The organism is Paenibacillus sp. LPE1-1-1.1 (assembly GCF_040676435.1).
Taxonomy (GTDB): domain Bacteria; phylum Bacillota; class Bacilli; order Paenibacillales; family Paenibacillaceae; genus Pristimantibacillus.
On record NZ_JBEGHY010000034.1, the window covers coordinates 1 to 461373 of the forward strand.

The 461373-nt window shown below is 49.0% G+C and carries 388 protein-coding genes, 7 tRNA genes, 1 rRNA gene, 1 other RNA gene, 2 pseudogenes, 1 riboswitch and 1 other annotated feature (1 of these 401 only partly in view); of the genes and pseudogenes, 261 read left to right on the forward strand and 138 right to left on the reverse strand.

What is annotated here, in order from left to right; genetic code table 11:
* The 7 genes from MRBLPE1_RS23170 to MRBLPE1_RS23200 all read left to right on the forward strand — a co-directional run.
* A 23S ribosomal RNA gene (locus tag MRBLPE1_RS23170) occupies positions 1-124 on the forward strand; the annotation flags it as partial.
* 190 nt (positions 125-314) lie between these two features.
* Positions 315-391, forward strand: a tRNA-Met gene (locus tag MRBLPE1_RS23175).
* A 22-nt stretch (positions 392-413) separates the two neighbouring features.
* Positions 414-489, forward strand: a tRNA-Val gene (locus tag MRBLPE1_RS23180).
* 35 nt (positions 490-524) lie between these two features.
* Positions 525-601 (forward strand) — tRNA-Asp (locus MRBLPE1_RS23185).
* A 16-nt stretch (positions 602-617) separates the two neighbouring features.
* Positions 618-693, forward strand: a tRNA-Phe gene (locus MRBLPE1_RS23190).
* Between the two features lie 38 nt (positions 694-731).
* Positions 732-816: transfer RNA gene (locus tag MRBLPE1_RS23195), tRNA-Tyr, on the forward strand.
* Positions 817-833: 17 nt separating this feature from the next.
* Positions 834-909 (forward strand) — tRNA-Lys (locus MRBLPE1_RS23200).
* Positions 910-1046: 137 nt separating this feature from the next.
* Here the strand turns inward: MRBLPE1_RS23200 and ssuE are convergent.
* Positions 1047-1598, reverse strand: coding sequence for an NADPH-dependent FMN reductase (gene ssuE / locus MRBLPE1_RS23205; RefSeq protein ID WP_364149812.1), 552 nt, complete (start codon positions 1596-1598; stop codon positions 1047-1049).
* A 189-nt stretch (positions 1599-1787) separates the two neighbouring features.
* Here ssuE and MRBLPE1_RS23210 point away from each other — a divergent pair, with 189 nt between their 5' ends.
* The 23 genes from MRBLPE1_RS23210 (at position 1788) to MRBLPE1_RS23320 (ending at position 24679) form a co-directional block, all read left to right on the forward strand.
* The gene (locus MRBLPE1_RS23210) at positions 1788-2735 is read left to right on the forward strand and encodes a glycosyltransferase family 4 protein (protein WP_364149813.1); all 948 of its coding nucleotides are present in this window, start codon (positions 1788-1790) and stop codon (positions 2733-2735) included.
* Positions 2736-2907: 172 nt separating this feature from the next.
* Complete coding sequence (locus MRBLPE1_RS23215) at positions 2908-4050, forward strand: PucR family transcriptional regulator (protein WP_364149815.1); 1143 nt, start codon at positions 2908-2910, stop codon at positions 4048-4050.
* 89 nt (positions 4051-4139) lie between these two features.
* Positions 4140-5261 carry an ABC transporter ATP-binding protein gene (locus MRBLPE1_RS23220; protein ID WP_364149817.1) on the forward strand — a complete coding sequence of 374 codons (1122 nt, stop codon included), beginning with the start codon at positions 4140-4142 and terminating at the stop codon, positions 5259-5261.
* 215 nt (positions 5262-5476) lie between these two features.
* A complete protein-coding gene (gene hprK, locus MRBLPE1_RS23225) occupies positions 5477-6415 on the forward strand; it encodes an HPr(Ser) kinase/phosphatase (protein WP_364149819.1) in 939 nt (312 codons plus the stop codon).
* Positions 6416-6436: 21 nt separating this feature from the next.
* Positions 6437-7438: a prolipoprotein diacylglyceryl transferase gene (gene lgt, locus MRBLPE1_RS23230; protein WP_364149820.1), complete on the forward strand. Its 1002-nt coding sequence runs from the start codon at positions 6437-6439 to the stop codon at positions 7436-7438.
* A 22-nt stretch (positions 7439-7460) separates the two neighbouring features.
* Complete coding sequence (ppaX, locus tag MRBLPE1_RS23235) at positions 7461-8132, forward strand: pyrophosphatase PpaX (RefSeq protein WP_364149822.1); 672 nt, start codon at positions 7461-7463, stop codon at positions 8130-8132.
* Positions 8119-8652 (forward strand): acyltransferase, encoded by a 534-nt coding sequence (locus MRBLPE1_RS23240; RefSeq protein WP_364149824.1) that lies wholly within the window; start codon positions 8119-8121, stop codon positions 8650-8652. The genes ppaX and MRBLPE1_RS23240 overlap by 14 nt, the downstream gene beginning before the upstream one ends.
* A 193-nt stretch (positions 8653-8845) precedes the next feature.
* A complete protein-coding gene (locus MRBLPE1_RS23245; protein WP_364149826.1) occupies positions 8846-10075 on the forward strand; it encodes an ATP phosphoribosyltransferase regulatory subunit in 1230 nt (409 codons plus the stop codon).
* Entirely contained in the window at positions 10072-10746 is a 675-nt protein-coding gene (hisG, locus tag MRBLPE1_RS23250) for an ATP phosphoribosyltransferase (protein ID WP_308996240.1), read from the forward strand. The genes MRBLPE1_RS23245 and hisG overlap by 4 nt, the downstream gene beginning before the upstream one ends.
* A 186-nt stretch (positions 10747-10932) precedes the next feature.
* Positions 10933-12219 (forward strand): histidinol dehydrogenase, encoded by a 1287-nt coding sequence (gene hisD / locus MRBLPE1_RS23255; protein WP_364149828.1) that lies wholly within the window; start codon positions 10933-10935, stop codon positions 12217-12219.
* A 207-nt stretch (positions 12220-12426) separates the two neighbouring features.
* The gene (gene hisB, locus MRBLPE1_RS23260; protein ID WP_054025926.1) at positions 12427-13032 is read left to right on the forward strand and encodes an imidazoleglycerol-phosphate dehydratase HisB; all 606 of its coding nucleotides are present in this window, start codon (positions 12427-12429) and stop codon (positions 13030-13032) included.
* 1 nt (position 13033) lies between these two features.
* A complete protein-coding gene (hisH, locus tag MRBLPE1_RS23265) occupies positions 13034-13651 on the forward strand; it encodes an imidazole glycerol phosphate synthase subunit HisH (protein WP_364149830.1) in 618 nt (205 codons plus the stop codon).
* 159 nt (positions 13652-13810) lie between these two features.
* On the forward strand, positions 13811-14569 hold the full coding sequence (gene hisF, locus MRBLPE1_RS23270) for an imidazole glycerol phosphate synthase subunit HisF (RefSeq protein WP_110774275.1): 759 nt from the start codon (positions 13811-13813) through the stop codon (positions 14567-14569).
* Positions 14566-15258, forward strand: coding sequence for a bifunctional phosphoribosyl-AMP cyclohydrolase/phosphoribosyl-ATP diphosphatase HisIE (hisIE, locus tag MRBLPE1_RS23275; RefSeq protein ID WP_364149832.1), 693 nt, complete (start codon positions 14566-14568; stop codon positions 15256-15258). Before hisF ends, hisIE begins: the two co-directional genes overlap by 4 nt.
* 45 nt (positions 15259-15303) lie before the next feature.
* The gene (hisJ, locus tag MRBLPE1_RS23280; RefSeq protein ID WP_364149834.1) at positions 15304-16110 is read left to right on the forward strand and encodes a histidinol-phosphatase HisJ; all 807 of its coding nucleotides are present in this window, start codon (positions 15304-15306) and stop codon (positions 16108-16110) included.
* Positions 16111-16225: 115 nt separating this feature from the next.
* Positions 16226-17176, forward strand: a complete 951-nt coding sequence (locus tag MRBLPE1_RS23285; protein WP_308996234.1) for a ribose-phosphate diphosphokinase — start codon at positions 16226-16228, stop codon at positions 17174-17176.
* Positions 17177-17341: 165 nt separating this feature from the next.
* On the forward strand, positions 17342-19093 hold the full coding sequence (locus MRBLPE1_RS23290) for a tetratricopeptide repeat protein (RefSeq protein ID WP_364149836.1): 1752 nt from the start codon (positions 17342-17344) through the stop codon (positions 19091-19093).
* Positions 19094-19114: 21 nt separating this feature from the next.
* Positions 19115-20062 carry a thioredoxin-disulfide reductase gene (gene trxB / locus MRBLPE1_RS23295; protein ID WP_364149838.1) on the forward strand — a complete coding sequence of 316 codons (948 nt, stop codon included), beginning with the start codon at positions 19115-19117 and terminating at the stop codon, positions 20060-20062.
* A 185-nt stretch (positions 20063-20247) separates the two neighbouring features.
* Positions 20248-21198, forward strand: a complete 951-nt coding sequence (locus MRBLPE1_RS23300; RefSeq protein WP_364149840.1) for an ROK family glucokinase — start codon at positions 20248-20250, stop codon at positions 21196-21198.
* A 182-nt stretch (positions 21199-21380) separates the two neighbouring features.
* Positions 21381-22268 carry an RNase adapter RapZ gene (rapZ, locus tag MRBLPE1_RS23305; RefSeq protein WP_364149842.1) on the forward strand — a complete coding sequence of 296 codons (888 nt, stop codon included), beginning with the start codon at positions 21381-21383 and terminating at the stop codon, positions 22266-22268.
* Between the two features lie 12 nt (positions 22269-22280).
* Complete coding sequence (locus tag MRBLPE1_RS23310) at positions 22281-23267, forward strand: gluconeogenesis factor YvcK family protein (RefSeq protein ID WP_364149843.1); 987 nt, start codon at positions 22281-22283, stop codon at positions 23265-23267.
* 6 nt (positions 23268-23273) lie between these two features.
* Positions 23274-24203 (forward strand): DNA-binding protein WhiA, encoded by a 930-nt coding sequence (gene whiA / locus MRBLPE1_RS23315; RefSeq protein WP_364149845.1) that lies wholly within the window; start codon positions 23274-23276, stop codon positions 24201-24203.
* Between the two features lie 206 nt (positions 24204-24409).
* Positions 24410-24679 (forward strand): HPr family phosphocarrier protein, encoded by a 270-nt coding sequence (locus tag MRBLPE1_RS23320; RefSeq protein WP_028609180.1) that lies wholly within the window; start codon positions 24410-24412, stop codon positions 24677-24679.
* A 225-nt stretch (positions 24680-24904) separates the two neighbouring features.
* On the opposite strand, the gene clpP is transcribed toward MRBLPE1_RS23320, so the two are convergent.
* Together clpP and MRBLPE1_RS23330 are read right to left on the reverse strand one after the other, a co-directional pair.
* Complete coding sequence (clpP, locus tag MRBLPE1_RS23325) at positions 24905-25489, reverse strand: ATP-dependent Clp endopeptidase proteolytic subunit ClpP (RefSeq protein ID WP_308996253.1); 585 nt, start codon at positions 25487-25489, stop codon at positions 24905-24907.
* 316 nt (positions 25490-25805) lie between these two features.
* Positions 25806-25880, reverse strand: a tRNA-Arg gene (locus MRBLPE1_RS23330).
* Between the two features lie 238 nt (positions 25881-26118).
* On the opposite strand from MRBLPE1_RS23330, the gene MRBLPE1_RS23335 reads away from it, so the two are divergent.
* From MRBLPE1_RS23335 to MRBLPE1_RS23380, 10 genes are all read left to right on the forward strand, one after another.
* Positions 26119-27156: a sugar-binding transcriptional regulator gene (locus MRBLPE1_RS23335; RefSeq protein ID WP_364149847.1), complete on the forward strand. Its 1038-nt coding sequence runs from the start codon at positions 26119-26121 to the stop codon at positions 27154-27156.
* Positions 27157-27270: 114 nt separating this feature from the next.
* Positions 27271-28275: a type I glyceraldehyde-3-phosphate dehydrogenase gene (gene gap / locus MRBLPE1_RS23340; RefSeq protein ID WP_364149848.1), complete on the forward strand. Its 1005-nt coding sequence runs from the start codon at positions 27271-27273 to the stop codon at positions 28273-28275.
* Between the two features lie 173 nt (positions 28276-28448).
* Entirely contained in the window at positions 28449-29633 is a 1185-nt protein-coding gene (locus tag MRBLPE1_RS23345) for a phosphoglycerate kinase (protein ID WP_364149850.1), read from the forward strand.
* Positions 29634-29678: 45 nt separating this feature from the next.
* Entirely contained in the window at positions 29679-30437 is a 759-nt protein-coding gene (gene tpiA, locus MRBLPE1_RS23350) for a triose-phosphate isomerase (protein ID WP_364149852.1), read from the forward strand.
* Position 30438: 1 nt separating this feature from the next.
* Positions 30439-31980 carry a 2,3-bisphosphoglycerate-independent phosphoglycerate mutase gene (gene gpmI, locus MRBLPE1_RS23355; RefSeq protein WP_364149854.1) on the forward strand — a complete coding sequence of 514 codons (1542 nt, stop codon included), beginning with the start codon at positions 30439-30441 and terminating at the stop codon, positions 31978-31980.
* Positions 31981-32011: 31 nt separating this feature from the next.
* Positions 32012-33304: a phosphopyruvate hydratase gene (eno, locus tag MRBLPE1_RS23360; RefSeq protein ID WP_308996222.1), complete on the forward strand. Its 1293-nt coding sequence runs from the start codon at positions 32012-32014 to the stop codon at positions 33302-33304.
* 132 nt (positions 33305-33436) lie between these two features.
* On the forward strand, positions 33437-34204 hold the full coding sequence (locus MRBLPE1_RS23365; protein ID WP_364149855.1) for a sugar phosphate isomerase/epimerase family protein: 768 nt from the start codon (positions 33437-33439) through the stop codon (positions 34202-34204).
* Between the two features lie 99 nt (positions 34205-34303).
* On the forward strand, positions 34304-34540 hold the full coding sequence (secG, locus tag MRBLPE1_RS23370; RefSeq protein ID WP_183570711.1) for a preprotein translocase subunit SecG: 237 nt from the start codon (positions 34304-34306) through the stop codon (positions 34538-34540).
* Positions 34541-34709: 169 nt separating this feature from the next.
* Positions 34710-37664, forward strand: coding sequence for a ribonuclease R (gene rnr / locus MRBLPE1_RS23375; RefSeq protein ID WP_364149857.1), 2955 nt, complete (start codon positions 34710-34712; stop codon positions 37662-37664).
* A gap of 259 nt (positions 37665-37923) precedes the next feature.
* Positions 37924-38124 carry a cold-shock protein gene (locus MRBLPE1_RS23380; protein WP_028609190.1) on the forward strand — a complete coding sequence of 67 codons (201 nt, stop codon included), beginning with the start codon at positions 37924-37926 and terminating at the stop codon, positions 38122-38124.
* Between the two features lie 100 nt (positions 38125-38224).
* Here the strand turns inward: MRBLPE1_RS23380 and MRBLPE1_RS23385 are convergent, their stop codons facing one another.
* Positions 38225-38953, reverse strand: coding sequence for a copper homeostasis protein CutC (locus tag MRBLPE1_RS23385; RefSeq protein WP_364149859.1), 729 nt, complete (start codon positions 38951-38953; stop codon positions 38225-38227).
* A gap of 136 nt (positions 38954-39089) precedes the next feature.
* Here MRBLPE1_RS23385 and smpB point away from each other — a divergent pair, with 136 nt between their 5' ends.
* Both smpB and ssrA read left to right on the forward strand, forming a co-directional pair.
* Positions 39090-39569 (forward strand): SsrA-binding protein SmpB, encoded by a 480-nt coding sequence (gene smpB / locus MRBLPE1_RS23390; RefSeq protein WP_364149861.1) that lies wholly within the window; start codon positions 39090-39092, stop codon positions 39567-39569.
* A 263-nt stretch (positions 39570-39832) separates the two neighbouring features.
* Positions 39833-40197, forward strand: a transfer-messenger RNA (tmRNA) gene (gene ssrA, locus MRBLPE1_RS23395).
* 358 nt (positions 40198-40555) lie between these two features.
* Here ssrA and MRBLPE1_RS23400 read toward each other — a convergent pair.
* Positions 40556-41185, reverse strand: a complete 630-nt coding sequence (locus MRBLPE1_RS23400; protein WP_364149863.1) for a YfbR-like 5'-deoxynucleotidase — start codon at positions 41183-41185, stop codon at positions 40556-40558.
* 301 nt (positions 41186-41486) lie between these two features.
* Here MRBLPE1_RS23400 and MRBLPE1_RS23405 point away from each other — a divergent pair, with 301 nt between their 5' ends.
* The gene (locus MRBLPE1_RS23405) at positions 41487-41849 is read left to right on the forward strand and encodes a hypothetical protein (protein WP_364149865.1); all 363 of its coding nucleotides are present in this window, start codon (positions 41487-41489) and stop codon (positions 41847-41849) included.
* A gap of 92 nt (positions 41850-41941) precedes the next feature.
* Here MRBLPE1_RS23405 and MRBLPE1_RS23410 read toward each other — a convergent pair whose 3' ends face one another.
* From MRBLPE1_RS23410 to MRBLPE1_RS23435, 6 genes are all read right to left on the reverse strand, one after another.
* Positions 41942-42613, reverse strand: coding sequence for a stalk domain-containing protein (locus MRBLPE1_RS23410; RefSeq protein ID WP_364149867.1), 672 nt, complete (start codon positions 42611-42613; stop codon positions 41942-41944).
* 217 nt (positions 42614-42830) lie between these two features.
* Positions 42831-43706: a DNA-primase RepB domain-containing protein gene (locus tag MRBLPE1_RS23415; RefSeq protein WP_364149869.1), complete on the reverse strand. Its 876-nt coding sequence runs from the start codon at positions 43704-43706 to the stop codon at positions 42831-42833.
* 349 nt (positions 43707-44055) lie between these two features.
* A complete protein-coding gene (locus MRBLPE1_RS23420) occupies positions 44056-44781 on the reverse strand; it encodes a DUF4386 domain-containing protein (RefSeq protein ID WP_364149871.1) in 726 nt (241 codons plus the stop codon).
* 12 nt (positions 44782-44793) lie between these two features.
* On the reverse strand, positions 44794-45009 hold the full coding sequence (locus tag MRBLPE1_RS23425; RefSeq protein ID WP_364149873.1) for a helix-turn-helix transcriptional regulator: 216 nt from the start codon (positions 45007-45009) through the stop codon (positions 44794-44796).
* A 1-nt stretch (position 45010) separates the two neighbouring features.
* Positions 45011-45457 carry a hypothetical protein gene (locus MRBLPE1_RS23430; protein ID WP_364149875.1) on the reverse strand — a complete coding sequence of 149 codons (447 nt, stop codon included), beginning with the start codon at positions 45455-45457 and terminating at the stop codon, positions 45011-45013.
* Positions 45458-45617: 160 nt separating this feature from the next.
* A complete protein-coding gene (locus tag MRBLPE1_RS23435) occupies positions 45618-46667 on the reverse strand; it encodes a CapA family protein (protein ID WP_364149876.1) in 1050 nt (349 codons plus the stop codon).
* Between the two features lie 191 nt (positions 46668-46858).
* Here MRBLPE1_RS23435 and MRBLPE1_RS23440 point away from each other — a divergent pair, with 191 nt between their 5' ends.
* The 7 genes from MRBLPE1_RS23440 to MRBLPE1_RS23470 all read left to right on the forward strand — a co-directional run bounded on the left by MRBLPE1_RS23440 (position 46859) and on the right by MRBLPE1_RS23470 (position 55712).
* Entirely contained in the window at positions 46859-47968 is a 1110-nt protein-coding gene (locus tag MRBLPE1_RS23440; protein WP_364149878.1) for a UDP-N-acetylmuramoyl-tripeptide--D-alanyl-D-alanine ligase, read from the forward strand.
* 182 nt (positions 47969-48150) lie between these two features.
* The gene (locus tag MRBLPE1_RS23445; RefSeq protein WP_364149880.1) at positions 48151-49962 is read left to right on the forward strand and encodes a cache domain-containing sensor histidine kinase; all 1812 of its coding nucleotides are present in this window, start codon (positions 48151-48153) and stop codon (positions 49960-49962) included.
* A gap of 33 nt (positions 49963-49995) precedes the next feature.
* Positions 49996-51513 carry a response regulator gene (locus MRBLPE1_RS23450; protein WP_364149882.1) on the forward strand — a complete coding sequence of 506 codons (1518 nt, stop codon included), beginning with the start codon at positions 49996-49998 and terminating at the stop codon, positions 51511-51513.
* Between the two features lie 114 nt (positions 51514-51627).
* Positions 51628-52917 (forward strand): ABC transporter substrate-binding protein, encoded by a 1290-nt coding sequence (locus tag MRBLPE1_RS23455; RefSeq protein ID WP_364149883.1) that lies wholly within the window; start codon positions 51628-51630, stop codon positions 52915-52917.
* A gap of 68 nt (positions 52918-52985) precedes the next feature.
* On the forward strand, positions 52986-53867 hold the full coding sequence (locus tag MRBLPE1_RS23460; protein ID WP_364149885.1) for a carbohydrate ABC transporter permease: 882 nt from the start codon (positions 52986-52988) through the stop codon (positions 53865-53867).
* Entirely contained in the window at positions 53864-54688 is an 825-nt protein-coding gene (locus tag MRBLPE1_RS23465) for a carbohydrate ABC transporter permease (RefSeq protein ID WP_364149886.1), read from the forward strand. Before MRBLPE1_RS23460 ends, MRBLPE1_RS23465 begins: the two co-directional genes overlap by 4 nt.
* An 88-nt stretch (positions 54689-54776) precedes the next feature.
* Entirely contained in the window at positions 54777-55712 is a 936-nt protein-coding gene (locus MRBLPE1_RS23470; RefSeq protein WP_364149888.1) for a glycosyl hydrolase, read from the forward strand.
* A 91-nt stretch (positions 55713-55803) separates the two neighbouring features.
* Here the strand turns inward: MRBLPE1_RS23470 and MRBLPE1_RS23475 are convergent, their stop codons facing one another.
* Positions 55804-56589, reverse strand: a complete 786-nt coding sequence (locus tag MRBLPE1_RS23475) for a sugar phosphate isomerase/epimerase family protein (RefSeq protein WP_364149889.1) — start codon at positions 56587-56589, stop codon at positions 55804-55806.
* 124 nt (positions 56590-56713) lie between these two features.
* Here MRBLPE1_RS23475 and MRBLPE1_RS23480 point away from each other — a divergent pair, with 124 nt between their 5' ends.
* On the forward strand, positions 56714-57541 hold the full coding sequence (locus MRBLPE1_RS23480) for an AraC family transcriptional regulator (protein WP_364149891.1): 828 nt from the start codon (positions 56714-56716) through the stop codon (positions 57539-57541).
* 95 nt (positions 57542-57636) lie between these two features.
* Here MRBLPE1_RS23480 and MRBLPE1_RS23485 read toward each other — a convergent pair whose 3' ends face one another.
* From MRBLPE1_RS23485 to MRBLPE1_RS23500, 4 genes are all read right to left on the reverse strand, one after another.
* Entirely contained in the window at positions 57637-59133 is a 1497-nt protein-coding gene (locus tag MRBLPE1_RS23485; RefSeq protein WP_364149893.1) for an MDR family MFS transporter, read from the reverse strand.
* Positions 59134-59169: 36 nt separating this feature from the next.
* A complete protein-coding gene (gene helD, locus MRBLPE1_RS23490; RefSeq protein ID WP_364149894.1) occupies positions 59170-61587 on the reverse strand; it encodes an RNA polymerase recycling motor HelD in 2418 nt (805 codons plus the stop codon).
* 742 nt (positions 61588-62329) lie between these two features.
* The gene (locus MRBLPE1_RS23495; protein ID WP_364149896.1) at positions 62330-62716 is read right to left on the reverse strand and encodes a carboxymuconolactone decarboxylase family protein; all 387 of its coding nucleotides are present in this window, start codon (positions 62714-62716) and stop codon (positions 62330-62332) included.
* Between the two features lie 75 nt (positions 62717-62791).
* A complete protein-coding gene (locus MRBLPE1_RS23500; protein ID WP_364149898.1) occupies positions 62792-63466 on the reverse strand; it encodes a Crp/Fnr family transcriptional regulator in 675 nt (224 codons plus the stop codon).
* Positions 63467-63756: 290 nt separating this feature from the next.
* Between MRBLPE1_RS23500 and MRBLPE1_RS23505 the strand changes: the two genes are divergently transcribed.
* The 3 genes from MRBLPE1_RS23505 to MRBLPE1_RS23515 all read left to right on the forward strand — a co-directional run bounded on the left by MRBLPE1_RS23505 (position 63757) and on the right by MRBLPE1_RS23515 (position 65923).
* The gene (locus tag MRBLPE1_RS23505) at positions 63757-64500 is read left to right on the forward strand and encodes an SDR family oxidoreductase (protein ID WP_364149900.1); all 744 of its coding nucleotides are present in this window, start codon (positions 63757-63759) and stop codon (positions 64498-64500) included.
* A gap of 137 nt (positions 64501-64637) precedes the next feature.
* Entirely contained in the window at positions 64638-65228 is a 591-nt protein-coding gene (locus tag MRBLPE1_RS23510; RefSeq protein ID WP_364149902.1) for a TetR family transcriptional regulator, read from the forward strand.
* Positions 65229-65299: 71 nt separating this feature from the next.
* Entirely contained in the window at positions 65300-65923 is a 624-nt protein-coding gene (locus MRBLPE1_RS23515) for a hypothetical protein (RefSeq protein WP_364149904.1), read from the forward strand.
* Between the two features lie 76 nt (positions 65924-65999).
* Here the strand turns inward: MRBLPE1_RS23515 and udk are convergent, their stop codons facing one another.
* The gene (gene udk / locus MRBLPE1_RS23520) at positions 66000-66635 is read right to left on the reverse strand and encodes a uridine kinase (protein ID WP_364149906.1); all 636 of its coding nucleotides are present in this window, start codon (positions 66633-66635) and stop codon (positions 66000-66002) included.
* Positions 66636-66754: 119 nt separating this feature from the next.
* Here udk and msrA point away from each other — a divergent pair, with 119 nt between their 5' ends.
* Positions 66755-67432, forward strand: a complete 678-nt coding sequence (gene msrA / locus MRBLPE1_RS23525) for a peptide-methionine (S)-S-oxide reductase MsrA (protein ID WP_364149908.1) — start codon at positions 66755-66757, stop codon at positions 67430-67432.
* A 107-nt stretch (positions 67433-67539) separates the two neighbouring features.
* Complete coding sequence (locus tag MRBLPE1_RS23530; protein ID WP_364149909.1) at positions 67540-68460, forward strand: aldo/keto reductase; 921 nt, start codon at positions 67540-67542, stop codon at positions 68458-68460.
* A gap of 97 nt (positions 68461-68557) precedes the next feature.
* Here MRBLPE1_RS23530 and hflX read toward each other — a convergent pair whose 3' ends face one another.
* From hflX to MRBLPE1_RS23545, 3 genes are all read right to left on the reverse strand, one after another.
* Positions 68558-69823 (reverse strand): GTPase HflX, encoded by a 1266-nt coding sequence (hflX, locus tag MRBLPE1_RS23535; RefSeq protein WP_364149911.1) that lies wholly within the window; start codon positions 69821-69823, stop codon positions 68558-68560.
* A 488-nt stretch (positions 69824-70311) separates the two neighbouring features.
* Positions 70312-73260, reverse strand: coding sequence for a DEAD/DEAH box helicase (locus MRBLPE1_RS23540; protein ID WP_364149913.1), 2949 nt, complete (start codon positions 73258-73260; stop codon positions 70312-70314).
* Complete coding sequence (locus tag MRBLPE1_RS23545; protein WP_364149915.1) at positions 73257-74462, reverse strand: hypothetical protein; 1206 nt, start codon at positions 74460-74462, stop codon at positions 73257-73259. The genes MRBLPE1_RS23540 and MRBLPE1_RS23545 overlap by 4 nt, the downstream gene beginning before the upstream one ends.
* A 185-nt stretch (positions 74463-74647) precedes the next feature.
* Between MRBLPE1_RS23545 and MRBLPE1_RS23550 the strand changes: the two genes are divergently transcribed.
* The 8 genes from MRBLPE1_RS23550 to MRBLPE1_RS23585 all read left to right on the forward strand — a co-directional run bounded on the left by MRBLPE1_RS23550 (position 74648) and on the right by MRBLPE1_RS23585 (position 83344).
* On the forward strand, positions 74648-75904 hold the full coding sequence (locus MRBLPE1_RS23550) for an ATP-binding protein (RefSeq protein ID WP_364149917.1): 1257 nt from the start codon (positions 74648-74650) through the stop codon (positions 75902-75904).
* 124 nt (positions 75905-76028) lie between these two features.
* On the forward strand, positions 76029-76259 hold the full coding sequence (locus MRBLPE1_RS23555; RefSeq protein WP_364149918.1) for a DNA-binding protein: 231 nt from the start codon (positions 76029-76031) through the stop codon (positions 76257-76259).
* A gap of 138 nt (positions 76260-76397) precedes the next feature.
* A complete protein-coding gene (locus MRBLPE1_RS23560) occupies positions 76398-76667 on the forward strand; it encodes a hypothetical protein (protein WP_364149920.1) in 270 nt (89 codons plus the stop codon).
* On the forward strand, positions 76657-77754 hold the full coding sequence (locus MRBLPE1_RS23565) for a GerAB/ArcD/ProY family transporter (RefSeq protein ID WP_364149922.1): 1098 nt from the start codon (positions 76657-76659) through the stop codon (positions 77752-77754). The genes MRBLPE1_RS23560 and MRBLPE1_RS23565 overlap by 11 nt, the downstream gene beginning before the upstream one ends.
* Positions 77751-79226, forward strand: coding sequence for a spore germination protein (locus MRBLPE1_RS23570; protein ID WP_364149924.1), 1476 nt, complete (start codon positions 77751-77753; stop codon positions 79224-79226). Before MRBLPE1_RS23565 ends, MRBLPE1_RS23570 begins: the two co-directional genes overlap by 4 nt.
* The gene (locus MRBLPE1_RS23575; RefSeq protein WP_364149926.1) at positions 79223-80422 is read left to right on the forward strand and encodes a Ger(x)C family spore germination protein; all 1200 of its coding nucleotides are present in this window, start codon (positions 79223-79225) and stop codon (positions 80420-80422) included. The genes MRBLPE1_RS23570 and MRBLPE1_RS23575 overlap by 4 nt, the downstream gene beginning before the upstream one ends.
* Positions 80423-80672: 250 nt before the next feature.
* Positions 80673-80813, forward strand: a complete 141-nt coding sequence (locus MRBLPE1_RS23580; protein ID WP_364149928.1) for a hypothetical protein — start codon at positions 80673-80675, stop codon at positions 80811-80813.
* 1859 nt (positions 80814-82672) lie between these two features.
* Complete coding sequence (locus MRBLPE1_RS23585; protein WP_364149930.1) at positions 82673-83344, forward strand: polysaccharide deacetylase family protein; 672 nt, start codon at positions 82673-82675, stop codon at positions 83342-83344.
* 199 nt (positions 83345-83543) lie between these two features.
* Here the strand turns inward: MRBLPE1_RS23585 and MRBLPE1_RS23590 are convergent, their stop codons facing one another.
* Positions 83544-84554, reverse strand: coding sequence for a bifunctional glycosyltransferase family 2/GtrA family protein (locus MRBLPE1_RS23590; protein WP_364149932.1), 1011 nt, complete (start codon positions 84552-84554; stop codon positions 83544-83546).
* A gap of 37 nt (positions 84555-84591) precedes the next feature.
* Complete coding sequence (locus MRBLPE1_RS23595) at positions 84592-85491, reverse strand: phosphodiester glycosidase family protein (RefSeq protein WP_364149933.1); 900 nt, start codon at positions 85489-85491, stop codon at positions 84592-84594.
* A 297-nt stretch (positions 85492-85788) separates the two neighbouring features.
* Between MRBLPE1_RS23595 and MRBLPE1_RS23600 the strand changes: the two genes are divergently transcribed.
* Complete coding sequence (locus tag MRBLPE1_RS23600; protein ID WP_364149935.1) at positions 85789-86088, forward strand: hypothetical protein; 300 nt, start codon at positions 85789-85791, stop codon at positions 86086-86088.
* 216 nt (positions 86089-86304) lie between these two features.
* The gene (locus tag MRBLPE1_RS23605) at positions 86305-86694 is read left to right on the forward strand and encodes a hypothetical protein (protein WP_364149937.1); all 390 of its coding nucleotides are present in this window, start codon (positions 86305-86307) and stop codon (positions 86692-86694) included.
* 112 nt (positions 86695-86806) lie between these two features.
* On the opposite strand, the gene MRBLPE1_RS23610 is transcribed toward MRBLPE1_RS23605, so the two are convergent.
* The 12 genes from MRBLPE1_RS23610 to MRBLPE1_RS23665 all read right to left on the reverse strand — a co-directional run bounded on the left by MRBLPE1_RS23610 (position 86807) and on the right by MRBLPE1_RS23665 (position 103070).
* Positions 86807-88285, reverse strand: coding sequence for a response regulator transcription factor (locus MRBLPE1_RS23610; RefSeq protein ID WP_364149939.1), 1479 nt, complete (start codon positions 88283-88285; stop codon positions 86807-86809).
* A 3-nt stretch (positions 88286-88288) separates the two neighbouring features.
* Complete coding sequence (locus MRBLPE1_RS23615; RefSeq protein ID WP_364149941.1) at positions 88289-90049, reverse strand: cache domain-containing sensor histidine kinase; 1761 nt, start codon at positions 90047-90049, stop codon at positions 88289-88291.
* 180 nt (positions 90050-90229) lie between these two features.
* Positions 90230-91075 (reverse strand): carbohydrate ABC transporter permease, encoded by an 846-nt coding sequence (locus MRBLPE1_RS23620; RefSeq protein WP_364149943.1) that lies wholly within the window; start codon positions 91073-91075, stop codon positions 90230-90232.
* The gene (locus MRBLPE1_RS23625; RefSeq protein ID WP_364149945.1) at positions 91072-91920 is read right to left on the reverse strand and encodes a carbohydrate ABC transporter permease; all 849 of its coding nucleotides are present in this window, start codon (positions 91918-91920) and stop codon (positions 91072-91074) included. Before MRBLPE1_RS23625 ends, MRBLPE1_RS23620 begins: the two co-directional genes overlap by 4 nt.
* A gap of 91 nt (positions 91921-92011) precedes the next feature.
* Positions 92012-93334, reverse strand: coding sequence for an ABC transporter substrate-binding protein (locus MRBLPE1_RS23630; protein ID WP_364149947.1), 1323 nt, complete (start codon positions 93332-93334; stop codon positions 92012-92014).
* Between the two features lie 430 nt (positions 93335-93764).
* Positions 93765-93986 carry a hypothetical protein gene (locus MRBLPE1_RS23635; protein WP_364149949.1) on the reverse strand — a complete coding sequence of 74 codons (222 nt, stop codon included), beginning with the start codon at positions 93984-93986 and terminating at the stop codon, positions 93765-93767.
* A 209-nt stretch (positions 93987-94195) separates the two neighbouring features.
* Positions 94196-95737 (reverse strand): DUF5597 domain-containing protein, encoded by a 1542-nt coding sequence (locus MRBLPE1_RS23640; protein ID WP_364149951.1) that lies wholly within the window; start codon positions 95735-95737, stop codon positions 94196-94198.
* A gap of 277 nt (positions 95738-96014) precedes the next feature.
* Complete coding sequence (locus tag MRBLPE1_RS23645) at positions 96015-97517, reverse strand: ABC transporter substrate-binding protein (protein WP_364149953.1); 1503 nt, start codon at positions 97515-97517, stop codon at positions 96015-96017.
* A 187-nt stretch (positions 97518-97704) separates the two neighbouring features.
* The gene (locus MRBLPE1_RS23650; RefSeq protein WP_364149954.1) at positions 97705-98592 is read right to left on the reverse strand and encodes a carbohydrate ABC transporter permease; all 888 of its coding nucleotides are present in this window, start codon (positions 98590-98592) and stop codon (positions 97705-97707) included.
* A 17-nt stretch (positions 98593-98609) separates the two neighbouring features.
* The gene (locus tag MRBLPE1_RS23655; protein WP_364149957.1) at positions 98610-99566 is read right to left on the reverse strand and encodes an ABC transporter permease; all 957 of its coding nucleotides are present in this window, start codon (positions 99564-99566) and stop codon (positions 98610-98612) included.
* Positions 99567-99744: 178 nt separating this feature from the next.
* Positions 99745-101328, reverse strand: coding sequence for a response regulator transcription factor (locus MRBLPE1_RS23660; protein WP_364149960.1), 1584 nt, complete (start codon positions 101326-101328; stop codon positions 99745-99747).
* The gene (locus tag MRBLPE1_RS23665) at positions 101325-103070 is read right to left on the reverse strand and encodes a sensor histidine kinase (protein ID WP_364149963.1); all 1746 of its coding nucleotides are present in this window, start codon (positions 103068-103070) and stop codon (positions 101325-101327) included. Before MRBLPE1_RS23665 ends, MRBLPE1_RS23660 begins: the two co-directional genes overlap by 4 nt.
* A 364-nt stretch (positions 103071-103434) precedes the next feature.
* Between MRBLPE1_RS23665 and MRBLPE1_RS23670 the strand changes: the two genes are divergently transcribed.
* Positions 103435-103572, forward strand: coding sequence for a hypothetical protein (locus MRBLPE1_RS23670; protein WP_364149966.1), 138 nt, complete (start codon positions 103435-103437; stop codon positions 103570-103572).
* 476 nt (positions 103573-104048) lie between these two features.
* Positions 104049-104357: a hypothetical protein gene (locus MRBLPE1_RS23675; protein WP_364149969.1), complete on the forward strand. Its 309-nt coding sequence runs from the start codon at positions 104049-104051 to the stop codon at positions 104355-104357.
* A gap of 229 nt (positions 104358-104586) precedes the next feature.
* On the opposite strand, the gene MRBLPE1_RS23680 is transcribed toward MRBLPE1_RS23675, so the two are convergent.
* Positions 104587-104982 (reverse strand): LysM peptidoglycan-binding domain-containing protein, encoded by a 396-nt coding sequence (locus MRBLPE1_RS23680; protein ID WP_364149972.1) that lies wholly within the window; start codon positions 104980-104982, stop codon positions 104587-104589.
* 241 nt (positions 104983-105223) lie between these two features.
* On the opposite strand from MRBLPE1_RS23680, the gene MRBLPE1_RS23685 reads away from it, so the two are divergent.
* The 3 genes from MRBLPE1_RS23685 to MRBLPE1_RS23695 all read left to right on the forward strand — a co-directional run bounded on the left by MRBLPE1_RS23685 (position 105224) and on the right by MRBLPE1_RS23695 (position 108316).
* Positions 105224-106210, forward strand: coding sequence for a cation diffusion facilitator family transporter (locus tag MRBLPE1_RS23685; RefSeq protein WP_364149975.1), 987 nt, complete (start codon positions 105224-105226; stop codon positions 106208-106210).
* Positions 106211-106464: 254 nt separating this feature from the next.
* Positions 106465-106890, forward strand: a complete 426-nt coding sequence (locus MRBLPE1_RS23690) for a MerR family transcriptional regulator (protein WP_364149978.1) — start codon at positions 106465-106467, stop codon at positions 106888-106890.
* Positions 106891-106900: 10 nt separating this feature from the next.
* Positions 106901-108316, forward strand: coding sequence for a DHA2 family efflux MFS transporter permease subunit (locus tag MRBLPE1_RS23695; protein WP_364149981.1), 1416 nt, complete (start codon positions 106901-106903; stop codon positions 108314-108316).
* Between the two features lie 43 nt (positions 108317-108359).
* On the opposite strand, the gene MRBLPE1_RS23700 is transcribed toward MRBLPE1_RS23695, so the two are convergent.
* The 3 genes from MRBLPE1_RS23700 to pyk form a co-directional block, all read right to left on the reverse strand.
* Positions 108360-108734, reverse strand: coding sequence for a hypothetical protein (locus MRBLPE1_RS23700; protein ID WP_364149983.1), 375 nt, complete (start codon positions 108732-108734; stop codon positions 108360-108362).
* A gap of 154 nt (positions 108735-108888) precedes the next feature.
* Positions 108889-109185, reverse strand: a complete 297-nt coding sequence (locus MRBLPE1_RS23705; RefSeq protein ID WP_364149986.1) for a hypothetical protein — start codon at positions 109183-109185, stop codon at positions 108889-108891.
* 167 nt (positions 109186-109352) lie between these two features.
* Positions 109353-110768, reverse strand: coding sequence for a pyruvate kinase (pyk, locus tag MRBLPE1_RS23710; RefSeq protein ID WP_364149989.1), 1416 nt, complete (start codon positions 110766-110768; stop codon positions 109353-109355).
* A gap of 105 nt (positions 110769-110873) precedes the next feature.
* On the opposite strand from pyk, the gene MRBLPE1_RS23715 reads away from it, so the two are divergent.
* The 5 genes from MRBLPE1_RS23715 (at position 110874) to MRBLPE1_RS23735 (ending at position 116940) form a co-directional block, all read left to right on the forward strand.
* Positions 110874-111656 (forward strand): AraC family transcriptional regulator, encoded by a 783-nt coding sequence (locus MRBLPE1_RS23715; protein WP_364149992.1) that lies wholly within the window; start codon positions 110874-110876, stop codon positions 111654-111656.
* A gap of 388 nt (positions 111657-112044) precedes the next feature.
* Entirely contained in the window at positions 112045-113958 is a 1914-nt protein-coding gene (thrS, locus tag MRBLPE1_RS23720; RefSeq protein WP_364149995.1) for a threonine--tRNA ligase, read from the forward strand.
* A 391-nt stretch (positions 113959-114349) separates the two neighbouring features.
* Positions 114350-115174 carry a MetQ/NlpA family ABC transporter substrate-binding protein gene (locus MRBLPE1_RS23725; RefSeq protein ID WP_364149998.1) on the forward strand — a complete coding sequence of 275 codons (825 nt, stop codon included), beginning with the start codon at positions 114350-114352 and terminating at the stop codon, positions 115172-115174.
* A 73-nt stretch (positions 115175-115247) separates the two neighbouring features.
* Positions 115248-116276: a methionine ABC transporter ATP-binding protein gene (locus MRBLPE1_RS23730; protein ID WP_364150001.1), complete on the forward strand. Its 1029-nt coding sequence runs from the start codon at positions 115248-115250 to the stop codon at positions 116274-116276.
* Entirely contained in the window at positions 116266-116940 is a 675-nt protein-coding gene (locus MRBLPE1_RS23735; RefSeq protein WP_364150004.1) for a methionine ABC transporter permease, read from the forward strand. The genes MRBLPE1_RS23730 and MRBLPE1_RS23735 overlap by 11 nt, the downstream gene beginning before the upstream one ends.
* A 43-nt stretch (positions 116941-116983) precedes the next feature.
* Here the strand turns inward: MRBLPE1_RS23735 and MRBLPE1_RS23740 are convergent, their stop codons facing one another.
* Positions 116984-118468 (reverse strand): DHA2 family efflux MFS transporter permease subunit, encoded by a 1485-nt coding sequence (locus MRBLPE1_RS23740; RefSeq protein WP_364150007.1) that lies wholly within the window; start codon positions 118466-118468, stop codon positions 116984-116986.
* A 269-nt stretch (positions 118469-118737) separates the two neighbouring features.
* Here MRBLPE1_RS23740 and MRBLPE1_RS23745 point away from each other — a divergent pair, with 269 nt between their 5' ends.
* The 4 genes from MRBLPE1_RS23745 (at position 118738) to MRBLPE1_RS23760 (ending at position 123866) form a co-directional block, all read left to right on the forward strand.
* Complete coding sequence (locus MRBLPE1_RS23745) at positions 118738-119661, forward strand: PLP-dependent cysteine synthase family protein (protein WP_364150010.1); 924 nt, start codon at positions 118738-118740, stop codon at positions 119659-119661.
* Between the two features lies 1 nt (position 119662).
* A complete protein-coding gene (locus MRBLPE1_RS23750; RefSeq protein ID WP_364151469.1) occupies positions 119663-120796 on the forward strand; it encodes a bifunctional cystathionine gamma-lyase/homocysteine desulfhydrase in 1134 nt (377 codons plus the stop codon).
* 130 nt (positions 120797-120926) lie between these two features.
* Complete coding sequence (locus tag MRBLPE1_RS23755) at positions 120927-122054, forward strand: copper amine oxidase N-terminal domain-containing protein (protein WP_364150013.1); 1128 nt, start codon at positions 120927-120929, stop codon at positions 122052-122054.
* A gap of 234 nt (positions 122055-122288) precedes the next feature.
* Complete coding sequence (locus tag MRBLPE1_RS23760; protein ID WP_364150016.1) at positions 122289-123866, forward strand: ATP-binding protein; 1578 nt, start codon at positions 122289-122291, stop codon at positions 123864-123866.
* A gap of 63 nt (positions 123867-123929) precedes the next feature.
* Here the strand turns inward: MRBLPE1_RS23760 and MRBLPE1_RS23765 are convergent, their stop codons facing one another.
* Together MRBLPE1_RS23765 and MRBLPE1_RS23770 are read right to left on the reverse strand one after the other, a co-directional pair.
* Positions 123930-124751: a hypothetical protein gene (locus MRBLPE1_RS23765; RefSeq protein WP_364150018.1), complete on the reverse strand. Its 822-nt coding sequence runs from the start codon at positions 124749-124751 to the stop codon at positions 123930-123932.
* Between the two features lie 149 nt (positions 124752-124900).
* Positions 124901-125722, reverse strand: a complete 822-nt coding sequence (locus tag MRBLPE1_RS23770) for a helix-turn-helix domain-containing protein (RefSeq protein WP_364150021.1) — start codon at positions 125720-125722, stop codon at positions 124901-124903.
* 137 nt (positions 125723-125859) lie between these two features.
* On the opposite strand from MRBLPE1_RS23770, the gene MRBLPE1_RS23775 reads away from it, so the two are divergent.
* The 6 genes from MRBLPE1_RS23775 to MRBLPE1_RS23800 all read left to right on the forward strand — a co-directional run bounded on the left by MRBLPE1_RS23775 (position 125860) and on the right by MRBLPE1_RS23800 (position 131142).
* Positions 125860-126309 (forward strand): SRPBCC family protein, encoded by a 450-nt coding sequence (locus MRBLPE1_RS23775; RefSeq protein WP_364150024.1) that lies wholly within the window; start codon positions 125860-125862, stop codon positions 126307-126309.
* Positions 126310-126462: 153 nt separating this feature from the next.
* Positions 126463-127242 carry a Cof-type HAD-IIB family hydrolase gene (locus MRBLPE1_RS23780; protein WP_364150026.1) on the forward strand — a complete coding sequence of 260 codons (780 nt, stop codon included), beginning with the start codon at positions 126463-126465 and terminating at the stop codon, positions 127240-127242.
* A gap of 302 nt (positions 127243-127544) precedes the next feature.
* The gene (locus MRBLPE1_RS23785) at positions 127545-128279 is read left to right on the forward strand and encodes an ABC transporter ATP-binding protein (RefSeq protein ID WP_364150029.1); all 735 of its coding nucleotides are present in this window, start codon (positions 127545-127547) and stop codon (positions 128277-128279) included.
* Positions 128280-128292: 13 nt separating this feature from the next.
* Entirely contained in the window at positions 128293-129534 is a 1242-nt protein-coding gene (locus MRBLPE1_RS23790) for an ABC transporter permease (protein ID WP_364150032.1), read from the forward strand.
* 135 nt (positions 129535-129669) lie between these two features.
* Entirely contained in the window at positions 129670-130638 is a 969-nt protein-coding gene (locus MRBLPE1_RS23795) for a DUF5667 domain-containing protein (protein WP_364150035.1), read from the forward strand.
* Positions 130639-130758: 120 nt separating this feature from the next.
* The gene (locus MRBLPE1_RS23800) at positions 130759-131142 is read left to right on the forward strand and encodes a GNAT family N-acetyltransferase (protein ID WP_364150038.1); all 384 of its coding nucleotides are present in this window, start codon (positions 130759-130761) and stop codon (positions 131140-131142) included.
* Between the two features lie 108 nt (positions 131143-131250).
* Here the strand turns inward: MRBLPE1_RS23800 and MRBLPE1_RS23805 are convergent, their stop codons facing one another.
* Together MRBLPE1_RS23805 and MRBLPE1_RS23810 are read right to left on the reverse strand one after the other, a co-directional pair.
* Complete coding sequence (locus MRBLPE1_RS23805) at positions 131251-131412, reverse strand: class F sortase (protein ID WP_364150041.1); 162 nt, start codon at positions 131410-131412, stop codon at positions 131251-131253.
* Entirely contained in the window at positions 131405-131533 is a 129-nt protein-coding gene (locus MRBLPE1_RS23810; RefSeq protein WP_364150044.1) for a hypothetical protein, read from the reverse strand. The genes MRBLPE1_RS23805 and MRBLPE1_RS23810 overlap by 8 nt, the downstream gene beginning before the upstream one ends.
* A gap of 137 nt (positions 131534-131670) precedes the next feature.
* Between MRBLPE1_RS23810 and MRBLPE1_RS23815 the strand changes: the two genes are divergently transcribed.
* From MRBLPE1_RS23815 to MRBLPE1_RS23840, 6 genes are all read left to right on the forward strand, one after another.
* Positions 131671-132489: a protein-glutamine gamma-glutamyltransferase gene (locus MRBLPE1_RS23815; RefSeq protein ID WP_364150047.1), complete on the forward strand. Its 819-nt coding sequence runs from the start codon at positions 131671-131673 to the stop codon at positions 132487-132489.
* Positions 132490-132651: 162 nt separating this feature from the next.
* Positions 132652-133848, forward strand: a complete 1197-nt coding sequence (locus MRBLPE1_RS23820; RefSeq protein ID WP_364150050.1) for a copper amine oxidase N-terminal domain-containing protein — start codon at positions 132652-132654, stop codon at positions 133846-133848.
* Between the two features lie 26 nt (positions 133849-133874).
* On the forward strand, positions 133875-134555 hold the full coding sequence (locus MRBLPE1_RS23825) for a response regulator transcription factor (RefSeq protein ID WP_364150053.1): 681 nt from the start codon (positions 133875-133877) through the stop codon (positions 134553-134555).
* Positions 134552-135928 carry a sensor histidine kinase gene (locus tag MRBLPE1_RS23830; protein WP_364150056.1) on the forward strand — a complete coding sequence of 459 codons (1377 nt, stop codon included), beginning with the start codon at positions 134552-134554 and terminating at the stop codon, positions 135926-135928. Before MRBLPE1_RS23825 ends, MRBLPE1_RS23830 begins: the two co-directional genes overlap by 4 nt.
* Positions 135929-135999: 71 nt before the next feature.
* Positions 136000-138192 (forward strand): MMPL family transporter, encoded by a 2193-nt coding sequence (locus tag MRBLPE1_RS23835; protein ID WP_364150059.1) that lies wholly within the window; start codon positions 136000-136002, stop codon positions 138190-138192.
* 653 nt (positions 138193-138845) lie between these two features.
* A complete protein-coding gene (locus MRBLPE1_RS23840) occupies positions 138846-139832 on the forward strand; it encodes an oxidoreductase (protein ID WP_364150062.1) in 987 nt (328 codons plus the stop codon).
* A 328-nt stretch (positions 139833-140160) separates the two neighbouring features.
* Here MRBLPE1_RS23840 and MRBLPE1_RS23845 read toward each other — a convergent pair whose 3' ends face one another.
* Genes MRBLPE1_RS23845 through MRBLPE1_RS23855 form a run of 3 tightly spaced genes read right to left on the reverse strand, consistent with a single transcriptional unit; the run spans position 140161 to position 144835 of the window.
* The gene (locus tag MRBLPE1_RS23845) at positions 140161-141423 is read right to left on the reverse strand and encodes an extracellular solute-binding protein (RefSeq protein ID WP_364150065.1); all 1263 of its coding nucleotides are present in this window, start codon (positions 141421-141423) and stop codon (positions 140161-140163) included.
* 14 nt (positions 141424-141437) lie between these two features.
* On the reverse strand, positions 141438-143018 hold the full coding sequence (locus tag MRBLPE1_RS23850) for a response regulator transcription factor (RefSeq protein ID WP_364150067.1): 1581 nt from the start codon (positions 143016-143018) through the stop codon (positions 141438-141440).
* Positions 143003-144835 (reverse strand): cache domain-containing sensor histidine kinase, encoded by a 1833-nt coding sequence (locus MRBLPE1_RS23855; protein ID WP_364150070.1) that lies wholly within the window; start codon positions 144833-144835, stop codon positions 143003-143005. The genes MRBLPE1_RS23850 and MRBLPE1_RS23855 overlap by 16 nt, the downstream gene beginning before the upstream one ends.
* Positions 144836-145420: 585 nt before the next feature.
* On the opposite strand from MRBLPE1_RS23855, the gene MRBLPE1_RS23860 reads away from it, so the two are divergent.
* Complete coding sequence (locus MRBLPE1_RS23860) at positions 145421-147970, forward strand: glycoside hydrolase family 31 protein (RefSeq protein ID WP_364150073.1); 2550 nt, start codon at positions 145421-145423, stop codon at positions 147968-147970.
* A 57-nt stretch (positions 147971-148027) separates the two neighbouring features.
* Here MRBLPE1_RS23860 and MRBLPE1_RS23865 read toward each other — a convergent pair whose 3' ends face one another.
* Positions 148028-148453 (reverse strand): DUF4395 domain-containing protein, encoded by a 426-nt coding sequence (locus MRBLPE1_RS23865; RefSeq protein ID WP_364150076.1) that lies wholly within the window; start codon positions 148451-148453, stop codon positions 148028-148030.
* A 211-nt stretch (positions 148454-148664) separates the two neighbouring features.
* On the opposite strand from MRBLPE1_RS23865, the gene MRBLPE1_RS23870 reads away from it, so the two are divergent.
* Positions 148665-149486: a class I SAM-dependent methyltransferase gene (locus MRBLPE1_RS23870; RefSeq protein ID WP_364150079.1), complete on the forward strand. Its 822-nt coding sequence runs from the start codon at positions 148665-148667 to the stop codon at positions 149484-149486.
* Positions 149487-149909: 423 nt separating this feature from the next.
* On the opposite strand, the gene MRBLPE1_RS23875 is transcribed toward MRBLPE1_RS23870, so the two are convergent.
* Complete coding sequence (locus MRBLPE1_RS23875) at positions 149910-150104, reverse strand: sporulation protein Cse60 (RefSeq protein ID WP_364150082.1); 195 nt, start codon at positions 150102-150104, stop codon at positions 149910-149912.
* 350 nt (positions 150105-150454) lie between these two features.
* On the opposite strand from MRBLPE1_RS23875, the gene MRBLPE1_RS23880 reads away from it, so the two are divergent.
* A complete protein-coding gene (locus tag MRBLPE1_RS23880; protein WP_364150085.1) occupies positions 150455-151834 on the forward strand; it encodes an asparaginase in 1380 nt (459 codons plus the stop codon).
* Positions 151835-151854: 20 nt separating this feature from the next.
* Positions 151855-154044 carry an asparaginase domain-containing protein gene (locus tag MRBLPE1_RS23885; protein ID WP_364150088.1) on the forward strand — a complete coding sequence of 730 codons (2190 nt, stop codon included), beginning with the start codon at positions 151855-151857 and terminating at the stop codon, positions 154042-154044.
* Between the two features lie 93 nt (positions 154045-154137).
* Here MRBLPE1_RS23885 and MRBLPE1_RS23890 read toward each other — a convergent pair whose 3' ends face one another.
* From MRBLPE1_RS23890 to MRBLPE1_RS23910, 5 genes are all read right to left on the reverse strand, one after another.
* Complete coding sequence (locus MRBLPE1_RS23890) at positions 154138-155979, reverse strand: alpha/beta fold hydrolase (RefSeq protein ID WP_364150091.1); 1842 nt, start codon at positions 155977-155979, stop codon at positions 154138-154140.
* Positions 155980-156048: 69 nt separating this feature from the next.
* The gene (locus MRBLPE1_RS23895) at positions 156049-156630 is read right to left on the reverse strand and encodes a TetR/AcrR family transcriptional regulator (protein WP_364150094.1); all 582 of its coding nucleotides are present in this window, start codon (positions 156628-156630) and stop codon (positions 156049-156051) included.
* 582 nt (positions 156631-157212) lie between these two features.
* Entirely contained in the window at positions 157213-157809 is a 597-nt protein-coding gene (locus tag MRBLPE1_RS23900; RefSeq protein ID WP_364150097.1) for a DUF6143 family protein, read from the reverse strand.
* Positions 157810-157850: 41 nt separating this feature from the next.
* Entirely contained in the window at positions 157851-159332 is a 1482-nt protein-coding gene (locus tag MRBLPE1_RS23905; RefSeq protein WP_414698923.1) for a glycoside hydrolase family 43 protein, read from the reverse strand.
* A gap of 150 nt (positions 159333-159482) precedes the next feature.
* Positions 159483-160190 (reverse strand): peptidylprolyl isomerase, encoded by a 708-nt coding sequence (locus MRBLPE1_RS23910; RefSeq protein WP_364150103.1) that lies wholly within the window; start codon positions 160188-160190, stop codon positions 159483-159485.
* A 353-nt stretch (positions 160191-160543) separates the two neighbouring features.
* On the opposite strand from MRBLPE1_RS23910, the gene MRBLPE1_RS23915 reads away from it, so the two are divergent.
* Positions 160544-164674, forward strand: coding sequence for a glycosyl hydrolase (locus tag MRBLPE1_RS23915; protein WP_364150106.1), 4131 nt, complete (start codon positions 160544-160546; stop codon positions 164672-164674).
* Between the two features lie 72 nt (positions 164675-164746).
* Here MRBLPE1_RS23915 and MRBLPE1_RS23925 read toward each other — a convergent pair whose 3' ends face one another.
* Positions 164747-166588 carry an AbfB domain-containing protein gene (locus MRBLPE1_RS23925; RefSeq protein WP_414698924.1) on the reverse strand — a complete coding sequence of 614 codons (1842 nt, stop codon included), beginning with the start codon at positions 166586-166588 and terminating at the stop codon, positions 164747-164749.
* A 301-nt stretch (positions 166589-166889) separates the two neighbouring features.
* Between MRBLPE1_RS23925 and MRBLPE1_RS23930 the strand changes: the two genes are divergently transcribed.
* Positions 166890-167660 (forward strand): CPBP family intramembrane glutamic endopeptidase, encoded by a 771-nt coding sequence (locus MRBLPE1_RS23930; RefSeq protein ID WP_364150109.1) that lies wholly within the window; start codon positions 166890-166892, stop codon positions 167658-167660.
* A gap of 298 nt (positions 167661-167958) precedes the next feature.
* Positions 167959-169275 (forward strand): histidine--tRNA ligase, encoded by a 1317-nt coding sequence (gene hisS / locus MRBLPE1_RS23935; protein WP_364150112.1) that lies wholly within the window; start codon positions 167959-167961, stop codon positions 169273-169275.
* Positions 169276-169472: 197 nt separating this feature from the next.
* Here hisS and MRBLPE1_RS23940 read toward each other — a convergent pair whose 3' ends face one another.
* The 4 genes from MRBLPE1_RS23940 to MRBLPE1_RS23955 all read right to left on the reverse strand — a co-directional run bounded on the left by MRBLPE1_RS23940 (position 169473) and on the right by MRBLPE1_RS23955 (position 172226).
* A complete protein-coding gene (locus tag MRBLPE1_RS23940; protein ID WP_364150115.1) occupies positions 169473-169967 on the reverse strand; it encodes a glutathione peroxidase in 495 nt (164 codons plus the stop codon).
* Positions 169968-170098: 131 nt separating this feature from the next.
* Positions 170099-170590, reverse strand: a complete 492-nt coding sequence (locus MRBLPE1_RS23945) for a hypothetical protein (RefSeq protein WP_364150118.1) — start codon at positions 170588-170590, stop codon at positions 170099-170101.
* 128 nt (positions 170591-170718) lie between these two features.
* Complete coding sequence (locus tag MRBLPE1_RS23950; protein ID WP_364150121.1) at positions 170719-171699, reverse strand: aldo/keto reductase; 981 nt, start codon at positions 171697-171699, stop codon at positions 170719-170721.
* Between the two features lie 77 nt (positions 171700-171776).
* Positions 171777-172226, reverse strand: coding sequence for a MarR family winged helix-turn-helix transcriptional regulator (locus MRBLPE1_RS23955; protein WP_364150124.1), 450 nt, complete (start codon positions 172224-172226; stop codon positions 171777-171779).
* Positions 172227-172430: 204 nt separating this feature from the next.
* On the opposite strand from MRBLPE1_RS23955, the gene MRBLPE1_RS23960 reads away from it, so the two are divergent.
* Entirely contained in the window at positions 172431-172667 is a 237-nt protein-coding gene (locus tag MRBLPE1_RS23960; RefSeq protein ID WP_364150127.1) for a DUF6953 family protein, read from the forward strand.
* A 102-nt stretch (positions 172668-172769) separates the two neighbouring features.
* Here MRBLPE1_RS23960 and MRBLPE1_RS23965 read toward each other — a convergent pair whose 3' ends face one another.
* A complete protein-coding gene (locus MRBLPE1_RS23965) occupies positions 172770-173177 on the reverse strand; it encodes a DUF1761 domain-containing protein (RefSeq protein ID WP_364150130.1) in 408 nt (135 codons plus the stop codon).
* A gap of 266 nt (positions 173178-173443) precedes the next feature.
* Between MRBLPE1_RS23965 and MRBLPE1_RS23970 the strand changes: the two genes are divergently transcribed.
* Positions 173444-173809 carry an IDEAL domain-containing protein gene (locus tag MRBLPE1_RS23970; protein ID WP_364150133.1) on the forward strand — a complete coding sequence of 122 codons (366 nt, stop codon included), beginning with the start codon at positions 173444-173446 and terminating at the stop codon, positions 173807-173809.
* Between the two features lie 116 nt (positions 173810-173925).
* Here the strand turns inward: MRBLPE1_RS23970 and MRBLPE1_RS23975 are convergent, their stop codons facing one another.
* From MRBLPE1_RS23975 to MRBLPE1_RS23985, 3 genes are read right to left on the reverse strand one after another with little or no spacing between them, the layout of a single operon-like run.
* Positions 173926-174915, reverse strand: a complete 990-nt coding sequence (locus MRBLPE1_RS23975) for a 2,3-diaminopropionate biosynthesis protein SbnB (RefSeq protein ID WP_364150136.1) — start codon at positions 174913-174915, stop codon at positions 173926-173928.
* Between the two features lie 25 nt (positions 174916-174940).
* A complete protein-coding gene (gene sbnA, locus MRBLPE1_RS23980) occupies positions 174941-175888 on the reverse strand; it encodes a 2,3-diaminopropionate biosynthesis protein SbnA (protein WP_364150139.1) in 948 nt (315 codons plus the stop codon).
* A gap of 14 nt (positions 175889-175902) precedes the next feature.
* Positions 175903-177147, reverse strand: coding sequence for a hypothetical protein (locus MRBLPE1_RS23985; RefSeq protein ID WP_364150142.1), 1245 nt, complete (start codon positions 177145-177147; stop codon positions 175903-175905).
* A gap of 155 nt (positions 177148-177302) precedes the next feature.
* On the opposite strand from MRBLPE1_RS23985, the gene MRBLPE1_RS23990 reads away from it, so the two are divergent.
* Complete coding sequence (locus MRBLPE1_RS23990; RefSeq protein ID WP_364150145.1) at positions 177303-178145, forward strand: YheC/YheD family protein; 843 nt, start codon at positions 177303-177305, stop codon at positions 178143-178145.
* A gap of 1036 nt (positions 178146-179181) precedes the next feature.
* Here MRBLPE1_RS23990 and MRBLPE1_RS23995 read toward each other — a convergent pair.
* Complete coding sequence (locus MRBLPE1_RS23995) at positions 179182-180852, reverse strand: PucR family transcriptional regulator (protein ID WP_364150148.1); 1671 nt, start codon at positions 180850-180852, stop codon at positions 179182-179184.
* A 219-nt stretch (positions 180853-181071) separates the two neighbouring features.
* Between MRBLPE1_RS23995 and MRBLPE1_RS24000 the strand changes: the two genes are divergently transcribed.
* The 9 genes from MRBLPE1_RS24000 (at position 181072) to MRBLPE1_RS24040 (ending at position 192505) form a co-directional block, all read left to right on the forward strand.
* Complete coding sequence (locus MRBLPE1_RS24000) at positions 181072-181833, forward strand: ABC transporter ATP-binding protein (RefSeq protein WP_364150151.1); 762 nt, start codon at positions 181072-181074, stop codon at positions 181831-181833.
* Positions 181833-182729: an ABC transporter permease gene (locus MRBLPE1_RS24005; protein WP_364150153.1), complete on the forward strand. Its 897-nt coding sequence runs from the start codon at positions 181833-181835 to the stop codon at positions 182727-182729. The genes MRBLPE1_RS24000 and MRBLPE1_RS24005 overlap by 1 nt, the downstream gene beginning before the upstream one ends.
* Before the next feature lie 105 nt (positions 182730-182834).
* Positions 182835-183920 carry an ABC transporter substrate-binding protein gene (locus MRBLPE1_RS24010; protein ID WP_364150156.1) on the forward strand — a complete coding sequence of 362 codons (1086 nt, stop codon included), beginning with the start codon at positions 182835-182837 and terminating at the stop codon, positions 183918-183920.
* Between the two features lie 250 nt (positions 183921-184170).
* The gene (gene allB, locus MRBLPE1_RS24015) at positions 184171-185541 is read left to right on the forward strand and encodes an allantoinase AllB (protein ID WP_364150158.1); all 1371 of its coding nucleotides are present in this window, start codon (positions 184171-184173) and stop codon (positions 185539-185541) included.
* Between the two features lie 29 nt (positions 185542-185570).
* Positions 185571-186857, forward strand: a complete 1287-nt coding sequence (gene allC, locus MRBLPE1_RS24020; RefSeq protein ID WP_364150161.1) for an allantoate deiminase — start codon at positions 185571-185573, stop codon at positions 186855-186857.
* Complete coding sequence (locus tag MRBLPE1_RS24025; protein WP_364150163.1) at positions 186854-188080, forward strand: pyridoxal-phosphate-dependent aminotransferase family protein; 1227 nt, start codon at positions 186854-186856, stop codon at positions 188078-188080. Before allC ends, MRBLPE1_RS24025 begins: the two co-directional genes overlap by 4 nt.
* A gap of 108 nt (positions 188081-188188) precedes the next feature.
* Entirely contained in the window at positions 188189-189064 is an 876-nt protein-coding gene (locus MRBLPE1_RS24030) for a hypothetical protein (protein WP_364150165.1), read from the forward strand.
* Between the two features lie 311 nt (positions 189065-189375).
* Positions 189376-191382, forward strand: a complete 2007-nt coding sequence (gene tynA / locus MRBLPE1_RS24035; protein WP_364150168.1) for a primary-amine oxidase — start codon at positions 189376-189378, stop codon at positions 191380-191382.
* Positions 191383-191974: 592 nt separating this feature from the next.
* A complete protein-coding gene (locus MRBLPE1_RS24040) occupies positions 191975-192505 on the forward strand; it encodes a hypothetical protein (protein ID WP_364150171.1) in 531 nt (176 codons plus the stop codon).
* Positions 192506-192563: 58 nt separating this feature from the next.
* Here MRBLPE1_RS24040 and MRBLPE1_RS24045 read toward each other — a convergent pair whose 3' ends face one another.
* The 3 genes from MRBLPE1_RS24045 to MRBLPE1_RS24055 form a co-directional block, all read right to left on the reverse strand.
* Positions 192564-194711 carry a sensor histidine kinase gene (locus tag MRBLPE1_RS24045; protein WP_364150174.1) on the reverse strand — a complete coding sequence of 716 codons (2148 nt, stop codon included), beginning with the start codon at positions 194709-194711 and terminating at the stop codon, positions 192564-192566.
* Positions 194689-195405 (reverse strand): response regulator transcription factor, encoded by a 717-nt coding sequence (locus MRBLPE1_RS24050; RefSeq protein WP_364150176.1) that lies wholly within the window; start codon positions 195403-195405, stop codon positions 194689-194691. Before MRBLPE1_RS24050 ends, MRBLPE1_RS24045 begins: the two co-directional genes overlap by 23 nt.
* Before the next feature lie 186 nt (positions 195406-195591).
* Entirely contained in the window at positions 195592-196206 is a 615-nt protein-coding gene (locus MRBLPE1_RS24055; RefSeq protein ID WP_308996084.1) for a PH domain-containing protein, read from the reverse strand.
* A 246-nt stretch (positions 196207-196452) separates the two neighbouring features.
* On the opposite strand from MRBLPE1_RS24055, the gene MRBLPE1_RS24060 reads away from it, so the two are divergent.
* Positions 196453-197835, forward strand: coding sequence for an amino acid permease (locus tag MRBLPE1_RS24060; protein ID WP_364150179.1), 1383 nt, complete (start codon positions 196453-196455; stop codon positions 197833-197835).
* 76 nt (positions 197836-197911) lie between these two features.
* On the opposite strand, the gene MRBLPE1_RS24065 is transcribed toward MRBLPE1_RS24060, so the two are convergent.
* From MRBLPE1_RS24065 to ytxJ, 3 genes are all read right to left on the reverse strand, one after another.
* Positions 197912-199048, reverse strand: a complete 1137-nt coding sequence (locus MRBLPE1_RS24065; protein ID WP_364150182.1) for a stalk domain-containing protein — start codon at positions 199046-199048, stop codon at positions 197912-197914.
* Positions 199049-199303: 255 nt separating this feature from the next.
* A complete protein-coding gene (locus MRBLPE1_RS24070; RefSeq protein WP_364150184.1) occupies positions 199304-199729 on the reverse strand; it encodes a GNAT family N-acetyltransferase in 426 nt (141 codons plus the stop codon).
* 96 nt (positions 199730-199825) lie between these two features.
* Entirely contained in the window at positions 199826-200164 is a 339-nt protein-coding gene (gene ytxJ, locus MRBLPE1_RS24075) for a bacillithiol system redox-active protein YtxJ (RefSeq protein ID WP_364150187.1), read from the reverse strand.
* A 254-nt stretch (positions 200165-200418) separates the two neighbouring features.
* Here ytxJ and MRBLPE1_RS24080 point away from each other — a divergent pair, with 254 nt between their 5' ends.
* Both MRBLPE1_RS24080 and MRBLPE1_RS24085 read left to right on the forward strand, forming a co-directional pair.
* Positions 200419-200994 (forward strand): TetR/AcrR family transcriptional regulator, encoded by a 576-nt coding sequence (locus tag MRBLPE1_RS24080; RefSeq protein ID WP_364150189.1) that lies wholly within the window; start codon positions 200419-200421, stop codon positions 200992-200994.
* Positions 200995-201070: 76 nt separating this feature from the next.
* Positions 201071-203311: a YhgE/Pip domain-containing protein gene (locus tag MRBLPE1_RS24085; protein WP_364150192.1), complete on the forward strand. Its 2241-nt coding sequence runs from the start codon at positions 201071-201073 to the stop codon at positions 203309-203311.
* A gap of 1851 nt (positions 203312-205162) precedes the next feature.
* Here MRBLPE1_RS24085 and MRBLPE1_RS24090 read toward each other — a convergent pair.
* The 6 genes from MRBLPE1_RS24090 to MRBLPE1_RS24115 form a co-directional block, all read right to left on the reverse strand.
* Positions 205163-205423, reverse strand: coding sequence for an HPr family phosphocarrier protein (locus tag MRBLPE1_RS24090; protein WP_364150195.1), 261 nt, complete (start codon positions 205421-205423; stop codon positions 205163-205165).
* Positions 205413-207146: a phosphoenolpyruvate--protein phosphotransferase gene (gene ptsP, locus MRBLPE1_RS24095; protein ID WP_364150199.1), complete on the reverse strand. Its 1734-nt coding sequence runs from the start codon at positions 207144-207146 to the stop codon at positions 205413-205415. Before ptsP ends, MRBLPE1_RS24090 begins: the two co-directional genes overlap by 11 nt.
* Positions 207143-208321, reverse strand: a complete 1179-nt coding sequence (locus MRBLPE1_RS24100) for a mannitol-1-phosphate 5-dehydrogenase (protein WP_364150202.1) — start codon at positions 208319-208321, stop codon at positions 207143-207145. The genes ptsP and MRBLPE1_RS24100 overlap by 4 nt, the downstream gene beginning before the upstream one ends.
* A complete protein-coding gene (locus MRBLPE1_RS24105) occupies positions 208318-208755 on the reverse strand; it encodes a PTS sugar transporter subunit IIA (protein WP_364150205.1) in 438 nt (145 codons plus the stop codon). The genes MRBLPE1_RS24100 and MRBLPE1_RS24105 overlap by 4 nt, the downstream gene beginning before the upstream one ends.
* On the reverse strand, positions 208755-210812 hold the full coding sequence (locus tag MRBLPE1_RS24110) for a BglG family transcription antiterminator (RefSeq protein ID WP_364151475.1): 2058 nt from the start codon (positions 210810-210812) through the stop codon (positions 208755-208757). Before MRBLPE1_RS24110 ends, MRBLPE1_RS24105 begins: the two co-directional genes overlap by 1 nt.
* A gap of 100 nt (positions 210813-210912) precedes the next feature.
* Entirely contained in the window at positions 210913-212346 is a 1434-nt protein-coding gene (locus MRBLPE1_RS24115) for a PTS mannitol transporter subunit IICB (RefSeq protein ID WP_364150208.1), read from the reverse strand.
* A gap of 199 nt (positions 212347-212545) precedes the next feature.
* Here MRBLPE1_RS24115 and MRBLPE1_RS24120 point away from each other — a divergent pair, with 199 nt between their 5' ends.
* From MRBLPE1_RS24120 to MRBLPE1_RS24275, 32 genes and pseudogenes are all read left to right on the forward strand, one after another.
* A complete protein-coding gene (locus MRBLPE1_RS24120) occupies positions 212546-213655 on the forward strand; it encodes an ABC transporter ATP-binding protein (RefSeq protein ID WP_364150210.1) in 1110 nt (369 codons plus the stop codon).
* A complete protein-coding gene (locus MRBLPE1_RS24125) occupies positions 213645-214463 on the forward strand; it encodes an ABC transporter permease (protein ID WP_364150213.1) in 819 nt (272 codons plus the stop codon). Before MRBLPE1_RS24120 ends, MRBLPE1_RS24125 begins: the two co-directional genes overlap by 11 nt.
* On the forward strand, positions 214447-215250 hold the full coding sequence (locus MRBLPE1_RS24130) for an ABC transporter permease (RefSeq protein WP_364150215.1): 804 nt from the start codon (positions 214447-214449) through the stop codon (positions 215248-215250). The genes MRBLPE1_RS24125 and MRBLPE1_RS24130 overlap by 17 nt, the downstream gene beginning before the upstream one ends.
* Positions 215247-216320: an ABC transporter substrate-binding protein gene (locus MRBLPE1_RS24135; protein ID WP_364150218.1), complete on the forward strand. Its 1074-nt coding sequence runs from the start codon at positions 215247-215249 to the stop codon at positions 216318-216320. The genes MRBLPE1_RS24130 and MRBLPE1_RS24135 overlap by 4 nt, the downstream gene beginning before the upstream one ends.
* Before the next feature lie 93 nt (positions 216321-216413).
* Entirely contained in the window at positions 216414-217352 is a 939-nt protein-coding gene (locus MRBLPE1_RS24140) for a DMT family transporter (RefSeq protein ID WP_364150221.1), read from the forward strand.
* Between the two features lie 356 nt (positions 217353-217708).
* Entirely contained in the window at positions 217709-218371 is a 663-nt protein-coding gene (locus MRBLPE1_RS24145; protein WP_364150224.1) for an HAD family hydrolase, read from the forward strand.
* Positions 218372-218494: 123 nt separating this feature from the next.
* On the forward strand, positions 218495-219661 hold the full coding sequence (locus MRBLPE1_RS24150; protein WP_364150226.1) for a mannitol-1-phosphate 5-dehydrogenase: 1167 nt from the start codon (positions 218495-218497) through the stop codon (positions 219659-219661).
* A 327-nt stretch (positions 219662-219988) separates the two neighbouring features.
* Positions 219989-221248, forward strand: a complete 1260-nt coding sequence (locus tag MRBLPE1_RS24155) for a Glu/Leu/Phe/Val family dehydrogenase (RefSeq protein WP_364150229.1) — start codon at positions 219989-219991, stop codon at positions 221246-221248.
* A 33-nt stretch (positions 221249-221281) separates the two neighbouring features.
* Positions 221282-222259: a diaminopimelate dehydrogenase gene (locus tag MRBLPE1_RS24160; RefSeq protein ID WP_364150232.1), complete on the forward strand. Its 978-nt coding sequence runs from the start codon at positions 221282-221284 to the stop codon at positions 222257-222259.
* Between the two features lie 224 nt (positions 222260-222483).
* A complete protein-coding gene (locus MRBLPE1_RS24165; RefSeq protein WP_364150235.1) occupies positions 222484-223269 on the forward strand; it encodes a tyrosine-protein phosphatase in 786 nt (261 codons plus the stop codon).
* 118 nt (positions 223270-223387) lie between these two features.
* Positions 223388-225496, forward strand: coding sequence for an S-layer homology domain-containing protein (locus MRBLPE1_RS24170; RefSeq protein WP_364150238.1), 2109 nt, complete (start codon positions 223388-223390; stop codon positions 225494-225496).
* 160 nt (positions 225497-225656) lie between these two features.
* Positions 225657-226424 (forward strand): YveK family protein, encoded by a 768-nt coding sequence (locus tag MRBLPE1_RS24175; protein WP_364150241.1) that lies wholly within the window; start codon positions 225657-225659, stop codon positions 226422-226424.
* The gene (locus tag MRBLPE1_RS24180; protein WP_364150244.1) at positions 226405-227097 is read left to right on the forward strand and encodes a CpsD/CapB family tyrosine-protein kinase; all 693 of its coding nucleotides are present in this window, start codon (positions 226405-226407) and stop codon (positions 227095-227097) included. The genes MRBLPE1_RS24175 and MRBLPE1_RS24180 overlap by 20 nt, the downstream gene beginning before the upstream one ends.
* 73 nt (positions 227098-227170) lie before the next feature.
* Positions 227171-228976, forward strand: coding sequence for a polysaccharide biosynthesis protein (locus MRBLPE1_RS24185; RefSeq protein WP_364151477.1), 1806 nt, complete (start codon positions 227171-227173; stop codon positions 228974-228976).
* Between the two features lie 30 nt (positions 228977-229006).
* Positions 229007-229654 (forward strand): hypothetical protein, encoded by a 648-nt coding sequence (locus MRBLPE1_RS24190; protein ID WP_364150246.1) that lies wholly within the window; start codon positions 229007-229009, stop codon positions 229652-229654.
* A gap of 100 nt (positions 229655-229754) precedes the next feature.
* Positions 229755-230150 (forward strand): annotated as a pseudogene (locus MRBLPE1_RS24195) (sugar phosphate nucleotidyltransferase); the annotation flags it as partial.
* 31 nt (positions 230151-230181) lie between these two features.
* A complete protein-coding gene (locus MRBLPE1_RS24200; RefSeq protein ID WP_364150249.1) occupies positions 230182-230820 on the forward strand; it encodes a sugar transferase in 639 nt (212 codons plus the stop codon).
* Positions 230820-231677: an NAD-dependent epimerase/dehydratase family protein gene (locus MRBLPE1_RS24205; RefSeq protein WP_364150252.1), complete on the forward strand. Its 858-nt coding sequence runs from the start codon at positions 230820-230822 to the stop codon at positions 231675-231677. The genes MRBLPE1_RS24200 and MRBLPE1_RS24205 overlap by 1 nt, the downstream gene beginning before the upstream one ends.
* 15 nt (positions 231678-231692) lie before the next feature.
* A complete protein-coding gene (locus MRBLPE1_RS24210) occupies positions 231693-232916 on the forward strand; it encodes a glycosyltransferase family 4 protein (RefSeq protein ID WP_364150255.1) in 1224 nt (407 codons plus the stop codon).
* Between the two features lie 30 nt (positions 232917-232946).
* Positions 232947-233966: a polysaccharide biosynthesis protein gene (locus MRBLPE1_RS24215; protein WP_364150258.1), complete on the forward strand. Its 1020-nt coding sequence runs from the start codon at positions 232947-232949 to the stop codon at positions 233964-233966.
* Entirely contained in the window at positions 233966-235075 is a 1110-nt protein-coding gene (locus tag MRBLPE1_RS24220) for an NAD-dependent epimerase/dehydratase family protein (RefSeq protein ID WP_364150260.1), read from the forward strand. The genes MRBLPE1_RS24215 and MRBLPE1_RS24220 overlap by 1 nt, the downstream gene beginning before the upstream one ends.
* A gap of 5 nt (positions 235076-235080) precedes the next feature.
* Positions 235081-236205: a non-hydrolyzing UDP-N-acetylglucosamine 2-epimerase gene (wecB, locus tag MRBLPE1_RS24225; RefSeq protein ID WP_364150262.1), complete on the forward strand. Its 1125-nt coding sequence runs from the start codon at positions 235081-235083 to the stop codon at positions 236203-236205.
* A complete protein-coding gene (locus MRBLPE1_RS24230) occupies positions 236202-237020 on the forward strand; it encodes a hypothetical protein (protein WP_364150265.1) in 819 nt (272 codons plus the stop codon). Before wecB ends, MRBLPE1_RS24230 begins: the two co-directional genes overlap by 4 nt.
* Before the next feature lie 24 nt (positions 237021-237044).
* The gene (locus tag MRBLPE1_RS24235; RefSeq protein ID WP_364150268.1) at positions 237045-238160 is read left to right on the forward strand and encodes an EpsG family protein; all 1116 of its coding nucleotides are present in this window, start codon (positions 237045-237047) and stop codon (positions 238158-238160) included.
* Between the two features lie 53 nt (positions 238161-238213).
* Positions 238214-239731, forward strand: coding sequence for a murein biosynthesis integral membrane protein MurJ (gene murJ, locus MRBLPE1_RS24240; protein ID WP_364150271.1), 1518 nt, complete (start codon positions 238214-238216; stop codon positions 239729-239731).
* Positions 239732-240026: 295 nt separating this feature from the next.
* Positions 240027-240920 carry a glucose-1-phosphate thymidylyltransferase RfbA gene (gene rfbA, locus MRBLPE1_RS24245; RefSeq protein WP_364150274.1) on the forward strand — a complete coding sequence of 298 codons (894 nt, stop codon included), beginning with the start codon at positions 240027-240029 and terminating at the stop codon, positions 240918-240920.
* Positions 240921-240925: 5 nt separating this feature from the next.
* Positions 240926-241486, forward strand: a complete 561-nt coding sequence (gene rfbC, locus MRBLPE1_RS24250) for a dTDP-4-dehydrorhamnose 3,5-epimerase (RefSeq protein WP_364150277.1) — start codon at positions 240926-240928, stop codon at positions 241484-241486.
* 3 nt (positions 241487-241489) lie between these two features.
* Positions 241490-242347: a dTDP-4-dehydrorhamnose reductase gene (rfbD, locus tag MRBLPE1_RS24255; RefSeq protein ID WP_364150280.1), complete on the forward strand. Its 858-nt coding sequence runs from the start codon at positions 241490-241492 to the stop codon at positions 242345-242347.
* Positions 242344-243348: a dTDP-glucose 4,6-dehydratase gene (gene rfbB, locus MRBLPE1_RS24260; protein ID WP_364150283.1), complete on the forward strand. Its 1005-nt coding sequence runs from the start codon at positions 242344-242346 to the stop codon at positions 243346-243348. The genes rfbD and rfbB overlap by 4 nt, the downstream gene beginning before the upstream one ends.
* Before the next feature lie 114 nt (positions 243349-243462).
* Positions 243463-243546: riboswitch (cyclic di-GMP riboswitch) on the forward strand.
* Positions 243547-243594: 48 nt separating this feature from the next.
* Positions 243595-243753, forward strand: coding sequence for a hypothetical protein (locus MRBLPE1_RS24265; protein ID WP_364150286.1), 159 nt, complete (start codon positions 243595-243597; stop codon positions 243751-243753).
* A 150-nt stretch (positions 243754-243903) separates the two neighbouring features.
* A complete protein-coding gene (locus tag MRBLPE1_RS24270; RefSeq protein WP_364150289.1) occupies positions 243904-244623 on the forward strand; it encodes a hypothetical protein in 720 nt (239 codons plus the stop codon).
* Between the two features lie 27 nt (positions 244624-244650).
* Positions 244651-245565: a copper amine oxidase N-terminal domain-containing protein gene (locus tag MRBLPE1_RS24275; RefSeq protein ID WP_364150292.1), complete on the forward strand. Its 915-nt coding sequence runs from the start codon at positions 244651-244653 to the stop codon at positions 245563-245565.
* Positions 245566-245674: 109 nt separating this feature from the next.
* Here the strand turns inward: MRBLPE1_RS24275 and MRBLPE1_RS24280 are convergent, their stop codons facing one another.
* The gene (locus tag MRBLPE1_RS24280; RefSeq protein WP_364150295.1) at positions 245675-250843 is read right to left on the reverse strand and encodes an S-layer homology domain-containing protein; all 5169 of its coding nucleotides are present in this window, start codon (positions 250841-250843) and stop codon (positions 245675-245677) included.
* 151 nt (positions 250844-250994) lie between these two features.
* Between MRBLPE1_RS24280 and MRBLPE1_RS24285 the strand changes: the two genes are divergently transcribed.
* From MRBLPE1_RS24285 to MRBLPE1_RS24300, 4 genes are all read left to right on the forward strand, one after another.
* Complete coding sequence (locus tag MRBLPE1_RS24285; protein ID WP_364150298.1) at positions 250995-252500, forward strand: alpha/beta fold hydrolase; 1506 nt, start codon at positions 250995-250997, stop codon at positions 252498-252500.
* 740 nt (positions 252501-253240) lie between these two features.
* Positions 253241-253441 carry an aspartyl-phosphate phosphatase Spo0E family protein gene (locus MRBLPE1_RS24290; protein WP_364151479.1) on the forward strand — a complete coding sequence of 67 codons (201 nt, stop codon included), beginning with the start codon at positions 253241-253243 and terminating at the stop codon, positions 253439-253441.
* A gap of 371 nt (positions 253442-253812) precedes the next feature.
* Positions 253813-254328, forward strand: coding sequence for a VanZ family protein (locus tag MRBLPE1_RS24295; RefSeq protein WP_364150300.1), 516 nt, complete (start codon positions 253813-253815; stop codon positions 254326-254328).
* A 135-nt stretch (positions 254329-254463) separates the two neighbouring features.
* Complete coding sequence (locus tag MRBLPE1_RS24300; protein WP_364150303.1) at positions 254464-257469, forward strand: choice-of-anchor I family protein; 3006 nt, start codon at positions 254464-254466, stop codon at positions 257467-257469.
* 107 nt (positions 257470-257576) lie between these two features.
* Here the strand turns inward: MRBLPE1_RS24300 and MRBLPE1_RS24305 are convergent, their stop codons facing one another.
* The gene (locus tag MRBLPE1_RS24305) at positions 257577-258035 is read right to left on the reverse strand and encodes an SRPBCC family protein (RefSeq protein WP_364150306.1); all 459 of its coding nucleotides are present in this window, start codon (positions 258033-258035) and stop codon (positions 257577-257579) included.
* Positions 258036-258287: 252 nt separating this feature from the next.
* Here MRBLPE1_RS24305 and MRBLPE1_RS24310 point away from each other — a divergent pair, with 252 nt between their 5' ends.
* Entirely contained in the window at positions 258288-258734 is a 447-nt protein-coding gene (locus tag MRBLPE1_RS24310; protein ID WP_364150309.1) for a hypothetical protein, read from the forward strand.
* A 633-nt stretch (positions 258735-259367) separates the two neighbouring features.
* Entirely contained in the window at positions 259368-260552 is a 1185-nt protein-coding gene (locus MRBLPE1_RS24315; RefSeq protein WP_364150312.1) for an acyltransferase family protein, read from the forward strand.
* A gap of 93 nt (positions 260553-260645) precedes the next feature.
* On the opposite strand, the gene MRBLPE1_RS24320 is transcribed toward MRBLPE1_RS24315, so the two are convergent.
* Positions 260646-261530, reverse strand: coding sequence for an AraC family transcriptional regulator (locus MRBLPE1_RS24320; protein ID WP_364150315.1), 885 nt, complete (start codon positions 261528-261530; stop codon positions 260646-260648).
* Positions 261531-261693: 163 nt separating this feature from the next.
* On the opposite strand from MRBLPE1_RS24320, the gene MRBLPE1_RS24325 reads away from it, so the two are divergent.
* The 5 genes from MRBLPE1_RS24325 to MRBLPE1_RS24345 all read left to right on the forward strand — a co-directional run bounded on the left by MRBLPE1_RS24325 (position 261694) and on the right by MRBLPE1_RS24345 (position 269054).
* Positions 261694-263103 (forward strand): MATE family efflux transporter, encoded by a 1410-nt coding sequence (locus MRBLPE1_RS24325; RefSeq protein ID WP_364150318.1) that lies wholly within the window; start codon positions 261694-261696, stop codon positions 263101-263103.
* Between the two features lie 101 nt (positions 263104-263204).
* The gene (gene infC, locus MRBLPE1_RS24330; protein ID WP_364151482.1) at positions 263205-263693 is read left to right on the forward strand and encodes a translation initiation factor IF-3; all 489 of its coding nucleotides are present in this window, start codon (positions 263205-263207) and stop codon (positions 263691-263693) included.
* A gap of 357 nt (positions 263694-264050) precedes the next feature.
* On the forward strand, positions 264051-266405 hold the full coding sequence (locus tag MRBLPE1_RS24335) for an FdhF/YdeP family oxidoreductase (RefSeq protein WP_364150321.1): 2355 nt from the start codon (positions 264051-264053) through the stop codon (positions 266403-266405).
* Positions 266406-266467: 62 nt separating this feature from the next.
* Entirely contained in the window at positions 266468-267277 is an 810-nt protein-coding gene (gene fdhD, locus MRBLPE1_RS24340) for a formate dehydrogenase accessory sulfurtransferase FdhD (RefSeq protein ID WP_364150324.1), read from the forward strand.
* Between the two features lie 58 nt (positions 267278-267335).
* A complete protein-coding gene (locus tag MRBLPE1_RS24345; RefSeq protein ID WP_364150327.1) occupies positions 267336-269054 on the forward strand; it encodes an ABC transporter ATP-binding protein in 1719 nt (572 codons plus the stop codon).
* Between the two features lie 2222 nt (positions 269055-271276).
* Here MRBLPE1_RS24345 and MRBLPE1_RS24350 read toward each other — a convergent pair.
* Complete coding sequence (locus MRBLPE1_RS24350; RefSeq protein ID WP_364150330.1) at positions 271277-271957, reverse strand: hypothetical protein; 681 nt, start codon at positions 271955-271957, stop codon at positions 271277-271279.
* Positions 271958-272072: 115 nt separating this feature from the next.
* Here MRBLPE1_RS24350 and MRBLPE1_RS24355 point away from each other — a divergent pair, with 115 nt between their 5' ends.
* Together MRBLPE1_RS24355 and MRBLPE1_RS24360 are read left to right on the forward strand one after the other, a co-directional pair.
* Positions 272073-272861: a gluconate 2-dehydrogenase subunit 3 family protein gene (locus MRBLPE1_RS24355; RefSeq protein WP_414698917.1), complete on the forward strand. Its 789-nt coding sequence runs from the start codon at positions 272073-272075 to the stop codon at positions 272859-272861.
* Positions 272862-272878: 17 nt separating this feature from the next.
* The gene (locus MRBLPE1_RS24360) at positions 272879-274594 is read left to right on the forward strand and encodes a GMC family oxidoreductase (protein ID WP_364150336.1); all 1716 of its coding nucleotides are present in this window, start codon (positions 272879-272881) and stop codon (positions 274592-274594) included.
* Positions 274595-274666: 72 nt separating this feature from the next.
* Here MRBLPE1_RS24360 and tatA read toward each other — a convergent pair whose 3' ends face one another.
* Together tatA and tatC are read right to left on the reverse strand one after the other, a co-directional pair.
* The gene (gene tatA / locus MRBLPE1_RS24365) at positions 274667-274870 is read right to left on the reverse strand and encodes a twin-arginine translocase TatA/TatE family subunit (RefSeq protein ID WP_364150338.1); all 204 of its coding nucleotides are present in this window, start codon (positions 274868-274870) and stop codon (positions 274667-274669) included.
* A gap of 20 nt (positions 274871-274890) precedes the next feature.
* On the reverse strand, positions 274891-275622 hold the full coding sequence (tatC, locus tag MRBLPE1_RS24370; protein ID WP_364150340.1) for a twin-arginine translocase subunit TatC: 732 nt from the start codon (positions 275620-275622) through the stop codon (positions 274891-274893).
* A gap of 179 nt (positions 275623-275801) precedes the next feature.
* On the opposite strand from tatC, the gene MRBLPE1_RS24375 reads away from it, so the two are divergent.
* The 4 genes from MRBLPE1_RS24375 (at position 275802) to trpS (ending at position 278787) form a co-directional block, all read left to right on the forward strand.
* Positions 275802-276194 (forward strand): c-type cytochrome, encoded by a 393-nt coding sequence (locus MRBLPE1_RS24375; RefSeq protein WP_364150342.1) that lies wholly within the window; start codon positions 275802-275804, stop codon positions 276192-276194.
* A 192-nt stretch (positions 276195-276386) separates the two neighbouring features.
* A complete protein-coding gene (locus MRBLPE1_RS24380) occupies positions 276387-276818 on the forward strand; it encodes an HIT family protein (RefSeq protein WP_364150344.1) in 432 nt (143 codons plus the stop codon).
* 15 nt (positions 276819-276833) lie between these two features.
* Positions 276834-277334 carry a hypothetical protein gene (locus tag MRBLPE1_RS24385; RefSeq protein WP_364150346.1) on the forward strand — a complete coding sequence of 167 codons (501 nt, stop codon included), beginning with the start codon at positions 276834-276836 and terminating at the stop codon, positions 277332-277334.
* A gap of 84 nt (positions 277335-277418) precedes the next feature.
* Positions 277419-277669 (forward strand) — a binding site (T-box leader).
* Between the two features lie 134 nt (positions 277670-277803).
* Positions 277804-278787: a tryptophan--tRNA ligase gene (trpS, locus tag MRBLPE1_RS24390; RefSeq protein WP_364150349.1), complete on the forward strand. Its 984-nt coding sequence runs from the start codon at positions 277804-277806 to the stop codon at positions 278785-278787.
* A gap of 62 nt (positions 278788-278849) precedes the next feature.
* Here trpS and MRBLPE1_RS24395 read toward each other — a convergent pair whose 3' ends face one another.
* From MRBLPE1_RS24395 to MRBLPE1_RS24430, 8 genes are all read right to left on the reverse strand, one after another.
* Positions 278850-279599: an ABC transporter permease gene (locus MRBLPE1_RS24395; protein ID WP_364150352.1), complete on the reverse strand. Its 750-nt coding sequence runs from the start codon at positions 279597-279599 to the stop codon at positions 278850-278852.
* Between the two features lies 1 nt (position 279600).
* On the reverse strand, positions 279601-280317 hold the full coding sequence (locus tag MRBLPE1_RS24400) for an ABC transporter permease (RefSeq protein WP_364150354.1): 717 nt from the start codon (positions 280315-280317) through the stop codon (positions 279601-279603).
* The gene (locus tag MRBLPE1_RS24405; RefSeq protein WP_364150356.1) at positions 280314-281228 is read right to left on the reverse strand and encodes an ATP-binding cassette domain-containing protein; all 915 of its coding nucleotides are present in this window, start codon (positions 281226-281228) and stop codon (positions 280314-280316) included. Before MRBLPE1_RS24405 ends, MRBLPE1_RS24400 begins: the two co-directional genes overlap by 4 nt.
* 116 nt (positions 281229-281344) lie before the next feature.
* Positions 281345-282754: a HAMP domain-containing sensor histidine kinase gene (locus MRBLPE1_RS24410; RefSeq protein WP_364150359.1), complete on the reverse strand. Its 1410-nt coding sequence runs from the start codon at positions 282752-282754 to the stop codon at positions 281345-281347.
* Positions 282751-283425, reverse strand: coding sequence for a response regulator transcription factor (locus MRBLPE1_RS24415; protein ID WP_364150361.1), 675 nt, complete (start codon positions 283423-283425; stop codon positions 282751-282753). Before MRBLPE1_RS24415 ends, MRBLPE1_RS24410 begins: the two co-directional genes overlap by 4 nt.
* 154 nt (positions 283426-283579) lie before the next feature.
* The gene (locus tag MRBLPE1_RS24420) at positions 283580-284821 is read right to left on the reverse strand and encodes a cation:proton antiporter (protein WP_364151485.1); all 1242 of its coding nucleotides are present in this window, start codon (positions 284819-284821) and stop codon (positions 283580-283582) included.
* A 2-nt stretch (positions 284822-284823) separates the two neighbouring features.
* Positions 284824-285315: a cation:proton antiporter regulatory subunit gene (locus MRBLPE1_RS24425; RefSeq protein ID WP_364150364.1), complete on the reverse strand. Its 492-nt coding sequence runs from the start codon at positions 285313-285315 to the stop codon at positions 284824-284826.
* A 24-nt stretch (positions 285316-285339) separates the two neighbouring features.
* A complete protein-coding gene (locus MRBLPE1_RS24430; protein WP_364150367.1) occupies positions 285340-285735 on the reverse strand; it encodes a hypothetical protein in 396 nt (131 codons plus the stop codon).
* Positions 285736-285944: 209 nt separating this feature from the next.
* Here MRBLPE1_RS24430 and MRBLPE1_RS24435 point away from each other — a divergent pair, with 209 nt between their 5' ends.
* Positions 285945-286406 (forward strand): cupin domain-containing protein, encoded by a 462-nt coding sequence (locus tag MRBLPE1_RS24435; protein ID WP_364150369.1) that lies wholly within the window; start codon positions 285945-285947, stop codon positions 286404-286406.
* An 83-nt stretch (positions 286407-286489) separates the two neighbouring features.
* Here the strand turns inward: MRBLPE1_RS24435 and MRBLPE1_RS24440 are convergent, their stop codons facing one another.
* On the reverse strand, positions 286490-287551 hold the full coding sequence (locus MRBLPE1_RS24440) for an HD-GYP domain-containing protein (protein ID WP_364150372.1): 1062 nt from the start codon (positions 287549-287551) through the stop codon (positions 286490-286492).
* 48 nt (positions 287552-287599) lie between these two features.
* Entirely contained in the window at positions 287600-288034 is a 435-nt protein-coding gene (locus MRBLPE1_RS24445) for a hypothetical protein (protein WP_364150374.1), read from the reverse strand.
* A gap of 140 nt (positions 288035-288174) precedes the next feature.
* Here MRBLPE1_RS24445 and MRBLPE1_RS24450 point away from each other — a divergent pair, with 140 nt between their 5' ends.
* Positions 288175-289365, forward strand: a complete 1191-nt coding sequence (locus MRBLPE1_RS24450) for an MFS transporter (protein ID WP_364150376.1) — start codon at positions 288175-288177, stop codon at positions 289363-289365.
* A 96-nt stretch (positions 289366-289461) separates the two neighbouring features.
* On the opposite strand, the gene MRBLPE1_RS24455 is transcribed toward MRBLPE1_RS24450, so the two are convergent.
* On the reverse strand, positions 289462-290289 hold the full coding sequence (locus tag MRBLPE1_RS24455) for a purine-nucleoside phosphorylase (protein ID WP_364150378.1): 828 nt from the start codon (positions 290287-290289) through the stop codon (positions 289462-289464).
* Positions 290290-290569: 280 nt separating this feature from the next.
* Between MRBLPE1_RS24455 and deoC the strand changes: the two genes are divergently transcribed.
* Positions 290570-291259: a deoxyribose-phosphate aldolase gene (deoC, locus tag MRBLPE1_RS24460; RefSeq protein WP_364150380.1), complete on the forward strand. Its 690-nt coding sequence runs from the start codon at positions 290570-290572 to the stop codon at positions 291257-291259.
* Between the two features lie 120 nt (positions 291260-291379).
* Here deoC and MRBLPE1_RS24465 read toward each other — a convergent pair whose 3' ends face one another.
* A complete protein-coding gene (locus MRBLPE1_RS24465; protein ID WP_364150383.1) occupies positions 291380-292252 on the reverse strand; it encodes an aldose epimerase in 873 nt (290 codons plus the stop codon).
* A gap of 500 nt (positions 292253-292752) precedes the next feature.
* The gene (locus MRBLPE1_RS24470) at positions 292753-293910 is read right to left on the reverse strand and encodes a peptidylprolyl isomerase (RefSeq protein ID WP_364150386.1); all 1158 of its coding nucleotides are present in this window, start codon (positions 293908-293910) and stop codon (positions 292753-292755) included.
* Between the two features lie 291 nt (positions 293911-294201).
* Here MRBLPE1_RS24470 and MRBLPE1_RS24475 point away from each other — a divergent pair, with 291 nt between their 5' ends.
* From MRBLPE1_RS24475 to MRBLPE1_RS24495, 5 genes are all read left to right on the forward strand, one after another.
* Complete coding sequence (locus MRBLPE1_RS24475) at positions 294202-295647, forward strand: HD-GYP domain-containing protein (protein ID WP_364150389.1); 1446 nt, start codon at positions 294202-294204, stop codon at positions 295645-295647.
* A gap of 109 nt (positions 295648-295756) precedes the next feature.
* On the forward strand, positions 295757-296752 hold the full coding sequence (mgrA, locus tag MRBLPE1_RS24480) for an L-glyceraldehyde 3-phosphate reductase (RefSeq protein WP_364150391.1): 996 nt from the start codon (positions 295757-295759) through the stop codon (positions 296750-296752).
* A gap of 176 nt (positions 296753-296928) precedes the next feature.
* Entirely contained in the window at positions 296929-300798 is a 3870-nt protein-coding gene (locus tag MRBLPE1_RS24485) for a response regulator (protein ID WP_364151487.1), read from the forward strand.
* A 102-nt stretch (positions 300799-300900) separates the two neighbouring features.
* Entirely contained in the window at positions 300901-301629 is a 729-nt protein-coding gene (locus tag MRBLPE1_RS24490) for a response regulator transcription factor (RefSeq protein WP_364150393.1), read from the forward strand.
* 207 nt (positions 301630-301836) lie between these two features.
* Positions 301837-303135 carry a putative bifunctional diguanylate cyclase/phosphodiesterase gene (locus tag MRBLPE1_RS24495; protein WP_364150395.1) on the forward strand — a complete coding sequence of 433 codons (1299 nt, stop codon included), beginning with the start codon at positions 301837-301839 and terminating at the stop codon, positions 303133-303135.
* Between the two features lie 104 nt (positions 303136-303239).
* On the opposite strand, the gene MRBLPE1_RS24500 is transcribed toward MRBLPE1_RS24495, so the two are convergent.
* Positions 303240-303458 carry a hypothetical protein gene (locus MRBLPE1_RS24500; RefSeq protein WP_364150397.1) on the reverse strand — a complete coding sequence of 73 codons (219 nt, stop codon included), beginning with the start codon at positions 303456-303458 and terminating at the stop codon, positions 303240-303242.
* Positions 303459-303586: 128 nt separating this feature from the next.
* Complete coding sequence (locus tag MRBLPE1_RS24505) at positions 303587-303757, reverse strand: hypothetical protein (protein ID WP_364150400.1); 171 nt, start codon at positions 303755-303757, stop codon at positions 303587-303589.
* A 201-nt stretch (positions 303758-303958) separates the two neighbouring features.
* Here MRBLPE1_RS24505 and MRBLPE1_RS24510 point away from each other — a divergent pair, with 201 nt between their 5' ends.
* A complete protein-coding gene (locus tag MRBLPE1_RS24510; protein WP_364150403.1) occupies positions 303959-304852 on the forward strand; it encodes a serine/threonine protein kinase in 894 nt (297 codons plus the stop codon).
* Here MRBLPE1_RS24510 and MRBLPE1_RS24515 read toward each other — a convergent pair.
* The 3 genes from MRBLPE1_RS24515 to MRBLPE1_RS24525 form a co-directional block, all read right to left on the reverse strand.
* The gene (locus MRBLPE1_RS24515) at positions 304847-305518 is read right to left on the reverse strand and encodes a TraX family protein (protein WP_364150406.1); all 672 of its coding nucleotides are present in this window, start codon (positions 305516-305518) and stop codon (positions 304847-304849) included. The genes MRBLPE1_RS24510 and MRBLPE1_RS24515 overlap by 6 nt on opposite strands.
* A gap of 113 nt (positions 305519-305631) precedes the next feature.
* Positions 305632-306528, reverse strand: coding sequence for a manganese catalase family protein (locus MRBLPE1_RS24520; RefSeq protein ID WP_364150409.1), 897 nt, complete (start codon positions 306526-306528; stop codon positions 305632-305634).
* 124 nt (positions 306529-306652) lie between these two features.
* On the reverse strand, positions 306653-307438 hold the full coding sequence (locus MRBLPE1_RS24525; protein WP_364150412.1) for a hypothetical protein: 786 nt from the start codon (positions 307436-307438) through the stop codon (positions 306653-306655).
* Between the two features lie 168 nt (positions 307439-307606).
* On the opposite strand from MRBLPE1_RS24525, the gene MRBLPE1_RS24530 reads away from it, so the two are divergent.
* Complete coding sequence (locus MRBLPE1_RS24530) at positions 307607-308029, forward strand: hypothetical protein (protein WP_364150415.1); 423 nt, start codon at positions 307607-307609, stop codon at positions 308027-308029.
* A gap of 644 nt (positions 308030-308673) precedes the next feature.
* Here the strand turns inward: MRBLPE1_RS24530 and MRBLPE1_RS24535 are convergent.
* Together MRBLPE1_RS24535 and mscL are read right to left on the reverse strand one after the other, a co-directional pair.
* Complete coding sequence (locus MRBLPE1_RS24535) at positions 308674-309309, reverse strand: NUDIX hydrolase (protein ID WP_364150418.1); 636 nt, start codon at positions 309307-309309, stop codon at positions 308674-308676.
* A complete protein-coding gene (gene mscL, locus MRBLPE1_RS24540) occupies positions 309302-309763 on the reverse strand; it encodes a large-conductance mechanosensitive channel protein MscL (protein WP_364150421.1) in 462 nt (153 codons plus the stop codon). Before mscL ends, MRBLPE1_RS24535 begins: the two co-directional genes overlap by 8 nt.
* Positions 309764-310028: 265 nt before the next feature.
* On the opposite strand from mscL, the gene MRBLPE1_RS24545 reads away from it, so the two are divergent.
* The 4 genes from MRBLPE1_RS24545 (at position 310029) to MRBLPE1_RS24560 (ending at position 315059) form a co-directional block, all read left to right on the forward strand.
* On the forward strand, positions 310029-311807 hold the full coding sequence (locus MRBLPE1_RS24545) for an ATP-binding protein (RefSeq protein ID WP_364150425.1): 1779 nt from the start codon (positions 310029-310031) through the stop codon (positions 311805-311807).
* Positions 311808-311879: 72 nt separating this feature from the next.
* Positions 311880-312647 (forward strand): sporulation protein, encoded by a 768-nt coding sequence (locus MRBLPE1_RS24550; RefSeq protein WP_364150428.1) that lies wholly within the window; start codon positions 311880-311882, stop codon positions 312645-312647.
* Between the two features lie 232 nt (positions 312648-312879).
* The gene (locus tag MRBLPE1_RS24555; RefSeq protein ID WP_364150431.1) at positions 312880-314007 is read left to right on the forward strand and encodes a DNA alkylation repair protein; all 1128 of its coding nucleotides are present in this window, start codon (positions 312880-312882) and stop codon (positions 314005-314007) included.
* Positions 314004-315059, forward strand: coding sequence for an FUSC family protein (locus MRBLPE1_RS24560; RefSeq protein ID WP_364150434.1), 1056 nt, complete (start codon positions 314004-314006; stop codon positions 315057-315059). The genes MRBLPE1_RS24555 and MRBLPE1_RS24560 overlap by 4 nt, the downstream gene beginning before the upstream one ends.
* Before the next feature lie 222 nt (positions 315060-315281).
* Here MRBLPE1_RS24560 and MRBLPE1_RS24565 read toward each other — a convergent pair whose 3' ends face one another.
* From MRBLPE1_RS24565 to MRBLPE1_RS24590, 6 genes are all read right to left on the reverse strand, one after another.
* The gene (locus MRBLPE1_RS24565; protein ID WP_364150436.1) at positions 315282-315578 is read right to left on the reverse strand and encodes a transposase; all 297 of its coding nucleotides are present in this window, start codon (positions 315576-315578) and stop codon (positions 315282-315284) included.
* Between the two features lie 25 nt (positions 315579-315603).
* Positions 315604-315747: a hypothetical protein gene (locus MRBLPE1_RS24570; RefSeq protein WP_364150439.1), complete on the reverse strand. Its 144-nt coding sequence runs from the start codon at positions 315745-315747 to the stop codon at positions 315604-315606.
* Between the two features lie 165 nt (positions 315748-315912).
* Positions 315913-316293, reverse strand: coding sequence for a hypothetical protein (locus MRBLPE1_RS24575; protein WP_364150442.1), 381 nt, complete (start codon positions 316291-316293; stop codon positions 315913-315915).
* Between the two features lie 11 nt (positions 316294-316304).
* The gene (locus MRBLPE1_RS24580) at positions 316305-316913 is read right to left on the reverse strand and encodes a TVP38/TMEM64 family protein (RefSeq protein WP_364150445.1); all 609 of its coding nucleotides are present in this window, start codon (positions 316911-316913) and stop codon (positions 316305-316307) included.
* A gap of 15 nt (positions 316914-316928) precedes the next feature.
* Entirely contained in the window at positions 316929-318122 is a 1194-nt protein-coding gene (locus tag MRBLPE1_RS24585; protein ID WP_364150447.1) for an MFS transporter, read from the reverse strand.
* Between the two features lie 18 nt (positions 318123-318140).
* The gene (locus MRBLPE1_RS24590) at positions 318141-319304 is read right to left on the reverse strand and encodes a diglucosyl diacylglycerol synthase (RefSeq protein ID WP_364150449.1); all 1164 of its coding nucleotides are present in this window, start codon (positions 319302-319304) and stop codon (positions 318141-318143) included.
* Positions 319305-319437: 133 nt separating this feature from the next.
* On the opposite strand from MRBLPE1_RS24590, the gene MRBLPE1_RS24595 reads away from it, so the two are divergent.
* On the forward strand, positions 319438-320415 hold the full coding sequence (locus MRBLPE1_RS24595; RefSeq protein ID WP_364150452.1) for an aldo/keto reductase: 978 nt from the start codon (positions 319438-319440) through the stop codon (positions 320413-320415).
* A gap of 56 nt (positions 320416-320471) precedes the next feature.
* Here the strand turns inward: MRBLPE1_RS24595 and ilvA are convergent, their stop codons facing one another.
* Positions 320472-321740: a threonine ammonia-lyase IlvA gene (gene ilvA / locus MRBLPE1_RS24600; protein ID WP_364150454.1), complete on the reverse strand. Its 1269-nt coding sequence runs from the start codon at positions 321738-321740 to the stop codon at positions 320472-320474.
* A gap of 122 nt (positions 321741-321862) precedes the next feature.
* Between ilvA and MRBLPE1_RS24605 the strand changes: the two genes are divergently transcribed.
* From MRBLPE1_RS24605 to MRBLPE1_RS24635, 7 genes are all read left to right on the forward strand, one after another.
* Positions 321863-322453 carry a hypothetical protein gene (locus tag MRBLPE1_RS24605; protein ID WP_364150456.1) on the forward strand — a complete coding sequence of 197 codons (591 nt, stop codon included), beginning with the start codon at positions 321863-321865 and terminating at the stop codon, positions 322451-322453.
* A gap of 253 nt (positions 322454-322706) precedes the next feature.
* Positions 322707-322868 carry a hypothetical protein gene (locus tag MRBLPE1_RS24610; RefSeq protein ID WP_364150458.1) on the forward strand — a complete coding sequence of 54 codons (162 nt, stop codon included), beginning with the start codon at positions 322707-322709 and terminating at the stop codon, positions 322866-322868.
* Between the two features lie 28 nt (positions 322869-322896).
* Positions 322897-323697 (forward strand): hypothetical protein, encoded by an 801-nt coding sequence (locus MRBLPE1_RS24615; RefSeq protein WP_364150461.1) that lies wholly within the window; start codon positions 322897-322899, stop codon positions 323695-323697.
* A gap of 32 nt (positions 323698-323729) precedes the next feature.
* Positions 323730-324182 carry a flavodoxin gene (locus MRBLPE1_RS24620; RefSeq protein WP_364150464.1) on the forward strand — a complete coding sequence of 151 codons (453 nt, stop codon included), beginning with the start codon at positions 323730-323732 and terminating at the stop codon, positions 324180-324182.
* A 24-nt stretch (positions 324183-324206) separates the two neighbouring features.
* Positions 324207-324920 (forward strand): hypothetical protein, encoded by a 714-nt coding sequence (locus MRBLPE1_RS24625; RefSeq protein ID WP_364150466.1) that lies wholly within the window; start codon positions 324207-324209, stop codon positions 324918-324920.
* 306 nt (positions 324921-325226) lie between these two features.
* Positions 325227-326078: an AraC family transcriptional regulator gene (locus MRBLPE1_RS24630; RefSeq protein WP_364150468.1), complete on the forward strand. Its 852-nt coding sequence runs from the start codon at positions 325227-325229 to the stop codon at positions 326076-326078.
* Positions 326079-326215: 137 nt separating this feature from the next.
* Complete coding sequence (locus MRBLPE1_RS24635) at positions 326216-326887, forward strand: SOS response-associated peptidase (RefSeq protein ID WP_364150470.1); 672 nt, start codon at positions 326216-326218, stop codon at positions 326885-326887.
* Between the two features lie 121 nt (positions 326888-327008).
* Here MRBLPE1_RS24635 and MRBLPE1_RS24640 read toward each other — a convergent pair whose 3' ends face one another.
* Together MRBLPE1_RS24640 and MRBLPE1_RS24645 are read right to left on the reverse strand one after the other, a co-directional pair.
* Positions 327009-328001 (reverse strand): electron transfer flavoprotein subunit alpha/FixB family protein, encoded by a 993-nt coding sequence (locus tag MRBLPE1_RS24640; protein WP_364150473.1) that lies wholly within the window; start codon positions 327999-328001, stop codon positions 327009-327011.
* 1793 nt (positions 328002-329794) lie between these two features.
* A complete protein-coding gene (locus MRBLPE1_RS24645) occupies positions 329795-330643 on the reverse strand; it encodes an electron transfer flavoprotein subunit beta/FixA family protein (RefSeq protein WP_364151490.1) in 849 nt (282 codons plus the stop codon).
* A gap of 237 nt (positions 330644-330880) precedes the next feature.
* Here MRBLPE1_RS24645 and MRBLPE1_RS24650 point away from each other — a divergent pair, with 237 nt between their 5' ends.
* The 9 genes from MRBLPE1_RS24650 (at position 330881) to map (ending at position 344096) form a co-directional block, all read left to right on the forward strand.
* Entirely contained in the window at positions 330881-333124 is a 2244-nt protein-coding gene (locus MRBLPE1_RS24650; RefSeq protein WP_414698918.1) for a heterodisulfide reductase-related iron-sulfur binding cluster, read from the forward strand.
* Positions 333125-333201: 77 nt separating this feature from the next.
* The gene (locus tag MRBLPE1_RS24655) at positions 333202-335643 is read left to right on the forward strand and encodes a 3-hydroxyacyl-CoA dehydrogenase/enoyl-CoA hydratase family protein (protein ID WP_364150476.1); all 2442 of its coding nucleotides are present in this window, start codon (positions 333202-333204) and stop codon (positions 335641-335643) included.
* Between the two features lie 22 nt (positions 335644-335665).
* A complete protein-coding gene (locus MRBLPE1_RS24660; RefSeq protein WP_364150479.1) occupies positions 335666-336880 on the forward strand; it encodes an acetyl-CoA C-acyltransferase in 1215 nt (404 codons plus the stop codon).
* Between the two features lie 89 nt (positions 336881-336969).
* Positions 336970-338760 (forward strand): acyl-CoA dehydrogenase family protein, encoded by a 1791-nt coding sequence (locus MRBLPE1_RS24665; protein WP_364150482.1) that lies wholly within the window; start codon positions 336970-336972, stop codon positions 338758-338760.
* A 15-nt stretch (positions 338761-338775) separates the two neighbouring features.
* Positions 338776-340554: a long-chain-fatty-acid--CoA ligase gene (locus MRBLPE1_RS24670; protein WP_364150485.1), complete on the forward strand. Its 1779-nt coding sequence runs from the start codon at positions 338776-338778 to the stop codon at positions 340552-340554.
* Positions 340551-340988, forward strand: coding sequence for a PaaI family thioesterase (locus MRBLPE1_RS24675; RefSeq protein WP_364150488.1), 438 nt, complete (start codon positions 340551-340553; stop codon positions 340986-340988). Before MRBLPE1_RS24670 ends, MRBLPE1_RS24675 begins: the two co-directional genes overlap by 4 nt.
* Before the next feature lie 141 nt (positions 340989-341129).
* A complete protein-coding gene (locus tag MRBLPE1_RS24680) occupies positions 341130-341351 on the forward strand; it encodes a hypothetical protein (protein WP_364150490.1) in 222 nt (73 codons plus the stop codon).
* Between the two features lie 178 nt (positions 341352-341529).
* Complete coding sequence (locus MRBLPE1_RS24685; protein WP_054026245.1) at positions 341530-341718, forward strand: hypothetical protein; 189 nt, start codon at positions 341530-341532, stop codon at positions 341716-341718.
* A 1625-nt stretch (positions 341719-343343) separates the two neighbouring features.
* Entirely contained in the window at positions 343344-344096 is a 753-nt protein-coding gene (gene map, locus MRBLPE1_RS24690) for a type I methionyl aminopeptidase (protein WP_364150493.1), read from the forward strand.
* A gap of 92 nt (positions 344097-344188) precedes the next feature.
* Here map and MRBLPE1_RS24695 read toward each other — a convergent pair whose 3' ends face one another.
* A complete protein-coding gene (locus tag MRBLPE1_RS24695) occupies positions 344189-346432 on the reverse strand; it encodes an AraC family transcriptional regulator (RefSeq protein ID WP_364150496.1) in 2244 nt (747 codons plus the stop codon).
* A gap of 321 nt (positions 346433-346753) precedes the next feature.
* Here MRBLPE1_RS24695 and MRBLPE1_RS24700 point away from each other — a divergent pair, with 321 nt between their 5' ends.
* The 9 genes from MRBLPE1_RS24700 to MRBLPE1_RS24740 all read left to right on the forward strand — a co-directional run bounded on the left by MRBLPE1_RS24700 (position 346754) and on the right by MRBLPE1_RS24740 (position 364393).
* Positions 346754-348769, forward strand: coding sequence for a beta-galactosidase (locus MRBLPE1_RS24700; RefSeq protein WP_364150499.1), 2016 nt, complete (start codon positions 346754-346756; stop codon positions 348767-348769).
* A 354-nt stretch (positions 348770-349123) separates the two neighbouring features.
* Positions 349124-350047: an ABC transporter permease gene (locus MRBLPE1_RS24705; protein ID WP_308997325.1), complete on the forward strand. Its 924-nt coding sequence runs from the start codon at positions 349124-349126 to the stop codon at positions 350045-350047.
* A gap of 48 nt (positions 350048-350095) precedes the next feature.
* Entirely contained in the window at positions 350096-350989 is an 894-nt protein-coding gene (locus tag MRBLPE1_RS24710; RefSeq protein WP_364150503.1) for a carbohydrate ABC transporter permease, read from the forward strand.
* Between the two features lie 64 nt (positions 350990-351053).
* On the forward strand, positions 351054-352658 hold the full coding sequence (locus MRBLPE1_RS24715; protein WP_364151494.1) for an extracellular solute-binding protein: 1605 nt from the start codon (positions 351054-351056) through the stop codon (positions 352656-352658).
* A gap of 171 nt (positions 352659-352829) precedes the next feature.
* Positions 352830-360305, forward strand: a complete 7476-nt coding sequence (locus MRBLPE1_RS24720) for an immunoglobulin-like domain-containing protein (protein WP_364150506.1) — start codon at positions 352830-352832, stop codon at positions 360303-360305.
* A 609-nt stretch (positions 360306-360914) separates the two neighbouring features.
* Positions 360915-361175 (forward strand): hypothetical protein, encoded by a 261-nt coding sequence (locus tag MRBLPE1_RS24725; protein ID WP_364150509.1) that lies wholly within the window; start codon positions 360915-360917, stop codon positions 361173-361175.
* 95 nt (positions 361176-361270) lie between these two features.
* Positions 361271-362509: a molybdopterin-dependent oxidoreductase gene (locus tag MRBLPE1_RS24730; protein ID WP_364150512.1), complete on the forward strand. Its 1239-nt coding sequence runs from the start codon at positions 361271-361273 to the stop codon at positions 362507-362509.
* A gap of 123 nt (positions 362510-362632) precedes the next feature.
* Positions 362633-363496, forward strand: coding sequence for an alpha/beta hydrolase family protein (locus MRBLPE1_RS24735; protein WP_364150515.1), 864 nt, complete (start codon positions 362633-362635; stop codon positions 363494-363496).
* Between the two features lie 30 nt (positions 363497-363526).
* On the forward strand, positions 363527-364393 hold the full coding sequence (locus MRBLPE1_RS24740; RefSeq protein ID WP_364150518.1) for a sulfurtransferase: 867 nt from the start codon (positions 363527-363529) through the stop codon (positions 364391-364393).
* Positions 364394-364728: 335 nt separating this feature from the next.
* Here MRBLPE1_RS24740 and MRBLPE1_RS24745 read toward each other — a convergent pair whose 3' ends face one another.
* Positions 364729-365268 carry a YbhB/YbcL family Raf kinase inhibitor-like protein gene (locus MRBLPE1_RS24745; protein ID WP_364150520.1) on the reverse strand — a complete coding sequence of 180 codons (540 nt, stop codon included), beginning with the start codon at positions 365266-365268 and terminating at the stop codon, positions 364729-364731.
* Positions 365269-365407: 139 nt separating this feature from the next.
* On the opposite strand from MRBLPE1_RS24745, the gene MRBLPE1_RS24750 reads away from it, so the two are divergent.
* The gene (locus MRBLPE1_RS24750; protein WP_364150523.1) at positions 365408-366160 is read left to right on the forward strand and encodes a LysR family transcriptional regulator; all 753 of its coding nucleotides are present in this window, start codon (positions 365408-365410) and stop codon (positions 366158-366160) included.
* A 356-nt stretch (positions 366161-366516) separates the two neighbouring features.
* Here the strand turns inward: MRBLPE1_RS24750 and MRBLPE1_RS24755 are convergent, their stop codons facing one another.
* The 3 genes from MRBLPE1_RS24755 to MRBLPE1_RS24765 form a co-directional block, all read right to left on the reverse strand.
* Positions 366517-367518, reverse strand: coding sequence for a serine hydrolase domain-containing protein (locus MRBLPE1_RS24755; RefSeq protein ID WP_364150526.1), 1002 nt, complete (start codon positions 367516-367518; stop codon positions 366517-366519).
* Positions 367519-367553: 35 nt separating this feature from the next.
* Positions 367554-368180, reverse strand: coding sequence for a hypothetical protein (locus MRBLPE1_RS24760; RefSeq protein WP_364150529.1), 627 nt, complete (start codon positions 368178-368180; stop codon positions 367554-367556).
* Between the two features lie 608 nt (positions 368181-368788).
* Entirely contained in the window at positions 368789-368992 is a 204-nt protein-coding gene (locus MRBLPE1_RS24765) for a DUF378 domain-containing protein (protein WP_364150531.1), read from the reverse strand.
* A 594-nt stretch (positions 368993-369586) separates the two neighbouring features.
* Here MRBLPE1_RS24765 and MRBLPE1_RS24770 point away from each other — a divergent pair.
* From MRBLPE1_RS24770 to MRBLPE1_RS24780, 3 genes and pseudogenes are all read left to right on the forward strand, one after another.
* Positions 369587-370834, forward strand: coding sequence for an MFS transporter (locus MRBLPE1_RS24770; RefSeq protein WP_364150534.1), 1248 nt, complete (start codon positions 369587-369589; stop codon positions 370832-370834).
* A 44-nt stretch (positions 370835-370878) separates the two neighbouring features.
* A pseudogene (locus tag MRBLPE1_RS24775) lies at positions 370879-371032 on the forward strand (rhodanese-like domain-containing protein); the annotation flags it as partial.
* Positions 371033-371049: 17 nt separating this feature from the next.
* A complete protein-coding gene (locus MRBLPE1_RS24780; RefSeq protein WP_364150536.1) occupies positions 371050-371259 on the forward strand; it encodes a hypothetical protein in 210 nt (69 codons plus the stop codon).
* Positions 371260-371676: 417 nt separating this feature from the next.
* On the opposite strand, the gene MRBLPE1_RS24785 is transcribed toward MRBLPE1_RS24780, so the two are convergent.
* Entirely contained in the window at positions 371677-372000 is a 324-nt protein-coding gene (locus MRBLPE1_RS24785; protein ID WP_364150538.1) for a 2Fe-2S iron-sulfur cluster-binding protein, read from the reverse strand.
* A 292-nt stretch (positions 372001-372292) separates the two neighbouring features.
* On the opposite strand from MRBLPE1_RS24785, the gene MRBLPE1_RS24790 reads away from it, so the two are divergent.
* The 6 genes from MRBLPE1_RS24790 to MRBLPE1_RS24815 all read left to right on the forward strand — a co-directional run bounded on the left by MRBLPE1_RS24790 (position 372293) and on the right by MRBLPE1_RS24815 (position 380713).
* Positions 372293-372694, forward strand: a complete 402-nt coding sequence (locus MRBLPE1_RS24790; RefSeq protein WP_364150541.1) for a VOC family protein — start codon at positions 372293-372295, stop codon at positions 372692-372694.
* A 189-nt stretch (positions 372695-372883) separates the two neighbouring features.
* Positions 372884-373246, forward strand: a complete 363-nt coding sequence (locus MRBLPE1_RS24795) for a BlaI/MecI/CopY family transcriptional regulator (RefSeq protein ID WP_364150544.1) — start codon at positions 372884-372886, stop codon at positions 373244-373246.
* Positions 373247-373248: 2 nt separating this feature from the next.
* Positions 373249-375204, forward strand: a complete 1956-nt coding sequence (locus MRBLPE1_RS24800; RefSeq protein ID WP_364150546.1) for a M56 family metallopeptidase — start codon at positions 373249-373251, stop codon at positions 375202-375204.
* 634 nt (positions 375205-375838) lie between these two features.
* Positions 375839-377131 (forward strand): ATP-binding protein, encoded by a 1293-nt coding sequence (locus MRBLPE1_RS24805; RefSeq protein ID WP_364150549.1) that lies wholly within the window; start codon positions 375839-375841, stop codon positions 377129-377131.
* A 139-nt stretch (positions 377132-377270) separates the two neighbouring features.
* The gene (locus tag MRBLPE1_RS24810; protein WP_364150551.1) at positions 377271-379394 is read left to right on the forward strand and encodes a serine hydrolase; all 2124 of its coding nucleotides are present in this window, start codon (positions 377271-377273) and stop codon (positions 379392-379394) included.
* Between the two features lie 197 nt (positions 379395-379591).
* Positions 379592-380713 carry an SGNH/GDSL hydrolase family protein gene (locus tag MRBLPE1_RS24815; RefSeq protein WP_364150554.1) on the forward strand — a complete coding sequence of 374 codons (1122 nt, stop codon included), beginning with the start codon at positions 379592-379594 and terminating at the stop codon, positions 380711-380713.
* 83 nt (positions 380714-380796) lie between these two features.
* On the opposite strand, the gene MRBLPE1_RS24820 is transcribed toward MRBLPE1_RS24815, so the two are convergent.
* On the reverse strand, positions 380797-381408 hold the full coding sequence (locus tag MRBLPE1_RS24820) for a DUF1349 domain-containing protein (protein WP_364150556.1): 612 nt from the start codon (positions 381406-381408) through the stop codon (positions 380797-380799).
* Between the two features lie 158 nt (positions 381409-381566).
* Between MRBLPE1_RS24820 and MRBLPE1_RS24825 the strand changes: the two genes are divergently transcribed.
* The 5 genes from MRBLPE1_RS24825 (at position 381567) to MRBLPE1_RS24845 (ending at position 385258) form a co-directional block, all read left to right on the forward strand.
* On the forward strand, positions 381567-382322 hold the full coding sequence (locus MRBLPE1_RS24825) for a YheC/YheD family protein (RefSeq protein ID WP_364150560.1): 756 nt from the start codon (positions 381567-381569) through the stop codon (positions 382320-382322).
* A 292-nt stretch (positions 382323-382614) separates the two neighbouring features.
* A complete protein-coding gene (locus tag MRBLPE1_RS24830) occupies positions 382615-383049 on the forward strand; it encodes a YciI family protein (protein WP_364150563.1) in 435 nt (144 codons plus the stop codon).
* The gene (locus MRBLPE1_RS24835) at positions 383046-384314 is read left to right on the forward strand and encodes an RNA polymerase sigma factor (RefSeq protein ID WP_364150566.1); all 1269 of its coding nucleotides are present in this window, start codon (positions 383046-383048) and stop codon (positions 384312-384314) included. The genes MRBLPE1_RS24830 and MRBLPE1_RS24835 overlap by 4 nt, the downstream gene beginning before the upstream one ends.
* Positions 384315-384392: 78 nt before the next feature.
* Entirely contained in the window at positions 384393-384827 is a 435-nt protein-coding gene (locus MRBLPE1_RS24840; RefSeq protein ID WP_364150569.1) for a YciI family protein, read from the forward strand.
* Positions 384828-384916: 89 nt separating this feature from the next.
* Positions 384917-385258 (forward strand): DUF1801 domain-containing protein, encoded by a 342-nt coding sequence (locus tag MRBLPE1_RS24845; protein ID WP_364150572.1) that lies wholly within the window; start codon positions 384917-384919, stop codon positions 385256-385258.
* A gap of 88 nt (positions 385259-385346) precedes the next feature.
* On the opposite strand, the gene MRBLPE1_RS24850 is transcribed toward MRBLPE1_RS24845, so the two are convergent.
* On the reverse strand, positions 385347-386312 hold the full coding sequence (locus MRBLPE1_RS24850; protein ID WP_364150575.1) for an alpha/beta fold hydrolase: 966 nt from the start codon (positions 386310-386312) through the stop codon (positions 385347-385349).
* 141 nt (positions 386313-386453) lie between these two features.
* Positions 386454-387098 (reverse strand): YitT family protein, encoded by a 645-nt coding sequence (locus tag MRBLPE1_RS24855; protein WP_364150577.1) that lies wholly within the window; start codon positions 387096-387098, stop codon positions 386454-386456.
* Between the two features lie 153 nt (positions 387099-387251).
* Here MRBLPE1_RS24855 and MRBLPE1_RS24860 point away from each other — a divergent pair, with 153 nt between their 5' ends.
* Positions 387252-387689: an Lrp/AsnC family transcriptional regulator gene (locus MRBLPE1_RS24860; protein ID WP_364151497.1), complete on the forward strand. Its 438-nt coding sequence runs from the start codon at positions 387252-387254 to the stop codon at positions 387687-387689.
* Between the two features lie 82 nt (positions 387690-387771).
* Here the strand turns inward: MRBLPE1_RS24860 and MRBLPE1_RS24865 are convergent, their stop codons facing one another.
* The gene (locus tag MRBLPE1_RS24865) at positions 387772-388020 is read right to left on the reverse strand and encodes an excalibur calcium-binding domain-containing protein (RefSeq protein WP_414698925.1); all 249 of its coding nucleotides are present in this window, start codon (positions 388018-388020) and stop codon (positions 387772-387774) included.
* A gap of 285 nt (positions 388021-388305) precedes the next feature.
* Between MRBLPE1_RS24865 and MRBLPE1_RS24870 the strand changes: the two genes are divergently transcribed.
* Positions 388306-388500, forward strand: a complete 195-nt coding sequence (locus tag MRBLPE1_RS24870) for a DUF2188 domain-containing protein (protein ID WP_364150580.1) — start codon at positions 388306-388308, stop codon at positions 388498-388500.
* 204 nt (positions 388501-388704) lie between these two features.
* Positions 388705-390291, forward strand: coding sequence for a sensor domain-containing diguanylate cyclase (locus MRBLPE1_RS24875; RefSeq protein WP_364150583.1), 1587 nt, complete (start codon positions 388705-388707; stop codon positions 390289-390291).
* Positions 390292-390480: 189 nt separating this feature from the next.
* Here MRBLPE1_RS24875 and MRBLPE1_RS24880 read toward each other — a convergent pair whose 3' ends face one another.
* Positions 390481-391239: an MBL fold metallo-hydrolase gene (locus tag MRBLPE1_RS24880; RefSeq protein WP_364150586.1), complete on the reverse strand. Its 759-nt coding sequence runs from the start codon at positions 391237-391239 to the stop codon at positions 390481-390483.
* A gap of 179 nt (positions 391240-391418) precedes the next feature.
* Between MRBLPE1_RS24880 and MRBLPE1_RS24885 the strand changes: the two genes are divergently transcribed.
* The 4 genes from MRBLPE1_RS24885 to MRBLPE1_RS24900 all read left to right on the forward strand — a co-directional run bounded on the left by MRBLPE1_RS24885 (position 391419) and on the right by MRBLPE1_RS24900 (position 393229).
* Positions 391419-392030 carry a TetR/AcrR family transcriptional regulator gene (locus MRBLPE1_RS24885; protein ID WP_364150589.1) on the forward strand — a complete coding sequence of 204 codons (612 nt, stop codon included), beginning with the start codon at positions 391419-391421 and terminating at the stop codon, positions 392028-392030.
* Between the two features lie 95 nt (positions 392031-392125).
* On the forward strand, positions 392126-392542 hold the full coding sequence (locus tag MRBLPE1_RS24890) for a hypothetical protein (RefSeq protein ID WP_364150591.1): 417 nt from the start codon (positions 392126-392128) through the stop codon (positions 392540-392542).
* 14 nt (positions 392543-392556) lie between these two features.
* Entirely contained in the window at positions 392557-392745 is a 189-nt protein-coding gene (locus tag MRBLPE1_RS24895) for a hypothetical protein (protein ID WP_364150594.1), read from the forward strand.
* Positions 392746-393028: 283 nt separating this feature from the next.
* Entirely contained in the window at positions 393029-393229 is a 201-nt protein-coding gene (locus MRBLPE1_RS24900; RefSeq protein ID WP_364150597.1) for a hypothetical protein, read from the forward strand.
* A 503-nt stretch (positions 393230-393732) separates the two neighbouring features.
* On the opposite strand, the gene MRBLPE1_RS24910 is transcribed toward MRBLPE1_RS24900, so the two are convergent.
* Positions 393733-393957, reverse strand: a complete 225-nt coding sequence (locus MRBLPE1_RS24910; protein WP_364151503.1) for a hypothetical protein — start codon at positions 393955-393957, stop codon at positions 393733-393735.
* 225 nt (positions 393958-394182) lie between these two features.
* Here MRBLPE1_RS24910 and MRBLPE1_RS24915 point away from each other — a divergent pair, with 225 nt between their 5' ends.
* Positions 394183-395331: a polysaccharide deacetylase family protein gene (locus tag MRBLPE1_RS24915; protein WP_364150600.1), complete on the forward strand. Its 1149-nt coding sequence runs from the start codon at positions 394183-394185 to the stop codon at positions 395329-395331.
* 52 nt (positions 395332-395383) lie between these two features.
* On the opposite strand, the gene MRBLPE1_RS24920 is transcribed toward MRBLPE1_RS24915, so the two are convergent.
* Positions 395384-395542, reverse strand: a complete 159-nt coding sequence (locus MRBLPE1_RS24920; protein WP_364150603.1) for a hypothetical protein — start codon at positions 395540-395542, stop codon at positions 395384-395386.
* A gap of 182 nt (positions 395543-395724) precedes the next feature.
* Between MRBLPE1_RS24920 and MRBLPE1_RS24925 the strand changes: the two genes are divergently transcribed.
* Positions 395725-397335: a family 10 glycosylhydrolase gene (locus tag MRBLPE1_RS24925; protein WP_364150605.1), complete on the forward strand. Its 1611-nt coding sequence runs from the start codon at positions 395725-395727 to the stop codon at positions 397333-397335.
* A gap of 67 nt (positions 397336-397402) precedes the next feature.
* Here MRBLPE1_RS24925 and MRBLPE1_RS24930 read toward each other — a convergent pair whose 3' ends face one another.
* Complete coding sequence (locus MRBLPE1_RS24930) at positions 397403-398155, reverse strand: SDR family NAD(P)-dependent oxidoreductase (protein ID WP_364150608.1); 753 nt, start codon at positions 398153-398155, stop codon at positions 397403-397405.
* A gap of 23 nt (positions 398156-398178) precedes the next feature.
* The gene (locus MRBLPE1_RS24935; RefSeq protein ID WP_364150611.1) at positions 398179-398946 is read right to left on the reverse strand and encodes an SDR family NAD(P)-dependent oxidoreductase; all 768 of its coding nucleotides are present in this window, start codon (positions 398944-398946) and stop codon (positions 398179-398181) included.
* A gap of 306 nt (positions 398947-399252) precedes the next feature.
* Here MRBLPE1_RS24935 and MRBLPE1_RS24940 point away from each other — a divergent pair, with 306 nt between their 5' ends.
* On the forward strand, positions 399253-399855 hold the full coding sequence (locus tag MRBLPE1_RS24940; protein ID WP_364150614.1) for a TetR/AcrR family transcriptional regulator: 603 nt from the start codon (positions 399253-399255) through the stop codon (positions 399853-399855).
* 82 nt (positions 399856-399937) lie between these two features.
* On the opposite strand, the gene MRBLPE1_RS24945 is transcribed toward MRBLPE1_RS24940, so the two are convergent.
* Positions 399938-400342, reverse strand: coding sequence for an SET domain-containing protein (locus tag MRBLPE1_RS24945; protein ID WP_364150617.1), 405 nt, complete (start codon positions 400340-400342; stop codon positions 399938-399940).
* Between the two features lie 282 nt (positions 400343-400624).
* Here MRBLPE1_RS24945 and MRBLPE1_RS24950 point away from each other — a divergent pair, with 282 nt between their 5' ends.
* The 6 genes from MRBLPE1_RS24950 to mglC all read left to right on the forward strand — a co-directional run bounded on the left by MRBLPE1_RS24950 (position 400625) and on the right by mglC (position 408837).
* Positions 400625-402277, forward strand: coding sequence for a response regulator (locus MRBLPE1_RS24950; protein WP_364150620.1), 1653 nt, complete (start codon positions 400625-400627; stop codon positions 402275-402277).
* A complete protein-coding gene (locus tag MRBLPE1_RS24955) occupies positions 402277-404025 on the forward strand; it encodes a cache domain-containing sensor histidine kinase (RefSeq protein ID WP_364151506.1) in 1749 nt (582 codons plus the stop codon). The genes MRBLPE1_RS24950 and MRBLPE1_RS24955 overlap by 1 nt, the downstream gene beginning before the upstream one ends.
* Positions 404025-405008 (forward strand): substrate-binding domain-containing protein, encoded by a 984-nt coding sequence (locus tag MRBLPE1_RS24960; protein WP_364150623.1) that lies wholly within the window; start codon positions 404025-404027, stop codon positions 405006-405008. Before MRBLPE1_RS24955 ends, MRBLPE1_RS24960 begins: the two co-directional genes overlap by 1 nt.
* A gap of 124 nt (positions 405009-405132) precedes the next feature.
* The gene (locus MRBLPE1_RS24965; protein WP_364150626.1) at positions 405133-406143 is read left to right on the forward strand and encodes a galactose ABC transporter substrate-binding protein; all 1011 of its coding nucleotides are present in this window, start codon (positions 405133-405135) and stop codon (positions 406141-406143) included.
* Between the two features lie 129 nt (positions 406144-406272).
* Positions 406273-407790 (forward strand): sugar ABC transporter ATP-binding protein, encoded by a 1518-nt coding sequence (locus tag MRBLPE1_RS24970; protein WP_364150629.1) that lies wholly within the window; start codon positions 406273-406275, stop codon positions 407788-407790.
* Positions 407791-407820: 30 nt separating this feature from the next.
* Positions 407821-408837: a galactose/methyl galactoside ABC transporter permease MglC gene (gene mglC, locus MRBLPE1_RS24975; RefSeq protein WP_364150631.1), complete on the forward strand. Its 1017-nt coding sequence runs from the start codon at positions 407821-407823 to the stop codon at positions 408835-408837.
* A 38-nt stretch (positions 408838-408875) separates the two neighbouring features.
* Here the strand turns inward: mglC and MRBLPE1_RS24980 are convergent, their stop codons facing one another.
* Both MRBLPE1_RS24980 and MRBLPE1_RS24985 read right to left on the reverse strand, forming a co-directional pair.
* On the reverse strand, positions 408876-409727 hold the full coding sequence (locus tag MRBLPE1_RS24980; RefSeq protein WP_364150634.1) for an HAD-IIB family hydrolase: 852 nt from the start codon (positions 409725-409727) through the stop codon (positions 408876-408878).
* A 62-nt stretch (positions 409728-409789) separates the two neighbouring features.
* A complete protein-coding gene (locus MRBLPE1_RS24985; RefSeq protein ID WP_364150636.1) occupies positions 409790-411214 on the reverse strand; it encodes a PLP-dependent aminotransferase family protein in 1425 nt (474 codons plus the stop codon).
* Between the two features lie 116 nt (positions 411215-411330).
* On the opposite strand from MRBLPE1_RS24985, the gene MRBLPE1_RS24990 reads away from it, so the two are divergent.
* From MRBLPE1_RS24990 to MRBLPE1_RS25015, 6 genes are all read left to right on the forward strand, one after another.
* Positions 411331-411846: a RidA family protein gene (locus MRBLPE1_RS24990; protein ID WP_364150639.1), complete on the forward strand. Its 516-nt coding sequence runs from the start codon at positions 411331-411333 to the stop codon at positions 411844-411846.
* Between the two features lie 108 nt (positions 411847-411954).
* Positions 411955-413841 (forward strand): LTA synthase family protein, encoded by a 1887-nt coding sequence (locus MRBLPE1_RS24995; protein ID WP_364150642.1) that lies wholly within the window; start codon positions 411955-411957, stop codon positions 413839-413841.
* A 150-nt stretch (positions 413842-413991) separates the two neighbouring features.
* On the forward strand, positions 413992-414789 hold the full coding sequence (murI, locus tag MRBLPE1_RS25000) for a glutamate racemase (RefSeq protein WP_364150645.1): 798 nt from the start codon (positions 413992-413994) through the stop codon (positions 414787-414789).
* Between the two features lie 221 nt (positions 414790-415010).
* A complete protein-coding gene (locus MRBLPE1_RS25005) occupies positions 415011-416516 on the forward strand; it encodes a spore germination protein (RefSeq protein ID WP_364150647.1) in 1506 nt (501 codons plus the stop codon).
* Positions 416513-417598, forward strand: coding sequence for a GerAB/ArcD/ProY family transporter (locus MRBLPE1_RS25010; RefSeq protein ID WP_364150649.1), 1086 nt, complete (start codon positions 416513-416515; stop codon positions 417596-417598). The genes MRBLPE1_RS25005 and MRBLPE1_RS25010 overlap by 4 nt, the downstream gene beginning before the upstream one ends.
* Positions 417595-418737 (forward strand): Ger(x)C family spore germination protein, encoded by a 1143-nt coding sequence (locus MRBLPE1_RS25015; RefSeq protein WP_364150652.1) that lies wholly within the window; start codon positions 417595-417597, stop codon positions 418735-418737. The genes MRBLPE1_RS25010 and MRBLPE1_RS25015 overlap by 4 nt, the downstream gene beginning before the upstream one ends.
* Positions 418738-418744: 7 nt before the next feature.
* On the opposite strand, the gene MRBLPE1_RS25020 is transcribed toward MRBLPE1_RS25015, so the two are convergent.
* From MRBLPE1_RS25020 to MRBLPE1_RS25030, 3 genes are all read right to left on the reverse strand, one after another.
* Positions 418745-419503, reverse strand: coding sequence for an exodeoxyribonuclease III (locus MRBLPE1_RS25020; protein ID WP_364151508.1), 759 nt, complete (start codon positions 419501-419503; stop codon positions 418745-418747).
* A 44-nt stretch (positions 419504-419547) separates the two neighbouring features.
* Positions 419548-420207: a DUF2306 domain-containing protein gene (locus tag MRBLPE1_RS25025; protein ID WP_364150655.1), complete on the reverse strand. Its 660-nt coding sequence runs from the start codon at positions 420205-420207 to the stop codon at positions 419548-419550.
* A gap of 65 nt (positions 420208-420272) precedes the next feature.
* Positions 420273-420860, reverse strand: a complete 588-nt coding sequence (locus MRBLPE1_RS25030; RefSeq protein WP_364150658.1) for a TetR/AcrR family transcriptional regulator — start codon at positions 420858-420860, stop codon at positions 420273-420275.
* A 144-nt stretch (positions 420861-421004) separates the two neighbouring features.
* Here MRBLPE1_RS25030 and MRBLPE1_RS25035 point away from each other — a divergent pair, with 144 nt between their 5' ends.
* From MRBLPE1_RS25035 to MRBLPE1_RS25110, 16 genes are all read left to right on the forward strand, one after another.
* A complete protein-coding gene (locus MRBLPE1_RS25035) occupies positions 421005-421601 on the forward strand; it encodes a hypothetical protein (protein WP_364150661.1) in 597 nt (198 codons plus the stop codon).
* Between the two features lie 27 nt (positions 421602-421628).
* Entirely contained in the window at positions 421629-423386 is a 1758-nt protein-coding gene (locus MRBLPE1_RS25040; protein WP_364150664.1) for an ABC transporter ATP-binding protein, read from the forward strand.
* Positions 423383-425146: an ABC transporter ATP-binding protein gene (locus MRBLPE1_RS25045; RefSeq protein WP_364150667.1), complete on the forward strand. Its 1764-nt coding sequence runs from the start codon at positions 423383-423385 to the stop codon at positions 425144-425146. Before MRBLPE1_RS25040 ends, MRBLPE1_RS25045 begins: the two co-directional genes overlap by 4 nt.
* 213 nt (positions 425147-425359) lie before the next feature.
* Positions 425360-427420 (forward strand): diguanylate cyclase, encoded by a 2061-nt coding sequence (locus tag MRBLPE1_RS25050; RefSeq protein WP_364150670.1) that lies wholly within the window; start codon positions 425360-425362, stop codon positions 427418-427420.
* A 21-nt stretch (positions 427421-427441) separates the two neighbouring features.
* A complete protein-coding gene (locus MRBLPE1_RS25055) occupies positions 427442-428512 on the forward strand; it encodes a sugar ABC transporter substrate-binding protein (RefSeq protein ID WP_364150673.1) in 1071 nt (356 codons plus the stop codon).
* A gap of 209 nt (positions 428513-428721) precedes the next feature.
* Positions 428722-429189, forward strand: coding sequence for a MarR family winged helix-turn-helix transcriptional regulator (locus MRBLPE1_RS25060; RefSeq protein WP_364150676.1), 468 nt, complete (start codon positions 428722-428724; stop codon positions 429187-429189).
* Positions 429186-429959 (forward strand): pirin family protein, encoded by a 774-nt coding sequence (locus MRBLPE1_RS25065; protein ID WP_364150679.1) that lies wholly within the window; start codon positions 429186-429188, stop codon positions 429957-429959. The genes MRBLPE1_RS25060 and MRBLPE1_RS25065 overlap by 4 nt, the downstream gene beginning before the upstream one ends.
* A gap of 519 nt (positions 429960-430478) precedes the next feature.
* Positions 430479-431135, forward strand: coding sequence for an SGNH/GDSL hydrolase family protein (locus MRBLPE1_RS25070; protein ID WP_364150682.1), 657 nt, complete (start codon positions 430479-430481; stop codon positions 431133-431135).
* 82 nt (positions 431136-431217) lie between these two features.
* Positions 431218-433008: a cache domain-containing sensor histidine kinase gene (locus MRBLPE1_RS25075; protein ID WP_364150685.1), complete on the forward strand. Its 1791-nt coding sequence runs from the start codon at positions 431218-431220 to the stop codon at positions 433006-433008.
* Positions 433009-433011: 3 nt separating this feature from the next.
* Positions 433012-434589: a response regulator gene (locus MRBLPE1_RS25080; protein WP_364150688.1), complete on the forward strand. Its 1578-nt coding sequence runs from the start codon at positions 433012-433014 to the stop codon at positions 434587-434589.
* A 184-nt stretch (positions 434590-434773) separates the two neighbouring features.
* Entirely contained in the window at positions 434774-435736 is a 963-nt protein-coding gene (locus tag MRBLPE1_RS25085) for an ABC transporter permease (protein ID WP_364150691.1), read from the forward strand.
* Positions 435737-435787: 51 nt separating this feature from the next.
* A complete protein-coding gene (locus MRBLPE1_RS25090; RefSeq protein ID WP_364150693.1) occupies positions 435788-436666 on the forward strand; it encodes a carbohydrate ABC transporter permease in 879 nt (292 codons plus the stop codon).
* Between the two features lie 77 nt (positions 436667-436743).
* Positions 436744-438462, forward strand: a complete 1719-nt coding sequence (locus tag MRBLPE1_RS25095; protein ID WP_364150696.1) for an extracellular solute-binding protein — start codon at positions 436744-436746, stop codon at positions 438460-438462.
* Positions 438463-438554: 92 nt separating this feature from the next.
* Positions 438555-440921 carry a glycoside hydrolase family 95 protein gene (locus MRBLPE1_RS25100; RefSeq protein ID WP_364150699.1) on the forward strand — a complete coding sequence of 789 codons (2367 nt, stop codon included), beginning with the start codon at positions 438555-438557 and terminating at the stop codon, positions 440919-440921.
* A 109-nt stretch (positions 440922-441030) separates the two neighbouring features.
* A complete protein-coding gene (locus MRBLPE1_RS25105) occupies positions 441031-441513 on the forward strand; it encodes a heme-degrading domain-containing protein (protein ID WP_364150701.1) in 483 nt (160 codons plus the stop codon).
* Between the two features lie 24 nt (positions 441514-441537).
* Positions 441538-442368: an AraC family transcriptional regulator gene (locus MRBLPE1_RS25110; protein ID WP_364150704.1), complete on the forward strand. Its 831-nt coding sequence runs from the start codon at positions 441538-441540 to the stop codon at positions 442366-442368.
* A 52-nt stretch (positions 442369-442420) separates the two neighbouring features.
* On the opposite strand, the gene MRBLPE1_RS25115 is transcribed toward MRBLPE1_RS25110, so the two are convergent.
* On the reverse strand, positions 442421-443830 hold the full coding sequence (locus tag MRBLPE1_RS25115; protein ID WP_364150707.1) for a HEAT repeat domain-containing protein: 1410 nt from the start codon (positions 443828-443830) through the stop codon (positions 442421-442423).
* Between the two features lie 285 nt (positions 443831-444115).
* On the opposite strand from MRBLPE1_RS25115, the gene MRBLPE1_RS25120 reads away from it, so the two are divergent.
* From MRBLPE1_RS25120 to MRBLPE1_RS25135, 4 genes are all read left to right on the forward strand, one after another.
* Positions 444116-444541 carry a DUF6157 family protein gene (locus MRBLPE1_RS25120; protein ID WP_364150710.1) on the forward strand — a complete coding sequence of 142 codons (426 nt, stop codon included), beginning with the start codon at positions 444116-444118 and terminating at the stop codon, positions 444539-444541.
* 75 nt (positions 444542-444616) lie between these two features.
* Entirely contained in the window at positions 444617-445351 is a 735-nt protein-coding gene (locus tag MRBLPE1_RS25125; RefSeq protein WP_364150713.1) for a class I SAM-dependent methyltransferase, read from the forward strand.
* 411 nt (positions 445352-445762) lie between these two features.
* Positions 445763-453319 carry a pullulanase gene (locus tag MRBLPE1_RS25130; protein ID WP_364150716.1) on the forward strand — a complete coding sequence of 2519 codons (7557 nt, stop codon included), beginning with the start codon at positions 445763-445765 and terminating at the stop codon, positions 453317-453319.
* A gap of 189 nt (positions 453320-453508) precedes the next feature.
* A complete protein-coding gene (locus MRBLPE1_RS25135; RefSeq protein ID WP_364150719.1) occupies positions 453509-453934 on the forward strand; it encodes a hypothetical protein in 426 nt (141 codons plus the stop codon).
* 293 nt (positions 453935-454227) lie between these two features.
* Here MRBLPE1_RS25135 and MRBLPE1_RS25140 read toward each other — a convergent pair whose 3' ends face one another.
* From MRBLPE1_RS25140 to MRBLPE1_RS25165, 6 genes are all read right to left on the reverse strand, one after another.
* Entirely contained in the window at positions 454228-455106 is an 879-nt protein-coding gene (locus MRBLPE1_RS25140) for a DMT family transporter (RefSeq protein ID WP_364150722.1), read from the reverse strand.
* 106 nt (positions 455107-455212) lie between these two features.
* Positions 455213-455992 carry a 3'-5' exonuclease gene (locus tag MRBLPE1_RS25145; RefSeq protein ID WP_364150725.1) on the reverse strand — a complete coding sequence of 260 codons (780 nt, stop codon included), beginning with the start codon at positions 455990-455992 and terminating at the stop codon, positions 455213-455215.
* A gap of 224 nt (positions 455993-456216) precedes the next feature.
* A complete protein-coding gene (gene pstA, locus MRBLPE1_RS25150) occupies positions 456217-457125 on the reverse strand; it encodes a phosphate ABC transporter permease PstA (protein ID WP_364150728.1) in 909 nt (302 codons plus the stop codon).
* The gene (gene pstC, locus MRBLPE1_RS25155) at positions 457122-458090 is read right to left on the reverse strand and encodes a phosphate ABC transporter permease subunit PstC (protein ID WP_364150730.1); all 969 of its coding nucleotides are present in this window, start codon (positions 458088-458090) and stop codon (positions 457122-457124) included. Before pstC ends, pstA begins: the two co-directional genes overlap by 4 nt.
* Positions 458091-458259: 169 nt before the next feature.
* Entirely contained in the window at positions 458260-459123 is an 864-nt protein-coding gene (locus MRBLPE1_RS25160; RefSeq protein ID WP_364150733.1) for a phosphate ABC transporter substrate-binding protein, read from the reverse strand.
* A gap of 19 nt (positions 459124-459142) precedes the next feature.
* A complete protein-coding gene (locus MRBLPE1_RS25165; RefSeq protein WP_364150736.1) occupies positions 459143-460543 on the reverse strand; it encodes a stalk domain-containing protein in 1401 nt (466 codons plus the stop codon).
* Between the two features lie 248 nt (positions 460544-460791).
* On the opposite strand from MRBLPE1_RS25165, the gene MRBLPE1_RS25170 reads away from it, so the two are divergent.
* Positions 460792-461373: the 5' portion of an S-layer homology domain-containing protein gene (locus tag MRBLPE1_RS25170; RefSeq protein WP_364150738.1), read on the forward strand. It continues 252 nt past the right edge of the window; 582 of the gene's 834 nt are visible here — the first part of the coding sequence; its start codon is at positions 460792-460794; its stop codon lies beyond the right edge, outside the window.

The window sequence follows — 461373 nt, forward strand, 5'->3', positions numbered from 1 at the left end:
CCCCCTCAAGATGAGATTTCCCAGTATGTAAGACCCCTTGAAGACGACGAGGTTGATAGGTTCGGGGTGGAAGCACAGCAATGTGTGCAGCTGACGAATACTAATCGGTCGAGGGCTTATCCTAAAACGTTTGAGAAGCAAACTTACATCGTAAGCATACGCTTAAGTTTGCCCCGGACCCATACATCCGGCAGACAGCAGCTAAAAAGGTTTCAGCAAACCTAAACTTTCGTATCCAGTTTTCAGGGCGTAATGTTCTGACTTTGCACGCGTCCCCGAACGCTGCAAACGACAATTATTCGGGGGACAAGCGTGGCGGTGTAGCTCAGCTGGCTAGAGCGTACGGTTCATACCCGTGAGGTCGGGGGTTCGATCCCCTTCGCCGCTACCATTACCTTTTTAACGTAACATCTGGAGGATTAGCTCAGCTGGGAGAGCATCTGCCTTACAAGCAGAGGGTCGGCGGTTCGATCCCGTCATCCTCCACCATATTTACTTATTCGGTTTGATGACCGGATCCACTTGGAGCTGTGGTGTAGTGGCCCAACATGCCTGCCTGTCACGCAGGAGACCGCGGGTTCGAATCCCGTCAGCTCCGCCATTTTTCTTTAAAGTAAGGCTCGGTAGCTCAGTCGGTAGAGCAGAGGACTGAAAATCCTCGTGTCGGCGGTTCGATTCCGTCCCGAGCCACCACTTTATTTTTCGTTAATACGGAAAATAGGTAATAGCATGGAGGATTAGTGAAGTGGCTAAACACGGCAGACTGTAAATCTGCTCTCTCTGAGTTCGGTGGTTCGAATCCATCATCCTCCACCAGTTTTTTTACACATCATGAGTCATTAGCTCAGTTGGTAGAGCACCTGACTTTTAATCAGGGTGTCGTAGGTTCGAATCCTACATGACTCACCATTTTTTCTAACAATGACATCGTAACCGGGATCCTAGGATTCACGGTTTTTTTTGACTTTATCGAACACAAAATAAAAGGTGCATGCGATTAGGGACAGATAATGTCTCAAGCATGCACCTTTTTTTAATTATCAAAGCTATTTACTGCGGAGAGTAAGCTCGCGCGCGAGTTCATTTACCGTTTCGTTTAATCGAAGCGTAAGTTCTTCATTAATTTCAAAGACAGGTTCTTCATTCGGCTCTTGGGTACGATTAATTTGGGAATCGACCGCATAAACGCCGCTTACATATATTTTGGCGCCCATGGATGCGAGTACCGGCTTAAGGGAATAGTCAATAGAGAGAAGATGCGCGATGGTACCGCCTATAAACAATGGGGCAATTATTTTACCGTCTAGCCCTTTTTGCGGGAGCAGATCCAAGAACGTTTTCAGAACGCCGGTAAAGGAAGCTTTGTAAACAGGGCTGGCAATGATGACAGCATCGGCATTCTCAACTAATTTGTTGGCCTCTACTATTGCGGGACTGCCAAACTTTGCATGAATAAGATCTTCAGCGGGCAAGGATACGACCGTAATAAGATCTACGGCAATATTTTTCTCAATAAGCTGCTGTTCAACATACTGCGTGATCCCGTTTAAACGTGATGAAGCATTTGGGCTTCCGGAAATAATAACGATATTCGGCATGAGCGCACTCCTCTTTCGACTACATAATGGTGAGAGCAAATAATACATTAATCCGATAAGTAAACTATGGATAAATATTACCATGAATGCTGATTTCGGTCAAATAGGTATGATTTGTTTCTTGTATTTTATCGATATAAGGGAACAATGTATACACAAGGTAATTAAACAGAAAAAGGGGTAGTTGCAATGGTATATGGACTGGCGGCTTTGATTAGCTTTGCGATTGTATTTGCAAGCGTACCTCCGCTACGGGTCTTTGCGCTGCGTCTTGGCTTTGTAGATCGTCCAAATCAAAGGAAGATACATAATAAGCCGATTCCTCTAATGGGGGGAGCGGCTATTTTTGTTGGCTGCGTAATTGCTATGTTTATTTTTATAGGCTTCACTCCGCTGACCTGGACCATTGTTTCCGGAGGATCCCTGCTCGTTGTCGTCGGACTCCTAGATGATGCTTTTAAAGCAAAGGGGAAAGACTTTCCGGTGTGGCCGCGCGTGATTCTTTATATGGGTGCGGCATCGATACCGACTTTTTTTCACATCAAAATTGCGGGTATCGCGAATCCGTTTACCAGCTTGTTTTTATCGTTTCCGGACTGGCTCTCCTGGCTCACGACAATGCTCTGGGTATTTGCCTTGATCAATATGATCAATTTTATAGACGGCGTTGACGGACTGGCTTCGGGCGTATGCACGTTATCCGCGCTTACGCTTTTGACCGTGGCCTTAATCAAAGGGCAGCCGAGTACCGCCATTCTTGCCATAATCGTTGCAGGCGCATGCTTTGGTTTTTTGGTGCACAATTTTTATCCTGCCCGGATATTTATGGGGGATGCAGGTGCGACTTTTTTGGGTTATACACTAGCGGTCATTGCGGTTGACGGGACGTTCAAAAGAGCGACGTTCATCACTTTGCTTGTTCCGCTTCTTGCGCTCGGATTGCCAATATTTGATACTGTTTACGTTATGCTGCGAAGGCTGATAAGCGGCAAGGGTTTACATCGCGCGGACAAGCTGCATACGCATCATCTTTTGATGAAATGGGGTCTTAGCCAGGTGCAAACGGTCTCGTTTCTATATCTGATTGCCGCGCTGTTTGCGCTGCTGTCGATCATTCTTTTATTAGCTATAAGCTGAATTAACAAGGCTCATATGGTACAATGACGGAAAAAAGCGATATTCTATACCGATAGGGTATATGCTTTTTAATCATTAATCCGCTTATATGAAGCTGCTAATTGTCAATTGCGCGGATTTAGTATGTGGTCCGTGCACAGCCGCTACGCTTACGGAGATTGGAGATAGAGAAATGAGCACGACAGACTGGTTGAAGCCGCTGGAGCACATTTTGAACTGTCCGGTGCATGCTGTATCGAAATCAATAGCGGAGTGGAACGATTTAATAAGCAATGCCGATGAGGTGTGGTTAGGCGATAACACGGTATCTTCTCCCATAGAAGGACAACGTGTAGAAAAAGCAAGTAAAACGTGGATTGTCATTTCGTCCAGCGATTATGAAGTAGACCTGCTGGAGCTCGAGGGGTCCTCTCTTCAAGCCACTGAAAAAGAGCTGATTAGTTGGACGCTGCGGCTTAACCGGGGAACGCTTGCCGAGAAAAAAAGCGCGGCGCTCTCTGAAACGGAGAGACAAGCCCTTAAGCTGGGAGATTGGATCCAGAAACAGCTGGAATCAGACGAGCCTGCTTATTCATTACCGGACCATCTTACGGTCGGCAGCCGTTTATTCAATGAAATGATTCCTTTTTTGCTCGTAACGGAACAGCAGGGTACCCAGCAAGCTACCTATTCGGGGCTGGAAAAGCTGCTTCGCTCATTTATGTCCGATGATATTTTGCTTATACCTTTGAAAAGCCAGGAATGGCTCATATGGGGCTCTATCTCCTTGTTAAGGGATGAGGATTCGGATGCCTTTGACGAACAGGAAGAGGAGTCGCTTGAGGAAAGTCTTGCTTCGATCGGTCTCGGACTGCATGAGATGCTGGCAAGCGAATGGATAGGCGAGTGCCACTTAGCGGTGGCGCACCCGACATCGCCGGCCAAGGGAATGATCGAAACAACCATGCTGCTGAGGGAAACCATTAATCTTGGACGTAAATTCCATGTAGGCACAAACATACATCTGCCATGGATGCTTCAGCTCGAACGGCTGCTTAATTCGATTCCGGAGGCACAGCGCGCCAAATATTTAGAGCAGTCCTTAAAAAGAGCGGATCTGTTCGTGGAATCGGAAATGCTAAGCACGCTGGATACATTTTTTACACTGGACTGCAATGTAAGCGAGACCGCAAAGAAATTATATATACATCGCAATACGTTATTATATCGCTTGGATAAGCTTAAACAAGAGACTGGGCTTGATGTTCGTCAGTTTAGAGATGCTGTTCTAGTCAAAATTATATTACTATTGTACAAAGTTACGAAAAGAAATTAGTTTTTTTGTAAAGTATGTGCATAGTCACAAGCTCTTGCGTGGGATAAGATATAGGCATATCGAAATTTCTTTCTAGGGGGAAAATTATCATGGCAGGCGTACGTTTAGAAGGCATTTACAAAAAATACCCGGGTACTGACAAAGCATCGGTTACTGACGTTAACTTAGATATTAAGGACAAAGAGTTTCTCGTATTGGTCGGACCGTCCGGTTGCGGTAAATCGACAACTCTTCGTATGATTGCAGGCCTTGAAGAAATTTCCGAAGGCAAATTGTTCATCGGCGACCGCCTTGTGAACGATGTTGCTCCTAAAGACCGCGATATCGCGATGGTATTCCAATCCTACGCGTTGTACCCGCACATGAACGTTTACCAAAACATGGCTTTCGGCCTTAAACTTCGTAAATTCAAAAAAGCAGACATCGACAAACGCGTTCGTGAAGCTGCTAAAATTCTTGATATCGAGCATTTGCTTGACCGTAAACCAAAAGCACTTTCCGGTGGTCAACGTCAACGTGTCGCTCTAGGGCGCGCAATCGTTCGTGAGCCGCAAGTATTCTTGATGGATGAGCCGCTTTCCAACTTGGACGCGAAACTTCGTGGACAAATGCGTGCTGAAATCAGCAAGCTTACAAAACGTCTTGAAACAACAACGATCTACGTAACGCATGACCAAATCGAAGCAATGACAATGGGTGACCGTATCGTTGTTATGAAAGACGGTTTCATTCAACAAACAGCTTCTCCTGAAGAGCTCTACAACCACCCTGTAAACATCTTCGTTGCTGGTTTTATCGGTGCTCCATCGATGAACTTCATCAGCGGATCCCTTACAGAACAAGGCGGCGCGCTTCGTTTCAAAGCAAGCGGCGTTGATGTAGTTGTTCCTGAAGGCAAAGCTGCAATTCTTCGCTCGAAAGGTTACATCGGCAAAGAAGTGATTCTAGGCATTCGTCCAGAGGATCTTCACGAAGAGCCTGTATTCTTGGAAGCTTCACCGCAAACAATCGTGAACGCAAATGTAGAGGTTGCTGAGAACCTTGGTCACGAAATGTACTTGTACCTGAACGGTATCGGCACTGACACAGTTATCGCTCGTGTTGATGGCCGCTCCGGTCTACGTGATGGCACAAGCGTTAAGCTTGCGCTTGATATGAACAAAGTACACTTGTTCGACAAAGCGACAGAACTTAACATTTTCGAAGCTTAATAAATAGTATGGAGAAAGAACGGCCGGATTATCCGGCCGTTCTTTTTTTGTGAAATGATCGAAAGCCTATTGCTGGTATCTCAAATCTTGAAGCGAAAGAAAGGCGCTTGGCAGCGGAGCAAACGTTGCGTTTGGCGCCTTTTTCCTTTACGATGAAGACATTAGAAAAAAACTTACATACACCAAAGCAGTTGCCATATGAGGGAGGCCCTACGATGCCGAAGAAAGTGAAAGTATCTGAGCTCGTCAAACAATTTCAGCTCGAAATTATAGCTGGCGAGGACGGAATGAAGCGTGCGATTACGGTAGATGACTTGTATCGTCCGGGTCTTGAAATGGCAGGTTATTTCCACTACCATCCAAGCGAGCGGGTACAACTGCTTGGCCGAACGGAAATCTCGTTCTTGAATATGCTAGGCAGTGAAGAACGAAAGGATCGCATGGTTCGTCTCTGCAACGAGGATACGCCATGCATTATTTTGACACGGGGGTTGGAAGCGCCTCAAGAGCTTGTCGAGCAATGTAACGAGATGCAGATCCCATTGCTGCGGAGCAATATTGCTACGACGATTTTGTCGAGCCGTATAACTGATTTCCTAGAGCGGAAGCTCGCTCCCACTGCAACGATTCATGGCGTTCTAGTAGACGTATATGGCGTAGGGATGCTCATTACCGGTGGAAGCGGCATTGGTAAAAGCGAGACGGCATTAGAGCTTGTCAAACGCGGGCATAGGCTTGTTGCCGATGACGCGGTAGAAATTATGCAAACCTCGGATGCGCAGCTGCACGGCAGCGCGCCTGAGCTTATCCGCCACCTGCTCGAAATTAGGGGACTAGGAATCATTAATGTCATGACGCTGTTCGGGGCAGGGGCAGTACGTACGCAAAAGCGTATCGGCCTCGTCATTAAGCTTGAAAATTGGCAGCAGGATAAACAATATGACCGCCTTGGGCTGGATGAGGAAACGACGCGTATTATCGAGACAGACGTTACGCTCGTTACCGTACCCGTACGTCCAGGACGGAACTTGGCCGTTATTATCGAGGTAGCAGCGATGAATTTTCGTTTGAAACGGATGGGCTACAATGCGGCGCTGCAATTCACGAATAAGCTGACGGAAACGATTGCCGACGATATGGATGAATACGATTGAACCTAAAGGGGATATAAAAGAATGAAGACATTGATACTCAATCCAATTGCCTTCTCGTTAGGTGCAATCGAAGTGCATTGGTATGGCATTATTTTGGGAGCGGCAGCATTAGTAGGTCTGCTGTTTTGCGTGCAGGAAGGAAAGCGGTTCGGCATTAAGCCGGATTTCTTTATGGACTTGCTCCTGATCGGCGTTCCTTCCGCAATTATTTGCGCACGAATTTATTATGTAGCTTTCAAATGGGAAGATTACAAAGGTAATTTTGTTGATGTGTTCAAGATTTGGAACGGCGGAATCGCCATTTATGGCGCGATTATTGGGGCATTTATTTGCGGGTTCTTTTATTTCCGCTATAAGGGCTATAGCTTTTGGCGTCTAGTGGATATTTGCGTACCCGGACTGCTCGCGGGCCAAATGATCGGACGTTGGGGCAACTTCATGAACCAAGAGGCTTACGGCGGAGAGGTTTCGGAGTCCTTCCTGCGCAATACGCTGCACTTGCCATCTTTTATCGTGGATCAGATGTTGGTTCAAGGCGCATATCGCCACCCTGCGTTTTTATATGAATCGGTCTGGAGCTTAGTTGGCATTATCATTCTGCTCATCCTGCGCCGTCAAAAGTTTCTGCGTGCAGGCGAGCTGATGGCGAGCTATTTTATCTGGTATTCGATCGGCCGCTTCTTCATTGAAGCGCTGCGTACCGACAGCTTGGCCTTTAGAGGGCCATCTTGGCTGGCTTCTTTCATTAATGGTCTATGGACGCCGATGGAGGTCTTGTTTAAACAAGGTTATTTGGACCCGGCTTACGGCAACATCAGGATTTCTCAAGTATTGGCTTTGCTCTTCATTATCGGAGCAATCGCGCTTATTATCGTACGCCGCAAGACCGGCCTCGCAACTGCGCGCTATCTTGATCCCATTACGACAACCAAGCCGGAGCGTAATGGCGGCAGCGATGCAGCATCCGTTAATGCAGTCCACAATGCAGGCTCCAGTAAAGAAGACGAAGTTAGCAAGCGTTAGCGCAATCTAGGGAGGTTTACCAATGACGGATACGATCAAAACAATGCTGTTCGATTTGGACGGCACAATTCTCGACACCAATGAGCTTATTATCCGCTCGTTTATCGAATCTTTGCAGGGCGTAGCACCCGAAGGCTTCGGAAGAGAACACATTATTCCGAGTATGGGAGAGCCTTTAACGGATCAGATGAAGCGGTTCTCAGGACTAGAGGATGTCACCGATCTTGTGGCAGCCTATCGCGAAGTTAATTTACGGCTGCATGATAATTATGTGAAATCATTCGATTATGTGAATGAAGTCATTGCAAGACTGCATGAACAAGGCATCCAAATCGGAATCGTGACGACCAAAATGCGTTTGACCACGGAACGCGGCTTGAAATACGTGGGATTGTTCGACTATGTCGATGCCATTGTAACGATTGATGATGTTGTTAATCCTAAACCGCATGCGGAACCCGTGAGCAAAGCCATCGGCCTGCTCGGCGCAGATCCGGCAACGACGATGATGGTAGGCGACAGCGTAGTGGATATTGAATCCGCGATTGCTGCAGGCGCCATAGCCGTAGGCGTAGCTTGGTCACTTAAGGGCGAGCAAAGGCTGATGGAGGCGGGAGCTCATCATGTTATCCATGACATGCGTGATCTTTATACGTTTGTAGGATTGGAGCGGGAGACGCTTGCGCAAAGTTGAACGATATCCAGTGGAAGGACCAAACGCGCTTTGGCAGGTGTATTCTACGGTAAGCCGATTCAAGTCCGTCCGTAATTTCATCTTTATCCAGCTTGCGCGTTACTGCCCGGTCCTTCCGCTAAAAAATTGGATTTACCGCCGATTGCTCGGCATGAGGGTCGGAGAGCATACCGCATTTGCGCTTATGGTGATGGTCGATGTCTTCTTTCCAGAGCGCATATCAGTTGGCAATAATACGATTATTGGATATAATACAACGATTCTGACCCATGAATATTTAATCAAGGAATACCGACTCGGCAACGTCATCATTGGCTCTCATGTCATGATTGGCGCGAATACGACCATATTGCCGGGCGTAACGATCGGCGATCATGCGATCGTGGCGGCGGGCTCGGTTATCCATAAGGATGTCCCCGCTTATGCGTTTGTAGGCGGCAATCCGATGCGGGAAATCAGACGCAGCGAGATGGTTATGCCAAATGAGCATGACGAGAGTGTGCGCAATATTTTAAACTAATGGACTTTCAAATGCTTCGTCCGCGCGATTCGTTTCGCAGCCGGCCGGGGCTTTCTTTTTGGGCAACGGAGGTCGGCAGCCAGCTTGACGAAAATAAGCTTTTCATGCTAATATTACGACTAAACTCTTTATTTTGTTAGCATGGTAACATGGTATCGCTTTAAACCACTAAAGTAAACGAAGGTGAAATTATATGTCTAAACCAAAAGTATTCGAGAAGCCGATAGGCGTTAAAGATTATCTGCCTGGCGCGGTTGCGAAGCTGCGTCATATTGAACGCCAGGTTCTGGCCTGCATGCAGGGCTGGGGCTATGAGCAAATTATTACACCGACAATGGAATACTACGATACAGTGGGCGTAGCGAGTTCGACCTCGGACCAAAAGCTGTTTAAGCTTCTAAACAACCGCGGAACGACGCTTGTTCTCCGTTCGGATATGACGGCGCCAATCGCGCGCGTGGTTTCATCCTTATTGAAGCAAGCGGATTTCCCGCAGCGCTTGTCCTACCATTCCAATGTGTTCCGGGCCATTGAGGAGGAAGCAGGCCGCGAGGCTGAATTTTTCCAAACGGGCGTGGAGCTTGTTGGAGACTCGTCGGCAGAAGCCGACGCGGAGGTTGTTGCGCTTGCGATCGCATCGCTTAAGGCAGCCGGCGTCGAGCGCTTTAAAATTGCGATTGGGCATGTCGGCTTCCTTAACGGGTTGATGGAGGAATCGCTGCCAGGCCGTAAGGATGCGCAAGAGCAGCTGAAGAGCTGCCTGCTGGGCCGCGATTTCGTAGGCTACCGCGAGCAGCTGCGCATGCTTTCGCTGGATGAATCCGTAAAGAACGAGCTTGAAGGCGTTTTGCGCTTGCGCGGGGGCCAAGAAATTTGCGATCAAGCGCTGCAGCTGAGCGTGGATGATCAAGCCCGGAAGTCGATTCGCCATTTATGCGAGATTTGGGATGTGCTGAAGGCGTACGGCGTTTGCGAGCATGTGCTTATTGACCTGACGATGATCGGCGATTTTTCTTATTATACCGGCATGACCTTTGAAGGATATGCAGCGGATCTTGGATTCCCGGTTGTAAGCGGCGGACGTTATGACAATTTGCTGGCACAGTTCGGCAGACCGGCGCCGGCAACGGGCTTTGCGCTTAAGACAACGCGTATTTTGGAGCTATTGGGCGATAAGGGCGAGAGCGAAACCGAGCGGACGCTGATCGTTTATGATACGCAGGGACGCGGCGAGGCGCTTGTCAAAGCACAGGAGCTGCGTGCGCAGGGCATTAGCGTTGTAACGGAGCGTTTGGATGACGGCAGTAGCCTGTTGGATGCCGTGAAAAATAAGGGTGAGGAACCTTTCACGTATAAAGGTATATCGTACACGGCTTTGCAGTCGTTTAACGGCAATGGAATCAAAGGAGGCAGCGCCACATGAGCGGACAAACAAAGGATATTTTGAAAGTGGCGATGCCGAAGGGCCGCATCTACAAGGTGGCGTCGAAGCTGTTCCGCGAGGCAGGACTGCCGATCCCGAGTGATTTTGATGATACGCGCAAGCTGATCATCGAGCTGCCTGAGGTCGGAATGGAGTTCATTATGGCGAAGCCCGTAGACGTTCCTACCTATGTGGAATACGGCGTGGCTGATATCGGTATTGTCGGCAAAGACGTGCTGATGGAGGAAAATAAGGACGTTTACGAGCTGCTGGACCTTGGCATCGCAAAATGCCGGATGTCGGTTATCGGCATGCCGGATTGGAAACCGACAATGAATCCTCGGGTAGCGACCAAGTACCCGAATGTAGCTTCCGCGTATTTCCGTGAACTAGGCCAGCAGGTAGAGGTCATTAAGCTTAACGGCTCGATTGAGCTTGCGCCAATGATCGGACTTGCGGACCGAATCGTCGATATGGTGGAAACGGGCCAAACGCTGCGCGAGAACGGGCTTGTCGAGATGGAGTCGATCTTCGGCATAACGAGCCGCTTGATTGCGAACCGGGTAAGCTACCGGATGAAAAACGACGTGATCCAAGGCCTATGCGACCGATTGCAGGAGACGCTGGCTAAACGGAATTTAGAGGCGGTTAACGGTGATTCCAAGCGCTAAAGCAGAACGCTAAAGCAGAAAGCAAAGGTGCTAAGGCATAGGATGCGGATATTGCGTGCTGTATTTTGCAGATAGCTAAGCAGCACGGGAAATGCATGCTGGATAGCGCACTTAAGCAAAGTATCGGTACCTAAAAGGATAATTAGAATGATAAAGCATGGAGAGTCATTGGAAGGAGCGGATAATATGCGGATTATGCGAGCGGAGCAGTTTGGATTGAAGCGCGAGGTGGAGTATGGAACACCGGAGCAAAACGAGTCGGCCTTAAGGATCGTCGCGGACGTAAAGGCCGAGGGGGATGCGGCGCTGCTGAGGTATACGGAGCAGCATGACCGGGTTAAGCTGGATGCGGCATCGCTGCGCGTGACGCAGGAGGAGATTCAGGCGGCGTATGAGCTGGTCGACGCCGATTTTCTCACGGCGATTCGCGAAGCGGCCGTGAATGTCCGTGTATTCCACGAGAAGCAAATGCGGACCTCGTGGATGGATCTGCAGCAGGACGGAACGCTGCTCGGGCAAATTATGCGGCCGCTGAAGCGGGTCGGCGTATACGTGCCCGGAGGCAAGGCGGCTTATCCGTCGTCCGTGCTGATGAATGTCATTCCGGCGCAGGTAGCCGGCGTGCCGGAGATTGTCATGGTGACGCCGCCTGCAACCGGCGGCACTGCGGGCATCGACCCGTATATTCTCGTTGCCGCCGCGGAAGCGGGCGTCAAGGAGATGTACCGGGTCGGCGGGGCTCAGGCCATTGCCGCGCTTGCGTACGGCACGGCCAGCATTGCTCCGGTCGATAAGATTTGCGGACCGGGCAATATTTACGTGGCGCTGGCGAAGCGCGCCGTATTCGGTGCCGTCGATATCGACAGTATCGCCGGACCAAGTGAAATCGTCGTGCTTGCCGACGATTCGGCCGATGCCGCGTACATCGCCGCGGATCTGTTGTCGCAGGCAGAGCATGACGAGATGGCTTCGGCGATCTTGGTTACGCCGTCGCAGCAGCTTGCGGAAGCTGTTGCAGCGGAAGTAGAGCGGCAGTTGTCGACGCTGCCGCGCCAGGACATCGCCCGCAGCTCTATCGACAGCTACGGCGCCGTATTGCTCGTCGATACGATTGAAGCGGGAATCGACGTCGTCAATCAGCTTGCGCCTGAGCACCTGGAGGTGCTGACGGTCGATCCGATGCGCCTGCTCGGTTATATCCAAAATGCCGGCGCGATTTTCCTCGGGCCTTACAGCTCGGAGCCGGTTGGGGATTATTTTGCGGGACCGAATCACATCATCCCGACAAACGGCACGGCCCGGTTCTCATCGCCGGTTAACGTCGACGATTTCTTGAAGAAGTCGAGCTTGATTTACTACAGCAAAGAAGCGCTGCTTGCCAATGGCGAAAAAATCATGACGCTTGCCCGCCACGAAGGACTGGAAGGGCATGCCCGCGCAATCGAGATTCGCCTGGAGAAGGAACGCGGTTAATGAAGGAAGGGTGCTGAAAGGCGCCAGCCTAAATGACCTATGATGACCTATTTCCGCTGCAGCCTTTCTTAGCTTCGATTAGCTGGTGGGCATTACAGCGGTGACATAATTCACAAGAATGAGGCCAACCGGAGTAACGGGTTAGATTAGCCCGGCAAAACCACTCGAGGTCTTGCCATGAACGATATACTACAATAGGAAGAAGGAATGAAAGTGTCGGAAAATCGGGTACGTGAAGCATCGGTGGCACGCAAGACGAATGAAACGGACATTAAACTTACATTTGCAGTAGACGGAACAGGCGAAACGAAAATTGATACGGATGTGCCTTTCCTTAACCATATGCTTGATTTGTTTACGAAGCACGGCCAGTTCAACCTGGAGCTGGAAGCGCGCGGCGATATCGACATTGACGATCACCACACGGTAGAGGATATCGGCATTTGCATCGGTCAAACCCTCCGCGAAGCGCTTGGCGACAAACGCGGCATCAAACGTTATGCCAGCGTATTCGTACCGATGGATGAGGCGCTCGCGCAGGTTATCATCGATGTCAGCAACCGTCCGCATTTCGAATACCGCGCTGAATATCCTTCCGCGCAAGTAGGCAGCTTCTCGACGGAGCTTGTTCACGAGTTTCTGTGGAAGCTGGCGCTGGAGTCGCGTATCACGCTTCACGTCATCGTACACTACGGCAAAAACACGCATCACATGATTGAAGCGGTGTTCAAGGCGCTTGGACGTGCGCTGGACGAAGCAACGAGCATTGATCCTCGCGTACAAGGAGTGCCTTCGACGAAAGGAGTGCTGTAGCATGATCGCTATCATCGATTACGGCATGGGCAACCTTCACAGCGTAAGCAAAGCGGTTGAGCGGCTTGGCTACGAGGCGGTCATTACCGATGACCCGCAGACGATTGCTGCCGCGGCTGGAGCGATCCTGCCCGGCGTTGGCGCTTTTGGCGATGCGATGCAAAACCTGCGCGAGACAAAGCTGGATGAGGTAACCAAAGCCTATGCGTCCTCCGGCAAGCCGATGCTGGGCATTTGCCTAGGCATGCAGCTGCTGTTCACGGAAAGCGAGGAGTACGGCACCAACGAGGGCCTGAACCTGCTTCCGGGAAAAGTGGCCCGTTTCTCAGGCGATTACAAAATTCCGCACATGGGCTGGAATAAGCTATCGTTCCTGCAGGAGCAGTCGCCGCTGTTCAGCGGCCTGACCGAGGGGCATGTGTATTTCGTGCACTCCTTCCATGCGAAGCCGGAGCAGGCATCCGACCTGCTTGCGACGACCGACTATTACCAGCAGGTGACGGCGATCGTCGGTCGCGACAACGTGTTCGGCATGCAGTTCCATCCGGAAAAAAGCGGAGAGCTCGGCATGCAGCTGCTGGGCAGCTTCCTTGCGCTTACCGAAAACAAACAAGCTTAGCATTTATAAAATATAAGAAAGTATAAATTTTAGCCTTATACGATGCTTATATTTGACCGCAAAACGAGCTTCTGCCGCTAAAGACGGCGTCAGCCGTTTACGCTAATATAGCAGACTTACAGATCGAGCTCGGCTAACGGGCATAAAGGAGAGGGAAACATGCTGGCAAAACGTATCATTCCATGCCTGGACGTAAAGGACGGCCGCGTTGTGAAAGGCGTGAACTTCGTTAACCTGCGCGATGCGGGAGACCCCGTCGAACTAGCGGCTACCTATGACCAGGAAGGCGCGGATGAGCTGGTGTTTCTGGACATATCGGCTTCGGTCGAGGGGCGCGCGACGATGATAGAGGTCGTGAAGCGGACGGCTGGAGAAATTACGATTCCGTTTACGGTAGGCGGCGGCATTTCCCATGTGGATGACATGAAGCGGCTGCTCCGCGCCGGTGCGGACAAAATCGGCATCAATACGGCGGCTGTATTGAATCCTGCGCTTGTGCAGGAAGGCTCACGCAAGTTCGGCTCGCAGTGCATCGTAGTGGCCATAGATGCCAAGTTCAATGCAGAGTGGGGCGAGTGGGAGGTCTATACGCATGGCGGCCGCAAGACGACGGGCATTAAGGCGTTGGAGTGGGCACGCGAAGTGGAACGTCTCGGCGCCGGCGAAATTTTGCTGACGAGCATGGATGCGGACGGTACGAAGGACGGCTTCGACATTAAGCTTACACAGGCCGTTTCCGACTCGCTGGGCATCCCGGTTATCGCTTCAGGCGGAGCGGGCAGAATCGAACATTTTAACGATGTGTTTCAGCAGGCCCATGCGGATGCGGCGCTGGCTGCGACTATTTTCCACTATAAAGAAATGACGATCCGGGAAGTGAAAGACGATTTGCGGTTGAAGGGAGTAGAGGTACGATGACGGAAAATAACCAGAGCGGTCTTATCTCGAAAATCAAATGGGACGAAGCGGGGCTCGTTCCTGCCGTCGTGCAGGATGCGCAAAGCAAAGAAGTGCTAATGATGGCTTATATGAATAAGGAATCGCTGCAGCTTTCGGTGGAGTCGGGCGTAACCTGGTTCTGGAGCCGCTCGCGGAACGAGCTGTGGAACAAAGGCGCGACAAGCGGCCATACGCAGCGCATCGTTTCATTGGCGTATGATTGCGACGGCGACACGCTGCTCGTTAAGGTGGATCAAAAGGGACCGGCCTGCCATACGGGCCGTTACAGCTGCTTCTTCAATGCGGTTGAAGTGAGCGGAAACGAAAACGCATCCTCACAGGCTGCGCCATCCTCTGCTGATCGCTTCGCAACGCTTGGGCAGTTGGAGAGCATTATCGCTGAACGCTACGCTGAGCGCCCTGAGGGGTCTTATACGTCGTATCTATTCGACAAAGGCGTGGACAAAATTTTGAAAAAGGTTGGCGAAGAAGCGTCCGAGGTTATCATTGCGGCTAAAAACAAAGATAACGACGAGCTTCGGAGCGAAACCGGCGATTTGATTTTCCACCTGATGGTGCTGCTGCGCGAGAGAGGGCTTCCGCTGGACGACGTGATCAGCGAAATCAACAGCCGCCATGGAAAACCAACCACCAACAAAATGAGATAGGCAGACGCTTGTTTCAAAATTCATTATAGAAAGGCCGGTACGCACATGTTTATCGATTACCATACCCATCATGCTCGCTGCGGTCATGCAGTCGGCGAGCTGGAGGAATACGTACGGAAGGGAATTGAGATCGGACTCGTGCAGCTCGGCCTTTCCGATCATATGCCTCTGCTGCATGTGGATCCCGCCTCTTATTACCCGGAGATGGCGATGCCCATGGATGAGCTTCCCCGTTATGTGGAGGAATGCCTCGAGCTCAAGGAAAAGTATAAGGGACAGATCGACATTCGCGTAGGATTGGAGGGCGATTACATCGAGGGCTGCGAAGAACAAATCGAAGCCATCGTGAAAGCTTATCCATGGGACTACGTGATCGGTTCCGTTCATTTCCTAGGGGAATGGGATATTACGGATTTCCGCCAAACGGCAGGCTGGGAAGGCCGCGACCGCATGGCGGTTTACGAACAATATTACGAAGCCATCGGCAAAGCGGCGGCAACCGGCTTTTATGACTATATCGGCCATATTGACGTGATCAAGCGTTTTGGCTTTCAGCCGGAAGGCGATGTCACTCATTTGGAGAACGCTGCTCTTGAAGCGGTGAAGCGTCACGGCCTCGCCATTGAGCTCAACGCCTCCGGACTCCGCACGCCTGCCGCCGAGATGTTTCCCAGCCGCAGAATGCTGGAATACGCAAGGGATTTAGGCATTCCGCTGACGGTTGGATCGGACGCTCACCAGCCGGAAAGACTAGGTCAATACTTGGATCAAGCCTACGCCGCACTCAAGGAAGCGGGATTTACGCAGCTTGCGACATTTAATTGTCGAAAATTAGTGATGATTGATTTTTGAAATATCGTAAATTCCATGTATAATATAGAAGATCAAACAAGCTTTGTCGAATGATCCGACAAGGACGAGTACTAGTTCCGTAAAATTAATTGGTTTTAACGCTCAGGAGGGTATCATGTTAAGCGACAAGGTGCGTATTTTTTCGGGTTCGTCTAATCCGGTATTGGCTCAGAAAATCAGTGCAGAGCTTGGTCTGACGCTAGGCGCGATCAAGATGTCCCGTTTCAAAAGCGGTGAGATTTACGTGCACTATGAGGAAACGATTCGGAATTGCGACGTTTTCCTCGTACAATCATTCTCGCATCCGATCAACGAGCATTTTGTCGAATTGCTTGTTATGATTGATGCGGCGAAGCGTGCGTCCGCGAGAACGGTCAACATCATCATGCCGTATTACGGTTATGCGCGTCAGGAACGCAAAGCAGCACCGCGGGAGCCGATCTCAGCGAAAATGCTGGCGGATGTGCTCACGACTGTTGGAGCGAACCGCGTAATCACAATCGACCTCCATGCTCCAGCTATTCAAGGCTTCTTCAATATTCCGGTCGATCATATGACTGCGCTTGATCTTATTAGCGATTACTTGAAGTCGAAAAACATCAAGAACCCGGTTGTCGTTTCGCCGGATGCAGGACGTGCCTCAACTGCCGAGAAGCTTGCGAACTACTTGGATACATCGTTTGCGATTATGATTAAGAAACGCCCTGCGCACAATGAATCGGTTATTACACACGTTATCGGGGATGTCGAAGGTCAGACGCCAATCATTATCGAGGATCTGATCGACACGGGCTCTACGATTGTAAACGTTGTGGAGGGCTTGAAGGAGCGCGGCGCTGAAGATGTATACGTATGCGCAACGCACCCGTTATTCTCCGGCTCGGCCATTGAGCGTTTGGATCATCCCAATATTAAAGAAGTTATCGTTACAGACTCGATCAGTTTGCCGGAATCAACGCCGGAACGCTTCAAAGTGCTTTCCGTTGCCCCTCTGCTTGCAGAAGCAACGCGCATCATTTTGGAGGGCGGCTCCATCAGTACCTTGTTCAAAAGCAATGGCGTATAAGCGCTCATTCTGAATGCTGAGCACATGAATTGAATAGCAATGACGCGGGAAATCGCGGGCGGCGTAATTGCTGTCCGCGATTTTGCCACATATTCTTTCATGTTCTCACGTGTATGGCTATGGTATAATCGTAGAAAATCGGAAGTAACGGGAGGTGCCTTGCCAGTGAAGGAGAAGAAACGTGTTGCCGTAGATCAACAGACGAAAGTCATACCGGTTCAATGGGACGCGACGTTTTTTTTCGAACGTGCGGTTCGGTCACTAGATCGATTCCATTATGACAAGGCACTTAAATATTTTCGTCGCGCCGTGGAATACGAACCGGAAAATCCGGTAAACCATTGCAATATGGCCGGCATTCTTTCTGAAATGGGCAATTATGAGGAGTCGAACCGGATTTTGGGCTGGATTGTGGATGAGCTTGATCCGACGATGACGGAATGCCATTTCTATATGGCGAACAATTTTGCCAATATGGAGCAATATGAAGCGGCCGAGAGCTCGCTTATTCGATATTTAGAAGAGGACTCGGAAGGACAGTTTCTCGATGAAGCGGAGGATATGATGGATCTTCTGCATTACGAGCTTGAACGGCCTACGCGTCTGACGAATATTAAATCGCGCGAGGGCATGGTCGAGCATGATTTGGCTCGCACCTTGCTGGAAGAAGGCAAATTCACGGAGGCTGTGCGCATTTTAGAGAAAATTATTGAAAGCCAGCCTGATTTCCTTGCTGCGCGCAATAATTTGGCCTTGGCCTATTATTATATGGGTATGTTCGATAAGGCGATGGATACGATTCATGAAGTGCTGGAGCTTGAAGCGGGCAACCTGCATGCGCTTTGCAACCTTGCTATTTTCTATCAGCACAAGAATGACGAGCAAAGCCTGCGGCCCCTTGTGGAGCTGCTTGCGAAGACGGTGCCGTTCCACCAGGAGCATGTGTTTAAACTGGCAACCACTATGGGCATCTTAGGAGAGCATGGGGCTGCATACAAGCATTTCATCCGTCTTCTCAAAGATTCCGAGCTGACGCAGGACCCTAGTTTGTACCATTATGCGGCTGTTGCGGCATGTAATATCGGACGCTTGCAAGAAGCGGAGCGGCTGTGGAAGCAGACGATAAAGCTGGATCCGAAATCGGGCATTCCTCATTATTATATGGAGCAGCTTGAGCTTGTACGCAGCGGGGAGCAGACGGCATCCATCAGCTATCATTACCATCTGCCGTTTGAAGAGCAGTTCAAGCTATGGGAAAAGTCCTCGGACGGCATTCCCGATCATCTCAAGCGCGACCCGCTTGTTCGTTCCTCCTTTTTCTGGGCGCTGCGCCATGGCGACCAGCACACGAAGCTGCAGGTCATTCAGGCGTTAGGCATGATTGCCGACAGCGAGGTAAAGGACGTGCTGCAATCATTTTTGATGGAGCGCGATGAGGATGATTATTTAAAGAGGATTGCGATCTTCGTGCTTCGTACGATGGGTGTCCAAGAGCCGCTGCATATCGTGCTTGAAGGGAAAGAAACGGTCATTGAACCGAATCGCGTACCTTCTAGGCTTCCGGTCTGGGAGGATAAATGGCAGGCTGTTGTCGAATCGGCGCTTGGACGCATGAGCAAGCAATACGATTTGGTCCAGCAGCATGATTTGATGACCTTATGGGTAGAGTTCTTGTCACGCATTTACCCGGACGTTCCGAAGCTGGCAAAGCCCGAGGGCTGGGCAGCTGCGTTAGAATATTTGACAGCTAAGATGCATCGGCGATCCATTTCGTACCATGAGGTTTCGGTACGGTACGGGACTTCGATTGCTACTGTAAGCAAGAACGTTAAGTTCATTGACGAGGTTTGCGGCATCAAAGACAAGATGAAGTCGATGAGCTCCGTCTTTTTCAAACAGGAATTGCAGGACGAATAAACTTTTACGAGGTGAATGTCGATGTACAAATCCATTATTATAGGTACCGGCCCTGCCGGACTTACAGCAGCAATTTACTTGGCACGCGCCAACATGAATCCGTTGATTATTGAAGGCCCCGAGCCGGGCGGACAATTGACGACAACGACGGAAGTCGAGAACTTTCCTGGTTTCCCAGAAGGCATCATGGGCCCTGAGCTTATGGAAAACATGCGTAAGCAAGCGGAGCGCTTTGGCGCTAAGTTTATTACCGGTTGGGTAAACAGCGTGGACATGTCGGAACGTCCTTTCAAGCTTCAAGTAGAAGGCCACGGAGAATTGGTTGGCGAGAGCATTATCATCTCTACGGGTGCATCGGCTAGATACCTGGGCATTCCGGGCGAGAAAGAAAACGTCGGAAAAGGCGTAAGCACTTGCGCAACATGCGACGGATTCTTCTTCCGCGGCAAGAAAATCATCGTTGTCGGCGGCGGCGACTCGGCTATGGAGGAAGCAAGCTTTCTTACGCGCTTCGCAACCAACGTTGAGCTGGTTAATCGCCGTGACGAGCTGCGCGCTTCCAAGATTATGCAGGACCGTGCACGCGAAAACGAGAAAATTAGCTGGAGCCTAAACCGTACACCGGTTGAAGTGGTTGCTACCGGCATGGGTGTTACGGGCCTTAAAGTCCGCGACAACGCAACGGGCGAAGAAGATGTTATCGAGACAGACGGTATCTTTATCGCAATCGGCCATACGCCGAACACGAAATTCCTTGCCGGCCAAATCGATACGGACGATCACGGTTATATTCTCGTGAAGCCGGGCACAACCGAAACAAACGTACCGGGAGTATTCGCTTGCGGCGATGTGCAGGACAGCAAATACCGCCAGGCGATTACGGCAGCGGGCAGCGGATGCATGGCAGCGCTGGATTGCGAAAGATTCCTGGAAGGCGCAGTGACGCATGATTGGAGCAAATCGCTTTAATACTTGGCGAGGAGCATCATAAGATAGAGAAAGGGGCTATACCAGCAGAGCGATATGCTTGACGGTATAGCCTTTTCGATAGCCGGAATCGGCACATTTACCAGTATTCAGCTATCTTGACCAGAGGATAAAGGTCGCTTATAGTGTTACAGAGAAGATTAACATATTGATGAGGTGGACTAGTGATGTCTGAAAAGATTTACGTTGGAGTCGATGTCGGCGGAACTGCTATTAAAGTAGGCATTTGCAATGCGGATGGACAATTGCTCCGGACGTATGAGGGGCCGACGGAAGCGAGTAAAGGAACGGACACTATCCTTCAAAATATTGCAAAATATTCAAAGCAAATCGTAGCCGAATCGGATTATGATTGGGAGCAGGTTGACGGGGTAGGCGTTGGTATTGCAGGCTTCCTGGATATTCCGAACGGAATCGTAAAATTTGCGCCGAACCTGAAGATTGAGAACGTTAATCTGAAAGGTTATTTGGAGCAAGAACTGAACAAGACCGTTAAAGTTAACAATGACGCAAATGTGGCGGCACTAGGCGAAGCTTGGGGCGGAGCAGGCAAAGGCATCGCGCACTGCGTATGCTATACGCTCGGAACCGGCGTAGGCGGCGGCATTATCATAGAGGGTAAAATCGTTGAGGGCTATATGGGCATGGCGGGCGAGCTGGGCCATATGGCGATTGTGCCTGATCTTGAAGCGATCCAATGCGGATGCGGCAAAATGGGCTGCTTGGAAACGGTATCTTCGGCGACCGGCATTATTCGCATGGCTAAGGATGCGGTGGAACGCGGTGACCGCACTTCGCTCTCGATGGTAGAAGACATTATGGCGAAGGATGTTCTTGATGCAGCGAAAGCGGGCGATGAAGTAGCGACCCGTATCGTGAACCGTGCCGCTTATTATTTGGGTAAATCCATGGCGATGATTGCGATCATCTTGAATCCGCAATATTTTATCATCGGCGGCGGCGTATCGAAAGCGGGAGATTTCTTATTCGACCAAATTCGCGAAGTATTTGAGAAATACACGCAGGAGCAAGCGAAGGAAAATGTAAAAATCGTGGCAGCAACGCTTGGCAACAATGCGGGCGTAGTCGGTGCGGCTGGACTTATTCTAAGAGGTTAATTTTATTCGAAAATTATTAACGAAGAGACTTTGCTAACGCAAAGTCTAAGCATATCCTTACGAAGTGACTTTGCTAACGCAAAGTCTAAGCATATCCTTACGAAGTGACTTTGCTAACGCAAAGTCTAAGCATATCCTTACGAAGTGACTTTGCTAACGCAAAGTCTTTAGGAGGTTTGATCATGGAAACGGCAGCAACAGTAGCGAAGCTTGTCATTATAACCGGGATGTCTGGCGCGGGCAAAACCATTGCTGTCCAAAGCCTGGAGGACCTCGGTTTCTTCTGCGTCGATAATTTACCGCCCGTTCTAATCCCTAAATTTGCGGAGCTGATCGAACAATCGAACGGCAAAATCGGCAATGTGGCGCTGGTTATTGATTTGCGCGGAAGAGAATTTTTTACGGCGCTCTCGGAATCGCTGGCTTATATCAAGGAGCATTATACGATAAGCTGCGAAATCTTATTTTTGGATGCTACGGACGGCGTGCTTGTACAGCGTTATAAGGAGAGCCGCCGCCGCCATCCCCTTGCTCCGGAAGGAATGCCGCTCGAGGGTATCAAGAATGAACGCCGCCTGCTTGAAGATTTGAAAGGCTGGGCCTCTCAGGTTATCGATACGAGCATCTTGAAGCCGGCTCATTTGAAGGAACGGATTATTTCACATTTTACGAATCTCGAGCAAAATAATCTATCGATTAACGTGACCTCGTTCGGATTTAAATATGGGATTCCCATCGATGCGGATTTGATTTACGACGTTCGTTTCTTGCCTAACCCGCATTATATCGAGCATCTTCGCCCAAATACCGGCCAAACTCCCGAAGTATACGAATATGTAATGAAGTGGCCTGAAACACAGCAGTTCCTGACAAAGCTGTTAGACATGCTGCAATTCCTTATTCCGCTCTATCGCAAGGAAGGGAAAAGCCAGGTAGTTATCGGTATTGGCTGCACCGGCGGGAAGCATCGTTCCGTTGCCATAGCTGAATATTTGGGACGCATGCTCGGCAGCAGCGATACGGAACGTGTGCGTGTCAGCCATCGCGATGCCGAACGTGACAAGCATTGACGGGGTGAGAGAATGCAAAGTAGGCATAAGATACTAAGAAGACCGAAGATCGTTGTCATTGGCGGCGGTACAGGTCTCTCTGTCATGCTGCGAGGGCTTAAAGAGAAGCCGCTCGATATTACGGCTATTGTTACGGTTGCCGACGATGGAGGCAGTTCCGGCATTTTACGCAATGAGCTTCAAATTCCTCCTCCAGGCGATATTCGCAACGTGCTTATGGCGCTTGCCGATGCGGAGCCGCTTTTGACAGAGGTATTGCAGTACCGTTTCAAAACCGTGCCGGGTTTAGCCGGACATAGTCTTGGTAATCTTATGCTGGCGGCCATGACGGATATATCCGGCGACTTTGTTACGGGTATCCGCGAGCTAAGCCGCGTTCTCGCCGTTCGGGGGCGGGTGCTTCCCGCAGCGGGCAAAGCGATTGTGCTAAAGGCTGAAATGGCCGATGGAACGATTGTTACCGGCGAATCCATGATTCCGAAGGCCGGCAAGGTAATTAAGCGTGTGTTTTTGGAACCGCTGAATGTGGAACCGCTGCAAGAGGCTGTAGAAGCCATCGAGCAGGCCGACGCAATCTTAATTGGGCCTGGCAGCTTGTATACCAGTATTATTCCGAATTTGCTCGTTCCGAAGCTGGCGAACGCCATCGTGGAATCCGAGGCGGTAAAACTTTTTGTCTGTAATGTTATGACGCAGCCAGGCGAAACCGATAATTATTCGGTAGGGGATCATTTGGATGCCATTCATGCGCATATCGGCCATCATTTGTTTGATTACGTAATTGTGAACGACGGCGAGATTCCGCCCCAAATCGAGAGCAAGTATGCGGAGATGGGTGCGAAAGCCGTTCATTTGGATTTGGATGCGGTAACGCAAAAGGGCTATGAGGTCATTGCGGACCGGCTTGTTTTATTCCGTACTTTTCTGAGGCATGACGCCGAACGCTTAAGCCATCATATTTATAAACTGGTCGAGAACTGGATGTTACGAAAGAGGTGATACACAATGTCATTTGCGGCGCAAACAAAGAAAGAGCTGACACTAATCGAGGCGGACAACTGTTGTGAGAGAGCGGAATTATCCGCGCTTATACGGATGAATGGTTCGGTTAGCGTATCGAGCCGCAAAGTCGTTTTGGACATCTCAACGGAAAATGCCGCGATTGCCAGAAGAATTTACTCCCTGCTCAAAAAACATTATGAAATACACGTGGAGCTGCTCGTCCGCAAGAAGATGAGGCTTAAGAAAAATAATGTCTATATCGTCCGTATCCCGGCAGGGGTGCAGGAGATACTGAGTGAGCTCAAGATTGTATCCGAAGGTTTTATGTTCAACCTTGGCATTGACAAGGAAATGATTCGCAAGCCCTGCTGCAAGCGTTCGTATTTGCGTGGGGCGTTTCTCGCGGGAGGCTCGGTCAACAATCCGGAGGGATCTTCGTATCATTTGGAGATTTCCTCGATGTACCAAGAGCACTGCGAGGCTTTGGTTGACCTTGCGAACAAATTTGATCTAAACGCTAGATGCATTGAACGGAAAAAGGGTTTTATCTTCTATATCAAAGAGGGCGAGAAAATTATCGAGTTCCTCAATATTATTGGCGCGCATCAAGCCTTATTCAAGTTTGAAGATGTTCGAATCATGCGCGACATGCGCAATTCAGTCAACCGGATCGTGAACTGCGAAACGGCGAATCTGAATAAAACAATCGGAGCGGCAGTCCGGCAGATTGAGAATATCAAGCTGCTGCAGCGAGAAGTGGGTCTGGAGAGCTTGCCTGAGAAGCTGAAGGAAGTAGCTGAAATTAGGCTCCAGCATCCGGATATGAATCTGACAGAAGTCGGCGAAATGCTCGGAGGAAAGGTCAGCAAGTCAGGCGTAAACCATCGTTTGCGCAAAATTGACGAACTTGCGGAAAAAATCCGTGGGGTATGAACTTTCATCCTAGTGTATCAGCTGGTATAATGATATAATAATTCAAAATGGCTTTATTTATGAAGATAAGAATGCAAAGCGAACAAGCAATTGCATTTTTGTCTTTGACCGGGAAAAGAGCTTTTGCAGCCAGTAGACGGCGATAGAGCCGTATAAGCTTGTGCCGCATGCTAATGCTTAAGTAAAATATAGGGGGTATGGTTTCCATGACAAGGCTTCCGGTTGTTGTTCGTCTTAAGACAGGACTACATGCAAGACCAGCAGCATTATTCGTACAAGAAGCGAACAAATTTTCCTCCGAAGTATTTGTAGAGAAAGACGACAAAAAAGTGAATGCTAAATCCATAATGGGGATTATGAGCTTGGCAATCAGCTCGGGCACTGAAGTATCCATAAGTGCTGAGGGTTCGGATGCAGAACAGGCTGTAAACGCTTTAGTCGCTTTGGTAAGCAAAGAAGAGCTGGAAAACCAATAATTCATCAAAATTAAATAAAAGCCGTCCTAGGTCTGATGACCGAGGAAGGCTTTTTTTAATGTGAAGACCAATAACAAAGAAGAACGTATGTCCTATTTTATGAACATGAATTTCTCCTGCTAATTCGAATTGCGTACAGCCGCATTAAAAAAACGGGGCTATCCCTTAGGTCCATGCAGACCAGTAGGGATAGCCCCGTTCTGTAAAATGAAAGATCTCTTGCTATTAAGCGAGCTTCTCAATAACTTTATCGACAAGGCCGTATTCTTTGGCTTCAACTGCGCTCATGAAGTAATCGCGGTCCGTATCCTTCTCGATGCGCTCAAGCGATTGACCGCTGCGCTCTGCGAGAATGCCGTTCAGCTTGTCGCGCATACCGATAATGCGCTTCGCGCGAATAGCGATATCGCTGGCTTGGCCTTCCGCGCCGCCTAGCGGCTGGTGAATCATGACTTCGCTGTTCGGAAGCGCATAACGTTTGCCGATAGCGCCTGCGGTAAGCAAGAAAGCTCCCATGGAAGCAGCCATGCCGACACAGATCGTAGATACATCCGGTTTAATGTATTGCATCGTATCATAAATAGCCATGCCTGCCGTAATCGAACCGCCTGGGCTGTTAATATAAAGTGAGATGTCTTTCTCTGGGTCGTCTGCCGCCAGGAAAAGCAATTGAGCGATGATGGAGTTGGCCACCACGTCATTTACACCGGATCCTAGAAAAATAATGCGGTCTTTCAATAGGCGAGAGTAAATATCATACGCACGCTCACCTCGATTGTTTTGCTCAATAACCATAGGAACGAAATTCATATCCAACGTAAGCCCCCTCCTTGAAAAAACAATGAATGGTTAAATCGTATTCTCATAATAACGGATGAAAAAGCAAAAGTCAAAGATAGTCAAACAAGTCCTGTCATGCCTTTCGGGAGATCAAATTAAAACGGTGTTAGTTGGCGCTTTGAAAGGAAAATACAGTGCTGTCCGGGTCATATTTCTGAGGCTGAGGGTGGAAGTTTACCGTAAAGAATCTTCTTTCGCGGAAGCACAAAAAAACCGCCCCATGTATAGGAACGGTTAGTCTGTATCATTATAGGTGTTGCAAGCCTTAATGGCTGAAATGTCGTAGTGGCGCGCCCGCAAGGAATCGAACCTAGATCTCAGCCTTCGGAGGGCTGCGTCATATCCATTGGACCACGGGCGCATTTGAAAATTGTCGCAAAAATTATTATATGATATTCAGGGTTTTAAAGCAAGGGGTAATCAAAAATTAAATTTGTTAAAAATGTGTCGGAAACCGTTTTCAAAACAAAAACGACTATTGCTACAAATGAAAATTTCCGATAAACTAAAGGTGGGACTTGAAACGATACCGCGGGACGTAATAGGTCCAACGTGTTTGAAGCGAATACGCTATAGGCCGATGGAGTGAAGGATGAGAGATGCGTCAGATCGTTGAACTGCAGCAGCAGCTTGTACCGGATCTGCTCGACGTCATGAAGAAACGGTATTCGATTTTGCATCGGGTGATGCTGTCGGATTTAATCGGGCGCCGAACGTTGGCGTCGGCATTATCGATGACGGAGCGGATGCTTCGGGCGGAGACCGATTTTCTGAAATCGCAGGGGCTGCTCGAGATTCATTCGGGGGGCATGCGGATTAGCGATTCAGGCAAGCTTTTATTAGAGCAGCTTGAGCCATTCTACAAGACGATGTTCGGACTTTCCGAGCTGGAAGAAACGATACGCAGCCATTACGGGTTAACGCAGGTCGTTATTGTCGCCGGCGATTCGGAGATTTCTGCTCAGACAAAACGTGAGCTTGGCCGCGCAGGCAGCCAGGTGCTGATCAAAGTTATGCAGCCAAACGATGTCGTGGCAGTAACGGGCGGAACAACCATTGCGCAAATATCGAATCAACTGATGAGTTCCTCGCAGCTTAAGACGAACTGGTTCGTACCGGCTAGAGGCGGTCTTGGAGAGAGCCTGGACTATCAAGCGAATACAATTGCTTCGATGATGGCCAAACGCACAGGAGCGCAGTACAGGCTTCTACACGTGCCTGATCATCTCGGCGAGGAAGCGTTCGCGTCCATTATGCAGGAACCGAATATTAAGGAAATCGTGGATGTCATCCGCAGTGCTCGCATCGTTGTACACGGAATCGGAGATGCTATGGTCATGGCGAGACGCCGGCGTTTGGATCGTGAGATCATTGACGCTATGGAAGCTGAAGGAGCTTTGGCGGAGTCGTTCGGATTTTATTTTGACCGCAAAGGCGCTGTCGTGCACAAAATGCAAACGGTAGGGTTACGGCTCGAGGATATTGTGAAGACTGAAGTTGTTATAGGCGTTGCAGGCGGTAAGAGCAAGGGCGAGGCTATAGCGGCGATTATGCGGTTTGGTCACAATGACGTACTCGTTACCGATGAAGCGGCTGCACTTGAAATCGTCGCGTTGATCGAGCAGGAGAAGGATTAAGCTTTTAACGGAATTGAAGGAATCATGATGATTTGCAAGTGGCCTTCGGCCGCGCGCAAAACATCTTGAAATATATTTTAATATCTTTTAAAAACGCTTAGGAGGAAATAAAAAATGGTTAAAGTTGGTATTAATGGTTTTGGTCGCATCGGCCGTAACGTATTCCGCGCAGCACTGAACAACCCTGATGTTCAAATCGTGGCAGTAAACGATCTTACGGATACTGCAACACTGGCACATCTTCTGAAATACGATACTACACACGGTCAACTTGACGGTACTGTTGAAGCAAAAGAAGGCGCGCTTATCGTAAACGGCCGCGAAATCAAAGTATTCGCAGAGCGTAACCCTGCTGACCTTCCTTGGGGATCTGTTGGCGTTGAAATCGTAGTTGAATCAACTGGTATTTTCACAGCGAAAGAAAAAGCTGAGCTTCACTTGCAAGGCGGCGCTAAAAAAGTTATCATTTCCGCTCCGGCAACGAACGAAGATATTACAGTGGTTATCGGCGTTAACGAAGATAAATACGACGCTGCGGCACATACCATTATTTCCAACGCTTCTTGCACAACGAACTGCCTAGCACCATTCGCAAAAGTATTGAACGACAAATTCGGAATCGTTAAAGGTATGATGACTACTATTCACTCCTACACAAACGATCAATCCGTGCTTGACGTTCCTCACAAAGACTTGCGCCGTGCTCGCGCAGCTGCTGAGAACATCATTCCTTCCTCCACTGGCGCTGCAAAAGCTGTAGCACTTGTTCTTCCTGAGCTTAAAGGTAAATTGAACGGTATGGCAATGCGCGTTCCTACGCCAAACGTATCCGTAACTGACCTTGTTGCTGAGCTTAAAGTTAACGTAACAGTAGAAGAAGTTAATGCAGCATTGAAAGAAGCTTCTGAAGGTCCACTTAAAGGCATCTTGAACTACAACGAATTGCCGCTTGTATCGAGCGACTACAATAGCGACCCTGCTTCTTCCACAATCGATGGTCTTTCGACTATGGTTGTTGAAGGAAACATGGTTAAAGTTATTTCATGGTACGACAACGAGTGGGGTTACTCGAACCGCGTAGTTGATCTTGCTGCTTACATCGCAAGCAAAGGTCTGTAAGCAAAGAAGGCGGACGGACCCGCGGCTTTCGCGCATGCGGAGCACAGGTCTTTGATTTGCGGCTTCTAGGAGACGTAAATCATGGGGGCGTTTCTTCTTTGAAGGAACGCCCTTCTTTTTTTTGTGGTTCAACAGCCATCCTTTCCATAACACATTTTCGGGAGGTTTCATTGATGAATAAGAAAAGTGTACGTGATGTAGCAGAGCTAGCTGGTAAACGGGTATTTGTTCGCGTTGATTTCAACGTGCCGCTTGAGGATGGTAAGATTACGGATGACAAGCGTATTCGTGAAACGCTTCCTACGATTAACTTCCTAATCGAAAAAGGCGCAAAAGTGATTCTTGCAAGCCATCTTGGCCGTCCGAACGGTCAAGTGGTAGAAGAACTTCGCCACACGGCTTCCGCAGCGCGTTTGTCCGAGCTTCTTGGCAAGCAAGTAACAAAAGCGGATGAAGCTATCGGCGAAGCAGTTGAAGCACAGGTTGCCGCTTTGAACAACGGCGATGTATTGCTTCTTGAAAACGTTCGTTTCTACGAAGGCGAAGAGAAAAACGATCCGGAACTCGCTAAAGCATTCGCTAAGCTCGCTGACCTGTTCGTTAACGACGCTTTCGGCGCCGCTCACCGCGCTCACGCTTCAACAGAGGGCATCGCGCATATCCTGCCAGCCGTATCGGGTCTGCTTATGGAGAGAGAGCTTGAAGTATTAGGCAAAGCGTTGAACAACCCGGAGCGTCCTTTCACAGCTATCGTTGGCGGTTCAAAAGTAAAAGATAAAATCGCGGTTATCGATAAAATGCTAGAAATTGCCGACAACGTTCTTATCGGCGGCGGCTTGTCTTATACATTCTTTAAAGCGCAAGGCCATGAAATCGGCAAATCGCTCGTGGATAACAGCAAGCTGGATTTGGCGCTTGAGTTCATGGAGAAAGCAAAAAAACTCGGCAAAAACTTCTTGATCCCGGTAGATATCGTTGTTACTGACGATTTCAGCGCGAACGCTAACACGCAAATCGTAGACGTTGACAGCATTCCTGCTGATTGGGAAGGCATTGACATCGGTCCGAAAACACGCGAGCTTTATGCTGATGTTATCAAAAACTCGAAATTGGTTGTATGGAACGGACCAATGGGCGTATTTGAAATCGAGCCTTTCTCCCACGGTACAATAGCAGTTGCTAACGCATGCGCAGAGACAACTGGCTACTCCGTAATCGGCGGCGGCGACTCTGCTGCGGCAGCTGAAAAATTCGGCCTTGCCGACAAAATGGATTTCATCTCGACAGGCGGCGGCGCTTCCCTAGAGTTTATGGAAGGCAAAGTGCTTCCAGGCGTTGTAGCTCTTAACGATAAATAATAGATTTTACAAAAATAAAATAAAATGATATGAGGAGGATTACGCATGAGCAACAGAAAACCGATTATCGCAGGTAACTGGAAAATGTTCAAAACGGTATCCGAAGCTGTAACATTTTTCTCCGAAATTAAAGGCAAGGCTGAGGTTGACGGTGTAGAGAGCGTGATTTGCGCGCCATACACGACGCTTCCCGCGCTTGTTGAAGCAGCAAAAGGCACTACGATCGCAATCGGTGCGCAAAACGTCCACTTTGAAGACAACGGTGCATTCACGGGTGAAATCAGCGGCGTAATGCTGAAGGATCTTGGCGTGAAATACGTGATTATCGGCCACTCCGAGCGTCGCGCTTATTTTGCGGAAACGGATGAGATCGTCAACAAGAAGGTTCATGCTTCCTTCAAAAACGGCCTGCTTCCTATCGTTTGCGTAGGCGAGAAGCTGGAAGAGCGTGAAGCTGGACAAACGAAGGACGTATGCAAAGTGCAAACGGAAGCGGCTTTCCAAGGCGTATCCGCGGCACAAGCAGCTGAAATCGTTATCGCATACGAGCCAATCTGGGCAATCGGAACAGGCAAATCTTCTACTTCCGAGGACGCACAGGACGTTATCGGATACATCCGCGGCGTGGTTGCAGGTCTTTATGACCAAGCGACTGCAGATGCGGTTCGCATCCAATACGGCGGCAGCGTGAAGCCTAACAACGTTGCTGAATACATGGGTCAAGCGGACATCGACGGCGCACTTGTCGGCGGCGCGAGCCTTGAGCCTGCATCCTATATCGCACTGGTCGAGGGGGCCAAGTAAGATGGCTGCACCAAAACCTGTTGCGCTCATTATTCTCGACGGCTTCGGCTTGCGCGATGATGTTACAGGCAACGCCGTTGCACAAGCTAATAAACCAAATTACGACCGTTATTGGTCGACATATCCGCATACGACACTAACGGCATCCGGCGAAGCGGTTGGATTGCCGGAAGGCCAAATGGGCAACTCCGAGGTTGGCCACTTGAATATCGGCGCGGGCCGTATCGTATATCAGGATTTAACCCGTATCAGCAAATCAATCCGCGACGGCGAGTTTTACGAGAATGAAACCATTCTTGGCGCTGTCCGCCATGTGAAAACAAACAGCAAGAAGCTTCATCTGTACGGCTTGCTTTCGGACGGCGGCGTGCACAGCCATATTGAGCATTTGTTCGCTTTGCTGGATCTAGCGAAGAAGGAAGAGCTCGAGGATGTTTACATCCATGCATTCTTGGACGGACGCGATGTGTCTCCGGACAGCGCGAAAGGTTACCTCGAACGCCTGCAGGCGAAGATCGAAGAGGTTGGCGTAGGCCGTATCGCAACGGTTCAAGGCCGTTATTATGCGATGGACCGCGACAAACGCTGGGAGCGTACTGAGAAGTCTTACCGCGCAATGGTTTACGGCGAAGGCCCTCAATATTACGATCCGATTCAAGCAGTAGTTGAATCCTACGAGAAATCGGTTTATGATGAATTCGTTATGCCAACGGTTATTGTGGATGGAGAAAACAAGCCTGTCGGTCTTGTAGAATCCGAGGACGCCGTTATTTTCTTCAATTTCCGTCCTGACCGCGCGATTCAATTGTCGCAGGTATTCACAAACGAGGACTTCCGAGGCTTTGACCGCGGCGTGAGTCACCCGGTTAATCTGTATTTCGTTTGTTTGACGTTGTTCAGTGAAACCGTAGGCGGATTCGTTGCGTATTCACCAAAGAACCTTGATAATACGCTGGGCGAAGTACTCGTGCAAAACAACAAGACACAGCTGCGCACTGCAGAAACCGAAAAGTATCCGCATGTTACGTTTTTCTTCAGCGGCGGACGCGACCATGAGCTTCCTGGCGAAACCCGCGTGCTTATTAATTCCCCTAAGGTCGCAACATACGACCTGAAGCCGGAAATGAGCGCTTACGAGCTTGCCGAGTCCACGGTACGCGAAATTGAATCAGACAAGCATGACGCGATTATCCTAAACTTCGCTAACCCTGATATGGTAGGCCACTCCGGCATGCTGGAGCCTACGATTAAAGCGGTTGAAGCGACGGACGAATGCCTTGGCAAAGTAGTGGAAGCGGTACTGGCCAAAGGCGGCGTTTGCATCATCACGGCTGACCATGGTAATGCTGATATGGTATTTGACGAGAATGGCCGTCCGTTTACGGCGCATACGACGAATCCTGTTCCGCTTATCGTAACGAAAGCAGGCGAGACTCTTCGCGAGGGTGGCATTCTTGCCGACATCGCACCGACGCTTCTTGATCTTCTGGAACTGGCTAAGCCGACTGAAATGACAGGCGTTACTTTAATCAACAAGCGTTAAAAATAAAACTTTAAAAGGAGTGTTTTCTCACATGTCAATTATCGTTGATGTATATGCACGCGAAGTGCTTGATTCCCGCGGGAATCCAACTGTAGAAGTAGAGGTTTCCCTAGAGTCCGGCGGCAAAGGCCGCGCAATCGTTCCATCCGGCGCTTCCACCGGCGCATACGAGGCTGTTGAGCTTCGCGACGGCGACAAATCCCGTTACCTAGGTAAAGGCGTTCTGAAAGCCGTTGAAAATGTTAACACTGAAATCGCTCCTGAAATCATCGGTTTGGATGCTCTTGACCAAGTAGCAATCGACCGTAAAATGATCGAGCTTGACGGTACGCCTAACAAAGCTAAGCTGGGCGCTAACGCGATTCTAGCGGTATCGATGGCAGTCGCTCGCGCAGCTGCTGACGCGCTTGACGTGCCTCTTTACACTTACCTTGGCGGATTCAACGCTAAAGTGCTTCCTGTTCCAATGATGAACATCATCAACGGCGGCGAGCACGCTGACAACAACATCGACGTTCAAGAATTCATGGTTCTTCCTGTCGGTGCTGAAAGCTTCAAAGAAGCTCTTCGTATCGGTGCTGAAATCTTCCACAACCTGAAAGCTGTATTGCATGACAAAGGTCTTAACACAGCTGTTGGCGACGAAGGCGGCTTCGCTCCTAACCTTGGTTCAAACGAAGAAGCAATTACAACAATCATCTCCGCTATCGAGCGCGCAGGCTACAAGCCAGGCGTTGACGTATTCCTCGGTATGGACGTTGCTTCCACTGAGTTCTTCAAAGACGGTAAATACGTGCTTGCAGGCGAAGGAAAATCGTTCACACCTGCTGAGTTCGTTGACCTTCTTGCTTCATGGGCTGACAAATACCCAATCATTACAATCGAAGATGGCTGCTCCGAAGACGATTGGGATGGTTGGAAATTGCTTACTGAGAAGCTTGGCGGTAAAGTACAGCTTGTTGGTGACGACCTGTTCGTTACGAACACTGAGCGCCTTGCTGACGGTATCGACAAAGGCGTGGGCAACTCGATCCTGGTTAAAGTTAACCAAATCGGTTCGCTTACTGAAACTTTCGATGCAATCGAAATGGCAAAACGCGCAGGCTACACAGCTGTTATCTCTCACCGTTCAGGCGAGAGTGAAGACAGCACAATCGCTGATATCGCTGTAGCGACAAACGCTGGCCAAATCAAAACAGGCGCACCGTCCCGTACGGACCGCGTTGCAAAATACAACCAATTGCTTCGCATTGAAGACCAATTGGGTTCAACGGCTCAATATGCTGGCAAATCAGCATTCTATAACTTGAAAAACTTCAAATAAGACGCATTTAGCGGCTTATGGAGAAGGGTATGCCCACTCGGGCATGCCCTTCTTTTTTTTGGCGAATAGCCCGTCTACGCATATGGGACATAATAATCATGAAAAGTATCATGCGACTAGGCGGTGTATGAAGTGGCAAAACCGGGTATTGGCATTCAAATGTATTCACTTAGGGATCAGACCGAAATTGATTTCCTGGGCACGCTCGAGAAAGCAGCCAAAATAGGTTACACAGCTGTCGAATTTGCTGGTTATTTCAAAACGCCGGCTAAGGAGTTGAAAAGTAAGCTGGAGGAGCTCGGGCTAAAAGCTCCCTCTGTCCATGTTCCTTTAAACTTTAGCGATTCCAAGCATATGGAGTCGGATTTTGCCGGACAAATCGAATATGCCAAGGAGCTTGGCGTGTCCTACATTATTACGCCTTGGGCACCGCTCCCGGAACTGCCAACGATGGACAACGTGAAGTACTTAATTGATGTGTTTACGAAATGCGCGCAGCAAGTAAGGGCTGCCGGCATGCAGTATGGGTATCACAATCATGAGTTCGAATTTAAATTAGTGGAAAAAAAGCCTATTATTGATCACCTATTGTCGGGCATGCCGACAGAGCTTATGATCATGGAATTCGATCTGGGTTGGCTCCACGTGGCGGGATATAAGCCTGCTGACTACTTGAGGAAATACAAAGGCCGCATTCCGGTAGTCCATTTGAAGGATTTCAACAAAGGGCTGAAAGATGCGGAAATCGGCAAAGGAGAAGTTGGCTATTCACAGCTTCTAAGCGAACTCGAGCCGGCAGGCGTAGACTTTATGTTTGTGGAACAGGAGCAGTTCGAATCGAGCTCGCTTGATAGCGCAGCCAATAATTATCAATTTTTAAAAGAACACGGGTTTGCATAAAAGGCTGTGCCATGGGGTTGTACTATTGTATTTTGTGCCCAGCTATGGTACACTCGATTTACGTGTTTTTACGGAGCTCCTATGCTGGAGGTGGAATGAATGGATATCTTATTGAAGATCGTGCTCGTTATATTTTCTGTCGGCCTGATTGCTGTAGTATTGCTGCAAAAGGGTAAGAGTGCAGGCTTGTCCGGAGCGATTACGGGCGGCGCTGAGCACCTGTTCGGCAAACAGAAAGCGCGCGGTTTGGATTTGTTCTTGCAGCGTTTGACAGTAGTTCTGGCAGCTGGCTTCTTCATATTAGCGCTTGTTGTATCTTACTTCGTAAAACAATAACGAACACACACGCAGAAAGCGAGGATATTCCTCGCTTTTTTTGTATTTTCATCATAATCACGGATGCGCGGCTTCCATTTCGTGTATACTACATGGTATATGATAATCTATCAACCTGTGGCAAGCGAAGCTAGTATCATGAGCAGGTTTATGAGGAGAATAAATACTAATGGCCAACTACGAGCAGGAATTGCTTGATTTTATGAAAGAAACGGCTTATAAGCCGATGACTTACCAAGAGCTTGAGAAGCATTTTGGCATTGAGGGCGCAGTGGAATTCAAGGAATTCCTTAAGCTGCTGAACAAGCTGGAGGATGAGGGGAAAATCATCCGCACGCCTAATGACCATTACGGAGTTCCGGAACGAATGAACTTGCTGCGCGGGAAGCTTCAGTCACATGCGAAGGGCTTCGGCTTCTTGATTCCGGATGAGAAAGACCATGGCGACGTATATCTTCATGCGAATGATTTGAAGAGCGCAATGAACGGGGATATTATTCTCGTTCGGGTCACTTCAAGGAGCGAGCATGGCGGACGGATGGAGGGCGAGGTAGTCCGGATCGTCGAGCGCGCCGTCACGCAAATCGTCGGAACATTTGAGGATCATGAGGTTTATGCTTTCGTTGTGCCGGATGACAAACGGATCAACCGTGATATTTTCATACCTAAGGGCGGCTATCAAGGGGCTGTTTCTGGCCAGAAGGTCGTCGTAAAAATTGTATCGTATCCCGAAGGGCGTTCTGCGGCCGAAGGGGAAATTGTCGAAATTTTAGGACATAAGAACGATCCGGGCGTCGACATTTTGTCGATTATCCGCAAGCATCAGCTGCCGGAGGGTTTTCCCGACGAAGTCATGGCTGAGGCGGAGGCAGCGCCGGATTCGATCACGGATGAAGAAATCGTGCAGCAGGGCAGGCGAGATCTGCGCGGAGAGGTCATTGTTACCATCGACGGCGAGGATGCAAAGGATCTTGATGATGCCGTGCACGTGAAGCGGCTGGAGAACGGCAACTATTTGCTAGGCGTGCATATTGCCGACGTGGGCTACTATGTTACAGAAAACTCAGAGCTTGACCAAGAGGCCTACCGCAGGGGCTGCAGCGTTTATTTGGTCGACCGCGTGATTCCGATGCTTCCGCATCGTTTGTCGAATGGGATCTGCTCACTTAATCCGAAGGTTGATCGTCTGACGCTTTCATGCGAGATGGAGTTTGACGCGGAGACGCTGAAGCGTGTTCGTCATGATGTATTTACGAGCGTCATCCGTACCAAAGAGCGAATGACCTATACGAATGTGAAAAAAGTATTGACGGCAACAGAGGAAGAACCGCAAACCGAACTCAAGGAACGTTATGCGGATCTGCTGGACATGTTCGGCCTTATGGAGGACTTGGCGATGCGCCTTCGTTCCAAACGGATGAAGCGCGGCTCGATTGATTTTGATTTCCAGGAATCGAAGGTCATCGTGGATGAGAACGGCAAAGCGATTGATATCATCAAGCGTGAGCGTTCGGTAGCTGAGCAAATCATTGAAGAGTTTATGCTTGTAGCGAATGAAACGGTAGCCGAGCATTTCCATTGGCTGCGCGTTCCATTCCTTTATCGGATCCATGAGGATCCGTCGCAGGAGAAGCTGCTGAATTTCGTGCAGTTCGCAGCGAACTTCGGTTATGCCGTGAAGGGCAAGGGCAATTCGATCCATCCCAAAGCGCTGCAGACCTTACTTGAAGATATCCGCGGCACGAAGGAGGCAACCGTCATTTCGACGGTCATGCTCCGCTCCATGAAGCAAGCCAAATATGATGCGGAGAGCCTAGGACATTTTGGGCTTGCGGCAGAGTTTTATTCCCATTTCACATCGCCGATACGCCGTTATCCCGATTTGGTCATTCACCGCGTAATCCGCGAGGTGCTGAATGGCGGGGGCCAATTGACGGAGGCTCGTCATGAAGCGTTGACGGCGCGCATGCCGGATATTGCGCAGCATTCGTCGGAGCGCGAGCGGGTGGCGGTCGATGCGGAGCGCGATACGGAGCAGCTGAAGAAATGCGAATACATGCTCGATAAAGTCGGCGAGGAATTCGAAGGGATCATTAGCAGCGTAACGAGCTTCGGTATGTTTATCGAGCTGGATAATTCGGTTGAAGGCTTGATTCGTCTGAGCGACATGTCGGATGACTACTACAATTTCCATGAGCAGCATATGATCTTAGTCGGCGAACGGACATCTAAAATATACCGGATCGGCGATGAAGTGAAGATACGCGTTACTCGCGTAAGCATGACGGAGCACACGATCGACTTCGAGCTTGTGGATATGAAGCCGCGCAGCGGCAAAGGCATTCCAAGCAGCTTTGGTGGTGAGCGCGGCGGCAAAAAACGCGGCGGCTTCGGCGATCGCGCCGGAAGCGTCGATCGCGGGCGCGGCGGTAAAGAACGAGGCGGATCGAGCGAAGGCGGCCGCGGAGGAAAAGGCGACGGAGCAGGCGCGGGCGGAAGAGGACGCGGTGGAGCTAGTGAAGGAAACCGCGGCGGACGCGGCGGCGCGGCTGGCCAAGGCGGAGCGGGCGAGAGCAAGCGCGGCGGAAAAGGCCGCGGTGGCAAAGGCGGCGGACGCGGATATGGCGGCGGCGAGGATCGCAGCGTAGTCGGCATTGTCGAGCAAGCCAATCCGTGGCGGATCGATGCGCCTGACAGCGGCCGCGGCGGCAAGCGGCGCGGCCGGGGCGACGGCGAAGCCGGAGCCGGCGTGAACGACGGCGGGAATTCGCCGGCGGGGCGCGGGCCGGGGCAAGAGGCGGATATGCCGCCGGGCCAAGGCAGGGAGCAGTCGCGCGGAAGCGGAAGCGGCTCGCGGACGGATATGTGGGGCTTGCCCATCCGCGGCGGCGGCGGGCCAGGCGGCAATGGCCGAGGCGGAGCCGCCGGGAAACGGCGGAGCGAGGGCAGCGGTGAGGCGGCGAGGCGGAAAAATACGTCGCCGAGCGGTGTGTTTAATGGCGAGCGGAGTGCGGATGCGGTAAGCGCGGAAGGCAGCGACGCTCCAGTGAAGAGCAAGCGGAAGAAGAAAAACGGAGGCGGCGGAAACGCAACGGCTGCGTTTGTTCGCAAAAATCGCAAGTAAAAAACAGGGGCGGCGATTTCCGATCTATGGTATAAATGGGAGTCGCCGTGTTCTGGGCAATTTGGGAAAATATATTTAAGATCCTCGCTTGCTTTTTAATTCTGGGTATAGTACACTCAAATCAATCGATAATATGAACCTGAATTCACATATTGAAAAGGGTGTCATTATAGTCATGAAACCCTTTCCAATGTGTGAATTTTTTGTTTAAAGACAAACCAGGCGCATATTAATATTATTTTTTTGGAGGTTTTTACACATGCAACAAGGTACAGTTAAATGGTTTAACGCAGAAAAAGGTTTCGGCTTTATCGAAGTTGAAGGCGGCAACGATGTATTCGTACATTTCTCCGCAATCACTGGCGAAGGCTTCAAAACTCTTGAAGAAGGACAACGCGTAGAATTTAACGTTGTTCAAGGCAACCGTGGACCACAAGCAGAAAACGTTGTAAAGCTGTAGTAGCTTACGAACGTTGATAAAGCCGCCTTTAACCCTATGGGTTGAAGGCGGTTTTTTTGTATGTAAATAAGCTTGTGTTTTATTGAATAGAGGTTGTTTATTAGCGGTTTTGATCTAGAATTTGACGTGCTGTCCGGACAAGTGAGCCATCGATCGGGGCCGTGACTCCGCCGTTTCTTACACCTGTTCCAAGGTGTACGGCTTGTGATTTTGTAGCAGCCATGAAAGCCGGCAAGGAGGCGATGGAAATTCCACTTCCTGGCATGATAGTTATAGCATGTCCATAACTTTGTTCATTCAACCTGATGATTTGATCGACGGCATCAAGCACGCTTGGTTTTCCCCCTGAGGTGAGCAGCCATTTAATTTGCGGGTATTTCATTAGCGTTGACAATGCCTCTTCCTGATCGGCAATCTCATCGAAAGCACGGTGAAAAGTGACAGGAAGATCTCCCGCTGCATCCAGCAGACGTTCTAAAGCTTCGGTATCGATTTTTCCGTCTGTGCGGAGTGTTCCTAGAACGAAAGCATGAATGCCTAAGCGTCGCATATTTTCCATATACGCAATCATGCCACGCAAATCAGCTTCATCGTACACAAAAGATTGGCTGTGAGGCCGCACCATGACATGTACGGGAGTGGTTTTGGGAAAAGGCGTGCTGTTTGATTGTTCGAGTCGTTTAAGGGCTTCAACTACCGTAATGGTTATGTCTTTCGCCGGACTTAAACCGCCTTGATCAAAGGCGGAGATAAGCTCTATGCGGTCCGCGCCGTGCAATGAGGCTGTAACCGCTTCATCGGCTGTCATAGCAATGATTTCGAGCAGCATGGGAATTCTCCTTTTTTGGCAGGGCACGAGAGAAGTTAGCTTAACCGCCGCCTTGATTTCCGTTCATAAAGTTGTTACAATGAACACCAGAATACGTGCACCACTATTTTAGCTTAAATAAGTCGAGGTGACTAGCATGGGTAAGAAAAGTGACGGCAAGCAGCTCGCCCAGAACAAGAAGGCTTCCCATGACTATTTCATTGAGGAAACGTTCGAAGCGGGCATGGTGCTGCTCGGTACAGAAATCAAATCGCTCCGCAACGGCAGGGCGAACATCAGTGACGCTTTTGCAACGATTCGTAACGGCGAGTTGTTCATCAACAATATGCACATTAGCCCATTCGAACAAGGGAATATGCATAATCCTACCGATCCAACGCGTGCTCGTAAGCTTTTGATGCACAAGTCTCAGATTCACAAGCTTTTGGGCTTGTCGAAGCAAGAAGGATATGCCATTGTTCCTTTGAAGATTTATGTGCGCAATGGTTACGCGAAGCTGTTGATTGGTCTGGGTAAAGGTAAGAAGCAATACGATAAGCGGGATACGGCGGCTAAGCGTGACGCTCAGCGCGATATCCAGCGTGCCTTGCGCGAGAAACAGAAGGTCGCTCGATAAACTGTTATTTCCATGGAAGCAAGCATCCATTACTGCCAATAACAAATATGCACGGACGCTGCTCATTCGTGTTATACTAAAGCAGTAGCAACGGCAAGACAAACAAAGTAAGTAACGAAGCAAGTGCATTCGTGCTAGACAATCGGAACGGCCTGCCAGATGATTAGTCTGACGGTGACTGCTCCTTAATCCTAAAGCTTCAATCGAGCTAAACGTTAGTGCCGAACCTATGTGGAACTGCAGCTAACCGTTTATGCAAAATTGGGGGCGTTTATGGATTCGACGGGGATTGTACGAGCGCGGGTTGCGGGTAGCAGGGAGTCGTCTGCTTCATCAACGCTAAAGCCTATTAAACGGCAAACAACAAACAAACTACGCTTTCGCAGCCTAAGAAACTGTGTGCGTGCTTCTACCCAGCATCGTCCATGTGACTGGATTAGGGGCTAACAAGTAGTGGAATACGCTGTCTCATCTCCGCCTGCGGTGAGCTGAAGAAGACAATCAGGCTGACCCAAAGTATAGCCGGTTACGGGGCGATACTCGGGTGACATCAAAACTGTGACTACACCCGTAGAAGCCTGTGTGGCGTGATCTTCGGACAGGGGTTCAAATCCCCTCGCCTCCACCATCATTAACACCATCCGCGTGAGGATGGTGTTTTTGTTTTTTAAAGTGCTTGAAAGATAATTTGCTCCTGTAGCATTTCATTTAACGGCGATTATGTAGAATGAAACTGAAAAAGTCTTTCCCTTATTCGTTCCAATTGATCAAATCGATCTCTAGGAACGTTTCAAGAAAAGAAGGTAAGACAACATGATGGAAAGTGGTGAAATAACCGTAAAAGGGGGAGATTGAAACTGAAATGGAGGAGCCCTGCGATTCAGAAATTTCCTTTTAATAGTATCCTGAAGCATGTAATTTGGCATTGATATTTGAAATTGAAGTTATCATTTGAAGTTGTAATTGGAGTTGAATGAAAGTCGAAGCTACAGTTCTAAAGCTTCCTTAGTAATCTTTTTGATATCAACAGGGCAATTGGAGCTTTCCTTAACGATGTCAGGTAAAACATGCTTTAAAAAATAATCAACGCAATGCAGCTTTATTTTTTTGATTTTGATAAGCGCTTCGCGATACATGACTACAAATTCTTTCTCCCTGTTGCCTCTTTGCAATTCAGTAAGTGCCTCGTACACTTGATCAAGTTTATCAGCCACTTCAAGAATGAGACCTTCGACGGAATCGTCCTTGCCTTCACGCAGTTGTCTGCGGAAAATAGACTTGAACTCTTCTGGAATGTTCTCCTCTATAAAAAGAGCAATCATGCCCTCCTCTACCTGCTGCAGCATACCTCGCAGTTCTAGCGAATAGTGTTTAACAGGTGTCTTAATATCTCCTATAAATATTTCACCATAATCATGGCTGCTCGTAATCTCGTATAACTTCTTCCAATCTATCGTGACGCCATTGCTTTCCTCAATATCCGCCAATGTTTTAGCGTATTGTACAACCTTCCAGGAATGAGCGGCAACGCTGTGCTCTTCAAATTTAAACTTACCGGGACAACGAATAATACGTTCGAGATCATTAAGTGATTGGAAATACGTATGAATCCCCATGGCATGCAATTCCCTTCCTTAATCAATTTATTATGTGATGCATTACAGTTAGTATAAAGATTATTTGTTAGTGGATGATTAATTAAATTAGGTAATATAAGGAAGAGAAAAACCCGACTGCGTTAGGTAGGGGTTTTGCTTTGCCTCGATATTAACTTCTATATGAGCTCACTCTTGGTGGATGATCTCCTTTTCTATTAATTCTACGAAAAAATATACTAATGGTCTTGATGAGTTTGTCCATACCATTTGAATTTGTTTTCATAGAATAGATTATCCCTAGTAAAAGGAGTGAAGCAAAATGCCAAAAAGAAGCAGTGGTAATCGTTCTGGTGGTAATCGTTCTGGTGGTAATCGTACTGGAGGAAACCGTTCGGGAGGAAACCGTACTGGAGGAAATCGCACGGGAGGAAATCGCTCTGGTGGAAACAGCGTCGGAGGAAGTTCAGCAGCAGCATTCCTTCGCAGCCTAGCCCCAGGCACACCCAACGTGAATATTCAATTTGACGGCGGTGGTGTCAGTGGAGTTTTCGTTGGAACTTTTCAAGGAACAGATGGTAGAGGAAACTTTTTATTTACCAACTTAGCCAGCCGGACGACTAACGTCGTTCTTCCTGGTATAACAAGAATTGCTGCTGATCAAATCAATGCCGCAAGCATCTAATGTTTGCCAAATAGAGCATCCCTGCATATAAGCAGGTGATGCTCTATTTGCTTTAAAGCCCAACTCGGATTAGAGAGGGACATTGCAGATGCTTATTTATAGTAGGATGTCGTCAAGGGGATGAAGATGCTCCCGCCGTCCTTGAGGTCTGAGTGTACAAAGAGAGTTTCAACGCCGCTAATGTCAATCTCGAACGTTTTTAATCCCTCTGCCACATCAATCGTATCGATTTCAAGCTTAACATCGGTATCACTATCTTGGACGAAGAATTCCTTGATATCTTCGCCTACTGCAGCTACCTGAAGGTACAATTTTTGATATTTTCCCTTAGGATAAAGCATAAATCCGCTTGAACGGTTTCCGTCGGCGTTATTGAAGAAAACGTCTTTATAGTCTTTGCCATTATAACTCGTTAACTGGGGATCCTTAGTCCGAAAATTGCTGTCGAAACCATCAGCAATCGAGACGCCAACCCCTTTTTCGCCGAGAAAGATGGTATTGGTTTTATTATCATATTCTATTGCAACGCCGAGCGCTTTAGACATTGCACGTACTGGAAGATATGTACTGCCGTTATAGGAGATTGGTGCCATAACCGCACCTTTGTCGTTTTGCGGTTGAAACGGTTTTCCATTCACCTGAAATTTCATGGAAAGATTTAAAAATGCTTTAATCTGCTGCAGATTTGAGCCCGCATATACACCAGCGCTGGTACTCATTAGTAAAATACCAGCGGCTCCAGCCGCAATCCATTTCTTCTTCATGTAGCACTCTCCCAAGGATAATTTTAGTATAATTGGTAATTATCTGAATTTATTGTACATAAAAACCAAGTATAAGAGTATAGTCTGAAAGCCTCACGAGGAGGCTGCTGAATAAAAGCTTTGTATTCCCATATATGATAAGGAATAGAACCCCGACCTCTAGAGATCGGGGTTTTTGCTGTCTTATAGGCTCCATCTAGATCTAAACTGAGCCGGCTCACACCCTTGAGAGTTGAAGAGTGGGGGTCTTCTGAAGCTTTCGCCCGGCTTTTGCGGTGAAAACAGGTTTTAATGCTAAGGAGCGAATGAGCTCCTTTTGCGTGAACGGCTTTTTTCTGCCCCATTGCCGGACTCGAACCATAAAGGGGCTTTCAGGATTTTTCATATGATAGAAGCCCGGCAACCGCATGACTCTTGATAGATTCGTGATCATGGGATCCGAGCCGAACTTTTGGGCTAAAGCTTTTTGGATAGGAACGAAACGGTTTATGGATCCGCCTTGAAGGACCCAATAGATGTGATACCCGTTTTTTGTTTCGATGATCATCGTATTCTTAATGCGTCTCTTATGTTTTGTCATAAACTCTTTTTTCAAAGCAGCGACTCTCTCTTTGGTTCGCAGGGCTAAAAGATGGTATTGACCTTGTTTATTTCTCTTAATTGTAATGGATAGCAGCTTCTCTGAAGGATCGGATTGGAGTGATTTCATCCTCTCCTGGACTTGATCTTCGGTGTGTAAATGCTCCGAAATCTTATTGAGGTCAACATCGATGAATTGTGCTCTAATTTTCTTGAAATCGCTTTTCCTTGTTTCGCGGTAGTTAATCTCCATAAAAACCGCATACCCTTTTATATTTTGGCTGAATACATGGATTAGATAGTTGTTTTTGGAAAAGAGGGTGATTCGAGGCGCGAGTCTTTCAAGTAGATATAGAGGTTTATGCAGCGCCATCGCTGGATAATTGGAAGAATGGCTATAAGCCTGGTTTTTGTGCTCAGCGTCATGGACTAAGGTGAAATGCAGTTGTTCGTCCTTCTTGCAGCCAAGTTTTCTTATGAAATGACGTGCGTGGCTGGAATACCTTTGCGTCATTGAACCACATCCCCTCCTATGCTTGCGATACACGTTGGATTTATTTCTAACCAATCATATTCGGGAAAGCTGCGACAAGTGTAAACGACGGTACCCATTTTTCTTTCTGACATTTGTCATAGGCACTTTGTGACATCCCGCACTAATTGAATCCACGGGCAAGGGAACTGAAGCGTAATTATATGTCGGAAGCGACTGGAAGCTTGGAGCCAAAGGATCGAAGCGATTGCCATTGCGCGCTGAAAGGGATGGTTAGAATAAGCAAGCCCCCGCCGCGAAGGCGAGGGCTTATTCATCATTCATGCAGCCGGCATGGTGGAGTGCGGTTTAAGATAACCATGTATCACAGCTATTGCCTTTGCTGAACCTTAACTCCCTTAATCAGAAGCCAAAAAGCTAACGATAGTTCTCCGACCACACCAGGTATGGCTACAATCAGCAAAAATACCGTTTGGTAGTCGGAGTAGTTGGGCAGAAGAAAATGTGCAATACTATCGGTTAGATATCCGGCAGCCGATAGGACCAAGAAGATTCCAATCAGCTTTGGCAAATAGCCTCTAGACTTGATGATTAAATAACCCGCGACCAATAAATGAAGTCCGAAAAATACCAATCCAATAAGCCATCCATTGTTGAATGCATCAATCAGTAACATCGCCTGAGCGTGTAACTGCTCTGTCGTGAAGACCGTTAAGTATTCAGCGCCGCTTAGAAGCTGCAGAACATTCAAAAAATGATGCAAGGCCATTCCAAAGACCGCGGTGTATACCAGCCTAAACAATGCCGCGAGCAATGCAAGATTCTTATTAACGGGTTTGAGCAGAACATAAAGTGCCCAAGTTACCAGTACATCGAGAATAAGCACGAGGACAAAGCATAAAAATCCACTCCGAAACAATATCTCATTGGTTATGATGTTATTAGCCGTCGTTGCGGCATCATCCGCTACAATAAGACCTTCAAGAACGGTGAAATTAGAGAACATGGCAAGTATGGCCATAAGCAGAAGCCCGAAGCCAGCTATTCTGGCATAATAAAGCGGTGAATTTGCGGCTTCGGTGTTAAGGTTTGTCATTTCTAACCCCTCCTAATTTTCCTCAAAAGAGAATACCTCTTCCAACGTTAAGCCAAAGACGCGAGCTATACGAAAGGCCAGTTCCAGGGATGGCGAGTAATTTCCTTTCTCGATTGCAACGATGGTTTGCCGAGTTACTCCCGCTTTATCTGCTAATTGCTGCTGGGTCATTTCATCATGGTTAAAGCGCAAGGTCCGAATGTTATTGCTAATATGCCATTTGCCCATCTTAGATACCTCTCCGATAAAGATACAGCTGCGTAATGTTTCCAACCAACTCCGACAATAACCCTGAACCAATAAGCAGGATGAACATGACATAAGGCGGTTGATCCATGACCAGCGGTATCATGGATAGAAGAAAACCGATGATAAATACATAATGGGAATTTCTCGTGGATTTCAAATAAATCAATCGGTCCAGCTCATCCGTAATGAGTGGTTCTTTTTCTTTTGTTGCGATGGTGTTAATTATGCTGAATACGATATGGATGATCACTTTCGCTATGATCGACACCGGAATTAAGATGAGGATGAAGGCTCCCCAGAAGCGGTATTCATTCGATGTATGAAAGCTCCCTTCTTGGTACTTATGAAACACATACAGACTATACATGGTGAAAATCAGCAAAGTGGATAGTAAAGATACAAGGTTTCTCTTTTCTTGAAACGACATTATCATCTTTCCTTTTCTGCTAATTTTTATAAAAAAGTAAATGATTGTATACACAGTGTATTGGAAACTATACTTAGTGTCAAGTATACTTTACATCAAAATGCAAAAGAGGGCTGTGGTTCCAGCCCGTACTTCTATTTAGCAATTGGAATACATGCTCTTATAATAACGAGGATCGCCTGATGGCTAAGAGCGGTTTCATGTCCTTCCATACTTTACGCATCAATTTCCAATCGGAGAGGGATTGGCCGGACTCGGGCCTCAACAGCGTTTGATGAATTTGCAGAATGCGGTATTTCACCCCGTTTGCTGTATTCAGCCGGGTTGACCAGGTAGGGATGAGGTTGGATTCCGTCACGGCAACCCTTCCGTCGGTTTCTTTTTTGACCGTTAATTGCAGGACGACGCCGCAGTTGGTTGCTGGATTACGGTAGAGGCGGGTAGAGATGAAATTGCCAAGTGAGTAGATAGCAAAGCGATCGTCCTTGGTGGCAAAGGCCGGTTGAATGACATGCGGATGATGGCCGAGAATGATATGCGCACCGTTAGCCAGCAGCAAATTCACCAAGCGTTGTGAATGCTTCAAAGGGATATGGCGGCACTCTTTTCCAATGTGGAGGCAGACCACGACAACATCAACAAGGCTGGCGAGCCTGCGTACATGCTCGGCGGTTTTCTTATGATTCGAGGGATCGATTTGGTTGACCATCCATGCTTTATCCGAAGGCAAGGGGATTTTATTCGTTCCTTTCGAATAGCTGGCGATTCCCACCTTGATGCCTTTTACGTCCAGAATCAGATGGTTCTCGGCTCCGGGATCGGATGAGTACGTACCGGTGTGTGCAAGCCCGTGGCCATCTAGAACCTCCAGCGTGCGGACAAGGCCTTTCGTGCCGCGATCCATGCAATGGTTGTTGGCCGTAGTCAAGACGTGAAAGCCCGATTCTTTTAAGGCGGGGGCCAATTCGTCGGGGCAATTAAACATCGTAAAGCCTGTGCGAGGATTCGACTGCGTATAACGGGCTTCCGACCCTGCGAGCGGCGTCTCCAGATTGCCAATTACGAGATCGGCTTGTGTGAACAAAGGATTGACATTTTGAAACACGGATTCAAATGAATAGCTGTTTTTATTCAAATGTTTGGCTGATTTCAGGAGAGGGCCTATCATCAAAATATCTCCGGTGGCGGCAAGCTTGAATTCTGTGGACAAGGCAGTTGTATCCTTTCCCAATAAAGGTTTTGCCTCATTTTATGATGAGCCGGTATACCAGGTGCTTAGCCCCTAAGAGATGAAAGGGCAGTCAAATTGGTCATACAACCAAATCGTTCTTTATTTTCTTAACATAAAATATAACGCGGCAATATGAAAAGAAGACATTATGCGTTTTAGGGGGCAGTATTTTGGGGCAAATAATCAAGCGGCAAAGGCCCGTCATCGCGGTTACCGGAAGTGCCGGCAAGACGACTACCAAAGAAATGATTGCAGCTGTACTGCAAAGGCGTTGGAAAATTTTCAAATCACCCCGCAATAATAATGCTCCGAGCGCGACAAGAAGGCATGCCAGGATGCTTCGTCCTTTTTACCGGGCTGTGGTGCTAGAGTACGGGATGCAGTTTTATGGAAACATCAAAAGGCATTGTCAGTATTTACAACCGAGTATCGGAGTGATTACGAATGTAGGCAGGGCTCACGTAGGCAACTTTGGCGGTCGCATTAGCGGGGTAGCCAAGGCAAAATCGGAGATGATCCGTTACATGAAGCCGAGTGGTACATTATTGTTGAACGCAGACGATCCTTCTTCCGCATTGCTCCATACCAAAGGGTTCAAAGGTAAAATCATTACGGTAGGCATACGGAATAAAGCGGATTTAAAAGCCACTCATGTCCATTATAAAAATGGCGGGATGAGCTTCAAAGTAGAGCTGGACGGCGCTCAGCATTCCTTTTATATTCCTATTCTCGGAGAGCATAATATTTACAACGCCCTGTTTGCCGTAGCGATTGCCCATGGCTTGGGAATTTCGACGCAGCAAATTCAAGTCGGGCTAAAAACGTTTGAGCGATCGAAGAGCCGGTTAGTCGTCCATCGTCTGGGCAGAAACGTAAAGGTCATCGATGATGCTTACAGCTCGAACCCTGATGCAACCAAAGCGGCTATCGATGTGTTATCGACCATTGGAACGAATACGAGAATAGCGGTACTCGGTTCTATGCTTGAATTAGGCAAGCATACATCCAAGGGCCATCAAGAGGTCGGAAGGTATGCCGCCGCTAAAAATGTCAGTCATCTGTATACGCTGGGCGGTACAGCGAAGCAGATTGCGGTCGGCGCCAGGGGAGCGGGTTTTCCTGCGAATAGGATAAAGAGCTTCGCAAGCAAGCAACAGCTGCAAAAGGCTTTGCTGCGAAAGCTGGAACCGGGCACGACGATTTTGATCAAGGGGTCAAACCGACTTCGCATGAGTTCGGTGGCAAAGTACTTGAAACGTAACGCGGGAAAGAGAAAATAACGATAGATTACTCCTTAGCGGCTTGTGAAACAGCGTGCTTCCTTGCGAAGCCGCGGATCACAGGCCTTTTTTCATTGCAAATTTCAGGTTCTTCTAAAGTTGAACGTGAACAAACTCATGCTATAATACCCTCTAAGAAAACACGGAAGACGAGAAGCCGATTGCGGGGCGAGGGAGACATCATGAACAAAGTCATTTTATTTCTGCGGCACAATTTTCTGGACCGAACGATCATGCGCACGATACTGATATCGTACCTGCTTGTTAATGTGCTTTTATTGCTGCTGCTGGGCTATTTGTCCATTCGGGATTCCACGAAAATGATTACCGATGAAATCGTAAACTCCAGCAATAAGGTCATGGAACAGGCGGCGCTCGGCCTTAGCTTTAATCTGGAGGAATCGAAGCGTTCGCTCGTCATGCTTGCCGGGAACTATTCGGTGATCACGATGATGAAGGAGCATCATACGATTGGCATCCGAAACAGGCTTCAGCATGAACGGAATATCGCGGAAATCGCACAGGGCGTAAGCTCTTATCAGACGTTAATCAGCGACGTTCTCATGCTGGGCAAGACCGGTTATATCAATAATTTGGATGGGAGAAAAACGCTGCAATGGGATTATCCATTTCAGTCGAAGGATTGGGTCAAAGAAACGTTCCAGACGAATCCGCAGGGCAGCTTTTTCAGCATCGGCGTACACAAACAAGACTATTACCTCTCTACAAATATTACACGTTATAATCAGCCGGCATTATCGGTTGTTTTACAGGTTAAGGGCTACCAGGGCCAAACGCTTGGAGCCGTTATCGGGAATTTGGATCTTAGCAAAATTAACGGCATGTTCGAGCAAAGCACCTACCAAAATAAAGGCAGCATTTTTCTAATTGACGAGAATCGCCGAATAATCGTTCACAAGGATAGCAGCCAGATTGGCCAAACCTTGAAATTTCCGGACGAAGAGAAGCTGTATGAGCAGCCTTCGGGCCATTTTAAAGAAACGGTTAACGGCATTGAAACATTGGTCATCTTTCAGCCTACGGCCGTCAGCGGTTGGAAAATGCTCTCGACCGTCCCGATGTCAGACATTACGGGTCAATCGCAGCCGCTTAAATCGAATCTTGGCCGCATTCTTTATTTATGCCTAATCGCCAATACGCTGATCAGCCTGCTTATTACGCTCCGCATATCGCTGCCGGTGAGAAGGCTGCTTGCCGCGCTGGACCGTATGGGCGAGGACGATTCGCTGTACGTAAAACCCCGCGATTACCGCTACCGGGAGCTTAATCATATTGGGAACAAATTCAAAGACCTGATGGGCCGCATTGACCTGCTGATCAAGCAAAACTATTTAACCCAAATCAGTCTGAAGGAAGAGGAGCTTAAGACGCTCCAAGCGCAGATTAATCCGCATTTTCTATTTAATACGCTGCAGCAGCTGCAGACGGAAATCGTATGCGGAAATACGGAAGAGTCTAACCACATCGTCTTGTCGCTCAGCAACCTGTTCCGGTATTCCATGAAACGCTCAGAGGAGGAAGTCGAGCTGGAGCGGGAGATGAGCAACGTATCCGACTATTTATATATACTCAACAAGAAATACAATGACGGCATTGCCGTTTCCTTCCTCATTCCGAACCGTGAGGTACTTCGCTGTAAGATTCCGAAGCTGACGCTTCAGCCTATCGTGGAAAACTCTATTCGTCATGGCTTTGGCGATCATATCAGGGAGGGCGCGATTCAGATTAAAGCCGTTGCCGGACGCAAAGGGCTGCTGATCGTGATCGTGGATAATGGACAAGGCATTGCCAGCACTCAGGTGGATACACTGAACCGGCATATCAACAGTCCGACTCAGAAGACGGATAATATTGGTTTATACAATGTGAGTCAGCGCATAAAGCTGAAATATGGAACTGAATATGGGATCCGCATTCGCAGCAGACAAACGGCGGGCACGAAGATTTCGATTTTGCTGCCGCTTATTTATTGAACCGATAAGGCCTCAACGAAGGGAGACAAATTTATGAAGCTGCTAATCGCGGACGATCAACAATCGCTCCATACTTTTTTGGATAAAATGATGGACTGGGAGTCGCTTGGCATCACGGAAATCAAGCATGCTTTCGATGGACGGGAAGCGGCAGAATTGGCTGAGCGTTTTTTGCCGGATCTGCTCATTATTGATATTCAAATGCCTCATTTAAACGGAATTGAGGCATTAAAGCAGCTGCAGCGGCTGCCTCACAAACCGAAAGCCATTATATTAAGCGCTTATGATGAATTTGAATATGCCCGTGAAGCGCTCCGCCTGAGCGTATCGCAATATTTGCTTAAGCCGGTCGATACTAATCTGCTGAAAGCGGCGGTTAAGGAACTCATCGAAGAGACGCAAAGCGAACACGAGAAAAAACTGGAGGCTGTGATTGCGGGCTTGCTGAGGCAAGATTCTTTGCATGAAGAATGGCTGACGGCTGCCCAGTCGGCATTTCAAACGTTAGGTATACATCGTTATTCCGTGTTGACGCTGACAGGCGAGACTTTGAACAAGGAGGCGTTGGCATCCGTCTTTAAACAGCTTGAGCCTTCCCTCAAATCCGTTATATGCCAACTGAATAAGCAGAACTGTGCAGCACTGTTGGGCCTATCGGTTAAGGAGCAGGCTGACCGGCTGCCGCTACTTGGCGAAAGAATAGAAGCTGCATGGCAAGCCTTACAGCCGGAAAGCCATATAAGGATAGGGTGCAGTGCGGCTGGCGAGAAGCCTGAGCAGCTGCAGCAGCTGCTTATTCAGAGTAAACAAGCGGCTGCTAACGGCTTTTATGCATCTGCATCGAATTCCTTCTATTCGCAATCAGAGCCGCAGCCCGCGGAGCAATGGACGCTGCTGCACTATCAGCAATTTGATAAGGCGTTCGAGGAGAAGTTTTCGCTAGTCTTCTCGCAAGAAGCACTGAAGGAGCTTGTTGACAGCCTTTTTCGTGTGTTTAGAAAGTTGAAGCTGGATCCCGACAAGGTGTATAGCTTATGCGTGCACTATTTAACAATAGCCGAACAGCTGATGAGACGTTCAAAACGGCTCGTTGCCGAATATGAAACGATTACGCTGGACAGGCTGAGAAAATACGGCTCGGCAGATAAGCTGGAGGAGTACTTTCATTCACATATTGCCAGTATGATTCAACAGTCAGACCCTGCCGCCGACCGGACAGAGGAAACGATCAGTAGAATCAAAACGCATGTTGAGCTGCATTACGCGGAGGATTTATCGCTTCAGTCCGTCGCTAATGCCTTTGGCCTCGACAAGTATCAGCTAAGCCGGATATACAAGCAGCAATTTGGAATCAACTACTGGCAGTATGTGACGCAGATTCGGATGGACAAGGCCGCTGAGCTGCTTGCCGGCACGAATTTGAAAAATAGCGCGATTGCAGAGATGACGGGTTTTGTGGATGAAAGCCATTTTAGCAAAACCTTTAAAAAGCATAATGGGGTTTCTCCAAAGGAGTTTCGGGCGGGCAAGCAAGCCCCCTCCTCTATGTAAGCATGCAACAATGTACAATAAATCACGCAACGATGTAAATTCCCGAGCCCCCGGTAAAGCGTTATCATAATGGTGAAAGTGCTTACAAAAAATGAAATACAGGGGGAACACAGCATGCGTAAATCAAGCTACATGCTTCTGATTGCAATGATGGCCGTTACACTTATTCTGTCCGCTTGCGGCGGAAACGGGAACAATGGCAACCAAGCCGGCAGTGCAGACGGCGAGGGAACGGGTTCAGAGAAAAAGATAAAACTAAGCCTGCTTTCGTGGAACAACGAAACCGAAATGAAGCCGGTTATTGACGGCTTTACGGCAAAGTACCCGAATATCACGATCGATTTCCAGACGGCGCCGCCGGTTAAGGATTATATCGCCAAGCTGCAAACGATGCTGCTTTCCAATTCGGCGACGGATGTATTTATTATGGCAGCGGAAAATCGGAATGAGCTAATCGACGGCGGCTATGCGCTTGATCTAACAGACCAAGCATTTATGTCGAAAATGACCGATGCGAGCAAAGGCATGTTTACCCGCGATGGCAAAACGTATGCCTTCTCCCAAGCCGGTTGGGTAGGCGGCATTTATTACAATAAAGATTTGTTTGCTAAGGTCGGCGTAACGACGGAGCCAAAAACCTGGCAGGAATTTATCGACCTTTGCATCAAGCTGAAGGATGCGGGCATTGTGCCTCTCTATGATAACGCAGGCGATATTTCTACCATTCAAGGCGCATTGGTTGCCAGCATGACCTTGTCGAAGGATCCGGAATATGATACCAAGCTGTTTGCGGGCGAAGCTGCTTTTGCCGACGGATGGGCAGAGCCGCTGAAGCTCTGGAAGGAAGGCTTGGTCGATAATCAAATCATCACTTCAAACATGATCGGCCTTACCGGCGACCAAATGGTTAATGAATTTGCGGTAGGCAACGTGGCGATGATTCAAGGCGGACCATGGAATATTCCGGCAATCGAGAAAGCGAATCCGGAATTGCAGTTCAGCATGATGGCGGTTCCCGGCGCTGGGGAAGGACAGGAATATTATGCAGGCGCTCCAAACGTAGGTTTTGCGGTTAATAGCAAATCCGAAAATCAAGATGCGGCCATCAAGTTCGTTGAATACCTGTCTACGCGGGAAGGCTTGCAGCAATTTGAACAGGGGACTGGCCAAATCATTACGATTCCCGGCTACGAGAGCAAGGTGCATCCCGCTCTAGAGAATGCATACAAAGACGGCTTGCTTGCAGGGAAATTTTATCTTCCGATGGTTTCTTGGCCTAGGCATCAGGAAGCTTTGAGAAATCAGTTGGTCGTTTCCGTTCAGGATTTGCTTGTTGGCAAAGGAACGGTAGAGGACGTAACAAAGGCGATGGATCAAAAGCTTAAAGAGATGGAAAGCAAATAAAAAGAGACGGTAAGCGGCAGAGAGGGGCAATCCCCTCCTGCTGTTTTACAAAGGAGGGAGCATACGGGATGAAACTGCTGAGATCTTTCCAATACCAAGTTTTTCTCATACCGATTTTACTTTTTTATACGATATTTACGATTTACCCGCTTATCAAATCATTCATTTTTAGCTTGACGGACTTTAACGGTTATTCCAAAGATTACGATTTCGTAGGGTTAACGAATTATATTAAAATTTTCAAGGATGCCGCTATCGTATCGGGTATATCCTATACCTTGCTTTTTGCCATATCGACAACGATTCTGACCACGCTGCTTGCCATTGTGCTTGCTTTAGTGCTGGATCGGAATTTTTATACAAAAAATATTCATCGTGCCATCTTCTTTTTTCCGTCCATTCCGAGCGGTCTTATCCTGGCTTACGTATGGGGCTTCATCCTGTCGCCAATCGGATCAGGCGTGTTGAACAGCGTGCTCCATGATTGGTTTGGCGCCGGTCCGCAGCCTTGGCTGTCCGAGCCTATGCTTGCCAAGCTTTCCACCATTCTCGTTGCGGTATGGGCAGGAGCAGGGTGGCATGCCGTTCTCTATCTGGCATTCCTGCAGGGCATCTCCAAGGATTATTACGAGGCGGCTTCGATTGACGGAGCGACACGCTGGCAGCAAATTCGCAATATTACGCTGCCGCTGCTTGCTCCGGCTATGACGATTAGCGTCATGCTGCTCTTAACGGGAGGGCTTAAAGTATTCGAAATTCCGTTTGCGCTTACGAAGGGCGGACCGGGCTTCGAGACGCATACGATTACGCAGGTTATCGTACTGCGCGGCATCTCCGAGGTGCAGTTCGGACTGGCTTCAGCCATGTCCATCGTCTTCTTCCTTATTGTGCTGGCGCTCACCTATTTCCAAGTGACTGTCATGCAGCGCCGAGAGGAGAAAATGCAATGACCGAAACGAACCGCAAAAATTGGCTGCTTGATATTTTGATGCTGCCTGTCGGGCTCATTACGTTTTTCCCTTTTTACTTAATCATCGTGAACACCTTAAAGACGCCGGCTCAAACCGCGATGAATCCCATGAGCTTTCCGACAACGCTTAATTTCGATAATTATGTCCGCGTGTTTAAAGAGGTACCGCTTCTGCAGAGCTTTGGTAACAGCTTGCTCATCACGGTCGTTTCCGTGTTGCTTATGGTGCTTATCGGGGCGATGGCTGCTTATCCCGTTGTGTTCAATCCGGGGAAAACCAATAAAATCATTATGGGTTATTTGCTCGCCGGATTCCTGATTCCGTTCCAAACGACGCTTATTCCGCTCTTTGAGCTGATGACGCAGTTTCAACTTATTGATAAGCTGTACGGGCTGATGTTTATTTATATGGGAGGCTCGGTTTTCGTCTTCTTTCTGATGATGGGTTATATGAAGACCATACCGAAGGAGCTGCCCGAAGCGGCCATTATTGACGGCTGTACGATCTGGGGCATCTTCTGGCGAATCATTTTTCCGCTGCTCAAGCCAATAACGGTCACGGCTATTATTTATCAGACGATGTGGGTATGGAATGATTTTCTTGCACCGATGCTGTTCCTCAATTCATCTGATAATGCCACGCTCGTCCTGCAGGTTTACAAAGCAAAGGGTGAGTTCGCAGTCGATTGGCCATTGTTCATGACATTGACGGTTATCGTCCTTATTCCGATCTTTATTTTCTTTATTCTCATGCAAAAGCAAATTGTAAAAGGCATTGTCGGCGGCGCTGTGAAGGGTTAAGCGCAGCTTAATCTATTCTAGTCTCGCTGCGCTGCCGTCTTGCCGGCACGCTGGAATGAATACTAAATCTAGGGAGACGATGATAATCATGAACGCACCTTTATTTCGAGATCCGATCTATGACGGCGCCGCCGATCCGGTCGTCATATGGAACCGCGAGGCCAAAGAGTGGTGGATGATCTATACGAATCGCAGGGCAACATCGGAAGGACCAAAATTCGCTTGGGTGCACGGAACCGATTTGGGCGTGGCCTCTTCGCGTGATGGCGGGAAATCCTGGCTGTACCGGGGCACGATTCAGGGGCTGGACATTGAATGGGGCCGCAATACGTTCTGGGCGCCGGAAATTTACTGGCATGACGGCCTGTACCATATGTATGTCAGCTACATTCAAGGCGTGCCGGTTGATTGGCCTGACCATCGCCGCGATATTATGCATTATACGAGCACGAATTTGCTCGACTGGACCTTCCACTCCAAGCTTGCGTTAAGCTCAAGCCGGGTCATCGATTCCTGTATCCACGAGCTGCCAGGCGGCGGCTTCCGCATGTGGTACAAGGATGAAGACAATCATTCCTTTACTTATGCGGCAGACAGCAAGGATTTGTTCGAGTGGAACGTGGTCGGTCCGGTTATTACGGGCCGCGGCCATGAAGGACCGAATGTGTTTTGGTTAAAAGGCGCCTATTGGATGGTCGTAGACGAGTGGAGAGGGCAGGGCGTGTACCGGTCCGAGGATTTGGATACCTGGGAGCGCAACGGCCTCATTCTGGATCAGCCGGGAACGCGCGAGGATGACGGCACCATCGGGCTGCATGCCGACGTAGTTGTGCAAGGCGAAAGCGCTTATATTTTCTATTTTACGCATCCTGGCAGAGCCGGCGCGCTTGACCAAGAAGGACAAGAGAAACGCTATGAAAGCAAGCGCTCTTCCGTGCAAGCTGCAAGATTGGATGTCATTGACGGCGTGCTGGTATGCGATCGCAACGAGCCATTCGAGCTCAGCTTATTGCCAGAAGAATAACCGTGATATTCAAAAAAAGACAAGCTAACGGATGTAATATCCTTGGCTTGTCTTTTTTTCATGTATGGTGGAGGATACCTGCTCCGCTTTCCTAACCGGCACCCGTTTGTATAGCTCGAATCATTTTTTGCATAAAATCAAAGCTATCCTCTAGTTCTTTGTTTGTCTCCAGGAGCGTGCATTCCGCGGAAATCATTCCCGTATAGTTTATTGCTCGCAGCGTCTCGGTAAACCTTTTATAGGGATACGTTCCCGTCCCGGGCGCCAGCCTTCCGGTATCCGCAATATGGATGTGGGCAATCCAATCTTTATATTCCATTAAAGCTTCCAGCGGTTCATTATCTTCGTCCATATGATAAAAATCCGCCAGCACTTGCACAATCGGGCTGTTGATTTGTTCCACTAGCTGCACAGCGTCGTGCACGCTGTTGATGAAATTGGATTCCTTGCGGTTTAGCGGTTCAAGCGCCAAAGTAACGCCATTTCCGGACCATTCCTCCGCAATCCATCGCAGTGCTTCCAGCATTTGCTCTTCCGCTCGCGGTCTCTCCCAGTTCTCCGGAATCGTACGCTGCCTGCCGCTGCCCAGCACGACTACCTTGGCGCCGATATGGCTTGCTGCCTGGCCTGCCCTACGCACATATTGGTGAATCCGCTCCCGATCCGCTTGGGGGCCGACCACCATCATACCTTGCGGAAAGAACAGGTTCATGGCCTGTACCTTTATCGGAGAGTCCAAATACTGCGGCAGCTTCTCCCGTAGAGCTTGATCGTCCTCAAGCGGCAGGGAAGATAAGGGGCATTCGATATAATCGAAACCTTTGCTTGCCAGCAGACCCGCCTGTTCGATGCCCATGCACCAGCCTATTTTATTCAAAGCCTATACCTCCTAAGCAGCGATTTGAAAATTGATTTCATTGTACAAAGAGGATGAATCAAATAAAATGGTTACAAGTATGGTTTGATGGCTGTGAGTAATCCATAGTAAGGAATGGTTGCCGATGCTGGATCGAAATATCATGGACGCGTTAATCGAAGATGTCGAGCTGAGGTTCAACAACAGCGGGTATTCCGATCATGAAATGGGATGGTCAGAGAGCAAGAGGCACCCGGACTATGATTTGTGGTATGTGACAAGCGGTGAAATCACGATTGACTACCAGGGCGGGAAATCCACGGCCCGTGAAGGCGATATCGTATTCTTCAATCCCGGTGTTGCTTATTCCGCCTATTGTTTAGATGCGCCCTGCAGCCATATTTTCACCCATTTTGATTTCCAATTAGGACAGCGGGTCCATTTTTTGAACGATTTCGATTTAATGGGCGTGATTCCTCATCATAATTTTAAGACGGAGGGGCCTTTATTTCGCAGCACCTTCGACGCCTACAAAAATAAAGAACCGATGTCAGCATTGATGCTGAAAGGCTGCTTTCTCTTACTTCTCGCAAAACTATTGGCCATTCCAAAAGAGAACTCCCCAGCCGCCAAGACGCCCGTCGAACGGATGGTGCATTACGCCAAGCTGAAGCCGGTGCTTCAATATATCGACGAGCATATCGGAGAATCGATTCCGGCTGCGCTTTTGGCTGAAATGATCCATATGTCACCTAAGTATTTCTATGCATTTTTCAAAACCAATATCGGATTAACGCCGCAAAGCTACATCACCAAAATGAGGATGAACCGAGCCCGGGAACTGCTTATGGACAGAAAGCTGACGGTCAAAGAAATCGCTTATGAGCTAGGCTTTTCCGATCCCTATACGTTTTCAAAAATATTTAAACGCTTTCATAAAATCCCCCCTTCGCGATTTTCCGATCACACGTAGGATCGTGTTTGATCCTACATAATCAGCAAAAAATAGCCTTGGCCGACTAACGGCCAAGGCTATTTGCATACGAGCGAATCGGAGCCGGTTCGCGATTAGTGACCTGCCATCATCGCCGGGTCCGGATTGTCCCCGCCGGCGGTTACGTCTTCTTCCTGCTGCTTCGGTTTACGCAGAAGGAGCGTCAGTGCGACACCCGCGGTCGTGAGGCACGCGGACAGGAAGAATGTGTCGCCGTAACCCGCGACGACGGCGTTCAGCGGATTTGCGTCCGCTCCCGCGCTTGCGGCGCGGGAAGTGATTTGCGACGTCAGATAACCCGTTAGGCCCGCGACCGCGAACGAGACGACGACTTGCTGAGCTGCTGTTGTCAGCGGTGTAACGCGGCTCACCAGACGGCGAGGCGCAGAGTTCAGGACATGCGTGTTGAGCGGCATCATGGAGAAACCCATGCCGAGACCCATGATGCAGATGCACAGGATGATAACCCACAGCGAGGTATCCACCGCTATGCGGGACAAGATGAACAGGGAAACGGATACGACGGCAAGACCGGCGAAGGCGAGCGGACGCGCGCCGATCTTGTCGAACAACCGGCCGCTGATCGGCATGCCGATTGCCGCGCAAAGCGCATAAGGCATCAGGATCCAGCCCGTTTCAAGCGCGGTGTAGTGCATGACGCCTTGCAGGTACAGCGGCACGATCAGCATTGCGCCGAACAGCGCAAGCTGTACGATCCACGTCAAGATGATGCTGCGTGTAAAATCGGACGACTTGAACACTTTCAGCTCCAGCAGCGGCTGCTTCTGTGCCAGTTCCACGAAAATGAAGAGGATGAGCGCAATGCCGCCGACGGTCAAGCCCGTGATCGTCGAAGCCGAGGACCAACTGGTGCCGCCTTCGCTTACGCCGTAAGCCAGCATGGAGAAGGCGATCGGCGCGAGGCACATGCCGATGAGGTCCAGATGCGGCGCCGCATCGCGGCCCGATTTCGGCAAATATTTATACCCGAGAATGAAGGCGATAATGCCGATCGGCAGATTGATGATGAAAATCCAGTGCCAGCTGACAGAATCGACCAGCCAGCCGGATAGCACCGGACCGAACGCCGGCGCAATCAGCATTGGGATGCCGAGTAAGCCCATGATGGATCCGCGGCGCTCTGGAGGCGCGAGCTTGAACACCATGGTCATCCCGATCGGGCCCACCATGCCGCCGCCTAAGCCTTGAATGATGCGGTAAATGATCAGCTGTTCCGGCGTTTGCGCGATGCCGCACAGCACGGAGCCGATCGTGAACAGGGCGATCGTAATCATGAAAATTTGCTTAGAGCCGAATTTATCGGTCATCCAGCCTGCAAGCGGGATAACGGCGGATAAAGCGAGCGTATAGCCGGTGACGGTCCATTGGATCGTCTTCAGATCGGTGTCGAAGTATTCAACGAGTTTCGGAATGGCATTATTGACGACGGTGCTGTCCAGAATAACCATGATCATGGCGACGATAATCGCCATGAGCGGCGGCAGAATGGCTTTCAGCGAGAAGTCGTCCCCGCCCGCTGCCACCGGTTTTGTTTGCTTAGGAGCTGACATAGATCCCTGCTTTCTGCTCAACGAGCTGTGTATTCGTCAATATGTCGCTTTCTCGTACAAATTCGCAGGCAATGCCTGCACGAACGGCGACCAATCGCCCGTCGTGTAAAGATGAAGCCGGTGCATGGCCCGCGTACACGCCGTATAAAGAAGCTTGCGTTCGTTGTCCCGACCGTAAGCTTCGGGCGAAGCATCGTAGACCAAGACTGCATCGAACTCGACACCCTTGGCGAGATACACGGGAATGACCATCACTCCTTTTTCAAAGCCAAGCGTCTCCTTCGTAATGAGCCGTAGAGCTTCGCCTCCATGAATCCGTAACGATTCATGGGCCTCCCGGCTTTCGGCTGCGGTCTTCGTAATGACCGCGATGGAATCGAAGCCCTCGGCCATGAGCGCCGCGATGTCTGCCAGAATTTGCGCATCACGCGTCTCCCCACCGTCCAGTCTCGTCAAAAGGGGCTTTTGGCCTCCTCTTTCAAACGGTGCAATTTCTTCCCCGCCTGGAAGCATCGATTTCGCGAATTCAACAATCTCCCTGGTTGAACGATAACTGCGTACAAGGCAGACAAGGCTTGTTTCGGCTTCGCCGAAAAGGCGAACCAGCGGCGAATCGGCTGCGGCCAAACTTGTAGACTGCATGAAGATCGCTTGCCCGAAATCGCCGAGCACCGTCATCCGGGCACGGGGAAACAGCTTTTTAAGATATTCATATTGAAACGATGAATAATCCTGGCCCTCATCAACGAAGACATACCGGATTTCCGTGTTCGTCCGGACGCCTTCGATCAGTTCTTTTACATACAAATACGGTGTCGCATCCTCGTGGAACAACTCGTTCCGGAGCAGCTTTTCTTTGGTTTGCCTGCATATTTCAGGCCACAGCGGGGGGATGACGGCCCCATTCGTTTTCTCCTGATAAGCGGCTTCACCCTCAAACAATTGACCATATATGCTTTTGACATCTATAAACGAGAATTTCTTTACACCTTTCCTTAGCGGTTTAAAGCTTTCATTCACGATCCTTCGGCGGAGCAGATCTTCTTCCCTCATGGCGAAGTCAAAGTCGCCTTCATCTTCCCGGCGCTTGTTGTTCATTTTCTCGCGAACTGCGGCATATTGTTCCGCAACGTCGAATACTTCTCTCTCTTTATGCAGCATTTCGAAGACTTCCGCATACTGCTCGGTGTCGAGATAATTCAACTCATCCTGTACCCAAGGCGCTTCCCGTTCCATGCGTTCCAGCACAGCCAGTTCATTCAGCAGCCATTCTTGCAAGAGAACGATACGATTGAGCAGCGGCAGGGAACGGTCATAACCGTAAAATTTCGCTCTCATTCGCTCCGCGGTAATCAAATCGCGGTCCCGAAGCCGAATACCGTTGAATTGCATGCCTTCCCGTCCTAACCACATTCCATAGTTATGCAGGGCTTGCAGGAAAGCATCGGAAGTTTTATACTCGATCCCCTGAAGACGAGCCTCATACTCCGGCGCTCCTTGTGCGGTCAGTACATATTCGATCTGATCAAAGGGATCCTCCGGCCGTAACGAGGAACCTAGCCAATAGTCGAGATATTCTTGAAAAGTCGTCTGCTGCATATTCTCTTCACCGAGCTCCGGAAGGACGGTGGAGATATAGCTGGTAAACATCGGATTCGGTGAGAAAAGAACGATCTGGTCAGCCCTGATCGTCTGGCGGTGTTTGTACAGCAAGTACGCCACCCGCTGCAATGCCGCGGAAGTCTTACCGCTGCCGGCCGCCCCTTGTACGATAAGCATCCGGCTTTTATCATTGCGGATGATGGTGTTTTGTTCCTTCTGGATGGTTGCCACGATACTCTTCATTTGCGAGTCCGCACCTTTGCCGAGCACTTGCTGCAGCAATTCGTCTCCGATCGTTTCATTCGCGTCAAACATGTTGCGGATTTGCCCGTTTTGAATCTGAAACTGCCGTTTGAGCTCCATCGTCCCTTCGATTCTTCCGGCCGGCGTGACATAAGACGCCAGGCCCGGGGAGTAGTCGTAGTACAGGCTCGCGATTGGCGTACGCCAGTCATAGACCAGAAAGCTCAATTCGTCTTCGTCGATGAAGGAAGATACGCCGATATAGATCCGCTCGCTGAGGTCCAGGCCATCCTCCTGGAAATCGATGCGTCCGAAATAAGGAGACGGGAGCAGGCGGTTCATATTTTTCCATTGCTGCGTCAACAGCTTGTGGCCGCGCTCCCGTTCGGCCAATATCGCGGACTGCTGGTTAATCGTGTAGAAGGTTTCTTCGAAATCTTCGTACGTGCTTGTGTTGATCGTAACTTCTTCCCAAAACCGCTTGCGGATGTCCGCAGCCTGATCGCTCAGTCCGGCAACCTCCGGCTCCAGTTCGGCAATTCTCGCCCGCAGCTTATTCCTGACCCGTTCCAGCCGCTCTTGTTCCTGCCGCCAATCCTTCGCTTCCATCTCTCCTGAGCACACTCCTTTTTCCGTTTTCTGGCATAAAAAAGAGCATTGACAAATTAAAGTGCCAGGTGTACAATTAAATTAGGGATAAAACTAGATACACTATTTATTTTAATTTGTCAATACGCTATCGATTATATCATAGCGTTATTTTGCATTCAATTTATTTTTTTGTTGTTACCTCCGGTAGAGCTGAACAGTGACCCGGACTGTGAACAGTTTAAACAAACCACCGCGGAGTTATGCCGCCAGGAGATGACCCTTGAATCCATCAGGGGTCATCTTTTTTTATATCTTAGGCGTTACGACCCGCGGCGGATTTTACGATTCGCGAAGCACGGCCCCAACCCCCAACCTCAAAGGCGGGGTTTTTTGTCGTTTTTTAATAAGCGGTCGTCGGGTATGCGATCGGCTGCGTATCCACGCTCAGTGAATCTTCAGACTCGTTTCAGGGTTGGCTCAGCTTTGTTTGATATTTTGTAAATAGTCCAAATGAAGATGACTGACGCCGAGATAGGCAACGGGGCAGCAGCCTAAAGTAAAACCTATCCGGATATTAGGGAGGATATAGTTATGAAAAAGAAGTTTATGCGCACAAAGCTGGCAATCGCGTTAATGAGTTGAATCGCGGTCGAGCAAAGCTGCGGCATGCTTAGCCAGTACTACGCCAAAAAAAGCGACCTTTCGAGGTCGCTTTTTTTGGCGTAATTTCATGATGCTCCGGATACAGGCGATACGCATTTCAGCAGAAACAATCTGGCGAAGCGGGCGGCTGTTCTTTGCCCGTAAGGGGCGGCAGCTTAGTATCCTCCATCGCTGACAAGGCATGCGTCGCATGGCTGAGAACGGCGCCGGCCCGGGTGGAAGCGGCAACGAGCACGGCTTCGAATATTTCTTCGCGCGTTCCTCCCATGTCCACATATCTCTTCACATGCACATCAATGCAGTAGGGGCATCCCGTGACATGGGCAACGGCTATGGCAATGAGCTCCTTCGTTTTTAACGGCAGTATCTCCGAGGAATGGTAAATTTCCTTTTCAAAAGCTAAAAAAGCGGCAGCAGCTTGCGGAGAAAGCTTCATGAGCTCGGGAATGCGATTCAGATTCGAACGGTCATAATAATGATTCATCAATATCCTCTCCCTTTTATCCTTATGGATCTGAATTAATCTTAGGCGTTTTTGGGAGAAGGCTCAGTGATAATGTCACATATGTTTTTCTAAAACGGTTTTCAAAATCCCGGGATTTAAAATAGAGATTTGACCTCTGCTAAGCGCTATGGCCTCCTTATTCGCAAAGTCTTTCAAGATTCGGCTTACCACCTCGCGGGAAGTGCCTAATTCGACGGCTAATTGCTCATGGGTAATGCGTAGGGTTGAAGGAAGCGGCAAAGCGGAATGAGAAATCAGGTAATCCGCAATGCGATAGGGTACGGGGTTAAAAGCGACGTTTTCTAGAAGCCCGGTAACGCGGGTCATTCGTTCAATAATCTGTTTGTAAATGAATTGTCTGATCATTTTAAAGTCGGCCATCCAGTCTCGAAATTGTTCGACAGGAAAGAGAAGCACGTCCGTTTCGGCTTCGATTGATATGTTAGCTTCGTATTCCGTTTCTCCCAGGATGCTTGCCATCATCAGTACGCAGCATTCGCCGCTTTGAACGCGGTACAAGGTGATTTCCCTGCCCGAAGGGCTGATTTTGTATACTCGAATCGATCCGCCGACAATAAACATGGCATGCTGAAAAATATGCCCTTCGCGAATGGCATGCGGCGTCGCGGGTGTGACAGTAACGAGCTCGGCGGATTTCCACTGGTCATGGGGTACGCAGGAGAAACAGGGAAATAAGCGGATAGCTCGATCAATTTGGGCTGTATTCATCGTTAAACTCCTTCTGCACAAGATGCAACAAGTTTGCCGTCCGCGTACGATCTAATCTATTCGATAAGAAATTATACTATTTTTCCTGATATGGCAAGTCAGGTAGAGGGTATTTAATGACAAAATAATAATATTGTCATTTGACAGTTGTTTTATGTCATCATATAATCAAAGCAACAAGTAAACGAGAGCAAACGAACGAGTGGCATACCTATGGCCTAGGCAGAGATTATTTTCATTATTCGGAAGGATAACTACCAAATCTAAAAGACGAACAGGCGGGAAAAAACATGGAAAACAAATTGGCAGGCAAAGTTGCGTTGGTAACTGGGGCATCAAGAGGCATAGGCCAGAAGATTGCGGAGGAGCTGGCGCGGCAAGGAGCAAAGGTTGTCATAAACTATGCGAGCAGCCCGGGTAAGGCGGAAGAGGTCGCAGCGGGCATCAAAGCGCAAGGCGGCGAAGCCGTTGCCATTCAAGCGGATATCGGCAAGGTAGCGGAAGTAGAGCAGCTGTTCCGCAAAACGCTGGAGGCTTACGGACAAGTCGACATTTTGGTTAACAATGCGGGTGTCATGATTACCAAGCCGTTACTCCAAACGACGGAAGAGGATTTCGATAAGCAGTTTGACATTAACGTCAAAGGGACATTTTTCGCGATCCAGCAGGCGGCTATTCATATGAAGGAGAACGGGCGCATTGTTAACTTTTCCACATCGGTAACGGGTCAAATGTTTCCCGCATACAGCTCGTACGCCGGTACCAAAGGCGCCGTGGAACAATTCACTCGCCAGCTGGCCAAAGAGCTTGGACCCAAAGGGATCACGATTAATGCCGTTGCGCCAGGCCCAGTGAATACGGAGCTTTTCACCGTTGGAAAGTCGGAGGAGCAAATAACAGCGATCGGTAATATGAATTCATTCGGGCGCCTGGGCGAACCGGAAGACATTTCGAGAGTCGTTCTGTTCTTGGCGAGCGCGGAATCGCAGTGGGTAACCGGCCAGACGATTCGTGTGAACGGCGGATTTATTTAAGCCATAACCGTCTTGTAAACTTAACGCAATGGTTGATCTGTATTGCAAAATATAATTTTTGCTATAATGAAAAGACCGATAGGAGGGGAAATGGGTAATCGAATTTGGATTTATTTTAGAAGCGATTACTCCTTCAAATGACGACAAATGATATGCCATTGACGAAAGAAATGATTTTAGACGCGGCTGAACAGGTGCTTCGGCGTTATGGGCCTGATAAAACCTCGGTCATAGATATTGCCAAGGTGCTTCAAGTCAGCCATGGTACGTTATATCGGCATTTTGCCAGCAAAGCCTCGCTGCGGGAAGCCGTCACGGAGAGATGGCTTCAATATAGTATAGCTGCCCCTTTAGAAGAAATCGCAGGCAGGAGGGACGGCAGCCCGGTCGAGCGCCTTCGCTTGTGGCTGGTGACGCTTATTCATGCTAAGCGCAAATTTGCCGTGGAGGATGCAGAGATGTTCGGCATGTATGCAGCGGTTACGGTGATAGAAGTGGATATGATTGCCGCCCATGTTAACCGTCTTATTCGGCAGATTGCGCAAATCATCGAACAAGGGATGGCGAACCGCGAGTTTAAACCTGGACAATCGGCGGTTCATGCGAAAGCGATATTTTTGGCAACCTCACGCTTCCATCATCCTGCACATGCCAAGGAATGGTCATTAGAGACGATAGACGATGATTTTGAAGCGGTTTGGCAGCTGCTGCTCACAGGTCTTGCTTAATGGGACTGAGGGATAAGGAAGGATTGCAATGAAGCAGCCTAGCTAAAAGCAGGCGATTGGGGGCATCCTGAATGAATGTATTTTTATTGAATCCGGGTCTTCATGGAGCCAAGCATATCCCCGTTTTTCTAAAAGAGAATTATGTGGGCTTTGCCTGGCCGGGTATTGGGGATTTGGAGCATGTAAGCGGCCCGGAATGGCAGAAGCAAGCGGTACAAGCTTATAAGGCTGAGGGGCAAACGCTGCTTGAGATTTTAGAGGAGATCGGGAGCTTGGTCTATGGCATGCAGGATGGGGATTATCTGTTCGTAACGGATGGTGATTATGTTCATCTTGGGGATCTTGGCGACTATTTTTATGTGGAGAGTCAAGAGGCTGACGAGGAAAGCCTCAATCATCGCCGCGGCGTGACTTGGCTGAAGAGCGTGCCGAAGGCGGAGGTTCATCCCGAGCTGAAGTCATTTCTTAATCGCGGGGCGAAGATCGCGATGCTCGAACCATCCGTATCGCAGGAGCAATTGGAGTATTGGATGACAAACTCCGCCAAACCAAGACCGGAGGCGGCGATATCGGTCCTGGTCGACGAAGAGACGATTGCGAGAGCGCTCGATTTATTAAAGGAAGCGATGAGCAGCGGAGATGCAGATCGAAGGGAACGGGCCGCGATAGCCATTCTCCAGTTCGCAAAAGCATAAATAATAAATACGGCATCAAAAATAAAAAGAAGAGCGCCGCGAAGGGTGCTCTTCTTTATTGCGTCAGGTACAGTCGTTACAAATCGAACGGTCCTGGGCCGTCAGTCAAATATTTCTCCGTCAAGATCGACAACAGCTGTATGCCTACCTCATTATGACCGCCCTCGGGAATGATGAGATCGGCATATTTTTTGGATGGCTCGATAAATGCTTCATGCATCGGCTTCACGGTATTCAGGTATTGGTCATGCACGGACTGAATGGTCCGCCCGCGTTCCTCGATATCCCGCAGCACGCGGCGCAGAATACGCACATCGGGATCTGTATCGACAAATACCTTAATATCGAGTACCTGCCGGATGCTTTCCTCGGACAGCACATGAAGTCCTTCAAGAATAACGATTTTATTCGGCTTAAGCTCTACCGTTTGATCGGAGGAGCGGGCATGGACGGTAAAATCATAGACCGGAGCGTAAGCCGTTTGGCCTGCTTTGAGCAATAGAAGATCGTTTGCGAGAAGCTCGATATCAAAAGCGAGCGGATGATCGTAATTAATCAGCTCGCGTTCGGCAAAGCTGAGATGCGTAGGATTTTTATAATAATTATCCTGGGATATGAACGTTACTTTATCCGAGCCTAGACGGTCAATAACGGAGCGGGCAACCGTTGTTTTGCCGGATCCTGTGCCGCCGGCGATTCCAATAATAAGCATGGCGCTAAGATAAACCTCCCTATGATGTTGCCTGTGCAATTTTAGTATTGTAGCATAGCATTCACATAATTTCATCTCGGCAGTACAAATATTTCTATTTTTCAGAAGGAGGCATCCTGATGGACCATGAAGCCAATCCAACCAGCGGGAAAGAGCCGTTAAATTCCGGTAATGAGCTTCAGCTTGCCATGTTCGGCATGGGGTGTTTTTGGAGCCCGGAAGCCTTGTTCGGGCATTTGCCGGGTGTCATGAAAACCCGCGTCGGTTATGCGGGCGGCACAACCGCCAATCCGACTTACCGTCAAATGGGTGATCACACGGAAACGGTTCAAGTGGAATTTGACCCCGGCCGCATCGCCTTTGAAGATATATTGAACGTGTTTTGGGACAGCCATAACCCGGTTAATATTAATGATTATAAAGGGCGGCAATACATGTCGCTGCTGCTTTATTTCGATGAACGGCAAAATGACACGATACGGCATGTTCTGCAAAACAGGAAGGAGCAGGGCAAGGCCGAACCGGCGACGGAGGTTGTTCCCGCGGCTCCCTTTACCCTTGCGGAGGATAAGCATCAAAAGTATTATCTCAAAAGATTTCCCGATGCGATCGAAAAACTAAGCACCCTTTACCCGACGGAGACGGATTTGCGAAACTCTACCTTGGCCGCGCGTTTGAACGGATTGGCTAAGGGATATACGAGCTTGGAACGCATTTTGGAGGAAATTTATCAGTGGTCATTCGAACACCGCGAGCAGCAGCTCTTGATCGATCTGATCAAAAAAATAAGGTGGTAGAAGTACCTGCGGAGCGTTAAGAAGGATAGAGGGTTATTTCCTATTTATGGTTTATAGAGTTAAAATGAAATAGACAAGCAATAACTCAATTGGAAGGAGTGTTGATCATGAAATATCGGAGACTGGGAAGCACGGATCTGGAAGTATCGGTAATCGGTCTTGGAACCTGGCAGTTTGGAGGCGAGTGGGGGAGAGAGTATACGCAGGAGGAAGCGGATGCGGTTCTCGACAAAGGCCGAGAGCTCGGCATTAATCTGATCGATACTGCGGAATGTTATGGCGATCATCTCTCGGAGTCCCTCATCGGAGATTATATCAGCCGCCGCAACCGGGAAGATTGGATCATTGCGACTAAGTTCGGCCATCATTTCCATGAGCGCTTCACGCGCAACGATGTCTTTGACGCGCAAGGCGTTGTAGCGCAGCTGGATGCTTCGCTGAAGGCGCTGAAAACGGAATACATCGATCTTTATCAATTCCATTCGGGTCCGGATCAGGCGTTTGACAACGATGAGCTGTGGACTACGCTGGATAAGCAAATCGCGGCGGGCAAAATCCGTTTCCTAGGCACCTCAATCGGCAGCAATGACAATCTTCATCAAACCGAGGCATCCTCCAAGGTAAATTCGAGAGCCATTCAGGTTGTATATAACCGGCTCGATCGCGCTCCGGAGGAGCGGGTATTCCCTTCGTGCCAGAAGCAAGATCTGGGCGTATTGGCACGCGTTCCTTTGGCGAGCGGCTACCTAAGCGGAAAATATAAGCCGGGAGCTGTTTTTGGCGATAACGATGTGCGTCACCGGCACGATAAGGAAAGCACGCGCCTGCGACTGCTGGAGGTGGAGCATATTCAGCGGGAAGAGGTTCCGAAAGGCGTCACGATGGCCAGCTGGGCGCTCGCATGGTGCTTAAAGCATCATGCGGTAACGGCGGTCATTCCCGGCTGCAAGGATCCCGAGCAGGTTGAAGCGAATGCGAAAGCGGCAGAGCTGGTTACGGAGCCCCATCCGCAGGACATCACCCGTTAGGACAGCGAAGCGGAAAACGGTAGGTTTCATAAAAAACGGCGGCCTGGGACGGAGTTAACCGACCCAGGCTGCCGTTTTATTATTGCATTTTGACCAGTTACAGCACGATAACATCCTCGCGGTATTTCTCGAAATCAGATACGCGGCATTCCAGCTTCATTCGCGTGCCTTCCGGTTCGTACTCCGTCGCTTCGACATGGGCATGCTCGTTAAAATAAGCGACAAGACGCCCCTGGCTAAACGGAATCAACAGCTCGCATTTCATATAATCATCGAAGATATGATCGCGGATCACCTGAATCAGCTCATCCAAACCGCTTTTGTTCCTCGCCGACAAATAGACATTGTTGTCCGAGACCGCTGGGTAAGGATGCTCCGTCAAGTCGCATTTATTGTAGGCGTAGATTGTCGGAATATCGTAAGCGCGCAGCTCTTTCAAGGTCTCATTCGTCACGGAAACGAGCTGCTCATATTCATCATGGGAGTAATCGACGACATGAACCAGCAGATCGGCTTCGGCTACTTCCTCCAGGGTAGAGCGAAAGGCTTTCACAAGATGGTGGGGGAGCTGGCTTACGAAGCCGACGGTATCCGTCAGCAGAAAAGATTTTTTGTCCGGCAGATCAATGCTTCTAACCGAGGTCTCGAGCGTCGCAAACAGCATATCCTGCGCGAACACCTGCTTCGTTGTCTCGGGATTGTATTTCTCGAGCAAAGCGTTCATCAAGCTGGATTTTCCCGTATTGGTATACCCAACGAGACAGACGACGGGCACCTCGTTCTTTTGCCGCTGCTTCCGCTGAATCTGGCGCCTTGCCACAAGCTTATCCAGCTCTGCCTGCAAAGCGGTTATTCTTTCCTCGATCCGTCTCCGGTCGAGCTCGAGCTTCGTCTCGCCGGCGCCTCTGTTCTTGAGGCCGGCGCCGCCGCCCTGCCGTCCGAGCGATGCGCGCAGGCCGACAAGCCGGGGCAGCATATATTGAAGCCTGGCGACTTCGACCTGCAGCTGGGCTTCTCTTGTTTTGGCGCGTTCCGCAAAGATATCCAAGATCAGAATCGTCCGGTCAATGACCGTCCTCTCCAATGCGGCCTCCAAATTTCGGATTTGGGAGGGAGACAGCTCATCGTTGAAAATAACGACCTGCGCGTCATGCGCTTCGAGCAGCGCAAGCAGCTCTTGAATTTTACCGGTCCCGATATAATGGGAAGGATTTATGCGGGCAGCCTTTTGGCTCAGCTCGTCGGCCACCTCGATATAACAGGCGGCCGCCAGGTTGCGGAGCTCCTCCATGGAGTAGGCAAAATCCGTTTGATTTTGAAGCTGAACGCCCACGATGACCGCTTTTTGCTTCGGTTGTTCCATTATTCATCATCCTCTAAGGTTTTTTATTATACAAAAAAACACAGGCAGCGCCGCCTGTGTTTACCGTTATAGGTAAGAGGATATCAGAATAATCCATAAGGAACAAATTCCCTTATTCGATGGACCGATGGTCTACCTAAGGTATGCGAAGCGGAGCCGTCATGAAAAGAGGGGACCAAGCCCATCCGACACAAAAAGCTGCAGCTATCCGTTTCTATACACTTATGGAGTTCCCGTTCTAAAGGTGTATACGCGAAAAGGAATCTTCCGATCCCTGACGCCGTATACGAGATGCTATGGGTTACCTTCAAAATGGCAGACCTATCCTGAGTCCTCTGCACACAGGCAGAGCTTTGGCGCTATTCAATTAGCAGCTGCGCAAAGACCTAACTCGGATAAAGTCTATCACACGTAACCCTCCGTTCCAGTAAATTAGCACCAGTGTAGCACAACACCGTATCCTGCGGCAAGTCGCAAAATACCATAGCCTACGACTGGCTAAAGTCATGCCGCAGGGTAAAGAGCTCCTTCAGCGCTTCCGTGGAAAGCTCCGTAATCCAGCCCTCGGAGCTGGAAATCACATTTTCGCTAAGCTGCTGCTTATTCTCGAGCATCTCGTCGATCCGCTCTTCCAGCGTGCCAAGCGAAATAAATTTATGCACCTGCACGTCGCGGGTCTGCCCCATGCGGTACGCGCGGTCCGTCGCTTGGTTCTCGACCGCCGGGTTCCACCAGCGGTCAAAATGGAAGACATGATTAGCCGCGGTCAGATTAAGGCCGACACCCCCGGCTTTGATCGACAAAATAAACACGTTAGGCTGCTCGTCGGGCGGCAGCGTATTCGATTGGAATTTATCGATCATGCGGTCGCGCGCCAGCTTGGAGGTACTGCCGTTCAAGTAGAGGACAGGCTCCTGCAGCTCCTGCTGCAGCACGGACTGAAGCAGCTGCCCCATGCCGATATACTGCGTGAAGATCAGGCAGCGCTCGCCTTCTTCGCGCAGTTCCTTCACCATCGCGAGCAGGCGCTCGAGCTTAGCGGATCGGTTAATAAGCGGTTCGGTATCCAAAGGAACGCCGTCCGCGGCAGGCATGTCCGGGATCGGCTCCTTCGACAGCAGCATCGGATGGTCGCAAATTTGCTTAAGCTGCATAATCGAGGACAGGATGGCGCCTTTTCGTTCGATGCCTTCGAGTTTCTGCATACGATCCATGAGCTGGTTGACGGTTTGGTTATAGAGCGCACCCTGTTCGGCTGTCAGATGGATATAGGTCTTCATTTCGTTTTTGTCCGGCAGATCCAGCTGGATCGCCGGGTCTTTCTTCTTGCGGCGGAGCATAAACGGCTTCACCAGCTTTTGCAAATCGGCCGTGCGCTTCTTGTCCTGCTCTTTCTCGATCGGATTGCTGAACCGGTGCTGAAAACCGTGGGCCGTTCCGAGAAATCCGGGATTCATAAAATCGTAAATGGACCAAAGCTCCGACAGCCGGTTCTCGATCGGCGTTCCGGTTAAGGCAATGCGATGCTTGGCCGAGAAGCTGCGCACCGCCGCGGATTGTTTGGTTTGCGCGTTTTTAATATTCTGGGCTTCATCCAAGCAAATCGCCCCCCAGGTGAATTCCTGCAGCAGCTCCTGATCAAGCGTCGCGGTTGCGAACGAGGTCAGAATGACGTCTGCCTGCGCGGCTGCCGCGTGAAAGGCTTCGCCTTCCAGGCGTTTGCTGCCATAGTGAAGCATAACGCTCAGCGACGGCGCAAACCTGCTGATCTCCTTCTGCCAGTTGCCTAGAACCGAGGTTGGGCAGACGATGAGCGCAGCAGTTTGGTCCTCGCTATTTGCGGCGCTTTCTTTCAGGTTCAATAAATATGCGATCAGCTGGACGGTTTTGCCGAGTCCCATATCATCGGCAAGACAAGCGCCTAGCCCGAAGCGCCTCAGAAACGACAGCCAGGCATAGCCTTCATGCTGATAGTTGCGCAGCTCGGCTTTTAGGCCGGCCGGTACGGGAAGAAGCGGCCATTCCGACCGCTGGCTGAGCTGGCTGACGAGCTTCATCAGATGCTCGTTCAGCTCGACCTCCAGCTGGATGCGCTGTTCCTGCTCGGCATCCTGCCCGGCCTGTTCATCTTCCGGACTGCCGCCGCTTCCGAGCAGGTGAAGCTGAAGCACGTCCTGGAAGGACAGGCCCTCAGAGCGGTCAATGCCCGACATCGCTTTGCGAATTTGCGCCAGCAGGGCGGGGTCGAGCGAAATCCACTGGCCGCGGAAGCGGACCAGCCGTTCATTGCGGACGACGAGCTCATTGAATTCGGATTCGGTGAGGTCGGTCTCGCCGATTGCGATGCGCCAATCAAAGTCGATCAGTGTATCCAATCCGAACAATGATTCGCCGGAGCTCTCCGCGCGCGAGCTGACTTTGGCGCGCAGCTTGGGCTTCTTGCGGCTGGCCGTTTCCCACCATGCGGGAAGAAGCACCTGCCAGCCTGCGTCTAACAGGCGAGGACTGTCTACGGCGAGGAAGCGCCAGGCGGCATCATTGCCGAGCGGAGCGTTTAGAATATCCCCGAGGGGACCGGCGAACCGCTCAGGCGATAAGCAGGCCCGCAGGCGCTCCAGCCAGCTGGCTGACCGCTCGCGGACGGGGCCGGACCAAGAAGCGGGCCAAGAGCCAAAGGCTTCGCCAGACTCCGACAGTCTCACATTCGTAAGCACCGCCTGATCGAGCTTGTCCTGCAAAATAAGCTTAAGCTGCCAAGGCGCCTCCATCTCCGCCGGCTCCACGAGCTGCAGCATGGGACGGAAGGGGGCTTGATCGGCCTTCCATCCGATTGAGATCAACCAGGCTTGAGCATCCATCCCCGCAGCAGCCGCATGGTCCTTGGCAAATAGGAGCGGATATTCCCTCCGTAAATCGGCTGACGCCGTTTCCGTCCCGTAATGGACATCGAATACGGCCGCGGAGAAAGCGGCTTGCAGGCCGTTCAGGAAACCGGAATCCGCATCTAAGGCAGAAGCTTCGGCTTGAATCTGCTTATGCAGCGCGGGGCTGTCCCACGTCCATTGCAGCTTGCCGGACCGGAAAGCGGAGAAGCTGGGCATATGATGCTTGGCTTCGATTTCAGCCGCCAGCAGGGGTGCCAGTTTAACCAGCGGCCCGGCTTGCTCTCCCCATAGCCATGAAATGTGCTCAAGCCTCTTATTTTCGGCAAAAAACGGAATGACCTGCTCGGCAGGAAGCAGCACGAGCTCGAGCCCTGGCACCTGCTGGAGCTCCAGCTCCGTTCCATAGAAGGAAGCCTCATGCCAGGCAAACAAGCTGTGCTTTAAGCTGATGCCGCTTAAGTAATCATCCGTGTGGTTAACCCCGTATAGAAGGGCATCGCCATGCGTCGTTAAATTTACGTGTACCGTGAAGGATTTTATATGATAGCTCATGGAATTAGCTTTCCTTTCCGAAGCTCCTCTTGCAAAGCGCGAAGCCGGCTATGTCGTGAAGCGAAGGCAGCGATAAACGTCTCCCACCGTTCCTCGTCCTTTCTTTTTTTATACAGTTTAGCGAGCCGTTTCAGCAGCTTGACCGCAGATTTATAACCGCCTCTGTTTTTGAGCAGCACATAGGATTCCGCGGCTTGATGGTAGAAAGGAAGCAGCAGCTCGGGCGCATGCTTCTCAATGGGCGCAAAAACGCCGACGCGGTACGCGAAAGGATCGGTCCCCGTGCTGAGCTGGTAGTCCATCCATTGCTGCCATTTGCCATGCATGAGCAGTTTTTGCTCGTAAATGGACGGCGACAGCCGGAAAAGAGGTCCCCACATTTGCTGCTCGGCATGGGGAATATGCGAAATGACCCCGTCCCAATAGCCATAAAAGATTTCCAAGCTGTTGGGCTTCTGCCGCTCCATTAGCGGCGCCGTTTCTGCAAGCCATTCCAATAGGCGCTGCCACTCTCCTGCTTCGGCCATCGCGGACAAAAGCGGAAAGAGGTCGCTGCTGCGGAGCCCAAAGCCGCTGTTTATTTCGGCCAGCAAGGCCAATGCTTCCTGATCCCGGCGGAGAAAGAAGTTCATCCAAGCTTGGGCTAGCAGCCAGGGGCGGCGGGAGAGAGCGGAGCTAAGCAGGCTAGGAGCCTCATTCAGATGCTGAAGCTCCTCGAGATATAGCTGCGGTTGAGATTGATTGGGTCCAATCCAGCAATGCCAAAGCCCAAAATACGAGTCGCTGAAATAAGCCTTGTCTCCTGTCTCTATCAGCATTTGCCTTCTTAAGAAGGAGAGCGTCTCGGTCAGGAGCTGGCGGTCGACCGTACCTTCTGCCGTTTCAGGCTTATTTTGCAAAATGCCGGTGATCTTCAGCTGCACCTCGGAAATCGCGGTATGCGTGTGAAAACCGATAAAAGCGCCCGGCCGCAGTGCCTGGTTCGGAGCAAGATGGAGCAGCAGCAAGAGGATATGAAGATGCGCATGCAGCTCGAAAAAGCGGTCGCGCTCGGGCGCAAGCCCGGGTTTTATTTGATGAATGGCTGCAAGGGCAGCCTGTACAAAGGCAGCGTTCCGGATATGATCGGACAAAATCGCGGTGCGCGAGCCGAAAAGGGCGTGCCACTCCGCGATGTTCATGGTTTCGATTGATTTTATCAAGAAGAAGTCTCCCGTACGAATAAGGTCTATTTGCGAATCAGCTTATTATATCATTTATCCGGCTCTGCGATTTCTATTGTTTTGATGTCTTTTGTATTCTTGATTATGATATATTAAGGGTGAAATAAGCTTAAATGGTACAAAAGCTAACATTATATCATAACCAATTATTGGGGGAAAACAGGATGGAATATTTAAAGGATTTGCTGCTGAATATTTTCATTATTTGTTCTCCGTTAGCTTTGTACTACTATATCTACAAAATCAAGAACAACAAGCTCTTGTATCGCTTCTGTTTATATGTCCTCTTCTCGCTCGCCATCATCACGACGATGTCGTTTCCGATCAATTTAAACGGATTAATCTACGATTTCCGGTCGATTCCATTGGCGATCGGTTCCTTATTAGGCGGCGTCCAGGTTTCTTTTTTCCTGTATGCCACTCTTCTTCTGTGCCGTTCTTTTCTAAACAGCCCCAATGAATGGTTATACGTCATTTCGATATTGCCGAGTTTTGTCCTCTTCGTTTACTTATCCAAAAGCTACAGCTCGCTGACTTTAACGCAAAAAATAACCGCAGCGGTCCTTTATTGCACGCTTATTAAGCTGTTGACCTTTACCATCTACCTTTCTTATACGGGACAAATAGAGCTGCTTGTAAATAGACCATGGGACACGCTGCAAACGTATGTTTTGCAAGGTTTCATTGCCGGGGTATGCGTGTATGTAATCGAAATGATGCATCGTTTTTTTATCATGCAAGAGGAGATCGCGAGAAGCGAGAAGATGAAAATTGTCGGCGATATGGCGGCTTCCGTTGCGCATGAAATCCGAAATCCGCTTACCACCATAAAAGGCTTTGTTCAGCTTTTCGCTACGGCTGATCTCGATAAAGACAAGAAGAAGCTCTATCAAAAAATATGCTTAGAGGAATTAGACCGCGCGGAGTCGATTATTGCGGACTACCTCTCGCTCGCCAAGCCGGATCCGGAGGTCGTTGAAGCGATTGATGTCCATCAGGAAATGCATTATTTAGCGAACGTGCTCATGACTTACGCGAATTACAACAATATTCAAATTCAAGTGATGACAGAGGAAGAGCAAGCTTTTCATATTCAGGGGGACAGGTATAAATTTCGTCAGGCATTGGTCAACATCGGCAAAAATGCCATTGAATCGATGCAAAGCGGTGGCCTGTTGGAGCTGAAAACGATTATCCGCGATCAACATGCTTGGGTGATCTTGAGCGATAATGGGAGCGGAATGTCTTCTGATCAGATAAAGAGGCTGGGGACGCCATATTATTCAACAAAGGAAAAAGGGACGGGACTTGGAACGATGGTTTCTTTCGGGATTATAAAGAAAATGAACGGTAAAATCACGGTGAAGAGCGAGCCTGGAGCGGGAACGGAGTTCAATCTTATTTTTCCGAAGGCGAATTGACGCCTCGTCATTTATTATTTTATTTCTCCTAAATTTTTATCGGGTTAAGTTATGCGGCTGTTCGTGGTATAATAAAGCGATGCAGTCAATAACGATCATTGACTATGATAAAGGAGTCGGAAATATGCAGGTAGTATTTGAAGACTGGGATCTAAAGGTGAAGAAGACGTTTAATGCGACGAGCAAGCAGGAGGTATTAACGGTTACCGAAGCCGGAGATCTTTTAGGCCTATCAAAGGATCAGATGAAGGTATACGTGCTAAAGCACAACCTGACGAAAGTTGCGATTAACCGCAGCGTCCACAGATATCTATTACTGAAAAGCGAAATAGATGAGATTATAAGCAAAGCTTAATCTTTCGATAAACCACAGCCCTGTAGAGGGTTGTGGTTTTTTGTTGTCCTTATAAACGGATTTTTTTACATATTTCCAGCTGTAACAGTGAAAAGTACTAAAAGGTAAATAAATGAATGAGAAACGGAGCTGTTCAAAATGACGACTATAGGCGTTTTAGCCGTTTCTATTTTGGCATCGCTGCTTATTGCTCTCTTGGATATGGATATATATAAAGAAAATTTTGGAACTGCGCTCGGTAAGCAGTCGTTGAATGATAATGGCTGGCCGACCTATCTCATGATCGCAGCAGCCTTTATTGTGGCATTATTTCGGGATTTGCGAGGGCTAAAACGTGCTCGGGTCCGTAAAAGGCCACGGATCGCAAGCGGTGAACGCTCAGCAATAGGAACAAGCGATGACGAATAAAATGTCGGGGTTTCAAATCTATAGCCTCATGATGGTTTTGCTGTTAGGGACGTCCATTATCTTTGGGACACCTAAGGTGGTGCCGGATGTTTGGCTGGTTCCCCTCATTACGGTCCTTCCAGCGATCCTGTTGTTTCTATTCTATACGGTTCTGGTTTCCGCTGAGTCGCAGAGAAGCCTGTATGCTCTTCTCGTCAACGCATGGGGAAAAGTGATCGGAAAATCACTCGTACTCTGTTACAGCGTATATTTTCTTTATATTGCGGCCCGTAACATTCGGGATATGCTGGAGCTGGTCATGACGACCCTGTTACGTAAAACCCCGCAAGAGGTCGTTGTTGTACTGTTTGTGCTGATTATTGCTTATGCAGCCTTTGGCGGTGCACAGACATTAGGGCGATTATCGGAAGCCGTTATCGCGTTGTTACTTTTATTTTTTATTTGCATAGCTGCGCTCCTGCTTATGAGCGGGTCGCTTGAGTTGGAAAGAATGCTTCCTTTTTTGTCGAAAGGTTTTGTTCCCGTAATCAATACGAGCTTTTCAAGCTTATTATGGACGACTTATGGAGAATTGATCGTTTTCCTAGTGTTGTATCCGCGCATGATGGGAAAGCGTTCTTTCCGCAAAGCGGGAATGGCAGCGATTATATCCGCAGGCGTTATTTTGTGCCTCTCCGATCTGCTTCAGATCTGGGCGATGGGAATGGAATACGAGAAGTATTCCACGTTTCCTTTACTGGATGCAGCAAGGCTCATTAATGTTTCGGATTTTATAAACCGTATGGACGCCTTGGTCGCGTTGATCATCATTGTTGTCGTTTTTCTGAAATGTGCTGTTTTTTTATATGCGGGAACCAAAGGGGTTTGGGTTATCTTCGGGAAGGCAAGCAAAACATACATCTATCCTCTGGCCTTGTTGATTGGGGCCATGTCGTTAATGGTTACACACAGCTTTGCCGAGCACACGGAGGAAGGGCTTCATTTGGTTATCCGCTGCCTGCATATTCCGTTTCAGTTTGTCATTCCGCTTATTACGGGTTTATTGATTTGGATTCGTTCCAGGCGAAAGAGAGGCGAAAGCGGGTGAACTTAACAAATAATGCCTTACAGAGTGATTCGAAAAACATGTCTATACAGTCGCTCGAACATGTACGCTCCTATTTAACGCATGTCTTCGGTGATACGGAGGATCTCGAGGTAGTGCCGATTCGGGTTGGCGAAACCGTTGGACTGCTCTGCTATTTGGAAACGATGACAAGCGTCCCCTTTATCATGGACAACATCGTAAGACCGGTATCCCATAGCAATATGAGCCCGGTGCTTGGCAGCGCTGCTATGCTGGAGGAAATGAGAGAGAAGTATTATGGCGGGCTGTCTGCCATTTTTATAAACGATTTAAAGGAGCTCGCGCAAAAACTGACCACCGGGCATGCAGGATTAGCATTAGAGGGAGCTGCCGTCATGCTCATGCTTGACGTGAAGAAGCTGGATGCCAGATCCGTCGCTGAGCCAACCACACAAACCGTTGTGAGAGGGCCAAAGGACGGATTTACGGAATCAGCGGATACGAATATGAGCTTAATTCGAAGGCGTCTGATCAATGAGCAGCTGCGCTTTGAAAAATACACAGTGGGTGATAAATCGCAAACCCCCGTTTATTTAGCCTATTTGGAGGGAGCAGTAGATTCTGAGGTGCTTCGAAAGATCAGAACGAAACTGCAAACGAACGACATGTCCAGCGTACTTGATTCCGGAAATTTAGTAGAGCTGCTTAGACCGATCCGCTTCTCCTTGTTCCCAACCGTTTACAGCAGCGAGCGGCCGGATGCGGTTTGCACTGCAATTATGGAGGCGAAGGCCGCCATTATCGTAAACGGCAGTCCGTTTGTTTTGGTGGTTCCGGCAGTCATGAACGATTTCTTTAAGTCACCGGAGGATCACTACCAATGGTTTGCTTTTGGCACCTTTACGCGTTTATTGCGCTACTTAGCTTTCTTCTTCTCGCTATTCGTCCCGTCCCTCTATATAGCGATAACGACCTTTCATGCCGAATTGGTACCCACGGTGCTGTTAACAAGCATTGTGGGGCAGCGGGAAGGCGTCCCCTTTCCAGCGGTTATCGAAATTTTATTGATGGAAATCACGTTTGAAATTTTGCGTGAGGCAGGCACCCGGATGCCCCGGGTCGTTGGCCAAGCAATCTCCATTGTGGGAGCTTTAGTACTCGGTGAAGCAGCCGTTCAAGCGGGCATTGTCTCCAATATCAACGTGATCGTTGTATCCTTAACCGCGATTTCAGGCTTTGTTGCTCCCGTCTATACCTTTGGCGCCAATGTTCGGCTTTTGCGATTTGGTTTTATTTTTCTAGCTGCACTGCTTGGTTTCTATGGGGTCATATTAGGCGCTGTATTTCTGTTGATTCATTTGGTCAGATTGCATTCCTTCGGGGTTGCTTATCTTTCTCCGTTTGTTCCTTTTCGTTTAGGCCGACAAAAGGATGCGCTATTGGTTTTTCAAACCCCTTTGCCAAATGAGGAAAATGGGAGGGGGAAACCGTGAATAAAGCGAGTAGGTTCTTTCTTTGCCTTATGCTGTCGGTTAATTCTCTTGCTTTGTCCGGCTGTTGGGATAATACGGAGTTGAATAAGACCTCCCTGATTACCGGAGTGGCTTTGGAGCCGGGGCATAACGGGAAGCTGCGTCTAACCATTGAGACGATGATTGCCGGTCAATTAAATGAGAAAAAGGAATCGGTGCCTTCTGTTGTTCAGTCAATGGAGGGTAACACATTGGCTGAAATCGTTACGCGCTTTAACGAAAGTTTGGACCGGAACCTGCTCATCTCGCACGTTGGCGTAATTATCGTCGACGAACGGCTGGCCCGCCAAGGGCTTTCGTATATCTTGGACCCGTTGCAGCGGACAAGATACATCCGGGAGGATGTCTTAGTCTTGGTCTCGGAAGGTGTTCATGCTTCTCAAATCTTGAAGGTTCTTTATCCTCGAGGCGCGCAAACCTCGTCGAAGATTGTCTCCCAAGTAGAAAGCTACCGTGATTCATGGGGAGGAATTCCAGAATCCAGGTTGTATGATGTATCGCAAGCTATTCTTGCGGATGGAAGGGAGCTGACACTCGGTTCAATCTCGCTCAAAGGCCCCTTCAAGGATGCGAATTTGCTGGAAAGCATCAAGTCGGTTACGCCAAAGGCATCCGTCATTCTATCCGGAGCGGGGGTTTTCTCCGGGGACAAGCTGCTTGGCTTCATCACGCTTGAGGAGAGCAGGATGGTGCTAATGGCGCGGAACCAGGTGGAAGGAACCACTCTCTCTATTCCGGGCCATCGGCAAGATCTAACTGTTCGTCTTCTCGGTATTAAATCTGGTATTCATGCCTTCATGGATAAGGGGAAATTAAAGCTGCAGATTAATTTGGAGGGGAATGGCTTGATCGGGAGCGTTGACGAGTCCATTGATATAACGCAGGTTTCCGGGTACGATCAGGTGGAGAAGCTCGCTTCCGAGTACCTGGAGGAGCAAATGACCGCTACAATCCAAAGTATCCAAAAAAGGTTTGGGGTGGATGTGTTTGGCTTTGGCGAGCAAATGTACCGTAAGCGGTATAAGCAATTTTTGCCGCTCGCGAGCAGATGGAATGAGATATTCGCAAACACGCCTGTAACCGTAAAAGCAAAGATTAAGCTTCGCCGCTCTGAGTTGAAGACGAACCATATCAAAAATGAGGGAATTGGGCCATAACCTGCTTACGCTTCGGCTGCCATGAAATGAATAGGGCGTTATTGGGAGGATACGGCAGGATGTTTTCGAACGGGTGGGGGTGGTTCCCCCTCAATCCGCCGTAGACGGAATTATTGGAAATAGCACAGCCTGACGCTGTTTTTCAATCGATTTAGTATTCGTTATACTTAAATAGACCGATTGGAAAACATAAGCTGGAGGGTGAATTTCATTGACTTACATGGACATGTTAGGACGTCGGAGTATTATTTTGAAACGGAATATTGGGGATTTGATCATTAAGGGAAACAAGCAAGGGCTAAGCTCGCAGGAGAGCAGCTTCTATCAAAGCATGCTGAAGGAATGGCATCAAAACGAGAATGAATTGAACTCTGCCAGGAAGCATTCCTGAGGCAGAGCCCACATAAACGGGCGGTCGTTTAAGCAGCTGGAGCTGTTTGGGCGGCCGCCCGTTTTGGTCGAGCGGCTGGGCGGTCATTAGAGTGGTAGTGTGGGATCGAGCAAGAGTGGGAGCAGCTGTGTTGTCGTTTGTTCAACGCCCATGCGTAAGCGACGAGGCTGCGTTGTAGTTAGTGCAACGTAGAGCAGAACCAAGCTCGAGCAATAGGCCGCGTTGCAGTTTGTGCAACGTATAGCCGCGCCCCGCAAAGCGAGGGAAACTAGGCTACGTTGCAGTTTGTGCAACGTATTGCCCCGCCTCGCAAAGCGAGGGAAACTAGGCTACGTTGCAGTTTGTGCAACGTATATCCGCGCCCCACAAAGCGAGGGAAACTAGGCTACGTTGCAGTTAGTACAACGTAAACCCTCTCCAAACGCGGGTATCGATGCTACGTTGCAGTTTGTGCAGTAGAATGCCCGGATTAGTGCTCATTTACGGGTTGGAGGCTGATTCTGCTGTATTTTCTGCAACGTAGTCCAATAAATGTGTGTTATGTCAGCTTTCTATTGTACTTTCTGCAATGTAATTTGAAGATAGTGAGACGGTTACTGAGCAATAGTGTGGCAGTGGGAGATAGTTCGAGAGTGGGAGTGACTATGTAATAGTTATTGCAATGCCAAGCGCGATCAATAGGCTGCGTTGTACTTTGTACAACGAAAACCCCTCGAAACGCGAGTATCGATGCTACGTTACGTTTGTGCAATAGAATGCCCGGATTAGTGCTCATTTTAGGGTTGGAGGCTGATTCTGCTGTATTTTCTGCAACGTAGTCAAATAAATGTGTGTGATGTCAGCTTTCTATTGTACTTTCTGCACTGTAATTTGAAGATAGTGAGACGGTTACTGAGCAATAGTGTGGCAGTGGGAGATAGTTCGAGAGTGGGAGTGACTGCGTTAAAGTATGTATACCGCCCAAACGAAAGCGACGAGGCTGCAACGCAGTTTGTGCGACGTAAAGCCGAACCAAGCGCGATCAACTAGGCTATGTTGTAGTTTGTATCACGTAGAGCCCCGCAAAGCGAGAGTAGTTAGGCTACGTTGCAGTTAGTGCAACGTAAACCCTCTCGAAACGCGAGTATAGATGCTACGTTGCAGTTTGTGCAATAGAATGCCCGGATAAGTGCTCCATTTCTTAATGGAGGCTGTTTCTGCTGTATTTTCTGCAGCGTAGCCCAATAAATGTGTGTGATGTCAGCTTTCTATTGTACTTTCTGCAATGTAATTTGAAAATAGTGAGACGTTTTCTGAGCAAGAGTGGCAGAGGGAGATAGTTCGAGAGTGGAAGTGAGAGCGTTAAAGTTTGTATAATGCCCAAACGAAAGCGACGAGGCTGCATTGCAGTTAATGCAACGTGAAGCCGAACCCAGCGCGATCAACTAGGCTATGTTGTAGTTTGTATCTCGTAGAGCCCCACAAAGCGAGAGTAGTTAGGCTACGTTGTACTTTGTGCAACGTAAACCCTCTCGAAACGAGAGTATAGATGCTACGTTGCAGTTTGTGCAATAGAATGCCCGGATAAGTGCTCAATTTCTTAATGGAGGCTGTTTCTGCTGTATTTTCTGCAGCGTAGCCCAATAAATTTGTGTGATGTCAGCTTTCTATTGTACTTTCTGCAATGTAATTTGATGATAGTGAGGACGTTTTCTGAGCAAGAGTGGCAGAGGGAGATAGTTCGAGAGTGGGAGTGGCGCTTTGGATCACATGCTTTTTAAATAACCTTTTTACCGAGCAATCAAACAAAGATTAAAATATAAGGTATAATACATAGATGTTGATAGTTGGCAGTAAAAGATAAACGGAGGTTTCTGGTTATGTTAGCGGTGGAAAGAGCGGCGTACCTCACGATAGAAGACGGTCCTGCCGAGGATTTTATGCAAAAAATCAATTATTTGAATGCAAACGGCATTCGTGCGATTTGGTTTTGTCTTGGCGAGGCGTTAGAGAAAAATTTGGAAGCGGCATTATATGCTATCCAATCGGGCCATGTAATCGGAAATCGAGGTTACGGCCTTGCGGACTTCTCAACGATTTCCTTGATGGACGCGCGAGGACAGATTGAGCGAACGGACCGTCTGATAGATGACCTTTATGCAAGAACGGATATCGCCAGGCCGATCAAAGTGTTTCGTTTTCCTTTTATGCAGGACGATATGAATCAGGAGCATTTTGCCGGCATTCAGCTTGCGCTGGAGCAGCTTGGATATCAACAGCCTGCTTTTGAAAACATTCATTACGCGCCGCAGGACGAAGCAAGCCTGAAGCAGGGTCTACATGTGATATGCACGCAGGATACGTTCGATTTGGGATTGGAAGCCTCTTCAAGCGAAGGAAGCAGGCCGTTTGGTTCTGCGGGTAATGAAATAATTTTGATTCACGATTGGATCTCGGTTGCCCCGTTCAAAGTGCTCCTGGACAGTTTGTTAAAGAAGGGGATTGGCTTTCTGCTTCCGAGGGAAATGAAACAGCCTGCCGCCGCGTTCTAATTTCATCCGATGCCAAAAATAAACCGGGCGAAGCCCATCGCAATGTGAACATCGCGGTGTGCCTCGCCCGGTTTTTCGTTGCAAATAAAAATTCTTAAGTTTTCACCTATTAATGTGCTTATCTTATCTATTTCCGCAAAATGAGCTTAAACCGCCAAAGGACGGCGAAGCTTCTTAGGCTTGAAAACGCCGACTCGGATCAGTAAACGAATTTACGCTGCGCCCAGTAACTGAATAAAAATAACACAGCCTCCGTAAGCAGCTTGGCTACCAGCAAAGGCACGCCGATGCGCTCATTGAATACATGCATAAGGCCATAATTCAATAATAAAATGAGGATGACGAGCGCGAAATATTTTGGCATGGAGGTGCGGATGGCGGAGGGCTTATCTCTGTCAAATACGAACCTCTTGTTCATCGTGTAGTTAAAGATGGAGCTCGTCAGCCTTGCACCGAGTACAGCGAGCAGGAGGCTTGAACTGAAGAAATGAATCAGCGCAAGCAGCAAAATATCAATCAACGCAGATGACAAAGAGGAGATGCTGAACTTAAGAAATGGGGCATAGATTCTGGCGGAATCGATGATCGGCCTAAAATGAGATGATTTATTATGATCAAGATAGACGGTATCAATGGGCACCTCATGAAAGGAGTAGCCTGCCGCCGGCGCTTCGAGCAGCAGGTTCATCTCATATTCGAAACGCTCGCCCGGAATTCGGCACAGCCAGTCCAGCATATCGGCGGAATAGCCGCGCAGCCCGGTCTGCGTATCATAAATGCGCTTGCCGGTCGCAAAAGTATAGACCAGCCTCGTGGCTGTATTGCCGAAGCGGCTCCGGAACGGCACCTTGCCCGTAAAGCGTCTGCAGCCGAGTACGATAGGATGATTATGCTCCTCTATGCTGCTGGCAATTCTCATAATATCCTGCGGGAGATGCTGTCCGTCGCTGTCTGCGCATACGATGCCGTCGGTTACGCCCTTTTGCATAAAATAGTGGAAACCGGATTTCAAGGCATGTCCTTTTCCTTTATTTTCGTTATGCGTGATGACCGTGCAGCCCAATTCTCTAGCGGAAATAAACAGCTGGCTGTAGGCTTCTCCGCTTCCGTCATCGACAACGATGATGGGAAATGAGCCGATCTCCCTTAACTGCTGGATGAGAAAAAGGAGCCGCTCGTCCGGTTCGTAGGAGGGAATTAATATATTCATGGCGGTTAGCCTCCTTTGTAAAGGTTAAAAATACTTGTTATTCCGCAATGTAAAGGATGTCGCTGACACCGCGCTCCTGCTGTTTGCCTTGCGGGTTGTTGACGACTCTGCCCATGAAGTACATGGTGGAGGAGCCGCCGCCATCGAGATTGTAAGCTTCGGTTGCGCCTAGATCTTTAAATACCTGGGCAAATTCGGATAAGGTCATCCCTTTGCTGTAATTTTCCTTGCGTCCGTCAACGACGATGAAAACGTAGTGATTAGGAGCAATCATCCCAATGCCTGTGCGGGGATTAGAGCCCTGAATGGAGCGATTCCCGAAATTCGTGTCGATGACGACCTTGTCGAAATCGTTGACGACGGTTCCATCCTTCACGAGAATGGGACCAAAGGAATACGTCTGCGTTACGCCTTCCGCGAGCAGGTCCGAGGAGGAAAGCTGCTCTTCGTTATACGATTTCATGGTGCCGTCAGAGAGCAGCGCTAAGGCGTCGCGAGTAGGCTCATCCCGGTATAACGTGCCGTTTCGGATAATGACGCCATCGTCGCGAAAGCCATAATAATCACCATTGATAGCAAAAATGGCATTGTTTGCTGCCGCGATGGTCGACGTGTTTTCGGTTATATTTCGTCCGAATGCATTTTTAGCAAAAGCGGATTGCAGCAGATTCGCTTGTTCCAGCTGAACATCCGCGACGTAATAAGTGATTTTATCGCTTCCAGAGCCCGTTTCCACTTTACTAATTTGAATCGTCGTATCCTCGCTGCTGTAATTCCAATCATCCTGCTCCACTTGTTCGGTATCGCTTGCGGAGTTATTTGCTGCAGCGACGGGTGTTTCCTCGGCAGTAATCTTTACTTCAACATGCTCGATGAGATAACGGTCGGCAAGCGAGTACAGCACGCCGCCGAAGAGGAGAAGCAGCAGGGTAAGCATCAGCCAGATTTTTTTCTTTTTCGTCAGATTTATAATGTTGATCAGCTCCTAAAAAGGGAATAATGAAGTGTGGGGCTCGTGCTAAGCCTCATTCGAATATTGCTATTGTCTTATCGTAACGTTAAGAAGATATGAAGCAGGACTGAACGTTTACTGAAAGCCTTGAAGCTAGGAAGAGGAGAGCGGAGGCGGACCTTTGCGCGAGCTGCTTTAAATAGGGGGAATAATTGCGCAATTTATTGGAAAAATAGGCATGACAATGCCTCGTAAGTATGCGTATATGAAAGGATAGTGCCGATGAATGCAAGAATGCAGCAACTAGAGGACAGGCTGGCCGACCAGCATCACAAAGACTTGTTTCTTCAAACGAAGCATACGCTTCAGGCCATTGACGATCTTGCTGATCATCACAGGAGATTCCAGTCCATGCAGGCAATTAGCGGCGTCAAAATCGTAGGCGCGGAAGAGGCTGTGTTCTATGACACGTTGACGCAGGCAAAGGAAGAAATCGTAGCTACGTTAGAAAAGACGCTTAATGATCTTGAACACAAAGGCGATAAACATTACGATAAAAATTTTAATGACGGCGTGGAGTAGTCTGCACTTGTCCCAGCTTCAAAAAAAAAGAGAGCACCTTAAGGGGTGCTCTCTTTTGATGCGGTCGAATAGTTGGTTTTCATTAATCATAACAAGCCAAAGCGAATAGAATAAGAACGGGATTATGCCTGACTTAAGCCGACAACGAAACAAAGTAAGCGCTTTATGCGTTTATATAAACAAGAAGGTTTCTAGGAGAGAGAGGGGTTATCTGAGATGCGCTTAATTCCTGCAGAAAGAAGTGCCAATTGGTGGCTTTTGGCCGGAGCGTCCTCGTTGTTATTCAGCGTTTTGTTATGGATTATTCGTTTTCTTGTACTTGGTCAGCCGTTCACTGGCATGCAGGCTTTCCGTTTTATGGTGCTTGCTATCGTATTATCCTTTTTATTTAGTTTTATGGGCTGGTTAGGGGCGAAAAAGCTATGGCTGCTTTCAAACCTCGGGACGGTCATAGGTTTTCTGTTAATGGCTATTTATTCGCAGGATGTGACAGGCTGGGAGGACTTAGCCAGCTTCGTTATCTTTCTAGAAGCGGTGGCGGCAGGTTTTATTTTAGGCTTGATAGTTGAAGGAGTTTTCCTCGTTATGAGGCTGGCAAAAAAATAAAACCAATCGTTTGAAGGCACAGCGCAGGGAAAAGAGAGGCCGTTGAATAAACGGACGTCAGCAGGATGGCGGTCTTCGGACCGCCACCGATATACTAACTTGTACAGGATGCTCAGTGTTTTTTCTGGTATTCCACCGGCGTCATGCCGGTATGCTCTTTGAAGACGCGGCAAAAATATTTCGAATCCGCATAGCCGACCCGCGCGCTAATCTCGAAGGCTTTGAGCTCGCCGGAGAGCAGCAGCTCCTTGGCCCGGGCGACTCTTGTTTCCTTTAAGTGCGCCGTAAAGGTTTTGCCGGTCTCCCGGTTGACTAGGGTGCTTAAATATTCCGGCGTAATATTGAGGGCTGCCGCTGCTTCCTCAAGCGAAATCCCTTGGGAATAACGCTCACGCACCATGTGCAGCGCTTTGTTTACGAGCAAGCCGTACATTTCCGCCGCCGGGCCATCGGACGATGCTTTGGCGGCTACCGCGAGCAGGGCCTGCTGCAGCCCCTGCCGCGTCCGCGCTTTGCTTACGGCAAGCAGCAGTTCTTTATCGCCTTGATAATCGGATCCGCATTGCTCGAGCTGTCCGCGGACATGAAGCACCGAGGAGGCGAAGCGGTAACAAGCCTCAAGAATGTCCTGCGGGCGATGTCTCTCGCGGAAGCATTCGTCCAGGAACTGGCGGGCCGTTTCGGCAATCATGCCTTTATCTGCTCCGCTGATTGCTTTTTTCGCCTTAATTTCAAGCGAGATGGGGTATTGCAGCGGCATGCATTCCCGCTCGGCGGAAGCAATATCCTCTAGAGGGATGCGGTTGCCGATAACGATTGCCCAGAACGGGAGTTCAAAGAGATCGCCGAGGCCCTCGGGCAGCATTGACAGCCGCTCTACCGTTCGCCATATCCATACGATGTCGTTTAAGCCGCCGGCGCGAAGGACGGCGTCGGTATCCTCCATCAGCCGATCGGCAAATGCCGGTCGGCTTTTTCCATCCCAAGCTTCAGTCTGGCCGAGTAATATGCTTGAGCCGTCCGCTGCACGTTCCAATAGCAACGCGGCTTCAGGAGAAGTACTTTTGATGGCATCGTGCAAAAGCTGCCAGGTTTGCTGCAGGCTATGCTCATCGGCTGCGCCGGGATGGATGGCAGCCGCCCATAGGGGACGCTCAGGCATAAGCTTGACGCGGGAGCTGTCCCGGATGTCGGTCCGTTCCGCTCCGAACAGCTTCTCCATAACGATAGTCTGATGGAGCTGCCGCAGGGTCTGCTTCAGATCATCGGCGGTGATGGGCTTCATTAAATACTCGCTGGCACCGAGCCGGACGGCTTGCCGCGCATATTCGAATTCGGAATGGCCGGAGAGGATGACCAGCTTTGCCCCATTCCGGCTTCGTTTGAGCTCCTCGAGCATCTCGAGGCCGTTCATGACCGGCATTTGAACATCAAGAATAACGATATCCGGCTGGAGCCGAAGGATGAGAGCCAACCCTTCACGGCCGTCCTCTGCTTCGCCGACCACCTCGTAATCGCTGCTTAGCTTCCCAATGAGCCGGATAATGCCTGCCCGCGTCTTTCTTTCGTCTTCGACAACGATGATTCTCATGCTTTAATCCTCCTTATTCAGCTCCAGCGGAAGCTGCAGCGTGACAACGGTCCCGCGGCCAAGCTCGCTTTGTATGCCCCATGATGCTCTGCCGCCGTAATAGATACGGAGGCGGTCGAACGTATTTCGAATGCCGAGTCCGCTACCGGAAATACTTTCAGAGGAAGCATGATATTCACCATTGACCAGAAGCAGGTTGTTATCGGCGGACATTCCTTTGCCGTTGTCTTCGATGCGGATGATAAAGAAATCTTTATTTTCACGATATAAGGAAATGCCGAGCTTGCCCCCCGACGTGATGCCCGAGAAGGCATGAACGATCGAGTTTTCGATAAAAGGCTGGAGCAGCAGCTTGTGCATGCCGACATCCAGCAGCTCCGGCTCGCATTCGATTTCGCATTCGAACGCATCGTCGAACCGGTGCTTCTGCAGAAATACATATTGGCGCAGCCATTCCAGCTCGTCACGCACGGTGACCGTCGCGGTGCTGGCATTGATGCTGTAGCGCAAAATTTGGGCGAGGCTCTTCAGCATGCGGCTGATATCATGCTCGTCTTTCTCAATGGCCATCCAATTAATCGAATCCAGCGTGTTATATAGAAAATGAGGGTTGATTTGCGCTTCCAGCGCACGGATCTCCGCTTCCTTCTGCTTTCGGTTTGCTTGGGTCGTCTCGCCCATCAGCCGGTTGACGTTAGCCATCATTTTATTGAAATTCGTTGCAATAATAGAAATTTCATCTTTGCTTAGCTCTTCGACCTGTACGTTAAGGCGGCCGCGCTGGGCGGATTGCATCGCCTTGACGACCTTGCGAATGGAATCGGTCAATCTGTCGGAAAAGTAGTAAATCATCACGCTGGAGAGGAGAATCGCAAGCAGGCCTGCAATCCAGCCGAGCCGCTGCATCTTGTACATTTCCTCGAACAAATCTATCTGCTCGGTCAAATTGACAATGGACCAGCCGTTGACCTTCTCTTTATAGCTGTTGAGGATCGGCGCCTTCATGGGAATTTGCTCAACCGTCTTGCCGATCATCGATTTGTCGAGCGCCGACACGACGGCTCCGCTGCCGTCCACGAGCACGTTGTAGCTGCGAATGTTTGGCGGCGTAAGCGAAGTCGCATGGTTTAGCACCGATTCATACAGCGTAATGACAAGGACGCCGACGCCGTTTGTGTTGCCTGGCTGCAAATTCGTGATTTTGCGGGCGATATGAAAGACGTAGGACTCATTGTTATGAATGGATTGAACGGCTTCCGGGCTTGTTATGACGCTCTCATTTTCTCTGGTCATTGCTTGCTTATACAGCTCCAGCTGAAGAGCCTCTTCTCCTGTCGGCCACAAGCCGTTAAGGGCTTCCGATTCCTTGTCGAAGGAGATGACCTGCCCGGTCGGCATAAGCACCGAAATGCTGCGGATACCTTGCTTCGTGTACGCGTAATGGATTAATTTATCCTGCAAATCATAGAGCAGCATCGCTTTGTCGGGATCGTCGTGAATGATCCGGTTAACGAGCAAGAAGACGTCCGCGTCCGTAAATAACTGAAACACCAAATCCCTGTACGAGGACAGGGTGGAGTCTAGGCTTTTGGCTGTTTGCATTAAATTGATCTGCACGAGCTCATCTATTTTGTTTTGCATGGCTTTGCCGGTTTGGTAGTTCGTAAACGCTTGCAAAATGAGCAGCGGGAGTATGCTGGCAACAAGGAAGGCCGCAATCAGCTTGGTCCGAAAGCTCATTCCCCGCGTGAAAAGACGATTCATTTCATCACCTGTATCTCTCTATGGGATGCGGCTTTGGCGATTTCCGCTGTTATCATTGTAGCATAACCGCCGCGCCGTGAGCATTCTGGAGCGCGCCGCTCCCGTTCGTTCGCAAAGGGGATAGAAGGCAATAGGCGGCTGGTTCGCCTCAAGTTGTGTCCAGCAGCCGAAGGGCTGCGATCAGCCCTTCACGGCGCCGGCCGTTACGCCGCCGACGATATATTTTTGCGTGAAGAAATATAGAATAATGACCGGTATCATTGCGAGCAGGACGCCGGCAAACGCCAAATGAAGCTGAGTCGTATACTCGCCGAAGAACCTAACCTGCGTGAGCGGCAGCGTAGTGACCGCCTCCTTCTGCACGATGACCATCGATACGACAAAGTCATTCCAAGCACCGAGCGTTCCGAGCACAAGCACGGTCATCGTCACGGGCTTGAGAAGAGGGAAGACGATTCCGAAAAATATCCGGTATTTCGAGGCACCGTCGATCATCGCCGCTTCTTCCAGCTCCCGAGGCACCGTCTTGATGAAACCGGTATACAGAAATATATTGTAGCCGATACCGACGCCGAGCAGCGCCAGCACCAGTCCAGGCAGCGTGTTGAGCAATCCAAGATCCAGCCAAGTTTTGTACAGAGGGAACATGATAGCTTGAAAGGGCATCATAATGGAAGCGACGAACATGTAAAATAAAATGCGATAAAGCCTGCTGGTGCTTCGTGCGATGGCATAAGCGGCCATCGAGCAGACGAGAATGGTCAGCACGACGCAGGATATGGAGACGATTAGACTGTTTTTGCTTGCGTTGAAAAAATTCGAGGCTTCAATCGCCTCGGTGAAATTTGACCATGCAATCGTATGCGGCGGCAGCAGCGGATTCGTGTTGGCAGCGTCGATCGGCGATTTAATGGCATACATAACGACCAAATAAAAGGGAAAGAGCCCGATTAAAGCAGCTAAAACAAGAAAAATAATTTTGCAGGCATGCAGCGCTTTTTCTCTTTTTGAAATTCTCGTATTCAATATTCTACCTCCCGTTTGCGCAAAATCGACGTAAGGATGACGGTCGCGCCCATGACGAAAATAAACATGACAAGACCTGCCATCTGGCCGTATCCGGCTTTATTGAACGGAAATACATACTGATATACGTATTGGGCAATGGTCTGGGTGGATCTGCCCGGCCCGCCCACCGCGAACACATAATCGAACATTCTCAGCCCGTTGCCGATCCACAGCGGGATACAGTACGTGAAGGCCGGGGCAAGCAGCGGCAGCGTCACGGAGAAGAATTGCCGTGCCGGCGAGGCGCCGTCAATCGTCGAAGATTCGTAAACATCCTTCGGAATGGTTTGAAGGCCCGCATAATAAATGACCATGGCAAGCCCGACCTCTTTCCAAGAGGCCATTAGAATGACGCCCCACATGGCCGTCTTTTCGTTGCCCATCAGTCCGGAAATATGAAGGACGCTTGGAAACACCGTACCGTAGACATAGCTGAAAATATAAGCCGTGAGCACAAGGCTCATAATAACCGGCATAAACAGCGCGCTCTTAATAAAATTTTCACCCTTGAATTTGGATACAAGCATAACGGCGAGCAGCAGGCCGAAGACGTTGCAGAACAGCGTGTAGAACACCGTATACTGCAGCGTGTTGCCCATGATCTGCAGCAGATCCGTATCAGAAAAGAGCAGCTTGAGATTGCGCAGTCCGACATACTCATAGGTCGGCGAAATTCCGTTCCAGTTCGTAAAAGCAATATTGGCGCCTTTCGCGAACGGAATTAGAATGGCGAGACAGAAGAGCAGCAACGCAGGAAGGACGAAGGTAAACTTCACCAACTCGTCGCGATAGATTCGTTTCATAAACTCAACTCCAGTTCTAAGATGGAGCGGCCTTTCCTCCCTGGGAAGGGGAAGAAAAGCCGCATGTGATCAAGCTTATTGGGTAACTGAGCTAACCCATTTTCCGAGCTTTCTCGAATTCCTTATCCAAATTATTTAGTACCTCGTCAGGCTTGCGGTCGGCAGGGTTTTTCTGCATCATGTATTGTCCGAGCAGGCGCCATGTAATTTCATCCCACTGTGCATAGAAGGTAGGCTCTGCGCCGTTGTTAATGATTTTGCCAGTCTGGTACAGCTTCTGGAAGTCCGCGGCCATGGAATCCTGCGTCGCCGGCTTCAGATCCGGATTAAGCGCGCTGATCGTTTGAACGCCGTCGGCCCAAATTTGTCCGCCTTCTTCCGATGCCATGAACTCGAAGAACTGAAGCATTTCCTCTTTATTCTTGCTGTTCGCGGCAGGCAGGAAAGTATTGTCCGTGCCGTGGGTCATGACATTGTCTTCCGCATTATCGTAGGCCGGGAAGGTGAAGACGCCGAAATTACCCTCTGGATTGTACTGGCGGATCGTACCGATGGCGAAGCTGCCGATTACGGTCATTGCGGCTTTGCCCGTTGCAAAATATTGCAGTGATTTCTCATAGTCGATATCTCTGTAATCTTCATTTAGATAAGGCATCATCGTCGATACGCGGTCGAGCAGTCCGCGAATGTCCTGCAGATCCGTCCATTTCTTCTCGCCCGAAATTAACTGGGCAGGGAAGCTGGGATTGCGTTTTAATGTGCTGCCGAAAATATCCGGGTAAAGGTAGCTGATGTAGGATACGCCTTGCTGGAAAGCGCCGGCAAACGGCGTAATGCCCTTGGCCTTCAACTGCTCGCAGGCGGCGACGAATTCGGTCCATGTCATCGGAACCGCAACGCCGGCTTGCTCGAACAAATCTTTGTTATAGATGACGCCGTTTGTCATGAGATCAAGCGGCAATCCGTAGACGCGCTCTTTGTAGGAAACATTCGGAATGTACGTTTTGTTGATCTTTTGCGCGAAGCTCTCATCGGTAATGTCCATAAATACGCCTGATTCTAGAAAATCGATCATGGTATTAGGGCGGCCGAACATAATATCCGGCACGTCGCCGCCGGCGATTTTCATTTTGAGCGCGTCGTTGTACTTGTCGGATGCAACGATCTCAATATTGAACTTGATGTTTGGGTGCTTCGCCGAAAAGGCTTCTGTCATTTTTTCGAATGCTTCAACCTTCGGTTTCTCAATCATGAAATGCATGACGTTCAGTGTGACATCCTTCGCTGCGTCTTCTGCTGCGTTCTTGCTGCCGTTGCTTTCGTTTGTCTTTTCCTCATTGTTGGCGGAACCGCATGCGGACAAAATACCGAATGCGAGCATAAGCGCCAAAGCAGTAACCAACCATTTTTTCATAGGACCCCTCCTGGGTGAGCTTTATCATTACCGGCCACTCGGCCGGCGATTGGAACAGTTCAATCATATCCAATTGAAAGCGCTTTATAAATTCTAATAATTTAAAATAGGGTGGACAGATTTCAACTTAAATATTTAAATAGCATGACGAAGGGTGGCAGAGTGGCTGGGGATACACACATTTTACAGAGATGGCGGCACTTAATCTACCATAAAGTTTGATTTAAGAGGCTTGTCTTGATCGAAATCTCTAAGATGAAAAGATAGATCGATGGCATTTCGATCTGCTCCTCAGGAGATGATATAAAAAACAAATAAAAGCGGCAGCTTGGACATAATTTTTGTCCGCAGCTGCCGCTTTCTCTTTATGATAATTATCCGTCTGGCCCTGCAGAGGCGACGGCAAGCTCAAATTGATGTGCGATTTCCCTTATTTCTTCTTCTGTAAAACCACCCGTAATACTTGCAAAGCCCCTTGAATTGTGTGGAAAATATTAGGTGAAGCAATCAAATGGCCATTCAAATAGATGGATAAGGTTTGCCCGCTGAGCTCGGTCGTGATTTTCCCCCAGTTTTCGGCTTCTTTAAACTTGAAAGAGAGAATGAACCCGGCATCCAACCGGATCGTCATACCGTCCCAAAAAAGCAACAAACTAAAAAAGTGCCCAACCTTGCAATGCAGCAAATTTGGGCACTTTCGTATTTCTATATTAGAATCTTGATACTAATAAAACCATCTTTGTGCAATCATCGCTTTCAAATCTCGGTTCTTTTCCGCCATCGTCCTTATCCCTTCGTATCGCTTTTTTAATAATCCCCTTCTCCGAAAACAGGTTTTGAAGAAGCGGCCTTGCTGATAGATTAATTATATTTATACATCTCCACTTTAAGAGCAGCTGGTTTTCGACCTACCGAAACCATATAAGCAGCTTCATCACCGTTCAATACTCTACCTCTAATCCATTGATCATTCATAAACTCGCCTTCCTCGATTTGAATATAGCCGATCTTATCCGTTTCTCCCGATTTCGGAAGAAATTCCACCGAGAACCCGATTCCCGCGAATAGAAACTCATCCTCGTTAACCTCGATAACCAGCCCTCCTGAAACTGGCTTGCCGTCCTCCTGCCGTTTATAGGTAAGCTTCACATCATATTTCGAGAAAGTCAGCAAGCATCCACTATTATGGTGCTGCAGGAAACCGGTCATTTTCCCAGTACCCCGATACCGGTTAATAATACCCATCATATTGCCGAGCAATCTATAGCTTTCGGCTAGATATGGTCCGGTACCGTTTAGGATGAAGGCCGACATATCGATATTAAGTGCTATCATGATTCCGAAATCCGGCCCGTCTTCATTTGTCGCTGTAGCAAGAAAATCCTCAATACCGAACGGGGCAAAGCATAGTGCATTATGCTTTCCGATTGCGTAAAATACGTTCGTTGCCGACACCATATCTCTTCTTGCTTCCGGAATGAAGAGAGGATTGCCGTCTGCCGTATATTCTTCGCAAACCTCAGCAAAATTAGGTAAATAAATATCTGGCGCATACAGACAGATGGTCGGAGCAGCGTGCTTCCATATTTTCATAACCTTCGCAATTGGACCGCCGCTCGGATAAGTGCCAGCCTTCCAAGGGTATTGCTCCAGCCATGCGTTAACAAACATTGGCAGCGGATACGCTTCCGAACCGGATTTAGCTATTTTTTCTATAGCGGAAGCATAGTGATAGGCCATGAAATTTTCAGCGGCTGCTTCACCAAATACCTCTCTCCAGTTACCGTTATTACTATATAGGGCAGCAAGGCCCGAAGGAATAACCTCTTCAAATTGCTTGTTAGCCTTATCCGAGTAATCTCTTTCCGCGCCCAGAAAACCAATTTCGTTCTCGATCTGCATCATAATGACGGTTTGCTCCTCCCCGTCTATTTCCTTCAAATGCTTCATCAGAGAATGAAACGCGGTGGCGTCCGCTTCAACGGCTGCGCCGCACAGCGGTGAAATCGTATCCGATGCCGCTCCGCCCGGATAACGCGCTCTGAAATAGGATTGATAATCTTTTTTTACCCAGGAAGGTGCATAAGTAGATCGACCATTTTTCCACAACCCGAACCATAGCAGGACAAGTCTTACGCCTTCTTCTCTTGCCTGCTCGATAATACCGTCAACCAGAGCAAAGTCATACTGACCTTGAACGGGCTCCATTAGTTCCCAAAAAACGGGCGCGATCACGGTATTCAAATGCAAGCCTCGTAAATTCGGCCAAACTTTCGTCTTCATATATTCGAGACTGGACGAACTGGAGTTATGAATCTCACCGCTTAAAGCGATATAGGGTGCTCCGTCCACGTACAAAGTTGTTAATCCATCCTCATTTTTGAGATAGGGTAATTGCTTCATTTAATCTACACCTCGCTATTATTGTCATACTAGTTCGAAACTTGCGGATTTGACCTCTGTGGAACTTGTTCCGATATGCAGCTTAAAAGTACCTGGTTCTGCTTTAGATCAAATCCGCCGTGTAATACTTCAAATCCTCCTCCGAAATAAGGAAGTTGACTTCCTTGCGCTCGTTTAGCTTGCCTAGCGTAGCCGGCACAATGGTATGCCAAATTCCGAGCATCAAGTATTCTCCTTTGAACGAGAGCCCCGTCCAGTAGTCCGGGGCTCATCTTTTTTATTTACTCGATTTCGCCCATTCATCCAGCTGTTTTTGCTTTTCAGCTATAATTTTTTCGATTCCTGCTGATTTCAGCTTCGAAATAAATTCAGGAAGCGATTTACTCGGATCCAACATGCCAGTTTCAAGTGCGAGACGGAATTCCTGACTGACAGCTGTCACAGCTGCAAACTCCGTTTTTACCGGGTTAACATCAAATATAAATCCTAAAGCTTTGGATTTTAACGCCGAAAAATTGAATTCGTCCATTTGACTCCAAATGTCAGGGTTTTCGCCTTCAAAGGTGTAAGAAAGAAATTGGTTACCAAACAACCAGCCCATGAACAAATTGTATCCGCTGTTCGTCCCGTCGACGCCTTGTGGAAATTTGATAACGTTATCCGATACTTTCTCGAAATGCTTGCCTTCGATTCCCCAATCGAATAGATTTACGATTTCTTTATCCGTATACATAAGATTTAAAAATTGCATCGCTTTAGCAGCATTATTGCTGCTGCCTGGAATTCCCCACATAATGCCAGTAATAGAAGTTGTTGTAGCAACAGGCTGTGTAAGCGGAACGGATACAACGGCAACGCCGTTCTTTGATTCCTGTTCATCAAACCCAGGCTTTGTATTTGCCAAGTAGCCGAAGCCACGATTCGATTTCAATAGATCGAACTGACTGTCTTTATTCGTCGCTGCATCCTTTAGGATGTATCCTGCTTTGTACCAGCTATGAATTTTGTTCAATAGCTCTGCGTATTCGGGCATTTCGTACAAATTGACGACCTTCAAACCATTATCGAAATTTGGTAATACACCGAACGAATCTCCCAAGTTATCATAAGTAATATAGCTGTCTGCGATCGTTCTTCCAACTGCGGCTGGTATAAGAGGTGCCATGGTTGGTTCGCTTTCTTTAATCGTCTTCAAAACCGCTTCCACATCATCTAACGATTTAATGGACGTAATATCTATTTTATATTTATCGACCATGTCCTTCCTCATCGTAAACGAATAAGTCGTTGCGAGATCGCGGTTCGAAGGGACTCCGTAAGTGCCTCCGTCTATTTTACTGGCAGATAAATAAGCAGGATCGAATACTTTCTTGATCCCTTGGCCATGCTCTTCAATCAATTTATCCAGCGCCGTCAATTGGCCCTTGGCCACCTTTAGTGGATACGTATTGCCGGACAGCATCATAAGATCAATCTTCTCGCCACTTGTCAGCATCAGATTCGTCTGCTGATCCCAAGCGCCGAAATTAATCGGAGTCAGCTTGACAGTAGTGTTAATCTTCTCCAAAGCCAATTTGCTGATTTGATCTTGAACAGCTTGCAGATCGGTCGGCACACCGCCAAAAATAGGAAATACAATATTTAGCTCGTAAGGCTTCTCTCCTCCGCTTCCAGAATTGCTTGCCGTTTCACCATTGCTGTCTCCATTTGAAGAACATGCGGACAGCACTATCATGCAAAGAACCATTAATGCGGACAACCACTTCATTTTCTGAACCATCGTGAATCCCCCATTTCATTGTGTATGGTATAACCAGCGATTTGTTAGCGGTTGCATTCCGATTTCGTTGAACCTCGCTGGCTTGTGTAGCCATTATATAATCATGCTTTCAAGCACTCTGCTCTGAGCTCGACCTCTCATTTGCACCATATCGACTTTGTCCTCGTTCCCTCGGATCAAAAAGCAATTATCCTTTTACCGCTCCGATCGTAATTCCTTTAATGAAGTACTTCTGGAAAAAAGGATAAGCAATCAATATTGGAATAGCACCCACTACGGCAATTGCCATACGTACTGACGTGCTTGGCAGCTGCTGTGCTGAACCGCTAGCTCTCGAGTCCGCCATCCCACTCGATAAAAACTGTATGTCCGTCAGTATTCGGTTCAAAATGTTTTGAATGCTGAACAGCTGCGGATCTGTCAAATAAACAAGCCCATTAAACCAGTCGTTCCAATAGGCGATGGTCTGGAATAATCCGATGGTGGCCATTATTGGCATCGAGAGCGGAATGACAATAGAAAAAAAAGTCCTGAACTCTCCAGCTCCATCGATATTGGCAGACTCGATAACCGGCAGCGGAATGGAGGTCATGAAAAACGTCCGCATGAGCAGTACATTAAATCCATTCATTAGCAGCCCTGGAATAATCAGCGCCCAAATCGTGTTTTTCATATCAAAATATTGCGTGTAGATTAGGTATGTCGGAACTAGACCTCCATTGAATAGTAGTGTGAAGAAAACGAAGAAGGCTAGCGGATTCTTTATCGGGAAGTCTCCCCTGGACATCGGATAGGCAAGCAGGGATGTAATCGCTAAACTAGTCGCCGTGCCTGTCAGCGTAATAAATATCGTTATTCCGTATGCCCTAAAAATTTCTTCAGATGCTTTCCCTAAATATTCATAAGCGGTAAAGCTCCACTCCTGCGGAAAAAACGAATACCCATTGCTAAGGATAGATTGCTCGCTCGTCAATGAGGATACGACCAGCAGCAGGAACGGAATAAGACATGCACCCGAAATGATGATCATCGTAATATGGCCAACCGATTGGATCGTCCGATTTTCTGCATTCATAAATGTTAAGCTCCTCTCTAGAACAAAGCGTTATCACTGTTGATTTTGTGAACGACATAATTGGAAATTAGAACTAATACAAAACCGACAATCGATTGGTAAACGCCTGCAGCAGACGACATCCCAATATCACCAAGCTGCATCAAGCCGCGGTAGACATAGGTGTCAATAACGTTTGTTGTGCTGTTCAATGCACCGGCGTTGAGCGGAACCTGATAGAACAAGCCGAAGTCAGAATAGAAAATGCGCCCGATCGCCAGCAGCGTCATCATCGTAATAACCGGCATTATTAGAGGGATCGTTATCATCAAGATTTGCTTCCATTTGGAAGCCCCGTCGAGCGTAGCTGCTTCAAAATACTCCTGATCGATGCCGATTATTGCAGCCAAGTAAACAACGCACAGAAATCCTGCACTTTTCCAAACATGGATAACGGTTAAAATAAATGGCCAATATTGCGATTCAGTGTACCAAGAAATTTCGTTTAGACCGAGCATTGGAAGAATCGTTTTGTTCATAAATCCAGTTTCAGCGCTTAATAAAGCGAATGCAAGATAGCTGACAATGACCATGGAAATAAGATGCGGCAGCAAAATAATGCTCTGATAAAACCTCGACAGAAATCGATTTCGAATTTCATTGAGCAGAATAGCGATGCCTAGAGCTACAATTAAATTAATAATGATAAATGCGGTGTTGTACAAGATCGTATTTCTCGTAATGATGAAGGCATCGCTTGTCTTAAACAAATACTCAAAATTTTTAAAGCCGACCCATTCACTGCCCAATATGCCCTTCGAAAAATTAACATCCTTGAAGGCGATTACGATTCCGAACATTGGTAAATAGTTGTTGATGATCAAATACAAAATACCCGGCAGCGTCATCAAGATTAGCGGCATATATTTCTTTAGTTTCATGTTTTTTTTCTTCACGCTGATCTGCTTCTCTTGTGCCCTCATGACCTGTGTCATCGAACAATCCTCCCTTTCCTCAACTCACTTGTTGTATATTCTCTATAGTAATGCGAATGGAACAAGCTAACTGCTCCGTGCTCGACCTTTCATTTGCCTGATTTCGACCAATAAGTATTCGATTTAAATAAAAAAAAACGACCGGAAGGTACGGTCGGCTTTTTGTTTACATATAGGACTACGTGAGAGACTTAAGCCTATATTCTAACGGATTCATCCCGGTATGCTTCTTAAATCTCCTCGAAAAGTGCGACAGATTCGAATAACCGACGCTTACAGCTACCCTGCTGACTGGCATCTCCGTTTTCAGCAGCAACGATTCCGCAAGTTTTAGACGCTCCAACACAAGCAATTCCGTTACGGACATTCCTTTCTCTCTCTTGCATAAGCGATCAAGATAATCCGGATTTAAATACACCTGCTGGGCGATCTCTTCCCTGGTTAATGGCATGTCCAGATGCTGCGTGATAAATGCCATGATATGCTCTATCACACTAAGATTCGGGTCCTTTTCTTTCTTTAATGCTGATATCGTTTCCGTGAAGCCGGAAATCCATGCGAGGAAATCAGGAATCGATCGCGTTGCATTCTCGGACAGTTCCACCAGTTTGACATCTCCGAAAAAAGATTGAAAAGGGGCACCTTCCTGTCTCATCATATAGTACTGAGTCTGTGTAATAAATTGCTGAAAAAGATACAAGGCGCTCGCGTCAAGCTCGAAAGCATGTGCAAGATTCACCAAGTAACGCTCCGCTTCCATCACGATTTTTTGCTGTGAGCCTTCACGCAGCAGCACCGTCCACATCTGCTGGTCCGGTTTTCGGATCGCCGAGCTAATGCGTAGCGGCTCGCTACCAAGTCTCATAACTTTATTATTATGTGCCACGTTATTCCTCTGGGTAACGATCAGCTCATCAACTAGCTCAGGAAGCTGGTTCACATAAACCTGCCCTCCAATATAACAGGTGAGATCACAGAAGAAGTAACTGCGGCAAGCTGTGATATATTGCTCGCAAAGACGGTTTAGCTCTTGTTCCTTATAGTTAGCTTCATCAAAAGATATTATTGCGAGCAGAGATCCTCTTGTAAAAGGAATAACTTGGATTACGGAAGACTCGCTCTTCATCATCTCTTCAGCCGTGTTCTTTAACGCATATTCCAATATGCGTTCATCGCGTTGATTGATGGGCTTGTGCCATCTCTGAATATGAATAAGCACAGGCACGAATTTATCTAAAGCACAAAACGGTATACTGCGTTCCGTCGCAATTTTTTCGATATGAGAAGCTTGCAAAGAAATAGAACGATTCAATACATCAATCCAAAATCGCTCCATCAATATGGATTGATGACGGAACCACTTCTCGCCCAGGTTGACGGTTTCTTTATCTTTAATAATTTTATCTACTGCCTTCGCTACCACTATCTCAAGCTCCTCATATGGAAGGGGCTTCAATATATAATCCAAGCTGCCGAGCTTCATCGCCCGTTTGGCGAAATGAAAGTCAGCATGGCAAGTCATAATAATTGATTCCGTTGTCTCCGAATGTTCCCTCACCCAATCAAGCAGATCCAATCCGCTTCCTTGCGGCATTTCGATATCACATAGCATAATATCAACGGCCGTACCTTCGAAGATCTCCTTCGCTTGTCGAATGTTGAATGCTGTGTACACACCCGTAATACCCAGCTTAGACCAATTAATATCGGATATAAGACTGTCAATTACAATACTCTCGTCATCTACGATTAGCAGATTCATCCATTATCCACCTTCTTCAAGTTGTTTTGTTCGAGCGGCAAATGAATTTCAATGATGGCTCCGGAAGGATTTCCATTATAAAATATGATATCTGCTTGTCCCTCATATAGAAGATAAAGCCTCTGTTGAATATTACGAATGCCAATATGCTCGCCCTGATCGTCTCGAATCGGTTCGTTTCCTCTAAGCCGTTGAAGCATTTCCTGAGAAAAGCCTTCTCCCGTATCTCTAATTTCAATATGCACTCTCGATGCTCCCCCGCTATGATCCATCCGAATGTCAATGAACAAATATACGGGTGTATCCAATGTTACGGCATGCTTAATCGTATTTTCCACAAACGACTGGATAAGAAGAGGCGGGACAAAAACATCCGCAACGTTGTCATGAACTTCAATGGACGGAATAAGTCCAGTTGGCGACCGTAGTTCCTGAATTCGTAAATAATTCCGTACATGCTTCAGCTCATCCTGGAGCGGCACGACCGATAGATTGCTTCTGAACATATATCTGAAATATTGAACCAAGCAGAGTGTTATCTCCTCGATCACCTTCGTCTTACCCGAACGGGCAAGCGTATAAATGATATTTAGTGAATTCATAAAAAAATGAGGATTGATTTGTAACTGCAGATGCTGCAGCTCTGCTTTTTGCTTATTGATCTGTTCTTCATAAACGCTAATACGCAGTTCCTCGATCTGAGTCATCATATTATTAAACGAATTGTTTACAACCAGATACTCGTCACTTGTACGGTAAGGTTGTATGCGAATGTTCAAGTTCCCTTCTCCAATCAACTTCATTGCTGAGATGATTCGGTTGAGCGGACGCAGGACCGTTTTGCGCAGCATAATGAGGAAAACTGGCAGCAGTAAGATCGATCCCAGAGAGATTAAAGTGGCAATTTGCTGCAAATAAGGCAAGTTTTCTAATATTTGTTCATCTGGAATGAGCGCTAACAAGCTGAAATTCCCCTTCATTGAGCGCTCGCCTACGACCAGAAAACGATTTTTATCACCGGACATATAATAACTTTCGAAGCCTCGATTCAAATTGACTCGATTCTCATTTACAAGCTCCGCATGAATCGTCGGTATACCTTTATCCGTCACCATCAAAGAAACGCCTTTCTCACCGAGATTTATTAGCTTTAAAGGCATCAGCAACTGATTGATATCTACCCATGCACCTACATAGGAATGTTCAGTAGCTAGTATACGTAACAAATAATATTCATCACCAAGTTTTTGCACACTCCAATCTTTGGAAAGCTGATCAGTTGAATTAAGGTAATTCTTTAAATAATTACGCACCGCTTCTCTCTGATTATAAGAAGCGCTTAGGTTAATGCCTTCCAGCAAATCATCCTTTCCCATATATATAAACAAAGAGTCAATCGTTTTATAGACCAGCACATCATCGGACAATTTTCTGGACAGCCGGATTTGACTTAACAGTTCCTCTTTCGGAGAACGATTGTCCGACATGTTCTGCAAATCCAGATTGGTAGCCGCAAGACTGATTAAATAATTATCAACATCATCAAGGCGGTCATCGATCTGTCCCATATAGAGGGATATCAAATTTTTATTCGATTGTGCAACCTGGTCCCTAACGACGTCAATGGCATAAAAGGTGTTGTATAGCAACAAGGCAAGTATGGGCAAAATAATAGCCATGACCAAAGCTGTCAACTTGAAGCGTAAGGAATTCCTCGATATATGTGGCAACAGAGCATTCACGGTAAGGACCTCCCAGAAAGCATTTATGTCCATTTTATTAATCATTCTATATTATATTATCCTTAAATCACTACTCCAAACTCTACTTATCATTTGCTTCTGGACGACTTTATTAAAGACGTGCTTTTACTCGCTAACTTGACCAACGAGACATAAGATATGCCTATCTGGATGAAATGGATGACTACTATATCTTTAATTATTTCTTTCGGCTTAATCGTGTACACCTTAATCAACTTTGGTTGGTAAGAAAGGAGGGGAATACGGTGTTTCATAAGAATTTGTCAGAGTTGGGATGGGAAAAAGTCAAGATGAGGCCGTTGCATAGACTGATTCTCGTAGACGAATGGATTGAATTAATTCAGTGTTAGATATTGGTCCTGGACCAGGCGTATTTACTCAACGTTACGGGAAAGTCGTTGGCAGTACAGAAAAGGTAACAACACTGGAAAAATCGGAAGAAGCAATTGCGCATTTAACAGAGGAATTAAACAACCGGTAAATGGAATAGAAAGACGTAATCACCGTTACAAGGATCTCGTTATAAAATTGTACCGACTGGTCACGTACTCTTCGAATTGTATTCGTTCCTTTTTCAGTTAGCTCAAGAATAACTTCACGGCGATTATTCTCATTTAATTCCCTTGATACAAATCCTTTGCTTTCACCATTATGCTTGGTGAATAAAGCCAGGTTATGAAGATAATCAATGCTAGAAGCAGATGTAACTTTTCCATTCATTTTCCCCCGTTATGAGTCATATGCAGCTGCTCCATTTTTAGAAAAGGGATACAGTATAACCATAATAAAATGAATGTAATAGATGGTATACTAGGATACATATGTAATTTGCTAACGGAGAGGAATGGGTTGCAATGAGCTAAGAATTAGTAAACGCACGTTGTTGAGGCTAACGGGTGGCCATAGTTCAACACCGCGGAAAAGCTTTCGGCAAAATTACAATATGGAGGCAATGAAATGAGTCAACGCTATCGAATTACAAGAGCATTACAGGAAAATGGAGATTCGGTCCAAACCATATCTTTGGAAGAGTGCAAACGATATTTCGCTTCCCAACCTGATTTTTCTTATACATCAGTTTTTACGGTGACAGGCTCGACCAGCATGTCCATTGAGGGAGATTTCTTCATGTGGAGCTATGGTGATGCGAATATCCCATTCCGCTATTATCAAGGAGATGTTTACGTTTCCGGCACCAATGAAGCCGTGATTCCCAAGATGTTTGAGGTTGCGAGTGAATTAGAGGCGGATGTGTTGGAAGGGTAATTTTTTTCTATCCATGTACAAGATGTCCTGGTTGAATGGATAAACAAATGAGGCTCCCCGCAAGGGAAGCCTTTATCCGGCGCATGCATCCTATGAACTGACAATGGTTTATGGAGACTTTTAAATAACTAAAAACTTAGGTAGAAAAAATAAAACCGGCAGTCCGGGACATGATTTTCATGTCCCGGACTGCCGATTCTTTTTTATTGGATCCGTTAAAAAATGCTTATTAATACGGCGATGGCTGCCCAGGGTATCTAGGTGCTTCTACTTCATTTTCCATATATGTTTTGTGGCAGTACATATGTGAGATACGCGGAATATAGACGGTTGAACCAGGCTGCATTTGTTGTGGATTTATGTGTGGGTTAGCTTCCTCAAGAATAGGGAGAGGCATGTTATACATATGAGCGACCTTTTCCATGGTATCCCCTGCTTGGGTTTGGTGCTGGGCATAATACATGTCGTTACGGTCTCCTTCGCCATCCTCCCGGAAAAAAGGAAAGAAAAACGGAGAAAAGAAGAAAAACGGGAATAAAAAACGCCGTGGAAAAAATGGATGAGGGATCGGTCGGAAAGGCCGGCGAAATCCAGGTCCGCCTTGGGGAATAAATGCACGATTCATAATAAACCTCCAATTGTGTATGGTCATTTGACTATATAAATTATGAACGAAAGAAAAAATGGTGCCTATTGCTCCATAATTTAGGCTTGTTCGGTTATGCCGAGAAGTTATTAATGCGGGGCTTGAAGTTTAAAATACCAAGGGCGGATAGAAGAAAAAGCGTATTTTAGAAGCATGAAGTGAATCAAAGTTGGTTAATGGTGGTAAGGTATCAATAAAAACTGTACCTCAGGAGGAGCACATGGAGTCTAAACTAGAGCGACAAGGTCTATTGGCACTAATCAAGAAGGGTAATAAATCTTCCGCAATTGCAATGATAGGCAACGCGATTATTGCGGCTATCAAAGCATTCGCAGCAGCGTTCAGCGGCAGCGGCGCTATGTTCGCTTCTGCCATGCATTCATTTGCGGATGCGATCAATCAGGGGTTCGTTTTTGTGGGAAGCATTCTCTCCGAGAAGAGACCTACGCCGCGGTTTCCAACCGGATTTGGACGTGTTATCAATATTTTTTGCATGATTGCCGTTATCGTCGTTACCATTATGGCTTATGAAACCATACATGAAGGTTGGCATTTATTTCGCCATCCCGTTGAAAATGAAGGCATTTGGCTTAATATTGCTGTATTAATCGTGAACTTGGTCGTGGACGGTTTTATTTTAATAAAAGCGATGAAAGAAATTTTGCATGAAGCAAAAGTCGAAGCGCATGGGTTTCAGCTTTTTCCGACAGCTTTTAAAAACGTAGGCCGTTCAGCACCGGCCACACGATTGGTCTTTTATGAGGATATCGTAGCCGTTACGGGTGCGGTCCTAGCGATGATTGCGGTCATCGTTGTCTCTTTAACTGCATTCGACCAGATGGATGGCGTCGTAACGATGCTGATTGGGCTGTTAATGGTTGGTGTCGCTTTCCGGGTGGGATACGACAACATGATTGGTCTTATCGGCGTTTCCGCTCCGAAGGAGATCGAAGATAAGGTTTCCCGAATCATTTTCTCCGAGCCGCTCGTTACGGATATTTACCAAATGCGTATTTTGCAAGAAGGGCGTTATTATCATGTAGAAGCGTTGCTGGAGCTAAAGGCGGGATTATCGCTTGCAGATGCAGATGACATTAAGTTTAAAATGCGAGACACGCTTCTCAGGGACACGAATATTACGGATGCTATTTTAGGCATTATCGAGGATGACGGGGTAAAAAGCTGGGTTCCAGTAGATAAGCGCTAGCAACAAAACCGCCAAAGTTTTTGGCGGTTTTTTAGAGTGAGTTTTACCCAAGAGAACCAAATAGAAGGCTCCTCATATGTTTCATGCGTCTCGTACATGAAATTTCGTAAAGTGGTAAAACTACGATCCGTATAAATGTCCGTTGTTGGAGGAGGGCAGTATAAGCTCTTCTTTTTCCAATTACAAAAGTTAACGTTGACGTTAACTGTCACTCGGAGTATGCTTATTTTATTAGATCACGGAGGTGCGGCGAATTGCATTTGCTTAAAATTGAAGAGGTAGCGAAACGTACGGGCTTAACCAAACGAGCCATACGCTACTATGAGGATATCGGCCTGATTTCTGCGCCTGAAAGAACGCAGGGCAACATACGGCTGTATTCGGAGGACGATATTGCGAAGATTAATAAAATAATTTTGGCGAAAGAGGTACTTGGCTTCTCGCTTGCCGAGCTGCAGCAGTACATGGAGTTTCAGACGGCGATCGAGCAGCAAAAGAGCGAATACCATACGACAGAGGACCTTGAAGCGCGCAAATCAAAGTTGATCGATATGGCTAAGATTTTGCAGAAGGAAAAAGCGATGATCGACACGAAAATCTCGCGCATGGAGCAATTCAAAGAAGAGCTGACCGGATATGAGACTCGTATAAGGATGGCCCTCGACAAACTACAGGATTAGGAGCGTAAAAGTGGATACCTCGCAAAAAGCAGCAACAACGTCATTTTGGACCGTTATGGTTGCCGTGTTTTTCGGTAATTTTATGGCCTCGTTGAGTACAACTACGATCAATGTGGCATTGCCTATTTTTATGGATGATTTTCATGCCAGCTTGAATACCGTGCAGTGGATGTTATCGGGCTTTATGATGGCTACGGGCATTATTGCCCCGATTATTGGTTTTATGGGAGACAAATGGAGCTACAAAAGGCTTTATGTCTTTGCTCTGGCCGGCTTTACTTTAACTTCCGTGCTCTGTACCTTTGCTTGGAGCATCGAATCGCTTATCGTGTTCCGTATTCTCCAAGGCTTCTTCAGCGGTATTATTATGCCGACTACGATGACGATTATCTATCAAACGATCGATAAACCGAGGCAAGCCGTCGCTGTAAGCTTTTGGAGCGTATCGGCCATGTTAGCTCCGGCGCTTGGTCCGACTATCGGCGGTTGGCTTGCTGAAATTTTCGGTTGGAAATCCTTGTTCCTTTTGAATGTTCCCATTGGTATTATCGCTGTAATTGTAGCCGCCAAATTTATTCCTAACTACCGTTTAAGCAGCGGCATTAAACTCGACTGGATCGGCTTCGGCGCGGTTCTCGTGGGGACCAGCGCGTTATTGGTTGCTTTTAGCGAAGCGCATAGCTGGGGCTGGGCAGGCTGGCAGACGCTAGGCATGATTGCGGCGGGCATCGTTGTTCTCGCGTATTTTGTAAGAAGGACGCTGCGGGTCAGCAATCCCTTGCTCAATTTGCGCGTACTGAAAATTCCGCGGTTTACGTACGGCTTGATCGTAAACTGCTGCATCACGATATCCCTTTATGCCGGCACGCTGCTGGTTCCGATTTTCATGCAAAATATTAAAGGGGAGTCGAGCTTCGCAACCGGTCTCGTCATGCTGCCCGGCACGCTGGCGATGGTGCTGGTTTCGCTTGCGGCAGGCAGGCTTTATGGCAAAATCGGCCCTTCGCGCTTAATCTTTATCGGACTGATTCTTATGGGAGTAGCGACATGGGAGCTTAGTCATGCGAACGTTGCCACGAGCGCTTTATTTATCACGGTATGGGTTGCGATTCGTTACATGGGTATCGGCTTTAGCAATATGCCGGTGACGAATGCGGCGATGTCCGCGGTTCCGAGCGTGAACTCGGGCCATGCGTCGGCGGTGATGAATTGGATTAGGCAAGGAACCTCGGCGCTGTCGATCAGCTTGTTCAGCTCGATCCTATCGGCGCAGACGATTGCCCATTTGGCGGTGGGGAATGTGTCCCAGACGGCTGCATTGTCATTTAGCATACAGGACGTCTTTCATGTGGGGACGATGATTATCATCGTTTCTTTACCGCTCACCTTGCTGCTTCGCAAACCGAAAGCAGTTGCGACGCCATAAAAAAGAGCGCCCATCACGGCGCTCTTTCTGTCTGTATTCACGATTAAAATACCTGTGCGCCTTCAAGGGCTACCTTGATTTTTCCGTTCATTTCCAGTACCTTCACCTTTACTTTGCGGCCCGGCTGATACTGATGGATATTGACCATGAAAATGACGGTCTTAATGATGGTGCGATAGGGCTCCGCATGCTCTCTGGGAATCGTAAGGCCTATAAAAACCTCGGGATGACCGTTAATTTCGGTGTTGGTTTGCCGAATAGAGCTTACGGTCGCATCAAAAGGTACACCGTTCTTTAAAATATGTTTGATTTCCCGATTATCCTGGAACGACTGCCGAATAACGATGAAGGCGAGCAGGAAAAGAGGCAAGGAAATAAGAATAACGACCACTAATGTGATGCTCTCGCCTGTACTCACGCAAATCACCAACTTTCATGGAACATAATGACATTCGCCATGCTGCATTTACATATTATTAATTCTATGGAAAGCATAGCATAGTGAATGCATTAAGAAAATATTTCCAAGGTCTTATTCGCGAATAGGTACTTTAGCAGCTGTTATTGCCCAATTAAAGGAATGGCGTTCTTTTTACGAAGCTTTGAGCCAGGTGGTCGGCATGTAAATCCTTGTCGTTTTTTTTGTATTTTTCAAGCACGTCGATGATGTAATCGTTATTCGGATCGTTGGATCGGAAAATAAATTGCTCAGGATTCTCGATATGTACATCATGCCCGCACTGCTTCAGGCATGCTTCATAATCCTGAAAGGTAGGCTGCGTATTCTCTTCCAGATAGATCAGGCCGGTCAGCAGCTTCGTTTCCGTGCCGTGAATAATTTTGAAATGGACCGTATGTTCCTTTTTCATTGCAATTCCTCCCGTACTTCCAGATGAATGATTGTTATTATTATAATATGTTCCAAAAGCGATGCAAAAGCATGCCTATTGTGAAAGCTTCTTGAAGATCCGGCAAAATCGAACAAAAGCTGCACCGTCATCGGACGGTGCAGCTTTTGTGATTTTTCCGTATATTTTTAAACCACCGTCACCTTGATCAGGTTGGTTGCGCCGGCTTGGCCGATCGGTACGCCAGCGGAAAGTACGATAATGTCGCCTGTGTCGATAAGCCCAGTCAGCTTCGCATTGCGCGTAGCGGATTCGAACATATCGTCGGTAGTGGTAACGGCATCGCCCTTCACCGGAATAACGCCGGAGAGCAAGCAAATTTTCGGCAGCACATGATCATGCTGGGTAATCGCGATAATCGGCGCTTTCGGACGGTATTTGGATACCATGCGCGCCGTAAAGCCGCTTTCCGTCGACGTAAGGATCGCTCTGGCATTAAGCTCAAGCGAGGAGCTCACAACGCCTTGGCTGATCACCTCGGTAATGTTTGTGCTTTGCTGTGCTCTTCTCTTATCGAACTGCTCTTTGTAATCGATCATGGATTCGGCTTTTTTCGCGATAGAAGCCATGGTCTGTACGGAAGCGATCGGATATTTACCGGCTGCAGTCTCGCCGGAGAGCATGACCACGTCCGCTCCTTGGATAACGGCATTGGCTACGTCGCTCACCTCTGCTCTCGTTGGACGCGGGTTAACCTGCATCGACTCCAGCATATGGGTAGCAACGATAACCGGCTTGCCTACAAGGTTGCATTTGTTGATCATTTCGCGCTGCATCATCGGTACATCCTCAATCGGCACCTCTACGCCAAGATCGCCGCGCGCGACCATGATGCCGTCGGACGCCTCGATAATCGCATCGAGATTGAGCATGCCCTCTTCATTCTCGATTTTGGAAATGATTTGTACATGGCTCGCGTTTGCTTCTTCCAGGATGTTGCGGATTTCCAAAATATCCTCCGCTTTGCGCACGAAGGAAGCGGCAATGATCTCCACATTATGCTTAATGCCGAAATGGATGTGCACGACATCGCGTTCCGTTACGCCTGGCAGCGTCGTTTTGATACCTGGCAGGTTAACGCCTTTGCGCGGCTTCAGCGTACCGCCGCTGATGATTTTACAACGGATGTCAGCTCCGTCTACGGACAGCACCGTAAGATCGACGAGCCCATCGTCGATAAGGATTCGGTCGCCTGGTTTTACGACCAAAGGCAGCTCTTTATAGTTAACAGGCAGACGGGCCGCATCGCCCAGTACATCCTCAGTGGTTAGAATGAGCTCCTCGCCGATCACAAGCTCGCAAGAAGCTTCCTTCAGCTTGCCGATCCGCACCTCAGGGCCTTTAATGTCCATCATAATCGGCACGAAAGTGTTTAGCTCGCGCGCAGCCTGCCGTATATTATTCATTCGCATGACGTGATCTTCTAATTCGCCGTGAGCCATATTCAGTCTACCAACGGTCATTCCTGCCTGGATCATTTCTTTTATCGTCGAAACGGAGTCGCAAGCGGGACCCATTGTACAAATAATTTTTGTTTTTAGCATGTTGTAGGCCTCCTCGTTTTTTTCATTGTAACGCGGAAGGTCGAAACGTGATGAGAACTATAGTACAATAGATGTACAATAGTACAGCGATAAGGGGCGTTCATTATGCTGGCAATTTTGGATGTGCATCAGGACAACGGGGCGGGCTGGTACGAGGAGGGAGAAGGGCGAAAGTTCACCTTTCATCTTTTGCTGGTCACCTATGGGAAATGTGTATATTGGGTGAACGAGGAGAAGGTCATTTTGGAAAAAGGCGATATGCTCCTCATACCGGGCCATGTCCCGTTCTATGGCAAAAGCATTCCCACGGTCGTGCACACAAAGTACGTGATCAACTTTAGAAAAACCGCAGCAGAGTGCGGACTTCCGCTTCTGCATCTGCAAGAGCCGCTGAGGCGGAGGCTGGGCTGCTTTGAGGTCATACAGGAGCGGCTTCGGGCGCTTTTGACGCAATATAAGGAGCGGCCGGCCTATTACGAATTAATGGCGGAAGCACTGCTGACGGAAGCTTTGATTTTCATCAATCAAGAGTCGGACCGGGGGATCATTTCCTCCGAGAAGCATCGGCGGGTGGACAGCATGAAGCAGTATATTTCGACGCATTACCGCGAGAAGGTGACGAAGGAGGAGCTTGGCGATGTCATCAACACGACGCCTAATTACGCGGCAACGCTGTTCAAAGCCGTCACCAATCAAACCATCAGCGAATATGTTCATAATCAACGGATGAAAACGGCGGTTTACATGCTGACGGAATCGCAGCTGATGATCAGTGAGATCGCCGACTATTTGGGCTACAATGACGTTTCTTATTTTTATCGCATTTTCAAACGCAGCACGGGAAGCTCGCCATCGGATTTTTTGCATGAGCGTTCTTCAACGGTTTAAAGCGGGGATTGGCTGCGGTTGACTAATTAGCGAGTTCGATTTACAATTTACCCAGAAATAGGCTTTGACCAAAGACATGGTTATCAATACGGGCTGTCCAGAGAGAGAGGCGATTGCTGAGAGCCTCCCCAGTAACCGATTGTTTAATTACCCCTTTGCAGCCGTGCTGTTGAACCCGCAGTTTGATTATGCGGTTGTAAATCGTACCGTTTCATCCCCGTTACCGGATGCTCAATAAGGATCTTGCATGAGCTAAATGTCTGGCGGTCAGCCAGCAGCATAGAACAGCAGATCGAATGAGGGTGGAACCACGAGCTGAACGCACTCGTCCCTTGGTGGGAGAGATGTGTTTTTTTTGCGTTCAATCCATTCGATCGGAGGCTGCATAATGAGTATTGCAATAACATTACCAGATGGAACAGTGAAGGAGTATCCCCGAGGCACGACCATGGAGCAAATCGCGCAATCGCTCAGTATCGGCCTAGCCAAGAAGGCTGTCGCCGGCAAATGGAACGGTAAGCTCGTCGGATTGGGCGAGGCGATTCATGCAAACGGCGAGGTGGAGATCGTGACGCTTGACGGAGCAGACGGGCTGGAGATTTACAGGCATAGCACAGCCCATGTCATGGCACAAGCGGTGAAGCGGATTTATGGGAACAAGGCAGTGAAGCTGGGAATCGGCCCGGTCATTGAAGACGGCTTCTATTATGACATCGATATCGAAAAGCCGTTATCCCTTGACGATCTTGCAGCAATAGAAGCGGAAATGAGCCGAATCATTCAAGAAGACCTGCCGATTCGGCGCCGCGAAGCGAGCCGCGAGGAAGCGGCTGCGTTTTTTGCGCAGCAGGAAGAGCCGCTCAAGCTGGAGCTTATCCGCGATTTGCCGGAGGAAGCGGTCATTACGCTCTATGAGCAAGGGGAGTTTGTTGATCTTTGCCGAGGTCCGCATTTGCCGTCCACTGGACGCATCAAGGCGTTTAAGCTGCAAAATGTTGCTGGGGCTTATTGGCGCGGAAATTCCGACAATAAAATGCTGCAGCGGATATACGGTACGTCTTTTCCGAAGAAAGCGCAGCTGGAGGAGCATCTTCATCTGCTTGAGGAAGCGAAGAAACGCGATCACCGCAAGCTCGGCAAAGAGCTTGGGCTCTTCATGTTCTCCGAGGAAGCGCCGGGCATGCCGTTCTATTTGCCTAACGGCATGACTGTCCGCACGGAGCTGGAGAATCTGATCCGCGAGCTTCAGCGGCAGCGGGATTATGAGGAAGTACGTACGCCCTTCATGATGAACAGGCGGTTATGGGAGCAATCGGGACACTGGGACCACTACAAAGACAACATGTATTTCACGGATGTTGACGATACGCCTTATGCGCTCAAACCGATGAACTGTCCAGGGCATATGCTTATTTTCAAAAACAGCCTGCATTCCTACAGGGAGCTGCCGATCCGCATGTCGGAATTCGGCCAGGTGCACCGGCATGAGTATTCGGGGGCACTGAACGGGATGATGCGTGTCCGTACATTCTGCCAGGACGATGCTCATATCTTCGTCAGACCGGATCAAATCGAAGAGGAGATCAGCCGGGCCATCGCGCTAATTGACCATATTTACAAGGTTTTTGGCTTCGAGTTCAAAATCGAGCTGTCGACAAGGCCGGAGGATTCCATGGGCTCGGAGGAGCTTTGGCATGAGGCGGAGCATTCGCTGCGCAGCGTGCTGGACAGCCGCAATATTCAATATCGCGTGAATGAGGGCGACGGCGCTTTTTATGGTCCGAAAATCGACTTCCACATTCTCGATGCTCTTAAGCGAAGCTGGCAATGCGGGACGATTCAGCTGGACTTTCAAATGCCGGAGAAGTTTGATTTGTCCTATATCGGCGAGGACAATCAGAAGCATCGTCCCGTCGTCATCCACCGCGCGGTTTACGGATCGATTGACCGCTTTATCGGGATTTTGACAGAGCATTTCTCGGGTGCGTTTCCGCTCTGGCTGGCTCCAATCCAGGTGAAGCTGCTGCCTGTGTCGGAGAAGTATATCGACTATGCATTACAGGTAAAGCAAGAGCTGGCCGAAGCAGGCATTCGCGCGCAGGTCGATGGGCGGAATGAGAAGCTGGGCTATAAGATTCGCGAAGCCGGATTGGAGAAGGTCCCTTACATGCTGGTACTCGGCGAGAACGAGAAAAATACGGGCACGGCCGCCGTCCGGAAAAGGGGCGGGGGAGACCTTGGTTCGGAATCCATCCGTGAAATCATACGGCGGTTAAAGGAAGAGATTTCGATAAAGTCATAAGCAAATAATAAGAAGAGGCTATGTTCATTTTCATCATGACATAGCCTTTCTTAAAATATAAGAAAGTATAAATTTCATTCTTATACTATGCTTATATTTCAACGCGAAACGATCTTTTGCCGCAATGACGGCGTCAGCCGTTTACGCTTGTGGGCTGGTCATTCATGGAAGCGTTAGTATTCTAATTACAAATAAATACGTTGACAGAATGCTGAAATTTAATCTATAGTAATTTCATCGGAATTATATACTATTGAGCTGATTAGACGACTAAAAGCTCTTATTTTACGGAACGGCGGCGCAGGAGGCCGTTTTCTGTAGAGTAAGGGCTTTTCTTTGTTCTTAACCGTTCATGGGCTGTAAAAAAACCATCAAGCAGGAGGAAATGAAAATGAAGCAAAAATTCGTGTTGATTGTGCTGACACTGGTATTATCAGCCGCACTTGCGGCATGCAGCAGCAAACCAGCCTCCACTGAAGCAGAAGGAGATGGAGAGAAGGCGAAGCTGAAGGTAGGAATATCGGCGGGCGTAGAGGAGGAGATCTGGAAGCAAGTGCAGGAGGTCGCGGCAAAGGATGGCCTTGAAATCGAGCTGGTCGTATTCAACGACTATGTACAGCCCAATAAGGTGCTGGCTGAAGGCGAGTTAGACGCCAATGCGTTCCAGCATGAGCCCTATCTCGATCAATTCAAGAAGGATAACAATCTTGATATCGTAAAGATCGCCAATACGCTTAATTTTCCGATCGGCTTCTATTCCGAGAAAATTAAAGAGGTTTCCGAAATCAAGGAAGGTGACGTTATCGGTTTGCCTAATGATCCGACGAATGGCGCCAGAGCATTAATTCTGTTCGAAAATGCAGGCCTTATCAAGCTGAAGGAAGGCGTGGGCATCAAAGCGACCGTACGCGATATCGCGGAAAATAAGCTCAATTTGAAATTCGAGGAGCTCGACGCGGCGTTTATTCCGAAAGCGCTTGGCGATTTGACGGCGGCGGTCATTAACACCAATTATGCGGTGGAAGCAGGCTTCGTGCCGACAAAGGACGCTATTTTTATCGAGCCTAAGGATTCTCCTTGGGTTAACATTATCGCGGTAAGAACAGAAGACAAGGATAAACCGGTGTTCCAACGGCTGATTAAGGCGTATCATTCCGATCAGGTTAAGAAATTCGTGGAAGAAAAATACGGTACTTATATTGTTGCATCTTGGTAACTGGATAAAAGCTTAGGTCTCTTCTTAGATGAAGGGACCTTTTTAACATTTTAGCAGAGGCGGCGGTTTTGGAGTGATCTGGATCGAGAACGTAAGCAAAACGTATCAACAGGGCAAGCAGGAAGTCCATGCGGTAAAAGACGCTAATCTTCATATCCGCAAAGGAGAAATATTCGGTATTATCGGCTACAGCGGCGCAGGAAAGAGCTCGTTGCTGCGGTGCATCAACTATTTGGAGCGGCCTTCCGCAGGTACGGTAAGGGTGAACGGAACGGAGCTGGCAGCGCTGAACGAGCAGCAGCTTCGAATGATGCGGCGTAAAATCGGCATGATTTTTCAAAACTTCAATTTGCTGATGTCGAGTACCGTTTATCAAAATATTGCATCGCCGCTCGTGCTGGCAGGCCTTCCAAAAAAACAAATCGAAGCGAGGGTAAATGAGTTATTGTCGCTCGTTGGCCTGGAGGAGAAGAGAGGGGCGTTTCCCGCTCAATTGTCGGGAGGCCAGAAGCAGCGCGTGGCTATTGCAAGAGCGCTTGCCAATGAACCGGAAATTTTATTATGCGATGAGGCAACATCGGCGCTAGATCCGCAAACGACCGATTCGATATTGAACCTGCTGCTCGACATTCACCGTGCGTATGGGATTACGATCGTGCTCATTACCCATGAGATGAATGTTGTGAAAAAAATCTGTGATCGCGTCGCCGTCATGGAGGATGGCGTCATAGTGGAGCAAGGCACCATTCTGGAGCTGTTTACAAATCCGCGCACGGATACGACAAAAAATTTTACAAAAAGCGTGTTTGATATCGATTTGCCGCCGGAGCTGCTTGAAAGAGGGGGGCGCCAAGCTGGCGAAGGGCAGCTGCTTCGCATTTCATTCGTCGGGGAAACGGTAAGCGAGCCGATTCTAGCGGACTTAACGCTGCGCTACCAGCTGCGGCCAAGTATTCTGTACGGGAATATTACAAAAATAAAAGACACCGTGTTAGGCTTCCTCATTATCTGCCTGCCTGGCAATTCGGGGGTCATCCAGCAAGGAATTGCGTATATGATTCAAAACGGCATGCAGGTGGAGGTGCTTGATCATGCTGGATAGCTTCTTAGACAGCCTAATTGAAAATCGCGTGCTTTATACGGAGGCTCTGGGAGAAACGGCAGCCATGGTAGGCTGGTCACTGTTCTTCTCGACCTTAATCGGATTATTTCTCGGCATCTGCTTAGTCGTGCTGCGCCCAAACCATATCTACGCCAGCCTTACGCTGTACCATTTGCTCAACACGGTCATAAACATCCTTCGCTCCGTCCCTTTTATTATTATATTAATTGCTATTATTCCGATTACGAAATGGATTGTGCATACGACAATAGGGGTAAAAGGAGCTATCGTGCCGCTTGTATTCTATACGGCGCCTTATATTGCGAGACTGATCGAATCGGCCTTGCTCGAAGTGAATCCCGGTGTCATTGAGGCTTTTCAAGCGATGGGCGCATCAAGGCGGCAAATCATTTGGAAGGTCATTCTGAAGGAGGCGAGACCAGGCATCGTGCTCAGTCTGACCATTGCCACAATCGGCTTGATTGGAGCGACTGCGATGGCAGGCGTCATGGGGGCCGGCGGTCTCGGGGATGTGGCCATCCGATACGGGTACCAGCGCTGGGAGCCCGATGTCATGTACGTATGCGTCATTATTCTTATTTTACTCGTGCAGCTGATGCAATCCATCGGGAATTGGGTTTCAAAAAAACTGCGAAAGCATTAAACAGACGCATATCGGCATCAAAAGAGACTGTTCCGACAGGAATTTACCCTTCTGTCGGGACAGTCTTTTTGAGTTTGGCCGGGTCAGCTTCCTTGGAGCCTGCTTGCCGTTTGCGCAGCAGGAAGGCGAGCGGCAATGCGGATAAAATGCACACACAGGAGATGAAAAAGGCATCATTGATGCTCATTGTATAAGCCTTTGGAAAAACCTCCTCCCCCTCACCGATGCGGGCTTGATGAACGGCAAGCCTTGCATAGAACAAAGAGGTAAACAAGCCTAAAGCCATCGAACTGAAAATTTGTCTGAGCCAATTAATGAGCGCAGAGGCATGGCCGCTCAGCTCTTTGGGGATGGCCATCATTCCCGCATTGGTAACGGGAGTTAGGGCCAGGCCGGTTCCGGTATTGCGGATCGCAATGATGACCATAATCGTCAGCAGGCTTGTGCTGAGCTGCAAACGGCTGAACAGATAGGTTGTGGCAATGAGAATAACGCAGCCCGCAATAGTAAGCGCAGCGGGCCCGAGCTTATTGTAATAGCGACCCGAGAAGAAGGTTGCGCAGGTCAGGCATGCCGCCCCCGGCAAAAACAAAAGAGCGATATGGAACGAGCTAAGGGCATGAATTTCTGCTAAGTAAAGAGGGATGAAATAAATACCCGAATACAGCGCAACGGAGAGAATGAGCGATATGACCAGGCTTACCGCAAACGTTGGATTGCGGAACAGACGCAGCTGCAGCAGGGGCGAATCCGAGCGCAGCTGATGGATGACGAACAGAGCGGCGCAGGCAAGGCCTGTGACCAGGCATACCCAAAAAGCGGCGGAATGCCAGCCCCATGCGTATATGTTTCCAAACAGCAGCAATAGCGAAAGGCTGCCTGCAGCGGCCAGCACAAGTCCCGTGCGGTCCAACTTGGTATTTTTATTGACTGGACTGGATGGAAGGATTCGAATACCGATGATGAAAGCCAGCATCCCTATCGGTACGGTTACAAGAAAGATCCAATGCCAATTATAGCCCTGCAGCCAGCCGCTTACGGAAGGAGCGAGCGCCGTTCCGAGTATGGTTGAAAACGACCAGATACTCACTGCCATCGGCTGCTTTTCAGCTGGGACGGTCCGATAAATAAAGGCTAAGGATACCGGCTGGATGAGTCCGCAGAACAAGCCCTGCAAGATGCGAAATGCAATGAGCGCATAAATATTCCAAGACAGCGCGCAAAGCAAGGAAGTGACTGTAATCCCAAGCAGGCATGATAAAAAAACCTTTTTTCCGCCGAAACGATTTTCCGCATAGCCGGCGGCAGGAGCGATAACGCCGCATGCAAGTGAAAACCCGGTAACGATCCACTGCACCCTCCCAAGATCGGTATGAAAAATGCCCATAAAACCCGGCAAGGATACGTTAAGCGAAACAACATGGTACATGCCTACAAAAGAACCGAAAAAGAGGGTCGCCAGAGCAGGCCAGAACGAAGATTTAGCAAAAAAGGGCTTATTTAATTTCTCGGCCAGTCCGGCTAACAAGCGTACGCCTCCTTTGAATCTTAATGGAATACCCGTTGCATTAACCGCAAAAAGGCATAAAGGCATTATAACATAGAGGAATAATTGGTTATTATTGAATATTTGTATTAAACGATCAAACATTTTTAATAGTAGAGACGTATGCCCATACCGAGGGAATAATCACAGAACAACGAAACACATGCCGAAGCAGCTTCATATGATGAAGGGGATAGATCCATATACCGACTGGCATGAGAAGAGATGGAATGTCTTAGGAGGGACTGCGGATGGCTGTGTATAAAAATATTCATGAGCTGATTGGCAATACACCCCTGGTTGAGCTTACGGGTTATACCCTTCCGCAAGGCGTAAAGCTTTACGCCAAGCTAGAGTACAAAAATCCGGGCGGGAGCGTCAAGGACCGGCTCGGCATTGAGCTGTTGAATCACGCGTTCGCGACCGGGCAGCTCGCGCCTGGAGGAACCATTATAGAGGCTACGGCCGGCAATACGGGAATTGGACTCGCCCTTGCGGCAATCGGGCGCGGCATATCCGCCATATTTGTCGTGCCTAGCAAGTTTAGCACCGAGAAGCAGCAGCTCATGCGGGCACTCGGCGCGCAAATCGTAAATACGCCAACGGAGCTGGGGATAACCGGCGCGGTCCAGAAGGCGGAAGAGCTGTTGAAGGAAATACCGGGCTCTTACTCGCCTAGGCAATTTTCTAATGAGGCTAACCCGGTAACCTATTATAAAACGCTGGGGCCGGAGCTGTGGCATGAATTGAATGGCGCCATTGACGTATTTGTGGCAGGCGCAGGCTCTGGCGGTACCTTTATGGGAACGGCGCAATACTTGAAGGAGAAAAATCCGGCTGTAAAAACGGTTATTGTCGAGCCGGAGGGCTCCATACTCGGCGGCGGAATGCCAGGACCCCATCGCACGGAAGGCATTGGCGTGGAGAAGCTGGCGCCATTTATGGATCGCTCGTATTTCGATGCCATTCACACCATATCGGATGATCATGCTTTTGCAAGGGTGAAGGAGCTGGCGCAGCTGGAAGGCATGCTTGTCGGCAGTTCATCGGGCGCTGCGCTGCATGCGGCGTTGCTGGAGGCGGAGCTTGCCGCGCCGGGCAGCCGGATCGTGACCATATTTCCGGATGGCAGCGAACGGTATTTAAGCAAACAGATTTATAGCGGGGGTGCTTAGGCTGAGGCGAAAAACAAAGCTTATCCATGGAGGCATTCCATTTGATCCGCATACGGGTGCGGTCAGCGTTCCGATTTATCAGGTCAGCACCTATAAGCAGGACGATATCGGCGTTCATAAAGGCTACGAATACTCCAGGACCGGCAATCCGACGCGCCATGCACTGGAGCAGTATATTGCCGATTTGGAGGAAGGTGCAAGAGGTTTTGCATTCAGCTCGGGGATGGCTGCCATCCATGCCGTATTTTCGTTGCTGAGCGCAGGCGACCATATTATTTTGACCGACGACGTGTACGGGGGAACGTACCGAATCGTCACGAAGGTGCTGAACCGGCTAGGCATTGAAGCAACCTTTGCAGATACGACGAGCCTGGAGGAAACGGAAAAGGCACTCCGGCCCAATACCAAAGCGCTGTTTGTAGAAACGCCGACGAATCCGCTGCTTAAGGTTACGGATATCGCGGCGGCGGCCGTATGGGCCAAAAGCAAGCAGCTGCTCTTTATCGTAGATAATACGTTTAGTACGCCCTATTGGCAGACGCCGCTTGCGCTCGGCGCGGATATCGTACTCCATTCGGCGACGAAGTACATTGGCGGACACAGCGACGTGGTTGCGGGTCTGGCCGTCGTGAAAAACGATAAGCTGGGCGAAGAACTGCATTTTGTGCAAAATGCGATCGGCGGCGTGCTTGCTCCGCAGGATTCCTGGCTGCTCATCCGCGGCTTAAAGACGCTGGGTCTGCGAATGGAAGCCCATGAGGAAAATGCGCGGGCGATCGTCGCTTATTTATCGGGGCAGCCGACCATTCAGAGCATTCATTATCCCGGCTTGCCGAACCACCCGCAGCATGAACTGGCCAAACGGCAGGCAAGAGGATTCGGGGGCATTATTTCGTTTGATGTGGGGAGCGGGGAGAAGGCATCCGAGGTCATCGGCAAGCTGAAATATTTCACGCTTGCGGAAAGCCTGGGCGCCGTAGAAAGCCTGATTTCCGTTCCCGCGCGAATGACGCATGCTTCGATCCCTAAAGAAAGGAGAGCATTACTCGGTATTACCGATGGACTAATCCGTATTTCGGTAGGTATTGAGGATAGCGAGGACCTGCTTGAGGACTTGGAGCAGAGCTTAAATTAGCACCGCATACCCGAATTGCCCTCATCAAGTTAAGATTGGATTAAGGATCATTTTGTCCGCAACTTATATCGTCCTGGTCACGTTAGTAGAGTATAATAAAATGACTGACGAAAAAAAGGATGGTAGACCAATGACCTTAAAACAATTGCTGAACAGAAAAATAGCCGTGGCCTCACTCACGACAGCCGTGCTTCTAAGCGCCTTAGCTCCGGGAGGAATTTCATACAGCGCTGCAGGTAATCCGTCTGCCCCTCTTCAATTTCAAATCGGCAGCAATAAATCGATAGATTATCGCGGAGAGCATACGTTAGCTGCAGCTCCATATGTCACAAACGGCGTCACTATGGTTCCTGTAAGGGCTTTGGCCGAGGGTTTGCAAGCAGCCATCCATTTGGATGCGGCAACGAAAAAAATTACATTAAGCCGCGACGGATTAACCGTAAGCTTGACGATCAACAGCGATGCGGTAGTTGGCAGTTACGTTAAAAATATAAAGCTGCCTGCAAAAGTGGCCGTTGTAAAAGGCACAACCTTTGTGCCGGCAAAAATCGTAGCGCAGCTGCTTGGGGCGGAAACGGCCTGGGACGCGAAGAAAAAAATTATTTCGATGCAAACGAGCGAGTCCGGATTATCTTACCATTATACGTTTGATCAAGGCGAAGAAGGCTGGAAGGGCTCTTTTGCCGACCTGCCTGTAGACTATAATGCGTATATCTATGATTTGAAATTCGCAAGAGAATTGCTGCCTACCGCAAAAAACAAAACAAACTACGGTTTAAAGCTTAGCGGAGTGAATCGCAGCGACGACTTGTTTATGTTCGTTACGAAGAAAATCGAAGGTCTCGAACCGCATACCATGTACCAAGCATCTTTATCCTTCCAGCTTTATACGGACCAAGCCGGCGGGATGATGGGAGTGGGCGGCGCGCCTGGCGAAGCGGTAAGCATCAAAGCAGGCTTCGTAAGCAAAGAGCCTAGAACCTTGCAATCGGACACCGAGGGACATATGTATTACCGCATGAATATTGATAAGGGAAACCAGAAAATGGAAAGCGATGATATGAAAATCGTCGGAAATATGGTACAGCCGAATAGCTCGCTAAAAGGTTTCCAGCCGGTAGCGATGCAATACGGCACAACTCTCCAATCCAACGAGCAAGGCGAGATTTATGTCATTGTCGGGAGTGACTCCGGCTATGAGGGACTGACGACCTTTTATCTCGATGATATGAAGGTCAAGCTTTTGCTGAAAGAATAATGCAAAGATCGCTTGCTAAGCGAATGCTTAATGGTTCCGTACCGTTAAGCATCGCTTTTTTTGTTGGGAAAATACCGTATTCTCGACAATCTGAATACAAAATTGCTGGAATTCGGCAATTATAAGCGATTTTTAATAAATATGGGAAGGATTGTGAGGAGTTAAGCTAGAATATTGGATAATGTCCAACAATATGGAAGCAGGCGTTTCGGAAAGGTTAATTGGTAGAACAACATGATAAATAATAATCTGGTCATCAATTCACATAATCAATGCCGGTTGCGTGGCCTAAATCCGGACGCGCTCCCTGAATATACAGAATGGTTGTCAAGCGAGGAGCTGGAAACCCGTCGCACAATCTACAAAGACGTGATCAGGGTTATCAGCGTATTTGTAGATAAATTTTTATCCTCTGTTTCCGGTGATCCTTTCTTCGTCGCGATCACGGATAACAAAGGGTATATTCTTGAATTTAAGGGAAACCCCTCTATTATAAGCAAGGTGAGGCAGTTGGGGATTACGGAGGGTGTCCGGTTCTCGGAAGAGCTGAGCACGAATTCGGTTGATCTGTGCTTGCGGAACAAGCTTCCCGTTCAGCTCGTAGGAGAGGATCATTTCCATAAAGTCTTGCACCAGCTTGCATGTTATACGGCCCCTATTCACGCGGAAGACAACGGCCAGATGCTAGGAACTCTTTCGCTTATGACCGACATCCAATCCGCTCATCCCCATTTGCTTGCCCTCTTATGCACAATCGTCGATTCGATTGAGCGCGAGCTTTTGTTGATCAAACATAATACTCAGCTTCAAATCCTGAACCAGGTGCTGCTCGAGACGAATTATTACGGCGTTATTATTACTGATGCCAGGGGTAGCATTCTAGAAATAAATGATAACAGCGCTTTAATACTCGGAAAGTCCATCCATGAGAAGCGTCTTTTCGCAGGTACAAGCGTTTTTGCCATGGGCAGGATTGGATCCTATTTTGAACGGGTTATCTTGCACGGTAAGTCATGCGTAGGCGAAGAAATTTCGATTACGGTAGCGGACAAGCTGAATTATTACATGCTTGATGTCGTGCCTATCTACGACAATGAGCAGCTTATTAGGGTGGTCGGCAGCCTAAGAGACATTACCCAAATGAAGATGGCTGAAGAGCTGCTGCGCAATAGCGAGAAGCTGGGATTTGCCGGTCAGCTTGCGGGAAGCATTGCGCATGAAATTCGCAACCCGATGACTACGGTAAAGGGCATACTGCAATTATCCAGCAAGACAACCAACCCGCATTATTACAACCTCATGATGTCGGAGCTGGAGCGAATGAACGCTATTGTGGGCGAGTTTTTAATATTAGGAAGACCGCAGGCGTTACAATATAAAGATGAAGAATGCGCCATTATTCTGCAAGAGGTTTTATCCGTTTTAGAAATGCAATTCGAGATGAACGGGATTGTCATTCGCAGCGAGTTTATGGAAGCGACGACGATTCTATGTGACCGTGACCAAGTGAAGCAAGTGTTTTTGAATATTTTGAAAAACGCTTTGGAAGCTTTGCCCTTCGGAGGAGAGGTCATTGTTCGGCTGGATGTCATCGATCGTTACCAGCGGATCCGGTTTATAGATAACGGCGTTGGCATGACGGAAGAAGTAAAGCAGCGCATCGGCCAGCCCTTCCATACGACAAGACGTGACGGGAACGGGCTCGGAATGATGATGGTGGATAAAATCGTTGCCTCGCACGAAGGGCGCTTGGTCGTATCCAGCGAATTGGGCATAGGGACAAGCGTTGAGGTTTGGTTTCCTGCTTCATAAAAGAACAGACGGCTCTAATCGGCATACAGCTGACGGGCCGTCTTTTTTTCTGCTTTCCTCCGATTAATTGTAACCGGAAATTTGCGCATCGACCTTAGCTATAATACTCGACGTTTGCTGCTCATAGTCATATGTTTTTTGCTTTTGCTCATTAATCAGCTTGATATAGGCAAGCATTCTTGCCAAAGAACCGGAGGTTGCTGCCGCATCTCCTTTTTTCACCGCTTGGTTCAAAAGAGAGGTTTCGGTTGTAAAGTATTTTTTTGTAGTGCTGACGGAGCTTTTGGAGGCTTTTATTTTCACTTTAATTGAATCAATGCCGCCCAATTGATCGCGAAGCTTCTTTATCGACTTCGCCGTATTCGCTTTCGCCTCTTTTAACGCAGCTTCCTTGCTGCGAATATCCAGCTTGGCAAGCTGAACGGCTGCTTTCGCGGTTTCGACCTGCGGCTTCAATAAGCTTGTTGCGAATTTATCCTTAAATGATTTTGCGATGATTAGCTGCTGATTCAATGAATCGTAGAGTCTGAATAAAGGCTCATACTTTTTCTTTGCTTGCGCGACGGCGGACTCCAGTTGAAGCAGCTTGTTCGCGTCAATCTCCTTTATCCGTTTACGGGTAGCAAGCACAGCCTCCTCGTTTTGGTAATGAAGCTTGTCTATGCGGCTATCCCAGTCGAGGGTCAGCTTCTGCACGCTCTGCAGCTCAGCATACTGCGAGGTTAACTTGGCTGCTGTCGTTTTGTCTGCGGCGCCTTTCATTTTGTCGAAAGCTGTCTTGGCAGTAGCGCTAAATTCAAACGATGCGGCAGAAATGACGGACGGAGCTGCGAGCAGGAACAAGAAGACGAGACCGAAAACGGTTAACCTTGAAGCAATTTTCATGAACAATAAAGCCTCCTTTGGTTACGGCAAAATACGCAAAAAAAGCACCTGCAAGATAGGCGATATACGCCTTCTCTTACGGGTGCTTCCATCGTAAGCCGTTCCTATTTAGTTGCTTCCATTAATATACAGGAAGCTTCCGAATACAGTCAAGCGCGGATGTCCTGCAGGGCAGCGGGCTTTGCATACCCATCAGGCGTTTTGCCGATAATGGATTTGAAATCCTTGATGAAATGCGACTGGTCGTAAAATCCAAGATCAGCAGACAGCTTAAGCGTGTCATGCTCTCTGCCGGTATCCATAGCCTCTGCCGCATTTTGCAGCCGATACAGCTTGATCACCCACTTCGGGCTTATGCCGACATATTGGTTGAATAAACGCTGCAGCTTTCGTTTGTTAAGATGAAAAGTATCGCAAATTTGCTCCACCTTAGCCAGCTCCCGGTCTATCTTTATCCGATCGATAATCTGATTGATGAGTATAATCGTCTTGTCCTGCGGCGGAAGATGCTTGATGAACAAAGCCTCGGTAAGCGCGATCCTGTCCGCGGGGTCGGCCGCCGACCTTAGCTGCTGCTCATAATCGGCTGCATCCGCGCCAAAAATCTCTTCTAGAGCTAGCGATTGATCCGTCAGATTGGAGAGCGCCGTGCGTATAAAGGGATAAAAACCGCCGGGATGAAATTTAACGCCGAACACTTGTCCTTTGCCTTCGATTCTCTTCGTATACATACGGCTGGAAACGCCATAAATGCCGCTTCTATGGTCCTCCATCACCAAATTGACGCATGGATTAGGGACCACGTCCTGAAGATAAGGAGGCTGGCCGGTCAAATCCCAGCTCACGACCCAATAATGCTTAACAAAATGCTGGAGCTTTTCTGATGGGGCGTAGCGGCGCAGCTGGAATTTTTTCTCGCCTTCGCTTAGCTGAAGTATACCCATGCTGCGATTTTGCGTTGGATTTGGCATCTATAAATCTCTCCTATTGATCGATTTGTCGCGTTTTTACAATACCAGCCAGTTGGACAACGTTATACTAAGCAAAGAAAGCGCCAGCTGCTATCAGCTGCAAATCCTATATTTGTTAATGAGAAGGAGTGTTTCGCATGGAGTTCAAATATGAGTTCTATATCGGTGCAGCGCCCGAGAAGGTGTGGGCAGCGTTTATATCGCCGGAAGGCACGAGGGCTACTTTTTTTGGCTGCGTCATTGATTCTACCTTTGAAGAAGGCTCTTCCTTCCGCTATGTCGGCCCGGGTAAGGATGGTGATGAGACGGTGCATATTTATGGTACTATTTTAGCATATGAGGAGAATAAAATAATTAGCTTTTTAGAGCATCCGGGTCCATCTTACCGCCCCAATCATGCGGAGCTGGAATCGACCATTACCTTTACGCTCGAGCCTGTCGGAGAAACGACCAAGCTTGTCCTGACCAATAACCAATTTACCGAGAACCACCCGGGATTGGAAACGGTCGACAGCCAGTGGTGGATGATCCTAAGCAATTTGAAAACGTATATCGAGACAGGCAAGGGTTTAGCGTTTGGCTGGTAATTTCATTCGGTTTTGTAAGAGCTTCAGCTGCTGCTGAAGCTCTTTTTTTGCTGGTTGAAGGGAGTAAAGATTTCTTTTCCGGTCCCGTTTCTTTATACTGTAAAAAAGGACAGGCGTAATACGTCTGCGACAACGGACAGGAGAGAGAGCAGAATGAGCTATAAAATTGTTTTTTTCGATATTGACGGCACGTTGATCAACGAACAAAAGGAAATTCCGGCCGATACGGTCAAAGCGATTGCGGAGCTGAAGGAAAGCGGCGTTGAGCCGGTCATTGCCACGGGACGCGCGCCTTATTTCATTAAACCGCTTGCCGAGCAGCTTGGCATTGAATCGTTCGTTTGTTTGAACGGGGGATATGTCGTTTACAAAGGCGTACCGCTTTATAAACGCGAGATTGAAAAGCATCGCTTGGAAGCGCTCGTTAAGGTTGCTGCCGAGCATAATCACGGGCTTGTTTTTGAAGGCGAACATAACTTCTTCTCGGATAAAGAGGATCATCCTTTTATTATAGAATCGGTTAACTCATTGAAGGTTGATTTGCCCGGTTTCAATCCGGAGTTTTGGAAAACGGATGGCATTTATCAAGTCTTCCTTCACTGCGAGAGCCATGAAGAGCATCTTTATGAGGGTCTGCATTCCGAATTAAAGCTGATTCGCTGGCATCCGCAGGCAATTGACGTCCTTCCGGCTGGAGGCTCAAAGGCACAGGGAATCGAAGCGCTGCTCGATAAGCTGGGCCTGACGCCTGCCGATGCCGTTGCATTCGGAGACGGCCTAAATGACAAAGAAATGCTGGAGACAGTTGGTTTCGGCATTGCTATGGGCAACTCGCATCCCGAGCTGCTGCCCTTTGCCGATTTTGTGACGACGCATGTAGACGAGCAGGGCATACGTAACGGCCTTGTGGAAGCGGGTCTTTTAGAGCGTTAAGCAGCAGGCATGGATTGTGTGTAAATGTGCAAAAAATTTTAAGTAAAAAGCTGACGCCATACGCTGTGGTGTCAGCTTTTTTTATCCAACGGAAAGCAGATTTCAAATTCTAATGTTTCCGTGCTACAATGTTTATTGGAATTATTATCCAAACAAATCTTGTGAAACATCGGCAGTCTAGGACGTTAGTATCTAGTCCAAGGCTGCCGATTGTAGTTTAACAAGTCAGCATATGACTTGATTCCCCTTGGAAAACGTAGAGGTATCGTAATAATTTAGTTAGGAAAGGCGGTTGCTTGCGAATGGATAATAAAGCGGAAAATACAAGCTTGCCAGGCTATGTACTGCGCGCAGCGATAACGGAGGCGGGCTACGAGGAAGGCAAGTCGACCATTCGCCATATTTTGCTGGAGGTAGCGCCGGGAGAGCTCGTGGGATTGATTGGTCCGAACGGAGCGGGCAAGAGCACGACGATCAAAACGATTCTCGGCTTAATGGCGCATGTGAACGGAGAGATTGTGCTAGGCGGAAAAAATAAACGTTATGCCTATGTGCCGGAGCAACCGGTATTTTATGAGTATATGACGTTGTGGGAACATCTGCATTTGGCGGCCTCGGCATTTGGAATCGAAGAGCGGCAGTTTGCAGGCAAAGCGGATGAGCTTCTGGAGCGTTTTCGCTTGCTCGAAGAAAAGCATCATTACCCTGCGCATTTCTCCAAGGGGATGCAGCAAAAGCTGATGCTGATCATTGCTTTTCTGCTGGAACCGGATGTTTATATTGTGGACGAACCCTTCGTCGGGCTTGATCCGCGGGCCACGACAGATTTTCTAAAGCTGCTGGAGGGCGAGCGGGAGCGCGGGGCAGGCGTACTTATGAGCACGCATGTGCTGGACACCGCTGAACGTATCTGCAATCGTTTTGTTCTCATTAATAATGGCTCAGTCGTATCGCGGGGCAGCTTGGAGCAAGTGAGGAACGATGCAGGCTGCGCGGAGAACGCGACATTGTTCGAGTGCTTTCACGCATTGACCTAGGGGGCGGAACAGGATGATGACACCGCGTCAATTATTTTGGATACGATTGAAGCGCAATCAAAAAGAGCAGCTCCGCGCTTGGCTAAGCGTACTCGACTGGACGGTATGGCTTTATATGCTTATTCCGGGACTAATTATTGGCGGCGGTCTATACCGCGAGGCATTGCTGGAAATGCCAGAGTGGGCCGTCAAGCTGCCTTGGGCCGAGTTATATCCGGTTATACTGCTTATTCTATTGTTCGTGGGACAGATTCGAATTTTTGTGGAGGAGGCTGACCGGTTATTTCTGCTGCAGCGGCCGGAATGGCTGCAGACGTTAAAGCGCTGCGGTATCGCCTACACATTAGGAAAGAAAGTAATCGTAATGGCCATACCTTATCTGCTGCTGCTGCCTTTCTTAATCAAGGCGGAGGGACTATCGCGGCTGCAGCTTGGATTAGCCTTTGGCTTTACGGTAGTGACGGGGATGATTATGGCGCTCAGCATACAGCTGCTTAATGGCAGGCTAAAGGGCTGGCGAAAGCGATCGTTTGAAGTATTGACCACGCTGGCGTTTATTGCGATCTATCTGATTCCGATGATTGCTTGGGCGAGAAGCGTTGGGATGCTGAGCGTCTCCTTGGCTGCGGGCACAGTCGTTTTATTCTTGCTGATTCGTCTCGGCCTGCGAACGCCAATTCAATTTGAGGCGGAAGTAAAAACAGAGAACGCTTCGCGCCTGCGCAGCACGGAGCTGTTAATGAGCCAGGTTATTGAATCGAAGCCGATTATTCGCGTGAAAAGGCCGTACTTGTTCCGGTATTCCCAGCGAATATTCCGAAAGTCCGATGCAGGGACGATGCTGGCGGAAATGAGGCTGAAAGCCTTCTTGCGGGGCATGACGCATATTCGCGTCTGGCTTGGCTTTATTTCAGCGGCTGTGTATGCGGTATCGCTTGTCCCCGGACCGATTGCGGCTTTTCTAGTGGTTGCTTTAACGGTAATAGGAATGACTTGGCTGCAGCTTCAGTGGAAGCAATGGTTTGCGGAAGCGTTTATCACGCAATTCCCTTGGGGACGGCATGCTGCCCAAAAAGGGGCTGTGCTCTCGCGGTTTTGGCTGCTATTGCCGCCGATTCTCGTTTGGTCCGCTATTGCAGGCCATAAACTCGCAGGCGTCGCCGGTTCCTTTGCAGCCGCATTAATTTGCGCCGCCGCATGGGCAGCCGTGAGCGGGTACGGCAGGTCAAGCAAGAAGATGGATTCCGCGTTGTAATGGAACCTATGTTCTTCAGAAAGATTGCACTTTGATGACCAGGCGTTATCCGGATACCCCCAGAAACCCTATCACTTTGCCGTATTGTTTACATACAGCTGCAGCTAAGAAAACAATACGAAGGTGGTAAACGAATTGAATCAGAGAAGAAGAACGGGATCAAAAAGAAATACCTTCATTGCTAAGAGCGCTTTAATCGGCATGCTTGCGTTAGGCGTTGGGACAGGCAGCGTACTAGCTTCCGGGGAGGAGTCAGCTCCGGTATCTTCTGCCACGGTGGCAGCAGAAGCACCGGTTGTGACGGAGGTTACGGAAAGCACGGAAAAAACGCCAAACCTATTGCCGGGTGATTTCTTTTATTTTATAAAATCCATATACGAAAACATCAGATTGTCGATTACGGCTGACAATGTGAAAGAGGCCGGCTTGCTCGCGGAATTTGCACAGGAGCGCCTTTCCGAAGCGGCTGCCTTGCACGCTAACGGAGAAACGGAAAAGTCGGAACAGGCCCTTCAAAAATCTTTTGAGAACCAGCAGGTTGCCATAGAACTGGTCGCTTCTGAAGCGGAAGAAGAAAACGAGGGTGAAGATTTGCAACAGGCGTCTGAGGTGAAATCCGACCTGCAGCATAATATTTTAGCTCTTACCTCCGCGCTGGAAAAGGTTAAGAACCCGCAAGCTCAGAAATCGCTTTTGAAAAATATCATAAAGTCTTTCGGCAAGTTGGAGAAAAAACTCGCCAAGCTTGAAAACAAGGCTTCCGAAGAGCCAACTTCAGCGTCCATAACGGAGCAGGATGCGGTTACTTCCGGTGAAGGAACGGCAACCGCTGCGACCACTGTAACCACTTCCATTGAAAGCGCAGCGGAGCAAAAGACGGTTTTTGACAAGCAAACGAAGCCGGAGAAGGCTGCAACGGTCAAGACAGCGGAAGTGAAGGAAGCAAAGATTAAAGAAGCTAAAAATAAAGAAGCAAAAATTAAAGAAGCGAAGATTAAGGAAACAAAGACTAAGGAAATAAAACCAGAAAAGCAAGAAAAGCAAACGGTAGAGCAGCAGGACCATAAAAACAACCGCAGCGAAAAAAGCCATACTGGCAAGTAAATCTGAAGAGCTCTCCTTTAGGTGAAGGTTCATGGCATGCTCATTGGGGTAAGTAAGTATAGACCCAAGGTTTGATCGGAAGAGGGTTTGTCGATCACTTTCAAGGAGGTGCAAGCAGCCATGAGCACAGACAGGGACCTGTATGGCGCGGTTGAAGAGGAAATTAGGGCGCAAAAGCAAGGTAACAGCTATATTTTAACAACGACAAAGGGTACCATCGGGAAAATTACTTATACGCTAGTTGACGTGAATACGTGGGTCATTGACCATACGTACGTGGATGGCGAGTACCGCGGGCGGGATTTAGGAAAGCAATTGCTTGATTTCGTTGTCGATGAGGCTAGGGAAAAGGGAAGAAAAATTATTCCTTCCTGTTCGTATGTTTTGGCGCAATTCAAGCGGCATTCCGCGTATGAGGATGTATGGGAGAAAACGAATACGGAGTACTCCGATACGTATAGCTCGGACGGGATGGGTACCGCAAGCGGGAATATGCCTAAATAATAGACAATAAGCTTAGAAGAGAGCCGCAAACGATGGTTTGCGGCTCTCTTCTTTGTGTATACGTATCGTATTGATAAAGGCGCGCGGTAAATGCGATCTTCTTTTTTCTTATTTTTTCAGCTCCGTATAAATAACTAAACGCTCTTCATGCGTCTTGGCTTCGTCGTTAAATTCCCCCGTGCAGGTAATTAAATTCAAATGGCTTTGATAGGAAAAGCCGAAAATATCCTCAAGCGGCGCCTCCTCCCGGTGGTAACGCTGCTTATCCATAACGAGAAAACGTGCGGGTGGTTCCTTCTTTATCCGACACGATTACTTCATAACCGGCCTTAAGGCGGTCCAGCTTATAAAATACGGCAGGTCCCGTTAAGCTGTCCACATGTCCAGCCATGGGTTAAACACTCCTCTTCGTTTTTGTATCTTGCCTAGTAACACGAAGAGAAGTCGTTGTTGGATCACTACTCACAAAAATTTTTTTTGCACGTACAATAACCCAATAGATGCTGGATGAAAGGGAGGAACATCAGGGTGATACTTGTATCGGGCAGTCCGGTGTTTACGATGGACCCGCTGACGCTGACAGAGCTGGAGAGAAGGATGCTGCGGGCGAAGCAGAACAGCCAGGTCGTTTATCGATACCCGTCCGTTGACGCGCTGGAATTTGAGCTCAAAATGCGAACGCATATCGTTGAGGCGGCCAAAGCGCTTTATGCCAGCGGCGTAAGCTTTGCAACCTTCGAGGGGTCCAAATGCAATGAGGAATACTGGACGCGTACGGAAAACGGCGGGTTCCAGCTGAGAGGGGGCGTGCTGCCGTCTGTCGGAATCAACGATATTTTTGAAAATGGGCACTTGTACGGCTTTGAATGCGCAGGCGCAATCATCATTATTCTGTATAAAGCCGTGCTTGATACCGTTGGCGATGCGGTATTTAACGCTTATTTCAAAAACCTGTTTCTACGGTCTTGGCAGTATGACCGCGATTTGAACTTAATAACGACCTATAATAAAAATGAAGCGTATCCGGGCGACGTGCTGTATTTCAAAAACCCCGAGAATGATCCGGAAACACCCGAGTGGCAGGGGGAGAATGTCATCATGCTGGATACTGACTTATACTTCGGACACGGCATCGGCATTGAATCCGGGCAGGAGATTATTAACGCGTTGAATCGGATGAGAAAAGAGAACAGCACCATATCCGCTTATTTGCAGGACTTGGTCGTACATCCCGACTTCGAATACTTGCGGGGACTTTCGATGAGGGACGCTTGGTGGGAAGAGAGAAGCGCGACTGAGGAAATCGGAATCGCGGGGAGAATCGGATCAGGTACAATAAGATATTAAACAAAGCGGCAAGGTCGAATTTGTGCAATAAGCATCTGTAGGTGAGGCGGGTACCGCTTCAATTACGGGTGTTTTGCCTGCCCTCTTGATTAGTCATATCCTTTTCAAAGATAGGGTGAAATGGTATAACTTGAGTAGTTTATACATACTGGAGAGGTGAATATGAATAAAATTAGCAAGATTGCATTAACGGCTATTATTGTGTTTTTATGTGGTATAGCTCCAGTTTACGGAGATACGGCTTCCAATGAAAATATGCAGGTCATCGTCAATGGAGCGAAGCTTCCAAATGCCAAAGCGATGATAAAGAACGGTGAAACCTTGCTGCCATTTCGTGCATTTATTGAAGGGCTTGGCGGCAAAGTGGGCAGTGACCCGGAAACAGACGCACTGATTGGCGAACTGAACGGAGAGACGCTGAAGGTATGGGCTGGGGAAAATATAATGGAGTACCAACAGAGAGGCTACTATTTATCAAGCCCGGTTAGAATTATTCAGAACCGGACATACTTGCCGATTCGGTCCGCAGCAGAAGTACTTGGTTACGAGGTGGTTTTCGAGAAGAAGAGCCGAACGGTTACTCTGACGAAATACGGCTTTGGACAGGATAAAAGTATCGTGCGGCTTCTGAAAGGTTATATGGAACGCAGCCTGGAGCAGCCGTTGCAGGATATTTTTATTGATGGTTATGAGGAGCTTATTTATTTGGATGAACAACTGTACGAGGGGTATGGTCCTTATCAAAGCTTTGAAACATGGGTTGGGGTAATCGAATATCCTTCAAACACGAGAGCGGTTGTCACCGCGGGCTACCGTTCAGAAACGCAGGTGCTGCATGAATCCGTTGAAACCGAATTTTCTCTAATTAAGGTCGGTACCGTTTGGAAAATATACAAGGTTAATCCTATACATTTTCAAATGGAGCTGCCGGGTGATGTGGACAATACGGTTAAAGAGCTAGAGGAGAATAAGCCTGCAGCCGTGCAGAATGTTTTACGTGATTTACATGCTTATTTTAAAGCGATGAATGAAGAGAATTATGACCAGGCTATCTCGTTTACATCACCTTTGTATATAGCGTATTGGAACAGCAGAGCACAGGAATGGTATACATATGAAAAGATTTTAAAAACCCGGTTTGAGATTACTACGACTAAGGAAGAACTGCTAGAAACGAGAGTTGTCTATATGGATGATTCCTATGCCGCTGTTCATGCGCGAATTCTTTACAGTGAACAGCTGGACGGGGAGGAGGAAGTAGAAGAGCCTTATGAATACGAAGTCATCATCAGTATGGATTTAATCGATGGTATAAGGTGGACCTACAATAGCGAGCTTAATATTAATAGTGATTATTAATTTGAACATTTGCAGGGAGAAAGTCGATGAGAATGCATGTATTAGTCGTGGATGATGATCCATCTATTCGTGAGCTGCTGCGGTTTGTGCTGCGGAAGGACGGGTATGTCGTGCTTGAAGCGGAAAATGGACAAGCTGCATCTGGGCTGCTGGAGAATGAGCAGGTCCATTTGGCAGTCGTAGATATTATGATGCCGGGGAAAGATGGTTTCGAACTTTGCCAGGAGATTAGGCTTCATTATGATATTCCGGTCATCATGCTGACAGCGAGGGCCGAGATGGAGGATAAGGAGAAGGGCTTCGATGCCGGAACGGATGATTATATCGTAAAGCCGTTTGAGCCGAAGGAGCTGCTCTTCCGTATGAAAGCTTTGCTGCGCAGATATCGGCTTGTGTCCTCGGAGATCATTCAGCTGGGCAGCGTTGTCATCGACCGAAGAGGCTATGAGATTAAAATAGGCGAAGCCATTCTTACGCTGCCGCTGCGCGAATTTGAGCTGTTATCCCAATTAGCCAGCCATCCGGGCCGTATTTATACGCGCGAGCAGCTGATTCAGCTGATATGGAGCGCGGACTTTCAGGGCGACAGCCGCACTGTCGATGTTCATATCAAAAGGCTGCGCGAGCGTTTTGCAGACCGGCAGGACGACTTCACCATCACGACGATTCGGGGTCTTGGCTATAAGCTGGAGGTGCGTGAAGGATGAAATCGTTATATGTGCGTATTGTTTTCACGTTTGTAATGGTCGCGATGATCAGCGGCCTGCTGGGGTTGCTGTTAACGAGCTTGTACTATCAATATAAGCAGCAATCCGGCAATGAGCAAAAGATGCTCGCAACCGCGCAAAGCATTCGCGATCAATATGAGCAGAATCCGCAATTGGATCTGGATACTTATTTGGCGCATACGGCTAAGCTTGGTTACCAGATTTATTATGTAAATAGGGACGGGATGGGACGAATTTACGGTTCGCCATTCAAGCATGGACAGCTGAACGAGCAGCAAATAAAGGCTGTTCGAGACGGAGAAGTATACCTCGGCATGGAGAAACAGAAGGACCGGCTTCAGCTGTTCTCCTATTTTAAAAATAGTATCCTGAATACGGTTGGTTTGCCTATTCAGACGGATGAGGGCGAAGCGGCCTTATTTATTCGGCCGGATCTGCAGCAGCAGATTGGAGAGGTTCGCATTATTGCCGGCATCCTAATCGGCATGACTTTTGTGATTAGTCTCGTGCTAATCATTATTTTATCGCGGCTGATCGTTAAACCGGTTAATGAGCTGACGAGAGCGACCCAGCAGATGGTTGCCGGTAATTTTGATGCGGACCTTCAGCTCTCAAGAGGGGATGAAATAGGTGAGCTGGCTCGCAATTTCTCGGCGATGACGCTTGCGATCAAGCAGCTGGACCAGATGCGCCAAGAATTTGTGGCTAATGTGTCGCATGAATTTCAAACGCCGCTAACTTCGATGCAGGGCTTGGCACGGGCTGTGCTCGATAAGGAGACCACGCCGGAGCAAACGGATAGCTATCTAGCCATAATCGAAATGGAAAGCAAGCGCCTATCAGGCTTAAGCAAGCAGCTGTTGATGCTGGCAGCGCTGGATAAAGAGAGCAAGCCGCTGCATAAAACGGCTTTTCGTTTGGATGAACAAATTCGCCAAATCTTAATTACGCTGGAATGGCAATGGACGGAAAAGTCTCTCGAGTTGGAGCTTGAATTGCCCGACACGGTCGTTCATGCGGATCAGCAGCTGCTTTATGAGGTATGGTTGAACCTCATTGCCAATAGCATTAAGTTTTCGCAACCGGGAGAAGCCATTTCTATATCCATCGCAGAATCGGATGTTATTGAAGTAAAGATTAGCGATAAGGGAATCGGCATTCCAGAGGTGGATCTCCCGTATATTTTTGACCGTTTTTATAAGGCGGATAAAGCTCGGAGTCACAAGTCGGCAGGCAGTGGACTCGGGCTCTCGATCGTGCAAAAAATAGTGGCTCTCCATCAAGGGAGCATCACGGTTTACAGCCAGCCTGAAGAGGGTACCTCGGTTATCGTAACGTTTCCGCGTTTGTAATGTTCTGTTCATCGTTCGTTCATCTTCCTGTTCGATAATGCGGGAGAAGGACAGAACAGGAGGACAAGAACATGAATGTAAAGCCGTTGCAAAAGGTAATTCAATATGTGTGCAGCCCGCGCGGAGCCAAAATAAGTTTGCTTTGCTGGGTGCTGCTTGCGATTGCGCTCAGCCTGGCAGCTCCGGGCGCGAAGGAGTATGCGATAAGTGCGGGGGAAGGCAATGCCGGCGGCAGTAATTCAGCTGCGCAAGCGCAGCGTTTGCTGGATGAGCAATTTTCCTCCTCGGACGGGATGCCGGTGCTGCTCGTGTTCCATAACGAACAAGCAATCACAGCCGAGCATCGAAAGAGCATCTCGCTGCTCAGCGAGTGGCTTGCCTCGGATTCAAAGCCTGTACAGGTGGATAAAGCAATGCCTTTCCATGACATGCCAGAGCCTGTGCAAGTCAAGCAGCTATCCGAGGACCGGACGACGCTGCTGCTGCCTGTTTCGCTGAAGGTACACACGGAATCGGATCAGGTGCTGACAACATTGGAGGCGATAAGAGAGAATTGGGAGCGTTTTGGGACTGCAGAGGTTCGGCTTGAGCTGACCGGGCCGGCTGCGATTGCCGCTGACACGCTTACGCTCTTTCGGAATGCGGATATGGTGCTGATGTTCTCCACGGTTATTCTTATTCTTATTTTGCTCATCGTGATCTACCGTTCGCCGCTGCTCGCGATTATACCGCTAGCGGCTGCAGGCCTTGTTTATGCGGTTGTGGACCGCTTGATCGGACTCGCGGGCAAAGCGGGCTTGTTCGTTATCGATAAGCAATCATTATCGATTATGATGATCCTGTTATTCGCCGTGATCACCGATTATTGCTTATTCGTATTTTCACGCTACCGCGAGGAGCTGCTCCAAGCTGAAAGCAAGCACCAGGCGATGGGAGCGGCCATGAAGTATGTTGCGGAACCTATTTTATTCAGCGGGGGGACCATTCTTCTGGCTATGCTGGCTTTGTTTGCTGCAACCTTTCAGCCTTATAGGGGCTTTGCGCCGGTATTCTCGGCTGCGGTGGCCGTTATTTTGCTGGCTGGCCTTACGCTCGTACCCGCTGTATTTGCCCTGCTTGGCCGCAAAGCTTTCTGGCCCTTCGTACCGAAAGCGCAGACACAGTCTTTGGAAACCAGGACGCGCACTCGCTTATGGACACGCGCTGGAAGCTTTGTTACGAGTAAGCCGAAGCGGGTTGCGGGAATTCTGCTCGTGCTGCTGCTGTTAGCGGCATGTAACAGCATGGGGGTCAGCTTTTCCTTTAATCTCATGGAATCTTTTCCTGAGAAGCTGGCTTCACGCCAAGGATTTGAGCTGTTGGAGCAGCATTATCCGCCGGGGGAGCTGGCCCCCGTTACACTGCTCGTAAACAATGGAGCTGATATTGAAGCAGATAGCTCCTTCGCGAATAACCTGCATGCCTTGACGGAAAAAATGAAAGGACAAGGAAGCATAGCTTCCGTAAATCCGGATGTGCTTCTTGGAGAGCCATTGCCTGCAGAGGCCATATCGAAGGATATGCGCACGGCGCGGCTTCAGCTGATATTACGAACGAATCCCTATGAGAATAAGGCGCTGGATACGGTAGAGCAGTGGAAGAAGGACAGCAGCTCGTTACTCCGCGAGAGCGGTTTTGACCCTTCGCTCCAATCGCTGCAGTTCGCCGGTCAGACAGCGGCGCAGGTTGATGTGCGGGCAATGAACAAGCAGGATATGGCGGTTGTGTTCACGCTTATTATTCTCTTCATCACCATAATGCTCGCTTGGCAAACGGGCTCGGTAAAGCTCGCCTTCTATATGATGATTACGATTTTGTTATCATACGCGGCGACGCTGGGTATGAGCTGGGGCGTGTTCCACGGTCTGCTTGGTTATGAATCAATCAGCTATCGGCTGCCGATGTACAGCTTTGTCTTTATGGTTGCCTTGGGCGTCGATTATAATATTATGCTCGTCTCGCGCGTACAGGAGGAAGCGGCTCGCCATCCATGGCGAAAGGCGGTTCAGCTTGCGGTGGCGTCGACGGGCAGCGTCATCTCATCAGCAGGAATCATTCTTGCGGCGACGTTTGCCGTGCTGATGACGCAGCCGCTGCAGGAGCTGTTTCTCTTCGGCTTTATGATGGCAGCGGGCATTTTACTGGATACATTTCTCGTTAGAGGGATGCTGCTGCCTGCATTAATGAGCTTACTTACCCATAAAAACAAGAATGAAGCATCCTAGCGGGTGCTCTATTCTTGTTTTTAGACCCTGGAATCCAAAGGACGCGCAAGAATCAACGGGAGAAAAAAACTTGTTTGATGGACCTTTTGTTAGTCTTGGTGTGTTTAACGGGATTTTCTACTGTTAAAATAAGCGATATGACGTTCGGGCATGAATTAACAGGATTTGTTACCGTTAATTCAGTCCGGTTCCCGTTGAGACGGTGGTTTGGCCGAAATTAAAGGGAATTTTTCCTGTTAAATTTGGCTGTAATGCTATCTGGACCAAATTAACGGGAGAATTTCCAGTTAATTTTGAAGGGACAAACGAAATGAGGATGAACAATATGGATAACAATGAGAACGAACAAAAGGAATGAACAAAAGGAATGAACAAAAGAGAGAAGCCGTGCAGCGGACGTAGGGAGTACTTCGCAAATAGGGGGTGGCTCGCGGCAATAAGGCCGTGGCCATCCTTTTTTACGCTTAAGAAACCATGTCGCAATCCGCACAAAAAACTGCTACTGTAGAAGATGATCCCTTTCGTTTTGGGAACAGCATAACTCAATGTTTATGGGTGCTAATCGGTATTGTGCGATAAGTTAATCATTTCAAAAACATGGGAAGTCGTTGTAGTCCAAGTCCTAAAAATGGGTACTGAATGGAGGAGTTTGCATGACATCCTTTAAAGCGCTAGTGATCAATCAAATAAATGGCCAAGTCGTTGGTGAAACGAAGCTTATGGAGGCAGCGGATCTGCCAGAGGGCGAGCTGCTCATTCAGGTATCGTATTCCAGCGTAAACTACAAGGATGCGTTAGCTTGTTTGGCAAACGGCGGAGTAGTAAAGAGCTATCCGTTTATTCCGGGCATTGATTTGGCCGGTACCATCGTTACCAGTGAAGATGAGCGGTTTCAGCCAGGAGATCAGGTTGTTGTGACGGGCTATGGATTGGGAGTCAGCCATTTTGGCGGTTATAGCGAGTTTGCAAGAGTGCCGGCAGAGTGGGCGCTTAAGCTGCCTCCAGGGTTAACGATGAAAGAGGCGATGATACTGGGAACAGCAGGTTTTACGGCGGCATTGTCCATCTATGAGCTGCAGCAAAACGGTGTGCGCCCGGAGGATGGTCCTATTCTCGTAACGGGGGCAACGGGCGGCGTTGGCAGCGTGGCTGCCGCGATTGCGGCCAAGCTCGGCTACGAGGTGGCGGCAAGCACCGGCAAGCCGGACAAGCACGCGTATTTGCATGGGCTGGGCGTTAAGCGAATCCTCTCCAGAGAAGAGCTGGCGGCAGGCACGAAGCGGGCGCTGGACAAGCAGCTTTGGGCAGGGGCCATCGACTGTGTCGGAGGCGAGACGCTTGCTGGACTGCTGCCGCAAATGCAATACGGCGGCGTGGTCGCGGCGAGCGGCCTAACAGGCGGCTCTGAGCTTTCGCTTACGGTATTTCCGTTTATTATCAGAGGAGTCCGGCTCATCGGCATTGATTCGGTTATGGTTGGCATGGAGAAGCGGAGCAAGGTTTGGGAGCTGATAGCAGGTTCTTATAAGCCGCAATTCCTAAATGAATTATGCAACGAAATTGGGCTGGAGCAGGTGATGGAGCAGACGGCGTTGTTTTTGAAGGGACAGTCCAAGGGCAGGACGGTCGTGAGGTTATAAAAGAAGTTGTAGAGGAAAGGATTAGAGAAGGATAGCTTTTGGTTTTTTTGCGGCATTATACGTTTTATTGCCCGTTGCAAAGGCTGACTTCGGAAGCGGAATTTGTTACAGCACCAGACACGATTTTGTCGCCATCTTCTCCTTTATCCGCAAATGTCGCAGCTTGTCCGACATAATCGTAATCTAATGTAAGTCACGGTTTACCAAGCGCTGTTTTCGAATATAGTCTAGCTGTGGACATTTGCGGGGAGCCATGCCGTAGCCGAAAAGAACGATAAGGTTTTTGGAGGCAGATTACTTACTTGTGTTTTTTGTGCTTCAGCGGCCATTAGAAGTGAACTAATAGATCATCGATTTCAGACGCCGCTTGATCCAAGCCATCCTTAACGGTCAATTCTCCCAAAAATATTTTTCTTAAATACATCGTATACACTTCATCGATTTTGCTCCAATTTTTGACCGGCGGGCGCAAAAAAGTATTATTCATAGATTCCAAATAAGCATTAAGGTAAGACTCCCTACCAACGGTTAGAGCGTCAACAGCCTCCCTATTGGTCGGAATTAGTCCAGCCCGCGACATGACAAGCTGCGCATCCTTTCCCGTCATCCATTTCATAAAAGCCCATGCTTCATCCCGTTTTTTGTTGCCCTTCATAATAACCAAATTTTCGCCGCCAATAATTGAAGCGAGGCCATTGCTCCGTGGAAACGGTACGGGAAGAGACTGTTGAAGGGCGCGATCCAAATCTGCAGGATTCAATAAGCCGTAGAACCAGGGTGCTTCATCTGTCATAAGCAGCTCTCCGCTCCGTACCCCGGCCCAGTTGTCTACGTTATTGATTAACACCGAGATGTCAATCTGTCCATCTCTGTAAAGAGAGGCCAGCTGCTCCACAGCCCGGATTGTCTCTTTGCTGTTTAAAAATCCGGAAGCTTTGCTGAAATCCCCGTTCATAAAAGCCCCTCCAAGGCTATAAAGGTATGGAAGAGTATCCCAAGCCTCCAGTCCTCCAAGTCCGATCGTATAACGTTGTTTCCTTGCAAGCTCCAGAACTTCTTCCATCGTGCCCGGCGGCTCTGAATAACCCGCGCGTTCAAGCAGCTCTCTGTTAAAGATAAGCGCTGTCGTATACAGGTTGAGCGGCAAGCTGTAGTATTGGTTCTGATAGAAACCTACGCTCATTGTTTTACGATGAAGAGTATTTTGTATGTTTTCGAAGCCCGAAAACCCGTTTAACGGTTCAAGAAGCCCTTTACATGAAAACTCGGGTACCCAGGAGATATCCATTCTAACTACGTCAGGACCGCGGTTAGAGGAAGCACGTACTATTAAGTTGTTTTTTAGTTCGTTATTGTTAGCTAGGTTTATGGATCTGACTCTTATGGCTGGGTTCTCCCGTTCAAAAGCCGGGATCAGCTCTTGATCCAGCAGCCAGGTTTCTTTATCATTATAGGTGTGCCAAAAAGTAATTTCCGTTGTTTCGTTACCGTGAAGCATTTGAACGTTCTTTGGATCGGAGATTACGGACTGGCTTCCGCAACCGGCTGTCCATACTAGAAGCAGTAATAAAGATGCCCAGCGGCTGGCCATTACGAAATCCTCCTTTATGAACCAATTTTGAATTCTGGTGTTTGGTGCTTATCCCTGTATTCCATTGGAGTAATACCGGTCACCTTTTTGAACACCTTACTGAAATACTTTACGTCTTTGAAACCCGCAGCGCACGCTACATCGTAAACTCTGCCATCATTGTGCGCCAATAGCTTCTTTGCTTCCCGAATCCGCAGCTCGATCAAATAATCGATAAAATTCCGATCGGTTTGTTTTTTGAATAAAAGACTGAAGTAGCTTTTGCTGAGATGAACGAAATCCGCCACGCTCTGAAGAGTCAGGTTCTCGGTATAATGGGCTGCTATATATTCCAGCGCCTTCGTGATCAACTGTCCGCCATAGCCGTTATCGGTCAGCTTTGGTATAAAGGACTTTTCCATTTCCTCCAACTGACAAGCCAATATGGAAGCCAATTGCGCCAATGTCTCCGCCTGATTCAGCATTTCATAACGCTCAGCGAGCAGTGTCTCATCGTTTGTATGCAGCTTATTAACACCTTCAAGTAAGCTGAACGCCTCATGCTTGACTTGTTCCGGACTCAAGGCCCCCTCCTTCCAGCGTTTAAGCGCAAACTCAACTGCGAATGAAACCGGATCACCAGCATGAATCATTTCGAAAATAGGTGTCCAATCATAAGATGGATCTGCGACCGTATACGTATTTTCACGATTGTTCTGTAATTCGCTCATGCGATACAGACCGCCCAGCCCATCGAAAAATCGCCTCTGGCAGGCCGAGCGGCTGTCAGCAAATCCCTTAAGAATGTTATACACTCCTTGCTCTATCGCAAATCCGGCTGAAATTGAAATTTTCCATTTCGTCTCCAATAATTGCTTCCACTGACCGAGCTGCCGTTCAACTTCTGCATCATTATTGGGAAAGATAAGAAACAAGCTGTTTTCGGCCACCAGCAGTGCTGTTCCTTCCTCCACCAACTCATACAACTTTTCCTGCAATTCCTCTAGCATTAGCTGCACATACAGAAAGCCGTCATTTTCTCTCCATTCCTCCGCGGCATCCAGCATAAAATAGACGCAGACATAAGACATTTCCAGCCATGCTGGGACCCAAGCGGTTGATGAAGGCGAGGACTGTTCTTGCACGATCAATCTCTTAATCTCCTGTTCAACTATTTTTCTTTCCCTGTAGAGAGCTCCCTGTTGAAAATGATACCGTTCGGAATCTTTCCTCCGTTCTTCCTCAAGCATGGAGATACAACGCCGAAGGACGGCAAGAAGATCATCCCGATTTAAGGTTAGCTTTAATAAATAATCGACAGCGCCCAGCTGAAGCCCTTCCTTTACATATTCAAAGTCGCTGTAGTTACTGATCAGAATCACTTTGATCCAAGGGTAACGTTCTATCGATTGCTTCATAAGTTGAATACCGTTAATCAAAGGCATTTTGATATCCGTAATAAGAATATCGACTGAACCGCTTTCCAGAGCAGCCAGTGCTTCTGCACCGTTGGCGTAATGGTCTTCTACCGACAATCCTTCCTCTTCCCAATCGACAAAGGCACTAATTCCGTTTCGGATGACAGGCTCATCATCTACGATCATAACTCTATACATCGTATCCCCCCCCCAATCTGCTCGTTGTTTGCGGCGGTTTGTATGAGTTTTTTTAACAAAATGCGTACTGTCGTTCCTTGCCCCGGCTCGCTTGTGATCGACCATTCCCAATCTCGTGCATAATAAAGACGCAGTGTGTCATAAATATGGCGCAGACCGATCCCGATTTCCCCTTTTGCGATAGCAGCATCTGGATCATTCAATTCCTTCAGCTTTTCATCCCCGATGCCTAGACCGTCATCATTTACGAGAAATTCCAAAACTCCATCACGGCTGCGGATACTAATCGAAATGGTACCGTCCGTATTTTTCGGAACGATCCCGTGGAAAATCGCGTTTTCCACCACAGGCTGCAGCAGCATGCGGGGGATGATGATCTTCTCTGTGCCCGCTTGAACGTCCATCTCCAAATGGAATGTTTTTTCGTAGCGAATCTCAAGGATGACCAGGTACTTTCGAACAATTTCCAGCTCCTCTTCCACCGATATCATGTTCCCGCTTTTAGACATATTAGCCTCCAAAAGATGGTTCAGCGCCGACAAAACATCCGAAGCGCGATCATTTTGATTCGATTGAATAAGCCACCGCAGTGTGCTAAGCGTGTTATAGAGAAAGTGTGGATGAACTCGGTGAATGACAGCGCGAAGTTCAGCATGATACTTCTCGCTTTGCTCATTTTCCACCTGCTGCATCAGATGCTCGATTTCGTGAAGCATTTTGTTAAAATGCTTGCTCAAAAAGCCGATTTCATCTGAGGAACGAATATCTGTCCTTACTTTTAGGTCTCCTTTTTGAACGAGCAGCATGCTGCGGGTAAGCTGTTGTACAGGCCTCGTCACCCCTCTGGCAATAAAAAAACCAATGCCAATGGCAAGCAATGAGAAAACGGCGGAAGACACCAATATCCAGTTCTGAAGACTGTTCAACTGACCGCTGATTTCATGGACCGGAACTGTCCCTACAATCATCCAGCCGTTACTAAGAAGCTGCTTAACCCCGTAATAGGTTGTTCCATTCATGTCAAATTCAAATTCCATCGCGTCATCACCCACAATCTGGCTGTACAACCCGGGATTGTCTACGACCTTGTTGATCGCACTGAGATCGGAATCGATCATGATCTTTCCTTCGGAGTCCACAACAAAAAACTTACCCGTCCTCCCGAGATTCAACTGCTCAATCGTGCCCAGAATGGAGCGCCCGTCCAACTGAACCTGAACCATCCCTATGTTATTCAAATTGTTTATATCCTTTAGGACTCTTCCTACAGGCAGAACCAAGTCCGTATTGACGCCTCCGCCGCTGAAACGGTCATACTGGATCCCCTGCCAAACCAATTCTCCGTTTTTTCGTTTGGCTGCCTTCACCCATTCCTGATCGGAAAGCTGTATATCCTTAAGTTTTGACTCTGAAAAAGTGCCGCTTCCCCAGCCTCTTCCATTCTCTTTCAGCACATAAACGATTTTGACGAAGGAGTTGGAATAGACAATGTTGTTCAGCAGCGTATTAATTGATCGGGAATCCAAGCTCTCCTTGTAGGAGGGCTTGCTATTTGCGTGTAAAGCAACGCTCTGAATGTTCAGATCACTGGAAATAAAATCGGAGGTGTCGATTCCAACATTAAAAATGAAAGATAGCGATTCCGCCGTTTGTTTAGCCATTTGAACGCTGGACTCCCTAACATTTTTCTTGAGGATGGAGTCGGACACCCAGTAGAATGACAAGCTTGTAAATATAGTAGGGATTAATATGACGAGCAGCAGCACTAGTATGATTTTGGCGGTAAAGCGGTTTGATAACCGGAATATTCGTACCATTGCGACTCTCCTAATTCGTTTCTTATCTAAATAGTGTACAAGATGAGATAGACTATACCAATGTCATTTATAGGTAAATCCTTGCTTTATGCCTGTGCCAAACGCTAAAGTGTATTATTTTAACGTAAGAGAATAATATTTTACACCCTGCATTAATTTATAAAATTTGGAAAAATAAAATGCTTTGAAGTAAAAAACAATCAATATTTCGAAAAACAGCGGGATAGGGTGTCCAATATTACGATATGAATTTAAAAAAAAGGTTGACCCTATCAAGTTAATGAGATCAAAGTTGACAGTCCCTGATTCAATAGAACTATGAAGATTTGGATTTAATCCATTATTTTAGCAAAAATGGCTGCTCTCAGCCATCGCGGGCGGAAAAGCAAAAACAAGCCTAAATTAAGATACGTCGCTATTTTAGCTCTATTTGCAGATCTGTTTTGCAAGCCTTTCCCTCTATATTTGTGACCTATCAAGCGATCTCATAGGAGGCATTGCCCATTGTTCATGCTGCTTTTAGTTGCTAACTTTGTAGTGGGCACCGCAGTTTATGAATTTAATCGGAGTGGGAGAGAGAAAGGTATGAGAAAAAAAATGAAGTCCATGAGCAAGTCGAAAAAATTGGCGCAAGCCATCCTGTGTTTAAGTTTGCTGACGGGAACTGCAGCGGGCGTGTTTCCAACCGACGTAGCTTTTGCCGAAACGCAGCCTGAAGCAGACACCCCGTTAAACAAGCAAAATCTGAAGTCATTATCCGTATCATCATTAGAAGCACTGGAAAATGGAGTAAAGTTAGATTTAGGCGATTACCAAGGCTTTATCCGCCTCTTTTCTGACGACATGGCGAAAATCTCCGTTTTGAAAAAAGGCGAAGACGAATTTGTCTCCCCCGGAATTGCAAAGAAAAATTGGAAGACCCCTCGCTTTAAAACAAGTGAGACGAATACCGAGTTCACGCTAACTACTGACGAAATGACAGTCAAAGTTAATAAACGTCCGTTTGGAATCAAATTTTTGGACAAGCAGGGCAATGTCATCAACGAAGACGCGGCACAAGGCGTAGGCTATGAAGACGGAAAGCCGTATGTTTTCAAGAAAACCGACAAGGAAGAAAACTTCTATGGATTCGGCGAGCAGTCCGGCGGGCTGAACAAACGCGGAAAAAGCCTTGGCATGTGGAATACAGACGCTTATTCCTACAATAAAGATACAAAATATTTGTATACGTCCATTCCTTTTTTCCTCGGATTAAAAAATAAAAGAGCATACGGCATTTTCTTTGACAATACGAATCGCTCTTACTATGAAATGGCAAGTGAAAACGACGACTATTATTACTTCTATGCCAACGGCGGGAAACTTACGTATTACTTTATCAACGGTCCGGAAATCGGAGATGTTATCGATAAATATACGGAGCTTACGGGAAAATCGGAAACGCCTCCGATGTGGTCTCTAGGCTTCCATCAAAGTAAATGGGGATATACACCCGAAGAGCTGGTCAATGTTGCGAATACTTACCGTGAGAAACAAATCCCGCTGGATACGATGCATTTAGACATCGACTACATGGATGGCTACAGAGTATTCACGTGGAACGAGCAATACAAACAAGCGCTCAAAACATTAAAGGGACAAGGCTTCCACGCGATTACAATCAATGACCCGGCTGTCAAACAGGATGACAACTATCGTATATACCAAGAAGGAGTAAAACGTGATTTCTGGGCAAAAAATCCTGACGGCTCCACTTTCATCGGTGAAGTATGGCCGGGACCTTCCGCTTTCCCAAACTTCTTGAAGAAGGATGTGCGTGAATGGTGGGCCGACAGTCTCGGTACTTTGCTAAATGAAGGGGTTGACGGCATTTGGAATGACATGAATGAACCTGCTGTATTTAACGGTCCCTTCCATACGATGCCGCTTGACGTCGTGTTTGAAGGTGATAACGGAGAGAAGAAACTGCATACGGAATACCACAATCTGTATGGACACGATGAGGCCGAAGCAACTTATCAAGCATTTGCGAAGCATAAACCGAATACAAGACCGTTTGTATTAACACGGGATATGTATGCTGGAACTCAGCGCTATGCGGCACTTTGGACCGGGGATAACGTAAGTAATTGGGAGCATTTGCAAATGTCGATTCCGATGAACGCCAATGTCGGTTTGTCCGGAGTTCCGTTTGTCGGAAATGATATCGGCGGCTTTGCCAAATCGCCTGGCAATGTTCCGACCCCCGAATTGTTTGCGAGATGGATCGAGGTCGGCGCCTTCCTGCCGTTTGCCCGCGACCATTACGATAACAGCGCGAAGTCCGGTCTCGGAAGCGGACAAGAGCCATGGCAATTCGGGGAAGAAGTTGAGGATATTAGCCGGAAGTACATTTCAATGCGTTATGAGCTGATGCCTTACTTATACAATCAATTTAAGAAATCGGCCGATAATGGACAACCGGTTCAACAACCGCTTGTTTATCAATTCCAAAACGATACGAAAACATACAATATCGAGGACCAATTCATGTTCGGCGATTCGTTGATGCTTGCTCCTGTAGTGCAACAAGGCCAAACGAGCCGTCAAGTGTACCTGCCGGCTGGCAACGACTGGGTAGATTATTGGACAGGAAAAGAGTTTGACGGCAATCAAACGATAACCGTAAATGCCGATCTTGCCATGTTGCCGATCTTCGTGAAAGCAGATTCGATCATCCCTCGTCAGGAAGTCGAACAACATACGGATGAGAAGAAGCTGGAAAACTTGATTCTCGACTCTTACTTGAATAAAAAAGCAAGCTACAGCTTCTACGAGGACGATGCTAAAACATTGGATTACAAACAAGGTGAGTTCAATGTTACTGAATTTCATTTAGAAAATAAAGGAAACCAAATCACGTTTGAGCAAGACAAAAAAACACAAAACTATCAATCTGACATTAAGTCCTACACGCTTAAGCTGCATAATGCTGAAGAGCCGAAAAAAGTAAAATCCTCTAAAAACAATTATGATAAAGTTGGCAGCGCCGAGGAACTGAACAAACAAGAAAGAGGCTATTATTTCGATTCAGGAGAGAAAGTTCTATATGTCAAAATCCCTGTAAACGAAAGCCGTAAGGTGACGATTCAATAATACAAAAAAACGGGTTGAGGTCTCTTAGGCTTCAACCCGTTTTGTTACAAGAAAGCGTCAGCCCTTCTTCAAACGGCGGCGTGCGTGAAACTGCTTGTATTGAAAATAGATGGTGCAGCCAATGCAATAGCCGAGGATGGCGCCAAGAGCGGCAGCCCCCATCATGCCTGCGAATATATAGCCTGCTGTAGACCAGCCGAGTGCAAAGCTAAGCAACGACAAGGTGAGAAAGCCTACGCCAAGGGAGTTGTTAAAGCGCTGCAGCTCGGCTGCTTCCGTTTGCGCGGAAGGGAGCAAACGCGTAAGAAAAGGACGGGCAGCGAGAATGAATAGATTTGTTGTTGGACCAAAGACCAATCCGACGATTTGAATAATGAACAACGCCGCGATGAGCCAGGGCAGCTGCAGGCTTAATGCAAGGAGGAGAACGATAACGATACCCGTCTGATTGCTGCGAACGTAAGGAATCGGAATTTCCTTCATGTTAAAAACCTACTTTCCTTATTGGATTTACTTAATTTAATAGTAGTGAATTACCGCGCAATTAGCAATATTTAAACTATTATGTCATTTAAAATATTTGGCTGACGCAGTTTCATTTATCCTTGCGCAGGATACTGAATTTAATGCTATCATTATGAGCAGTGGGCAATAATAAGCCTAACTCCTTTTAGTTGAAACGGGGGGCTGTGCAATGACTACAGGAAGCCATTCGCAAAACAACGTAGATCGTTTCTCCGGATTTGAAAATGATTATGATCAGCATCGGCCTAAGGCACCGAAAGCAGTTATCGATATTTTAACAAGCTACCTCGGCCGGAAACCCGATGCGGTGGCTGATGTCGGCTGCGGCACAGGCTTGTCCTCCTTTGTATGGCTTGGACATGCCGGGCGAATTATTGGTTTTGAGCCCAATGACGATATGAGGAGCAAGGCGGTTTCCCATTTATCGAAGTTAACTAATGCGGAGCCTATTTCTTTCGTCAAAGGCTACTCGGATAAGCTGGCTTTGGAGCCGGAGAGCGTCGATGTGGTTACCTGCTCGCAATCCTTCCATTGGATGGAGCCGGTCAGCACGCTTCGCGAGTTTGCGCGGGTTCTAAAGCCCGAAGGCATATTTGCAGCCTATGATTGCGACTGGCCTCCTACGCTGCATTGGTCGGTTGAAGCGGAATACAAACGGCTCATCGACCGTTCCGAGGAAATTATCGGGAACTATATCGCGGAGAAGGACCGGGCAAGCAAACGCGACAAGGAGCAGCATTTAGCCCATATCGCGGGCAGCGGATTGTTCCGCTTCTCGAAGGAAATCGTATTTCATAATATAGAGACCTGCGATGCGCAGCGCTATATTGGCCTGGCGCTCAGTCAAGGCGGCATTCAAACGGTATTTAAGCTGGGCTCAACCGGCCTTGAGGAGCAGATTCGGCAGTTCCGGGGCTGCGTTGAAAATTATTTTGCAGGCAGAACGTTGGATATTAGGTTCAGCTACCGGATGAGAATCGGCGTGAAATAAATCCTTTATTAGGATAAGTCGGCTATAAAACAAATAAGCAAGCTGTTAACGCCTTTAAGGCAAAGACAGCTTGCTTATTTTTTGTTTCTTTTGGGGGAGAGGGGGGGACTATGGCTTAGTGAATATTCCGCTCTTCAACATAAACAATCGATTGTGCGTAAAGGATTTCATGGCCAACCTCCGTGCTTAATAAGTGATAACGGCTTCAATCGCAGCTGCTTCTATTGTTTAAGAAATAGGTAGACGGCAAAACCGATGGCTGCGGCGGCTAAACCGATCGCTGCCGTGCCAGACAGAATGCGGAAAAATAATTCCCACTTATCTCTTTTTATGCCTCGAATGTCCTGTTCCTCGTTCCCCTGCGTCTCTTGCGTTACAAAATGATCCTGACGGGGCTTAATGGCGGATCACCTTCTTTCTTCATTACTTTTGCGGATTTTGCTTATAGACGACTAAAATGGTGCTTCTCTGATACGTATTGCCGGAAGTGGCTGTCTTGATCATGGAACCGTAACAAATGTTAATGACTTGGTCGTCATCCAGCTCCGCCAAAAAGTCGTTTGCTCTTTTTTCGGCAAAAACCGTATCCGTATCGATAAACTCTTTTACCTGAATCATGCTGTTTCACCCCGCTTTCCGAATAGACAGATAGGCATCCCGCCTTGGTAGCGGAATGCCTGCCCACGTCCACCATAGCACTGGGGGATGTGGGTGTCAATCTGAATAAATAACCCAACCTCTGCCTGTGGAATTAGTCGTATGGAGTCGGAATTATGCAAGTTAATGTAAGTTTATATAACATATAGATACTTTAATATAGTAAGGAACAAAGTCAAAATCTGAGCAAAATCAAGCAAAAGCTTGTTGTATACGCTTTAATGATCAATTTTATGTTTGTTAGATTATATTACATGTAATAGAATGTGGAAGTAGTTAGAGAGAAATATATAACATTGGAGGAGAAAAACATGACACAGATTGTAAAGAGAGAGTTAGCTAAGAAGGTTCTTGTTCCATTGCTGGTGCTTTCGCTATTAGCGGCAATGGTTGGGGTAATGGCAAGTAACAGCTTTGTACGCGCAGAGGAAGCGCCTCAGCTGCCCACCTTTAATATTCCGGCTCTTTCATCTGAGCACCAGGCATCCAGCCTGCCTAATGTTATTGTTGTCGCAACCGGGGGCACGCTTGCGGGAAAAGCGAGAAACGATGATCCTACCAATTTTCAAAACTATGCAGCGGGTACATATCTGATGTCGGATTTGGTTGCTCAGCTTCCTAAAAAGGATAAAATAGCCGATGTCTCCACCTTCCAATTCGGAAATAAGGGTTCAGGCGGCTACACCATTAAAGAGCTTTATGATTTGTCGCTGGCTGTTGACGCCGCTCTAAAAATTTATGACAGCGCGGTTGTTACGACGGGTACCGATACCATGGAGGAAATTGCTTATTTCCTTGATCTTACGGTACGCAGCGAGAAGCCGGTCGTTGTAACGGGCGCAATGAGACCGTGGGATGTTATTGGTACGGACGGACCTGCTAATCTTTATCAAGCCATAAAGGTTGCCGGCAGCAGCAAGACAAAATGGTTCGGTACCGTGGTTATGCTGAATGATGTCATTTATGCGGCTCGTGAGGTAACGAAAACAAATGCACACCGCAATGATACTTTTGACGCTCCTATGTTTGGCGCTCTAGGTTATGTAGACGATCCTGCTGTACGCATTTACCGTGCTCCTGCAAGAGCGGCTAAAGCAGGTACGCCGGCTTGGTCATCCCCGTTTGATCTCAAAACCATCTCTAAGGACAGCCTTCCGCTTGTTGAAATCGTATATAGCTACCAAGAGGCAGGCGGCGGTTCTATTCGCGGGTTGGTTGAGGACGGCGCAAAAGGTATCGTAACGGCAGGCACGGGGGCAGGCGGCATATCGTCGCAGCTGAGCGCAGCCCGTACGGCGGCAATTAGGGATAAGGGCGTAGTATTCGTATCGACAACGAGAACTGGCTCCGGTACGATCTATGACAGCGGAAGCGGAAGCGTTATTGGCGGCGATAACCTCAATGCGGCGCATGCCCGCATGATGCTGCTGCTATCCCTTGCATTTACAAATGATGTGAGCCAAATTAGAAGCTGGTTTACGACCTTCGGTACACAGGATGTTGAAATATCAGTGGATGAAAATACCGTGCTGAGCACTTCGGTTGAAGAACCGATTGTTGAGCCTGTCGTAACGGAGCCTGCAGTTACTGAGCCTACTCCGACTACAGAGCCTGTGGTTACCGAGCCTACGCCGACTACGGAGCCGGTTACTACGGAACCTACGCCTGAAACAGCACCGGTGATGCCATAATTTTGGGGAGGAGTACGGTTATGACCATAATAAGCCAATCAAAATTAACGAAGAAGATTTTCGTTCCTCTCCTCATTGTGGCCCTTCTCGGCACGGTTCTGACGGGTTATGCCCATTCGGTTCGTGCAGAGGTAGCGGCGCCGGTGCTGCCGACCTTTGATATTCCGGCATTGTCTGAGGAGCATAAAGCCTCGGCGCTGCCCAATGTCATTGTTGTGGCGACAGGCGGCACATTAGCCGGGCAAGTGAGAAATAGCGATCCTACCAATTTTCAAAACTATGCAGCGGGCACCTACAAAATAGCGGATATGGTTGCCGAGCTCCCAAGAAAAGATAAAATAGCCGATGTCTCCACCTTTCAATTCGGGAACAAGGGGTCAGGCGGCTACACGATGAAAGAGCTTTATGATTTATCGCTTGCCGTAGACGCGGCTCTTGCGGTCTATGACAGCGCGGTTGTAACGACGGGTACCGACACGATGGAGGAGATTGCTTACTTTCTCGATTTGACGGTGCAAAGCGAAAAGCCTGTCGTCGTAACGGGGGCAATGAGGCCATGGGATGCGATTGGCACTGATGGTCCGGCCAACCTTTATCAGGCGATTAAGGTAGCTGGCAGCGGCAAAACCAAATGGTACGGCACGGTCGTCATGCTGAATGACGTCATTCATGCGGCTCGCGAGGTAACGAAAAGCAATGCGCATCGCATGGATACGTTTGAGACGCCTATGTTTGGCGCACTGGGCTACGTCGATGATCCGGCGGTACGCATTTACCGCCTAAATGCCCGGGCGTTAAAGGCAGGGCAAGCCGACTGGGCAACGCCGTTTAACTTAAAGACGATTTCGAAGGAGAGCCTGCCGAAGGTTGAGATCGTGTACAGCTACCAAGAAGCTGGCGGCGGCGCGATTCGGGCATCGGTTGAGGATGGCGCGAAAGGAATCGTGACGGCGGGCACGGGTGCGGCTGGGATTTCGTCGAAAATGAGCGCAGCACGCTCCGCGGCCATTAAAGATCATGGCGTCACATTCGTATCGACGACAAGAACGGGCTCCGGCACGATTACCGGCGGTGGCAGCGGCATTATCGCAGGGGATAACTTGAACCCGCAGCATGCCCGGATTATGCTGATGCTGTCGCTCGCATTTTCGAATGATTTTAATACAGTGAAGAACTGGTTTGAGACCGTGGGCACGCAAGACATTACGTTAGACGTAGCCGAGACCCCTACTACTCCTGGAGGAGACGGCGGATCTGGAGGATCTGGCGGTACTGAAACGAATTCGGGCCAGGTTATCATCGGAGCCGGCAGTGCGGGCACCTTAGGCCTGGATGACAGCGTCACGGTATCCGTTCCCGCAGGAGCGACAAAAGAACAAATGCAGCTGTCCATTACGAAGCTGACGGGCACGGGCGGCATTGTGGAACCAACAAGCCAGCTGGCATCGCCGATCTTCGAAATACTCAAAACCATATCGGCGAATTTCCTGGTTCCCGTCACCCTAACCTTTAAGTTTGATCCGGCACTCATTAAGGAAGGCAAAGTGGCCTCCGTATTCTATTATGATGAGATGAAGAAACAGTGGATCGAAATGGGCGGAACCGTGAGCGGCAGCAGCATTGAAGTGAAAACCGATCATTTTACAAAGTTTGCCGTGTTTGCGGTGGATAAAGCGGATGCAGCCTTTACGGATATTTCCGGACACTGGGCGGAGGCGGCCATTAAAGAGGCTGTTGCTTCCGGCATTGTAAAAGGCTATACGGACGGTACCTTTAAGCCGAATAACACCATTACGCGCGCGGAATTTTCCGTGATGCTGATGGGCGCGTTAAAAGCAGAGGGCGAGGGTGCGGCGCTTACCTTTACCGATCAAGCCCAAATTGCGGCTTGGGCGAAGGAAGCCGTCGCGCATGCAGTCAAAGCGGAAATTATTAGCGGATATCCAGACGGAACCTTCCGCCCGGGCGCTAATATTTTGAGAATGGAAATGGTGTCGATGATTGCAGGCGGAGCGGGGTTAACCGTGGATCCGAATGCAGTAACCAGCTTTGCCGATAACGATGATATTCCGGCATGGGCGATGGGGGCTGTAAAAGCAGTTAGCGACAAAGGCATCATTCAAGGGCGCACAGGCAATGTTTTCGCGCCAAAAGCTACGGCGTCGAGAGCGGATGCCATTACGGTAATTATGAACATGCTCAAAAAGTAAAATCAGGGTATGAATCTCCGGAAGGGCGGTTCCTTAAGGTCTGTGAAGACCTTAAGGAACCGCCTTTTTCTGCGCTGCGGCAATAAAGGGCCATTACATAGAAACCGAAAGCCCGGCTTGCCTGATAAGCTCCGCCGTCTCGGCCGGATGTGAAATGGGGAAATGGTGGCCGCGAGCAATCCGTTTCGTGGGAATTTGATCGTAAGCCTTTGGCAAGGAATACACCTGGTCATGTGTGCCCCAAATTATGCTGATTGGTTTGCTGTGCCAGCTTGCGGGTTGGAGCTTGAAGTGATTAGCCTTGGTCAATGCCGCAAGCGTATCGGCTAATGCCGCTCTGACCCGGGGAGAGCGAAGCTCGTTTCGTACGTATTGCATGTAGCCGGCCGGGATTTCCCCGACGCTCTCAAAGCAGCCTTGCGATAGGAGCTTATTGCGCAGCGTGTTAGCTGAAACCTTTGTTAGAAGCAAGCGATTCGCGCTTGGAATGCGGTAGCGGCCGTTCGCTTGATGAAATGCGGGTTGCAGCAGATGTACGGCGTGAATCCGTTCAGGAATCCGCTCCATAACCTGGGCTGCCAGCAGTGCGCCGTAAGAATGGCCGATTAAAGTAACGGGCTCCTCCTGTGAAAGGACGGCCGCGATGATCGCATGGACATGTCCCTCGATGACGTTTGCGTCATGGCGGTAATACGGTGTGCGTCCGAAGCCGGGTAAATCTGCAACCCACACGTTGTGCTCATGCAGCTCCGATGCAAGCGGGAGAAGGCAGTCTGCTCCGCTGAAGGTGCCGGGCAGCATCAGGACGGGATTGCCGCGGCCCGTCTTCTCCATTGTGGCGAGCGACCCACGTCTGCCGCGCGCGAAGCCTGTGTGATCGGGGCTTCCATGCGATAGGCGGTAATCCAAGTCGGATATGACATGGGGCAGAACGGAGGCGTTCACGGATGCCGGAAGGCTGTATTTTTGCTGGATTCGCCTTGCTGATACCGTGGGGAAATCCGTATTTACGATAAAGCTGAGCGACTGCTTGGGTATGCCTGCCTTACCGCCTAATGAAGTGCTGAACAGCTTGGTTAAAAAGGATAAGGAGACCGAACCGATGGGCGCGGGGACGCGGAGCTCCTTGTTAATGATTCGGATAAGCTCAGTCATGCTTGGGCTTTGGTCTTGCTCATCCAACAGATAGTAGGTTTCATTAACCGGCTGCCGTTCATTTGCTAATGCAGCGATGAAAGCTGCAGCGTGATCGACGTGAACGAGCGGAAGCCAATGCTTCCTGCCGCCGGGAACGGTGCCCATCAGCTTCCGTCTGGCGGATGCGATTAAAATGCCGAGCCCGCCGGTTTGTTCTGTATTTCCGGTAGCGGAATCGCCGATGACGACGCTGGGGTGCACGACGGAAAGAGAATAGCCAGATTCCTTGGCTTGCTTGCGTATATGGAGATCGGCGGTTATTTTCATGCGCTCATAAGGCGATTCATGCTCTAAAAGCTTCAATATTGCAGAGGGTTCATGCCAATTCTGATCGGTTACGGGACTTTTAAAGCCGACGATATGAATAAAATGGCGAAGAACGCCATTCTTATAAAGCTCGTCGGCGAGCTCCCCTAAATAAACGGCGGCATCTAGGAATACTTGCTTGGCAAGCTGTTCATCCAGCAAAATATCCATGGGGCCGCCTGCGTGAATAATGACGTCTGCGGCTTGAATGGCTTGCCGGTCGCTTGACGATAATCCGAGTCCCGGCTGCGTCAAATCGCCGCTAACAGCAGATAAGAAGCGGGATGTTTCTTCGCCTAGCTGCTTGACGAGCTTGGTATATCGGTTGCGTGATCGTACCAATGCCGTAATATGATGCCCTTGTGCCGCGAGCTGCCTAACAATGTGGGTACCGAGAAAACCTGTTCCGCCGGTAATGAAAATATGCGCCATATTGTTTTCACTCCTTAAAATAGTAATTAGTAATAGTAGTACTGAACGGTACTAATCGGTTCAAAAAAATTACTTTAGCATGGAAGCTAAAGCATGAAGCGATTGCTGCAATATTGTTGATTCCGGGTTGGCATGCTGCAGGAATAGCCCGCCTTCAACCGTAGATAAAATCAAGGCTGCCATTTGCCGCGGCGGCAGCTTGCTGCTGAATTCATTGGCTGCAATGCCCTCTGTAATCAGCTGTTCGAGAACCGTAAGCTGCCTGCTGAAAAAATGGCTGATTTGTTCGCGGACCTCCCCTGCTTCCTTGGGAGTTTGCGTATAAAGCGTCAGGAAGGGACAGCCGCCAAGGCAATCGGCGTCTTGTTCAATAAGCACCTGCATCAGCCTCATCAGCCGATCCGTAACAGGCTGTTCCGCCTGAGCGGCTATTTGGGCAATAAGCGCTTCGTATTGATCCGTCATTCGCTGGATAATCGTGGATAGTAGTTCCTCTTTGCTTTTAAAATAGTAGTAAATATTGGTCTTGGATACTTTGCTCTCCGCGACGATGTCATCCATGCTGGTTACAAGGTAGCCTTTGCTCAAAAAAAGGCTGGCTGCGGTTTGCAGCGCAATTTCTCGATTGGAAGTTTTTGTTTTAGTGTTCATATTAGTACTATATAGTTCTAAAATTCGGCTGTCAATTATTTATTAGCTGATAAGGGGGGATTTGGGGAATTCCATGCGGCAGTGCATGCAAACGGGGGAAGATTATATACTAAAATTTAGTTAGAATGGAGTGGGTGGTTCTACACTGCAGTTTCTGCAATGTAAGAGCGGATAAATGGCGGAATCGAAGCGTACGTTGTAGTTTCTGCAATGGGAGTGCCTATTTTCAAACGGTTAGGAGCAAGCGGAGGCTATTCTGCTGTAGTAAATGCACTGTAGCTGAAATGAAACGGCGGTTTCCGGAATTCTAATGTAGAAACTACAGTGTACCGGATGACTGCGACTGAGAAGATGCGCATATGCGGGAATACGAACACGAAAAACCCATGATCATGAAATACGACCATGGGGATCTGCACATATAACAAGTCTTAAGATATACCAAACGTCTTTCTGGCGTCAGAAAACCAGGTTACACAGGTGTGACCGCACATACTTAGCCCTTTAATACACGTCGTGGGTCTCTCCCCGTCAGTCGACGGAAGTGACTGCCTATGTGACCGCATCGCTTAAACCGTCCCCTTAATAAACGCCATGAGCCTCTTCCCACCAGCCGACGGAAATGACGGCAGGTGCGGTGCGGTTCATGGAGCTTGTTAACGTAAAGAGTATGGCTTTGCCGGGCCCGATAATCCAGTGGCCTGCTTTCTCGCTGGAAATGCTCGAGTAAGAGGGGATAACTCTGGTGGAGACGGGCACGGCGGCCAGCGCAGTCGTATCGAGACCGCTGCCAAATTGCACCTGTCCCCGGGGCAGCGGCGCCGGGGACAGGGCTAGGTTGGCTGTTGAGACCTCATGGGACTGCATTCCGCGCGTGGGCAAGCTTGAGCAGAAGCAAATTTGCGACACAAGATGATCATCCGACAGGTTGCTAAGTACATAAAGATCCAAATAAAGATTAACGCCGGAGTGTGGAGGGTTGACCAGCGCTCCCCAGGTCCGGTTTGAATCGTTTGGATTCAGCTGATCGGTCTCGCCCAAAAAATACTTTCCTTGCAGCGACTTATTCAGCGGATTCGTTAAATTGACCACGCTGACAGGGCCGTAGCCGTACATGGCTTCACCATCCTTTTTTGCAGCACGCTTATACTCCACCATATGACGGGATTCCGGTAACATGCCTGCGAATCCGAGTGAGAGCAAAGCGGTGCAAGGAATGGCTATTCCTTAGAGACGTGGCTGCCCCAAATCGCAATGCCTTCTGGGGAGAGCGCGCTGAAAGTCATGACATAGCTGAGTGTGCCTTCATTCCATTGGCGCAGCAGCGAGCCTTTATATAACATGCCGTCAATGGTCAGCTCAAGCGTAAGGTCGCCTGTGCTTTTCCAAGTGCCGCTAACGCTGCCGGAAATACTTCCGTCTTTGCCAAGGGCGATGAGACTGGCTTGTTTCACATCCGCTGTAATGTCCTTCCCGTGATTCACGTATTTATATTCGCCTGCGATTTCCTCTGCTTTGACAGGCTCGGCCGTTTCACCCGCATAACGATGGGGAGCAATCACAGGCCAGCCGTCCGTATTCATAAGCATTTGATGCACTCTCACCTCATGGCCTTCGCCGCGCGACGGGAAGCGGGTGTGGAAAATGATGAACATTTTGCCCGTCTCCGGATCGATATAAGTAGAATTATGGCCGGGTGATGCGTATCCCGTTCCGATATTCGCTATTTCTCCATCCACATTGTCCATTTGGAAGTTGCCCATGAGTTTTACTCCGTAAGGAGCGATAGAAACATCGTCGAACAGCGTACCGGCAGCGCCGAATGCGTTGATCATATCCTGGCTCTCGGCGTCAAGAAATGGACCGTCAGGCGTCTTCGAGCGTGCGACGCGGATGTTGTAGCCGCCAGTTGAGTCAAGCCCGCCATAGGAGAGGAACAGATAATAATAGTCGGTTTCTTTGCTGTACATCATATACGGCGCTTCGATGCGGCTGTGGTTGTTGCCAAGCAGCCGTTTGCCGTAGCCTTGGCCGGGATGGGGCAGGCCGGTTTTCGGATCCATTTTCATAATGAAAATTCCGCCGGAGTAAGAGCCGTACACCATCCAGAGAACGCCGTCTTTGTCGTAAAATAAATTAGGGTCCACTACGTTAGGATGAATCGTCGCATCGTATACGGTACCATCCTCGCTCGCTTCATTCCACATGCCGGATTTCAAAATCGTACCCTTATTCGTATAAGGGCCCTCTACATGATCCGCAACCGCATAGCCGAGCACGGAACGAGGGGAATCGCCTTTGCACATGCTGTAGTACATATAAAATTTGCCGTCCGGCAGCTGGATGACGTCGCCCGCCCAGAAGGTATCGGTCTCTGCCCATGCAAGCTCCTCGCCCATCTCCGTCAACACATCGGGAATGATCGGATTTCCTTCATAAACGCTCGAGTTGAGCTGCTCCCAGGACATCAGGTCTTTAGACTTCGCGACAGCCAGATGGGAGCCGAAAATGTAAAAGGTATCTTCGACTTTAATAATGGATGGATCATGTACGGACGCATCGGCAAACGCGGGTTCTTCCGTTGTAACCGCTTCCGAATTTGCTTGGCCGGAAGTTTCGGATGAAGCCGCAGGCTGCGCGCTCTCCGCGTTTTTCGCCGCGTTTTCGGCATTGCCGCCGCTGCATGCGCCCATAAAGGCCATCAAGCATACGGTGAGCAAAATAATCGTTGGTTTCCTCAAAATCGTTAATCCCCCTTGATTGCCTTAGATGGTTATACATTTATTAACCGATTAATAAATTTATTATATTATAGGACATAAAAAAAGAGAAGGGCTATGCCCTTCCCTCTTTTATTTTGTTTTTGTCGGCTCTTCAAAAGTCATGCCAAGCGTGTCTACCGTTACTTTTTTCATGGAAATCGGGTTATCCGGGCGATCGTTAGCGCCTTTCGCCTGATTAACGATTTCGTCGACGGCTTCCATGCCTTCCGTTACTTTGCCGAAAGCGGCATATTCATTATCCAGCGACGGAGCATCGGCTACCATAATGAAAAACTGCGAGCCGGCTGTGTCCGGATCGTTGGTGCGGGCCATAGAAAGTATTCCGCGCGTATGCTTCAGCTTGTTCTCGAAGCCGTTGCTGTTGAACTCGCCGGGAATGCTGTAGCCCGGTCCGCCCGTGCCGGTTCCGTCAGGATCTCCGCCTTGAATCATAAAGCCTGGAATAACGCGGTGAAAAATGACGCCGTCATAGAAGCTTTTATTAATAAGGGAAATAAAGTTGTTTACGGAATTCGGAGCAACCTCCGGGTAAAGCTCCAGCTTAATGATTTTGTCGTTGCTCAGCTGAATCGTTACGACAGGATGCTTGTCCGGACCTAAAAGGGCAGGGCCGTCCTCGACAGGCGCTTCCGTAGGCGTTGTCGTGTTTGCGGTACCGCCGTTCGAACCGGTCGTTTCGCCGTTATTCGGAGTTTTGGTTCCGCCGCAGCCTGCTACAACGATTAAAATAAGGGAAAGGAGCAGCATCATTCCGAGGCGTTTGTTTTTCAAAAGCATGTTCAATATCCTCCCTGTATTTGCGAATGGAAACAGGCTATTGCCGACAGAAGAAGACGGCCGCCGTTTAGCATTGTCCAATTTGTATAATAGCATATTGCTCGAATTAATTGCGAATATCTTACGCCGGCATGGAGACGATGCGGTCATTGAGCTAGCTTCAATTCTGATTAATAGGCCTAATAATCAACCTAACAAAATAACAAATCATACAATTGAAAATCATTTTAAACCTATAAAAGCTAGTACAGACCATTTTTTTCTGTAGTATCAGACGATATACTAGAAATTAAGCGCTTACATATATCAGTCATAAGCAATAACAAAAATAACAAAATTACAGGAGGCTTAGAATGAAGAAAATACGTAAGTGGATAGCTGGGGTCATTGCGCCTGTACTTGTCTTATCGGCTGCCATGCCTGCTTTTGCTCAAACAGCGGCGGCGGATGTTCAAGGGCACTGGGCACAAACGGCCATTGAGAGATGGCAGGACAACAGGGTCGTGAAAGGATACAAAGACGGCTCCTTTGGACCGAATAAGAGTATCACGCGTGCGGAGCTGGTCACGATTATTAATGCAGTGCTGGGATTCAAAGCCCAATCCGGGCAGCCGTTTTCAGACGTAGAGGCATCGGCATGGTACGCGAAATCCGTTTCGGCGGCCCGCGCGGCGGGCTACTATGAAGGATTTCCTTCGAATAAGGCCAAGGCGATGGATGCCGTCACCCGGCAGGACGCGGTAGTTCTTCTGGCGAAGGCTTTTCAGCTAAATGGAATTGGGAGCGCTTCCTTTAAGGATGAGGACGAGATAGCCGGCTATGCAAAAGCGGCGGTCGGAGCCCTATCAGGTGTGTTAAACGGTTATACGGATGGTTCCTTTAAACCGAAAGGCCAATTGACGAGGGCCGAGCTTGTGGCGGTCATTGATAAGCTTGTTGCAGGGTACTACCCGCAAGCAGGCGAATTTGCAGGTACGTCCGCGGCGGGCAGTGTCGTTGTCGGCGGGGCTGGTGTCGTGCTGAAGGACATGACGATCTCCGGCAATTTGTATTTGACGTCTGCCATAGGCGATGGCGATGCGAAGCTCGAGAATGTTACCGTTAAAGGTAAAACATTCGTATGGGGCGGGGGCGTAAACAGCGTGACGGTCGATCATTCAACGTTGGCGGAAGTAGAGGTTAACCGGGAGGAAGGTCCTGTTCGCGTCCTTTTCAGCAACGGCTCAACCGCGCAGCACGTAGCGGCGGACAGCGAATTTACGCTGGAGCTAGACGCAGGCGCGCGTATTGACGGCCTTACGTTAAATGCTGGCGCAAGCGGTACGCTGCTGAAAGGCCAGGGCGATGTAAAAAAAGCCTCTATACTGGCTGACGGCGTCAAGCTGAACGGGAGCGAGCTCAAAAAAGGCGAGGCAGCGATAAAAAATGGCGTCGTTGAAGCGGCTTCGGCAGGGCCTGGCTCAGGCAGCAGCGGCAGCGCGGAGCGGGTAGAGAACTTGGTCGATCCGGATGCCACGGACTATACGAAATCCTTGTTTGCTTATTTGGATGATGTACGCGGACAGCAGGTGCTGTTCGGCCACCAGCACGCGACGACGGAGGGCTTATCCTTTACGAACGCGACAGGGACGCAGTCCGATGTCAAAAACGCGGTCGGCGATTATCCGGCGGTATTCGGCTGGGATACGCTTAGCTTGGAGGGCAAAGAAAAGCCGGGTGTGTTTAATGATTACGAGCAAAGCAGAATCAATCTCATCGCCAAAATGAAAGAAGCGCATGAGCTCGGCGGTATCGTTACGTTAAGCGCCCATATGCCCAACTTCGTAACGGGCGGGAGCTTTAATGATACGGCAGGCTCGGTCGTTCAGCATATTTTGCCGGGCGGCGACAAGAATGGGGACTATAACGCCTTTCTCGATCAAATCGCTTTGCTTGCGGGCAATTTAAAGGATGATGACGGTAAGCTGATTCCGATGCTGTTCCGTCCCTTCCATGAACAGAACGGCGGCTGGTTCTGGTGGGGCGCCAAAACGACCACGACGAGCGAGTACGTCGAAATATACCGGTATACGGTTGAATATTTGCGCGACCAGAAGGATGTGCACTCCTTGTTGTACGTTTATTCGCCAAACGGTACCTTTGCCGGCAGCGAAGCCAACTATTTAACGACTTATCCCGGCGACGACTACGTAGATATCCTTGGCATGGATCAATACGATAATCAGCAAAATCCAGGGAGCGAGACATTTTTAAATTTATTGGTTGATGATTTGGCGATGATCTCGAAGCTGGCGGATGCGAAGGGGAAAATTGCGACGTTCTCCGAATTCGGCTACAGTCCTCAGGGCATGCTGCAGCAAGGGAATTTGGACACGGCGTGGTTTACGAGAATGCTGAACGCGATCAAATCCGATCCGGACGCAAAGCGGATTTCTTACATGCAGACCTGGGCGAATTTCAGTGCAAACGGCAACTTATTTGTTCCTTATCGCAATGCACCGGAGCTGGGCGACCATGAACTGTTGAGCGATTTGGTTGCTTACTATAACGATTCGTATACCGCGTTTGCTGCGGAGGTCGGCGAAGTTTACGGCAAACAAATCAAAGCTGCGGCAGAGCAGCCATACCTTCATGTTGCAACTCCTGTTCATCAAAGCACGATAAAAGAAAACGTGACGCTCGTTCGTGCGCGGGTGCTGAACGAGTCCCCTTCCAAGGTTGTGTATATAGCAGAAGGCGGGACGGCCGAAGTGCCGATGAGCTTGGACGGCGATGGCTTTTATTCGGCAAGCTGGTCTCCTTCAGGCGAGCAAAACGGGAAGACGGCTACCATTACCGTAAAAGTTTATAAACAAAACGACGTAGTGCTGGAGCAATCGGTTTCCGTTTTTATCAAAGCCGATGAGATTATATTGAAGACATATACCTTTGACGATCGAATAAACGGTATTCAAAATAATGGCACATGGCCGGATACGATGTCTCTCGCGCTGGAGCATGAGAGCTTTAACGGGAGCGGCGCGCTTAAGCTGAATGTGACAGGCGCTGCGCAAAGCGACAGCTGGCAGGAATTTAAGCTGGAGCTGACGGATGCGGCGAACTCCGTGCCTCTTACTTCCGTTAATCGAGTGAAATTGGACGCCTGGATTCCGGTGTCGGCAGGCTCTGCCAATGCGAATGCAAGCTTGCGCACGGTCGTAATGCTTCCTCCGGATTGGTCGGATGCGGGGAAATACGGCATGCTGACATCGGAAGAAAAACTGGCTGACTTAGAGAAAGTAACGGTTAACGGCGTGGAATACGCGCGTTATTCCGCGGCGGTTGATATGAATGACGCAGTCAAGTCAGCCGAAGCAACGGGCCTTGCTTTATCGATTATCGGAAGCGGGCTGCAGTTTGACGGCCCCATTTATATCGATAATATTCAGTTAATCAACAGTTACTTTGAACCGCCTGTTATTCCGTCATTAGTGGATGATTTTGAGGGATATCAAGGCGTTAACGCCGCGCTGCAGGCGAAGTTCGTGAAAGCCGGCGGGGATTCGGTTGCAGTCAGCCTCGATCCTGCACATGAGAGCGGCGGCAATTACGCCATGAAATTCGATTATTCGTTAGCGGGCTCCGGATATGCCGGAATTACTAAAGGGCTTGGCGGCGCGGATTGGTCTGCGTTTAACAAGCTGAAATTTTGGATCGTCCCGGATGGCTCCAATCAGAAGCTTGTTATCCAGCTGAAGGTAGACGGCGTTTCTTATGAGGCGTATCCGTCTCTGGCAGGAACCGCTGGGGAATGGGTGACCCTTCACTTTAATGAATTTGCGGTTGCCCCTTGGGATACAGGCAACGCGGGCAAAAAAATCAACAAGCTCAGCCTGAAGAATGTGCAGGATTTCTCTATCTACGTGAACGCGGTATCGGGTGCAACGCTCAGCAGCAGCTTGTACTTTGATGATATCGAGGCCATAAATGACGGAACCGGCGGGGTGCCGAACGGGGGTGACGGAGCGGGAAGCGAGCCTTCGCCTGCGGGAACCCTGTACGACTTTGAGAGTGACACTTCGGGCTTTATCGTAGAAGCAAACGAAGCAAGCGCGGCTGCTCCGATTATTACGACGGATGCTGCAGCCGGCGGCACGCATTCGTTGAGCTCTTCCTTCAGCTTGGCGGGAACGGGTTTTGAGCTTACTAAGGTATCGGCGCTTGATGTATCCGCGGTCGATGACATAAGCGTAAAGGTGAAGCTGTCAGCGGGAACAGCCAACATGCGGTTATATATAAAGACCGGCACGAACTGGACCTGGTTCGATAGCGGTCCGGCCGTCAGCGTCGATTCGTCTGAATTCAAAACATTGACGATTCCGTTAAGCGGCGTACAAGGACGTGATGCCGTGAAGTCAATCGGCATTAAGATTGAGCCGACTAGCGGCTCCGGCACCGCAGCCGTCTACGTGGATGATATCACGCTCAGCGTAGATGCAACCTAACCAAACGAAGCCTAATAAGAAACCCCGGAGGAGATGGGCAAATGCCGATCTCCTCCGGGGTTTTGCCGTGCGCTAATAATTATAGCGCCGGAACGTCGCGTCGCTCTTTAGCGTGGCGGCGCTGGATGCATTGACGGCGGCGAGCTGCAGGACATAATTATAGTGGCGTATGAAATAACCCGGCTGGCTGTAGGACTCATAAGAGACCTTTGTATTATCGGCCCAGCCGGCAGTTTGGTTGAAGGTGGCATCGTTTTTGAATGCGCTGGTTCCTGCGTATTGCTGCAAAACAATTTGGTTGCTTGCATTGCGCACCAGATAATAGCCTGGTAGATTTATCGATTCAAAGGAGACGCTGGATGCACTAGCGAGTCCGGGTACGATGCGGAACTGGGAATCCAGCACGGGCGATACATTCTCATCGATGCGGGCCGCATAATTGTAATGGCGAACATAACGGGTGGCAAAGTTATGGGATTCAAGCCTGCTGTGGCCGGTTGCATCGGCTGTTGATGGACCGAGCAGGCGAATTTCATGCACGGTTGGCGTGTACCAGTTGTTCGGGTTGTTGAAGAGAACCGCGTTCACAAGATTAATGCGTACGTAACGGGCGGTGAAACGTACGGCATCCGTCGTAAAGCCGTAGCTGGTATTGCCTGTCCGGTCGATTGCCGAATAGTTGACGCCGTCGTTGCTCACCTCGATTTTGTATTTATAATAAGCCTCGGAGCCCTTGTACATAAACCATGAGATATCGACCTCGGTAATCGTCTTCGGAGCGCCAAAATCGACCTGCCACCAAGCGGGCCAAGTACTGCTTGACGCGATCCAGCTGGTCTGGGCATTGCCGTCATTTGCGTTGGCAGCGGATGAGCCGGAGACTGTCGAGCTGGCTGTCGCCGTTTTTCCCTGGGCGTGGTTGACTAAGGAGGGCAGTGTCACGGATCCGGTGGCCGCATCGATGCTCCAAGAGCTGTACCAATTCAGAGAAGCGGTCGCATTCGAATCGTTTAACGTAAGAGGCAGCCAAATGTAATGATGGTCGCCTAAATTAAGCGGATTCCAGCGGTCGCCCATATAAATATAAGAGGTCGTGCTGCTGCCGGTTATCGTTGCGATGCTGTGGATCTGCGAGCCGTAAGCGGCGGGATCGCCAAACGGCGACAGAGCTGACCACGACCCTGTCATTGAGCTCGCGGTAGCATAGCCGCCTTGGTTGGGATACCAGCCTGAGGCCTGCGAGGTGAATAAATAATACGTATTGTTTTTCTTCACGACGGCCGGGGCTTCGCGGTATCCATTTTCAAACACCCATCCAACAAAGGACTGGACATCGGTATAGCTGGCATTAAGCTGGAAGATCGCCATCGTATCGTTGGTGCCGCCGTTCTTCTTCGATGCCGTAATCAAATAGCCGGTGCCGTTCGTATCGACAAAGACGGTCATATCGCGCGATTCGTAATTGAGCGGACGGAAGCTTCCTTGATAGGTGAAATTGCCGTCCGGCGTGCTGCTTGTTGCTACGGCTACGCGGCCCAAGGAATAATCGGTGCCGTTCTCGTAGTGCATCCAAAGCACGTATTTGTTGGTTGCCGCATTGTAAATGACCTTTGGTCTTTCGATTTTACTGGAATTCAGCTCCGATGCGGAGTTTTTGGTCAATATGCTGTTGCCGAGCGTCCAGTTTTTCAAATCGGTAGAGGTGTATACGTTAACTCGGTCAAACTTCCAGTCCACCGCTTTTTCACCATACATGTAGTACGTCGAGCCGACCTTCAAAATATTGCCGCTGTGGGCGTCGATTGGATTTCCTGCCGTATCGAGCCACTCGGTTCCGTTTGTAATGCTGACGCTTGCTGCTTCTGCGTGCTCAGGGCTGACTCCCGCATACGTTAAAACCATAAGCAAGCACATGATGATCACTGAGGACAATCTTTTTGAAGCATTGCGCATTCTTCATTTCCCTCCCAATGAGATTAGATGATCCACCGCTGTATCCAGCATGCAGAAGGATCTCTACATGAAATTAGCTTTTATTGTAAACGCTTACAAGTGAAGAATGTTAACATTTGTGAAAAATAACAGCCTTAAAAAAGTGAATTATTTATTTTGGAAGGGAAACGGGTGAACGCGAGAAAATAAGCAGGGGATAAGCGGGATATAGCGAATATATTTTTGAGGTTATCATCCAACATGGACAGGAAGGGTTCGACCTATGGGCTTAGCATTAGCATGGATTGGTTTTTTGATTATCGATATATATTTTAATCTGGTTCCGCTGCTATATCCTCTTAATACGGTGTTATGGCTGATGTATGCATGTTTCTTTTTTGTATTAGCCCATCATGTAGCTATGCTGACAGGTCTGAAGGGGATTAGCGCTTTGGGCGTAAAGTCTCATTATGGCTGGAAAAGAAACCTGCGAATCGGCTTTTTATTCGGCGCAGGCATTTGGGCGGCGATGTACTTGCTATTATGGATATTTGGCGATTTTCAGGTTGAGGGAATAAAAAAAGCGCCTCAAGCTATTATTTTTATGGTAGAAGCGTTCGCGGGCATGTTTCTCGGTTCGCTGATCAATGATCTCATCGTGAGAGGTTATGTGTTCGCTCATCTCAAGGGGAAAATACGAAATATGAATTTGTTGCTGCTATCCGCATTTATTTATGCATGGGATGATGTCTGGTTAGTTGGCTTCAGCGTTCAAAACACCATTTTCTCCATTCTATTGGGCTTGACTCTCGGTTACGTGCTTCTCAGATCGGGTTCCATTTGGATGAACACGGGGATTCATATGGGCTTGAATGTGATGTATTGTATCGTTTACGGTATCCCGGGACGCGAGGCTGCGCAAGGACTGTTATTGACCGCGCCGGGGAATACCCACTCCTTTTTGCTCGAAAATGCCCATATCTTTGCGGCCATCCTGCTGCTGCTGGTCATCGTGCTGGCATATGGCCGTCTGCGAATAAATTCGACAGCTTAGAGAAAGAGCCAGTTGTTGACAGACTCCTCCGATAAAAATCATGGTTTAGCTGCTGCCAGGTATTGCGCGATCAGCTCCGGTTCGCTATAATCACTGTAATTCAGTCGAAGGGAATGGGTATCATGTACAAATTCCAATTGAATCAGCTTCATCATTTCATTAGGCGTTAGCACACCTGAACAACATTCAGGGTGGGCTAGCGCTTCTCGCGTTGGCCTCCCTGCAGCATACGATGCGCGCAGGACCAAGAGGTCCTGCGCGTTTTTTTATTCCATTAACCGAGAGGGGATTGATCGTGATGCAAAATGTGAAGGGGACCTATGACTATTTTGGCAAGGAACAGGCGCTCAGGAGTCAGCTCCAAGCGACGCTGCGGGAAAAGTTTGCGCTTTATGATTTTGATGAAATGGTGACTACCGAGCTGACCGAGCTCGGGTTTTTGACCTCTAAATATGCAGGCGGCGATGAAATCGTAAAGGAAATGTACCAGCTGACGGATAGGCGGAAACGACGATTAGGCTTGCGCTATGACTTAACGATACCTTTTGCCAAGGTGATGGCGCTAAATCCGGGCATAGAATTGCCTATGAAGCGCTATGAAATTGGAAAGGTGTTCCGTGATGGACCGGTTAAACGCGGGAGATTGCGGGAATTTTTGCAATGCGATGTCGATGTAGTCGGTGTAAAGGGGCCGGAGGCAGAGGCGGAGCTCATGCAGCTGGCGGTTGATGTGTTCCGGACGCTTGGAATAGGCATTCAGCTGAAATGGAATAACAGGCGGTTTCTGGGGGAGATACTGGAAGCTGTTCATATTTCCGCGGAGGATGCGTTGTCGGTCATGCTGACGATGGATAAGCTGGCCAAAATCGGCGAAGCTGGCGTAAGAGAAGAGCTCCTTCAGAAGAATTTGGCTGAAGACGCGATTGCTGCGATAGAAGAGCTTCTTGCGCTTAAGGAGCCGACCTTGGAGAAGCTGATGGATAAGTACGGTATTCGGAACAGCAGGGGTGCGCTGGAGGTGCAAGCCGTACACGAAATTTTATGCAAAATCGGACTGGGGCAGGCATGCGTGTTTGATCCCTTTCTATCGCGCGGGCTTTCGTTTTATTCGGGTACCGTTTATGAAATATTCGACGCATCGGGAGGCTACGCCTCAAGCCTGGGGGGCGGCGGTCGGTATGATGCTATTATTGGGCAGTTGATAGGCAGGGAGGAAACGGAATACAGTGCGGTAGGCTTGTCTTTTGGCGTGGAATCGATGATGGCGCTGCTCGGAGAGCGCTCCGCCGAGGCGGCTGCGGCGCCAGTTGTCCTCATCCCTATCGGAGTAACCGCGGCGGAACTGCTGCAAACGGCTGCCGAGCTGCGCGCAAGCGGGATTCGGGTGAAGCTCGATACGAGCGGGCGGAAGCTGAAAAATATTTTGGCTTCAGTTTCAAGCAGCGGAGCGAGATACGCGCTTCTGGCGGGAGAAACGGAATGGAAGTCGGGCAAGCTGCGCTTGAAGGATCTGGAGGAACGGACCGAGAGAGAAGTGGGCGTTGATGAAGCGATCTATTGGATTGAGAAGCAATTGGGTCTGCCCTATGAACAACTCTCGAGCAGGCTGCCTTAATCCTTCCTGCAAATAAAAAAGAATTATCACGAAAGAACGGGTTGACCAGAATAAGCAAAGAAACTTTACGCTACTATGCAGAAGTGAAGCTGCTTGAACCTGCTTACATTGATCCGAAAAACAGCCGGATGCGGGGGCATCTCTTATCCAGAAAAGAGCAGCCTAGAACTTAAAGGTTCTAGGCTGTTTGTCGTGTATTAAGCATGGGTAGGCGTCTTAAGCAGCTTCTGAATGTGGCTTTCGATTTTCTCGGGAGTATCTTTGGAGCCGAAGCGTTTCAGCACTTTTCCGTTTTGATCCACGAGAAATTTGGTGAAATTCCACTTGATTGCACGGGAGCCTAGAAAACCGCGCGCGTCATTCGTGAGGCGCCGGAACAGCGGGTGCGCAGTGCTGCCGTTCACATCGATTTTTGCGTAAAGCGGAAAGGATACGCCGAAATTGATCTCACAGGCTTCGGCGACTTGGCTGTCATCGCTCAGCTCTTGATTCGCGAACTGGGAGGATGGAAAGCCGAGTACCGAGAAACCTTGCTTGCTGTACGTATCATGAAGCTTTTGAAGACCCTTGAACTGGCCTGCGAAGCCGCATTTGGTTGCCGTGTTTACGATCAGCATGACCTTCCCCTTATAAGGCGCGAGGGTCTGTGCTTCTCCTCTGATCGTCTTCACTTCAATATCGTACAAGGACATGTTGGAAACCTCCAATAACCGATTTATATTTTTTATAATTTAATTGTAAACAATTTAAAATAGAGTGTCAATCGCAAAAAAAGAAGACTGCCCCAAAACGCGGGACAGCCCTCTCATTCTATTTCCCATCATTAATAAATAACGTCGAGAGCGCCGGATTGAATAAGCAAACGTTTGGAAACTTCCTCGTCATCCGTGTCGGCGGCCAGCAGGAAATATCCCTTTTCAATGGCATCGCCCGCCGTCTTGGCATGCCTACCTTGAATGCCGATATCCTGCAGGACATTTTCGTTGCGTGTATCGTTATCCAGATCAGCCGTCCCTGCCACGAAGCCGGTTGGGTTTGCGCCGACTACTCCTGACCCTCCGGCGACATATCCTCCGGATACAAGGGGAGCCGCTCCGATTGGAGACACGAATCTGTCGCCGCCCCGTTCCTGAGCTTCCCTGATGTCATAGACTTCATCAACGGGAATATCCGTTTGGCCGGACAGCAGCGGTGCGGCCTCTTTGTTTTTTACGACAATTTGAAGGTTTTGTTTATCCGTCCTCACTGCCTGAAACCTTTTGATCGCTTCCAAGACGCTTTCTTCCTTCTCGAAAATACCGATGGTCACCGTCATGGTGAGCCCTCCTCTCGATTCTTAGCCAATATGAGGTTACATTCCTTAATACCCTTCCCTCAAGGCTTTGAATCGAGAAGCGGGACCATAAGCGGATTCGTCCGGATTTGCCGATTGTTCAGCTGAGCTTAGCGTGACACGGCAAACCGTGAAACCTCGTTGATCTCGCTCAGCTCATCGGCTGTCAGCCGGAAGCGCATCGCCTTCACGTTCTGCTCGGCATGATGGATTTTCGAAGCTCCCGGGATGGCAAATACCGTCTCGCCATGCGCGTGAATAAGCCAATTGAGCGCGACCTGCGTCACGGTGGCATCATAGGAAACGGCAATCTGCTCCAGCAAATCGATGAGCGGCCTAGAACGGTTCATGCTCCTGGCTTGAAAAGCGGGACTCCATTTGCGGGGACCGCTGATCGCTTTGATAAGCGAAGGATCATAATGGAACTTCCCGCTTAATATGCCCTGCTCGAGCGGAGAAAAAGCGATAATGGCGCAGCCCAGCTCCTTGGCCGTTTCCAGAATGCCGTTTTGCTCGATGCGCCGATCCAGCAGGCTGTACTTCACCTGATTGGAAGCGAGCCGCAGACCATTCTCCCTCAAGACGCGATCGGCCTCGCGCATTTGTTTGGCGGAGAAATTACTAACGCCTACATGCCGGATCTTTCCGGCTGACGCCAGCTTGGCCATTTCCTTCATCTCGCTGCTTACGGTGGAGAGGGAGAAGGGCTGATGCACCTGATGCAGATGGATGGTCCGTCCCTCGAGCAGTCTCGAACGCTCGTTAATCGTGCTTCCTATGCTGCTCGCGGTGCGGAATAGCGGCCACCATTTGGTTGCGATATAAACGGGGGCGTCAGCTGGGAGCGTTTCCCTTAGCGCGCGGGCAAGGAGCTGCTCCGATTGGCCGTTTCCGTAAATCTCGGCCGTATCGAACCAATTGATTCCGCCTTCGTAGCTTGTTTTGACGATGTCATTTATAATGCTGCCTTGCAGAACGGGCCAAAACTTCCCGACGAGGCCTTTGCCGTTGCTGAACTGCCAGCAGCCGAGGCCGAGCGGGGATAATTGCAGCTTTGTCGGGCCAAAGGGCCGGAGAACGGTTGAAGTCATAGCTTGTTCCTCCTAAGCAGGTGATGGCGGATAGGGCTTTTGCCGCCTAGAGACACATCGAAAGCCGATTATGCTTACTATTCTTTAGCCGTGCTTTGCTGCATCTTGTGAAGGAACTGATGCATGAGCGTGAGCAGAGCAGCGCCGTCCTCCGAAGTGCCGTCAAGCTTGCAGGCCAGCTGGTTAGGGAAATCGAGGGCATGCTCCTTCAGGGCTCTGCCTTGCTCTGTCAGCTCTACCAGCACGCTTCTCTCGTCATTCCGATCCCGTGTGCGCGTAATATGCCCGGCCGCTTCAAGCTTCTTGAGCAGCGGCGTTAACGTACCTGAGTCGAGATAGAGCTTGTTGCCGAGCGCGGTTACCGTCACATGATCCTGCTCCCATAAAGCGAGCATCGTCACATACTGCGTGTAAGTAAGGTCTATTTTCTCCAGCATGGGCCGGTACAGCTTCGTAATTTCGCGGGAGCAGGCGTAGAAAGCGAAGCAGATTTGGTTATCGAGCTTTAAAATGTCGTTGCGATCCATGTTGTGATCCTCCGTTTGGAAGGTGATTTTTAATCGGATGGTGAAGCGGCTTGCTTGCTAAGTTTAACAAAATTAAATTGTGATAAATATAATATAGTGGAATGGACAACGGGCTGTCAATGAACCGGAATTCGGCTTATATTGAAGACAGGCGCCTAAATGTGCTATAGTTACAGCGTTTATTGGAGTAGAGGAGTGAGTGGGATGTCCCGTACAGCTGAAGAGGTTGCGGAATGGATGCTGAGTGAATTAAAGGAAAAAGGCATTCTGCATCAAAGCGCTGCCGTGGAGCATATTAGAAGCCAATTTGGCGAATCGTTTATCTATGTGAATGAACACGGCAATCAATCGATTGATAAAGAAGTGAAAAAAATATTCCGTAAGCTGCATAAGGGCAAGGCGGCTTGGGAAAGAGACGGCTTCTTCTGGGGCTGGAGTTAAATTAGCTTCAAAATAAATAGAAGGGCGTTATTTCGCTGAGTTGGCTGAGCCTATATCTCTTTTCAGCTAATAATGCCCCGTTCTATGGGATGGCGGTATGGATTACTGCATGCAGCCGATAATAAGGCCGGCGATCGCATATGAGATAAGGTGATAGCCTATCGTAATAAGATAGAGACCGAGCTTGTGGCCTTCGAATAAGTAATTCATCCCGATTTTCAGTGAAACGCTAATGCCGATCAACAGCCCGATGACCAGACCCGTCCAAATCGTTGACTCGTCAGAAAGCGTGAGCAGCAATGCCAGGATAAACGAGCCGCCGAGCGCGGTTAGCGCTGTTAACACGTAAGTCATGGCCCCGCCGCCTGAGATTTCGTTCTTGGATAAGTTCCGATGTTTCATCCATGCATTGCCGAGTAAAACTGGAGAGTACCATAAGAAACCAAGTACCATTGTTGTTACTGTAGCAATCAGAACCGCCACGTAATTAATTTCTGCAAAATCCACCATTTTCTATTTCCTCCCTTATGTCATACACTTCATCATCTTAACAGAAAAATACGGCTTCCGATGACCAGCGTCTAATTTTCGGCGAAGAACTTGACAAAAATAACTGTAACTATTAAACTTACAGTATGGAGTTGGCAACCAAGGCGTAATCAAAGGGAACTCAACGTAAGATCGGCAACTGCCGGTTGCGCTTGCTGCCTTAAATGTATTTAAAATTATCACAGTTGACGGGTAATCTAACTAATCGAGACAGGTGGTGTTGGAAGATGAAATTCAACATAAGCGACTGGGTGCAAGGGAAAACGAAAGACGGCGAGCTCATTCATGGATTTGTTGAAACGGTTGATATTTTGCAAGGGTTCGTGACCGTAAATGTTGTGAAATCGGATAATGAGGAAGTCATTGGGAAAATCGTTGCCGTAAGGTCGTCTTGGCTCAAAAACGTATCCGACATTACTTTAGATGATGCCCAGGTTTTTCAAAATTCAATCGACTTGGCATTAGATACTTGGGATGAGGAATGGTTTATGGAGCTTACAAACTCGCAGAAAGCCAGCGAAGCCGCGGGTAAAGCGGGAGACCGTTCGAAAGTGTATCCATTCCCTAAAAACCGGCTGGGACAATCCGCTTAACCATAAGCAGGCGTTCCGAGTCTTTAACCATAGCATGAAAAAAAGGATGATGCCTGCGTCTAAGCGGCTTCATCCTTTTTTGTCGTATTAGCTTAATTTCGAGCGGAGAGGAGGCGTCATTTGAGCTCTAAACCGATTTGGAGCGCCTTTGCGCGACTTACGAAATGTTCAGCCAGCGCCATGTCGAATACGGCCATGCCCATTGGGCAAAATAATACGGCTTCATCGCTTGGCAGTGCCGCCAATGTGCTGCGGCATACCACATCCGCCAGAGACATGGTTTGGTTTTTGGTTAAGCCGCACTGAAGGTGCAGCAGCTCGATATCGGTATTTTCGCGGCAAACCTCATCCCAATCATCCACGATAATCGCTTTGATGCCACGTATAGCTTCTGACCTGTAATCCCTTAAAGATACGTCGAGCAGAAGGCTTCCTGCTGACGGAGGAATATCAATATAACGCTCTTTGGTCACCGTGCAGGTAATGACGAGGTCGCATTCTTTATATAATTGCTGCCAACTGCCTGCAAGATGCGTGCGGCTGCGCAGCGCGGCATCCACGCTGCCAAGATCGGAACTTTCCAAATCGCAGCCTCTTATATCATAAAGATAAACGTTTGCGAGATGCTCACCGAATAACCGGCAGCACATCTCGTAGTGAAGTCTGCCTATAGGCCCGAACCCGATAATGCCCAGCGTCATTTTCCGTTCTTTGCCCTGCTCATGCAAATAATGTCGGATAAGCAGGCCGCTGACGGCTGCCGTTCGAGCGGCGCTCGGCAGCGTTGTATTCAGCATCGCGTAAGGAATGCCGGTGTTTGCATCGTTAAGGAGAGTGACGCTGTGCGCGCGCGGCAGGCCGGCATCGATATTGCCCGGAAAGCTGGCAATCCATTTGATGCCGGCGGTTTGCACGCTGCCGCCGACATAGGCGGGCATCGCTATGATTCGGTTGGCCGGATGACGGTACCGCAGGTAAGGCTTAATCGGCTGTGCATAATCCCCCGAATCCATAATCCGTACGGCCGCCTCCATGCTGTCTACAAGCGCTTCCCAGTTCAGACCAATCGCGCGAATATGTTCATCGCCGAGATATAACACAGACATTGTCCTTTCTGATCTTGAATGTAGTTCATTTAAACTGCTGTTCTACCCATTCATCGGAATAAACGGTATCCATGTACCGTTCGCCGCGATCATGCAAAATAACAACGCATACGGCGCCGTCCGGCAGCTGGTTTTCCATTGATTTCAACGCGTGAATGACGGCTCCGGACGACGGCCCCGCGAGTATGGACTCCTGCCCGACGAGCAATCTGCAGCCCTTCACCATGTCCTTGTCGGTTACCTTAACGGCAATGTCCATAAATTTCGTCTGCCCAAAAGGCGGGATAATCCCCGTTCCGAGGCCGGGAAACCGGCGGGTCCCGTTAACCCCGCCAAAAATCACGCTGCCCGCCGCATCGACCGCAATGACCTTTGTTGGCAGCTTGCGGTCGCTCACATATTTTGCGCAGCCAAGCATCGTGCCGCAGGTGCTGACTCCGCCGACTATGTAATCGACATGGCCCAGCTCCTCGATCACCTCATGCATGGTTCCCTCATAGTGGGACATGTAGTTGTTTTCATTCGCGTATTGATTTGGCCAAAAGCTGTTCGGAATGCGCTCAATGAGCTGCTGCACCCTATTTAGTCTAGCAGGCAGAAACTCTCCCGTTGCGGGGTCGACTTCGTTCACAAGCTCGATATCGGCGCCGTAAGCGCGCATGATCCGGATGTTTTGCTGCGTCGTCTTCGGATCGATGACGCTGATAAACTTCATGCCAAGGTAGGAGCATATGGCGGCAAGACTGATGGCCATGTTCCCGGAGCTGGACTCGATGATGACGGAGCCGGGCCCAATTAGGCCATCTTCCATTGCTTTCATAATGATGCGTGCGGCAGAGCGGTCTTTTGCGCTGCCTCCGGGATTGAGCAATTCGAGCTTGGCAAAGACCTTGATCCCGCGATCGTTCGCGAACAGCTTCGAGAGCTGTACCAGAGGCGTGTTCCCGATAACCGACAACCAGCTTTTATCCATAGGACGAGTACTCCTTAAAAATAAATTTTTTTGGATTTTACCGCCCCTCGTTCGAGCGGTTCGTTTTCCGCTGCGCGCGTGACTGAAATGCCTTCAAGAATCCGATTTTGGATCATGAGCCCAATATCACCAATTTTATGCTCGATGGCATGCTGAATATGAACAAGCATTTCATCTTGCAGTGATTTGCTTCGAATATGGACGGCTAGCTTGTTATCGATGAGCTTTACGCGAAGCTCGGCATCATGGACAAATTGATGCACAACGCTTTCGATATCGTATAAGCTGATTTTTTCGCCATGCTTTAAATCCGTTCCGATTCGCTTCGCGATACAGCTGAAGCATTGGCGCTCCCGGCCATTGATGGTAACGGTTCGAAAATCGCGAACGACATCATAGGTCACGTATCGGATGGCGGGGAATAAGGTGCGTACATAGGAGGTCAGCACGAGAACGGCTTCATTGGCTTGAAGAGGCTCGAACCGGTCGTCAATCTGCTCTGCGGGCAAAGCTTCGGCGTGAATTCCGCTGTCGATAACATATTGGCCTAGTTCATGCGAGTAAGCGGCGATTGCGCCGATCTCGATCGAGCCGTAGGTGTCCAAAATATCCTGAGGCTCGATGCCAAAGCGGGCCGCGATATTGCTTTGCCATTCAAGCGGCGCGATCTCGCCGACGACAATTATTTTTTGAATGCCTAGAAGCTGCGGTTCTCCCGAAGCGGTGACGATAGCATCCAGGATCGACGGCATCGTATAAAGCAGCTCCGGACGAAAAGCTTTGAGCTTCGCGATATGCTCTTCGATAGGCAGCTCAAAGGACAGCGATTCGGCCTGCCAGCCCAGCTGCTTGAATATGGTGAGCGCGGTGCTGGCGGCGTGCCCGGTACCCATGTCCGCGAGCGCTTTTTGAATGACGGTCGGACGGCGCTCCGGGTCGTTGCTGCCGCCGGATGCCAGCCATTCGCGGAACGAAGCGGCTTTTGCTGCGATATATTTTTCGTCATCATCTTCGGAGTAGTAGATCGCTTTCCGGACGCCTGTCGAGGTGCCGGAGGTTTTATATACCGATAATCCGGCTTCTTGGCGGGTTTGCTGCGTGAAGTAATGCTTTTCGAGCAGCGAAGAGGTCATAAGCGGAAGCTCGGATAATTCGCAGGCTTGCGGCTGTATCGCGCTTTGTGCGAGCAAATCGCCGTACCAGGGATGAAGCTGGCCTATGCGAATGATTTGCCGCTGCAGCGGGGATGAAGGTGACATTCGGTAGCCTCCTAAGGACAAAACTTTCGGATATTTACTTACCAAAGCATATGTTGCGATTTCGTGCAGGTTCGGCTTATGACGACAAATGCCTACATCCAATTTGAGGAACAACCGTATGCTAATGGGAGTGAGTAACTGGGAGGGGACTTTTTGTGAATAAAAAGCAAGCCAAGGCGGCGCCTGTGAAAAAAGTACGCAGCACCGTTGCGAGCAAGTGGACGAAAACAGTTGTGCTGCAGCGCGATCCGCAGGTTAGAAAATACCTGCCCCCGGCGCGGATGATGACTGAAAAAGGACTGCGGGAAATGCTGCTGAAGTGGAAAATGGTGTACGTGAAGCCGACGCTTGGATCACTAGGGAACGGCGTTATGAAGGTGGAGCTGAATGAGGGAAAGGGGTCTGGCCGAGCCGCGCGCAGCTATTCGTACCAGCTTGGGGAAACGCGGTTAACCTTTCGTACTTACAAAGAGGCTTACCTATCCATTCTGAAAAGCACGGAGGGGAAGGCCTATCTTGTGCAAAAGGGCATTCATTTGCTTAAACACAAAGGCCGGCCTTTTGACATTCGCCTCGTTATGCAGCAATCGCCTCGCGGTATTTGGGAAGCGACCGGCACTTTAGGCAGAGCGGCCCATCCACGCAAAATCGTGACGAACGGCAGCCAAGGCGGGACCATTTATCCGACCGATTATTTGCTGAAGCCCTATACGAGCAAGGCGAAGCGGGCTCTGATGCTGGAGCAAATGGATAAGCTGGCGATTAATACGGCGAAGTGTCTCCATAAAGTCTATCCGGGAATCAAGGAGCTGGGACTTGATCTTGCGATTGACCGGAAGTTGAAGCCTTGGATACTTGAGGTGAATACGCGGCCGGATCCCTGTCCGTTTACGCTGCTCGAGGACCAATCGATGCTGCGCAAAATCGTACGGTACGCCAAGGCATACGGCAAAACCTACCGGCTCAACTGTAAAAAAGCAAAGCGGGGGAAAAGATAGGACGAAGCGTTCGATAAGCACGCATGCGTGCTTATCGCAGGGAAGTAACCAGAGTTAGTGAGCTGTAAGCACATATAGGCGCTTACAGCAGAGGTTTGGCATATGGGGAAGCTCGAAAAGATGCTGTAAGCACGCATGTGTTCTTATCGCATGGAATTAACCAGAGTTAGCGGACTGTAAGCACACATAGGTGCTTATAGCAGAGGATTGGCGTGTGATTAGGCTCGAAAAGATGCTGTAAGCACGCATGTGCTCTTATTGCATGGAAGTAACCGGAGTTAGTGGGCTGTAAGCACACATAGGTGCTTACAGCAGAGGTTTGGCGTGTGATTAGGCTCGAAAAGATGCTGTAAGCACGCATGCGTTCTTATCGTATGGAAGTAACCTGAGTTAGCGGGCTGTAAGCACGCATGTGTGCTTATCGTATGGAAGTAACCTGAGTTAGTCGTCTGTAAGCACACATAGATGCTTGCAGCAGAGGTTTGGCTTGTGGTTAGGCTCGAAAAGATGCTGTAGCACAAATAGGTGCTTACAGCAGGGGTTTGGCGTTTGCGTGAGCTCGAAAAGATGCTGTAAGCACGCATGTGTGCTTATCGCATGGAAGTAACCTGAGTTAGTGGTCTGTAAGCACACATAGGTGCTTACAGCTGAGGTTTGGCGTGTAATTAGGCTCGAAAAGATGCTGTAAGCACGCATGTGTGCTTATCGCATGGAAGTAACCAGAGTTAGTGAGCTGTAAGCACATATAGGTGCTTACAGCAGGGGTTTGGCGTTTGCGTGAGCTCGAAAAGATGCTGTAAGCACGCATGCGTTCTTATCGTATGGAAGTAACCTGAGTTAGTAGGCTGTAAGCACACATAGGTGCTTACAGCTGAGTTTTTGCGTCTGGGGGAGCTCGAAAAGGTGCTTTAAGCACCCATGTGCTCTTATCATATTGAAAGAACCCTCGGCCTAAGCGCGATAAGTGCTTGGGCCGAGGGTTCTTTATCGGTCATACCTGATGACACCCGGTAACGCCTGCAAATCTCCAACATGATCAATCGGCCATGAACAACGACTCCATAGAGAATGCGGTGCGGAAGCGAAGGCTCTCGACGGGATCCCGCAGATCCCGGCCGGTGAGCCTTTCGCATTTTTCGAGGCGATAGGTCACGGTGTTGCGATGGACAAACAGCTGCTTTGCGGTTTCGGCCAGCTGGCAATGCGTGTTGTAAAAGGTGCTTAGCGTCTTCAGTAAATCGCTTCGCTCTTTTCCTTCGATGCTCAGCAAATCCTTGAAGGTTTCCTCGTAATATTCCTTGAGCTCCTCCTTCGGAATCAACCGCAGTAGGTTGTTGAAGTTTTTGGCGCGGTAGGGCTGGACGAACTGCTTTTTGCGCGCATCATAGCCCGTCTGCAAGGCTTCGATTGCTTCTTTGTAGGACAAAGGAATATGGGGGAGCTGCGATACCGGATTGCCGACGCCAATGGAAACGGGAATGCCATGCTGCTCGCTTAAGGCCCCGACCATATGCTTCAGCTGCTCGATAAATTTGCTTTCCTTGCCTTCCGTTACGTCTTGGCTTGCATGCAGCGCGACAAGGAAGCAGAAATACTCATTTTTGGTGAACAGCACAAAACGCGCATCGAGCTTTGAAAATTCGCTTTTCAATACATTGTAATGGCGGTCGCGCTCCGAGATGAAGCGGCCGTCCGATTCGAGCGCGCTGGAAGAGCCGAACAGGTCGAATGAAGTATCGCGCTTGGCGACAACGCTTATATAGGCCGGATGGCCGAGCAGGTCATAGTTTTTGCTGCGGTGCATAAGCTCCTGCTCCGAAGTAATCAAACCGTCGACAAAATCGGAGAAAAATTCGTTTTTGTACCGCCGCGACCGCTCTTTTACCGCTTGCTTCTTCACAAGCTCGAGTCCGACGACGTTAGCGGCTTGTTCCATGGCATGTTTCGTCAAATTGCTGAAATGCTTGCTGATATCGCTCGTCAAGGCAACTAAAAAGCCTTCGAGCTGAAAGGTTATGATCGGGTGGATCTCGGCATTCGAATAAAGTGTTCCGGCTGACGGCTGCAGGGAAAGCGGAATGGTGAAGGAGCCGTGCGGCGAGGGCGATGCGAGCTCTGCTTGGAGCTCGGCGGAGAGCGGAGCATACAGCTCCTCCGTCATAGAGCTTGAGCGGAAGAGCAGCCCTGCATGAGCGTCTATTAGCATGACCGGCGAATTGATGAGAATGGCCAGCGCTTCAATGACATCCTCTGTGCTCTTGCCCTGCATTATCATTTGCGAAAATTGTTTATGCGTCGTTAACGCATAATGCAGCTCATCGGTGCGTTTCTCCAAGATGTGGCTGAGCGAGTAGTTGGAAATATCGCCGAGCGATTGCTCCAGCGACAGCTCGATAATCGGAAATTGCAGCATCTCCGCGCATTGGAGCACATCCTCCGGGACTTCCTGCAAAAAACGTTTTGTCTTAATCGCAAGCCCGGCGCAGCCGACCTTGGCCATGCTGGTTACGAGAGACAGAAGCGCTTCGGGATGGTCCTTCATCGCATAACCGGTGGTGAGCAGCAGTTCGTGCGGCTTTAAATAATTAATAATATCAGGAGCGTCCATGATGTTGACCGATTGGACGCTGTTTGTCATGCCGTCATGTCCGGCTACCACCTTCGCGTTCGCGTAAATAGGGAGAGAGATAAGTTCTTTGAGAAGCATGACCGCACCACCAATGCATTTTATGTTAGTTTTTATGACATCAATATATCACTTATGCCTCGAGGTGTAAATGTATGTTTGTGTGTATTATTCAATGATTACACGATATTTTTAGCTATTGTGCACAATGACAAGGGAGTGAATACGAATTATGATGTAGTTATACATCACCGATACATGTAATATAAGCTAACAACAAAATGGATTGGGGTTGGAAAAATGAAGTTGGCAGTGAATCAGGTTGGCAAAAGCTTCGGGACAAGAACGATTTTGAAAAATGTGGATCTTACGGTTAACTCACACGAGTTTATTTGCATACTTGGCCATAGCGGATGCGGCAAATCGACGCTCTTGAATATGATTGCGGGTTACCTATTGCCTGATGACGGTTCGATTACGGTAGACGGAGAAGAGATCAAAGGGCCGTCGAAATCAAGAGGAATGGTGTTTCAGGATCATGCTTTATTCCCTTGGATGACCATAAAGGACAACATCGCCTTTGGTCCCGAGGTGCAGAAGATGCCGAAAGCGCAGGCGAAGGAAACGGCCATGGAATTTCTGAAGCTGGTCGGGCTTGAGCAATATGCCTCTCATTATCCCGGAGAGCTGTCGGGCGGGATGAAGCAGCGCGTAGGGATTGCAAGGGCGCTCGCGAGCAAGCCGGATATTTTGCTCATGGATGAGCCGTTCGGCGCGCTCGATGTACTGACGAGGGAAACGATGCGCGTCGAGCTTCAAAAGATTTGCAGCCAGCTGAAGCCGACGATCTTGTTCGTCACGCACAGTATCAGCGAAGCGGTCTATCTCGCGGATCGCGTAGTCGTTATGAAGCATGGGGAGATTGCCGAAATTTTCGATGTGGGCATCAAGCATCCCCGTTCTTCCCATTCCGCAGGGTTTGGCGAGATGATGAGCCGGATTGAACGGGTTCTCATGGATGAAGAGCATGCGGAGCTAGCGCAAGCAAAGGTGGGGTCGTAATGAACGGAGCGAAAATTTCAACGGTAAAGGATGCGGGCGCGGGCGTATCTGCCTTATCGGGGCCTTCCGTTTTAAGCAAGCAGGCGCGTGGCAAAAGTCCCTCTGCAGTCAGCCGATTTTTTCAGAAATACAATATCCTGCCCTCCATTCTGTTTTTTGTTTTCTGGGAGCTGTTCTCCCGAGTGAATGAAACGGCTAAGTTTTTTAACCCTAACTTTCTGCCGGCTCCAACGGTGCTGCTGTCGGAGGGCTGGGAGCTCGCGAAGACGGGAATTATTACGGACAGTCTCATTTCAAGCACGATCAGGATCGCATTGGGATTTGTGATCGGAAGCGCAGCGGCGGTAGGGCTCGGCGTCATCATGAGCAAGTTCAAAACCGTCGAGCGGTGGTTTTCTCCCATCCTCAACCTGGTCGGTCCTATCCCGACCTTGGCGCTGCTGCCTTTGTTCATTATCTGGTTCGGCATTGGGGAGTTTCCGAAGGTGCTGCTCATTGCGTGGACGACATTTATCCCGGTGCTGGTTTACACGCTGGACGGCTTCAAGTCGGTGCCTTCCACTCTGATCCGGTCTGCGCTTAGTCTCGGGGCGACGGAGCGTCAAGTTTTCACGAGAGTCATGCTGCCATCGGCGATTCCGAATTTTCTCGTTGGCGCACAGGTGAGTCTTGGATTATCCTTCTCCGCTCTTATCGTCTCTGAGATGATGGGCGCAAAATCGGGTCTGGGCTACATCATCGTGGATGCCAGAAACTATTTCAAAATTTCCAACATGTTCATTGCCATCATTTTGATCGGCTTGGAATATAGCTTGTTCTCCTATCTGCTGAAGCTTGTCGAGAAAAGGGTAATGGTTTGGCGCAAGGGCGGGCTTCGAGATGCCATCGAGAAGTGACGCTTCGAGCCGGAGACCAGCGGAAAGCAAGTGAAACCTGCAAGCGATACAAGGGAAATGGCGTGGCGCAAGTAAACTACAAAGAGAAAAGTGGAGGGAATACCTATGAAGAAATCCGGAAATTGGTTCAAATCTGCAATCGTGCTTACGTCGTTAACCTTTGTGCTTGCTGCCTGCGGCGGCAATAACAATGCCCCGGCAGCCGAGAATGAAGGTGCGGCATCGAATGCGCCAGCCTCCACGGAGCTTGAAACGGTAGATCTGACTTTGGTTGGCGTCCGTGATGCTCAAATCTCCTCGCAGCAAATCATTGCCGATAAGCTCGGTTACTTCAAGGAAGAAGGGCTTAACGTAACGAGCCAGCTGATCGAAAGCGGCCCGGATATCGGTCCGATGGTAGCCGGCGGCAGCGCCCCCGTGAGCATTCAAACGAACTTTATGGATATTATTTTGAAATCGACGGATATTCCGGTCAAAATCATTGCCCCGCTCGCACAAATTGCCGGTACGCAGGCGGTTGTCGGTTCAAGCAAGCTGGAGCTGAAGAGCGCGAAGGATCTTGAAGGCAAAACCATCGGTATTCCGAGCGGCGCCGACGTGACCATTGCCATCAATAACATGGCTAAAGAGCTTGGCGTTGACGCAAGCAAAATCAAATACGTTAACCTTGCGCCGAGCGACGCAGTAGTCGCTTTGGAGAAAGGCGATATCGATGCGCTGGCTGCTTGGGAGCCGTTCATTACGAAGGCAATCCAAGGCGGCGGCAAGTTCCTCTTCAGTGGAACGAAGAGCGAACTGCCTGACAAGCAAGGGGATGTGAACTGGATGAGCGTACATACGACAATCCAAGTATCCGATGATTTTCTGGCGAAAAATCCGAACACGCTGAAGGCGGTCCTTCGCGCTTTGAAGAAAGCGACGGACTACATCAATGACAACCGCGAAGAAGCGATCAAGACGCTGGCTCCCGAGCTTCACTTGACGGAGGAAGAGCTGACGCAAATCATGTCCCGCAACGTATATTCGATGGAGGTCGGCGATACTTACGTGAACGGCAGCAATGGCCCGGCGGTCGGCGAGTACCTGAAGTCGGTCGGCAACATCAAATCCATTCCGGCTGCGGCGTCCTACCATGATCTAAGCTTGTTGAAAGAAGTGGATGCAAGCTTGGTCGTTACTGAAGTGAAGTAGAAAATAAGATTTAAAAACGCAGGCGTGCAGCGTACTTGCGCCTTCATAAGCAATGCTAGTTAATCGGGCCGCGGACCTCGTTGTCCGCGGCCTGCTTATTTAGCTGCAAGAGGCTGCGCGGCAGGCGAAAATTTAATAGAGGCAGCTTCACTATTTGGCTGAATTTGCTCATAAACTGCATCAGAGGATGAATTAAGGCAGGAGTATTCGGAGTTAACCCTTGCTTATGCACAGAAAGGCGGAGAGCGGAATGGCGGGAACGGATAAGCTCGATTTAATCATAAAAAACGGAAGCGTCGTATTGAAGAATGAGGTGCGAGTGCTGGATATCGGCATTAAAGCGGGGCGGATCGTTCAGCTTGGCGAAGCGCTTGAGGAAGGACATGCCGCTCAAATTACGGATGCATCCGGGCTAACGGTGATGGCCGGCATGATTGATGTTCACGTTCATTTGAATGAGCCTGGCTTGGGCGACTGGGAAGGCTTCGAGACAGGCTCCGCCGCGCTCGCAGCCGGCGGATGCACGACTTATGTCGATATGCCGCTGAACGGCATTCCGCCTACCGTTACGGTGAGCGCGATGGAGCAAAAGCTTGCCGCGGCAAAGGATAGGTCTTATGTGGATTATGCTATTTGGGGCGGATTGGTGCCCGGGAAGCTGCATGAGCTTATTCCGCTGCATGAGGCGGGCGTCGTCGGATTCAAGGCGTTTATGTCATCGCCGGGCGATCCGAGCGAGGAAGCGTTCCGCGAGGTAGATGATTACACGCTGCTCGAAGGCATGAAAATCATTGCGGGCATGAACAAGGTACTGGCCCTGCACGCCGAGAGCGAGCCGATCGTATCGAAGCTGGGCCGGGACATGCGGGAGGAAGGGCGGTTGACGCCTGCTGATTATGTGGCCTCGCGGCCCATTATAGCCGAGCTAGAGGCGATCAACCGGGCTCTCTTTTATGCGGAGCAGACGGGCTGTGCCCTGCATTTCGTGCATATCAGCAGCGAAGCTGGCGTTCGTTCCATTCTGCAGGCGCGTGAACGCGGGGTTAATGTGACGGTAGAAACCTGTCCGCACTATTTGGCTTTGACGGCAGCGGATTTGGATCGCAAGGGAGCGGTTGCCAAATGCTCGCCGCCGCTGCGGGATGCTGCGGAGCGGGAGAAGCTTTGGGGTGCCGTTGCGGAGGGTGCGATCGATATGATCTCGTCGGACCATTCTCCTTGTCCCGCCTCCATGAAGGAAGCGGACAACTTTTTCGATGCCTGGGGAGGCATAGCCGGCGCTCAAAGCTCGGTAGAGCTGATTATAGGAGAAGGCCATGTGAAGCGCGGCTTGCCGCTTACGCTGCTTAGTGATTTGCTCGCAGGCGGGCCTGCGAGGCGTTTTGGGCTTCAAGGTTCCAAAGGCGAAATAAGGATAGGCGCAGATGCTGATCTCGTACTGATTGATTTAAACCGGTCTTATATTTTGGAGGAAGCGCATTTATATCAGAAGCATAAGCACAGTCCGTATATCGGGGAAGAGCTGCATTGCCGGATAATGGCGACTTATTTACGCGGTCATCGGGTCTATGGGGAAGCAGGCGGTTTAGGCGAGGCCAAACGGGGCCGATGGGTGAGATAGATTTTGCAGGCGAGACAGGAGGAACGGCTATGGAGCGAGGTTTACGTCTCTCCCCGCAAGAAAAGGAACGCATGTTATCGCAATTCGAGACGCAGGTCACGCAGGTGTTAAACTGGCTGGCCTCGTTTAGTCCGGATGAAGAAGGCGGCATTACGCGGCTGCTTTATACGGAAGGGTGGCTGGAAACGCAGCTGGCGCTTTCCGCTAAGATGGCGAGCTATGGGCTATCCGCGGCATTTGATAACGTAGGCAACTTATTCGGAAAATTACAAGGCGAGGATTTGGATGCGCCTTCTATTATAACGGGCTCCCATATCGATACCGTCGTGCAAGGCGGGATTTATGACGGGGCTTATGGCATTGCGGCAGGGCTGCTTGCGCTGGATTATTTGCGGCAAACCTACGGCAAGCCGAAGCGGACGCTTGAAATCGTGTCGCTCTGCGAAGAGGAAGGAAGCCGTTTTCCGATGGCTTATTGGGGCTCGGGCAGCGTTGTCGGCAAACGGAATTTTGAGCAGATTGTCCATCTGCAGGATTTAAATGAGGTGTTTTTTGCGGATGCGATGCACCGCTGCGGCTTTGGCGAAGGCACGGGCAGTGACAGCCGCCGCCATGATATCGGCGCCTTTATCGAGGTTCATATCGAGCAAGGGGCGGTGCTGGAGAAAGAGGGAATCGCGGTTGGCGTGGTTGACGCGATTGCCGGCCAGCGGAGGCTGAAGTTCGAGGTGAACGGTGAATCGAATCATGCGGGAACGACGCCTATGCATATGCGAAGGGATGCGCTTGAAGGTGTAAGTATGATGATTCAAACGCTTCGCCAGGAGGCGATCCGTCTGGGTCCGCCGCTTGTGGCGACGGTCGGCAGATTGCAGGTGCAGCCGAATGTGCCGAACGTGGTGCCGGGCAAGGTGATTTTTACGGTGGATGCGCGTCATGCCAACGGGCAAGCGCTGGATAGCTTTTGCCGCTGGGTGCTGCAGGAGTTTGCGTCCATTGCGGATGAACGCCAGCTGGAGCTTCATGGCACGGAATGGTTCCGGGAAGAGCCGGTGCCGATGAATGAACGTCTTAAAGGGCATCTGGATGATGTATGCGGGAGCCTGTCTATTTCCTCCAAACGCATGATCAGCGGAGCGGGGCATGATGCCCAGATGTTCGAGCATATTTGTCCGACTGCCATGCTGTTCGTTCCGAGCAGGCGCGGTATTTCGCATTCCCCCGAGGAATATACGGAGCCGCGTGAGCTTGCGGTCGGGGTGCTTGTGCTGACGGAGCTGCTTTATCGATTAGGCTATGAGGGGGAAGAGTTATGAAGGTATATAAGGATCTAGCGCCATCGCCTCGCACGATTATGACGCCGGGGCCGGTAGAAGTCGATCCGCGCGTGCTGCGGGCGATGTCCTATCCGATACTCGGGCAATTTGATCCGGAATTCACGGCCATAATGAATGAAACCATGGGCATGCTGCGGCTGCTCTTCAAGACGGAGAACGAATGGGCATTTCCGGTGGACGGGACGTCGAGATCCGGCATAGAAGCCGTGCTCGTTGGATTAATTGAGCCCGGGGACAAGGTGCTTGTGCCGATTTACGGCAGATTCGGGCATCTATTGACAGAAATCGCTAAGCGCTGCGGAGCGGATGTTGTCACGCTGGAAAAGGAGTGGGGCAGCGTGTTCACCGCAGCGGAAATCGTGAACGCGATAAGTGAACATCAGCCTAAGCTGGTGGCTCTTGTTCACGGCGAGACATCGACCGGACGCATGCAGCCGCTGGAGGGAATCGGGCAGGCGTGCAGAGAGGCGGATGCGCTGTTCGTTGTGGATGCTGTCGCCACGATTGGCGGCATCGAAGTAGCAACGGACCGGCTGCTTATTGATGCGGTAATCGGCGGTACGCAGAAATGCTTATCCGTTCCGGCAGGCATGGCTCCGATCACGTACAACAAACGGGCGGAAGCCAAACTGCAAAGCCGCAAAAGAATCGAGAGAGGGCTGCTGCTCGCCGATGGCGACGACGATCCTCTGCTGCGTCCAATACAAAGCAACTACCTTGATTTGAGCCAGCTTCAGGATTATTGGAGCCCGGCGCGGCTGAACCATCATACGGAAGCGACCTCGATGCTTTATGCGCTGCGCGAGGGACTGCGCCTCGTGCTGGAAGAGGGGCTTGAAACGCGCTTTGCCCGGCACCGCGAGCATGAAGCCGCATTAATCTCCGGTTTAGAGGCGATGGGCCTGAAGCTGTACGGCGACCCTTCCTGCAAAATGACCGTCGTCACCTGCATTGAAATACCAGCCGGCGTGGACGGAGAATCGGTCCGCTCCATGCTGCTCGACCATTACGGCATCGAAATCGCCAGCTCCTTCGGGCCCTTGAAGGGGAAAATATGGCGCATTGGCACCATGGGCTACAGCTGCAGCAGACGAAATGTGCTTCTAACGCTTAGCGCTCTGGAGGCGGTTCTACTTCGCCACGGGCATAAGCTTGAAGCGGGCGAGGCGCTGCAAGCAGCCATGGACGCCTATGGCATGTAGGTATATTTTATAAAAACTTTACTTTACTTTTACTTTGCTGTGGCCTTCCTTTTACCCGCGACCGATACAATAACCTCATAGTGAATTTACGGGGGTGGAGGTATGGGGATGTTGGGGAAGTACAAGTGGACGCTTATGATAACGCTATTCATGCTTGCCTTGATGACGGCGTTCCTGCTGCAGGGAGTGAACCGCTCCAATGCTTCGGGAGATTTGTCGGATCCTTTTCTTGATCCGTATGCCTTGTCGCTGGCGCATCGCCATGAGGGGCCGGGTTTGGAATCCGCAGCGGAGAAAAGCGTACAGATACAGCTGGCTTGGCCGCAGGGGGAAGTGATCGCAGGTGCTCAGTCGCTGCTTTCCTTGACGGTGAGGGGCGGCAAGGGCGAGCCGATCGAAGATTTTGAAGTGACCAACGAGAAGCTGCTGCATCTCATTGCCGTAAGCGAGGATCTGCAGCAGTTCCAGCATGTTCATCCTGTGTATAAAGGTAAGGGAATTTTCGAGCTTCCGATTGTGTTTCCCCAGGGAGGCGCGTATAAGCTGTACGCGGATTTTTTGCCTAAAGGGATGAATGAGCTAACACGCATGGGCGAGGTAAGCGTACGGGGTGAGCCGCCTGCGCCGTCAATCATGAAGCCGAGCGAAACGTTGGTTGCCCAGGTTAACGGCATGAGGGTGGAGCTTTCATTGGGTGAAGAGCCGCTGCCGCAGACGCAGATGAGCATGGCCTATACGTTTACCGATGCCAAGACCGGGGAACCGATCGACGATTTGGAGCTGTACCTCGGCGCAGTGGGGCATGTCGTCGCCATTGATCAATCCAAGCGGCAGTTCATTCATATTCATCCACTTAACTGGGCGTCTAAGGGGCCGCAAGCGGTGTTTGGCGTAAGCTTTCCGGAGAGCGGGTTGTATAAGCTTTGGGGTCAATTTCAGCGTAATGGCGAGACGTTCGTAGTGCCGTTTGTCGTTAAAATCTAATGTCATAAGCGATTGGCAAATGCCTATCTGCGAAAGCGGGTTTCGGCTTCCTTGAGGAAGCGGAGAACTCGGCTTTCTCGGGTAGGCATTTTTTTATATAAGCATTGCTAGGTTGTGCCGGCACAAAAGCTTTACCCAAAACGGGGAAATATATTCATTTGCCTTTACCTTTTCGGCCTTCATTCATTACCTTCAGATGTTAGAGTAGGTAACATCAACCAATGGGAAAGGGGGATGCGGTGGCAAGGTGAAAAGGCGAGGCGTTTGGCAAAGAAAAAGGCTTAGAGAGAAATTATAATTGGAGGGAAACTATGAGAAAGAAAAAGCTGATCGTATCCGTTATCGCAGCATCCGTCGTTATCGCTTCTATTAATATTTTTCCGGGTGCGCTTGGACTAGGTAGATTGAGCGCGGCAGAGATCGACAAGATCGTTTATCATCCGCTTAACCCGTTAAGCCCGCAAGAGATCGAAGAAACGGCCGCTATTATCCGAAAATCGCAATATGGCAGCAAGGATATGTACTTCTCTGAAATTAAGCTGGAGGAACCGGATAAACAGAAGGTATGGGCTTGGGATGATGCGGGCGGAGCTAAGCTGGCCAGGGAAGCGACTTTCACGCTCATTAAAGGAAGCAAGCCATACGAAGGAACGGTGAATCTGGATACGGATAAAGTGGTGTACTGGAAAGAAGTGAAGGAGGGCTGGCCTTTCTATACGGAATGGGGCCAATCGGAAGCGATCGTCGAAAAAGATAAGGATGCGGTTGCCGCTCTCGCAAGGCATGGCATTACGGATCTCAGCAAAGTGTCCTTTGCGGATGGACCGCTGGGGGATTACGGCCCAGAGCTGACGCCGCCAGGCTCGCGGCTAGCCATGTCGGTTCCGCGTCCGAAGATCGAAGGTGCGGTTAACAACTTCGCTCATCCCATGGACGGTCTGGCCTTCCTCGTAGATCTCAATGCCAAAAAAGTCATTAAAATTTACGAGTCCGGCAATCCTCCTGTTCCAACCGATCCGAATGATTACACGAAGGTAGTGAAGACGAAGCGGACGGACGAGATTAAGCCGCTTATCATCAGCCAGCCGAAGGGCGCAAGCTTCTCGGTCAAAGGTACGACGGTCGATTGGCAAAACTGGAAGTTCCACTTCCGCCTTGATCCCCGCGTAGGGCCGATGGTATCGACCGTTTCCTACACGGAGAACGGAAACAAACGGAAGATCATGTATGAAGGCGGTCTTGGCGGCATGATGGTTCCTTACGGCGACCCGGACGCGGCTTGGCTGTACAAAATATTTATGGATGCCGGCGAGTACGGCGTCGGTTTATCGACCCGGCCGCTTAATATCGGGTCCGATGTGCCGAAGAACGCGACTTTATTCGATGCGGCCATCAACAACACGGAAGGCAAGGCGCGGGTCATCAAAAATTCATTCGCCTTGTTCGAGCGTTATGCGGATCCGGAATGGTCGCATAACGGCGATGCGAGAGAGCGCCGCGAGCTGGTGCTGCGCGCAATCGCTACAATCGGCAACTATGATTACGTGCTGGATTGGGTTTTCCTGCAAAACGGTTCAATCAAGCTTATGGCGGGAGCCACGGGTCTTGCCCAGGTCAAAGCCGTCAGCTCGAAGACGATGGATGACAAGACAGCGGTGAGCGATACCCGCAACGGTAAGCTGGTGGATGCAAACATTGTCGCGCCGACGCATCAGCATATTTTCAGCTATAGGCTGGATTTGGACGTGGACGGCGAGTCCAACTCTGTCGGTGAGATTCTGCCGAAAGCGATATCGGTGAAAAATCCGGAATTTGCCCGCAGCGAGATGATTACGGTGGAGAAGACGTATAAGCTGGAGCAAGACGCGATTCAGAAGTTTGATCCGGATAAAATCGTTCTCGTGACGAACACGAGCAAGGAAAATAAGCTGGGTTACGCAACGGGCTACCAGGTTATGCCTTACGCGGGCGGCACTCATCCTTTTATGGAAGAGCCGCTGTTCACGAAAACGGATTATGTCCTGAAGCGTGCGGAATTTATCAATAATCATATTTGGGTGACGCCGTATAAGAAAGAAGAGCAATATTCCGAAGGCAAGTATACCACGCACAACAAAGATACCGGGCTTGGACTCTGGACGCAGCAAAACCGCAGCATCGAGAACAAGGATACGGTCGTGTGGCTGACGACGGGAACGACGCATGTCATGAGGGCCGAGGAATTCCCGATCATGCCTACGGAATGGGTAACAGCCATGATTAAACCGTTCAACTTCTTTAACGAGACGCCGACGCTGGATTTGAATAAGACAGAGTAAAGCGCATAGCTGAAAAAAACAGTCCGTTTATTTGCCGCCGTGGCAGAGGAACGGACTGTTTTTCGCAATAACCGTGTTAACTCATTGATCGGAAGCCCAGTCGTCTAGGATTGTCGAGCTGCCGGCATCCGCCTGAATGCTGTGTGGGCGTTCCTTGTTATCCTGAAGGTCGAATAGAAATAGTACTTATAGACGGTCTCCATGAATGCCAACCGTAGTATATGCATAGACGCGTCTATAAAGGTGATAGTTTCCAAAATTTATAATTAGATGAAATTTTAATTTATTTCTTTCCTGAACAGCAATTTAGAAACTATTAAAAAGAAACTATTTTTAGTAGTCATAGACTGTTGTACATCCCTTTAATAGAAACTCGACATAGTATACACAAATCGATTTGGAGGTGCTTTTATTGGTTTGTGTAAAGCCGCGTCGAAAGACAGAAAGTTGTAAAAAAGAGGCTAAGATCATTAACTCTTTCCAATCTAACGTTTTTATCATCAATAAAAAAACAAAGAAAAGGAGAGTTAGACGCAGGCCGATACCGAGACGGTTGCTCAAATGGTACGATTTTTTAGAGATTCCTAACCCCATGGTGCCTGGCGGCCCGCCTATTGCCACGTTTACGCTCCCAACCCCGCCCGCTGCGTTCGGTCCGGAGATTTCGATAAGCTCATCGTTCATCACCTTGAGCCGGATCGATTCGAATGACCGCGCCGAGCTAAAAGCGACAATCGTTTGGAATTTTGGCCTTACAATCCCCGAAGGCGGCCCTGAAATCACCGTTGTTTCGCAGCAAATGCAATTTAGCATTTGGCGTGACGCCCCATTTACCGGAACGCGTCTTTGTACAGTCGTGGATACCCGGAACCTAACTCAAATTTCAGTTGATGCACCTGCTGGCTCAACGATGACCAGCACGGCTACAACCTCTTTTTCGTGCACGGATTCAGCCATTTCAGGCAGAACGCACAATTACTATTTAACCGGTGCAGCCGGCGTTGCGAATGGTTTTCTTGTTATGCTGGGAGAAGGCGGCGGAGCTCCGACACCGATTACCGATTTCAACAGCCCGACAGTGACCGAGCTTCATTTCAGCGGTTCGGTTATCGACCGAAACTAATCTTCAATCCTTAAATCTTGGATCAGACTGCCGCGGCTAATATTAATTAAGATAAACATTAATGTAAAGCATCCAATAACGGCAATGTTAGCGAAAAAATACAGCCGCGGCCGCTCTGGTCATTCGACATAACCGTAAGCTGGCCGCCATGCATGTCGGCAATTTCCTTGGCGATCGATAAGCCGAGTCCGCTCCCGGGTATGCCGCTGTTTCTTGATTTATCCACTCGATAGAAGGAGTTGAATACATAAGGCAGCGCCTCCTCCGGTATGCCAGAGCCGGTATCCATGATGCGGTAGACCGCATCGTGGTTTGTGAGCTCCAATGTAAAGGTGATGGGGCTGCCGGCCCCGGAATATTTCATGGCATTATCGATTAGATTATCGATTATTCGGCTGATGAGATGGGGATCGCCCCGTAACTGTCCGCCGTCTGCTAACTGCTTCGTATGGAAGGGGCGCCGTTCCAGCTTCATGTAAGCCTCCCATTTCTTGACCATGCCTTGGAAGAAGCCATCCGCTGCAAAAACGGTATATTTGGCATCCAGCTGCCGGGTTTCCAATAAGCTCAACTCGTTGAGGTTGCGAACGAACTGATTGATGGTTTGAATATCCTCGTAAATTCTGCGCAAAAAGATACCCGTATCCTCGCCGCTAATCGTCCCGTCATTTATCGCCTCTATATAACCGCGAATTAAGGTAATCGGCGTTTTCAAATCATGCGAGATATTCATGAGCAGCTCCTTGCGCCAATGCTCTAATCGCAGGAGCTCCTCCACGCGCGCTTCCAGTTCATTATTCATGTCGCGCAGCTCTTCCGTGCGCAGCTCGACCTTATGCTCGAGCTGTTGGTTGAGCTCGGTCTGCTGCTCCATAAGCTCGCGAATGTTTTGCGACATGCGGTTGAAGGAACGCAGCAGCTGATTGAATTCCAGCGTCCGTGTGTCGTTGAGAGCGGCTTTGAACTGGCCCCCGCCCATTTCGGCGAATGCGCCTGCCAGCAGATTGACGGGTCTTGTAACTTTGGAACGCAAATAGAAAGAAAGAAGGATGCAGAGAGCGACAGCGACTAAAGCGAGCAGGGACAGCTGAAAGGCGAGCTGGTTGCCCATTTGTGAAGAGAGCTGCTCCGTAGCGGTATGAATCGGCTCGAGGAGCTTGTTTTCCGGAATGATATAGCCGAGGATCCAGTTCGTAGACGGAATCGCACGGCTGAATACGACCTTTTGCTGCCCGCCGAGCTGCATGCTTCGGAAGCTGTTTAACGTATCCTCGCTGAAGAGGGCGGCTAAATCCAGCCGTTCAATTTCATTTGCGCCATGCTGCTGGGTGGCAATGAGCTCATGGTCGGTACCGAGCAGCAGCGCGATGCCGTCCTCGTCGCCAAATCTCGTATTGAGCACGTTGTTTACGAAGCGCTCGATCGTCACATCGGCGGCGACTACTCCTCTGAGTACGCGGTGTTCGTCATAAACAGGCGTTGTCGCGGTAAACATCCAGCCTCTCGGCGTGATATCAAGGTAAGGCTTCGTCCAGGCGACCTGATTCTTTTTTGGTCTGACGTTCAGGGCGTCGGAATAGAAGTTGTACGAGGTCAGCTCGTTGATGGGCGTTGGCTGCGTATCGGAACCTTGTCCCGTATATTCCGGATAATAAAAGGAACCGGATTTCGGATGGATATAATACATCGATACGATATTTTGCTTCCGCGAGGATTCCGATTGGAACAGCGGAAACAAAGCCTTGCTCAGCGCCAGGTCGTAGGCCTGCTCCGGTGACGGATACTGGAGCGGGTTATCGGTTCGAATGGAAATGACCCCCAAACCATCGGAGTGCTCCTCGGTAAATCTTTTCTTCTCTGAGTCGTACCTAAAGGCAATGGGCTGTACTTCTTTGCGGCTATCCGCTGAAAATATAGATTCGGCGAGCGCTTTGGAGAGCAGGACAGCGTCCTCGACCAGCCGAAGCTCGGTATCGATGGCGCGAACCTGCTCTTCTATGTTGGCTTCATACATGCTTATGTAATTTTTTTCGATTAAAGCGGTATTCAGCTCATTGAAGTGATTGAGCTGCGAGGTTACCGTCTGTCCGGCGAATACGGATAATAGCAAAAGCGGGATTAGGGAGACGGACAGCATAGCCGCAAGCATCTGGAATGCGAAGGTGCGCGGCCGTAGAAGTGCTCTAATGTTCTTTAATGGGTTCATCGTACTTGTATCCAATGCCGCGAATGGTTTTGATGCGCGATGGCGAAGAGGGATTTATCTCGATTTTTTTGCGCAAATGCCCGATATGCACTTGAAGGGTTTTGGTATCGAGGTTGCTTTCGTAACCCCAAATATGAGTCAATAAGCGCTCGGCCGTAAGCACTTGGCGCGCGTTTTGCATGAGGTAAGCGAGAAGCTGGAACTCCTTCGCGGAAAGCTCGATTCGTTTCCCTTCAACGTAGACCTCGTGCGCGTCGATGCGCAGTTGAACATGCGTGGACGATATGACCGTTGAGGGCATGACCTCGGCTTGCCGTTTATAGACGATTCGGTTGCGGCGCAGCTGTGCTTTGATTCGGGCAACGAGCTCGACGGGGCTAAAGGGCTTGCTGACGTAATCATCCGCTCCTACGCTCAGCCCGACAACCTTGTCGATTTCCGTGTCCTTGCAGGTCAGAAATACGATGGGGACATCCGTCGTTTGGCGCAGCCTGGCGCAAAGCTCATAGCCTTCCATATCGGGGAGTAAAACATCGAGCACGATGAGCGCGGGCTGCTCATTTTCGATTAGCTCGATTGCTTGCTTTCCGCTTGTTGCATTCAAATGGCGGAAGCCGTCCTTGGACAAATACATGCCGACCAGCTCGCCGATCCTGACTTCATCGTCAACGGTTAATATGAGTTCTCCTGGCAAGTCGGTTCACCTCTTTGCATGGGATATAAACGTCACTCTTTGATTTAAATATATACGCCGTAGTAAGGTTTGCGCAATGTTTATGTAAGGTTATATAACATAAAAACGCTGTCATCCCCAAATAAAAAAGCAGACCAGCTTATTACAGCTGGTCTGCTTCCATTCCGTAGTCATTCACGAACGAAATTAATTGTTGATATAACGCTCGAAAATCGCGCCAAAATCCTTCACGCGGTACTGCTTATGCGTGTTGACCAGCCAGTTGAAGGCGGATTTGTTCAAGCCGTCGAATTGCTCGACAACATTGAAATCGCCCTTGTGGATTTGCTGCAGCGTAGTGGAGGCGAGATCAAGACTGCGTCTTGCATATTCAAGCGAGATTTCATTCTCGCGCGTAATTTCGGAAATTTTGATAAGTGCTTTGTACAGGTCCTTAAGCTCTTCGATATGCTTCTTGTTTACGTCGATAGAGAACGGTACGGAACCGATCGTGAACTTGATCTCAACGTCAAGATCGACGGTGCCCGCGGTTTCAAGCGCAACTTGCGAGATCTGATTGGCGCTGTAGGAATAACGTTTAAGCGTGCGCTTCTTGCTTAGTGCGCTTGTGCCGTCCAAATGGATGAGAGCGAGATTCGTAAAGCAATATTCATCGGTTTTCGATTTGATCAGAAAATAGATCTTCTCGTTATCCTCATGCATGACATAATCGTCAGAATCGGCCTTGCTGAAATCTTCCGGCTTAATAATCGCGCCAATGTCGCTTAACCCGAGCGCGTCTGCAGCTAATTTTCCAAACATCTTACCATTCCTTTCGTAATCGCATCGATTTCATACTCACTCATTATATATTAGAATTGGGCATTTATGTTAGTTCGTTTGTAGGAATTCGTTTGGATCAAATGGATAAAATACGGAAATTTCAGCAAACTGAGGAAAGGATAAATGTGCTTGTGATTCGATTAATGGCGAAGAAAGGGGTGTTACGCTCTGAGTAAACAACAAGAAGGCTCGAGCTCGCTGCGCAGGGGGCTAAAGGCTCGGCATATGACGATGATATCGCTGGGAGGCTCGATCGGTACGGGGCTCTTCCTCGCAAGCGGCGGTGCTATTCATTCCGCAGGGCCGGGAGGCGCGCTGCTTGCTTATGCGCTGATTGGAGTCATGGTTTATTTTCTCATGACGAGCTTGGGTGAAATGGCCACCTATATGCCGGTATCGGGGACATTCAGCACTTACGCGACCCGGTTTGTCGACCCCTCGCTTGGCTTTGCGCTGGGGTGGAACTATTGGTACAACTGGGCGATTACGATCGCCGCGGAGCTGTCGGCTGCTACGCTTATTATGAAATTTTGGTTTCCGAACAGCCCCTCCATTTTGTGGAGCGCTTTGTTTTTAATTCTCATGCTGAGCCTTAACCTGCTATCGGTTAAAGGTTACGGGGAGTCGGAATATTGGTTCGCGATGATCAAAATCATCACGGTGATTGTCTTTATTGCAATAGGTTTATTGATGGTGATCGGCATTTGGAACGGACAGGCCGTGGGGATAGGCAACCTGACGGATAATCCGTTTCCCGCAGGCTTTCTAGCTACGTTAGGCGTATTTATGGCGGCGGGCTTCTCGTTTCAAGGAACGGAGCTGATCGGAGTGACGGCTGGGGAAAGCGAGAATCCGCGCGAAAATATTCCCCGTGCGATCCGTTCGATATTTTGGCGCATCCTCTTATTCTACATCTTGGCGATCCTGCTGATCGGCATGCTGATTCCGTATTCGAACGAACAGCTGGCGAGCGGGGGTATTTCGACGAGCCCGTTTACGATTATTTTCGAAAAGGCGGGGCTTGCGGTTGCGGCATCGATTATGAATGCGGTCATTTTGACATCTGTTTTGTCCGCGGGCAATTCAGGCATGTATGCTTCCACGCGCATGCTGTGGGTGCTCGCGAAAGAGGGCAAGGCACCGCGCTTTCTCGCACGCCTGAATGAACGCGGAGTGCCGGTTACCTCGTTGCTCGCGACAGGAGCGCTAGGCATGCTTGCTTTTCTGGCTTCTTTCTTCGGCGACGGGGTTGTGTATGTGTGGCTGCTGAATGCATCCGGGATGTCCGGCTTTATCGTCTGGCTTGGCATTGCGATTAGCCACTACCGCTTTCGCAAGGCGTATATCTACCAAGGACGGAAGTTGGAGGATCTGGCTTATCTCGCCAAATGGTTTCCTTTTGGCCCGATCCTTGCCATGATTCTTTGCATTGTGGTGATCGGTGGCCAATTCATTGGGGCGCTGCATGACGGACGAATCGATTGGGCGTATATTATTGCGTCGTATGTCGGCATTCCGCTGTTTCTCGCCATATTCATCGGACACAAATGGAAGCACCGCACCCGAATGCTCACGCTGGCAGAATGCGAGCTGGAACCGGAGGAATAGGTGACGCTGCAAGCAGGAAAAGCCCAGCAGGCAATTGCTTGCTGGGCTTTGGGCTGCTATTGATGGATGCGTTCGCCTATTCAAATGACCTGAAAGGTATCATGAACTCCGGCATACCCTGCGCATAAGCGGTGTACTCATATTGCTCGAAGGTAATGACGATCGCGCCATGTCTGAGGTAGAAAGGGCGATCCGGCTTGATGCCTTCGAACGGATTCAACAGATTTAATTTTCTCGCTTTTATTTGCGCGTTTATCGATTGATTAATGATAGCGACGTAATCGGAATGGCTGCCGGCGGCTTCCTTCAGGGATACCGTATCGCCATTCTTTAAATCGAATGTATAGGGAATGCGCACGGTTGTGCCGTGGGCGCCGCCGAGGTCAATATAATAATCGACATAGAGGCTTAGCATATCCTGTTCGTTATAGGTGATGGTGTAATTCCCTTCATAGGCTACCGGCGGATAATCGATATCCGGATTATCCGATTGCAATTTTTCATTTTCCTGCATCGTTTTGGTAAGGGACTGCTGACCGGAGACGGTGAAGGACTCGGCTTCCCGTTTCAAGAAGGCATTGACCTTGCTCTGGGTATCGGCGTTCTCATAGCCGGAGATGACGGGATAATGAATAAGCAGCGATTGTTTCTCTGTGACTTCGCTGATCGTTTTTGTAGCAAAGTTCAGGGTGTTTTCTTTGATGGTCTGAATGTCTACCGTGCGCGTGTCGGCGTCATAAGAAATAACATAGCCCATTCGCTCCAGCAGAAAACGAAGCGGCAGAAACGTCGAGCCGTTATTCAAAATCGCTTGGCTGCCATAAACGCGCTGTCCGTTCAGCTCATAGCTGCCATTTACCGGAGACGCTATGAATACGCGGTTGCGTCCGGTAACGACGGCTGATCTTGATTTGACATCCCAGCTTGTTGCAAGGCCCAGCTTTTCATTAAGCACACGAAGGCTGATGTAAGTCTCGCCATCTACGATTGCTGTGGGCACCTCTGTGCGCATACCGTCAATTAAGAAAGGCTGAGAGACGACATTTAACATAGATGCAGCTGCGGCGGAGCCTTCTGCCGCAGCTGCGAAGTCTGCTCCGGGGAGCAAGCCTGCCGCTGGCGCAGTTGAAAGCAGCATGGATGCCGTAAGTGCCGCTGCAAGCTTTCTTTTTCGTTTCAAGCTCTTATTTTGTTTGATTTGGATGGGTGTCATACCGTATTCCTCCTCTTCATATTGTCGATAGCTGCATAGACGCACCCGTAATCGGATGTTGCAGAAGGATGGCTAAATAAACAAGCTGCTCCTAGTCATTAACCGAGGAGCAGCTCGTTTAAACATGGACTGCTTATATTTTCGCCGCGATTGTGAAATTGAAGCCTGTGATTAGCTGCAGCTGGCACTCAAAAAGGCTGCCGAGGGCAGCCTTTTGTTCGTTACAAAGTTACTATGTATGCGTCAGGCTGATTGTTAAATGTTTTTTTGGAAATGGTAACCGGCGATGTTCATTTTCTTGTTCAGGTAGAATCGATGCGCATCATGCCGTTGAACGCCGGAATCCAAGTGCAATTGCAGGCAATCATTTTTGGCCGCTTCGGCTTCCAGCCAATCCATTAACAGCTTCGCGTAACCATTAGCGCGGCTGTCCGCATCGGTGATAAGGTCATCCACATATAAATATTTGCCCCATGCCAAGGATTCGGTAATGCGATATCCCGCAGCGGACTTGGCTTGGCCATTTTCGATAATAGCTGCTAACCGATAACCGTGATTATGCTGAAGTCTTCTTATTAGGGTTAAGTAATCATCTTCTGCTAGATGGGGACGTAATTGCTTCATTAAGGAAAAGGTCAAAGTAATGTCTGCGTCCGTTGTGATCAACTTAATCTCAGCCATATGGATTCCTCCTATATAAAATAAGAAAAGGCCGCTCCGAAAGGCTAAAAAAACCTTTAGAACAGCCTCAGCTTGGTACTGTTTAGGACGAAATGCTTAGTCGAGAACGGCAGTGATATGTGCTTTTGTAATGGACCAGTGGGTGGCGGACCATACTTTTTCTTTTTTGTCGATGAACATAATCTGCGGAGACTCATGCTTCACGGATGTGTCTTCGGCGATTTGATTAGAGACCGGACGCGACTCAATAACCTTCACGAGCACGTAATCAACGTCTTCTCTTGGTTTGCCTTCAAGATATTGATTGAACTCTGTATAAGCGTTCGCGCTAACCGGGCATGTCGTGCTGTGCTTGAATACGACAAGCGGACGAGTGGCAGAAGCATCATAAACGTTGTTCCATTCTTCAACGGTTGTGATTTCTTTCAATGACATGGGGAACACTCCTTTTATTCTGCTGTGCAGATGATAGTTACAGCTGTATCTGTATTATAGCTCTTTTTAAGAGGTAAAGTCATCTTTAGTCGAATCGCAGCAGGCAATATCATTGTGATCTATGGCGCGCTCATACACATCATTCGATTAGGTATTGCAAACAAATAGGGAGCGTGCTATGATGGCTTAAGTCGAAATGACCATTTTGGTTTTTTGGTCAGTTTTAAGAAAGTTACGGGTTCGGGGGTGCCGGGATGGCAGTGGATCGGAGACAGCAGATTGTGGATGCGGCGGCGAAGTCGTTTGCCCTGTTTGGATACAAAGCGACAACGATGGATCAGGTTGCGAAGATAGCGAACGTTGGCAAAGGAACGATTTATACGTTCTTTACGAATAAAGAAGAATTGTTTCATGAAATTATGAAGAGGCTCATTCTGGAAATGAAGCAGGTTGCGGAGAAGGTTGTGGATCCGAACCGCCGATTTTTCGACAATTTGAACGCTGCGCTGGAGCAGCTGCTCGAATTCCGCGAGGAGCATGAGCTGGCACTTAAGCTGTCGCATGAGGTGCGGGAGATCGGCACGCCAATGGCAATAGAAGGCATGCAGCAAATCGAAAAAGCAGTTATCGGCTATATTCAGCATCAGGTGCAATTGGCTATGGATAAAGGTGAGATTAAGCCCTGCAATCCGGAAATGACGGCATTCGTTATGTTGAGGCTGTATATGGCATTAACCGTGGAATGGAAAAAAACGCATGAACCGCTGGATAAGCAGCAGGTAGCGGAACAACTGCGATTTTATATGCAAGTAGGATTGGCTCCGGAATAGCCTGGATGCCTTTTTTTACAAGATAAAATGACCGAATGACAAAAATGGTCAATTAGTAACAAGGAGAGTGGACGCGTTGAAGTTTAGAGGATTAAAGCAGTTCGGTGAGGAGCTTTCCGGGATTGCCCGCAATAAGATGCTGCTAATTTCAGTGATCGGTGTGCTGATGATTCCGCTTATGTATTCTTCGATGTTTTTAGGAGCCTTCTGGGATCCTTACGGACATTTGGATAAAATGCCGGTAGCGATCGTGAATGCGGATAAGGGTTATGAGTATAACGATGAAATGATGCATATTGGCGATGATTTCGAGGAACAGTTAAAGGAAAACGAAAAGTTCGAATGGCATTTCGTGAGCAAGGTAGAGGCGGAGGCCGGTATCGAGGATCACAGCTATTACATGGCGATTGAAATCCCTTCCGATTTCTCGGAGAAAACAACGTCGCTGACATCGGATAACCCGACGCCTGCACAGCTGACGTATTTATCTAACGAAAGCTACAACTTTTTAGCCTCGCAGATCGGCAGCAAAGCCGTTGACACGATGAAGGTTGAGCTGGGTCAAGAGGTGACGGCTGCTTATACGCGAACGGTCTTCGAGCAGATGGAAGAGCTCGTGGACGGAATCGGCCAAGCAAGCGACGGTGCCGGCGAAATCGCCGACGGCACGACGAAAGCGAAGGATGGAGCGGTGCTCATCGAGCAAAATCTTGCAAAGCTCGTCAGCGGATCGATGACGCTGCAGGAGGGTGTCGCCAAGCTGAATGACGGCGGCGCGGCGTTAGGCAAGGGAAGTGCCGAGCTAAGCGCAGGCACGTCGAGCTTGGCAAGCGGCTTGGCGCAGCTTCAGGCCGCGCAGCAGCAGTTAGGCGCGGGAGCAGCATCGCTTGGCGACGGCGCGGGTTCGCTTGGGGCCGGAGCGGTGAAACTGAGCGACGGCTTGCAGCAGTTGGCCGGAGCAAGCGGACAGCTGGCGGAGGGTGCTTTGGACGCGCAGCAGGCGGCAGGGCAGCTGGCGGGCGGTCTTAAGGAGTCGGCTGCGGGCGAAGAGCAGCTGAAGGAAGGTGCGGCGCAGCTCGCGAATGGGCTGGCGCAGCTGGGTCAGGCGAATCCGGAGCTGGCGGAGAGCGAGAGCTTTGCGTCGTTGCTGCAAGCTAGCCGGGAGCTGGCAGCGGGCTTGGAGAAGTCCTCGGCTGGCCAGACGCAGCTGAGTGACGGAGCGGGCAAGCTGAACGATGGCCTCGTGAAGGTCTCGGACGGTCTTGGAGCTTTTGATAAGAAAGCGCAGGAAGCAGCGACAGCCGGCAAGCAGCTGGGAGTAGGCGGAGAGCAGGTGGCGGCGGGAGCTGAGGAGTTCGCAAGCGGGATGTCGCAGTTTGGCGCTAAGCTGACGGAAGCGAGCGGCGGAGCATCCAAGCTTGCAGCCGGAGCAAAGCAGCTTAATGGCGGAGCATCCACGCTGGCGGCAGGACTTTCGCAGTTGTCCGCTAACGTCACGCCATTCGTGGATGGCACGGTTAAGCTGGAGGATGGCGCGCAGCAGGTCGCTTCCGGTTTGCTGAAGCTGGAGGACGGCACGCAAGAGCTGTCCGGCAAGCTGGGCGAGGCCTCAGACCAGACAGCGGATTTGAAGTTAACCGATGCGATGGTAGATATGTTTTCGGATCCCGTAAAGCTTGATGTGGAGAAAATGACGGAGGTCGACAATTATGGTACGGGGCTTGCTCCTTACTTTCTGTCGCTTGGATTATTTGTCGGAGCAATGCTGCTGACCATCGTATATTCCGTACGCGAGCCGGCGGTTCTTCCGGTTAGCGGTTGGAGCTGGTTCTGGAGCAAGGCGCTTACGTTATCGCTTATCGGAATTATACAGGCGCTCATTGCTGACGCGGCACTGCTGTTCGTGCTCAAGCTTGAGGTGCAGAGCGTAGGTCTGTTCTTATTTTACTCGATCTTAACTAGCATTACGTTCATGATGATCATTCAATTCTTGGTTGCATCCATGGGCAATCCAGGCCGCTTTATTGCAGTTATTCTGTTGATCTTCCAACTTACGAGCTCAGCAGGCACGTTCCCAATCGAGCTCGTACCCGGCTGGCTGCAAAAAATATCGCCGTTCCTGCCAATGACTTATGCGGTGGCAGGGTTTAGAGATATCGTGTCGAGCGGCGATTACAGCTCCATGGGCAGATATATTGCGACTCTGGGAGGGATTGCGTTCCTGTTTGCGGTGTTATCTTACGCTTACTTTACGTTATCTCATCGCAAAATGAAAAACGACAGCTTAGTGGAGCAGCCGGCAGCGGCGTCTGTCTAAAAGCTGGAGTTTATTGAGAAGAACAGCGAATGTATTCGCTGTTCTTTTTTTGCGTGATTTGAATGCTGCGGCTGTTTAGAGCTACCCGCTGATCACCTCACACTCTAAGGTTGGGAGCCGCGCTCAACCGCTAGGTTAGAGTTGGCGCTGCTGTTGCTGTTGCTGGTCCTACGTTGTTGCTCGTACTACTGCAGTCGCAGTTGAAGTCGAAGTAACAGTAACAGTAACAGTAACAGTAACAGTCGCTGTCACAGTCGCAGTCGCAGTCGCAGTCGCACTCGCACTCGCACTCGCTAATGTTGCTGCCCATGTTGTCTTAAAAGGTAACTTCTTCTCAAAATCAAAAGCAATCTCCTGCACCTACGCTGCAGTTTGTGCAATATAATCCGAGTTTTATCGCCGACTCTTTCGCTACGATGTAGTTTCTGCAACAGAAAGTATGTCAAAGAGCTACTTTGTGGCGTGTTTGTAGAATTCTGTTGCACTTTCTGCAATATAGCTCATTTGGTTGGGTGCTATGTCAGGTTTCTGTTGTAGAAAGTGCAGTAGAATTAGTTGGTCGGAGTGTGAGTTAGGGTTAGACTTAGTTTGGTGTTGGTGTTGGTGTTGGTGTTGGTGTTGGTGTTGGTGTTGGTGTTGGTGTTGGTGTTGGTGTTGGTGTTGGTGTTGGTGTTGGTGTTGAATTGAAGTCAGAGTTGGTGCTGCTGGTGCTGATCCAGGTGCTATTGCTACTGCTATTGTAGTCGAAATCGCAAATCGCATTCGCTGTTCCTGCGATGGCATTGGCCTAAGGTAACTTCTTCTCAAAATTAAGAACTGTCTCCCGCACCTACGCTGCAGTTTGTGCAATGTATTTCGAGTTTCAGCGCCAACTCTTTCGCTACGATGTAGTTTCTGCAACAGAAAGTAAGTCACAGAGCTGCATTGTGGTGTGTTGAGGGAATTCTGTTGTACTTTCTGCAATGTAGCTCATTTGGTTGGGTGTGATGTGAGGTTTCTGTTGTAGAAAATGCAGTAGAATTAGTTGGTCGGGGTGTGAGTTAGGGTTAGACTTAGTTTGGTGTTGGTGTTGGTGTTGGTGTTGGTGTTGGTGTTGGTGTTGGTGTTGGTGTTGGTGTTGAATTGTAGTCAGAGTTGGTGCTGCTGGTGCTGATCCAGGTGCTATTGCTACTGCTATTGTAGTCGAAATCGCAATCGCATTCGCTGTTCCTGCGATGGCATTGGCCTAAGGTAACTTCTTCTCAAAATCAAGAGCTATCTCCTGCACCTACGCTGCAGTTTATGCAATGTATTTCGAGTTTCAGCGCCAACTCTTTCGCTACGATGTAGTTTCTGCAACAGAAAGTAAGTCACGGAGGTACTTTGTAGCGAGTTGGGGGAATTCTGTTGTACTTTCTGCAATGTAGCTCATTTGGTTGGGTGTGATGTCAGGTTTCTGTTGTAGAAAGTGCAGTAGAATTAGTTAGTCGGAGTCGGAGTTGGAGTTGGATTTGCTGGAGTTAGAATTGGTGTTAGTGTTGTTAATGGTGCTGGTGCTGGTGCTGGTGTTGGAGTAGGAGTAGGAGTTTGGATTAGAATTGATGTTGATGTTTGTGTTGCTATCGGAATCGAAGTTAGAGTTGATGATGAAGTAAATGTTGGTTTTGAAGTAGATATTGTTTTTAAAGTAGATGTTTGATTTTAAGTTGATGTAGATGTAGGTGTTGGTTTCGATGCCGGCGTTAGTGTCAGACCTAATGCTAACGTTGATGTTGATACTGATATATGCTGATATTATCAGAAGCATAGGAGCCAAAAGGCTGTCCCGCAGGCATTTTGCCTTATGGGACAGCCTTTTGGTTTAAACGTTCATTATTCGTGGATTTCCGTGAGCAGTTTGCCGAGCGTTTCGAGAGCCTGTTCTTCCTGCTCGCCGTCAATCTCCAGGGTGACTTCTTCGTTTGCTGCGATGCCAAGCGTGAGCATGCTCAGCGAGCTTTTTCCGTTTACCTTTTTGCCTTTATTAATAACATTCACCTTGCAAGGGAATGTGCTGGCCGCTTGTACGAAGGTTTTGGATGGACGTACATGGAAGCCTGTAGGGTTTAGAATCGTAAAAGTTTTACTTACCATTATGAATCACTCCGTTTCTTGTGCGTTCTACGAATTGTGTAATTTCCGAGGTGCTGCGCATGGTCAGCGCCTGATTAGCGAGTCCCGCCCATTCTGCTTGGTCCAGCTCGCCGATCAGCTCTCTCGCTTGCAGGATCGAGCCTGCGCTCATGCTGAATTCATGCAGGCCTAGTCCCAGAAGCAAAGGGATGGCTGTCTCATCGCCTGCCATCTCGCCGCACATGCCGACCCAGTTGCCTTCCTTCTCCGCCGCTTGAATAACGAAACGGATAAGACGCAGCAAGGAGGGATGCCATGGCTGGTACAGGTAAGATACGTTTTCATTCATGCGGTCTGCCGCCATTGTATACTGGATCAAGTCGTTCGTGCCGATGCTGAAGAAATCGACCTCGGGCGCGAATAGGTCTGCCGCCACTGCTGCTGCGGGAATTTCGACCATCATTCCGATTTCAATGTTCTCCGCAAGCAGGACGCCTTCGGCTATGAGCTTCTGCTTCTCTTCTTCGAGCAGGCGCTTAGCCTCGAGCAGCTCTTCCAGCACGGCGATCATCGGAAACATGATTTTTAAGTTTCCGTAACGGCTTGCGCGAAGCAGGGCCCGCAGCTGCGTGCGGAACAGGTCCTGTCTATCCAGGCACAGCCGGAGAGCGCGTTGTCCAAGGAACGGATTGCTCTCCTTCGGCAGCTCCATGTAAGGAAGCTCCTTGTCGCCGCCGATATCGAGCGTTCTGATCACGACGGGCTTAGGGTTCATTTTCTCAAGCGCATATTTGTAGCTGGTAAACTGCTCCTCCTCGGTAGGGAGGGAGCTGCGTCCCATATATAAGAACTCGGTGCGGAAAAGGCCGATTCCCTCCGCACCATTATCGATTGCCCGCTGAATATCCTCAAGCTTGCCGATATTGGCTGCCAGCTCGACCTGCTTGCCATCCTTCGATACCGTAGGCTGGTCTTTCAACAAGCTTAATTCCTTTCTACGAAGGTCATCCGTCTGCTTCTTGGCCCGATAGACAGCCAACTCATCTGCAGATGGATCGACAATAACGATACCTTGATTCGCATCGATGATGACATAAGCATGCTTGGGTATATCGTGAATCGTTTGGCCGATCCCGACGATCGCGGGAACCTCCAGCGACCGCGCCATAATGGCGGAATGAGAAGTGCGGCTGCCAACCTCGGTAATGAAACCGCGCACGTACTCCAAATTGAGCTGAGCCGTATCCGACGGCGTCAAATCCCGGGCGACTATAATACATTCCTCGGACATGCCTGCTAGGTCCATATGCGGAACGCCGCGCAAGTGGCTCATAATCCTGCCGGAGACATCCTCGATATCGATTGCGCGCCCGCGCAGCAATTCATCCGACATCGACTGCAGCAGCTCGATAAAGGATGCAGCCACCTCATACAGCGCGAATTCGGCGTTTATGGCGTCATCAGCCACTTTTTGCTCGATCGCTTCAATAAAATCCGGGTCCTCCAGGATCATGAGATGCCCTTCGAAAATCTCGGCTTTTTCGGCCCCGAAGCGTTCCTCCGCCGAGGCGCGAATCGCCTCGATCTCGTCCCGCGCGATTGTTACGGCTTGGCGAAACCGCTCGACTTCTACCGAGCTGTCCGAGATGGTCTGCCGAGCTGGAACGAAGCGTTCAGCTGCTATGAAAAAAGCGCGAGCGATGGCGATGCCCGGCGAAGCTGCTATGCCTTTTAGCGACATCATAAACTCATTCCTTTCTCTGCTTGTCTGAGCGTTTGCTCCAGCTCGCTGTACTGCTTTGCGGCTTGCAAATGAAGCGGATGCTGTTCATCTAAACCAGTATATTTGGCAAGTGTGGCATGCAGGCCATTCTCTCGCAAGGAGGCTTGCAGCTCAACGGATTCGGGATCGTCTTTATAATCAAAATATAAGGCAGCTGCCATTGCAGCGGTCAAATGAGTAACGGGTATTCCGTATCCATAAGCTAATAAGGCCGGTCTTACCAAGCGGTCGTTCGGAGAAAGCTTGCGGATCGGCGAACGGCCGATTCTTGCAATCTCGTCTACCAAATAAGGGTTAATAAAGCGTTCCAAAATTTGCTCGACATACTGGGCATGCTCTTTTTCGTCGAAATGATAGGCTTGAACAAGCGCGGACCCCGATTCGAGCAGCGCGCCTTTTACTTCGGTAACAATCGCTGGGTCCTTCATCGCTTCCTGTATCGTCGTATAGCCCCTCAAATAACCGTGATACGCCGCAACGCAGTGGCCCGTATTCACCGTGAAAAGCTTCCGCTCAATATAAGGCTCGAGCTGATCGACGTAATGCACGCCTTCGATCTCGGTCAACGGGTCCAGCAGGGGAGAGCGTTCCACCGTCCACTCGTAAAAGGGCTCAACCGTCACCTGAAGCGAGTCCTCATGCTGCTGCAGCGGTACGATACGGTCTACGGCAGCGTCGGGGAAAGCGATCTGTTGATCAGCCTGCGCCTGCTCTTCCGCCGATAGATGCCCATAAACGAATTGCTTCAAAATCGTGCTGCCGCCCAGCGCGTTCTCGCAGGCAATAATGGGAAGAACGGCTTTTCCGCTCGCCGCGCGCAGCGTGATCCCTTTAGCGATAGCGGCCGCGATATGCTTGAGAATCGATACGCCAACCGCCGTCGTAACGATATCGGCATCCGCAATCGTCTCCGCAACCAATGCGGTATCTTTGCCGTCAATGGCGGTAATGTGATCGATCAAATAGGTATCTGCTTGCTCATTGGCGAGCTTCACCGAATATTGCCCTTTTTCCTTCAGCTCCGATACGAGCTTGTCGTTCACATCGACAAAACAAATCTCGTAGCCGGCATCATGCAGAAGCGCTCCGATAAAGCCTCTTCCGATATTGCCTGCTCCAAAGTGAACGGCCTTCATGATTCCATCCCCGATTCAAAAATAGCGATCAGCTCTTCTTCCGAAGAAGCGTTCAAAATACGCTGCATGTCATCTTCCTCGGATACGAGCATGGCTACGCTTGTCAAAATATCCAGGTGATCGTCGCCGACCGCGGCCAGCCCGATAACTAATTGTGCCGGCTCCTCGCCGCCGAAATCCACGCCTGACGGCACGATAATAACAGCCATGCCCGTTGATTTAATGAGTGCCTTCGATTCATTCGTGCCGTGAGGCATGGCCAGGCCTCCGCCGATATAAGTGGACAGAGACTCCTCGCGTTCAATCATTTTATCGATATAATCCGCCGGCGCATGACCTGCGTCAACGAGCATTTGCCCGACGAGGCGGATCGCCTCGTATTTGTCTTTGAGGCTTACGTTCAGCTTTACTTTGTCTGTAGATAGAATAGTCATTATGATTCTCTCCAATCCAATTTTGTTTTTATATAATGCTCCAGCTTTTTGGAGATAAATAGCTTAATGCTTGCCGCATTGCCATGCTCCAGTACGGTCAACAGCTCGGGGAGCAGCAGCATGGCGCTTATCTCGCTTAGCAGCTCCAAGCTGTACGTGTCGAGCTTCAGCGGGCCGAGCATCATGAGCGCCTGCGAAGCCTGAACGGCTCCGTCCTCGCTCAGCTGCAACGGTGTATCGAATCTATACAAAGCAAGCAAAGGCGCTTCGATCCATTCGCTTCGCGTATGAAGCAAAGCGAGCTCGGTATCGGGAATGACTAAGCTTCCTTGTCGTTCCCTAGCGATCAGCTGCTCGCTGATTTTCGTTAAATGCGTGTCGATAGACGTCTCGCCGATTAAGGAAAGCATAGCCGGAAGCTGCTGCTCCAAGTGCGCTTGGCCTTGCTCCAGTGTCAGGTCATGCACGCGGAAGCCGTCGAGCAGCCGCAGCACGATACCGGAATATAGCTGCAGCAGAAGCAAACGATCCATAGGCGAATGACCAGACGCATCGGTCTCGGCGGCAGCGGCAGAGCTGATCTTCTTTAATGTGGTTCCTTCAATATATGAGCGAAGCTTGTTGGTTTCTTCGGTCGTTAGCATCGGGCTTAGCTTGATGTAACGATCCGGCTCCAGCGGCAAATCAACCGTTGAAATAATGAGATCATAGCGGCTGGGCGGGAGCCTTCTCGCCTCGAACCATGAATAATGGCCGATGAGTTCGATTTGCGGAAGCTCCTTGGCGATTTTTACAGCTAGAAGCTTGGAGGAGCCGATGCCGCTCGTGCAGACGAGGACAGCTCTTACTTTTCTGGGAAAAGGCTTCAATCTCTCCAAGGAAGCGCCAAAATGCATGACGATATAGCCGATCTCCTCGTCTGGCACTTTAATCTTCTGATAAATCTCTTGCACGGCGCTCCGCACGATGGAAAACAGCGCGCTGTAATCCTTTTTGATGGGTGCGAGCATCGGATTGCGGATAGCAATGCCGTCTTTGATTCTCTGAAAAGCCGGCTTTATATGCTGAATGAGGCCTTCCTCCAAGGAACGGTCATGGGTTAGCGACATTTGCAGCTGCGCCTCTACGCGGAGGATGAGCAGCTTCACTCCCTCGATCGTCGGCATGTCGTCATGGTGGATCAACAGGCTGCTTTCCGGGAAAGCTTCTTGATCAAGCAAATGGGAAAAGTAAGCTTGTTCCTGTATCGGAAGCCGTATATTAAGAATATCCAACAGGCCTTGCAGCAAAGGGATAACCTCGCTCTTACTGGTGCGGTCCGCTGGAATTACGCAGCCATGCCCAATTCGCGTTAACGCAACGGACAGCTTGATCAGCAACCTTGTGTAATCCGATTCGGATAGCGTATTCGACCAATCATCGCTCAGCTCCCATAACGCCTGCTCGAGCTTCTTGAAGTTATCTTTGCCGATCATATCCAGCAATTGCGCGGTAATTGGATTCGAAACCGCCAGGTCTGCGAACTGCCCGAATAGATCGGTATCGTCAAGATGGTTTATCGCAAGCAAGCTGACCGCATGGCGCTTCGCTTCCTCGGGCCCGACAATTTCAACGCCGTAGCCTCTGCGCCTTACGAGCGTTAAGCCTTGCTTGACGATGGACTCTTCCAGCTCATCGAGATCATGGCTGATGGTCGGCATCGTCACGCGCAGCTCATGGGCGAGCGAGAACAGCTTTACAGGCTCATCGTGCTCCAGCAGACTGCAAAAGATAAGGATTTTACGTTCCTCGGCCGAATATTCCAGCGAGTCTGACCGGTCAAACGATTGCTTGAAACGCTCGAGCGCATCGTCGCTAGCTTCGACCCGAATGCCAAGTCCCGCAATTTTATGAAGTAAAATACCGTTAGCCGCAAGAAGAGGCTCCATATCGCTAAGCTCGCGATGGATCGTTCTCGTACTTGCACCGACGATAGAAGCGATATCTGCTGCGGTTATTTCATGCTTCTGCTCAAGCAGCAGCTCAATAATCCGACGTTGCCTAGTTGAGGCTTTGATAGGCTATCCTCCTTAACAGAAGAATGGACTTAACGCCGACAGATATCTGTCAGCGTTGAGTATGGTTTAAATAGATCATTAAGTTTAGCCGGTACGGTTATTAACTTAGTCTTTGTACGAGTAAGTCATACTCGGGGCTTTTGAGAAAATTATCAATTGAGATATGCTCGGCGTTCGGCGCCTTTTGACGTGCGCGGTCGGTGAGCGTTTTGTGCGTGATGACGATGTCGGCATCGCTTGGGATATCATTGATTGCCGTGTTAATGACGGTAATCGGCAGCTTGGCTGCGTTTATTTTTTTGCGCAGGATAGAGGCGCCCATTGCGCTCGAGCCCATGCCGGCATCGCAAGAAAATACAATTTTGTTAACCTGTTCTTTAGTAAGCTGATCCTGCTGCGCGATAGGTGCGGCAGCATTTCCTTTGGATTCCGCTTTCATTTGCTGAACCTTTTGCGATGCGAGCTCAAGCTCGTTGCCATCGCCCTCACCCTGCTTGCTAGTTTTCAGCAGCACGGCCGAAACGAGGAAGGACACGATCGTAGCGACCAATACGCCGCTAAGCATAGCCAGCACTCCGCCTCTTGGCGTCATGGAGAAGTAGGCGACGATGCTTCCTGGCGAAGGCGCGGCGACAAGGCCTGCTCCGAATAAGGAGAAGGTGAAGGTACCGGACACGCCGCCTGCGATTGCCGCCAGAATGAGACGCGGATTCATCAAAATATAAGGGAAATAAATTTCATGAATCCCGCCGAAGAAATGAATGACCGCGGCGCCAGGCGCCGAATGCTTAACCATGCCTTTGCCGAACAGCCAGTAAGCGAGCAAAATGCCGAGCCCAGGACCTGGATTGGATTCCAGCATATAAATGATAGATTTACCGGTTTGCGTGGCTTGATCCAGCGCAAGCGGCCCAAGTATGCCGTGGTTAATGGCATTATTCAGGAACAATACCTTAGCGGGCTCGATCAAAACGTTAACCAGAGGCAGCAGGCCAGTGTCGATTAGCCATTCCACGCCGGATGAGAGCACTTTGCTCAACGCTTCAACAATGGGTCCGATACCTTTGAATGCGATGATTGCAAGTCCGCCGCCGATGATGCCGGAGGAGAAATTGTTGATCAGCATTTCAAAGCCGGCCGGAATTTTACCTTCAATCGATCGATCGAATTTCTTGAGCACCCATGCGGCTGCCGGACCAACGATCATCGCGCCGAGGAACATCGGGATATCGGCTCCGGCTATGACGCCCAGCGTGACGATTGCGCCAATGACGCCGCCGCGAACGCCGTGAATCATTTGTCCGCCAGTATAGCCGATGAGTATAGGGAGCAAATAGGTGATCATCGGTCCTACTAGCGTTGCCAGACTCTCATTCGGAATCCAGCCTGTCGGAATAAATAGGGCCGTTATGAGTCCCCAAGCGATAAAAGCACCAATATTCGGCATGACCATGCCGCTTAAAAAACGACCAAATCGTTGAATGGAAACTTTAACACCGCCGGAGACCGGTTTTTCAGATGCCAGTTTACTCATGCTTGAACCTCCAATTGTAATAATGTTTGCTTATTGAACCTGAATTAATCGTAATGTATAGCGCTTTCATGTTCAATCATTTGAAAAGCAGGTCGCGTCATGATCGCTGTTGACATCATTTTTCTTTTCCTATTGCTGATTTACGGGGATGCTGTATAATCTCTATTGTTTCTTCTAAAATGGCAAAGGGGAATGCGATATGCAAGATCAAACCATCATTCGCTTTGAGCATGTCACAAAGCACTATGATTCAAACGCTGCCGCTGTATTGAAAGCAGTCAGCTTTACGATAGAACGAGGCAAATTTTATACGCTGCTCGGCCCATCCGGCTGCGGCAAAACGACCATCCTTCGGCTGATCGCCGGCTTTACCGAGCCGTCCGAGGGCAAGATTTATTTTAACGGCAAGGTTATTAACCGCGTGCCGGCGAATGAGCGTCAGGTGAATACCGTATTTCAGGATTACGCGCTGTTTCCTCATCTGAACGTATTCGAGAACGTGGCTTTCGGGCTGCGAATCAAAAGAATGAAAAATGCCGATGTGACCGCCAAGGTGAAGGAAGCTCTCCGCTTCGTTAACCTGGACGGCTACGACACGCGCGAAATTTCCGAGATGTCAGGCGGCCAGCGGCAGCGCGTGGCGATCGCTCGCGCGATTGTAAACGAGCCGGAAATTATTTTGCTGGATGAGCCGCTATCCGCGCTTGACCTGAAGCTTCGCACGGAAATGCAGTATGAGCTGCGCGAGCTGCAGCGCCGCTTGGGGATCACTTTTATTTTCGTCACGCATGACCAAGAGGAAGCGCTCGCGATGTCTGACGAAATTTTTGTTATTAATGAAGGAAAGATTCAGCAGACCGGAACGCCGACGGATATCTATGACGAGCCGATCAACCGGTTTGTTGCCGATTTTATCGGGGAGTCCAACATTGTTCCGGGCCGAATGACGCGCGACTTCGAAGTGGAGTTTGCGGGCCGTTCGTTCACCTGCGTGGACCAAGGACTAAGCCTGAATGAAGCGGTTGATATCGTCATTCGGCCCGAGGATCTGGAAATTACCGCTCCCGAGAACGGTAAGCTACAGGTGCGCGTGGATTCGCAGCTGTTCCGCGGCGTTCATTACGAAATCTGCTGTTATGATGAAGCGGGGAATGAATGGCTCGTCCATTCCACGCGCAAAGCCACGGTTGGGGAACAGATTGGCCTGACGTTCGAATCGGAAGCGATTCACGTCATGCGGCTTGGCGAGACCGAAGAGGAATTCGATAAACGCCTCGAAGCGTACAGCGAGGCCGCGGATGTCAAATAAATCACGCCCCTTTTATCTCGTTCCTTATATGGCTTGGATCATGCTGTTTGTCGTTGCTCCGATTGTCTTGGTCGCGTATTATTCGTTTTTCGACGTTGAGGGCAACTTTACGTTTGGCAATTACGCGAAGTTTTTTACGCCGGTCTATCTGCGCATGACGCTCAGCTCGTTCTGGTATGCGTTTCTCATTACGGCTATTTCTTTGCTGACGGCTTACCCCGCGGCTTATTTATTAACGAGGACGAAGCATAAGCAGCTGTGGCTGCTGCTTATTATTTTGCCAAGCTGGATCAATCTGCTGCTCAAGGCGTACGCATTCATCGGCTTATTCGGTACATACGGTTTTGCCAATTCGCTGCTTGAAGCCATCGGCGTGGGCAAGCAGCAGATCTTGTTCACGGACTTTAGCTTTGTTTTCGTATCGGTTTATATCTTTATCCCGTTCATGATTTTGCCGATCTTCAATGCGCTGGAGGAAATGAATCCGACGCTCGTATACGCGGCGCGCGATCTTGGCGCATCGGCGTGGACGACATTCCGCCGCGTCATCTTCCCGCTCACGATCAGCGGGGTGAAAGCCGGCTGCATGGCCGTATTTATACCCGCGCTTTCTTTATTCATGATTACGCGGCTTATTGCCGGCAACCGCGTCATCACGCTTGGCACCGCGATCGAGCAACATTTTCTCGTGACGCAGGACTGGGGCATGGGAGCGACGATCGCCGTGTTCCTCATCTTAGCCATGGCAGCCATGATGCTGCTCACCGGCAACCGAAAGCGAGGTGCAGCCCGTGCGGGGAAGAAATAAATGGTCGAACATCTATTTGCTGCTTGTATTTGCTGTACTTTATGCGCCGATTTTCTATTTAATGTTCTATTCGTTCAACAGCGGCGGGGCGATGCGCAGCTTTGAGAGCTTCACGCTCGATTACTATAAGGAAGTTTTTGCCGATACGCGCCTGCTTATCATCGTGCTGAATACCTTCGTCATCGCGCTGCTGTCAGCTGCGATCTCGACGATCATAGGCGTCATAGGAGCGATAGCGATCCATCATGTCAGGGGCAATCGTCCGAAGCAGACGCTGCTCACGCTCAACAACGTGCTGATCGTCAGTCCCGATGTCATCATCGGCGCTTCGTTCCTGATCCTGTTTTCGATGATCGGCATTAAGCTGGGCTTCGTGTCCGTGCTGTTATCGCATATTGCGTTCAGTGTGCCGATCGTCGTCATCATGGTGCTGCCTAAGCTACAGGAAATGAGCTCAACCCTCATCGACGCGGCGCGGGATCTAGGCGCCAGTTCTTGGCAGGTGCTTTCGCGGGTCGTGCTGCCGTTCATCAAGCCGGGCATCTTCGCGGGCTTTTTTATGGCTCTGACCTATTCGCTCGATGATTTTGCGGTGACGTTCTTTGTGACCGGCAATGGCTTCTCGACGCTGTCGGTTGAGATTTATTCAAGGGCTCGCCAGGGCGTATCGCTATCGATCAATGCCTTGTCGACGCTGATTTTCCTATTTACGATCGTTCTCGTCGTCGGCTACTACTTTATTAATCAGCGGAACGCCAAGCCGTCTGTGAAGGAGGGGCGCGGATGAAGCAGCTTGTGCGAATGTTTGTTGTTGTATTTGCCGTTTCGCTTGGACTCCTGTACTTGACGGCTTATTTAAATGAAAGCGAGGGCTACAGCGGCGACCATACCCTTACGATTTACAATTGGGGCGATTACGTCGATCCCGAGCTGCTGGAGCGTTTTGAAGAGGAAACCGGCATTAAGGTCATTTACCAAACCTTCGATTCGAATGAGGCGATGATGACCAAGATCGAGCAGGGCGGTACCACGTTCGACGTGAGCGTTCCTTCCGAGTATGCCATCAGCAAAATGAAGGAGGAAGGCCTGCTGCTGGAGCTCGATCACGCCAAGCTTCCGAATCTAAAATATATCGATCAACGCTTCATGAATCTTTCGTTTGATCCCGAAAATGCGTATTCGATCCCCTATTTCTGGGGAACGGTCGGAATTGTATATAACCCGGAGCTGGCAGGAGACCTCGACTTCTCCAGCTGGCATGACCTATGGGATGAGAAGCTGCGCAATCAAATTCTGCTGCTCGACGGTGCGCGCGAGGTGATGGGCATGGGGCTGAACCGGCTAGGCTATTCGCTCAATGATACGAATGAGACGCATCTGCAGGAAGCGAAAGCGAAGCTGAAGGAATTAACGCCCAACGTCAAAGCGATTGTCGGCGATGAGATCAAGATGCTGCTTGCGAACGAGGAAGCGGCAGTAGGGCTTGTCTGGTCGGGGGATGCCTCGGAGATTATGGATGAGAACGATAAGCTCGATTATGTCGTGCCGGAGGAAGGCTCGAACCTGTGGTTCGATAATATGGTTATTCCGAAAACGGCTCGAAATATCGAGGGTGCCCATCAGTTTATTAATTTTATGCTCGATCCCGAGGTTGCTGCGCAGAACGCGGAATACGTGGGCTACTCCACGCCTAACCAAGCGGCGCTGGCCTTGCTGCCCGAGGAAGTTTCCGGCGACAAGCGCTTTTATCCGGATGAAGAACTGACCGGTAAGCTGGAGGTGTACGACAATCTCGGCAAAAAAATGCTGGCCCGCTACAACGAGCTGTTCCTAGAGTTTAAAATGCATAAGAAATGAGCTAAAAACGGTGCATTTTTCTGCGATATCCCATGCTATGATGAATGAAGCTTTTACGTATAAGAGCAATTGCGAATAGATGGGGCGAAAAGAATGAATAACAAGTGGTTGAATTACGGCGGACTGATTCTGATCGCCGTCGTGTGGGGAGCAAACTTCGGTATTTCCCGTCTGGCGATGGATTCTTTTCATCCGATTGTATTCTCGTTTTTGAGATTTGGATTGGCCGTTCCTTTCTTCTTTCTAATACTCAAGCTGACCGAGGGCAGCGTGGCCATTCCATGGCGCATCGTGCCGAGGCTGGCGTTAATCGGGCTTATCGGCATTACGCTTCTCGAAATTACGGTCATGTACTCGATCAAGTACACGACTTTGGCGAATGCTTCGCTCTTAAACGTGGCGCCGTGGCCGATTTTTGCAGCGCTGTTCGCGCCGTTGTTCATGAAGGAAACGATTACGATGCGGCTCATCGTTGGCGGCGGCATATCGATCGTCGGCGTTTGCTTCGTCATTCTTGGGGGCGATGAAGGCTTCAGTCTCTCCTCCGAAAATATGCTCGGCAACGCCATGGCGTTTGGCGTCAGCATTATCGGTCCATTATTCAATCTCAGTTCGATGTCACTTATGAAAAAATACTCCGCCCTTCGGGTAAGTACGTGGACGATTGCATTCGGTTCGTTGTTCATGCTTCCGCTTACTTTCGGTTCATGGGGACAGACGAAGTGGTCCGCGCTGAATGCCGGCCATTATTTATCCATTGGTTACAACGTGCTGATCTGTACCGTGCTGGCCTTTGTTCTCTGGAATGCCTGCATGTTCAAGGTGGGAGCCACGCGGTCTAATTTCTTCCGTTATGCGGTTCCGGCTGCCGCCGTTGTTGCCGGCTACTTGATGTTCGATGAGAAAATCGCGCTCCTGCAAATGTGCGGCGCAGGCTGCATGGCAGCGGGATTGATTTGGATCAGCATCGAGCGCAAAAAACGGACGGAGCCAGCATTACCTTCCTCGAATACAGGCGGACAAATGATTTAATGAGAAGCGCGGAGCACTTTCGTTGCAAACATAAAATACAATGGTGATTTATAGGGCATGCCGGGAAGGTGAATTAATCTTCCATGGCATGCTCTATTTTGTTAGATTGTTAAGAGGAAATAAGATGTAAGCGTTTGACTGAAATAGTCTGAAAATTTTTTTCGCAAATATTCGAAGCGCTTGCAAAAATCATGAAAAACCCAGGAAAATCAACGGTTTTCGCCTCTTTTTCAGAAGATGTGGACAATCTTTGAAACGGCCTTTTGGGCGTTTACCCTCCTTGACTCCTGCTTTTAAAAAATGTTACGGTTTTGTTAGCAAATCTAACATTTCGACATTCAGGAGGAGATGTATTGATGATTAAGGCGATTATTTTTGATTTTGACGGGACGATTATTGACACGGAAACTGCCTGGTACCATGCATTTCGCGATGCGTACTTGGAGCATGGGGTCGAGCTCACGTTAGAGCAATACTCGGGCTGTATCGGCACGAGCTTGCACACCTTTAATCCCTATGAATATTTAATGACGGATTTGAAGCTTCCGATTGACAAGGATGCTTTCCGCGAATCGGTGCATCTCCAGCATACGTCGCTCATGCAAAGCGAACAGGTTCGGTCCGGCATTTTGGATTATTTGAATGATGCGCAGGACTCGGGGATGAGGATTGGCCTTGCTTCCAGCTCGCCGCGCGCTTGGATTGATAAATATTTGGAGCAGCTTGAAATTGCGCATTATTTCGAAACCATCCGGACGGCGGATGATGTGGCGAAGGTTAAGCCTGATCCCGAGCTGTACATGCAGAGTTTAGCTGCTTTGGGCGTTGAGGCCAGCGAGGCGGTAGCGATTGAGGATTCGCCTAACGGGGCGCGAGCGGCTCTGGCTGCGGGCATGTCATGTATTATCGTTCCGAATACGATCACGAAGTCGTTGGCCTTTGATAAGTCAGACCGTTATTACCATGCGGAATGTTTATCGCATATTGATTTTCACGCGATGGCAGCAGGTGCGCTTTGAAGTCGGTAATCAAGTGAACAATCAGGATGAAACACGAATGTGTCCTGCCGCAATTAAATAAATCAGAATATTCAGAATTTTATGGGCGAGACGATACCATCCAAGTAAAAGGGGGTTCGGACAATGAAGGCTGTGCATTTTGGCGCTGGAAATATCGGGAGAGGTTTTATCGGTCTTCTTCTGTCCCATGCGGGCTACGAAGTTACTTTTGTCGCTCGGAACGAAAAAAAGATTCATTTGCTGCAGCAGCAGAAGCAATATTCGGTCACGCTTGCGAACGAGGCGCGAGACACCGAAGTGGTGCGCAACGTTACGGCGATCAGCGGCAAAAACAGAGCGGCGGTGGCAGCAGCCGTAGCGACGGCCGATATCGTAACGACGGCGGTTGGCGTAACGGCGCTGAAGCATATTGCGGAATCCATCGCTGCCGGCATCGAGCTGCGTCTCCGGGAGAGGAACCATAAACCGCTGCATATCATTGCTTGCGAGAATGCCATTTCGGGCAGCTCGCTTCTCAAGCGGCGAGTGTATGAGCATTTGCCATCGGAGCGGCATGGGGAAGCGGATGGCTGTATTGCTTTTCCGAATACGGCCGTTGACCGCATCGTTCCCGTTCAAGACCATGATGATCCGCTTAAGGTGACGGTGGAGCCTTACTTTGAATGGATTGTAGACCGTTCGGCCATGATGGAGGGCTACCTGGAGATTGAGGGCGTTAAATATGTGGATGCGCTTGAACCTTACATTGAGCGTAAACTATTTACCGTTAATACGGGGCATTGCACGGCGGCCTATCACGGCTACCTCGAAGGTTATGAAACCATTCAAGAAGCGATGGATGATCCGAAGATACGTTCCGAGTTATCGCAAGTACTGAATGAAACCGGAAGCGTTCTTACTTCCAAGTATCACTGGGATGAGAAAAAGCATGAGCGTTATGTTCAGAAAATGATGAAAAGATTCACGAATCCTCGCCTATCGGACAGTGTAATCCGCGTCGGCCGCTCGCCGATGCGCAAGCTGTCCTTGAATGACCGGCTCGTCAGGCCAGCTTTGCAGGCGCGGGAGCTCGGCATTCCTGTTCCGCATCTGACATCCGCAATTGCTGCTGCGCTCTTATTCGATTACGAGAAGGATGAAGAAGCGGTGACGCTTCAAGCAGCCATCGCGCAGTCGGGGATTCATGATGTCATTGCCTCGCATATGGGAATCTCGCCTAAGCACGCATTCCACCAAGAGATCGCAGACAGCTACGGCGCGCTTAAAGAAGCTTACACGGCAATAAAATAAAAGAGGAGTGCTGGGGCATTGATAAGATTTATACTTGTGCATGCAGCCGTGCATACGAATAGAAAGGAGTAATGGAGGCCTGGCTTCTGTTACTCCTTTTTTTGTGTGTTTTAAGTTTGGTGTAAATTACATATATTTCTAGCTGATGTCAGATGTTACGCTTACTCCCACTCAATGAAACCTAACATGACAATGGATAAATGTGTAGATTTTTTGCACTATTTAACGAAATTTTTCTTTTAAAATACTATTGAAAAAGGTAGAATCAAAAAAGCGGCTTTTCCTGGATTGGGAGTCGGACTCTGCGAAAAAAGGACTGAACCTGATATGACAGTGAGTTTAGTGGAAGAAACATTGAATCCGTACCAAATCGCACAGCAGCAAATTGATGCGGCAGCCGCCCATCTTCAGCTGCCCGAGCATGTTACGCAAATTTTGAAGCAGCCGAAGCGTGTGCTGTCGGTTAGTTTTCCCGTTCGTATGGACGACGGATCGATCCGCGTATTCGAAGGGTATCGGTCCCAGCATAATGATGCGATTGGACCGACAAAGGGCGGTATTCGTTTTCATCCCGATGTAACGCTTGATGAGGTTAAAGCGCTCTCCATGTGGATGAGCTTCAAGTGCGGCGTTGTCGGTCTGCCATACGGCGGCGGCAAGGGCGGTGTCATTTGTGATCCGCGTCTTTTGAGCAAAAATGAGCTGGAGCGCGTAAGTCGCGCATTTATGGAAGCGATTGCTGATTTTGTAGGTCCGGATAAAGATATTCCTGCGCCGGATGTCTACACGACTCCGCAAATTATGGGCTGGATGATGGATACATACAGCAGGCTTAAAGGCGTGAACTCGCCAGGCGTCATTACCGGTAAACCGCTTATTCTTGGCGGCTCGAAGGGACGTAACGAGGCGACGGCGCAAGGCTGCGTTTATACGATTTTGGCTGCGCTGGGCGATATGCATATTCCTGTTCAGAACGCGACTGCAGCCATTCAAGGTTTCGGCAATGCGGGCCGTATCGCTGCGCGTTTGCTGAGCGAGGCAGGCTGCAAAATCGTAGCGGTTAGCGACTCCAGAGGCGGTATTTACGACCCGGACGGCATTGATATCGAGAAGATTTCTATGCTCAAAGACACATCGTCAATCCGCGAGTATGGCGAAGCTTATGTCATCTCGAACGAAGCGCTGCTTGAGCTGGATGTTGATATTTTGGTGCCGGCTGCGTTGGAGAATGTCATTACAGCAGCGAATGCGGACCGTATCAAAGCAAAAATCGTAGCGGAAGCGGCTAATGGTCCAACAACGCCGGAAGCGGACCGCGTATTAGCAAGCAAAGGCATTACGGTTATTCCGGACGTGCTTGCGAATGCGGGCGGCGTGACGGTTTCTTATTTTGAATGGGTACAGAACTTGATGAACTACTACTGGAGCGAAGCAGAAGTGCTGGAGAAGCTGGAAACGAACATGATTCAATCCTATGTGGCCGTTCGCGACCTTGCTAAAGAGCATCATACCGATCTTCGTACGGCAGCTTATATGATTTCGATTAAACGGATCGCAGCGGCAATGGAAGCGAGAGGCTGGATCTAAGCACGTTACAAAAAAAGAAGAGGTGGTGGCATCATGACAGAACAGATTCGCATTGGTATTGTGGGTTACGGTAATTTGGGGCGCGGCGTAGAGCTGGCAATCAAGCAAAGCCCGGATATGAAATTAGATGCAATATTCACGCGGAGAGACCCGGCTTCGATTCCTTCGGCAATTCAAGCGTATTCGATTGAGGATGCGGAGCGTTTCGTCAATGAGATTGACGTTATGATTCTTTGCGGCGGATCGGCTACCGATCTTCCGGAGCAAGGGCCTGCTTTTGCACGCTTGTTCCATACGGTTGACAGCTTCGATACGCACGCGCGCATTCCGGAATATTTTGAGCAAGTGGATGCAGCAGCAAAGGCTAGCGGAAAAGTGAGCGTAATATCGACTGGTTGGGATCCAGGCTTGTTTTCTTTGAATCGTCTGCTTGCAGAAGCCATTCTGCCTGAAGGCAAGGAATACACGTTCTGGGGCAAAGGCGTGAGCCAAGGGCATTCGGATGCGATTCGCCGAGTGAATGGCGTAAAGCACGGCGTACAGTACACCATTCCAAGCGAGGATGCGGTTAATCGCGTGCGCAGCGGCGAGAACCCGGAACTGGCGACGCGTGAGAAGCACATTCGCGATTGCTACATCGTAGCGGAGGAAGGTGCTGATCAAGAAGCGATTGCCGAAGAAATTCGCAGCATGCCAAACTATTTCGCTGATTATAATACGACGGTTCATTTTATTGACGAAGCGACAATGAAGGCGGAGCACTCCGCAATGCCTCACGGCGGCACGGTGCTCCGCAGCGGTACGACTGGCGAGAACAACACGCAAATTATCGAATTCGGACTGAAGCTTGACAGCAATCCGGAATTCACGGCGAGTGTTCTAGTGGCTTACGCAAGGGCTGCATTTAAGCTGGCACGCAAAGGACAAACCGGCGCTAAAACCGTTTTCGATATCCCCTTTGGCGATCTATCTCCGAAATCTGCGGCAGAGCTTCGCAAGGAGCTTTTGTAATAGATTTGATAGTAGCAAGGCTGCTGAAAAATTTCTGAACAAATTTTCATTTTTACAAATTTTGTCTTACAATTATGGAAATCGTAGGTTATACTAATCTCTGTCGTAATAACTGTCGAATTGTATCGAGAAGTGCTGAAAGATCTATATTCTTGTGGTAGAATAGTTACAAATCTGCCTATCAGGTGGCTTTGATCAAATTCTACATAGGAAGTGAGATCAGCATGATAGACATTCACACCCACATATTACCCGGATTGGATGATGGTGCAGCGAGTTGGGATGATACTTTGGACATGGCCCGGGCCGCCGCTGCAGAGGGAATCACAGCCATTATTGCAACTCCGCACCACGCCAATGGGACCTATACAAACACAGCACAAGACGTAGCCGAGCACACCCACGCGATTAACGAAAAGTTAATGGCTGCGGGTGTGCCTGTTACTATCCGGACTGGACAAGAAATTCGTGTTCATGATGATTTGCTGGATGCCTGGTATAGAAATGAACTGCTCCCATTAGCCGGTTCTAGTTATGTATTAATAGAAATGCCGTCCTCTCGTATACCGAAGGCGATGCTCGAGCTCATTCATGAGTTTAATATCCTAGGACTAAAGCCTATTATTGCACACCCCGAAAGGAATGCAGAGGTTGTAAAGCACCCAGAACGATTAGCTGAGCTTATTGAAGCAGGGGCTTTTGCACAGGTTACTACCCATTCGTTGTTAGGCGGATTTGGCAAACGTATTGAACAATCTGCTTGGTCGCTGTTACAAACCGGCTGTATCCACATCGTTTCTTCCGATGCTCATCATATTGTCCGACGCGGTTTTCGTCTTCGCGAAGCTTATGATGCCATTGAGAGGCGGATGGGAGAACAGTGGGTTAATTATTTGCAGTTAAATGCAAAATCTGTCTTAGAAAACATACCCTTCCATTCAAAGCCCGAGACGACGGCGTCCTCTAAGGGCCTCGCACGTCGTTTGGCTTCCTTATTTTACAAAAGATAGACCGTTCTAGAGTGGTTGACAAATGAAGAGAATACATAATGATTTTTCCTTATAGGCGTATTAGTCATTCATCTACTAGATGATTGCCGCTATTTTAATATATTAGGAGTGAGAGAAAGTGACATTAAGAAAGAAACTAGCAGTATCTACGATTACAGCAAGCGTAGCCCTAACGGCTTTTGCTGGCATTCCGCTTAGTAACAAAGGCCTAGCGGAGAAGCTTGGAGTGAGCGGGGTAGCCTATGCTTCATCCCTTGAAGGTTCCCAGCTTGCGACGGATGTAAAAAAATTGTATGACGCACTCGTTGCGACAAGCGGTCTTCCTAAAGTTGAAGCGCTTCAAGCTGCTTTGGATGGACTTGCTATTCATGTGAAAGGCGATATCGTAGCGCCGATCGTTGACAAGTTCCAGCCTAGCGCCTCGGAAGAAACGCAATTAGAAAATCTTTTCTACGACGCCGTTTCATTGTCTTACAATCCATCGGTTGCAGGACTTGAAGCTCTGCGTGCGGAGCACGGAGCATTGCTTCAATCCTTCGCTACAGAAGCTGGAGTTACTGACCTTACTGTAGATGACATCGCGCTTTATTTCTTCGATATCCAAGAAGAGCTAGTTGCTCAAGTGGGCTCGAAGGATTTGAATGGTTTGCTTGAAATTATGACAAGCTCAAGCGGCGTTCAGCAATTGCTAAGTGATGTACTAGCTGCATTGCCAGAGAGCGAGTACAATGTCGAGAAAATTTTCCTGCATTATGGGGTAAATACAAATGATGTGATTTCCGTGTTGACTGAAGCAAGAACGGCAGTTAATAACGACACTACGTTTACGGCTGCAGCGGGCGCGTTGTTTACGGCTTATAAATCATTGAACTCGTCAGGCGGCGGAGTTGGCGGCGGCGGTGGAGGTGGCGTTATTGTTACGCCAACTGCGCCACTACCAGAAACAACGGACAAATTGCTAAATGATTTGAAAGCAGCGCTCGATAAAGCGACTGAAGCTGAGAAAGCTGCTCTTATTACAAAATTCGTTGCAGATGCGACTGCAGAGATTGCAAAATTGGCGACAATTAACGCAGCTTCTAGTATTAGCAATATAAACGGAAAAGCTGTTCTTCAACTAGACGAAAGCAATCTATTGTCCGCTATTGCTGGAATTAACGCTGTTACAGCGAAAGTGAAAGAATTGGCTCCAGGTTCGTCAGTTGCGAAGAGTGCTTTGAAGTTTGATCTAGGTGCAGTGACGCAGAAGGATGTTGTTCTAAATCTTTCTGATGCAGTTGTGAAAGCAGCAGCAGCTGGGAACGTATCCGGCGCAACATTTGTTATCGGCGGATTTGAAGTGACGGTTCCCGTTGGCGGATCGTTCTCTTCTGCGATCTCACTTGCTATTAACAAAACAGACGCGAGTGCAGCGGTAGTAGGCACATTGAAACCGGTGTCGGAAGTCTACGACTTCAACCTGACAATTGGCGGAGTTGCAAAAACTTCATTCGACCAACCGATCGTTATCAGCCTTCCGCTTGGCGATACAACAGGCCTTGATAAAGAACTTCTTTCCGTTGCAAAAATCGTTGATGGCAAGCTAGTATTCCATGGCGGACGTGTATCCGGCAATTCGATTATCGAATCTCGTGATTCGTTCTCATCCTATGTCGTTGTAGAAAACAAAGTATCGTTCACTGATATTGCTAAGGTTGAGGCTTGGGCTGGCCGCGAAATTCAAGTGGTAGCTGCTAAAGGTGCAATCGAAGGCAAATCGGAAGGTAAATTTGTTCCACAGGATAAAGTAACGCGAGCTGAGTTTGCAAAAATGCTTATCCGTGCACTGGACCTGGAAAACGGTTCAGCAACAGAAGCGTTTGCAGATGTGGATGCAGCTGACTGGTTTGCACCATATGTTGCTGCAGCTGCACAACTTAAAATCATTAACGGTCGTTCGGCATCGAAGTTCGACCCAAATGCAACAATCACTCGTGCTGAGATGGCAACGATGATTGCTCGCGCATTGAAGGTTTCCAAAGGTGCAGTAGATGTAACGGATGTTGATGCAGCTCTGAAGGGCTTTGCGGATGCAAGCAAAATTAATGCTACGTTGAAAGACGGAGTTGCATTTGCCGCTACTCACAAAATCGTGATCGGTAACGCAGGTAAATTCCTGCCGAAAAACAACGCTACTCGCGCTGAAGCGGCTGTTATTATTTACCGGGCATTAAATTTCGACAATTAATTTACAATAGATTAAAAATCTTCCTCTCATGTAGGTGGGAGGAAGATTTTTTTCGAAAAAATCATAGGATATTGTTGAATTGTAGATTATTATGGGATAATAGATAGTTCTTGAGAATCATAATAATTCCATATAACTATATTCGTTGGAGGAGTATAGCGTGTCTAAAGAACTAGATTTACGACAGTACATGGCAATCATTAAGAAGAGGTTAGCGCTAATTATATTGTTTGTATTCGTCTGCACAGCTTCAGCTGCAGCTATTAGCATCTTTTTAATGGACCCGGTATATGAAGCTTCTACGAAAATTATTGTAAACCAGACGCCATCGCAATTGGCTGCAGGTCAACTTGATATTAATCAGATTAACTCAAATATCACCATGATTGGTACGTATAAGGAGATAATTAAAACGCCGGCTATATTGGATAAAGTTGCCGTACAGTATCCTGAGCTTGGCCTGACAGCAATCGAGCTTGCTAACAAGATCCAGATTAGCTCTGTAAATAATACACAAGTCATGACTTTAGTCGTGCAGGATGTGGACTATAAGTTAGCAGCGCAGGTCGTCAATGCGGTTTCCCTAGTATTTAAAGAAGAGATTCAACATATATTTAAGGTCGAAAATGTATCGATTCTGAATGAAGCTGTAGTAAATGCGCAGCCAGATCCTGTATCACCGAATATACCTATTACTATTGCCATTACATTGGTCGTATCACTAATAATTGCTGTTGGAATTGTATTTCTGCTTGAGTATTTGGACGATACGATTAAAACAGAAGCGGATGTATTGGAATTTTTGGGCCAACCTACGCTTGCTATGATTTCGAGAATGAGTCCGGAGGATGCGAATTCTAGCCAAACGAGCAAAGCCAACCAAACCTACAAGGCAGGTGAATTAGAGCGTGTCTCTATCGAGAAATAAGCGTCAAATTATTACGTTAACGAATCCCCGGTCCCCCATTTCAGAATCCTATCGTGCACTTCGAACCAACATTGAGTTTTCTTCTATCGATGAGAAGCTTCAGGTGTTAATGGTATCCTCGGCAGGCCCGGGCGAGGGAAAGTCAACGACCATTACCAATCTAGCTGTCACATTCGCTCAATCGGAGAAAAAGGTGGTTCTTATTGATGCCGACCTTCGTAAGCCTACTGCCCATCATACCTTTTCTATATCCAACCGATGGGGTCTATCGACTGTTATTTCGCAACAATCCTCATTAGAGGAAGTGATCCAAGTAACCGACATTCCTAACTTAGATGTTATTACATCAGGTGCGATTCCACCAAACCCAGCTGAGATGATGGGCTCGAAGAGAATGACTGCGGTTATTGATCAATTAAGAGGAATGTATGACATTATTTTGATCGATACGCCGCCACTACTTGCTGTTACTGATGCGCAAATTGTTGCTGCTAAGAGCGATGGTGTCATTCTAGTAGTTGATCAAGGTAAAGTGAAACGGGACATTGCAGGCAAGGCTGTGAAAAATTTAGAGAGTGTTAATGCTCGCATTCTAGGTGTGGTATTGAATAATGTGAAGCGTAAAGCTAATGAAGAGGCTTATTACTATTATTACGGTGTGCAAGATAAATAAAGAGTCTCAATTCGTAGAAGAAAGCTATCCTGGAGGGATGAGTAAGGTGAGCAAGCTTAGCAATAGAAACAGAATGCTAATCATACTGGTAATTGATATTTGTATTATATGGGTCGCGATTTCAATATCCTATTTATTTCGCTTTAATGGAAAGATTCCTCCCTTCTACGAATCTCAAATGCTTTTATTTGCTTTATTAACAACAGTAATATGTGGGAGTAGCTTGGCGTTCTTTCGAATGTATCGACGGATGTGGCAATATGCCAGTATTGGTGAAATCATTGAGCTGGCTAAGGCAATTATTATCGGTTTAATTTTATCGTATTTAGCTACCTACTTGCTTTATGAAGAACGAGTACCCATTTCGATAACATCTCGAACACTGGAGTTAATGCTGTTATTTATGGGAGGCTCGCGATTCCTGTGGCGATTAATCCGAGTAAACAGAACGAAGAAGAAAGATTTGGTAAATAATGTGCTTGTCGTAGGCGCAGGTGACTGTGGTGCGTTAATAGCTAAAGAAATCATGACTAGCAATAGCTTCGCTGGCAATCGCATTATAGGTTTTATTGATGATGATTTACATAAACGTAATATGCAGGTTTATGGCTTACCGGTTCTAGGAAATCGGTTGCATATTGAAGAGCTTGTACAGAAATACCATATCCATGACATTATTATCGCAATGCCGTCTACAAAAAGGGCGCATATATCCGATATTATCAATATTTGCAAGCTCACTGGCGCAAAGGTCAAGATTATTCCATCGATTAATGACTTTATTAAAGGTCGTTTGGCTGTAAAATCGCTAAGAAATGTGGAAGTTGAAGACTTGCTAGGGCGAGAGCCTGTAATGACTGACCTCGAGGGAATTGCCAATTATGTATCCGATAAAGTCGTGCTTGTAACAGGTGCAGGAGGCTCCATCGGATCGGAGTTGTGCAGACAAATTTCCTCATTCAACCCCTCGCGGTTGTTGCTCTTGGGGCACGGAGAAAATAGTATTTACACCATTGAAATGGAGCTTAGAAGTAAATATCCGGATGTTCAGCTGGAAACCGTCATTGCGGACATTCAGGATCGTAATCGAATGGATGATGTATTCCGAAAGTTTAGACCGCAGGTCGTGTTCCATGCAGCGGCCCATAAGCATGTTCCATTAATGGAGCGTAATCCATCAGAAGCTGTAAAAAATAATGTATTTGGAACAAGGAACGTAGCAGACTGCGCGGACAAATACAAAGCAGAACGATTCGTTATGATCTCCTCCGATAAAGCCGTTAATCCTTCTAGCATTATGGGAGCTACGAAGAGAATTGCAGAGATGTACATACAGAGTATTAATACAACAAGTACTACACAGTTTGTAGCCGTTCGATTCGGAAATGTGCTCGGCAGCCGTGGCAGTGTTATCCCAAGGTTCAAAGAGCAGATTGCTGCAGGCGGGCCAGTCACTGTAACCCATCCAGATATGGTTAGGTATTTCATGACGATTCCTGAGGCCGTTCAGTTGGTTATTCAAGCGGGTTCGTTCGCCAAAGGCGGAGAAATATTCGTATTAGATATGGGCAAGCCTGTCAAAATTATGGATTTGGCACAGGATTTGATCCGGTTATCTGGTTATGAGCCGAATGTAGATATTGAAATTAACTTTAGCGGTATGCGTGAGGGCGAGAAACTTTTCGAAGAGCTATTAACGGATGAAGAGGCAGTATCGTCTACCCAGCATGAGCGCATCTATATCGGTAAGCCATCGCAGATTAACCGGGCAGAGCTTGAGCTTCAATTCAAACGCTTTGAGAAGGTTCTAGGTGAAAGCCAAAGCTCGGTAAAGGATGTAATTGAGCATCTAGTTCCTTTCTATTCACACGTATCCTAATAGTCCGCACGCAAATGGAGGCGAATGGAAATGCGTAAGAAAAAGTGGAAGAAGATATTGTTATGGATAGTATCTGTAGTATTGATATTAGGCATAGGGGGGTTGTTCGCAGCAAACTATGCTGTAGATAGGTTCATCTCCACATTGGCAGCAGATTTAGAGAGCAATCTCGTTGTTGATGATACCAGCGCTAATCCGAATAATACTAGTTCTAAAGTAGAGAGCAATTCCTTACTAAATAACGATGCAGAGAATACGGAAGTAATAAGCAATTCGAATTCCAGAGCAGAACAAACGAAGCAAGAAACAGACAGAGTTAATCAAGCAGATAATAAGAATGAGAATAAAGAATCGGCTGACAATAAACAAAATGTAAAGTCAAATGAATCTTACAGCGCTGAAGTTTCTGTAGATAAAGCAAAAGAAGTGCAAGAAAAAATAACCGTCTCAGAGAAGGCCAAAGTCTCAACCGTGCTACTTGAGGAGCTTAGTTTATCAGATATTAAGCAAATTCAAGAATTGGCAAGCGGGGGGTTAGATCTAGAAGAGAAGAAGAAAGCACGCAGCATTATTCTTGGGAAGTTATCTCCAGAGCAGTATGATGAACTGATTCAAGTAGCTAAGAAATATGGTATGAGCCAAGGGAAATCGTATGATGAGGTAATCCAAGAGAAATAATATGGTAATAGTTATATATGTTTAGTAAAAGAATATAAAACTATATTTTAACCGTCAACTTTAAACAACTAGGAGGCTATCTTGTGAAAGTACATAAAGCCAAGTATCCCGTTATGGTATCGTTGACGGCAGAGCCGTCCAAGACCGACTATATAGTGTGTCGAACCTAGTCGAAAAGCCGAAGCGTGAAGTAGCTCCATCGAATATCGCAATAATGGGCCGCTACATCCTTAGCTCTAGTATATTCAAAATCTTAGAGAGCCAATCACCAGGGGCAGGTGGAGAAATTCAGCTAACTGATGCGATTGCCGAATTGAACCGCTTCGAAGCTGTATATGCATATGAGTTCGAAGGCGTAAGGTACGATGTTGGAGAGAAGTTGGGGTTTATTAAAACGCAGTTGGAATTTGCTCTGCAACGGGATGAGTTGAAGGGTGAATTGCTTCAGTACTTACAAACTGTCATGAACAAACATCAACAAAAGATTCTTTTTTAAGTATCACAAATTTAAGAGCGTAGGTGATGAAGTGAAGCTATACAGTGGTGTGAAAATAGTTGCAGATATCGTTCTTTCCTTTATAGCAATGATTATACTGTCACCGTTATTAATTGTGGTCTCTGTTTTAATTAAAATGGACTCCAAAGGACCTGTATTTTTTAAGCAAAAGCGGATAGGTAAAAACAAGAGACATTTCTATATCCTCAAATTTAGAACAATGCGTATAGGTACACCAAAAGATACGCCAACACATATGCTTCAAGATCCAAATGCTTTCATCACAAAGCTAGGCCAGTTTCTTCGTAAATCAAGTTTGGATGAATTACCTCAAATCATTAACATTCTCAAAGGTGAAATGAGCATTATCGGCCCACGTCCGGCTTTATGGAATCAATATGACTTAATCGCAGAGCGTGACAAGTATGGTGCAAATGACATCTTGCCTGGCCTCACAGGATGGGCACAGATTAATGGTAGAGACGAGCTCCCTATTGAAGTAAAGGCAAAGTTAGATGGGGAGTATGTAGATAAGATTGGTTTGTGGATGGATGTTAAGTGCTTCTTCGGTACGATCTTGAGTGTTGTGAGAAGAGATGGTGTGGTTGAGGGTGAATCCGGAAAAATAAGGGATAAGGATCTTTCTAGTGTAATGGAGACTAATGCATAATGAAAAAAATATTGATAACTGGTTCAAATAGTTATATAGGCTTAAGTTTGAATCATTGGCTTGTACATGATCCAACTGACTACTCAGTAGAGTTTATTAGTTTAAGAGATGAATTGTGGAAAGAAAAGGATTTCTCTGCATATGATGTCATTTTTCATGCAGCTGGGATAGCACATGTCTCGACTGACCCTGGAATGGAATCCCAATATTATAAAGTAAACCGTGACCTAACTATCGAGGTAGCGAAGAAAGCTAAAAGTGAACGTGTCAAGCAGTTTATATTTATGAGTAGTATCATCGTTTATGGTGATGGTAGTAATTCGTTAAAGCTTATTGATAGAAACACGATACCTTCCCCAAGTAACTTTTATGGTCGTAGTAAACTTCAAGCGGAAGAAGCGATACTTCCATTGCAAAATGATAGTTTCAGAGTTGCAGTCCTGAGACCTCCAATGATATATGGAAAAGGTTCTAAAGGAAACTATAGTAGGCTTTCGAATATGGCTCGAAAATCTCCTGTATTTCCAGATGTAGATAATATGCGAAGTATGCTTCACATAGATAATTTATGTAAATTTTTAAAGAGTATAATCGATTTCGAGGAATCGGGTTTATTTTTTCCGCAAAATAGAGAATACGTTAGAACCAGCGAAATGGTTAGGCTGATTGCAGAATCGCATGGTAGAAACATAAGATTAATTAAAGGGTTCAGTACCCTTCTGAAGCTGCTAGCTACTAAGAACGGAATCATTAATAAGTTGTTTGGGAATTTAGTGTATGAGCAAAGTATGAGTGATTATAGAATTGATTATGCAATAAGAGATCTGAAAAATTCAATTGAGATGACTGAGAGATAAGGGGTCGAAATTCATTTGAAAAAGCATATTCTAGTTATTTCACAATATTTCTACCCTGAACAATTTAGGATAAATGATATTTGCACGGAATGGGTAAAGCGTGGTTATAAAGTTACGGTAATTACAGGAATCCCAAACTATCCACAAGGAAAGTACTACAAAGGATACAGCTTATTTAAAAGTAGAAGAGAAACATATAATGATGTTGATATAATACGAATCCCTTTAGTAGCTAGAGGATCTAATTCCATAACTTTGATACTAAACTATTTGTCTTTTGTAGTATCAGGATTCATTTGGAAAAGCATCACAAATGTTAAAGCTGATTTTGTCTTCATTTATGAAGTATCTCCAATGACACAGGCATTGCCCGGAATATGGTATGCAATGAAACGGAAGATACCTTGTTATTTGTATGTACAAGATCTATGGCCGGAGAATGTAGCAATCATAACAGGAACAACTAATAAATGGGTCTTATCATCTATTGGTAAGATGGTAGATTATATCTATTCACACTGCACCAAGATACTGACAACTTCCAAGAGTTTTGTTAAGTCTATTGAAAACCGAGGTGTTTCAACAAATAAAATTAAATTCTGGCCGCAATATGCAGAAGATTTCTATAAGCCTATGAAGAAATCCGAAGCTGTTATAGACGGAGAAGAAAAGATATTCAAAGTGATATTTACAGGTAACATCGGTAATGCTCAAGGGTTGGATATATTACCTAAAGCAGCGAAGATAATTAAGAACGAGATAGGTTGCACCCGGAAAATTCATTTTACAATAGTAGGGGAAGGCAGATATAAAGATACACTGTTAGAGCTAATAGAGAACAATGATGTTACGGAGTTATTTTCTTTTATTCCAAAGAAACCTGCTAGTGAAATACCTGAGATCTTATCAGAGCATGATGTAGCTATTATATGCTTAACAGCGAACCCATTATTTAAGATGACAATTCCAGCTAAACTACAATCCTATATGGCGTGTGGAATGCCAATTCTTGCTTCTGCCGATGGCGAAACAGCGAATATAGTCAATGAATCGCGTTCGGGTAAGGTTTGCGAAGTGGGAAATGCTAAAAGTTTCGCGGATACAGTAGTAGAGATGTCCAAGCTATCAGCTATCGAATTGGATGAGTTGCAGTTAAACTCAAGAAACTATTATGAAAATAATTTTAATAAACAAGATTTACTAGATGAGATTGATGATTTATTCCAAAATACGAGATAGTAAAATCGCTGTCTAGGGAGTGGGAATAGTATGTTTAAAGATAAAACCTTACTAATAACAGGAGGTACGGGATCCTTCGGTAACGCTGTTATGAATAGATTCTTAGATTCAGACATAAAAGAAATTCGTATATTTTCACGCGACGAGAAAAAGCAAGATGATATGCGTAAAGTTTATAAGAGTGACAAATTAAAGTTTTATATAGGTGATGTTCGCGATATTGCAAGCGTGAAGAATGCTATGTATAACGTTAACTATGTATTTCATGCGGCAGCACTGAAACAAGTGCCTTCTTGTGAGTTCTTCCCTTTAGAAGCAGTGAAAACGAATGTATTAGGTACTGAAAATGTACTTACAGCTGCCATTGAGAATAGCGTAGAGAAAGTTATTTGTTTATCGACAGATAAAGCGGCATACCCTATTAATGCAATGGGAATCTCTAAAGCAATGATGGAGAAAGTATTCGTTGCTAAAGCGAAGACAGTAGATCCTAGTAGAACATTGATTTGTGGGACACGTTATGGAAATGTAATGGCGTCTAGAGGTTCAGTAATCCCTTTGTTTATTGAACAAATTAAGAGCGGACAACCGCTGACGATTACAGATCCCAATATGACTAGATTTCTAATGAGCCTTGAAGAGGCAGTAGAATTAGTAGTATTTGCATTTCACAATGCACAGGCGGGTGATATTATGGTTCAGAAATCCCCGGCTTCTACAATAGGTGATCTAGCTCAAGCAATTAAAGAGCTATTTAATGCGAAAAATGAAATTGTCATAATTGGTACTCGTCATGGGGAAAAGCTCTATGAAACACTGCTAACAAGAGAAGAACATATTGTTGCGGAAGATTTTGGGAACTTTTACAGAGTCCCTTCTGACCAAAGAGATCTAAATTATGATAAGTACTTCGTTGAAGGCGATGAGAAGTTAGCTACAGAAAATGAATATAACTCGCATAATACACATCGTCTAAATCTAGAACAAATAAAAGAAAAGTTACTGTCACTTGAATACGTCCAAGAAGAGTTGAAAGGCAGGAACAAATAGTGAAAATACTAGTTACAGGTGCTAATGGATTTTTAGGTAAAAATCTAATAGCAGAACTTAAAAATAGAGGATATTCAAATATATTAGAGATAACGCGAGCAACAGATAGAGTTTTAATGAATGAATATACAAAAGAATGTGATTTCGTATTCCATCTCGCTGGGGTGAACAGACCTCAAGATGAAAGTGATTTTATGGAGGGGAATTTCGGATTTACGTCTGAACTTATAGAGCTGTTAAAGAAGCACACCAATAAGTCACCTATACTAATCACTTCATCCATACAAGCAGAGAGGGATAATCCTTACGGTATAAGTAAGAAGGCCGGAGAGGATTTATTATTTCAATACAGCAAAGAAACAGGAGTTAAATCTATTGTATATAGATTACCTAACTTATTTGGGAAATGGAGTAAGCCAAACTACAATTCAGTAGTGGCCACATTTTGTTATAACATAGCAAGAAATGTTGATGTTCAGATCAATGATGCTAATGCTAGTCTTGTATTAAGTTATATTGATGATGTAGTAGCAGAGTTTATTAGAGCCTTAGAAGGTAATGAAAATAAAGACGGACCATTTAGTTATGTTTCTGAGACCTATAGTCTTACCGTTGGGGAATTAGCAAATAAATTATATTCATTTAGAAACAATAGGGAAACGTTGCTTATGCCTTCCTTAGAGAATCAATTTGATAGAGCATTGTATGGTACATTTTTATCTTACTTAGAAGAGGATAACTTCTCTTATAGGTTAAAGAAGTATGAAGATAACAGGGGTTGGTTGTCCGAGTTTATTAAATCAGACAGTATGGGACAAATCTTTATATCAAAGACAAAACCAGGTATAACTAGAGGTAACCATTGGCATCATACAAAGGTTGAGAAATTCCTTGTTATTCAAGGTGAGGCTGTTATAAAATTCAGGAAAATTGAGACTGATGAAATACTAGAATATAAAGTAAATGGAGAAACTGCTGAAGTTGTAGACATACCAGTAGGTTATACTCATTCCATTACGAATACCGGTGATGGAGAGCTAATAACACTATTCTGGGCTTGTGAAATCTTTAATCCAGATAAACCAGATACATATTATGTGGAGGTATAGTATTGATGACGAAACTAAAGATAATGACTGTTGTTGGAACAAGACCTGAAATTATACGTTTATCCGAAGTGATCAAAGCAAACGATCGATATTTCAATCATATATTGGTTCATACAGGACAAAATTGGGACTATAGTCTTAATGAAGTGTTTTTCAACGAACTAGAGCTGCGTGAACCGGACCATTATTTGAATGCAGTAGGTGAACATCTAGGAGAAACTATGGGTAATATAATTGCAAAGTCCTTTGAAGTGTTATCTAAGGAGAAACCGGATGCATTATTAATATTAGGGGACACAAACTCTGCATTATGTGCAATATCTGCAAAGAGGCTGAAGATACCGATCTTTCATATGGAAGCCGGTAATAGGTGCTTTGATCAAAATGTACCTGAGGAAATTAATAGAAAGATTGTAGATCATATTTCAGATATCAATCTCCCATACACGGAGCATAGTAGAAAATATTTATTATCTGAGGGAATAAGAAAAGAGCATATCTTTGTAACAGGTTCACCTATGGCAGAGGTGATAAATGTGCAAATGGAAAAGATACAGTCTAGTAGAGTATTAGACGAACTTGAACTGGAAAAAGGTAAATATATTGTAGTTTCAGCTCATAGAGAAGAGAACATTGACAATGAGAAAAATTTCTTCTCATTAATGAATGCCCTTAATGACATTGCTGAAACATACCAATTGCCTATTATATATTCTACTCACCCGAGAAGTTGGAAAAAAATAGAATCAAGTGGTTTTAAATTCCATTCATTAATTAGACAACTTAAACCATTCGGATTCTTTGACTATAACAATTTACAGTTAAACTCCTATTGTGTTCTATCGGATAGTGGAACTCTTTCCGAAGAATCAGCAATACTTGGCTTTTCTGGAGTCTTAATTAGAACCTCTACAGAAAGACCTGAGGTATTGGATAAAGGAACGGTTGTTATAGGGGGCATTGATGAAAGAGACATAGTTCAAGCAGTCGAACTAAGTAGAGCTATGAGGGAGAATCAAGAAAAAATGATTCTTGCACCTGATTATGCTGATGAGAATGTGTCGGTCAAGGTAGTGAAGATAATACAGAGCTATACGAATATTGTAAATAGGGTGGTTTGGAGGAAATGAAGAATGTTTTAATTGCAATAATTAATTATGCAAATGAAGAAGAAGTAATTAGTTATGCTCAGATGCTTGCTAACCAAACTAGTTCTAATAGAATACAGCTTGTCATTGTAAATAACAAAAAAAGTGAAAATGCTAAAATCAATTTGGCGGAAGAGATACAAAAGATAAATCTTTCAATAGAGTTGTTCGAACCTATGAATAACTTAGGTTATCTAAATGGAGCGCTGTATGGCTACAATGAGTTTATAAGTAATGGTGGTACGAAGCCAGATTGGGTTATAATAAGCAACACTGACATTGTAATTTCGGATACGTTATATTTTGAAAAATTTCTTTCGATACATTATCAAGAAGAAATTTGGTGTGTTGCACCATCGGTATACAGTCCACTTACAAAGTCATATCAGAATCCCCATTATATAGAACGGTGCAGTTTAAATAAAATTAATAGGATTATATTTATAAATCAAACTCCTTTTTTAGCATATATATATGAGAACTTAGCAAAGCTTAAGGCTAAAGTTAGGAAAACTGAAAGAAAGGAAAGTCAATACGTATATTCTGCACATGGTTGCTTTTTTGCTGTAAAAGGTGATTTTATTGATATCATTAAAGACAATGGCTACAAAGGATTCCTATACAGTGAAGAGGCATATATAGCAGAATATTTATTAATACACGGTAAAAAGTGTTTTTATGATAATAACCTAGAAATTGTGCATAATGAAAATTCAATTACTGGATTGCTAGGAATTAATAAAAGATCAAAATACATTGCAAACTCACTAAAATATATACGAGAAGAGTTTTATTGAATATTTTCTTTAGGAGAATAAGTAATGATTATTTACTTTGTTGTAGTTTGCTTGATGATGATATTATCTTTTGTTGCAGATCCTTTAAAAATAAGGTTTAAATTTTTGAAACAAATATCTTTGCTTTTTGTTTTGATGTTCTTGGTGTTTAATACTGATAATCCGGATTTCCAAATTTATAACGAAATCTTTGAATTTAATGATCCTAATGGTATTGCTGATATAGGGTTTATTATGATTATTAAGTTGATTAAGTATTTAGGTGGCGATAGCTATAGGATTATATTGATCATCCAAGCACTACTACTATTTATTACTTTCTCCAGATTTTCTAAATATATTAAAAATATAAATTTTGTAATATTATTATATTTCATTTTTCCGTATATTATGGATGTAATACAAGTTAGGAATAATTTAATGTTCTTTCTTGTATTAAACGCTCTTATTGAGTATATACATAATAAAAAAGTGAAATCTTTAATTTTTCTAATTTTTGCTACAATGCTACATTCTTTTGGTTTTGTATTTTTTATTGTGTTTTTTGTTATTGAGTTGTTTGTAAGTAGAAGTGTAAGAATTGGAGAAAGATTAGATTCGCATAAAATTGGATATCAAAACAATAAAGTTTTTTATAATATAATAATTACTCTTGGTATTATTAATATTATAGCTGGAAGAAGTTTTGTGGACTTGATATTGAACAAATTTCCAATAGAATTTGTGAGAGTGAAGATCCAATACTATTATGCTGATAGCTTGAATTTAGGAACATTATTTTCGTGGAGCTTACTTTTAATAGTCGATATTATAATTTTCTATAATCTTATTAAGCGCAAAGAACAGCAATTAAACAAATCAAATAATATAAAGATGATTACTATTTTGTATTTCTTTTTGTTTACGGGTATTTTATTATTGGGTTGTATGTTGTATCTATTTGAATTTAATAGGTTTTATCGTGGGCTATTTATTGTGAAATACCTGCTATATGGATGTATTGAAAAATATTTAAATGAGAAAGAAAAGTTATTTATGAGGGCTTACTTAATATTAACTAGTGTATTAATGGCAGTTATCTATTACCTAAGAGGAATTGACTATGATCATATATTGTGGAGTAATCTTCTTTTCGATTAATATATGAAACGAGGGAAATAAGGGACTTGTAAATGGAAAAAGGTGAATGATTAATGAAAAAAGCAATGTTGATATTAATGTTGTTAACAATATTGACAAAAGTGCTTGGATTTACAAGGGAAATTATTTTATCATACTTTTATGGTGCTTCAGGAGTCAGTGATGCTTATTTAATATCTCTAACAATTCCAGGTACAATATTTGAATTTATTGCTATAGGAATTGCTACCAGTTATATTCCAATTTACACTAAAATAGCATCGCAAAAGAATGTAGAATCTGCTGATAGATTCACAAATAATCTTTTGAACTTTATATTCATTATATGTTCAATAATAATATTAATTGTTTTTCTTTTTACTACTCCAATTGTAAAAATGTTTGCTTCGGGTTTTACAAAAGAAACATTAACACTTGCAGTTCTATTTACTAGAATCGGAATTACCAGTATTTATTTTTCTGGCTTGATTTTTGTCTTTAATGGATATTTGCAAATGAAAAAAAAATTCATTATTCCGGCTGTTATGGGAATTCCTGTAAGTCTAATTATTATGTTGTCCATATTCTTAAGTACAAAATACGATATTGTCATTATTTCAATAGGTAGTGCATTAGCTATGGGCATACAACTATTGATTATTATTCCGTTTGTTATTAAAACAGGTTATAGATACTCATTCATCTTTGACTGGAAGGATGAGCACATTAGGAACATGATATTTTTGTCTATACCTGTTATTATCGGTGTTTCAATAAATCAGATTAACATTTTGGTTGATAGGACAATAGCATCCCAAATTGCAGTAGGAGGAATTTCTACTATATCTTATGCAAGTCGTCTCAATGACTTTATACAAGGTGTCTTTGTTATGACTTTTACAACTGTTATGTACCCGAAAATATCAAAAATGGCTGTAGAAGGCAATATAAAAGAGTTTAAAAAATCTTTATCAGAAGCAATTAACGGAATAAATATACTAGTAATACCGGCGTCAATAGGAGCAATGGTATTTGCTCAACCTGTGGTTAACCTGCTTTACGGAAGAGGAGCATTTGATTCTCAAGCGATATCTATGACTTCCAATGCTCTTTTCTTTTATTCTATAGGCATGATAGGTATTGGTTTGAGAGAAATTCTTTCCAGAGCTTTTTTTTCTCTTCGAGATACAAAGACTCCTATGATTAACGCCGCTATTGCTGTGGTAATGAATATTGTATTGAATTTTATTTTTTCGAGGTATCTTGGTATTGGCGGTCTTGCATTAGCTACAAGCATATCAGCGATATTCTGTTCAATTCTTTTGTTTTGGAGCCTAAAAAAGAAAATCGGTCCATTGGCTACAAAGGGAATTACTAGTACCTTTATAAAAATTTTATGTGCTTCATTATTGATGGGAGTAATTGCAAAGCTGAGTTATAACACTTTAATTAATTATACCAGTAGTAATTTATCATTAATTACGTCTGTATGCCTGGGATTAGTTGTTTACTTCGTAATTGTTTGTTATTTGAAAATAGAAAATGTAGATAATCTAATAAACGCCCTAAAAAGAAAGCTCAAATATACTTAGGTATGATGTTGTATAGAGAGAAACTGTAATGAAAACTAAAAGAAAATCATCGACCATATTTATTTTTTGTTTTCATCGGGGGACATATATAAAGTCAAAGTTTTGATATGCAAATTTAATCGTTCACCATTTATGTTACTTTTTAAGCTCCTACATATTTTAAGTGTCCATCTATTCGGGGCAAGGTCAAGGAATTCGTATTGGCAGTTTCCTTTTAGCGGCAAGTTATAATCACCTAGTTAGGAATAATTATAAATAGTACCCTAAATTTAAATACCTTAATGGAGTGATTAATATGAAAGGAATTATACTTGCAGGTGGTAGTGGCACTAGACTATATCCGCTAACTAAAACTATATCGAAACAATTGTTGCCTATTTATGATAAACCTATGATTTATTATCCATTATCTGTTCTTATGCTGGCAGGAGTTCGAGAAATCCTTATCATATCTACCCCCGAAGATACACCGAGATTTAAACAACTTCTAGGAGACGGTTCAGATATAGGAATTAGTTTAGAATATGCCATTCAGGCATCACCAGATGGACTAGCGCAAGCTTTTATTATTGGTGAGAAATTCATAGGAAATGATAACGTAGCGTTAATTTTAGGGGACAACATATTCTATGGGCATGGGTTCACTCATCTTTTACAAAATGTCGCAAAAACAAAGAAAGGTGCTACTGTTTTCGGTTACAATGTGAGTGACCCGCAACGTTTTGGTGTTGTAGAATTTGATGATAATAAGAGAGTTATTTCAATTGAAGAGAAACCTGCTCAGCCAAAATCAAATTATGCTGTTACTGGTTTATATTTTTATGACAATCATGTTGTTGAAATCGCCAAAAATATAAAACCTTCTGCACGTGGTGAATTAGAAATAACAGATGTAAACAAGATTTATCTTGAGCGTGGAGAGTTACATGTTGAGTTGCTTGGTCGAGGTTTTGCATGGTTAGATTCAGGTACCCATGAATCTCTTTTAGAAGCTTCGCAATTTATTGAGACTATCGAAAAGCGCCAGAGTCTTAAAGTTGCATGCCTAGAGGAAATCGCTTTTAGTATGGGCTATATTACAAAAGAGCACCTATTAAATCTAGCAGAACCAATGCTGAAAAATCAATATGGACAATACTTATTGTCTATAGCAAATAGAGTCAATACTCTGCACATGATTGTGAGGTAGTTTTAATGAATATGATTTCTACAAAACTAGACGGTGTTTTTATTATTGAACCTACTGTTTTTGGTGACCATCGCGGGTGGTTTATGGAGACATTTAGTAATGAAAATTTAAAAAGTTCTGGATTTAATTTGGATTTTGTTCAAGATAATCATTCTTTTTCAGCAACAAAGGGTACACTACGTGGCTTGCATTATCAGCTAAATCCTAAGGCTCAATCGAAACTTGTACGTTGTACACGTGGTTCTATATTCGATGTCGCAGTTGATATTCGTCAAGGAAGCCCTACATACGGACAATGGTATGGTGTCGAGTTAGGTGCCGATAATAAAAAACAACTGCTTGTTCCAAAAGGTTTTGCACATGGCTTTATGACTCTAACTGAAGATGTGGAAGTACAATATAAGGTAGATGAATTATATGCCCCTGAATGTGATCGTGGAATCGCATGGAATGATCCTTCTATCGGTATTAAATGGCCTATAGATATTTCACCTATACTGTCAGATAAAGATGCAAAAGCTCCTCTTCTGAAAGATGCTGAACAAAACTTTCACTATGGAGAATAGATGATGAATATATTAGTGACAGGTCGTAATGGACAGCTTGGATATGATGTAATCCGGGAAGGACAGCGTCGTGGTTATAATATAATCGGAACGGGTCGTTCTGAATTAGATTTCACTGATCATTCTGCCGTTCAGGCCTATATTAATCAAACAAAACCGGACGCCATCATACATTGTGCAGCATATACAGCAGTAGATAAAGCGGAAAGCGATAAAGAGACTTGCTGGAAGGTCAATGTTGAAGGGACTATGCATCTGGCAGCAGCAGCTAAAGAGATTGGCTCTAAATTTATATATATCAGTACGGATTATGTATTTGATGGTGAAGGTGAAGCTCCTTTCATGGAGCTGGATAAACCTAATCCGGTAGGATATTACGGTCAAACGAAATATGAAGGTGAACTGGCGGTGCAAGAATTGAATCAGTCATCTTTTATCGTTCGTATTTCCTGGGTTTTCGGTATGAATGGAAATAACTTTGTGAAAACCATGCTTAGATTAGCTGAAAACCGAAATGAGCTAAAAGTGGTTTCTGATCAATTTGGTTCACCTACCTATACAGTAGATCTGTCTAACTTATTAATGGATATGATCCAAACAGACAAATATGGAGTATATCATGCATCGAATGAAGGTTTTTGCAGCTGGGCGGATTTTTCAAGAGAAATATTTCGACAAGCGGGCAAAGAGGTTTCAGTAGAGGGGATTCCAACCTCGCAATACCCTACTCCTGCTGTTCGGCCGTCTAACTCTAGAATGTCCAAGCAGAAACTAGAGGATAGTGGTTTTAATCGCCTACCAATTTGGCAGGATGCTCTTTCCCGGTTTTTGAATGAATTAACACATGAGGTGAATAAATGACCAGAAGTAAAGTACTTGTTACCGGCGGCGCTGGATTTATTGGCGGTAATTTCGTTCAATATATGGTTAACAAATATCCTGAATATGAAATCTTTAATTTAGATCTATTAACCTATGCCGGTGAATTATCTAAGCATGAAGCTATTGAGAGTAAAGAGAATTATCGATTTTTGAAAGCAGATATTGCGGACCGTGACGCGATTATTTCAATTTTCGAATCAGAAAATATTAAGTATGTCGTTCATTTTGCGGCTGAAAGCCATGTGGATCGCTCCATTACAGATCCTGGTGTGTTCGTTCGTACGAATGTATTGGGAACACAAGTGCTGCTTGACGCTGCAAGAAAATGCGGAGTTACAAAATTTGTTCATGTTTCCACAGATGAGGTCTACGGTGATTTGGAGTTCGATCCGACAACCTTCTTTACAGAAGAAACACCGCTTCAACCTAACAGTCCATATAGTGCAAGTAAAGCTGGCTCTGATTTGTTAGTACGTGCTTATCACGAGACGTTTGGTATGGCTGTTAATATTACAAGGTGCTCAAACAATTATGGTCCGTACCATTTCCCTGAGAAACTTATTCCTTTGACCATATCGCGTGTATGTAATGATGAGAAGGTTCCAGTGTATGGAGACGGCAAGAATGTGCGTGACTGGTTACATGTATACGATCATTGTACAGCAATAGATTTGGTTCTTCATAAAGGTATTAGCGGTGAGGTATATAATGTAGGAGGTCACAATGAGCGCACTAATCTAGAAGTGGTAAAGACAATTATTAAGACTCTTGGAAAATCTGAAGATCTGATTGAATATGTAGAGGATCGATTAGGGCACGATAAACGCTATGCAATTGATCCTTCTAAGTTAGAAAGACTCGGATGGAAGCCAACCTTTAACTTTGAGACAGGGGTAGCACAAACCATTGAATGGTACATTTCCAACAAGAGTTGGTGGGAACGCATTATTAACGGGGACTATAGGAACAATGCTGAGTGATTTTTTTAGACTAGCTCTTGTACCTAATTTCAGTTTTGATTTGTAATATAATAAATTCTATACACCCGCCCCACATTCTGTTAATATACCCATAACAAATCAACTACATAAACCGTACGATAAAGGCAAAACCATTGAAAAGTGGTGACGCAAAGCTATAGGGGCTCATCTTATGAAGACTGCCAGCCAGCTACCGAATATCGTGCCTCCCGTCGAGGTTTATGTGGAAAAATGGAGGTTCTGTCTATGTTCAAGCGCACTCTGCTCGTACGTGAATGGCATCAGCTTTGGATAGGGTTTCACGAAAAGCTTTGGGAAGGCTGCTTGGATGAAGAGAAGCGTATGGAGATTTATTTGAAAATGGTTTATCACCAAAATAAACTAGCGAGTGTCGCGCGCTCATAAGCTATAAGCGGAGTACAGCTTATAGATATTAATTGTATATTCTCAAGCTGACGCCGGTCACGATCAAGCGTCAGCTTATTTTTTTGAAAATATAAGTTAGGAGAATCATAGAGGTCATTGCTTGTGCATTAGCCTTATGAAACCAAAACAATGAAAAAAACAAACAATATTCGGTTTATTATTGCTGGCGCCGTTGTGGTTATCGGAATTTTCATTTATGGAAGCATGAGCCTATTTTCAAAGTTAAATCAAGTAGATGAGTTAAATAGTCGAATAGAAGAAGCGGCTGAGGTTGATAATGCAGAGGAAACACCAACGAGTACGGATCAGCCAAGCGAAAAGCCGAATCAAACATCTGATGCAGAGCAGACGCCAGCACCCGAGTCAGTGCTAGTTCCATCGTCTCAGCCGGAGGATGTCATCCAGCCTAGTCCGACCGCAACTTTGACACCGGAACCTGCGTCTAATAACGTAGACAAGGGTCAGAAGTCAGGGGAGGAAATTACTACTGCGGATGAAAAGGCACAGAAGAAAAAAGAGATTGATGCTTCCGTTAATGCCCAGTTGCAGCAGCTTAAATCCTCTTGTCAGGCAAGCAGCAGCAGCTTAGTGAATCAAATTGCGAGTGAGTTAAGCGATGACAAAGAAGCGACGCTTGCGACGATTCAGAGTAAGTACCTGGATAAGGTTTTTTCTGCGGAGGCAGCTTGTGATGTGAAGTTTAATCAATTGATTAGCAATGCTCAGAGCGAATATCAGGCAGCGGATCTAAGCAATCAAGCCTTGCCCGATTGGAGCTCGCAATATGAGAACGCAAAAGCTCAGGCAAGAGCTGACGCACTCACTGTTATCGCAAATTCTATTAACTAGCACGCTCTATTAGACTTAGGAGGACTTATGAAAAAGTCACGCGTATTATCTGTTTTTCTAGCGGTTATGATGCTATCATCTGTACTTGCAACAGCCGCATCGGCTGCGTCAACGAATATTAAGATCAAAACACAGCCGATAAAGCTCACCTTTGACGGACAAGCGCTAAAGCTGCCTGATGGTCAATATTCGTTTATTTATGAAGGCCGTACCTATGTGCCGATCCGCTATATCTCTTATGCGCTGCAAAAGTCAGTAAATTGGGATGGCGCGAAGGCATCGGTCTCCGAGCCGACGGAAAAAGAGCTTGCTGTGCTGAAGAAGCAGCTGCAAACGGCTGCTGCGGGCAGTCAAAAGCCTCAAATGAGTGTTGAAATTGCAATTCAGCCTATAAAAGCGTCACTCGTATTTGACGGTAAGGCAGCAGATTTGCCAGTTGGCCAATCCATTTTTGGTTATAAAGGCTCCATTTATGTGCCCATTCGTTTCTTGTCGGAGTCGGTAGGTACACAAATCGGATATGACCCGGTTACGAAAATGGTTAGCGGTGAGTCCGCTGCTTATCGGGCGGAGCAGGGCGGCGTCGTTATTTTGCCGGGAACGGGTGGCGGAACAGGTAATGCAGGTGGTGCCGTGAAGCCTGCCTATGAGCAAATTACTGCAAATGCAGAAGCCAAGCTTGCTGCGCTGAAGGCCAGCTGTCAGGCTACTCTAATGGATATCGGCCTGCAATACCTTGCAGCAAGTGCCGCAGACCAACCGATGATTAAGGAAAAAGGTCTACAAGAGGTTAATAACTGCTCCGCGAAGTTTGAGGTTATTATGTCAGAAACAACGACTTCGCTGACGACTAACGGCTACAAAACGGATATTATTGCTGAGTATCGTGCAGCTTTCAATGCAGAGCTTGAAGCGGGAAGAGAGATTGCGGAGAGTTTATAATAACAACGGGTTGATTGCTCATTATATCTAATAACTAAGCTAGTCAAAAATGTGAAAAGGGACAGCGGAGAAGTCATTGACTTCTCTGCTGTCCCTTTTTGTTTCTGTGCTATTTTCCGGTATAAATACGGTAAATGAGTGCTGCTGCTTCTGCTTTGGTCGTTGTTTGCTTAGGCTTATAGCTGCCATCCTTATATCCTGTAATAAGCTTCTGCTGCTTAAGTAGCGCAACGCCTTCCTTTGCCCAATCGGCAATGGATGAACCATCCTTGAAGCCATTAAGTTGTTCATCGGTTGTGCTTGTTAGTTTCTTGCTGTTGTAGGCTGTTAGTGCTCTCGACAGGAGCGCAGCAATTTCCTGACGCGTAATTTCAGCCTTTGGTTCAAAGGTTTTCGCCGATTTCCCTTGGATTAAACCTTGTGCATAAGCAACTGCGATTTCATCGTAATACTCGCTGTCCTTCTCTACGTCCTTGAACGGTAAGCTGAGTCCAGCACCGTCTAGTCCGTAAGAACGGACAAGCCATGCAGCGAATTGTTCGCGCGTAACTTTCTTGCTTGGACCGAAGGCAGCGGTCTGGTCAAGCACGCCTTTGTTTAGCAGTGTATTGACGGCTGTTGCCGCCCAGTGTGCTGCTGGGATATCGTTGAAGGATTGGCTCGGCTTCATGACCGTGTATTTACTGAAATGTCCGCGGTTCACGTTGACGGTCTTCGTAACCGGATCATAAAGTCCGCCTACAGGCTCCCAAGTCAACGTTTTTTCGTTTAATAGGTAAACGGTAAGGCTAGCCAAATCAGCTTCCGAGTATTTGGTCGTATCGATATTGGATACATCGAATGTTACCGGCATCGGTTTGTTAAAAGCCTCTACCTTCTTACCGCCTACGGATGCTTGGAATTCCATAACGGGTATGTTAGCCAATTGCGCTGCCGAAGCTGGTGCAGTAATCGTAAGGTTATGAACGACTTCAGCTGCGAGTGAGATGGTCTGACCGCTTGTAATGCTGCCGAAAGTATCCGGCTCAACAGTGAAGCCGACATTGCCCATAGTAAGTTTCAAGCCCGCTAGACCGCTCTCCTTTACGGCTTGATAGATCTCGGAAGGTAAATCTGCCGCAAGTTTCGTGACGTTCTCACTTTGTTTTGGAATATTAATGGTTATGACAGGTTTAATGCTTGCCGCTTTGTCTGCTCCGACTGCTCCTGATAGATCCTTCATCGTATCATCCAAAGCTTTCTTCGTCGTTTCCAACTGCAGTCCGATTTGCTTCGTATCAAGGGTAGTCGTTAGTGCATTGCCTTCTACCTTGATATCCTTGCTATCGAGTGTTACGGTTGCTGCTTTCTCAACTGCTTTCTTGCTAAGCTCAACGAGCGAATTCTTGAGCGCATCAATCTGAACTGCATCCACGCTACCTAGATTTTGTAAAACGGAAGCTGTGTCCTTGATAATTGATTTGGCAAGCTCAATTGCCTTTGGCCCATTCTCGACCTGTTCAAATGCGTATTTGGTGTTGTTCACCATTTCTGTGATGGATGAGGCTACCTTGGCTTTCTCATCTGCTGATTGCATGGATTCTAGCAGCTTGGATGCTGAAGCAAGCGTAGCCGATATGTTCTGTACCGACTTCTCAGCTTCTTTGCTGTCCTTAAAGTCTTTCACCGCGCCTAGAAGGCTGTTAATGAGGTCTGACGCTTTATCTGCTTTTTCTTTATCAGGCTTGTTAGGATCTAGCAGATCCTGCAGCCCTTTGTCGACACTTACGGGCGTTGGAATCGGATTAGGGATTATTCCTGATCCAGAGCCCGGCGGTGTAGTAGGTGTTGGCGTTGTTTCTGGATCTGTACCTGGATTTGGAACCTCTTCTCCAAGCGTACTTACTTGAATCGTCTTGTCTAGCGTATAGGTCTTGCCTTCAATCGTGACAGATGCCGTAACCGTATATTCACCGTCTTCTTCGAGATACATCCACTCAGGAAGGTAAGGGGAATCTGTACTATCTTGAATAATTGTGCCGCTGTCGTTTTTAACGATTATCTTGGAAGCTTCAGGCACAACATTCTTTGACCCAATACTCCAGCTATAGTTAAATATGACGAGCTCTGGAACGCTGTACTGATGAATCTCATCGCCGTTCTCATTAACTAATCCAAGCTTGATCCATCTTTGATCTGCTGGGACAGTTAAGTTGCCCGATTGGTCTAATCCAAATATGTCGAGACCTTTCAGGCTAGATGCTGTGATATCCGTTTGCGTACCTGCCTTCAGCTCATCCTTCGTAAAGTGTACGTCATACTGATATTCCTTCGAGCCATCAAAGCTGTTTATCGAGATGGCTACGTTGCCCGGCGTCAAATTGACGAAGTTATCGTTATAATGAACATATCCTCTCAGCTTGGTTTGCGTATCTGAAATATAGGCAACGGAGTTAATGGTGGCGTCGCCAAGTACCCTTACTCGAGCTAGGGAACTTGAATCGCTTGGAATATCAAGGGTATTCACATCCTGGTTCAGCTCAACGTTTTCCAAATAAATAATATTCCCATCTAACGTCCTGGCTACAACGTTATAAGTACCCTTCGTTGCATAAAAAAGGTTCTGATCGCCCGTATTGTCATCGATAAGGTAAGGCACATATTCTGCTCCGGAAAGATCCTTGCGTGCGATGTTTACCTCGTCCATTTGTTTGTTTAAGTTGACGGTGGATACCTGCTGCAGAGGCTGCCTTGCATCCAACACTACATTATAATCTTTGCCCGGCTCCGTCTTCAGGGTACCCAGCATATAATAGCCAAATGGTGAGCCGCTATTGGTGTTGTACATGTTAACGCTGCGGATGAAATCGACGTTCACTACGGAAGGAGCAGGAACGATCATGTAGCTTACGGTTTCGTCATTGTATATCGAATCCTGCTGCTTATGAATCGTGTCACCGGTTTGAACAGTTGCATACACGTAAGCATTCTTCATCGGTACACCGCCAGCTGTGTTCAGCTTATCGCTTGATTCAGGCTTATCAAGCCCAGATACACGAATAACGGCTTGGTTTTCTGGGTTAATAACCATAAGATCAATGGTTTTGTCCAAATAACCGGCTTTGCTGAATGTAAGTTCGTTATGTCCGCCAGCATACAGCTGTGAGAGGGTGATGACGCCACCTGCATCTGATTTGTTTTTTAATGTCTCTCCGTATAGAGCGACGGATACCCCTTCAACTGGAGCACCGACTTTGCCCGATACATGCTCACGCACGGTTATGGACAGGTTATTGATTTCCGTTCCCGTGAGATAAGGCTTGTTGACCATATCAATTAGAACACCGTTCTGATCACGAATTTCTAGATCAAATTCATGTTTTGGTAAAACCGTAAAGGTTGTGCTGTTTCGCTCAATCCAATCATTTTGATTATTTTTTAGCATTATTTTAATCGTATAAGTGCCCGTTTCCGTCGGACGGAATTCGTTGGTGTAGACTTGATTTAACTTTCCGTCCTGCTTGGAGCTGTACCAATTCAAGTAGTTACTCTCAAGATAAGTCTCATCATTTTTCAAAATGATTGTCTTCATCTCGCTCATACGGTCAATGGTTTGACCATTGTCGTCCTTTAATAGCGCTTCAAGCTTAAAGGTTTCACCCAGAATAAGCTCGGAGCGCAGCTCTTTGCCGGTTTGCTTTTCTACGCCTGCAGTCACATCGACAGTAATGTTCATGCCAGCCTTGAATGAATAGATATCAGCCGTCGGGATGAAGTCGGAAGTGAGTATAGCCTCATCGCCGTTGCTGTTAATGGCAGCGTTCAGCTTATAGACTTGTTTGTTCTTCTCTACATATAATTGCTTGTTGGCTGCAAGTTTGATCAGCAGCTCATGATAGTTGTATCTATCATTCAAATAGGCAACACGTAAGGAAGCTTCACCTTCCGCGTTTTTGTAATCGGCAGCGACATTCAGCGCTGAGTATGCACTTGTATTGAGGTTATCTGAAAAAGTATGAATAGCTTGATTTGTATTTAGTACATTTTTTACGACAGTCTTATCGCCGTTAGGGAGAACAAGAACAGCCATAAATTGATAAGCTTTTCCCTTAGCGACGTAGAGCGTATCTACATTAGATAGGGGTTCGTAATTTTGACGGTAGACTTGCTTGAAGCCGCTGTTATCAATGAGGCTAAGCGATTCAACACTAACAGGCTGATTGTCCCATTTATAATCGAAGGATTGCTTGCTGTATGCGGCAGCATTGAGAACGATCGTTTTGCGCTGATCACCTGCTGCTGGCATGAACTCATCATTGCTAATGTTATACAAATAAGTATCATGACTGGATGGCGGCTTGATCTTAATTTGATGGTCGCCAAATTGTCCATTCGTGATGTAAACACTAACGCTCTGAGTTGAAAATTGCTCGAGATAGCCTTGCATATTATTAAATGAGCTTTGGTTGCTTGTTCCTGTAAACAGTCTGCTGTCCTTGTCCAAAAAGCGGAGTTCGGCTACCTTGGAATTCGGGTAACGGTTATCCAGGACATCTTGTACATAGACGGTCCCAACCGTATAGGAGTCTGTATTCAGATCTACCCGCAAGAAGAGAACAGGATCGAGATTGTTAATAGGGATACCTCCCTGGCCTACCAGTACAATCTGTCCATTTGCATCCGTCGTCAGATTAGCGCCGCTGCCGTAACGCTGATAGGCTATGTTAACTGCCTTGCCTACGACAGGTTTACCATATTCATTAAGCACAGTTACGATAACCTTTTCGTCATCCGAACGGATGGTATCATTGACGGTGACAGAGGAATCGGATGAACCTTTGGCCGTACGCTCAACCTTAAAGCTGTAGCTGGAGGGCAAAATATTCACTGTCTGCTCCCAATTAAGAGACTTTTCGTCACTATGGAAAGCAGCCTTAAGCGTATAAGCTGCGCCCTGCTTCAGACCTGTAAAGGCTAGCCCGCTGAATGGGATGGAGTATGTCGAGCCGGAAACGGTGATTTCGTTCTCCGGTATTGGCATTGTAATGGCCGGAGCTGCTTCGGAATTCGAAGCATCCACTAACGTAAATTCGATCGACTTACCCCCGATCATGTAAGCAATGTCCTCATGTGCGACATCGATTGTGCTTTTTAGTACAACATTCTTGGATCCGTCTTGCTGCGCAGCCGTTGAGATAACGTCTACGGAGCTTGCTGCCATAGCGGTAAAAGCATTGCCTAACGCTAGAAGCATAGTCATCAACAGCAAAAAGCTGCGTTTGAACATCTTGTTTTTCATGATTTTTTAGCCTCTCCTTACTTCAGATTGTTGGGAAATGTAAAAAATTAACTCATCTGCTTGTGAAACCCCTACTATAGTACCATATTTTGCATTACACTATCATTACAGCTTTCCTAAAATCATACAATAGTGGCAATGCAGGGGGACTATGGGCATATTTAATGGGTCATATCATATCGATCGTTGTACTTCTAACCCAGATGCGGAAGCCGTTGTGCTCTTGCATGGGCTAGGTCTGAATGCTCAAACCTGGGAACCGCTCGTTGCTTTGCTTACCGAATGGTACCATGTGGTGCGTTGTGAGTTGCGCGGGCATGGTCAATGCCTGCATGATGGTTCTGAATTAACTTGGGAGCTGCTTTGCGAAGACCTCGACAGCCTATTTAATGAATGTGGCTTAGCGGAAGCGCATGTGGTTGGCCATGGATTTGGTGGCAATCTAGCTGCCAGGTATGGAGTAAGTCGTTCGGAGCGAATCAAGACGTTCGTGCTCATATCGACGTTCGGGTTTTATCTTCCAGAGGTTTTGGATCGCTCTGTTGGTATATGCCGAGGCTATGCCGGCAACGGGGAATTAGAGGTTCTGGCTGAGCACATGGCTAGCCAAGTTACCTGTCTGCCTCAGAGCAGGGAAGAAGCGTTATGGATAAAAGAGGCCTACTTACGATGCGACAAGTACGTTTATTTCCAATTATTAGAACTCTTCGCGGCCTTCAATCCCTTGGATGACCTATCTGTGATTAATAAGCCATGCTTGGTTATGGCAGGGGATATAGATACATTTTATCCGTCATTTATGTCAAAGATTACGGCGCAGTTTATTCAGAATGCGCTTTCGGTGACGGTGCCAGACGCAGCAAATATGCTGTTTATTGATAATCCCGTCTATACAGCTCAGAAGATACTTGATTTCCTATCCAATCCTTCGAGCGGCAGTGAGATAGCCGGTATCGGCAATCCGCAGCTAGGGATTATGAGCAGCGACGTCATTGAGGCGTTCGGCAATATGTATACGAAATCCAAAAGCAAAGAAGCGCTGCTTCGAGTCGAACTTATTGGTTCATTTCAGGTTTTCATAAATGGGAAGAAAATGCAGAGCGGCTGGCAGCAGCGAAATGCGAAGAGGTTACTTGTTTATTTGGTGTTTCATCCAAATGCCGCTCGTGAGCAGATTTGCGATGCATTATGGCCACTGGCTGAGGGAAGTAAAGCCAGCAATCTGCTGCGGGTTAGCCTCAATCATTTGAAGGCTCTATTCGAGTCGGCAGGAGTGAGTCCTGTTATAGCAGATCGTAGGCATGTCAAGCTGGATGCGGAAGTAGAATGCGATATGCTGGATTGGATTCGTTTGCTTCAAGTTGCTCGTTCGGAAGAGAACCCATTAACCAAAATGAATCTCGTCAAAGAATTACTCAACTATCCGGTAGAGGAGTTGTTTTCGGGCTTGTACGATAACTGGGTGCTGCAGGAACGGGGCCGGCTGGAATACATACTGCTGGAGCTTGTTGAGTCATTGACGGACAGCTACAAGAAAGAAGGCGACCATTCAGCGGCTTACCAAATCATGAAAAGGCTGCAAAATATTTTTGGTGAGGAAATGCCTAAGGATGTTGAACCTCATGTACTTTCTGAGGAAGAGGCGAGGTTTCATTAATAGACATACTGTTTACATAAAAACAAAAAGGTCCATGAATGAATTCGTATTAGAATGTTAATGAATTGTAAAAAAATCATGTCATTTAGCTAGAAACCCCCTACCACAGAACTAAAATATACATTACACTATCATTACAAACTATCCTGAATCATATAGTTGTGACAAAGTAGGGGGACTATGGGCATGTTAATTAGTTCTACCCATTCCACCGACGTACGTCTAACCCAAACGCGGAAGTCGTAGTGCTTCAACTTGAATTAGGTCTGAATGCTCACGCCACGGCGAAGGCTTGAACGATGGCTCTGAATAAACAAGGGAGCTGCTTTGCAAAATCTCAACGACCTGTATCAAGAATGCGGTATTGAGAAAGCGCATATGATTGGTCATGGCAGATATACCGGCCACGTTTATTCCGAATGCATGCAAAGGTACTGTGTTGAACGCAGCCAGTATGGTTTTATAGATACCCCAAGCGATATTACTCGAAAGATTATGAATTGGGATTTTCCGTGCAAGAAACCTGCTGCGTGCCAGCCTCTCTCATCTACAGGCGCTCCTCTTCCGTAAAAGAGCTGCTGCCTGGCTTGTACGATGATGGGGTGGTGCTGGTACGAAGGTTTGAGCATAAGTTTGGAGAGGCACTCACATAGGGAACGAGAATAATGGGCTTCCTCAGAGAGGAGTAGATATTCATTAATAGAGAAATTGTTCAGCAAAAAATCAAGCTAGAGCAAACGATAGAGTTGTTGCGGCGGGAAATGGTTGATAAGCTATTAATGAGCCAATCCTACCAATCTGATGAGGTGTTAGGGGCCAGTCAAGCGCTGGATCGAATTCTCAATTGCTATGACTGCATGCGGTATGAAAGAGAATGCGGGAACGAAGCAAATTGTGCCTATACGGTCTATGTTGAAAGCTCCGAGCTTTATCAGCGCTAATGCCGCTTATTTAAAAACGCGCTTCCGTTTATTATTTTTGAATTTATACCAATAGTGACCGTTCTCATCTTTGAACATTCGTATGCCAAGTATCTTTAATGGCGTGGATAGCTCGGTGAACATTAAATAGCTGGACATAGAGATCGCCTCGTTTCGCTTCTTTTTAGCTATAATACCAAACTTTGGGATTATTGACTACAATAAATTAGGACTTTTATACTATTTTCATTAGGAGTGGCTGTCTCGCTTATGCGTGCAACCACTCTTTGGTTTGTCTGCTTATACGCCCTCATTTCGTAAACTTTGTTTGAGCGTTTTTTTTCAAGTATGATAGAGAGATAGAAAAGCGCTATGCAGGAGGTGCAAGATGTTTGAATAAATCTAAGAGCTGGCTACCAACTCTGCTATGGGGATTGCTATTAGCCGGATGGCTAAGCTTGTTGTTTATGTTCTCGTCGCAATCGTATGATGAGCAGAGCATTCAGCCTTTTTTGATGACCCATTTTAATTACCATCAGCTTAAGAGCTGGCTGCCGGATATGACGATTACATACCGTACGACTGTCATACATTCGCAAGTGGATCCATTTCGCTTTATCGAGTTTCTGTTTCGCAAGGGCGCGCATTTGTTTGTATATGCGACGTTCGCGGCGATGCTGTTTATGTTCTTGCGTTCGCTGACCCGGGGGCGCTGGTTTCTTTCTATAGTCATTACGCTCTTGATTGCCATTGCTGTTCCGGCGATGGATGAGTGGAATCAGCTGGGCTCTGATGAAAGAACAGGAAACGCGACGGATGTTGTGCTTGATTTTGCAGGAGGCTGTGCGGGCTTGTTAGTCTGCTTGTGTATATTAGGAATCATCAAGCTTTTGAGAAGAAAAAAATGAACAGCATAACTGTCATTTTTTACAATATCTAAATCAAATGGTTACATGCTCTTAATACTCCTTCTGTATGATTTAGCTTGGCCACGCATCACAGCGGTGACGTGAGGTACATGCTCGATTTCAGGGGGAAATAAAGTGAGCTTCAAACGTAAAAATACACGCAAACCGTTCCAAGCCCTTATAGCCGGATTGCTTATGATCTCTTGTATCGCTCCGTACAAGGCGGTATCCGCGGAGGAAACGGAGGCTGCGGCCTTTGAAATGAAGAAGATTGCGGGTTACGCCAGCGGTGCGGCTTTTGATTCGGGCGGAACCGAAATCGTTGCGTACGATTGGACAGGGCAACGCGCTTATTCGACCAACTCAGCTGAGAAGGCTATCGATATTATTGATTTATCCAAAATAGGAACAGAAGAAAATATCCAACGCTTGGACCGTGTAACGGTATCCGAGTTTAATATTGAGGGCTTTACACCCGACGGCATTACGAGCGTTGCGGTGCATCCTTCCGGGCAATACATCGCTGCATCGGTTCCATCGGTGCCGCGTACGGACAACGGAAAAATCGTGTTCATGGATTTGAACGGAAACCCGCTTAGCTCGGTAACCGTAGGTGCGCTGCCGGATATGATTACATTCACGCCTGACGGGAAGCAGCTGCTGGTAGCCAACGAAGGAGAGCCGGCAACGGATTATTCGGTTGATCCCGAGGGCTCGGTGTCGATGGTAGACGTATCGGGCGCGATTAGCTCATTGACCGACGCGAACGTAACGACGGCTGGCTTCGGCGAAGTGACGATTCCTGCAGATGTGCGGGTATTTGAAGGCTTGCCGGCAGCTTCGGCCAAATTCCCGAGTGTAACGCCGTCGACGCCTGCTAAGCATTTTGAGCCGGAATTTATTACGGTTTCGTCGGACAGCAAGCTGGCTTATGTTTCTCTGCAAGAGAACAATGCGCTCGGCTTATTGGATCTGGCGACGAAGCAGGTTACGGAGATCCGCTCGTTCGGTTACAAGGATCATTCCTTGCCTGGCAACGGCATCGATGCTTCCGATAGAGACAGCGCTGACAGAAAATCGGGCATCATTGACATCAAGCCGGTACCGGTTCTCGGCATGTATATGCCTGATGGCATGGCGATGATGGAGAACGGCGGCAAATCCTATATTTTGACCGCGAACGAAGGTGATATCCGCGAGTATGATGCCTATACTGAAGTGGAGCGCATAAGCAAACGAAGCAGCAAGATTGCGCTCGATGCGCAGTTTTATACGGGCTATGCCGATCAAGTGCAGCTGGATACCACGCTGACAGACGGTACGTTCTCGGATGACGGCAAGCTCGGCCGCCTAAATGTAACGACCGCCAGCGGTTGGAATGCGGAAACGTCCAAATATGACCGCCTGTTCGCCTTTGGCGCGCGCTCCTTCTCCATATGGGATGCGGCGACCGGCGTGCAGGTATTTGACAGCGGAGACGACTTTGAGCAGATGACAGCAGGTCTGAACCCTGACTATTTTAACGTATCGAACAGCAACAATACAAAGGACAATCGCAGTGACGATAAGGGTCCTGAGCCCGAATACGTAGAGGTTGGCAAAATTGGCGGCCAGACCTTCGCGTTCATCGGACTTGAACGCACCAGCGGTATCATGGTTTACGATATTACGAATCCAGCGGACGTTAAGTATGTTTCGTTCATCACTAGCCGCGATTTCACGGCTGGAGCTGCGGGGGAGCCGGAAGGGGATGTTGCGCCGGAGGGCTTGAAATTCGTGTCTGCTGCCAAGAGTCCGACAGGCAAGCCGCTGCTGCTTGCTGCGCATGAAGTATCGGGTACGATTGCGGTTTATGAAATTACGAATCCGGCAGAGCCGGTCGTAACGCCGTCGCCGACACCGACTTCGCCTCCGACGGGACCGGTCACGACGCCTTCTCCTACGCCTACGCCTGCGGCGGCGACAGAGCCAAGAGAGGTTGCGGTAACGGCTGATCAATTCGCGAAGCAATTAAGCGGTTTGGCAGCAGGCTCGGATGAGCTGAAGCTGGATGCGGGCAAGCTGGACGCTGCAGGCGTTGCGGTTTTGCTGCCGGCATCCGTGAAGGAAGCGGCGAAGTCGCATCCGAAGCTGGTCCTTGTGCTTCAAGGCAGCACAGCGACCTATGAGCTTCCTCTTGCAGCTATCCAATGGGATGAGCTTAGCCAATCACTCGGCACGGAAGCTTTTACGCTGCGGCTGGAGATGAAGCCTGCCGTGCAAGCGGTTAGCGGCGCGATCGAACAGGCAGCAAACGAGCTCGGCGTGAAGCAGCTCGGGTCTGCGCTGGAGTTCTCGCTTATTGCAGAGAGTTCCGCTGGCAAGACGGTAAGCATCACATCCTTCGGCGGCACCTATGTGCAGCGGAGCATGACGGTATCAGGTACGGTAAACGCGGAGCAGGCAACGGCCGTCCGTTATGATGACGCTGCGGATCAGCTTGCCTTCGTGCCGTCGTTGTTCACGCAAGGAGCAGACGGAACCACGCAAGCGGTGATTAAGCGTACGGGAAATAGCTCGTATGCTATCGTAAGCGGAAGCAAAACGTTCGGGGACGTGCAAACGCACTGGGCGAAGAGCGCTATCGAGTCGCTCGCTTCCAAGCTTATCGTAAGCGGCGTGGATGCTGAGCGCTTCCTGCCTAACCAGTCCATTACGCGCGCTGAATTCACGGCATTGATTGTACGTTCGCTGGGAATTAACGAAGCGTCTGGGAGTGCGGCATTCTCCGATGTGAGCAGCGGCAAATGGTATGCCGGAGCAGTTGGCACAGCCGTTCAAGCGGGATTGGTAAGCGGCTACGAGGATGGCAGCTTCCGCCCAAGCGAGCGGATATCGCGTCAGGAAATCGCGGTTATCGTGATGAAGGCTGTAAGCTTCGCAGGCGTGAGCGCTGCGGCGAGCGGCAATGATTCGCTGGCGGCTTACGCGGATGCGTCCCAAATTGAGGATTGGGCGAAGCAAGCCGTATCTAGTGCGGCAGAGGCGAAAATCGTAGAAGGCTCAGAAGGCGGCCGATTCGCGCCTTCCGCATCCGCGACGCGGGCGGAAGCGGTAACGATGCTGCAAAGAATGCTGAAGCATGTGAAATTTATCAACTAAGTGGGGAGCTAAAGGGCTGTCGTTCAGCTGTTAAAACAGCGGAGCGACAGCCCTTTTTTTTGTGCGCGGGAGATGCGGTTATCCTTCACGCGTCGTAAAAATTTTATTTACACGACAATTGGCGGGAGAGTGCGTCCGGTTTCAAGCAGGCTCTTTAAATTACTGAGGATCGCTGGCCAGCCATTATTAATGCCATAAAAACCTTCTTTTTCATCACGGAAATCAATAGGAAGCAAATTCTCATGCTTTAGCGTTAATTTTACGGTAGAGTCCATCGGCTGCAGCGTAAAGGTAACGACCGGAGCGGTTTGGCGTATGGTTTTATCCTCCAGCCAGTTGAAGGTGTAGGAAAGATGACGGTGAGGATCTTTTGCGAGTACTTTTCCTTGATCCACGGTTTTCCCATTCTTGTCTAAAAAAGAAACGGTAGATCCTTCCGTCCAATTCGACCGGACTTCATGTCCGAACCAGTATTTTTTCGTAAAATTGCCGTCAGTTAGAGCTTCCCAGAGCTTCTCCGGCGTCGCAGCGATGTAAGTCACATAAACGAAAGTCGAGTCAGGCATCGTATTCCTCCTCAGGCGCTTAGCGCTATATTCTACCTGTATGCTTGTTGGTTTATAGGCAGTCTTCATTTAGTTTACTAAATTTTCTTATATGCGTAACCATCGACAATCCAAGAGGCGTGGTGAAGTTCTTTAATCTACTAAGTGCAATTGTTCATTCTATTAAATGTGTTTATTCACTACTATAAACGCACACTCTAATCTATCAATTTTGGATATACTATATCATTCCACCATATAGGAGATGATATAGTGAAAATTAAAACTTCAGCTAAGAGAGTAGTAAAGACCAGCGCGATGAAGAAAAAATTGAACACTCAGTTAAAAAAGCAAGTTCGGGTGAAAAACACCACTTCGGGTACTGTTAGAAGCACAGGTGTTCTCAAAAAAAATCCGAGTACAACATTTGCCCATACCGAAGTCATGAATCGGAGATCTTCACCGATAACCGCAACCGTTATGGTCTTTAATTGGGATACCAATTCACCAGTAAGAATTGGTAACAACACCGTTACAATACCAGCCAATTCCCTTAGATTTTTCAATACAAATCTCGCTGGTGTCAACGATCACTATGAAGTAGTTGTCATCCTTTCAGCTACTTCAAATGTTATTGTTAACCATTTCGGAGTAGCTGGTGATGTACCACAAGATGGTAACATCGTTCTGGATCGTGACTTTATTTCAATTACGTTATAACATGTTATAAAAATGCGCCCATAATTGGGCGCTTTTCCTTGTGGCTTTGATCATCGCTATTGTCATGAGGGAATTCGTAAAACAATTTGGAAGACACTGTGCAAAAATGAAAAACGGAGCGATGGCGAATAGGTCGTCTGCTCCGTTTTGTGTTGCGCTTTTATATGGAGAGATCTCTCTATGACCCAGTTACGAACAAGGAGTAGATTCAACTAAGTTCTTTTAAGAGGCCGTCTTGCACTAGATCCAATTTTTATCCACATTTGTCCTTCATTATCGCGGTAAAAACGGATACTTATCAATTTCAACGGAGACCATACTTCTTTAAAATAATAATATGGCATTTAATCTACCTCCTCCGGCATATAAGACAAATTATAGGAGGTTGACTGAGCATAAGCTGTCATAAACTGTCGATAAGAATAAATAAATATCTAACCATCTCATTTGCACGAAAAGCGTATTAATAGATAGACAATATAACGACTTAAGGAGGCACTTTTTCTATTCCGTTGCCTAAAATTTTTATCTTCCCAATATTTTTATTTTCGCCGAACTGCGGACAAAGCGGCCGCAATCCCTTATAATCGACTTTGGTATCATAAAGATTCGGTAAACATGGGAGGTAGCAATGTGCAGCGCTATGAACAACTAGATTCGCTTAGAGGACTGGCAGCACTTGCTGTGATGATTGGGCACTTCTTAATGGTATTTACGCCAATTGTGCAAAATACTTCGGGTCTCGGCATCCTGGATTATCCGCTGAACCTGTTGAAATATACGCCTTTGCATGCCATTTGGGGCGGCCATGAGGCCGTTATTATGTTTTTTCTGCTTAGCGGCTTCGTGCTATCTTTGCCGTTTTTCAGCAATCGTCAACAGACCTACACCAAATATGTAATCAAGCGGATTTGCCGCATCTATATCCCGTTCCTTGTGGCTTTGATCATCGCCATTGTCATGAGGGAAGCGGTTTACGTATCGAAGCTGACGGATTTAACGAGCTATTATAACAACCTGTGGGTCATCCCGCCGGACCTGACTTCGATCATCCATCATCTGCTCTTTGTAGGGAATTACAATTCGACGCGGTACGATCCTATTTTGTGGACGCTTGTCCATGAGATGCGTATTTCGTTATTATTCCCATTTATTATGTTTGTTATTGTAAAAGGCGGCTGGAAAATCGGACTGCCACTTGCGCTGGCTTTGTCTTATGGCGCTGAAATTCTGCTCGACAATTTCGAGACACGTTACATGACCAACTTTGTCGTCTCGCTGCATTACGCAGCCTTCTTTATTGTAGGCGCTTTGCTGGCCAGGTATCAAAATGAGCTGAAGACGGTATTTTCGCGTTTAAATGGCTGGTGGGCAACGGTCATGCTTGTTCTTGCGCTTTGCTTCTATGCATTCAAATGGATCGGCTACGGCGAGGACTTTCATGATCGATTCATGCCGCATTGGGGCGATTGGATGACCGCGATCGGCGCTTCCATCTTCATTGTGGCAGCCGTCTCGTCCGTCCGGTTAGCGCGCCAGCTGCAGCGTAAGCCGCTGTTGTTTCTCGGTAAAATATCGTACAGCCTCTATTTGTACCATATGATCGTTTTGCTGTCGCTCGTTCATCTGTTGAACGGTGCGCTGGATACGCCATATATCGTTATGATTGCATTTATTGCGTCCTTTGGAGCCGGAACGCTGAGCTATTATTTCGTTGAGCTGCCTTCGATCCGTTTAGGAAAACGCCTTACGGGCTGGGGCAAGAAGCCGGCAGGCGTCTCCGGCAGCCGCGGCGAAGGCGTTTCGTCGTCGATGTAAGGAAAGAAGGAAAGGTGGCTCTCTTAGCGAGAGCCGTAAGAAGACTGTCGGGAAGCCCCGATGGTCTTTTTTTGTACGCGAAAATGCGGACGGTCAACCATGCGAGAATCTCTGACGGTACTTGCGCGGCGAAATGTTCTCGTATTTGGCGAAGCAGGAGGTGAAGTAGGCGGCATGGTTGAAGCCGACCTCTTCCCCGATGCGGGCGATCGGCAGGTCGGTTTGGAGCAGCAGCAGCTTGGCCCGTTCGATGCGGAAGCGCATGAGGTAGTCAAACGGCGCGCAGCCAAACTCCTTCTGCATACATCTGGCGATGTAGACGGGATGAAAGTTAATGCTCTCGCCAAGCTCCTGGGCGGTGATGCTCTCGCGGTAATGCTCGCGCAAATAAGAAGCGGCCTGCTCCGCGCATAAGGCGGAGGGGGTGGGCCCTTGCGCTTCCATCGAAGCGGACAGATGCTCAATGACCTCTTGGAACGCGAGCTGCTGCTTCCATCTGACGCTCGGGATATGGTCGTTCATATTAAGCTGCACCAGCAGGCGCAGCAGGCTGTCCATTTTGGAGGGCTGCAGCAGCTTGGCGAACTGGGGCAGCTGCTTGGTAAAGGTTTGTGTCGTGTAAATACTTGACGAAAGCGCTCTCTCTTTGGCTCGCTCGGCGGGCATCTCCGTTTCCGGTTGATCGGACAGGCTCCATTTTCCGGTCGTCTGAAAATGAATCCAGTAATAAGCGGTTTGCTCTTGGCAGGCAAGCGTCGCGTAATGATAGGCATCAGGCCGCAAAATGAGGGCATGGCCAGCGCTCACTTCAAAGTGCTGGTCTTCTTCTCCGATATATAAGCAGCCGCGCGTCACGACCAGCAGGTCGAATACTTCGATATTGCGCCTGCTGGGATGCTTGCGTCCGGCCGGTGCGATGGTATAGCCGCCGATGATGTAATGCGGAAGAGGAGGAATAGTCAAATATAGGATGGTCATGGGATTAAGTGCTCCTCTTTTATATCGAAGTTGGAATCGTTATAGTTTCGGTTGTAAAAGTGATACATCACGCTCAGTATAGCATCTATAATTTGAAATGACGATTGATGATTTTACAACGGATACGGCTTGCTTAAGGCAGCCGATGCAGGGGGATCGCATAATGGCTTCAACAAACAAAAAATTAACGCTGTGGATGCTGGCCTGGCCGATATTCATTGAGCTGTTTCTGCAGTTTTTGCTGGGAGCGGCCGATACGCTGATGGTAAGCCGGATTTCAGATGATGCGGTTGCGGTAGTAGGCTTCTCCAATCAGTTATTCCAAGCGCTTACGACTTTATTTATAACGGTAGCCAGCGGTGCTGGTATTCTCATTGCCCAAAAGATCGGCTCCCGCAATGGCGAGGATGCGCGTACAATCGCCATTATGGCTGTCAACGTGAGCGCCGTTATCGGTCTGGGACTGAGCGTCCTGTTGTTTCTAATGCCCGGGGAGATCGCGGCGATGCTTCAACTTCCGGAGCATTTGATTCCGCTGGCCAAAACCTATATCTCGATTGTCGGCGGAGGCATGGTATTGATTGCCTTGATGTCGGCGCTAAGCACATCGATCCGGAATACGGGCAATACGAAGGGCCCGATGTATACGGCGATCGGGATGAACGTGGTGCATGTCTTTTTCAACTATGCATTCATCTTCGGGGCGTTTGGCTTTCCAAAATGGGGCCTGATGGGCGTTGCCGTCTCCACCGTGCTCTGCCGCTTGCTCGCAACCATCGTGCTGTTCATTATGTTCCTCGGCTCCTTCGAGCGGACCATTGGGCTGCGTGATCTTAACGTATTTAACCGCAAGCTTTTCGGAGACATTATCCGCATCGGCTGGCCGCTTGGCGTCAATATGTCCTGCTGGGTGTTTACGCAGCTGCTGATATTCACCTTTTTGGCGATGCTGGGCTCGAATGAGTTGGCTGCGCGAACCTATATGAACACGCTCGAATCGTTCTGCTTCATGCTCGGCTATTCGATTGCGTTGGCGGTCCAAATTCAGATTGCTCATCTGTATGGCGCAGGGCGGGTGAAGGAGGCGTACGGCCTTGCTTTCCGGGCGATGTGGATCGGCCTTGCGGTGGTTACGGTCAATGCCTTCATCATCTTCCTGTTCGGCAAGCATCTGCTCGGATTGTTCACCGAAAATAAGGAAATCGTAGCGCTTGGCGTGTCGCTGCTCGGCATGAATTTACTGTTGCAGCCAGGCAAAATGGTCAATATGGCGCTCGGCAATGCGCTTAATGCCGTCGGCGACACGCGTTTTACGATGTGGACGTCCGTATTCTCGATGTGGCTGATCGCGACAGGCTTGGCTTACTTTGTGGGCATCGAGCTGGGCTGGGGCTTGATCGGGATCTATGCTTGCATGATCTTGGACGAATATATTCGCGGCACGCTGTCGCTTGTCCGCTGGAGAGGCAAGAAGTTTCTGCGCAAGGCGGAGTTTAATGAGGCTGCGGCCAAAATAACGGCAGAGAACGGGTCCGGCGGAAGCATTCACAAACAAACCGCGCTGGACGTGTAAGAAAAGCGTATAATGGAAGAAGGAAAAAAACAGCGGCTTTGCAACTAAGGCTGCTGTTTTCCATATTCACAGCAAGGGAGCGATACGCTGGTATGGCATCAATGGTGATCATGAACGAAAAAATACGCGCCTCCGAGGTTCGGCTAACGGGCCTGCGAGGCGAGGATCTAGGCGTTGTTACACGGGAAGAAGCACTCGAGAAAGCGCGCGAGCTGAAGGTGGATTTGGTGTGTACCTCGCTTATGAGCAGTCCCCCGCCATGCAAGCTGGTGGCCAAAGGACAGGCTAAGCAGCAGGCCAGCCAAGAGAAGCGCGGCGTAAAGGCCAAGGAGCAGCCAAGCAAAATCAAGGAGCTCCGCTTGACGCCTCATATCGAGGAGCATGATTATGATACGAAGCTTCGGCAGGCGGCGAAGCTGCTCGGTTCCGGCAGCGGCGTTCAGCTCGTCGTTCGCATTCAAGGCAAGGAAGGCCCGAAGGCGAAGGAGCTGCTGGAGCGCATGCTGAAGGATTTGGCCGAGAGCGGCAAGAAGCAGTCGGGCATTCAAGTAAGCGGCAAGCAAGCAGCGGTGCAGGTATTGCCTTTATAGCCGCATTTTCGGAAGGAACGACAGCTCGGTTTGCAGGTTTGTTTAAGTGGATAAATGGCAGGCAGAAGCGGAGCGAGAAGATCATTTTGGAGAAACGGAGTGTTCGCTTTTGCAGCCGGATTCTTATTCTATAGGGGCTAAGGAAAGAAGGAATCCGGCTGGAGGCGCGATCAGCAGAATGATCTGCTCGCTCAGCTCAGCGGGCACTACTGCGAGAATCATGCTAAACATTTCAGTTCATTCAATATCGCCAATTAATTCATGAATGCGCTTTCTTACGGGAATGGCCCAGCAGATCGTTTCGTATCTTTACATGATGAATGAGGAATGAAGATTCTTCGCGGGGGTGGATGACTATTGAAGAAGACGCTGCATACGGGACCAATAAAGCTGCCAAAGCGGCCGGATCCGAGTTTATGGGTGAGCAAGGCGCCGTTTGGGCTTGGACGAATTAAACCCCATCATATAAGGGACACGCTTAAGGTTGCGTGGGACAACCGGGACAATTTGCCTTATGCTTATCGGATTTTGACGCAGGGGGTGTGCGATGGCTGCGCGCTGGGCGTATCCGGTTTATATGATCAGACGCTGGACGGCCCGCATCTCTGCACGACGAGGCTTAACGTGCTCCGCTTGAATACGATGCCTGCCATGCGAGATGCGGATCTCCACTCGGATATCGATGAGCTTCGCAAGCTGGATAGCGCGCAGTTGCGCAAGCTGGGAAGGCTGCCGTATCCGCTTATTCGAAGCAAAGGGGAACGAAGCTTTCGCCGAATTTCTTGGGATGAAGCAATGGATCGCATTGCCGCCAAAGCACGGGCAATCGACCCGAAGCAGCTGGCCTTTTACTTAACCGCAAGGGGCATAACGAATGAATCCTATTATGTGGCGGCTAAGGCGGCAAGGCTGATCGGCACGAACAATATCGATAACGCCTCGCGCATTTGCCATTCCCCCTCCAAGACGGCCATGAAACGCTCGCTTGGCGTAGGGGCTTCCACCTGCAATTACAAGGATTGGATCGGCACGGATGTGCTTGTATTCTGGGGCAGCGTTGCCGCGAATAATCAGCCGGTATCGACAAAGTACATGTATGCGGCTAAGCGCAAGGGGACCAAAATCATTGTCATCAACCCTTATCGCGAGCCGGCGATGGAGGGCTATTGGATTCCGTCGATACCGGAATCGGCGCTCTTTGGCACGAAGCTGGCCGACGATTTCTATCAGGTGAACATCGGCGGCGATATTGCCTTCATGCACGGCGTAATGAAGAGCTGGTTTGAGATGGAGGAGGCGCGGCCGGGCTCGGCGATCGATCATGATTTTGTGAGCGAGCATACGAATGGCTTCATGGAGCTGAAGGCCCATGTCCTGCAGCAGGATTGGGAGCTGCTGGAGAAATCCTCGGGGCTGGCGAGAGAGAGGATGCGGACCTTCGCTTCGCTGCTGGCGGCAGCGAAGTCCGGCGTATTCGTCTGGAGCATGGGGCTGACGCAGCATCGCTTCGGGTCGGATAATATTTCACAGGTGGCAAACCTCGCGCTGCTTAGAGGTTTCTTGGGACGCGAGCATTGCGGACTAATGCCGATACGCGGCCATAGCGGCGTTCAAGGCTCAGGCGAAATGGGTGCCGACCCATTCAGCCTGCCTGGCGGCGAGTTCAAGGGCGAGGATATTCGCCGGATGGAGCGGCTGTGGGGCTTCAAACTTCCGGATTGGCAGGGAGATATCGTCGGCGTCTCGCTGGAGAATGCCCTGCTGCCAGAGCGGCATGAACGAAAGCTGAAGCTGTTTTATATGTCAGGCGGCAATTTTGTCGAGACCATGCCAGACCCGGATTTTGTGAAGCGCTGCTTGGAAGCGGTCGATCTGAGGGTTCATCAGGATATTGTGCTGAATAGCTCCACGCTGCTGGATGCGGAGGAGGAGGTCATTGTCCTGCCTGCCATGACGCGATACGAGCAACCAGGCGGCGGCACTTCAACCTCGACGGAGCGGATGGTTTACTACTCGCCGCAAATCGATGGGCCGCGGATCGGGGAAGCCCGCGCCGAATGGCAGATCTATGCAGATTTGGCTGCGAGGATTCGTCCGGAGCTCAAAGGGGCGGTTGCATTCAAGGATGCCGATGCCGTTAGGCGGGAAATTGCTTTGGCATCGCCGCAATACGACGGAATTCGCGATCTGCGGAAGCAAGGCGATGTATTTCAATGGGGCGGTGCATGGTTGTGCGAGGAAGGCTATTGTCCGACGGAGGATGGCAGAGGAAATCTTCTGCCGATCGCGTTGCCGGAGCTGCGCATACCGGAAGGACATTTTTATGCGACGACAAGGCGGGGCAAGCAGTTCAATTCGATGATTTATGGGGAGAAGGATGCTTTTAACGCTGCGGGACGATATGACGTATTGATGAATAAGGCGGATATGGCTAAGCTTGCTATCGCAGAAGGGGATGCGATCGTCGTCTATAACCGAAGCGGGAGCTTCCATGGAAGGGCAAAGAAGGAGGATATGGCGCCTGGAAATATCGAGCTGTACTGGCCGGAAGGCAACAGTTTATTTGCGAAGGGCGTCTATGAGCCGCAAGCCGGTATCCCCGAGTATAATGCTTCGGTTATCGTGGAGCGGGCAGATACCTATCATGCTTTTAAAGATACGAAGTACATGGAGAAGCGGATCGTCGAGCTGGAGACCGAGCCGCCTGCTTAGGCTGCAGGGGCGGCATACCGGGTGGAGAGTGCTTAAGCAGGACGTGAAGGAGGAGCAAGCGGATGGAGCTTTCAAACACGACAAAGTGGCGGATAATCAAATACGACGGCCGCGTACCCTTGGAGAAGGATGATGATATCGCTGCCGAATTCCCGCTTACCTTGAAGCTGGACGGCGAAGAGTTTGCAACGCTGGTGTGCTCTCCTTCGAGCTTGGAGGAGCTTGTCATCGGCTTTCTTGCATCCGAAGGCGTGATACGCGCGGCAGGACAAGTGAAATCGTTAATCATCCATGAGGATACGGGCTTTGCCTATGTTGAGCTTGAGCATAAGCAAACGTTAAGCCATGACCATTACGCAAAGCGGTTTATCGGATCATGCTGCGGCAAGAGCCGGCAGTTTTATTTTCACAACGATATGCTGACGGCCAAAACGATAATGACCCGCACGAGAATATCCGCAGAGCAGTGTATCCGTTTCATGCAGGAGCTGCAGGAAAGCTCCTCGGAATTCCGCAGTACGGGCGGCGTTCACAACGCAGCGATCGGAACGCCTGCCGGGCTGCTCGCCGTAAGAACGGACATCGGGCGCCATAACGCGCTCGATAAGCTGTTCGGCTATTGTCTGCTGCATCGGCTCCGCACCTCGGATAAGGTCATTGCCTTTAGCGGAAGGCTCTCCTCGGAAGCGGTGCTGAAAGCCGCCAAAATCGGCTGCGGGATCATGCTCAGCAAATCGGCCCCGACCGATCTCGCTCTGCGACTCGCCGAGGATCTGGGCATTACCTGCGTAGGTTTCATTCGGGGCGGGGAGATGAACGTCTATACGCATCCGGAGCGGATTGATTTTGGCAATGGATTGACAGTATGGTAGTGATTGTATATCATTTTATTGAAAATGATTATCACTACGAGAGAAGAAGGAGCTAACGATGCTTTTACGATTTTTTGCCTATTATAAGCCCTACAAAAAGCTGTTCCTGCTGGATTTCTGCTGTGCGGTTTTGCTGGCTGTGCTTGAGCTTTGCTTCCCTCTAGCGGTTAGTTATGTCATAGATACCCTGCTGCCCGACGAGAATTGGGGGCTGATTGTAACGGCATGCGCGATCTTGCTGGTCGTCTATATTATCAATACGCTGTTGCAATATGTGGTTACCTACTGGGGGCATATGCTCGGAATTAATATCGAGACGGACATGCGGAAAAAGCTGTTCGATCATGTCCAGAAGCTCTCGTTCCGTTTCTTCGACAATACCAAGACCGGCCATCTGATCTCGCGGCTTACGAATGATTTGTTCGAGATTGGCGAGGTGGCCCATCACGGGCCCGAGGATATGTTTATTGCGGCAATGACGCTGGTTGGGGCATTCGGCATCATGGCGTATATTAATTTGGAGCTGGCTATTTTAACATTCGTTATTGTTCCTATCATTATATGGCTAGTCTTGATGTTCAACGGTAAAATGACGAGGGCTGCAAACCGCTTGTTCTCGGATATGGCCGATTTCAATGCGCGCGTGGAGGATACGGTCGGCGGCATTCGCGTTGTTCAAGCTTTTTCGAATGAAAGCCACGAGAAAAAGCTGTTCAAGGTAAATAACCTGCGTTTCCGTGAAGCCAAGCTTATTTCGTACAAAATAATCGGCTTGAACTCATCCATCACCTACATGCTCATGAGACTGGTTTCCGTGTTCGTGCTGATTGCAGGCACATGGTTTGTTATTAAGGGAGATTTGAAATACGGAGAGTTCATAAGCTTCGTTTTGCTGACGAACATTTTCTTCAAGCCTATCGAAAAAATTAATGCCGTCATCGAGAGCTATCCGAAAGGGATTGCCGGATTTAAGCGTTACGTGCAGCTTCTGGAGACGGCGCCAGATGTTGCGGATAAGCCGGATGCGGTCGAGGTGGACCGTTTAAGCGGCAATATTGAATACCGTGACGTTACATTTGGTTATGAAGGCGAAGCGAAGGTGCTGCAAAATATCGATCTATCGATTCGCGCTGGCGAGACGATTGCTTTCGTCGGGCCTTCCGGCGCCGGCAAAACAACGCTGTGCAGCTTGCTGCCGCGTTTCTACGAAATCGAAGGCGGCAGCATCTCCGTCGATGGCCACGATATTCGCGATTTGAAGCTGGATTCGCTGCGGAAGCAGATCGGAATCGTCCAGCAGGACGTGTTCCTGTTTGCGGGCACCATCCGTGAGAACATTGTCTACGGGAAGCTTGGCGCCTCGGACGAGGATATTTGGCAGGCGGCTCGGAGAGCGAAGCTGGAGGAGTTCATCCATGCTCAGCCGCAGGGGCTCAATACGGTAGTTGGGGAGCGCGGCGTAAAGCTGTCCGGCGGACAAAAACAGCGTTTAGCCATTGCGCGGATGTTCCTCAAGAACCCGCCGATCCTTATTCTCGACGAAGCAACGTCAGCGCTCGATACGGAGACGGAAGCCGCTATCCAGCAGTCGCTGGCAGAGCTGTCCGTTGGCCGGACCACGCTCGTTATCGCGCACCGACTGGCAACAATCAAGAACGCCGATCGAATTGTCGTCGTAACGGAGCAAGGAATTACCGAACAAGGCCGCCACGAGGAGCTCGTCACGGCGGGCGGCATTTACAGCCGCCTGCACCATGCCCAGTTTGGTAGCAGATAAGATAAGCAGCTGCGCGGATGTGGAAAATAGTAAAGGGCTGCCAAACCTGATGGTTCGGCAGCTTTTTTTGTATTTGGCTGCTCATAAACCTGGCAGCAAGATGGTAAACACGGCAGCCAGGCAACCTGGAAAGCCGACAAAATTGCAACCGTCACCCAGCAATTCAGTAACCCGGAGATCTGCTAGACCGCTAACTCAGCAACTCGGCACACTAGCAAGCCAGTAAACTGACAATCCGGTAACCTGGCAACCATCAACCCATCAACCCGGCAACCCATCAACCGGGCAACCTAGCAAGCCAGAAACTCAACAACTCAACAACCGAGCAACCGAGCAACCGAGCAACCGAGCAACCCAGCAACCCAGCAAACCAGAAACCTGATAGACTGGCAAGTCAGTAACTCAACAACTCTGCAAGCCATCAACTTGGCAAGCCATCAAGCCATCAAGCCATCAACCCATCAACCCATCAACCCGGCAACCCGGCAACCCGGCAACCCAGTAACCTGTCAACCATCAACCCATCAGCTCAGTAACCTGTCAACCATCAACCCAGAAACCAGGTAACTCACCAACCGAGTAACCCAGTAACCCAGTAACCCAGTAACCCAGTAACCCAGTAACCCAGTAACCCAGTAACCCACCAACACACCAACTCGAAACCTGGCGCCCCGCCAGCCCAGTAACCTGTCAACCATCAATCCAGAAACCCGGTAACTCACCAACCGAGCAATCGAGCAAACCAGTAACCCACCAACCCACCAACCCACCAACCCGAAACCTGGCGCCCCGCCAGCCCAGTAATCCTAACTTTAACCGTTAAATGAGTGTAAATGTGCCATATTACTTAACAAACGGATGTATTAGACGACCTTTGAGGTTTAGCCGATGCGAATGTTAAGGGAGGGCGTGTGCTACACTGCACTTTCTACAACAGAAACCTGAAATTAGCCTCAAACTGCAGGCTACACTGCAGAAAATGCAATAGAAATGGATGTTAGACTGCAAAATGGAGCTACTGTAGAGGAATCCATTGTATAAACTGCAGCGTAGCAGCAATTAAGGCCGTTTTTGCGGGCTTACGTTGCACAAAGTACAACGTAGCTACCTCGAGGCCAACTGCTTGCGCCTTGCAGCACGCACTAGAACTAATTTGTATGTAAAACTGACGCGCCGAACCGCAGCTAGGAGTAGGAGTTAGGAATGTGTCTACACTGCACTTTCTACAACAGAAACCTGAAATTAGCCTCAAACTGCAGGCTACACTGCAGAAAATGCAACAGAAATGGATGATAGACTGCAAAATGGAGCTACTGTAGAGGAATCCATTGTATAAACTGCAGCGTAGCAGCAATTAAGGCCGTTTTTGCGGGCTTACGTTGCACAAAGTACAACGTAGCTACCTCGAGACCAACTGCTTGCGCCGTGCAGCACGCACATTTTACTAACTAAATAGAACTAATTTGTATGTAAAACTGACGCGCCGAACCGCAGTTAGGAGTTATGAGTTAGGAGTTAGGAATGTGCTGACACAGATACGAAAGTTAAGGAAGGGCGTGTGCTACACTGCACTTTCTACAACAGAAACCTGAAATTAGCCTCAAACTGCAGGCTACACTGCAGAAAATGCAATAGAAATGGATGTTAGACTGCAAAATGGAGCTACTGTAGAGGAATCCATTGTATAAACTGCAGCGTAGCAGCAATTAAGGCCGTTTTTGCGGGCTTACGTTGCACAAAGTACAACGTAGCTACCTCGAGGCCAACTGCTTGCGCCTTGCAGCACGCACTAGAACTAGTTTGTATGTATAACTGACGCGCCGAACCGCAGCTAGGAGTTAGGAGTTAGGAATGTGCTGACACAGATACGCAAGTTAAGGAAAGGCGTGTGCTACACTGCACTTTCTACAACAGAAACCTGAAATTAGCCTCAAACTGTAGGCTACACTGCAGAAAATGCAACAGAAATGGATGTTAGACTGCAAAATGGAGCTACTGTAGAGGAATCCATTGTATAAACTGCAGCGTAGCAGCAAATAAGGCCATTTTTACGGGCTTACGTTGCACAAAGTACAACGTAGCTACCTCGAGACCAACTGCTTGCGCCGTGCAGCACACACATCACACTAACTAAATAGAACTAAAGACGGTTTACGTTGCACAAAGCATAACGTAAAAAGCGGCTGCCGGAATTGATCCGGTGGCCGCTTTTTTTTGCCGTGTTACTTCTGCCCCGCCTTAACCAGCCTGAGTAGCTGGCGAATATCGCTGGCCAGCTTATCGGGAGATAGATTCTCGGCCAAAGCATCCTCACGAATTTTCTCGATTGCTTTCACTGCTCTCGTTCCCGTTACCGTGAGCACCTTTACATCCCCGCCCATGAAATTCTTGATCTGGCTTGCGGCCATCGATAGATTATCATGGCTTCCTTTATCCGTCCCATTCATGCCGCCAAGCCCATTATTCGGCGAGTAGCCTTGACCTGAAAGTCCTTCGGTTTGATCCAGCAACTTCTTTTGCACCTCATCATATTGCGAACCGGAGGAGGTAAGCTTCTCTGTGGCGAGCACGACCGTATCGTCGAAAACGAAAACGCGCACGTCGGGGATGCCGATTCCGCTCAGCCGAGATTCCAGATGGGCAGAGAAGCCGTTCGCATGCAGTCCGGAGCTGCCGATCATGCTGTACACGGATGTGCCCATCCCATACGTGGTATTGCCGTGTTCATTGGTTGTATGCAGCTTTGGTCCTGCTTCGTTCGGAATGACGGACGGGTCATGAAGTTTGTGGGCTTCTTGTTGCGTTAAGGCCTTAGCTTGCGAGGCAGGGGGCGTTTCATTGGCACAGCCGGACAGAGCAAAAGCGGCAACGGAAAGCGTGAGCAATTTGCTGAAAGCAGTCATCGAAGAATCATCCTCCATAGTGTTGCATTTTGATGTTAGGATGACCATTTCCATGAAATGAATATTCATGGGTTGTTGGAAAATAATAAAGAGGAAAGAACGAACTTTCCAGGAGGTGCAAGTTTTGGATCGGAGTGATAAACAGAAAGAACCAAACAAAGGCACGGTCGAAGGAAACTCCCGCCGCAGGTTTCTTATTAATACGGGATACGCATTAGGCGGCATAGCCGTGGGCGGGGCGCTAGGCTCCTTACTCAAAAAGAAACCGACCACAACGACGGCACCGGGTAAAACGGATGAAGGAAAGACGGCTGAACCAAAAAACTATAACCGCGCGCTCATGTTTTTTACCCAAGCGCAGTTCCGGATTGTCGAGAGCGCGACGGAACGGATTTTTCCCGAGGATGAGAATGGTCCAGGTGCGAAATCGCTGGGTGTCGCTTACTTTATTGACCATCAGCTCGCCGGGGAATGGGGGTTCAATGGACGAGATTACATGACCCCGCCATTCTACACGGGGGAGAAGGAGCAAGGCTATCAGGGCCGGCTGAAAAGAAAAGAAATATTTGAGATCGGCCTGCGCGAGCTGGAGAATTACAGCATGACCAAGTTTCAAAAGGGCTTCATCGACTTGACAGGTGAGCAGCAGGATGAATTGCTTAAAGGCTTTGAGTCGGACGAGGTGAAGCTGACTACGATTTCTGCGAGCAGCTTCTTCAAAATGCTGCGAACCAGTACGCTGGAAGGTGCTTATAGTGACCCGCTGTATGGGGGGAATTTGGATATGAACGGGTGGAAGATGCGCAATTATCCGGGCAATCAGATGAGCTATATCACCATGATTGAAAAAGATTTTACGAAACTTGATCCGAGCAGCCTGCAAGACCATTTGGTTTCTCATTAGCGAATCGGGAGGATATTATGGCCAAAACATTACCGAAAACCGACGTTGTCATCGTAGGGGTCGGCTGGTCTGGGGGCATCATCGCCTCGGAGCTTACGAAAAGCGGCTTAAACGTGGTAGGTCTTGAACGAGGAAAAGAGCGGAAGACCGAGGATTATTTCATGGTGCATGACGAGCTGCGTTACGCGCTGCGTTACGAAATGATGCAGGATTTATCTAAGGAAACGATCACGTTCCGCAGCAATGAGAAAATCCGTGCGCTGCCGATGAGGCAGTACGGCTCGTTCCTGATCGGGGACGGACTCGGCGGAGCGGGCGTTCACTGGAACGGGCAGACCTACCGGTTTTTGCCGTATGATTTTGAAATTCGCAGCAAGACGATCGAGAAATACGGAAAAAATAAAATCCCGGCTGGCATGACGATTCAGGATTGGGGAATTACGTACGACGAGATCGAGCCGTATTACGACAAATTCGAGAAAATGGCTGGCATTTCAGGCGAGGTAAATCCTCTGGGCGGCAAACGCAGCGGCCCTTTTCCGACTCCGCCAATGAAGAAGTCACCGGCGATGCAGATGTTCGTAGATGCGGCTACTCGCCTGAAGCTCAATCCGTATATGCTTCCTTCGGCCAATCTATCGGAGAACTATACGAATCCTGATGGGATCGCCCGTGCCGCTTGCCAATATTGCGGATACTGCGAACGCTTTGGATGTGAATACGGGGCCAAGGCTGATCCAGTGGTGACTGTCATTCCGGTGGCTAACAAGACAGGAAAGTTTGAGATCCGTACCCATTCCAATGTCCGCCGGGTTCTACATAAGGGTGGTAAGGCGACCGGCGTTATGTATACGGACGTAACGACGGGGGAGGAGATCATTCAGCCTGCAGACATCGTTGTCGTGACGAGCTACGTGTTCAACAATGTTCGGCTGCTGCTGATGTCGGGAATCGGGAAACCTTATGATCCAGCGTCAGGGACAGGTGTCATCGGTCGGAACTACGCCTATCAGGTTATGAAAGGCAGCGCGGTTGGTTTCTTCGAAAACCAGCAGTTTAATAACTTCGCGGGTGCAGGAGCGCTCGGCGTTTCTCTTGATGATTATAACGGTGACAACTTTGACCACTCCGAGCTGAATTTTATTCACGGAGGCTCCATTGCGCTCACCCAGACTGGCGCCCGCCCGATTCAGAACAATCCGACGCCGTCGGGAACAGCCGCTTGGGGCTCGGAATTCAAGGCGAAGTCGGTGCATTATTCCAATCGAACGCTTGCGATAGGGGGACAAGGCTCGTCGATGTCTTTCAAGCATCATTTTCTCGATTTGGATTCGACCTACAAGGATGTCTACGGCGATCCGCTCTTGCGGATAACCTTTGATTTCGAAGATCAGGATCGCGAGCTAGCGAAGTTTCTAGCCGAGCGCTGCTCTAAGATTATGAATGAGATGGGCGCGGATAAGGTTGATTATTTAAAGGATCTCGGTCCTTATGAGATTATGACCTATCAGTCGACGCATAACACAGGCGGCGTCATCATGGGAGATAAACCGGACACGTCGGCGGTCAATACGTACAGTCAAATGTGGGATGCGGACAACGTGTTTGTCGTCGGTGCCAGCTCATTTCCGCAAAACGCCGGCTACAATCCGACGAATACGGTCGGAGCTTTGGCTTACCGCGCGGCGGAGGGCATTTTGAAGTATAGGGAAAAAGGCGGCCTGCTGGTTTGAATGAGGCGGTGTGTCCAAAAACAAAAAAGGGCCGTTCCCGAGGAAATACGGGAACGGCCCTTTTTTTATGTCCTACAGCAGCTTCTGCATGTCATCCTTTTTGTCTGCGGATGGGACGATTTGTTCATCGTCCACAATGCCGCGCGTCGAGCTGCGGAATTCGCGCAGCGTATCGCCGAAAGCCCGGCCGAGCTGGGGAAGTTTAGCCGGCCCAAAAACGATGAGCGCGATAAGCAGAATAATGACTAACCCTGAAACACCGATGTTGTTTAACATAGGTCATTCTCCTTTTTGGTTCAAGTAGGTGAAGGAACGGCGGCCACTCGTTTTGCATACCTTCGGGTTACGAGCACGCTGATCTCGAAGAGCAGCAGCAGCGGCACTGTCACGGACAGGTGAGAGACAAAGTCCGGCGGGGAGATGCAGGCCCCGACAACGGCCAGACCGACATAGGCATATTTGCGCGAGCCGTTCAGCCGTTCAGGAGTGAGCAGCCCGATTTTCGTCAGAAACAGGATGATAAGCGGCATTTCGAAGGCGATGCCAAGCGGGAACACGACACTGAACAGAAAGGAAAAATACCGATCAATCCCGTACGTCTCGACGGCGCCGACATTTTGGTTCATTTCCATCATGAATCCGAGCATCATCGGAAACACAAGAAAATAACTAAACGATACGCCGGCAAGGAAAAGAAGGAAGGATACGGGCACATAGGCCAGCGTTCCTTTTGCTTCCGTTTCCGTCAGACCGGGCCGCACAAACGCCCAAGTGTGGTAAAGCAGCACCGGCAGCGTGAAAAGAATGGCGAACAGGAAAGCGCAGCGCAAATAGATGAACAAACCGTCCGTGAACGAGAAGACGTTCCATTCCACTGATTTGGCGGTCAGACCTGATTTGATATACCGTAAAATACTGGGGGCAGCATACAGCCCTCCGCTCATAGCGACGAAGAAACAAGCGATCACGATAATCAGTCTTTTCCGCAGCTCGGTTAAGTGGTTGACCAGATCCCCTTGCATATCCACATAATCACCCCGCTTTAAAGCTTATTTCGGTTAATCCGTCATGCATTTCTTTAGGATAACCAGTAAGCTTTCTGTTATGCGCAGTCTTCCCTCTTCTGAAAATCTTTGGCAAACGCTGCATAGATCATTCAATTGAGGGTAAAGTAACAACAAAACTCCCTACACTAGGAGGAAACATCATGATTTATAAAAACAAATGGGTTTTGCTGCTATCTGTCTTTGCGTTAATTCTTGCGCTATCTGCCTGCGGCGGCGGTAATGATGCCAATAATGGAGCCAATACCGGAACCAATAATGGAGCCAATACCGAAACGCCGGCAGAGAACAATGGCAACGCTGTGGTTAATACGGCAGAAGCGGAGTCGCTGTACGGCAAAAACTGCGTGAGCTGTCATGCCGTTGACCTCTCGGGCGGGAATGGACCTAACCTGCAGCATGTCGGCAATGAATTGTCTTTCGAACAAATTAAAACGCAAATAAGCAATGGCGGGAACGGAATGCCTGGTTACAAAGGACAGCTGACGGATGAGGAGATCGACCTTCTATCGGCGTGGCTCGAAAGCCACAAATAAGGCTGGCAGCATGCGAGAATTTCTGCATCAAAAATGAGCGAAACAAATGGAATAGAAAAAAGGAGCAGCTGCGGCTGCTCCTTTTTTTTGTTGCCAAAAGAAAATTAATAATCAAAAATGCAGCAATGAAGCCTAGTTCATAATATATAATTGGAAAAAGATACAATAAATATGCTAAGGGAGGAAAATGGAATGTCAGAAACGCCTTGTCTGGGGTGCCAGCTTGCCAATCATCGAATAGAAACTCATACCGTCTATGAAAATGAATGGGTCACCTGTTTTCTCGATATCGCTCCGTTAAATGAAGGACATGTGCTCATCCTGCCGAAGAGGCATTTTCATGATGTCGATGATCTGGATGAAAGAACAGCGAACGAAATCATGAAGGCATCAGCCATGCTGGCAAGGCGGCTGAAAGCGGAATTCCAACCGGACGGAATCACGGTTATTCAGAATGGCGGGAAATTTAATGATTTGACGCATTATCATATGCATGTTTTTCCTCGTTACGTTGAAGACGGCTTTGCATGGGTGGAGCCTGTGGATTCCAGCTATGCGAAGGGGCGGCTGAGCGAGACGCAGGTGAGATTGGTGAATCAAGCGAATGGGCTGCTTGAAGGCTAAAGGAGGTGTACGATTTTGAGAAAGGCGCTTATGATTGTTGCAATCATCGCTGCTTTATTATTAGCTGCTTACTGTTATCTCAAAGCAAATCCGCCATTAACCGCGGGAGCAAGCTCGTCCACATCTGATAGAAAAGTGATGCTTGTTTCCATTGGGAATAAAGGCTCGATCGGCAGCATTGAGATTATAAAGGTGCTTATAAATAAAAGCGCAGTTCCTGATTTTGTGAAAATACAAGTCAGCGACCATACCAAAGGATTCATCGCATCGGACCAAATGGACGCCCGGCAATTCGGCACGTATACGTTTAAAGGGCTGCATGAGGTCAGCCTACCTACAGGAACAGATCCCCAAGGACAGATAGATAAGATGAAAGATAGAAAAGCGACAGCCGCGGATAAAATTTATGCCCTGACGATTACGGATGAGTTAACCATAGAGACCGTTACCATCCGCTATCGTTATCTTGGGCTGACTTATGAGACTACGATTTCAACGGATCGTCTGAAGCTCTAGGGGGCTTATCGGCGAGCTTAAATAAAAGGAAAAGATTGACTATTCGGCCTTCCATATTGTATTGTGAATTTCATCTATTTATAGCTTAAAGCCATGAAAGAAAAGAGTATCCTGATGCAATTGTCAAAGCGAGCCAGCGACTGGTGAGAGGTCTGGCACGATTGTCCGGGTGAATGGTTTCTTTCGCTTCAATCCGAACGTTGGTTAACCAGCCAGTAGGCGTTGACGGTGAGTCCCTCCGTTATCTAGGGGAATCGTGTTAGAAATTGACATGAAAGAGTGCGGCCATTGGCCGAATTCGGGTGGTATCGCGGAGCAAACACTTCGTCCCTTTTTTAGCGGACAGGTGTTTTTTTATTTATATTTTCACTTATAAATGTGCTTATAAATCTCCGCGAAACGAGCCTTTGCCGCAAAAGAGCGGCTATATAAGTTTACGCTTGATGCCCAAAAACAAGGAGGAATGAACATGAAACGAGTATTGTCCGGGATTAAACCAAGCGGCGAGCTGAATATTGGAGGCTTTGGAGGAGCGCTGCAGCCATTTTTAACGATTCAACAGGAGTATGAGTGCTTTTTCTTTGTGCCGGATCTTCATGCCGTAACCGTCACGCAAGATCCGAAAGAGTTATATCAACGTTCAAAGGATATTGCTGCCTTTTATATTGCGGCGGGTATTGATCCTAAGAAATGTGCTATTTTCATTCAATCGCAGGTACCTGCGCATGCTGAGCTCGGATGGTTGATGGAAACGCAAACGCATCTCGGCGAGCTTGGCAGAATGACGCAGTTTAAAGAAAAGTCGGAGGGCAAGGATGCGGTTAGTGCTGCACTGTTTACCTATCCCGCCTTGATGGCCGCGGATATTCTCCTTTACCAAGCGACCCATGTGCCTGTGGGTGACGATCAGAAGCAGCATCTAGAGCTGACCAGGGTTTTAGCGCAACGTTTCAATAACCGTTTTGGAAGTACCTTTGTCATACCGGAGCCGATCATTCAAAGCTTGGGCTCCCGCATAATGGGACTGGATGACCCAAGCAAAAAAATGAGCAAAAGCAACCCGAACCGGAATAGCTGCGTGCATTTGCTCGATTCGCCGGATGAGATCAGAAAAAAATTCGCTAAAGCCGTAACCGATTCAGAGGGAAGCGTGCGTTTGGATTGGGAAGCTAAACCAGCGGTCAGCAATCTTATGGAGATTTATGCCGTGTTCTCCGGTGATTCTATTGCTGCCATTGAAAGGCGGTATGAGGGTCAGGGCTACGGGAGCTTTAAGAAGGATTTAGCCGAGGTAGTAGCCGAGAGATTAATACCGATCCAGGAGAGGTACGGGGAAATCGTAGATTCCGCGGAGCTTGTCGCCATTTTGAAGGAGGGAGCACTGAAAGCATCCGAGACCGCTAACGCCACGCTGCTTCAGGCAAAGCGGGCCATGGGGTTTGTGACCTTCTAAAAAGAGAAATCGGGCTGTTCTAACCGGTCGATGACCGGCAGCGCAGCCCGAACAAGGTATTCTTACATTTCCTTACGGTTGAAGTAGAGCAGTCCTGCCGCAAAAAACAATACAAAGCTGCCCATTACCGTAATAAGAATATTTTCTAATGGTAGCGCGAAGGCACCGAACCCCTCGTTGCTGAAGCTGAGCATGGCCAGCATGGGCTGTGCCCAAGGGTAAAAGGGAGCGAACCGTTCCGAATTCAGGATCAGCATGTTCGGAATGGTCAGCATGACATTGATGACAAGCGGGGCGGCGAAGCTGCTCCAGCTCACGGATACAAGCAGCTGCAGCGCCGCAAGCGGCAGACAGGCGAGCCAGCCGCTGCCGATGCCGGTCAGCAGCATTTTCCAGGGCAGGTCGCCATCAATGCCTTGGTAAATCGCGGCCAATAGAACCGCGCCAAGGAATAATAGCTGCGTGACGGCAAGCAGAATCGCGACCAGGCTGAATTTTGCCAAAAATAGTCCGCTTCTCGATACGGGAAGGGTCAACAGCTGCTTCCAGCCTCCGCCCGTATGCTCGTAACGGCAGATGAAGGCGGAGAGGATGCCAGTCAAAATAGGCAAAAACAGCATCGCATGGAACGCGGCCATTGCCGAGACAAGCAGGGCATATTGCGCGAACGTGCCTGCGGTTTCATACGAATCGAGTGAAACGAATACACCGATGGCAAGCGACAGCAGCGGACTTATCGGAAGGAGCAGCCAGATAAAGGACTTGGAAAGCTTTAAATGCTCGGAAGCAAGCAGCCGAAGATAAGCATGCATTTCAATTCACATCCTTCCTGTTGAAATGAAGGGTGCCGATAAGGAAGATGACCGCGCCGGAAAGCAAGCCTGTCAGGACGAACAGCTCCTGACGCGGACCGATATAGCCAAATAAAGGCCAATTTACCGGGAACCATTCGGACAGCTGAATCGAAAATACGGAAGTTATGGCAATCATAACGCCAAGCGTAATGGGAATCGCCTGGTTTTTGAACGTAAGGCACAGCCACATAAACAAAGCGAGCGCCGGATAGGAAGCGAGATAGGGCAGAAAGCTCAGCCGCAAAATATCCCAGACAGGCATGTCGCTGCTGCCAAACCGTAATGAAATGCCCAGCAAGGCGGTGCCTATAGCCAGTACCGCGCAGGATAGAGCAAGCAACAGGGCGCCGAGCATAAATTTGGCGCTGAATACGGCGCCCCTGGAAATCGGCAGCGCGAGCAGCTGCTTCCATGCATTGGTGTGATGCTCGACATTGGCGAGCAGCGACGAGACGAGGGTTATCCCGAGAAATAACGAGATCGGAACAAACATTAGAATGTCCGAGAGCAGCGTTTCCCAGAGCTTTCCCGCATATTTTTGCGTCAAATAATCATAACGGAGCCCGTAATTAAGCGCCTGCATGGCAATCAATCCGATCGGGCCAATAAAAATCAGAAACCACAGCCCTTTGCCGCGGATTTTCAAAAAATCGGCCGAGAGTGCTTTGAGCATCATGCCTGCTTTCCCTCCCCGACAATCTGAAGAAAAAGCTCCTCGAGCGACTTTCGTTTCTCCTCGACACGGTAAATGGCATGATCGCGTTCTACAAGGCTTTTGACGATACGTGCAACCGCATGATCGCCTGTATGCTCCAGCAGTAGGGATGATCCGCTTTGCTCGGCTTCGAATCCTTGCTGGCGCAGCGCTGCCAGCGCTTGCTCCGGCTCGGATACGGTAAGCGACATGCTGCCCTGCGCTTGCTGGTGGAGGTTAGCGATCGTATCCTGAAATACGAGCTCTCCCTGCCTGATGATGCCGACGGTTCCGGCAGTCAGTTCGACCTCGCTCAGCAGATGGCTGGATATAAGAACGGTTATGCCATGCTGCTTGGGCATTTGCTTGATGAGCTCGCGTATTTCCAAAATACCGGACGGATCGAGTCCGTTGGTTGGCTCGTCGAGCAGCAGCAGCTCCGGATTGCCGAGCAAGGCGCTTGCGATGCCGAGCCGCTGCTTCATGCCGAGCGAGTAACCTTTTACCGGCCGCCGGGCTTCTTTGGTCAGGCCGACGATCTCAAGAACCTCGGCAATTCTGGAGGAGGGCGCTCCGATTATGCGGCGAATGGCCTCGAGATTGTCAACGGCGGTTAAGTGTCCATAATATGACGGATATTCAACGAGCGAGCCGATTCGGCGCAAAATAGAGAGCCTTTCCTTGTTCAAGGGCTGCCCAAAAACATGCACGGACCCGTTAGACGGTTTGATCAATCCGAGCAGCATGCGGATCGTCGTTGTTTTGCCGGCGCCGTTCGGACCGAGGAAACCGTATATATCGCCTTTTGCGATTTTTAAATGCAGATTGGAAACGGCATAACGTCCTTTGTAACGCTTGCTGAGTCCTTTTGTTTCAATAACCCATTCCTTCATGCTCATCACCTCAATAAGAAGATTAACGGATGAAGGTTAAACCCAGTGCTCCCCAAGTTTAAATTTGGTTTAAAAAATACGGATTTCCAAAATATCCCATCGCCCGATTGCGTAATTTACTCCCGCTTGGCGCTGGCTCCTTCAACATCTAAGAAGATGAAGACGATTGTTCCCGCAGAGCTGTTATCCATGGACCAGTCGAGTCTCATCTCATGCAGGAGATAATCAACGATGGCTAAACCAAGGCCGGCGCCTTTGCTTCCCGATTCCGCTTGGAGTCCGTTCCCGCGATCGCGGATAACGAGGGCAGGACGATCCTGATACGGCTCCACCGTGATGCCGATATACTTGCCGCTTTGCGCGTGCCTCGTCACGTTTTGAAATAAATTATCGAGCACGCGGCGAAAGCCGGCCTTGTCCACATCCAGCATCCGTGCTTCATCAGGGAGCTCGATTTCGGCGGAAATGCCCTCCTGCTCCCAGAGCGGATACCAAGAAGCGGCGCTTTCCCGTACGAGACGCAGAATATCCTGCCGCTCCAGCTTAAGCGGATATCTGCCGCTGGTCATCAACGTATAAGACAGCAAATTCTCAATCAGATTGTCTAAGGTGGTTACTTTCTGTTCCATTTGTTTGACGGCTGCCTGCGCGTTCGGGCTCAGCGGCTCCTTCCGCAGCGAATAGAGCTGGCTGTTCATCACCGTCAACGGCGTCCGCAGATCATGCGACAAGCTGGCGATGAGCCGTTTGCGGAGCTCCTCCTCTGCACGCTCGCGTTCCGTGCTCTCCCTTAGCTGATCAATCATGTGATTAAAGGCCGCCTCCAGCTGGCCGATTTCATCGCGTTTATGCACGATGATCGGCTGCGGCAGTCCGTTATCGCCAGGCAGCGACATGGCTGCTTGCAGACCGATCAGCCGCTTGCGAATATGCCGGAAGAAGAGGAAGGAGAGCAGAAAGAAAAAAACAATCATGATGAATAAAAACGAGATATAAAAAGGCGTTCCCGTTCCAACCGGCCGCTTCAGCTCAATAATGCTGCGAGGGATTTGCATCGCCATAAAGGCTGGATCTTCATGCTCCGCACCAAGGAAGGAGACAATCGTGAAGGGATCGCTGTCGATGCTGTCCTTCATAAATTGCACCGCATCCGCCGGCGTCCAGCGGATTGGGAGCTGTTCCTGCTCTGGGAGCTGAAGCCTGGTCAAGCCGGCTGCATCCACCCAGAAGAAGGAGGCCTCGGGATATTTTTGCTTCAGTTCCTGAAGCTTGTTGTTGACTTGAACGGAGTCGGATTCCCGCAAATGAGCAGCCTGCTCATGCCACATGGCGGTCAATTCGCTGCCGCTGCCGTATTTCAAATAATCGGAATCCGCGCTCTGCGAGTTTTCTTGAATGATGATATATAGGACGGAAGCCAGAGGGAAAACGATCGGGATAAATAAAAAGGCGAATAAAATGAGGAGCAGGTAGCGGGACAATAGGGTTTGGCGGAACCGCATGCCGCCGAGGCGCTGCTTCTTCATGCGCGCACCCGATAACCGATGCCGCGAACCGTCTCGATGACTTCGGGAGCAGCCGGATTTCTTTCGATTTTTTCCCGTAAGTACCGGATATGGACCATCAAGGTTTTATCCCCTTCGATGAAAGCCTCTCCCCACACTGCCTCATAAATTTGTTCCTTCGTTAAAATTTGCCCCAAATGCCGTAGCAGATAGCTGAAAATGTGAAACTGCTTGCCCGTCAACGTAATTTCCTCGCCGGTATCGCGATTTTCGATCCGATTTTGCTGCTCATGCACGAGTAGATGCTTGATCGCCAGCGGCTCGGAGAAACGCGAACCGAAGCGGCGAAGGAGCACCTCGATTCGTGCCGTTAGCTCATCGGGATGAAATGGCTTCGTTATGTAATCGTCCGCGAATTGCAAGCCCTGCAGCTTATCGTCGATGGAGGTGCGTGCAGAGAGCATGAGAATCGGGATATCGGGCATCGCCTTTTTCAGCCGCTGACCAACGGTAAAACCATCGAGACCCGGCAGCATGACATCGAGAATAACAAGCCTGCAGTCTGCCGCAGCTTCAAGGGCATGCTCGCCGGTTTTTAACCAATGGACCTCATAGCCCTGATCCTTCAAGTGCTCGCAAACAAAGCTTCCGATCTCCTGGTCATCCTCGATATATAAAAGCGCAGCTGTCATTTGAAAGGTGTTCCTCCTTGATTTGAAATGGATTTCCCAGTTTTTATTATACAGAAACGGAACATAAAGAATAATCCTATCGCAAGGAATATAAGCAAAAAAAAAGAAGGCCTAAGAGATACGCTCTCATTAGGCCTACAATTCAACAGGCTGCTCAGCCGCTGCCCGATTGTTCCTTGGCCGGTAACGGCTCTCTTGCATTCTTCCGTTTTTCCCATCTGAAAATCCCGTTTAAGCCTTTGAATACCAGCTTCGACTCCTTCGTCAGAAGCGGCCCCAGTATGGCTAAAATGAGAACATATAAAGCCGCGAACGGCTGCAGCAGCTCAAGCAAACCGCCGGCTTTGCCGAGGTTCGCCATAATGATGGAGAATTCGCCGCGCGATACGATCGTAAGGCCGATATTTGCCGATGCCTTCGGCGAGAGGCCTGCGCTTTTGCCTGCGAGCATGCCGGCGACGAAATTACCAAACAGCGTAACGCCAACCGCGCCAAGCGACAGCCATACCGCTCCGCCAAGGGCGAACGGGTCAATCGTCAAGCCGAAGCTGAAGAAAAATAACGCGCCGAAGAAATCACGGAAGGGCAGGATCAGATGCTCAATCCGCTTCATGTGAACCGTTTCTGCCAGCACTAAGCCGACTAAAAGGGCGCCGATCGCCTCCGCGACATGAATGGTTTCGGAGAAGCCGGCGACGAGAAACAGCAGGCCGAACACGAGCAGCAGAAACAGCTCATTCGAGCGGATATTAAACAATTTATTCAGAAGCGGGGCAGCCTTCCTGCCAATAATCAAGAATAGCAGCATGAAGCCGAGCGCATAGGACGCGGACAAAAGCACCCCGCCAAGCGTTGAAGAATCGCTGAGCACAAGCCCGGAGAGCACGGAAATATAGACCGCGAGGAAAATATCCTCGAACATGATGATTCCGAGAATCATCTCCGTCTCCGGGTTAGCCGTCCGTTTCAAATCGACAAGCACCTTCGCCACGATGGCACTCGAAGAAATCGTAGTAATACCGGCAATGACCATCGTTTCTTCGATAGGGAAGTCATTGATCCAGCCAAATAATAAGCCAAGCGAAAAGTTGATGAGGATATATATCGTTCCGCCAATCGCAATAGAGCGCCCCGATTTCATTAACCGGCCCACAGAAAACTCCAGACCTAAATAGAACAGGAGGAACAGCACGCCGAGCCGCCCCATGAATTCGATTAGTTCTGCGCTATGGATAAACCTGAAGTCCAATATGCCTACATGCGGCGCATGAGGACCTACGGCCATGCCGATTAAGATGTAAAACGGGATGACGGAAAACCGAATTTTTGCAGCTAACAACCCGACTAAGGCAATGAGTATAACGGCAAGACCGATCTCCAGCACCATGTGATCCATCATTAACGGCTCCCGTTTTGCAGCATCAGCTTAAGAAGCTTTAGATGCTGCCGCTCGCCTGCGACGATGAGTGTGGTATCCGCTTTGAAAATATAGTCGGGGCCTGGATTGATATGCTTGGCTTCCTTCTCGACTGCAGCGATAATCGTCGCTCCCGTCGTTTGGCGAATATCGGCTTCGCCGATCGTTTTGCCAATGCATGCGGCGTTCGGTTCGATCTTATACCATTCGATGGTTAAATCATCAAGCGCGACTTCAATGGTTTCGAGCGCCTTCGGCTTATAGGTCATACCGCCCACAATGGCGGCAACCTGCCGGGCTTCTTCGTCTTCAAGCGTAACCATGGAAATGCTGTCATCCGGATTATCGTATTCGAAGTGGTACATTTCGCGGCGTCCGTCATCGTGAACGATGATGACAAACTTGTCGCCGCTTCTCGTCATAATTTGGTATTTACGGCCAATGCCGGGCAAGTCGGATTCTCTAATGTTCATTGTGTGTGCCTCCTCAATTATTGGTTATGGATACACCGATTGAGAAGGGCAGCCCACAAAATGCGAGGTGAATTTAATAGGAGTCATAAGCAAATCACGCATTCGCTGAGGTACGGACGTGCGAAGCGCGTATAGGGTTGCAGACTTTCTGTATAGAAGCAGGAGCGAATGCAGAAAAGAGACAAGCAGAACGTTTTCCGGCAAAATGGGTTTGGTCGTGCTGTTCGATTTGCCAGCGTTAACGGAGGCGGTATATTTCGATTTCGATGCCGCAGTGATGCGGCTGGCGCCGGCCGTTAGCTCGAACGTATTGCCTGCTTGGTAAGCGAACAGCGCTGCGAGCAGCAGCGGAACGATAATGAGCAAGTTCATGAAATGCTTGCGGCTGATGCGTCCAAATTCATGTACTCCGTTGTTCATCTGTTCACCTCCCCTAAGTTCGTTAATATAAGTATAACTTATAAATTAGAAAATACAAAGCTGATTCCATATATTAGCTGAGCAAACTATCTTTTACCACCTATTCCCACCTGTTTAATGAATTGACGATCTAGCCCATGCGTTATAGAATGAGGAAACGAATCGAGAAGAGCATACGCATGCAAAAGAGAGAAAGAAGGTTGAATGGGATGGGAGTATCCGTAAAACAGCTGTCGCCGCTGGTGGAGTCGCTTGGCTTGAAGCAGCACGTGGAAGGCGGATGGTACAAGGAGATTTGGAAGGCTGGCTTCGTCATACCGCAGGAGGTGCTCGGCGCTCCGTATTCAGGAAATCGCTTTGCGGCATCATCCATCTATTTTCTGCTGCATCCCGATGAGTTTTCGGATTGGCATACGGTCTATTCGGACGAGCTGTGGATGTGGCATTCTGGAAGTCCCTTGGTGCTGACGATCGGGGGAACGGAAGGGGCACCGGAGACGAGAAAAGAAATTATCGTGGGCCCGGATGTGTTGGCAGGCCAACAGCCGCAGGCATTGGTTCCGGCCAACGAATGGCAAATGGCGCGTCCGCTTGGCGATGAGCCGGTTCTTGTTTCTTGCGTGGTAGCGCCCGGCTTCCACTATGATGATTTTAAGCTTATCAAACGTTAAAACGCACTTATTGCTTCAAACCTAGTCGAAAAAAAGAGCCATCCGTGGAAGGTTTAACCTCCCGCGGATGGCTCTTATCGCATTTATGAGGCTTCTTCGTCTGTTTTGCCCTTCGCGCGCATCAAATCGATAAACAGCTGGGTAAGCTTCGGATCCCACTGCGTGCCTTTGCCTTCTTCGAGGATGGACAGCGCCCGTTCATCGGTCATCCCTTTGCGGTATGGCCGGTCGGAGGTCATGGCGTCAAAAGCATCAGCGATCGCGATCGCGCGCCCGAACAGCGGAATATCGGTGCCGGACAGTCCGTCCGGATAACCTTTCCCGTCATAGCGCTCATGATGCGAGCGAACGCCAGGCAGCAAATCGGCCATTGCGTCTGCCGGCTCAATTTGCTTCAAAATATTTTCGCCGAGCACGGGGTGCAGCTTGATTTGATCAAATTCCTCGTCGGTGAGGCGTCCTTCCTTGAGCAGCACGGCATCGCGCACGCCGATTTTTCCGATATCATGCAGCAGCGCCGTTTTGTGGAGCAGCTCGATTTCGTCCGCGGACCAGCCGTCCAAACGGCCGATTTGGACAGAGTAGCGGGCCACCCTTGTAGAATGGCCGGCTGTATAGGCATCGCGCGCATCGAGCGCTGCCGCCAGCGTCATGAAATAGCTTTGCAGAAGCTGATTATTGCGCTGCTCGCGTTCCTTCAATCCATTAACCATATGATTGAATCCGGCGACCAGCTTGGAAAATTCATCGGAATAAATATCGTCCGCGCTCGTATCGAAATTTCCGGCTTGGACGCTGCTCATGCCGTTTTGAATGGTATGTATAGGCTCCTCAATGCTGCGAGAGAGCAGCGAAGCTCCGAACAGAGAGTAAATAATGCCTATGATGAGAATGATGGCTGCCCATTGCCAGTACGCTAAACTGCCCTCTCCTTGGATGTTATCGAGCCTTATTTGGGAGACCAGGCCAAACAGCATTAAGGGCAGCGTACCGATGAGAAAGGCACGGAGGCGGAATTTGGTGCGGATCGATACGAGAACTCTGCCGCTGAGGGTAATATCCTGTTTATACAATTCCTTATGTTGATTCCGAATATGCGTGACAATGGGCCGAATCGCCTTCATCGTTAAGAAAAACTCAATCATGGCATGCATGCTGGCAATCATAAAGGCGACGGCGGAAGCGATGCCGATTTAAAAATAAGGAAGTTTTATAAAGCCCAGCTTGATGCAGACGAAGGCCATGCTGACAGCCGGAAGCAGCAAGCCCAGAAAGTGGGGGCCATAGGTGCGCCTAACGGATAATACAGGAAATTTGTGGGTATGAAGATAAGCGGTCTTCAACTGCCCGGACGTTGGCTGCTGCGCTTTAAAAATCGCCTGAATCGGCAAGAGATGCCGGTAAAAGACAAACAGCTCGCAGGCGATCATGATAATAAGGGAAATGGCCATGATTGCGCCCAGCGCAAATCGCTCGTTCGAAGGGACCGATAAGGTAGAAAACACAAGGGCGCCGCCAACGCCGACTACGGCAACCGTAGATCCGAAGAGATAATTGCGAAGGAGCTGCGCAAGGAAAGAGGTATAAACACGGCCTCCAGTTGGTTCGTGCTTCGTGAGAAAATGCATTGGATGAGACCTCGATTCCAAAATTTCTAGTACGCTGGTTCGGAGTACCTATAGTATAAATCGGCATTTTAAAATTGTATATTAGCTATAATGAATAATAAAATACGCGCAGCCGTTGGCCGCACGAGAGGAAACCTAATGTGAAGGAAACGCTTTGGACCAAACCGTTCGTTTTATTGATCTTATCTAACCTATTCTTGTTTTTATCGTTGGAAATGCTGCTGCCTACGCTGCCTATGTTTGCGGCAAACAAAGGCGGCACGGATGCTCAGATCGGAATGATTATCGGCTTATTTACTTTCTCGGCCGTATTGCTGCGGCCGTTCGTCGGCATGGCATCCGATAAATTCGGCAAAAAGCTGCTGCTCTTAGTTGGGGTTGCGATCTGTTTGATCGGGACGGCCAGCTATTACGCTGCGGTGACGATTACGATGATGCTGATGCTCCGCGTCGTACACGGCGTAGGGTTTGGCATTTCGACAACGCTGTACGGCACGGTTGCTTCAGATATTATTCCCGCCTCCCGAAGAGGCGAGGGCATGGGCTTCTTCGGAACGGGCAACGCCGTCGCCATCTCTTTGGGGCCCTTTCTCGGCATTTGGTTGATGGAGGAGTTCGGATTCAACACTTTGTTTGTTGTCGGCGCTTGTATCCTGCTGCTGGCCATTGTCTTCACTTCGTTCGTAAAGGGAGATTCGCGAGCGGAGCGCGCAAAGATAAAAGCGGCGAATGCGGTAAATACGTCTCTCATGCTCAGGTTCGTGGAGCCGAAAGCGCTGATGCCGTCATTGCTTGGGCTGCTTGTCGGCTTGTCCCTTGGCGGGGTAATCAGCTTCATCACGCTGTTCGGCAAAGAGACCGACGTTCAAAACATCGGATTTTTCTTCTTGGTGCTGGCCCTCAGCGAGTTTCTGATCCGATTCGTGAGCGGGCGGATCTTCGATACAAAAGGGCGGTTTTGGGTGCTCTTTCCGGCGGCGGTAATGTGTATCGTGGGCTGCGTGATGCTCTATATGACGAAATCTACGGGGATGCTGCTGCTTTCGGCGGTATTTTACGGGGCTGGCTTTGGAGCCATTTTCCCTGGCCTGCAGGCTTGGGTGATCGACCGGGTGGAGCCGCAGCGCAGAGGGGTGGCGACAGCTACTTTCTATAATGCGTTCGATATCGGGATAGGAAGCGGCGCGATGCTGCTTGGACTGGTTGCGACATGGAGCAATTACGCAACCATGTATTTGGTATCCAGCGTGTTTTTTATTATCTATTTGGCCGTGTATTTCATATACGAGAGAAAACTGAAGCTGCAGCCTGGAGAAGCCGCGGTGAAATGAAGGATTTCCGCAGCGATTTTTTTTTGCTGCCGGGCCCATAATAAAGAAGCCGTCCGAAAGTCATAGACTTCCGGGCGGCCTGTTCGATTACTGGTTTTACACGCGGAATGCGCCTACCGATGCTTTCACGAGTGCAATGAATTTAGGTCTTGCTTGCTCGGCTACGCGCACGACTTGCTCATGCGTAAGCGGCTCAAGCTCGTCGCCGATCGCCATATCGGTAATGCAAGTAATGCCGACTACACGAATGCCCGTGTAATTAGCGGCCATGACTTCCGGAGCCGTTGACATTCCGACAGCATCCGCACCCCAGCCTGCCATCATCGACAGCTCGGCCGGCGTACAGTAGGCAGGACCCGAAATACTGACGTAAACGCCTTGCTGAAGCTTGATGTCCAGCTCTTCCGCTTTGCCTGCCACGATAGCGCGAAGCTCGCGGTTATAGGCCTGCGACATATCCGGGAAGCGCGGGCCGAGCTCAGGGATGTTGGCTCCCAGAAGAGGGTTGCTGCCCGTGTTGTTAATATGGTCTGTGATAAGCATGAGATCGCCTGCGGCGAACGCGCGATTCATGCCGCCGGCGGCATTCGTTACGAGCAGCGTCTGTATGCCAAGCTGCTTCATGACATAGACAGGGAATACAACCTCTTTCATGGAGTAGCCTTCATAATAATGAAAACGGCCCTTCATGACGAGCACCGTTTTACCTTCCAGCTGTCCAATTACGAGCTCGCCGGAATGGCCTTCTACCGTGGAAACCGGAAAATGGGGAATTTGCCCGTAAGGAATGACGATCGATTCAGTTACCTCATCGGCCATTACGCCAAGGCCGGAGCCAAGGATGAGGCCGATTTGCGGCTGGCTTTGCAGCTGGTCGCGTATGTAAGCCGCAGCTTCATTTATTTTGCTAAGCATGTTTTCCATGAGCGGATGACCTCCTAAATTTTGTTCAAGCTCAAGCGGAACGAAAGGCCCTTTGGCCGCAGCTGAGCGAGGAGCATAACAATCATAGCGTATCGAACTTGCAAAAGTAAACCGGAGACGGCGATGGCCGGGCCTTGTTGTTGTTTTGTACAAAGCTTCGTATAATGAAACGGAACCTGCTTGCGCGTATATCCTACTGAATAGGTTATAAGCGATGCGCTCCGGCTGCGTCTTTACCGGAGCATAGGAATGCATGATCAATGAAGCGGAGGAATAAATGATGAGCGACGGTACAACTTACTCGCCAGCGGAAGTTGCGGCGATGATCGACCATACGATACTAAAGGCAGACGCAACAAAGGAAGAGGTTTTGCAAATTTGCCGCGAGGCAAAGCAATACCGATTCGCAACGGTTTGTGTGAATGCGGGATGGGCAGCGGCAGCTGCTGAAGAATTGAAAGGCTCCGGAGTCGGTATTACGACCGTCGTCGGCTTCCCGCTAGGGGCGACCACGACAGCATCCAAAGCCGCTGAAGCGAAATTCGCGATCGAAGACGGAGCGACGGAAATCGATATGGTTCTGAACATCGGCTTGCTGAAATCAGGCGATTTGGACGGCGTGGAGCGTGATGTAGCAGGCGTTGCTGCGGCAGTAAAAGGACAAGCTGTGCTTAAAGTCATCCTTGAAACGGGACTTCTCACGGATGAGGAGAAGGTTACCGCATGCGAGATTTGCAAAAAGGCAGGCGCCGACTTCGTGAAGACGTCAACGGGCTTTGGCAAAGGCGGGGCAACGGTCGAGGATATCGCGCTGATGCGCCGTACCGTTGGCCCTGATATTGGGGTTAAGGCATCCGGCGGCGTACGCGACCGTGAAACGGCGCTGCAAATGTTCGCGGCGGGCGCAACGCGGATTGGCGCCAGCTCGGGAATCGCAATCGTGACAGGCGGTCAAGGGGAAGGCTACTAAGACCGGCCGCAAGCGAAAAGAGGGACTCAACCGATCGCCATGGCTAGAACACTGGCGAGCGGGGAGTCCCTCTTTTTCATTCTATAAACAGGCTGCCTTTGCGTTTGTAACTAGGTGAAATTAGCGCTCGCAGCTGATGGTAAGATTGGCTTGCAGCTCTTCGCCGGCATTCAGCATGACCAGCTCCTCTTTGCGGCCAAGCTCTCCCGTCATTGCCATCCACGGCTCGACGCAAACAAAAGGACGGTCCTTAACCGACCACAGCACCATATATTTGAAAATATCGTCATACATCAAGCGTACGCGGGCGCCTTGAACCGACGGGAAGGAAATTTCGCTTTTCTTCGCATCCAGCAAGCAGACGGATTCAACCAGCCCTTCCAAATCGATGACGCCGTCGAATGGCTTCTCGACATTGTCGTTATAATCGAAATAGCGGGTTGCATCGATCTCGTAGGCGATCTTCTTGTCCGAATCGATCGCGAAGTAAGGATGGAAGCCGGCATAAAACGGCATAGCCGCAGCTTCGCTTCGATTGCGGTAGGTCTGACGCGTATGCAGCTGCCCATTCTGAAGCACGTAGGTAAACAGAAGCTCGAAGGCAAAAGGATAAGAGCGCAGCGTATCTTCACTGCTTTGCAGGCGAATGGTAATCGATGCTTCTCCGTCAGCATTCGTGCTTACAACATCCCACGCGGCATTGCGGGCGACGCCATGGTTTGCCATATTGTAGGTTTGGCCGTTCCATTCGTACGCTTGCTCTTCAAGCTGTCCGCATATCGGAAACAAGATCGGGTTCCCGCCGCGAATATTCGCGGTTTTGTGCTCAAAGGTCGCCTTGTCCAAATAAAAGAGCTCAAGCCCGTTCAACTGGCATCCGATCACAATGCCGCCACGCTCCGGACATACGATGACGCGGGACTGCGTGCTCTCCTCGGTTAATTCATACAACGTAAAGGTATCCTCATAACTGCGTACTGCATGGTTGCTCACTTAATTCCCTCCAATAATAGGTGAATGTCATATTGCCCCATCATATCATATTCCCAAAGCGCTTAACTGCACTTATTATCTACCGGTTTACGCCTATCGAGTCATACTGCCCTCCCGGCTAATAGTCGGTCCATTAAACCTACGTTTCATGCAGGTTTCAAAATGGTCGAATCTAGTAAAACAATCATCTACTCCAAATTGCAAGAGTCGAATATGATATATTAACTTCAGAGAAACGCAGGTATTGCCAGTAGAGATTCTGCAACAGCCGAGCTAAAAAACGCACAAGCCAACATGCCAAGCCGAGCTATTCTATGCAACAGCCGATGCGAACCGAACGAACAAAGATCATAATCGCCTGCGCTGCTGAAGCCAAAGCCCCCTTAGCCCCTCCCTCCGGGTGACAGGGGGCTTTTTTTTCTGCTGCCGAAAATAAAAAGGGACGGCGTGACGCAGGTTATGAATCGCCTGCGTCACGCTGTCCCATTTCGTATTGAGGGTTATTCTGCTGCCGGCGCTTCGGTAGCCGCTGGGTCTGCAGATGCTTCCGGAGTCAATGTATTCGTGATTTTCGCTTTTGCACGAATTTCAGTCATCCACGCTTCGGACAACTCATTTGCTTCCGTAGCAACAAGCTGCTTCTTGATTTCTTCTTTCTTCTCTTCAAAGGTTGGAACAACAGCAGCTTTCTCAGCGATTTTCTTAATGATGTGGAAACCGTGCTCGGATTGAACAACGCCGCTGATTTCATTTATCTTCAGCGCGAACGCAGCCGTTTCGAACTCGGCAACCATATCGCCTTTGCCGAAGAAGCCAAGATCGCCGCCTTTGTCTTTTGAACCCGTGTCGATGGATTTCTCTTTTGCGATCGCCGCGAAATCGCCGCCTTGCTTCAACTCGGCAAGAATAGCGTCCGCTTCTTCCTTGGTAGCAACCAAAATATGCGATGCTTGGATTTGCTCAGGCGTACCGAGCGTTTCCTTGTTCGCATCAAAGTATTGCTGAACCTCTTCGTCCGTTACATCCGTTTTCGGCTCCAGGATTTTGCGGATCGTCAGGTTGATTTTTGTATCCTTTTTCAAGCTCTCAAGCGTCATGTTGTATTGGGCAAGCGTTGCAGTAAACTCCTCTTCCGTGCCGAAGCTCTTCTTGATCAGATCGATCTCGGAATCGATGTCCGCATCGGTAACTTCAATGCTGGCTGCTTTTGCTTCCTGCGCGATAAGCTCTTGCGTGATGATGTTCTCAAGCGTAGCCGGTCCGCCAGCCGTAACGAGCTCATCATAAAGTCTGTCCTGCGTTATGTCGACACCATTTACGGTTGCAACCGTTTCATTGCCGGCGCCCCCGAATGGCGGCTTAATTAATACGATAATCAGCAAAATCGCCAATACGGCCGATACGATCGCCCATATTTTGCCGCTTCCGCCTTTTGGTGATTGATGAACGCTCTCCGCGCTTAAAGCGGTGGCGCGAATTTCGTCATTGGCTGCTTCTGCATGCTCTTTGTCCGATTCTTGCTGAAGCTCTTCTTCGATCGCTGCATCTTGCTCTGAAAGCTTGTCCTGCGGATTGCTTTCATCGAACGCGTAACGCTCTTCTTTCGCAGTCAATTCGTTTTCTGCGTCTTTGTTTGGCTGCGATTCCTTGTTATTCATTAAATAAACTCCCTTCGTTTTGCCTATCTTCAATTACTATAACAAAACAAACATGAAAAAACCTTAATCTAACATAAAAATATAATTTGTCGAATGCATCTTATTCATTTCCCTATAAACTTCACTATTTATACGGAGCGGGAGGGATGTTATGATAAGGATATATATAAATCCAACATTATCCTACATATTTCGAGATTACTTTTCGATGTCTCCGATCCTTTTACACCCCAAATTGGCGGTAGTATATTTGCTATTCATAACAAAGTAAGATCTGTAGGAGGAAGCCGTTTGCGTACAAATACGGGGGTATACACACGTCTGGCTGCAGCCATGCTTTTACCGCTTGCCGCTTATCTTTTGTTACGGGGCACGGAGCTGGATAAAAGCATAAAAGCGCCGCATGAGCATTTTTATATCGTCAGTCTCGTTTCTTTGTTCTCGCTTGCCCTGGCCATTGCAGTCGGTTTTGTCGCGATACAGCTTCGCAATATTAAGATTAGTTTTCTATCGTTATCTTATGTATCGCTCACGGCCATGTTTGTTTTTCACGGCCTATCGACTCCGGGTTTTATGATGCATCATTCCGATATTGCCGGAAGCGCCGCCCAGCTGAGCGTTTTGCTGGCAGTTGTATGGCTGTGGCTGTCTGCCCTTTCCGTAGATCTGCCGTTGATTAAATGGTTTTCCGAGTGGCAGAGGCTGCTGCTTCCGGTATGGACGCTCCTGCTGTTTGGATTCTGCGCCGTGCTGTGGTTTAATCCGGATGCGATTCTTTATTTCCAGCTGAAGGAACTGCCGATGAAATGGACCGCTACATTATTTATCTTGGGCTTGAACGGGTGGACGATATACCGTTATTTGATGACTTATTTATCTTCCCGCTTTCCGCTGCAGCTGGCAATCGTCTACAGCGCGGGATGGATGGTCGTCGCGCAGTTCATTATCGTGAGCGGCGAGACTTGGAATATAAGCTGGTGGCTGTATCATTTCCTGCTGCTCGCATCCGTAATCGTAATGGTTGTCGGAATCGTAAATCAATATGTCAGCTCCAAATCGATCACCTCATCCGTTAAGCTGATGTTCCGCGCCAATCCGCGCGACTGGATCAACACCTATATGTCTTCCAGCGTGCGCGAATTGGTCATGACAACGGAAGCGCGTGATTCATATACGGCGGGCCATAATTACCGGGTTGCCCTTTACGCGCTCAAGCTTGGCGAGGAGCTTTCCTTAACCTCCGCGGAGCTAAGAGCCATTGCGCAAGGCGGACTTGTCCATGACGTCGGCAAGCTGCGGATACCGGATACGATTTTGAACAAGCCGGGCAAGCTGACGCCGGAGGAACGTAAAATTATCGAGGTGCACCCCGTATCGGGATACGATCTGTGCAAAAGGCTGGGGTTCATGCCGGAGGAGCTTTCCGTTATCCGTTCCCATCACGAGAAATGGGATGGAAGCGGCTATCCCGACCAGCTGGCAGGGGAGCAGATCCCGCTGCTCGCGCGGGTAACGGCTGTAGCGGATGTTTACGACGCGCTGACCTCCTCGCGTTCGTACCGCAAGGCCATGACGCATGAAGCAGCAATGGAAATTATCCTCAAGGAAAGCGGGGTTCATTTTGACCCGCATTGCGTAGAGGCATGGGAACGGCTTGTTCGGGAGCAGCCGGTATTCTTCGAGGAAACGGTACGGAACAGCCCGCATTTGAAGCTGGATAAGAAGTATATCCGTTAGATTAATTTCCATTTTATGAGCGGCAGCTGTACAATAGACAGGGGAAACGCCCTTAGGATTGCAAGTATCGAATAAGCGTTTCTAAATAAAGGCTTGGGGGAAATCGATCATGACTTATTTAGCGGCTAATCATCGGTATGAGAGCATGAAGTACAATCGCGTGGGACGCAGCGGCTTGAAGCTGCCAGCTATCTCCCTGGGGCTATGGCATAATTTCGGCGGCATTGACCGCCTTGAGAATGGACGGGCCATGGTGCGCCGTGCGTTTGACTTAGGGATAACCCATTTCGATTTGGCCAATAACTACGGACCGCCTCCAGGCTCGGCGGAGGAAACCTTCGGCCAAATTTTAAAGCAGGACTTCGCGGCACACCGCGACGAGCTTATTATTTCTACCAAAGCTGGCTACCACATGTGGGAAGGCCCATACGGGGATTTTGGCTCGCGTAAGTATTTGATCTCTAGCCTCGACCAGAGCTTGAAGCGGATGAACCTGGACTACGTCGATATTTTTTATCACCACCGTCCGGATCCGGAAACGCCGCTTGAAGAAACCATGGGCGCGCTCGACCACATTGTGCGCAGCGGGAAGGCGCTGTATGTCGGCGTTTCGAATTACAGCGCGGAGCAAACGGCCCAAGCAGCAGCCATTTTGAAGAAGCTGGGCACGCCTTTCCTTATTCACCAGCCATCCTATTCCATGTTCAACCGTTGGATCGAGAATGGCCTGCAGAATGTGCTTGAGGAGGAGGGCATCGGCTCTATCGTGTTTTCCCCGCTTGCCGGAGGCTTGCTGACCAACCGTTATTTGAACGGCGTCCCTGCGGATTCTCGCGCGGGAGGACCGAGCGTATTTCTGAAGGCGGACCAAATTACCGACGGCAAGCTGGAAAAAATCAAGCAGCTGAATACGCTTGCCGCGGAACGCGGGCAATCGCTTGCCCAAATGTCTCTTGCATGGGTACTGCGGGGCGGACGCGTAACATCGGCGCTGATCGGCGCAAGCCGCGTGGAGCAAATTGATGACAATGTAGCTGCTTTGAGCCGCCTTGATTTCAGCAACGAGGAGCTTAGCCGCATCGAATCGATCCTCTCGGCAGAGTAGCAGCCAGCCCGTTTGTAACCTTAAAATAGAGAAACGCTAGAGCAGCTTTCCGCGGTCATGCGGCAAGCTGGCTCTAGCGTTTTTTTTGTTCCAACAATAGATAAAAGAGGTATAATAGTGTCAAAGTTCGACAGCTGCGGAAACGCACAGCGGAAGGGGAAAACGGCTTGAAAAAAATGTCGTTGCGGACAAAAGGCTTGATTCTAATTGTGCTCATTTCTTTGATCCCGCTGTTACTTGCCGGTGTGGGCAATTATTCCGTAGTTAAGGAAGCGATGCTCCAATCGGAGATTGAGAAGACGAGCAGCATGCTGGACAACCGCGCTAACGATCTGGCTTCGTGGCTGGCGATCCGGAAGGCGGAGGTTGTGGTGATGAGCCGTACAGAGGTTGTGCGGTTCGGAACGGACGAGGAGCGTCTGCATTATTTTGGGCGGGAGCTCGTACGCGGAGGTTTCACTTATCATGCCATCGGCTATATGGATAGCGAGACAGGCATTACGCTGCGAACGGACGGCCCGCAAAGGGACATGAGCGGGGAAGCTTTTTTCGAAGAGGCGTCTGCGGGAGAAGTTGTGATTACGGACCCCTTCATACCTTCGTACTCTAGTTCGAAGCAATCGTTTATTCTAGTACCCGTATATGGCGCAACGAATGAGCTGAAGGGAATTGTTTATGCCTCCATCGTATTCTCGACGCTGCGTCCGTTTATTGAGTTTGCGGGCGAGAACGCGGTCCTGCGCTTGTTTAATGATGTCGGCGGGATGATTTATTGCTCCGATTGCGGGGAAATGAAAGCGGCAAGCTTAGTCGAGAAGCAATCTCCTTTGCGTCCCATTGCGAGTAAAATGCTGAATTCAAACGCGGGAGTAGCGAACCTAAAAATAGGGGAGATCCCTTCCTCGGTTTTTTATACAAAGGTTAGCGATACGCCTTGGCGCATTGCGCTGCAGGAGCCGACGTCGAAGTTTCAAGATATGATTAAGCCGGTCTTTTGGCGTATTTTTAGTACGATTGCAATTTCCGAGGCGATTATCGTAATCTTTTTCTTTCTCTATTTCGAGCGCATCGTTAAACGTCTTGAGCGGATTCTTTTGGTTACGGAGCAGGCAGCGGCAGGTCTCTTTGAAGCGGAGCATCTCGAGGTTGAGCCGCATGACGAGATTGGGCAGCTCGGACATTCGGTAAACGGAATGATGGAGCATTTGCAGGAAATGTTCGACCGGCTTGAGGCGATCATCAATCAAAACCAATATGCTTTTATCGTGCTCGACGACCAATACAAGGTGACTTATCTCAATAAAACAGCGGAAGAAATGCTGGGTTATAAGACGGAGGAGCTTGCTGGCGTGGCAACTCCGCTCTTGTTCATAGATTTGGATGAGATCCGTTTGGAAGCCGAGAAGCTGACGCTAAAGCTCGGAAGAGAGGTTCAGCCAGGACTTGAGGTATTCAAGGAGCTGCGCGGCGAGAGCTTCTCGTATGAACGGGAATGGACCTTTATCCATAAAGACGGCACCCGCATACCGGCGCTGCACAGCTCCAACGGCTTGCGTGACCGAAATGGCCGTTTCTCGGGCGTCGTCGGCATGGTGCTGGATATTTCAGATCGCAAGCATGTGGAGAAGGCGCGGAATCGACTGCTTGACATTGTGGAGTCAGCGAAGGATTTAATCGCATCGGTGAGCTCGAAGGGCAAGCTCGTTTATATGAACCGCGCCGGCAGAGAGATGCTGGGCTTGCTGAACGCCTCGGGCAACGAGCATTCGGTGGAGCAGCATTCGGAGCCGGCCATGTATGCGGAGCTCGTGAAGGGTGCAGCCTTAGCCAGGGAGTTTGGGTATTGGGAAAGCGGCGCCGAGCTGCTGAAGACAAACGGCGAGCCGCTGCATGTGTCCATGGTTGTCGTAGCTCATAATGATGAAGATACGGGCGAATTGTTTTTCTCCTGCATCGCCCGCGATATATCTGAGCAAAAAATGGTGCAGGAGGAGCTCGTTCGCGCTAAGCAGGAAGCGGAGGAGGCGAATCAGGCGAAGAGCCGGTTCCTGGCGCTGATGAGCCATGAGATCCGGACTCCGCTCAACGGCATAATCGGTTTAACGCAGCTGATGCGCAAAACAGGGCTTTCCGCATCGCAGAAAGATTACATGGACAAGATGCATACGTCCTCCGAGACGCTGCTGCGGCTAATAAATGATATATTGGATTTTTCCAAAATCGAGGCGGGCAAGGTCGATATCGAACGGCTGCCTTTTCAGCCGGAAGAGCTGCTGCACCGCATAACCGATCAATTAAGCGTATTTATGGGCGGCAAGGAGCAATTCGAATTCATGGTGGATACGCCGGAATCATTGCCGCAGACCATTATTGGCGATGCGATGCGTCTGGAGCAGGTCCTGCTGAATATTTGCATGAATGCGATCAAGTTTACGAACCGTGGAAGAGTAAGGCTGCAGCTTGAGCTGGCGGGGGAATCGGATGACGGGATCAGCCTGCGCTTCACGATCGCGGATACGGGTATCGGCATGAAGCCTGAACAGGTAGATAAGCTGTTTAAGCCCTTTACGCAGGCGGATGGATCCACTACGAGAAAGTTCGGCGGTACGGGGCTTGGCCTAGTCATCTCCCAATCGCTGGTAGAGCTGATGGGCGGCAAGCTTGAAGTAGCGAGCGAAGCGTATGTGGGAAGCCAGTTTTACTTTACGCTGCCGTTCACCGTTATTCATAAATATGCGGAGACGCGCTGGCAGGCCGGTCAGGAATTCCGGGAGCAGCCCGTGTGGATTGTCGAGGACGATGACGAAATGCGCGGGCATTGGTGCAATATTATTGATTCCTACGGCTTGACCCCCATTCCCTTTCATTCTTGGAAAATAGCAAGAGACCGCCTTCGCCGCATTGGAGCCGGGGCATTGCCGAAGCTGATTGTTCTCGACATGGAAATGCCGGATATGTACGGTGCGGAAACCTGGCTCGAGTTCCACCGCGATGCGGAGTCGGCCGGCGTCAAAACGATTGCGATGACAACCTCTTACGGCCGCGATGAAATGCTGCAGCTGCCCGCAGAACAAAGGCCGGTCACGCTGTTGATCAAGCCGATTATGAGAACGGCTATGCTGCGGGCGATAGAAAGCGTTCTGACGCATAAGGGCTCAGGCGCGGATGAGCAGGAGCGAACGGCTCCGCTGCTGCCGGTGCAGCAAAATACAGTGAATACCAGGATACTGCTGGCAGAAGACAACAAAATCAACCAGCTTGTCGCCATTGAGATCTTGAAGGAGCAGGGCTACGAGGTAGGGCTGGCGGAGAACGGCGAAGAGGTGCTGCAAAAGCTCGTTGACGAGCGATGGGATCTTATTCTAATGGATATTCATATGCCTGTTATGGATGGCTCGGAAGCGGTTCGTCTTATCCGCAGCCATGCCAAATACGATGATATTCCAATCATTGCCGTAACCGCCAATGTGCTTCGCAACGATCACGAGCGCTATTTGAAGCTCGGGATGAATGACGTGGTCACGAAGCCGATCTCCTCCGAACGCTTGCATACGGTTATATCTTATTGGCTCAAGGAGGGCTGCAAGCTTCTTTCGAAGCCTGTGGCGGCCGCGCGGGAGCTGCAGACTGAGGCTGCTGAGCATCCCCGGGCGCCGGAGGCCAAGGCCGAGGGCTTATTGCCTGCCATTCCAGGCATGGATATCGAGAGCGCGCTCGCTAGGGTCAATGGCAAGCTGCCGATTTTGCTTCATATGATGGAGCAGTTTGTGCTTGATTATGAAACCTTTGCGGATCAGCTCCGCATGATGGTCAAGCAATCGGAGTTAACCGTTGTCAAAAGAATGGCTCATACGCTGAAGGGAGCGGCCGGCTATTTATCGGCTTATGAATTGTTAGAGGCTGCTTGCGAGGTAGAGCGCATCGTGAAGCTGCCGCAGCTGGATACGGAGAGCTTGCATGCTGCGATTATTCATTTAGAAGCCTTGTTAAAGCAGCTGGTGGACGGCCTTCGACAGGCGAAGGATGTTTTCGACAATAACTCCTAACAAATTTCTAACAAATTGTTGTCCCTTTATTGTCGGTATTGTATAGTAGAGATACCATAAATATTCGACAGAAATCTTCTATCCTCAAAAAGGGTGACGACAATGTATAAAGTTCTAGTTATTGAAGATGACGTCATGATGAGTGATATGCTGTCTATGTATTTATCCGAAGAAGGCTATTCCGTCATGCAGGCCTACAGAGCAGACGATGGGTTGAGACTCGCAAGCGAATTCAATCCTGATCTGGTGCTGCTCGATTTGATCCTACCCGACTTAGACGGCATGGAAGTTTGTACACTCATCCGAAAGCGCTCTAACGTACCGATTATGATTTTGTCGATGAAGAGTGAAGTATCGGAAAGGGTTCAGGCGTTAAAGGCTGGTGCTGACGACTACATGTGTAAGCCGTTTAGCATGCATGAGATGACAGCCCGGGTAGAAGCGCTGATCCGCCGATCGAACTCGATGCAGACAGAGGCGACGCAGCAGGTTGCTGCAGCGGTAGAAACGGTCGAAGAAGGCAATCCGATTCAACTAGATTTTGAAAGACGCTTACTGCTTGTTCGCGGCCAATTGGTCGAAACTACTTTCTCGGAGTATGAGCTTATGAAGCTGTTTCTTGCTTATCCGGGAAAAGTATTCAGCAGGGAAGAACTTATAAATACGATCCGCGGCTTTGATTCCTTTGTGACTGACCGTGCCATCGACGTACATATTGTCAATCTTCGTAAAAAGATTGAACAGAATCCGAAGGAGCCGAGGCTCATTCGCACGGTTTGGGGATTTGGCTACAAGTACACGGCTCAGCACACCAGCATGAGCCAAACCTAATTGCACATGATAAATATTGCTGAGAACCACTCTGCCGATGCGGAGTGGTTCTTTTTTTTTAACAAAATTATCATGTGCAGGAATGTAAGGTTTTCCTGCAGGGGTATTAAAATATCTAACATTATCCTAAATATATGCAACTAATTTTTCTAATAATTGTATGCCACAATAGGTTTAAATCATGGATTAGGACGGTGGTCGGACAAAATGGATGCGGTAACCGGGTTGCCTTGTCGCAAGGAGGCTTTTGCGCAGCTTGAAGTGGCGGTAAATGTCGTACGTGCGGCAGGTAAGCGGATGGTAGTGGCGTTGGTTGATCTGGATCGGTTTTATCGTGTAAACGAAACAAAGGGGACGGAGTTCGGCAATCAATTACTTTACATGATCGGGCAGCGGCTGGCAGAAGCAAGAATGGTTGCAACGAGCGTAAGCCGCGTCGGAGGCAACCGCTTCATGGTGGCGATACCGCTCGAGCATGACGAGAGCCAAGGCATTCAGGCTGTGGAAGCGATTAAAAATGCGGTTGAACGGCCGATTGAGGTCGATGGTACGGAACTGTATTTAACCTCAAGCATCGGAGCAACGTTGTTCCCGCAGGATGGACGGACAAGTGAACAGCTCATTTGTCGGGCGGAATCGGCCCTTTATCAATCCAAGGAATTAGGCGGCAATCGCGCGCGGTTCTACAATACGGAGGATACCGTCCAATTGAATAGGCGAATCGGCATCGAGGCGGGGCTTAGGCCCGCTTTATATTTGCGGCAATTTCGACTTTGCTATCAGCCTGTATTCCAGGCGGCAGACGGCAGGCTAAGAGGATTCGAAGCGCTGATTCGATGGGAGCATCCCGAGCTTGGCGAGATCGCGCCATTGGAATTCATTCCTATTGCCGAGCACAATGGCCTTATCGTTCCGATCGGGGAATGGGTGCTCCGTGAAGCATGCAAGAAGCTCGCAAGCATAAACAAAAACGGAGCTAATCGCTTAACCATGTCGATTAATGTTTCAGCGCTGCAATTGCAGGATTCTTCCTTTTCCCAGACGGTCCTCAATGCGATCAAGGATTTTGAGCTGGATGCCTCTTTATTGGAGCTGGAGATCACGGAAAGCCGCGGCATTTATGATTCGACATCGGCATTGACTGCCCTTAGCTGGCTTCGGGCGACAGGAGTCAGGATCGTGTTGGATGACTTTGGGACAGGCTTCTCTTCGCTTATAAATTTGAAGCAACTACCGATTCAATGCTTGAAAATCGATAGGTCGTTTATTAAGAAAATTGACATTCAAAGCGCGGAGCGGATCATCGTGGAAGGCATTATTAAGCTGGCGCATAAGCTGGGGCTGGAGATCATTGCCGAAGGCGTCGAGTTCGGGGAGCAGTATGAGCTCTTGCGCGAGTGGGGCTGCGACTGCGTACAAGGCTTTCTGTTTGGCAAGCCGACGGAGCATGATAAGCTGGATCCGTCGATGTTTCACCACGGGGAATTCGCGGTGTTCCAGCGCTAAGAAACGGCGGCTCTGTCGATAAGGCTGGGGAAATAGGTGCGTAAAATTTAAAAGACCTGACGGGGCACGCGGAATGTGCCTTCAGGTCTTTTTTCTAATATGTGCTAACATACTTCAAGATAAAGCTTCGTTCCGTCGTTATACTGGAAAATAGCCACGTCGCGTACCATTTCTACGGATTTGATTCTTCTCCATTTTTTGCGGAAATCAAAGTCCAATTCCAATTCGTACAATTTATGATGAAGCAGTTCTATGGATGCCGATTGTTCGTTAGGATAGTACACAGGGACGGAACGACTTTTGAAGGTAACGATTTTCATCATTTCCTATAACACCTCCGATCGATTTCCCCTATTCTAACGTAAACCTTTTAGCCTCTTATGAAACTGTCGTCAGGATTTTGTTTATTTTATTTACACTTTTCTAACATATTCGACATTTACTGCACTTGTTAGCTGGAATAGCTGCTGTAGTTCTTTTTGTAGTAGCCATGCCCGCGATGCGGTCGGCTGTGCGGGCGATAATGCCCGTGGTTATAGTCACTGCTGCTATAATGACGACGGCTGCGATGCTTGCGTCCCATGAGTGAATAGATTAAACGTTTGAGTAAATGCTTTAGCATACTAATGCCCCCTTTAATCGTTTTGTCGAAAATTGTCTGAAAATGCGTATGCTTAATTTTGTGAAACAAACAGCTTGTGGCAGCGTACGCGTTCATATAAGTAATCGTACGAATTTTTGTGGTTAAAGTTTCTTATTCGCTGAACCGTCCACAGGATTATTTCACCTAAGGAGGGCATGCAGCTGCTGGAGGAGAAGCGTCATGCGGTCATTTATTGTAGGCAAATCTAAAGAAATCATTAAGCATTGGCGGGATTTTCCGCTCCGTGTCGGCTTGGTATGGATGAAACGTTACCGCATCGAACGTTTTATCGGCATGGGCAGCTATGGGCAGACGTATGCATGCACAGATATTATATCGGGCAATACGATGCTGCTCAAACGCAATCTTCCAAGCAAAAAGGATATCGGAAGACAGCTGTTAGAGCGGGAAAGCTGCATTTTGAAGCAGCTGGATCATCCGCAGATCCCGAAATGGATCCGTTATGAGAAGCAAGGGAAAGACGAAGCGCTTCTTATGGAGCTCATTGCCGGCGAAAATTTGGAGCAGAAAATAGAGCAGGGACGCCTTTATTCCGTGCAGGAGTCATTAAGCATCCTGAAGGAGCTGCTGCGGCCGCTGGAGCATCTCCATCAAGCCGGATACGTGCACCGGGACGTTCGCATCCCCAACGTATTAGACGATGGAAGACGCCTGTATCTGATTGATTTTGGGCTTTCCTGCCGCATTGGCGAGCAGCTTCCCGAGACGCTGCGCATGGGGCTTAAAGAGCCGAAGTCATTCGATGATTTAAAGGCTCATGCGTCAGATGGGAGCTGGTCTGGCGCCAAGCAGCGCATGCGCAGACCTGACCCGGCTAGCGATCTGTACGGCTTAGGGCATTTTTTTCTATTCATGATGTACGCAGGCTTTGAATATGATGAAGGACAGGCGGAACGCAGCTGGCAAGAGGAGCTGGAGCTTCCGCTTGCCGTGAAGCAGTTCGTCAGTAGGCTGCTTCAGCGCGGCGAGCCGGGCTGGGCGTCCGCGAAGAGCTGCGCGCTAGAGCTGCAGCGGCTTTTGGATTCACTGGGGGATTCCGCTGATCCCTCATAAAGCGCGAATCATATCTTTAAAGCTCTGATTGCTTGTCACATAGTAGACGACCGCAATGATGGCAAGATGCAGCGGGTAAAAGCTGCGCCATACGAGGCGCGGGACCTTTATTTTGTCGGCGCTGCGCATAAAATCAGGCATATATACGATTAAGATAGTGGCAAATAAGCTAAAGGCTTGAATGAACCAGCCCTTTATAAAAAAACTTACCGCATTCAACGAAAAGTGAAACAAGGTAAACCACTGCGTTTGAGCATAGCGATAAATAAGCACGAGCACCACGACATACGCGCCGTAGCTAAAAGGAAGAACCTCGAGCGCCCCGGCAAAACCGGCTGCTAACAGCGCTTGCGGGATAGGCTTGCCGTTCCATTTATCGAGCAGATAAAGAAGCAGCAGGCAGGCGAATAATGAGCCAACCGTATTGACCTCCAGCCGCTGGAAAGCAAATTGGTAGGGCAGCTGGGACAGAATAGCGATCACGGCTGTCCTCTTCAAATAACGATGAATATTACTCGTTCGGAAATAACCAAGGACCATCGTAAAAGCGTAAAACGGCAGTGCCAGCCGGCCAATGACCCTCCATGCGATATTTTCAGGAAACCATATGAGACCGATATGATCAATAAGCATCGTTAGCATAGCCAGAAATTGCAGCTTGGTCACCTTCATTCTCTCGTTTTTTATCCAGTATAGCATATGAATTACGAGAGAATAGGAGCAGGAAGACCTCCAAGCCGCTTTGCGCGAGTTAGGAGGTCTCCATAGTTGGAATTCATCTAAAGGCCGGCATTTTTCTGCAGCCGCCGTGCAATTTGCATGAAATCCTCCTGCGAGATGCCGGGTGCGAACTCCTCCGGCAGTTCGCTTAAATCGGGCATGGGCGCACCCTGCGGGGCGCCTTGAATGACCTCGAGCGGAGCACCGGTGAGCGGATTTTGGCCATTCCAAATAAGGACGATATCCTTATAATCATTTTGGCTGAACGTATACAGCTTGTTGCCGAGCCCCATCGCTTCATATTTGCGTGCCGTCTCAAAGCTGTTGTTGCTGAGGTCGGGTATAGGGATCAGCTTCTTCACGTCAACGCCGGTCGCGATTTCGAGCGCTTTGGCGTAAGCCAGTATGTGGACTCCGCCGCGGACAAGCAAATAGCCAATCATGGCGCGGGCAGTGGGATGATCAGTCATCTCATAGACACGCATCTTATGCGTTCGCGCGCCGCATTCCAAGAAAAAGTTATGCAGCAGATCGAGCACTAGATTGCCGCTGCTAAACACATTATCCCCCGTCCATGCGCGGCCCATGGAATCACCGGCCAGCGAGGTTTGGGCGGTTTGAATAAAAAAGTAGCTGTTGCGCTTATTTACGCCCTCCTTCAGCGGCGCCGAATTCGGATCGCCGGGACTGGTGGTGCCGGTCAGCACCATATTTATTGCAGTGGAAACGAGCTCAACGTGGCCAAACTCCTCGGCGGTTATGCTGGATACAAGATCGTAAAAAGGCTTAAGCTTCTTTTTCTCGCGAAAATTAAAGGATTGGTACATGTAATTGTTTAAAGTAGACATCTCGCCAAATTTACCGCCGAGCAGCTCTTGCACCGCTGCCGCGGCATTCGCATCCGCATAGGGGGATGGCGGGAGCTCCACCTGAAGCTTGTTCATCCGTTCAATCATGGGCTTGCTCACCTCATTTCATTGACGACTCATTTTATGCATATGTATGACAGCTTTCGCCGTCATAGACCGTCAATGTCAAAGAGGACAACCTATTGTCGAATAAACCAACCTGCCGCTTGGCTTAGGTATTGAGCAGCGTAATGACGAGCAGCTCATAAAGGACGAGCGGAAGAACAGCGGCATAAGGATTCATAAAGGCGCGCGGATCGCGCATCGTACATTGCAAATACAAGATACAATGATCGATATGCACGATCGTCCCCTCGTAGATATGGCCATCAACCGTTTGGACGCAAACCTGCTTATGCATGTGGCCGCGGCACATGCCCATTACGCGGTCCCGCACCTCCATCACCATCGCCGTGTGCTGCGGCTCCGCTTGATAAACGACAGGATCGGCTTTTCCCATTCCCGCTACGTGACTCGGATTCGGCATACCTCCCATACTGCCCATATGTCCCATATTCGGCATGCTGCCCATGCCGCCAACGTTTTGCATATGCCCCATATTCGGCATGCTGCCCATACCGCCAACGTTTTGCATATGCCCCATATTCGGCATGCTGCCCATACCGCCGACGTTTGGCATATGCTCCATATTCGGCATGCTGCCCATGCCGCCGACGCTTTGCATCTGCCCCATATTCGGCATGCTGCCCATGCCGCCGACGCTTTGCATCTGCCCCATATTCGGCATGCTGCCCATGCCGCCAACCTTTTGCTTATGTCCCGTATCCGGCATGCTGCCCATACCGCCAACCTTTTGCTTATGTCCCATATCCGGCATGCTGCCCATGCCGCCAACGTTTTGCATATGCTCCATATTCGGCATGCTGCCTGAGCCGCCAACGTTTGGCACATTGCCCATATTGCCGATATTGCCCATGTTCATCATATTTTCCGCCAAGCCAAAGACCTCCATTCGAATGGTATGTCATATAGGTATGCAGCAGACGAGAGAGACATACGACAATCGAAAGTCGGGATTTCAACGTTTGGGGGGGTGCCACTCGTCCATACCATTCTCTTTGATTTGCATAGAATAGAGTATGTTCGAGTGGGAGGGGGAATAGTAATGTCTGCAAATCTTAAATTAAAAGCTAGCAATGTTAAAACGGCTCGTAAATCGAATAGTCGTGCCCGTATATCTTCTAATTGTAAATGTAAAGAGGATCATAAAAGCTGCGGCTGCGGCCGCAGGGTTGATCCGGCAGTCGAAGCCATGCAGGATGCAGGAAAAGAATTAAGCGATATTTTCAAGCAATTGAAAGACGAGCAAACAGCAGCGAAGCTTGTGAGAGCGATTCGCTGCCGTGATGCAAGAGCCGTACAAAGCTTGCTCGACTGCAAATGCCGTGTCGTCTGCTTCTTCCGCAGCCGTGACAAAGATTGCGTAAGAATTTGTTGTTCGTTTGGCAGAAACCATGATGTAACGGTTACGTTCGATATTTGCGTCAGACGTGCGCAAGACGAATGCCGCCGCAACTTCTGGTTCTAATTTTTTCGGAAAAAGGCTGCCCTCTAAAGGCAGTCCTTTTTTTTGCCGTTTAAAAAGGACGGAAAATCACGGGGACCGCAATGGACGCATACGATAACGGAGTGAGAACTAAGAGGAACGAACGAGCAAGGAGGGAGTCAAGATGCCGCAAATTCCATATTTTCCGCAAGCTTTGTTAGATGAGCACCGCGATTGGCATCACACCTATCATCTTGTGCCGGGGACGGTGCCGCCGCCTGGCTATGGAGAGCGTTTCTTGCGCTTTCACCGCGATTATATCAACCGGGTATACCGATGGTATGATTCCATGGGCTACGACCGAAGATGGATTGCGGCCTGGCCGCAGGTGCCCGACGGCATTCGGAGAACGCCCTGTTACAATGCCGGGGCAGAACAGAGAGTACAGTTCAATCCGCAGTCATTCACATCGGCGGACCAACTGGGAAGCTTTATTGAGACCGATCTACACGGCTGCTTTCATGAAATGGGGGCTCGCCTTTTCAATCAGCCGGAACTGAATGACTTTGATCTCGCCCCGCGCCATACGGAGTTCTATAATATTCATGGCTTAATTGACCAGTGGTATACCAATTGGGAGCGGGCATGGGGAGTGCGCGGGCAAGCCGCCGAAGGCGAAGCACGGGTCAGGTACAACCGCGCAACGCCCGAAGCACGCTCGCATAATAAGAAAAGTCACGGGGCACGAATTGCTTCGCCTGAACAAAGCGCCGCACGGCCGTCAGCGGCGCAGCCGAATCGCTTAGCTCAACGCCAAGCGCAGCGGCCTCGGATAAAGAGCCTTCAAACATGGCAATCAGCTCATCCAGATCAGCCTCGTAAACGCCGGCCACTTCTTCAGGCTGCAGCTTCAATTCCGACAAAGGCACATCGCACACGAGGCCAAAAACGTCGCTGACCTCCCGGTCGATAAACGGTTTTCCGTTCACCTCGCCGCTCGCATCCTCGCGAATTTGCCCCAGCGGAATGAGCTGCTCGAACGTGGCAGCTACGCCAAGCTCTTCTTCCAGCTCGCGTATAGCCTCGCGGATGGTTTCCCCTGCGGCCAAATGGCCGGCGGCCGTAATATCATAGCAGCCGGGGTTCGTATCCTTGCTGGCTTGGCGAAGCTGAAACCGCACGAACCTGCGGTTTCCCTCGCGCCGCGTCAGCCAGCAATGGAAGGTGCGATGCCAATAGCCGCGGGCATGCGTCTCTGCGCGCGTTGCCGTTCCCAGCGGCCGAAGCTGCTCGTCATAAATGTCGAACAGCTCCTCAGCCATGGGCAGAAGCCTCCAGCTGGGAGGTGCAGTGCTTGCAGCGGGTAGCTTTTACAGGAATCTTGGACAAGCAGTAGGGACAATCCTTCTCGGTTACTTCGACAGGCGCCGTTTCTTTTTTCTCGTTGCGGCGAAGGACGTTGATTACTTTGACAAGCAGAAAAATACAAAAGGCTACGATTAAAAAGTCCAGCATGACGTTAATGAATTGGCCGTAGGCGATGTAAGGTGCGGTAGCAGGATCTTTTAGACTTGCTATTTCTGTTTCTGAATACAGAGGAATCCTTAAATCTTTAAAATCAACGCCGCCCAAAATTCTGCCAATCGGCGGCATAATAATATCGTTGACGAGCGAAGTGACGATTTTGCCGAATGCCCCCCCGATAATAACCCCGACCGCTAGGTCGATGACATTGCCTTTCATTGCAAATTCTTTAAATTCCTTTACGATCTTCATTGCTTTTCCTCCTACAAATGTTAATGAAGCAAACCATGGCTTTCAGGATAAAGCAAATCTAGCATGCTGGCAAATGCCGATGTATCTAGTATTCCCCGTTTCGAAGACAGCCATCCTATCATAATAGCTGATGAAGGATAGAAGAGAAACTATCTTTGCTTTTCTTACAAAAACTTGCATAATACCGCGAGAAAACAGAGGGTTTTTAAGATAATTGTCGAAATTTACTATTGGTAATTAAAATTATGGGTTCACAAGGAGTCCTATGGCTGATCCGATCATTACCGGCAACCCTTATTATATCATTTTATCGATCGTCATTATGTGCTTTGCCTCCTACACGATGCTGAATATGATTGAACAGCTGCAGCCGAAAGAACGATCATACGGGTTCAATTGGATTATCGGGGGGGCCTCCGTATTCGGGCTTGGCCTATGGACGATGCATGTCGTATCTTTGCTGGCGTCCGATTATAGAATGGTCATGGACTGGAGCATGCTGCTCGTTTTGGTCGTATGCGCGCTTATCGTCTATGCGTCCTTGGTCGTATTGAAAAACCAGGAGGTCTCGCGCGGACGATACCTGTTCAGTGCCCTATTAATGGCTCTTGGCGCTACGATGCTTCAATACATATCGATGCTGTCCGAATCCGTTATTATCCTGAAAATGAATTGGCTGCTCTATTGGCTATCCTTTGGGGTGGGCTTTGCGGGCGCATACCTGGCCTTTTACTGGCTGGATTCCAAGTCGCCTTGGTATAAATTCAAAAGCTGCCTGTCGCTCGGCTTGTCCAACATGGCGATCCATCAGATCGGCATGCATGCGCTAAAAATCGAATACAAGGATATTTTATCGACCGATCTATTAAACGAGTATTTGCTGCTCCTTGCGTTTTTGCTGGGACTGTCTACGTTAATTATTCTCAGCTTCAGTCTTACCACCTGGCTGGCCGCCAATAAATACAGCCAAATCGACGAGCGGTATAAGCTCCTGGTCGAGAACTCCATGGACACGATCGCTCTAATCAGCGACGGCAAATGGGAATTTATGAACCGTGCAGGGCTGTGTATGTTCGAGGTGGAGTCAGAGACCGAAATGATCGGCAGCAGCATCTACAACCTGCTCGATGGTCAGTACCACAGCGAGATGGCGGCTTGGCTCGCGGCGGGACAAGCAGGCGAAGACGTACCGGTTAAGCTGATTGAGCTGCAATGGCAGTCCATGCAGGGTACGCTCCTTCACACGGAGATGGTTAGGGCAAGCTCCACCTTCTCCGGGAAACAGATCGAGCAAGTCATTATTCGCGATATCTCCGAACGCAAGAAGAATGAGGAGCTGCTGATTAATTCAGAGAAGCTGTCCGTAGCAGGTCAATTGGCGGCCGGCATCGCGCATGAAATCCGAAACCCGCTCACCTCGCTGAAAGGCTTCTTGCAGCTCATTACGTCCGGGCGGGGGAACAGCAATAACTTCTACGAGATTATGAAGTCCGAGCTTGTCCGCATTGAATCCATCGTCAGCGAATTGCTGATGCTATCCAAACCGCAAGTATATGAGTTCGTCCGTAAGGACTCCCGCCAGATCATGGCGGATACGGTAAACCTGCTGGAAACGCAGGCGATCCTGCATGACGTCATTATCGAGTTTCATTCGGATTACCGTCCGTTATGGGTAGTAGGCGTCGAGAACCAATTAAAGCAAGTGTTCATAAACGTACTCAAAAATGCCATTGAAGCAATGCAAAACGGCGGGGTCGTCACGATTAATATGTCCCTAGACGAAGAACGCGGCGTATTGATCCGGATTAAGGACCAAGGGTCGGGTATCCCCGACGAGCAGCTGGCCAAAATCGGTCAGCCCTTCTATACAACCAAGGATAAAGGAACGGGTTTAGGCTTAATGGTCACCTACAAGATTATTGACAACCACCAAGGCAAAATCACGGCCGAAAGCAAAACGGGAGTGGGAACGACCTTTATCATTCAATTGCCGTACAAGCAGCAAGCCGAGACTTCTGCTGCGGAAGCAGCAGATGAGAAGTGAAACCTATTTTAGAAGGTATCGTAATATGCTTTAGAGTTTGGAAACAACACTAATTGAGTGGAGGTCGTTTCGATGTTCAATCGTTTTTTGGCAAGTATCGGCATTGGTTCCGCAAAAATTGATACCCTGCTGGAGAAGCCTCGTTATTCGCCGGGCGAAGAGGTTAGAGGAATCGTGAAGATTCAGGGCGGCAATGTGGAGCAGCGAATTGAAACCATCCAGCTATCGGTTATGACAGAATATATACGCGAGAGCAATGACAGCAAAATAACGCAGCATGGCGAGGTTGGCCGTTTTCATGTGAGTGCCCCGTTCACGCTGCAGGCAAACGAGAGACGCGAGGTGCCGTTCTCGTTCCAGCTGCCTCATCAGACTCCGCTCACCATCGGGCGCGCGCCAGTATGGGTGAAGACGGAGTTGGACGTTCGCGGCGGCGTGGATCCTGGTGATAACGACCGCATTGATGTCGTTCCGACGGCTCCAATGAATACGGTGCTTGAGGCCCTCGATTTGCTGGGCTTCCGCTTGCGCAAAGCGGAATGCGAGTATTCGTCCCGTTTAGGGGGCAAAATGCCGTTTGTGCAGGAGCTGGAATTTGTTCCGACAACGCAGTTCCGCGGACAGCTAGACGAGCTGGAAGTGATGTTTTACCCATCGGATCGCGAACTTGAGCTGGTGCTTCAGGTTGACCGACGCGCTCGCGGGTTATCAAGCTTTTTTGCGGAAGCAATGGATATGGATGAGTCATTTGTCCGTACCCGCTTTACGAACGAGCAGCTGGCAGCAGGGCCGAACGCCATCGCTCATCAGTTATCCGACATCATCGCGCGTTACGCTTAATCGGCGGAATGAATAGAAAAAGCTCTGAAGCACGCCTGCGGGAGTGTTTCAGAGCTTTTTTTTACATATCAGAAAGTATAAAATTAGACCTTATACGATGTTTATATTTCATTTTAAAATAAGCTTTTGCCGCATGGAGGACTGGGTCGGCGTTTACGCTTGGCGATTAAGGGTAGAGAAAGAGTAAAGAGCCCGGGTTTTTCGGTATAATAGCTGGAGGAGGGGATTTACGTTGGCAGAACCGCTAAAAGCCATGTATGACGGCTTATTTCTAGAACAATTTGCAGCTTTGGTGAAGACGGCGTGGAGACCGTTTGACGAAGAACGATTCGCTTCGCATGTAAGAGACGGGGGCTGGGAGCAGCTCGAGCTAAAGGCCCGTGCCCGCAAAATTACAGAGGCGCTGGGCGCCGCTTTGCCTCAGGATTATGGCGAAGCGCTTGCCGTACTCTATCTCATAGATGAAAAATGCAAGGGGCTTCCCTACATATTTTTCCCGGACTTTGTAGAAGTATTTGGAATGGAGCCGCAGCATTGGGAGCTTTCATTGGCTGCGCTGGAACGGTTTACCGAGCGCTCAACGGCTGAGTTCGCCATTAGATCGTTTATTTTGAGCGATCCGGACCGAATGGTTCGGCAGATGCTCGTTTGGGCAGATCATCCGAATGAGCATGTAAGGCGTCTTGCGAGCGAAGGGATCCGGCCGCGGCTCCCTTGGGCGCAGGCGCTGCCGCAGTTCAAGCGGGATCCGTCGCCGGTCGTGCCGATTCTGGAGAAGCTGAAGCGGGATGAATCTCTCTATGTGCGCAAGAGCGTTGCGAACAATTTGAATGATATCGCGAAGGATCATCCGGAGCTTGTCGCTGCTCTTGCGAAGGCGTGGAGCGGCGAGGATGCCAGAACGGATTGGATTGTGAGGCATGGCTGCCGCACGTTGATTAAACAATCCGTTCCGGAGATCATGGCGTTGTTCGGGTATGCGAATCATGAGACCGCAGAGGAGGCTGAGCGTCCGCTCGTGGCTGCCGCGGCGTTAGAGGTGGCTCCAGGGACGGTAGCAATTGGCGGCGAGGTGAGCTTACATTACCGAGTGCAGCTGCGTGAGGGCGAGCCGGCCAAGCTTCGTATCGAGTACGGCATTGCATTCGTGAAATCCGGTGGCAAAACGTCGCTGAAGCGTTTTCTGCTTTCGGACCGCGAATATGCCGGAGGAGCATCCGCGTCCAGTGTCCGCGTTCACCGCTTTGCGGATTTGACGACGCGCAAGCACTATGGCGGACTGCACCGCGTGACATTATGGGTGAACGGCAGAGAGGTCGCCGCAGCAGAGCTGATGGTAACGGAGGCTGAGCCGGTATGACCATAGGGGCAAGGGTATTAAAAACGGGGATGGCTGTCGCGTTAGCGATCTACTTGAGCAGCTTGTTTGGCTTTGCATCCCCGTTGATTGCTGCGGTAGCCGCGATTTTCACGATACAACCATCCATATACCGGTCATGGCAGAACGTAGCGGACCAGGTACAAACGAACCTGCTCGGCGCAGTCATTGCGATTGCCGCGGTTCGTTTATTCGGACATACGCCGATTGCTGCAGGTCTCGTTTGTATTCTTGTCATTCTCATCGGCATCCGTCTAAAAATGGAAAGCACAATCAGCCTAACCCTTGTCACGGTCGTTGCCATCATGGAAGCGAACGGACAGGGCTGGGATGTGGCGATCATGCGATTTTTAATGGTTTTGACCGGTATCGGTTCGTCCTTTTTGGTTAATGTGCTGGTGTTTCCGCCGCGTCCAAGGCGGCAGTTTACGGAGCAGGTGCATCAAGCGTATACGCAGCTTTCCCTGCTGCTGCGCACAGCCGTTTCCAATGAAATGAAGGAGCAGGTGTTCCGGCAAGAAAAGGACAATCTGCATGTAACGCTGCGCAAGCTGGAGGAGCGGCATACGGTTTTCGAAGAGGAGCGCAAGGTGCTTGCAAAGGCGAAGACGAGCCATGCCCGGCAGCTGCTTGTGTCCAAGCAAATGATTAAGGCGCTGCAAAAAGGGGCCGACCTTCTCGAAGTGGTGGAGGAGCATTATTTTGCTTCGCCGAGCGCGAGCGAGTGGGCTCGCCGGTTCGACCGGCAAATCGAGGATTTATCGAAGTATCACGAGCATATCCTGCTAAAGGCAGAAGATAAGATGAAGGCAAATGCGCTGATCGAGCCCGAGGAAGAGCGTGAAGCCCGATTCGTGAAGGAGCTGACGGCCTATGTCATGGAGGACCCGGATGAGCATAAACGTCTTATCTTCGTCGCCTCGGGATTGTTCGAGTATGCGTATCACCTGCGGCGACTAGAGAAGCTGCTTGACCAAGTGCAGCAGCGGGAAGAGAAACCAAAACGCAGCGCCGATGACGCGAAGGAGGACTAATGGTTCCCGCAAATCATCAGATATTATAGCAGTTATAGGCTGTAGTTTCTGCATGATGTGGCTTGGCTATTCAAACACATCACAAATAAAACAGCAGGTTGGAAATCGCTCACGGCGCTCCAACCTGCTGTTTTTCATATAGAGTATAGAGTTTGAATGCGGCGGAGAGAATGGTCTGAGCCTATCTCCAGCGGCCGCTTTCAGCAGTATGATGCCTATCTCCTATTGATCGTCATCCGTTTTGTTGCTTCCCTCATGGCGGCGGGGATGCTGCATATGAGCCTCTGGATTATTGTCATCATCATGCGGCACCAATCGCGGATCGGTGTGTCCTTTATGATGATTGTTAAAGAAGAGCTCAACAAGCTGCCATTCCGTCGATCCAAGCATAACATCAGCCGGGAAGACATCTCCGCGTTCCAACTGCTCCTCGCGTCCCCACTCGTTGCGGTACGTGCCTTTTACCTCTACAGGTTCGCCTGACATGGGATTCATCTCATGATGGTTAGAATTGCTCATATGGTGTCAACCAACCTTCCTATGCTTATAGTCCGTGCTTGGGCACCGCTGCGCGATCGGCATCTGACTGCAGCTCGCTTGCTGCTTGTTTGCTCGCTAAGTTGCGGTCTGCTTTCGATTGCGCCTTGCTTGCTTTTTTCTGTTGATCGGATGGCTGTTCGCCTGACATGTGATCACCCTCCTGAGAGTAGTATCGGTATCTGTTGCCGCGAATCATGCGCTGCCGCCTAAACGGTTCCCGCCGGTTCGCTTGTCTTCACAAGAAGATCCTCTACAGTGTGCCACAAACGGGAGAAATGTATGAGTTCGGAGATGCGTCTCGGTTAACGCGAGCTTATTGCAGCTGAAGCCCGCAGGAGGGGCAGCTCGAATCACGTTCCGTGACGGTTTCGCTGCAGGCGGGGCAAGGCTCGGAAAAAGGGGCGGGATTTGCTGCCGCAATATCTTTAGCGGAGGACTTTCCTTTAGGGTTGACGGAAGCGTCATTGGATGACGGGCGGAGGTGCGCCGGCGTTCCGAATATCGTCTCCACCATTTCCTTAAGGTCTTTATATTTGTCCGAATCGTCTGAGGCGATCCGCACAAACATAAACATGCCGGCGAGCAAAGCGCCGGCAATAATGAGCACGATAGCAGTCGCGCCAATATCAAACCAAGATAGAAGCAGAGGCGGCATAGCGGCCGTCAGGCTATTCGTTATCAATCCTGCTGCCATGCGGCTTCACCTCATCCATTCACCTGATACCGGGATTCTAGACGTTTGCCGCCGAACCACATCACAAGCACGGCGGTAATCGAGACGAAAATACGCCAAGGCTCATCGACGAGATTGCCGATATCGAAGCTGATCAACGAGATGCAAAAAATCATAACGGCTTTGCCGAGCAGCGTTGCAAGCAAAAACGTATGGAACGGTACCTTGCTTAAGCCGGAGACGACCGTAATGATTACAGACGGCGTAAAAGGGAAGCAAGCGAGCAGAAACAGCGGCGTAAAGCCTTTGCGTTCAACCCAGTTGAAGAAACGCTCCGACTTCGGGAAACGGCGCTCCAAGCGTCCTTTTACATTGCGCCCAAGCTTGCGGCTGATCCAAAATACGGTGATCGCGCCTGCCGTTACGCCAATCCATGAGAAAAGAAACCCGAAGCCAAGGCCGTATATGTTGGCATTGGCTGCAATGATGAGAATTAACGGAAGAAAAGGGAGAAACGATTCAACCATCGGAAGCAGAATGCCTGGAAACGGACCCCACTGCGAGTAGCTCTCCAGCGTCCACTGAATGGAATCCAGGTCCAAATGCTTTATGTATTCGAGCCAATTGCGCCAATCATCCATAAATTTAACTCCGTTCTACTTGTTTATCGCTTTTTTGCTTGCAGCAAATGCCCGGAATGGGAAACATAAATAAAACAATCCGATAAATCCAAAGAGGACAGCGCTGGTCCAAAACACGGCGATTTCCCCGTTCCATGCGGCGATCAGGCCGCCGGCAGCCGGACCGATCATGACGCCGACCCCTTCGAAGGTGGACAAAATACCCCAGCCGAGCCCCTCCTGCTTAGGAGGCACATAGGAAGCAAGCAGCGCATTCCATGCAGGCAAAATAGCGGAATAGGATAAACCAAGCACTGCCGATATAAGTAAACAATACCAGAACCCGAGGCCCGAAGCCAGCAAACATAAACCTAGGGCGAACGCACCGAAGCCTGCGACGAGAAACCATTTTTTGCCATTCATTTTGTCAGAGAGCTTTCCCATCGGAATGAGGCCGGCAGCGGCAAAGATCCCTCCCACCGTAAGAAGAATCGAGTATTGCGTGCCTGTCAGGCCAAGCTCTTGATCCGCGAAGCTTGGCAAAATCGGAACCAGCATGCTTGCTCCGGCCGTCTGCAAAATCATTCCCGGCAGCAGAAGGCGCATCGCGAGAAGCCTTCCCTTAAGAATAGCCAGCTGCTTGCCCAGTGGCATCCGGATCGGCGTATCCGCCCTTTCTTTGCCCATAAAGAGCGTGAGCAGGCATGCGGCCACGGACAAGCTGACAAGCAGGTTGTACGTAAACGATACGCTGACATCGAGCAAAATATTACAAACGATCGGACCGCTTCCAAGCCCCGCCATCCAGATGGTGTACAGAAGACCCATTTGGGCCGCGCGTCGGCGCTTGCTCACCTTCGTGAGGCAAACAATCCAAATCGGCGACATCCCGATGCCATATAAAGCCGCAGCGCCGATAAACATCCAAGGAAGCTCGGCAAATTGCAGGCAATAAACGCCGATCAGGGAAATAATCAAGCCGGCTTGCACCACGATCCGGGTGGAAAAACGGTCTAACAGGTAACCGATTACCATTTTGAGCAGCGTATCGACTAAGTAATGGGCAGAAATGGCTGCCCCGATGACATCGGGCGCGAGCCCTAATGTTTTGGCGCCATATATGGGTAACAAGCTGACAAGCACGGCGCCTCTAACAAACTCTACAACGAACAAAATAACGGAGATAAGGCGCATCTCCGCTCCCAATGAGTAGCTTTGGTTTATGCGCAAGGACAAGCTCCTTATCTTTTATAGAGTCGATGCTTTCTCCATTATACGTATTATGGATAAAATATCCAAAACTATGCTGTCAGCCGCGGTTTGCGAGGTTTGAAGCTGCTTGGTAGAGAGCTTGCTAGTAGTAAGACGTAACGGATCATGAACGAGTTTCAAAATTTGATCCGTCAGCTCGTTCACCTCATCGGCGATAACAGCGGCTCCCTTGGACGCGAGATATCGCGCGTTTTGCTTTTCTTGTCCGGGAACCGGCCGGTAGATGAATAAAGGCAGACCCGCGGTAATGCCTTCAGAGAGAGTGACGCCGCCAGGCTTGGTAATGAGGCAATCCGAAATGGCCATAAGCTCGTGGATCGGTTCAATAAAACCGTATACATGCAAACGGGAAAAGCAGGGATGGTCTTGGAATTGTTTTTCGATGCTTTCCTTCATCAGGATATTGCGTCCGCATACGAGTGCGATTTGAACGTTGGCGTCATTTAGCAGACCGCTGCAAATTTGCGCCACGTCAGGCATGACGCCATGCGCGCCCGCCATGATGAGGATGATAGGCTGGTTGGGGTTAAGGTTATAGCGTTCGTAGAGCTCGTTAGTAGCGGCAGCCGCACGGAAACCGCGTTTAAGCGGGATGCCGGTTACTTGAACGGCGTGATTCGGAATGCCAAGCTGGATCAGCTCGCGTTTCAAGTCGTCCGTTGCGACATAATAGCGGTCGATGCCGGGATGAACCCAGCGGCCATGCAAATCGAAGTCCGTAATCACGGTAAAGGAGGGAGGGAAGGAGCCCTTTCGCCGTTTATGCTCGGGCAGCGCGAAGCCTGGAAAGGTATGAACGATAATATCCGGCTGCTCCGTTTGGAGAATGCGTCTAATTTTTTCTCTCCCAAAAGAGTGCAGCAAGCCGCCAAACCAAGAATCATGCTTCATCGGTTTCGTGAAATCATACATCCAGCCGTAGAGCGAAGGCATATGCGTATAGCTTTTTAAATAAAAACGCCTAGTAACCTCGTTCAGCCAAGGATGCGACTCCGCCATGAGATCGACCATAACCGTACGATGATTGCCAAGCTCCTCCAAGGAGCTCTTAATCGCACGGGCAACCTGCAGATGGCCATCGCCGTAAGACGCGTACAAAATTAGAAACTTCGGCTGTGGATTGCTTTCGGAACGAAACATGGATACACCTCCTGAGGGTAGTGTAGCGGATGTTTGTTATGCGAACGTGAACGTAATTTGGTTACTTTGTGTAATTTTTGTATAATGGATAAGCAATCCATCCTATTTCAAATTTGAAGGAGCGATGATTAGAGTGCAGTATACGAAATTGGGAAGATCAGGTCTTCGAGTAAGTCGATTATGTCTGGGTACGATGAATTTCGGAGTGGACACAGACGAGAGGGAATCATTTCGTATTTTAGATGCAGCACTGGATGCAGGCATTAATTTTATCGATACCGCTAATATTTACGGATGGGGCGAGAATGCGGGCCGTACCGAAGAAATCATCGGAAAATGGTTCCAGCAAGGTGACGGGCGCCGCGAACGCACGGTTTTAGCTACAAAAGTATATGGCGACATGCATGATACCCATGACGGTCCTAACCGCGACGCAGGCTTGTCCGCGTACAAGATTCGCAGACATTTGGAAGGCTCGCTTAAGCGCCTTCAAACGGATCATATAGAGCTTTATCAAATGCATCACGTTGACCGAAGCGTGAATTGGAGCGAACTGTGGGGAGCCTTTGAAAATGCGGTGTCGCAAGGCAAGGTTGGCTACATAGGCTCAAGTAATTTTGCCGGCTGGGATATTGCAGTCGCACAAGGCGAAGCGAAGGCGCGCGGCTCGATTGGCCTTGTGTCCGAGCAGCATAAGTACAACCTGTTATGCCGTTTGCCGGAGCTTGAAGTGCTGCCGGCTTCGAAGGAGCTGGGACTCGGCGTCATTCCATGGAGCCCGCTTGACGGCGGTTTGCTTGCAGGAAACCACCGTCGCAAGGACGGAGGCCGCCGCAGCGGCGATACGAAGCGTCTGGAGCAGCACCGTGATCAGCTCGATGCCTACGCGGCGTTCTGCGATGAGCTTGGCGAGCCCGAGGATCTTGTTTCACTGGCATGGCTGCTTGCCAATCCGGCTGTCACGGCTCCGATTATCGGCGTACGCACGCTGGATCAATTCGAGCGCTCTCTTCGCGCAGTAGAAATTTCCTTGGATGAATCGGCTCTCAAACGTTTGGATGAGATATTCCCCGGCCCTGGCGGGGACGCGCCGCGCGCTTACGCCTGGTAATGCAAAACGCCCCGTTTCCATTCGTGGAAACGGGGCGTATTCGATTAAGAAGCGGATCAAATCAACAAATTAAACAGCACGGGATCCTTGTTCAGCTCTAGAAATTGAAAGCCTTTCTTGGTCATCCGATCGACGAGCGGATCGTAATCCTCTCTGTGCTTAAGCTCGATGCCAACGAGTGCGGGCCCGTTGTCCTTGTTCGATTTTTTGGTATATTCAAAGCGCGTGATGTCATCATTAGGTCCAAGCACGCGGTCGAGAAATTCCCGCAGCGCTCCCGCGCGTTGCGGAAAGCTTACCATAAAGTAATGCTTGTAGCCTTCGTAGATGAGGGAGCGCTCTTTAATTTCCTGCATCCGGTCGACATCGTTGTTGCCGCCACTAACTACGCAGACAACGGTTTTTCCTTGAATTTGCTCGCGATAAGCTTCAAGCGCGGCAATCGGCAGCGCACCGGCCGGCTCGGCTACAATCGCATTCTCATTGTACAAGTCCAGCATGGTCGTACATACTTTTCCTTCCGGTACGGCGATTACATCGTCCAGCAGCTCCCGGCAGATCTCAAACGTCAAATCGCCGATCCGCTTAACGGCCGCGCCGTCCACGAACTTATCGATTTGGTCGAGCGCGGTGACTTCGCCCGCATCCAAAGAAGCTCGTAACGACTGGGCGCCTTCGGGCTCCACGCCGATGACCTTTGTGGCAGGCGAGACGATTTTGGTATAGGAAGAGACGCCTGCCGCAAGTCCGCCGCCGCCAACGGTAACGAAGACGAAGTCGGGTACGGCATCGGCCGCTTCCATCAATTCTTGACCGACCGTACCGTTTCCTGCGATGATTTTGGGATCGTCGAACGGATGGATAAAGGCCATGCCGCTGCGGGCGCTCTCGGCCACGGCTTCCGCGTAGGCATCGTCAAAGGTATCGCCGGTCAGGATGACTTCAACGTGGGTGCCTCCAAAGAAGTTGACCTGCGTTACCTTTTGGCGGGGGGTGGTGCTTGGCATATAGATTTTGCCGGGAATACCGAGCGTCTGGCAGGAGTAAGCGACGCCCTGCGCGTGGTTGCCCGCACTCGCGCATACAACGCCTTTCGCCAAGGTTTCTTCTCCGAGGGAACGCATCAAATGATAAGCGCCGCGTATTTTGAACGAGCGGACGATTTGCAGATCCTCCCGTTTTAACAGCACATTGCAGTTGTAACGCTCGGACAGCACGCGGTTATATTGAAGCGGAGTACGCGTTATGACATCCTTTAAATGCATTTGCGCTTGCACGATATCTTCAAGTCCAATGCGGTGCCGCGGTACATTGTTCGTGTTCATGGGTGACCATCCTCTCGGCTTTCGTGAATCAGGAGCATAAATGAATGGATTTATTATAGCATTATCATAGCAAGTTAACGTATGGAAAAATCGCTATTTTTTATTGCGGGAAGGGGAACGTTATGGGAAAAATAATAAAAAGACTGCTTCTGCTCTTTATTTTTATTCTATTGCTGCTTGGCGCGGCCGCCTGGTGGATGCTGTCCTATATCGCGCCGGACGAGCAGCTTAATCTGAGCTACGAGCCGATTGACGTGAATGAAAAGGCGCTTGCCATGATCAAGAATCTCAAGCCGGAGCTTGTCCTTACGGAGGATGATATTAACGATTTAATCAAAAAACACCTGAACGAAAAGTATGCAAGCGGGGAAGCGGGATCGGCGCCCTGGGAGCTTGCGCAGGATATTCGGCTGGACGGAGCGCGCTTCGAGCTGGAAGACAAGATGCTGATCGCCCATATGAACGTTACCTACATGGATCGAATACCTGCAGCTCTTGAAGCAGAATATTCACTCGAATGGCAGTCTCCAAACATCGTGCTTAGGCCGCAGACGTTATCCTTGAAAAATACGGGTTTGCCCATAAGTATGCTCGAAACCATTACCATACCGCTTGAATTGCCTGCAGAGGAAGTTGTAACGGTGCGGGAAGTTCAGTTCTTGCAGGATCAGATTAAAGTGTTGTTAAAGCTGCAACTGGATCTTCGTTTGTAGAGCTTGGCATAGCAGTAAAAAAGAAACGGCAGGTCAAGGAATTCACCTTGGCCTGCCGTTTTTTTGTTGCCTGTTTAATTAGGAAATCGCTAAACCGGCGCTTGCATAGAAAACGAGCATAAGAGAGCGAATGAATAAATGATTTGACATAAGAAATGAGAATAGTTATCATGTATACGAAAGTGATAATCATTATCATTATCACTGATAAAGAAGTCAATTACATATCGACCTAAAGCGGGAGGTGGAGCTTATGGGCTTGCTTTATGAAATGGTTTTGAAAAAAAGAAAATCAGCTTTCCTTTTACACAAGCAGGGGAAAAGAAATCAGCTTCTAAACGAAAACATTCGCCCAATAATGCCCAACCACGGGAGCAAATATATCGTACAGCAGCTTCAACACACAACAGACTAAATAAAATCTATTTGAAGGAGCAAGAGACATGCAAATTGAAACAAGCAAGCCTTGGAATTGGCTGCTCTTCCCCTTCTCATCGGTAAAGGCAGGACCTGACTGCTTGTTCGCCGCATCAGTCGGTCACGGGATTTATCAAATCGATGCGGAAGGAAGCTGGGAGAAGCTGAGCAACGGGTTGGATGATAAGACCAGTGTGAACCGTCTGCAGCTGCAGCATGATTTGCTGCATGCCTGCACGGGCAGCGGACTTTACGAATGGAACGGCGAAGCATGGGAAAATGACGGCATATCGATTCCTTGCTATCAATACCGCAAAATCGGAGGGACCAGCTACGCGGCGACCGAATATGGGCTTTGGTCCAAATCGGGCAGCAAATGGGAGCAAATCGCATGCGAAGAAAAGAAGGTCTACGATTTTATAAATCTGCCTCAATACTTAATCATCGCGCATGAGAGCGGTATATCGCTCTATGATCGATTTATGGATGACTGGGCACATTTTGAGCTGGAAACGCATGTTACGAGCTTAGCGGTGTTCCGGGGACATTTGATCGGCACGAGCGACAAAGGCGAGCTTCTCATTGGGGATAAAAAAGGCAAATTCGACCGAATCCGGTTCGGCAAGCCGTTTATTTTTTCCGTGCTTGCCAAGGGAAATGATGTTTATGTATGTACGGACCGCGGACTGTTCCAGCTCGCCTACATTTGCAATCAAGTCACGCTGCTGTCTATTAAGCTGGGCTGTCCGGTGACGGACATCGATATGCAGGGCGGCAGCTTATACATGGCGACGCTCTTTGAAGGCATTCAAACATTCAATATTTAAAAATATAGAAGCAGGAAGCGGAGGAATGACAGATGTCGAAAGTACTTGTCGTTTATGCAAGCATGACGGGGAACACGGAAGAAATGGCGGAGGCCATAGCAGAAGGGGTTACGCAGGCGGGAGCGGAGGTTGTTTTGAAGGAAGCTTTTGATGCAAGAGCAGCGGAGCTAAATGATTATGACGGCATCATTATCGGAGCTTATACGTGGGGCGATGGCGAGCTGCCGGATGAATTTATTGATTTCTTCGAAGAGATGGGCTCGCTTAATCTTAGCGGAAAGGTTGCTGCCGCTTTTGGTTCGGGAGATACCTCGTATCCGATTTATTGCGCCGCGGTGGATATGATTGAGGCGAAGCTCAAGGAGCTTGGCGCTGCCATTTCAGCGGAATGCATTAAGTTTGAGTATAACGCGTCAGAAGATGAGAAAGAACAAGGCAGAAACTTGGGACGTCAAATTGCCGGACTTGTAGCGGTGGCAGGATAATAACGGGAGAGGGGCGGTTTTTGTATGGAGCAGTTTCCCACGGTATTGAGAGTTGAAGATTATAAGCTGGAAGAGCTGCTGCGCTGCCCCGACCGGTTTGCCAGAAACAAGAAAGGCAGCAAGCGGGAAAGCGAAGTAAACTGGAGGCAAATGGTTCAATTTGCAGCCAGCCACAGCGTAAATGATTTCTACCGGATGCCTGAAGGGGCCCGAACGCAGGCGGCAATCGAAGCCTCCGTGGAGCATTGGTGGACGAACCGTAATTATAAGTTCCATTCCGACGAGCATTACTTGCAAATGAAGCATACGGTGAAGAAGCAGTTGACCGATTTTTTGCTTGGCGGCTCCTGTCCGGGCATGCCGATTATTTTTTATGAACAGCTAACTGCCTACGTGGATGAGCTGGATTTGGAAATATCGCAAATCTTTCATTTGGTTTCCGTGGATCCGGAAGGCGGCGCAGATGATTATATCGTGCAGAAGCTGGCTGTCGATGTCGATGAGGATTCCCTTGGTTTGCTTTTTCATATGACGTCGGTGTTTTGCATGAGCGCCTTCGAGAAGCTTCCGACGCGCATTGAGGTGCTATCCCTGCTCAGCGGCAAAAGGATCGACTATGTTCCTGATGAGGAGTCGCTTGAACGCTCCTACGATTATATGTATTTGATCAAAAGCCTGCTTCCTGAAGCCGACTTCTTCAAGGTCAATCCAGGGTCGGCGGTTCAATTAATCATGTGATTTTGCACGCCAATCGAACAAAATAAACGTTAAGCCCCAAATGGATTCCGATTGCGGATGAGCTGGGGCTTTGTTTTGTTGTAGACAAATGAAACGGTTTTCAAGTAACATGGGCAGTAGTCATTTTTGCATATTTACACCTGGAAATTTTATTTTGCCAAGTAAAACAAAGCATAGGCGTTCGAAGTAAGTTTTGCTTCGCAAGATTAAGCGTCTGCTTACGAAGTAAGTTATGCTTCGCAAAACTAAGCATCTGCTTACGAAGTAAGTTTTGCTTCGCAAAACTTTAGAAGGAGAGAGATTCGATTGTCAGAGGAGCTATTACTAACCTTCCGTTCACCGCCGTTGCCATTTTTCATAGAATCCAACCGTTTAACTTACCGCGCCGGCGAGGAGCATCCGAACCGGACGAATCTAGGCGTTTTTGATTTGCTGTTCGTAAATGAAGGGTCGCTGCATGTGGCCGAGGATAACCGAAGGTGGACGCTCGGTCCGGGCGATGTTCTGATTCTGCGGCCGGACCGCTGGCATTATTCCACTCGCCCATGCGAGGAGGATACGGTGTTCGATTGGATCCATTTTCAAACGGTAGGCGCCTGGGAGGAGACGGTCGGCAATCAAAGCGGATCACTGAGAGGCGACTATTATACATATGCCATCCGGCTGCCGAAAAAGATGAAGCTTACCTATCCGGATGAGGCTAAACTTATCTTCTCCCAGCTGCATGAAGCGGCCAAAAGCTCGTCGCATGGCGCATTCTGGGATCGTCAGCAGCGGTTTCTGCATTTGCTGCAAATGCTGGACGAAGGCTGGCGTTCGGATGCCGCGAAAGCAGCGGTATCGGTCGCGGAGCGGGCGGCTGCCTATTTGAAGCTGAATTACCGGAGCCCGATCAGCAACACGATGTTAAGCGATGTCCTGCAGCTGCACACCAATTACATTACGCGCTGCATGACCGAGGTATTCGATTGCACGCCGCAGCAATACCTGCTTTATTACAGACTGGATCAAGCGAAGCTGCTGCTTATCAAAACCGATTGGACGATAGCACGGGTAGCGGAGGAAACCGGCTTTCGGCAGACGCCGCATTTCTCGAGGCTTTTTGCGGCTCATACCGGCATGCCGCCGCTGAAATTCCGCAAACGTTTCACGATGTAAGCCATCGCTTTGCCAAAAGGCGGGAGATGAAGCAGAAGCTTCGCTTCCCGCTATTTGTTTATTTCGCTCCAATCATTGCATAATTTCATAGCCTTTAACAAAAACTGGATTCAAACAACGTGAAAAGGGTGGTCGCGATGATTGAACGGTTTTCGTTAACGGCAGAAATGAGCGATATTGTTGAGATGTTTCAAGTAAGAAAGGTTATTCAAGGGCATACGAATCGATTCAATGTAGCGCCTACGCAGACGGTATCGATTGTTATGAATGATCGGTTTGATCAAAGGTCGATTCAGGAATCACGATGGGGCTTGTTTCCTTTCTGGGCAAAGGATGCCGTAAATGCCGATCATCAGACGCTTTCCGAAAAGCCGTTTCTGGCGCGTATGCTGCGGAGACAAAGATGCGTGCTGCCTTGCAGCGGTTTTTTTGGCCAAAAACAGTTCGGAAAAGAGCGTGACCCGAGAGCGATGCATATCGTCGTCCCGAGTCAGCAGCTGTTCGGCATTGCCGGCATTTATGATTGCTGGAGAAACGTGAGCGGCAAAGAGGTGCGCGCCTTCACGATGATTACCGCGGCATCGACGGGAGCGATGTCGGTGTGGCAGCCGCGCGTTCCGGTTATTTTGGACGAAGAGGGCATTGAGGACTGGCTCAACCCCCGGATTACGGAATTCAGCGGCCTGCGCAAACATTTAGAGGCGATGGATTCTTACCTGATGCGCGCGTACCCGGTTACGAATGCGGTGCATGACGATTTGTTCGAGTCGCCGGATTGCATCCGCGAGATTCGTCCTGATTTTGCTTAACGAAGGTTCACCTGGCGGAGCGAAGCCGGGGAATGAATGCTAAAAGGGTGCCTGAGTTGTATAACATACAACATAGGCACCCTTTTTCGGTAAGGCGAAGCGTAAGAATTCAGGATAAATTTTAGGCGCGTGCGCGCTGCAGCTCTGTCGTTAACAAAGGAACGACATCAAATAAGTCGCCGACGATGCCGTAATCGGCTATGCCGAAAATAGGCGCGTCGGGATCTTTGTTAATCGCGACGATGACGCGGGATTGGCTCATGCCAGCCAGATGCTGGATGGCGCCGCTAATCCCGCAAGCAATATAAAGCTGAGGGGTGACGACTTTCCCCGTTTGACCAATTTGCAGCGCATAATCGCAATAGCCGGCATCGCAGGCACCGCGCGAGGCGCCGACAGCGCCGCCGAGCGCAGCAGCCATGGCTTGCAGCGGCTCGAAGCCGGCTGCGCTGCGCACGCCTCGTCCGCCGGAAACGACGACGTCGGCTTCGGCTAGATCAAGCTGGCCGCCGGCGCGTCGCACCAGGCTGCGCACGGCGGTGTAGAGCGGAGGCACCGTGAACGGAAGCTCCGCGGCGGTGCCTGTTGCTTCGGCGGCGTCCAAAGGCTCTGCCGCCGGCAGATTGTTCGGGCGCACCGTGATGACCCACGGGTTGCCCGGCACAAAGCTGCGCCGCTCGAACGCCTTGCCGGCGTAGAGCGGGCGGATGAAGCCGACGTCATCGCCATCGTCAGATGCTTCGATGGCGATGACGTCGGCGATGTGGCCGGCGCCAATGGCTGCGGCCACACGGGGCGCGAGCTCGCGCCCCATAGCGGTGTGGCCGAGCAATAGCGCGTCCGGCTGCACCGCAGCCATCGCTGCGCCGAGGGCGGCGATGTACGCCTCGGGCGCAAAGGCGCGGAGGGAAGGATCGTCGGCGATATGCACGACGTCCGCCCCCCGCGCAATGAGCGCGGCGGCTTCTTCCGCCGCGCCGCCGGAGCAGGCAAGGACGGCATGGACAGCGCCGTCCTTGCCTGCGAGCCGCCGTGCTGCGCCGAGTGCCTCCAGCGCCACCCGGCGGAGCGCGCCGTTCCGGCTTTCAGCAAAAATAAGTATGGTTTTGGACATAGGATGCTGCTCCTCTCCCGTCACTTTTAGGACAAACCAAGCTTTGTTCTTAATCTCTCATTGCTTGCTGACTTCGAGCTAAGTATGCACTCTTAGCACAAACCGCAGAGTAGATGAGCAACCTGCTTCACAGTAGCGCCTACCACCCAAGTAATAGTATGTTTTCCCGATCTATCCTCGCAGTTAGTTAAGCGCATTAAGCGCCATTCCGTGCTCTGTGTCTACGCTGCAGATTGTATAACAGAAACCTCACATTAGAGCTCCCAGTGCGGGCTAGACTGCAGTTTATACAACGGACTAGCCGAATAAGCGCCGTCTGAGCCCATTAACAGCTGATTCTACTGCACAAACTGCAGCGTAGCGCGGGTTATTTGATTGATATGGCCATTCTATTGCACAAACTGCAGTGTAGAGCTGGCCTTCGAGCTAAGTATGCGACTCTTGTGCACAAACTGCGGTGTTACGCCGACTTTCGAGCTAAGTATGCGATTCTAATGCACAAACTGCAGTGTAGCGCTGACCTTCGAGCTAAGTATGCCACTCTTTGCACAAACCGCAGAGTAGATGAGCAACCTGCTTCGCAGTAGCGCCTACCACCCAAGTAATAGTATGTTTTTCCGCTCTAGCCTACCAGTTAGTTAAGCGCATTAACCACCATTCCATGCACTGTGTCTACGCTGCAGATTGTACAACAGAAACCTCACATCGGAGCACCCTGTGCGGGCTACACTGCAGTTTGTACAACGGACTAGCCGAATAAGCGTCGTCTGAGCCCATTATCAGCTCAATCTACTGCACAAACTGCAGCGTAGCGCGGGATTTCAGGTTGATATGGCCATTCTATTGCACAAACTGCAGTGTAGCGCTGACTTTCGAGCTCACTATGCGTTTCTACTGCACGTACTGCGATGTAACACTGTCCTTTTAGCTCGTGTGGCACTCTAGTGCAAACTGCGGTGTTACGCCGACCTTCGAGCACAGTATGCCACGCTTTGCACAAACCACAGAGTAGATGAGCAGCCTCGTGTGCAGAAGCTCCTACCACCTAAGTAATAGTATGTTTTTCCGCTCTATCCTCGCAGTTAGTTAAGCGCATTAAGCACCATTCCGTGCTCTGTGCCTACGCTGCAGATTGTACAACAGAAACCTCACATTGGAGCTCCTTGTGCGAGCTAGACTGCAGTTTATGCAACGGACTAGCCCATTTAGCGCCGTCGGAGCCCATTAACAGCTGAATCTACTGCACAAACTGCAGCGTAGCGCGGGTTATTTGATTGATATGGCCATTCTATTGCACAAACTGCAGTGTAGCGCTGACCTTCGAGCTCAATATTCCACTCTTTGCACAAACCGCAGAGTAGATGAGCAGCCTTGTTTGCAGAAACGCCTACTATCCAACTAAAAGTGTGTTTTCCCGTTTTGTCGCACACGCCGAGTACTGCCAGCGGAATTCACCGCTCCTCCTACAAGGCCCACCAGCGGCCCTGCAGCACCGCTCAGAGAGGCAGCTTCGTTTCCTCCCTCACCAGCGGCCTTGCGGTACCGCTCACAACAGCAGCTTTGTTTCCTCCTCCACCAGCAACCCTGCGGTACCGCTCACAACAGCAGTTTGTTTCCTCCCTCACCAGCAGCCCTGCGGTACCGCTCACAACAGCAGCTTTGCTTCCTCCCTCACCAGCGGCCCTTGGTACCGCTCACAACTGCAGCTTCGCTTCCTCCCTCACCAGCGGCCCTGCGGCACCGCTCACAACAGCAGTTTGTTTCCTCCCTCACCAGCGGCCCTGCAGCACCGCTCAAAGAGGCAGCTTCGCTTCCTCCCGCAGCAGCGACACCAGCGCTGCGGCTTGCTCCGCCGGCGCGCCGGGCAGGCGCTTACCCGTCGCGCGAGGCGGGGGCGGGAGCAGCTGCGAGCGAGAAGTGCGGGGCGCTACACTTTCTGCCGCTAGCGAGCCGCTGTTCGCCAGCTCTTGAAGCGTGACGGTGCGTAGCGGCTTGCGTTTTGCTTTCATAATGCCCGGTAGAGACGGATAACGGGGCTCGTTTAAGCCTTGCTGCGCCGTTACGAGCGCGGGCAGCGGGAGCGATACGGTTTCGGTATCGCCTTCGATATCACGCTCAACGAGCGCAAAACGCTCGGCGCTAGATGTGCCGGCTTCAAGCAATACGCCTTCTTTTGGCAAGGCGCTGAGCTCGGCAGCGGTCAGGATTGTCAGTTTAACGGCGGAAGACGCATGGGGCAGCCCCAGCCGCTCCGCAATTTGCAAGGCGACGCTGCCTGCTCCGCTGTCTACCGCAAACAAGCCGGCCAGCAGCAGGTCAGGAGAAAGCGGCTTGATGATGGCAGCGAGCGCGGCGGCAACCGCGCTTCCATCATCCGGCAAGGAACCGCTGTCGAGCCGGATAGCTTCATCCGCTCCGATAGCCAGTGCGGTGCGGAGCGCATCCTGGGAACGCTCCGGTCCGCAAGTGACGGCAATGACCTCGCCGCCCAGCCGTTCCCGCTGGCGGAGCGCTTCCTCGAGCGCATACTCATCGTAAGGATTAATGACGAATTTGGCGTCACTTTCATCGACGCCCGCAGCGGTTACTATGATTTTTTCCTCGGTATCAAACGTTTGTTTGAGAAGCACCACTATTTTCAGCATCGAAGCTCCCTCACTTCTACCGACATATTGAAGACATTGTCCATCATTGCTACGTTATGACGCTTCGAAGTGGAATAGACCGTTTCCAATCGCCCGGCGAGCGGCATGTTCGCGGAAAAAAGGACATATACATGGATCACCGCGGCTATTTTTGGAAGCGCTTTAATGCTTGTCCGACTGCTTTGCGCACAGATGCTCTGATCGAGGAGCGGGCATTTAAGGGGGGCGGGGCGTATGCCATCATTTTTGGCAGCTGGATCTGTCGGTCAATGGTTGTTTTGGGGAAGGTGGGCATTGTTTGCGGCGGTTGTGCTGATTGCCGTTTCGATGTTCGCGCTGGTCGTGCAGAGGCGCATTTTGTATATGAGGCTAGGGGTGCCGGCTATTTTTGCGCGTTATCAACGCAAGCACAAAAGCAAATCCAGCTTCAGCGCCCAGGTGCTCGGTCATCGCAAGCTGCTGAACGATGTAAGAAGCGGCATCATGCATTTGGTTTATTTTTACGGCTTTATCGTGCTTCAGTTTGGCGCGGCGGATTTGATTTGGAAGGGGCTGAATGACGGCGTTCCGCTGCCGCTGCCCTACTATGGCGGGTTTTCAATGACGCAGGAGATGACCGTTACGCTTGTTTTCGCAGCTGTGCTGTACGGTGCTTTCCGCCGTTACGGGGAGCGGCTGCCCCGGCTTAAGCGCGGGTGGAAGCCTTCCCTCGTGATGTGGTTCATCGGCTCGCTGATGCTCACGGTTTTATTTTCGTTGGCGTTCGAGCGGCTGGCTGCCGCCAAAGCGGATCCTGCCGTTCATCTGGTTGAAGCAGACTACGCACCGGTAAGCAATCTACTGGCTCAGCTGCTTCAAAGCGCCGGCGTACAGCCTGGAAGCGTTGCGGCGAATGCCGGCTTTGAGCTGTTTTGGTGGCTGCATCTCTTGGTGCTGCTAAGCTTTCTGGTTTATGTGCCGCAGTCGAAGCATTTTCATTTGATAACGGCTCCGGTCAACCTCTGGTTTAGGCGCAGTACGCCTGCAGGACGGCTCACGCCGCTTAATTTGGAGGATGAGGAGGCGGAATCCTTCGGCGCGGGGAAGGTGGAGCATTTTTCGCAAAAGCAGATGCTTGATTTGTACGCCTGCGTCGAATGCGGCCGCTGTACGAATGTTTGCCCGGCTGCAAGTACCGGCAAGCTGCTCTCGCCGATGCATCTCATCGTGAAGCTGAGGGATCATTTAACGGAAAAAGGCGCTGCGATTACCTCCAAGTCCCCATGGCTTCCTGCCAGCCTGTGGCAATCCAAAGCAAACGGGCCTTACGCCCATGTTATGGGAGGGGTGATACCTGCTTGGGAGGCTTCATCCAATGGGGTAACCAACATTGAGCCGACGATGGCTGCGCAAGCTGGAGCATGGAGTGTTCGGGAGGGCGTCAAGCCGGAGGAGGTGGAGATGGTCGGCGAGGTGTTGACGGAGGAGGAACTTTGGGCATGCACGACCTGCCGCAATTGCGAAGAGCAATGCCCGGTGGGCAATGAGCATGTCGACAAAATCATCGATATGCGCCGCTACCTGGTGCTGATGGAGGGCAGGCTTCCATCCGACGGACAGCGAGCGCTGCAAAATATTGAACGCCAGAGCAATCCCTGGGGCCTGCCGCGCGCCGAACGGGCAGCTTGGATAAGCGAGTGCGAGAGCCGCACCGGCATTCGGGTCGCCACGATGCAAGAGCTGAGGCAGCAGGGCAAAAAGGCTGACGTGCTGCTATGGGCAGGCTCGATGGGAGCTTACGATATGCGCAGCAGGCGTGTTTTGTACGATGTGGTGCGGCTGCTCCACCATGCGGGCGTAAGCTTTGCAACGCTTGGCCTCGAGGAAAAAAGCTCCGGCGATACGGCAAGGCGGATCGGCAATGAACTGCTTTTCCAAGAGCTCTGCCGCGAGAATATCGAGACCATCAACAAATATGAAATTGCTCATATCGTGACGGCCTGCCCGCATACCTATAACACGCTCAAAAATGAATATCCTGACTTTGGCATGCCCCAAGGGATTATCGTCGAGCACCATACCGAGCTGCTGGCGCGTCTGCTGGCAGACGGCTCCTTGAAGCCGCAGCATACGATTGACGAGCGTGTAACCGTTCACGATTCCTGTTATTTAGGCCGCTATAACGATACCTATGAAGCGCCGCGCAGCCTGCTGCGAGCCATTCCGGGCGTAACGATCGAAGAGATGGAGCGTTCGCGCTCCAACGCGATGTGCTGCGGCGCGGGCGGCGGCCTGATGTGGATGGAGGAGCATTCGGGCACCCGCGTCAACCATGCAAGAACCGCTCAGGCATTAGAGGTAAAGCCGTCTGTCATCAGTTCGGCGTGCCCATACTGCCTGACGATGATGGAGGACGGCTTGAAGGCCTTATCCGCAGAGGAGAAGGTTATAGCACGCGATGTGGCGGAGCTGCTTGCCGAGAGCGTGTTTGGCGAGTAACGCGAAACGGACTTTTGCCGCAGAGGACGGCATTAGCTGTTTGCGACCGTGGATGACTCAAAAAAAGGAGGCTGAATATGGCTATACAAGCGTCGCAAAAAAATGCAAGCGCCATACGCAAAGCGGCGGTGATCGGCTCCGGCGTAATGGGCGCGGGTATTGCGGCCCATCTGGCGAATGCGGGCATGCGCGTCGTGCTGCTGGACGTTGTCCCGCAGACGCTGACAGCGGAGGAGGAACGGCAAGGACTGACGCTTGCCGATGCCAAGGTGCGCAACCGTCTGGCAGCCACAGCGGTTGCCCGAATGGGCAAAGCAACGCCGGCGCAGCTCTACGATCCGAGCTGGACGTCGCGGATTACGCCGGGCAACCTAGACGATCATCTGGCTGCGTTAAGCGAGGCGGACTGGATTGTTGAAGCCGTGGTCGAGCGGCTGGACATTAAACGGGAGGTATTGGCCAAAATCGAAGCTGCCCGCAGCCCGGGAACCATTGTGTCGACAAATACATCGGGCTTATCGGCTGCTTCAATGGTTGAAGGGCGAAGCGAGGAGTTTCGCCGGCATTTTGGCGTGACGCATTTTTTTAATCCGCCGCGCTATATGAAGCTTGTTGAAATTGTTGGCACAGCGGAAACGTCGCCCGAGGTCATACGGCTCTTAACGGATATTTGCGAGCAGCGGCTGGGCAAAGGGGTCGTGCTGGCGAAGGATACGCCGAATTTCATTGCCAACCGGATCGGAACCTACGGCATGCTGATCACGCTGGAAGACACGCTGGCGTTCGGGTTGACGGTGGAAGAGGCGGATGCGTTGACCGGTCCGGCGATGGGCAGGCCGAAGACGGCGACGCTTCGCATGCTTGACCTGGTCGGCCTCGATACGCTGCTGCATGTGGTGGACAATGTGCGCGAGCGGAGCAATGATCCTGCGGAACAGGCCATTTTTGCAAGGCCGCCGCTGCTTGAGCGGCTCGCTGCTTCGGGACGGCTGGGCGAGAAAACGGGCGCAGGCTTTTACCGGAAGGTGAAGGGAAAAGGCGGCAGCGAGATTGAGACGCTTCGGCTCGATACGCTCGAATACGGACCGAAGCGTCCGGTGAGCTCACCCGTCATCGATGCTTCGAAGGCTGCCAAGGGTGCCGCGGGCAAGGTGAATGCGCTGCTGCGCACCGATCCCCGCGACCGCTACGCGAAGTTCGCTTGGTCGACGATCAAAAAAACCTTGCTTTACGCAGCTGCTCAGGTTGGGATAATCGCGGATTCCATCTCGGATATCGACCGCGCGATGCGCTGGGGCTTTAACTGGGAGCTGGGGCCGTTTGAGCTGTGGGATGCGATCGGGCTTCGGGATTCGGTGCAGCGCATGCAGAAGGAGGGCGATACGATACCGGCTTGGGTATCGGCTTGGCTGGAAGCAGGAAACGAAAGCTTCTATAAAACGGAGGGCAGCGAACGGGTCTATGCAGCGAGCGGCGCTTATAAGCGGGAAGAAACAGAGGCGGATTCGATCTCGATAGCGGCGTTAAAAGCGTCTGGAAAAACGGTGTTTTCCACCTCCGGCGCGAGCCTGATCGATATAGGCGACGATGTGGCGCTGCTGGAATTCCATTCGCAGAACAATGCCATCGGAGGCGATATATTATCAGCGATCACACAAAGCGCGAAGGAGGTATCGCAAAATTGGCGCGGGCTGGTGCTTGCGAATGAAGGGCGCAACTTTTGCGTCGGCGCGAATTTAATGCTGCTGCTGATGGAAGCGCAGAGCGGCGAATGGGATGAGGTGGAAGAGATTATCCGCTTCTTCCAAAGCAGTATGCTGCAGCTGAAGCGGCTTGACCGTCCCGTCGTGGCGGCTCCGCACCGGATGACGCTTGGCGGCGGCGTGGAAGCCTGCTTGCCGGCGGATCAAATTATTTATTCGCCGGAGACGTATTTTGGGCTTGTGGAAACGGGGGTTGGCCTGATTCCTGCGGGCGGGGGCTGCAAGGAAGCGGCTGCTATGGCGGCTGAGCGGGCCTTGGCCGCGAGCGGCGGAAAGCCGGGCGGAGACCTGCAGCCTCATTTGAATTTGCTGTTCGAGACAATAGCGCTGGCCAAGGCATCCTCCAGCGGGTTTGAGGTCAGCCGGTTAGGGCTGATGCGGCCGCAGGACCGCGTCATTATGCGCCAGGAGGCGCGCATCGCCGAAGCAAAGCGGGCCGTGCTAGAGCTGGACCGGGCGGGCTATTCTCCGCCGGCGGAAGGACGCATCCGCGTTGCCGGCCGAGAAGGCAGCGCGGTGCTGAAGGTCGCGGTGCAGGCCATGCGGCTAGGCGGCCATATAAGCGAGCATGACGCGCTTATCGCCGGCAAGCTCGGTGCCGTGCTTGCCGGCGGCGATATTCAGCCCGGCGCGGAAGTAAGCGAGCAGTATTTGCTCGATTTGGAATGCGAAGCGTTCCTAAGCCTATGCGGCGAGCGCAAAACGCAGGAGCGCATGAGCCATATGCTCGCGACAGGCAAGCCGCTGCGCAACTAATTATACGAAGGAGGAGAGCGAAATGTCAGCTTCATCACCGTTTGAGAGTCACGATCGCGATGCCGTTATCGTTGCTGCGGTGAGGACGGCGGTCGGCAAAGCATCGAAGGGCAGCTTGGCCGAGACGAGGGCAGAGGATCTGGGCAGGGCAGTTCTGCAAGGCGCGCTGGAACGCGTGCCGGGCTTAGCGCCGGAGCTCGTTGAGGATGTGATCATCGGCTGCGCGATGCCCGAAGGCGAACAGGGGCTCAACATGGCCCGGACCATTTCACTTTATGCAGGGTTTCCGGTGACGACGCCGGCCGTTACGATTAACCGATTTTGCGCGTCAGGGCTGCAAGCGATCGCTTACGCCGCGGAGCGTATCCGGCTCGGGGATGCGGATATTATCGCCGCCGGCGGGGTAGAGAGCATGAGCCATGTGCCGATGACCGGCTTCAAGCTGTCGCCGCATCCCGCAATAGTTGACGCGCGGCCGGAAGTCTATATGGGCATGGGGCATACCGCGGAGGAGGTGGCCCGCCGCTACAACGTATCGCGCGCGGAGCAGGATGCTTTCGCGGCATCCAGCCATCGCAAGGCGGCAGCGGCGATAGAGTCGGGACGCTTCCGGGCGGAGATCGTACCGGTCACGGCAAGCCGTTCCGGCGTAAATGATGCGGGGCGGCCATGGTCGAAGGTGTTTCAATTCGATACGGATGAGGGAGTGCGGCCGGAGACGACGGTTCAAACGTTGGCGCCGCTTAAGCCGTCCTTTGCGCGCGAAGGAACGGTCACGGCAGGCAATACCTCGCAAATGAGCGACGGCGCCGCGGCTGTTATCGTAATGAGCAGAGCGCGGGCAAAGGAGCTGGGTTTGCAGCCGCTCGCTGCGTTCCGCAGCTTTTGCGTAGCGGGTGTCGCTCCGGAGGTCATGGGCATCGGTCCGATTGAAGCCGTCCCTAAAGCGCTGCGGAAAGCGGGCATCACGCTGGATCAGGTCGATTTGTTTGAGCTGAACGAGGCCTTTGCGGCCCAGTGCGTGCCTATTATTAGAGAGCTTGGCATCGATCCCGAGCGGGTTAATGTGAACGGCGGCGCCATTGCGCTGGGGCATCCGCTTGGCTGTACGGGAACCAAGCTGACGGTGTCGCTCATCCATGAGCTTGGAAGACGAGGCGGCGGAATCGGCGTTGTCACGATGTGCGTGGGCGGAGGAATGGGAGCCGCGGGTGTAATCGAGGTATACGGCAGCTAATCCATGAGGATATGCGCACGGCATTAATGGTTTATGACGGGTAAAGTTAATGTTCCTAATAATCGTTTGACTGAAGGGAGACCTGCGGCATGACGGAAACGATACGTTTTGGCGGTCGGTTTGTCGTGGAGGATAGTGCGCCGGAATCGGTCGTGACGCCCGAGGATTTTACGGAAGAGCAGCGGATGATGGGAGAAGCGGCACAGCAGTTCATGGATGCGGAAATTACGCCGCGCGATGCGGAGCTGGAAGCGCTGAACTACGATTTGACGGTGGAGCTGATGCGCAAAGCCGGCGAGCTAGGCCTGCTTGGAGCCGATGTGCCCGAGGCCTACGGCGGGATGGGTCTTGATAAGGTAAGCACGACGCTGCTCGCGGAAACTTTGGCCCGCGCCTCGTCGTTTGCGCTTTCGGTTGGCGCGCATACAGGCATCGGAACGCTGCCTATCGTATTTTTCGGCACGCCTGCGCAGAAGCAGGCCTATCTTCCTTTGCTCGCAACAGGAGAGCGGATCGCGGCTTACTGCTTAACCGAGCCCGCCTCCGGCTCGGATGCTTTAGGAGCGAAGACAACGGCCAGGTTATCGCCGAGCGGGAAGCATTATATACTTAACGGCTCCAAATTGTATATTACAAATGCCGGTTTTGCGGATTTGTTTATCGTTTATGCGAAGGTCGACGGAGAATATTTTACTGCTTTTATCGTCGAGAAAGGGATGCCGGGGTTCAGTATCGGGCCGGAGGAGCATAAGATGGGCATCAAGGGTTCTTCAACTCGCCCTTTATTTTTTGAAGACGTAGCGGTGCCGGTTGAAAATGTGCTAGGGGAGGTCGGAAAAGGGCATCAGATCGCCTTTAATATTTTGAATATCGGACGCTTCAAGCTTGGCGCTGCCTGTCTTGGTTCTTCCAAAGAGACGATTGAGCTTGCTTCGTCCTACGCGAACACGCGAAAACAGTTCGGGCGGGCGATTTCCTCGTATCCGCTCATTGGCGCCAAGCTTGCCGATATGAACATCCGCACGTACGTGCTCGAGAGTATGGTTTATCGGACGGCCGGCTGGATCGATTCGATGCTGCGGTCAACGGAATCCGCAGACGGAACTGCCGGAGACGGCGTAACCATGGCGAAGGCGATTGGGGAGTATGCCATAGAATGCTCGATCATTAAGGTTTTTGCATCCGAAGCCCTTGATTTCGTGGCGGACGAAGGGGTGCAGATCCATGGCGGCTACGGCTATATCCGCGATTATAAGGTGGAGCGAATTTACCGGGATTCACGGATTAACCGGATTTTTGAAGGGACGAATGAAATTAACCGGATGCTCATTCCGGGCACGCTGATGAAAAAAGCGTTAAAGGGCGAACTGCCGCTGCTGCGCAAGGTGAGGTCGCTGCAGGCGGAGCTGGTGCAGCCGATGCCGATTCCGCCGCTCGAAAAGCCGCTCAGCAAAGAGGCATTCCGCGTTGCGCAAGCGAAAAAAACCTTTCTCGCCATCGGCGGACTCGCTGTGCAGAAGCTGGGGCTACGGCTCGAGCAGGAGCAGGAGGTGCTGTGCTCGCTTGCTGATCTCATGATCAATATATTTGCAATGGAAAGCGCGCTGCTGCGCTCGCAAAAAATATGCAAGGCAAGCGGCGGCGTCAGCTCGGAGAAGACGGAAAATGTGATTGCGATGACTACGGTATTCGTGCAGGAGACGATGGAGCGGGTCGACTCGCTTGCGAAGCTTGCGCTTACCGCGCTGGAACAGGGAGACGGGCTGCAAATGCAGCTTTCCATTCTGAAGAAGCTGATGCGCGCGCCGCTTTCGGATACGGTCGCTTTGAAGCGGTCCATTGCCGCTCGCGTCATTCGCAGTGAGCATTATGTCGTGTGAAGGGGGAGAGCATGAATGGAACCGCTCAGACCGGAAGACCCGTCTTTACAAGGGCAGCCCTCGAGTGAAGCCGAAGAGCACGCGCGTCCATGGCTTCGTCATTATCCGAAGGAGGTTTCTCCTTCGCAGAGCTATCCCGATCAGAGCATCGTCCAATTCCTAATCAACGCTGCCCTGAAGCATCCGAATCATCCTGCCGTACATTTTCTTGGCAAAATATTAACTTATCGCGAGCTGTATGAAGCTGCCGTCCGCCTGGCCTCCGGTCTCCTCTCCCTCGGCATTGCCAAAGGAGACCGCGTGGCGATTATGCTGCCGAATTGTCCGCAGACCGTCATCGCTTATTACGGCGTGCTGTTTGCAGGCGGCGTCGTCGTGCAGACGAATCCGCTGTACGTGGAGCGCGAGCTGGAGCTTCAGCTGGCGGATAGCGGAGCCGTCGCGATTATAACCGTTGATCTACTTTATCCGCGGCTTGCCCGGGTTCGGGGGGAGCAGCCGGCGACAGGTCCGCTGCCGCGGCTGCGCCATGCCGTCATCACATCGATTAAGGACGGTCTGCCGTTCCCCAAAAGCCTGCTTTATCCGCTTAAGCAGCGGAAAGAAGGCTTCCGCGCAGAGATTCCATACGGAAGCCTAGGCGTCATTGCTTATAAGAAGCTGCTGGCAGGGAAGAGCTCCGCCGACCGGCTGCCGGAGCCTGCTAAGGGTGCTGATCTGGCTGCTCTGCAATATACCGGAGGCACGACCGGGACGCCAAAAGGCGTCATGCTAACCCATCGCAATCTGGTTGCCAATACGATGCAGACCTCTGCTTGGTGCTATAAGGCGGAGGATGCGAAGGAGCGGTTTCTTGCGGCGCTGCCTTTGTTTCATGTATTTGGATTAACGGTATTAATGAATATGTCGGTGCTTCGGGCAGGCACGCTTATTTTATTGCCGCGGTTCGAGGTTGAAACGGTGCTGCAGACAATCAACAGGCAAAAGCCTACTATTTTTCCGGGGGCGCCTACCATGTATGTGGCGCTTATCAATCATAAATCGGCTGCCAAAACAGATCTTTCTTCGATTAACGTGTGCATAAGCGGATCGGCCGCTTTGCCGCTCGAGGTGCAGGAGAAGTTCGAGGCTTTGACGGGAGGCAGGCTCATCGAAGGCTACGGCTTGTCGGAGGCATCGCCCGTCACGCATGCTAATCCGATATGGGGAATGCGAAAAATCGGTACGATCGGCGTGCCCTTTCCCGATACGGAAGCAGCGGTGATCGACCAGGAAACAGGTGCGCGATTGCCTGTCGGGGAGCTCGGAGAGCTCATCGTGCGCGGACCGCAGGTTATGAAGGGCTATTGGAACAAGCCGGCAGAAACCGATCAAGTGCTGCGTGACGGCTGGCTGTATACGGGCGATCTCGCGACGATGGATGAGGACGGCTATTTTACGATTATGGACCGGATTAAGGATGTCATCATCGCAGGCGGTTTCAATATTTATCCCCGGGAGGTAGAGGAGGTCCTGTTCGAGCATCCAGCGGTTAGAGAAGCAGCCGTGATCGGTGTGAAGGATGAATATAGGGGGGAATCGGTAAAAGCGTTTATCGTGTTCAAGGAAGGCTGGCAGGTATCGAGCAGCCAGCTTGACCGTTGGTGCAGAGAACGGTTGGCAGCTTATAAGGTACCGCATCACTATGCCTTCAGGGAAACGCTTCCAAAAACAATTATCGGCAAGGTGCTTCGTCGAAAGCTTCAAGAGGAGGAGGCGGAGCAGAGGAAGGCAAAGGAGGATAAAGGAGAGTGAGCGGCATAGATGAGGATTGGTTTGTGCAGCAGGCTGATCAGGCCGGTCACTTGGCAAGGCTCGCCAAGCGTGCACAGGCAACATTCTGGGGCGAGCTCGGCTGCGAGGTGGTGCAGGCAAATGCCGGCAAAGCGACGATTTGCCTCGATGCTTCGAACCGGCACCATAATTTGCTCAGTATCGTTCACGGCGGGGTGCTGATGTCGCTGCTCGATAATGCAATGGGGCTCGTCGTGATGCTGGCTGCGCCGGATGAGCGTGCCGTAACCGCGAATCTTAACACGCAGTTTCTCGCCAGCAGCAAGGGCGGCGTGCTGCTTTGCGAGGCGGAACTGGTTCATCGCACGTCTCGAACGCTGACGCTGGAAGCCCGGGTCAAGGATGACAGCGGCAAGCTGCTCTGCCTTGGAACCGGGGCATACCGCATTATTTAGGCAGCTTTATGACCAAGTTGCTTGCCTGCTTCTGATTCGTTATAATAATACCTAATATATGGAAAGTTTAACGATTTTCGAAGGGATTAATGTTTAGCGCTATTTTTCCGATAAATGTAGTATACGAAAGGAGGCGAGGACATGGTTCAAGGCTGGGTGACGACATTGGTGTTAGCGTTCGGAATAGTGGTTGCCATCATTGGCGTCATTGCGTATTTAAGAATGTTTCGTAAAGACAGGCTATCTTCAACGTCTCACCAGCCTGACGATGCCTCGTCTCCAAACGTGTTTATTGCAGCAAAATCAATGGATGGCGGGCACGCTAAGGATGTTAATTCCGAACAAGCAGCGCCGCGAGATTAATAAATGTTAACTTTCCTATTCGAAATGAAAATGTTATAATAGTAAGAAAAATGTGAACATTGTGACTCATTGGCCATGGAGTTGCCTGTACCAAATGGGGGTTCTTGCGGTGTAATCACCGTCGGTTTCGTATAACGCTGTTTAGGACGACCATCCAACGTAAAGGGGAGGGGATTTCATGGCGAAACATAGCCAGAATGAAGTCAAGGAAAGCCTGAAGGAACTCACGAGAATTTTTCAACCCAAGGACCCGCGTAAATTTGTTAAAGAGTATATTCGTAAGTACCGGATTACCGGGGGCTACGAGGATGAATTGACGACATTGGTGGAAAATGAATTAGGCAGAATCAACTCCTCGGTCAGTTAGCAGAATATGTAGAATACGGCTTTGCAAACCGCCACCCGGCAGGATGCAAAGTCTTTTTGTTTTTCTCGAACAATTCAAACAACCAGCGAGAGAGTGAGCGAACCACGAACCACGAACCACGAACCAACCGAGAACAAACGACCCACCAACCAATGAACGAGTGAACGAATGAGTAAATAGACAACCACCAACCACCAACGACCAACGACCAACGACCAACGACCAACGACCAACGACCAACCCACCAACGCCTAAACACGAATTACTCAACCGTAAACTAAAACACATTCCATCTTTCTCCTGTACTTTTGCAGAATAGAGGCCATTTTTTAGAAATCAGTTGTTTATAATGTTTTCTTGCAAGTATAGAATCCTATCAGAATGTGTTGAAGGACTCGGATGCGATATGTTCATGCAATTACAGAGGGCAGCTGGTTAAATGTGAGTCCGATAAGGACGAAGTTGCTCAAGGTTGAGGGTGCAGGATAGCCAGCGCATGAAACGAAAGGTCTGGGCTACACTGTAGTTTCTACAATGTAACGCCGCTAAAAAATGAGTTTACTCGGCTACGTTGCAGTTTCTGCAATGGTAATCCGCAGTAACGTTGATAATACGGGAATTATGAGCTAATTTGCTCGATGGGATTGTACTTTCTACACTGTAGCTCTGATCCACGCCGAAAATACGTATTTACGTTGTAGTTTCTGCAGCCTAGCTGGCGAAACGCATCAGGCAGTAGCAGAAATGATTTAAGAGCAGCTAAGCTATGCGAATTGAAGCAAGCACCATTTTTCTTTACACAGTAATTGCTCCACCACCTACACTTCGAACGAAAGACCAAGGCTACACTGTAGTTTCTACAATGTAACGCCGCTAAAAAATGAGTTTACTCGGCTACGTTGCAGTTTTTGCAATGGTAATCCGCAGTAACGTTGATAATACGGCAATTATGAGCTAATTTGCTCGATGGGATTGTATTTTCTACACTATAGCTCTGATTCACGCTGTAAATACGTATTTACGTTGTAGTTTCTACAGTCTAGCTAGCGAATCGCATCAGGCTGCAGCAGAAATGATTTAAGAGCAGCTAAGCTATGCGAATTGAAGCAAGCGCCGGTTTTCTTTGCACAGCAATTACTCTACCTACACTTCGAAAGAAAGGGCTGGGCTACACTGTAGTTTCTACAATGTAACGCCGCTAAAAAATGAGTTTACTCGGCTACGTTGCAGTTTCTGCAATGGTAATCCGCAGTAACGTTGATAATACGGCAATTATGAGCTAATTTGCTCGATGGGATTGTATTTTCTACACTGTAGCTCGGATTCAAGCCGAAAATACTGATTTACGTTGTAGTTTCTACAGTCTAGCTGGCGAAAGGCATCAGGCTGCAGCAGAAATGATTTAAGAGCAGCCAAGCTATGCCTCCTCCGAGCGATTTATCTTTAAATTCGCCATATCTGATCGGAATGTGTCTCCTTTTTCGCGAATAAGTTATACATAGACAAATCTACTCGTTATGTAGATGCCTTCGTTTGCCGAGCCGGAGTTTGCTGCCGCAAAGCCGAAGTCCATGCTAACGGAGTGGATTTTGCTAGCGCATAACCTTAAGGAGGTTAGTACACACATGGCAGTGGATTTGAAAACGAAGGAACATATTCGGGGAATTCGCAAGGCTGGCCGTATTGTCGCTGCCTGTCACAAAGCGCTTTCGAAAAGGATAGCGCCAGGCGTCACCACGCAGGAAATCGATCGTTTTGTAGAGCGGTTCATGCTTGACCGAGGGGCCACGCCGGCCCAGAAGGGGTATAAGGGTTATCCGTTTGCTACGTGTGCCTCCGTCAATGAGGTTGTTTGTCACGGCTTTCCCGATTCGGAGCCGCTGGAAACAGGCGACATCGTCACCATTGATATGGTCGCGGATGTGGACGGATGGAAGGCAGATTCGGCATGGACTTACGCAATCGGCAGGACGAATACGGCTACGGAAAAGCTGCTGCTGGCAGCAGAGCAAGCCATGCAGGATGGCATAAAGCAGGCTGTGCTTGGTAACCGGCTGGGCGACATCGGCTATGCGGTCCAAGCGAGAGCGGAAAGAGCCGGCTTTGAGGTGGTGACGGCATTCGTCGGCCATGGCATCGGCAGAAGCATGCATGAATTTCCTGATGTTCTGCACAGCGGCATCCCAGGCCAAGGAATCATGCTGGAAGAAGGCATGGTCATTACGATAGAGCCGATTATTACGGCAGGCAGAGCCGATGTCTATATTGCCCGGGACGGATGGACGGCACGTACCCGTGACGGTGCTTGGGCGGCTCAATTCGAACATACGGTGGCCATTACGAAGGATGGTCCGATTATTTTAACCCGTTGGGACTGAGCGGGTCATTCATACCTAACATAACAAAGAGCCGAGCATTTGCAGAGTCATTCTGCTGCTGTTCGGCTTTTATTAGTTAACGAAGGATTTTATTAGCCAAGCTTCATTTTGCGGTAGTCGGAAGGCGTGACGCCAAAGCTCTTTTTGAACATGCGATGGAAATAGGAGCTGCTCGTATAGCCGCTTTTTACGGCGATATCTACGATGGAGCAATCGGTGCTCTCCAAATATTCCTTGGCTCTCTCCAGCCGAACGTTATTAATGACATCGACGATGGCGGCTAACGTCTGCTGCTTGTAAACGCGGCTCAAGTAAATGGAGGACATGTCTAGTTCATCGGCGATCCAGTTGAGGCTGAGATTCGGATTGGCGTATTCCTTGTGGATCAGCTCATTGATTTTGCGAATCAGGTCGCCCTGCTTCGTGGAGCGTTTCGTTGACAGCTTCGTTTGAATGTCATCGAACAACGAGAAGAACACTTCATTCAGCTCCTGAACGGTTTCAAAATGGTCCGGCGTCGGAATATGGATACTGAGGCTGGCCTCAACGTCCAGGCTGTTGTTTTTCTGAATGGTGAACAAAATGTTGTTGACCGTCATCGTCAAATGCGATATGGCAAGCTGGACGACATGAATCGGATAATCCGCTGTTTCCTGAACGATGTCAGCGAACAGTTTTTTTGCTTCCTCGGTTTTTGAAGTCATTAGCGCATCGGTTAATTTCCGCTCTTTGTCGACCGGAAAAATATACTCCTTCGATTTCAAGGAGATGATATCCTGTGCGTCAATAAGCGACCCAAGCCCGTAAAACAACCGGTGCTGCGAGGCTTCCTTCACCAGCTTATAAAGATTGGACAGCTGCTGGGCCTGCAAGCCCTCCGGGCTGTATGTGACGGACAAGCCGATTTTCAAATAATCGAGGGAGGACTGCTGGATTTGGGTGAGCACGGAACGCAGCAGCTCGTCGTCAGGCTCCTCGGAATCATCCAGCCGGTTCAGAAGCATGATCACATAATCCGCGTCCATATCGACGGTTTCCACGCGATAGTTTTTTAGGCCGATCTCCCAGGCTATGTTCATGACGGCAAATTTATATACATGCAGGTCATCGCCGCGTGTTTGCTTCAAGGCGGCAAGCTGGTCGATTTTCAGCATGACGACCCGGTAACGTGAATGAAAGTCGAAGGTAATCCCGCTATGCGAGAGCTTCTGCTGCAGCGTGCTCGTTTGCAGCGATTGGGAGCCCTGGATAAGGCTGCGCAGCATATTTTGCCTGATCGTATAGGAGCTGTTTCTTTTCTCGGTCTCGAGAATGTTCATTTTGTCCATAATTTGATGGATGGGGCGATAAAGCATGCGGGACAGCAACCATGAAATTAACAAGCCAATGACTAGAATAACGACCGCGATGAGTATCGTCGTATTGCGGATCGAATAAATCGCCTTGGTGACTTGTTTATATGGCGTAACGCGCACATATTGCCATTCCAGCGAATCGGGCGAGGTATACGAAATAAGCGATTTTTTACCCTCAAAGTTTGTCACCGCGTAACCGGAATCCTGGTTTTTAATTCGTTCATTAATGAAGGCGGCGTCCGCTTCATTTAGTTTTTTGGATGCAAGGGTATCTCCGGAAAGCAGGCGGTCCTGATTGTCCAAAATATACGATTTTCCCTCGGTATCGTTTTTGTTGGCGCCAATATCTTTATTAATCCAAGCGGAAGAGATATTAATAATGACGGCGGAATTGATCTTCTGCGTTTTGCCGATGGCATCATAACCTAAATATGTATAAGCCTTTGTAAGCTGCTCGCCGGCTAAGCTGACCGTGGTGTAGGTTCTCGGAATCGGAGTGAACGGACGGTACTTCTGGAAATTGTCGAGAATATCGAGAATGCCTTGGTCCGCGAGATCCTCTTTATTGAAGGTTCCGCTTTCACCTTGCCGGCTGGCGGTGTAGAACTGGCCGTTCGCCGAGTTGTATACATAGATCGATTCAATAAAAGGCATGGAACTTAAATAATTTTCCAATTCGTTCATGGCTGCCGTGACATCGTAAATATTGGGCTCATTATAGAACATGAGCTTGGAGACGGTGAAGGTCCGATAGATTTGGAAGGAAACGGACTGGGCGCTCTCGGTCATGCTGATGACTTCTTTGCTCGTTTGGGTGAGATTGCTCACGTCGGATTGATAAGCTTTCTTCAAATCGATTTGCATGTAAGTGAAAAAATAAAACAAGGAGGATACCAATAAAGTAAGGACAATGCACAAAGTGATTGTGAACAGCAGCTTACTGTATAGTTTTCCGTTGTTTTTTAATTGTACGGCTGGCAAGTTCAATCCCCCTCTTTTTGTATGTATGAAGCTTGCGGAAGCGCTTCCCATTGTCCGAGCCGATTAAGCTGTGAACTCACGCAATTAGTTTGAATATTTCACTCGGTTACCTTCAAATACATTCATCATTATAATCTTCACTTGACGCTGGGTGCAATGAACCAAATAAATGAAGGTGAATGAACCTGATTTTATAAAAGTGAACAATCCGTACAGGAGTGAACTTATTGGCGAAACGCCTTATTTTAGATGACAAAGCTCCGTTTCATCCGTTAGAATGTCACGGAATTCCATGATATTGGCGGAAGGGGCCGTAAAGAAATGATTAATTCGAAGCTGCAACAGATCTGGTACGGAGGAGACTATAACCCGGATCAATGGCCGGAGGAAATATGGCATGAGGATATGCGATTATTTAAGGAAGCGGGAATCAATGTGGTTACACTGCCTGTTTTCAGCTGGGCAAAGCTGCAGCCGTCAGAGGAAAGTTTTCAATTTGATTGGCTCGATAAGCTGCTGAATTTAATAGCCGAAAATGGCATATACGCCTGCTTAGCCACATCGACAGCGGCCCAGCCGGCATGGATGTCGCGCAAATACGAGGATGTGCTGCCGGTCGACGTTGACGGAAGAAAGCGGACGCATGGCGCGCGTACAAACTTTTGCCCAAACAGCAAGACGTACCGCCGGCTGTCCGGCCAGCTTGCGCATAAATTAGCCGAACGGTACAAGGATCATCCAGCGCTGCTCATCTGGCATATTAACAATGAATACGGCACCCATTGCTACTGCAGTCATTGCGCGGAAGCGTTCCGCGAGTGGCTGAAGACGAAATACGAGACGATCGGCAGTCTGAACGCCGAATGGAATATGAGCTTCTGGGGCCATACCGTTTATGAGTGGGAAGAGATCGTGCCGCCATCCAATCTGAACGGCGACAATCGCAATTTTCAGCCGATGGCTATCGATTATAAAAGGTTCATGTCCGATTCGATTCTCGGCTGTTATCAGGGTGAATATGAGGTGCTGAAGGCGGTAACGCCGGATATTCCGATTACGACGAATATTTGGGGCCTATTTAATGGACTTGATCTGAAAAAATGGGGCGAAGCGATGGATGTCGTCTCCTGGGACAGCTATCCGCAAATGAATGAACCGATGGCTAACGTGGCCATGCGGCATGACTATATGCGCGGCTTAAAGGACGGAAAGCCGTTCATGCTGATGGAGCAGACGCCGAGCCAGCAGAACTGGCAGCCTTATAACAGTTTGAAGCGCCCAGGCGTGATGCGGCTTTGGAGTTATCAAGCGGTGGCGCATGGCGCCGATACGGTCATGTTCTTCCAGCTTCGCCGTTCCTTCGGGGCATGCGAGAAATATCACGGCGCCGTGATCGAGCATGTCGGTCATGAGGATACCCGCGTATTCCGGGAATGCGCGGCGCTTGGACGCGAGCTCGGCGAGCTTGGCGACCGTTTGCTGGACTCGGAGGTTCATGCCGAAGTGGCGCTCTTGTTTGACATTGATACGTGGAACGCGGTAGAGATGACGAGCGGGCCAAGCGTCGATCTGAACTATTTGGATCAGGCGCAGAAGTATTACAAAGCTTTTTACGATCAGAATGTGGCTGTGGATGTTCGCAGTCCGCTCAGTGATTTTTCCAAATATAAAATTGTCGCTGCTCCCGTGCTGTATATGCTGAAGCCAGGCGTAGGCGAGCGGATCGAAGCGTTTGTGCGCGATGGCGGGATCTTTATTACAACCTTCTTTAGCGGCATCGTAAACGAGAACGATCTGGTTACGCTCGGCGGCTATCCGGGCAAGCTTCGCAGCCTTCTTGGCTTATGGGTCGAGGAAATCGACAGCCTGCTGCCTGAAATGCGCAATAGCATCGAGATTGGCGAAGCTTATGGTCATATCGAAGGCTCGTACGAATGCGGCTTGTTGTGCGATCTTCTCCATTTGGAGGGAGCAAGAGCGCTCGGTACATACGGCACCGATTTCTATGCGGACATGCCGGCGCTGACGGTGAATGATTTTGGCAAGGGCGAGGCTTATTACGTGGCAACGGCTCCCGAGCAAAAGCTGCTTGGCGACCTGATCCGGACCCTCTGCGAAAAACACCAGATTGCTGCCCCGTTTATGGCGGATGCGGGCGTTGAGCTCGCCCAGCGCGTCAAGGCTGATCAAATCTATACGTTTGTTTTGAATCATAACAGCCATCAAGCGACCATCTCCCTCGAAAATACGGTCTATCATGATCTATTAACGAACCGACAGGTGAGCGCGACGGTGGAAATCGAACCTCACGGCGTCATGATTCTACAAAAAGTGTAAGGCCTTATCCAGAAAACCGCGGCTTCGTTAGTCTCGAATACCTATTCGAGCAAACGGGTTTGCGGTTTTTTTCTGAAAATATAAGTTCTCGAGGCTTATCTGGATTCTAATATTTCATTGCTAAACGAGTTATTGCCGTCAAAAAGGACAGCTACAGCCGTTTACGCTAGTGCGTTATCCCTAGGAAATGGCCTGTTTATCCATAAAAGTTTAAATCGTTCACTGTTCATTTCGCTAATTCGTTCACTGACTTTGCATTCTTTCTCTTTCGCTGAAAACGCCGGAGCCGTAAAGTGAGAACAGACCAGACAACACTAAAAAGAAACGAACGCTGTGAGAGGAGACATCATCTGCATGTTGAAAAAAAATGGACTGCTTAAGGAACTCGTGACGAACCGCCTGCTCTTCCTTATGTTGCTGCCGGCGCTTATTTTCTTCCTAATTAACTCGTATGTACCTATGGTAGGCGTCTACTACGCCTTCACCCGGTTCGACTTCAACACCAGCTTGTTCAACAGCCAATTTGTTGGACTCGACAATTTTAAGTTTTTATGGAAATCGGGGGTTCTTGCTAGGCTCACGTTAAATACGGTCGGTTACAACGTCGTATTCATTCTATTAGGAAACGTTCTCGCGATTGCGCTGGCGATTCTGCTAAGCGAGCTGCGCTTGCAGTGGTTCAAGAAGCTGACGCAGTCGATCATGTTTCTTCCATACTTTGTTTCCTTCGTTATTCTTAGCGTTATCGTATACAACGTGTTCAACTTCGAAAGCGGATTTCTGAATTCGACGCTAAAGTCCTTCGGATACGAATCGGTTGACGTATACAATACGCCTTGGGTTTGGATCTTTCTCATTATTATCTTCTACCTGTGGAAAAATATCGGGTACAGCATGGTTATCTACCTGGCATCGATTACGGGGATCAGCGAGGAGTATTATGAGGCTGCCAAAATCGACGGCGCGAACATTTTCCAACGGATCTGGTACATTACGGTTCCGATGCTGAAAACAACGTTCGTGATGCTCCTGCTGTTCGCCCTAGGCAGTATCATGAAAGGCCAGTTCGATTTGTTCTACCAGCTGATCGGCAACAACGGCGTGCTCTACAATACAACGGATATTCTCGATACGTATGTGTACCGCTCCCTGAAAGTAACGTTCGATATCGGGATGTCGACGGCAGCAGGCCTTTATCAATCGCTGTTCGGTTTCGTGCTTATCATGACTGTTAACTACATCATCAAGAAAATCAACGACGAGTACGCCTTGTTCTAAACGATCTGAAGCATACGCTACCAGCCCAGCTTACTGTAGGAGGTTCCCATGAAAATCAAAGACGACAATTATATGAAGTGGTTTCGGCTCATTGCTTTCGTAGTCATACTTATCTCGACGGTTGCCTGCTTGTTTCCTTTCCTGCTCATCATTTCCGCGTCCTTTACGCAAAATGAGGCGATCATACGGGACGGCTACAATCTGATCCCGACCGTTTTTTCCTTCGAGGGCTACGAGACGGTGTTCCGCTTTCCGAAGCAGGTATTAACGGCTTACGGCGTTACGACGCTGACAACCGTTATCGGCACGACGCTGGGTCTGTTTCTCATGACAATGGCGGGTTACGTGCTGCAGCGCAAGGATTTCAAATACCGTAATTTCTTCTCCTTCATGATTTATTTCACAACCTTGTTTGGCGGCGGACTCGTGCCTTGGTACATCTTGATGACCAAGTACTTGAAGCTGACCGATAAGCTTGAGGTATTGATTTTGCCGGGCCTGATGACGCCCTTCCTCATTATATTGATGAAAAACTTCATTCGCTCGGCTGTGCCGGATGAGGTGATCGAATCCGCGAAAATCGACGGAGCAAACGACTTTACGATTTACAGCCGGATTGTGCTTCAGCTCTCGATGCCGGGTATCGCGACCGTAGGCTTGTTCCTGGCGCTTCATTATTGGAATGATTGGTTTACGTCTTCGTTGTTCATCAACGATACGACCAAGTACCAGCTGCAGTATTACTTGTACAACGTCATTAATGCCATGAGCTTTATCGCACAAATGGGCTCGGGCACCGGCGTTTCCTTGGGCTCCGATATGCCGACCGAATCGACGAAGATGGCGATGTCCATTATCGTTACGGGACCGATCCTGTTCCTGTATCCGTTCGTTCAGCGTTATTTTGTAAAAGGATTGACGATTGGCGCGGTGAAAGGTTAGAACTAGACAAGGGATTTATAATTCCGGGTGTAGCTAACATAGATAAGTACTTATTAAAGGGAGGATTCACATGACTAAGAAAGCAGCAAAAGCGGTCTCCATGTTTCTATCGCTCATCGTTCTGATCACGGTATTAGCGGCTTGCGGATCGAACAACAATGGAAATAGCGGCAATGCTACAAACGCTCCAACAGAGACAGAGGGCACAACGAACGAAGGAACGACAAACGAAGGCGCGGAAAAACCGGCAATCGATACATCGAAAAAAGTGGAATTGCAATTTTACATGCTGGGTGATGCTCCGAAAGACATCGCTTCTATCCAAGAGCAAGTGAACAAAATGGCTTTGGAAGATTTGAACGCAACGGTTAAATTCAACTACACGTCTTGGACGGATTGGGATCAAAAGTATAAGCTTCTTCTTGGTTCAGGCCAACAAGTTGACTTGATCTTCACGGCTGAATGGACGCAATACCAATCCTATGCCAAAAAAGGCGCTTTCCAAGCACTGGACGAAATCCTTCCAGCAGCAGCGCCGACGCTTAATTCTTTTGTGCCAAAAGAGATGTGGGAAGCCGTGAAAATCGACGGTAAAATTTTCACTGTACCAGCTACGTATAAAGAGTACGTAACAGACGGCTTTGTATGGCGCGAAGATCTTCGCGAGAAATACAACCTGCCTACACCGGTTGATATCGCGACTTTCGAGCAGTACTTGGATGGCATCAAGAAAAACGAACCAATGGTAACACCGCTTTCCATGAACTCTGATGTGAAAACAAACCTGATGGACCGTTTCAAAGGTATCGCAGGCGCTCCAATCGGCGCACTTCCATACGGCATTGGCGTGAATTATGCAACACCGGGCGATGTATACTCCTACTGGGGTTCTGACGAGCAAAAAGAACATTTGACGGTGTTGAAACGCTGGCAAGATAACGGCTACATGGTGAAAAACGTTCTAGCCGTTAAAGACACGCTGCAAGATCAAATTACAAGCGGTAAAGCCGCTGCTATTTTGGGTGACAACCCGACTCGTTTCAACGACATGGTTATCAAAATTCAATCGACTCACCCGGACTGGAAGCTTGGCTACCACCCGTTCCCGAAAACAAACGGAATCGCAACACCGGTTCACCCGATCCACAACGGTTTCGCTATTCCGGCTAGCAGCAAAAACGCAGAGCGCGCTCTTGCGTTCTACGAGAAGCTTGTTACCGACAAACGCTATAACCTGCTTACGCAATACGGCGTAGAAGGCAAAAACTATGAAGTGAAAGACGGCTACTACTCCATGCTCGGCGATTCGAACACCAACGGCTTCCCTCGCGAGGGCATGAACGGTTGGGCTTGGAGAAACCCTGAGTTCATGTTGTTCGACAAAAACTATGACGGCGTAAAAGCAATCTTCGACGAGCTTGATAAAATCCAAGTACCGGATAAATTCACTGGTTTCGCTGAAGATTACACGGCATACCAAGCAGAGAGAGCAGCGCTTGAGCAAGTGGAGAAGCAATACCTGTTCCCGCTTAATGCGGGTCTTGTGAAAAACGTGGAAGACGGCTTGAACACGTTTATGGAAAAAGCGAAGCAAGCAGGCCTTGAGAAAATCCAAGCTGAATATACAAAACAATGGCTTGCTTATGTAGAGGCGCAAGGAATTAAATAATCGATTGAAGCAGGCTGTCTCAGAGGTAGGTTCTACCGCTGAGGCAGCCTTGATTATAAACAAGAAAGACAGCGCTTACAAAGTAATCGGTGATTTGAATCCATGGCAAGCCGAGGGATGAAGCTCTTTCCGGAAGCTTTCCAATTCGATTGAATGGAGGAAACGTGCCTAATGAAATCCGTACCAGCCTTATCTAGATTACTGCTGGCCTTTTTAATCGTATTTTCAAGCGTAGTGCCTGCTTATGCTTCCGCGGCAGAGGAGACTCCCGCTGAACCGCAGGTTACGCAGCCATCAGCCGTGTTATTCGAGGATGATTTCCAGGATGGAAATACGACGGGATGGACGCTGAACAACACGTCCATCTTGACCGTGGCGAATGACCCCGCGAATGCCAGCAACAAAATGCTGAACGTAAGCAGCGGCGATGAAGCCATTGCTTCCATTGATAGCAGCTCAGGCAGCAACTATATATATGAGGCAAAGGTTAAGAAGGTAGCAGGCGGTTCTTTTCCGGGCATATTGGCCCGTTATACGGATCTGAACAACTACTACTTGTTTCAACTCGGGGACGGTAAGTTCTCCCTTTCCAAAAAAGTAGGCGGAACCGTTACAACGCTTCTGGACTATCCGGCCGCCGTTACGGCGGGCCAGTGGTATACGATGCGCTTGGTCGTAGAAGGAGGCGTCATTAAAGGGTATGTCGACAATAAGCTGATTGCGCAGGTGACGGATGCCTCCCTGTCCTCAGGCAAAGCGGGCTTCCGTTCCCGATGGGAGAAGTCTGGCCTGGATGACGTCCAGCTTCGGAGCCTTGCCAATCCCGTGCCTGCGGCTCCCGCGAATGTACAGGCCGTAGACGTAACGTCCACGACAGCAACGATTACGTGGGAGAATAAGGTAGGAGCATCGACTTACCGCGTCTATCGCTCGACGCAGCCGGATACTAATTTCGCGCAGGTATATAACGGGACGGAGAAGACCTTTGCGGATACGGGGCTTGCTTCAGGCGTCACCTATTATTACCGGATTTCCTCGGAGCTGGATAAATATGAAGCGGTGGCGCCTACGATCAGCGTGACGACGGTCTTGGTATTGCCTGCATCGCCGGATTTGCTCCCGGGAATGATCGCAGCCTATCCATTTGACGAGACTTCCGGGACAACGGCAGCGCCGCTTGCCGCAAGCAGCAACCAGACCAAAGCCAATTTAGTTAACGGAGCGGCTTGGACGGCTGGCCGAACGGGCGGCGCAGTCGATCTAGACGGCGTTAACGATCATGTTACGCTGCCAAACGGCATTTTGAACGGATTAAACGATATGACCATTACCGCTTGGGTGAAGCAGGATACGCTCAAGAAATGGGGACGTATCTTCGATATCGGACTCGGTACGAATAATTATATTTTCTTAACGGCAAGCACGGACGGCGACGCAAGCCGTTTTGTATTCAAAAACGGCGGAAGCGAGCAGTATGCAACGGTCAGCCCGGCACAGCAGACGGCGAATGAATGGGTGCATTATGCGGTGACGCTTTCCGGCAGTACGGCGACGCTATATGTAAACGGCACGGAGGTTGCGCGCAACAACAACGTAACGATCCGGCCAAAGGATCTCGGCAACACGACGCTTAACTATATCGGACGCTCGATGTTTAGCGCGGATCCGTATATGGATGCCAAGATTGACGATTTCTATGTCTTCAACCGCAGTCTCGGCCCTGCTGAGATCGCATTGTTTACGGCTGCGGAAGATACCGCTAAGGTAGCGGCCGATAAGGATGCATTGACGCTGGGCGATACAAGCGCGGTCATGTCGGATTTGAAGCTTCCTGCGCAAGGGGCAAGCGGGACGAAAATCACTTGGGAATCCGCTGACGCAGCGGTTGTTAGTTCGAGCGGTGTCGTAACCCGTCCCGTGCTCGGCGAACCGGATGCGGAGGTTGCGTTGACTGCCACGATAAAACGAGGCAATGCGGCCGATGTGAAGACATTCACGGTTCAGGTTTTGGCACAGCTGTCGGATGAGGACGCGGTTACGGTTGATAAAGCGGCGCTCGAGCTTGCGAATGCCGATGCGGTAACGGCTAAGCTTGCGCTGCCGAAAGCCGGCGCGAACCAGACTGTTATCAGCTGGGAATCCGATTACCCGGTTAATCTCAGACCCGATGGCATGGTCAGCCGTCCGGCTATGGGAGAGGGCGATCTAAATGTGACGCTGACCGCAACGATCTCGCGGGGCACGCAATCGGAAACCAGAGCGTTTGATGTGACGATTTTGGAGCAGGACGCGTCCTCCGGTTATTTGTTCGCTTTCAAGAGAAACGTGTCGGGCGTCGATACGCTGTATTATGCGGTTAGCCGCAACGGCAGAACGTGGACGGAGCTCAGCAGCAATGCCGGGATAACGGATATTGCTTCGCTAAACATTTTCAAGCTCATTTCCGAAGACAAATGGTACAAATACGAGTATGCGAACGCCGCTTGGTCTCTTTACGCAAGCACAAACGGGACTAGCGGCTGGGCGAAGGATGCGGCGAGCATTTCATTGCCGGCAGGCGCGATATCCGGCAGCTTCAAGACGATAACGGAAGCGGAGTGGAGCGAGCTGGTAAACCGCTTGTCCACGCCAAGAACGCTTGATGTGCTGAAGGTGTCGACGAAGGTTGGCTTCGCGCCAAGGCTTCCCGGGCAGGTAAAGATCGACTACACCAACAATTTGTATACAACCGTAGAAGTGGAATGGGATGCCATTGACGCGGCTAAGTATGCGGCAGCGGGCTCTTTTACGGCAGCAGGTACCGTTAAAGGCGCAAGCACACGCGTGCAAGCAGCGGTCACGGTCATGAATGCTAATGCAAACAGCGGCACCATCCGCAACGGGGAATTCTGGTATGACGACGAAGGCGGCATGATTCAAGCGCACGGCGGCCATATCATTAAGGTCGAGGATACTTACTATTGGTTCGGCGAGGATAAGGGCCATAATTCAGCGGTGCTGAAAGGCGTATCGATCTATGCTTCGAAGGATTTGAAATCATGGGAGTACCGCAACACGGTGCTGACGCCTGCCGCTCATCCGGAGCTGGCATCCGCTAAGATCGAGCGGCCTAAGGTGCTCTATAATGCAAAAACAGGCAAGTACGTCCTATGGGGACACTGGGAAGAGTCCGGCAACTATAACCAAGCGAATGTCGTAGTAGCGGTATCCGACACCGTCGACGGTGACTATACGTACGTCAACCGGTTCCAGCCTGGAGGCATGCAGTCGAGAGACTTCACCGTATTCCAGGATGATGACGGCCAGGCTTATCTCTTCTCTTCTTCTAATAATAATGCCGATATGAATATTTTCCGTCTTACGGATGACTATCTGTATGTCGATGAGTTCTTGTATACCGCATTCCCGGGCGGAAAGCGCGAATCGCCGGCTATCGTGAAGAAGGATGGAATCTACTACATGTTCACCTCCGGCTTATCGGGCTGGTATCCGAATCAGGGCATGTACGCCACAACAACGAATCTGGCTGATAAAAACGCATGGTCGCCATTGAAAAAGTTCGGGGACCCGGCAACGTATTACACGCAATCTTCCTTTATCGTAAGCGTGTACGGATCGGACACGACATCCTATGTTTATGTAGGAGATCGCTGGACACCGACCGCGCTAATGGAATCCCAGTACATTTGGCTTCCGCTGCAATTGGATAACGGATTAGCGGAACTGAACTATTCCGGCGAATGGGATTTGGATGCGGCAACGGGACATTTTGAGACACCTAAGGATTTGCTTGTGTCGCAAGGCAAGCCAGCCGTTGCAAGCTCCCAGGCATCAGGCTATGGGGCATCGGCTGCAAACGACGGCAATTATGATACTTATTTTGACTCCGGCAGCACTTCCTTCCCGACGACATGGCGGGTTGATCTAGAGCGGGAGTATGATCTCAGCCGAATCGATTTGAGCTGGAGAGAGTGGAACGGCTCAGAGGTTTATTACACCTACAAAATCGAGGGCAGCAATGATGATCAAAGCTATACGGTTCTAATCGATCAAAGCGCGAATCGGACGCCTTCCTTCAACAGTCATAAGCTGACTGGGAAATACCGTTATGTGAAGCTGACGATTCTTGGGCAATACGGTCACACGAACAACGCGAATAACTTGGTTACCTGGTACCGAGGCTTGCATGAGCTGAAGGTATTTACCTCGGATATGGCGTTGGCAGCGCCGCAGGGCTTAACGGCTGAGGCGGTTCAATCATCGGCAGAATCAACCAGCATCAATGTTAGCTGGCACGCGGTGCCGAATGCAGCTTCTTATACGCTTTACCGTTCGGATCGCTTAGACGGCGAATACATGCAGATGTATAACGGAAGAGCAGCCGCTTATGAGGATCTTGGCGTTTCTTCCGGCAATACGTACTACTATAAGGTGAAAGCGAATCACGCTGGCGGCGGCTCCGGGCTGTCGGAGGCGGTCAGCGCCAAAACCTTTGTTGTGCCGTCATCATCCATTACTTTCGATAACCGCAACAACATTTGGTACGATACGGATGGCAATGTCATGCCGATCGGCAGCTACCTTAAAGTGGGGGATACCTGGTATTACTATACGACAGTAGGGGACGGCTTCCGCTTCACGGATATGATCGTCTATACATCGAATGACTTTAAGAACTGGACGCTGCAGGAGCAGGTGCTGCTGAGCGATGAATCGCATGCAGAGCTTGCGGCAAGCAAGCTGGAAGCGATGAGCGTCATTTACAACCAATCTACCGGTAAATACGTGGCTTGGTTCCACTACGAGAATGCAGTGGATTATACGGTGGCAAGAGTTGCCGCAGCCGTATCGGATTCGCCGACGGGACCTTTCGTGTTCCAAGGCAGCTTCCGTCCGCTTGGCAATGACTCCAGGGATCTTACGACCTTCGTGGATGAAGACGGATCGGCTTATTTGATCTCATCAACGAATACGAATTCGGATCTGAAAATGTATAAGCTCTCCAGCGATTATTTGACCGTAGATGAATCCGCGGGTGCAATCACAATCTATACCGGCAAGCATCGCGAGGCGCCTGCCATGGTGAAGCATGACGGCGTATACTTCCTGTTCTCCTCCGGAGCGGCAGGCTGGCGGCCTTCACAAGGAACGTACTCAACCGCAACGTCGATTACAGGGCCTTGGACGGAGCCGCAAAAGATCGGCAATGCTTCTACGTTTGGCGGACAATCGGGCGGCGTGCTGACGATTCAAGGCACGGAAGCAACCTCCTACATTATGATGTCGAACCAATGGAAGCCTGCCGATCTCAAGCTTTCGAAGCGCGTTTGGCTGCCAATCAACTTCAATGGCGCGACGGCATCCTATGATTATGCGGATCAGATTACGGTAGACCCGGCAACAGGCATCGTAGCTGCAATAACCGATGGGCAGCTTCTATCCGCAGGCAAGCCTGCAGCCGCAACGGACTGGAGCGGCGTGAATCGTCCGCAATACGCGAACGACGGCGATTACACGACGAGCTGGGTCGGCGAAAATAATACGTGGCCAAAATGGTGGCAGGTCGATTTGGGCAAAGCCTACAGCTTGAGCAGTATCCAGATTTCCTGGTTCCTGTACAACGGCTCTGAGGCTTACCACAAATACAAGGTTGAAACGAGCATGGACGGCGTACATTATACGGTCGCGCTCGATCAGACGGAAAATACGCGTTACGGCTTTACTTCGGATGCCCTTACGGGTTCCGCAAGGTATGTTAGAGTTCAGCTGGTGGATGCGGTGCTTCATAACAACCCAAGCAACTGGTACACGCCGCAGCTTGGCGAAGTAAAGGTGTACGGACATGAAATTAACGCTCCAGTACAGCTTACCGCCAGTGACGTGACGGAAAGCGCTGCGACGCTTTCATGGAAAGAAATTGCCCAAGCAGCAAGCTATAACGTATATCGCTCCGGCACGGCAGACGGAACCTATGTCAAAGTGAATGACGCTGCTATTTTGACCAATGCGTATACCGATACCAGCCTAGCTGCTGATACATCATACTACTACAAAGTTTCGGCGGTGTACGACGCGATGGAATCGGCATTGTCCGAGAGCGCTGCGGTGAAGACGAAGGAGCTTCCGGCAGGCGTACCGAGCGGACTGCAGGCCGTCGAGACGGATATTACTTCTGTGAAGCTGGCATGGGAGGAGACTGCCGGCCAAACCGTTACGTATAGCGTATATCGTTCGGATACAGAGGATGGCGTGTATGTCAAAATCAACGTGGATGAGCTGGTTGCCCCGTCGTTTACCAATACGGGACTCCGCGCAGACACCACGTATTATTACAAGGTATCTGCGGCTAACAGTACCGGCGTTTCCGAGCTCTCCTTGGCATTGCAGGTAAAAACCAAAGCAGCAGAGCCGGTGGATCCCGGCACGCCGACGGACCCGGGCGGCAACGGCGGATCCGGCTCGAATGGTGATTCGGTTCAAGTTGCCGAAGGCAGCATTTTGGTCAAAACAACGGTAGATGCAAGTGGCGTATTGAATGCCAGCGTGTCAGAGGCTGACTTGAAGAAAGCATTGGAGACAACTACTTCCGCTACGCTGAACATTAATGTTCAACCAAGCGTTGGAACCGCGAATGGCGGCGCAAAGGTAACCATTCCTGTTCAGCAGCTGCTGAATGGCTCGCAAGGCATCACTCAAGTGGCAGTGACAGCGGGTGAGGTGACGATTTCCTTTGGCACAGAAGCTGCGGCAGGCATTTTGACGGCAGGCTCTCAGCAGGTTGAAGTGGCTGTGAGCCGGGTGGATGCTTCGGAGCTTCCAGAGAACGTGAAGAAGAAAGTGGAAGGGTATCCGGTGTTCGACTTTACACTGAGCGTAGACGGCAAAAAAGTCAGCGATTTCAATGCAAGCCAGCCTGTTACCGTGGAGATGAAATATGCGCTCCAGCCAGGCGAGAAAGCCCATAAAATCGTTGTTTATTACATTGGCGATGACGGAAAGCTCGAGGTTGTACGCCATGTGCAGTACGATGCAGTTACAGGCATGATCAGCTTTAAGCCGAAGCACTTCAGCCGGTATGCGGCTGGTTATGCGAATGTTGCCTTCACCGATCTCCAAAAAGCGGCATGGGCGCAAACGATGATTGAAGCTTTGGCTGCAAGAGAAATCGTTCGCGGGACTGGCGAGGGTATTTTTGAACCAGCCAGAGCGGTAACGAGAGCAGAATTTATCCAGCTGCTGGTTAGCTCGCTTGGACTCCTGGATGACCAAGCAAGCAGCAGCTTTAGCGATGCGAAAGAAGGCGCTTGGTATTACGCGGCAGTCGCCTCCGCAGAGAAGCTCGGTATCGTAAAAGGGAAACCGGACGGCTCCTTTGGTGTTAACGAATCCATTACGAGAGAGGACATGGCGGTCATGCTTTCCCGAGCTGTGGACCTTGCGGGCATTAACGGCAATGGATCAGGCGCAGGTACTCCGGGGCAAGCCTTTAAGGATCAAGCCGCGATTTCAGCCTATGCGGTTGAAGCGGTAGGGGCGATGCAGGAGGCCGGCTTCATCAATGGCTTTACCGATGGAAGCTACCAGCCAAAGCAGCACACCACGCGTGCGCAGGCTGCATCCGTTATTTTCAAATTGTTAAAGCTATAAATTCGAGGCTTTAGAAGACAGATGGCAGATCATCCTTTACGGAGGGTGATCTGTTTTTTTGTTTTTGACGTGATAGTGGGTAGAGATGTATTGGCATCTTTAACAGGGTTTGTTTTCATAGGGGGAGAGTCGGGGACGGCTGGTGCGATGGTGCTTACGCTGCAGTTTGTGCAATAGAAAAGGGAATTGGGGAGCGTTTAGAGGGCTACGCTGCAGAAAATACAATAGATTTAATCGAAAGAGATTCGATTGTCGTGGGTAGGCCCCATTCTATTGCACAAACTGCACTGTGGATCTTCGGAACCGGCTCAAACGCCATTTCTGCTGTACAAAGTGCAGCGTAGCTAATGGTAGTTCAGCTGTTAGTGTGAAAAGAAAGTTACTTAGCTGCTGGATCAGTGAGGATGGAGGATGGTTATTGGAGTAACTAAATTGGTCCGTAAGCGATGCACGCTACTGGACCTGTGGGGGAGGAGGATGTTACTGGAGTAAGTCTATTGATCCATAAGTGTTGTTTGCTGCTGAATCCGTGTGGGAGGAGGATGGTTAGTGGAGTAACTAAATTGGTCCGTAAGCGATGCACGCTGTTGGATCTGTAGGGGATGGAGGATGGTTATTGGGGTAACTAAATTGATCGGTAAGCGATGCGTGCTGTTGTGCAGCGGTATGGAGAGGTACGAGGTGCTCGCTTTGAACCTTATTTCGATGCTGAAACTATGCGGGGAGATTGAGGGAAGAGTGGTTACCTTGTGGATGGGCACAGGAGTCGTATCTATGTCCAATCGGCGTTATAATAGAAGAAAAGAATCTATAGGAGTTAGATGCTGGAGCGAGGCACGTGAAGAGCGACGAGAGCGTACGATCGTATGACAAAAGGGTTACCTTCGTTGTTTGTGCATGAGAGCTGAATGTGAATGAAGCAGGTTAGTGTTACATAAGCGTGGTAGAAAAGGGAGGTTGCCTGAATGAGCGGACTGATCGATCGGCTGCGCAAGGGCTATGGGAAAAAGCTCGTTTCGCTTCATGCTTGGAACGGCTGGATTGTGGTGATTTTGGCATTGACCGGGCTTATCCTGATCGGCGGCTTCTGGCGCGGTTTTCTAGGCGAGGGCCGGGTTTGGATCAAGTGGGCCCATATTGTGGTCGGGATTGCCTCCATTTTGCCGGTCGTCTACTATCTGCTGCTTGCGGGGAAGCATTGGAAGCAGCTGAAGCAGAAGCCGTGGCAGCGGTTTAACGTGCTTGTGGTACTTGGATTATTGCTGGGCTGGTTCGGCTCAGGCGTGCTTTTGTGGCAGTTTAGGGCGGTAGGGCCCGGCGTTTCGAATGTCGCGTTAGTCATTCATGATTTGTTAACGTGGATCGGTCTTCCTTATATCATTTACCATTCCGTCACGCGGGTCAAATGGCTGAAAGAGCCGAATCGGCGGACGATCCAGAACGAACAGAAGGCACCCGACGGTATCCATCCAGCGGCGCCTCAGGCGGTTTATACGCGTAAGGCGTTCATTCGCGGCGCGATTGGCCTCGGCCTCGCGGTTACGGTTGGGCCTTCTTTTCTAAAATGGCTGGGCACCTCGCTTGGAAGCGTGAGCGGCAGCGAAACCATTGATAAGCTCATCGAAAATGATGCGAATAGGCTGCTTCCGGCACCGCAGCCGCTTTCGGCATCTGCCCCGCCGCTCGGGGGCGGCGCAATCGGACAATTCCGCGTTTACACGGTAACGCCGATCCCTTCTTTTACAAACGCGGATTGGTCGTTTACGATAGACGGGCTTGTGAACAAGACGTTTAAATGGGATTGGAAGCAGTTTGTGGCGTTGAAGCGAACGGTTCAGGTGAGTGATTTTCATTGCGTGACCGGCTGGTCGGTGTACAAAAACACCTGGGAGGGCATACCGCTCAAAGAGCTGCTTAAGATGGCGGGCGTGCAGTCTGGCGCGGAAACCGTGAAGCTTTATTCGGGGGATGGCGTCTATACGGATACGCTGACGCTTGAACAGGCGGATATGGATGACGTTATGGTTGCGGTTATGCATGACGGCAAACCGATTCCGAGTGATCTCGGCGGTCCGGTCCGTCTCATTGTGCCGAAAATGTACGCCTACAAATCGGTGAAATGGTTGAACCGGATCGAGCTGATTAAAGGCGAGCATGTGGGTTATTGGGAAGCGCGCGGCTACGCAAACGACGCATGGGTGTAGCTATCTTTTGATGATGAATATGTAAACCCACCTTCATACTCTGTTTTAGTGATATGATGATAAAGACTACTTAGCGAATGGGCTTTATTTGATCAAAAAATAGCGATGGGGAAGGTGCTGCTGGTGAGTAAAACGGGCATTTTGCATCAGGCGTTTACGCTGGAGCTGGAACCGGATGTGTTTGTTAGAGGCGATATCAGGATGAAGAATGAGGGAGGACGCATGCCGGTCCTCCTTTTTGCGCATGGTTTTAAAGGATTCAAGGATTGGGGGTTCATCCCTTATGCGTCTGAGCGGTTCGCGCAGCAGGATTTTGCGGTCATTACGTTTAATTTCTCACATAACGGCGTGAAAGAGCAGGATTTCGACGAGCTGGAGAAATTCGGCCGAAACACCTACTCGCAGGAGCAAAGGGATCTATCTGCCGTGCTTACAGCCGTGCTGGAGGACAGACTTCCGCTGGCGGAGCGGCTGGATAAGCAGCAAATTTTCTTGGTAGGGCATAGCCGCGGCGGCGGGAACAGCGTGCTGTTCGCAGCGGAGCATCCCGAAATACGCGGTGTCGTGTCATGGAACGGCATAGCGAATGTGAATCTGTTCGGCGAAGAGTTTCGTGAACAGGTTTTGCAGGATGGCGTAGGTTATGTCGCCAATGCCAGGACGAAGCAGCAGATGCCGATCAACGCTGTATTTTTCGAAGACTTGGACCGCAATCGGGAGCGCTTCGACATTACGGCTCAAGCCGCGTCGCTGAAGACGCCGGTGCTGTTCATCCAGGGGCTGCAGGATTCAGAGCGGCTGCTTGCGGGCTTCCGCTCCTTGAAGGAGGCTGCGCCTCATCATCGCTTTGCGAAACTGGAAGGAGCGACGCATACTTTCGGGACGGTGCATCCTTTTGCAGGAACGACGGAAGATTTGGAGCGGGCGATTGCCATTACGGGTGCTTTCTTTGCTCCGCTGCTGGAGCGGCAATCTAATCATCATTAATAATATAAAATGTTAGGGGAGCTAAACATTATGACTTATTATCAAAAAGCGGATTGGGTGCTGGAGCAATTGGGCAGGGAAGGCACGGTTATCGTCGATGCGCGGTATGCGTTAAACGATACCAAAGCGGGCAAAAGGGCGTATGCGGAAGCTCATATTCCAGGTGCTTATTATGCAGATTTAAGCCATGACCTCTCGGGACCAAAACGTCCGAATGGAGAAGGCGGACGCCATCCGCTGCCGGAGCCGAAGGCGCTGGCGGCTGTTTTTGAACGCATGGGCATCGGTCAAAATTCGACGGTCATCGCCTATGATGATCAAGGCGGCGCGATGGCGTCCCGTTTGCGCTGGCTGCTGCAATGGCTCGGGCATGATGGACAAGTCTACCTGCTGGAAGGCGGCTTTGCGGGCTGGCAAGCGGCTGGCCAACCAGTCAGCACGGAAGTACCTGCCCCAGCAGAGGGAGTAACCTTCACGCCCGCCGTTCGGGAGGATATGCTGGTTAGCCGAGCTGAGGTTAAAGCACGTATCGGCAGAGCCGGGACGGTGCTGATCGATTCCAGAGAAGCCCCGCGCTATCGCGGCGAGGTCGAGCCGCTCGATCCGGCGGCCGGACATATTCCGGGCGCGATCAATCGCTTCTGGAATGAGGGCAAACGCGCCGACGGCAGCTGGAAATCGCCCGAAGAGCAAGCGGAGCGCTTCGCGGGCTTGTCGCAGGATGATGAAATCATCGTCTATTGCGGCTCAGGCGTGACGGCTACGCCGAATGTTTTTGCTTTGCAGGAAGCGGGGTTCCGCAATGTGAAGCTTTATGCGGGGAGTTGGAGCGATTGGAGTTCTGATATACAGAACCCGATCGCAACCGGAGACGATGAAGAACGGAAAAACGTATAGCAGTATGCGAGGACTAATACAGAGCACGGTTAATTGTTTGCCGTTGCTCTGTTTTTTAATGCTCGAAAGTCAACACGGAGTCAACATGCGATCGCTGAAAATACTTACAGAATGGGTCAGACCGAGCGAGCGCTCGTATCCCGCTAAGTTAATGCAAAGAAGGCCGGAACTCCAGGCCTGGGAATTCGGCTTTTACTAAACTTTGTATTTGAACGTTATGACCGCTTCCGGCGGATCGTTCACAAAATGAAATGAAAAAAATAAAACGAATTTGCATAGCAAAATTAAATGCGCAAAAAAAATTATTGTCGCGCATTTATCTTTCGAATCGTTTATTATCTTTCAAACGTTGCTGCTATTACTGCTCTGCCTAGAGTATGGGTAAACATATTAAAGCCTAGAAAAGCTGGTGTTGCATTAGCCTTAACACCTAAATCCTCAACATCCAAAGCATGAACAATAAAATAGTAGCGGTGCGGTCCATCTCCAACGGGTGGCGCAGCACCAATATAACCTGCAAACGAGGCATCGTTGTTCAATTGAACAGCTCCGTCTGGCAGACCAGAGCCGTCCTCGCTTCCTGCTCCAGATGGCAATTCTGTCACGTTAGCGGGAATATTAAAGACAGACCAATGCCAAAATCCTGATCCAGTGGGAGCATCGGGGTCATATACCGTAATGGCATAGCTTTTTGTCCCTTCCGGAGCGCCGGACCATTTCAATTTAGGTGAAATATCTTCCCCGCCATCTACCCCGAATTTTCCAGAAAGCTGTGGAGCGGATAATACATTATTTTCAGGGATTTCCGAACTTGTCACAATAAAGCTGGCTACTTCAGGCAATCTTGCAAACGGATTATTTTGCTCTTTTTTCATTTTGAACCTCCATGTTTTATGGGTATGTATTGGAGTCGGTCTTTCCTTGTTTCGAAGTATATCAAATATCAAATCATTGTAAAAATTGATAGTTTGAATTATAATCATTGTAATTTTGAATGATCGGAGAGAGATGAAAATGGAACTGAGGCACCTGGAGTCGTTTAAGGTTGTTTGCGAACAGTTGCATTTCACGAAAGCGGCGGAACTTCTAAACATTGCACAGCCGACTCTAAGCCAGCAAATCAAAGCGTTAGAGGATGAGATCGGGACGCCTCTGTTTGATCGTATGGGCAAGCGAATTGCAATAACAGAAGCGGGACATATTCTTTACGAACAGTGTATCCAAATTTTCAGAAACTTGGACTATGCTCATGATGCGATTAACGACTTGCGCACGATGCAGCGCGGAAAATTAGTCTTGGGAGTACTACCGTGTGATTTGGATGAACTTTTGACACCCGTCATGATTGAATTCCATCAAGAGTTTCCTAACATCCAGCTCCTGATTCAAGATTCTAATCGAATTGTTGAGGAAGTATTGGAAGGAAGCATTGATATCGGCATTACTGTAGTTCCTGTTATGGAAGACAGCAAGCTTGTCCGTTTGCCTTTATATACAGAAGAATTTTCAGTGGCAGTATCGAAAAGCAGTGAATTATCGGTACGCTCGCAAATATACTTGAAGGAACTCAAAGATATAAGTCTCGTGATGTTTCCTGATCATCATCATTGCCGCAAGTTGGTAAATTCCTATTGTGAAGACCAGGGTTTTGATTTAAATCCCGTTATCGAAACGTCAGCAATGATTTCATTAAAGCGATTTGTGAAAAATAATATTGGCGGGACCGTTTTGCCCAAACCGCCTGGGATGACCGATACTATCATATAATAAATTTGGTTGAGCCTACACCAAAACGAGATATTGGCATCGTGTACCGGTCTGACAAATTCCTTGGTCAAGCTGGAAGAATGTTTATTAGTAAAGTAAAGGAACAATTCACGCAAAACAAAACGTTTGGGTCCTTTTTAATTTAGAATGATTGCAGATTTTTCTGTCGTATTTGTTTCTTTGATGAATGTTTGCCGTTACAGATATCGCGTGGAACCGTACCACAAATAGTGGTAAAGTTGGAAAGTGGCAGTAGTGGTTAGTTTGAAAGAAGAACTCTAAGCTAATTAAATAAGACCGGGAACCATTAAATTTTCCGGTCTTTTTAACTTCAGTAGAAGTTAACACACGAATGGTTAGTTCAGAGTATACGTTAAGACTTTGTCTCCAAAATCCTTAATATCCTCCAAATAGTCGTATCCTGATGGATTTGAACCTACTTGATTATACATTCTAACCGCAACTAACCGATGTTCGGGAATTACCAAACAAGCACATCCCGTTTTTCCAAGTATTTGGTACGACCCAGTTGGTACTGTGTTTCCTATTTCAGAAATAGTTCTAGGCTTATCCTGAATCCACCAAGCAAAACCATTTCTAGGCAATGTATTATCAAGACATGCGGGGCTATGAATAGTTGTAGCTTGTTCTACAACCTCTTTCGGAACAATCTGTCGTCCATTAACGAGACCACGGTTCAGGTGAAGGTAACCCCAAAAAGCCAATTCACGAGCACTTACAAAAAGATTCGCCTCTCCACCTTGATCGGCATCATATTCCTCATTTAACCATACCAAATTCTCATCTCTATTCTTGCACCAACCTGTCTCAACGAAATTGCATGGTTTGAAAACATATTGTTTCATGACTTCTGAAAGAGGTGCTTCAAATATCTTACGTATTAGTCTGATAAGCATATTTATTCCTACGTTGTTATATTTCCAACTCGTTCCCGGTGGGAAAAGCTTTTCATGATTATTCTTAAGTCCATGAGTATATGTTAATAAATGTCTTATTCTAACCCCTTTTACTGCAGCTAAGTTCAAGTCATCTATGTAATCGGAAATGTAATCATCAACGCTTGAAAGCTTTTTTTGGTATAATGCTAAACTAATAGCAAATCCAATGTATGATTTTCTAACAGAAGCGACATTAAAACGAGTTGATGGCATTACTGATTGTATCTTTGAATGATATTCATAAGAGCCAAAGTAGTTTTCAGTGACAATAGTGTCATTATGGATTACGAGTGTAGCGGCTGCCGAACATGAAAGCTGGTCTTTAACTTTAACTACATGGTCATTAAGTGCCCGATATTTATCGTTGTTTGTATGTGCCCATTCTTTTTTTACCAACATAATTTCGGTTCACCTCTGTTTATTTTAATGGATGCTTATGAAATGGTAGAAACCAACTCTGTTCGAGTATCTAATAGCCTTGGTCGAACATCATTTTTTGAGATGAAAACGACTTCTCCGTTCTTATCAAAGCAATATGCAATGGGTATCGACATGCCAGTATTCCCGAAGGAACCATCGGCGTGGCTTGCACCAATAATCATCGTATTGTATGTAATCGCAATGTTTCGAGCTGCATCGATCCATTCTTGAAATTGGTCTTCACTAAACATTCCTACACCAATTGGTTGTACTACTAAATCGATGTCCACTTCACTTTCGTAATGAATTCCTTGGACGATTAATTCATCACAAAGTATGTGCCCAATTTTCAGTCCTTCAACTTCAACAAAGGATGTTGGGCTATATTTGATTCTATCTAGAATAACCGTCCCTGAACGGTCAATAATAATTGCTCTATCTTTCGGTCTATCGTTCATTCTTCTATATCCGCCGATGAGTAGGGTATCAAATCGTTTTGCCAAATGGCATGCTGCTTCAACATTTTCATTCAAATATCCCTCTGGAAATATCACTATATCTACAGAGTTGTTGTGATGTAATTCATTCTCAAGTTGCCTAATGGTTTGCTCTAACTTTGGTTGAGTAATAAGTATCTTCATTTAATCCCTCCAATATTGTTCTATGGAATACAAAAATAATATCATTTTCTGGAAGAAGTGGACAAACAGCAAAAACAAGCGTTCGTATTTTGTTTTGATGAAAGAATTATAGGTACAGAATGCTTTCAAGGTGTTTTCACAAAAAAGCTCTCTTTCATTCTCGCTATTACGTCAATATTCATGCATTTATAACAAATTTACCAATCGAAGGGTCCTTCGGGAAAACGCTAAAAGGCCGGAACTCCCACGTTAGGAGATTCGGCTTTTGCTTTTGCTGTTAGGGGATTGCTGAAAACAAATCGTAGTTGTAGAACAGCGCGATCTCGATGTCGCTATTTCCGAATTGGAGAAGCTAAGGGGTGAGGGCTAAAGCTTTGCGGATTTGCGTGTTGGACAAGCATCGATGCATACGGGAGTGTACTCAACGTCTTTCGAATGCTCGGTGGAAATCGATAGACGGGCGTTGGAGACAGGCGGATTGATCGAAGACGCTAGTTGCGTTTAATCAAGATTTTCAAAAACACCGCGAGCAGTTCAGTGAACAACATAAAAACCGCAGGACACATCCGGTAAACCCAGATGTGTCCTGCGGTTTCTGTCGTTTTTCTTTAGTCCTCGCTTGTTACTTTCGAGAAGAAGGAGAGAGCATAAAGCGCTGCAACACCAATGACGATATATACGATTCGCGACACAACTTCTTCCGTACCCCCGAAAAGTTCACTGACGACGTCGTAATTGAACAAGCCAACGGATAACCAGTTTAAGCCGCCGAGTATGACCAGAATAAGACTGATTACGTTAAGTACCTTCATTAGAAACAGCCTCCTTAATGGGGTTCTCAACTTTTTGGAGCAACGGTCTGATGGAGGTGTGCTGATTCTTGGTTGCTTACTTTAGGTTTATGAACAGCTACCGCAGGATATGCCATACAAGCCGCATTTTTTGGAGTTTAAGGGAGGTCGATGCACATCGGCGCTGGCATATCGTCCGAAGTATTCCCGCTGCGCTGATCGTCAGTTACTTGTTTAAGTTTATTTTTGATAACGGATAAGAGTCCTCCTGTTGTTCTCCGGGACGCACAGTTTAGGAGACTGTCCACAATTAATCAGCAGGTCTAATTCGTATGGTGCGATGTATTTGTTATGCTCTGCAGCCTGATAGTGGAAGTCAGATGATTGGAAAGGTGAAACCAGCAATCCATAAGAAATCGACCGTTTTTGTTCATGTCATAATAAGAGTGGGCGAACCATTTTTGATTTACTGGGAGAAGTAAGTTGTATAGAAAACGATATTTGCAATTATTCTGTGCCTGCAGATAGAATTAGTTGCATGGAATATGGCAATGACTTACTCTAGGAAGCCTAGAAATCAATGATGAATACTTTTGCTCCAGAAAGGTGTAAGAGATGACACAAATCGATGAATCCAAACATTGGAAAAGGGATATTATTCTTTTTCTAAGTAGTCAAACGGTTTCGTTGTTTGGTTCCGCTTTAGTTCAATATGCGATTATGTGGTACGTAACGCTTACTACACAATCAGGCCTTATGATGACGCTGTTTATCATTTGCGGCTTCATCCCTACATTTCTGTTATCGCCGTTTGCCGGTGTGTGGGCGGACCGCTTCAACCGGAAATATCTGATTATAATAGCGGATGCCATGATCGCAATTGCTACGCTGCTGCTCGCCATCACATTTTTACTGGGATATGACGAGCCATGGTTGTTATTTGTTATTGCCGCCGTCCGCGCACTCGGAGCAGGCATTCAAACGCCTGCAGTGGGAGCGATATTGCCTCAAATTGTACCGGAGGATAAGCTGACGAAGGTGAACGGAATAAACGGAACTCTTCAGGCTCTTATGATGTTCGTAGCGCCGATTGTCAGCGCGACGTTGCTTTCCGTGGCAACCATCGAAGCTATTTTCTTTATCGATGTTGTCACAGCGGTGATCGCGATCTTTACATTATTTTTCTTTCTAAAAATCCCTTTGCATCAAAAGGCGTCTGATAAACAAACGACAAGTTATTTGGATGACTTTAAGCTGGGATTAATCTACATTAAGGACCATAGCTTTCTGAAACCCTTTTTTATTTTTTTCGCCTTGTTCTTTGTATTATTGGCTCCGGCTGCGTTTCTAACGCCGCTGCAAGTCACACGCAGCTTCGGAGACGATTATTGGCGATTGACAGCTATCGAAATTGCTTTTTCAATCGGGATGATGGCTGGCGGAGCCATCATCGCATCATGGGGCGGCTTCCGCAACAAAGTATATACGATGACCTTCGCTAACCTGATTATGGGCGTATGCACGTTAGTTTTGGGCATTGTCCCGATTTTCTGGGTTTACTTAATTGTGATGGCTGTATTCGGCGTTGCAATGCCAATGTTGAATACGCCGACGACCGTATTGCTACAGGAAAAGGTGGATCAGAATTATATGGGGCGCATATTCGGCGTATTCGGTATGATATCGACTTCGATGATGCCAATTGGAATGCTGATATTTGGCCCGCTTGCGGATGTGATTGAGATAGAATGGCTGCTTGTTGGGACCGGATTGTTAATCGTTATTCTGGCCATATTCTTCGGTGGTAACAAACGCTTGATTGAAGCCGGAATGCCTGTAACCAAGGAAGCATCGCAGGAGTGAGCGGAGGAAGTGCAGAGCGCTTTGCCGGCCTGTACCAAGACAATGAGATCATCGTCTACTATGGCTCGGGCGTGACGGCTACGCCGAACGTTCTTGTCCTTCAGGACGCGGGCTTCCCGTAAGGTAAAGCTTTATGCAGGGAGCTGGAGTGAGTGGAGTTCTGACCCTATTTTGGATCTTGAAATTATTACTATGTAACTCCTGGAGAGATTGGCTTGACCAGTCGAAGCCTTATGAAAATTAAGGAAAGGAATGATCCTATGGGTGCGATTGAAAACACTAAGGTAGCAGCTGTGTTCGAACATTATCCGGAACACATTCAGAAGAAGTTGTTGTTTCTTCGCCAATTAATTCTGGATACTGCATCAGAGATAGATGGTATTGATCCCCTGGAAGAGACACTAAAATGGGGTGAACCTAGTTAAGTCACAAAAGGTGGAAGCACAATCAGAATTGACTGGAAAAAGTCAAGCCCACATCAATATGCAATGTATTTTAACTGTAAAACAAAGCTGGTTGACACATTCAAGGAGCTTTTTAGAGATATATTCAACTATGAAGGCAATCGGGCGATTGTGTTCGATGATAACGATGAAATACCAGTAGATGAATTGAAACAATGCATTTCATTTTCCCTCACTTACCATTCCAGAAAACATCTTCCAATGCTCGGCTTATGATAAATGGAGTGCTCGGTCCTATACAACAAATAAAGGGCCTGCGAGCCCTCTAACGAGGAACCCCAGCCCTTCAATTTACTAGCAATTAGCCTGATATACCCTTATCGTGATGATCGCAACTTACTTCTCCAACACCCTATACCGTGACAAAGAGTGGTTCGATCACTCCTGTGGACGAGTTCCGGGCTCCAAGCCTGTAGAGGTCGCTGTCTTGATAAGCCGGACCGTTACGTCACTATGCAGCCGAATTTGGCAAGATAGCCGGATGGCGGCGTCCTCGATTCCTTTGTTACGGAGGACTGTCGCTTCTGCCTCTTCTATCTCGCCCGCATCCCCGGAGAGCACCTCTACGGCGCATGTCGTGCACCTGGCATTACCGCCGCATCTGTGCAAGATGTCGATCCCGCTATCCTCTAATGCAAGCACGAGTTTCGTGCCTGCAACTGCCTGAATGGCGTCTCTTCCTTCTACTTGAACCGTCGGCATTGGCCATTCCTCCTCGGATTGTTCATCCTCATATTTACCCAACTCTGCTTATATTAAACCATTACCGTCGTGAATAAGTCCAATTCGCTAGCCATTTATTAAAAAAGAATCCGATAGTGGGAGCGATTGGAGATTGGATAGCGGGAATCCGGTTGCGATGGGGGAGTCGTTCAACAGGAAGTCGAATGATCAAAATCTGAAGTGTACCACCTTTCGCGAGTATTGAACAAGAACATTTGTTCTTATTTATGTATTATGCTATAATTTGGATATTCAGTAAGGGGGATGAGATGTGGAGGTTCGATTAGAGGGTATTACAGTGCTGGCAAACGATGTATCCGCCATGGCAGATTTCTATCGCGATGTCATTGGATTTAAAGCAGTGATCGAAGAGAACCATTATGTGGAATTCGGGAATAAGGGAGTTCGTCTCGCGATTTGCTCCAAACAACTGATGGCTGAAAACACGAACAAGCATTATTCCTTCATCGAAGAACGCAAAGGTCAGGCTTTCGAACTGAACTTTGAATGTAATTCTCCCAAGGCTGTCCGTGATCAGTATGAGGAATTTATTTCGAAGGGCGCTACGGCAATTTCTGAGCCAATGTCAATGTCATGGGGGCATACAACCGGATTTTTCGCTGATCCAGAGGGTAATATCCATTCTATCTTTACGGTCAATCCAACGGAATAAACAGAGATCAAGACTTTCAATTCGGATACATCGTCATGTAGGCTGTATGCCCTGGGCGGTGTATTTTTTATGCTCGAAGCCAATGGCATGCTTTTCAACCTTGCTCTCTCTTTACATTGACTATTCTGGTTTATAGTTATAAACTCATTGTATGGGTTTATAACTATAAACCGAATAGGGGAGGTTATAATGAGTAACTTGAAGCTATGTGAAAGTGATTATCGCTTTATGCTTGTCGTGTGGGAGAGTGAACCAGTGGCGTCGGGAAAACTGGTAACCCTATGTTCAGAAAAGCTTGGCTGGAAGAAGCCCACCACCTATACCGTGCTTCGGAAAATGTGTGAAAAGGGACTTCTTAAAAATGAGGATACCATTGTAAGTTCCATTATCCCAAAAGAGCAGATACAGGCGTATGAGAGCGAACATTTTATTGAGCGGACCTTTGAAGGCTCTCTGCCCCAGTTTCTCGTATCTTTTTTTGGCAATAAAGCCATCTCCAACAAGGAAGCTGATGAGCTTAAGCGCCTGATTGACGAGCATAAGGAGGGATAAGTATGGAAACGTTGTTTCTAAAGATACTTAATATGACCCTCACAGCAACTTATGTGATCGTCGCCGTGCTTCTCATCCGTCTGCTGCTGAAACGAGCGCCGAAGAAGTATTCCTATTTGTTGTGGGCTGTAGTTCTGTTCCGCCTTGTCTGTCCGGTGTCTATTTCTTCGGAGTTCAGCATCTTTAATGCTGCCCCCTTTGATATGACCGCGGCACAAAAGAGCGGCGAAGCGGCGCTAAGCTATGTGCCTTCAGATATCGGGTATATGGAGAATCCGGCAATGACGGTGGGCATACCGACCATGAACGTCATCATAAGTGAAAGTCTGCCTCCGGCTGCCCAGGCCGAAAGCGCGAATCCTCTGCAAATAGGGATACAGTTTGGCACAATCGTGTGGAGTTCAGGCGTCGCTGCATTGCTTATTTACGGCATAGTGTCATACATCCGCTTGAAACGCCGCATGGTCACAGCAGTCCGTCTGGATAACTACATATGTGAGGCCGACAACATTCGGTCGCCATTTATTCTTGGCTTTATCAAGCCGCGAATTTATATCCCCTTTGGTCTTCGGGAGCAGGAACGCGTCTACATCCTAAAGCACGAAGCTTACCATTTAAAAAGGAAAGATCACCTAATCAAGCCGCTCGCCTTTGTGGTTCTTGCCTTTCACTGGTTTAATCCACTTGCATGGCTTGCCTTCGCTTTGATGGCCAAAGACATGGAAATGAGCTGCGATGAAAAGGTGCTGTCGGAGACCGGTTCGGGCATCGCGAAGGAGTATTGCACGTCATTGCTCTCTTTTGCGGCAAACCGCCGCTTTCCATCAGCAAGCCCGCTGGCCTTCGGAGAGACAGGCATCCGAGAGCGCGTAAAAAATATCCTGCGTTTTAAAGCGCCGAAAAAACGAGTGATCGCCTTCTCTGCCGCTATCTGTATACTGGCTGTCGCCGTCTGTGCCACAAATCCAATCGTGAATGGGGCATTGAAAAAGGCTGGAGAACCGTATGGCAGCTATCACTTTGAAAAGCAGATATATATGAATCCACTGAGCTCGTTTATGGCTTTTGAAGGATTTAAGGAGTACTACGCACTTACCGAAAACTCGCTTATCGTAACCGACGAAGCGGGAAATCAACAGAAAATGGCCGCTGTCTATGAACGGGAAACTTTAGACGAGCAGGAGTTCAAGAACAGCTTTATGATGCCGGGCATGAATGCTCCTAATATTTCCGGGTATAAGGAGCGATTTCAATACGTCCTGAGCCATTCATCCGTAAATCCTGGTTATCGTCTTTATCTGCTGGATGGAGAGACATGGCTGGCGAAAATGCATAAAGATAACGCCAATCTCCTAAAGAGCGAATATATTTGGAGTATTTATAAAATTTCGAAGCTTGACGAGGAAATAGTTGAAAATGCTGCTATCGTGGGAACTCAGGACGGTGTCGATGCTTTTCTAGCTTTGCAAAAGGATTTCAAATCAGGCTATGACACAGACAAGTGCTATAACATCACACCGGCATCGATTGTAGAAAACTCTGATTATCGTATTTTCAAATACGATAAATCCTCCGCATCATTTTTGCTATATGGGGGAGAAGTCTATCCACTTGGTGAGTGGTTCGGCGGCCTTGGCGTAACAAGTATGGCTCTGGCCGACATGGACAGCGACGGGGTATCGGAATTGTATTTTACTTATTCATGGGGTTCGGGCCTTCATCGCTCGCATGCGGCTTATTTTAACCCGTCTGCCAAAGGAATTGTAATCTTACCATACACGCATTTGAATGAGGATATGACCCTCGTGGATAATCGTGACGGCAGCCTATCTCTTTATGAAGCAGCCATCTCAAACATGGCGGACTTTGCTAATTTTGATACGGAGAGAACCGACTTTATATCGGATATTGTTTATGAAAATGGGCAGATCTTATTAAACGCTGCTGCTAATGAGTGAACTCACAAACAAAGAGCCAATACAGCTACCCTTTGACAGATGGGACTGTATTGGCTCATTTTTGTGCTGCGTGATTTCAGTTTATTCATAAGTCAATCAAAATGAAAAAGGCAAAATAGGAATGAAGAAATATGAATAATGAAAGATACAAGTTTAAATGCAAGAAAAATTTCCCTTAATAAAAAATATTTTACGTTCATTCCATATGGAAAAGTGATAGATATTGCTTTTTAAAATATATATGATTTGTAAAGGAGATGTTCTTGCTGCTTAGTTCATAAACAATTTATTGGTTAAAATGGGGCTTTCGGCTGTTGCAAAACCTATGCTGTGTGCATTCAATGATCACCTGAAATTAAATCCTAGTAAGATCGTTGGAAACTGCCGGAATTAGCATTGACTAGGAAAATAAATTATCTTATACTCGGTCATATTAGGAGAATATTTTCCGATGTATAAGTTAGAAAGTTTAATATTTTTCAAATAGATCTTTTTATGTAAAAAAATTACAAAAATAATTCCCTTTAGATAAAACTCTACATAATGCGGATTTAACCGCTCTTAAGTTTTTTTAGAGCTATGCACCTAAGGATCGAAGCGACTTATAGGGGAAAAGTAGGGAAGTATGATGGGCATGGGCTCAAGCAGACAAGAAAAGTTCAATGGAAAACGTAACATTTTAAAAATAGTATTCATTTATGCACTTATTACAGGTCTGTGGATTGTAACGACAGACAATGTATTAGCTATATTTTTCAAAGATGCGGAAACGATAACTAGAATACAAACGTTAAAAGGCCTTTTCTTTGTCCTTATCATGGCTTGGTTGCTGTATGTGCTTATGAAGATTAATAATTTTAAGCGGAATCAAATAGAAGAAATGCTTCGTGACAGTGAGTCGAGATATCGGAAAATCATCAAGCTTTCACCAGAGCCTATAACGATTCATAGTGACGGTATTTTGATCTATGCGAATGATGCTGCGTTGAAAGTCGTTGGGGCAACCAGGATTGAGGAAGTAGTAGGAAAACCGTTTTTTGATTTTTTACATCCCGACTATCATGAAATGGAGATCGAACGAAATCAATCTATTATACCGACAGAAGAACGTTCGGAATGCATCGAGCAGAAGATTATTCGCTTAGATGGTGAAACTATAGACGTCGAAACATCATGCATCTGTATTGAAAAATATATGGGTAAACCCGTGATTCAAAATGTGATGAGAGATATCACCGAGCGAAAGCGAACAGAGGAAATGATTAGGAAGTCTGAAAAACTTTCCGTGGTAGGGCAATTGGCAGCGGGGGTTGCTCATGAAATTCGTAATCCCTTAACGTCTTTAAAAGGCTTTTTGCAATTATTAAATTCTAAAAATCTTGGTTATGAAAACTATTTTGAGATTATGCAGGCTGAGATCGAACGAATCAATTTTATTGTAAATGAGTTTATGATCGTTTCAAATCCACAGGTCGTCCGCTCGCTGGAAGAGAAGAATCTGGAAAGTATTCTTCGTAATATCGTAATGCTGCTGGATGCACAGGCAAATCTAATCAATGTACAAATCATAACCGAATACGATCGTAATATTCCCATAATGAAATGTGACGAAAATCAGCTGAAGCAGGTTTTTATTAACATCCTTAAAAATGCGCTGGAAGCGATGGATAATGGGGGAATCATCCGTATTCAAGTTAAAAATATTCAGCGTGATCAAATATTAATCCGGTTTATTGATCAGGGGGTTGGCATTCCTGAGGAAGAGCTGCCAAAGCTTGGCGAGCCGTTTCATTCTACCAAAGAAAAGGGAACGGGGCTCGGATTAATGGTAACGAATAAAATAATAGAAGGGCATAAGGGGAGTATGTCGATAAAGAGTAAAGTGAATCAAGGAACGACTGTCGATATCATCCTGCCTATTGAATAACCGAAGAAGCTAGAGTGCGAGGGAGACATCATGTCTTCCTCTTTTTTTTGCTTCCTAGTATTTCAAAAAGTGAAACCTCCCAATAAATGGATACGTAATAATGGTTTGTTACCTAAAATTTGGGAGAGGCAGTGTGAAAATGAGAAGATTTTTGTATTTTGCTAGAACTGCTCTATGGGCCAAATCGTTTGCTGTAGCCTTATTGACCGTATGTTTAATGACCTCAACCGTCTACGCCGCAGCGACGGAAACCGGAGGCGGAGGAAAACCAGTAGAGCTGAATGAGAAAAGCGCAGTAGAATTCCTCGATGGATTCTTTGCCTCGGAAGCCGCCAAACCCCATTATGCAGGCGCATCCGTCGTTGTCGTGAAAGACGGCAAGGTTATCGCGCAGAAAGGATATGGCGTTGCGGATAAGGAGACGAAAGAAGCAGTAGACCCAACGTCCACTGTTTTCCGGATCGCTTCGGTTTCGAAGTCCTTTACGGCCGTAGCAGCTATGCAGCTTATCGAGCAGGGCAAGATTAACCTAAAGGACGATTTTTTGAAGTACGTTCCAGACCTAAAAGTCGAAAATCCTTTCAACACTCCCGTTACGATCGAGCATCTGTTGACACACACGACGGGATTTGAAATCCGTGATCCGAATCAGGAAGATCTTCACCTGGATTTTGACAAAGTTGTCTCCATTCAAGACTATGTCCGCGCCAATTTGCCTCCGGTTGTCCGGAAGCCGGGCAGCTCCTATATGTATGATAATTTCGCTTCCATGCTGCTCGGGCTAGTCGTTGAGAAAGCAAGCGGCGTACCGTTCGAGACCTATATGGACCAAAATATTTTTAAACCGCTCGGAATGAACAACAGCGGCTTCAAACTTGAAGGCAAGCTGAAGGAGCAGTTGGCTGCAGGGTATGATGCGGCAGGCCAGCGAGTGGAGACTTACGCACTCACGCCAACAATTATGCCGCAAGGCGGAATGCTGACTACCGCCGAGGACGTCGGTAAATTTATGGTTGCTTTCCTTAATGGCGGAGCAAACGGATCCAGCCGAATTCTTGCCAATAACTCGGTAGATCAAATGGAAGTATATCGCTCAGCTATTCATCCGCTTTTGCCTGATACGACTTATGGATTTGAAGCTCCATTCCAGATTCCCGGTGCCGGAAGCAGTTCGAAAATCATTTCGAAGGGCGGCGATCTGCTAGATTTCAGTTCTTATTTATTTCTTATTCCCGAGCAGAATACCGGTGTATTCTTAACGTATAACCAACAAGGCATACTGCGCAACCTGTTTTATCCGCAGTTCATTCAGACCTTTTTCCCGCAATATGCGGCGCCCGCGAAGCTTGCTGACTACAAGGCATCGTCAAGCGACGAGCTGGAAAAGTTCAACGGCTACTATGCGGATCTACGGCTCCAAAGCATCGTATCGAGCCTGAAGACGGAGGATGCGGATCTGACGATTACCGACGCTGTTATCGGGCCTCGTAAGCTGCATCAAGTGGATGCCAATTTATTCGTCGATGAGCTGACGAAACAATTTACCGCATTCAAGGTGGATGAGAAAGGCAGCGTTCTATATATGAAAGAGCCTTATCTCAACCCGCTAGGCTATGCAAGCAAAGGGGTAACGCCTGCAGGCTTTACCGATGTGCCGAAAGAGCATGCTTATGCCGAGCAAATATTAACGCTGCAGTCGCTTGGCTATTATGCGAACGATGCAAGCAAAGCGTTCGGTCCGGAACGGCAGGTAACGAGAGGAGAATACGTGCAGTTTCTTTTGGAGTCGAACAATCTGAAAGGCAGCAAAACAACGGAGCTTGCTTTCAGCGACTTGGCAGGCCATCCTTCGGCAGCCTTCATCCAAGCAGCTTATGAGCTTGGCATGGTGAAGGGCAGCGGCACCGGGAAGTTCGTACCGGACCGCGCCATTACGCGTCAAGAAGCAGCGGTTATGCTGTGGCGCTTGCTAAGCGCTCAGTACCCTCAGGAGCTATTTAAAGATGTGAAGCTTGAAGGTAAAACAGATGCTTGGGCAGTTCCAGCCGTTCAAATGATGGTCGCTCTGGGCATCCATGGACCGGAGGTTCAAGTGAATGCAAAAGGAGCAGCGAATTACCAATCACGGAAGGTGTTAAACCAGCAGGAGCTGGCGGCCATTTTATTCACGCTGCTTACGCAGCCGACGGATCAGATTGCTGCGGCGCTCTCGCAAAGTGCACCGGGAAGCTTTAGTCCTGTCATTTTACCAAAGGCCTCATAGGGCCTCGAATCTTTAGGTACGAGTAACACAAGGGTTTATCAAAGAGCCTGCAATTTCGCCAACCGTAAGGGAAGCGCTAATGGCAGGCTCTATTTTTTACCTAGGCAAGCTTTACTGAACATCGAGAATCTTTCTATTTCCTATTAAAAGGAAACGGGTATAATTCAAACTAGAGGGAGAGTTAGGAGGAGCATAGGATGAAGCAAAATGAAATTTTAAAAGAGTATTCTTTATCTGATCTCGAACGTATAAAAGTTCATGGCAGGACAACAGGATGCCGTTCTCCATTAACCTTGTTTTGGACAGGAAGCGCAATTGAATTAAATGTTAAAAGCTCTGAGCTTTGGATTGAAGTAGAGGCAGACTATGATACGTATGAGCCTTGGATTAGTATCGTGATGAATTCTGTTCCTGTAAGCAGGCAAATGGTGACGGCAGGGAGACATTGGGTCTGTGTATTTCGGGGTATGAATGAAAATGCCATAAAGAATGTCCGGATTGTAAAAGACGTGCAGCCGATGAGTGCGGATCCAGCCTGCTCGCTGCAGATTCATGCCGTGAAGTTTAACGGGGAGCTTTTGCCGGTTGAGGAAAAACCCTATAAATTAGAGTTTATTGGTGACAGTATTACTTCAGGAGAAGGCGCAATAGGAGCTAAAGCCGAAGAAGATTGGGTTCCGATGTGGTTTAGCGCCATAAACAATTATAGCGCAATGACGGCAGAAGCTTTGAATGCAGAATATCGAGTAATTTCTCAAAGCGGATGGGGAGTATTGACAAGCTGGGATAATAATCCTCATGCTAATATTCCGGAATATTACGAGTATGTGTGCGGCCTGCTTACCGGAGAAAAGAATGAAGCATTGGGCGCTTTTAATGAAAATGACTTTGATGCCTGGCAGCCTGATGTTGTCGTGGTCAACCTCGGATCAAATGATGGGGGAGCATTTCTTACACCAGAATGGATAGATGAAAGCAATGGGAAAACGTATAAACAACGTTTAAATGAAGATGGCACCTATAATGAAGAAGATTTGGCATCCTTCGAGAAGGCAGTTGAGAACTTTCTCTTTAAACTTAGAAAATATAATCGAAATGCCCATATGGTATGGGCCTATGGCATGCTTGGCATGCCGCTCATGCCGGCGATCTACCGTGCTGTAGATTCTTATATCCGGAAAACAGGCGATAGAAAGATGTCTGTTTTTCAGCTTCCCAATATGACCGATGATACAAGAGGTTCAAGAAGCCACCCAGGAAGATCCGCCCATGAGAAAGCAGCGAAAGAGTTAGCGGAGTATATAAAAGGAATCATATGATATTGTGTTTAGAATACAGAGCATCGTGGTTGAAATAAAGAGAAGAGGTGTGCCTGGTCCCGGCGCGCCTCTTCCTTTTGGTTTTATGGGTTCACCGTTCGAATATCGCCAGAGATGCCTTGGACTAGCAGAAAATAGTCAAACCTTGCCTGAGCGCCGTCGCCGACCGGAGACTGCGCGACCACACCTACTTTGATCTCATCCGGGCAATCCAACCGGAAATAACGGACCAGCTTCCATTGCTCCCCGTCCATTGAATAGTGGAAGGCGAAGCAGTTTCCGGCCCTTGCCATTCGCAGATACGGCTGACTGGTTTCTGCTTTGGCGGAGATGCAATCATCCGAGCTCTCCTTGGTCACGACACTGAGGATGGAAGGATGATCCGCAAAAAACTCAAAGCAGAGCTTAGCCCAATGGGTGTCATCGGCCATGATCATCAAGCATCCGGAATCGTATTGCTGCTTCATTTCTACGCTGACTCTGGTGACCGCGCTAAAATCGCCTTTGACCTGAGTATACAAAAAAGGAGCGGAGGATTTGACATTGTCCCCTGACGGATCAATAAAAAAATCGGCAACGGCTGGTGCAGAGACGATTAATGCCCGATCGGCGTCAAATTCCCAATGGTCCGGTTCATTTATCCAGTTCAGTCCCGCTTGCAAAGATTGGCCGGAGCAGCTATCAAATAAGTTCATGGATACACCTCTGCTTTGTATGTGGTATATTTCTCTACTATTTTATTTAATCATATGTTTTATTTCAACAATTTACCATTAGGTTGACGCAATAGACAAGAGCACGAGCAATCTTTAATAGCCCCTCATATGCTAGAGAAAGGGGGGATTTTGACATTATGGGTTATCGAAGTACATCGGTTAAGAGCAAATGGGTAAAAACGAAGTGGCTGCTTAAAAAAGCAAATATACGAAAATATGTTCCTCATACATTACTCTTTAACCGAAGCAATCTTAGCAGTATGCTTTCTCAGTATTCAACCGTATTTTTCAAACCTACCGGCGGCACGGGCGGCTTTAATATTAATCGTATAAAAAAGCTGGAGAAGGGCTATCAAATTCAACACAACGCAAAGAAAAACCGTTACGCGACAGTAAAGGCTCTCCATGGCCAATTGAAGAAACGTGCATCGGGGCAATCCTATTTGCTGCAGAAGGGCATTCAACTAGCCGCTGTAAAAGGCAGGCCCTTCGATATTCGCGTCATGGTTCAAAAATCGAACGGCGGCGTATGGAAGAGCACTGCGATTTTCACGAAAATAGGAGTGTCCGGCAAAGTCGCGACGAACTACCATCAAGGCGGCGAGCTGGGGTATTTCCGGCAAACGCTGTCTAAAGCAGGCTTCAGCAAGAACACTATCGATCGGAAAGAAAACGAGCTAAAAAACCTTGGCAAATCTGTCGGCCAATTATTTGACAAACATAGCAGCGGATTTCGAGAGCTGGGTCTCGACGTTGCTTTAGACAAAAAAGGCAACGTTTGGATTCTTGAGGTGAATACAAGACCCCAGTTCTATCCGCTGAAGCAAATGAAAGATAAAAGCATGTATCGCAGCATTATGGCCTATGCCAAGCAATACGGAAGAAAAAAATAGAAACAAAAGCGGAGCATTTGTAATGGTTCAATTAATAGATGAATGACTTAATCAAACAGTGAATAAATCGGGTTGCCTTGTCGAGGGCAACTCTTTTTTTTGTCTTAACCAGCTCGCACGCAAAAGTGAAATTCGACTGCTCCTTACAGTGCTGCAAAGGAATTTTATTTACAAATGACGAATTTATCCAATATTATTTCTGCTCGCGTTGTCGATTCTGAGGCAAATGGTTCGTCGTCTATATAGGAAGAGGTAGTTATATTTCCAAAATGAATGCGGGAGGAAATTAAATATGAGATTTATGATGATCGTTAAAGGTACCAAGGATTCCGAGGCAGGGATAATGCCCAGCCAGGAGCTTCTCGAAGCGATGCTCCGCTACAACGAAGAATTGGCTAAGGCAGGCGTGCTGCTCGCTGCAGATGGATTGCAGGCCAGCTCGAATGGCATTCGGATTTCCTATCCGAATCCTGGAGAGAAGCCGAAAGTTATCGACGGGCCATTCACCGAAGCGAAAGAAATAATAGCCGGATATACGCTTATTGAAGTTAAGTCGAGGGAAGAGGCAATCGAATGGGCCATGCGCATGCCGGATCCCCATGGAAACGGCGAAGGGGAAATCGAGCTGCGGCAGGTGATGGATGCGGAGGATTTAACGCAGAATCCGGAAACGCTGGCGATGGAAGCCGCGCTTCGCATCCAAATGGAGAGGCCTAAGAAGTCGTGAACGGTTCCGCAGCCCAGCGCACAATAGATGCCATCTGGCGAATTGAATCGGCCAAGCTGATTGCCGGATTGACGCGGATGGTGCGTGACATCGGTCTAGCAGAAGACTTGGCACAGGATGCCCTTGTTATTGCATTGGAACGGTGGCCAGTCTCCGGCATACCGGATAACCCCGGGGCTTGGCTCATGACGACGGCGAAGCGCCGAGCGATCGATTTCATCCGCAGGAGCAAAGTCCGCGAACAGAAATACGAGGAGTTTGGGCAAGGAAACGAAATGTACACCGAGGACGATATTGATATGGCGATGGATGGCGAAGTGGGGGATGATCTTCTTCGGTTAATTTTCATGACCTGCCATCCAGCCTTATCGCAGGAGGCACGGGTAGCGTTGACGCTGCGTCTGCTGGGGGGTCTTACGACCGATGAAATCGCGCATGCATTCCTCATCGCGGAATCGACGATTGCGCAGCGGATTGTCCGGGCGAAGCGCACGTTAAGCAGCATGCGTGTTGCCTTCGAGGTTCCTGCGGGCGAGGAACTCAAGGAACGCCTGTCGACGGTGCTCGAAGTGATTTATCTGATGTTTAATGAGGGCTATACGGCAACTTCCGGCGGCAGCTGGATACGTCCGCTGCTTTGTCAGGAGGCGCTTAGGCTTGGGCGTGTCCTTGCGGAAATCGCAACTGGGGAACCGGAGGTTCACGGCTTGGTTGCTTTGATGGAAATCCAATCGTCGCGGTTTAAAACCCGGGTAAGCGCTGCGGGCGAACCCATCCTGCTTATGGATCAGAATCGCGGATTATGGGACCAGCTGCTGATCCGCCGCGGCTTGGCTGCTCTCGAACGCGCACAGAAGCTCGGGCGGCCGCTTGGTCCCTATGCGCTTCAAGCTGCGATTGCTGCATGCCACGCGAAAGCCCGTACCGCAGCCGAGACCGACTGGGCACGAATTGCGGCCTTGTATGAAGCTTTATCACGTGTAATGCCGTCGCCTGTCGTGGAATTAAACCGCGCGGTGGCGATTGCCATGGCCTTCGGTCCAGCCTTTGGCCTGCAAATCGTAGATGAGCTGACCTCTGTGCCATCGTTGAAGGACTATCATCTGCTGCCGAGCGTGCGGGGAGATCTATTGGTGAAAATGGGCCGCAGCGGTGAAGCGCGCGGTGAATTTGAGCGTGCCGCGTCGCTGACACGCAATGTACGCGAGCGCGAGCTGATGTTAAAGCGCGCCGCGGAATGCACTTCAGATGAGCATGTCGATTAGCGGGTTTCCCGTTCGTCGTTATAGTAGCGGCGGGTTTAACTGCATTCCGTCCTCATTCCAATTCGGGAGGAAACACCAATGCGATATATGTTAATGGTGAAAGCAACAAAGCATTCAGAAGCTGGCGTGAAGCCGGGCTGGAAACACCATGATGCGATGGCAGCGTACAACGAAGCCTTGGACAGCGCCGGCGTGCTCCTTGCTGTGGAGGAGCTGCGGCCGAGCTCGAGTGGACTGCGGATCACGTATCCGGTAAGCGGCGAGATGCCTGAGATTATGGCTGGACCATTTGCGGAGACGGGAAGTTTGGTAGCAGGATATACGCTGATTGATGTGAAAACGGAAGAAGAGGCCATCGCATGGGCGATGCGCATGCCGCATCCAAGCGGTTGCAGCGAATGCGAAATCGAGCTCCGCCTGCTTTTTGATAATGAGAGCCTGCTTCGGGCTTCCGAATCAACGCTGCTGGAAGCCGACCTGAGAGACCAAATTGACATGCTGAAAAAAAGCTAAAGTTATTTTTCATAGCTGTCGAAATGGCCGTTATCCGTTCGTCGTGTTAATAGAGCCATGAATTTTACAAAAAAAAGGAGACGGAAAAAATGAATCAAGAAGTAACGGAATTTATCGGAGCGATAACATTGCCTTGGCAAGGAGAACTTTGCGCCCGCCTGCGCGAGGCTGTTCATGGAGTGATTCCCGGCGTTCAGGAGCGCATTCAATATAAGAAGCCGCATTTTTTGAGCAATGGAAAATACGCGGCCGTTATTTCGACGTCGAAAGACGCCGTCAGCTTTACCATCTTTAACGCGAGTGAGCTATCGCTTCCGGAAGGCTTGTTCGAAGGTCCGCCGGAAAGAAAAACAATCAAGATTCGTGAAGGGCAGGCGGTCGATTGCGAGCAGCTGTCATCGCTGATCGGCCAAGCAACTGCAGCTTTATAGGAATACGCTGATGCTAGGTTCACAACGGGATGGACGAAAAACAGAGCTAAGGGAGGGTGGTCTCCTTAGTTCTGTTTTCATTTCGTTTTTATGGGTTAACCAGCCGCAGCAGTTCATCAACAACAAGCTCTGGATGATAGCTGTGCAGGTAATGGGAGCTGTCTTGCACGATGATTTGCTTGCCGGAAACAGACCATGAGGGAAGCGCGGCTTCATTGTCTTTCCATGCGCGGTCATCGGCGAGCTTACCGAAATAATCCGCCGTCAGTACGGTAAGAGGGATATTGAGAGGTTTTCCGCCCGCTAGCACGATTTCGGCGTTTTCCCGGCTTTGCCGTATTTCATCTCTCATATTCCGATTTCCGACCTTAAGCAGCGTGGCCTTGCGATTCAATTCCTTCCGTTCCTCCGTCAACAGCATATCTCCGTTGCTTTGGTTGGCAACCCATTCAGGGAAGCCGTTAAAATGATACAAAGCCCGCAATAGGCCGGTTGTTCGGAGCCCGCTGTGTATCCACGGAATAAAAGTAAGTTCCGGGCTGGTTTTGTAATATTCCGGACTTCCGCCTTCCGTAAGCAGAATGCCCTTCACTTCTTCCGGGAACCGCTGCGCATACCGAATAGCTTCCAGGGAACCCAATGAGTGCGCTGCAAACACATAAGGCGGCTTCTGCCCGGAGACGAGCAGCAGCTCATGAATTTCGTTGGTAATCGTATCGATATCCCGTTTTCTGTCCGTCATATCGCTGTAGCCATACCCAAACCGGTCATAGACGGCAATCTTTGCATGCGACTTCAGGCCTTCATACAAAGGTGAGAAATCGGCGTAAGGATTCACCGTTCCCCATCCGGAAGCGAATACGATCGTCGTGTCCCCTTCCCCTTCCGTATAGAGATGCATTTTGCTGCCTGCTACTTCATAAAGCTTCCCGACAGGTTTGTATGATTTTTTGTCTTGTACGGAGCCATACCATTGATATACGGTTCCGATACCTGCTAGCCCCACAAGTATGGCGAGCAGGTAAACCACTATTTTGCGAACACGTCTCCACAAGTTCTTCCGTCTCCCTTCAAGCTATGCGCTAGCTACCTTCCAGCACTTCGTTCCTTCTAATGTATAGGAATATTATGGAAGGTAAAACCATCTTTAGCAGGGGGGGGCGCCCCGACTTTGGTCTGGTTACGCCGTTTGGTGTTACGAAGCCGACACGCGTGAAAGGGGATCATCTTTGGTTTTCCCGGCACTCGGTTTTCTTCTTTTATAGAAGGACAAGATCCCCGACGTAACGGCAATAGATAATGCGGAGAAAAGCCCGCTCGTAAGCGAGAATACGGATAGGCTGGTGAGGACAACCAGGAAGTCGAAGGAGAAGTTGGTTTTGCCGGGATTGATCCCGTATTTCTTGTACAGGTAAACCGCAAGAATCGTTGCGCCGCCAAGGGAAGCATCGTTTCGAAACAAAGTGGTAAGGCCTGCTCCGATGAACGCGCCTCCGACAATGGCTCCAATCAACGGCGGAATCGTAAAAGCAGGCAATGCATGGTCCGTGGCGCTTATTACGGAGAGAAGCGCAATGGCAAGAATGGTTTTGAAAGTAAATGATTTGCCCATGTAAAAATAAGAGAAAATAAAAAACGGCAGGTTAAGCAAGCCGAAAATATAGTGGAATGGGACATGCAGCAGCGGCGATAAGCTTAAAGAGAGTCCGGCTGTTCCGCCGGTGACGATATGCGAATGCTTCAGGACGACCAAACCGCCGGCGATCACGAAGCAACCAATTGCAATATGGAGCCAAATTCTTGCGGTTTCCTTCATCTTGTTGCCTGACTTCCGTATCATATTGCATGCACCGCCTGTTTAAGTTTGTTAATTTAAGGATACAAAACAGCGCGTACCGGATATATAATAAACTGAACGAAAATAATGTGAGTTTAGGTTACATTGAATCAAATAACCGCTTCTTTTCTGCAAAATGAAGGAGGGCTTGCGATGATGGATCAATTGGATCGAACGCTGCTCCAACTGCTGCAGGAGGATGGGCGAATGACTGTCAGCGAGCTTTCCAAGCGACTGGCCTTAAGCCGTCCCAGTATATCGGAGCGTATGCTTCGTCTGCAGGAGAGGGGAGTCATAACCGGATTCGGCGCACGGGTATCGCCGGCCGCTGTGGGAAGGAACATCCAGCTGATTATTCAAATGAGCGAGTTGAAGGTGTTCCCAACGGAGTTCGAAAAACGCATTATGAATGACGATGATATTATAGAATGCCATCGCGTAACCGGAACGGTCAGCTATATTTTGAAGGCGGCGGTAACGGGGATGGATGCGCTGAGCGAGCTCGTGGAGCGGCTTATGCCCTTCGGTAATGTCAATACGTCGGTTATCCTTTCTTCTCCGGTGATGAACCGGAGTATACTGCCAAAGGAATAAACACGTAACCCGTGCCTTCACACCGAATGGCGCAAAAAAAACCGCACAGGCCTTAGCCCGCGCGGTTTTCTTATGCTCTTTTCTATTTCTCGCAAGCAATGAGGTCCTTGTCCCTGTCGCTTTTCTTGTTAGCATCGTACAAGGCTTTAGAGACGAATGGTTTATATTTCGTTTTTCCACCCTTATTTTTAACGGAATCGGATTGTGCTACGCCGCCTGCATAGTCTTTATTTAGTTCTTTGCAGTTATTGTAGGTTTTCGCTTCAGATTTCGCGCTGGCTTGATTGCTGGGGATAGCGGGACTGCTGAGTAAGAGGCATGCCGAAATGATTGCAATGAGCTGTTTTTTCAAATTATATTTCTCCTTTATATGTAAATGGCAGTTGTTTCTTTTTGTATGATGCAACAGTCATCAAGCTTACGCCATAAAGCGGTTTAAAATCGTTTTTTTTCGATTGCCGAATGACGCTAATATGCTGATCAAAGCATGCCTATGAACGCCATTTGATTTTTTGATGTTTAATGCCGCACGCGCCTTGGGTAATAGTTAGTAGTTTTCGCAGGCGGTTGCAAGGCGTGAACGCATGCGATCCGAATACGAGAGGAGGGCTGCGCTATGCCATGGACAAAAGATGAATATCCGGATTCTCTAAAAAACTTTATGGCCCCGGTTCGCAATAAAGCGATTGAAATTGCGAATGCTTTATTGGAGGACGGCTATGAAGAAGGCAGGGCGATTGCGATTGCAACATCTCAGGCCAAAGAGTGGGGCGAGAACCGGGATAAGCAAATACGAAAAAAGACACAGTAGGCTGTTCAGGCCGCACGGAAAAACGCCGCCAACCCAAAAGCACTAACATGCTATTGGGTTGGCGGCGTTTTTTGTTACGTCCGATGATAGCTCTCTCCCATAATGTTTGGCGGATTTGAAATCGGCATCCATGCAGGAGTTATGGATATATTTGTCGAATACTGTCACTCTTATATCGTTCAATCATGGAAAAGGGTGTATAGGATGGGGAAACAGACACGGGGTGCCGGGCGTAAGGGTAAAATCAAATTTCAAAGCTTGCTCGTGGGGCTGCTTGCATTCACGTTATTAGGCTCGACCGTCATCTTGATGGCGGTCTCGATCCATAAGCAGAATGAGACGCTAACCGCGTCTATGCTGCAGAGAAATTTTGAGGGGGCGCGGAATTTAACGATATCGGTGAACACCATCAAAGATTTAATGTTCCACGAGCTGGGCAGCACGGCTCGCTATATGTTAGACGAGCGGATAACGTACGAGGATAATCCTCGTACGATCGGTGCGCTTCTTATGGGCAACCACATGTTCAACGGTGCGATGCTCGTGGATCAATCCGGCATCGTTCGGGTATCGACGCAGAATGCTGGCTTTCTTCCCGGGTATCAGCTTGATGACGAGATGCTATCGCATGCCAGTGGCAGACGAGGCCCATACGTATCCGAGGCTTTCCAAGCACCCGGCGGACATCGAATGATTATGGTGGTTCATCCGTTCCAAGCACCCGGTCAACCGTCCGGCGGATTCATTGTCGGCTTAATCGATCTGCAGGCGCGGAACGTGTTCACCGATATGTTCGACCATGCGATCAAGAGCAGCGTGGGAACGTACGCCTACATCGTTGACCGCCAAGGCGAACTTCTGCTAAACCCGGACGACAGCAGGGAGAACGAAATCGTACCGGCCAGCGTAATTCAAGAAACATTTAAAGGCGAAAAGACGCGATTCGCCGTTATCGGCAATCAACTAGGGGAAGAGAACTTTGCCGGTTTCTTGCGGGTTGCAGGATTGGACTGGGGGATTGTATTCCAGTCCCCGGCCTCGATCGTCAACGAAACGAAAAAAACGATCATGAGAACGCAGCTTGCATGGAGCGTACCGTTCATCACGGTAATTTTGGTGCTCTGCGTATGGATAGCCCGAAGGCTGGCATCGCCGTTTGTCTTGTTGACCGCGGCTGCCCGCAGGATTGCGATAGGCGAGAGGGTGGATCGACCGCCGTTTGAGAGCCATTGGAATTATGAGGCGCACCACCTGGCCCGGGCGATGATGACCGCGGTGCACGGCTTGCAGAGCGAAGCTGACAAGAAGAGCTTGCAGGCTCGAACGGATCATTTGACGGGTCTCGCGAACCGTGCAGGATTAGAGGAGTGGCTGTTGCACAGTGAAAATGAAACACGCGGATACGCGCTTATCGTTATTGACATCGACCATTTCAAAAAGGTGAACGACACGTACGGACATAACAAGGGCGACGAGACGCTCATCCATCTGGCTCATATTCTTAAGGCGGAATGCCGAATGGAGGATCTCGTCTGCCGATTGGGCGGCGAAGAGTTTGTGGCCGTGCTGCCGAAGTATTCGCTGCGGGAAGGAACGGAGCTGGCCGAGCGCATTCGGAGCAAGGCCGAGAGCGTCAACAGTCCAACAGGCAGGCCGATAACGGTATCGATCGGAGTGGCTCTTTATCCTGAGCATGGATCTCATTTTGAAGAAGTGTTCCAACGGGCGGATGAAGCGCTATATAAAGCCAAGCGTGCTGGACGCAACCGGACAATGGCAACAGCCGGATGACAAGCCGGGAAGTTAGTTTTTTTAGGAGAGAGAGTCATGCGGAGTATGAGGCCATAAAAAAGGCAGCCTATTTCTTCCTCGGCTAGCGCAGCAGATCGAGAACTTTTTGTTTAGAGGAGCCCTAGGTATATTTGTTAAAAGGTTGGGACCTCTTGATGGCGTCCCAGCCTCTTTTTTTTCTCGGATGAGCTAGAAAGATATAACCTCACCGTCTTCCGGAATGATTGCTGCATGCTCAAGGCCGCAATCCTTCAAAAATGCCCGGAGATGCTGACGTTTGAATGTGCAATGGCTGATGGCATCCATATGGACGGCGACCAGCTTCGTGGCTGGCGACAACTGCGCAATGCGAACGATATCCTCGGCGGTCATCGTAATAATCGTCCCTAACAGCATCTGAGCGCGCGGCGTATTCAGGACTGCAATATCCGGCCGGTTCGCACGAAATGCCTCTTCAATAGCTGGAGTGTAAATGCAGTCGCCGACCAAATAAACGGAGCCGTCTGCCGGTGTGCTTACAAGGAAGCCGGATACCGGTCCGAGCAGTCTGGCGGCAGCGCCCTTGGCATGCTGCCCTTTAATCCGTTTCATCTGAATGCCGCCCCATGCAATCGAATCGTCAACCACATGTACATTGCTGAAGCCAGCGGTTTGCAAGAAAGTTTGATCCTCCGGTTGGCAGAACACAGGGAGCGTCTTGTTCAGAATGGAGATCGCCTTTTTATCCAAATGGTCGAAATGCCGATGCGTCAAAAGAATAGCATCCATGTTTTCAAAAAAGTTTAGAGGAACGGGCAGAGGGGTTAATGGATTTCTGCGAAGAGACCGCGTGAAAGGAACAGGCGGAAGCTCGCCTACATCACTCAGCATCGGATCGACAAGTATTTTTTTGCCATTCAAGGTTAATACCGATGTAGCATTGCGAATATGTTGAATCGAAACAGCCATAATAACATCTCCTATACTCATTTAATACCGACCGGTCTGTTTTAAATTATCATATCTTTGTATTGGAATCAAGAGTGATTTTCCATAAATTGAAAATGTATCATTCCCGTAAGGTTGAACTCGAGTACAGAATATGCTAATTTAAGACCAATCGGTACTTTTTGAAATGAGGGCTGGATATGGGAAAAGGGCAAGTCACGAAAGAACACATTATCAGGCAGTCCGCTGGTTTATTTAATACCAAAGGATATGCAGGCACTTCATTGTCTGAAATCATCGAACGCTGCCAGGTCCGTAAAGGCGGCATCTATAATCATTTTGAAAATAAGGATGAAATCGCGCTGGCTGCATTTGATTATTCGTTTGCGCAATTAAAGAATTTGCTGGCCGAAGCAATAGCAACACGGTCTACCCCTACAGATAAATTACTGGCGATATGCGATGTGTATGTGACGCTAATTGAACAGGATGTGTGCGAGGGTGGCTGCCCTATCCTTAACACCGCAGTGGAGAACGATGATGGTCACCCGTTGTTAAAGCAAAGGGCGCAGCTTGCCATGACGGAGCTAATGACGGCCTTGGGAAAAATGATCAGGGAGGGCATCGAACTTCATGAATTTCGTAAAGAAGTGGATGTGGAAGCTGCGTGCAGCGTAATCATCGCTTTAGTCGAGGGCGGACTGATGCAAAGCAAACTATTTGATGATAGCCGGTACATTCGGCATTGCACCGATCAGGTAAGAGCGTATATAAAGGGGAGTCTGGAATTCACAACTATAAATAGGGAGTGAAATTCTTTTGTTCGTTGAAGAATTCCGAATGAAGCTTTTGAGAGGTTTAGGTTCGCCTCTTCTACATTTAATCAATCATAAGGATAATCATAGCGTTGAGAAACATCAGATCCGATAAAATTCACGGGTTTGCGATTGAACTGTTACAGATTAATAATCCGAATAAGCATGCCTTAATGCTTTTAATTTCCAATTATCAGCGACAGGATCTTGTTCTTATAGATAAAGTTATTTTTAAGAAACAAAACAAGTTTTCTTTTCATCATTGGGAACTAGATACTTTGCTTATTTTTAAGGAGAATATAGATCCTGCCGCTGTTGAACTCATGCTCTATATTTATAATCAGGGCTGGTGCACCTACTGCAGGGAAGGATTCATAGATATTATGATCGCTAATGATTGGCTGCCATCATCTATGCATGCTGAATTACTCCATGATTGTAACCTTGATATTCGGGAAAAAGCCAAGAAATCTATCAATCCTCATAGAATAGAGCAATTCTTACTATAAAGGAGTTGATAGCGATGTCAAGCAAAGGAGATTGGAAGAGCAAAGGTAACCGTAGCAATGGCGTGTTTTTGGGCATATCCGACGGCTGTGTCGTTATCAATGTGAAGGGCGTCGTTAGTTACGTTAAAATTTCTTCGATTACTGCAGTGGATGTTGGTTTTCACGCGAAAAAGAAAAGAAAGTTTAAATGCAAAAAGTCTTAGTATTGGTTTTTTTGCTTAGAACGGCATAGCCGTTTATTTATGATGAAGACAGAGCATCGTGGGGCATAACCTCTAGTGCTCTGTTTTTCTTTATTGTTACATACCAAAGTATTTAACTGATTTTTCGTCCTCCCATCAGCCTCCTGTTTATTTTTTGTGAACCATATATAAGAAGTGAAAGGCTGGAATCGGATCATCATATTCCTGCGCCGTACCGTAGGGTAATGTTAATTTTTCGCCAGTATGGGTACTAATAGGTATAAGTGAAGGGAGATGTTTAACCATGTCTGAATATACGAATCAACCATCGGAAATTCCTGATGTTAATCCTGGCAACAACCCGGAAATTTCACCGCCGGCCTCGCCCGAGATTATTCCCGGCCAGCCCGTCCCGGAAATTATTCCGCAGACCGATCCAGAGATTAAGCCGGATGTACCGCCGGAAGTCAGACCGGAAATGCCTCCAGAAATCCCGAACATATAATTAGGCCGCTGAGCGATAATAAAACGAAGAAAACCGGATTTCCCACATAGGGAAATCCGGTTTTTTGGCGATTAAGAGACATAAAATACGAAATCGGAGGAACCGGTTAATTCTCCATTGGTCTTCCAAGCCGGGGCGAACGATTATTTAATGAAGCCGGTCGATGCGTTAGAACTGAAATCTCGGGTACGGGCTTTAACGGACAATAAGAAATCATTCCGAGTACGATTGCGCGTGGAAGCGGCTTGGACAGGCTGGAGGAGCTGCTTAACAACGAAACGGGTGCCAGACAGGGAATTGGTCTTCGAAATACGGATCTGAGATTGAGGCAAATCTATGGCCAAGGCCTCCATATTCAGAGTACACCCGGTCACGGCACAAAAATATCATTTACGATCCCCGTCTCAAGCTGAAACCGCCACATCTGCCAATATAAATAGGGTTATTTGTTTTGCAAAAATAATGAACCGCCCAAGACTAGTTCTTGAGCGGTTCGTTATGGTTTAGAAAAGAGAACCAGGCATGCTGCATCCCGGAAAAGAATTAATGTCCTGAATAGTATTGGAAGGGTAATGCTTGGTGGCAAATTGGCTTTGATACAAGTACTCCATTAATACGACATTGCCGCCGGTGACGCTGCATAACACGCCTGTGACACCCTGGCCGTTCACAAAGGACACGCCGACAGGCTGGCCGACTAAGCCCAAGGCCTTTGTATACCACGACATTTGAAGCATGAATAATCACCTCCACATGCAGTGTATGTGGGATATTCGCGGAGGGGAAGCCCAATTGGCAGAGCAGCTTAACAATTATTGCAAGGCAATAAGCTTCAACATTTTTGTTAAATGTTGACATACATGATGCCATAAGTCCCAAATTATGGTACAGTTTCCTTATATGTTCACAGTGATAACCACTCGAACATTAATCTTTCTTTGTGAGGCGACGTCATGTATTTGCATATCAAATTCGTTCTTTTATCTATCATGCTAGTAATATCTACCATTGTTTTCAGCTACTTCGTCGTTCAAAGATATCATTCAAAAATCCCTATTATTAACCAAATGTTTACGGAAAGCGCCAAAAAAGCGAATTCGGATGCGGAGGAAATATCGCCTTACGATGGATTAAAGCCTGAAAATAATAATCCAAACGGCATTTATTATAAGGATCGTGTTCTTGTGCTGATGTACCATGATCTTAGTCCTGAGCCGAAGGACGCTGGCACATTATCCGTCGTTAATTTCGAGAAGCAGCTGGAGTTAATGAGAGATAATAACTTTCACTGGATAACGATGAGTGAGTACACGGATTTCATACTGCATTCGGCGCCTGTGCCGGACAACGCGGTGCTTCTTACTTTCGACGACGGTTATGAATCATTTTATACGTATGCTTATCCGCTTTTAAAGAAATATCAAGCCCCTGCGTCCAACTTCCTTATTGTCAATGCAATCGACAATCCGGAGTATAAAGGGATTCCGAAAGTGACCTGGGAGCAGGTTGAGCTGATGCATAGAAACGGCATTGAATTTTTCAGCCATACGTATGACTCGCACAAGTACGCCAAAACGGACTCCTCGAGTACGGAAGAAACTGCCATGCTTGCCGGTCGGATTTACCTGAAGGATCAGCAACGGCAGGAAACGGAGGAAGAGTACAAGCAGCGCATTACTAAAGACCTTAAGCAGGCCAATGACATCCTCCAGCAGAAGCTAGGCATCCAAAACCATGTGCTTGCTTTTCCTTTTGGAGGCTTCTCGAAGACACTTCTGGACCTATGCGGCGAATTGGGAATGGATGTAACGCTGACTGTGAAGATGGGTTTAAACAAGCCGGGACAAACGAACGGTTTTCGATTAAATACGGGAGGTATGGCCAATGATCCGGCGCTGCAGCTATCCCTCATGAAACACGCCGAGAAAAAGCTTGGCAGCATTCAATTTGATGAAGGCCCAAGAACGCGCCATTATTATACGCTCAAAGCCCTGCTTGTCCTAGTCGTTGTGGCTGCCCTCTGGTTATGGAGCGGATGGAGGCTGCTGGAGGAGAGAAAGCGTGCAATGAGCTTATATGGGGTAAAGGTATGGCTGGAATAGCCAGATTAATTCAAAGGGGCTGCCATAAGGGCAGCCTTTCTTAATTGAGGGACTATTGGTTGTTGCTTGGTTGATTGGATTGCTCCTTGTTTTCATTGCCTAACTGCTCGGTATCGTCAATGATAAAGCCTGTTCGCTCATGAGCAGAGGTATCTTCATAAGCTGTATTTGGATCTCTATCGGTTTCTACGTCTATTTTATTGTTTGGCATTATTATCCACCCCCTTTATGTTAGGAGTAGCATGTCCTCTGGAATTTTAATTTATCCACTATGGAATCATTGAATCCAGATTCACGCTGATTTCTCGATTCATGTGCAACCAATAGCTGGAATAAAGCGTCTAATTTCAGGAATGGCAGAATAGTTGCAAAGGGATAGGGGAACCGGGTTATATGAATATAAGAAAATGGTCTATTTTACTGTTTATTGCGGTTATTGGCTTGAGTGTGGCTGCGCCTATCGGCCAAGCGGCCGGAGCTGCGGGCATTCGCATTATTTTGAATGGAAAAGCGATCGAAAGTGAGGTAGCCCCTTACATTCTCCCTAAGGTCAATGTGACGATGGTTCCGCTCCGGGTCATTAGCGAGGAGCTGAAAGCGAGCGTGGATTGGAGCTCTGCGGAGCAGCGGGTTACGATTAAAAGCAGCGGAAATAAGACGATTACTATGAACAGCGGAAGCACGGCGGCGATTGTGAATGGCGAAAGCGTTAAGCTGGATGCCTCAGTCCATGTAAAAGCGGGCAGGGCAATGGTACCGCTGCGCTTTGTCAGCGAACAGCTGGGCCTAGCGGTCCATTGGAGCCAAAGCAACCAGACCATCACGCTGCTGACGGCTGCGGAGAATCCATCGGGAGGAATCACGCCGCCGGTTCCGGACCCTGATCCGAATACGGTGCCCGATCCGGAAGCGGAGCTGCGCGGGGCATGGGTTTCGACGGTGTATAATTTAGACTGGCCATCTTCGGGCTCCTATCAAAATGAAGTGAAACAGATGGGAGAATTCATAAGCCTGCTCGATGATCTCCAGAGTATGGGAATGAATGCCGTATTCGTTCAGGTACGTCCGGCCGGCGATGCATTTTACCCATCCGAATTAGTTCCGTGGTCGAAATATTTATCAGGCGTTCAAGGCTTGGCGCCCTCTTATGACCCGCTTGCTTTTATGGTTGAAGAAGCGCATAAGCGGAACATGGAGTTCCATGCATGGTTCAACCCGTTTCGGGCAAGCGTTGATGCCAAAACCGAGCAGCTGGCTTCTAATCATGTGACGAAGCAGCATCCGGATTGGATTGTGAATGCGGGCGGCAAGCTGTATATCAATCCCGGCATTCCAGAAGCACGCCAGCATATTATAGACACCATTATGGAGGTCGTGAACGGTTATGCGATAGACGGTGTCCATTTAGATGATTATTTCTATCCATCGAATATGGTTTTTGCCGACGATTCTGCCTTCAAAGACTATAACCCGGCTAAAATCGCAACAAAAGCAAATTGGCGACGCAGCAATATTAATGAGTTTGTCCGGCAGCTGGGTGAATCGATTCATAAGGTTAAACCGCAGGCAAAATACGGTATCAGCCCTTTCGGGGTTTGGCGGAATAAGGCGGCAGACCAGACCGGATCCGATACCAAAGCAAGCATCACGGCGTACGACGATATGTATGCAGATGTCCGGACTTGGATTCAGAAAGGGTGGATTGATTATATCACGCCTCAGATTTACTGGAGTTTATCCTTTACGGCCGCGCGTTACGACAAATTGGCAGATTGGTGGGCGCAGGAGGTTACAGGTACAGGCGTTGACCTGTATATTGGGCATTCCCCGTATAAGCTGGGAACCAAGGAAGCTGGCTGGCAGAGCGCTCAGGAGTTGATTGATCAGCTTGAATACAATAAAAAATATGCGGTGATCAAGGGTGATGTATTTTTTAGCGCGAAGGACCTTCGGAGAAACACGCTGGGAATCAAGGACGCGCTGCGGACTTATTATTTTGAATAAATAGAGATAAATGATAAAGGCCGCTGGTTTGCCAGCGGCCTTAGTCTGTCGATCGTCTTATTGCGTATTATGAACGCTTAAAAATCAAAAAGCCGTCCTCTACGGGAATCGTCTGTCCGTTGATTGCTGAAGCCTCATTGGAGAAAAGGAAAGCTACCACGTCGGCGATTTGTTCGGGTTGGATCAGCTTTTTGCTTAGATGCTGCTCGGCAAGGAAGCTCTTGAAGTCGTCTCCATCCTTAATGATCGGCGTATCGATGAAGCCGGGAGCTACGGCGGTTACGCGGATGCCGTCTTCAGCCAGCTCTAGCGCGGCGGACTTCGTCATCATGATGACTGCCGCTTTTGCGGCTTGATAAGCAAAGCTTCCTTTGGCTGCCATGTATCCGAAGATGGATGCCGTATTGACGATAATGCCTTTGACGCCGAGCTCCTTCATCTTCTTCGATCCGTAATAGATCCCAAGGTAGACACCAAATTGATCGACCGAAATGACGTGGTTGAAATAGTCGGGGGTATGCTCCTCGAAGGATCGGATATCGCCCACGCCTGCATTATTGAAAATACCGTCGAGCGTGCCATGCGTTTCCACGGCCGCATCGATCATATGCTGAACGTCCTCTGCGCTGGAAACATCTGCTCGGACAAAGGAAGCTTGTCCGCCAGCCTGCTTAATGAGCTCGGCTGTTTCTTTGGCTGTCGCCTCATTATAGTCGGAGGAAACGACAATGGCGCCTTCGGATGCAAGCTTCAGAGAAGTTGTGCGTCCGATACCGCTGCCGGCGCCTGTGACGATAATGACTTTATTTTGCAATTTCATAACGATTCACTCCTTTTCTATTATTATTGGCCGATCATCCCGCCATCTACCGTGTAGAGCGAAGCCGTCACGAAGGACGCCTCGTCGGAAAGCAGGAAGTTCATGACAGCAGCTACCTCTTGGGGTTCGCCGTAGCGCCCCATTGGCGTCGCGGCTTCGTTGGCTGCTTTGAAATCTTCCGGACTGCCGAAATTCGCTTCAATTTGACGCATCATGCGCGTGTTGATTGTTCCCGGGAGCACAGCATTCATCCGAATGCCGAACGGTGCGAGCTCATTGGCTGTTACGCGAGTGAGACCGATAACCGCGTGCTTTGACATGATGTAGGGAGACATGCCAGGCGCCCCCATCAGTCCGGCAAGCGAAGATGTATTTAGAATCGCCCCGGATTTTTGCTTTTTCATGACGGGAATGACGTAATGGAGACCTAGAAAAACCCCGCGGACGTTAACGTTGTAGACGAGATCAAGCGCTTTGACGCTTTGTTCCTCAACAAGGCCCGAAGGACCCTCGATCCCCGCGTTGTTAGCAAAATAATCGATGGTGCCGAATTTCTCTACCGCTTTATTTACATAGTTTTGAACGTCTTCTTCCTTCGAAACGTCCGCTGCTACGATCAGTGCATGATGATCATTTAGTCCGAGCTCTTCCTTGACCTGCAACAAAGCCTCTTCGTTCAAATCGACCAGAACGAGGTTGACCCCGCGCTCGGCCAATCGCCGCGCGAGCTCCTTGCCGATACCGCCGGCGGCGCCTGTAATGACAGCTGTTTTGACTTGTGGTTGACTCATTTTCATTCGCTTCCTTTTCGTTGAAATGGATTAGCATGAGGCCGGATATCCGTACGCCGTGCCCTATATTCAGGATAACTCTCGATGAACCGCATCGACAATGAGCAGTAAAGCCGCATATGTCATGTAGTCGACAGAAGCGATTGAGATGTCTTTTTTGAAGAGGAAATTGGACATATGCTGCCGTTTTGTTGAATGCTAGGCGGATATCACCGGTATGGATGCCGCGGACTTTCGTGCCTTTCGCGATGTAGGGAGCAGATGGGCTATACTAGTAGCAGCATATTCAATGGAGGCTTGAACCTCATGACGATGGAAGCACATACGGACAGAAGAATAAGAAGAACCCGTCAGGCTATCAAAGAGGCTTTCGTGGCGCTTGTCCTAGAGAAGGGCTATGAGCTTGTCACGATCTTGGATGTGACGGAGCGGGCGGATTACAACCGGGGTACCTTTTACAACCATTTTATGGGCAAGGAGGAGCTGCTGCGTGAGATTCACGATGAATTTTTGCGCGGCTTTGCTGAAGCGCTTTTGCTTCCGTACGAGGGGATGGAGAGGGTGGAGGCAACAAACATTTATCCATCCAGCTTGCAGCTGTTCGAGCATGTAGAGAAGCATAAGGATGAATTTATGGCTTTGCTGTCTATCGATAAAAGATTGGGGCTTGAGCTTGTCGACGTGCTGCGGGAATCGATGAGGACGGATATGCATATCGAGATGGAGAAGAGCGATCCCCCAATCGACTATGAAATCATGCTGAGCTACCGGATGTCTGCGGCGGTCGGCGTTATTATGTATTGGGCGGAAACAAGCTTTAAATATTCCGCGCATTATATGGCGGAGCAGCTTCTTATGCAGGTGAACGGCCGAATGGATTACATTGAATTTATCAGACATCAACCGTAACGCGGATTCGCGTGAAAATGCAGAAAATAAACGAGGCCGTTCCGCCTTTTGCACGGAACAGCCTCGTTTTTTATAGAGCTTGCTAAGAAGGGTCGCTGCTCGCTTCTTCCTTATCCTCATTAAACCAAAGCGGATCATCATTATCGACCTCGCCGTTATAGTTAATAAGGATCTCCTCCCCTGCGGCGATGGCCGTATGGGCAAAAAAGTCGACGGTATGATTGTCGAAATTCAAATCATAATAAGCATTAGGCGTGTAGGAATGGTTAAACAGCATGCCGTATCCCAGCAGAATCGCCGTGTGATTGGCGCCATATTCAAATACGTAATCCGCGAGGATCGTTTTCTCTATGTGTTCATGCTCTTCATTCGGGAAGGGAATGACGGGTGCTTCATGGATCAAATCGCCTTTTGCTATGTCGCGTGTCGCAAATACCCCTCGATTTAACTCTCCATCGCTGAGCGTAGAAGTTTTTACCTCAATCATGTTCGTCACCTGCACGTTCTATAGTCTAAGGAGCTTATGTTCTGTAAGAATCTTGCTCACCTTAGGTAATATATCAATATAAAGCGGAAATAGCCAGCAGTAGACATGAATAGCAGTCATTTTGTCACCGTTTTGAATGAATAATAAAGCATAGAAATGAGAAACCATAATCTAATCGGCGAACTCTTATTTACAATGGCGAAATCTATGGCAAAATGAGAAAGGCGGAACGCAGCTTACTGGCTGGCGTCGAGCAAGAGCAAAGTTTTTAGGAGGAGCCACATGTATAAGCTGCTGCTCGTTGATGACGAGCCGGAAGTTACGGAAGGTTTAATGGTAGAGATCGATTGGGCAAGCTGCGGTTTCACCGAGGTAAGGACAGCCGGAAACGGCAAGGAAGCAATGGAGCTTTTTGAGAAAATGGAGCCTGACGTGCTCATTACCGATATTAGTATGCCTTATATGAACGGCCTTGAGCTCTCGGAATGGGCAAGGAAAGCGTACCCGATTACCCGTATCGTTATTTTGTCCGGCCATGATGAATTTGAATACGCGAAGCAAGCGATCCACCTGCAGGTGGAGGCTTATGTTTTGAAACCGTTCTCAGCTGGGCAGCTGACCGATACGATCGTGGAAGTGGCGAAGCGAATGGACGAGGAGCGGGAGCAGCGGGGCAATATCGCGCTGCTGGAGGAGCATTACCGCACAAGCCTTCCCATTGTTCGCGAGAAGTTTCTTTCTTCCTTAATAACGCGCATGCAGCCTTATAAGGAGATCGCGGCAAAGGCCGCAAAATACGGCATGCAGCTCGAAGGCGAAGGCTACGTCGTATCGATTATTGCCGTTAACCATTCGGATAACCAGAATGAGGAGGAGGCCGAGCCGCCTTCTATATCGCTGGCCGCATCCACCGATTTGGATCTAAAGCTGTTCTCCGTAAGCAACATAGCCAGTGAAATCTGGGCCCGGCATGAGCTGGGCAAAGTTTTTATCCATCAGGACCAGGTCGTATTGTTCACGGTAAGCCCCCATTCGGATCAGAAGCAAATGATGGAGCAAACGCAAAATGCCTTAAAGGAAATTTTGCAGAGCATCGAGAAATTTTTGCGTTTTCCGGTAATGATCGGCGTGGGCACGTTCACGAAGGATATTGATAACCTGAAATACGCGTATGAGGCTGCAGCCGTAGCGCTGGATTACCGGCGCATACTTGGCAATAACCTAATCATTTGCATTGATGATATGGAGAATAGGTTTCATGATAAGCTTCTTTTCGATGAATGGAAGGAGCAAAATTTGATACGCACCGTGAAGCTGGGTACGGAGAAGGAGCTTGAAGAGGTCATTGACGGGCTGTTTGACGAGATTACGCGCGTTCAGGCGCCGGTACATGAATATCAGCATTATCTGCTTGAAATGGTTACGGCGATTATTAAACTGACGAAGGTCTATGACAGCGATACCGAAGAAATATTCGGCGGAGGCTTCGGGATCTTGAATCAATATCAGAAGCTGAACAGCTTGCAGGAAACGCGGGCATGGTTCGGTGAAATGTGCGCAAGAGTGCGCAGCCGCATCGCAAGCCAAAGGCAGCATACCTATAAACAAATCGTAGAGGATGCCATCAGCTATACCAAGAGCCATTTTCACGAGAGCGACTTGTCCATCGCCAAGGTATGCGGGCAGCTGCATATTAGCGCAGGTTATTTCAGCGGTTTGTTCAAAAAGGAGCTGAAGCTGACGTTTGGCGCTTATTTGCTGCAGCTGCGGATGGAAGCAGCCAAAGAGCTGCTGCGGACTACGGAGCTGAAAGCTTTCGAGATTGCCGATAAAGTCGGCTTCGCGGATCCGAATTATTTTAGCCTGAGCTTTAAAAAATATGCCGGCGTATCGGCGAAAGAATATCGAAGCGGCTTGACGGAGCAGGAGAAGTGATGCAGCGCAGAAGCATACAGTTTATTCTGACGGTGTCCTTCACATTGTTCTCGACCTTTATTATTTTGATTGTCAGCGTCGTGCTGTACGGACGATTCTCGGCTACGGCCCAGGAAAACGCATTTCGCAATTCGCAGCAAATTGTCGATCAGGTCAGCTACAATCTTGAAAACTATGTAGAGGTAACGTCCGACCTGTTCAATATGATGCATCATGCACTCGGCCAAAGCAATGACGTGAAATCCGATATGATGCGCCAGCAGCTGGAATCGATGATGTCGACGCGTTCCGATACGGTATCGCTCGTCTTATTTGACGATCAGGGGCAGCTGCTGCTCGATTTGCCCAATGTGGAATTGAAGGAAACGCTGCAAATCACGGAAGAGGGCTGGTTCCGAAGCGCGCTGGATACAGCCGGCCACTTGTCGATCTCGCTGCCCCATGTGCAAAATTTGTACAAGCAGCAATACCGGTGGGTCGTGTCGATCAGCAAGAGCATCACCGTATGGCATAACGGCAAACAGGTGAACGGCGTTTTGCTGATGGATGTGAACTTCAATACGATTGACGAGCTTTCCGAACGAATCAGCTTGGGGCAGAAGGGCTACGTGTATATGCTGGACGAATCGGCGGGCAACATCGTATATCATCCGCAGCTCGAGCTCATTTACGCCAATCTGAAGGAAGAAAACGTGGAGCTTGCGCTTAAGCATACCTATGGCAGTTTTATCGATGAATCCGCCGAGGAAGAAAAAATGATAAGCGTACAAACGATCGGCAACGTCGGCTGGAAAGTGGTAGGCGTATCCTACATGGACGAGGCGATGACGACAAGCTGGGAGCTGAACCGGTCGATGTCCAAGCTGCTCATCGCTTTAGGACTCATTGTATTCTTATTGTCGAGCATGGTGGCCCGGCGGATTTCGAGACCGATCAAGCGGCTTGAGCTGTCCATGAAAAGCGTGGAGCGCGGCGATTTCGATATGACGGTAAGCGGCGAAGGGCCGCTGGAAATCAAGCATTTAGCGGATCGGTTCAACATTATGATCGGAACGATCAAGCAGCTGATGAACCGGATCGTAACGGAGCAGGAGAGCAAACGGAAATACGAGCTGGAGGCGCTGCAGGCGCAAATTAATCCGCATTTTCTATACAACACGTTAAATACCGTCGTGCGGATGGTCGGCATGAACAAGAACGAAGAAGTGATTACGACGATTACCGCGCTGTCCAAGCTGTTCCGCATCAGTATCGGCAAAGGGAAAAGCTTGATTACGCTTGCCGATGAGATGGAGCATGCACGAAACTATTTGATCATCCAACAAATGCGGTTCAAAAATAAATTCGATTATTCCTTTGATTTGCAGCAGGAGGCGCTGTCTCATGCTACCTTGAAGCTAATCGTTCAGCCGCTGATCGAGAATGCGCTTGTACACGGCATCGAGCCATCGGTCGATAAGGGCCATATTGCCGTATCGGCTAGGCTTGAAGGCAGCGAGATCGTCATCCAAATCAAGGATAACGGGCTGGGCATGTCGGAGGAGCAGCTGCAAAAAATCTTATCGGGCACCATCGTCAGCTCCAAAGGCTCCGGCGTAGGCGTAATGAACGTACAGGAGAGAATCCGGCTTTATTTCGGTGCGGCTTACGGGCTTCATTTTGAAAGCGAGCTGGAAGTCGGTACGACGGTTACGATTCGTTTCCCTGCTCAAATGCCAGGGCAAACAGAGGAAGGGGAGCAGTCCTAATGATGAAACATAAAGGAATCATCGTAAGCTGGCTGCTCTTCATTGCAGCCGCCGGTTTGCTGTACTCCGCCCTTTATCCCGGCCTATCTGAGCCGAAGCAGGAGCAGGCGGGCAAGACAATCCAGCTGATTCTCCGCACAAGCAAAGGAGACTACTGGCAGAACGTAACGATGGGTGCCCAGGCAGCCGTTAAGGAATTCGGCGTTAATCTTCATATATCGGCACCCTCGGACGAAGGGAATATTGACGCACAGGTGCAGACGGCGATGCAGTCGCTGGAGACGGAGCCCGATGCGATCGTGCTGGGGGCGAATGCAGATTCCGCTTTCGAGCCGTTTCTAATCGAGGCTGCCAAGCGGCGTATCCCCGTCATCGCCATAGACAGCTTGTTGACGTCGGGAGAAATTACATCGTATATCGGCATAGACAATTATGCGGCAGGAGAAGCGGCGATGCGAGAGATGTCCGAGCAGCTTGAGGGGAAAGGCGATGTCGCCATCGCTGCATTCAGCAAAGGCGGCATCAACGGCGGGCTTCGGGAAAAGGGCATTCGCGATGCCGTTAAGCAGTATCCGGGAATCCGAATCGTAGACAGCCAGTATTGCTCGGATGAATACGGCGCATGCCAGCAAGCGGTTCGGGAAATGATGGACAAGCAGCAGATCGACGGGGTTTTGTCGCTCAATACGGAAGCCTCGATCGGCGCGGCGCTTGAGCTCAAGCGCAGGCAGGCCGGCGAGCGGATTAAGCTGGTCGGCTTCGACAGCTCGCCGGAGCTGCTTGAACTGCTTCAGGAAAATCAGCTGCAGACGTTAATCGTGCAAAATCCGTTCAGCATGGGTTATCTCAGCGTCAAGCATGCGCTGGAAGCCGCGCAGGGAAAAGCGGTTCCCGAGCGGGTAGAAATGAACGTGGAGCTTATTACGGAGGAAAATATGTTTTGGCTCAAAAATCAGAAGCTCTTATTCCCCGTGGTCCAATAAAGAGAAATAGAATGGCAAACAGATGAGAATATTAATAAAAGTGATGAGGATATTACATGTGATTCCCTCGTGATATACGACATAATGAAGCAGTACTTAATTAATCCACCAGGGGGCAAAAAAAATGAAAAAGTGGACAGCAGCGCTTGTTATCGGAGCTTTAGCAGTTACAGCGGCAGGTTGCGGAAACGCGAATGGAGAAGGCGGTTCGAGCGGTTTGCCAAAAGCAGGCGTCGCCATCTATAAATTTGACGATACATTCATGAGCGGTGTGCGCAGCGCCATCGAAACAGCGGCAGAGGGTAAAATGGCAGTAGATATCGTAGATAGCCAAAACTCGCAGCCGACACAAAATGATAAAGTTGATTTGTTTATTACGAAAAAAGTAAAAGCAATGTCGGTTAACCCGGTTGACCGTACAGCAGCTGGCATTATCATCGACAAAGCGCAAAAAGCGGACATTCCGGTTGTATTCATTAACCGCGAACCGCTGGCTGACGATTTGGCGAAATGGGACAAAGCTTATTTCGTAGGCGCTAAAGCAGAAGAGTCCGGCACAATGGAAGGCGAAATTGTTGCTGAGTATTGGAAAGCACATCCGGAAGCGGATAAAAACGGCGACGGCGTGCTGCAATACGTAATGCTCAAAGGCGAGCCGGGCCACCAAGACGCTGAGCTTCGCACGAAGTTCTCCGTACAAGCCATTCAAGATGCAGGCATTAAAGTAGAAGCGCTTGCTGAAGATACAGCAATGTGGGATCGCGTAAAAGGCCAAGAGAAAATGGCTGCTTTCCTTTCTTCTAAAGGCGACAAAATCGAAGCGGTTCTAGCAAACAACGATGACATGGCGCTTGGCGCAATCGAAGCGTTGAAAGCTGCCGGTTACTTCAAAGACAATAAATTCATGCCAGTCGTAGGCGTAGATGCTACGGATCCGGCACAGCAAGCATTGAAAGAAGGCACGCTGCTTGGTACGGTTCTAAACGATGCGGCAAACCAAGGTAAAGCAACGGTTGAGCTGATGAACGTTCTTGCTTCAGGCGAAACACCGACTAAAGAAAATACGGGCTTCGAAATTACGGATGGCAAATATGTTTGGATTCCGTACCAAAAAGTAACGCAAGAGAGCAAATAATAACGGATAAGAATGGATGAACGAAAGCAGGGGATAACGTCACTTGCGTTGCCCCTGTTTTTTTTCGCCCGCATGCTTGAATAGAAGGCATTTTTACGCTAGGCGGGCTCGACAAAAGGAGGCTATACGATGGCAAAGCAGCATCCTTATTTGCTTGAAATGAACGGGATTACCAAGACGTTTCCAGGTGTTAAGGCGCTAGACGATGTAACGCTGAAAGTACGTCCCGGCACGGTTCACGCTCTCATGGGCGAGAACGGCGCAGGCAAATCTACATTGATGAAATGCTTATTTGGAATTTATAAGCCGGATGCCGGCGAAATTTTTCTAGACGAACAAAAGGTTGAAATCAAAAACTCGAAGGACGCGCTGAACCATGGCGTATCCATGATCCATCAAGAGCTTCATCCAGTACCGCAGCGCAGCGTGATGGAGAACATTTGGCTTGGCAGATTTCCGGTAAAAGGTTTTGCGCCTTTCCGGTTTATAGATCATAAAAAGATGTACCGCGACACGGTTCGGCTGTTTGAGGATCTGAACATGGCGATCGACCCGAACCAATTGGTCGGGGAATTATCCGTTTCCAAAATCCAATCGCTTGAAATCGCGAAGGCGGTATCGTTCAACTCGAAAATCATCGTTATGGATGAGCCGACCTCCTCGCTGACCGGCAATGAGGTGGAGCAGCTGTTCGCCATTATCAACAAGCTGCGGGCACGAGGCGTATCTATTATTTATATTTCGCACAAGATGGAAGAAATATTACGGATCTCGGATGATGTGACGATTATGCGTGACGGTAAATATATCGGGACATGGCCGGCGCCTGAGCTGACCATCGATACGATTATTACCCGCATGGTCGGCCGCGATTTATCGGACCGTTTCCCGGAACGCACGAACAAGCCGGGCGAAGTGATGCTGCGGGTCGACGGTTTGACTTCACCGCACGCGCATTCGTTCAAGGACGTATCGTTCGAGCTGCGAAAAGGAGAAATCCTTGGCGTCGGCGGACTTGTCGGAGCACAGCGTACGGAGCTAGTTGAAGCATTGTTTGGACTTCGCTCCGTGAAATCGGGCGCGATCTACAAGGATGGCAAAGCGATCACCATCAAGTCGCCGATTGATGCCAAAAAACATAAAATCGCTCTTTTGACGGAAGAACGACGGGTTACGGGTATTTTTCCGGTCTTGTCCGTCAAGGAGAATACGGCCATTGCTAATCTCGGCATGTACCAGAATCGCTTCGGCTTCCTAAACGAATCGAAGATGAAAGAAGAAGCGGTGAAAGGCGTCGAGAAATTCAAAACGAAAACGCCGTCTGTCGATCAGCTTATCCGAAACCTTTCGGGCGGCAATCAGCAGAAGGTGCTGCTGGCCCGCTGGCTGCTCACCAATCCGGATATTCTGCTGCTGGATGAGCCGACGCGCGGCATCGACATTGGCGCTAAATATGAAATTTACAGCATTATTATCGAGCTGGCGAAGCAAGGAAAAAGTATCATTATGATTTCGTCGGAGATGCCGGAGCTTATCGGAATGTCGGATCGCATCATGGTCATGTCGGAAGGACGTTCAACCGGTATTCTAGAGGGCAATAAGGCGACGGAACAAAGTATTATGCGGCTTGCTGCACAGACCGGCTAAGGCTAGAGGATTTAAAGGAGGTTAAGACAAATGGATGCTGCTAAAGGCTTGAAAATAAAACATGCATTTTCGCAAAACGCAATATGGATCGTGCTTGTCGCATTGGTCCTCGGAATCGCAATTATCGATGCAAACTTTTTGTCAATTACAACGCTTAGGGATATGCTGGTGCAATCCTCGACACGGGTTATTATTGCACTGGGAGCTGCTTTTGTACTGATTACCGCGGGAACGGACTTGTCTGCTGGACGGGTAGTCGGCCTCAGCGCCGTCGTCTCGGCATCGATGCTCCAAATGCCGGATTACGCAAGCAAGTTTTTCCCTAACCTGCCGCAGCTGTCGCTGATTATCCCAATCGTTATCGCGATTGTGGTCGGCTTGCTGGTCGGGCTTCTCAACGGGGTTATCGTAGCTAAATTTAACGTTCCGCCATTCATTGCTACGCTCGGTACGATGGTCGCGGTTTACGGCGCGAATTCGCTTTACTTCGATATGCCGCCGAACAACTCGCAGCCAATCGGCGGTCTGCGCAAGGATTTTACGGAGATTGGAACAGGCGCCATCGGCGGCGGCCAATTCTCGATTCCTTATATCGTTCTTATCGCCATTTTCGTTGCTTTTATCGTATGGGTCGTATTCAACAAAACGCGCCTTGGCAAAAACATGTACGCTATTGGCGGCAACATTCAAGCTGCTCACGTATCCGGAATTAACGTAGCGCGCAACCTAATGTGGATTTATGCGATTGCCGGCGCTTTGTACGGCTTGGCCGGCGTGCTGGAAGCAGCCCGTACAGGCGGAGCTTCGAACAACTACGGGAATATGTATGAGCTTGACGCCATTGCGGCTTGCGTGGTCGGCGGCGTCTCGACGACAGGCGGCGTGGGCCGCGTGAAGGGTATCATTGCAGGTGTTCTTATTTTCACCGTTATCAACTACGGCTTGACTTACATCGGTATCAATCCTAACTGGCAGCTGATTATCAAAGGCTTGATCATCGTCGTTGCCGTTGCCTTCGATATCCGTAAATATGTAGCTAAGAAGTAATATGCAGAAATGAAGAAGCTGTCCTAAAGGTCATTGACCTAGGGCAGCTTTTTTTTGTCCGTCAGGCGGTCAATATACTTCGCTACGCCATCTTCGTCGTTGCTCTCTGCCACGAGCGTTGACAACGCGATGAGCGCAGGATGCGCATTGGATACGGCAACTCTTGTTCCGGCGGACTCGAACATGCCCAAATCGTTAAGATTGTCTCCAAACACGGTGACATCCCCGGGGGAGCAGCCAACCAACTCGGTCCATTGCTTCAGCCCTTCTTTTTTGTTAGCCATGCTGTGGCTGAACTCTAGAAAATAGTGGTTTGCGATGTAGGCGTCTTTCATGAGATGGACATGCACCTGACTGCCAAAGAGGCGCTCGATCTCGGCTTTTAGCGGTTCAAGCTCATGCAGCAAGCCGATATAGGTTATGATTAACGTTCTTAATGAATCCGGGCATGCCAGCCGCGGTATCTCTCCAAACCGCGGATCATTCGGCCGGCTGTTATAAAAGGATAAATCCCCGGTCCGAATCAGCTTCTCATGCAATACGCGTTCTTTATCTTCCTCGTCGAGCGCAAACAAAAAAGGTATCAGCCCATGGGCTCTCCCGATTTCAACGATTTCGTTTGCCGTTACATGATCCAGCCAGCAGCCGCCAATGACCTTCTTGGACAGCGGATCAAAAATCATGGCGCCATTATACAAAACAATCGGGTATTTCCATGGAATAACGGATACGATTTTATGAGAGCTGATATAGCTTCTTGCCGTGGCATAGCTGATAACCGCTCCTTGTGCCAAGGCTTGGTTAATGACATGAATAGTAAACGCGGATAACGAGGCATCGGAGCGCAGCAGCGTGCCGTCGAGATCGGTTAGAAAATGATTATTTTCCAAAATATAAGGCCCCCTCCATCTATTCCTCCTGTGGTAAGAAACGAAACGCTTTATGACTGCAGTTATGCGGTCGACCAGGCCTTGGCCAGCAGCCCAATGCCTTGCTCGATCTCTTTATCCGTCAACCCGCCGAAGCCAAGGTAGATCCTCGGTGCGCCGCCGTATGAGGCGGCAGGGTTAGGAGAGGCGTAGACCTTCACATCCTCAGCCGCGGCCAGCTGAACCAGCTCATCGGCGCTTTTATCGGTATTTACCGTTAATTCGATATGAAGGCCGTTAGACTCCCCGTTGATAACGGTCTGATCCGATAAATGAACGTCTATGCATTGTAGGAGCCTAGCAAGCTTCTTGCGGTAGATATTGCGCATCTTCCGGACATGACGATACCAATGGCCGCGTTCCATGAAAAGCTGCATCGCCCATTGATCGATTCGTGAAGGACAGGAGAGCGCGTATTGGTTGGATTGAAGCTTAGCGGCCAGCTGCAGGGGCATAACCATATAATTCATTCGCAATGCCGGCGTAAAAGCTTTGGAATAGGTGCCGATATAAATAACGGCGCCGTGCTCATCTAAGCTTTGAAGCGAAGGAAGCGTTTTGCCGGCATAACGGAATTCACCGTCATAATCATCCTCGATAATAAAGGCGCGGTTACGAACTGCCCAGTTCAATAACATCTGCCGGGTTGCGTAAGGCAGCGGGCTTGCCGAGGGCCGGTGAGAGGGAGTGAGATAAAGCGCTCGAAGGCTCCTTTTCTCTAATTCCGCGACCAGCAGCTCTTTGCTGTGGAAAGGTACGGGAACTCCTTCAAAGCCATGCTGCGCAAAGATAGCGCCCACCTGCGCAATACCGGATTCTTCAACTGCAATCGCGCCTCCCCCGTCCAAAAGCCGGGAAAGAATCTGAATGCTATAGGTAAGACTTGCGCCGATGATGATTTGTTCCGGCAAACAGTTAATGCCCCTGGCGCGCTTCAAATAGCGGGCCAGTTGCAGCCGTAAGCCGTATTCGCCCTGCGGGTCACCGTATTGATGGACGCTGCTAAAGTGAAGGGACAGCGCCTCATGGAGAACGGATTTCCATGGGCGAAGGGGGAAGGAGTCACCGTCTACGGCGAGCAAGTTGAAATCAATTACTTTCTCCTTATGAAGGGGCTGCGGGCCGGCATGCCGATGCACAGCCGGCTGTTCTATGGCAGAAGGCTTAGCCGTCTTGCTCTCGGCGCCAGGGGCAGCTTGCGGATGAATGACAAACAAGCCTGCGCGCGGCTTGCTGTAGACATAGCCCTCTTCGAGCAGCATATGATAGGCCGTTTCAATGGTAGTTTTGCTTAATTTGGTTTGCTCGCGGAGAGAGCGGATAGACGGCAATTTTGTGCCGTCCTGAAGAGCGCCATCCTGAATGAGCCCGCGGATATGCCGATATAAAGACAAATATAAAGGGTGATGATCATCCTTGGGAAGTGTCATTTCCATTTCCGTAACCACGCAATCTGACCCTTAAATTAAGCTTATATCTGGCACTTTTTCAGGGGTCAATACTAGTATATGCTTTGACAAAGGCTTACATCAATCATCTACTACGATCAGGGAGCAGGGAGAATATGAACCGGATAGAAGGAACGGTTGAAGGGAGATTATCGGCATTTGGCATCGTGCTTCCTCAGGCGAGTGATCCGGCAGCCAAATACGCGAACTATGTTTTCTCGAACGGATTGCTATTCGTTTCGGGAAAAGGACCGGCGGGTGCGGTAAGAGGAAAGCTTGGCCGGGATTTTTCGACGGAGGAGGGGTATCAATTTGCAAGGCTGGCAGGGTTAGAGGTTCTCGCCGTATTGAAAAATGCTTTGGGCAATTTGGATAACGTCAGGCAGGTGGTGAAGGTGCAAGGCTTTGTGAATGCGGACACGAACTACGAGGAGCATCACAAGGTGCTGAACGGGTTCTCTGATTTAATGCTGGAGGTTTTCGGCGAGAAGGGCCTTCATGCCCGTTCGGTTTTGGGCGCAAGTTCATTAAGGGATCAACTGCCCGTCATCGTCGAATCCGTATTTGAGGTTGCAATGGATGGACAACTGCCGGGTGCTGCCGAGCAAGGTTCCTCTGTTTCAATATATTGACGTTGCATTTGCCTTCACATTCCCTTAACATTAATGCTTAGATTAGCCGTCATGACATGACGGTTATTTTCTATTGCACATGCATGAATTATTAAGGAGTGAAGGGGCTTGGAACTGATTTCGAAACGTTACGGCCGATCACCGTTTATCGTTATATTTATAATGATGATGCTGAAAATGCTGCTTTTCAGGCATTTTGTTTTTCAAGGCATTCAGGCAGACCGCTTGCTGACGGATGCGGCGTCGATATTGACCCTGCTGCTGATAACTGAACTGGTTACCTCCGCGAAATGGAGAGGAACCGTATTCCATATCCTGAATGCGGTGCTGTCGCTGCTATTATTTGCTTCTACGGTCTATTTCAGCTATTACGGGACCGTACCGACCTACACCGCTCTGCATGGACTCGATCAGGTGCTGCAGATACGCACGAGTGTAGGGTCGATTATTCAAACATCTTTTTATATTTATTTCGTTGATATGATCGTGTTTGCGGTTATATCCATTGTTAACCGTATCAAAGGTATCCGCAGCGAAGGGAGCAGACGGATCGCTAGACCAAGGATTGCAGTCGTTGCGTTTATCCTGAGCATCGCCATATCGGGCGGATACATTTGGTCGGGCAGCGCCATCCCGAATGAGATCGTGCAAGCCGAGAGCCTTGGCTTTCTCGATTATCAGGTCGCGGCAGCCATTCATGCGAAAAAAGAGAAAGACGCACTTAAAAACGGAAGCGTAGAGGAGACGGCAGCCAGCGCGGATGCGCTTCAGGTGTCTTATTTCAATCAAGCGGAGAATGCGGTCGAAGCGGGAACTCCCAATTACTTCGGCTTTGCCAAAGGCAAAAACGTCATCGTCATTCAAATGGAGGCGTTCCAAAATTTCGCGATCAACCTGTCGGTTGGCGGGAAGCCGGTTACTCCGGTGCTTAACGGGCTGGCGAAGGAAAGTTTCTACTTCCCAAATTTCTTCCAGCAGATCGGGCAGGGAAACACATCGGATGCCGAATTCATGTCGAACACGTCTATTTATCCGACTGGCGTCATCGCGATGTCTACTGGATACGGCGATAAGGTTCTGCCGAGCCTTCCGAGATTGCTTGGCGGACATGGTTATGAATCGAATACCTTCCACATCAATGATGTGGCATTCTGGGATCGCAACCGGATGTATCCTGCTTTAGGTTTTACGAAATACTATGATAAGCCATCATTCGAAAACGATCATTTTAACAGCTTCGGCGCTTCGGATGAGGAGCTCTACAGGGTTGGTCTAGAAAAGCTGCAAGCGTTGAAGCAGCAAAATAAACCGTTTTATGCGCAGTTCGTGACCACATCCAGCCATCACCCGTTCAAGGTGCCGAGCGCGCAGCAGCGGATTGCAATGCCGGATTCCCTGCAGGATACGCAGCTGGGCGATTATTTAACATCGCTTAATTATACGGATTACGCCCTAGGTGAATTTATTAAAGGGCTTAAAGCAAGCGGCTTATGGGAAGATACGGTTTTGGTCGCTTACGGCGATCATTCCGGCTTGCAGACGAAGGACAACGACCCTGCATGGGTCAGCGAGCAGCTTGGCATCAACTATGACGGGGAAGTCAGCCGCTTCAACATTCCGTTGTTTGTCCATGTGCCGGGTGCGGAGGGCAAGGTTGTCGATCAGGTAGGCGGTCAGGTGGATATTATGCCTACCGTCTCCAATTTGCTTGGCGTATCCTTGAAGGACGAAGGATATACCGCCTTTGGCCAGGATTTGCTGAATACCTCGCACAATGTCATTGGCATGAGATATTATCTACCAACCGGTTCGTTTTTCAACAATGACATTTTATTCGTTCCGGGCAAAGGCTTCGAGGACGGAACGGCTGTCGATATTAGGACGAGAAAGCCCGTGGCTGAGTTCAGCCAATACCGGGCCGACTATGATTATATATTAGAGCTGATGAAGCTTTCGGATGATTATGTCCGTTTGCTGCCGAAGCGTGCGCCATAAATGCTGTTTTAACGCCCCCGTCCGCTTGGACGGGGGCGTTTTTTTATTTTATGAGAAATTATAAGCTTTAATGGCGGGTGGCAATGAGTTAATATGGATATAGCAACAAATAATGATTCAATTCCAATAAACGTAAGGAATCGATGTGACATGCGGATTGGTTTTTTTGACTCAGGGATCGGCGGGCTCACCGTACTGGCGGAGGCGCTTCGCAGGCTCCCTGACAAGGATTTTCTTTATATGGCGGACACGCTGCATGTTCCCTACGGCACGAAAGCCGAGGAGGACGTGAAGGCTTATATTTTCGATACGGTCGGAATGATGATGAATGAGGGCATAGACGCTTTGGTCGTAGCCTGCAATACGGCGACCAGCATCGCGATAAACGAGCTAAGAGAGCGCTACTCGCTTCCCATCGTCGGGATGGAGCCCGCGGTTAAGCCGGCAGTGGAAATGAACCGCGCAACGGGCAAAAGGGTGCTTGTCTTCGCAACGCCTTTAACGCTGCAGCTGCCCAAATATTATGCGCTCGTTTCCCGCGTAGATGACATGGGCATTGTGGATTCCCTTCCTCTTCCGGAGCTGGTGCACTACTGCGAATCGCTGCAATTCGATAAAGCGGTCATGAATGAATATTTTCTCTCTAAGCTTGCCAGCTATGATTTGAACGATTACGGAATCATCGTGCTCGGATGTACGCATTACCCGTTCTATAAGGAAATATTGAGGGAGCTGCTGCCGCCTCATATTGAAATCGTAGACGGCAACGTGGGGACCGTGAAGCGGTTGTCGGCCTTGCTGAACCGCTATGGCATCGCTGGAGGCGGAGGGAACGGGGACGTTCGGTTTATGTGCTCCGGCCATGAACCGGCTTATATCGTTAAAATGCAAAAGGCACTGGCCTTTTTGCGTGAAAGAGACGCTTTAACGGAGACGCTTCCAACCTAAGACCACAAAAATAGGGTGTGTTAAAAGGCTATTGCCTTTTAACACACCCTATTTTCATTTCTTCAAAAAAAGGTAGGAAACGGGGGCATGCAACGACATCCATTATTCTTGGATTAAATTAATAGGATGAAGAAGCCATTCTCCCTCTCCTATTTATGAAAATAATTGTAGGTATATTTGTTAATAATAAGCAGTGATTATTAACAGAGGGGGATGATTGCATGAAATACCTGAAAAATCGAGACCTAAAATCATTGGAATCGGGAACCCTTACCATTGAGTTAAAACCGGGAGAAGTCGAACTCAAAATCGCTCAAATTCATGAACATTTATCTCATACGGAAGACCTGAAGATTCAAATGCACGTATTTAACAACCAAGCATGCGCATTGTTATATTTAGAAGCACTTGTAAACATTGAGTTAATTCAAACCAGTATTATTAAACCTTTGCTGGAATCAAACTCTGGAGATATAGAACGGTTTGTAAATGCAATCGAAGTCGTGAAATCATCCAATGTGGTTCAGATAGGAAAATTTTTACTTGATGGATTTTGCGTTGTTGTCATGGGGAATGATTCAGCCGCAGTCATGATGCCAGTCGCACAATCGCAAGGCCGATCAATCGAAGAACCCAGGACCGAACAAATCATTAAGGGATCGCATGAAGGTTTTATCGAAAGTTTAAGCACTAATATTTATTTGCTCCGCAATCGAATCAAAAGTCCAAAATTGAAGGTGAAGTATTTCACCTTAGGCAGTGTCACGAATACGAAAGTAGCACTCCTTTATATGGATAACATAGCCGATCCCAAAATCGTCGAGGAATGTTTGAAAAGGATTTCGGCGATCGATCTCGACTATTTGTATTCCGTTGGCAACATTGATGAGATGATCGAAGAACACCCGTTTTCTCCTTTTCCGCAAACGATACAGACCGAAAGGCCTGATCGGGCAGTTTCTTACCTAATGGAGGGGAAAATCACTGTAGTCGTTGACGGCAGCCCAAGTGTTTTGGTTCTGCCGATTACTTTTTTTTCGTTTTACCAATCCCCGGATGATTATAACAGCCGATGGCTAATCGGTTCATTTTATCGGTACATTCGTTTAATTAGTTTTATTTTGGCCACTTGTTTACCAGCGATCTATATTGCGATCGTATCGTACCATTCCGAAGTGCTTCCTATCGGAATTTTATATTCCGTTAAGGTTTCCTTAACCTACGTTCCGTTGCCGCCGATCTTGGAGGCACTCCTTATGCAAACCATCCTTGAATTGCTGAAAGAGGCAGCGATCCGGTTACCTTCAACTATAGCCCAAACGATTGGCATTGTCGGGGGGTTAGTCATAGGTACGGCCGTAGTGGAAGCCCAACTGGTTTCTCATACGATGATTGTTGTCATCGGATTGACGGCGATTGCATCTTTCGCAACCCCATTAAACGAGTTTGGAACCAGCTTAAGAGTGTTGGGCTTTCCAACCATGCTGGCCGCAGCTTTGTTTGGCTTTTTCGGAATTTCCATCATGATGATGGTCATCTTCATTCACCTATGCAAGATAGAGATTTTGGGAATACCTTATTTCACACCATTTGGTCCTTTTGACGGGAAGCAAAATTTTAAAGATATTTTCCTGAGACTTCCATTATGGACGGTCAATAAAGACTCGCAAAACGGTAAAACCAGTCCCTTAAAACAGTTATTTTTCGGGAGGTGGAAGCGAACTTGAATACTACGATAAACAGATCCCAATTGTTTTTCTTGATCATCAAAACACAAATTGGAATCGGGCTCTTATCCTTGCCTTCGAAAATACAAAGTTCGGCTAAAGGCGATGCATGGATCTCGGTTCTTGTGGCTGGGGCGGCCATTCAGCTATTGCTTATCGTATATTGGCAGCTGCTTAAAAAATTTCCTAACCACACCTTAAGTGAAATTACGGTACGAGTGTTTGGAGCTTATATGGGCAAGACTCTAAACCTCATTTATTATGTTTTTTTTATTCTCATAGCGGGTTACGCGAGTACGCTCTATGTCCAGCTGGTTCAAACTTGGATGCTCTCCATGACACCCGGTTGGGTTCTGCTCCTGCTCATCATAGGGACCGGCATATATCTGGCTCTTGAAAATTTGCGTGTCATTGCAAGGTTTTTTGTATTAACTTCTGTACTATTCGGTTTGTTGATCTTGATCAGTTTTTTAAATTTTAATAACGAGGTGCAAGTTTCAAATATTTTGCCAATAGGCGAATCGGGTTTTGTGCAAATTTTAAAGGGAAGTGAAAAAACTTTTTTTTCAATGCTCGGTTTTGAAGTGATCCTCTATTTCTTTGCACAAGTGCAAGGCGACCGGAAAGGTATGCTCCGTGTTGTCACTTTAGCTAATTGTTTTGTCACCTTATTTTATACCTATTTTGTTTTCATTTGCCTGATTGGATTTAGTCCTAAAGCATTAGAACAAGTGAATGAACCGGTTTTGTATATCTTTAAAGGGTTATCTTATCAGCTGTTTGACCGCTTGGACCTAATCTTTTTAAGCATTTGGATTGTTCCAATGACCGCCACCATTGTTTCTTATCTATGCCTAGCCGGAAAAAGTCTAACAACAAATCAAAGTTCATATCGAAGGCTTGTGTGGATCAGCGGCTTGCTTGTCTATCTCATAGGGTGGTATTTATCCACATTGGAGAATATTGATTTTTTCTCTAAATGGTTGCAATATGGATACCTTATTATGATTGCACCCTTGCCCATTTTGTTGTGGTTGGTGTCCTTCCTGCTAAATAATAATGAAAAGGTTGGGTCAGCTTGAGAAAAAAATGTTTTCTTGCGGTCTGTATAGGTTTATTTTCAATGCTCCTAACGGGGTGTTGGGACCTTCAATTGTTAATCAAGAAAAAAATGATAAACGGGATTAGCTTTGATGCTGCTAAAGATGGCCAATTGGCTGGGTCGGTTAGCGCGGTCATCCTGAAGAGTAAAGGCAGCGGACAATTCGAAGTGAAGTCTGAACAGTTTCAAGCGACCGGGGATTCCGTTTTTAATGTGGGTTCTATTATTGACAGTATGCTTCCAGGCACCATAGAAGCAAGCAAGACTCATGTTTTAATCGTCGGGGAAGATTTAGCAAAGCGTGGCATTATGTCCCTTTTGGAGTTTTTTTACCGGTATCCAAAAGGTTATCTGGCATCGGATGTACTAATAAGCAAGGGACTAGCTTCCGAAGTTTTATCTTTTGAAACTACAGAAAATAGTCCTGCCGCTTATAGTATTAAACAAATGGTTGATGGATCAGAAAGCAGGACGATTGTACCGAAGCAAAATCTGTTCACCTTGTGGAGTCAAATCACTGACCCAGGTGTTGATGCGGTTTTGCCCATGATACATAAAACGAAAAATAAAGCGTTAGTCGTGGATAGCATCGCATTATTTAATGGAACCAAATTTACCGGAGCATCTTTGTCTCGTGACGAAAGTACAATGTTATTGCTTTTAATGGATAAGCTAAACAAACATGCATTTATGGAAATACCACTAAAACAGAGCTCTGAAGAGAGCAAGTTTAAAGAAACGACCGCTAATATGATTACTTTTGAAGCCCGGAAAGTAAAGAGGTCATTTAAAGTGTCTGTCAATAAAAACACGCAAGAAATCGAATGTTCATTAAAAGTTGACCTTTATGGCGCGATTAGCAGCTCCCCATCCCATATGGGTCGAAAAATCGATCGCGAGCAATTGAATCAGGAAATTTCCGCAATCTTGAGTAAACAGGCAGCAGAAGTTGCAAGCAAATTGCAGAAAGCGAATTGCGATGCTCTCGGAATCGGCAGAAAACTGAGAGTGAACCATTCGAATCTTTGGAAAAACATCGTCTGGAAAAACAAGCACAAGGATGTGCAGTTGAAGCCAAGTATTCAAGTTCATATTACAAGTACAGGCGTTATCCAATGAGCAAGACTTAGAGATCTTCCATTGTGAGCAGAACCGGGCAATGGTCGCTCCCGAGGATGTGACAGTCAATTTGCGCGTCGATCAGCTGCGGGCCGAGTCTTGCCGAAGCTAGGAAGTAGTCAATCCGCCAGCCCACATTCCTCTCGCGAACCTTCGGCATGAAGGACCACCAGCTGTATACTTCGGAACGGTCAGGATAAAAATGCCGGAACGTATCGAGGAAGCCGCCGTCCAGAAGCTCCGTCATCTTGCCGCGCTCCTCCAGCGTAAAGCCCGAGTTTCCGAGATTAGGCTTCGGATGCTTTAAATCGATTTCCCGATGCGCGACATTCAGATCGCCGCAAACGATCACGGGCTTCACGGCGTCAAGCGCCTGCAGGTAGCCGCGGAACCGGTTTTCCCATTCCAACCGGTAATCGAGCCGCGACAAATCGCGTTTGGCGTTAGGCGTGTATACGTTAACCAAATAGAAGCCCTCGAATTCAAGCGTAATAACGCGGCCCTCGGGCTCCGAGTTTTCCTCGATGCCGTAGTGGACGGAGAGGGGCTTTATTTTTGTGAAAACAGCCGTGCCCGAGTAGCCCTTCTTCACGGCGTAATTCCAATATTGCGAGTATTCCTCGCCAAGCTCCATGCTGATCTGGCCTTCTTGCAGCTTCGTTTCCTGCAGGCAGAAAATATCGGCGTCCGTTTCTTTGAAATAATCATAAAAGCCCTTCGTTACGCATGCCCTTAAACCATTTACATTCCAGGATACCAGCTTAATCATCATCTATCTCCTTGCGACCTGAATCGTTTTCTACTAGTTTATCATAGATTCGGCCGCGATTGGCTGTCATCGGCTGGCAGAAGCCTTTTAGAGGTTTTTCTGCGAATGATAGCCTCAATGACAATCAGATTAGGAATCCAGCAAAGCCAAGCCACGACAAGGTAACCCGACTCGAAATCCCCGAACAGCATGACAAGCGGCGCAAGCCAAATGCGAAGGGTAACACCCGCAAACGTAAGCGCATAGCTGCGGAGCATCCATTCGCGATGGGAATTGGCGTTCTTGGCCATTATTTTGCGTAAGCCGATCCATGTCGTTGCTACCCATAGAACATCCAGGGTGAAGAAGCCAAGTCCCGCAATCCAGCCGCCCGTTGCGAAAAAGGATAAATAGATGCCGGTAATGCCGCTCACGGCTATCGAGAGGACATAGACATAACCCAGCCTTTTATGCAGGCGCCCTCTAGGTTTGGACGGCTTTTGAAAAATTTGAAAGGGACCGATGACGAGCGCGAGCACAGCCGTCACGATATGGATGTAAAGCACATAGACCCAAGGCGTAAGCTTGAAGTCAGGCTCTAGAAGCTTTGCGGCCACGAGTCCGGCATCGCTGGCTTTAAAAAGGCTGTACTGCACAACAGCATAACCCGCTACCGCAAAAGCCAAGAAAAACACGAGCGCACGATTGATCTTTTTTCCCATAATGGCGATCACACTCTCTTTTTTAGAATTTTAATTGATCGGTGTTCAATAAAAGCGTAAAAAAATTAGTGCAGGCCGCGCAGCAGCAGCTGCACATGCAGGTAGGCCAGCTTAGAGACGTCCTCAAAGGACTGCGTGCTGGAAATGAAAAAGCTGACAAAGCCGTGAAGGGAGAGGAATAGGATCCAGATCATATCACCGTTTTCAGCATGCCCTGGGTTGATTACGAACAGGGACTTCTTCACTGCCTTTGCGAATTTCTCATAGCTTTCCGTCTTTGGCTTCATGGTGTAGCAGTCCAACTCGGGCTGCTGGATGAGAAACATCAGCTCGAACGATCGTTTATTCTCAAACCCAAACCGGATAAAGGCGATAAAGATCATCTCCAGCTGTTCTTGGCCGGCAAGGGGCGATTGGCTGACAGTCTCGTCAAGCAGCGTATTGAGCCGTGCAAAATCCTCCGCTGCCATCGCGCTGAACAAATCCGCTTTCTCGCGGAAATGGTAGTAGAGCGATCCCGGCGAATAGCCAAGCGACTTTGCGATGCCGCGCATGGAAACGTCGCGGTAGCCGAGCTGCGAGAATTGCTCTCTTGCAGTCTCCAGTATTCGTTCCTTGCTAAGCTCCTGATCTACAGCCTTACGTGGTGTCATGGGATCAAACTCTCCTTTTTTTGAACATTGTTCAATTAAAAATTTACCATATCCTTCATATTCATGTCAACCGTCTCATGAAAGCTTGGACAGGCCGCCGCGGAGAGTGTATCCTATTTTTATCCAGATCATCAAGGAGGACTTATGTTCAACCTCAAAACCTATTTAAGGAAGCCGCAAAGCCGCATCGAAGCCGAGTTTGGCCATGATTTGGAACAGTATGAACGAGTGTATAAAAACGAACGTGAGATATTATATATTCCTATTGATGACGATCTTGCCGCAAGTATGATAGATTGCGATGAGTTTTATGTTAACTATTTTGCAATGACCATCTTCATTCAATATAACGGCGCAAACGTGGTCGACCTCGACAACCCGTTTACCCCGGGTACATGTCTCTGGTTTGACTATTTAGCAATGATTGAACGTTATCTAGCGAATCAATATGCGGAGGGGCTCTATGGCATCGATTACTTCGAGATGCAAATGAAAGCATGCGGAAAAGACGAAATGGCATTTAGCATCTATTTATCTCATAACAAGGAAAGATTCGTGCATGCGGTCCTGCCCCAAAAGGCGTTTATCAAAGCTCTGCTGTATGAGCTGCACCATGTTTGGGAGAGATTGCATGAGCTGGGCGCGTTCGAGAGGGAAGCATTAAGGGATAAGAGGCATACTTTTCTTGGAGAGGAAACGATCATTCGCATTCAGCAATGCTTGAGCCAGCTGGATCCATAAGCCATAAAGAGCAGGAAGGGGAACAACATGGGCAAGACCAAGAAGATCAATTCATTAAGCCACTATCAAATGATGCTGAGCCGGTATCTGCTTCCGCGGAAAAAAACGGTAACCGGGCTCGCGCTGCTTTTATTTGTCTCCATTTTGCTGCAGTTGGTTAATCCTCAAATTATCCGTTATTTTATTGATACCGCGCAATCGGATAATGCCATGCAGCCGTTGTATTATGCAGCCGCGTTGTTTATCGGCTTCTCGCTTGTCCAGCAGCTCGTATCCGTCGCAGCGACCTATGTGAGTGAAAATCTCGCTTGGCGCGCGACAAACGAGCTGCGCGGCGATCTTGCCGAGCACTGCCTGAGACTGGACATGTCGTTTCATAAATCGAATACGTCCGGGTCCATTATTGAGCGCGTCGACGGGGATGTGAATGCGCTCGCCAATTTTTTCTCCAGCTTTATTATTCACCTAGCCGGCAATCTTCTTCTTATGCTGGGCATTATCGTTTTATTATTCCGGGAAAATGTGATGATCGGCGCAGGCATGCTTCTATTTGTGGCATTCGCTATGTTTGTCATTCAATGGATTCGCAAATTCGCCGTGCCCGTATGGGCCAAGTGGCGGCAAATCAATGCCGAATTTTACGGCTTTATCGGCGAGCATCTCGAGGGGACGGAGGATACGCGGGCAAACGGCGCGACCGGCTTTGTCATGAACCGCTTCTATTCGCTGCTGCGCCGGATGCTGCCTTTGCGGAGAAGGGCGTTTCTCGGCTTTTCCTCCATGTGGATAACGACGATCATCGTGTTCGCGCTGGGCAATGCGATGGCTTTTGCGATTAGCGCCTATCTCTGGAAGGCAGGCAGCATCTCGATCGGGACCGTTTATTTGATTTTTTATTACACGGAGCTGCTGGCGAAGCCGATCGAAAAAATCAGGACGCAAATCGAGGATTTGCAAAAGGCGGATGCCAGCCTGCTCCGGATTCGCGAGCTGCTTGCTACGGCGCCGCGAATCGAGGACGGGCCTGGAGCGAAGCTGCCGGAAGGCCCGCTTGCCGTGGATTTGAATGCGGTTACTTTCGGGTATGATGATTATCCGACGCTTGAGGAGCTGCAGCTGCATGTCAAGCCGGGCGAAGTGCTTGGCCTGCTTGGGCGAACGGGGAGCGGGAAGACGACGTTGGCGCGTCTTCTGCTGCGCTTCTATGACCCGCAGCAGGGCAGCATAAAGCTGAGCGGGACGGATATAAGGCAGTGCAAGCTCATGGAGCTGCGATCCAGGGTGGCGCTTGTGACGCAAAATATTGAAATTTTGCAGGGCAGCGTAAGGGATAACTTGACCTTCTATGACGATAGCATACCGGACCATGAGATCATTCTGGTTCTGCGCGAGCTTGGACTGCGGAGCTGGTATGATTCGCTGCCGGACGGGCTGGACACTTCGCTCGCTTCGGGCGGCGGCAGTTTGTCGGCAGGCGAGGCGCAGCTGCTGGCTTTTGCACGGGTTTTTCTCACGAACCCCGGACTTGTCATCCTTGACGAAGCTTCGTCGCGGCTTGATCCGCTGACGGAATTCCGGATGGAGCAGGCGATCGGCAAGCTGCTGAGCAACCGCTCCTGCATCATCATCGCGCATCGCCTGACTACGGTGCAGCGCGCGGATCAGATTGTGATTTTGGAGCAAGGACGCATCGTGGAAAGCGGGCCTCGGCTTAAGCTTGCCGCTGATCCAGCGTCCAGGTTCAGCAAAATGCTGGCGGCAGGGCTCGAGGAGGTGCTCGTATGAGTACATTTACGTATATGTGGCGTTTAATATGCTACCGGCCAGGCTGGTATTTGACCAATGCAATCGTCTGGACGGTTATTTACCTGATGCCGATTTTTCCGGGGCTCATCACGAAAGCGTTTTTTGATTCATTGACGATCGATTCAGCTGCCGGCTATGGGACGTGGGGCTTAATCGCACTTTTGCTTGGAGCCGCGCTTGCCCGCAGCGCGACGGTGTTGATCGGTTTTATCACGGATGTTAACTTTCGATTCCGCATGGGCATGCTGCTGCGTCGGAATTTACTGGAGCATATTTTAAAGGAGCCCGGGGCAAGGGCGATTCCGTGCTCGCCGGGCGAGGCGATCAGCCATTTCCGCGATGATGTCGACCAGTCGGAGGAAGCGGTCAGCTGGTCCGTCGATGTGTTCGGCATGACCTGCTTTGCGGTCGTGTCTTGCTTTATCCTCATCCGAATAGACGCGCAAATGACGACGCTGGTGTTTTTGCCGCTCGTCATCGTAGTGATTGCCGCGCAGCTGGCTACGACCCGGCTGCAAAAGTACCGCTCGGAGAGCCGTGACTCTACCGCCAAGGTTACCGGGGCCATCAGCGAAATGTTCGGCAGCGTTCAGGCTATTCAAGTCGCTGGCGCGGAGAAGCGCGTCATGTCGAGGTTTAGAGCGCTGAACGATAATCGCCGCAAAACGATGCTGAAGGATAAATTGATGACCGAGGTGCTGGATTCGATATTTTCCAATTCGGTCAATCTGGGTACGGGACTCATTCTGCTGCTTGCCGGGCAAAAGATGCGCGGAGGCGAATTTACGGTAGGGGACTTTTCTTTATTCGTCTATTACCTTACCTTCGTGACGCAGTTTATTTCTAACTTCGGCAAGTTTCTGACCTACTTTAAACAAATGACGGTGGCTCTTCTCCGTTTGACCGGTATTCTGCAAGGGGCGCCGGCTCAAGTGCTCACGGCCGCAAACGGTTTGCAATTGAAGGGGGATGCCGCGGATAGACCAGCGGAAGCAGCGTCATCTGCGGGAGATAAGCTGGAGCAGCTGGAGGCAAGCGGTCTGACCTATACGTATCCCGAAACCGGAAGAGGCATCGCGGACGTTAATCTTAAGCTTACGCGTGGCTCCTTTACGGTCATAACCGGCCCCATCGGTTCGGGAAAAACGACGCTTGTGCGGACGCTGCTTGGTCTTTTGCCTCAAACAGGCGGCACGGTGCGATGGAACGGCCGAGAGGTGCACGATCCCGGCTCGTTCTTTATTCCTCCGCGGAGCGCTTATACGGCCCAGGTGCCTAGGCTTTACAGCGATACGCTGTGCGAGAATATATTGCTCGGCCATTCGGACCAGGACGGCCAGCTGGCAAGGGCGCTGCACACCGCGGTGCTCGAGGAGGATCTCGGACATTTGCAAAACGGTCTGGACACGGTCATCGGCCCGCGCGGCGTAAAGCTCTCCGGGGGCCAGGCGCAGCGGACGGCCGCGGCGCGCATGCTGGTCCGAGACAGCGAGCTCTATGTATTCGATGATCTCTCCAGCGCGCTGGATGTCGAGACCGAGCAGAAGCTTTGGTCGCGTCTCTTCCGCGAGCGGGGCGATGCCACATGCCTCGTAGTCTCGCACCGCAAGACGGCGCTGGCGAAGGCTGATCATATTATGGTGATGAGAGATGGACGAATCGAGGCCCAAGGGACGGCGGCGGAGCTGCTTGAAGGCAATGAATCTTTCCGTAAGCTGTGGCATGGAGAAGAAAGCTAAAGTGAATTGTATTTTGTCGAATGCCGCGATATGATAGACCATATCTTAATTTGTCGAATCGTAATAGAAACGGATCTTACCACATAAAAGAGGTGTCTCAACATTAACCGTTTCTATCTTGCTGCGGGAAACGTACTCAAGGATTTATTGCTGGTATTTCGGCTTATTGTTAGATCCAGGAGCTCGGTAAGCAGGAAAATATTCATCTATTATATGGGCAGCGTAACCTTTGTTATATTGCTGTTCGGTATTTTGTCCTACAATTATTCGCGGACAGTCGTTATTGATAAATTAATGGAAAGCAGTCAGGAAACGGTGATGGAGACCGGCAAACGGATTGATCTGATGCTGGACAACTATAGGATGGTCACATCGCAGATTGCATCGGACTCGGAGCTCCGCGATGTGCTTGCAGGAGAATCCTGGCAAAGCCAGTATCAAAGCGACCGATTATCCAATATGCTGAAAACCAAGTTTCTGGGTTATTCAGTGAATGATCCGTTAATGCGTCTCGATTTGATGAAGATTGATGAGGCGCAAAAACAGGATTGGCTGCAGCCCGTTTTGCGGGAAAACGGAAAAGCAACATGGCTGGAAACCACGCAGAAGGGTTACATCGCGGGAAAGATTCTCAATGACCCGGCCTTTGCCGTGGCCAGAACGGTGAATAGGCAGGGAACGGTTCTCCCCCTCGGCGTTCTGATTATGGAGATTAATACGCATACGTTTGTCGATAAACTAGTAAACGTACGATTCAGCGGTAATTTGCTTGTCGTAGACAAGACAGGAAAAATTATGATCGCGGCAGACTCCAGCCAGATCGGCATGACCATTGCAGCGAATCAGCTGCAATTGACGAACGGCGATTCAAGCGGGTCGGCCCGGGGCATTTTTGTGGAAGGCAAGGAAATGATGTTCGTTTACCACAAATCTCCGGTAACCGGGTGGATTCTGATAGGTATGGAGCCCGTTACCGAGGTGACGAAAGAGACAGGGGCAATCTGGATTTATACTATGGGCATGATGGTATTTGCCCTGATGCTTACGGGTATCCTCGGCATTTTCGTTATCCGAAACGTAGGAGGCCCGCTGCATACGCTTAGCTCGGTGATGGATAAAAGCCGATCAGGGGACTTATCCGTTAGAGCGCCGGTCATGTCGAATGATGAGATTGGACAGGTTAGCCGCAGCTTGAATCAGATGATGGACCAGGTTCAGCTCTTGATGAAAGAAGCGGAAGAGTCCGTTTATTTGCATACGAGGCTCGAAGCGGAGTCGGAACAGCGGAGAATAGCCGACCACCTTACACATTCCATCACGCAATTGTCTTCCTCCCTGAAGCTGGAAGAAGTATTGTACCGTATATTTCCGCTCTTGAATGAGTTCGCGCCAATCGTTCGCGGGAGCCTATGGATGAGGGATGATGAAGAACGCTTGAGGCTTAAAGTACAGAAGAATGGCCCGGCGCTCGTATACAAGGAGCATTTCGTTGAGATGGAAACGCTTCCTGACTCCGTTTGCAGCTCCATATTCTCAAGCGACCCCATTGCCTTGGATGATGAAATCGCGCAAAAGTCCTTTGCTGCCCTGCTTCCTGACGGGGAACTTGGGAATCGGGGTTGGATGCTCTATCCCTTCGTGTATCAAAGGAAAACGCTAGGATTCTTGCTGCTCGATTGCAGTCACTTAACGGACAAGGAAAAACAATATGTTTCGCTATTTACCGCGCAGGCCACGATTACGATCATGAACGCCCGTATACATGAGGATATGCGGAAGCAGGCGACCGTTGACGGTTTAACCGGCATTTATAACCGCCGTTTTATATTTTCCGAGGCGGAGCGTCTCTGTTCTACGGAGCAGTCGATGCGTTTCTGCGTGATTTTGTTCGATATTGACCATTTTAAATCCGTGAACGACCAATATGGGCATGCCGCGGGTGACGAGGTGCTGCGGCAAGTAGCAGCATGTACCCGCTTGGTGTGCGGGAATAAAGGAATTCCTGGGCGATACGGCGGGGAAGAGTTCGTCATCCTTCTGCCGAATACAGAGCCCGAGGAAGCGTATCGCATGGCGGAAGAGCTGCGCGGCGTCATTGAAAACCATGTCAATCGGTACGACAACCAAGAGATTATGGTAACCGTAAGCATGGGGATTGCGTCTTCCGAAACCAACGTGTCTGATTTTCAAGAAGTGTTGTTTATGGCGGACAACCGGCTCTACCAGGCTAAACGCGAAGGACGTAACTGTATACGCTATGCATTAAACAATTAGGCTGACAAGGGAGTTTCTCGTATGGCGAAATGGGCTTTCCGATGCAGGTCTTTGGCCGTTTTAACCGTGCTGGCCCTTGTGGCCGCGGCTTGCGGCCATAACGATAACGACGACAGAATAGCTGAACAGGATAAGAATGCCCCGCTGGGGAGTGATTATGGGGAAGGAATCGTCGTTGGCTTTTCGATGGATACGCTGATCGAGGCTCGGTGGTTGAAGGACCGGGACCTGTTCGTTGCGGCTGTCGAGCGGATGGGGGCGGAAGTTAATGTGCAGGCGGCCGGCGGAGATGAGGAAAAACAAGTTTTCCATGCGGAAAATTTGATCAGCCTAGGCGTGGATATTCTGGTGGTGGTACCGAATAACGCGGAGGTAATGACGGAAGTCGTCGAGGAGGCTCACGCTGCCGGCATTAAAGTGCTCTCGTATGACCGTTTGATTAAAGGCGCGGACGTGGACCTTTATATCTCATTTGATAACGAAAAAATAGGAAGAATGCAAGCGGAGGCCATAAAGAAGCAAGTTCCTAAAGGGAATATCGTTTATATCGGCGGTTCCGAAATGGATAACAACTCTCATTTGCTTCGAAAAGGAGCCTTCTCGGTTCTCCAGCCTTTGATTGATAATGGAGATTTGAACATAATCGAAGACCGGTTCACGGATGAATGGCTACCGGCAAAAGCGCAGGAGACGATGCAGCGCGTTCTTGAGAATGCAGGCAGCCGGGTCGACGGGGTTATTAGCGCCAATGACGGAATGGCTGGCGGGATCATTGATGCATTAATGACGATGGACTTGCAGGGAAAAGTCGCTGTAACCGGCCAAGATGCCGATTTGATGGCGATACGAAGAATTATTCAAGGCACGCAGACGATGACGGTCTATAAGCCCATCGATCTCCTCGCGGAAACGGCTGCCGAGCTTGCTATTAAGCTTGCGAGAGGAGAGGCGGTAACCGCAGACAAGTACGTAAACAACGGAAAAGGCGAGATTCCTTCCGTACTGCTCGATCCGATATTTGTGGATCAATCGAATATTGACGCGACGGTCATCGCAGACGGCTTTCATAAACGGGAGGATGTCTATAAATAAAGTGCTCCAAAGACGCCGGAGTAAAGAAAGCGATAAAAGGTTAGGATGATAAAGGGCAAATCAGGCCGAGCGCCTCTCTAATTGGAGAAGGCGCTCGGTTTTTTTTGCGAAGAAGACGTGTTGACAACTTTTTATCCTAGTGTTAGGATAAAAATATCCTAATTATAGAATTCATTAATTTAAGATATATAAGCAAGGAGGCGCACGGCATGTATCAGCCGGATGAGCAAAGCCAGCTGGATTTAAGATTGTTTCGCATATGGCATAAAGCTTCCAAGACGATCGAAGATAATATCCGCAAGGATATGTTGAGCTACGGCATCAGCCAAGAGCAATTTATGATTTTGGAGCTGTTATATAGCAAAGGCCCGCAGCCCATACAAAAAATAAGCGAGAAATTTTCGATCCCAAGCGGCAGTATCACTTACGTGGTAGACAAGCTTGAGAAGAAAGGTTATGTGAAACGGGAGCCAAGCACTACCGACCGCAGAGGCTCGAACGTGACCCTAACGGAAGCGGGACAGACTTTGTTTGATGATATTTTTCCGAAGCATGCAGAGGTTATTTCACGGAATTTAAGCTTTGTCAGCAATGCGGATAAAGAGCAGCTTATTGTGCTGTTAAAAGCAATCGGCCTTGGTGCGGAAGCACTTGGCGAGAAGGGGGATAAATCATGAAGGTAAATGTGTATACGCCGTTGCAGCAGGCGGTTGGTTCATTTGAAGACGGTAAAATTACCGAGCAGAAGCCGATTGGATTTCCTCAGGACCAGGGGGCAGTGAAAAGGGTAGGTCCGTTATTTTATTGGGCTTGGGCACATGCCAAGGAAGGCGGCAGCATCGGGCTTCACCCTCATAAGGGCTTTGAAATTATGACTTATGTGGTGAATGGGCTGGTTGAGCATGGAGATACCTTGGGTACGGCAAGCACCGTAGGCCCCGGCGGCGCACAGGTCATGCAGACCGGCTCCGGCGTATCGCATCGCGAGAAAATAACCGGACCTGATGCCGAAATCTTTCAAATTTGGTTTGAGCCTGATCTTAATGAAGCCGTGAAAAGAAAACCGACATACAACGAATATAACGCAGGGGACTTCCCTCAATCCAGCGGCAGCCAAGTGCATAAAACAACCATTCTTGGTGAGGGTTCCCCAATCCAGCTGGTAACGGAGGCGCAAATGTGGGACCTAACCTTGGAGCCGGATTCCATATATGAATTGACCATCCCCGAAGGTTATTCCGTCGCAGCGCTTGCGATTAGAGGAGACGGCGTATGGAGCTTCGGCGCAGCGGGAGGAAGCAGGGCCCTGTTCAAGCAAAAGGATTTTACGGTGCTGGAGGCAGATGATCAGGCAGAGCCGCTGCACTTGGAAAGCGGGGACGATCAGGTGCGCATGATCGTCATTCAACTGCCGACTCAAGTAGCATACCCGTTATATCAGCGTTAAAGCATATTACAGCATGGAGAAGGAGAGGATAAGTATGTCAAACGTGAAGCTGGCCATTATCTATTACGGTTGAATACCAAGCCAAGCGGACGGTAACGGTAGCTCGGTGGGTGAAAAAAGGAATCGCCGAGGCCTAATTGATACAGCAAGGAATGATTGTTAAGAGGCCAGGCGCCATGCCGGCCTCTTTTTTTCGGGTAGATAGAATAATCAAAAAGAGGTGTAAACAAAGAAGCGGTTTGGAACTGGAGGAGCGGCAGCGATCGCCTTTGTCTCCGGATTTCAACCGTGAGAGGCGGTATAATCGAAGAAATCTGGAGACAACAGCGGCCGGAAGTCCAAACCATCACCGCAGTTGCAATCGCCATATTAGTGAAAGCTTGGAAAGAAGAATGCTCGGCCCTTTCGTTGATTATCGACAGGATCGTTGATTTTTGCAATTACGCGGCGAGGGATTATCGCCTATAATAGATGTAATCGAAAAGACGAACCTCAGCGTAATGAAAAGGAGCAATCGGCATGACGGAAAACAGGGTTATTTTGTTTCAAGGCGACTCCATCACGGACGGAGCAAGAGGAAGAAATGACGACCCGAACCATATCTTGGGTCACAGCTATGCCTATATTATTGGAGCGAAGCTTGGCTACGTTTGGGCCGAACAAAAGCCCGTCTTTATTAACCGCGGCATAAGCGGTAACCGGGCTTCGGATTTGTATGCCCGCTGGAACGAAGATGCGATTAGCTTGAATCCGAATGTCATTAGCATTCTCATTGGCGTAAACGATGCTTGGCGGATCATGCGCGGAGAGCCGAGCGGTGTTACGGACCGATTTGAACGCGCTTACCGCCATATTTTGGAGGAAACCAAGCAGGTGCTGCCGGAAGCGCAGCTTGTGCTATGCGAGCCTTTTATTCTAAATACGGGTGCGCCTTCGCAAAATTGGCCGGCCTGGTCCGAGCGGATCACGGCTTACCGCCAAACGGTCCGACAGCTGTCGGAGCAGTTCGGCGCCGTTTTCGTGCCGCTGCAAGCCGCGTTCGATGAAGCCTGCAGCCGTGCGGATGCCGCTTATTGGCTGTGGGATGGCGTCCATCCTACCTCAGCCGGGCATGAGTTAATCGCGAAGCAGTGGCTACAAGCGGTATTGGGGAATGATTATACAAATATTGGTTAATGAATGGAATTAAAGCGAGAAAACCGGCATCGTTGGAGAGCCGGTTTTCTCCGTTTACACCACGAGAAGAAGGTTATGCCGCATGCAGAAAATAACCAAGCTGTTTCGTAATTTAAGCGTGACGTGGAAATTTGTCGCGACTTTTCTTTGTATTTTGGCCGTGTCGTTATCCGCAAGCGGTATTTATTTGTATCTTCAGCTGTCGGGCTCGGCCATCTCGCAAGCGCAGATCGTCATGGAGCAAAATTTGCTGCAAACGCGAAACAGCGTCATGAACAAAATGAATATGATTCAAAACATATCGAAGCTGCTGACCTCGGATATCCGTCTTCAAACGTTTTTGGGAAGCGATTTCAATAACAATTCGTTTGCTTATGACGACTATACGTCCAACATTAGCCCGTACGTGGAAAACGTGCTGCGGCAAAATCCGAATGTGCATTCGCTTAGAGTCTATATGACGAATCCGTCGATTCCGGAGGTTTACGACAGCTTTTATCAGATCAGCCGGATCAAGGAGCAGCAGTGGGTTAGCGAGGTTACGAAAAACGATTCCAACATATCCGGCTGGCGCGGACTGCATACCGAGAAGTTTCTATTGAACATTCCGAAGCGCCGCGAGCCGGAGAGCGTCTTTTCCTTTTATCAAAAAATCAACTCGATCCGTTATTTTGACACGGTCGGTTTGCTTGAAATTGAAATTTTGGAAAGCGATTTATTCGATATTCTGAATACGGAGAGCACGGGGCAGATCGGTGAAATTTTTATGATCGACCGGGAAAGCAATGTCGTATCCAGCAATAAGAGCGAGCTGTTTAAGCAGAAGATTACGGACGCAGGCTTGGCGACGATTCCGCTCGAAACGTCCTTCAACCAGGTGCTAAAGGTGAATGGCCGCAAATCGGTTGTCATTTCCGTCCCCCTTCATGATCTTGGCTTGCGTTTAATCGGCATTTTTCCGGTGAGCGGTCTGAATGAAAAGGTGAAGGAGTCCGCGTTCTCGATTACGGGCATTTTGCTTATTGCGCTTGTTGTACTCGGTTTTATCGTTTATTTGATCACAAATGCTTTGCTGTCACGGCTGAAAAGGATCGTGCTTGCGATGAAGCGGGTAAAAGAAGGCTCGCTCACCGTATCGGTACCGGTCCAGTCGAATGATGAATTCTCGCAAATCGCAATCAGCTTTAACCATATGACCGAGAGAATCCATGAGCTGGTCGAAACGGTGTACAAAAGCCAGCTGATGGAGCGGGAGGCCGAGCTCAAGGCGCTGGAGTCGCAGGTCAATCCTCATTTTCTTTATAACACGCTTGCTACGATTTCTTGGGTAGCGCGAAAAGCCAATTCGACGGAAATCGTTCATCTCTCGGGAGCGTTGGCGCAGTTTTACCGATTGGTGCTGAACAAAGGCAGACGCGAGATTCTGATCAAGGATGAGCTGGAAATGGTCAAAGCATATCTTGCGATCCAGAAATTCAGATTCGAAGAAATGTTTGACGTCGTTTACGATATCGACGAACGCGTATATGAATACTGCGTGGTCAAAAATATCCTCCAGCCGATCGTCGAAAACGCGCTGAACCACGGGATCGAGCCGAAGAGGGATCGCGGGACGCTGCAGATTAAGGCATCGATTGAAGCGAATGACATGCTCTGCTTCAAGGTGATCGATGATGGGGTCGGGATGTCGAAGGAACGGCTGGCGGCGCTGCTTGTCGGCAACATTGAACGTACGAGCGGGAGCGGCTATGCGGTGAAAAACATAACAGAACGGCTAAATTCCTATTACGGCGACAAGCATGCCTTCCACATTCACAGCGCACCGGGCATCGGAACGTCGGTTATGATTACTTTTGCCAAGGAGAGAGCGTGACTTATGTATAAGCTGCTTATTGTCGAGGATGAACGTTGGGAGCGGGAGGGTATGGTCGATTTTCTCGAATGGGCATCCCTTGGAATAGAAATTGCGGGAACGGCGCGCGACGGCATTGAAGGCCTCGAGCAAACGCTTGAGCTTGATCCGGACATCGTCATTACAGACATTCGGATGCCCGGCATGGACGGGCTGGAGATGTCCCGCCGGATTAAGGAGCTTAAGCCGCATGTGCGGATCATTATTTTGACGGGCTATGGCGATTTCGAATATGCGCGGAAGGCCATAGACCTGCGGGCGAGCCATTATGTTCTGAAGCCGATTAGCGAGGAAAAGCTGCTGGAGGCCTTGCACAAGGTCAAGGATGAATGCGAAGAGGACATTCAATCCAAGGAAGAGCGCGAGAAGCTGAGGGCCGAGGTGCAGGAGCATCGCCAGCTGATGAAGGAAAAATGGCTGGATGATTTGTTGTTCGGCACGCTTGAGACTAAGTATATTAGGGAGCTTATCCAAGCGGAAGGCTTCGGATCGGAGCAGGGCAGATTTGTGGCGTTCGCTGTTGCGGATCAAAGGCAGGGCCGTTTCGCCGAACGGCTGAAGAGCTTTTTCCCTGGCCCCAGCCTGGTCTCTTACTCGGATAAACGAGGCGGACAATGGATCATCGTCATTCCGGAGCCGGAGGAGCAGCCCGAGGAATACGCTGCCCAGCTTGGCGCGCGGATTACGGGACAAGGGGGCTTGCTGTGGCCTGCTGATTTCAAGGTGGGAGCAGGCGGACCGGTTGATAGTCTGCTGCGGATCGCGGAGTCCGTCAAGCAGGCTGAACAGATGCTCGCGTATGCATCATTTTGGGACGAGAACGGCGTGATCAGCCTGGAGCAGGCAGAACGGGAGCGGTCGGGGTTTCTGAACGAGGTAGCCGATTTTTTGCACAAAGGCAGCCAGCAGGTAAAAGCGATCGTGCACAGCGTCCATGCGCTGGATGAAGCACAGGCGCTTGCGAGCGCGGAGGAGATGTTCCGCGACGTGATGCTCCGCAAAGGGGCAGACGGCGATTACATCCGGCACTATGTCAGCGGTCTGCTGTTCGAGCTGTCTGTAGTCGCAGGGTCGCGCCAAACCGAAGAAAACGGAGGGGCTGATCCCGGCGAGCAGCTGTATATGCTGCCGACACTGGCCGCGATCAAAGTATACAGCCTTCAATTTATCAAGGATACGATTAGGGCTCTTCGCGAGAAGCGTGACGGCAAGGAGGAGTATGTCGTCCGCCAGGTGAACAAGCTGATCGAACAGAAGTTTATGTCGCCGGATATAAGCTTGAAGTCGATTGCGGAGGAAGTATTTCTGTCTCCTAACTATTTAGGCTCCCTCTATAAGAAGACGACCGGGCGCTCCTTTCATGACCAGCTCGCACAGATCAGAATGGACAAAGCCAAGGAGCTGCTGGCTTCCCCGCAATATAAGGTGGCGAGGGTCGCCAAGGAAGTCGGCATACCGAGCACTTCTTATTTCTGTACTGTTTTTAAGAACGCCTTCGGGATCTCGCCGGGCGAATACCAGGAAATGCTGCATCGAAAATAACGATAACGGAACGGTCGGACGGCTGCCTTGTCACTGAGGCAGCCGTCTTTATTTACAAGAAGAGAATGAAAGCGTTTAAATAATGCGTTGATATTTGAAACAAACCACATTTTTTGCTATATCTCGCCCCATCCCCATCTTCTACAATAGGATTAGGGAAAACATCAAGAGAAGGGGTGAACAGATGGAAGACTTGAGCGTGGCCGCAAGGCCTGGTGTGGGCAGCGGAATCAAACGCGGCAGCTTCGGCAAGCGCTTATGGGCGCAGCGCTATCTAATGATACTAACGCTGCCGGCTGTCATTTGGCTGATTATATTCCATTATGTGCCGATGTACGGCATTATTATTGCATTCGAGGAGTACAACCCGGTACAGGGCTTTACGTTCAGTCCTTGGGTGGGGCTGGCTAATTTTAAAGAGCTGTTTATCGATCCAAGCTTTCTGGATTCGGTTGTGAATACGTTTAAGATCAGCTTTCTGAAGCTGCTGTTCGGCTTCCCGGCACCGATCCTGCTTGCGATTATGCTCAACGAGCTAAGAGCGCAGCGCCTTAAGAAGGTTGTTCAATCGCTGTCGTACCTGCCTTATTTTATTTCATGGGTATTTGTCGTCGGCTTCATGTACACGCTGCTTGATCCAAGAACGGGCGCGCTAAGCGGGCTGCTGCAGTGGCTTGGCCTCATCACGCAGGACCAACTGCTGATGGGCGATCCCAAAACCTTTACCACGCTCGTCGTTATCTCGGAAGTATGGAAAAACATCGGCTGGAACTCTATCATATTTTTGGCGGCGATCGCAAGCATTGACCCTCAGCTTTACGAAGCGGCAACGGTGGATGGAGCGGGACGCTTTCGGAAAATATGGCATGTCACCCTGCCGGCCATTAAGCCGACAGTGGTCATTCTGCTCATCCTCAACGTAGGCGGCCTGGTTAATGCCAACTTTGATCAGCTGTTCCTGATGAAAAACTCGATGACGCAGGACCAGGCTAACGTGCTTTCTATTTATTCCTATGAGATGGGACTTGTGCTTGGGCGGTTCTCTTACGGTACGGCCGTTGGGCTGTTCCAGTCCATCGTTGCTTTCGTGCTGATGCTGGGCGCCAACTACTCATCACGCAAAATGACAAACGAAAGTCTATTCTAAGCGTCTATAGGCAGCGATCATCACGATGAATACGCATGAGGAGGGTTAGGTATGAATGCTGTACACCGGACAACGGGGGAGAAGCTGTTTGACGCGGCGAATGTCGTGCTGCTTCTGCTGCTTGCCTTCGTGACTTTGTATCCGTTCTATAACATATTGATTACATCATTAAACGATCCCGCCGATGCGGCGCGGGGGGGCATCACCTTTTGGCCGCGAGTCCTTTCCTTTGAAAATTATAAAATGGTGCTGCAGGACGAGAGCCTGATCAATGCTTTTATTGTGACGGTGCTCCGTACGGTCGTCGGTACGGCAACAGCGGTCCTGTTCACGGCAGCTTTCTCGTACGGGGTTTCCAAGCCGGAGCTGCTTGGCCGCAAGCTGTTTCTGATTTTGGCCATTATCACGATGTATTTCAGCGGCGGACTGATCCCGCACTATTTGCTGATTGCCCAGTACCTGCATTTGAAGGGCAGCTTTATGGCCTACATTTTGCCTAATTTGTTCAGCGTATTCAATGCATTAATTATGATTACCTTCTTCCGGGGCATTCCGAAGGAAATGGAGGAGTCGGCTAAGGTGGACGGCGCGCATGAGCTTACGATTTTCTGGCGGCTCGTGCTGCCGGTCTCAAAGCCTGTGCTTGCGACGATTGCGCTCTACAATGCGGTATTCCACTGGAACTCATGGTTTGACGCGATGCTGTACGGCGGCGAGAGCCTGCGAACGCTTCAGCAAATCCTGATGCAAATCATCAGCTCCAACAGCAACGTGAGCTTGATGGCGAGCAACCTCGGGATGAAGGCGGTTACCGCAGAATCCGTCAAGCTGGCAACGATGGTGATTACGACGCTGCCGATCGTATTCTCTTACCCGTTCCTGCAAAAGTATTTCGTTAAAGGGATCATGATTGGCTCGGTTAAAGGCTAAGCAACGGCTTCCGCGGGCAAACTGCCCGATATATAGAAGCAAATAGAAGCAATTCGAAAAGGGAGGATTCATTCATCATGTACAAAGCAAATAGAAAGTCGCTTACGGCCGCATTGGCATTCATTCTCGTGCTTGCCTTAGCGATCACGGGCTGCAGCAGCGGCAGCAATAACGAATCGGCGGCAAACGCGGGCAGCGCCAATACAGAGACAGGCAAACCCGACAACGCCGCGCAAACATCCAGCGATCCGAATGAGCCGGCATGGAAGCAGGACACCTCGCCGTTTACGTTCCGCCAATATTTTTATGGAACATGGGCATCCAACTATTTGTGGAAAGATCAATACAGCATGAAGCAGATTACGGATAAAACAGGCGTAACGATTGACCGCTTCCTTGCAACAGGCAATGATAATGACTTTTTAAATACGTTGATCGCCTCCAATGATTTGCCGGATACGCTCATGCTGGACTGGAACCATCCGCAGGTGACGAAGCTAATCAACAATGGCATGCTTTATTCCCTGGATGAGCTGATTGACCAATATGCGCCGAAGCTTTGGGATTCGATCGATCCGGAAATTATTAAATACCATTCCGTGAACGGCAAGCTGTGGTATTTGCCAAACAACTACGAGACGGAAGAACGCTTGACGAACGGCGTGCCGATTACGGGCATCCGCCCTTGGTTCGTGCGTAAAGATATTTATAAAGCGCTGGGCGAACCGAAAATCGAGACGGAGCAGCAGCTGTTCGAATTCTTGGAGCAGGCCAAAGCCAAATATCCAGAGCTTAGCCCCGTGGGCATGGAATCCTTCGACGTATCGATGTGGGGCTTCCAAGGCAGCTTGTCGATGGATTATCTGATTGATTCGTTCTCCCCGATGAATATGGAAAACCGGATTAAGGATGACACGCAGCGCGTGCTGTATCCGATGCGCGATACTAAATATATCGAGGCATTCCGTTACGTGAACAAGCTGGCCAAAAACGGTTTATTCGATCCGCAGCAGCTGATCGCGAAGTCGGAGCAGTATGACGAGAAAATTTACGGCGCCAACTTTATCGTAACCTCTGCTTTTATGAACGGCATGTACACGCAGTACAACCCGAAAATCAAAAGCACGTTAGGCGAGGATAAAACGTATGTCGTTCTCGACGGCTTGAAGGTCGGCGGACAAGAGCCGCGTTATCCGGCGAGCCGCTTGATGGGCTGGCAGGGCTTCTTCATTACGAAAAAAGCGGAAAATCCGGAGCGCATTATTAAATTCCTGGAATACGCATGGTCCGATGAGGGGCAGCTGGACTTCCGTTACGGCAAAGAAGGCGAAACCTACGATATGGTTGACGGCCTGCCGAAAGCGAAGGATGATGTGAAGGCTCTTGAGCTGAGCGACAACAATGCATGGTACAGCCAATACGGCTTTACGGCTTCAACGCTGATGTGGCGCTCCGGCAAGCTGTGGGATGCCGCAGAAAAACGTGATTTCGACGAGAAGCAGCCCGAGCAGGCGGCAGCGAAGGATCTTCTGAAGAAATACAATTTCGACAGCTTCTCGCTTGGCCTGGAAAATATCGAGCCGGAGGGTTCCACGCCGGAAGGCGTCATTAACGCCAAAATTAAAAACCTGTGGAACAAAACGATCCCGACGCTCGTGCTTGCGGGATCCGATAAAGAATTCGACGATATCTATAACGATTTCGTGAAGGATATGGAAAAGGTAGGCGCCGATAAAGTAGAGAAGGTTATGTATGAGCGCCATTTGGCCGATCTGGAGAAAAAAGGAATTAAATAATAGCGGAGCGGACAGGGAAGCTTGTCCGCTTTTTCTTTTTGCGGCCGCGGATCGGCGTACGCCAGGAACATAGAAAGGGAGGAACAGGCACAATGAAAGGAAACGACAATCAGGAGCATGCATGGAAATTGTGGTACGGGCTGCCGGCGCGGAAGTGGGAGGAAGCGCTGCCGATCGGTAACGGACGGCTTGGCGGCATGGTTTTCGGAGACACCCGACGCGAGCGGATTCAATTGAACGAAGATACGCTGTGGGCGGGTTTTCCGCGGGATACGAACAATTACGAGGCACTCCGCTATTTGAAGGCGGCGCGGGCATCCGTAGCGGACGGCCGCTATGCCGAGGCAGAGAAGCTTATCAATCAAAAAATGCTTGGCGTCAATACGGAGCCCTACCAGCCGCTCGGCAATCTTTGGATTGAGCATGCGGGGGCGGCTTGGAAAGAGACCGGCAGTTACAGACGCGAGCTTGATTTGGCGACAGGCATCGCGGCCACTGAATATGGCTTTGGCGAAGCGATCGTGAAACGCGAAGTCTTCGTCAGTGCAGTCGATGATGTTATGGTGGTCACCTACGAAGCGAGCGGCGCGAATCTGGAGCTGCTTGTTTCCGTCGATTCCCTGCTGCCGCATCGCGTGGAGACAAGAGAGGATGGGCTTGTGCTTGCAGGACAATGCCCGACCCATGTGGCGGACAATTATCATGGGGATCACCCGCAGCCGATTTTGTTCGAGGAGGGGAGAGGCATATCCTTTGGGCTTCAGCTGCAGGTGCTGCAGGAAGGCGGAACGGTCAGCGCAGCGGCGGACGGCAGGCTGCAGCTTACAGGAGCGCGGCGGGTAACGCTGCTGCTCGCGGCTGCGACCGATTTTGTCCGTTACGATACGCCGCCCGCCGGGGCTGCGCTCGCAAGCGCGCGATGCACCGAGCGTATGGTTGCAGCCGAAGCGCTTGGCAGCAAAGCGCTGCGCGAGCGGCATATGGCGGAACATACCCGGCTGTTCGGGCGGGTGGATCTGCATTTGGGCATATCCCCCGCAGCGAAGCTGCCAACGGATCAGCGGCTCATAGCTTATCGGAGCGGGGGAGAGGACCCTCAGCTCGAAGCGTTATATATGCAGTACGGACGATATCTGCTGATGGCCAGCTCGAGGCCCGGCACCCAGCCGGCCAATCTGCAGGGGATATGGAATCATCAGCTGCAGCCGCCATGGAACAGCAATTACACGACGAATATCAATGCGCAAATGAACTATTGGCATGCCGAGGTCTGCGCGCTGGGCGAGTGCCATCTGCCGTTATTCGATATGCTTGGCGAGCTGGCGGAAGCCGGTCAGCGGACGGCGAAAATCCATTACGGCGCGCGAGGCTGGACCGCTCATCACAATGTGGATTTGTGGCGTTCAACCTCGCCGAGCGGCGGGGACGCCAGCTGGGCGTTTTGGCCGCTGGGCGGAGCATGGCTGACCCGGCATTTGTGGGAGCATTACCAATTCGGCCGGGATACCGCATTTCTTAGGGAAACGGCCTACCCGCTGCTCAAGGGCAGCGCCTTGTTTTTTCTCGATTTTCTAGTGCCGGGACCGGAAGGTTATTTGGTCACGAATCCGTCGACGTCACCCGAAAATAAATTTGTTGCAGCGGACGGCGAAAGCGTCAGCGTTTCCTTAGCCAGCACGATGGATATTAGCATTATCCGGGAGTTGTTCTCGCATTGCATTGAAGCCTGCATGATCTTGAATATAGATCCTCTCTTCAAGGAGGAGCTGGAAGCAGCCCTGTCGAAGCTCCCTCCGCTGCGAATCGGGCGTCATGGCCAGCTGCAGGAATGGTTTTATGATTTCGAGGAAAGCGAGCCGGGTCACCGCCATATCTCCCATTTGTACGGCCTTCATCCGGGGGAGCAAATCTCGGATGAGACGCCGGAGCTGCTGGCGGCGGCAAGGACGACGCTGGAGCGCAGGCTGAACCATGGCGGCGGGCATACCGGCTGGAGCTGCGCATGGCTGATCAACCAATTCGCGCGCCTGCGGGACGGCGAAGGAGCTCATCGCTTCATTCGCACGCTGCTGTCCCGTTCGACGCATCCTAATTTATTCGATGACCACCCGCCGTTCCAGATCGACGGAAACTTTGGCGGGGCGGCCGGCATTGCCGAAATGCTGCTGCAAAGCCATAACGGCAGGATTATGCTGCTGCCTGCGCTGCCAAAAGCATGGCCGGAAGGCAGCGTCTCAGGCTTAAGGGCAAGGGGAGGTTATATTGTCGATATCGCATGGGGCGGAGGCAAATGGCTTGAGGCCTCCATAACGGCAACGGCAGACGGAATTTGCATAATTTCACACTCAGGCGAATTTGACATGTGGAACGATTCGGGAGAAGCGTTAGCCTGCGAAGAGAATGCCTTCCCTGTGTCGGCGGGGCATACGTATCGTCTCCAAAGCAGGGCTGTAGACTGAAGGAGCTTGTTGGCAAGGCATGCGATAAGAGATAAGATGGTTGATATAAGGTTGGAAGGCGGTAACCCCATCCTTTACTAAGGCAAATCAAAGAGGAGCCAAAGCGACCATGACGCAAACGATCCATGACAAATTAAAACAGATGGAGCTGGAGGAGCAGGAGCTTCGGTTCTCATCGTTCACGAATGACACAGCTCTTGCACTCGGACTCGCGATTGTAGAGGAAGCAAGGCAGTCAGGAAAACGGATAACGGTCGACGTTACCCGGGCCGGTCAGCGGTTATTTCTCCATGCGATGGAGGGAACATCGGTAGAGAACGAGAATTGGATCAGGCGCAAAAACAATGCTGCGAATCATTTTGGCACCAGCTCGTGGCATACGGCCTGCCGGCTTCAAAGCGAAGGAGTCACCATGGAAGAGAAGTATGGACTGCCGCTCACGGATTATGTGGGAGCGGGTGGAGCATTTCCGCTGATCGTGGCCGGCGAGGGACAGATTGGAACAGTCACCGTGTCTGGATTGCCCGATCAAGAGGATCATGATTTGCTTGTCACCGTGCTGCGCCGCTTTTTGTCCGGGCAGCCCCGCTAAAAAGCTTGGAAGGCGGGAGTCACAGTGAACGCTGATCGAAAAACATTTTGGAAAACGTATTTGAGCGGTTTGCAATTGCATGTGGCCGTCGCAAATTATACGAAGGTGCCCATTTCGTGGAAGGACGATGATTATACTCCCGATGTAAACAAGCTTTATTACATCCAAGAGGGCGAAGGGTACGTTCAGATAGGAAAGCGTAAATATTATCCGAAGGCCGGCGACCTCTGCTTGCTGCCTGCGGATGTCATTCAGTCCTACGGCACGCTGAGCGAGGATACGTTCGGCAAATACTGGTGCCATTTTACGGCGAAGCTGGATAATTTCAATTTGTTTCAGATGCTGGAAATGCCCGTCATCTTAACCGTGAACGATCATAACGGGCTGAAGGAGAAGTTCGAACGCCTCGTGGCGCATCATAAGAGCGAGGAATGGACAGCCGAGCTGCATGTGCAGGCAGCTTTTCTTGAGATTCTGGCTATGCTGCTGGAGCAGGCCGGCCACGTTGCGATAAACACGCCCACCACAAGCTCCTTCGAGAAAATGAATGTGGTGCTGAGCTATATCGAGGAGCATTTATCGGAAAATATGTCAGTCGATACGCTCGCGCAGCTTGTCCATTTTCACCCTAATTATTTTATCCGCATGTTTAAGAGTACGACGGGGCTTTCGCCCATTCAATACGTGAACCGCAAGCGGATGGACAAAGCGAGGCAGCTGCTTACCTTTACTTCGCAGAGCATCTCGGCAGTCGCTGAATCGCTCGGCATGGATGCTACCTATTTTTCGCGGGTTTTTAAGGAGTACACGGCATTGTCGCCAAGCGAATATCGGGAGCTTTCCATGAAGGCATAGGAAAAACAAAGAACCGCGGCAGCTTCGCCGGCGGTTCTTTGTTTATTCCGCATTAAGGATAGAAAGGGGTGGCCGGCGTAGTAGTCGTGCACCAGCGGGCGTTGAACAGCGATTTGATTAAAATGTTTTTTGCATCATCCGTGCCGATGTACCGGAGCGCTTCGAGCGCATGTGCCCGGACGTAGCGGTTCTCATCGTCCAGGGCAGCCTCCAATGCGGGAACGGCGGAAGCAGCCGCCGGACCGAGCCGGGATAACGAGAGTCCGGCGGTAAACCGAACCTGGACATCCTCATCGGATAAGCAGGCGATGAGACCATCGACCGAAGCGGGTGAAGCTGACCCGATAATGCCGAGCGTCTCGGCAACAGCGCTGCGAATGGCTGCGGAGGAATGGGTTAACAGCTGGCTAAGCGCTTCAATTGCCGGGGCCGCAAGGTGGCGAAGCTCTCCGAGCGCGAATACCGCATGGCATACCGTTTCTTCGCGTTCGTCGGCAAGGGCAGCCGTTAAACCTTCTACAGCATCAGCACCGGCAACGGAAAGCCCGTATGCGGCTGTTCGCGAAATCGATACGTCTTCGTGGCGAAGGCTTGCTATGAGGGCCGAAATGCCTCTTTTACCGTATCGGGCAAGCTCATAGGCTGCGTTCAGCGCGGTCGGTTCAAACGAATGCGCCAAATCCTCGGAAAGCTCGTTTAATTTCGCGCTGTTCTCCTCCCTTGATTCAGCCAGGCTGCCCACGCTTCCGGATAACCAATTCCAGGTTTCTTCCCATAAGGTTTCGTGGAAGGCGATAGGCAGCGAAAGGCCGGAAGGCTCCTGCCATTCGGCTGCCTGATTATCCCATGAAGGTTTAATTGGAGCCTCGGTCCGCATAAATTCGAATTTAAGCATATAGCGTGACTGGCCTAATACATTCGGCGTGGAACGATGCCATATATCGTAATGGATAAGGGCGAACGTCCCGGCTTCACCGCTGGCATAGGCTTCACCTGCCGCCTCGTCGGAAACAAAGGCGCGTGATTCGTAATTTTGCGTGCCGGGCATAACGCCTGTCGGTCCTAGCTCAATCGGCGTGTTTTGCGGAAAATACATGATCATCGCCCACCATGGATGGTGGTTGCGCATACGGGAGTAACCCCAGTAGCTGTCTTTGTGCCAGCCGCCAGCCGCGGCCTGGGCATTATAATGGCCGTGCCGATGCGCATGCAGCATATAGTTGGGTCCGAGCACGCTCGTCAACGCGCCTTGGATGACGGGACTGTCGAATACCTGTTGGATTTCCCGGATTCGCGGCAGTAAATTATTGCCGGGGTTTCCTTCCTCGTCGTAGACCTTCTTTAGCTCGGCGGTCATCGACTGATGAAAGGATTCCGGGAAATCGGTCTTCAAAATCAGGAAGCCTTCCGTAATGAACTTCCGCATTTGTTCGTCTGTCAGCAATAGAGGGGGTTGATTCATAGGGTGATGTCCTCCTAAGATTTGTTGGAATACACCGATTATATGAGATATCAGCCCGGTGCTACATACACGAAACTAAGCGAAGCTTGCATAAAACTAACTTCCTGTTCGGCAGCAAAAAAAGCCGCTTATTTCAGCAGCTTTTTGATCTTGTCCAGCTTTCCGGCGTATGGCGGGAATACGAGGCCCTGCTCGAATACGGTGCTAAGCAAGCGGCCCTAGTCTGACAAATGAGCTTGAAAACGGGTATAATGGGAATAGCTTTTCTCGAAGGAGGCATTTGTAATGGAATGGAATTATTACAATACGTTTATTACGGTATCAGCGGATTGTCCGGTAGAGTTCGGAACGGTGCCGCCGGACAAGAAGGGCGGACGGACAAAGCCGAGCCTTGAATATGAGCTTGCCGCGGGGGAGCCTTACCGCTATACGCAGGAAGAGCTGTTGCTCGAAGTGCATTTGCGCCACAAGGAGATCGCGCCTGAAATAGTAGCTGAACGGGGCGCGGAAATTCGCGAAGCGTTTTTCTCGAAGCCAATGGCATGCATGCGCGCCTCGATGCTTCCGAAGAAATACGGCTGGGGCATTCATTTTAATGAGGCAGGAAAGCTTGCGCTGGTAGCGATGGAGTCTGCTGAATACCATCAATTTGCTGGGGGCACGCAGGAAGGCTTAAAGGTACTTGCCGGGATGCGCAGCAGCAAAAAGTAAGGGCAGTAGAACCAGTCTGCGAAGACAGCGATGTATGAGAGACGAATGAGATAACCATGAGGAGGCTTGCCTATCATGAAACAAAATAAATATGATGAACCCGGCTTTTTCGCGAATTACAGCCGGATGTCCCGTTCGATCGGCGGTCTCGATGCTGCCGGGGAATGGCATGCTTTCCGCGCGATGCTCCCGGAGCTGCGCGATAAAAAGGTGCTGGATCTTGGCTGCGGCTTCGGCTGGCATTGCCGATATGCGCGCGAGCGCGAAGCCCGTTCGGTGGTTGGGACGGATCTCTCGGAGAATATGCTGGAGCGCGCAAGAGCGCTGACGAATGATTCCGAGATTGAGTACCGCCGCTGCGCCATTGAAGATTTCGACTGCAGCGAGGGTGAATTCGACGTGGCGATCAGCTCGCTTGCCTTTCATTATGTCGAGAGCTTCGCCGACGTTTGCCAGAACGTTTACCGGGCTCTTGCTGCGGGAGGTTCCTTTGTGTTCTCGGTTGAGCATCCGATTTTTACGGCGAAGGCGGAGCAGGACTGGCATTACGGCGCTGACGGAGAAAAATTGCATTGGCCTGTCGACGGATACTATAAGGAAGGCGCGAGAGAAGCGAACTTCCTCGATCATACCGTCGTTAAATATCATCGCACCGTGTCCAGTTACGTGAATACACTCCTTGAATCGGGCTTCCGTATCATGAAGCTTTCCGAGCCGCAGCCAACGCAGGAGATGCTGGACCAAATACCGGAAATGCACGACGAGCTCCGCCGCCCCATTTTTCTAATGATCGCAGCGGTTAAAAACTAGAATATGGCATGAAAAGGAAAAAGAAGCGGGGTCGCGGACTCCGCTTCTTTTCGTTGATAAAGCTTTGTGCAACATTTTGTGCAAACGTTGTCATTTTCTTCAAATGGGATGCATATACATGTCGAAAGATGGGAAATACACGAAAAACAATTGACAGCGCTTTAACGGGAGTATTAATATGAGATTGAGCAAACGCTTTCATTCCTGTTTCAGCAGAAATCGTGTTGATTAATGGGGATTGAAATTAAAGTTTGCATTTGTTTTGCTTTTTATGCAAACGATTGCACAATAACTGCCGCACCGTTTAGAGAAGCCGGGAGGTGTTGAAACAACGGGAGAGATGCAAGGAAAAAGTGTTTATTCGAAGGGATTTAAACGAGATTTAACGATAATTTGGGGAGGTTCACACGAATGGGCTTTGCTCTAAAGCGCAAGAAAATGCTGGCTATCCTGTTAATCGCGGCTATGATTTGGTCGATCGCCGGTACGATACCGATGCAGGTCAGCGCTGCGGCACCGAATCAGGTTGTGCTTGTCGGCAATCTGCAGTCCGAGCTGGGTCATACCAAGGATTGGGACCCGGCAGCGGCAGCTACGCAAATGACCGCTAACGGCAATGGCGATTACAGCTTTACGGCCATGCTTCCGGCAGGCGCATATGAATATAAGGTTGCTTTAAACGGCGGCTGGGAAGAAAGCTATGGCTTTAGCAGCTATACGAATCCAAGCGGTGCGGAAAACGGAGGCAATATCAAGCTGAGCCTCGCTGAAGCAGCGGAGGTTACTTTTTACTATAATCACGATACGCATAAGATCGCTGATTCTACCTATTACACGCCGCTGGCAGGCGATAAGCTCCCGCGAATCGTTGGCAGCCTGCAGAAGGTAATCGGCGATCCGGGCAACTGGGCTCCGCAAACGGCGCTCGCTGTGCTGGACGATTCTGATTTTGACGGCGTCTATACGGTCACGAAGGATGTGCCCAAAGGCAATTATGAGTTCAAAATCGTACTCGGAACGACATGGGAGGATGAGGCCTACCCGCAAGAAAATCAAGCGCTTAGTCTTCCTGCGGATCTTCCGGTAACCTTTAAATATGATGCCGGCACTCATGCGGTAGCGGCAGATTTCAAGGCGCCTGTTGAACCGGATCCAGACCCGGACCCGGTCGATCCGACTATCGATCCGGTTCCGGCAAAGCATCTTCGCGTGCACTACAGCCGGACCGATGCCCTTTACGGGAATCAAGGCGTATGGGCATGGGATAACGTCGCTGCTCCATCAACGGGCTGGCCGCTTGGCGCGACCGCTTTTCCGGAAGATAAACGCGACAGCTACGGAGCTTATGTCGACATTCCGCTTGCGGATAACGCCAAAAAAGTAGGCTTCCTTATTGTGAACCGCACCGACGGCGCTAAAGACGGCGGAGATAAAGCCGTAGCGATCAGCACGCCGGAAGTGAATGAGGTTTGGATAGAGCAAGGCTCCGATAAGGTATCCTACTTCGAACCGGTGGAGCTTCCGGCTAACACCGTTCGCATTCACTATGTCAGGGACGATAACAAGCAGAGCGATTTCGGCCTATGGCTCTGGGATCAAGTTTCGGCGCCCTCTACAGGGTGGCCGGCGGGAGCAGCCGCTTTTACAGCGGAGCATGTTGACCGGTATGGCAGCTATGTGGATGTACCGCTTCTAGAAAATGCCCAGAAAATGAGCTTTCTGGTCGTCAACCGCACTTCAGGCGATAAAGACGGCGGGGACCGAACCTTCAGTCTCCTGGACCGCTATAACCAGCTTTGGATTAAAGAGAATGATAACAACGTGTATGTATCCCCTTATTCCGAATTGCCTACAGGGCTTGTGTCCGCCGAAATCCTGTCTGAGAGCAGGCTCCTTCTCGGGTTCACCATGACCGACGGACTCGCAGCGGATGAATTAAAGACGGCGATCACGATTACGGATAAGGACGGAGCAGCCGTTGCCGTCAATCAAGTCACGTTAAACGCGGATAAAAAAACAGCGATTCTCTCGGCGAATATTGAGCTGGACAATGCTCCGCTGAACGTTACCTACCAAGGGAAAACCATAACGGCCGCTTCCGGCTGGAGAATGCTGGATGAGCTGTATGACTATCAGGGCAATGATCTTGGCGCGACCTATGACTCCGGCACCGGCAGCGTTATATTGAAGCTTTGGGCGCCAAAAGCAAGCACTGTCGCTGCCAATGTCTATGCTAAGGATGATGCAGCGCAGCTTGTCGGCAGCGTGGATTTGACGAAAGGCGACAAAGGCGTGTGGACGGCAGCCATTGAGCCGGCCGATTTGGACGGTCATGGCATTACCGATCTAAAGGGTTATTTTTATCAATATGAAGTAACGAATGACGGCGTAACCCAAAACGTACTCGACCCGTACGCGAAATCGATGGCGGAGTTTAGGGTCAATACGAAGGGGGAGACCGGGCCTGACGGCGATGCGGTTGGGAAAGCGGCGATCGTTGATCTGGGCGAGACCGATCCTTCGCCAGATTATGACTTTGCCCAAATCGACGGGTATGAGAAAAGAGAGGATGCAATTATTTGGGAGGCGCATATTCGGGATTTCACTTCCGATCCTTCCGTTGCCGGAGATCTTACGGCGCGTTGGGGCTCCTACAGCGCATTCAAGGATAAACTCGCCTACATCAAATCGCTGGGCGTTACCCATATTCAGTTGCTTCCGGTGATGGCTTGGTATTATGGCGATGAAGCGAACATGGGCGTGAGGGAGAATGCGTATTCGACGCTCGAAAATGAATATAACTGGGGGTATGACCCGCACAGCTATTTCTCGCCGGACGGCGCATATTCGGAAAATGCCAAGGACCCTGAGCTTCGAGTGAAGGAATTAAAAGGACTCATCGATGCGATTCATGAGGAAGGCATGGGAGTCGTGCTCGATGTCGTTTACACCCATATGGCCAAAGCAAGCTTCCTGAACGACATTGTGCCGAACTACTATGCGTTCCAGGATGCGAACGGCAATAACATCGGAGGCTTCGGAAACAATCTGGCAACCTCTCATAAAATGGCGGAGAAGCTGATGGTTGATTCCGTTAAATATTGGTTCGATGAATATAAAATCGACGGTATGCGCTGGGATATGATGGGCGATGCCACGTATGATTCCGTTCAGCATGCCTATGATGCGGCTGCGAGCATTAATCCGAATGCCTTGTTCATCGGGGAAGGCTGGAAAACGTTCGGAGGCGCCGTATCCGATCCTGCCTTAAAGGACAAGGGCGCGGACCAAGCTTGGATGGACAAAACGGACAGCGTCGGCGTTTTCTCGGATGAAATCCGCAATGAATTGAAATCCGGCTTCGGCTCCGAAGGCGAGCCGAGATTCATCACAGGCGGAGAGAGAAGCATCGCTACGATTCTGAATAACATTAAAGGCCAGCCGGGCAATACGCCTGCGGATGATCCGGGGGACATGGTGCAGTATATCGAAGCCCATGACAACCTGCCGCTTTACGATGTCATCGCGCAATCGGTCAAGAAGGATCCTGCCATCGCGGCTAATGATCTGGAAATCCATCAGCGGGTACGGCTGGGCAATTTGCTTATCCTGACGTCGCAGGGAACGGCTTTCCTGCATGCAGGGCAAGAATACGGCCGGACGAAGCAATGGCTCGGTGACGGCATACCGGAGCAGAAATACCATGAGCTTGCGGATGCGTCAGGCACAACGTTCGGTTATTTCATCCATGACTCCTATGACTCCTCCGATGCCATTAACAAGTTTGATTGGCAGAAGGCAACGGATGCCGGGCAATATCCGGTCAATCACGTGACACAGCAGTACACTGCGGGGTTAATCGAGCTTAGAAAGCATACGGATGCGTTCCGTCTCGGCGACAAGGATTTGGTGAATTCCAACGTGACGCTCATTAACGCCGAGGAAATGAAAGCAACGGATCTTGTCATCGGCTATAAAAACAAAGCAACCGACGGCACGGGAAATTATTATGTATTTATGAATGCGGATGATACAGAAAGAACGCTTACGCTTTCGGAGGATTTGACGGGAGGCACGGTCGTTGCAGATAGCGACGAGGCAGGTATTCAGGCTGTTGCTGACCCAACGGGCTTCGAGCTGTCAGCGGGCTCGATTAAGCTTGCTCCTTTGACAGCCGTCATTATTAAGCTGGACGCGGCAGCGCCTGAGCTTACGGGGCTTGAGCTGGACAGCGCGAGCTATTCGCTGCAAGTTGGAACGACGCATCAAACGGCTGTTTTTGCGAAATACAGCGACGGCAGCAAGAAAAAAGTAACGAATGCAGCCGTGTTCTCATCGGCGAAGCCTGAGGCGGCATCCGTTACAGCAGGCGGTCTTGTGACGGCAGTCGGCGCTGGCCAAACGGCGATTACGGTTACGTACAAAGGCATCACGGCAAGCGCGGCGGTTTCGGTTACGACGGATTCGGTAAAGCGTTACGTTCAACTGAACTACATTCGTCCGGATAAAAACTACACGGATTGGAATCTGTGGATTTGGAATACCGGCGTGAAAAATGACCAAATCAATTTCGATAAAGTCGAAAACGGCGTAGCTACGGTCCTGCTGGAAATTTCGGCGGACACGACCAGCGTAGGCTTTGTGCTTCGCAAAGGCACAGACTGGAACACCGCGAAGCAGGATATTCCGGATGACCGGGTCATTCCGATTGCGCCGGGCGCGGCATTTACGAAGGTCAATATTACGAGCATGGTTAGCCAGCCTGATATTTTGCCGACGATTGAAGGGCCTATTCTGAAGGACGGGGGCATTACCTTCCTCTACCGGGATGATCTCTTATTCAAAAGCGGGCAATCCAGCGATTTGACCAGCGTTAAGGTAAAGGTGAACGGTACGGAGCATGATATGGCTTACGATGCTTCGAAGGAATGGTTTGCGTATACGCTTGCTGATGTTGAAGGCGGTACGTACGAGTATACCTTCGTGGTGAAGAAGAAGGACGAAGCGGCAGCGGAAATCAATGATCCGAAAAATACGGTTGACGGCAAATCCGTCATTACGTATCGGAAGCCTGTCGTCACCATGACGGCAACCGTCAGTCCTGCTGCGGTTTCGTACAATGAAAATGCGGTGCTAACGATCAAAGCTGATTTATCGGAAGAGGCAGCTTTTAAGGAAGGTTATATGGACCTAACGGCATTAGGCGGACCGGCTAAGGTGAATATAGATACCAAGCTTCTTGCTCAAACCATTGCGGTCAAGGATACGGTTACTGCTGGCTTAAAGGAAATACCGATTACACTGGTCGACGAGTACGGCAACAAGCATACGCATACGGCCACGGTGACCGTGAAGGCAAGAACGTTTGCCGGAAATCTGGACTTTGATTGGGATGAGGCGCGCATCTATTTCGCGTTAACCGACCGTTTCGCGGACGGAGACGACACAAACAATGCGGACGTGGATAAAGAGCATCTCGAGGCCTATCACGGCGGTGATTTCAGAGGAATGATCGACAAGCTGGATTATTTGCAGGAGCTTGGCATCAATACGCTTTGGATTACACCGATTGTGGATAATATCGATTTCAACAAAGGCGCGGATTTTAACGCCAAGCAATACGGCTACCACGGCTATTGGGCGAAGGATTTCACGAAGCTCGACGAGCATCTCGGCGATATGGAGACGTTCAAGGAGCTGATCAACAAAGCCCATGACAAGGGCATTAAAATCATGGTCGACGTGGTGCTGAACCATACCGGCTATGGCTTGAAAGCGGACGAAGACCGCCCGGGCATTACGCCTGAGGACAAAGCGCGCTTTGACGGCATGCTGAGAACGAACGGGGTTCAAGCCAGCACGAATCCGATCGAAGGGGAGCTGGACCATCTTCCTGACCTTAAGACGGAGGATACTGCCGTACGCGAAAAAATCATCGAATGGCAGGCGGGCTGGTTAGAGCGTGCGAAGACAGAGCGTGGAGATACGATTGATTTCTTCCGCGTAGACACGATCAAGCATGTGGAGAGCACGACATGGAAGGCGTTCAAAAATGCGCTGACAGCCGCGGATCCAAGCTTCAAGCTGATCGGCGAGTATTTTGGCGGTACGGTAGACGGAGACGGTGGCATGCTGCGCAGCGGCCAAATGGACAGCTTGCTCGATTTCAGCTTTAACGACAGAGCGAGAGATTTTGCGAACGGATCCATTGATGCAGTAGACGCTTATTTGGCGGACCGCGAGACCAAGCTGGATAACACGGCAACCATGGGGCAGTTCCTGAGCAGCCATGATGAGGACGGTTTCCTTTCGCATTTTGTTGACGGCGACAAAGGAAAGCTGAAGATCGCGGCAGCTCTGCAAATTACGGCAAAAGGCCAGCCTGTCATTTATTACGGGGAAGAGCTGGGCCGCTCGGGTGCCAATGCGCGCGATATGAGCGCAGGTCTGTTCAGCGAAAACCGGACGGATATGCCTTGGGAGCAGCTGGAAGCGGAGCAGGCGCTTCATGACCATTATGAGAAGCTGCTCAACATTCGGGCTAAATTCTCGAAGGTCTATGCAAAGGGGGCGCGAACGAAGCTTGCGGGCTCGGATGCGCTGGGCCACCTGGCGTTTAACAAACAATTTAACGGCGTAAATGTCGTAACGGTCATTAATACGGCAGCAGACAGCAAATCGGTTGTGCTGACCTCTCCATTCACGGCAGGTGCGGCGGTTAGGGATGAATACAGCGGAACCATGTACACAGTGGCGGCAAATGGCGAATTGACGGTTGCCGTGCCAGGCAGGAATGAAGGCGGAACGGTGATTTTGAGCGAGGTTTCATCCAGTGGCCCATCACCTAGCACACCGCAGGAAACAGATGCTCAAGCCGTGGATGAGAGCAGCTTGAAAACGATCAAGGACGGCAAAGCCACGGTGCAAATAGCCGATGGAAAAAATGCCGTGCAGCTGCCGTTTAAAGCAGCGGATATGCTGGAAGGAAATGACTTGGATCTAAAAGCTAACGGCATTACGATTCATCTGCCGAATGAAGTGCTGGCAGCGGTGCAAGCCCTTGTTCCAGCCGCGCAAGCGGATGGCGCACAGCTTGTATTTGAATTAAAAGCAGTGAAGACGGCGGAAGCGAATGCTTTGCTTGACCGCATAGAAGCGGATCAAACGAAGGTGAAAGCTGTATCCCAGGTGTATGAATTCCATTTAAGCGCAGTCCTGAAGGATGGAAAAACGGTTCAAGCTTCGAAGTTCGAGAAGCCGATCATGCTTACCTTCAAGGTTGATGCGGCAATGAACAAAGACATTGCTGGCGTATATTATCTAAGCGACGACGGCAAGCTTGAATTCGTCGGTGGGACGCAAAACGGCGATTGGATGACGGCAGAGGTATTCCATTTCAGCAAATACGCGGTTCTGGAATATGACAAATCATTTGCTGACGTTCAAGCGAGCCACTGGGCTTCCGCGGCAATAAAGTCGCTTGCGGCGAAGCAAATCGTTAATGGGGTTAACGAGAAAGAGTTTGCTCCGCAAGCAAACGTAACCCGTGCCGAATTCGCAGCCATGCTCATTCGCGCGCTTGGCGTTAAAGCGGAAGGGACCGCGGGCTTCTCCGATTACGAAGCAGGCAAATGGTACTCCGGTTACGCAGCCGCGGCGAGCAAGCTGGGTATCGTAAAAGGACGCAGGGGTAACCGCTTTGCACCGAATGAAATGATTAGCCGCGAGGAGATGGCGGTTATGATTATTAGGGCCTATGAATTGCGCAATGGGAATGAGAGCGCAGCGGAATCGGCAGAAGCAGCGTTTGCCGACCAAAGCCAGATCAGCCCGTGGGCGGCAGCATCCGTATCGGCTGCAGCAGAGCTTGGACTGGTTCAAGGCAGAGCGAACGACGCTTTTGTGCCGAAGGGCAAAATGACGCGTGCCGAAAGCGCGCAGGTTATTTATAACTTGTTGGGTAAATAAACGAAGATGGGCTGTTTCTTTGGTCAATTGACCATTGGAGACAGCCCGTTCTTTAATTTACGCTGCTTCGTAAATGTTTTTGCTGTTATGGCTATTAATGAAATCGTACGTTCCTTCTGCCAGAAAGATGATTTATAATCAATAAATGGAAATTAATTGAAGGCATAGTAACGATTTAAGGGGGCACTCATGATAAAGTCCATACTTTACTTATTCATGTTATTCGTTATTTTTTGTACCGCATGTTCTGGAGAAAACGAGATTTTGGTTGAAAAACAAAGTTTCGTTAGATGGCACGAAAAAGATAGCATTTTAGAAGTATATATTGCAGCAGCCAATAAAACAGATAAAGAAGTTTCATTCGAAGCCTCTATCGTTATGTTAAATCCAGATTTAAAAGATGCGGTTGGCTTTGAGACCAAGCAATTGGAAACGGACGATAGAAACGGCAAAACACCTTTTCTTTTAACCCCGCATACCGAAACCGTTTTTCAACGCGACTTTACGACGGATAGGATATTGACGCAAGAGATGCTAACGAATGGTGTCGGTATCAAAATTACAACTTCAGAAGAAAGCTATACTATGCCAATCAAGTATGGCGAAGTTGAATAAGATCATATTTATGTACTTACCCTAATCTTGGTTTCCGTCGTATTACGCTTGTTGACGTAATGGTGAAGGCTGGCTGCACTGCACAAAATACATTAGAAACCTAACATGAGCCTCGAAGTGATCGGTACATTGCAAAAAATACAACAGAATCAGCACTCGGCTGCGATAAAGAACCGGGGATAGCTGATTCTGCTGTACAAACTACAACGTGGCTCCATTTTGCACGGTTAAAAGAGCATTACATTGTATAAACTGCAGCGTAGTCGTAGAGAAAGCCTGATCATACGGACAGCCTATTCCTTCCCGTGCCGGATAAAGAGCCATACCCCGAACAAAATCAAGGCACCAGCCGCAAGCTGGTAGCCCGTTAAGGCTTCTTTCAAAAGCACCCATGCGAGCAGCGAGGAAATAACGGGCTCGCCGAGTACGGACATCGACACGGCGGCCGCGCTCATATGCTTCAGCAGCCAGTTAAATAGGTAATGGCCGAAAAGCGTAGGAACAATCGCGAGCAGCAGGAATAAGCCCCATTCCTTCGGGCTGTAGCCCGTGAAGGGGTTGCCGCGTACGATATTGTAGAAAGCCAGCGCCGTAGCGGCAAGCGCGAATACCCAGAAGTTATAAGCAAAGGCGCTCATATCCTTCCGCAGCTGCTTGCCGATCAGCATATGGACAGCTACCGCCGCCGCTCCCAGAAAGGATAGAATATCGCCAAGCAGCGCATCGCCGGAGAGGGAGAAATCGCCCGAGCCGATGACGATCGAGCCTGCAAGCGCAAGGCCCATGCCCCACAGCATCATGCGGTTCGCCTTGATCCGGAACAAGAAGTAAGAGCCAAGCATCACCATCACGGGCTCAAGCGTTAAAATAACGGTTGAACTTGCGACGGTCGTAAGGCGCAGGGAAGCCATCCAAAGCATAAAATGAAGGGCAAGCATGACGCCGGAAGCAGCTAACAGCCGCCATTGCCTTGCGCTGAGATGGAACATTTCAGCCCGGTATTTCCATACGAGCGGGAGCATAATGAGGTTGGTTAAATACAGCCTGTACATGGCAATGACGGCCACATCGGCGTCGGACCACCTTACGAAGATGGATGAGAACGAGATGGCGATTATACCGATAACGTATAGCAATTCATAGGTAGCGATTGACTTGGTGCTGCGTTCCATTGTGTTATATCTCCTATACTTGTAAATATCACCTATACTTATAAAACCCCCGACCCTCTCGAAGCGTCTGCTCGTCAAGGGCCAGGGGCTTGTATGATATTCTTGGTTATCCGACTTGTCCGGCGGTAGGCTTAGCGGCGGCCTTCTCCAGCTCGGCGTCAAAATATTGCTGAAGCTCCGCGACCTTCCGTACATCCTCAAACGAGGCTTTGCCGGCAAGATAACGCTCAGCGAAAACTTCCCATTTCGGCACGATTTTCTGCGAGGTCATCGTACGAATCGCATTTTTCACCATGCGGCGTTCCTTGGCATTCGTGTACATATCCTTGAACTGCTGCTTGAGGCTGAGATCCAGCTCGCCGAAGATTTTGCGGAATACTTCGGCCGTCATGCGGGCATCGTCGAGCGCGCGGTGCGCAGACCCTTCTGCCGTAATTTCAAGATCGAGCAGGGCGGCTTCGACGCTGACATCATTCGTGACATTTTTGTACCGGATGTATCCCTTCAGCAGGTCGAAATAATCTGCCGCCATCCAGAAGCTGTCATCAAGCTTATGCATCCGCGTATCGTAGACGATCCGCTTCAAGTCCTCGCCGCCCCAAGTAAACAGCAGGAAAGAGTCGCTTTTGTTCAGCCATGCGGTAAAATCGCGAATAACCTTCGGGAATCGGCTTGCCGTGTCGATGTCTTCCTGCGGAATGCCGGTTTTCTTCTTGATAAAGCTGTTTAGCTTCGCGAAATAAACGGGCTTGATTAATGCGGAAAATTCATCTGTCTGCTCTAATGAGCTATTTAAACGAACCGCTCCGATCTCAATGACCTCCATGGGCAATTCGCTTGCAAACTTACGTCCGTTAAATTCAATATCCAATATAATATAGTCCAAAATCTTAACCTCCGATAGATAGCCTGTGTTCTCCATTCTATCAGAAAAAGCAATCCAGATGGAAACTACAATCTGGTAGAACGCGATTTCGTTTTATTTTGTTCATTTCACCGCTTAGTAAATGATTGTCCCTGGCAGAATGAGGAAAGCAACGGGAATCAGCCGCATCCGGGGAGATGCGGCTGGGGAGAGCGGCATGCTGATCATGCCGCTTGCGGTTCGCGTTAGGAACGCTTCGTACGGCGGGAATTAAGCCACAGCGGAATGCGGAAGATTAAATTGATGAGGAGTACGACAAAGACAAGCACGGCAGCCGCTTTCTGGGCAATTTCCTGCGCATCGCCGACAATGGCCTCGGACTGCACATACCAGAGATGAACCGCCAGCGTGGCGCCGGGCGAGAACAGGCTGAAATCCCACATTTCACCGGAGGTAGTGACGCCCGCGGTCAAAATGATGACGGCACTCTCGCCAAACGCGCGGCCAGCTACCAAGCAGATGCCTGTAATGATGCCGTTTAATGCCGCGGGAATCAGCGCACGGGTGATGGTTTGCAGGTGAGTGCCGCCAAGGGCGAAGGAAGCGTTTTTCAGCTCCTTTGGCACCGAACGTATCGATTCTTCGGTTACGCGGGTCAGCACAGGCAAATTAAGAAAAGCCAAGCTGACCGCGCCTCCAAGAATGGTCAAGCCGATCTCGAAATATTCAACGAACAGCGCTATGCCGAATAGGCCGAAAATAATGGACGGTACCGACGCGAGGCCTTCAACGCATATGCGTACGAACCCGATCAGCTTGTTGTCCGGCGCGAACTCCGCCAAATAAATGCCGGCTGCCATTCCGAGCGGAATGGCGATCAGCAGGGAGATAAACAAAATGTAGAAGGAGTTCAGCAGAGTCGGACCGATCCCTCCGCCCTCGTCAATCTCGCTTGGCAGGCCGAATATGAAGTCCCACGTAATCTTCGGGAGCCCATCCTGCAAAATCAAATAAAGGAGACCGAAAATAAAGGCGATGACCAGAATGCCAAGCGACCAAACGACGCCTGTGAACAAGCGGTCTTTGACACGATTGAGTCCTTTTCTGCCGCTGAACGGATTTGCTAAAGGGTTGATATCGAGTGCTTGCTTCATGCTTGTGACCCCTTTCTTTGCAGCCAGCGAATGGCAACGATCATGAGCAGCGAGATGACGAGGAGCAGGAAGCCCATCAAATAAAGCGCGTAATTCCATGTGGAATCAAAAGGAACATTTGAAATTTGCATCACGATGTTGCTAGTGAGAACGGAGGTCGGCTTCAGCAGGCTGTCGGCCAGCTGCGGCGTATTGCCGATGACCATTACGACAGCCATCGTCTCACCGACTGCGCGCGCCATGCCAAGAATGACAGCATACATGATTCCGCTCTTAGCCGAAGGCAGCAGCACTCTCCATACGGTCTGGAAGCGGGTAGCGCCGAGCGCGTAGGAGGCATCGCTGAATTTGGAAGGAACCGCGCTGATCGCATCATCGCTTATGCGGCTAACGGTTGGAAGGACCATGATGGTAAGCACGAGCGCCGCTGCAAGCAGGCCGTCACCCATGCCGCTTCCGGTTACGTTCCGAATCAAGGGTATTAGGACCGTCAGGCCCAAGTAGCCGTAAACGACGGAGGGGATGCCGACAAGCAGGTCCAGCACCGGACGAAGCATGTTTTTGAGCCAAGGCGGTACAAATACAGATAGAAAGACGGCTATGATCAGCGAAATAGGTACGCAGATCAGCAGCGTTAATGCCGTGAGGGCAAAGGTGCCAAAAATAAAGATCAACGCCCCGTACTGCTCATTCTCCGGATTCCATTCCGCGCTGAAGAAGAAATCCGCCACCGAAATATGGCTGAAGGTCAGCACGCCGGTGCGGAACATCAGCAGCAGGATTAGAAAGAGAATAAGGCAAACAAAGCTGGCTGCCGCGATGCAAAGGTAACGAAAGAGACGGTTGGTGAAGAACAGGCGGGATCTTCGATCAAAAGGCTTGCTGCTGCCAGCCAAGATGGCTTTGCCGAGCTCGGCGGAAAGCCGCGGCCGCGACTGCCGCCCGGCATGAGTGGATTCCAACATAGACGGTAAGCTCCTCTAAGCAAAAGCGGTCGGAAGCCGGTCGTTCTGAAGGCTTCGGGACGCTTTTCGCTATGAAATATAAATGGAAATCATGATTAATGCCATGGAAGGAAAAGACGGCCGACTCAGGCGCTTATTCGCGCAAGCCGACCGCTCCTTTGTGAAAAGACTATTTGATGGCCGAGATCGGAATGAATTTAAGCTTCTTGAGCGAACCGTTTTGGAACTTCGTGCTTTGAACATATTTGATGAATTCTTTTGTTGCGCCGGTCGGCTCGCCTTTTGTCATATAGTAGCCGTAGCCCCATACCTTGTACTTGCCGTTAATGACATTGGCTTCCGTTGGAGCAATATCGTTGATTTTTACAGCCGTCATTTTGTCGGTAACATAAGCAAGATCCATATAACCAATGGCATTAGGGGTAGTTTCGATAGCGGACTTCATATCGCCGCTCGTTTTTACTTCCTTGTAATTGTCGCCTTTGGTCATGAAATCAGTACCGTTAAGCGCTTTGTCTTGGAAGTTTACGCGGGTGCCTGAACCAAACGTACGGTTTACAACGATGATTTCGGCATCCTTGCCGCCGACTTCTTTCCAGTTTTTGATTTTTCCGGAGAAGATGCCTTGCAGTTCTTTTGTCGTTAGGTTTGTTGCGGTTACGTTCTTGTTAACAACGGCAGCAAAAGGAATGATGGCTACTTTATGGGCAACTTGCCCTTCGAATTTCTTGAAGCCGGGAACATCCTTGGAAGCATCCCAGTCAACGGCACCGATGTTGGCAATGCCTTTGCGCACGGCTTGCGGTCCAGTGATCGAGCCGGCAGCGGATGCGGAAATTTTTACTTTTGGATTGAGTTTTTTGAACTCGTTAGCCGCTTGAAGCGTCAACGGCAGAAGGGCAGAGGAACCGTTGATGACGATTTTGCCGCTTAGCTTGCTGGCTGCGGTAACGGCAGGCGTGGAAGCAGGGACGGAGCTGAAGCCGACTACGGCGATGAGCGCCGCGATCGTTAATTGTTTAAACCATTTCATTAGGAATGACCTCCATAAATTAGTTAGTTATGTTTTTCCAGCTGCCGTTAGTTGAAACAGCCAGCTGACCGTCAATCAGTACCGCGATATCCGAGTTGTTCGAAACCACGAGCTCCGAAGCGCTGTCCGATACCGTTTGTACGAGTTTGCTTGCGCCTGTTGCGCTGTCGATCTCATAGATGGCGTTGGTGCTGTTGCCGTCTGCTGTAAGCAGATAAAGCTTGCTTCCACTTTGAACCAGCTGATAAACATCCTTGTCAGCGAAGAGAGGCGTGCTTGCTTTTCCCGCATTGTCTACCGTAACCAGCTGTCCAATGCTTGCATCGTCCGCGCTAACGCTGACGTAGCTGACTTTGGAGCCGTCTGACGAGAGCGTTAGGAAAACCTTATCGGCCGTATCTTTTGTAAGCTGCAGCGGTTTATTGTCTGCTGCCTTGGCATTGTAGAAGTAGATTTGCGGCTCCGTGCCCGTTGCATCGATCGCGACATCGTCAAGTTCAACGTCCTTGCTGCTGTCTGCGGTAACTTTCGGCTGCTTGAAGACGTAGAAAGCGAATTGCGTACCGTCGGCAGATACCTCAAGGTTTGCTTTGTAGTCAACCTTGTCTTCCAGAACTTTGGTCACTTTGCCGTCCGATACGTCAACCTTTGCGATAATCGAGCTTTTGTCGCCTTGCAGGAAGAAGAGGGAAGAGCCGTCGCTTGACCATTGCAGCTCATTTTTAATGGAGCTGTCCGTGCTTACCTGCTTCGACTGCTTGGTGCTCAGGTCAATCGTGAACACGGCACCGTTCGCATCGGAGTAAGCGACGCTTTTGCCATCCGGAGAAAGAACGAGGTCAGAAGCGCCTTCGGACTTCAGCAGCAGCTCGTTTTTGCCAGTAGCGGCATCAACCAAGAAATCCTCGCGTCCTTCGCCTGCTGTGTTAGATACGATCAGCTGGGAAGCATTAACCCAAATCGCATGCTCTGCTCCGTCAAGCAGGTTCACCGTGCTGATCGCGTTGTTCTCAAAGCTGCCGCCAAGCGCTTTAACGAATGCAGCAGGTTCGATGAACGTAGAGTACGCGACTTCCTTTACCGGATGCGAAAGCGGAGTGGCTGCGCCGTTAACCGTAATGGATTTCGAAGCGTTTTTCAGCTTCAGCGTGTTCTCGCCGAATTTGACGACAACCGTATGATCGCTGTTGATATGCAGCGTAGCGCCAATTGCGTTCGTGATGTCGCGAACGGAAGCGAGTGTAACGCCTCCGTCTACAATCGTGCGGATGGATACCGGATTTGCGTTAACGAGAAAGCTGGAAGCATTGATTTGCACCGTGTGGTTTCCGGCTGCCGTTTGTGCGAATACCGGAGTGACTGCCGATGCGCTTAGTGCTGCTGCGATCATAGAGATGGCCATTGCTTTTTTCATTTGCATGGAATAGGATCACCTTTCTCAATTGGGAATTTAGTATAAACCGAATCTCCGACGTCTTGGTCGGTATGTATGTGGCTTGATCCCTCCCAGGCAGCGATAGTCCGGAACATTTTTATAGCATGTCGTTCATTTCTACTAGATCATATCAACTATTTATTATCCCATTATTTAGAAAATTTATTGAAATTGTAAAAGAAAGGAGGTATATCGAACTAGATTTCGATACTTTAATAGGAGAGGAGAAAAGGATGAAAGCGATATTCGAAAATACGCAAGTCAACGTTTGGCGGCTATTATATCGGCACCGAACGGAGCCTAGATATCGGGTGACTGCAACCTTTTTGGCCGCGGAGCCGTTCAATGAAGTGAACGTAAAAAACGAACAGAAGAGGTGGACGACCATGAAGAATCGAATGCGCACAGCCATCGCAGCGGTCGCAGTCATGCTTTCTGCATCCATAACATCGCATGCCTTCGCAGCGGCTCCCTTTGGCGATATCGCTAGTTCAGGAAACAAAGCCAAAATTGAAGCCTTGCAGCAGCAAGGGATCATAAAAGGGGTGAGCGATACGGCATTCCATCCCGAGGACAATCTAACTGCCGCACAGGGCATTTCCTTAATCGTGAGAACGACGCAGATCAGCCTGGCAGCCATTGATTTCAAAAAAGCGCCTCTAGCGGATGACTATTATACGAAGGTGAAAAATGACGCATGGTTTGCGGAAGATTTTATTATCGCGCATTACAACGGTCTCGATATCCCGGCGGATATTGATCCGGCTGCTCCGCTAACGAAGGAACAGTTTACGCATTACCTCGTACAAGCGCTT

What these genes read in the sequence shown, in the direction of transcription:
- MRBLPE1_RS24950 (WP_364150620.1), top strand. Translation starts at nt 400,625, where the DNA reads ATGTATAAGCTGCTGCTCGTTGATGACGAGCCGGAAGTTACGGAAGGT.
- hisH (WP_364149830.1), top strand. Translation starts at nt 13,034, where the DNA reads ATGATCGCTATCATCGATTACGGCATGGGCAACCTTCACAGCGTAAGC.
- MRBLPE1_RS23985 (WP_364150142.1), bottom strand. Translation starts at nt 177,147, where the DNA reads ATGTCACCTTCATCCCCGCTGCAGCGGCAAATCATTCGCATAGGCCAG.
- MRBLPE1_RS24830 (WP_364150563.1), top strand. Translation starts at nt 382,615, where the DNA reads ATGAGATTTATGATGATCGTTAAAGGTACCAAGGATTCCGAGGCAGGG.
- MRBLPE1_RS23220 (WP_364149817.1), top strand. Translation starts at nt 4,140, where the DNA reads ATGGCAGGCGTACGTTTAGAAGGCATTTACAAAAAATACCCGGGTACT.
- MRBLPE1_RS25035 (WP_364150661.1), top strand. Translation starts at nt 421,005, where the DNA reads ATGTTCAACCTCAAAACCTATTTAAGGAAGCCGCAAAGCCGCATCGAA.
- MRBLPE1_RS24710 (WP_364150503.1), top strand. Translation starts at nt 350,096, where the DNA reads ATGAAAATCAAAGACGACAATTATATGAAGTGGTTTCGGCTCATTGCT.
- ppaX (WP_364149822.1), top strand. Translation starts at nt 7,461, where the DNA reads ATGACGGATACGATCAAAACAATGCTGTTCGATTTGGACGGCACAATT.
- hprK (WP_364149819.1), top strand. Translation starts at nt 5,477, where the DNA reads ATGCCGAAGAAAGTGAAAGTATCTGAGCTCGTCAAACAATTTCAGCTC.
- MRBLPE1_RS23830 (WP_364150056.1), top strand. Translation starts at nt 134,552, where the DNA reads ATGAAATCGTTATATGTGCGTATTGTTTTCACGTTTGTAATGGTCGCG.
- MRBLPE1_RS24435 (WP_364150369.1), top strand. Translation starts at nt 285,945, where the DNA reads ATGGGAGTATCCGTAAAACAGCTGTCGCCGCTGGTGGAGTCGCTTGGC.
- gpmI (WP_364149854.1), top strand. Translation starts at nt 30,439, where the DNA reads ATGGCTGCACCAAAACCTGTTGCGCTCATTATTCTCGACGGCTTCGGC.
- MRBLPE1_RS24160 (WP_364150232.1), top strand. Translation starts at nt 221,282, where the DNA reads ATGACAGAACAGATTCGCATTGGTATTGTGGGTTACGGTAATTTGGGG.
- MRBLPE1_RS23995 (WP_364150148.1), bottom strand. Translation starts at nt 180,852, where the DNA reads ATGCTTCTCAAAGAACTTATCTCTCTCCCTATTTACGCGAACGCGAAG.
- MRBLPE1_RS24345 (WP_364150327.1), top strand. Translation starts at nt 267,336, where the DNA reads ATGCTTTTACGATTTTTTGCCTATTATAAGCCCTACAAAAAGCTGTTC.
- MRBLPE1_RS25115 (WP_364150707.1), bottom strand. Translation starts at nt 443,830, where the DNA reads ATGAATCAACCCCCTCTATTGCTGACAGACGAACAAATGCGGAAGTTC.
- MRBLPE1_RS24900 (WP_364150597.1), top strand. Translation starts at nt 393,029, where the DNA reads ATGTCTGAATATACGAATCAACCATCGGAAATTCCTGATGTTAATCCT.
- MRBLPE1_RS24065 (WP_364150182.1), bottom strand. Translation starts at nt 199,048, where the DNA reads ATGACACCCATCCAAATCAAACAAAATAAGAGCTTGAAACGAAAAAGA.
- MRBLPE1_RS23480 (WP_364149891.1), top strand. Translation starts at nt 56,714, where the DNA reads ATGCTGGATCGAAATATCATGGACGCGTTAATCGAAGATGTCGAGCTG.
- MRBLPE1_RS23455 (WP_364149883.1), top strand. Translation starts at nt 51,628, where the DNA reads ATGCGTAAATCAAGCTACATGCTTCTGATTGCAATGATGGCCGTTACA.
- MRBLPE1_RS23900 (WP_364150097.1), bottom strand. Translation starts at nt 157,809, where the DNA reads ATGTTACCGGAATCCCGTCATATGGTGGAGTATAAGCGTGCTGCAAAA.
- MRBLPE1_RS24825 (WP_364150560.1), top strand. Translation starts at nt 381,567, where the DNA reads ATGGGTTATCGAAGTACATCGGTTAAGAGCAAATGGGTAAAAACGAAG.
- helD (WP_364149894.1), bottom strand. Translation starts at nt 61,587, where the DNA reads ATGGAAGCGAAGGATTGGCGGCAGGAACAAGAGCGGCTGGAACGGGTC.
- MRBLPE1_RS24440 (WP_364150372.1), bottom strand. Translation starts at nt 287,551, where the DNA reads ATGATTGAGTTTTTCTTAACGATGAAGGCGATTCGGCCCATTGTCACG.
- MRBLPE1_RS23655 (WP_364149957.1), bottom strand. Translation starts at nt 99,566, where the DNA reads ATGACACAGGTCATGAGGGCACAAGAGAAGCAGATCAGCGTGAAGAAA.
- MRBLPE1_RS24150 (WP_364150226.1), top strand. Translation starts at nt 218,495, where the DNA reads ATGAAGGCTGTGCATTTTGGCGCTGGAAATATCGGGAGAGGTTTTATC.
- MRBLPE1_RS24530 (WP_364150415.1), top strand. Translation starts at nt 307,607, where the DNA reads ATGTCTGCAAATCTTAAATTAAAAGCTAGCAATGTTAAAACGGCTCGT.
- MRBLPE1_RS24000 (WP_364150151.1), top strand. Translation starts at nt 181,072, where the DNA reads ATGAAGTTGGCAGTGAATCAGGTTGGCAAAAGCTTCGGGACAAGAACG.
- MRBLPE1_RS25040 (WP_364150664.1), top strand. Translation starts at nt 421,629, where the DNA reads ATGGGCAAGACCAAGAAGATCAATTCATTAAGCCACTATCAAATGATG.
- gap (WP_364149848.1), top strand. Translation starts at nt 27,271, where the DNA reads ATGGTTAAAGTTGGTATTAATGGTTTTGGTCGCATCGGCCGTAACGTA.
- MRBLPE1_RS24055 (WP_308996084.1), bottom strand. Translation starts at nt 196,206, where the DNA reads ATGTTTGGAAAATTAGCTGCAGACGCGCTCGGGTTAAGCGACATTGGC.
- MRBLPE1_RS23320 (WP_028609180.1), top strand. Translation starts at nt 24,410, where the DNA reads ATGACAAGGCTTCCGGTTGTTGTTCGTCTTAAGACAGGACTACATGCA.
- MRBLPE1_RS24915 (WP_364150600.1), top strand. Translation starts at nt 394,183, where the DNA reads ATGTATTTGCATATCAAATTCGTTCTTTTATCTATCATGCTAGTAATA.
- MRBLPE1_RS24455 (WP_364150378.1), bottom strand. Translation starts at nt 290,289, where the DNA reads ATGGAAAACATGCTTAGCAAAATAAATGAAGCTGCGGCTTACATACGC.
- MRBLPE1_RS24680 (WP_364150490.1), top strand. Translation starts at nt 341,130, where the DNA reads ATGGTTCAAGGCTGGGTGACGACATTGGTGTTAGCGTTCGGAATAGTG.
- MRBLPE1_RS23430 (WP_364149875.1), bottom strand. Translation starts at nt 45,457, where the DNA reads ATGTCGTTTCAAGAAAAGAGAAACCTTGTATCTTTACTATCCACTTTG.
- MRBLPE1_RS25070 (WP_364150682.1), top strand. Translation starts at nt 430,479, where the DNA reads ATGACGGAAAACAGGGTTATTTTGTTTCAAGGCGACTCCATCACGGAC.
- tpiA (WP_364149852.1), top strand. Translation starts at nt 29,679, where the DNA reads ATGAGCAACAGAAAACCGATTATCGCAGGTAACTGGAAAATGTTCAAA.
- MRBLPE1_RS24895 (WP_364150594.1), top strand. Translation starts at nt 392,557, where the DNA reads ATGTCAAGCAAAGGAGATTGGAAGAGCAAAGGTAACCGTAGCAATGGC.
- hisG (WP_308996240.1), top strand. Translation starts at nt 10,072, where the DNA reads ATGAGCGGACAAACAAAGGATATTTTGAAAGTGGCGATGCCGAAGGGC.
- MRBLPE1_RS24445 (WP_364150374.1), bottom strand. Translation starts at nt 288,034, where the DNA reads ATGCATTTTCTCACGAAGCACGAACCAACTGGAGGCCGTGTTTATACC.
- MRBLPE1_RS23850 (WP_364150067.1), bottom strand. Translation starts at nt 143,018, where the DNA reads ATGTATAGAGTTATGATCGTAGATGATGAGCCTGTCATCCGAAACGGA.
- MRBLPE1_RS24185 (WP_364151477.1), top strand. Translation starts at nt 227,171, where the DNA reads ATGCTAATCATACTGGTAATTGATATTTGTATTATATGGGTCGCGATT.
- eno (WP_308996222.1), top strand. Translation starts at nt 32,012, where the DNA reads ATGTCAATTATCGTTGATGTATATGCACGCGAAGTGCTTGATTCCCGC.
- MRBLPE1_RS23500 (WP_364149898.1), bottom strand. Translation starts at nt 63,466, where the DNA reads ATGAATACAGCCCAAATTGATCGAGCTATCCGCTTATTTCCCTGTTTC.
- MRBLPE1_RS23555 (WP_364149918.1), top strand. Translation starts at nt 76,029, where the DNA reads ATGCAGGTAGTATTTGAAGACTGGGATCTAAAGGTGAAGAAGACGTTT.
- ssuE (WP_364149812.1), bottom strand. Translation starts at nt 1,598, where the DNA reads ATGCCGAATATCGTTATTATTTCCGGAAGCCCAAATGCTTCATCACGT.
- MRBLPE1_RS24380 (WP_364150344.1), top strand. Translation starts at nt 276,387, where the DNA reads ATGTCAGAAACGCCTTGTCTGGGGTGCCAGCTTGCCAATCATCGAATA.
- MRBLPE1_RS24945 (WP_364150617.1), bottom strand. Translation starts at nt 400,342, where the DNA reads ATGATTGAGGTAAAAACTTCTACGCTCAGCGATGGAGAGTTAAATCGA.
- MRBLPE1_RS23840 (WP_364150062.1), top strand. Translation starts at nt 138,846, where the DNA reads ATGACATCCTTTAAAGCGCTAGTGATCAATCAAATAAATGGCCAAGTC.
- MRBLPE1_RS23310 (WP_364149843.1), top strand. Translation starts at nt 22,281, where the DNA reads ATGCAAAGTAGGCATAAGATACTAAGAAGACCGAAGATCGTTGTCATT.
- MRBLPE1_RS24060 (WP_364150179.1), top strand. Translation starts at nt 196,453, where the DNA reads ATGACGATGATATCGCTGGGAGGCTCGATCGGTACGGGGCTCTTCCTC.
- MRBLPE1_RS23825 (WP_364150053.1), top strand. Translation starts at nt 133,875, where the DNA reads ATGAGAATGCATGTATTAGTCGTGGATGATGATCCATCTATTCGTGAG.
- thrS (WP_364149995.1), top strand. Translation starts at nt 112,045, where the DNA reads ATGAGTATTGCAATAACATTACCAGATGGAACAGTGAAGGAGTATCCC.
- MRBLPE1_RS23940 (WP_364150115.1), bottom strand. Translation starts at nt 169,967, where the DNA reads ATGTCCTTGTACGATATTGAAGTGAAGACGATCAGAGGAGAAGCACAG.
- MRBLPE1_RS24420 (WP_364151485.1), bottom strand. Translation starts at nt 284,821, where the DNA reads ATGGATCACATGGTGCTGGAGATCGGTCTTGCCGTTATACTCATTGCC.
- MRBLPE1_RS24875 (WP_364150583.1), top strand. Translation starts at nt 388,705, where the DNA reads ATGGGGAAACAGACACGGGGTGCCGGGCGTAAGGGTAAAATCAAATTT.
- MRBLPE1_RS23745 (WP_364150010.1), top strand. Translation starts at nt 118,738, where the DNA reads ATGGCTGTGTATAAAAATATTCATGAGCTGATTGGCAATACACCCCTG.
- MRBLPE1_RS24215 (WP_364150258.1), top strand. Translation starts at nt 232,947, where the DNA reads ATGTTTAAAGATAAAACCTTACTAATAACAGGAGGTACGGGATCCTTC.
- trxB (WP_364149838.1), top strand. Translation starts at nt 19,115, where the DNA reads ATGTACAAATCCATTATTATAGGTACCGGCCCTGCCGGACTTACAGCA.
- MRBLPE1_RS23420 (WP_364149871.1), bottom strand. Translation starts at nt 44,781, where the DNA reads ATGACAAACCTTAACACCGAAGCCGCAAATTCACCGCTTTATTATGCC.
- MRBLPE1_RS24320 (WP_364150315.1), bottom strand. Translation starts at nt 261,530, where the DNA reads ATGACCATCCTATATTTGACTATTCCTCCTCTTCCGCATTACATCATC.
- MRBLPE1_RS23565 (WP_364149922.1), top strand. Translation starts at nt 76,657, where the DNA reads ATGACGAATAAAATGTCGGGGTTTCAAATCTATAGCCTCATGATGGTT.
- pstC (WP_364150730.1), bottom strand. Translation starts at nt 458,090, where the DNA reads ATGTTGGAATCCACTCATGCCGGGCGGCAGTCGCGGCCGCGGCTTTCC.
- MRBLPE1_RS25165 (WP_364150736.1), bottom strand. Translation starts at nt 460,543, where the DNA reads ATGCAAATGAAAAAAGCAATGGCCATCTCTATGATCGCAGCAGCACTA.
- MRBLPE1_RS23345 (WP_364149850.1), top strand. Translation starts at nt 28,449, where the DNA reads ATGAATAAGAAAAGTGTACGTGATGTAGCAGAGCTAGCTGGTAAACGG.
- MRBLPE1_RS24755 (WP_364150526.1), bottom strand. Translation starts at nt 367,518, where the DNA reads ATGTTGGTAAAAAAAGAATGGGCACATACAAACAACGATAAATATCGG.
- MRBLPE1_RS24770 (WP_364150534.1), top strand. Translation starts at nt 369,587, where the DNA reads ATGACACAAATCGATGAATCCAAACATTGGAAAAGGGATATTATTCTT.
- MRBLPE1_RS24820 (WP_364150556.1), bottom strand. Translation starts at nt 381,408, where the DNA reads ATGAACTTATTTGATAGCTGCTCCGGCCAATCTTTGCAAGCGGGACTG.
- hisIE (WP_364149832.1), top strand. Translation starts at nt 14,566, where the DNA reads ATGACGGAAAATAACCAGAGCGGTCTTATCTCGAAAATCAAATGGGAC.
- trpS (WP_364150349.1), top strand. Translation starts at nt 277,804, where the DNA reads ATGAAACGAGTATTGTCCGGGATTAAACCAAGCGGCGAGCTGAATATT.
- MRBLPE1_RS23550 (WP_364149917.1), top strand. Translation starts at nt 74,648, where the DNA reads ATGGAATATTTAAAGGATTTGCTGCTGAATATTTTCATTATTTGTTCT.
- MRBLPE1_RS25030 (WP_364150658.1), bottom strand. Translation starts at nt 420,860, where the DNA reads ATGACACCACGTAAGGCTGTAGATCAGGAGCTTAGCAAGGAACGAATA.
- MRBLPE1_RS24800 (WP_364150546.1), top strand. Translation starts at nt 373,249, where the DNA reads ATGGAAACGTTGTTTCTAAAGATACTTAATATGACCCTCACAGCAACT.
- MRBLPE1_RS23845 (WP_364150065.1), bottom strand. Translation starts at nt 141,423, where the DNA reads ATGGCCAGCCGCTGGGCATCTTTATTACTGCTTCTAGTATGGACAGCC.
- MRBLPE1_RS24145 (WP_364150224.1), top strand. Translation starts at nt 217,709, where the DNA reads ATGATTAAGGCGATTATTTTTGATTTTGACGGGACGATTATTGACACG.
- MRBLPE1_RS24325 (WP_364150318.1), top strand. Translation starts at nt 261,694, where the DNA reads ATGGCTTCAACAAACAAAAAATTAACGCTGTGGATGCTGGCCTGGCCG.
- murI (WP_364150645.1), top strand. Translation starts at nt 413,992, where the DNA reads ATGCGGATTGGTTTTTTTGACTCAGGGATCGGCGGGCTCACCGTACTG.
- MRBLPE1_RS23610 (WP_364149939.1), bottom strand. Translation starts at nt 88,285, where the DNA reads ATGAGAATCATCGTTGTCGAAGACGAAAGAAAGACGCGGGCAGGCATT.
- MRBLPE1_RS23895 (WP_364150094.1), bottom strand. Translation starts at nt 156,630, where the DNA reads ATGAACACTAAAACAAAAACTTCCAATCGAGAAATTGCGCTGCAAACC.
- MRBLPE1_RS24635 (WP_364150470.1), top strand. Translation starts at nt 326,216, where the DNA reads ATGATTGAACGGTTTTCGTTAACGGCAGAAATGAGCGATATTGTTGAG.
- MRBLPE1_RS24165 (WP_364150235.1), top strand. Translation starts at nt 222,484, where the DNA reads ATGATAGACATTCACACCCACATATTACCCGGATTGGATGATGGTGCA.
- MRBLPE1_RS24135 (WP_364150218.1), top strand. Translation starts at nt 215,247, where the DNA reads ATGAAGCAGCTTGTGCGAATGTTTGTTGTTGTATTTGCCGTTTCGCTT.
- MRBLPE1_RS23945 (WP_364150118.1), bottom strand. Translation starts at nt 170,590, where the DNA reads ATGACGGTGACCATCGGTATTTTCGAGAAGGAAGAAAGCGTCTTGGAA.
- MRBLPE1_RS25005 (WP_364150647.1), top strand. Translation starts at nt 415,011, where the DNA reads ATGAAATACCTGAAAAATCGAGACCTAAAATCATTGGAATCGGGAACC.
- MRBLPE1_RS24270 (WP_364150289.1), top strand. Translation starts at nt 243,904, where the DNA reads ATGAAAAAAACAAACAATATTCGGTTTATTATTGCTGGCGCCGTTGTG.
- MRBLPE1_RS24105 (WP_364150205.1), bottom strand. Translation starts at nt 208,755, where the DNA reads ATGACTATTCTATCTACAGACAAAGTAAAGCTGAACGTAAGCCTCAAA.
- MRBLPE1_RS24990 (WP_364150639.1), top strand. Translation starts at nt 411,331, where the DNA reads ATGAACCGGATAGAAGGAACGGTTGAAGGGAGATTATCGGCATTTGGC.
- MRBLPE1_RS23630 (WP_364149947.1), bottom strand. Translation starts at nt 93,334, where the DNA reads ATGAAAAAATGGTTGGTTACTGCTTTGGCGCTTATGCTCGCATTCGGT.
- MRBLPE1_RS25045 (WP_364150667.1), top strand. Translation starts at nt 423,383, where the DNA reads ATGAGTACATTTACGTATATGTGGCGTTTAATATGCTACCGGCCAGGC.
- MRBLPE1_RS24550 (WP_364150428.1), top strand. Translation starts at nt 311,880, where the DNA reads ATGTTCAATCGTTTTTTGGCAAGTATCGGCATTGGTTCCGCAAAAATT.
- MRBLPE1_RS24125 (WP_364150213.1), top strand. Translation starts at nt 213,645, where the DNA reads ATGTCAAATAAATCACGCCCCTTTTATCTCGTTCCTTATATGGCTTGG.
- MRBLPE1_RS23515 (WP_364149904.1), top strand. Translation starts at nt 65,300, where the DNA reads ATGAATGTATTTTTATTGAATCCGGGTCTTCATGGAGCCAAGCATATC.
- MRBLPE1_RS24275 (WP_364150292.1), top strand. Translation starts at nt 244,651, where the DNA reads ATGAAAAAGTCACGCGTATTATCTGTTTTTCTAGCGGTTATGATGCTA.
- allB (WP_364150158.1), top strand. Translation starts at nt 184,171, where the DNA reads ATGGCGGGAACGGATAAGCTCGATTTAATCATAAAAAACGGAAGCGTC.
- MRBLPE1_RS24655 (WP_364150476.1), top strand. Translation starts at nt 333,202, where the DNA reads ATGGCTATACAAGCGTCGCAAAAAAATGCAAGCGCCATACGCAAAGCG.
- MRBLPE1_RS24590 (WP_364150449.1), bottom strand. Translation starts at nt 319,304, where the DNA reads ATGTTTCGTTCCGAAAGCAATCCACAGCCGAAGTTTCTAATTTTGTAC.
- MRBLPE1_RS24885 (WP_364150589.1), top strand. Translation starts at nt 391,419, where the DNA reads ATGGGAAAAGGGCAAGTCACGAAAGAACACATTATCAGGCAGTCCGCT.
- hisS (WP_364150112.1), top strand. Translation starts at nt 167,959, where the DNA reads ATGCAAAATGTGAAGGGGACCTATGACTATTTTGGCAAGGAACAGGCG.
- MRBLPE1_RS25120 (WP_364150710.1), top strand. Translation starts at nt 444,116, where the DNA reads ATGGAATGGAATTATTACAATACGTTTATTACGGTATCAGCGGATTGT.
- MRBLPE1_RS24520 (WP_364150409.1), bottom strand. Translation starts at nt 306,528, where the DNA reads ATGATTGAACGGATGAACAAGCTTCAGGTGGAGCTCCCGCCATCCCCC.
- MRBLPE1_RS24510 (WP_364150403.1), top strand. Translation starts at nt 303,959, where the DNA reads ATGCGGTCATTTATTGTAGGCAAATCTAAAGAAATCATTAAGCATTGG.
- MRBLPE1_RS24545 (WP_364150425.1), top strand. Translation starts at nt 310,029, where the DNA reads ATGGCTGATCCGATCATTACCGGCAACCCTTATTATATCATTTTATCG.
- MRBLPE1_RS24705 (WP_308997325.1), top strand. Translation starts at nt 349,124, where the DNA reads ATGTTGAAAAAAAATGGACTGCTTAAGGAACTCGTGACGAACCGCCTG.
- MRBLPE1_RS23870 (WP_364150079.1), top strand. Translation starts at nt 148,665, where the DNA reads ATGACTACAGGAAGCCATTCGCAAAACAACGTAGATCGTTTCTCCGGA.
- sbnA (WP_364150139.1), bottom strand. Translation starts at nt 175,888, where the DNA reads ATGGATAAAAGCTGGTTGTCGGTTATCGGGAACACGCCTCTGGTACAG.
- MRBLPE1_RS24415 (WP_364150361.1), bottom strand. Translation starts at nt 283,425, where the DNA reads ATGACAGCTGCGCTTTTATATATCGAGGATGACCAGGAGATCGGAAGC.
- mglC (WP_364150631.1), top strand. Translation starts at nt 407,821, where the DNA reads ATGGATGCTGCTAAAGGCTTGAAAATAAAACATGCATTTTCGCAAAAC.
- MRBLPE1_RS23245 (WP_364149826.1), top strand. Translation starts at nt 8,846, where the DNA reads ATGTCTAAACCAAAAGTATTCGAGAAGCCGATAGGCGTTAAAGATTAT.
- MRBLPE1_RS24740 (WP_364150518.1), top strand. Translation starts at nt 363,527, where the DNA reads ATGACTTATTATCAAAAAGCGGATTGGGTGCTGGAGCAATTGGGCAGG.
- MRBLPE1_RS23890 (WP_364150091.1), bottom strand. Translation starts at nt 155,979, where the DNA reads ATGGCGCATATTTTCATTACCGGCGGAACAGGTTTTCTCGGTACCCAC.
- MRBLPE1_RS23425 (WP_364149873.1), bottom strand. Translation starts at nt 45,009, where the DNA reads ATGGGCAAATGGCATATTAGCAATAACATTCGGACCTTGCGCTTTAAC.
- MRBLPE1_RS24580 (WP_364150445.1), bottom strand. Translation starts at nt 316,913, where the DNA reads ATGGATGATTGGCGCAATTGGCTCGAATACATAAAGCATTTGGACCTG.
- MRBLPE1_RS24855 (WP_364150577.1), bottom strand. Translation starts at nt 387,098, where the DNA reads ATGATACGGAAGTCAGGCAACAAGATGAAGGAAACCGCAAGAATTTGG.
- MRBLPE1_RS23780 (WP_364150026.1), top strand. Translation starts at nt 126,463, where the DNA reads ATGAGCTATAAAATTGTTTTTTTCGATATTGACGGCACGTTGATCAAC.
- MRBLPE1_RS23835 (WP_364150059.1), top strand. Translation starts at nt 136,000, where the DNA reads ATGAATGTAAAGCCGTTGCAAAAGGTAATTCAATATGTGTGCAGCCCG.
- map (WP_364150493.1), top strand. Translation starts at nt 343,344, where the DNA reads ATGGCAGTGGATTTGAAAACGAAGGAACATATTCGGGGAATTCGCAAG.
- fdhD (WP_364150324.1), top strand. Translation starts at nt 266,468, where the DNA reads ATGGAGCTTTCAAACACGACAAAGTGGCGGATAATCAAATACGACGGC.
- MRBLPE1_RS24565 (WP_364150436.1), bottom strand. Translation starts at nt 315,578, where the DNA reads ATGAGCAATTCTAACCATCATGAGATGAATCCCATGTCAGGCGAACCT.
- MRBLPE1_RS23465 (WP_364149886.1), top strand. Translation starts at nt 53,864, where the DNA reads ATGACCGAAACGAACCGCAAAAATTGGCTGCTTGATATTTTGATGCTG.
- MRBLPE1_RS24845 (WP_364150572.1), top strand. Translation starts at nt 384,917, where the DNA reads ATGAATCAAGAAGTAACGGAATTTATCGGAGCGATAACATTGCCTTGG.
- MRBLPE1_RS23615 (WP_364149941.1), bottom strand. Translation starts at nt 90,049, where the DNA reads ATGAATCGTCTTTTCACGCGGGGAATGAGCTTTCGGACCAAGCTGATT.
- MRBLPE1_RS23930 (WP_364150109.1), top strand. Translation starts at nt 166,890, where the DNA reads ATGGGCTTAGCATTAGCATGGATTGGTTTTTTGATTATCGATATATAT.
- MRBLPE1_RS23755 (WP_364150013.1), top strand. Translation starts at nt 120,927, where the DNA reads ATGACCTTAAAACAATTGCTGAACAGAAAAATAGCCGTGGCCTCACTC.
- MRBLPE1_RS25135 (WP_364150719.1), top strand. Translation starts at nt 453,509, where the DNA reads ATGATAAAGTCCATACTTTACTTATTCATGTTATTCGTTATTTTTTGT.
- MRBLPE1_RS24485 (WP_364151487.1), top strand. Translation starts at nt 296,929, where the DNA reads ATGTCGTTGCGGACAAAAGGCTTGATTCTAATTGTGCTCATTTCTTTG.
- MRBLPE1_RS23595 (WP_364149933.1), bottom strand. Translation starts at nt 85,491, where the DNA reads ATGCTTACCCTGCTGCTTCTCCTCTTCGGCGGCGTGCTGTACTCGCTT.
- MRBLPE1_RS23300 (WP_364149840.1), top strand. Translation starts at nt 20,248, where the DNA reads ATGTCTGAAAAGATTTACGTTGGAGTCGATGTCGGCGGAACTGCTATT.
- smpB (WP_364149861.1), top strand. Translation starts at nt 39,090, where the DNA reads ATGGGTAAGAAAAGTGACGGCAAGCAGCTCGCCCAGAACAAGAAGGCT.
- MRBLPE1_RS24115 (WP_364150208.1), bottom strand. Translation starts at nt 212,346, where the DNA reads ATGAGTAAACTGGCATCTGAAAAACCGGTCTCCGGCGGTGTTAAAGTT.
- MRBLPE1_RS24070 (WP_364150184.1), bottom strand. Translation starts at nt 199,729, where the DNA reads ATGGCTGAGATTAAGTTGATCACAACGGACGCAGACATTACTTTGACC.
- allC (WP_364150161.1), top strand. Translation starts at nt 185,571, where the DNA reads ATGGAGCGAGGTTTACGTCTCTCCCCGCAAGAAAAGGAACGCATGTTA.
- rfbC (WP_364150277.1), top strand. Translation starts at nt 240,926, where the DNA reads ATGAATATGATTTCTACAAAACTAGACGGTGTTTTTATTATTGAACCT.
- MRBLPE1_RS23680 (WP_364149972.1), bottom strand. Translation starts at nt 104,982, where the DNA reads ATGAATCGTGCATTTATTCCCCAAGGCGGACCTGGATTTCGCCGGCCT.
- MRBLPE1_RS24925 (WP_364150605.1), top strand. Translation starts at nt 395,725, where the DNA reads ATGAATATAAGAAAATGGTCTATTTTACTGTTTATTGCGGTTATTGGC.
- MRBLPE1_RS23660 (WP_364149960.1), bottom strand. Translation starts at nt 101,328, where the DNA reads ATGAATCTGCTAATCGTAGATGACGAGAGTATTGTAATTGACAGTCTT.
- MRBLPE1_RS23970 (WP_364150133.1), top strand. Translation starts at nt 173,444, where the DNA reads ATGAAATTCAACATAAGCGACTGGGTGCAAGGGAAAACGAAAGACGGC.
- MRBLPE1_RS23505 (WP_364149900.1), top strand. Translation starts at nt 63,757, where the DNA reads ATGGAAAACAAATTGGCAGGCAAAGTTGCGTTGGTAACTGGGGCATCA.
- rfbD (WP_364150280.1), top strand. Translation starts at nt 241,490, where the DNA reads ATGAATATATTAGTGACAGGTCGTAATGGACAGCTTGGATATGATGTA.
- tynA (WP_364150168.1), top strand. Translation starts at nt 189,376, where the DNA reads ATGAGAAAGAAAAAGCTGATCGTATCCGTTATCGCAGCATCCGTCGTT.
- MRBLPE1_RS24140 (WP_364150221.1), top strand. Translation starts at nt 216,414, where the DNA reads ATGAATAACAAGTGGTTGAATTACGGCGGACTGATTCTGATCGCCGTC.
- MRBLPE1_RS23215 (WP_364149815.1), top strand. Translation starts at nt 2,908, where the DNA reads ATGAGCACGACAGACTGGTTGAAGCCGCTGGAGCACATTTTGAACTGT.
- whiA (WP_364149845.1), top strand. Translation starts at nt 23,274, where the DNA reads ATGTCATTTGCGGCGCAAACAAAGAAAGAGCTGACACTAATCGAGGCG.
- MRBLPE1_RS23530 (WP_364149909.1), top strand. Translation starts at nt 67,540, where the DNA reads ATGAAATATCGGAGACTGGGAAGCACGGATCTGGAAGTATCGGTAATC.
- MRBLPE1_RS24725 (WP_364150509.1), top strand. Translation starts at nt 360,915, where the DNA reads ATGGTTATTGGGGTAACTAAATTGATCGGTAAGCGATGCGTGCTGTTG.
- MRBLPE1_RS23905 (WP_414698923.1), bottom strand. Translation starts at nt 159,332, where the DNA reads ATGGCCTTTATGGGCGCATGCAGCGGCGGCAATGCCGAAAACGCGGCG.
- MRBLPE1_RS23560 (WP_364149920.1), top strand. Translation starts at nt 76,398, where the DNA reads ATGACGACTATAGGCGTTTTAGCCGTTTCTATTTTGGCATCGCTGCTT.
- MRBLPE1_RS24940 (WP_364150614.1), top strand. Translation starts at nt 399,253, where the DNA reads ATGACGATGGAAGCACATACGGACAGAAGAATAAGAAGAACCCGTCAG.
- MRBLPE1_RS23385 (WP_364149859.1), bottom strand. Translation starts at nt 38,953, where the DNA reads ATGCTGCTCGAAATCATTGCTATGACAGCCGATGAAGCGGTTACAGCC.
- secG (WP_183570711.1), top strand. Translation starts at nt 34,304, where the DNA reads ATGGATATCTTATTGAAGATCGTGCTCGTTATATTTTCTGTCGGCCTG.
- MRBLPE1_RS24720 (WP_364150506.1), top strand. Translation starts at nt 352,830, where the DNA reads ATGAAATCCGTACCAGCCTTATCTAGATTACTGCTGGCCTTTTTAATC.
- MRBLPE1_RS23380 (WP_028609190.1), top strand. Translation starts at nt 37,924, where the DNA reads ATGCAACAAGGTACAGTTAAATGGTTTAACGCAGAAAAAGGTTTCGGC.
- MRBLPE1_RS24495 (WP_364150395.1), top strand. Translation starts at nt 301,837, where the DNA reads ATGGATGCGGTAACCGGGTTGCCTTGTCGCAAGGAGGCTTTTGCGCAG.
- MRBLPE1_RS23640 (WP_364149951.1), bottom strand. Translation starts at nt 95,737, where the DNA reads ATGAAGCAATTACCCTATCTCAAAAATGAGGATGGATTAACAACTTTG.
- MRBLPE1_RS23410 (WP_364149867.1), bottom strand. Translation starts at nt 42,613, where the DNA reads ATGAAGAAGAAATGGATTGCGGCTGGAGCCGCTGGTATTTTACTAATG.
- MRBLPE1_RS24120 (WP_364150210.1), top strand. Translation starts at nt 212,546, where the DNA reads ATGCAAGATCAAACCATCATTCGCTTTGAGCATGTCACAAAGCACTAT.
- MRBLPE1_RS24610 (WP_364150458.1), top strand. Translation starts at nt 322,707, where the DNA reads ATGGGCTTGCTTTATGAAATGGTTTTGAAAAAAAGAAAATCAGCTTTC.
- MRBLPE1_RS23860 (WP_364150073.1), top strand. Translation starts at nt 145,421, where the DNA reads ATGAGAAAAAAAATGAAGTCCATGAGCAAGTCGAAAAAATTGGCGCAA.
- MRBLPE1_RS25055 (WP_364150673.1), top strand. Translation starts at nt 427,442, where the DNA reads ATGGCGAAATGGGCTTTCCGATGCAGGTCTTTGGCCGTTTTAACCGTG.
- MRBLPE1_RS25075 (WP_364150685.1), top strand. Translation starts at nt 431,218, where the DNA reads ATGCAGAAAATAACCAAGCTGTTTCGTAATTTAAGCGTGACGTGGAAA.
- MRBLPE1_RS24410 (WP_364150359.1), bottom strand. Translation starts at nt 282,754, where the DNA reads ATGAAGAAGCAGCGCCTCGGCGGCATGCGGTTCCGCCAAACCCTATTG.
- MRBLPE1_RS24005 (WP_364150153.1), top strand. Translation starts at nt 181,833, where the DNA reads ATGAACGGAGCGAAAATTTCAACGGTAAAGGATGCGGGCGCGGGCGTA.
- MRBLPE1_RS23855 (WP_364150070.1), bottom strand. Translation starts at nt 144,835, where the DNA reads ATGGTACGAATATTCCGGTTATCAAACCGCTTTACCGCCAAAATCATA.
- MRBLPE1_RS24910 (WP_364151503.1), bottom strand. Translation starts at nt 393,957, where the DNA reads ATGTCGTGGTATACAAAGGCCTTGGGCTTAGTCGGCCAGCCTGTCGGC.
- MRBLPE1_RS23810 (WP_364150044.1), bottom strand. Translation starts at nt 131,533, where the DNA reads ATGGCTGGACATGTGGACAGCTTAACGGGACCTGCCGTATTTTATAAG.
- MRBLPE1_RS24425 (WP_364150364.1), bottom strand. Translation starts at nt 285,315, where the DNA reads ATGAACATTAGAGAATCCGACTTGCCCGGCATTGGCCGTAAATACCAA.
- MRBLPE1_RS24605 (WP_364150456.1), top strand. Translation starts at nt 321,863, where the DNA reads ATGGGAAAAATAATAAAAAGACTGCTTCTGCTCTTTATTTTTATTCTA.
- MRBLPE1_RS24960 (WP_364150623.1), top strand. Translation starts at nt 404,025, where the DNA reads ATGATGAAACATAAAGGAATCATCGTAAGCTGGCTGCTCTTCATTGCA.
- MRBLPE1_RS24190 (WP_364150246.1), top strand. Translation starts at nt 229,007, where the DNA reads ATGCGTAAGAAAAAGTGGAAGAAGATATTGTTATGGATAGTATCTGTA.
- MRBLPE1_RS24795 (WP_364150544.1), top strand. Translation starts at nt 372,884, where the DNA reads ATGAGTAACTTGAAGCTATGTGAAAGTGATTATCGCTTTATGCTTGTC.
- MRBLPE1_RS23955 (WP_364150124.1), bottom strand. Translation starts at nt 172,226, where the DNA reads ATGGATCGCAACGACATTTTAAAGCTCGATAACCAAATCTGCTTCGCT.
- rfbB (WP_364150283.1), top strand. Translation starts at nt 242,344, where the DNA reads ATGACCAGAAGTAAAGTACTTGTTACCGGCGGCGCTGGATTTATTGGC.
- MRBLPE1_RS24930 (WP_364150608.1), bottom strand. Translation starts at nt 398,155, where the DNA reads ATGAAATTGCAAAATAAAGTCATTATCGTCACAGGCGCCGGCAGCGGT.
- MRBLPE1_RS24685 (WP_054026245.1), top strand. Translation starts at nt 341,530, where the DNA reads ATGGCGAAACATAGCCAGAATGAAGTCAAGGAAAGCCTGAAGGAACTC.
- MRBLPE1_RS23650 (WP_364149954.1), bottom strand. Translation starts at nt 98,592, where the DNA reads ATGAATGCAGAAAATCGGACGATCCAATCGGTTGGCCATATTACGATG.
- MRBLPE1_RS23800 (WP_364150038.1), top strand. Translation starts at nt 130,759, where the DNA reads ATGAGCACAGACAGGGACCTGTATGGCGCGGTTGAAGAGGAAATTAGG.
- MRBLPE1_RS24205 (WP_364150252.1), top strand. Translation starts at nt 230,820, where the DNA reads ATGAAAAAAATATTGATAACTGGTTCAAATAGTTATATAGGCTTAAGT.
- rnr (WP_364149857.1), top strand. Translation starts at nt 34,710, where the DNA reads ATGGCCAACTACGAGCAGGAATTGCTTGATTTTATGAAAGAAACGGCT.
- MRBLPE1_RS23785 (WP_364150029.1), top strand. Translation starts at nt 127,545, where the DNA reads ATGGATAATAAAGCGGAAAATACAAGCTTGCCAGGCTATGTACTGCGC.
- MRBLPE1_RS23950 (WP_364150121.1), bottom strand. Translation starts at nt 171,699, where the DNA reads ATGACTTCAACCGTTCTCCGGCCCTTTGGCCCGACAAAGCTGCAATTA.
- MRBLPE1_RS24955 (WP_364151506.1), top strand. Translation starts at nt 402,277, where the DNA reads ATGCAGCGCAGAAGCATACAGTTTATTCTGACGGTGTCCTTCACATTG.
- MRBLPE1_RS24860 (WP_364151497.1), top strand. Translation starts at nt 387,252, where the DNA reads ATGGATCAATTGGATCGAACGCTGCTCCAACTGCTGCAGGAGGATGGG.
- MRBLPE1_RS24730 (WP_364150512.1), top strand. Translation starts at nt 361,271, where the DNA reads ATGAGCGGACTGATCGATCGGCTGCGCAAGGGCTATGGGAAAAAGCTC.
- MRBLPE1_RS24080 (WP_364150189.1), top strand. Translation starts at nt 200,419, where the DNA reads ATGGCAGTGGATCGGAGACAGCAGATTGTGGATGCGGCGGCGAAGTCG.
- MRBLPE1_RS24235 (WP_364150268.1), top strand. Translation starts at nt 237,045, where the DNA reads ATGATTATTTACTTTGTTGTAGTTTGCTTGATGATGATATTATCTTTT.
- MRBLPE1_RS23645 (WP_364149953.1), bottom strand. Translation starts at nt 97,517, where the DNA reads ATGGTTCAGAAAATGAAGTGGTTGTCCGCATTAATGGTTCTTTGCATG.
- MRBLPE1_RS24750 (WP_364150523.1), top strand. Translation starts at nt 365,408, where the DNA reads ATGGAACTGAGGCACCTGGAGTCGTTTAAGGTTGTTTGCGAACAGTTG.
- MRBLPE1_RS24350 (WP_364150330.1), bottom strand. Translation starts at nt 271,957, where the DNA reads ATGACTGCTTTCAGCAAATTGCTCACGCTTTCCGTTGCCGCTTTTGCT.
- MRBLPE1_RS23470 (WP_364149888.1), top strand. Translation starts at nt 54,777, where the DNA reads ATGAACGCACCTTTATTTCGAGATCCGATCTATGACGGCGCCGCCGAT.
- hisJ (WP_364149834.1), top strand. Translation starts at nt 15,304, where the DNA reads ATGTTTATCGATTACCATACCCATCATGCTCGCTGCGGTCATGCAGTC.
- MRBLPE1_RS23770 (WP_364150021.1), bottom strand. Translation starts at nt 125,722, where the DNA reads ATGCCAAATCCAACGCAAAATCGCAGCATGGGTATACTTCAGCTAAGC.
- MRBLPE1_RS23760 (WP_364150016.1), top strand. Translation starts at nt 122,289, where the DNA reads ATGATAAATAATAATCTGGTCATCAATTCACATAATCAATGCCGGTTG.
- MRBLPE1_RS23400 (WP_364149863.1), bottom strand. Translation starts at nt 41,185, where the DNA reads ATGGGGATTCATACGTATTTCCAATCACTTAATGATCTCGAACGTATT.
- MRBLPE1_RS24230 (WP_364150265.1), top strand. Translation starts at nt 236,202, where the DNA reads ATGAAGAATGTTTTAATTGCAATAATTAATTATGCAAATGAAGAAGAA.
- MRBLPE1_RS23775 (WP_364150024.1), top strand. Translation starts at nt 125,860, where the DNA reads ATGGAGTTCAAATATGAGTTCTATATCGGTGCAGCGCCCGAGAAGGTG.
- msrA (WP_364149908.1), top strand. Translation starts at nt 66,755, where the DNA reads ATGGACCATGAAGCCAATCCAACCAGCGGGAAAGAGCCGTTAAATTCC.
- MRBLPE1_RS24935 (WP_364150611.1), bottom strand. Translation starts at nt 398,946, where the DNA reads ATGAGTCAACCACAAGTCAAAACAGCTGTCATTACAGGCGCCGCCGGC.
- MRBLPE1_RS23405 (WP_364149865.1), top strand. Translation starts at nt 41,487, where the DNA reads ATGCCAAAAAGAAGCAGTGGTAATCGTTCTGGTGGTAATCGTTCTGGT.
- MRBLPE1_RS24970 (WP_364150629.1), top strand. Translation starts at nt 406,273, where the DNA reads ATGGCAAAGCAGCATCCTTATTTGCTTGAAATGAACGGGATTACCAAG.
- tatA (WP_364150338.1), bottom strand. Translation starts at nt 274,870, where the DNA reads ATGTTAAACAACATCGGTGTTTCAGGGTTAGTCATTATTCTGCTTATC.
- MRBLPE1_RS23885 (WP_364150088.1), top strand. Translation starts at nt 151,855, where the DNA reads ATGACCATAATAAGCCAATCAAAATTAACGAAGAAGATTTTCGTTCCT.
- MRBLPE1_RS24405 (WP_364150356.1), bottom strand. Translation starts at nt 281,228, where the DNA reads ATGAAGGAATGGGTTATTGAAACAAAAGGACTCAGCAAGCGTTACAAA.
- MRBLPE1_RS24305 (WP_364150306.1), bottom strand. Translation starts at nt 258,035, where the DNA reads ATGCCTGACTCGACTTTCGTTTATGTGACTTACATCGCTGCGACGCCG.
- MRBLPE1_RS24760 (WP_364150529.1), bottom strand. Translation starts at nt 368,180, where the DNA reads ATGAAGATACTTATTACTCAACCAAAGTTAGAGCAAACCATTAGGCAA.
- mscL (WP_364150421.1), bottom strand. Translation starts at nt 309,763, where the DNA reads ATGAAGATCGTAAAGGAATTTAAAGAATTTGCAATGAAAGGCAATGTC.
- MRBLPE1_RS25080 (WP_364150688.1), top strand. Translation starts at nt 433,012, where the DNA reads ATGTATAAGCTGCTTATTGTCGAGGATGAACGTTGGGAGCGGGAGGGT.
- MRBLPE1_RS23285 (WP_308996234.1), top strand. Translation starts at nt 16,226, where the DNA reads ATGTTAAGCGACAAGGTGCGTATTTTTTCGGGTTCGTCTAATCCGGTA.
- deoC (WP_364150380.1), top strand. Translation starts at nt 290,570, where the DNA reads ATGAGCGACGGTACAACTTACTCGCCAGCGGAAGTTGCGGCGATGATC.
- MRBLPE1_RS24535 (WP_364150418.1), bottom strand. Translation starts at nt 309,309, where the DNA reads ATGGCTGAGGAGCTGTTCGACATTTATGACGAGCAGCTTCGGCCGCTG.
- MRBLPE1_RS24265 (WP_364150286.1), top strand. Translation starts at nt 243,595, where the DNA reads ATGTTCAAGCGCACTCTGCTCGTACGTGAATGGCATCAGCTTTGGATA.
- MRBLPE1_RS23915 (WP_364150106.1), top strand. Translation starts at nt 160,544, where the DNA reads ATGAAGAAAATACGTAAGTGGATAGCTGGGGTCATTGCGCCTGTACTT.
- MRBLPE1_RS24640 (WP_364150473.1), bottom strand. Translation starts at nt 328,001, where the DNA reads ATGTCCAAAACCATACTTATTTTTGCTGAAAGCCGGAACGGCGCGCTC.
- MRBLPE1_RS24700 (WP_364150499.1), top strand. Translation starts at nt 346,754, where the DNA reads ATGATTAATTCGAAGCTGCAACAGATCTGGTACGGAGGAGACTATAAC.
- hisD (WP_364149828.1), top strand. Translation starts at nt 10,933, where the DNA reads ATGCGGATTATGCGAGCGGAGCAGTTTGGATTGAAGCGCGAGGTGGAG.
- MRBLPE1_RS24870 (WP_364150580.1), top strand. Translation starts at nt 388,306, where the DNA reads ATGCCATGGACAAAAGATGAATATCCGGATTCTCTAAAAAACTTTATG.
- MRBLPE1_RS24570 (WP_364150439.1), bottom strand. Translation starts at nt 315,747, where the DNA reads ATGTCAGGCGAACAGCCATCCGATCAACAGAAAAAAGCAAGCAAGGCG.
- MRBLPE1_RS25100 (WP_364150699.1), top strand. Translation starts at nt 438,555, where the DNA reads ATGAAAGGAAACGACAATCAGGAGCATGCATGGAAATTGTGGTACGGG.
- MRBLPE1_RS23880 (WP_364150085.1), top strand. Translation starts at nt 150,455, where the DNA reads ATGACACAGATTGTAAAGAGAGAGTTAGCTAAGAAGGTTCTTGTTCCA.
- MRBLPE1_RS24025 (WP_364150163.1), top strand. Translation starts at nt 186,854, where the DNA reads ATGAAGGTATATAAGGATCTAGCGCCATCGCCTCGCACGATTATGACG.
- MRBLPE1_RS23540 (WP_364149913.1), bottom strand. Translation starts at nt 73,260, where the DNA reads ATGAGCTATCATATAAAATCCTTCACGGTACACGTAAATTTAACGACG.
- MRBLPE1_RS23875 (WP_364150082.1), bottom strand. Translation starts at nt 150,104, where the DNA reads ATGATTCAGGTAAAAGAGTTTATCGATACGGATACGGTTTTTGCCGAA.
- MRBLPE1_RS24360 (WP_364150336.1), top strand. Translation starts at nt 272,879, where the DNA reads ATGGCCAAAACATTACCGAAAACCGACGTTGTCATCGTAGGGGTCGGC.
- mgrA (WP_364150391.1), top strand. Translation starts at nt 295,757, where the DNA reads ATGACTTATTTAGCGGCTAATCATCGGTATGAGAGCATGAAGTACAAT.
- ilvA (WP_364150454.1), bottom strand. Translation starts at nt 321,740, where the DNA reads ATGAACACGAACAATGTACCGCGGCACCGCATTGGACTTGAAGATATC.
- MRBLPE1_RS23460 (WP_364149885.1), top strand. Translation starts at nt 52,986, where the DNA reads ATGAAACTGCTGAGATCTTTCCAATACCAAGTTTTTCTCATACCGATT.
- MRBLPE1_RS25025 (WP_364150655.1), bottom strand. Translation starts at nt 420,207, where the DNA reads ATGGGAAAAAAGATCAATCGTGCGCTCGTGTTTTTCTTGGCTTTTGCG.
- MRBLPE1_RS23590 (WP_364149932.1), bottom strand. Translation starts at nt 84,554, where the DNA reads ATGAATATATTAATTCCCTCCTACGAACCGGACGAGCGGCTCCTTTTT.
- MRBLPE1_RS23735 (WP_364150004.1), top strand. Translation starts at nt 116,266, where the DNA reads ATGCTGGATAGCTTCTTAGACAGCCTAATTGAAAATCGCGTGCTTTAT.
- MRBLPE1_RS24040 (WP_364150171.1), top strand. Translation starts at nt 191,975, where the DNA reads ATGGTGCCTGGCGGCCCGCCTATTGCCACGTTTACGCTCCCAACCCCG.
- MRBLPE1_RS23485 (WP_364149893.1), bottom strand. Translation starts at nt 59,133, where the DNA reads ATGTCAGCTCCTAAGCAAACAAAACCGGTGGCAGCGGGCGGGGACGAC.
- MRBLPE1_RS24490 (WP_364150393.1), top strand. Translation starts at nt 300,901, where the DNA reads ATGTATAAAGTTCTAGTTATTGAAGATGACGTCATGATGAGTGATATG.
- ptsP (WP_364150199.1), bottom strand. Translation starts at nt 207,146, where the DNA reads ATGATGTCGCTAAAAGGCATAGCAGCTTCGCCGGGCATCGCCATCGCT.
- MRBLPE1_RS23910 (WP_364150103.1), bottom strand. Translation starts at nt 160,190, where the DNA reads ATGCTTTTGAAAAACAAACGCCTCGGAATGATGCTGCTCCTTTCCCTT.
- MRBLPE1_RS23210 (WP_364149813.1), top strand. Translation starts at nt 1,788, where the DNA reads ATGGTATATGGACTGGCGGCTTTGATTAGCTTTGCGATTGTATTTGCA.
- MRBLPE1_RS25105 (WP_364150701.1), top strand. Translation starts at nt 441,031, where the DNA reads ATGACGCAAACGATCCATGACAAATTAAAACAGATGGAGCTGGAGGAG.
- MRBLPE1_RS24285 (WP_364150298.1), top strand. Translation starts at nt 250,995, where the DNA reads ATGGGCATATTTAATGGGTCATATCATATCGATCGTTGTACTTCTAAC.
- MRBLPE1_RS23715 (WP_364149992.1), top strand. Translation starts at nt 110,874, where the DNA reads ATGCTGGCAATTTTGGATGTGCATCAGGACAACGGGGCGGGCTGGTAC.
- MRBLPE1_RS23510 (WP_364149902.1), top strand. Translation starts at nt 64,638, where the DNA reads ATGACGACAAATGATATGCCATTGACGAAAGAAATGATTTTAGACGCG.
- rfbA (WP_364150274.1), top strand. Translation starts at nt 240,027, where the DNA reads ATGAAAGGAATTATACTTGCAGGTGGTAGTGGCACTAGACTATATCCG.
- MRBLPE1_RS24625 (WP_364150466.1), top strand. Translation starts at nt 324,207, where the DNA reads ATGGAGCAGTTTCCCACGGTATTGAGAGTTGAAGATTATAAGCTGGAA.
- MRBLPE1_RS24030 (WP_364150165.1), top strand. Translation starts at nt 188,189, where the DNA reads ATGTTGGGGAAGTACAAGTGGACGCTTATGATAACGCTATTCATGCTT.
- rapZ (WP_364149842.1), top strand. Translation starts at nt 21,381, where the DNA reads ATGGAAACGGCAGCAACAGTAGCGAAGCTTGTCATTATAACCGGGATG.
- MRBLPE1_RS23865 (WP_364150076.1), bottom strand. Translation starts at nt 148,453, where the DNA reads ATGAAGGAAATTCCGATTCCTTACGTTCGCAGCAATCAGACGGGTATC.
- MRBLPE1_RS24670 (WP_364150485.1), top strand. Translation starts at nt 338,776, where the DNA reads ATGGAACCGCTCAGACCGGAAGACCCGTCTTTACAAGGGCAGCCCTCG.
- MRBLPE1_RS23805 (WP_364150041.1), bottom strand. Translation starts at nt 131,412, where the DNA reads ATGGATAAGCAGCGTTACCACCGGGAGGAGGCGCCGCTTGAGGATATT.
- MRBLPE1_RS25125 (WP_364150713.1), top strand. Translation starts at nt 444,617, where the DNA reads ATGAAACAAAATAAATATGATGAACCCGGCTTTTTCGCGAATTACAGC.
- ytxJ (WP_364150187.1), bottom strand. Translation starts at nt 200,164, where the DNA reads ATGTCATTGAAAGAAATCACAACCGTTGAAGAATGGAACAACGTTTAT.
- MRBLPE1_RS23725 (WP_364149998.1), top strand. Translation starts at nt 114,350, where the DNA reads ATGAAGCAAAAATTCGTGTTGATTGTGCTGACACTGGTATTATCAGCC.
- MRBLPE1_RS25090 (WP_364150693.1), top strand. Translation starts at nt 435,788, where the DNA reads ATGAATGCTGTACACCGGACAACGGGGGAGAAGCTGTTTGACGCGGCG.
- MRBLPE1_RS25140 (WP_364150722.1), bottom strand. Translation starts at nt 455,106, where the DNA reads ATGGAACGCAGCACCAAGTCAATCGCTACCTATGAATTGCTATACGTT.
- MRBLPE1_RS24010 (WP_364150156.1), top strand. Translation starts at nt 182,835, where the DNA reads ATGAAGAAATCCGGAAATTGGTTCAAATCTGCAATCGTGCTTACGTCG.
- MRBLPE1_RS23450 (WP_364149882.1), top strand. Translation starts at nt 49,996, where the DNA reads ATGAAGCTGCTAATCGCGGACGATCAACAATCGCTCCATACTTTTTTG.
- wecB (WP_364150262.1), top strand. Translation starts at nt 235,081, where the DNA reads ATGACGAAACTAAAGATAATGACTGTTGTTGGAACAAGACCTGAAATT.
- MRBLPE1_RS24615 (WP_364150461.1), top strand. Translation starts at nt 322,897, where the DNA reads ATGCAAATTGAAACAAGCAAGCCTTGGAATTGGCTGCTCTTCCCCTTC.
- MRBLPE1_RS23965 (WP_364150130.1), bottom strand. Translation starts at nt 173,177, where the DNA reads ATGGTGGATTTTGCAGAAATTAATTACGTGGCGGTTCTGATTGCTACA.
- MRBLPE1_RS23685 (WP_364149975.1), top strand. Translation starts at nt 105,224, where the DNA reads ATGGAGTCTAAACTAGAGCGACAAGGTCTATTGGCACTAATCAAGAAG.
- MRBLPE1_RS25050 (WP_364150670.1), top strand. Translation starts at nt 425,360, where the DNA reads ATGGGCAGCGTAACCTTTGTTATATTGCTGTTCGGTATTTTGTCCTAC.
- MRBLPE1_RS24090 (WP_364150195.1), bottom strand. Translation starts at nt 205,423, where the DNA reads ATGGTAAGTAAAACTTTTACGATTCTAAACCCTACAGGCTTCCATGTA.
- MRBLPE1_RS23960 (WP_364150127.1), top strand. Translation starts at nt 172,431, where the DNA reads ATGTCCCGTACAGCTGAAGAGGTTGCGGAATGGATGCTGAGTGAATTA.
- MRBLPE1_RS24470 (WP_364150386.1), bottom strand. Translation starts at nt 293,910, where the DNA reads ATGAATAACAAGGAATCGCAGCCAAACAAAGACGCAGAAAACGAATTG.
- MRBLPE1_RS23335 (WP_364149847.1), top strand. Translation starts at nt 26,119, where the DNA reads ATGCGTCAGATCGTTGAACTGCAGCAGCAGCTTGTACCGGATCTGCTC.
- MRBLPE1_RS25065 (WP_364150679.1), top strand. Translation starts at nt 429,186, where the DNA reads ATGAAGGTAAATGTGTATACGCCGTTGCAGCAGGCGGTTGGTTCATTT.
- MRBLPE1_RS24665 (WP_364150482.1), top strand. Translation starts at nt 336,970, where the DNA reads ATGACGGAAACGATACGTTTTGGCGGTCGGTTTGTCGTGGAGGATAGT.
- MRBLPE1_RS23625 (WP_364149945.1), bottom strand. Translation starts at nt 91,920, where the DNA reads ATGAAACGAATCTATCGCGACGAGTTGGTGAAGTTTACCTTCGTCCTT.
- infC (WP_364151482.1), top strand. Translation starts at nt 263,205, where the DNA reads ATGGTGATCATGAACGAAAAAATACGCGCCTCCGAGGTTCGGCTAACG.
- MRBLPE1_RS24620 (WP_364150464.1), top strand. Translation starts at nt 323,730, where the DNA reads ATGTCGAAAGTACTTGTCGTTTATGCAAGCATGACGGGGAACACGGAA.
- MRBLPE1_RS24965 (WP_364150626.1), top strand. Translation starts at nt 405,133, where the DNA reads ATGAAAAAGTGGACAGCAGCGCTTGTTATCGGAGCTTTAGCAGTTACA.
- pstA (WP_364150728.1), bottom strand. Translation starts at nt 457,125, where the DNA reads ATGAAGCAAGCACTCGATATCAACCCTTTAGCAAATCCGTTCAGCGGC.
- MRBLPE1_RS23600 (WP_364149935.1), top strand. Translation starts at nt 85,789, where the DNA reads ATGAATGCAAGAATGCAGCAACTAGAGGACAGGCTGGCCGACCAGCAT.
- MRBLPE1_RS24500 (WP_364150397.1), bottom strand. Translation starts at nt 303,458, where the DNA reads ATGATGAAAATCGTTACCTTCAAAAGTCGTTCCGTCCCTGTGTACTAT.
- MRBLPE1_RS23820 (WP_364150050.1), top strand. Translation starts at nt 132,652, where the DNA reads ATGAATAAAATTAGCAAGATTGCATTAACGGCTATTATTGTGTTTTTA.
- MRBLPE1_RS23925 (WP_414698924.1), bottom strand. Translation starts at nt 166,588, where the DNA reads ATGTGCTTGCTTATGGTTTTAACGTATGCGGGAGTCAGCCCTGAGCAC.
- MRBLPE1_RS25160 (WP_364150733.1), bottom strand. Translation starts at nt 459,123, where the DNA reads ATGAAATGGTTTAAACAATTAACGATCGCGGCGCTCATCGCCGTAGTC.
- MRBLPE1_RS24660 (WP_364150479.1), top strand. Translation starts at nt 335,666, where the DNA reads ATGTCAGCTTCATCACCGTTTGAGAGTCACGATCGCGATGCCGTTATC.
- MRBLPE1_RS24840 (WP_364150569.1), top strand. Translation starts at nt 384,393, where the DNA reads ATGCGATATATGTTAATGGTGAAAGCAACAAAGCATTCAGAAGCTGGC.
- hisB (WP_054025926.1), top strand. Translation starts at nt 12,427, where the DNA reads ATGAAAGTGTCGGAAAATCGGGTACGTGAAGCATCGGTGGCACGCAAG.
- MRBLPE1_RS24100 (WP_364150202.1), bottom strand. Translation starts at nt 208,321, where the DNA reads ATGAAGGCCGTTCACTTTGGAGCAGGCAATATCGGAAGAGGCTTTATC.
- MRBLPE1_RS23445 (WP_364149880.1), top strand. Translation starts at nt 48,151, where the DNA reads ATGAACAAAGTCATTTTATTTCTGCGGCACAATTTTCTGGACCGAACG.
- MRBLPE1_RS24880 (WP_364150586.1), bottom strand. Translation starts at nt 391,239, where the DNA reads ATGGCTGTTTCGATTCAACATATTCGCAATGCTACATCGGTATTAACC.
- MRBLPE1_RS23790 (WP_364150032.1), top strand. Translation starts at nt 128,293, where the DNA reads ATGATGACACCGCGTCAATTATTTTGGATACGATTGAAGCGCAATCAA.
- MRBLPE1_RS25095 (WP_364150696.1), top strand. Translation starts at nt 436,744, where the DNA reads ATGTACAAAGCAAATAGAAAGTCGCTTACGGCCGCATTGGCATTCATT.
- hflX (WP_364149911.1), bottom strand. Translation starts at nt 69,823, where the DNA reads ATGGAACAACCGAAGCAAAAAGCGGTCATCGTGGGCGTTCAGCTTCAA.
- pyk (WP_364149989.1), bottom strand. Translation starts at nt 110,768, where the DNA reads ATGCTAAAAACAAAAATTATTTGTACAATGGGTCCCGCTTGCGACTCC.
- MRBLPE1_RS25085 (WP_364150691.1), top strand. Translation starts at nt 434,774, where the DNA reads ATGGAAGACTTGAGCGTGGCCGCAAGGCCTGGTGTGGGCAGCGGAATC.
- MRBLPE1_RS25130 (WP_364150716.1), top strand. Translation starts at nt 445,763, where the DNA reads ATGGGCTTTGCTCTAAAGCGCAAGAAAATGCTGGCTATCCTGTTAATC.
- MRBLPE1_RS24505 (WP_364150400.1), bottom strand. Translation starts at nt 303,757, where the DNA reads ATGCTAAAGCATTTACTCAAACGTTTAATCTATTCACTCATGGGACGC.
- MRBLPE1_RS24375 (WP_364150342.1), top strand. Translation starts at nt 275,802, where the DNA reads ATGATTTATAAAAACAAATGGGTTTTGCTGCTATCTGTCTTTGCGTTA.
- MRBLPE1_RS24045 (WP_364150174.1), bottom strand. Translation starts at nt 194,711, where the DNA reads ATGAACCCATTAAAGAACATTAGAGCACTTCTACGGCCGCGCACCTTC.
- murJ (WP_364150271.1), top strand. Translation starts at nt 238,214, where the DNA reads ATGAAAAAAGCAATGTTGATATTAATGTTGTTAACAATATTGACAAAA.
- MRBLPE1_RS23975 (WP_364150136.1), bottom strand. Translation starts at nt 174,915, where the DNA reads ATGTCTGTGTTATATCTCGGCGATGAACATATTCGCGCGATTGGTCTG.
- MRBLPE1_RS24650 (WP_414698918.1), top strand. Translation starts at nt 330,881, where the DNA reads ATGCCATCATTTTTGGCAGCTGGATCTGTCGGTCAATGGTTGTTTTGG.
- hisF (WP_110774275.1), top strand. Translation starts at nt 13,811, where the DNA reads ATGCTGGCAAAACGTATCATTCCATGCCTGGACGTAAAGGACGGCCGC.
- MRBLPE1_RS23605 (WP_364149937.1), top strand. Translation starts at nt 86,305, where the DNA reads ATGCGCTTAATTCCTGCAGAAAGAAGTGCCAATTGGTGGCTTTTGGCC.
- MRBLPE1_RS24400 (WP_364150354.1), bottom strand. Translation starts at nt 280,317, where the DNA reads ATGATGCTCAAAGCACTCTCGGCCGATTTTTTGAAAATCCGCGGCAAA.
- MRBLPE1_RS23675 (WP_364149969.1), top strand. Translation starts at nt 104,049, where the DNA reads ATGAGTCAACGCTATCGAATTACAAGAGCATTACAGGAAAATGGAGAT.
- MRBLPE1_RS24805 (WP_364150549.1), top strand. Translation starts at nt 375,839, where the DNA reads ATGGGCTCAAGCAGACAAGAAAAGTTCAATGGAAAACGTAACATTTTA.
- MRBLPE1_RS24815 (WP_364150554.1), top strand. Translation starts at nt 379,592, where the DNA reads ATGAAGCAAAATGAAATTTTAAAAGAGTATTCTTTATCTGATCTCGAA.
- MRBLPE1_RS24430 (WP_364150367.1), bottom strand. Translation starts at nt 285,735, where the DNA reads ATGAACAACGGAGTACATGAATTTGGACGCATCAGCCGCAAGCATTTC.
- MRBLPE1_RS24560 (WP_364150434.1), top strand. Translation starts at nt 314,004, where the DNA reads ATGACCATAGGGGCAAGGGTATTAAAAACGGGGATGGCTGTCGCGTTA.
- MRBLPE1_RS24575 (WP_364150442.1), bottom strand. Translation starts at nt 316,293, where the DNA reads ATGGCAGCAGGATTGATAACGAATAGCCTGACGGCCGCTATGCCGCCT.
- MRBLPE1_RS24765 (WP_364150531.1), bottom strand. Translation starts at nt 368,992, where the DNA reads ATGAAGGTACTTAACGTAATCAGTCTTATTCTGGTCATACTCGGCGGC.
- MRBLPE1_RS23765 (WP_364150018.1), bottom strand. Translation starts at nt 124,751, where the DNA reads ATGAAAATTGCTTCAAGGTTAACCGTTTTCGGTCTCGTCTTCTTGTTC.
- udk (WP_364149906.1), bottom strand. Translation starts at nt 66,635, where the DNA reads ATGCTTATTATTGGAATCGCCGGCGGCACAGGATCCGGCAAAACAACG.
- MRBLPE1_RS24810 (WP_364150551.1), top strand. Translation starts at nt 377,271, where the DNA reads ATGAGAAGATTTTTGTATTTTGCTAGAACTGCTCTATGGGCCAAATCG.
- MRBLPE1_RS24920 (WP_364150603.1), bottom strand. Translation starts at nt 395,542, where the DNA reads ATGCCAAACAATAAAATAGACGTAGAAACCGATAGAGATCCAAATACA.
- MRBLPE1_RS24395 (WP_364150352.1), bottom strand. Translation starts at nt 279,599, where the DNA reads ATGCATGCTTATCTTCGGCTGCTTGCTTCCGAGCATTTAAAGCTTTCC.
- MRBLPE1_RS24280 (WP_364150295.1), bottom strand. Translation starts at nt 250,843, where the DNA reads ATGAAAAACAAGATGTTCAAACGCAGCTTTTTGCTGTTGATGACTATG.
- clpP (WP_308996253.1), bottom strand. Translation starts at nt 25,489, where the DNA reads ATGAATTTCGTTCCTATGGTTATTGAGCAAAACAATCGAGGTGAGCGT.
- MRBLPE1_RS24155 (WP_364150229.1), top strand. Translation starts at nt 219,989, where the DNA reads ATGACAGTGAGTTTAGTGGAAGAAACATTGAATCCGTACCAAATCGCA.
- MRBLPE1_RS23495 (WP_364149896.1), bottom strand. Translation starts at nt 62,716, where the DNA reads ATGAATCATTATTATGACCGTTCGAATCTGAATCGCATTCCCGAGCTC.
- lgt (WP_364149820.1), top strand. Translation starts at nt 6,437, where the DNA reads ATGAAGACATTGATACTCAATCCAATTGCCTTCTCGTTAGGTGCAATC.
- MRBLPE1_RS23705 (WP_364149986.1), bottom strand. Translation starts at nt 109,185, where the DNA reads ATGAAAAAGGAACATACGGTCCATTTCAAAATTATTCACGGCACGGAA.
- MRBLPE1_RS25060 (WP_364150676.1), top strand. Translation starts at nt 428,722, where the DNA reads ATGTATCAGCCGGATGAGCAAAGCCAGCTGGATTTAAGATTGTTTCGC.
- MRBLPE1_RS24785 (WP_364150538.1), bottom strand. Translation starts at nt 372,000, where the DNA reads ATGCCGACGGTTCAAGTAGAAGGAAGAGACGCCATTCAGGCAGTTGCA.
- MRBLPE1_RS24745 (WP_364150520.1), bottom strand. Translation starts at nt 365,268, where the DNA reads ATGAAAAAAGAGCAAAATAATCCGTTTGCAAGATTGCCTGAAGTAGCC.
- MRBLPE1_RS23415 (WP_364149869.1), bottom strand. Translation starts at nt 43,706, where the DNA reads ATGACGCAAAGGTATTCCAGCCACGCACGTCATTTCATAAGAAAACTT.
- MRBLPE1_RS23585 (WP_364149930.1), top strand. Translation starts at nt 82,673, where the DNA reads ATGTTAGCGGTGGAAAGAGCGGCGTACCTCACGATAGAAGACGGTCCT.